At 70.8% G+C, this 457,410-nt stretch carries 426 protein-coding genes, 4 tRNA genes, 1 other RNA gene, 3 pseudogenes and 1 riboswitch (1 of these 435 only partly in view); of the genes and pseudogenes, 172 read left to right on the forward strand and 262 right to left on the reverse strand.

Features of this window, described 5'->3' with window-relative positions:
- Positions 1 to 368: hypothetical protein (locus AB0368_RS09505; protein ID WP_366153358.1), on the forward strand; the 368-nt coding region annotated here is incomplete at its 5' end.
- 368 nt (positions 369 to 736) lie between these two features.
- Here the strand turns inward: AB0368_RS09505 and AB0368_RS09510 are convergent.
- On the reverse strand, positions 737 to 1,120 hold the full coding sequence (locus AB0368_RS09510) for a hypothetical protein (protein ID WP_366153359.1): 384 nt from the start codon (positions 1,118 to 1,120) through the stop codon (positions 737 to 739).
- Between the two features lie 841 nt (positions 1,121 to 1,961).
- On the opposite strand from AB0368_RS09510, the gene AB0368_RS09515 reads away from it, so the two are divergent.
- Positions 1,962 to 2,321 carry a hypothetical protein gene (locus AB0368_RS09515; RefSeq protein WP_366153360.1) on the forward strand — a complete coding sequence of 120 codons (360 nt, stop codon included), beginning with the start codon at positions 1,962 to 1,964 and terminating at the stop codon, positions 2,319 to 2,321.
- 939 nt (positions 2,322 to 3,260) lie between these two features.
- Complete coding sequence (locus AB0368_RS09520) at positions 3,261 to 3,743, forward strand: DUF4262 domain-containing protein (protein ID WP_366153361.1); 483 nt, start codon at positions 3,261 to 3,263, stop codon at positions 3,741 to 3,743.
- Positions 3,744 to 3,846: 103 nt separating this feature from the next.
- Here AB0368_RS09520 and AB0368_RS09525 read toward each other — a convergent pair whose 3' ends face one another.
- A complete protein-coding gene (locus tag AB0368_RS09525) occupies positions 3,847 to 4,083 on the reverse strand; it encodes a hypothetical protein (RefSeq protein WP_366153362.1) in 237 nt (78 codons plus the stop codon).
- A 155-nt stretch (positions 4,084 to 4,238) separates the two neighbouring features.
- Positions 4,239 to 4,847: a TetR family transcriptional regulator gene (locus tag AB0368_RS09530; protein WP_366153758.1), complete on the reverse strand. Its 609-nt coding sequence runs from the start codon at positions 4,845 to 4,847 to the stop codon at positions 4,239 to 4,241.
- A gap of 12 nt (positions 4,848 to 4,859) precedes the next feature.
- On the opposite strand from AB0368_RS09530, the gene AB0368_RS09535 reads away from it, so the two are divergent.
- From AB0368_RS09535 to AB0368_RS09555, 5 genes are all read left to right on the forward strand, one after another.
- Entirely contained in the window at positions 4,860 to 5,642 is a 783-nt protein-coding gene (locus tag AB0368_RS09535; protein WP_366153363.1) for a class I SAM-dependent methyltransferase, read from the forward strand.
- A 1,158-nt stretch (positions 5,643 to 6,800) separates the two neighbouring features.
- Positions 6,801 to 6,992: a hypothetical protein gene (locus AB0368_RS09540; protein ID WP_366153364.1), complete on the forward strand. Its 192-nt coding sequence runs from the start codon at positions 6,801 to 6,803 to the stop codon at positions 6,990 to 6,992.
- 558 nt (positions 6,993 to 7,550) lie between these two features.
- Positions 7,551 to 7,925, forward strand: a complete 375-nt coding sequence (locus AB0368_RS09545; protein ID WP_366153365.1) for a hypothetical protein — start codon at positions 7,551 to 7,553, stop codon at positions 7,923 to 7,925.
- A gap of 119 nt (positions 7,926 to 8,044) precedes the next feature.
- Positions 8,045 to 8,200, forward strand: a complete 156-nt coding sequence (locus tag AB0368_RS09550; RefSeq protein ID WP_366153759.1) for a helix-turn-helix domain-containing protein — start codon at positions 8,045 to 8,047, stop codon at positions 8,198 to 8,200.
- A 522-nt stretch (positions 8,201 to 8,722) separates the two neighbouring features.
- Complete coding sequence (locus tag AB0368_RS09555) at positions 8,723 to 9,886, forward strand: IS110 family transposase (protein ID WP_366153366.1); 1,164 nt, start codon at positions 8,723 to 8,725, stop codon at positions 9,884 to 9,886.
- A gap of 178 nt (positions 9,887 to 10,064) precedes the next feature.
- Here AB0368_RS09555 and AB0368_RS09560 read toward each other — a convergent pair whose 3' ends face one another.
- The 3 genes from AB0368_RS09560 to AB0368_RS09570 all read right to left on the reverse strand — a co-directional run bounded on the left by AB0368_RS09560 (position 10,065) and on the right by AB0368_RS09570 (position 12,732).
- On the reverse strand, positions 10,065 to 10,634 hold the full coding sequence (locus tag AB0368_RS09560) for a hypothetical protein (RefSeq protein ID WP_366153367.1): 570 nt from the start codon (positions 10,632 to 10,634) through the stop codon (positions 10,065 to 10,067).
- Between the two features lie 132 nt (positions 10,635 to 10,766).
- On the reverse strand, positions 10,767 to 12,071 hold the full coding sequence (locus AB0368_RS09565; protein WP_366153369.1) for a hypothetical protein: 1,305 nt from the start codon (positions 12,069 to 12,071) through the stop codon (positions 10,767 to 10,769).
- Positions 12,072 to 12,531: 460 nt separating this feature from the next.
- Positions 12,532 to 12,732 carry a hypothetical protein gene (locus tag AB0368_RS09570; protein ID WP_366153370.1) on the reverse strand — a complete coding sequence of 67 codons (201 nt, stop codon included), beginning with the start codon at positions 12,730 to 12,732 and terminating at the stop codon, positions 12,532 to 12,534.
- 577 nt (positions 12,733 to 13,309) lie between these two features.
- On the opposite strand from AB0368_RS09570, the gene AB0368_RS09575 reads away from it, so the two are divergent.
- A complete protein-coding gene (locus tag AB0368_RS09575; protein WP_366153760.1) occupies positions 13,310 to 14,269 on the forward strand; it encodes an alpha/beta hydrolase in 960 nt (319 codons plus the stop codon).
- Here AB0368_RS09575 and AB0368_RS09580 read toward each other — a convergent pair.
- Positions 14,235 to 14,954 carry a DUF4386 family protein gene (locus AB0368_RS09580; RefSeq protein WP_366153371.1) on the reverse strand — a complete coding sequence of 240 codons (720 nt, stop codon included), beginning with the start codon at positions 14,952 to 14,954 and terminating at the stop codon, positions 14,235 to 14,237. The genes AB0368_RS09575 and AB0368_RS09580 overlap by 35 nt on opposite strands.
- A 143-nt stretch (positions 14,955 to 15,097) precedes the next feature.
- On the opposite strand from AB0368_RS09580, the gene AB0368_RS09585 reads away from it, so the two are divergent.
- Entirely contained in the window at positions 15,098 to 15,697 is a 600-nt protein-coding gene (locus AB0368_RS09585; protein WP_366153372.1) for a TetR/AcrR family transcriptional regulator, read from the forward strand.
- 303 nt (positions 15,698 to 16,000) lie between these two features.
- Here AB0368_RS09585 and AB0368_RS09590 read toward each other — a convergent pair whose 3' ends face one another.
- Positions 16,001 to 16,303: a hypothetical protein gene (locus AB0368_RS09590; RefSeq protein ID WP_366153373.1), complete on the reverse strand. Its 303-nt coding sequence runs from the start codon at positions 16,301 to 16,303 to the stop codon at positions 16,001 to 16,003.
- Between the two features lie 183 nt (positions 16,304 to 16,486).
- Here AB0368_RS09590 and AB0368_RS09595 point away from each other — a divergent pair, with 183 nt between their 5' ends.
- Positions 16,487 to 17,593, forward strand: a complete 1,107-nt coding sequence (locus AB0368_RS09595; protein ID WP_366153374.1) for a serine hydrolase domain-containing protein — start codon at positions 16,487 to 16,489, stop codon at positions 17,591 to 17,593.
- Between the two features lie 148 nt (positions 17,594 to 17,741).
- On the opposite strand, the gene AB0368_RS09600 is transcribed toward AB0368_RS09595, so the two are convergent.
- Complete coding sequence (locus AB0368_RS09600) at positions 17,742 to 19,238, reverse strand: amidase family protein (protein WP_366153375.1); 1,497 nt, start codon at positions 19,236 to 19,238, stop codon at positions 17,742 to 17,744.
- A gap of 17 nt (positions 19,239 to 19,255) precedes the next feature.
- On the opposite strand from AB0368_RS09600, the gene AB0368_RS09605 reads away from it, so the two are divergent.
- Complete coding sequence (locus tag AB0368_RS09605) at positions 19,256 to 21,343, forward strand: LuxR family transcriptional regulator (RefSeq protein ID WP_366153376.1); 2,088 nt, start codon at positions 19,256 to 19,258, stop codon at positions 21,341 to 21,343.
- Between the two features lie 24 nt (positions 21,344 to 21,367).
- Positions 21,368 to 22,816, forward strand: coding sequence for an FAD-binding oxidoreductase (locus AB0368_RS09610; protein ID WP_366153377.1), 1,449 nt, complete (start codon positions 21,368 to 21,370; stop codon positions 22,814 to 22,816).
- On the opposite strand, the gene AB0368_RS09615 is transcribed toward AB0368_RS09610, so the two are convergent.
- The 6 genes from AB0368_RS09615 to AB0368_RS09640 all read right to left on the reverse strand — a co-directional run bounded on the left by AB0368_RS09615 (position 22,804) and on the right by AB0368_RS09640 (position 30,689).
- Positions 22,804 to 23,370: a TetR/AcrR family transcriptional regulator gene (locus tag AB0368_RS09615; protein ID WP_366153378.1), complete on the reverse strand. Its 567-nt coding sequence runs from the start codon at positions 23,368 to 23,370 to the stop codon at positions 22,804 to 22,806. The genes AB0368_RS09610 and AB0368_RS09615 overlap by 13 nt on opposite strands.
- Before the next feature lie 176 nt (positions 23,371 to 23,546).
- Entirely contained in the window at positions 23,547 to 24,161 is a 615-nt protein-coding gene (locus AB0368_RS09620; protein WP_366153379.1) for a DUF664 domain-containing protein, read from the reverse strand.
- Between the two features lie 455 nt (positions 24,162 to 24,616).
- Positions 24,617 to 24,692 (reverse strand) — tRNA-His (locus AB0368_RS09625).
- A 142-nt stretch (positions 24,693 to 24,834) separates the two neighbouring features.
- On the reverse strand, positions 24,835 to 25,425 hold the full coding sequence (gene orn, locus AB0368_RS09630) for an oligoribonuclease (RefSeq protein WP_366153380.1): 591 nt from the start codon (positions 25,423 to 25,425) through the stop codon (positions 24,835 to 24,837).
- 342 nt (positions 25,426 to 25,767) lie between these two features.
- Entirely contained in the window at positions 25,768 to 28,866 is a 3,099-nt protein-coding gene (locus AB0368_RS09635; protein WP_366153381.1) for a hypothetical protein, read from the reverse strand.
- A gap of 161 nt (positions 28,867 to 29,027) precedes the next feature.
- Complete coding sequence (locus AB0368_RS09640) at positions 29,028 to 30,689, reverse strand: copper resistance protein CopC (RefSeq protein WP_366153761.1); 1,662 nt, start codon at positions 30,687 to 30,689, stop codon at positions 29,028 to 29,030.
- A 65-nt stretch (positions 30,690 to 30,754) separates the two neighbouring features.
- On the opposite strand from AB0368_RS09640, the gene AB0368_RS09645 reads away from it, so the two are divergent.
- From AB0368_RS09645 to AB0368_RS09680, 8 genes are all read left to right on the forward strand, one after another.
- Positions 30,755 to 31,291: a sigma-70 family RNA polymerase sigma factor gene (locus AB0368_RS09645; RefSeq protein ID WP_366153382.1), complete on the forward strand. Its 537-nt coding sequence runs from the start codon at positions 30,755 to 30,757 to the stop codon at positions 31,289 to 31,291.
- 68 nt (positions 31,292 to 31,359) lie between these two features.
- Positions 31,360 to 31,815 (forward strand): MauE/DoxX family redox-associated membrane protein, encoded by a 456-nt coding sequence (locus AB0368_RS09650; RefSeq protein WP_366153762.1) that lies wholly within the window; start codon positions 31,360 to 31,362, stop codon positions 31,813 to 31,815.
- The gene (locus AB0368_RS09655; RefSeq protein ID WP_366153383.1) at positions 31,812 to 32,540 is read left to right on the forward strand and encodes a thioredoxin domain-containing protein; all 729 of its coding nucleotides are present in this window, start codon (positions 31,812 to 31,814) and stop codon (positions 32,538 to 32,540) included. The genes AB0368_RS09650 and AB0368_RS09655 overlap by 4 nt, the downstream gene beginning before the upstream one ends.
- Complete coding sequence (locus tag AB0368_RS09660; protein WP_366153384.1) at positions 32,537 to 33,529, forward strand: hypothetical protein; 993 nt, start codon at positions 32,537 to 32,539, stop codon at positions 33,527 to 33,529. Before AB0368_RS09655 ends, AB0368_RS09660 begins: the two co-directional genes overlap by 4 nt.
- Positions 33,526 to 33,996, forward strand: a complete 471-nt coding sequence (gene bcp / locus AB0368_RS09665) for a thioredoxin-dependent thiol peroxidase (protein WP_366153385.1) — start codon at positions 33,526 to 33,528, stop codon at positions 33,994 to 33,996. The genes AB0368_RS09660 and bcp overlap by 4 nt, the downstream gene beginning before the upstream one ends.
- Positions 33,997 to 34,072: 76 nt before the next feature.
- On the forward strand, positions 34,073 to 35,851 hold the full coding sequence (locus AB0368_RS09670; RefSeq protein ID WP_366153386.1) for a methyl-accepting chemotaxis protein: 1,779 nt from the start codon (positions 34,073 to 34,075) through the stop codon (positions 35,849 to 35,851).
- A 240-nt stretch (positions 35,852 to 36,091) separates the two neighbouring features.
- Positions 36,092 to 36,174, forward strand: a tRNA-Leu gene (locus AB0368_RS09675).
- 95 nt (positions 36,175 to 36,269) lie between these two features.
- Positions 36,270 to 36,911, forward strand: coding sequence for a hypothetical protein (locus AB0368_RS09680; RefSeq protein ID WP_366153387.1), 642 nt, complete (start codon positions 36,270 to 36,272; stop codon positions 36,909 to 36,911).
- 11 nt (positions 36,912 to 36,922) lie between these two features.
- On the opposite strand, the gene AB0368_RS09685 is transcribed toward AB0368_RS09680, so the two are convergent.
- The 3 genes from AB0368_RS09685 to AB0368_RS09695 all read right to left on the reverse strand — a co-directional run bounded on the left by AB0368_RS09685 (position 36,923) and on the right by AB0368_RS09695 (position 43,015).
- Entirely contained in the window at positions 36,923 to 38,737 is a 1,815-nt protein-coding gene (locus tag AB0368_RS09685) for a dynamin family protein (protein ID WP_366153388.1), read from the reverse strand.
- Between the two features lie 156 nt (positions 38,738 to 38,893).
- On the reverse strand, positions 38,894 to 40,561 hold the full coding sequence (locus AB0368_RS09690) for a hypothetical protein (protein ID WP_366153389.1): 1,668 nt from the start codon (positions 40,559 to 40,561) through the stop codon (positions 38,894 to 38,896).
- A 123-nt stretch (positions 40,562 to 40,684) separates the two neighbouring features.
- On the reverse strand, positions 40,685 to 43,015 hold the full coding sequence (locus AB0368_RS09695; RefSeq protein WP_366153390.1) for a LuxR C-terminal-related transcriptional regulator: 2,331 nt from the start codon (positions 43,013 to 43,015) through the stop codon (positions 40,685 to 40,687).
- Between the two features lie 253 nt (positions 43,016 to 43,268).
- Here AB0368_RS09695 and AB0368_RS09700 point away from each other — a divergent pair.
- The 3 genes and pseudogenes from AB0368_RS09700 to AB0368_RS09710 all read left to right on the forward strand — a co-directional run bounded on the left by AB0368_RS09700 (position 43,269) and on the right by AB0368_RS09710 (position 47,261).
- Positions 43,269 to 44,769, forward strand: a pseudogene (locus AB0368_RS09700) (dynamin family protein).
- Between the two features lie 69 nt (positions 44,770 to 44,838).
- Complete coding sequence (locus AB0368_RS09705; RefSeq protein WP_366153391.1) at positions 44,839 to 46,752, forward strand: Hsp70 family protein; 1,914 nt, start codon at positions 44,839 to 44,841, stop codon at positions 46,750 to 46,752.
- On the forward strand, positions 46,749 to 47,261 hold the full coding sequence (locus tag AB0368_RS09710; protein WP_366153392.1) for a GNAT family N-acetyltransferase: 513 nt from the start codon (positions 46,749 to 46,751) through the stop codon (positions 47,259 to 47,261). Before AB0368_RS09705 ends, AB0368_RS09710 begins: the two co-directional genes overlap by 4 nt.
- Here AB0368_RS09710 and AB0368_RS09715 read toward each other — a convergent pair.
- Both AB0368_RS09715 and AB0368_RS09720 read right to left on the reverse strand, forming a co-directional pair.
- The gene (locus AB0368_RS09715) at positions 47,258 to 48,166 is read right to left on the reverse strand and encodes an expansin EXLX1 family cellulose-binding protein (protein WP_366153393.1); all 909 of its coding nucleotides are present in this window, start codon (positions 48,164 to 48,166) and stop codon (positions 47,258 to 47,260) included. The two genes, AB0368_RS09710 and AB0368_RS09715, sit on opposite strands and share 4 nt — an antisense overlap.
- A gap of 43 nt (positions 48,167 to 48,209) precedes the next feature.
- On the reverse strand, positions 48,210 to 49,001 hold the full coding sequence (locus AB0368_RS09720) for an MOSC domain-containing protein (RefSeq protein WP_366153394.1): 792 nt from the start codon (positions 48,999 to 49,001) through the stop codon (positions 48,210 to 48,212).
- 62 nt (positions 49,002 to 49,063) lie between these two features.
- Between AB0368_RS09720 and AB0368_RS09725 the strand changes: the two genes are divergently transcribed.
- The 7 genes from AB0368_RS09725 (at position 49,064) to AB0368_RS09755 (ending at position 57,454) form a co-directional block, all read left to right on the forward strand.
- Positions 49,064 to 49,912, forward strand: a complete 849-nt coding sequence (locus AB0368_RS09725) for a MurR/RpiR family transcriptional regulator (RefSeq protein ID WP_366153395.1) — start codon at positions 49,064 to 49,066, stop codon at positions 49,910 to 49,912.
- A gap of 11 nt (positions 49,913 to 49,923) precedes the next feature.
- Positions 49,924 to 51,558, forward strand: coding sequence for a urocanate hydratase (gene hutU / locus AB0368_RS09730; protein WP_366153396.1), 1,635 nt, complete (start codon positions 49,924 to 49,926; stop codon positions 51,556 to 51,558).
- The gene (locus AB0368_RS09735; protein WP_366153397.1) at positions 51,555 to 52,739 is read left to right on the forward strand and encodes an allantoate amidohydrolase; all 1,185 of its coding nucleotides are present in this window, start codon (positions 51,555 to 51,557) and stop codon (positions 52,737 to 52,739) included. Before hutU ends, AB0368_RS09735 begins: the two co-directional genes overlap by 4 nt.
- Positions 52,736 to 54,010, forward strand: a complete 1,275-nt coding sequence (locus tag AB0368_RS09740) for a formimidoylglutamate deiminase (RefSeq protein WP_366153398.1) — start codon at positions 52,736 to 52,738, stop codon at positions 54,008 to 54,010. Before AB0368_RS09735 ends, AB0368_RS09740 begins: the two co-directional genes overlap by 4 nt.
- Positions 54,007 to 55,155 carry an imidazolonepropionase gene (hutI, locus tag AB0368_RS09745; protein WP_366153399.1) on the forward strand — a complete coding sequence of 383 codons (1,149 nt, stop codon included), beginning with the start codon at positions 54,007 to 54,009 and terminating at the stop codon, positions 55,153 to 55,155. Before AB0368_RS09740 ends, hutI begins: the two co-directional genes overlap by 4 nt.
- Positions 55,152 to 56,687 (forward strand): histidine ammonia-lyase, encoded by a 1,536-nt coding sequence (hutH, locus tag AB0368_RS09750; RefSeq protein ID WP_366153400.1) that lies wholly within the window; start codon positions 55,152 to 55,154, stop codon positions 56,685 to 56,687. The genes hutI and hutH overlap by 4 nt, the downstream gene beginning before the upstream one ends.
- Positions 56,688 to 56,821: 134 nt before the next feature.
- Positions 56,822 to 57,454 carry a hypothetical protein gene (locus AB0368_RS09755; protein ID WP_366153401.1) on the forward strand — a complete coding sequence of 211 codons (633 nt, stop codon included), beginning with the start codon at positions 56,822 to 56,824 and terminating at the stop codon, positions 57,452 to 57,454.
- A 7-nt stretch (positions 57,455 to 57,461) separates the two neighbouring features.
- Here AB0368_RS09755 and AB0368_RS09760 read toward each other — a convergent pair whose 3' ends face one another.
- The 5 genes from AB0368_RS09760 to AB0368_RS09780 form a co-directional block, all read right to left on the reverse strand.
- Entirely contained in the window at positions 57,462 to 58,715 is a 1,254-nt protein-coding gene (locus AB0368_RS09760) for a hypothetical protein (protein WP_366153402.1), read from the reverse strand.
- Positions 58,716 to 59,255: 540 nt separating this feature from the next.
- Entirely contained in the window at positions 59,256 to 59,870 is a 615-nt protein-coding gene (gene rdgB / locus AB0368_RS09765) for an RdgB/HAM1 family non-canonical purine NTP pyrophosphatase (protein WP_366153403.1), read from the reverse strand.
- Complete coding sequence (rph, locus tag AB0368_RS09770; protein ID WP_366153404.1) at positions 59,867 to 60,595, reverse strand: ribonuclease PH; 729 nt, start codon at positions 60,593 to 60,595, stop codon at positions 59,867 to 59,869. Before rph ends, rdgB begins: the two co-directional genes overlap by 4 nt.
- Positions 60,596 to 60,674: 79 nt before the next feature.
- Positions 60,675 to 61,898 carry a glycosyltransferase gene (locus AB0368_RS09775; protein ID WP_366153763.1) on the reverse strand — a complete coding sequence of 408 codons (1,224 nt, stop codon included), beginning with the start codon at positions 61,896 to 61,898 and terminating at the stop codon, positions 60,675 to 60,677.
- A 164-nt stretch (positions 61,899 to 62,062) separates the two neighbouring features.
- Entirely contained in the window at positions 62,063 to 62,809 is a 747-nt protein-coding gene (locus AB0368_RS09780) for an MBL fold metallo-hydrolase (protein ID WP_366153405.1), read from the reverse strand.
- A gap of 292 nt (positions 62,810 to 63,101) precedes the next feature.
- Between AB0368_RS09780 and AB0368_RS09785 the strand changes: the two genes are divergently transcribed.
- The gene (locus AB0368_RS09785; protein ID WP_366153406.1) at positions 63,102 to 63,524 is read left to right on the forward strand and encodes a hypothetical protein; all 423 of its coding nucleotides are present in this window, start codon (positions 63,102 to 63,104) and stop codon (positions 63,522 to 63,524) included.
- 38 nt (positions 63,525 to 63,562) lie between these two features.
- Here AB0368_RS09785 and AB0368_RS09790 read toward each other — a convergent pair whose 3' ends face one another.
- Positions 63,563 to 65,413: a sigma-70 family RNA polymerase sigma factor gene (locus AB0368_RS09790; RefSeq protein ID WP_366153407.1), complete on the reverse strand. Its 1,851-nt coding sequence runs from the start codon at positions 65,411 to 65,413 to the stop codon at positions 63,563 to 63,565.
- 263 nt (positions 65,414 to 65,676) lie between these two features.
- On the opposite strand from AB0368_RS09790, the gene AB0368_RS09795 reads away from it, so the two are divergent.
- Positions 65,677 to 66,528, forward strand: a complete 852-nt coding sequence (locus AB0368_RS09795) for a hypothetical protein (RefSeq protein WP_366153408.1) — start codon at positions 65,677 to 65,679, stop codon at positions 66,526 to 66,528.
- Here the strand turns inward: AB0368_RS09795 and AB0368_RS09800 are convergent.
- The 3 genes and pseudogenes from AB0368_RS09800 to AB0368_RS09810 form a co-directional block, all read right to left on the reverse strand.
- Entirely contained in the window at positions 66,525 to 67,490 is a 966-nt protein-coding gene (locus tag AB0368_RS09800; RefSeq protein ID WP_366153409.1) for a cysteine synthase, read from the reverse strand. The genes AB0368_RS09795 and AB0368_RS09800 overlap by 4 nt on opposite strands.
- Before the next feature lie 5 nt (positions 67,491 to 67,495).
- Positions 67,496 to 67,810 carry a MoaD family protein gene (locus AB0368_RS09805; RefSeq protein WP_366153410.1) on the reverse strand — a complete coding sequence of 105 codons (315 nt, stop codon included), beginning with the start codon at positions 67,808 to 67,810 and terminating at the stop codon, positions 67,496 to 67,498.
- Between the two features lie 65 nt (positions 67,811 to 67,875).
- Positions 67,876 to 68,378: pseudogene (locus tag AB0368_RS09810) on the reverse strand (M67 family metallopeptidase).
- 99 nt (positions 68,379 to 68,477) lie between these two features.
- Here AB0368_RS09810 and AB0368_RS09815 point away from each other — a divergent pair.
- Entirely contained in the window at positions 68,478 to 69,308 is an 831-nt protein-coding gene (locus AB0368_RS09815) for an aldo/keto reductase (RefSeq protein ID WP_366153411.1), read from the forward strand.
- On the opposite strand, the gene AB0368_RS09820 is transcribed toward AB0368_RS09815, so the two are convergent.
- Together AB0368_RS09820 and clpS are read right to left on the reverse strand one after the other, a co-directional pair.
- Positions 69,305 to 69,802, reverse strand: coding sequence for a DUF2017 domain-containing protein (locus AB0368_RS09820; RefSeq protein ID WP_366153412.1), 498 nt, complete (start codon positions 69,800 to 69,802; stop codon positions 69,305 to 69,307). The genes AB0368_RS09815 and AB0368_RS09820 overlap by 4 nt on opposite strands.
- 28 nt (positions 69,803 to 69,830) lie before the next feature.
- A complete protein-coding gene (clpS, locus tag AB0368_RS09825) occupies positions 69,831 to 70,121 on the reverse strand; it encodes an ATP-dependent Clp protease adapter ClpS (RefSeq protein ID WP_366153413.1) in 291 nt (96 codons plus the stop codon).
- A gap of 272 nt (positions 70,122 to 70,393) precedes the next feature.
- On the opposite strand from clpS, the gene AB0368_RS09830 reads away from it, so the two are divergent.
- The 4 genes from AB0368_RS09830 (at position 70,394) to AB0368_RS09845 (ending at position 76,262) form a co-directional block, all read left to right on the forward strand.
- Positions 70,394 to 72,979: a LuxR C-terminal-related transcriptional regulator gene (locus tag AB0368_RS09830; RefSeq protein WP_366153414.1), complete on the forward strand. Its 2,586-nt coding sequence runs from the start codon at positions 70,394 to 70,396 to the stop codon at positions 72,977 to 72,979.
- A gap of 12 nt (positions 72,980 to 72,991) precedes the next feature.
- Positions 72,992 to 74,278, forward strand: coding sequence for a nicotinate phosphoribosyltransferase (locus tag AB0368_RS09835; RefSeq protein WP_366153764.1), 1,287 nt, complete (start codon positions 72,992 to 72,994; stop codon positions 74,276 to 74,278).
- Positions 74,279 to 74,401: 123 nt separating this feature from the next.
- Positions 74,402 to 74,986 carry an isochorismatase family protein gene (locus AB0368_RS09840; RefSeq protein ID WP_366153415.1) on the forward strand — a complete coding sequence of 195 codons (585 nt, stop codon included), beginning with the start codon at positions 74,402 to 74,404 and terminating at the stop codon, positions 74,984 to 74,986.
- A gap of 415 nt (positions 74,987 to 75,401) precedes the next feature.
- Positions 75,402 to 76,262: a tetratricopeptide repeat protein gene (locus AB0368_RS09845; RefSeq protein ID WP_366153416.1), complete on the forward strand. Its 861-nt coding sequence runs from the start codon at positions 75,402 to 75,404 to the stop codon at positions 76,260 to 76,262.
- 148 nt (positions 76,263 to 76,410) lie between these two features.
- Here the strand turns inward: AB0368_RS09845 and AB0368_RS09850 are convergent, their stop codons facing one another.
- From AB0368_RS09850 to AB0368_RS09860, 3 genes are all read right to left on the reverse strand, one after another.
- The gene (locus AB0368_RS09850; RefSeq protein WP_366153417.1) at positions 76,411 to 77,814 is read right to left on the reverse strand and encodes an MFS transporter; all 1,404 of its coding nucleotides are present in this window, start codon (positions 77,812 to 77,814) and stop codon (positions 76,411 to 76,413) included.
- A 184-nt stretch (positions 77,815 to 77,998) separates the two neighbouring features.
- The gene (gene ctaD / locus AB0368_RS09855; RefSeq protein WP_366153418.1) at positions 77,999 to 79,750 is read right to left on the reverse strand and encodes a cytochrome c oxidase subunit I; all 1,752 of its coding nucleotides are present in this window, start codon (positions 79,748 to 79,750) and stop codon (positions 77,999 to 78,001) included.
- A gap of 123 nt (positions 79,751 to 79,873) precedes the next feature.
- On the reverse strand, positions 79,874 to 80,983 hold the full coding sequence (locus AB0368_RS09860) for an FAD-dependent monooxygenase (RefSeq protein ID WP_366153419.1): 1,110 nt from the start codon (positions 80,981 to 80,983) through the stop codon (positions 79,874 to 79,876).
- Between the two features lie 141 nt (positions 80,984 to 81,124).
- Here AB0368_RS09860 and AB0368_RS09865 point away from each other — a divergent pair, with 141 nt between their 5' ends.
- Complete coding sequence (locus tag AB0368_RS09865; RefSeq protein ID WP_366153420.1) at positions 81,125 to 81,520, forward strand: VOC family protein; 396 nt, start codon at positions 81,125 to 81,127, stop codon at positions 81,518 to 81,520.
- Here AB0368_RS09865 and AB0368_RS09870 read toward each other — a convergent pair.
- Positions 81,513 to 82,178 carry a helix-turn-helix transcriptional regulator gene (locus AB0368_RS09870; protein ID WP_366153421.1) on the reverse strand — a complete coding sequence of 222 codons (666 nt, stop codon included), beginning with the start codon at positions 82,176 to 82,178 and terminating at the stop codon, positions 81,513 to 81,515. The genes AB0368_RS09865 and AB0368_RS09870 overlap by 8 nt on opposite strands.
- A gap of 73 nt (positions 82,179 to 82,251) precedes the next feature.
- On the opposite strand from AB0368_RS09870, the gene AB0368_RS09875 reads away from it, so the two are divergent.
- Complete coding sequence (locus AB0368_RS09875) at positions 82,252 to 83,322, forward strand: DNA polymerase ligase N-terminal domain-containing protein (protein ID WP_366153422.1); 1,071 nt, start codon at positions 82,252 to 82,254, stop codon at positions 83,320 to 83,322.
- A 54-nt stretch (positions 83,323 to 83,376) separates the two neighbouring features.
- On the opposite strand, the gene AB0368_RS09880 is transcribed toward AB0368_RS09875, so the two are convergent.
- Positions 83,377 to 84,915 (reverse strand): LPXTG cell wall anchor domain-containing protein, encoded by a 1,539-nt coding sequence (locus AB0368_RS09880; RefSeq protein WP_366153423.1) that lies wholly within the window; start codon positions 84,913 to 84,915, stop codon positions 83,377 to 83,379.
- A 234-nt stretch (positions 84,916 to 85,149) separates the two neighbouring features.
- Here AB0368_RS09880 and AB0368_RS09885 point away from each other — a divergent pair, with 234 nt between their 5' ends.
- A complete protein-coding gene (locus AB0368_RS09885) occupies positions 85,150 to 86,496 on the forward strand; it encodes a hypothetical protein (protein WP_366153424.1) in 1,347 nt (448 codons plus the stop codon).
- On the opposite strand, the gene AB0368_RS09890 is transcribed toward AB0368_RS09885, so the two are convergent.
- Together AB0368_RS09890 and AB0368_RS09895 are read right to left on the reverse strand one after the other, a co-directional pair.
- Positions 86,493 to 87,092: an MBL fold metallo-hydrolase gene (locus AB0368_RS09890; protein ID WP_366153425.1), complete on the reverse strand. Its 600-nt coding sequence runs from the start codon at positions 87,090 to 87,092 to the stop codon at positions 86,493 to 86,495. The two genes, AB0368_RS09885 and AB0368_RS09890, sit on opposite strands and share 4 nt — an antisense overlap.
- The gene (locus AB0368_RS09895) at positions 87,092 to 88,177 is read right to left on the reverse strand and encodes an S-(hydroxymethyl)mycothiol dehydrogenase (RefSeq protein ID WP_366153426.1); all 1,086 of its coding nucleotides are present in this window, start codon (positions 88,175 to 88,177) and stop codon (positions 87,092 to 87,094) included. Before AB0368_RS09895 ends, AB0368_RS09890 begins: the two co-directional genes overlap by 1 nt.
- A 65-nt stretch (positions 88,178 to 88,242) precedes the next feature.
- On the opposite strand from AB0368_RS09895, the gene AB0368_RS09900 reads away from it, so the two are divergent.
- Positions 88,243 to 90,174: a TPM domain-containing protein gene (locus tag AB0368_RS09900; RefSeq protein WP_366153427.1), complete on the forward strand. Its 1,932-nt coding sequence runs from the start codon at positions 88,243 to 88,245 to the stop codon at positions 90,172 to 90,174.
- Here the strand turns inward: AB0368_RS09900 and AB0368_RS09905 are convergent.
- The 3 genes from AB0368_RS09905 to AB0368_RS09915 all read right to left on the reverse strand — a co-directional run bounded on the left by AB0368_RS09905 (position 90,171) and on the right by AB0368_RS09915 (position 93,071).
- Positions 90,171 to 90,632, reverse strand: coding sequence for a MarR family transcriptional regulator (locus AB0368_RS09905; RefSeq protein WP_366153428.1), 462 nt, complete (start codon positions 90,630 to 90,632; stop codon positions 90,171 to 90,173). The genes AB0368_RS09900 and AB0368_RS09905 overlap by 4 nt on opposite strands.
- Positions 90,633 to 90,869: 237 nt before the next feature.
- Positions 90,870 to 91,259 (reverse strand): cupin domain-containing protein, encoded by a 390-nt coding sequence (locus AB0368_RS09910; protein ID WP_366153429.1) that lies wholly within the window; start codon positions 91,257 to 91,259, stop codon positions 90,870 to 90,872.
- Between the two features lie 51 nt (positions 91,260 to 91,310).
- The gene (locus tag AB0368_RS09915) at positions 91,311 to 93,071 is read right to left on the reverse strand and encodes an EAL domain-containing protein (protein WP_366153430.1); all 1,761 of its coding nucleotides are present in this window, start codon (positions 93,069 to 93,071) and stop codon (positions 91,311 to 91,313) included.
- Positions 93,072 to 93,438: 367 nt separating this feature from the next.
- On the opposite strand from AB0368_RS09915, the gene AB0368_RS09920 reads away from it, so the two are divergent.
- Positions 93,439 to 95,034 carry a restriction endonuclease gene (locus tag AB0368_RS09920; RefSeq protein WP_366153431.1) on the forward strand — a complete coding sequence of 532 codons (1,596 nt, stop codon included), beginning with the start codon at positions 93,439 to 93,441 and terminating at the stop codon, positions 95,032 to 95,034.
- Here the strand turns inward: AB0368_RS09920 and AB0368_RS09925 are convergent.
- The gene (locus AB0368_RS09925; RefSeq protein WP_366153432.1) at positions 95,031 to 95,432 is read right to left on the reverse strand and encodes a cupin domain-containing protein; all 402 of its coding nucleotides are present in this window, start codon (positions 95,430 to 95,432) and stop codon (positions 95,031 to 95,033) included. The two genes, AB0368_RS09920 and AB0368_RS09925, sit on opposite strands and share 4 nt — an antisense overlap.
- A gap of 53 nt (positions 95,433 to 95,485) precedes the next feature.
- Between AB0368_RS09925 and AB0368_RS09930 the strand changes: the two genes are divergently transcribed.
- A complete protein-coding gene (locus AB0368_RS09930) occupies positions 95,486 to 96,454 on the forward strand; it encodes a helix-turn-helix domain-containing protein (RefSeq protein ID WP_366153433.1) in 969 nt (322 codons plus the stop codon).
- On the opposite strand, the gene AB0368_RS09935 is transcribed toward AB0368_RS09930, so the two are convergent.
- Positions 96,372 to 100,646, reverse strand: a complete 4,275-nt coding sequence (locus AB0368_RS09935) for an AAA domain-containing protein (RefSeq protein WP_366153434.1) — start codon at positions 100,644 to 100,646, stop codon at positions 96,372 to 96,374. The two genes, AB0368_RS09930 and AB0368_RS09935, sit on opposite strands and share 83 nt — an antisense overlap.
- 147 nt (positions 100,647 to 100,793) lie before the next feature.
- Between AB0368_RS09935 and AB0368_RS09940 the strand changes: the two genes are divergently transcribed.
- Positions 100,794 to 101,057: a hypothetical protein gene (locus AB0368_RS09940; RefSeq protein WP_366153435.1), complete on the forward strand. Its 264-nt coding sequence runs from the start codon at positions 100,794 to 100,796 to the stop codon at positions 101,055 to 101,057.
- A gap of 297 nt (positions 101,058 to 101,354) precedes the next feature.
- On the opposite strand, the gene AB0368_RS09945 is transcribed toward AB0368_RS09940, so the two are convergent.
- On the reverse strand, positions 101,355 to 102,023 hold the full coding sequence (locus AB0368_RS09945) for a hypothetical protein (RefSeq protein ID WP_366153436.1): 669 nt from the start codon (positions 102,021 to 102,023) through the stop codon (positions 101,355 to 101,357).
- Positions 102,024 to 102,364: 341 nt separating this feature from the next.
- Positions 102,365 to 103,681 carry an AAA family ATPase gene (locus tag AB0368_RS09950; protein WP_366153437.1) on the reverse strand — a complete coding sequence of 439 codons (1,317 nt, stop codon included), beginning with the start codon at positions 103,679 to 103,681 and terminating at the stop codon, positions 102,365 to 102,367.
- Between the two features lie 151 nt (positions 103,682 to 103,832).
- Here AB0368_RS09950 and AB0368_RS09955 point away from each other — a divergent pair, with 151 nt between their 5' ends.
- From AB0368_RS09955 to AB0368_RS09970, 4 genes are all read left to right on the forward strand, one after another.
- The gene (locus AB0368_RS09955) at positions 103,833 to 104,831 is read left to right on the forward strand and encodes a beta family protein (RefSeq protein ID WP_366153438.1); all 999 of its coding nucleotides are present in this window, start codon (positions 103,833 to 103,835) and stop codon (positions 104,829 to 104,831) included.
- Positions 104,832 to 104,954: 123 nt separating this feature from the next.
- Positions 104,955 to 106,019, forward strand: coding sequence for a bifunctional DNA primase/polymerase (locus AB0368_RS09960; RefSeq protein WP_366153765.1), 1,065 nt, complete (start codon positions 104,955 to 104,957; stop codon positions 106,017 to 106,019).
- Between the two features lie 28 nt (positions 106,020 to 106,047).
- A complete protein-coding gene (locus AB0368_RS09965; protein ID WP_366153439.1) occupies positions 106,048 to 106,716 on the forward strand; it encodes an SRPBCC domain-containing protein in 669 nt (222 codons plus the stop codon).
- 162 nt (positions 106,717 to 106,878) lie between these two features.
- Complete coding sequence (locus AB0368_RS09970) at positions 106,879 to 108,705, forward strand: SpoIIE family protein phosphatase (protein ID WP_366153440.1); 1,827 nt, start codon at positions 106,879 to 106,881, stop codon at positions 108,703 to 108,705.
- Here the strand turns inward: AB0368_RS09970 and AB0368_RS09975 are convergent.
- The 3 genes from AB0368_RS09975 to AB0368_RS09985 are packed head-to-tail and all read right to left on the reverse strand — an operon-like array spanning position 108,685 to position 111,781.
- The gene (locus AB0368_RS09975) at positions 108,685 to 110,130 is read right to left on the reverse strand and encodes a hypothetical protein (protein WP_366153441.1); all 1,446 of its coding nucleotides are present in this window, start codon (positions 110,128 to 110,130) and stop codon (positions 108,685 to 108,687) included. The genes AB0368_RS09970 and AB0368_RS09975 overlap by 21 nt on opposite strands.
- Positions 110,127 to 111,191: a hypothetical protein gene (locus tag AB0368_RS09980; RefSeq protein ID WP_366153442.1), complete on the reverse strand. Its 1,065-nt coding sequence runs from the start codon at positions 111,189 to 111,191 to the stop codon at positions 110,127 to 110,129. The genes AB0368_RS09975 and AB0368_RS09980 overlap by 4 nt, the downstream gene beginning before the upstream one ends.
- The gene (locus AB0368_RS09985) at positions 111,188 to 111,781 is read right to left on the reverse strand and encodes a hypothetical protein (protein ID WP_366153443.1); all 594 of its coding nucleotides are present in this window, start codon (positions 111,779 to 111,781) and stop codon (positions 111,188 to 111,190) included. The genes AB0368_RS09980 and AB0368_RS09985 overlap by 4 nt, the downstream gene beginning before the upstream one ends.
- Before the next feature lie 159 nt (positions 111,782 to 111,940).
- Between AB0368_RS09985 and AB0368_RS09990 the strand changes: the two genes are divergently transcribed.
- Positions 111,941 to 112,225 carry a DUF427 domain-containing protein gene (locus tag AB0368_RS09990; RefSeq protein WP_366153444.1) on the forward strand — a complete coding sequence of 95 codons (285 nt, stop codon included), beginning with the start codon at positions 111,941 to 111,943 and terminating at the stop codon, positions 112,223 to 112,225.
- 35 nt (positions 112,226 to 112,260) lie between these two features.
- On the opposite strand, the gene AB0368_RS09995 is transcribed toward AB0368_RS09990, so the two are convergent.
- Positions 112,261 to 112,656, reverse strand: coding sequence for a hypothetical protein (locus AB0368_RS09995; RefSeq protein WP_366153445.1), 396 nt, complete (start codon positions 112,654 to 112,656; stop codon positions 112,261 to 112,263).
- The gene (locus AB0368_RS10000; RefSeq protein WP_366153446.1) at positions 112,646 to 112,849 is read right to left on the reverse strand and encodes a hypothetical protein; all 204 of its coding nucleotides are present in this window, start codon (positions 112,847 to 112,849) and stop codon (positions 112,646 to 112,648) included. The genes AB0368_RS09995 and AB0368_RS10000 overlap by 11 nt, the downstream gene beginning before the upstream one ends.
- A 185-nt stretch (positions 112,850 to 113,034) precedes the next feature.
- On the opposite strand from AB0368_RS10000, the gene fxsA reads away from it, so the two are divergent.
- Genes fxsA through AB0368_RS10015 form a run of 3 tightly spaced genes read left to right on the forward strand, consistent with a single transcriptional unit; the run spans position 113,035 to position 116,452 of the window.
- Complete coding sequence (fxsA, locus tag AB0368_RS10005) at positions 113,035 to 113,241, forward strand: FxSxx-COOH cyclophane-containing RiPP peptide (protein ID WP_366153447.1); 207 nt, start codon at positions 113,035 to 113,037, stop codon at positions 113,239 to 113,241.
- Between the two features lie 15 nt (positions 113,242 to 113,256).
- Positions 113,257 to 114,717, forward strand: coding sequence for an HEXXH motif-containing putative peptide modification protein (locus AB0368_RS10010; protein ID WP_366153448.1), 1,461 nt, complete (start codon positions 113,257 to 113,259; stop codon positions 114,715 to 114,717).
- 46 nt (positions 114,718 to 114,763) lie between these two features.
- Positions 114,764 to 116,452 carry a bifunctional diguanylate cyclase/phosphodiesterase gene (locus AB0368_RS10015; protein WP_366153449.1) on the forward strand — a complete coding sequence of 563 codons (1,689 nt, stop codon included), beginning with the start codon at positions 114,764 to 114,766 and terminating at the stop codon, positions 116,450 to 116,452.
- Between the two features lie 5 nt (positions 116,453 to 116,457).
- Here the strand turns inward: AB0368_RS10015 and AB0368_RS10020 are convergent, their stop codons facing one another.
- From AB0368_RS10020 to fxsT, 3 genes are read right to left on the reverse strand one after another with little or no spacing between them, the layout of a single operon-like run.
- Positions 116,458 to 116,865: a VOC family protein gene (locus tag AB0368_RS10020; RefSeq protein ID WP_366153450.1), complete on the reverse strand. Its 408-nt coding sequence runs from the start codon at positions 116,863 to 116,865 to the stop codon at positions 116,458 to 116,460.
- A gap of 34 nt (positions 116,866 to 116,899) precedes the next feature.
- The gene (locus AB0368_RS10025; protein WP_366153451.1) at positions 116,900 to 117,298 is read right to left on the reverse strand and encodes an AraC family transcriptional regulator; all 399 of its coding nucleotides are present in this window, start codon (positions 117,296 to 117,298) and stop codon (positions 116,900 to 116,902) included.
- A 1-nt stretch (position 117,299) separates the two neighbouring features.
- Positions 117,300 to 119,723, reverse strand: coding sequence for an FxSxx-COOH system tetratricopeptide repeat protein (fxsT, locus tag AB0368_RS10030; RefSeq protein WP_366153453.1), 2,424 nt, complete (start codon positions 119,721 to 119,723; stop codon positions 117,300 to 117,302).
- Positions 119,724 to 119,829: 106 nt separating this feature from the next.
- Here fxsT and AB0368_RS10035 point away from each other — a divergent pair, with 106 nt between their 5' ends.
- Positions 119,830 to 120,147: an STAS domain-containing protein gene (locus tag AB0368_RS10035; RefSeq protein WP_366153454.1), complete on the forward strand. Its 318-nt coding sequence runs from the start codon at positions 119,830 to 119,832 to the stop codon at positions 120,145 to 120,147.
- Positions 120,148 to 120,185: 38 nt separating this feature from the next.
- Here the strand turns inward: AB0368_RS10035 and AB0368_RS10040 are convergent, their stop codons facing one another.
- Both AB0368_RS10040 and AB0368_RS10045 read right to left on the reverse strand, forming a co-directional pair.
- Positions 120,186 to 120,716, reverse strand: a complete 531-nt coding sequence (locus tag AB0368_RS10040; protein ID WP_366153455.1) for a snapalysin family zinc-dependent metalloprotease — start codon at positions 120,714 to 120,716, stop codon at positions 120,186 to 120,188.
- A gap of 98 nt (positions 120,717 to 120,814) precedes the next feature.
- Complete coding sequence (locus tag AB0368_RS10045; RefSeq protein WP_366153456.1) at positions 120,815 to 122,128, reverse strand: MFS transporter; 1,314 nt, start codon at positions 122,126 to 122,128, stop codon at positions 120,815 to 120,817.
- A gap of 52 nt (positions 122,129 to 122,180) precedes the next feature.
- Here AB0368_RS10045 and AB0368_RS10050 point away from each other — a divergent pair, with 52 nt between their 5' ends.
- From AB0368_RS10050 to AB0368_RS10110, 13 genes are all read left to right on the forward strand, one after another.
- Positions 122,181 to 123,164, forward strand: coding sequence for a helix-turn-helix domain-containing protein (locus AB0368_RS10050; RefSeq protein ID WP_366153457.1), 984 nt, complete (start codon positions 122,181 to 122,183; stop codon positions 123,162 to 123,164).
- A 74-nt stretch (positions 123,165 to 123,238) separates the two neighbouring features.
- Entirely contained in the window at positions 123,239 to 124,906 is a 1,668-nt protein-coding gene (locus tag AB0368_RS10055) for an ATPase, T2SS/T4P/T4SS family (RefSeq protein WP_366153458.1), read from the forward strand.
- 137 nt (positions 124,907 to 125,043) lie between these two features.
- A complete protein-coding gene (locus tag AB0368_RS10060) occupies positions 125,044 to 126,171 on the forward strand; it encodes a type IV pilus twitching motility protein PilT (RefSeq protein ID WP_366153766.1) in 1,128 nt (375 codons plus the stop codon).
- Positions 126,172 to 126,238: 67 nt separating this feature from the next.
- Entirely contained in the window at positions 126,239 to 127,405 is a 1,167-nt protein-coding gene (locus AB0368_RS10065) for a type II secretion system F family protein (protein WP_366153459.1), read from the forward strand.
- Between the two features lie 102 nt (positions 127,406 to 127,507).
- A complete protein-coding gene (locus AB0368_RS10070; protein ID WP_366153460.1) occupies positions 127,508 to 127,993 on the forward strand; it encodes a prepilin-type N-terminal cleavage/methylation domain-containing protein in 486 nt (161 codons plus the stop codon).
- Positions 127,994 to 128,075: 82 nt separating this feature from the next.
- Complete coding sequence (locus AB0368_RS10075) at positions 128,076 to 128,867, forward strand: prepilin peptidase (protein WP_366153461.1); 792 nt, start codon at positions 128,076 to 128,078, stop codon at positions 128,865 to 128,867.
- A 25-nt stretch (positions 128,868 to 128,892) separates the two neighbouring features.
- Positions 128,893 to 129,918, forward strand: a complete 1,026-nt coding sequence (gene pilM / locus AB0368_RS10080; protein WP_366153462.1) for a type IV pilus assembly protein PilM — start codon at positions 128,893 to 128,895, stop codon at positions 129,916 to 129,918.
- Entirely contained in the window at positions 129,918 to 130,616 is a 699-nt protein-coding gene (locus AB0368_RS10085; protein ID WP_366153463.1) for a hypothetical protein, read from the forward strand. Before pilM ends, AB0368_RS10085 begins: the two co-directional genes overlap by 1 nt.
- Positions 130,616 to 131,203, forward strand: coding sequence for a hypothetical protein (locus tag AB0368_RS10090; RefSeq protein WP_366153464.1), 588 nt, complete (start codon positions 130,616 to 130,618; stop codon positions 131,201 to 131,203). The genes AB0368_RS10085 and AB0368_RS10090 overlap by 1 nt, the downstream gene beginning before the upstream one ends.
- Positions 131,204 to 131,206: 3 nt before the next feature.
- Positions 131,207 to 131,425 carry a hypothetical protein gene (locus AB0368_RS10095; RefSeq protein ID WP_366153465.1) on the forward strand — a complete coding sequence of 73 codons (219 nt, stop codon included), beginning with the start codon at positions 131,207 to 131,209 and terminating at the stop codon, positions 131,423 to 131,425.
- Between the two features lie 75 nt (positions 131,426 to 131,500).
- A complete protein-coding gene (locus AB0368_RS10100) occupies positions 131,501 to 133,231 on the forward strand; it encodes a putative Ig domain-containing protein (RefSeq protein WP_366153466.1) in 1,731 nt (576 codons plus the stop codon).
- Complete coding sequence (locus AB0368_RS10105; RefSeq protein WP_366153467.1) at positions 133,228 to 133,941, forward strand: hypothetical protein; 714 nt, start codon at positions 133,228 to 133,230, stop codon at positions 133,939 to 133,941. The genes AB0368_RS10100 and AB0368_RS10105 overlap by 4 nt, the downstream gene beginning before the upstream one ends.
- Positions 133,938 to 135,476 (forward strand): ricin-type beta-trefoil lectin domain protein, encoded by a 1,539-nt coding sequence (locus AB0368_RS10110; RefSeq protein ID WP_366153468.1) that lies wholly within the window; start codon positions 133,938 to 133,940, stop codon positions 135,474 to 135,476. The genes AB0368_RS10105 and AB0368_RS10110 overlap by 4 nt, the downstream gene beginning before the upstream one ends.
- On the opposite strand, the gene AB0368_RS10115 is transcribed toward AB0368_RS10110, so the two are convergent.
- Complete coding sequence (locus AB0368_RS10115) at positions 135,473 to 136,771, reverse strand: PQQ-binding-like beta-propeller repeat protein (RefSeq protein WP_366153469.1); 1,299 nt, start codon at positions 136,769 to 136,771, stop codon at positions 135,473 to 135,475. The genes AB0368_RS10110 and AB0368_RS10115 overlap by 4 nt on opposite strands.
- Positions 136,772 to 136,846: 75 nt before the next feature.
- Here AB0368_RS10115 and AB0368_RS10120 point away from each other — a divergent pair, with 75 nt between their 5' ends.
- A complete protein-coding gene (locus tag AB0368_RS10120) occupies positions 136,847 to 137,497 on the forward strand; it encodes a GntR family transcriptional regulator (RefSeq protein ID WP_366153470.1) in 651 nt (216 codons plus the stop codon).
- 6 nt (positions 137,498 to 137,503) lie between these two features.
- Here AB0368_RS10120 and AB0368_RS10125 read toward each other — a convergent pair whose 3' ends face one another.
- From AB0368_RS10125 to AB0368_RS10135, 3 genes are all read right to left on the reverse strand, one after another.
- Entirely contained in the window at positions 137,504 to 138,403 is a 900-nt protein-coding gene (locus tag AB0368_RS10125; RefSeq protein ID WP_366153471.1) for an LLM class flavin-dependent oxidoreductase, read from the reverse strand.
- A gap of 104 nt (positions 138,404 to 138,507) precedes the next feature.
- Entirely contained in the window at positions 138,508 to 138,693 is a 186-nt protein-coding gene (locus AB0368_RS10130; protein WP_366153472.1) for a hypothetical protein, read from the reverse strand.
- Positions 138,694 to 138,808: 115 nt separating this feature from the next.
- The gene (locus tag AB0368_RS10135; protein WP_366153473.1) at positions 138,809 to 139,150 is read right to left on the reverse strand and encodes a VOC family protein; all 342 of its coding nucleotides are present in this window, start codon (positions 139,148 to 139,150) and stop codon (positions 138,809 to 138,811) included.
- 43 nt (positions 139,151 to 139,193) lie between these two features.
- Between AB0368_RS10135 and AB0368_RS10140 the strand changes: the two genes are divergently transcribed.
- Complete coding sequence (locus AB0368_RS10140) at positions 139,194 to 140,549, forward strand: serine/threonine-protein kinase (RefSeq protein ID WP_366153474.1); 1,356 nt, start codon at positions 139,194 to 139,196, stop codon at positions 140,547 to 140,549.
- 4 nt (positions 140,550 to 140,553) lie between these two features.
- Here AB0368_RS10140 and AB0368_RS10145 read toward each other — a convergent pair whose 3' ends face one another.
- Both AB0368_RS10145 and AB0368_RS10150 read right to left on the reverse strand, forming a co-directional pair.
- The gene (locus AB0368_RS10145; RefSeq protein WP_366153475.1) at positions 140,554 to 140,997 is read right to left on the reverse strand and encodes a hypothetical protein; all 444 of its coding nucleotides are present in this window, start codon (positions 140,995 to 140,997) and stop codon (positions 140,554 to 140,556) included.
- A 55-nt stretch (positions 140,998 to 141,052) separates the two neighbouring features.
- Positions 141,053 to 141,616, reverse strand: a complete 564-nt coding sequence (locus AB0368_RS10150; protein WP_366153476.1) for an RNA polymerase sigma factor — start codon at positions 141,614 to 141,616, stop codon at positions 141,053 to 141,055.
- Between the two features lie 132 nt (positions 141,617 to 141,748).
- Between AB0368_RS10150 and AB0368_RS10155 the strand changes: the two genes are divergently transcribed.
- Together AB0368_RS10155 and AB0368_RS10160 are read left to right on the forward strand one after the other, a co-directional pair.
- Positions 141,749 to 142,909, forward strand: a complete 1,161-nt coding sequence (locus tag AB0368_RS10155; RefSeq protein WP_366153477.1) for an FIST N-terminal domain-containing protein — start codon at positions 141,749 to 141,751, stop codon at positions 142,907 to 142,909.
- Complete coding sequence (locus AB0368_RS10160; RefSeq protein WP_366153478.1) at positions 142,906 to 144,366, forward strand: sensor domain-containing diguanylate cyclase; 1,461 nt, start codon at positions 142,906 to 142,908, stop codon at positions 144,364 to 144,366. The genes AB0368_RS10155 and AB0368_RS10160 overlap by 4 nt, the downstream gene beginning before the upstream one ends.
- A gap of 7 nt (positions 144,367 to 144,373) precedes the next feature.
- Here AB0368_RS10160 and AB0368_RS10165 read toward each other — a convergent pair whose 3' ends face one another.
- Positions 144,374 to 144,913: a helix-turn-helix domain-containing protein gene (locus AB0368_RS10165; protein ID WP_366153479.1), complete on the reverse strand. Its 540-nt coding sequence runs from the start codon at positions 144,911 to 144,913 to the stop codon at positions 144,374 to 144,376.
- A gap of 124 nt (positions 144,914 to 145,037) precedes the next feature.
- Between AB0368_RS10165 and AB0368_RS10170 the strand changes: the two genes are divergently transcribed.
- Complete coding sequence (locus AB0368_RS10170) at positions 145,038 to 145,919, forward strand: NAD-dependent epimerase/dehydratase family protein (RefSeq protein ID WP_366153767.1); 882 nt, start codon at positions 145,038 to 145,040, stop codon at positions 145,917 to 145,919.
- A gap of 49 nt (positions 145,920 to 145,968) precedes the next feature.
- On the opposite strand, the gene AB0368_RS10175 is transcribed toward AB0368_RS10170, so the two are convergent.
- Both AB0368_RS10175 and AB0368_RS10180 read right to left on the reverse strand, forming a co-directional pair.
- A tRNA-Ala gene (locus AB0368_RS10175) sits at positions 145,969 to 146,041 on the reverse strand.
- Positions 146,042 to 146,125: 84 nt separating this feature from the next.
- A complete protein-coding gene (locus AB0368_RS10180; protein WP_366153481.1) occupies positions 146,126 to 146,674 on the reverse strand; it encodes a YqgE/AlgH family protein in 549 nt (182 codons plus the stop codon).
- Positions 146,675 to 146,786: 112 nt separating this feature from the next.
- On the opposite strand from AB0368_RS10180, the gene AB0368_RS10185 reads away from it, so the two are divergent.
- A complete protein-coding gene (locus AB0368_RS10185; protein ID WP_366153482.1) occupies positions 146,787 to 147,593 on the forward strand; it encodes an S-methyl-5'-thioadenosine phosphorylase in 807 nt (268 codons plus the stop codon).
- A gap of 9 nt (positions 147,594 to 147,602) precedes the next feature.
- On the opposite strand, the gene AB0368_RS10190 is transcribed toward AB0368_RS10185, so the two are convergent.
- The 12 genes from AB0368_RS10190 to pruA all read right to left on the reverse strand — a co-directional run bounded on the left by AB0368_RS10190 (position 147,603) and on the right by pruA (position 159,550).
- Positions 147,603 to 149,003: a diguanylate cyclase gene (locus AB0368_RS10190; protein WP_366153483.1), complete on the reverse strand. Its 1,401-nt coding sequence runs from the start codon at positions 149,001 to 149,003 to the stop codon at positions 147,603 to 147,605.
- 136 nt (positions 149,004 to 149,139) lie between these two features.
- Positions 149,140 to 150,345, reverse strand: coding sequence for a CU044_5270 family protein (locus AB0368_RS10195; protein WP_366153484.1), 1,206 nt, complete (start codon positions 150,343 to 150,345; stop codon positions 149,140 to 149,142).
- Positions 150,335 to 150,946, reverse strand: a complete 612-nt coding sequence (locus AB0368_RS10200; protein WP_366153485.1) for an RNA polymerase sigma factor — start codon at positions 150,944 to 150,946, stop codon at positions 150,335 to 150,337. Before AB0368_RS10200 ends, AB0368_RS10195 begins: the two co-directional genes overlap by 11 nt.
- A 203-nt stretch (positions 150,947 to 151,149) precedes the next feature.
- Positions 151,150 to 151,528, reverse strand: a transfer-messenger RNA (tmRNA) gene (ssrA, locus tag AB0368_RS10205).
- A gap of 69 nt (positions 151,529 to 151,597) precedes the next feature.
- A complete protein-coding gene (locus AB0368_RS10210) occupies positions 151,598 to 152,233 on the reverse strand; it encodes a cellulose binding domain-containing protein (protein ID WP_366153487.1) in 636 nt (211 codons plus the stop codon).
- Positions 152,234 to 152,279: 46 nt separating this feature from the next.
- On the reverse strand, positions 152,280 to 152,756 hold the full coding sequence (smpB, locus tag AB0368_RS10215; protein ID WP_366153488.1) for an SsrA-binding protein SmpB: 477 nt from the start codon (positions 152,754 to 152,756) through the stop codon (positions 152,280 to 152,282).
- 45 nt (positions 152,757 to 152,801) lie between these two features.
- Positions 152,802 to 154,067 carry a M23 family metallopeptidase gene (locus AB0368_RS10220; protein WP_366153489.1) on the reverse strand — a complete coding sequence of 422 codons (1,266 nt, stop codon included), beginning with the start codon at positions 154,065 to 154,067 and terminating at the stop codon, positions 152,802 to 152,804.
- Positions 154,068 to 154,175: 108 nt separating this feature from the next.
- The gene (gene ftsX, locus AB0368_RS10225; RefSeq protein ID WP_366153490.1) at positions 154,176 to 155,051 is read right to left on the reverse strand and encodes a permease-like cell division protein FtsX; all 876 of its coding nucleotides are present in this window, start codon (positions 155,049 to 155,051) and stop codon (positions 154,176 to 154,178) included.
- 65 nt (positions 155,052 to 155,116) lie between these two features.
- The gene (ftsE, locus tag AB0368_RS10230) at positions 155,117 to 155,797 is read right to left on the reverse strand and encodes a cell division ATP-binding protein FtsE (protein WP_106128051.1); all 681 of its coding nucleotides are present in this window, start codon (positions 155,795 to 155,797) and stop codon (positions 155,117 to 155,119) included.
- Between the two features lie 153 nt (positions 155,798 to 155,950).
- Complete coding sequence (gene prfB / locus AB0368_RS10235; RefSeq protein WP_366153491.1) at positions 155,951 to 157,063, reverse strand: peptide chain release factor 2; 1,113 nt, start codon at positions 157,061 to 157,063, stop codon at positions 155,951 to 155,953.
- Positions 157,064 to 157,129: 66 nt separating this feature from the next.
- Complete coding sequence (locus tag AB0368_RS10240; protein ID WP_366153492.1) at positions 157,130 to 157,645, reverse strand: PadR family transcriptional regulator; 516 nt, start codon at positions 157,643 to 157,645, stop codon at positions 157,130 to 157,132.
- A 276-nt stretch (positions 157,646 to 157,921) separates the two neighbouring features.
- Positions 157,922 to 159,550, reverse strand: coding sequence for an L-glutamate gamma-semialdehyde dehydrogenase (gene pruA, locus AB0368_RS10245; RefSeq protein WP_366153493.1), 1,629 nt, complete (start codon positions 159,548 to 159,550; stop codon positions 157,922 to 157,924).
- A 124-nt stretch (positions 159,551 to 159,674) separates the two neighbouring features.
- Between pruA and AB0368_RS10250 the strand changes: the two genes are divergently transcribed.
- The gene (locus AB0368_RS10250) at positions 159,675 to 160,721 is read left to right on the forward strand and encodes a hypothetical protein (protein WP_366153494.1); all 1,047 of its coding nucleotides are present in this window, start codon (positions 159,675 to 159,677) and stop codon (positions 160,719 to 160,721) included.
- Here the strand turns inward: AB0368_RS10250 and AB0368_RS10255 are convergent, their stop codons facing one another.
- Positions 160,722 to 161,183, reverse strand: coding sequence for a hypothetical protein (locus AB0368_RS10255; RefSeq protein ID WP_366153768.1), 462 nt, complete (start codon positions 161,181 to 161,183; stop codon positions 160,722 to 160,724).
- Positions 161,184 to 161,311: 128 nt separating this feature from the next.
- On the reverse strand, positions 161,312 to 161,725 hold the full coding sequence (locus AB0368_RS10260; protein ID WP_366153495.1) for a rhodanese-like domain-containing protein: 414 nt from the start codon (positions 161,723 to 161,725) through the stop codon (positions 161,312 to 161,314).
- A gap of 93 nt (positions 161,726 to 161,818) precedes the next feature.
- Here AB0368_RS10260 and AB0368_RS10265 point away from each other — a divergent pair, with 93 nt between their 5' ends.
- From AB0368_RS10265 to AB0368_RS10275, 3 genes are all read left to right on the forward strand, one after another.
- Positions 161,819 to 162,268: an Lrp/AsnC family transcriptional regulator gene (locus tag AB0368_RS10265; RefSeq protein ID WP_366153496.1), complete on the forward strand. Its 450-nt coding sequence runs from the start codon at positions 161,819 to 161,821 to the stop codon at positions 162,266 to 162,268.
- 101 nt (positions 162,269 to 162,369) lie between these two features.
- The gene (locus AB0368_RS10270; protein WP_366153497.1) at positions 162,370 to 162,612 is read left to right on the forward strand and encodes a helix-turn-helix domain-containing protein; all 243 of its coding nucleotides are present in this window, start codon (positions 162,370 to 162,372) and stop codon (positions 162,610 to 162,612) included.
- A gap of 545 nt (positions 162,613 to 163,157) precedes the next feature.
- Positions 163,158 to 163,520 carry an Rv3235 family protein gene (locus AB0368_RS10275; protein ID WP_366153498.1) on the forward strand — a complete coding sequence of 121 codons (363 nt, stop codon included), beginning with the start codon at positions 163,158 to 163,160 and terminating at the stop codon, positions 163,518 to 163,520.
- A gap of 299 nt (positions 163,521 to 163,819) precedes the next feature.
- Here AB0368_RS10275 and secA read toward each other — a convergent pair whose 3' ends face one another.
- Complete coding sequence (gene secA, locus AB0368_RS10280; RefSeq protein ID WP_366153499.1) at positions 163,820 to 166,711, reverse strand: preprotein translocase subunit SecA; 2,892 nt, start codon at positions 166,709 to 166,711, stop codon at positions 163,820 to 163,822.
- A 219-nt stretch (positions 166,712 to 166,930) separates the two neighbouring features.
- On the opposite strand from secA, the gene AB0368_RS10285 reads away from it, so the two are divergent.
- Both AB0368_RS10285 and AB0368_RS10290 read left to right on the forward strand, forming a co-directional pair.
- Positions 166,931 to 168,061, forward strand: a complete 1,131-nt coding sequence (locus AB0368_RS10285) for a GNAT family N-acetyltransferase (RefSeq protein ID WP_366153500.1) — start codon at positions 166,931 to 166,933, stop codon at positions 168,059 to 168,061.
- Positions 168,058 to 169,191: a GNAT family N-acetyltransferase gene (locus AB0368_RS10290; RefSeq protein WP_366153501.1), complete on the forward strand. Its 1,134-nt coding sequence runs from the start codon at positions 168,058 to 168,060 to the stop codon at positions 169,189 to 169,191. The genes AB0368_RS10285 and AB0368_RS10290 overlap by 4 nt, the downstream gene beginning before the upstream one ends.
- 177 nt (positions 169,192 to 169,368) lie before the next feature.
- Here the strand turns inward: AB0368_RS10290 and raiA are convergent, their stop codons facing one another.
- From raiA to AB0368_RS10380, 18 genes are all read right to left on the reverse strand, one after another.
- Positions 169,369 to 169,989 carry a ribosome-associated translation inhibitor RaiA gene (gene raiA, locus AB0368_RS10295; protein ID WP_366153502.1) on the reverse strand — a complete coding sequence of 207 codons (621 nt, stop codon included), beginning with the start codon at positions 169,987 to 169,989 and terminating at the stop codon, positions 169,369 to 169,371.
- A 203-nt stretch (positions 169,990 to 170,192) separates the two neighbouring features.
- Complete coding sequence (locus AB0368_RS10300; RefSeq protein ID WP_366153503.1) at positions 170,193 to 171,068, reverse strand: phosphoribosyltransferase family protein; 876 nt, start codon at positions 171,066 to 171,068, stop codon at positions 170,193 to 170,195.
- A 57-nt stretch (positions 171,069 to 171,125) separates the two neighbouring features.
- The gene (locus AB0368_RS10305; RefSeq protein ID WP_366153505.1) at positions 171,126 to 172,970 is read right to left on the reverse strand and encodes an LpqB family beta-propeller domain-containing protein; all 1,845 of its coding nucleotides are present in this window, start codon (positions 172,968 to 172,970) and stop codon (positions 171,126 to 171,128) included.
- A complete protein-coding gene (gene mtrB / locus AB0368_RS10310; RefSeq protein ID WP_366153769.1) occupies positions 172,967 to 174,685 on the reverse strand; it encodes an MtrAB system histidine kinase MtrB in 1,719 nt (572 codons plus the stop codon). The genes AB0368_RS10305 and mtrB overlap by 4 nt, the downstream gene beginning before the upstream one ends.
- A gap of 162 nt (positions 174,686 to 174,847) precedes the next feature.
- Complete coding sequence (gene mtrA, locus AB0368_RS10315) at positions 174,848 to 175,537, reverse strand: MtrAB system response regulator MtrA (RefSeq protein ID WP_366153506.1); 690 nt, start codon at positions 175,535 to 175,537, stop codon at positions 174,848 to 174,850.
- 114 nt (positions 175,538 to 175,651) lie between these two features.
- Positions 175,652 to 176,902 carry an iron uptake transporter deferrochelatase/peroxidase subunit gene (gene efeB / locus AB0368_RS10320; RefSeq protein ID WP_366153507.1) on the reverse strand — a complete coding sequence of 417 codons (1,251 nt, stop codon included), beginning with the start codon at positions 176,900 to 176,902 and terminating at the stop codon, positions 175,652 to 175,654.
- 7 nt (positions 176,903 to 176,909) lie between these two features.
- On the reverse strand, positions 176,910 to 178,052 hold the full coding sequence (efeO, locus tag AB0368_RS10325; protein WP_366153508.1) for an iron uptake system protein EfeO: 1,143 nt from the start codon (positions 178,050 to 178,052) through the stop codon (positions 176,910 to 176,912).
- Positions 178,053 to 178,064: 12 nt separating this feature from the next.
- Entirely contained in the window at positions 178,065 to 178,925 is an 861-nt protein-coding gene (gene efeU, locus AB0368_RS10330; RefSeq protein ID WP_366153509.1) for an iron uptake transporter permease EfeU, read from the reverse strand.
- A gap of 143 nt (positions 178,926 to 179,068) precedes the next feature.
- A complete protein-coding gene (locus tag AB0368_RS10335; RefSeq protein WP_366153510.1) occupies positions 179,069 to 179,263 on the reverse strand; it encodes a DUF397 domain-containing protein in 195 nt (64 codons plus the stop codon).
- A 46-nt stretch (positions 179,264 to 179,309) separates the two neighbouring features.
- Positions 179,310 to 180,155 carry a helix-turn-helix transcriptional regulator gene (locus AB0368_RS10340; RefSeq protein ID WP_366153511.1) on the reverse strand — a complete coding sequence of 282 codons (846 nt, stop codon included), beginning with the start codon at positions 180,153 to 180,155 and terminating at the stop codon, positions 179,310 to 179,312.
- Positions 180,156 to 180,334: 179 nt separating this feature from the next.
- A complete protein-coding gene (gene ahcY, locus AB0368_RS10345; RefSeq protein ID WP_366153512.1) occupies positions 180,335 to 181,801 on the reverse strand; it encodes an adenosylhomocysteinase in 1,467 nt (488 codons plus the stop codon).
- Positions 181,802 to 182,256: 455 nt separating this feature from the next.
- Positions 182,257 to 183,420, reverse strand: a complete 1,164-nt coding sequence (gene manA, locus AB0368_RS10350) for a mannose-6-phosphate isomerase, class I (RefSeq protein WP_366153513.1) — start codon at positions 183,418 to 183,420, stop codon at positions 182,257 to 182,259.
- A gap of 25 nt (positions 183,421 to 183,445) precedes the next feature.
- Entirely contained in the window at positions 183,446 to 184,405 is a 960-nt protein-coding gene (locus AB0368_RS10355; RefSeq protein WP_366153514.1) for a cation diffusion facilitator family transporter, read from the reverse strand.
- A complete protein-coding gene (locus AB0368_RS10360) occupies positions 184,402 to 185,625 on the reverse strand; it encodes an SIS domain-containing protein (RefSeq protein WP_366153515.1) in 1,224 nt (407 codons plus the stop codon). Before AB0368_RS10360 ends, AB0368_RS10355 begins: the two co-directional genes overlap by 4 nt.
- Positions 185,626 to 185,771: 146 nt before the next feature.
- Positions 185,772 to 185,966, reverse strand: a complete 195-nt coding sequence (locus tag AB0368_RS10365; protein WP_366153516.1) for a Trm112 family protein — start codon at positions 185,964 to 185,966, stop codon at positions 185,772 to 185,774.
- Between the two features lie 47 nt (positions 185,967 to 186,013).
- Positions 186,014 to 187,393: a phosphomannomutase/phosphoglucomutase gene (locus AB0368_RS10370; RefSeq protein ID WP_366153517.1), complete on the reverse strand. Its 1,380-nt coding sequence runs from the start codon at positions 187,391 to 187,393 to the stop codon at positions 186,014 to 186,016.
- 95 nt (positions 187,394 to 187,488) lie between these two features.
- Positions 187,489 to 188,142 carry a deoxyribonuclease V gene (gene nfi, locus AB0368_RS10375; RefSeq protein ID WP_366153770.1) on the reverse strand — a complete coding sequence of 218 codons (654 nt, stop codon included), beginning with the start codon at positions 188,140 to 188,142 and terminating at the stop codon, positions 187,489 to 187,491.
- Positions 188,139 to 189,572, reverse strand: a complete 1,434-nt coding sequence (locus AB0368_RS10380) for an aldehyde dehydrogenase family protein (RefSeq protein ID WP_366153518.1) — start codon at positions 189,570 to 189,572, stop codon at positions 188,139 to 188,141. Before AB0368_RS10380 ends, nfi begins: the two co-directional genes overlap by 4 nt.
- Before the next feature lie 111 nt (positions 189,573 to 189,683).
- Between AB0368_RS10380 and AB0368_RS10385 the strand changes: the two genes are divergently transcribed.
- The 3 genes from AB0368_RS10385 to AB0368_RS10395 are packed head-to-tail and all read left to right on the forward strand — an operon-like array spanning position 189,684 to position 192,903.
- The gene (locus AB0368_RS10385) at positions 189,684 to 190,967 is read left to right on the forward strand and encodes a GAF domain-containing protein (protein ID WP_366153520.1); all 1,284 of its coding nucleotides are present in this window, start codon (positions 189,684 to 189,686) and stop codon (positions 190,965 to 190,967) included.
- Positions 190,968 to 191,005: 38 nt separating this feature from the next.
- On the forward strand, positions 191,006 to 192,529 hold the full coding sequence (gene adh / locus AB0368_RS10390) for an aldehyde dehydrogenase (protein WP_366153521.1): 1,524 nt from the start codon (positions 191,006 to 191,008) through the stop codon (positions 192,527 to 192,529).
- Positions 192,529 to 192,903, forward strand: coding sequence for a DUF779 domain-containing protein (locus AB0368_RS10395; protein ID WP_366153522.1), 375 nt, complete (start codon positions 192,529 to 192,531; stop codon positions 192,901 to 192,903). The genes adh and AB0368_RS10395 overlap by 1 nt, the downstream gene beginning before the upstream one ends.
- Before the next feature lie 20 nt (positions 192,904 to 192,923).
- Here the strand turns inward: AB0368_RS10395 and AB0368_RS10400 are convergent, their stop codons facing one another.
- On the reverse strand, positions 192,924 to 193,664 hold the full coding sequence (locus AB0368_RS10400) for a class I SAM-dependent methyltransferase (RefSeq protein WP_366153524.1): 741 nt from the start codon (positions 193,662 to 193,664) through the stop codon (positions 192,924 to 192,926).
- 119 nt (positions 193,665 to 193,783) lie between these two features.
- Here AB0368_RS10400 and AB0368_RS10405 point away from each other — a divergent pair, with 119 nt between their 5' ends.
- Positions 193,784 to 194,656, forward strand: a complete 873-nt coding sequence (locus AB0368_RS10405) for a polysaccharide deacetylase family protein (protein ID WP_366153525.1) — start codon at positions 193,784 to 193,786, stop codon at positions 194,654 to 194,656.
- 19 nt (positions 194,657 to 194,675) lie between these two features.
- Here the strand turns inward: AB0368_RS10405 and AB0368_RS10410 are convergent, their stop codons facing one another.
- A complete protein-coding gene (locus AB0368_RS10410; RefSeq protein ID WP_023358955.1) occupies positions 194,676 to 195,041 on the reverse strand; it encodes a DUF3499 domain-containing protein in 366 nt (121 codons plus the stop codon).
- Between the two features lie 345 nt (positions 195,042 to 195,386).
- Between AB0368_RS10410 and AB0368_RS10415 the strand changes: the two genes are divergently transcribed.
- Positions 195,387 to 195,713: a metallopeptidase family protein gene (locus tag AB0368_RS10415; RefSeq protein ID WP_366153771.1), complete on the forward strand. Its 327-nt coding sequence runs from the start codon at positions 195,387 to 195,389 to the stop codon at positions 195,711 to 195,713.
- 33 nt (positions 195,714 to 195,746) lie between these two features.
- Here AB0368_RS10415 and AB0368_RS10420 read toward each other — a convergent pair whose 3' ends face one another.
- From AB0368_RS10420 to AB0368_RS10430, 3 genes are all read right to left on the reverse strand, one after another.
- Entirely contained in the window at positions 195,747 to 196,004 is a 258-nt protein-coding gene (locus AB0368_RS10420) for a WhiB family transcriptional regulator (RefSeq protein WP_285690347.1), read from the reverse strand.
- A gap of 408 nt (positions 196,005 to 196,412) precedes the next feature.
- A complete protein-coding gene (locus AB0368_RS10425) occupies positions 196,413 to 198,944 on the reverse strand; it encodes a bifunctional FO biosynthesis protein CofGH (protein ID WP_366153773.1) in 2,532 nt (843 codons plus the stop codon).
- Between the two features lie 80 nt (positions 198,945 to 199,024).
- Positions 199,025 to 200,089, reverse strand: coding sequence for a hypothetical protein (locus tag AB0368_RS10430; RefSeq protein WP_366153526.1), 1,065 nt, complete (start codon positions 200,087 to 200,089; stop codon positions 199,025 to 199,027).
- 106 nt (positions 200,090 to 200,195) lie between these two features.
- Here AB0368_RS10430 and cofD point away from each other — a divergent pair, with 106 nt between their 5' ends.
- The 4 genes from cofD (at position 200,196) to AB0368_RS10450 (ending at position 203,252) form a co-directional block, all read left to right on the forward strand.
- Positions 200,196 to 201,152, forward strand: a complete 957-nt coding sequence (cofD, locus tag AB0368_RS10435; RefSeq protein ID WP_366153527.1) for a 2-phospho-L-lactate transferase — start codon at positions 200,196 to 200,198, stop codon at positions 201,150 to 201,152.
- 52 nt (positions 201,153 to 201,204) lie between these two features.
- Positions 201,205 to 202,218, forward strand: coding sequence for a coenzyme F420-0:L-glutamate ligase (locus tag AB0368_RS10440; protein ID WP_366153528.1), 1,014 nt, complete (start codon positions 201,205 to 201,207; stop codon positions 202,216 to 202,218).
- A gap of 69 nt (positions 202,219 to 202,287) precedes the next feature.
- A complete protein-coding gene (locus AB0368_RS10445; protein WP_366153529.1) occupies positions 202,288 to 202,689 on the forward strand; it encodes a hypothetical protein in 402 nt (133 codons plus the stop codon).
- 5 nt (positions 202,690 to 202,694) lie between these two features.
- The gene (locus AB0368_RS10450) at positions 202,695 to 203,252 is read left to right on the forward strand and encodes an NUDIX hydrolase (RefSeq protein ID WP_366153775.1); all 558 of its coding nucleotides are present in this window, start codon (positions 202,695 to 202,697) and stop codon (positions 203,250 to 203,252) included.
- Positions 203,253 to 203,255: 3 nt separating this feature from the next.
- Here the strand turns inward: AB0368_RS10450 and AB0368_RS10455 are convergent, their stop codons facing one another.
- The gene (locus AB0368_RS10455) at positions 203,256 to 204,371 is read right to left on the reverse strand and encodes a sugar phosphate nucleotidyltransferase (protein ID WP_366153530.1); all 1,116 of its coding nucleotides are present in this window, start codon (positions 204,369 to 204,371) and stop codon (positions 203,256 to 203,258) included.
- Between the two features lie 22 nt (positions 204,372 to 204,393).
- Positions 204,394 to 205,539 carry a glycosyltransferase family 1 protein gene (locus AB0368_RS10460; RefSeq protein ID WP_366153531.1) on the reverse strand — a complete coding sequence of 382 codons (1,146 nt, stop codon included), beginning with the start codon at positions 205,537 to 205,539 and terminating at the stop codon, positions 204,394 to 204,396.
- A gap of 171 nt (positions 205,540 to 205,710) precedes the next feature.
- Here AB0368_RS10460 and AB0368_RS10465 point away from each other — a divergent pair, with 171 nt between their 5' ends.
- Positions 205,711 to 206,424 carry a TIGR03089 family protein gene (locus AB0368_RS10465; protein WP_366153532.1) on the forward strand — a complete coding sequence of 238 codons (714 nt, stop codon included), beginning with the start codon at positions 205,711 to 205,713 and terminating at the stop codon, positions 206,422 to 206,424.
- Here AB0368_RS10465 and AB0368_RS10470 read toward each other — a convergent pair.
- Together AB0368_RS10470 and AB0368_RS10475 are read right to left on the reverse strand one after the other, a co-directional pair.
- Positions 206,411 to 208,330 (reverse strand): acetoacetate--CoA ligase, encoded by a 1,920-nt coding sequence (locus AB0368_RS10470; RefSeq protein WP_366153533.1) that lies wholly within the window; start codon positions 208,328 to 208,330, stop codon positions 206,411 to 206,413. The two genes, AB0368_RS10465 and AB0368_RS10470, sit on opposite strands and share 14 nt — an antisense overlap.
- A gap of 9 nt (positions 208,331 to 208,339) precedes the next feature.
- Positions 208,340 to 208,852: an acyl-CoA thioesterase gene (locus AB0368_RS10475; protein WP_366153534.1), complete on the reverse strand. Its 513-nt coding sequence runs from the start codon at positions 208,850 to 208,852 to the stop codon at positions 208,340 to 208,342.
- Positions 208,853 to 208,902: 50 nt separating this feature from the next.
- Between AB0368_RS10475 and AB0368_RS10480 the strand changes: the two genes are divergently transcribed.
- The 3 genes from AB0368_RS10480 to AB0368_RS10490 all read left to right on the forward strand — a co-directional run bounded on the left by AB0368_RS10480 (position 208,903) and on the right by AB0368_RS10490 (position 211,343).
- Positions 208,903 to 210,069 carry a hypothetical protein gene (locus AB0368_RS10480; protein WP_366153535.1) on the forward strand — a complete coding sequence of 389 codons (1,167 nt, stop codon included), beginning with the start codon at positions 208,903 to 208,905 and terminating at the stop codon, positions 210,067 to 210,069.
- A 340-nt stretch (positions 210,070 to 210,409) separates the two neighbouring features.
- The gene (locus AB0368_RS10485) at positions 210,410 to 210,907 is read left to right on the forward strand and encodes a hypothetical protein (protein ID WP_366153536.1); all 498 of its coding nucleotides are present in this window, start codon (positions 210,410 to 210,412) and stop codon (positions 210,905 to 210,907) included.
- Positions 210,897 to 211,343, forward strand: a complete 447-nt coding sequence (locus AB0368_RS10490) for a SitI3 family protein (RefSeq protein WP_366153537.1) — start codon at positions 210,897 to 210,899, stop codon at positions 211,341 to 211,343. Before AB0368_RS10485 ends, AB0368_RS10490 begins: the two co-directional genes overlap by 11 nt.
- A 303-nt stretch (positions 211,344 to 211,646) precedes the next feature.
- Here AB0368_RS10490 and AB0368_RS10495 read toward each other — a convergent pair whose 3' ends face one another.
- Positions 211,647 to 212,804 carry an acyl-CoA dehydrogenase family protein gene (locus AB0368_RS10495; RefSeq protein ID WP_366153538.1) on the reverse strand — a complete coding sequence of 386 codons (1,158 nt, stop codon included), beginning with the start codon at positions 212,802 to 212,804 and terminating at the stop codon, positions 211,647 to 211,649.
- 225 nt (positions 212,805 to 213,029) lie between these two features.
- Here AB0368_RS10495 and AB0368_RS10500 point away from each other — a divergent pair, with 225 nt between their 5' ends.
- Positions 213,030 to 214,469, forward strand: coding sequence for a UDP-glucose/GDP-mannose dehydrogenase family protein (locus tag AB0368_RS10500; RefSeq protein ID WP_366153539.1), 1,440 nt, complete (start codon positions 213,030 to 213,032; stop codon positions 214,467 to 214,469).
- Positions 214,470 to 214,603: 134 nt separating this feature from the next.
- A complete protein-coding gene (locus AB0368_RS10505; RefSeq protein WP_366153540.1) occupies positions 214,604 to 219,757 on the forward strand; it encodes a hypothetical protein in 5,154 nt (1,717 codons plus the stop codon).
- 2 nt (positions 219,758 to 219,759) lie between these two features.
- Here AB0368_RS10505 and purE read toward each other — a convergent pair whose 3' ends face one another.
- Both purE and AB0368_RS10515 read right to left on the reverse strand, forming a co-directional pair.
- On the reverse strand, positions 219,760 to 220,257 hold the full coding sequence (gene purE, locus AB0368_RS10510; RefSeq protein WP_366153777.1) for a 5-(carboxyamino)imidazole ribonucleotide mutase: 498 nt from the start codon (positions 220,255 to 220,257) through the stop codon (positions 219,760 to 219,762).
- On the reverse strand, positions 220,257 to 221,477 hold the full coding sequence (locus tag AB0368_RS10515; protein ID WP_366153541.1) for a 5-(carboxyamino)imidazole ribonucleotide synthase: 1,221 nt from the start codon (positions 221,475 to 221,477) through the stop codon (positions 220,257 to 220,259). Before AB0368_RS10515 ends, purE begins: the two co-directional genes overlap by 1 nt.
- Before the next feature lie 386 nt (positions 221,478 to 221,863).
- On the opposite strand from AB0368_RS10515, the gene AB0368_RS10520 reads away from it, so the two are divergent.
- Positions 221,864 to 222,217: a hypothetical protein gene (locus AB0368_RS10520; RefSeq protein WP_366153542.1), complete on the forward strand. Its 354-nt coding sequence runs from the start codon at positions 221,864 to 221,866 to the stop codon at positions 222,215 to 222,217.
- Between the two features lie 16 nt (positions 222,218 to 222,233).
- On the opposite strand, the gene AB0368_RS10525 is transcribed toward AB0368_RS10520, so the two are convergent.
- Together AB0368_RS10525 and AB0368_RS10530 are read right to left on the reverse strand one after the other, a co-directional pair.
- Positions 222,234 to 222,824, reverse strand: a complete 591-nt coding sequence (locus AB0368_RS10525) for a hypothetical protein (RefSeq protein ID WP_366153543.1) — start codon at positions 222,822 to 222,824, stop codon at positions 222,234 to 222,236.
- A 1-nt stretch (position 222,825) separates the two neighbouring features.
- A complete protein-coding gene (locus AB0368_RS10530) occupies positions 222,826 to 223,359 on the reverse strand; it encodes a hypothetical protein (RefSeq protein WP_366153544.1) in 534 nt (177 codons plus the stop codon).
- A 128-nt stretch (positions 223,360 to 223,487) separates the two neighbouring features.
- On the opposite strand from AB0368_RS10530, the gene AB0368_RS10535 reads away from it, so the two are divergent.
- The gene (locus AB0368_RS10535) at positions 223,488 to 224,153 is read left to right on the forward strand and encodes a hypothetical protein (protein ID WP_366153545.1); all 666 of its coding nucleotides are present in this window, start codon (positions 223,488 to 223,490) and stop codon (positions 224,151 to 224,153) included.
- 134 nt (positions 224,154 to 224,287) lie between these two features.
- Here AB0368_RS10535 and AB0368_RS10540 read toward each other — a convergent pair whose 3' ends face one another.
- Positions 224,288 to 226,348 (reverse strand): thioredoxin domain-containing protein, encoded by a 2,061-nt coding sequence (locus AB0368_RS10540; RefSeq protein WP_366153546.1) that lies wholly within the window; start codon positions 226,346 to 226,348, stop codon positions 224,288 to 224,290.
- 18 nt (positions 226,349 to 226,366) lie between these two features.
- Between AB0368_RS10540 and AB0368_RS10545 the strand changes: the two genes are divergently transcribed.
- Positions 226,367 to 226,537: a hypothetical protein gene (locus AB0368_RS10545; RefSeq protein WP_366153547.1), complete on the forward strand. Its 171-nt coding sequence runs from the start codon at positions 226,367 to 226,369 to the stop codon at positions 226,535 to 226,537.
- On the opposite strand, the gene AB0368_RS10550 is transcribed toward AB0368_RS10545, so the two are convergent.
- The 3 genes from AB0368_RS10550 to mca form a co-directional block, all read right to left on the reverse strand.
- A complete protein-coding gene (locus AB0368_RS10550) occupies positions 226,534 to 229,173 on the reverse strand; it encodes a bifunctional diguanylate cyclase/phosphodiesterase (protein ID WP_366153548.1) in 2,640 nt (879 codons plus the stop codon). The two genes, AB0368_RS10545 and AB0368_RS10550, sit on opposite strands and share 4 nt — an antisense overlap.
- Before the next feature lie 954 nt (positions 229,174 to 230,127).
- Complete coding sequence (locus AB0368_RS10555) at positions 230,128 to 230,421, reverse strand: hypothetical protein (protein WP_366153778.1); 294 nt, start codon at positions 230,419 to 230,421, stop codon at positions 230,128 to 230,130.
- A gap of 636 nt (positions 230,422 to 231,057) precedes the next feature.
- A complete protein-coding gene (gene mca / locus AB0368_RS10560; protein WP_366153549.1) occupies positions 231,058 to 231,939 on the reverse strand; it encodes a mycothiol conjugate amidase Mca in 882 nt (293 codons plus the stop codon).
- A gap of 111 nt (positions 231,940 to 232,050) precedes the next feature.
- Here mca and AB0368_RS10565 point away from each other — a divergent pair, with 111 nt between their 5' ends.
- A complete protein-coding gene (locus tag AB0368_RS10565; protein ID WP_366153551.1) occupies positions 232,051 to 232,470 on the forward strand; it encodes a DUF4307 domain-containing protein in 420 nt (139 codons plus the stop codon).
- 277 nt (positions 232,471 to 232,747) lie between these two features.
- Complete coding sequence (gene greA / locus AB0368_RS10570; protein WP_366153552.1) at positions 232,748 to 233,242, forward strand: transcription elongation factor GreA; 495 nt, start codon at positions 232,748 to 232,750, stop codon at positions 233,240 to 233,242.
- Positions 233,243 to 233,463: 221 nt separating this feature from the next.
- Here the strand turns inward: greA and ilvA are convergent, their stop codons facing one another.
- The 3 genes from ilvA to AB0368_RS10585 are packed head-to-tail and all read right to left on the reverse strand — an operon-like array spanning position 233,464 to position 237,266.
- Positions 233,464 to 234,687 (reverse strand): threonine ammonia-lyase, encoded by a 1,224-nt coding sequence (ilvA, locus tag AB0368_RS10575; protein ID WP_366153553.1) that lies wholly within the window; start codon positions 234,685 to 234,687, stop codon positions 233,464 to 233,466.
- Positions 234,688 to 234,708: 21 nt separating this feature from the next.
- Positions 234,709 to 236,076, reverse strand: coding sequence for an amidase family protein (locus AB0368_RS10580; RefSeq protein ID WP_366153554.1), 1,368 nt, complete (start codon positions 236,074 to 236,076; stop codon positions 234,709 to 234,711).
- Positions 236,077 to 236,114: 38 nt separating this feature from the next.
- Entirely contained in the window at positions 236,115 to 237,266 is a 1,152-nt protein-coding gene (locus tag AB0368_RS10585; protein ID WP_366153555.1) for a cystathionine gamma-synthase, read from the reverse strand.
- A gap of 24 nt (positions 237,267 to 237,290) precedes the next feature.
- Between AB0368_RS10585 and AB0368_RS10590 the strand changes: the two genes are divergently transcribed.
- Both AB0368_RS10590 and msrA read left to right on the forward strand, forming a co-directional pair.
- Positions 237,291 to 237,731 carry an HIT family protein gene (locus AB0368_RS10590; protein ID WP_366153556.1) on the forward strand — a complete coding sequence of 147 codons (441 nt, stop codon included), beginning with the start codon at positions 237,291 to 237,293 and terminating at the stop codon, positions 237,729 to 237,731.
- Positions 237,732 to 237,779: 48 nt separating this feature from the next.
- A complete protein-coding gene (gene msrA / locus AB0368_RS10595) occupies positions 237,780 to 238,478 on the forward strand; it encodes a peptide-methionine (S)-S-oxide reductase MsrA (protein WP_366153779.1) in 699 nt (232 codons plus the stop codon).
- 594 nt (positions 238,479 to 239,072) lie between these two features.
- On the opposite strand, the gene AB0368_RS10600 is transcribed toward msrA, so the two are convergent.
- Positions 239,073 to 240,119, reverse strand: a complete 1,047-nt coding sequence (locus tag AB0368_RS10600) for an alpha/beta hydrolase (protein ID WP_366153557.1) — start codon at positions 240,117 to 240,119, stop codon at positions 239,073 to 239,075.
- On the opposite strand from AB0368_RS10600, the gene AB0368_RS10605 reads away from it, so the two are divergent.
- A complete protein-coding gene (locus AB0368_RS10605) occupies positions 240,093 to 241,022 on the forward strand; it encodes a WYL domain-containing protein (RefSeq protein ID WP_366153780.1) in 930 nt (309 codons plus the stop codon). The two genes, AB0368_RS10600 and AB0368_RS10605, sit on opposite strands and share 27 nt — an antisense overlap.
- Positions 241,023 to 241,715: 693 nt before the next feature.
- Here AB0368_RS10605 and AB0368_RS10610 read toward each other — a convergent pair.
- Entirely contained in the window at positions 241,716 to 242,876 is a 1,161-nt protein-coding gene (locus AB0368_RS10610) for a branched-chain amino acid ABC transporter substrate-binding protein (protein ID WP_366153558.1), read from the reverse strand.
- On the opposite strand from AB0368_RS10610, the gene AB0368_RS10615 reads away from it, so the two are divergent.
- The 4 genes from AB0368_RS10615 to AB0368_RS10630 all read left to right on the forward strand — a co-directional run bounded on the left by AB0368_RS10615 (position 242,861) and on the right by AB0368_RS10630 (position 247,007).
- Positions 242,861 to 245,107, forward strand: coding sequence for a bifunctional diguanylate cyclase/phosphodiesterase (locus AB0368_RS10615; RefSeq protein ID WP_366153559.1), 2,247 nt, complete (start codon positions 242,861 to 242,863; stop codon positions 245,105 to 245,107). The two genes, AB0368_RS10610 and AB0368_RS10615, sit on opposite strands and share 16 nt — an antisense overlap.
- A gap of 535 nt (positions 245,108 to 245,642) precedes the next feature.
- Complete coding sequence (locus tag AB0368_RS10620; protein WP_366153560.1) at positions 245,643 to 245,927, forward strand: type II toxin-antitoxin system Phd/YefM family antitoxin; 285 nt, start codon at positions 245,643 to 245,645, stop codon at positions 245,925 to 245,927.
- A complete protein-coding gene (locus tag AB0368_RS10625) occupies positions 245,924 to 246,214 on the forward strand; it encodes a type II toxin-antitoxin system RelE/ParE family toxin (protein WP_366153561.1) in 291 nt (96 codons plus the stop codon). Before AB0368_RS10620 ends, AB0368_RS10625 begins: the two co-directional genes overlap by 4 nt.
- A gap of 469 nt (positions 246,215 to 246,683) precedes the next feature.
- On the forward strand, positions 246,684 to 247,007 hold the full coding sequence (locus tag AB0368_RS10630; protein ID WP_366153562.1) for a hypothetical protein: 324 nt from the start codon (positions 246,684 to 246,686) through the stop codon (positions 247,005 to 247,007).
- A 111-nt stretch (positions 247,008 to 247,118) separates the two neighbouring features.
- Here the strand turns inward: AB0368_RS10630 and AB0368_RS10635 are convergent, their stop codons facing one another.
- Positions 247,119 to 247,295, reverse strand: coding sequence for a hypothetical protein (locus AB0368_RS10635; RefSeq protein ID WP_366153563.1), 177 nt, complete (start codon positions 247,293 to 247,295; stop codon positions 247,119 to 247,121).
- Between the two features lie 65 nt (positions 247,296 to 247,360).
- Here AB0368_RS10635 and AB0368_RS10640 point away from each other — a divergent pair, with 65 nt between their 5' ends.
- The 4 genes from AB0368_RS10640 (at position 247,361) to AB0368_RS10655 (ending at position 251,489) form a co-directional block, all read left to right on the forward strand.
- Positions 247,361 to 248,788 (forward strand): CYTH and CHAD domain-containing protein, encoded by a 1,428-nt coding sequence (locus AB0368_RS10640; RefSeq protein WP_366153564.1) that lies wholly within the window; start codon positions 247,361 to 247,363, stop codon positions 248,786 to 248,788.
- Between the two features lie 52 nt (positions 248,789 to 248,840).
- The gene (gene ppk2, locus AB0368_RS10645) at positions 248,841 to 249,797 is read left to right on the forward strand and encodes a polyphosphate kinase 2 (protein WP_366153565.1); all 957 of its coding nucleotides are present in this window, start codon (positions 248,841 to 248,843) and stop codon (positions 249,795 to 249,797) included.
- A 290-nt stretch (positions 249,798 to 250,087) separates the two neighbouring features.
- Positions 250,088 to 251,017 carry a ribonuclease Z gene (locus AB0368_RS10650; RefSeq protein WP_366153566.1) on the forward strand — a complete coding sequence of 310 codons (930 nt, stop codon included), beginning with the start codon at positions 250,088 to 250,090 and terminating at the stop codon, positions 251,015 to 251,017.
- The gene (locus tag AB0368_RS10655) at positions 250,989 to 251,489 is read left to right on the forward strand and encodes a GNAT family N-acetyltransferase (protein WP_366153567.1); all 501 of its coding nucleotides are present in this window, start codon (positions 250,989 to 250,991) and stop codon (positions 251,487 to 251,489) included. Before AB0368_RS10650 ends, AB0368_RS10655 begins: the two co-directional genes overlap by 29 nt.
- Before the next feature lie 369 nt (positions 251,490 to 251,858).
- On the opposite strand, the gene AB0368_RS10660 is transcribed toward AB0368_RS10655, so the two are convergent.
- On the reverse strand, positions 251,859 to 252,173 hold the full coding sequence (locus AB0368_RS10660) for a hypothetical protein (RefSeq protein WP_366153568.1): 315 nt from the start codon (positions 252,171 to 252,173) through the stop codon (positions 251,859 to 251,861).
- Positions 252,174 to 252,294: 121 nt separating this feature from the next.
- Here AB0368_RS10660 and AB0368_RS10665 point away from each other — a divergent pair, with 121 nt between their 5' ends.
- Positions 252,295 to 253,293, forward strand: coding sequence for a trypsin-like peptidase domain-containing protein (locus tag AB0368_RS10665; protein WP_366153569.1), 999 nt, complete (start codon positions 252,295 to 252,297; stop codon positions 253,291 to 253,293).
- 147 nt (positions 253,294 to 253,440) lie between these two features.
- Here AB0368_RS10665 and AB0368_RS10670 read toward each other — a convergent pair whose 3' ends face one another.
- Together AB0368_RS10670 and AB0368_RS10675 are read right to left on the reverse strand one after the other, a co-directional pair.
- Entirely contained in the window at positions 253,441 to 254,799 is a 1,359-nt protein-coding gene (locus AB0368_RS10670; RefSeq protein WP_366153570.1) for a cystathionine beta-synthase, read from the reverse strand.
- Between the two features lie 53 nt (positions 254,800 to 254,852).
- Positions 254,853 to 255,209 (reverse strand): YkvA family protein, encoded by a 357-nt coding sequence (locus AB0368_RS10675; protein ID WP_366153571.1) that lies wholly within the window; start codon positions 255,207 to 255,209, stop codon positions 254,853 to 254,855.
- A 152-nt stretch (positions 255,210 to 255,361) separates the two neighbouring features.
- Here AB0368_RS10675 and AB0368_RS10680 point away from each other — a divergent pair, with 152 nt between their 5' ends.
- The 3 genes from AB0368_RS10680 to AB0368_RS10690 all read left to right on the forward strand — a co-directional run bounded on the left by AB0368_RS10680 (position 255,362) and on the right by AB0368_RS10690 (position 258,640).
- A complete protein-coding gene (locus AB0368_RS10680; RefSeq protein WP_366153572.1) occupies positions 255,362 to 256,483 on the forward strand; it encodes an SGNH/GDSL hydrolase family protein in 1,122 nt (373 codons plus the stop codon).
- A gap of 36 nt (positions 256,484 to 256,519) precedes the next feature.
- Entirely contained in the window at positions 256,520 to 257,326 is an 807-nt protein-coding gene (locus tag AB0368_RS10685) for an SGNH/GDSL hydrolase family protein (RefSeq protein WP_366153573.1), read from the forward strand.
- A gap of 69 nt (positions 257,327 to 257,395) precedes the next feature.
- Entirely contained in the window at positions 257,396 to 258,640 is a 1,245-nt protein-coding gene (locus AB0368_RS10690; protein WP_366153574.1) for an acetyl-CoA C-acetyltransferase, read from the forward strand.
- Positions 258,641 to 258,701: 61 nt separating this feature from the next.
- Here AB0368_RS10690 and AB0368_RS10695 read toward each other — a convergent pair whose 3' ends face one another.
- From AB0368_RS10695 to AB0368_RS10705, 3 genes are all read right to left on the reverse strand, one after another.
- Complete coding sequence (locus tag AB0368_RS10695) at positions 258,702 to 259,304, reverse strand: HAD-IA family hydrolase (protein WP_366153575.1); 603 nt, start codon at positions 259,302 to 259,304, stop codon at positions 258,702 to 258,704.
- Positions 259,305 to 259,338: 34 nt separating this feature from the next.
- Positions 259,339 to 259,650, reverse strand: a complete 312-nt coding sequence (locus tag AB0368_RS10700; RefSeq protein ID WP_366153576.1) for a hypothetical protein — start codon at positions 259,648 to 259,650, stop codon at positions 259,339 to 259,341.
- Positions 259,651 to 259,722: 72 nt separating this feature from the next.
- On the reverse strand, positions 259,723 to 260,547 hold the full coding sequence (locus AB0368_RS10705) for a Bax inhibitor-1/YccA family protein (protein WP_366153577.1): 825 nt from the start codon (positions 260,545 to 260,547) through the stop codon (positions 259,723 to 259,725).
- Between the two features lie 234 nt (positions 260,548 to 260,781).
- Between AB0368_RS10705 and AB0368_RS10710 the strand changes: the two genes are divergently transcribed.
- Complete coding sequence (locus AB0368_RS10710) at positions 260,782 to 261,165, forward strand: response regulator transcription factor (protein WP_366153578.1); 384 nt, start codon at positions 260,782 to 260,784, stop codon at positions 261,163 to 261,165.
- 172 nt (positions 261,166 to 261,337) lie between these two features.
- Here the strand turns inward: AB0368_RS10710 and AB0368_RS10715 are convergent.
- From AB0368_RS10715 to AB0368_RS10775, 13 genes are all read right to left on the reverse strand, one after another.
- A tRNA-Leu gene (locus AB0368_RS10715) sits at positions 261,338 to 261,420 on the reverse strand.
- 128 nt (positions 261,421 to 261,548) lie between these two features.
- Complete coding sequence (locus tag AB0368_RS10720; protein WP_366153579.1) at positions 261,549 to 262,904, reverse strand: NAD(P)/FAD-dependent oxidoreductase; 1,356 nt, start codon at positions 262,902 to 262,904, stop codon at positions 261,549 to 261,551.
- 110 nt (positions 262,905 to 263,014) lie between these two features.
- Complete coding sequence (locus AB0368_RS10725; protein ID WP_366153580.1) at positions 263,015 to 263,566, reverse strand: hypothetical protein; 552 nt, start codon at positions 263,564 to 263,566, stop codon at positions 263,015 to 263,017.
- Positions 263,567 to 263,579: 13 nt separating this feature from the next.
- On the reverse strand, positions 263,580 to 264,911 hold the full coding sequence (locus tag AB0368_RS10730; RefSeq protein ID WP_366153782.1) for a DUF58 domain-containing protein: 1,332 nt from the start codon (positions 264,909 to 264,911) through the stop codon (positions 263,580 to 263,582).
- Positions 264,912 to 264,943: 32 nt separating this feature from the next.
- Positions 264,944 to 265,930 (reverse strand): MoxR family ATPase, encoded by a 987-nt coding sequence (locus AB0368_RS10735; protein ID WP_366153783.1) that lies wholly within the window; start codon positions 265,928 to 265,930, stop codon positions 264,944 to 264,946.
- Positions 265,931 to 265,967: 37 nt separating this feature from the next.
- Positions 265,968 to 266,570 (reverse strand): hypothetical protein, encoded by a 603-nt coding sequence (locus tag AB0368_RS10740; RefSeq protein ID WP_366153581.1) that lies wholly within the window; start codon positions 266,568 to 266,570, stop codon positions 265,968 to 265,970.
- Entirely contained in the window at positions 266,567 to 267,271 is a 705-nt protein-coding gene (locus AB0368_RS10745; RefSeq protein WP_366153582.1) for a DUF4129 domain-containing protein, read from the reverse strand. Before AB0368_RS10745 ends, AB0368_RS10740 begins: the two co-directional genes overlap by 4 nt.
- A 47-nt stretch (positions 267,272 to 267,318) precedes the next feature.
- On the reverse strand, positions 267,319 to 268,056 hold the full coding sequence (locus AB0368_RS10750; RefSeq protein ID WP_366153583.1) for a uracil-DNA glycosylase: 738 nt from the start codon (positions 268,054 to 268,056) through the stop codon (positions 267,319 to 267,321).
- Between the two features lie 14 nt (positions 268,057 to 268,070).
- Complete coding sequence (locus AB0368_RS10755; RefSeq protein WP_366153584.1) at positions 268,071 to 268,409, reverse strand: hypothetical protein; 339 nt, start codon at positions 268,407 to 268,409, stop codon at positions 268,071 to 268,073.
- 7 nt (positions 268,410 to 268,416) lie between these two features.
- Entirely contained in the window at positions 268,417 to 269,361 is a 945-nt protein-coding gene (locus AB0368_RS10760; RefSeq protein WP_366153585.1) for a hypothetical protein, read from the reverse strand.
- Complete coding sequence (locus AB0368_RS10765; RefSeq protein WP_366153586.1) at positions 269,358 to 269,687, reverse strand: PadR family transcriptional regulator; 330 nt, start codon at positions 269,685 to 269,687, stop codon at positions 269,358 to 269,360. Before AB0368_RS10765 ends, AB0368_RS10760 begins: the two co-directional genes overlap by 4 nt.
- Positions 269,688 to 269,736: 49 nt before the next feature.
- Positions 269,737 to 270,516, reverse strand: coding sequence for an alpha/beta hydrolase (locus AB0368_RS10770; RefSeq protein WP_366153587.1), 780 nt, complete (start codon positions 270,514 to 270,516; stop codon positions 269,737 to 269,739).
- Positions 270,516 to 271,886, reverse strand: a complete 1,371-nt coding sequence (locus tag AB0368_RS10775; protein ID WP_366153588.1) for an MFS transporter — start codon at positions 271,884 to 271,886, stop codon at positions 270,516 to 270,518. The genes AB0368_RS10770 and AB0368_RS10775 overlap by 1 nt, the downstream gene beginning before the upstream one ends.
- Before the next feature lie 53 nt (positions 271,887 to 271,939).
- Here AB0368_RS10775 and AB0368_RS10780 point away from each other — a divergent pair, with 53 nt between their 5' ends.
- Positions 271,940 to 272,350 carry a MarR family transcriptional regulator gene (locus AB0368_RS10780; RefSeq protein ID WP_366153589.1) on the forward strand — a complete coding sequence of 137 codons (411 nt, stop codon included), beginning with the start codon at positions 271,940 to 271,942 and terminating at the stop codon, positions 272,348 to 272,350.
- 6 nt (positions 272,351 to 272,356) lie between these two features.
- Here the strand turns inward: AB0368_RS10780 and AB0368_RS10785 are convergent, their stop codons facing one another.
- From AB0368_RS10785 to eno, 5 genes are all read right to left on the reverse strand, one after another.
- Positions 272,357 to 273,262, reverse strand: coding sequence for a Ppx/GppA phosphatase family protein (locus AB0368_RS10785; RefSeq protein ID WP_366153590.1), 906 nt, complete (start codon positions 273,260 to 273,262; stop codon positions 272,357 to 272,359).
- A 9-nt stretch (positions 273,263 to 273,271) separates the two neighbouring features.
- Complete coding sequence (locus tag AB0368_RS10790; protein WP_366153591.1) at positions 273,272 to 273,784, reverse strand: amino-acid N-acetyltransferase; 513 nt, start codon at positions 273,782 to 273,784, stop codon at positions 273,272 to 273,274.
- Entirely contained in the window at positions 273,781 to 274,281 is a 501-nt protein-coding gene (locus tag AB0368_RS10795; protein ID WP_366153592.1) for a DUF501 domain-containing protein, read from the reverse strand. Before AB0368_RS10795 ends, AB0368_RS10790 begins: the two co-directional genes overlap by 4 nt.
- Positions 274,282 to 274,908: a septum formation initiator family protein gene (locus AB0368_RS10800; RefSeq protein ID WP_366153593.1), complete on the reverse strand. Its 627-nt coding sequence runs from the start codon at positions 274,906 to 274,908 to the stop codon at positions 274,282 to 274,284.
- Between the two features lie 108 nt (positions 274,909 to 275,016).
- Positions 275,017 to 276,300 (reverse strand): phosphopyruvate hydratase, encoded by a 1,284-nt coding sequence (gene eno / locus AB0368_RS10805; RefSeq protein WP_366153594.1) that lies wholly within the window; start codon positions 276,298 to 276,300, stop codon positions 275,017 to 275,019.
- 171 nt (positions 276,301 to 276,471) lie between these two features.
- On the opposite strand from eno, the gene AB0368_RS10810 reads away from it, so the two are divergent.
- Both AB0368_RS10810 and AB0368_RS10815 read left to right on the forward strand, forming a co-directional pair.
- A complete protein-coding gene (locus AB0368_RS10810) occupies positions 276,472 to 277,089 on the forward strand; it encodes a hypothetical protein (RefSeq protein WP_366153595.1) in 618 nt (205 codons plus the stop codon).
- A gap of 70 nt (positions 277,090 to 277,159) precedes the next feature.
- Positions 277,160 to 277,858: a hypothetical protein gene (locus AB0368_RS10815; protein ID WP_366153596.1), complete on the forward strand. Its 699-nt coding sequence runs from the start codon at positions 277,160 to 277,162 to the stop codon at positions 277,856 to 277,858.
- Positions 277,859 to 277,883: 25 nt separating this feature from the next.
- Here the strand turns inward: AB0368_RS10815 and AB0368_RS10820 are convergent, their stop codons facing one another.
- Genes AB0368_RS10820 through mfd form a run of 4 tightly spaced genes read right to left on the reverse strand, consistent with a single transcriptional unit; the run spans position 277,884 to position 284,915 of the window.
- Positions 277,884 to 279,500, reverse strand: a complete 1,617-nt coding sequence (locus AB0368_RS10820) for a DUF885 domain-containing protein (RefSeq protein WP_366153597.1) — start codon at positions 279,498 to 279,500, stop codon at positions 277,884 to 277,886.
- A gap of 9 nt (positions 279,501 to 279,509) precedes the next feature.
- Positions 279,510 to 280,475 (reverse strand): nucleoside triphosphate pyrophosphohydrolase, encoded by a 966-nt coding sequence (locus AB0368_RS10825; protein WP_366153598.1) that lies wholly within the window; start codon positions 280,473 to 280,475, stop codon positions 279,510 to 279,512.
- Positions 280,475 to 281,263 (reverse strand): hypothetical protein, encoded by a 789-nt coding sequence (locus AB0368_RS10830; protein WP_366153599.1) that lies wholly within the window; start codon positions 281,261 to 281,263, stop codon positions 280,475 to 280,477. Before AB0368_RS10830 ends, AB0368_RS10825 begins: the two co-directional genes overlap by 1 nt.
- A 13-nt stretch (positions 281,264 to 281,276) precedes the next feature.
- The gene (gene mfd, locus AB0368_RS10835) at positions 281,277 to 284,915 is read right to left on the reverse strand and encodes a transcription-repair coupling factor (RefSeq protein WP_366153600.1); all 3,639 of its coding nucleotides are present in this window, start codon (positions 284,913 to 284,915) and stop codon (positions 281,277 to 281,279) included.
- Between the two features lie 193 nt (positions 284,916 to 285,108).
- Between mfd and AB0368_RS10840 the strand changes: the two genes are divergently transcribed.
- From AB0368_RS10840 to AB0368_RS10880, 9 genes are all read left to right on the forward strand, one after another.
- A complete protein-coding gene (locus AB0368_RS10840; RefSeq protein ID WP_366153601.1) occupies positions 285,109 to 286,893 on the forward strand; it encodes an enoyl-CoA hydratase-related protein in 1,785 nt (594 codons plus the stop codon).
- Positions 286,894 to 286,971: 78 nt separating this feature from the next.
- Positions 286,972 to 288,783 carry a glycosyltransferase family 2 protein gene (locus AB0368_RS10845; RefSeq protein ID WP_366153602.1) on the forward strand — a complete coding sequence of 604 codons (1,812 nt, stop codon included), beginning with the start codon at positions 286,972 to 286,974 and terminating at the stop codon, positions 288,781 to 288,783.
- A complete protein-coding gene (locus AB0368_RS10850) occupies positions 288,780 to 290,729 on the forward strand; it encodes a galactose oxidase-like domain-containing protein (protein WP_366153603.1) in 1,950 nt (649 codons plus the stop codon). The genes AB0368_RS10845 and AB0368_RS10850 overlap by 4 nt, the downstream gene beginning before the upstream one ends.
- Positions 290,729 to 291,766, forward strand: a complete 1,038-nt coding sequence (locus AB0368_RS10855; RefSeq protein ID WP_366153604.1) for a glycoside hydrolase family 6 protein — start codon at positions 290,729 to 290,731, stop codon at positions 291,764 to 291,766. The genes AB0368_RS10850 and AB0368_RS10855 overlap by 1 nt, the downstream gene beginning before the upstream one ends.
- Positions 291,767 to 291,894: 128 nt before the next feature.
- The gene (gene ppc, locus AB0368_RS10860) at positions 291,895 to 294,690 is read left to right on the forward strand and encodes a phosphoenolpyruvate carboxylase (protein WP_366153605.1); all 2,796 of its coding nucleotides are present in this window, start codon (positions 291,895 to 291,897) and stop codon (positions 294,688 to 294,690) included.
- A 142-nt stretch (positions 294,691 to 294,832) separates the two neighbouring features.
- Positions 294,833 to 295,747 (forward strand): ABC transporter ATP-binding protein, encoded by a 915-nt coding sequence (locus AB0368_RS10865; protein ID WP_366153606.1) that lies wholly within the window; start codon positions 294,833 to 294,835, stop codon positions 295,745 to 295,747.
- Positions 295,740 to 296,603 (forward strand): ABC transporter permease, encoded by an 864-nt coding sequence (locus AB0368_RS10870; protein ID WP_366153607.1) that lies wholly within the window; start codon positions 295,740 to 295,742, stop codon positions 296,601 to 296,603. Before AB0368_RS10865 ends, AB0368_RS10870 begins: the two co-directional genes overlap by 8 nt.
- Positions 296,600 to 297,511, forward strand: coding sequence for an ABC transporter ATP-binding protein (locus tag AB0368_RS10875; protein ID WP_366153608.1), 912 nt, complete (start codon positions 296,600 to 296,602; stop codon positions 297,509 to 297,511). Before AB0368_RS10870 ends, AB0368_RS10875 begins: the two co-directional genes overlap by 4 nt.
- A 1-nt stretch (position 297,512) precedes the next feature.
- Positions 297,513 to 298,223, forward strand: coding sequence for an ABC transporter permease subunit (locus AB0368_RS10880; protein WP_366153609.1), 711 nt, complete (start codon positions 297,513 to 297,515; stop codon positions 298,221 to 298,223).
- Between the two features lie 41 nt (positions 298,224 to 298,264).
- Here AB0368_RS10880 and AB0368_RS10885 read toward each other — a convergent pair whose 3' ends face one another.
- The 4 genes from AB0368_RS10885 to AB0368_RS10900 form a co-directional block, all read right to left on the reverse strand.
- On the reverse strand, positions 298,265 to 298,402 hold the full coding sequence (locus AB0368_RS10885) for a hypothetical protein (protein WP_366153610.1): 138 nt from the start codon (positions 298,400 to 298,402) through the stop codon (positions 298,265 to 298,267).
- 42 nt (positions 298,403 to 298,444) lie between these two features.
- Entirely contained in the window at positions 298,445 to 299,563 is a 1,119-nt protein-coding gene (locus tag AB0368_RS10890) for a hypothetical protein (protein WP_366153611.1), read from the reverse strand.
- The gene (locus AB0368_RS10895; protein WP_366153612.1) at positions 299,560 to 300,153 is read right to left on the reverse strand and encodes a sigma-70 family RNA polymerase sigma factor; all 594 of its coding nucleotides are present in this window, start codon (positions 300,151 to 300,153) and stop codon (positions 299,560 to 299,562) included. The genes AB0368_RS10890 and AB0368_RS10895 overlap by 4 nt, the downstream gene beginning before the upstream one ends.
- Positions 300,154 to 300,326: 173 nt before the next feature.
- The gene (locus tag AB0368_RS10900; RefSeq protein WP_366153613.1) at positions 300,327 to 301,613 is read right to left on the reverse strand and encodes a glycosyl hydrolase; all 1,287 of its coding nucleotides are present in this window, start codon (positions 301,611 to 301,613) and stop codon (positions 300,327 to 300,329) included.
- A gap of 169 nt (positions 301,614 to 301,782) precedes the next feature.
- On the opposite strand from AB0368_RS10900, the gene cysC reads away from it, so the two are divergent.
- The 8 genes from cysC (at position 301,783) to AB0368_RS10940 (ending at position 311,930) form a co-directional block, all read left to right on the forward strand.
- Complete coding sequence (cysC, locus tag AB0368_RS10905) at positions 301,783 to 303,306, forward strand: adenylyl-sulfate kinase (protein WP_366153614.1); 1,524 nt, start codon at positions 301,783 to 301,785, stop codon at positions 303,304 to 303,306.
- Between the two features lie 111 nt (positions 303,307 to 303,417).
- Positions 303,418 to 305,169 carry a Wzz/FepE/Etk N-terminal domain-containing protein gene (locus AB0368_RS10910; protein WP_366153615.1) on the forward strand — a complete coding sequence of 584 codons (1,752 nt, stop codon included), beginning with the start codon at positions 303,418 to 303,420 and terminating at the stop codon, positions 305,167 to 305,169.
- A complete protein-coding gene (locus AB0368_RS10915) occupies positions 305,166 to 306,542 on the forward strand; it encodes a hypothetical protein (protein ID WP_366153616.1) in 1,377 nt (458 codons plus the stop codon). The genes AB0368_RS10910 and AB0368_RS10915 overlap by 4 nt, the downstream gene beginning before the upstream one ends.
- Positions 306,532 to 307,758 (forward strand): hypothetical protein, encoded by a 1,227-nt coding sequence (locus AB0368_RS10920; RefSeq protein WP_366153617.1) that lies wholly within the window; start codon positions 306,532 to 306,534, stop codon positions 307,756 to 307,758. The genes AB0368_RS10915 and AB0368_RS10920 overlap by 11 nt, the downstream gene beginning before the upstream one ends.
- Positions 307,758 to 308,636, forward strand: a complete 879-nt coding sequence (locus AB0368_RS10925; protein ID WP_366153618.1) for a sulfotransferase — start codon at positions 307,758 to 307,760, stop codon at positions 308,634 to 308,636. The genes AB0368_RS10920 and AB0368_RS10925 overlap by 1 nt, the downstream gene beginning before the upstream one ends.
- Positions 308,633 to 310,180: a polysaccharide biosynthesis C-terminal domain-containing protein gene (locus AB0368_RS10930; RefSeq protein ID WP_366153619.1), complete on the forward strand. Its 1,548-nt coding sequence runs from the start codon at positions 308,633 to 308,635 to the stop codon at positions 310,178 to 310,180. The genes AB0368_RS10925 and AB0368_RS10930 overlap by 4 nt, the downstream gene beginning before the upstream one ends.
- The gene (locus AB0368_RS10935) at positions 310,177 to 310,908 is read left to right on the forward strand and encodes a methyltransferase domain-containing protein (RefSeq protein ID WP_366153620.1); all 732 of its coding nucleotides are present in this window, start codon (positions 310,177 to 310,179) and stop codon (positions 310,906 to 310,908) included. Before AB0368_RS10930 ends, AB0368_RS10935 begins: the two co-directional genes overlap by 4 nt.
- Before the next feature lie 5 nt (positions 310,909 to 310,913).
- Positions 310,914 to 311,930 carry a glycosyl hydrolase gene (locus AB0368_RS10940; RefSeq protein ID WP_366153621.1) on the forward strand — a complete coding sequence of 339 codons (1,017 nt, stop codon included), beginning with the start codon at positions 310,914 to 310,916 and terminating at the stop codon, positions 311,928 to 311,930.
- Here AB0368_RS10940 and AB0368_RS10945 read toward each other — a convergent pair.
- Positions 311,899 to 312,678 carry a WecB/TagA/CpsF family glycosyltransferase gene (locus AB0368_RS10945; RefSeq protein ID WP_366153622.1) on the reverse strand — a complete coding sequence of 260 codons (780 nt, stop codon included), beginning with the start codon at positions 312,676 to 312,678 and terminating at the stop codon, positions 311,899 to 311,901. The two genes, AB0368_RS10940 and AB0368_RS10945, sit on opposite strands and share 32 nt — an antisense overlap.
- 63 nt (positions 312,679 to 312,741) lie before the next feature.
- On the opposite strand from AB0368_RS10945, the gene AB0368_RS10950 reads away from it, so the two are divergent.
- The 4 genes from AB0368_RS10950 to galT all read left to right on the forward strand — a co-directional run bounded on the left by AB0368_RS10950 (position 312,742) and on the right by galT (position 316,552).
- A complete protein-coding gene (locus AB0368_RS10950) occupies positions 312,742 to 313,692 on the forward strand; it encodes a sulfotransferase (protein WP_366153623.1) in 951 nt (316 codons plus the stop codon).
- Positions 313,692 to 314,606 (forward strand): glycosyltransferase family A protein, encoded by a 915-nt coding sequence (locus AB0368_RS10955; RefSeq protein WP_366153624.1) that lies wholly within the window; start codon positions 313,692 to 313,694, stop codon positions 314,604 to 314,606. Before AB0368_RS10950 ends, AB0368_RS10955 begins: the two co-directional genes overlap by 1 nt.
- An 81-nt stretch (positions 314,607 to 314,687) precedes the next feature.
- Positions 314,688 to 315,464 (forward strand): DeoR/GlpR family DNA-binding transcription regulator, encoded by a 777-nt coding sequence (locus tag AB0368_RS10960; RefSeq protein WP_366153625.1) that lies wholly within the window; start codon positions 314,688 to 314,690, stop codon positions 315,462 to 315,464.
- Complete coding sequence (gene galT / locus AB0368_RS10965) at positions 315,461 to 316,552, forward strand: galactose-1-phosphate uridylyltransferase (RefSeq protein ID WP_366153626.1); 1,092 nt, start codon at positions 315,461 to 315,463, stop codon at positions 316,550 to 316,552. The genes AB0368_RS10960 and galT overlap by 4 nt, the downstream gene beginning before the upstream one ends.
- Positions 316,553 to 317,211: 659 nt before the next feature.
- Here galT and AB0368_RS10970 read toward each other — a convergent pair.
- Entirely contained in the window at positions 317,212 to 318,426 is a 1,215-nt protein-coding gene (locus AB0368_RS10970; RefSeq protein ID WP_366153627.1) for an NADP-dependent isocitrate dehydrogenase, read from the reverse strand.
- 113 nt (positions 318,427 to 318,539) lie between these two features.
- Here AB0368_RS10970 and AB0368_RS10975 point away from each other — a divergent pair, with 113 nt between their 5' ends.
- The gene (locus tag AB0368_RS10975) at positions 318,540 to 318,794 is read left to right on the forward strand and encodes a hypothetical protein (RefSeq protein WP_366153628.1); all 255 of its coding nucleotides are present in this window, start codon (positions 318,540 to 318,542) and stop codon (positions 318,792 to 318,794) included.
- A 257-nt stretch (positions 318,795 to 319,051) separates the two neighbouring features.
- Here AB0368_RS10975 and mdh read toward each other — a convergent pair whose 3' ends face one another.
- The 4 genes from mdh to purN form a co-directional block, all read right to left on the reverse strand.
- On the reverse strand, positions 319,052 to 320,002 hold the full coding sequence (gene mdh, locus AB0368_RS10980) for a malate dehydrogenase (protein WP_366153629.1): 951 nt from the start codon (positions 320,000 to 320,002) through the stop codon (positions 319,052 to 319,054).
- A gap of 118 nt (positions 320,003 to 320,120) precedes the next feature.
- On the reverse strand, positions 320,121 to 320,720 hold the full coding sequence (locus tag AB0368_RS10985) for a pentapeptide repeat-containing protein (RefSeq protein ID WP_366153630.1): 600 nt from the start codon (positions 320,718 to 320,720) through the stop codon (positions 320,121 to 320,123).
- Position 320,721: 1 nt separating this feature from the next.
- Positions 320,722 to 322,278, reverse strand: coding sequence for a bifunctional phosphoribosylaminoimidazolecarboxamide formyltransferase/IMP cyclohydrolase (gene purH, locus AB0368_RS10990; RefSeq protein WP_366153631.1), 1,557 nt, complete (start codon positions 322,276 to 322,278; stop codon positions 320,722 to 320,724).
- A 76-nt stretch (positions 322,279 to 322,354) separates the two neighbouring features.
- Positions 322,355 to 322,972, reverse strand: coding sequence for a phosphoribosylglycinamide formyltransferase (gene purN, locus AB0368_RS10995; RefSeq protein ID WP_366153632.1), 618 nt, complete (start codon positions 322,970 to 322,972; stop codon positions 322,355 to 322,357).
- A gap of 164 nt (positions 322,973 to 323,136) precedes the next feature.
- Between purN and AB0368_RS11000 the strand changes: the two genes are divergently transcribed.
- Positions 323,137 to 323,400, forward strand: coding sequence for a hypothetical protein (locus AB0368_RS11000; RefSeq protein ID WP_366153633.1), 264 nt, complete (start codon positions 323,137 to 323,139; stop codon positions 323,398 to 323,400).
- Between the two features lie 77 nt (positions 323,401 to 323,477).
- On the opposite strand, the gene AB0368_RS11005 is transcribed toward AB0368_RS11000, so the two are convergent.
- The 4 genes from AB0368_RS11005 to AB0368_RS11020 form a co-directional block, all read right to left on the reverse strand.
- A complete protein-coding gene (locus AB0368_RS11005) occupies positions 323,478 to 325,076 on the reverse strand; it encodes a DUF6350 family protein (protein ID WP_366153634.1) in 1,599 nt (532 codons plus the stop codon).
- Positions 325,077 to 325,318: 242 nt separating this feature from the next.
- Positions 325,319 to 326,200, reverse strand: a complete 882-nt coding sequence (gene sucD, locus AB0368_RS11010; RefSeq protein ID WP_366153635.1) for a succinate--CoA ligase subunit alpha — start codon at positions 326,198 to 326,200, stop codon at positions 325,319 to 325,321.
- A gap of 4 nt (positions 326,201 to 326,204) precedes the next feature.
- A complete protein-coding gene (gene sucC / locus AB0368_RS11015) occupies positions 326,205 to 327,383 on the reverse strand; it encodes an ADP-forming succinate--CoA ligase subunit beta (RefSeq protein ID WP_366153636.1) in 1,179 nt (392 codons plus the stop codon).
- Between the two features lie 525 nt (positions 327,384 to 327,908).
- Positions 327,909 to 328,313, reverse strand: a complete 405-nt coding sequence (locus tag AB0368_RS11020) for a cobalamin B12-binding domain-containing protein (RefSeq protein ID WP_366153637.1) — start codon at positions 328,311 to 328,313, stop codon at positions 327,909 to 327,911.
- 416 nt (positions 328,314 to 328,729) lie between these two features.
- Between AB0368_RS11020 and AB0368_RS11025 the strand changes: the two genes are divergently transcribed.
- Positions 328,730 to 329,464: a M23 family metallopeptidase gene (locus tag AB0368_RS11025; RefSeq protein WP_366153638.1), complete on the forward strand. Its 735-nt coding sequence runs from the start codon at positions 328,730 to 328,732 to the stop codon at positions 329,462 to 329,464.
- A gap of 233 nt (positions 329,465 to 329,697) precedes the next feature.
- Positions 329,698 to 330,492 carry a M23 family metallopeptidase gene (locus AB0368_RS11030; protein ID WP_366153639.1) on the forward strand — a complete coding sequence of 265 codons (795 nt, stop codon included), beginning with the start codon at positions 329,698 to 329,700 and terminating at the stop codon, positions 330,490 to 330,492.
- Here the strand turns inward: AB0368_RS11030 and pcrA are convergent.
- Positions 330,489 to 332,909 (reverse strand): DNA helicase PcrA, encoded by a 2,421-nt coding sequence (gene pcrA, locus AB0368_RS11035; protein ID WP_366153640.1) that lies wholly within the window; start codon positions 332,907 to 332,909, stop codon positions 330,489 to 330,491. The genes AB0368_RS11030 and pcrA overlap by 4 nt on opposite strands.
- An 82-nt stretch (positions 332,910 to 332,991) precedes the next feature.
- Between pcrA and AB0368_RS11040 the strand changes: the two genes are divergently transcribed.
- The 3 genes from AB0368_RS11040 (at position 332,992) to AB0368_RS11050 (ending at position 336,250) form a co-directional block, all read left to right on the forward strand.
- Positions 332,992 to 333,738: a hypothetical protein gene (locus AB0368_RS11040; RefSeq protein ID WP_366153641.1), complete on the forward strand. Its 747-nt coding sequence runs from the start codon at positions 332,992 to 332,994 to the stop codon at positions 333,736 to 333,738.
- 106 nt (positions 333,739 to 333,844) lie between these two features.
- Positions 333,845 to 335,698 carry a bifunctional metallophosphatase/5'-nucleotidase gene (locus tag AB0368_RS11045; RefSeq protein WP_366153642.1) on the forward strand — a complete coding sequence of 618 codons (1,854 nt, stop codon included), beginning with the start codon at positions 333,845 to 333,847 and terminating at the stop codon, positions 335,696 to 335,698.
- Positions 335,699 to 335,920: 222 nt separating this feature from the next.
- Complete coding sequence (locus AB0368_RS11050; protein WP_366153643.1) at positions 335,921 to 336,250, forward strand: chorismate mutase; 330 nt, start codon at positions 335,921 to 335,923, stop codon at positions 336,248 to 336,250.
- A 56-nt stretch (positions 336,251 to 336,306) separates the two neighbouring features.
- Here the strand turns inward: AB0368_RS11050 and AB0368_RS11055 are convergent, their stop codons facing one another.
- The 7 genes from AB0368_RS11055 to AB0368_RS11085 form a co-directional block, all read right to left on the reverse strand.
- The gene (locus AB0368_RS11055; RefSeq protein WP_366153644.1) at positions 336,307 to 337,323 is read right to left on the reverse strand and encodes a dipeptide ABC transporter ATP-binding protein; all 1,017 of its coding nucleotides are present in this window, start codon (positions 337,321 to 337,323) and stop codon (positions 336,307 to 336,309) included.
- The gene (locus tag AB0368_RS11060) at positions 337,320 to 338,351 is read right to left on the reverse strand and encodes an ABC transporter ATP-binding protein (RefSeq protein WP_366153645.1); all 1,032 of its coding nucleotides are present in this window, start codon (positions 338,349 to 338,351) and stop codon (positions 337,320 to 337,322) included. Before AB0368_RS11060 ends, AB0368_RS11055 begins: the two co-directional genes overlap by 4 nt.
- Positions 338,352 to 338,359: 8 nt before the next feature.
- A complete protein-coding gene (locus AB0368_RS11065) occupies positions 338,360 to 339,301 on the reverse strand; it encodes an ABC transporter permease (protein WP_366153646.1) in 942 nt (313 codons plus the stop codon).
- Positions 339,294 to 340,220: an ABC transporter permease gene (locus AB0368_RS11070; RefSeq protein WP_366153647.1), complete on the reverse strand. Its 927-nt coding sequence runs from the start codon at positions 340,218 to 340,220 to the stop codon at positions 339,294 to 339,296. Before AB0368_RS11070 ends, AB0368_RS11065 begins: the two co-directional genes overlap by 8 nt.
- 136 nt (positions 340,221 to 340,356) lie before the next feature.
- Positions 340,357 to 341,991 carry an ABC transporter substrate-binding protein gene (locus AB0368_RS11075; protein ID WP_366153648.1) on the reverse strand — a complete coding sequence of 545 codons (1,635 nt, stop codon included), beginning with the start codon at positions 341,989 to 341,991 and terminating at the stop codon, positions 340,357 to 340,359.
- A gap of 269 nt (positions 341,992 to 342,260) precedes the next feature.
- Complete coding sequence (locus AB0368_RS11080) at positions 342,261 to 342,926, reverse strand: response regulator transcription factor (protein ID WP_366153649.1); 666 nt, start codon at positions 342,924 to 342,926, stop codon at positions 342,261 to 342,263.
- A complete protein-coding gene (locus AB0368_RS11085) occupies positions 342,923 to 344,149 on the reverse strand; it encodes a PspC domain-containing protein (protein ID WP_366153785.1) in 1,227 nt (408 codons plus the stop codon). The genes AB0368_RS11080 and AB0368_RS11085 overlap by 4 nt, the downstream gene beginning before the upstream one ends.
- Before the next feature lie 207 nt (positions 344,150 to 344,356).
- Between AB0368_RS11085 and AB0368_RS11090 the strand changes: the two genes are divergently transcribed.
- The 3 genes from AB0368_RS11090 to AB0368_RS11100 all read left to right on the forward strand — a co-directional run bounded on the left by AB0368_RS11090 (position 344,357) and on the right by AB0368_RS11100 (position 347,676).
- Complete coding sequence (locus AB0368_RS11090; protein WP_366153650.1) at positions 344,357 to 345,979, forward strand: PspC domain-containing protein; 1,623 nt, start codon at positions 344,357 to 344,359, stop codon at positions 345,977 to 345,979.
- A complete protein-coding gene (locus AB0368_RS11095; RefSeq protein WP_366153651.1) occupies positions 345,976 to 346,365 on the forward strand; it encodes a hypothetical protein in 390 nt (129 codons plus the stop codon). Before AB0368_RS11090 ends, AB0368_RS11095 begins: the two co-directional genes overlap by 4 nt.
- A 66-nt stretch (positions 346,366 to 346,431) precedes the next feature.
- Complete coding sequence (locus AB0368_RS11100; RefSeq protein WP_366153652.1) at positions 346,432 to 347,676, forward strand: phosphatidylserine decarboxylase; 1,245 nt, start codon at positions 346,432 to 346,434, stop codon at positions 347,674 to 347,676.
- 90 nt (positions 347,677 to 347,766) lie between these two features.
- Here AB0368_RS11100 and AB0368_RS11105 read toward each other — a convergent pair whose 3' ends face one another.
- From AB0368_RS11105 to AB0368_RS11115, 3 genes are all read right to left on the reverse strand, one after another.
- The gene (locus AB0368_RS11105; RefSeq protein ID WP_366153787.1) at positions 347,767 to 348,669 is read right to left on the reverse strand and encodes a CDP-alcohol phosphatidyltransferase family protein; all 903 of its coding nucleotides are present in this window, start codon (positions 348,667 to 348,669) and stop codon (positions 347,767 to 347,769) included.
- A 301-nt stretch (positions 348,670 to 348,970) separates the two neighbouring features.
- The gene (locus AB0368_RS11110; protein WP_366153653.1) at positions 348,971 to 349,891 is read right to left on the reverse strand and encodes an NUDIX domain-containing protein; all 921 of its coding nucleotides are present in this window, start codon (positions 349,889 to 349,891) and stop codon (positions 348,971 to 348,973) included.
- Positions 349,892 to 349,916: 25 nt separating this feature from the next.
- Positions 349,917 to 350,864 (reverse strand): NUDIX domain-containing protein, encoded by a 948-nt coding sequence (locus AB0368_RS11115; protein ID WP_366153654.1) that lies wholly within the window; start codon positions 350,862 to 350,864, stop codon positions 349,917 to 349,919.
- Between the two features lie 285 nt (positions 350,865 to 351,149).
- Here AB0368_RS11115 and AB0368_RS11120 point away from each other — a divergent pair, with 285 nt between their 5' ends.
- Entirely contained in the window at positions 351,150 to 351,473 is a 324-nt protein-coding gene (locus AB0368_RS11120; protein WP_366153655.1) for a PspC domain-containing protein, read from the forward strand.
- Positions 351,474 to 351,633: 160 nt separating this feature from the next.
- Here AB0368_RS11120 and guaA read toward each other — a convergent pair whose 3' ends face one another.
- The 3 genes from guaA to AB0368_RS11135 form a co-directional block, all read right to left on the reverse strand.
- Entirely contained in the window at positions 351,634 to 353,187 is a 1,554-nt protein-coding gene (gene guaA / locus AB0368_RS11125) for a glutamine-hydrolyzing GMP synthase (protein WP_366153656.1), read from the reverse strand.
- Positions 353,188 to 353,242: 55 nt separating this feature from the next.
- Positions 353,243 to 354,976 (reverse strand): S8 family serine peptidase, encoded by a 1,734-nt coding sequence (locus AB0368_RS11130; RefSeq protein WP_366153657.1) that lies wholly within the window; start codon positions 354,974 to 354,976, stop codon positions 353,243 to 353,245.
- A 109-nt stretch (positions 354,977 to 355,085) separates the two neighbouring features.
- Positions 355,086 to 356,903: a S8 family serine peptidase gene (locus tag AB0368_RS11135; RefSeq protein ID WP_366153658.1), complete on the reverse strand. Its 1,818-nt coding sequence runs from the start codon at positions 356,901 to 356,903 to the stop codon at positions 355,086 to 355,088.
- A 146-nt stretch (positions 356,904 to 357,049) separates the two neighbouring features.
- Here AB0368_RS11135 and AB0368_RS11140 point away from each other — a divergent pair, with 146 nt between their 5' ends.
- Positions 357,050 to 358,144, forward strand: a complete 1,095-nt coding sequence (locus AB0368_RS11140) for an LCP family protein (protein WP_366153659.1) — start codon at positions 357,050 to 357,052, stop codon at positions 358,142 to 358,144.
- Here the strand turns inward: AB0368_RS11140 and AB0368_RS11145 are convergent.
- From AB0368_RS11145 to guaB, 3 genes are read right to left on the reverse strand one after another with little or no spacing between them, the layout of a single operon-like run.
- The gene (locus AB0368_RS11145; protein ID WP_366153660.1) at positions 358,134 to 359,546 is read right to left on the reverse strand and encodes a M1 family metallopeptidase; all 1,413 of its coding nucleotides are present in this window, start codon (positions 359,544 to 359,546) and stop codon (positions 358,134 to 358,136) included. The two genes, AB0368_RS11140 and AB0368_RS11145, sit on opposite strands and share 11 nt — an antisense overlap.
- Positions 359,547 to 359,601: 55 nt before the next feature.
- On the reverse strand, positions 359,602 to 360,720 hold the full coding sequence (locus tag AB0368_RS11150) for a GuaB3 family IMP dehydrogenase-related protein (protein ID WP_366153661.1): 1,119 nt from the start codon (positions 360,718 to 360,720) through the stop codon (positions 359,602 to 359,604).
- A gap of 20 nt (positions 360,721 to 360,740) precedes the next feature.
- On the reverse strand, positions 360,741 to 362,228 hold the full coding sequence (guaB, locus tag AB0368_RS11155) for an IMP dehydrogenase (RefSeq protein ID WP_366153662.1): 1,488 nt from the start codon (positions 362,226 to 362,228) through the stop codon (positions 360,741 to 360,743).
- 121 nt (positions 362,229 to 362,349) lie between these two features.
- On the opposite strand from guaB, the gene AB0368_RS11160 reads away from it, so the two are divergent.
- Positions 362,350 to 362,751 (forward strand): DUF5319 domain-containing protein, encoded by a 402-nt coding sequence (locus AB0368_RS11160; protein WP_366153663.1) that lies wholly within the window; start codon positions 362,350 to 362,352, stop codon positions 362,749 to 362,751.
- Positions 362,752 to 362,923: 172 nt separating this feature from the next.
- Here the strand turns inward: AB0368_RS11160 and AB0368_RS11165 are convergent, their stop codons facing one another.
- The gene (locus AB0368_RS11165; protein ID WP_366153664.1) at positions 362,924 to 363,769 is read right to left on the reverse strand and encodes a helix-turn-helix transcriptional regulator; all 846 of its coding nucleotides are present in this window, start codon (positions 363,767 to 363,769) and stop codon (positions 362,924 to 362,926) included.
- Between the two features lie 230 nt (positions 363,770 to 363,999).
- Here AB0368_RS11165 and AB0368_RS11170 point away from each other — a divergent pair, with 230 nt between their 5' ends.
- Positions 364,000 to 364,389: a WhiB family transcriptional regulator gene (locus AB0368_RS11170; protein ID WP_249609411.1), complete on the forward strand. Its 390-nt coding sequence runs from the start codon at positions 364,000 to 364,002 to the stop codon at positions 364,387 to 364,389.
- Between the two features lie 501 nt (positions 364,390 to 364,890).
- Here the strand turns inward: AB0368_RS11170 and AB0368_RS11175 are convergent.
- From AB0368_RS11175 to groES, 4 genes are all read right to left on the reverse strand, one after another.
- Entirely contained in the window at positions 364,891 to 366,408 is a 1,518-nt protein-coding gene (locus tag AB0368_RS11175; RefSeq protein WP_366153789.1) for a molybdopterin-dependent oxidoreductase, read from the reverse strand.
- A gap of 102 nt (positions 366,409 to 366,510) precedes the next feature.
- The gene (locus AB0368_RS11180; protein WP_366153665.1) at positions 366,511 to 367,131 is read right to left on the reverse strand and encodes a hypothetical protein; all 621 of its coding nucleotides are present in this window, start codon (positions 367,129 to 367,131) and stop codon (positions 366,511 to 366,513) included.
- Between the two features lie 82 nt (positions 367,132 to 367,213).
- A complete protein-coding gene (gene groL, locus AB0368_RS11185) occupies positions 367,214 to 368,863 on the reverse strand; it encodes a chaperonin GroEL (protein WP_366153666.1) in 1,650 nt (549 codons plus the stop codon).
- 70 nt (positions 368,864 to 368,933) lie between these two features.
- A complete protein-coding gene (gene groES / locus AB0368_RS11190; RefSeq protein WP_082771855.1) occupies positions 368,934 to 369,248 on the reverse strand; it encodes a co-chaperone GroES in 315 nt (104 codons plus the stop codon).
- Positions 369,249 to 369,464: 216 nt separating this feature from the next.
- Here groES and AB0368_RS11195 point away from each other — a divergent pair, with 216 nt between their 5' ends.
- The 7 genes from AB0368_RS11195 to AB0368_RS11225 all read left to right on the forward strand — a co-directional run bounded on the left by AB0368_RS11195 (position 369,465) and on the right by AB0368_RS11225 (position 376,067).
- Positions 369,465 to 370,631, forward strand: a complete 1,167-nt coding sequence (locus tag AB0368_RS11195; RefSeq protein ID WP_366153667.1) for a class I SAM-dependent methyltransferase — start codon at positions 369,465 to 369,467, stop codon at positions 370,629 to 370,631.
- Between the two features lie 11 nt (positions 370,632 to 370,642).
- On the forward strand, positions 370,643 to 371,125 hold the full coding sequence (gene ybaK, locus AB0368_RS11200) for a Cys-tRNA(Pro) deacylase (protein ID WP_366153668.1): 483 nt from the start codon (positions 370,643 to 370,645) through the stop codon (positions 371,123 to 371,125).
- Positions 371,126 to 371,359: 234 nt separating this feature from the next.
- Positions 371,360 to 372,463, forward strand: a complete 1,104-nt coding sequence (locus AB0368_RS11205; protein WP_366153669.1) for a substrate-binding domain-containing protein — start codon at positions 371,360 to 371,362, stop codon at positions 372,461 to 372,463.
- A gap of 81 nt (positions 372,464 to 372,544) precedes the next feature.
- A complete protein-coding gene (locus AB0368_RS11210) occupies positions 372,545 to 373,357 on the forward strand; it encodes an ATP-binding cassette domain-containing protein (RefSeq protein ID WP_366153670.1) in 813 nt (270 codons plus the stop codon).
- Positions 373,354 to 374,607 carry an ABC transporter permease gene (locus tag AB0368_RS11215; RefSeq protein WP_366153671.1) on the forward strand — a complete coding sequence of 418 codons (1,254 nt, stop codon included), beginning with the start codon at positions 373,354 to 373,356 and terminating at the stop codon, positions 374,605 to 374,607. Before AB0368_RS11210 ends, AB0368_RS11215 begins: the two co-directional genes overlap by 4 nt.
- Entirely contained in the window at positions 374,604 to 375,791 is a 1,188-nt protein-coding gene (locus AB0368_RS11220; RefSeq protein WP_366153672.1) for an ROK family transcriptional regulator, read from the forward strand. Before AB0368_RS11215 ends, AB0368_RS11220 begins: the two co-directional genes overlap by 4 nt.
- A gap of 15 nt (positions 375,792 to 375,806) precedes the next feature.
- Positions 375,807 to 376,067: a DUF1707 domain-containing protein gene (locus tag AB0368_RS11225; RefSeq protein ID WP_366153790.1), complete on the forward strand. Its 261-nt coding sequence runs from the start codon at positions 375,807 to 375,809 to the stop codon at positions 376,065 to 376,067.
- On the opposite strand, the gene AB0368_RS11230 is transcribed toward AB0368_RS11225, so the two are convergent.
- The 12 genes and pseudogenes from AB0368_RS11230 to AB0368_RS11285 form a co-directional block, all read right to left on the reverse strand.
- Complete coding sequence (locus AB0368_RS11230) at positions 376,027 to 377,811, reverse strand: ABC transporter ATP-binding protein (protein WP_366153674.1); 1,785 nt, start codon at positions 377,809 to 377,811, stop codon at positions 376,027 to 376,029. The genes AB0368_RS11225 and AB0368_RS11230 overlap by 41 nt on opposite strands.
- Entirely contained in the window at positions 377,808 to 379,499 is a 1,692-nt protein-coding gene (locus AB0368_RS11235) for an ABC transporter ATP-binding protein (protein ID WP_366153675.1), read from the reverse strand. Before AB0368_RS11235 ends, AB0368_RS11230 begins: the two co-directional genes overlap by 4 nt.
- Before the next feature lie 43 nt (positions 379,500 to 379,542).
- Positions 379,543 to 379,797 (reverse strand): hypothetical protein, encoded by a 255-nt coding sequence (locus AB0368_RS11240; RefSeq protein WP_366153677.1) that lies wholly within the window; start codon positions 379,795 to 379,797, stop codon positions 379,543 to 379,545.
- An 8-nt stretch (positions 379,798 to 379,805) separates the two neighbouring features.
- Positions 379,806 to 380,858 carry a tRNA (adenosine(37)-N6)-threonylcarbamoyltransferase complex transferase subunit TsaD gene (tsaD, locus tag AB0368_RS11245; RefSeq protein ID WP_366153678.1) on the reverse strand — a complete coding sequence of 351 codons (1,053 nt, stop codon included), beginning with the start codon at positions 380,856 to 380,858 and terminating at the stop codon, positions 379,806 to 379,808.
- Positions 380,851 to 381,279 (reverse strand): ribosomal protein S18-alanine N-acetyltransferase, encoded by a 429-nt coding sequence (gene rimI, locus AB0368_RS11250; protein WP_366153679.1) that lies wholly within the window; start codon positions 381,277 to 381,279, stop codon positions 380,851 to 380,853. Before rimI ends, tsaD begins: the two co-directional genes overlap by 8 nt.
- Entirely contained in the window at positions 381,276 to 381,935 is a 660-nt protein-coding gene (gene tsaB, locus AB0368_RS11255; RefSeq protein WP_366153680.1) for a tRNA (adenosine(37)-N6)-threonylcarbamoyltransferase complex dimerization subunit type 1 TsaB, read from the reverse strand. The genes rimI and tsaB overlap by 4 nt, the downstream gene beginning before the upstream one ends.
- A gap of 237 nt (positions 381,936 to 382,172) precedes the next feature.
- Positions 382,173 to 382,853 carry a uracil-DNA glycosylase gene (gene ung / locus AB0368_RS11260; protein ID WP_366153681.1) on the reverse strand — a complete coding sequence of 227 codons (681 nt, stop codon included), beginning with the start codon at positions 382,851 to 382,853 and terminating at the stop codon, positions 382,173 to 382,175.
- 76 nt (positions 382,854 to 382,929) lie between these two features.
- Entirely contained in the window at positions 382,930 to 383,397 is a 468-nt protein-coding gene (gene tsaE / locus AB0368_RS11265; protein WP_366153791.1) for a tRNA (adenosine(37)-N6)-threonylcarbamoyltransferase complex ATPase subunit type 1 TsaE, read from the reverse strand.
- Between the two features lie 11 nt (positions 383,398 to 383,408).
- On the reverse strand, positions 383,409 to 384,524 hold the full coding sequence (locus AB0368_RS11270) for an alpha/beta hydrolase (protein WP_366153682.1): 1,116 nt from the start codon (positions 384,522 to 384,524) through the stop codon (positions 383,409 to 383,411).
- Positions 384,525 to 384,610: 86 nt separating this feature from the next.
- Positions 384,611 to 385,720: pseudogene (alr, locus tag AB0368_RS11275) on the reverse strand (alanine racemase); the annotation flags it as partial.
- Positions 385,721 to 385,757: 37 nt separating this feature from the next.
- Complete coding sequence (locus tag AB0368_RS11280) at positions 385,758 to 387,206, reverse strand: NAD(P)H-hydrate dehydratase (protein ID WP_366153683.1); 1,449 nt, start codon at positions 387,204 to 387,206, stop codon at positions 385,758 to 385,760.
- Positions 387,207 to 387,230: 24 nt separating this feature from the next.
- The gene (locus AB0368_RS11285) at positions 387,231 to 387,599 is read right to left on the reverse strand and encodes a holo-ACP synthase (protein WP_366153684.1); all 369 of its coding nucleotides are present in this window, start codon (positions 387,597 to 387,599) and stop codon (positions 387,231 to 387,233) included.
- A gap of 131 nt (positions 387,600 to 387,730) precedes the next feature.
- On the opposite strand from AB0368_RS11285, the gene AB0368_RS11290 reads away from it, so the two are divergent.
- Complete coding sequence (locus AB0368_RS11290) at positions 387,731 to 388,009, forward strand: hypothetical protein (protein WP_366153685.1); 279 nt, start codon at positions 387,731 to 387,733, stop codon at positions 388,007 to 388,009.
- Positions 388,006 to 389,361: an alpha/beta hydrolase gene (locus AB0368_RS11295; RefSeq protein WP_366153686.1), complete on the forward strand. Its 1,356-nt coding sequence runs from the start codon at positions 388,006 to 388,008 to the stop codon at positions 389,359 to 389,361. The genes AB0368_RS11290 and AB0368_RS11295 overlap by 4 nt, the downstream gene beginning before the upstream one ends.
- Here the strand turns inward: AB0368_RS11295 and glmS are convergent.
- Entirely contained in the window at positions 389,348 to 391,234 is a 1,887-nt protein-coding gene (gene glmS, locus AB0368_RS11300; RefSeq protein ID WP_366153687.1) for a glutamine--fructose-6-phosphate transaminase (isomerizing), read from the reverse strand. The two genes, AB0368_RS11295 and glmS, sit on opposite strands and share 14 nt — an antisense overlap.
- Before the next feature lie 199 nt (positions 391,235 to 391,433).
- On the opposite strand from glmS, the gene AB0368_RS11305 reads away from it, so the two are divergent.
- Together AB0368_RS11305 and AB0368_RS11310 are read left to right on the forward strand one after the other, a co-directional pair.
- Positions 391,434 to 392,291, forward strand: coding sequence for an MmpS family transport accessory protein (locus tag AB0368_RS11305; protein ID WP_366153688.1), 858 nt, complete (start codon positions 391,434 to 391,436; stop codon positions 392,289 to 392,291).
- A 35-nt stretch (positions 392,292 to 392,326) separates the two neighbouring features.
- On the forward strand, positions 392,327 to 393,502 hold the full coding sequence (locus AB0368_RS11310) for a pyridoxal phosphate-dependent aminotransferase (protein ID WP_366153792.1): 1,176 nt from the start codon (positions 392,327 to 392,329) through the stop codon (positions 393,500 to 393,502).
- Between the two features lie 108 nt (positions 393,503 to 393,610).
- Here the strand turns inward: AB0368_RS11310 and glmM are convergent, their stop codons facing one another.
- The 3 genes from glmM to rplM form a co-directional block, all read right to left on the reverse strand.
- The gene (glmM, locus tag AB0368_RS11315) at positions 393,611 to 394,963 is read right to left on the reverse strand and encodes a phosphoglucosamine mutase (protein ID WP_366153689.1); all 1,353 of its coding nucleotides are present in this window, start codon (positions 394,961 to 394,963) and stop codon (positions 393,611 to 393,613) included.
- A 147-nt stretch (positions 394,964 to 395,110) separates the two neighbouring features.
- Positions 395,111 to 395,629, reverse strand: coding sequence for a 30S ribosomal protein S9 (gene rpsI, locus AB0368_RS11320; RefSeq protein ID WP_366153690.1), 519 nt, complete (start codon positions 395,627 to 395,629; stop codon positions 395,111 to 395,113).
- Between the two features lie 20 nt (positions 395,630 to 395,649).
- Positions 395,650 to 396,093 (reverse strand): 50S ribosomal protein L13, encoded by a 444-nt coding sequence (gene rplM, locus AB0368_RS11325; RefSeq protein ID WP_366153691.1) that lies wholly within the window; start codon positions 396,091 to 396,093, stop codon positions 395,650 to 395,652.
- A 736-nt stretch (positions 396,094 to 396,829) separates the two neighbouring features.
- Here rplM and AB0368_RS11330 point away from each other — a divergent pair.
- Positions 396,830 to 397,942: a uroporphyrinogen-III synthase gene (locus AB0368_RS11330; RefSeq protein ID WP_366153692.1), complete on the forward strand. Its 1,113-nt coding sequence runs from the start codon at positions 396,830 to 396,832 to the stop codon at positions 397,940 to 397,942.
- Between the two features lie 8 nt (positions 397,943 to 397,950).
- Here AB0368_RS11330 and AB0368_RS11335 read toward each other — a convergent pair whose 3' ends face one another.
- Genes AB0368_RS11335 through AB0368_RS11350 form a run of 4 tightly spaced genes read right to left on the reverse strand, consistent with a single transcriptional unit; the run spans position 397,951 to position 402,533 of the window.
- The gene (locus AB0368_RS11335) at positions 397,951 to 398,571 is read right to left on the reverse strand and encodes an ATP/GTP-binding protein (protein WP_366153693.1); all 621 of its coding nucleotides are present in this window, start codon (positions 398,569 to 398,571) and stop codon (positions 397,951 to 397,953) included.
- The gene (locus tag AB0368_RS11340) at positions 398,552 to 398,917 is read right to left on the reverse strand and encodes a DUF742 domain-containing protein (RefSeq protein WP_366153694.1); all 366 of its coding nucleotides are present in this window, start codon (positions 398,915 to 398,917) and stop codon (positions 398,552 to 398,554) included. Before AB0368_RS11340 ends, AB0368_RS11335 begins: the two co-directional genes overlap by 20 nt.
- 47 nt (positions 398,918 to 398,964) lie before the next feature.
- The gene (locus AB0368_RS11345) at positions 398,965 to 399,378 is read right to left on the reverse strand and encodes a roadblock/LC7 domain-containing protein (RefSeq protein ID WP_366153695.1); all 414 of its coding nucleotides are present in this window, start codon (positions 399,376 to 399,378) and stop codon (positions 398,965 to 398,967) included.
- A gap of 2 nt (positions 399,379 to 399,380) precedes the next feature.
- Positions 399,381 to 402,533, reverse strand: coding sequence for a nitrate- and nitrite sensing domain-containing protein (locus AB0368_RS11350; protein ID WP_366153793.1), 3,153 nt, complete (start codon positions 402,531 to 402,533; stop codon positions 399,381 to 399,383).
- A 591-nt stretch (positions 402,534 to 403,124) separates the two neighbouring features.
- Here AB0368_RS11350 and AB0368_RS11355 point away from each other — a divergent pair.
- The gene (locus AB0368_RS11355; RefSeq protein ID WP_366153794.1) at positions 403,125 to 404,234 is read left to right on the forward strand and encodes an ABC transporter substrate-binding protein; all 1,110 of its coding nucleotides are present in this window, start codon (positions 403,125 to 403,127) and stop codon (positions 404,232 to 404,234) included.
- A gap of 40 nt (positions 404,235 to 404,274) precedes the next feature.
- On the opposite strand, the gene AB0368_RS11360 is transcribed toward AB0368_RS11355, so the two are convergent.
- Both AB0368_RS11360 and AB0368_RS11365 read right to left on the reverse strand, forming a co-directional pair.
- Positions 404,275 to 405,021, reverse strand: a complete 747-nt coding sequence (locus tag AB0368_RS11360; protein ID WP_366153795.1) for an ABC transporter permease — start codon at positions 405,019 to 405,021, stop codon at positions 404,275 to 404,277.
- 137 nt (positions 405,022 to 405,158) lie between these two features.
- Positions 405,159 to 406,205, reverse strand: a complete 1,047-nt coding sequence (locus AB0368_RS11365; RefSeq protein WP_366153696.1) for an ABC transporter substrate-binding protein — start codon at positions 406,203 to 406,205, stop codon at positions 405,159 to 405,161.
- A 220-nt stretch (positions 406,206 to 406,425) separates the two neighbouring features.
- Between AB0368_RS11365 and AB0368_RS11370 the strand changes: the two genes are divergently transcribed.
- From AB0368_RS11370 to AB0368_RS11385, 4 genes are all read left to right on the forward strand, one after another.
- Positions 406,426 to 407,175 (forward strand): ABC transporter ATP-binding protein, encoded by a 750-nt coding sequence (locus AB0368_RS11370; protein ID WP_366153697.1) that lies wholly within the window; start codon positions 406,426 to 406,428, stop codon positions 407,173 to 407,175.
- An 8-nt stretch (positions 407,176 to 407,183) separates the two neighbouring features.
- Positions 407,184 to 408,125, forward strand: a complete 942-nt coding sequence (locus AB0368_RS11375) for an LLM class F420-dependent oxidoreductase (RefSeq protein WP_366153698.1) — start codon at positions 407,184 to 407,186, stop codon at positions 408,123 to 408,125.
- Between the two features lie 35 nt (positions 408,126 to 408,160).
- Entirely contained in the window at positions 408,161 to 408,424 is a 264-nt protein-coding gene (locus AB0368_RS11380) for a cupin (RefSeq protein WP_366153797.1), read from the forward strand.
- A 75-nt stretch (positions 408,425 to 408,499) separates the two neighbouring features.
- On the forward strand, positions 408,500 to 410,020 hold the full coding sequence (locus AB0368_RS11385) for a hypothetical protein (RefSeq protein WP_366153699.1): 1,521 nt from the start codon (positions 408,500 to 408,502) through the stop codon (positions 410,018 to 410,020).
- Here AB0368_RS11385 and AB0368_RS11390 read toward each other — a convergent pair.
- On the reverse strand, positions 410,001 to 410,645 hold the full coding sequence (locus tag AB0368_RS11390) for a TetR/AcrR family transcriptional regulator (protein ID WP_366153700.1): 645 nt from the start codon (positions 410,643 to 410,645) through the stop codon (positions 410,001 to 410,003). The two genes, AB0368_RS11385 and AB0368_RS11390, sit on opposite strands and share 20 nt — an antisense overlap.
- Positions 410,646 to 410,709: 64 nt before the next feature.
- Between AB0368_RS11390 and AB0368_RS11395 the strand changes: the two genes are divergently transcribed.
- A complete protein-coding gene (locus AB0368_RS11395; RefSeq protein WP_366153701.1) occupies positions 410,710 to 412,173 on the forward strand; it encodes an FAD-dependent oxidoreductase in 1,464 nt (487 codons plus the stop codon).
- On the opposite strand, the gene AB0368_RS11400 is transcribed toward AB0368_RS11395, so the two are convergent.
- The 10 genes from AB0368_RS11400 to AB0368_RS11445 form a co-directional block, all read right to left on the reverse strand.
- Positions 412,170 to 414,083 (reverse strand): cellulase family glycosylhydrolase, encoded by a 1,914-nt coding sequence (locus AB0368_RS11400; protein ID WP_366153702.1) that lies wholly within the window; start codon positions 414,081 to 414,083, stop codon positions 412,170 to 412,172. The two genes, AB0368_RS11395 and AB0368_RS11400, sit on opposite strands and share 4 nt — an antisense overlap.
- Positions 414,084 to 414,196: 113 nt before the next feature.
- A complete protein-coding gene (thiC, locus tag AB0368_RS11405) occupies positions 414,197 to 415,792 on the reverse strand; it encodes a phosphomethylpyrimidine synthase ThiC (RefSeq protein WP_366153703.1) in 1,596 nt (531 codons plus the stop codon).
- Positions 415,793 to 415,867: 75 nt separating this feature from the next.
- Positions 415,868 to 416,626 (reverse strand): bifunctional hydroxymethylpyrimidine kinase/phosphomethylpyrimidine kinase, encoded by a 759-nt coding sequence (gene thiD, locus AB0368_RS11410; protein WP_366153704.1) that lies wholly within the window; start codon positions 416,624 to 416,626, stop codon positions 415,868 to 415,870.
- Positions 416,623 to 417,177 carry a thiamine phosphate synthase gene (locus AB0368_RS11415; protein WP_366153705.1) on the reverse strand — a complete coding sequence of 185 codons (555 nt, stop codon included), beginning with the start codon at positions 417,175 to 417,177 and terminating at the stop codon, positions 416,623 to 416,625. The genes thiD and AB0368_RS11415 overlap by 4 nt, the downstream gene beginning before the upstream one ends.
- Positions 417,171 to 417,920 carry a thiazole synthase gene (locus tag AB0368_RS11420; protein ID WP_366153706.1) on the reverse strand — a complete coding sequence of 250 codons (750 nt, stop codon included), beginning with the start codon at positions 417,918 to 417,920 and terminating at the stop codon, positions 417,171 to 417,173. The genes AB0368_RS11415 and AB0368_RS11420 overlap by 7 nt, the downstream gene beginning before the upstream one ends.
- Position 417,921: 1 nt before the next feature.
- Positions 417,922 to 418,122, reverse strand: a complete 201-nt coding sequence (gene thiS, locus AB0368_RS11425) for a sulfur carrier protein ThiS (RefSeq protein ID WP_366153707.1) — start codon at positions 418,120 to 418,122, stop codon at positions 417,922 to 417,924.
- Positions 418,119 to 419,147 (reverse strand): glycine oxidase ThiO, encoded by a 1,029-nt coding sequence (gene thiO, locus AB0368_RS11430; protein WP_366153708.1) that lies wholly within the window; start codon positions 419,145 to 419,147, stop codon positions 418,119 to 418,121. Before thiO ends, thiS begins: the two co-directional genes overlap by 4 nt.
- Positions 419,144 to 419,788 (reverse strand): thiamine phosphate synthase, encoded by a 645-nt coding sequence (gene thiE / locus AB0368_RS11435; protein ID WP_366153709.1) that lies wholly within the window; start codon positions 419,786 to 419,788, stop codon positions 419,144 to 419,146. The genes thiO and thiE overlap by 4 nt, the downstream gene beginning before the upstream one ends.
- Positions 419,782 to 419,893: riboswitch (TPP riboswitch) on the reverse strand. Its footprint overlaps the gene before it by 7 nt.
- 45 nt (positions 419,894 to 419,938) lie before the next feature.
- Positions 419,939 to 421,594, reverse strand: coding sequence for an ATP-binding cassette domain-containing protein (locus AB0368_RS11440; RefSeq protein WP_366153710.1), 1,656 nt, complete (start codon positions 421,592 to 421,594; stop codon positions 419,939 to 419,941).
- Between the two features lie 31 nt (positions 421,595 to 421,625).
- A complete protein-coding gene (locus tag AB0368_RS11445) occupies positions 421,626 to 422,249 on the reverse strand; it encodes a methyltransferase (protein WP_366153711.1) in 624 nt (207 codons plus the stop codon).
- 96 nt (positions 422,250 to 422,345) lie between these two features.
- On the opposite strand from AB0368_RS11445, the gene AB0368_RS11450 reads away from it, so the two are divergent.
- The gene (locus AB0368_RS11450) at positions 422,346 to 423,392 is read left to right on the forward strand and encodes a hypothetical protein (protein ID WP_366153712.1); all 1,047 of its coding nucleotides are present in this window, start codon (positions 422,346 to 422,348) and stop codon (positions 423,390 to 423,392) included.
- A 6-nt stretch (positions 423,393 to 423,398) separates the two neighbouring features.
- Here AB0368_RS11450 and truA read toward each other — a convergent pair whose 3' ends face one another.
- From truA to AB0368_RS11670, 44 genes are all read right to left on the reverse strand, one after another.
- Positions 423,399 to 424,214, reverse strand: a complete 816-nt coding sequence (truA, locus tag AB0368_RS11455; RefSeq protein ID WP_366153713.1) for a tRNA pseudouridine(38-40) synthase TruA — start codon at positions 424,212 to 424,214, stop codon at positions 423,399 to 423,401.
- A 76-nt stretch (positions 424,215 to 424,290) separates the two neighbouring features.
- A complete protein-coding gene (gene rplQ, locus AB0368_RS11460) occupies positions 424,291 to 424,878 on the reverse strand; it encodes a 50S ribosomal protein L17 (protein ID WP_366153714.1) in 588 nt (195 codons plus the stop codon).
- 34 nt (positions 424,879 to 424,912) lie between these two features.
- Positions 424,913 to 425,935 carry a DNA-directed RNA polymerase subunit alpha gene (locus AB0368_RS11465; protein WP_023358222.1) on the reverse strand — a complete coding sequence of 341 codons (1,023 nt, stop codon included), beginning with the start codon at positions 425,933 to 425,935 and terminating at the stop codon, positions 424,913 to 424,915.
- Between the two features lie 93 nt (positions 425,936 to 426,028).
- Entirely contained in the window at positions 426,029 to 426,655 is a 627-nt protein-coding gene (gene rpsD, locus AB0368_RS11470; RefSeq protein ID WP_366153715.1) for a 30S ribosomal protein S4, read from the reverse strand.
- A gap of 16 nt (positions 426,656 to 426,671) precedes the next feature.
- On the reverse strand, positions 426,672 to 427,079 hold the full coding sequence (rpsK, locus tag AB0368_RS11475) for a 30S ribosomal protein S11 (RefSeq protein ID WP_015619020.1): 408 nt from the start codon (positions 427,077 to 427,079) through the stop codon (positions 426,672 to 426,674).
- 17 nt (positions 427,080 to 427,096) lie between these two features.
- On the reverse strand, positions 427,097 to 427,477 hold the full coding sequence (gene rpsM, locus AB0368_RS11480) for a 30S ribosomal protein S13 (protein ID WP_366153717.1): 381 nt from the start codon (positions 427,475 to 427,477) through the stop codon (positions 427,097 to 427,099).
- 173 nt (positions 427,478 to 427,650) lie between these two features.
- A complete protein-coding gene (gene rpmJ / locus AB0368_RS11485) occupies positions 427,651 to 427,767 on the reverse strand; it encodes a 50S ribosomal protein L36 (protein ID WP_015619018.1) in 117 nt (38 codons plus the stop codon).
- A gap of 48 nt (positions 427,768 to 427,815) precedes the next feature.
- A complete protein-coding gene (gene infA / locus AB0368_RS11490; RefSeq protein ID WP_007073013.1) occupies positions 427,816 to 428,037 on the reverse strand; it encodes a translation initiation factor IF-1 in 222 nt (73 codons plus the stop codon).
- Positions 428,038 to 428,318: 281 nt separating this feature from the next.
- Positions 428,319 to 428,750 carry a DUF1707 domain-containing protein gene (locus AB0368_RS11495; protein WP_366153718.1) on the reverse strand — a complete coding sequence of 144 codons (432 nt, stop codon included), beginning with the start codon at positions 428,748 to 428,750 and terminating at the stop codon, positions 428,319 to 428,321.
- A 94-nt stretch (positions 428,751 to 428,844) separates the two neighbouring features.
- Positions 428,845 to 429,699 (reverse strand): type I methionyl aminopeptidase, encoded by an 855-nt coding sequence (map, locus tag AB0368_RS11500; protein WP_366153719.1) that lies wholly within the window; start codon positions 429,697 to 429,699, stop codon positions 428,845 to 428,847.
- A 1-nt stretch (position 429,700) separates the two neighbouring features.
- Positions 429,701 to 430,354 carry an adenylate kinase gene (locus tag AB0368_RS11505; RefSeq protein WP_366153720.1) on the reverse strand — a complete coding sequence of 218 codons (654 nt, stop codon included), beginning with the start codon at positions 430,352 to 430,354 and terminating at the stop codon, positions 429,701 to 429,703.
- A gap of 74 nt (positions 430,355 to 430,428) precedes the next feature.
- Positions 430,429 to 431,775, reverse strand: a complete 1,347-nt coding sequence (secY, locus tag AB0368_RS11510; protein WP_366153799.1) for a preprotein translocase subunit SecY — start codon at positions 431,773 to 431,775, stop codon at positions 430,429 to 430,431.
- Positions 431,776 to 432,052: 277 nt separating this feature from the next.
- Positions 432,053 to 432,496 (reverse strand): 50S ribosomal protein L15, encoded by a 444-nt coding sequence (gene rplO, locus AB0368_RS11515; protein WP_366153721.1) that lies wholly within the window; start codon positions 432,494 to 432,496, stop codon positions 432,053 to 432,055.
- The gene (gene rpmD, locus AB0368_RS11520) at positions 432,496 to 432,678 is read right to left on the reverse strand and encodes a 50S ribosomal protein L30 (RefSeq protein WP_366153722.1); all 183 of its coding nucleotides are present in this window, start codon (positions 432,676 to 432,678) and stop codon (positions 432,496 to 432,498) included. Before rpmD ends, rplO begins: the two co-directional genes overlap by 1 nt.
- Positions 432,678 to 433,298 (reverse strand): 30S ribosomal protein S5, encoded by a 621-nt coding sequence (gene rpsE, locus AB0368_RS11525; RefSeq protein ID WP_366153723.1) that lies wholly within the window; start codon positions 433,296 to 433,298, stop codon positions 432,678 to 432,680. Before rpsE ends, rpmD begins: the two co-directional genes overlap by 1 nt.
- 12 nt (positions 433,299 to 433,310) lie before the next feature.
- Positions 433,311 to 433,694, reverse strand: coding sequence for a 50S ribosomal protein L18 (gene rplR, locus AB0368_RS11530; RefSeq protein ID WP_366153800.1), 384 nt, complete (start codon positions 433,692 to 433,694; stop codon positions 433,311 to 433,313).
- An 8-nt stretch (positions 433,695 to 433,702) separates the two neighbouring features.
- On the reverse strand, positions 433,703 to 434,245 hold the full coding sequence (gene rplF / locus AB0368_RS11535) for a 50S ribosomal protein L6 (RefSeq protein WP_366153724.1): 543 nt from the start codon (positions 434,243 to 434,245) through the stop codon (positions 433,703 to 433,705).
- A gap of 13 nt (positions 434,246 to 434,258) precedes the next feature.
- Entirely contained in the window at positions 434,259 to 434,666 is a 408-nt protein-coding gene (rpsH, locus tag AB0368_RS11540; protein ID WP_366153725.1) for a 30S ribosomal protein S8, read from the reverse strand.
- A gap of 75 nt (positions 434,667 to 434,741) precedes the next feature.
- On the reverse strand, positions 434,742 to 434,927 hold the full coding sequence (locus AB0368_RS11545) for a type Z 30S ribosomal protein S14 (protein ID WP_014440734.1): 186 nt from the start codon (positions 434,925 to 434,927) through the stop codon (positions 434,742 to 434,744).
- Positions 434,928 to 434,929: 2 nt separating this feature from the next.
- The gene (gene rplE / locus AB0368_RS11550; protein ID WP_366153726.1) at positions 434,930 to 435,499 is read right to left on the reverse strand and encodes a 50S ribosomal protein L5; all 570 of its coding nucleotides are present in this window, start codon (positions 435,497 to 435,499) and stop codon (positions 434,930 to 434,932) included.
- On the reverse strand, positions 435,499 to 435,813 hold the full coding sequence (gene rplX / locus AB0368_RS11555; protein WP_366153727.1) for a 50S ribosomal protein L24: 315 nt from the start codon (positions 435,811 to 435,813) through the stop codon (positions 435,499 to 435,501). Before rplX ends, rplE begins: the two co-directional genes overlap by 1 nt.
- Before the next feature lie 85 nt (positions 435,814 to 435,898).
- Positions 435,899 to 436,267 (reverse strand): 50S ribosomal protein L14, encoded by a 369-nt coding sequence (gene rplN / locus AB0368_RS11560; RefSeq protein ID WP_023358185.1) that lies wholly within the window; start codon positions 436,265 to 436,267, stop codon positions 435,899 to 435,901.
- A 95-nt stretch (positions 436,268 to 436,362) separates the two neighbouring features.
- Positions 436,363 to 436,638 carry a 30S ribosomal protein S17 gene (gene rpsQ, locus AB0368_RS11565; RefSeq protein ID WP_366153728.1) on the reverse strand — a complete coding sequence of 92 codons (276 nt, stop codon included), beginning with the start codon at positions 436,636 to 436,638 and terminating at the stop codon, positions 436,363 to 436,365.
- Entirely contained in the window at positions 436,635 to 436,868 is a 234-nt protein-coding gene (gene rpmC, locus AB0368_RS11570) for a 50S ribosomal protein L29 (RefSeq protein WP_364164707.1), read from the reverse strand. The genes rpsQ and rpmC overlap by 4 nt, the downstream gene beginning before the upstream one ends.
- Complete coding sequence (gene rplP / locus AB0368_RS11575; protein ID WP_023358180.1) at positions 436,868 to 437,293, reverse strand: 50S ribosomal protein L16; 426 nt, start codon at positions 437,291 to 437,293, stop codon at positions 436,868 to 436,870. Before rplP ends, rpmC begins: the two co-directional genes overlap by 1 nt.
- Positions 437,294 to 437,296: 3 nt before the next feature.
- Positions 437,297 to 438,139 (reverse strand): 30S ribosomal protein S3, encoded by an 843-nt coding sequence (gene rpsC / locus AB0368_RS11580; protein WP_366153729.1) that lies wholly within the window; start codon positions 438,137 to 438,139, stop codon positions 437,297 to 437,299.
- On the reverse strand, positions 438,139 to 438,618 hold the full coding sequence (gene rplV / locus AB0368_RS11585; protein WP_366153730.1) for a 50S ribosomal protein L22: 480 nt from the start codon (positions 438,616 to 438,618) through the stop codon (positions 438,139 to 438,141). The genes rpsC and rplV overlap by 1 nt, the downstream gene beginning before the upstream one ends.
- Before the next feature lie 33 nt (positions 438,619 to 438,651).
- The gene (gene rpsS / locus AB0368_RS11590) at positions 438,652 to 438,933 is read right to left on the reverse strand and encodes a 30S ribosomal protein S19 (RefSeq protein ID WP_014440726.1); all 282 of its coding nucleotides are present in this window, start codon (positions 438,931 to 438,933) and stop codon (positions 438,652 to 438,654) included.
- A gap of 13 nt (positions 438,934 to 438,946) precedes the next feature.
- Positions 438,947 to 439,786, reverse strand: a complete 840-nt coding sequence (gene rplB / locus AB0368_RS11595) for a 50S ribosomal protein L2 (RefSeq protein WP_366153731.1) — start codon at positions 439,784 to 439,786, stop codon at positions 438,947 to 438,949.
- 12 nt (positions 439,787 to 439,798) lie between these two features.
- A complete protein-coding gene (gene rplW / locus AB0368_RS11600) occupies positions 439,799 to 440,101 on the reverse strand; it encodes a 50S ribosomal protein L23 (protein ID WP_366153732.1) in 303 nt (100 codons plus the stop codon).
- On the reverse strand, positions 440,098 to 440,766 hold the full coding sequence (rplD, locus tag AB0368_RS11605) for a 50S ribosomal protein L4 (RefSeq protein WP_366153733.1): 669 nt from the start codon (positions 440,764 to 440,766) through the stop codon (positions 440,098 to 440,100). Before rplD ends, rplW begins: the two co-directional genes overlap by 4 nt.
- Complete coding sequence (gene rplC / locus AB0368_RS11610) at positions 440,763 to 441,416, reverse strand: 50S ribosomal protein L3 (protein ID WP_366153734.1); 654 nt, start codon at positions 441,414 to 441,416, stop codon at positions 440,763 to 440,765. The genes rplD and rplC overlap by 4 nt, the downstream gene beginning before the upstream one ends.
- Positions 441,417 to 441,426: 10 nt before the next feature.
- Positions 441,427 to 441,735: a 30S ribosomal protein S10 gene (gene rpsJ / locus AB0368_RS11615; protein WP_007073037.1), complete on the reverse strand. Its 309-nt coding sequence runs from the start codon at positions 441,733 to 441,735 to the stop codon at positions 441,427 to 441,429.
- A gap of 380 nt (positions 441,736 to 442,115) precedes the next feature.
- A complete protein-coding gene (gene tuf / locus AB0368_RS11620; RefSeq protein ID WP_366153735.1) occupies positions 442,116 to 443,309 on the reverse strand; it encodes an elongation factor Tu in 1,194 nt (397 codons plus the stop codon).
- 119 nt (positions 443,310 to 443,428) lie between these two features.
- Positions 443,429 to 445,525: an elongation factor G gene (gene fusA / locus AB0368_RS11625; RefSeq protein ID WP_366153736.1), complete on the reverse strand. Its 2,097-nt coding sequence runs from the start codon at positions 445,523 to 445,525 to the stop codon at positions 443,429 to 443,431.
- 103 nt (positions 445,526 to 445,628) lie between these two features.
- On the reverse strand, positions 445,629 to 446,099 hold the full coding sequence (rpsG, locus tag AB0368_RS11630) for a 30S ribosomal protein S7 (RefSeq protein WP_366153737.1): 471 nt from the start codon (positions 446,097 to 446,099) through the stop codon (positions 445,629 to 445,631).
- 1 nt (position 446,100) lies between these two features.
- Positions 446,101 to 446,475, reverse strand: coding sequence for a 30S ribosomal protein S12 (gene rpsL / locus AB0368_RS11635; RefSeq protein WP_014440718.1), 375 nt, complete (start codon positions 446,473 to 446,475; stop codon positions 446,101 to 446,103).
- Between the two features lie 397 nt (positions 446,476 to 446,872).
- Positions 446,873 to 447,346 (reverse strand): hypothetical protein, encoded by a 474-nt coding sequence (locus AB0368_RS11640; protein ID WP_366153738.1) that lies wholly within the window; start codon positions 447,344 to 447,346, stop codon positions 446,873 to 446,875.
- A gap of 76 nt (positions 447,347 to 447,422) precedes the next feature.
- Complete coding sequence (locus tag AB0368_RS11645; protein ID WP_366153801.1) at positions 447,423 to 447,737, reverse strand: hypothetical protein; 315 nt, start codon at positions 447,735 to 447,737, stop codon at positions 447,423 to 447,425.
- 114 nt (positions 447,738 to 447,851) lie between these two features.
- The gene (locus AB0368_RS11650; RefSeq protein ID WP_366153739.1) at positions 447,852 to 451,742 is read right to left on the reverse strand and encodes a DNA-directed RNA polymerase subunit beta'; all 3,891 of its coding nucleotides are present in this window, start codon (positions 451,740 to 451,742) and stop codon (positions 447,852 to 447,854) included.
- A 90-nt stretch (positions 451,743 to 451,832) separates the two neighbouring features.
- Positions 451,833 to 455,273, reverse strand: coding sequence for a DNA-directed RNA polymerase subunit beta (locus AB0368_RS11655; RefSeq protein ID WP_366153740.1), 3,441 nt, complete (start codon positions 455,271 to 455,273; stop codon positions 451,833 to 451,835).
- A 628-nt stretch (positions 455,274 to 455,901) separates the two neighbouring features.
- Positions 455,902 to 456,285, reverse strand: coding sequence for a 50S ribosomal protein L7/L12 (gene rplL, locus AB0368_RS11660; RefSeq protein WP_366153741.1), 384 nt, complete (start codon positions 456,283 to 456,285; stop codon positions 455,902 to 455,904).
- Positions 456,286 to 456,339: 54 nt separating this feature from the next.
- The gene (gene rplJ / locus AB0368_RS11665; RefSeq protein ID WP_366153742.1) at positions 456,340 to 456,885 is read right to left on the reverse strand and encodes a 50S ribosomal protein L10; all 546 of its coding nucleotides are present in this window, start codon (positions 456,883 to 456,885) and stop codon (positions 456,340 to 456,342) included.
- Positions 456,886 to 457,153: 268 nt separating this feature from the next.
- Positions 457,154 to 457,410: the end of a hypothetical protein gene (locus tag AB0368_RS11670; protein ID WP_366153743.1), read on the reverse strand. 442 nt of this gene lie beyond the right edge of the window; 257 of the gene's 699 nt are visible here — the last part of the coding sequence; its start codon lies off the right edge, out of view; its stop codon occupies positions 457,154 to 457,156.

Below are 457,410 nucleotides of genomic sequence, written 5' to 3' on the forward strand. Positions count from 1 at the left end.
CCGGCCCGTTCCAGGGTGCGCGCCCAGCCGATGTTCGCCACCTCGTCGAAGCCCGCGTGATAGCGCGGATGTGGCGGGGCTGGGTCGATGCCGAGCGAGCCGACGAGTACGTCGACTATGTGGCCCGCACGGGTTTGGCCGGCTACCGGCAGACGCCGGGGAACCTCGGCGTCGAGGTGTGGACCAGGGATGTGGGCGATGGCCGGGCTGAGGTGACGACGCTGAGCTGGTGGGAGTCGCTCGACCACATTCGTGGCTTCGCCGGTGACGATGTCGGCCGTGCCGTCTTCTATCCCGAGGACGATGAGTACCTCATCGACCGCGAAAACAGGGTGGTCCACTACGAGGTGGCGCGACGACTCGGGTAGTGCTTAAAGTGCGACACGTATGTATGTGACTCCGACCAGGGCATTATTCTCGGCAAATCCGCACGCCCACGCGAGCGGCGCTAACGCACCGTTATCGGGTCTCGACGAGCCACGCTCCGCCTCAGCGGCACGTCAGGGCAGCTAGTCATAGCCTTACGGCGTAGGCGTTCGATTCGCCGGCGTCGTGCGACCTACCCTGCGAGGGTCGAGAGGTTGAATGCCGGCGTCCTCAGCCAGCGGGGTGGCCTCAAGACCACGCCGGTCCCACCAGGACCGAAGGCATTCCAGTGGTCCCGGTCGACCGCTTGGACCCAGAAGCGCAGACTCGGTGGCCGGCGCCGGGATGCGGCGCCGGCCACCGGAGTGCGTCAGCTTTCCGGCAGCCGTACGAGGGCCTGCGCCCCGCTGATCTCCGGAGCGTCACTCACCTCGAACCCCGCCGCACCGAGAATGGCGAGCAGGGCCTTGCGCATCGCCTCGAGCGCGGCGGCGGCGAACGGCAGCTCCGGAGCAGTCAGGTCCAGCGTCTCGACCGCCCGGCGCACCACCACCTCCAGCTCCGGGTGCTGACTCCACGTGACGTACACACCGCGTCCCGCGTCCGCCGTGGCGACGACCCAGACCTTCGCCCCGCCGCCCGGGCTCTCCTCACTGACCCACTCCGGGTGCCGGGCGGGCAGCCCGGCCCGGGTGAGGGCGGCGACGACGTCCTCCGCGAGCCGGGTGAGGTCCTCCTCGGCGGTCGCAGACATGTGTCCCTGTCCCTTCCGGTACGCGCTGACCCGTGCATCGCCTTGCGGACCAGGTCGTCCAGCAGCTCCAGCGACTGGCGGTTGACCAGCCTGCCCAGCTTCTGGTGTCGTCGAGCGAGACAGATACACACCGTGTCCCAGGCGAGCCTCATGTAGCGGCGCCTACAGTCGTACCTGTGTTACAGCAGGTCAGACCTTCAGATCCTGATGAGCCGACGCCTTGCCCCGCGTGTCGAGCCGGTCCAGATCGGTCAACCGACCCTGAACACATGTGTGCTACTGCGGCCATCCCCGTTACTACAACTACAAGCACGCTGACGGGACCTGCCCCTGTCTCGCGTCCGGTGATCGTCGTCAGCCCTGAGTCTGACGGATGGTCGGCCTGGAGGCAAAATCTCTGGCGTCGTCGAAGAAGAGGACTCCGCGGTTAGCAGCGTCATCGCGCGTTCACGCTTGGGTGAGAGTACTGGAAGTCGCCACGCACTCATCTCGCATGAGCGAGCATCCCGTCATCTTCTTCTGTAACGCCTTCGACCCTTCACTTGGAGAGGGTCCACGAGCTGGTCGTGGCCCTGAACAGATGCCCCCGAAGTAGTCTTCGCAGCTCTCGACCTCAGGATGCGGCATTTCACTAACGGACCTGACAGACGCGCTGCACGATGTTGGTGCGCCCAGCCGCGCCCAGACGGTGCTGGCCGCTGCTACTTCGTCGTGAAGGAAGCCGATCATGAAGTTGCCGTATGCTGTCTTGGCATCTGCAGTTCTCGCCGCCGGCGTGCTTGGCGGGTGTACGGCGGGCGAATCCGAGTCTCAGTGCAAAGGGACTACGTCGTGTGCCGCCGTGTCCATTAAACCGTCAGACGGAACGTCGCCGGAGCTGAGCGCAGCGGGCCGCGTCTCGATGCTGGAGGACATCATCAACGAGGCGGAATCCAGCCAAGATGTCTCGTCGCGGTCCTGGAACGGCACCGTCATCCAGGTGGGTGTCTGGGCGGACACCACCACCCAAGCCGACCGGCTGAGCCTTTGCGACGCGATCGTGACCGCGATCCGCCCGACCGGCCTGGTGGACAGGGTGACTGTGTCCGCGTTGCAGACGTCCCCGTCCGCAGGTTTTCAGGCGGGAAGCAGCGCTGCGGCCAACCCCCTGGTGATCTGGCTGTCGCCGAAAGCACATTGCAAGGTGGACGGACAGCCGTAAATGCTTGTTATCGAAGATTCTGTGGAAATCTATCGATCAGCTCCTGGGCCGGTTGACTGACGATCTTCGAGTCCTCGAAGACCCTCGCCGCCGCAATCACCATCCTCGGCACGAGCGTGCGCCCGGCACGCCGGGACGGCGATACGGAGCGTGATGCTACGGCGGAGCCGGCGCGCACGATCGGCGGCAGTTGAGGATTTTCGCCTACACTTTCGATACGCTGTGCTGCTGATACCAGGGAGCAACTCCAAGTTGTCAGATCCCACGAAGGATGCCCGTGCCGCCAAGATTAGCTGAAACCCTAGGCTCCCTTGGCTACAGCGCGGGAGCTGCGGTTCATATCGCCGTGATGAAGCGCCTAGGCGGGGCATATGACTGGGCAGATGATCTCCGACGAAACGCGTCATCGAAGCTGCAGGTCACTCGCCTGACGGACGACGAAATTCGTTTCTGGCTCTCTTCGCTACCTGTTGACCCTGAGTGTCTGGCGTGCGTGGACTGGGCGAGGGATGGTCTCGGTGTCGAAATCCCCTTCTCTGTCTTCGTTCGATACTTCGACGACTTTTGGTATCCATCTTCGGATGACGTGGTCGTCTTGTTTCCCGACGGCGCGGTCTTGCTGTTAGATCACGAAGAAAGGTTCAGCTTTGCTGCTACGTGGCCGTGCCCATGAAGTGCTTCGGCAAAGTCGGTCGGTCACCTGCGTCACCAATACGCGCAAAGCTCGGAATTGGCTGCGTGAGGTTCGCGGCGAGCGCACTCAAGTCGGCAGTTCAGGATGGCGCACGCCGATGGTGGCGGCTGCGTGCGTCGGGACCGCGACGGGCGGGCAGTCAGGTGTCGGGTCTTCGTCTTCGGGTATGCACCGTGGGATAACGGGCGCGCCACCTCGACGACGACGATGCGCGGCCCGCAGTGACCGGGCGGAAGGAAAGACCGATGACGGCGGGACAACCGGACACTGGACTTGGCCAGATCGGCGAGGCCATCGAGCGTGACGGCGTGTACCTGGCGTTCGTTCCGCAGCCGGCGTTGCTGGAGACCTGCTGGTACACGATCGGCCTGACCGATCACCGGCACCCTGAGCTGATCTTGTTCGGATTGCCGCCCGACATCTCGCGGCCCGTCCTCCACACCGTTGCCGAAGAGGTGATCGAGGGTCGACGGACGTGTGTCGCAGGGCAGTACGCCGACGACGTCCTGGAGGGACACCCGGTCACGTTCGTGGCGGTGACCGAGCCGGACCGCTACCTGCCGGTTGCTACCCGGTTCTATGCCGGCACGGGCACTGCCGTTGAGGCCCTGCAGATCGTGTGGCCAGACCGGTACCACCGCTGGCCCTGGCAGCCCGGCACGCACGTAGACGACATGCCAGTCCTCGGCCAGAACCTCTCATCCCCTGAGGAAACCGCTACTGCATAGGTCGGTGTCCGCGCGCACCGCCACGGGCGGGCTTGTTGCCCAGGGTCGTGACGGCTGCTGCACGCCGCCGCGCGTGCTCGGCGCCAGATGAGCGCGGCCGCCGTTATCGGCAACCACGCCACTGGAACTGCTCATCCGGCTCTTCCCTCCGGTCGAGAACGTCTGCCCGGATGAGCGCCAGCAGCAACTCATGCAACTCAGTGCCCAACGTGCTGTCGGTCCAGAAGACGTGCTTGACCTCGATGAACGACTTGCCCTCGAACAGGCCCAGTGCTTGACCTAGCGAATACTGCGCCCCGTCCCAGTCGGTCCACTCAGTCAAGTTGTCGGCAAGCGTCACGCTGGGCACCGTAGCGGTGCATGAAGACTTAAGTGTCGGGCGATCCGGGAGACTCCTGCCTGCACGAGCGTGCGCTGACACTGGGGCGGTAGTTGTAGGCCGTAGCGCGCGACCCGCGGCATAGAGTGAGCCGATGTCCGCTCCGGCATACTGCGTCAGCGCAGGACGCTCGCCACGACATTGTGCACATCTTCGACTGGCGGCTCTCCGCGGTGCTCGGTGAACAGCAGCTGCACGGCGCCGATCAGGGTCGGCGCTAGCACCTGCACGTCCGCGTCGGCGGCGATCCGGCCACGGTCGCGCTCGGCTGCTAGATAGCCGGCCACCGCGGCGACCGCCTCGCCCACTAGGGGGAACCGGGCGGTGCCAGCCGCGCGCAGGCGGTTGCGCAGCTCGTCGCGGGCGATGGTGAGCACGACGATCGCGGACATGACCGGCTCGAAGAGCTCGAACACCGCGCCGGTGAGGTTGCCGACAACGGTCCCTGTCCCGGCCGCATCGCGGAGCACGGCACCTTGCGCCTCGACCCGCGCGATGCGGTCAAGCACCAGATCGACCAGGAACGCGTCGAAGTCGGCGAAATGCCGATGCAGCACGCCCTTGGCAACTTCGGCCTCGTCGGTGACCGCGCGGCTGGTCAGCGCCGTCACGCCGCCGCGGGTGAGCACCCTCGCGGCCGCGTCGAACAGTTGCTTGCGCGGATCGCGCAGAGCTACGCCGGTCGGCATCGGATGCTCCAGCTTTTCTCGTGGGCAATCGCCCATTAGAGTGGGCACATGGTCACTCTACCGCCCCAACCTCACGAAGCACGCCGCGTCGCAGAGTCGTTCGGAAGCGATCCAGGGCGCTACGACCGCAATCGGTCGCCGTATCCGGACGCGCTGATCGAGCACATCGTCGCCGCCGCGCCCGGACCCGCGTTCCTCGATGCCGGTTGCGGGACCGGGATCGAAGCCCGCCAGTTCCGCGCTGCCGGGTGCACGGTCCTCGGCGTCGACCCCGACCCCCGGATGGCCGAATTCGCCCGCGCAACCGGCATCGACGTCGAGGTTGCGACGTTCGAGACGTGGGAGCCGGCCGGCCGCACCTTCGACGCGATCGTCTCCGGCACGGCCTGGCACTGGGTGGACCCTGTCGCCGGAGCGGCCAAGGCAGCCGAGGTACTGCGCCCGGGCGGCGTCCTCGCACCGTTCGGCCACGTCTACGAACTGCCGCAGTCGATTGCCGCAGCGCTCGCTGAGGGGCTGCGGCGGGCGGCGGCCGACCTGCCCTACCGCCAACCGTCCGGCTCCATCCTCGACGGCTATCGCGCCCTCTACGACCGCGCAGCCGAGGGAGTCCGCGCGTCCGACCGCTTCGCCGAACCCGAGATCCGCCGTTACGACTCGCAGCGCACCTACACCCGCGACGAACTGCTCGAACTCATCCCGACTTCCGGCGGCCTCGCGAGCATGCCACCAAACAAGCTCGCCGAGATTCTGTCGACGGTCGCCGCCGCGGTCGACGGCGACGTCACCCTCGCCTATGCCACCTGGTGCCTGATGGCTTTCCGCAGGTAACCCGTCGACGCCGCTCGCCGCAACAGAGAGCGCCAGTCACACCTCCGGATAATGTGCATTAACAAGTGCATTCACATCGGCAATTCAGAATGCTGGAAGCGTAGACCGCCGTTCGGCGCCCGTAACCGACGGCGAACGGCTGGCGCATGGGTGGCGTCGAAGTTGTGCGGTCGGCTCAGCGCACGCGGTCGGGCAAGTTCTCCAGACCTACGAGCGCGCTCCATTTCTTCGGACGCCGCGATACGTCGGCCCACATGGCCCCCGCTTCGAGCCACCGCTGTCGAGTCTGACGACAGGCGGAGAGCGTGCTGTCCTCGTAGCCGAACTCAACGCCGCAGCAATCACATATGTTGAAGCTTGGCACGGTACCGTCTGGGCCCCAGGGAAAATCTTCGGACGACTCGGACCGGTAGTCGTAGCCGCAGACAAAGCACAGCGACGGGCAGTCTTGCCGCGTTGACCGTGTAGCAGGAGATAAGTCCGGCGGCGAGTCTCCAGTGCACACCGAACCATCCTCTCAAGCTGCCGCCGATTTGGCCCGGGTCCCGGCGTGCACTCAACTCGGCAGATGAATGCGCTGACAACAGGTTGTGCAACGTTCACCGATCGCGCGTCCGCCTACGACGCCGGACGAGCATCCGTTCGGTCCCTAGCGTGATCGATGCGTGATCGACCGTCCGATGCGTCACCCACACGGGCCGCCCACCGCACGTTGCGCCACCCAGGTGATGGTGTGTTGTTAGTGATCCCGCGCCACCCGACTACGTGATCCGTGCGTGATCGACGGCCCTGGCGTGGGTCAACCCTGTCCGACATTGGCCGGCAGGATCCCGGGTCGCGCACGCCCCCGAAGCAGCCGATTCCGATACAAAACGGCACAGCAACGTACTAGGCAGCACGGCTTGCAGTGGACTCTATGTCCGCTGGCTCGATCAGATCGTGACGACCCTGACTGGATAGTGTCGCCTTGTGTCGAGTCGTGACCTCGCTTTCGGGCATGCAGTGAGCCCGAGTGGCGAGACCGAGCGCTCGGCTGGTCGACGTTGCCGCAGGTGACGGCGTTGCCGGCCATCCGGTGATGGCTCGTCGCCCGCGGACTTAACGTCCGCCGACGTCGACGGGCTGCTATGGATGATGTTCCATGGCGGTTGGAGGAGCATGACCCTGACTACGGAACTGGCCGATCCGGAGTCACCGGCGTCCCGGTTCCTCCACGACTTGTTTCCGGCGAGGGATGCCATCGTCGCCGTCTGGAATGCGCAGGTGCAGCGGCTGCCTCCGGCGCAGCGCTTTGTGGCGGGAGCCTTCGGCACGGCCGGACGTTCTGAGGCCTTGTCCAGTGCCAATTAGGGCCACGCACCCGGGTCCCGGACAGCCGCGAACAACTCGGCGATGGCGTTGGACGTCGCCGAGGATCGCCGCGGCCGGGTCGCCCGCGACGACGAACGGGTCGGCGACCCGCAGCAGCGTGCGGTCGCCGAGCGCCCCGGGCCATCGCGCGCACCTTGGCGTTGATCTGGTGCCAGCGTTCCCGGGGTCGTTGCGGCGCGGGGTCCGTCAATAGTGGGCATTGCGCAGATCGAGGACATCGAGCGGCGCCTGGGCGAGCGCGCGAGCGACGTTTCGCACACCCTCGCGCGGCGTTCTGGCCCGCCCGGGCGTCAGGCGCGCATACCTGCGCGGGCGTGTGACGCGGGTACGTGCGTCACGCAACGTCCTGGTTAACCCGCGCCTCAGGGATTCCACAGCCGATCCGTCAGGGTGCCCTGCGAATGCTCTCGAGGCGAACGGCTACAGCAAAGTCCGCAGCAGTTCGGGGAGTATCAGCCCCTCTACCACACTGAGGTGACCATGATCGGCATAGTTTCGCGTGGAATCGTAGCGGGAGCTCTCGTCGCGTCCGCTGGAGTGTTCGCCTTCGCCGACCCCGCCGCGGCGGCCGAGTCGGGCTGTGGAACGCACAAGGTCGCCCGGGTCAGCCTGTACTCCTGGGCGTGCAACCTCGAGACGTCCGACTCGGAGATCTCCTACCGGGTCCACTTCCAGAACAACCACGGCTCCCAGGTCCTCATCGACTACCAGAACGGCGTTTCGGTGGCGGGCGGCGCGGTCCGTTGGGACTTCACCAACACCAGGGTGCCGCTGAACACGGGCGACCGCAGCTACGAGAACTACGGCGGCGGCTGCACCAGGGGCGCGAAAGCTCGCGCCGCGGTCCGGATCAAGGAGAACAACGGCAGCTGGGGCACGACCGCGTACTCGGCCAGCATCACCTGTAGGTAGGCACCCACCGCGGTGACCCGGTAGCCCGCGCCTCTCGCGGAGGTGCAGGCGGGCTACCGGGGCCGGGATCAGCCGGCGATCGGGCCGCTGCGGCTGAGGTGCCGGAGCCCAGCGGGGCAATGGTGCAGCGCCGCCGCAAACACCACCAACTCGTTCATGACCTGCTCGCCGAGGGTGCCAGAATTCGGCAGATCGCCCGGCACCTGGGTTGGGGACGGCACACCGTCCAGCGCTACGCCCGCGCCGCGACCTGGCAAGTGATGATCGTCGGGTAGAAGCCACGCCACGACCGCGCGCCCGCGCCCGCAAGAACCTCGACCGACACCCCAACTGGGCGAGCATGTCGGGAGTGGCATCCTGGACGGGCATCCCGGCGTAACTGAGGATGCCGCACAGCGCACGCGGGGCCAAGGTTCCTAGTCCGATCAATGCCCAGCCCAACTCGCCTCGCCAGCCAATCCAGTAGGCGCGGGTCAGCCATTTCGGCACATCCAGGCCGACCATGGTCATGAACGTGCATCTATCGGTCAAGCGGCACGCTGCGCTTACTGCCTTCAGCTGCACGCTCATCGGCTACTTGTTGACTGGTGGCACGACCGCGCCCGGCCAGGCATGGTCGAGGTGACCGGCGGAGCCGCTCTCACATCGGCTGCCCACCGCAGGTTGGTGTGGCTCAGATTTGGCATGCGCCCTGCCGGTCACCGCGGCGCGGAGAGGCTCGAGAGGGGTCTGCCCAGCTCAAAGTAGCGGTGCCCTCCTCGCCGACAGTCCTGTCGGGATCGAGGAAGGAAAGCGGCGTGGCCCGGGTCGTCATCGGTGTGGATCCGCACAAGCGCTCCGCCACCATCGAGATCATCAACGAGCGAGAGCAAGCCGTCGGGCAAGGCCGCTTCGGCACCGACCATGACGGCTACAAAGCCATGCTGGCCGCCGGCCGTAAACACCACGACCGGGTGTGGGCGGTCGAGGGCTGTAACGGCATCGGCCGGCACGTCGCCCAACGCCTGGTCGCCGACGGCGAGACCGTACTGGACGTCCCGGCGAAGCTGTCCGCCCGAGCCCGGGTGTTCGCCACCGGCCAGGGCCGCAAGACCGACCCGGTCGACGCACGCAGCGTCGCCGTGGTCGCCCTGCGCACCGACGGCCTTCGGCAGGTCGTCGTGGACGACACCACTGTGGCGTTGCGGCTGCTGGTCGACCGCCGCGACCAACTCGGCCGCGCCCGCACCGAAACCGTGAGCCGACTGCACCACCTACTGCTCGAACTCGTGCCCGGCGGCGCGAAGAAGTTCCTGTCCGCGCAGCAGGCCCGCGCGCTGCTCAACACCGTGCGCCCGCGTGACGTCGTCGGCAAGACCCGCCGCTGGCCGGCCTCTGAATTGATCCACGAGCTCACCGTGATCGACAAGAAGATCAAAATCGCCAACGCCGAACTCACCGAGCTGGTCAGCAGCACCGGCAGCACCCTGCAGGAGCTGAACGGCATCGGCCCCTCCGGCGCCGCCCGCCTGCTGGGCGACATCGGTGACATCAACCGGTTCGCCAACCGAGCCCACTTCGCATCCTGGAACGGCACCGCTCCACTGGACGCCTCGTCCGGCGACCAGAACCGCCACCGGCTCTCCCGCGCCGGCAACCGGCGCATCAACCGCGTCCTGCACATCATGGCCGTCGTTCAACTGCGCCGTGACACCGAAGGCCGCGCCTACTACCGACGCAAACTCGCCGCCGGCAAGACCCCGATGGAAGCCATGCGCTGCCTGAAACGGCGACTGTCCGACATCGTCTACCGGCAGATGACCACCGACGCCAAACAGCTGAGGACGGGCCCGGGAGGACACCTGGGGGCGACTCTGCAATCCAGCGCGGCCGACCCAAACCCCATGATCGACACTTCGGAAAAGTCACTTCCCGGACCCGCCGAACCACAGCCTAGAACAACCCTCATGATCAACACTTGACATAGAGGGGTGCCAAATCAGTGCGCGCGGAGCGGGGCCCCTTGCGAAACAAGCCGGGGGCAGCGGGAATCGGACGGCCCGACGCCACCCCCGGCGGCGCGATCACGGCGACCCCGACATCCTTCGAGATCGCTGTCGGCATGCGGCTTTTGATCCCGTCCCGGCCGCACCGGCCTGCCTAATCCTGAGCTTGGCAAGGCGCGTTGGCTGGTGCGCAGATCGTGAGATGGCTAGGGATGATCACACGCTTCCGAACACCCTCGTACTCGTAAATGACCTCAACGCCGGTGCGATTCGAGATCCCGGCCGCGACGACTTCATAGCCGATCTGAAACTCGACCGACTTGGAGTCGTCCCCGTTCGTGGCTGGAACCTGGAATCCCTCGGCAGCGACGCCTCCGGTTGCATATGACTCTTTCGGTGGGAATCCGCCGACGAATTCGAACCAACCGAATTTGCTGTTCTTGGGCAGCATTTCGGGGATGACCCGGACCCGGAAGCCGAGCACTCGCAAGGCTGGGCCACCATCCATCAGCGGCGTGACCGAGATGATCGTCAAGGGAGAGGTCGACGACCCGGACAGCTCAAGGTGGATCAGGCCGTCGGTGAAGCGTGTTCCGACGGCCATCGCTTTGTGCCAGCCGTAGGCACCGCCTTGGTCGGCGTCGATCTCAGGGCCGGGGGCCTGCGGTCCTGAGGTCTTGTCATGCTGCTGCGACGTGCAGGCCGCAGTCAAGAGGATGGACATGGCAACGACAAGTAAGGCGGACCAACGCCGGGGCGGTGTCCTTCGCTTAAGCCTGATCACAGAGTGCCACCTACATCGGATGTCGAGGGCAGGGTACCCAATCGTGAAGATCGGGTACCCCGCCTGCTTCGCTTACGAAGTCTCAGAGACTTTCTCGGTCCTCGTTGGGTTGCCGTTCTGACCACAGAGGACCGCGCCCGGCTTGACCTCGATGTACGTCTTCTTGTGGGAAGTCGTGTTCGTCTGCTTCGACGTCAGTCCCACATCCGCGCCCACGCCACGGTAGCTACCGTTCGCCCCCAGGGTGAAGGAGAACGCCGACGTCGAATCCCGCGAAACCCACAGTTCCGCGGGGATCGGACCCTTATAGCTTGGATTCGGGCACGTGTAGTAGCCGGTGTAGTGGTTGGTCCTGGAGAAGCCCTTGAACTGGTACATCTGCACCTTCGTCAGCTTCGAGTCCCGGTAGATGTCCGAGCCGGAAACCTTGCAGCGCAGCGTGTACGTAGCGAAGTCGTACTCCGCATCAAGGTCCCTGACGACGTCGTGGCCGACGTTGAACGTCAGACCCGAACCCACCTTCACCGACTTCGAGGAACCGGCCGAGATGGCAGTCCCACCACTCCCCGAGTAGCCCAGCTTGGCCAAGATGTCGACGCTGTTCTCCTTGGTGTTGGACCACTCGTACTTCATCTTGGTCTTGTCACCGGTCTGGGCCCGTTGCACCGGAACCCACTCCCGGTAGACCGGGCCCTTCTTCGTCCAGCCGTAGCTGTCCCACGGAGTGTTACCCATGGCCGCCCTGCACGCCTTGGCCTTCTCTCCGCTGCCGACGTCGGCCGCAGCCACGGACTCACGAGTTGCTGAACTGGCAGCGTCGGCAGTGCCTGAGGTGACGAGGCCCGTGAGCGTCAAGTCGCTGACGGCCACCGGCACCGACGGAACGTCCGGCACCGGGCCGGACAGGTCCAACTCGCCATCCGCGGTCACCTTGTCCGGCGGAAGGACCGTCGTCTTGGTACCCAGGGACTTCTTGTAGACCTTCTCGTCGGGGACGGCAGCAGTCGCCTGCTTCTCGCCACCGTGCGGAAGGTGCACGGGAGTCCGCCACATCAGCTCGAAGCCGTCGTCCAAGCCTTGGAAAAGCAGGCCGACAGAGCCGTCCTCCTCCACGTAATTGTCGATGTCGCGCAGCGCGGGAATCTGAACGGTGAACTTGCCCGCGCCGTCGGTCTCGGTCGCTCCGAGGTCGAGAATCGTGGCGACGCTGTCGTCACTGCCTTCGGTGGCAAGGAGCATGGCGTTGCTGGGGTCGAGGCTGACCGCGAACCTCTTGCGGGCGAGCGTCTTGACGTTGTCGCCGTGCTCGTCACCGCCCTGCAGAGTTCCGGAGATGGTGAACGCGTTGCTCTCGCGGGACGGGTCGTCAGCGCGCACGAAGCGGACGTCATCGCCCGGCTGGCGGACCATCGACCAGGTCGGTTCCGCCGCGAACGACGGGGTCGCCGCTTGAGCAAAAGTCAGCGTGAGGACTGTGGTCAGCCCAAGCGCCGCCGCTTGGCGCCATCCGCCGACGGCTTTCAGGTATGCAGATTGATGCACGAGGCCCCGCTTCCTTGTCCAAGAGAGTCGATCATGAAGATCGACCGCTCGGCATGCTAGGCGGACAGGGCAAGTGTCTGCGTGATGGCTGGACCTCGACGTCCGGAGAACCGATGACGTGCGGCTCCCCGAGCCTTGGTGGTGTAGCCACGGCGCTGGTTGGGTGGCGCGTAGCGCTCGCAGCTTGCTCACACACGCGTTGGCGACAGATGGTTCCAGGTGGCAACAAACGACAACGCATACATGCTGTTGCGCCGGGTGTTCGCGAAGCTTGGCCTACCGGAACATGTTCGCCTCATCGGCCCTGACGAGAGTCAGCCCAGATGATCAACTCTCGTTCGAGCAGGCAAATGAGGTTCCACAGCGCCCGTTGCTCAGACTGGTCCTCAACCAGGCTGCCGAAACCACCGGTCTCCTCGTCGGTCCGGTAGAGCCACTCGAACAACACCAGCGCTTCGTCGCCGGCTAGCCGCAGGATGACCTCAGCTTCCTCCATTGATGCAGGCTACGAGATCTTGGGCTCAGTGTCGGCATCTCTGGAGTCGTTGAAGTAGAGCAGTCCGCGGACTAACCACGCCATCACACATTCACGCTCGCGAGTGATAGTGCCGGTGATTGCCACGCACTCATCTCGGCAGATGAATGCGCTGACAACAGGTTGTGCAACGTTCACCGATCACGTGTCTGCTTACAGCGCCGGACGAGCGTACGTTCGACCCTGGCGTGATCGATGCGTGATCGACCGTCCGATGCGTCACCCACACGGGCCGCCGACCGCACGTTGCGCCACCCGGGTGATGGCGTGTTGGTGGTGATCCCGCGCCACCCGACGACGTGATCCATGCGTGATCGACGGTTATGGCGTGAGCCAACCCTGTCCGACATTGGCCGGCAGGATCCCAGGCCGCACACGCCCCCGAAGTAGCCGATTCCGACATAGAACGGCACAGCAACGTACCAGGCAGCACGGCTTGCAGTGGACTCTTAATCCGCGGGTTGTAGGTTCAAGTCCTACGCGGCGCACCATGGTTGATCAGGCCGTATAGCCTCGGGGTTATACGGCCTTGATCTTTGTGGGGGTCATCGTGGAGTTCGGGCTGGTCCATCTCATCGATCCCCGCCTCGCAGGGCTCGTCGCGGAATCGCGCGCCTTCTACGCCCGGCGGGTGGCGGGTCGAGGTCCGAGCGACCTTGAGGAGCTGCGGGCGATCCGGGTCAATGCTCCCGCCCCCGCCCCGTCGGACCCGCCCGCTGTCGTCGAGGTCGTTCGCACCGCCGGCCGCAGCGTCCCGGTGCGCATTCATCTGCCGGCGAGCGGCGAGGTGACCGGCGTCTTCCTCGAGATCCACGGTGGGGGGTTCTACTCGGGTTCGGCCGCAAGGAGCGACGTCCGCAACCGCAACCTCGCCGATGCTCTCGGTCTCGCGGTCGTCAGCGTGGACTACCGCCTGGCTCCCGAACACCCCTGGCCCGCCGCACCCGATGACTGCGAGACCGCGGCGCTCTGGCTCGCCGACCACGCCGGACACCGCTTCGGCACGACGCAGCTCTCCATCGGGGGCTTTTCGGCCGGCGCGACCCTGGCGATGACCACGCTGCTTCGGCTGCGTGCTCGGGGGATCCCGGCGTACGGCTCCGCCGTGCTGCAGTTCGGAACCTACGACCTCAGCGCGCAGACTCCGGCCGGGCGTCTGATCGCCGACGAGTACTTCCTCGACGCCTACGCCGGATCCGTCGAGGACCGCACCCACCCGGACCTCTCGCCGATCTACGCCGACCTCACGGGTCTACCACCGGCCCTCATCGTCGTCGGGGCCGAGGACATCCTGCTTGAGGACAACCTGGCGATGGCCGTACGACTCTCGGCGGCCGGCGTGGACGTCGACCTCCGCATCTACCCCGCCTCACCTCACGGGTTTACCGGCCATGCGACGTCCATGGCGAGAGCCGCGATGAACGACATCGAGAGCTGGCTGCATCGGCACCTGCAGCTCCCATTCACATCGCGGTCCTCGGCCCGGATATCGCGTTGAGGCTGAGCGGGAGCAAGCCGACAAGCATGAGAACGGCGCCGATCGTCATCCAGTTCTCCGTTCCGGCGAACGCGAGGATGAGCAGGTTGCCTGCCGCCACGAGAGCGGCCGACCATCGTGGCACGATCCTGCTCTTGTACAGGCCGAAACCGAAGACAGCCATGCCGAGGAACACCAGTACGGACAGCATCGTCGAAACCAGCAGGGCGCCCTGCGGCGTGGTCAGCGCCTGCACCACCGGCTGGAGGTTCGTGGCCTGATCGGCCGGCACGTTCGCGATGGCGGGGAAGGACAGCCAGGCGCCGAGAACGCCGACGAAAAACACCGCGCCGATGCTGGTCAGGACGACTCCAGCGAGCGCATGCCAAGGTGCGCGTCTGAACAGGACAAAGGCCAAGTACATCGCTGCAGCGATGAAGATCGGCATGGCGGCGTACACGAAATAGTGTGGCAGCAGCACCAGCCTGAATCCACCGTCGGGACCGCTGATGATGGACAAGAACCGCTCAGCGGAATCGGACTTCCCGGAGCTGAGATACGGGGATTCGAACGCGAAGCTGAAGAAGTCGCTGACGCTGGTGTACGCGATCGCCCACCCCGTGATCAGGCCGAGCGGGGCAACGAGCAGCGAGATGCCGCCCGCCCGCCGCAGTTCCCGCTGCAGCCGCGCACTTCGACCGTCCATCTGAGATCTCCTGTCGTCTGATACAAGACATGTGTCTACTACAGGAGTATCGTCTGGCCGTCGGGGTGCAGGTCAACCCACAGATCCGCCGGTACGTCCGCTACGAGACACCAGCGCCGAACTGTTCAGGAACGGAGGGGTGCATGCGGCAGGCCAAGAACGACCGCCGGTCACGACGCACGCGTCAACTCCTCATGCAGGCCATGGTCGAGCTGATCCGCGCCAAGCCCTATGACCACATCACCGTGCAGGAGATCACCGACCGGGCCGACGTCGGCCGCTCGACCTTCTACGCGCACTTCACCCACAAAGACGACCTGCTTGTCGACGGTGTGCACCGGATGCTCGACCACCTCGACACCGCCATCGACACCGCCGCCCCTGGCCGGCTGTTGTATCCCACCCAGGCTCTGTTCCACCACATCGGCGCCCAGGGCGAGCTTTATCAGACAATGGCCCGCGGCCCGAGCCTCGGCATCTTCATCACCGCGCTTCAGGACCAGCTCACCGTTCTGTTCACCGACCGTCTCGCCGCCCGCGTACCGAGCGGTGCCACCACAGCGGTCCCGCCGGCACTGCTCGCCGCGATGATCGCGGGCATGCTGGTCACCGCCATTCGCACCTGGGTCGAGAACGGCCTGAACGGGTCGGCCGAGTCGATCGACCGCGCGTTCCACATCGCCGCCGGCCCAGCCATCCGCGCGGGCTTACGACCCACCGACAACGGATCCCCGGCCGCTTGAAGCCGCAGCCAGGAGTCGACGGCACGTGGAGCGGGAACTCGACACCTTCAACGACACCCTGACTCAGTGGCGTACGGCTTCAGGCCTTCGGGAGCGCGTGTACCAGGGCATTGGCCAAGCGGCTCGCCGCGTCGCAGGTTTGTTGCTCCGTCAGGCCGGGAGTACTGAGGAACCACACCCGTACGCCCGGCTCGGTGAGGAGGTCCCCCTCGGCCGGATCTGTGGCGCCAGTGGTGGTGATGCCGATAGCGCAGCTGTGCTCGGAGCTCGTGTATTGCTTGCGGGCGCGGAGGCCACCGACCGTCAACGAGTCCCCGAGCCCCACGGAGCCGAGCTCACCAGCAGCTGACCGTCGGCGCCGCCGTTCACCGGGGCGGTCCAGCCGCACTGGTCCGGCTTCTGGCCGGGATTCGCCTCGAGCGTCGCGACTCCCAGCAGCTTGGCCATCCGGTCACCCGGCAGGAGGCCGCACATGTCCACACCGTCCGCCTTTCGAGGTCCGGCGGGCTTCGACTCATCCGCGGCGGAATCAGAACTGCCACAGGCCGCCGTGCCGGCGACGACGATCGCCAGGACCGCGGCGAATACCTCCGAACGGACTCTCATGACAGCATTCCTCCCCCGTGCTTGCGGTGCTGAGACACGAATCTATCGGGCCCGGTCACCACCGCCCTGCTGCAGTCCCATGCCAGCCGCCACCGGCGCGGCTTGACGCTGTGGCCGGCGGCATTCGCCGGGTGCGCCCGTAAAGGGATCGACGGTCGATGTGTCGTCCGCCATCATCGCCGGATGGTGGAACGATTTTCGGGAGTACGGGCCGCGTTCGATGAGAATGTGGCAACCGGCGAGGACGTGGGCGCATCGTTCTGCGTGACCGTGGACGGCGAGACGGTCGTCGACCTTTGGGGCGGATTCGCCGACGAGGACCGTACGCGACCTTGGCGCGAAGACACGATCGTCGGGGTCTACTCCACCACCAAGACCATGACCGCGCTGACGGCGCTGTTGCTCGCGGACCGCGGAGAACTCGTCTTTGAGGCGCCGGTGGCGCGCTACTGGCCTGAGTTCGCGGCCGGGGGTAAGGCGGATGTCACGGTCGCGCAGCTGATGAGTCACTCGGCTGGGCTGTGCGGCTGGCGGGAGCCGATAACAAGGGAGGACCTGTACGACTGGGAGAAGGCGACCGCACTGTTGGCCGCCCAGGAACCGTTCTGGACACCCGGGACGATGTCGGGCTATCACGCCATGACTCAGGGCTACCTGGTTGGTGAGGTGGTGCGACGGATCACCGGCCGATCGCTGGGAACGGTATTCCGTGATGAGATCGCCGCGCCGTTGGGCGCGGACTTCCACATCGGCCTGCCGGCCTCCCAGGATGCCCGTGTCGCCGAACTGATCGCGCCTGCCGGCCCGGCTCCGATAGGCGGTGATGGCAGCACTGAGCTGCAGGTGAATGTGGCCTCCAATCCGGAGCTGGATGTCCAGGTCACCCGGACCCGAGCATGGCGCGGCGCCGAGATCCCCGCGGTCGGCGGGATCGGCAACGCGCGCGCCGTGGCCGAGATTCACGCCATCCTGGCGAACGGCGGAACGGTCAAGGGACGGCGTTTCCTGTCCGAGGCAGGGTGCCGGCGGGCCCTGGAACAACAGGTGGAAGGCACCGATCTGATCCTGGGTGTGCCGATCCGGTTCGGCCTGGGCTTCGCCTTGAACTCGGGTTTCCTGCCGAACCCGAACACGCTGTACTGGGGCGGCTTCGGAGGCTCGCTGGCCATCGTCGACATGGATGCGCGCACCACCATCGCCTACGCCATGAACAAGATGTCGGGCACGACGACCGGGGACTTCCGGGCTTTCGGCCTGGCCATGGCGTACTGGGATGCGTCATCGGCTTGATCTCGCAGGCCTCTTGGCCGGCGTCGACCTCGGGCGACGACCGGCGGTGAGCACGGCGGAGTCAGGGTGCGCCTCCAGACGCGGACGACCATGAGCAACGCTGGGCCAGACAGACAGCTGCACCTCCTGACGCCAGCAGCGCGGACGATCAGTAGCCGCCTCCGTGGACGTGCTCATCCCGGTCGACCGCCGTGCGAGGCTCGGTGGCGAAGTCGGGCTCGAGCGCCCCAGCGATGCGGAGCAGCAGGTCCTCCCGGCCGGAGCCGGCGACGAGTTGCACACCGATAGGCAGGCCCGATCCGCTGCGCCCGAGCGGAAGACTGACGGCAGGCTGCCCGCTGATGTTGAAGAGCGCGGTGAACGGCCCGTACTCGAAGAGCCGCCGCAGCCAGGAGTCGACGGTGTACGCCGGGTTGTCGTAATCGAGGGTGCCGTGCGGTGCGGGAAGCTGAGCGATGGTCGGCGTGACCAGTACGTCGTACTCCCCGAAGAAGGCTCCGGCCGCGCGGCTTACCCGGTTGTGCGCGTCGAAGGTCCGAAGCAGGTCGAGCGCGGTGGACGCGCGTACCTCTGCCATCGCCGCGCGGGATACCGCCTCCAGAGCGTCCGGCGGTGGCCGGCGGGGCGCGAAGAGCAAGGGGGCCACGTTGGCCACTACCCCACCGCGCATGCCGGTGAGTACGTCTTCCCAGTTCACCGAGGGAGCCGCCTGCTCCACCGTGTGGCCCAGCCGCTCCAACAGCCGCCCCGTGCGGACCGTGGCTTCCGCGACCTCCGGGTCGACCGGCGCTCCGGACCATGCGTCGGTCGTGAGGGCGATCCGCAGGCGTGGTTGCGGGGCGTTGATCTCCGCGGCGTACGGGCGCAGCGGCGGCGCCACGAGGTATTTGTCGCCCAGAGCGGGGCCGTGCACGGCGTCGAGCAGGTGCGCCGCGTCGCGGACCGTGCGGGTGACGGCGAACTCGTACAGCAGGCCGAAGGCGGCTTCCCCCGTGTCCGGGCCGCACGGCACCCGGCCGCGGCTGGGCTTGAGGCCGACCAGCCCGCAGCACGACGCCGGTACGCGGATCGAGCCGGCGGCGTCGTTGGCGTGGGCGAGCGGCACCGCGCCCGCCGCGACGAGGGCGGCCGCGCCACCGCTCGAGCCGCCGACTCCGCGGCTGGGGTCGTACGGGTTGCGAGTCGGGCCGTACCTTGCCGATTCGGTGGCGAAACTCAGGCCGAGCTCGCACATCGTGGTGGTGCCCAGCGTGGCGAGCCCGGCTCTGCGGAAGCGGGTCATCAGCTCGCTGTCGCGGGCGGCGACGATGTCGGGCACCGCGCGGCTGCCCAGCGTGAAGGGCACGCCCGCGGCGATCGGTACGTCCTTGAGCAGGAAGGGGACCCCGGCGAACACCCCGTCGGCGGAGGCGGCCAGCGCCCTGGTGAACGGTGGGCGGGTGAGGCCGTTGAGGCGTTCGTCGGCGATGGCGAGAGCCTCGCGCGCCACGGTCTCCACCTCGTGCGCGGTCACTTCGCCGGTGCGGATCAGTTCGGCCAGTCCTACGCCGTCCAGGTGGACGTACTCGTGCAGTTCCATGGTGATGAGCATCGGCTCCGCACCACGGGTGGCGCATGCGCGCCAGTACTGATTCGAGTACGGCATTTGGCAGACTGCACAGCGTGTTCGTCGGACGTTCAGCGGAGCTGGCCGCGTTGCGCGAGGCCGGTCCCGGCGTCGCGCTCGTCGCCGGGGCCGCCGGCGTCGGCAAGTCGTCGCTGGTACGGGAGGCGTTCCGCGACGTCCCCGGCGCGATATGGGTGCATTGTCTGCCGGATGACGACCCTCCGCCCGCATGGCCGTGGCTGCGACTCCTGGCCCGGCTCGGGCACCGCGTCGACAGCGGATCGGGCGTCATGTGGCGGGCGGCGGTCACCGACCGCCTGATCGGCGCCACGCACGATCAGCGGGTTGCCGTGATCGAGGATCTGCACCACGCCGACGAGGAATCGCTCGCGTTGCTGGGCCACTTCGCGCGGGAGGCGGCGGACGGGCGGTTACTGCTCGTCGTCACGTACCGTCAAAGCGGTTTGCGGCATCCCTCAGCCTTCGCCCGTGCCGTCGATGAGGTCGTCCGGTCGCGGAACGCCTACGAGGTGCGGCTGGCGCCGCTCGGCGCCGACGTGGGCGTTCCCATGGTGCTGGCCGCCGCTCGGCAGGCCGTCGCCGAGCGCGAGTACGCGGAAGCCGGGCGCTTGTTCGAGCGCGCGCTGTGGCAGCTCGAGCAGGCGCCGGCCGAGCGTTGTGCCGTACTCATCGAGCTTGCCGGTGTGGAAATCGCCGCGGGGCGGCCGCGGCGCGCTTCGGAACACTGCCTCGCCGCCGCGGAGCTGGCCAGCGAGCTGGACCGCGCCGACCTGCTCAGCCGTGCCGCGCTCGTGGTCCGCGGCGCCGGCGACGAGGACATCGCGGTGCGGGCCGCCCTGTTGTGCGATCGCGCCCTCGCGGTGGCCGCACCGCCGCTCCGGCCCCGGCTCCTGGCCCGGCGCGCCGCGCTGCACGCCGACGCGGACCGGGTCGAGCCGGCGGAAAGCGTGGAGGCGCTGCGCGCCGCCGAGGCGGACGGCGACCCCGACACGCTGACCGACGCCATCCGGGCACGGATGTGGATCCTGGACGAGCCCGTCGAACGGCTGCGGCTCGCGGAGATCGCTGTCGACAACGGCTTGGGTACGGGGCAACTCATGTCGGCCGTGCGAGGCGAACTGTGGCGAGTGGACGCCCTGTATCAACTCGTGGACCTGCGCGGCGTGGACAAGGGGATCGCCCGGTTGCGGGAGCTGGCGGGCGCGGCCCGGGTTCCCGTCGCCGACTGGTATGCGCTGCGGACGTCCGCGGCACGGCACGCCCTCGCCGGCCGCTGGGATCAGGCGCGCGCCGACTCTGCCGAGGCGCACCGGGCGGCCGAGCGTACCGGTGACCGGCTTGCCGCGACGCTCACGGACGTCTTCGCCGCCCTCGTCGGTCTGGTGCGGGGAGATCCGGGCGAGCTGCGACCCGGCTGGCAGCAACGACTCGAGCAGGCGCCCCGGCTTCCGCTCACCGACGCCGTCGCGGCCGTGCACCGCCTCGTCGCCGGCGACCGAGCCGCCGCGCGGTTCCACTACGAACGGCAACGGCACCTGCTTCGGGAGCTGCCGACGGGAATCCGCCGGCTGGGTCTCCTCCAGCACCTCACCGAGCTGGCCCTGGCCTTCGACGACACCGAAGCCGCCGAGTGGGCGTTGCCGCACTGGCTCCCCTGGCGCAACTTCGGCGGCCTGCCGGGCAACGCGGACACCTTCTGCGGAGGCGCGCCGGCGCGACAGGCCGGCCGCCTCACCGCCCTCCTCGGCCGCGTGGACGAGGCCGCGGCGCTGCTCACCGAGGCGATCGAGCTCAACACCAGGCTCGACGCCGGACCGTGGCTGGTCCACGCCCGCGCCGACCTCGCGACGCTCACCGGCGACACGTCGCTGGCGGCCCAGGCCGTCCGCGACGCTCACCGCTTGCATCTGCCTGGCGCCGCAGCGCGAGCGTCGACGGCGGACCCGCTCACGAGCCGCGAACGCGAGGTGGCCGCGCTGGTTGCGGAGGCCCTTTCCAACCGGCAGATCGCCGAGCGGCTGGTGCTCAGCGAACGGACAGTGGAGAGCCACCTGCGCCACATCCTGGCCAAGCTCGGGCTGGCCAACCGCACCGAGCTGACCGCCCACCTACTGCGTACCTGATGTCCATTATGCGAACATTGCGGCATGGGGATCTCGCGTCGCGTTCTGTTGAGTGCCGCCGGACTGACCGGCGCGGCGCTCCCGCTCGCCGGCCCTAGGAGGGGGCCGACCACTCAGGACTGGAACACGCTCGCGGCCGGCCTCGACGGCTCGCTGGAACGCCCCGGCAGCGCCGGCTACGACCCCGCCCGCCGGCTCTTCGACCCCCGCTTCGACACGATCCGGCCGCCGGCGATCGCCCGGTGCACCGGCCCGGACGACGTCGTCGAGGTGCTCGCCTTCGCCCGCCGGTTCGGCGTGCCGGTGGTCGCGCGCGGCGGCGGGCATTCGTACGTCGGCGCCTCCACCAGCGGCAACAGCCTCGTTCTGGACCTGCGCCGGATGTCGGCGGTCGGCTACGACGCGGCCAGCCGGACCGCGGCGATCGGCGGCGGCGCGCGGCTCATCGACGTCTACGACGCGCTCGGCCCGCATCGGGTCTCCGTCCCGGCCGGGTCGTGCGGCACGGTCGGGATCGGCGGGATCACGCTCGGTGGTGGCATCGGCATGGGTGCTTCCGCGTACGGGCTGACCTGCGACACCGTGCTCTCGGCCGACGTGGTCACCGCGGACGGTCGGTACCGCACCGTGGACGCGGCTCGGGAGCCGGCGCTGTTCTGGGCGTTGCGCGGCGGTGGCGGCGGGCAGTTCGGGGTGGTGACCCGGTGGCGGATGCGTACCCACCCGGCGGGCACCGTCGGCTCGTTCGTGCTGACGTACCCGTGGGGAGACGCCGCGGCGGTCGCCGCCGGGTGGCAGGCGCGGCTGGCCTCCGCGCCGGACGAGACGTGGTCGGCCTGCCAATTCGCCGCGGACGGGCGGGGCCGCCGTACCGTCCGCATCTCTGGTTTCGTGCTGGACGGTGACGCCGACGGCGAGGTCGCCGCGATCGTCCGGGCGATCCGCCGGGAGCCCACGTCCTCCACCGTGGATCGCCGCGCCTACCTGGATGTGGTGCACGACCGGGCCGGCTGCGACGAGTCCGGCGACTGCGGGGACCGGTCGACGGAGCTGGCCGGCAGCGACATGTTCCGGCAGGCGCTGCCCGCCTCCGCGGTCGCCGCGCTGCTGGCCGCGGTGGAGCGCCGGGCCCGGGCTCGCCGCCCCGGGGTGGCCAAGTTCAAGCGGATGACCGGGGCGGTCGCGCGGGTGCCGGAAGGTGCCACCGCGTTCCCCTGGCGGGGCGCACACACGATGCTGCAGTGGCTGGTCAAGCCGGATGCCCGCGATGCCGCCACGGTACGCGACGCGTACGCCTGGATCGACGACGGCCACCGCGCGGTGGCCCGTTGGTCCGCGGGCCGCTACGTCAACTATCTGGAACCCGGTGCCGCGCACCTGCCCAGGTATCACGGCCCCCACCTCGACCGCCTGCGCCGGGTACGCGCGGTGGTCGACCCCGACCGGCTGTTCCGGTCGTCCTACGCCCTCTGACGGACCCGAAGGCCCGCGACGAGGAGTTCCACCATCCGACGGGCGTCGTAGCGGGGGTTGTTCTCCGCGCCGATACAGAGGTTGCCGACGCCGCGCAGCAGTTGGTACGCCTCCATGCCCGGCTGGATCTCGCCCGCCGTGACGGCCGCTTCCAGCAGCTCGGTGCAGACAGGCACGAGGCGGTCCAGGAAGTAGGCGTGCAGGGTCTTGAAGGCGGCGTCGTCGGACTGCAGCGCCTCGGCGAGGCCGTGCTTGGTGACCAGGAAGTCGACGAATAGATCGATCCACCGGGCCAGGGCGGCGTGCGGGCTGTCGCCGGCTTCCAGCAGCGCCGGGCCGGCCTCGGCGCACGCCTCGACCTGGTGCCGATAGACGGCGACGATCAGGTCGGCGCGCGTCGGGAAGTGGCGGTAGATCGTGCCGACGCCGACACCGGCCCTGGTGGCGATGTCGCGCACGGGTACGTCCACGCCCGATGCGACGAAGGCCTCGGCGGCCGCATCCAGCAGCGCCTCCTCGTTGCGCCGGGCGTCGGCCCGTTTCGTGCCGCCCATGGCGCTCTCCTTTCAGCGGAACACTGCTCCGCTTTATCAGCTTGCCAGGGGGACCGCGCCGGGGACAAGTCGCGGACCCGGCCGCGAGACGTCCGAGAGCGACGGTCAACTGCTCGGCATGGTCGACCGGCCACCACGCCCCCTTGGCAGCTTCGATCGGCCTCCCGGCCTCGGGCTCAGCTGTTCACGGATGCACCGTGTGAGGCGTCGGGTGCCCACGGGAGACGGTTGGCAAGCGGACGCCAGCCTGCCGGAGGGTCCTCGCCGACCAGGCCGTCCACCGCCTCACGCAGCAGGTCCGCCTGGCCGGTGTGGCGCCCGTACTCCTCGATCAGGTCGCAGATGAGGCGGCGCAGGCTGGCGTGCCGGCCGGCGGATCCGGACACGTACACGTGCTGGTCGAGTCCTCCCGCCGCCAGGGCAGCCGTGAGCCGGGCGTGGGACCGCTCCACTGCGCCGTCCCAGAGGTCGTACAGCTCGTCGGGGGTGTTCTCGGCGGCGGAGGTGAACTCCCAGTCGGGGTCGTCGTCCCAGGCGGTCGGATCCCACGGTGCACCGGGCGGTTCGTCGCGGAGCTTGGCGGTGAAGGTGTAGTCCTCCACGAGCGCCAGGTGTTTGAGCAGGCCACCCAACGTCAGGGACGAGGCGCCGACGCGGGTCCGGAGGCCGTCGGAATCCAGGCCGTCGGCCTTCCAGCGGAAGGTGGTGCGCAACCGGTCGAGCGCGCCGACGAGGTGCTCCGTCTCGGTGCCGGCCAGGGGTGGTTCCCAGGGGGTGTCGTTGCTGCTCATGGGGTCACGGTAGTGCTCTCGGACGCGGGACGTGGGGGGTCTTGCCGGGCCTGTGGACAACCTGGTGCGGGTTGCACGATCGGCCCCTCAGCGCCGGATTCCGGTGACTGTTGAGGCAATGTCGACCGCCGATATGGACGATTGACACTCCATCGATTATTGTCGTTGATGACGCCGTTGCGAGTTCTTCCCCCGTGGAATTCGCAACGGCGCCTCTTCTTTGTGCCCGCCCTGGGGTGAACCAGGAACGTTGCGGGCGGTCCCGGTCAGGCCGTGGTCGCTGGGCCGGCTGGACCGCGGTCGCGGGCAGGCCAGGCTGTGGTCGCGGGCAGGCTCAGCCAGGCCAGGCTTTGATCGCGGGGCCGGCTAAGCCGGGACAGGCAGGCCGCTGGATCCGGGTGCCAGACCCGGGACGCAAGAAAGCCCGCTCCGAGGAGCGGGCTTCGTCGCGTGCATGGGGTGACCGACGGGACTTGAACCCGCGACCCCCGGGACCACAACCCGGTGCTCTACCAGCTGAGCTACGACCACCATGCCACCGCTCGCGGCATCTTTCTCCGCAGCGGGTGCCGGACAAGCATAGCGGCACCCCCCACCCCGCCGTCGACCGGGTTACCCACCCGGCGCGGCGGCGTCGCGGGCATTGGGCCGCCGACGAAGGACAGCGGTGTCGCTACAGCTCAGCGGCGATGGCGCGGGCCTGCTCGACGTCCGGACCGGGCAGCGGCACGAAGACCGTGCGGCGGTAGTACTCCAGCTCGCGGATGCTCTCGCGGATGTCGGCGAGGGCCCGGTGCGCCAGCCCTTTCTTGGGCTGGCCGAAGTACACCCGCGGGTACCAGCGGCGGGCCAGCTCCTTGATCGAGGAGACGTCGATCATGCGGTAGTGCAGGAAGTCGTCGAGCGCCGGCATGTCGCGGGCCAGGAAGCCTCGGTCGGTGGCGATCGAGTTTCCGCAGAGCGGGGCTGTGCGGGGGTTCGGGACGAACTGCTTCACGTACGCGAGAACGGCTTCCTCGGCCTCCGCCATCGTGACCGTGGACCGGCGCACCTCTTCAGTGAGGCCGGACTTGGCATGCATGTCGCGGACGATCTCCGGCATTCCGTCCAGCGCCGCGTCGTCGGCGTGGATGACGAGGTCGACACCTTCGCCGAGAACGTTGAGATCGGGACCGGTGACGAGCGCCGCCACCTCGATGAGGGCGTCCTTGCCCAGGTCGAGGCCGGTCATCTCACAGTCGATCCACACCAGAAGATCCGCCACGCGATCAGCCTACGCGCACGTAGGGGTGACGCGCCGGGACGTCCTGCCGTACCCACCTGTTCGAGAGATGACGCACGCAGATGGGTAGCTTCACCCGAGATTGTCCGTATTGGCCCCAGGACTACCCAGTTCGGCCGTCGAGGGGCTAAACTGTGCTTAACGGACGAAGCCCCCCTTCGGTTACTCCGTTTCCCCCGGTAAAGGGCCCTCCGCGTCGGCAGCGCGGAGGGCCCTTTCGGTCGTCGCCGAGCTGGACGCCAGGACGGAGAGAGCCACGGCCAGGACGGAGGCCGCGGCCAATGAAAGGAGCCCCGGGCATCCGCCCGGGGCTCCTTCGTCGTCTCAGTCCTTGTCTTGTGCGCGGCCGCGGCGCGGGGGCCGGGTCAGCTTGATCGGAGGTTCCTGGTTGTCCGGATCCGGGGCCGGGAGACCGGAGGCGGTCACGTTCCGCTTGCGGCGGGCCTTGGCGCCCCCGAGCAGCTCAGCGACCTCGTCCTTATAGCTGCCGAGCAGGCCCTTCTTCGGGCGTTCACTGCTCTTGCTCACCGGTTGCTGCTGCGGCTCGGTGGTGTCCCCCGGCCTCGGCTCGGCGGCCTTCGTGTTCTCCGGCTTGGCCTCGGTCCGCTGGCCGGCGATGCGGGCCTGGGACTTGGGCGCCTCACCCGCGGGCGAGCCGGTCTCGAGCGCCTCGGTCTTGGGCGCGCTGGAGGTGACTGAGTCGACCTTGATCGCATCGGTCTTGGATGCGCCAGCTACTACCGCCTCGGGCTTGGACGCCCCGGCGACCGCCTCGGTTTTGGACGACATGGAGACCGCCTCGGCCTTGGACGAGACAGCCGCCGGTGCCCCGGCCGCTAGTGCCTCGGCCTTCGTCTCCGGAGCAGCCATTGCCGAGCGCTGCGCAGTCGGTGCCGAGGCAGGACGCCCTGCCGACGGCACGGGAGCCGGACCCTCCGCCGACGGCGCGGGAGCCGAGGACGCAGGAGCCGACGGCGCGGGAGCCGAGGACGCAGGAGCCGACGGCGCGGGAGCCGAGGACGCGGGAGCCGGACGCTGCATGGACGGCGCGGAAGCGGGACGTTCTGCCGAAGGTGTCGCGGTAGGACGCTGGAGCGAAGGCGCGGTGCCGGCCTCAGCCTTCGCGGATCCGGCGGGTACCGGCTCGCGCGCCGGCTCAGCGGGCCGGGACGGCCCCGGAACCGACGGCCGCGGAGGTGCGGGAGGAGCCGGCACAGGCACTGCGGGCTTCGCCGGAGGCACGGGAGCCGGGGAGACCGGCCGAGCCGGAGCCGGCGCGGAGCCTGGCCCCCCGGTTCCCGGAGCGGCCGACGCCGCCGGCGCCACCGGAGGCGTCGACGCGGGCGAGGTGGTGCTGGGAGAGCCCTTCCCCGGGGTGGCGGGCGCGGCGGCCGGGGCCTTGCCAGCACCGGAAGGCGCGGGGCTGCTCGACGCGCCACCCGGGACCGCGGTCGACGTGCCTGCCGGAGCCGGGCCGGCCGATGAGGCAGGCTTCGAGGCGGCGGGCTTCGGGCTGCCGGCCGCGCCGACACGGCCCGAGTCTGCGCGGGTCAGACCGGTTGCCGCCCAGGCACTCGCCGCCGGGCCGCCGAACAGTGCGTTGCGCGGTGTCTTGGCCCCCTGCTTCGGCTGGGCCGACTTCTCGGTCGAGTCCGAAGGTGCGTCCGGCGTCGTATCGGCCGGCTTGGCCGCCGCCTTCACCCCAGCGACAGGTGTGGACGCGGCCTTCCGCTCGTCCCGCTGCGCCGCGTCAGCCAGACCGACCACGATGACGTCGTAGCCCTTCGGCATCGGCCCGATCGCAGGTGCGACGGGTGCGGTACCCCTGTCGGGAGCGGGGACAGCAGCGGCGGCGGGCTTGGTCGCGGGAGTCGAGGCCGCAGCGGGTTTGGCGTCAACCACAGGAGTAGAGACAGCAACCGGCTCCCCATTGGAGTCCGACTTGACGTCGGCAACCGGCTTGGCTTCGGCGGTGTCGGTAGCGGCCTTGACCGCGGCGGCGGGCTTGACCTCGACAGCGTCGACGGCCGGCTTGACGCCAGCGGGCGGCTTAGCGGCGGCGGTCGGCGCGGCACCGGCGGTCGGCGCGGCACCGGCGGTCGGCTCGGCCTCGACAGCGTCGGCAACCGGCTTGGCGTCGGCGGCCCCCGAGGCGGTCTTGCGGGACGCATTGAGGGCGGCCACCGCGCGAGCTTCCGTTTCGCGGGCGCGGGCAGCCGCGGTCTCGGCGACCCAGGCCCCCACCGCGGACGCCTCGAAGATCGGCAGGTCCGTGGGCTGCGGCGCGGTCCGGCGCCGCACACCGCGTTCCGGTGCACGACCCGGCATCGGCTCGGAAGCCGACGGCACCGGCTCAGCGGCGGGCGTAGCCCGAGGCGTGATCAGGCTAAGCGGCTGCCCGGGCGCCGGAGAAGGCGCCGCAGAAGGCACGGCAGAGGGCGCGGCAGAAGGCACGGCAGGCGCAGAAGAAGAGGCGGAAGAAGAGGCGGAAGCAACAGCCGGGGAAGGAGACGAAGAAGCCGCAGAGAGAGCGGGAACAGGCGTAGCCGGCATCGGAATGGCGGACCCCTGCTCCGACCCCTGCCCGCCCTTGGACGACGAAGGCGGCCAGGTGAGCGCCGGCGGGCGGCTGCGAGGCTGGGAGTCTGCGAGCGTACGCGGGCGGTGCGAAGCCGAGTGCCGGCCGCCACCGGTCCGGCTCAGCGGAAGTGGCGCACCGATCGCCTGCATCAGATCCGGGACCTGGCTCGGCTCCACGATGTAGACGACCTCACGCCGGCGCGACGGCCACCCCAGGAAGATCATGCCGATCATCACCAGCAGGGTCCCGGCGATCAGGAGGGCCCAGGTCGCCTGGTTGAGCCAGCCCGGCCGGATGGCCGCGGAGGACTCGAGGCGTACGCCGGGCTGCGCGGCCGGGTTCATGATGACCAGGCTGTACGCCGTGTCGCGCAGGTCCGTGGGGTTCCAGTCGACCGCGCCCGTGCCGGCGGCGATCCAGAAGCGTTCGCGGCCCGGGAGTTGTTCGGGGGCGCGGGTGCCCGGTACGAGCTTGCTGGTCACCGGGAGGGCTCCGGTGCCGAGGTCGATGGCGGACACCGAGATGCGGGGGATGTCGGCCAGGTACTCGTCCACGCGCCCCCGCGGCGCGATGCCTACGAAGGCCGGGGCGGACGACGACGTGGCCGTGATGCGCAGCCGTGTGTCGCCGACGCGGGCGAACGGGGCGTCGTTGCGCAGCAGTGTGTCGACGTCGTCGATCACGATGGCGTACCCGGAGGTCGCCACCCGCTGCATGGTGCCGCTGAAGGCGCCGCCCGCATCCCGGTGTTGCATGGCGGCCCAGAAGGCGCCGCCGACCAGTAGGGCCGGAAGTCCGACGGTCAGCATCAGCATGCCGAGGATCGTGCGGAGCACCCGCATCTCGATCTCCCCCTTCTCGGTGGTACTGGGCAGACCATACAGACCGAAATAACACCAAAATGGATAAACGGTTACTTAGGCCCCTGGAGGTATGAGGGAAGGGCGAGCAAAAAGGCGCAGGGCCGGCCCGAACGGGCCGGCCCTGCGCTGGAAAACCCAGGTCAGGAGATCTTTGCGGTCATCGTCAGCGTGGTCTGATCGATGTCACTCGTGCGTACGGTGAACTTGAACGTCCACTCCCCCGCGGCCGGCAACGCGATGTCCCCCACGGCGTGGAAGTCGGTGATCCGCAGCAGCGGGACCTGGATCGGCTCGATGCCCTTGGCCGGCAGTGCCGCCGTGGCCGTCCATTCGACCACCGGCAGTGGCTTGTTGTCGGGCGTGTAGGCGTACAGGTGAAGCGAGTTGTTGCCCACCGTGGCCGGGAAGACGTCGACCTGGAGCGACACGTTGTCCTGGGTGATCGTCTGGGTGATCGTCGTGCTGGTCGCGGCGGTCTCCGCCGCCTCGGCCGTGCGCGGCGGCGGGATCTGCACGAGCGCCGCGGTCACGCCCAGCACGATCGCCGTGACGGCCAGTTCAGCGATCACCACGCGGCGCAGGGTGCGCGGGCCGCTCTCGGCGCTGCGGTTGCGTACCAGCCTGCGGGAGTACGCCGCTATGCCGATCACCGCGGCGGCGAGGGCGACCTTCACCAGGATCAGGCGGCCGTACGTGCTGTCGTAGAGGCCCTTGATCGACGCGACCTCGATGAGGGCCTGGACCACGCCGGCCAGGATGAGAGCGGCGACCGCGGTGGCCGCCCATCGGGACCAGATCGGCAGGATCGCGCCGAGTTCCTTCTCGTCGGCCTGGCGCAGCAGGAAGCCGGCCAGCATCACTAGGCCGCCGAGCCATACCGCCATCGCGGCCAGGTGGATCGCGTCGACGACGACCGAGACGCCGGCCACCGGGGAGGCCGTCGGATGCCCGGTCAGCGGCCAGGTGGCCAGTGCCGCGACCCCGAGGACGCCGAGCAGCGCGAGATCGGCCTTGCTCTCGCCGCCGGAGCCGCGCAGCAGCGGACGCAGTAGGACCGCCGCCGCGATGATCACACCGAGGCGGACCAGCATGACCGCCCCGAACGTGCTGCCCAGCACGTCCTGCAGGTCGCTGCCCGAGACGCCGAACAGGCTCGTTCCGGTCGTGTACGGGGCCTGCAGCCACAGCCCCAGCACCGTGCTCGCGAGCACCAGCCCGAGGCCGGTCCAGACGACGCGGGCGGGCGCGACACGGGACAGCCGGTGCGGCCACAGCAGCGCGAGGACCAGCACCGGACCGACGAGCAGTACGAGGCCGGCGTACCCGAGGTATTTGCCGACCGGGATGAGTGCGCGGACCACGGGGTCGACCGAATCGGCGGCTTGCGACTCGGTCGGCGGGGTCGACGCCGCGCCCACCGAATAGGTCAGCGTGCCCGCGACGGGGTGGCTGTCCGCGGAGACAACGCGGTAGCTGACCAGGTAGGTGCCCCGGCCGCCGCCGGAGCGCAGCGGGATGGTGACCGTGCTCCCGTCCGCCTGCGGATCGCCCTGGTCGGCGCGGCTGCCGTCGGGGGCGAGCACCTGGATCCTGCCCGAGATGAGCTGCACCGACTCGCTGAAGGTCAGGGTGATCCGGTTGGGCGCGTCCGGGACGATCGTGTTGCTTCCCGGGTCGCTGGCCACCAGGGCGGCGTGCGCGCTGGCCGGACCGGCCGGCCCGAGAAGCACGGCCAGCAGTCCGAGGAACAGCCCGGCGAGTGCCGCCGAGGCCCGGCGTCGATCAACGGTCATACCGGCAATGGTCCCCGATGACTCGAACAGCGCCACAAAGAGGTCGCGATTCGGTCCGCGTACCATCTGCCGGTGTGACGCCCGATCCCCTCACCGCGACGGCCCTGCGAGCGCGGGCCGGCGATGCCGGCGCGCAGTCCGCTCTGGTGCGGGGCACCCAGGCCGAGGTGTGGCGCTTCACCGCCGCCCTGGTCGATCCCGGGGCGGCCGACGACCTGACGCAGGAGACCTATCTGCGGGCGTTCAAGGCGCTGCCCGGCTTCGAGGGCCGCTCGAGCGTGCGTACGTGGCTGCTCGGCATCGCCCGGCGCACCTGCGCCGACCACCTGCGGGCCGTGGTGCGGCGCCGCCGGCTCGACGCCCGGCTGGCCGCCGAGGCCTTCGCGGACCACCCCCAGCAGCCCGACCCGGCGCACCGGCTCGGCGCCGCCGACCTGCTGAGCCGCCTCGGCGAGGAGCGCCGCACCGCGTTCGTGCTCACCCAGGTGCTCGGCCTGTCCTACGCCGAGGCAGCCGAGGTCGAGGGCGTACCGGTCGGCACGATCCGCTCCCGCGTCGCCCGAGCCCGTGATGAGCTCGTCGCTGCGGTGGCCGAGGCTCAAGCGAGCTGATCACAGCAAACCCCCAGGCGGTAGAACGGAACCCGGGGAAGGCCCGCGCCGACTAAGGGGGCGTGAGCATGTGGATATCGACCGCCGCCCGATTCGGCCTCGCCGCGGTGTGGCTGGTCGCCGGCGCCCTGAAAGTCGGTGACCTGGCCGCCTCCGGGCGTGCGGTCAACGCGTACCAGCTTTTCCCGTACGAGGTGGCGAAGGCGATCGGCGCCGCACAGCCGTTCCTGGAGCTCGCCCTCGGGCTGCTCCTGCTGGCCGGTCTCGCCGTACGTCTCAGCGCCGGCATCTCGGCCGCCCTCCTGCTGATCTTCATCGCCGGGATCGTCTCGGCGTGGGCGCGCGGCCTGCAGATCGACTGCGGCTGCTTCAGCACGGGCGGGGAGCTGGGCGCCGGGACCGACCCGGCCTACGGGTGGGACATCGCCCGTGACGCCGCGTTCCTGGTGCTCGCCGGGATCCTGCTGTGGCGGCCGCGGACCCGCTTCTCGACCGACGGCATCCTGATGGGGGACGCACAGTGAGCAACGGCACCAAGGAGCGGGCACAGGCCAAGAAGGTCGTGCAGCAGCAGCTGGCGAAGGAGCGTCGCCGCACGGTGACTCTCTGGACGACGGTGGGCGTCGTCGCGGTCCTGATCATCGCGAGCCTGATCGGCTGGGGCGTGGCGGCCGGACAGGAGAAGGACACCGCGGGCAAGCTGACCGTGCCGCCCACGGCGGTCGACGACGGTACGGCGTTCGCCCGCGGCTCCGGCCCGGTGGCGATCGACATCTACGAGGACTTCATGTGCCCGATCTGCCACGAGTTCGAGACCGCGGCCGGCCCGGCCGTCACCCAGCTGGTCGACGCGAAGAAGGTGACGGTGCGCTACCACCCGATCGCGATCCTCGACCGGTACTCGACGACCGAGTACTCGACGCGCTCGGCGGGCGCGGCGGCGGCTGCTGCCGCGGGCGGGAAGTTCTTCGAGTATCACGAGGTGCTCTTCGCCAACCAGCCGTCGGAGGGCAGCGCGGGGCTCGACAACGCCAAGCTGATCGAGCTCGGGCGGTCGGTGGGGCTGACCGACGCTTCCTTCGCCGACGCGGTGAACGGCAAGACGTACACCGCATGGGCCGCGAAGGTCACCGACACGGCTTCGTCGCGCGGGATCACCGGCACGCCGACCGTGATGGTGGCGGGCAAGAAGCTGGACAACCCCTCCGCGCAGGCGCTGACTGCGGCGGTGGAGGCGGCCGGCAAGTGAGACGCGGTGTCCTGTTCCTGGTGATGCTGGCCGGCGCGTTGCTCGTGCCGGCCGCTCCCGCGTCCGCCCACGGCGGGGAGGCACCCGACGCCACCGCCTACCGGACGGAAGCGACGGGGCTCAGCCAGGCGGTGCCCGGTTTGACGGTACGGGTGGTCGAGGCGGGCGCCCGGCTCGAGCTCGTCAACGGTACGGGCGGCACGATCGAGGTGCTCGGCTACTCGGGCGAGCCCTACCTGGAGGTACGCCCGGACGGCACGTACCAGAACAACAACTCGCCGGCCGCGTACCTGAATCAGACGCTGGCGGGCGACGCGCCCGTACCGGCGAACGCCGACCCTGCCGCTCCCCCGCAGTGGCAGCGGATCTCCGCGGAGCCGAGTGTGCGCTGGCATGACCAGCGCACGCACTGGATGAGCGCGGATCCGCCGCCGCAGGCGAAGAGCGACCCGTCGCATCCGCACAAGCTGCGGGACTGGGTCGTGCCGCTGCGCCAGGGGGTGACCACGGTCGAGCTCCGCGGCACGCTGACCTGGGAACCGCCGCCGCCCGCCTGGGCCTGGTGGGTGGGCGCGCTCGCCCTGGCCGCCGCCGTGACCGCGGTCGGCCTGCGCCTCCGGCAGGGAATCGGCACGGTTGCGGTGGTCGCCGGCACGGTCGCTCTCGGGTACGCCGTGACGCGCGCGACCTCCGGCGTCGAGGGTCAGGCCCCGGCGATCGTGGCGGCGGCGCTGGCCGTGGCCGCGGGGGTGCTGACCCTGCTCGGCCGTACACCGTTCCTGCTGCTCCTCGGCGGCGCCGCACTGGCCATGTTCGCCGGCCTGGCCGACGCGGGGGTCTTCACCCAGGCGGTGATCAACTTCCCCGGACCGGGCTGGGTGTCCCGGGCGGCGGTGCTCGTCGCGCTCGGCGCGGGAGCGGGCCTGGCGGTCACCGGCCTGCTGCGGCTGCGCTCCGCCGAACCGGCCCCGATATCTTCGGACGCATGACTGAGCGCCTCTCGCCGGGTGATCCGGCCCCCGAATTCTCCCTGCCCACCGACACGGGTGACACCATCGCCCTGAAGGACCTGCGCGGCCGCAAGGTCGTGCTGTACGCGTACCCGGCCGCTATGACGCCCGGATGCACCACGCAGGCGTGCGATTTCCGCGACTCGCTGGCCTCGCTGCAGGCTGCAGGCTACGAGGTCATCGGCATTTCGCCCGACACCCCGGCCAAGCTGGCGAAGTTCCGCGAGCGGGACGCCATCACGTTCCCGCTCGTCAGCGACCAGGACAAGAGCGTGCTGACGGCGTACGGCGCATTCGGCGAAAAGCAGCTGTACGGCAAAACGGTGACCGGCGTGATCCGCTCGACGTTCGTGATCGACGAGAACGGCGCCGTGGAAAAGGCCCTGTACAACGTCAAGGCCACCGGCCACGTGGCAAAGCTGCGACGGGATCTTGGTATCGACTGACTTTTCGGGTGATTTCTCGGATCCTGGGGGGTGGTGCCGATAAGAGAGGTAACCACCAGCCATTCCGGAGACGCCGATGCCGACTGCCAAGCCGACCCGCCGCTTCCGGCTGGGTGACACGCTCCGTCGCGGTAAGAAGAGCTCCCCCGCGCATTCGGCCCCACCGGCCGGCGCGGCTTCTCCCGCGGCCGGAGCGGCCTCCCCGGCCACCGCCGGGAAGGTGCGCGGCCGTCGCCGCAAGCAGCAGCAGAAGCGATCAGGGTCGTCGTTCGGCCTCCTGCGGAACCTCACGGTGTCGCAGAAGCTCATCGCGAGCTTCGGCATCCTGAGCCTGCTGGTGGTGTCGGTCGGCTCGTTCGGGCTCTTCGAGCTCACCTCGGCCAACAGTCGGCTCGAGACGATGTACAACCCGCACCTGACGGCCATCGAGCTCCTGGGTAACGTCCGCTCGGATGTGCAGCAGACCACGTCCCTGTCGTACAAGCTGATCGTGCGCTCGCCGCTCGCCGACGTGAGCAATGTCGAGATGGCGATCGAGCGGCTCGACAAGAAGATCGACGACAACTGGAAGGCGTACTCGTCGCGGCCCGCCGCGGGGACCGACGCCGACCGCGCCGCCTTCGTCGCCGCCCTGACGCAGTACCGGAAGGTCCGCGACGAGCAGCTCGTGCCGGCGGCGAAGGACAACAGCTTCACCACCTACCTCGGCGCCCAGAACAACTTCATCGACCCGCTGACCGACAAGATCACCATCGCGCTGAACAACCTGGCGGGCATCGAGGACAAGGCCGCGCAGAGCGAGATGGCGGAGGCACGCGACAACGCCGCCCTGGCCCGCATCATCACGATCATCCTGATCGTCGGCGCGGTCGTCTTCGCCATGGTCATCGCGATCGTCGTCAGCCGCGCCATCGCCCGCCCCCTCGGCGAGACCGTGACGGTCCTCGAGGGCCTGGCGGAGGGCCGCCTCGACCAGCGGCTGAAGGTGAAGGGCAGGGACGAGGTCGGCCGCATGGCGGAGGCCCTCAACACCGCCCTGGACCGGCTCACCGCGACCATGCGTACGGTCAGCGAGAACGTGACCACGCTCGCGTCGTCGTCGGAGGAGCTGACCGCAGTGGCCGGCCAGATGAACTCGTCGGCGGCACGCTCCGCCGACCGGGCGAAGGTCGTCTCCCACGCGTCGGAGGAGATCAGCGTCAACATCACCACGGTCTCGGCGGGCGCCGAGGAGATCGGCGCCTCGATCGCCGAGATCGCCCGCAGCACCACCAGCGCCGCGGAGGTCGCCGGCCGCGCGGTCCGCGTCTCCGGCGAGGCGGAAGCGATCCTCCAGCAGCTGGGCACGTCCTCGCAGGAGATCGTCTCGGTCGTCAAGATCATCACGGGCATCGCCGAGCAGACCAACCTGCTGGCCCTGAACGCGACGATCGAGGCCGCCCGGGCGGGCGAGATGGGCAAGGGCTTCGCGGTCGTGGCCGGCGAGGTCAAGGAACTCGCCCAGGAGACGGCCCGCGCCACCGAGGACATCCGCACCCGCGTCGGCGCCATCCAGTCCGACTCGACGGCAGCGGTCACCGCCATCGCCGAGATCGGCGCGGTCATCGACCAGATCAACGCCACCCAGACCGCGATCGCGGCGGCCGTCGAGGAACAGACGGCGACGACCAACGAGATGACCCGCAACGTGGCCGAGGTGGCCAGCGGCTCCACGGAGATCTCGGCCAACGTGGCCGAGGTCGCGGAGACGGCGGCCGAGACCACCAACGCGGCCGCCAACACGGCCGCGGCCGCGGACGAACTCGCCCGAGTGGCCCACGACCTGCAAAAGAGTCTGGCGATGTTCCGCTACTGAGCACCATCCCTCCGGGGACCGCCGACCCACGGCGGCCGTCACGCGGCCTGGATCCGCGAGGCGGCCGCCGTGCCGCGCGCGCGGACTTGACTACATCGGTATGTTGTAACAATGGCTTAGGTCTACGTGCTCCGGCGTCGTCTGCAGACGCGACCGACGCCAGCCGACGAGCTGTCCGACACAGCTTCGTACGACTCCACCGTTTAGACTCCATGAGCGATGACCGCCCAGCGGCATCGAGCGGAAGTGGCGGAAAGGTAGACGCGCGGGCCTTAGGAGCCCGTATCCGAAAGGGTGTGCGGGTTCAAGTCCCGCCTTCCGCACCCACGTGGTGCCGCGGCCGGCGGAATCAGCGTTAGGGGACGGCCAGGGGATGTCCCCCTGCCGCCACCGGTGGTGTTCTTCATACAGTAGGTACATGGCACCGGCGCGATCGCTTCACGAGATCATCGCGGGGTTGACCGGCGACGCCGGGACCTCCGGTGATCTCGCTGCCGCGCTGCGGGCCGGCGGGCACCCGGACCTGCCGGAGGAACTCCTCGCCGAGGCCGTGGTCAGCTTCGCCGGCACCGCCCGGGCCGAGGTCGCCGAGCATCTGGCCCCGTTCGTCATGGCACACGGCCCGATCGTCGAGGGCGACACCGTGGCGATCGACACCGGCTATCTGCCCGATCTTCTGGCCACTGCTCCCGCGGCGGAAGTCGATGAGAGTGCGGCCCTGACGATGCCGGAGATCGATCCGCCGTTCGGGGCCGGCGACGACGACGGGCATCTCCCGGACGAGCACGGCCACGACGTCGACGATCTGCCCGTCGAGCACGGGTGGGCGCCGCTGGACACGGCCTTCGGTCACGGCCTCACGGAGGCGCCGGGGGACGACATCGCGTTCGATGCTGTGGGACCGGAGGCGGAGCCGGTCGGGTACGCCGATCCGCACGATCTGCCCGATCCGCACGATCTGCCGGGGCTCGAGGACGTATCGCCGTCGGGAGCCGAGCTGTGGGCGACACCCGTGCTGCCCGATGACGCCCCGGAGATCGACGACTTCGACGGCGACTGACGCCGGCCGGGTCACGAAATGATCGCCGCCGCGTGGTCTCGCAACTGCCGCAGGCGGTCCTGCTCGGCCGTCAGATCGCGCAGACGACTCTCGCGCTCGGCCGCGGTGCGCTTGGCCGCCTCGGACGCCGCGGTCAGCGCATTGGCGTTGGCCCGGGCCAGCTCGTCGGCCAGACCGCTGTAGTGGTCACGGAGCTGACGCTGGATCCGGCGGAGGGTGTCCCGGGAGTCTTTGGTCATCACGAAGGTGACCTCGTCGCAGTAGCGCCGGATCGCGTTCCGGGCCTGATTCTGCCGGTTCGCCTGCTGGCGCTTCTTCTCCTCGCGCAGACCCTTGCGGCCCATCACCAGGCCGATCCCGATGCCGATCGGGCCGAGGGCGATGCCGGTCAACGTGCCGAGCATGGTGAACATGAGCGCACCGCCGTAGGCGCTCTTGAGCGCCACCATCGCCTGTTTCCCGACCTTCATCTTCGCCAGCTCGATCTTGTGATCGACCTCGGCGGTGCCGGCCAGCGGCAGCGGGTCGGTGATCGCGACCTGGTGGAGGACCTGACCCGCGGCCTCCTCGAAGTGGGTCGCCACGTCGTCGCTGAGGCCGATCGCCCGGTCCCGGAGCATCATGTAGTTGGCCAGCAGTTCCTGGGAGGCCCGGGCTTTCAGCCACCGTTCCGTCTCCTCCCAGGTGTCGGCCGGGTCGCCCTCCTCGATCCGCGCGTCGGCCTCCTCCACCAGCCGCCGGATCCGGCCGCGCAGGTTGTGGTCGATGTCGGAGTTGAGATCGGCGATTCCGTCGCCGAGGGTCTGCTGCCACTTCGCCGCGGCGGCCTTGAGCGCCTCCACGCGCTTCTTCACCTCGGTGAGGTCGTCCATCACCCGGGCCGCGGCGACCGGGTCCGCGAGGGCGGCACGTTCGGCTTCGAACTGGCTCCCGATCTGCTCGCAGATCGAGACGACCGACTCGCCTGCCTGGGCGGCGACCCGGGCGGCAGCTCCCCCGGAGACCCGCTGGGCGACGAACTTGACCAGGTCCGGGAACCCGGACTCGGCGTTGAGTTCCTTGTCGCCGCCGGTGACGGCGCGCAGCCGGAGATCGGACGAGACGGGGATGATCGGGATCTCCCCCAGCCCGCGCAGATGTCCCGCGTCGAGGTCACGGATCTTGCGCCAGTACGGATAGAAGTCGGTCTTGGTGAGCACGCACACCGCCGTCGAGCACACCTCGCGGGCCTGGCGCAGGAACTCCAGCTCGCTGCGGGTGAGTTCCTGGGCCGCGTCGGTGACGAACAACAGCGCGTCGGCCATGGACGCCGCGGTCAGGCTGGCGGCCGAGTGCACCGAGCCGAGGCCTCCGACACCGGGGGTGTCGACGATGACGAGGCCGCTGGAGAGCAGTTGGCGCGGGAGCCGGACCTCCACCCCGGTGACACCGTCCACCGCGCCTCCGGCGTCCTTCTCCAGGACGAACTCCCGCACCCGGTCGACCGGCACCGGCTCGCGGCGGGGCGGGACCTCGTCGAGAAGCACCTCGGCGGACGGTTCCTTCCCGTAGCGGACGTAGGTCGGCAGGGCGGTGGCGACGTCGTCGTTGACCGGGCAGACCTTGGTGCCGACGAGCGCGTTCACGAGAGAGCTCTTGCCCTGTTTGAATTCGCCCACGACGACGATGTGCACCACCGGGTCGGCCAGGGTGGCGCGGACGGCGGCGAGCCGGCCGACGAGATCCGCGCGACCGTACGCCTCGCAGGCGCGTTGCGCGAGGTCGACGACCTGGGTCGCCCGTCGCAGCGTGCCCTCCGCGTCAGGTGGTGTCGTGGTTGCGGTCAACGTCGTTCCTCCCCGTCACGAAAGGGTACGGCGAACCGGAGTCGGCCCGCGATCGGCCGAACGCCGGCGAGGCGTGGCGGGTCCACCGACCCACCACGCCACCCTGTTCTCATCCGGCCCGCTGCCCGATGTACGCCGGTCTGTCTGGTCCGCGGATCAGGCGCTGTGGCTCGGGTCCGCGTCGACGCTGTCGCCTGCGTCGTGGCCGTTCCCGCCGAAGTTGTCGGCCGATTCGCGGATGATGTGCGAGTCGTCGGCGTGGATCGAGTCGTCCGTGTCGATCGAGTCGTCCGTATTGAACGAGTCGTCCGTGTTGAACGAGTCATTCGTGGACTGGTCGTTGAACGAGTCGTTGGTCGACTGGTCGTTGAAGGAGTCCTGCGTCGTGGTCGCGTCGCCGCCGGCGGACACCGCCGAGTCCTCCACGCGGGAGTCGGTGACGTTGTTCTGGCTGCCGCCACCAAAGTTGATGTTGATGGGGCCCGCCGCGCCGCCGGCACCGCCGCCGGCATTGCCGCCGACACCGGCACCGCCCGCGGCGCTGCCGCCGATGGCAGTGCCGCCGTCGCCGCCGTCCCCGCCGTCGCCGCCCTGGCCCTGACCGAAGCCCTGGCCGCTGCCGCGGAGCCCGACGCCGACGCCCGCGCCGACCCCGGCGCCCACCGCGCCCCCGGCGCCGTTTCCACCGTCGGCGCCGGCGTCGCCGCCGAACCCGCCGGCGCCTCCGGTGCCGTTGGCGGTGCCGCCGGCGCCGCCGCTGGTGTCGATGTCGAACTGGGCGGCCTGGTTGTCGTTCCCGACGACGGCCTTGTCCACGTCGTCACCGACGATGCCGGTGTTGTCGCCCAGGACGGCCTTGTCCACGTCGTCGCCCACGATGCCGAAGTTGTCGCCCAGGACGGCCTTGTCCACGTCGCCGTCGGCCTGCACGCCGGAGTTGGTGCCGGTGTTGATCGCGCCGGAGATGTCGCCCCCCGCGGTCACAGCGTTGTCGCCGGTGTTGCCGACCACGTCGCCGTTGGCCGCGTTGCCGACGAACGCGCCGTCCGCGGTCGCACCGAGCACGTCGCCGTTCCCGGTGCCGACCACGGACCCGTCGCCCGCCGTGACCTTGTCGCCGCCGACGAACTCCACCGGCGAGTTGTCGCCGGTGACGCCGAACGCGTCGCCGCCCGCGGCCACCGAGCCGCCGGTCGCGGCGACCTGGTCCCCGTCGCCCTGCTGGGCCACCGCGCCGTCGCCGGTGGCCGCGTTGACGTCGCCGTCGCCGGTGGTGCCGACGTTGCCGTCACCGGTCTGGTTGACGTTGGTGGAGTCGACGTCGATGTCGCCGAGGACCGCACCGTCCACGTCGACGTCCACCGAGTTGTCGATGGCGGTGGAGTTATCGGTGAGGGTCCGGGAGTTGTCGATGAAGTTCTGGGTGGTGAAGGTCTGCGCGACCTGGGTGACCTGCTGCACGGTCTGGGGGGCCGGCGCCGAGGCGGCAGCGCTGCTCGAGCCGCCACCGCCACCGCCGTTGAAGCCGCCGCCGCTGCCACCGCTGCCACCGCCGGTGTAGCCGCCGCCTCCGCTGTAGCTGCCGCCGTTGTAGCCGGCACCGCTGTAGCCGCCCGCGGGGCCGTCGCTGCCGCCGTAGGCGGCGTCCGTGACCAGCTGGTCGATGTCGACCGCGCTGAGCGACTCGGCGTCGATGTCGTTGGCGGCGAAGGCACCGGCCGGGTCGGCGAGGAACTTCGCGGTTTCCGCGTCGCTGCTGAACACCTTCTCGAACAACGCCCGAATGTTATCGATGATCAGCGGGGTGATTTCAACTGCGGCCATGACGTCTCCTGTATTCGGGCCCGCCCCGGTGGTCGGACAAGTGCAAGCTTGCGGGCTGTAGCCGATGCCTGGCATCGGGGCTTTCCCCCTCCCGGCAGGAGGGGGTTAGGGGGTGCTCCCCGGCTAGGATTCCGTCGGCAGGCGACTACGCAGCGCAGCGATCATCTCGGCTCGGTTGGCGGCACCGAGTTTGGCACGGATCCTGGCCACGTGGTGTTCCACGGTCTTCGGGGACAGGTAGAGCTGCGATCCGATCTCACGGTGCGTACGACCGGCGAGCACCAGCCGTGCCACCTCCACCTCTCGGTCGGACAGACCACCCCGGCCCGTGTCCTGGGGTGACTCGTCCGCCGATCCCTCCACGCGGGACAACTCCCGCGCCCGCTCCAGCAGCCTTCGCGCGGCCGAGGGGTCGCTCGTACGGATCGCGGCGTGCCCGAGCAGCCGGGACGACTCCCACGGCAGGTCGACCGCGACGAGGTCGGCGGCATCCGCCAGCACGTCGTCCGGACGTACGTCGCCGGTGAGCGCGGCGGCCCACCGGATGGCAGCACGGCACTGGGCCCGCTGCCGGGCGCCGGAGGGGTCGAGGCTGCCGAGGTGGCTCGCGGCGGTGGCCGCGGCCGCCTGGTCCTCGCCGACGACGGCGATCTGCAGCCGGATCCATCCGAGCGACACCGCCCAGGCGTCCGGCCGACCGAGCCGGTCGACGACCGCCTCCAGGTCGTCGAGGATCGGTGTGATCCGCCGATGGTGGCGCAGCCGGGCTGCGGCCACCACCAGTTCCTCGATCATCTCCAGCTGGAACAGGTCCACCGCCCGCCGGGCGAGCACCGGCTCGGCGAGCGCCCACGCCGCGCGAAGCTGGGCGATGTCACCGCGGCGCCGGGCGATCCCGGCGGTGAGACAGGCGAACGCCAGACGTTCCCGGCCCGGCAACGGCGTGCCCGTCAGGCGGTCGACCTCGGCAAGGGCGGTGTCGTACCGGCCGGCACGCAGCCGCGCCCAGGCCAGCAGTGTCCGGTGCCGGTCCTGGGCGACAGGCCCACCGGCTCCGGCGTGCAGCGCCCGCTCCAGCAGGTGCTCAGCGGTCGCGGTGTCGCCGGCGGTCACCGCGACCAGCGCGCCGAGCGCGTGCGGCAGATCGGGAACCGTGACCGCCGGCGGAGCCTGTTCGTAGGCCTCGGCCGCCTCGATCAGCAGCGGAAGGGCGGTCGTGGGGTCACCGATCGCCAGCGCCGCCTCGGCGAGGCGGCGCAACGGCAGTGGGGCCTGGCCGGTCGCGGCGGATCGCGCCGGTTCCGGTTGACCGGTGGCCATCAACGCCGGAACGGCCAGGACAGGCCCCGGCGGGTCGGTGCTCAGCAGCACCTCCGCCGCCCGGCCGGCTCTGCCGTCGTAGGCGGCGGTGGCCCCGGCGACCACGGCGAGCCGCGCCGCGTCGGACTCCGACGCGGTCGCGGCGTCCAGGTCCACGGGCAGGCCGAGCACGACGGCCGCCTCGCCTCGACCGGCGGCGACGACGGCCGGGTCGGCGCCGGAGTTGAGTGCCTCGTCGTACCAGGACAAGGCGCGGTCGGGCGCGGCGAAGCGGAGCCGGTCGGCGGCACGCCGGTAGACGTCGGCCGCCGTCGGGGTACGTGCGCGGGCTGCGCGCAGGTGTTCCGCGGCGCGGACCGGGTCGGCGCCGGTGGCCAGCAGGGCCGCCGCCACGGTGTCGTGCAGCCGGCGGCGCTCCAGCGGAGACCGGTCGGCGAGGACCGCGCGGGCGACCGCCGGGATCATCCGTTCACCGTCGGGCGTCAGCAGTCCCTGGTCGCGCAGCGAGCGCGTCGCCGTCGCCGCCTGCGCCGGGTCCAGCCGGGCCGCCGCGCAGACGACGTCGTCTTCGAGGTCCAGCCCCAGCGCGAGAATCCCCGCCAGATCCGCCGTGTCGCGGCCGGACGCGGCGAGCCGGCGTTGCAGCCGGGCGACCAGCGCGGGCGGCGTGCCGTCCGGGGCTGCGGCCACCGTCTCGGCCACGGCGGCCAGGCCGGCCGAGGCGGCGTGGACGGCGGCCACGTGCTCCGGTGTCGCCGGCCGGCCGATCGCGGCGGTGACCAGCGCGGAGAGGGCGTCGGGGTCGAGCGGGCCGAGGTGTTCGACCGTACCCGTGGCCGCGACCGCCTCGTCCAGGTCGGCCAGCTCCGGGCCGGTGATCGTGGGGCGACGGGCGATCGCCATCGGCACCCCGGCGCGGGCGGCGGCGGCCAGTGCCCGCAGTGCCTCCGGCGGCAGCCGGTGGGCGTCGTCGACGACGACCATCGCGCCGTCCGGGCGGGCGCGTGCCAGAAGCGTGTCCAAGTCGTCGACCGTCGTGAAGATCACGGAGGCGACCGGGCGGCCGGCGGCTGCGGCGATCTCGCCGAGCCGGCGGGTACGCCCAGCGCCGTCCACCCCCACCACGACAGTCACCCGTGCATTCCCCTTCGCCCGCTCCGACCTGGCAGTTTACGGCTCGTGGGGCCCGGGGCCGCACGGCCTGGTAGCGCTCGCATCGAGGGTGTACCGTCACGCGGATTCCCGGCACCAGGCTCGCGGGCGCACGGCGGCACAGTGATGCGCCACATCCGCCGGGCCATCCCCCACGCGGGCAGAGTGCCGCCAAGTACCTTGGTGCCGGTCAGTGCGGAGGCAGCGACGTGAGGATGTGGGGTCCGGTGGCCGGATGAGCCTGATCGACCGTACGCGGAGTGTGCTCGGCCAGGCCGTCGACGTGTACCGCGGTACGCCGTACGAGCGGCGGCTCGCCCAGGTGCGCGACCGGCTCGACGAGCCGCTCCGGGTGGGTATCGCCGGCAGGATCAAGGCCGGAAAGTCGACGCTGCTCAACGCCTTGGTCGGTGACCGGCTGGCGCCCACCGACGCGGGTGAGTGCACCCGTATCGTCACCTGGTATCAGGACGGGCACACCTACCAGGTCATGGCGCAGCCCTATCAGGGTCCGCCGCGGCAGCTCCGGTTCAACCGCGAGGACGGCGCCATCGAGATCGACCTGGGCGACCTCGGCGTGGACGACGTGGCGCAGCTGGACGTGACCTGGCCGTCGCAGGCGTTGCGGACCGTGACGTTGATCGACACTCCGGGTATCGGGTCGCTGTCCGAGCAGACCTCGCAGCGTTCCTGGAACCTGCTCGTGCCGGACGACGAGGAGACGCCCGCCGACGCCGTCATCTATCTGATGCGTCACCTGCACAGCAACGATGTCGAGTTCCTGCGGGCCTTCCACGACGTGGAGGTGTCCCGGCCCAATCCGGTCAACGCCATCGGTGTCCTGTCCCGGGCTGACGAGATCGCTGTGGGCCGGCTCGACGCGATGGCCTCGGCGCGCCGGGTCGCGGGCCGGCTGAGCACCGACCCGAGCGTCCGGCGGCTGGTGCAGTCCGTCGTTCCCGTGGCGGGCCTGCTCGCGGAGACCGCAACGACCCTCACCGAGGTGGAGTTCGCCCGGTTGCGCCGGGTCTCGGAGCTGCCGCCGGCGCAGGCCGAGCAACTGTTGCTCACCGCCGACCGATTCGTCCAGACCATGCCGGAGCTGGGCATGACCGCGATCGAGCGGGAGGCGCTGCTGGCCCGGTTCGGCTTGTTCGGGCTACGACTGTCCGCGGCCCTGCTGCGGCACGGCACCTGTGGCACCGCGACGGAGCTGGCCCGGGAGCTGATCGAGCGCAGCGGACTCGCGCAGCTCCGGGAGGTCCTCGGCTCCCTGTTCTTCGAGCGCCGGGATGTGCTCAAGTCCAGATCCGCGCTGCTCGCCCTGGCCGAGGTCACCCGCGTCTGCGCCCGGCCGGGCAGTGACCAGGTCACCGGCACGGTGGAGGAGATCATCGCCTCGGCGCACCCGTTCAACGAGCTGAGGGTGCTCTCCAGCCTGCGTGCCGGATGGGTGACCGGCAAGCCCGAGGTCGTCGCCGAACTCGAACAGCTCATCGGCGGCACCGGCGCCGCGATCCACCAACGGCTGCGGCTGCCGCCGGATGCATCCGGCGCGGAGCTGGACGCCGCGGCGGACGCGGCGCTGGCCCGCTGGCAGCGCCGGGCCGAGAACCCGCTGACCTCGGCGGAGATGGCGGTCGCTGCGCGGGTCGCCGTCCGGACCTGCGAGGGCATGATCGCCGACCGGCGGCGGCTGCGGTGAGTACCGAATGAATAACAACCGAACCGACTGAAGCGCAACGACGTGTGCTCGTGCGACGACCTGAGCCTTGAATTGATGATCATAATCGGAGCATCCATCGATGTACGCGCTTGGCATTGACCTCGGAACCACCTTCACGGCGGCGGCGATCTGGCGCGACGGCCGGGCGGAGACCGTCTCGCTCGGCGACCGCAGCGCGGCCATCCCGTCGGTGGTGCTGCTCCGGCAGGACGAGACCTTTTTGACCGGAGACGCGGCCCATCGGCGTGGGCTTTCCGAGCCGCAGCGGGTGGCGCGCGAATTCAAGCGACGGCTGGGCGACACCACCCCGATCCTGCTCGGCGGTGTGCCCCAGTCGGCCGAAGCCCTCATGTCACGGCTGCTGAAGTGGGTGGTCGACGAGGTGACCCGCCGGGAGGGCGGCCGTCCCGCCGCGATCTGCGTCTCCCACCCCGCGAACTGGGGTCCGTACAAGATGGACCTCTTCCGCCAGGCCACGCGGATGGCCGACCTCGATCTGCCGGTGACCTACACGACCGAGCCCGAGGCGGCCGCGGTCAACTACACCCAGCAGCAGCGCGTCGAGCCGGGCACCGTCGTGGCCGTGTACGACCTCGGCGGCGGCACCTTCGACGCCGCGGTGCTGCGCAAGACCGCAACCGGGTTCGAGGTGATGGGGCAGCCGGAGGGGATCGAGCGGCTCGGCGGCATCGACTTCGACGCCGCGGTCTTCAGCCATGTCCGTACCGCTCTCGACGGCAAGCTGGAGGAGCTCGACGAGGACGACCCCGCGGTGATCAACGCCGTGGCCCGGCTGCGGGACGAGTGCGTTCAGGCCAAGGAGGCGCTCTCGTCGGACACCGACACGACCATCCCGGTCCTGCTGCCCACCATGTCCACGGAGGTCCGGCTCACCCGGGCCGAGTTCGAGGCGATGGTCCGGCCGGCGCTGCACGGGTCCGTAGAGGCGCTCCAGCGGGCGCTGCGGTCCGCCGAGTGCACGCCGGACCAGGTGCACTCGGTGCTGCTGGTAGGTGGCTCGTCCCGGATGCCCATCGTCGCCCAGCTGGTCGGCTCGGAACTGGGCCGGCCGGTGGTGGTCGACGCCCATCCCAAGCATTCGGTCGCACTCGGCGCGGCGTGGCTGGCCGGCGGAGCGCTGGCAAGGCCCGCGGGCGCCGCCGGCACGGCGTCCCGTCCGGCCCCGCCTCGCCAACAGTCGGCACCCGCGGCCCCGCCTGCCAGGCCGGCGGCCTCAGCGGTTCCGTCCGGCGGGCCGGTACCGGCGACGTTTTCCGCCGGGCCCGTGATGCCGAATCGGGCACCACGCGTCAACCCGTCCTCTCCCCCCAGGGTGACCATGGTCGGCAACGCGGGCGTCCCAGCACCTGCCGCCGGCCCGATCGGCCGGCCCGTCCGGACCAGGACGTACGCATCGACCGCGGCCGCCCCGACCGCCGACTCCGCGGCCACGCCGAAGCCGCCGGCCAGGCGGCGCCGGGGTGCTCTGGTGGCGGCGGCCGCGGCGCTGGTCGTGCTGCTCGGCGTCGGCGCTGCGACCTGGGCCCTGACCAGGGGCAACCGCGCCGTGGCGGGTGGCGGCAAGCCCGCGGTCCCGGCCGGCGAACAGTGCACGAGCGAGATCAAGCGCAATCCGCGCTGGGTCTGCCTGACCTCGGCGAAGATCGCCAACGGTAAGTTCACCGTCGAATACGACGCGGGTTTCAACGGCACCGCACCTGCCGTCAACGGTGGATTCCACCTGCACCTCTACGGCAGCGACGGCACGAACCCTCCGGACGAGATCATGGGCGAGCAGGCCCCCGAGGACCAGCAGGGATTCTGGTACGTCGAGGACCAGCAGCCCTCGGTGCTCTCGACGAACGACGAACGTTTCATCAGGGCGATCGGCAACGCGCCGAAGGTGTGCGCCCGGATCGCCGACTCGCACCACGGCCTTGTGCCCGACAGCCGCGGCGCCTACAAGACCGGCAACTGCCTACCGATCACATGAATTTCGTCCTCGACCCCCCGCTGACCGCCGCCCTCCGCGACCAGATCGTCGACCTGTGGGTCGATGCCACCAACGCCGGCGGGGCGGTCGGTTTCGTCGGCCCCGTCACCGCTGAGGACGTACGGCCGCTGGCCGAGGAGACCTTCGCCGGCGTGACCGACGGGCCGGACCGGCTGCTCATCGCGACCGACCGCGGTCGCTTGGTGGCCCTGCTCTTCGTCGTCGACAACCGGTTCGCGCTCAAGGCGCACTGGCGGATCCTCAAGCGCGTCATGGTGCTGCCCGGCAGCCAGGGCCGCGGCTACGGCGCCGGGCTCATGCGCAGGGCTGCCGAGGCCGGCCGGGAGATGGGCCTCGCCGGGCTGCAGGTGACGCTTCGCGACGGGCACGGGCTCGACGCCTTCTACGCCAAGCTCGGCTACCGCGTGGTCGGCCGCTTCCCCGGTGCGCTGCGGGTGGCGGCCGACGACGACCGGGATGAGGTCGTCATGTGGCTGGATCTGCGCTAGCAGGACGGTTTCGGGTCCGCCGCGGCAAGAGCGAGGTCCTGCTCCTGCTCGGGAGTCGATTCCAGAACCGGGGCGACAACCGCCGGCGACGAGGCCTTGGGCGCGGGGGACGCCTTCTTCTTCGCGGGGGCCTTCGACTTGGACTGGGTGGGGGACGGCGCGGACTTCACCGTGGCGGTCGAGCCGCCGGCGAAGCGTACGGATGTCGCCTGCTTCTTCTCGGGGATGAGCTTGACGTTCTTGGCCGTGGCCGTGTTGCCGTAGATGTCGGTCATCTGGATCTGGAACGGGCCGTTGCCGGTGCGCCGTTCGATGAGCCAGAAGTTGTAGTCGACGTGCGTGGCGGTCATCCAGCTGCCGCCCGGGCCCTTGGCGCGTACTGATGTGATCGGGTTGGCGTGGTTGTCGATCAGGATCGCCCACCAGTACTGGGATGAGCCCTTGGCGAAGGTGATGCTCAGCGGGCCCGGGGTGGCGGCGTTGGGGACGGCGCGGTAGGTGATGGGGACGACGCCCGCGGACGGGTTGGCGATCTTCTTGAAGGCCGTGCGGCTCAGGTCCAGCCAGCCGGGGGTGCATTCGGGGCAGGAGTCGAAGACCTTGACGCGGACCTTGCCCTTGGGGCCGGTCACGTCGATGTAGCTGCCGCACGACAGGGCCTTCGAGTATTCGGTACGGCCCAGTGCCACGTACAGGTCGTCGGCGGGGGGTTTGAAGTTGCAGTTGCCCACCGTGCCGGCGAGGTCGAAGAAGGTGGCTTTGCCCGTGTGCTTGGCGCTGGTGGGCGGTGCCGCGCAGGCGCCGCCGCCGTTCTGCAGCAGGAGCGCCGTGCCGAGGACGCCGGCCAGGAGGACGGCGCCGCCCGTGGCGAGCCAGCGGGGACGCAGAAGGCGATGAGCTGTCACGCTGAGGCATCCTGCGGGGCCGTCACCGCCTCGGGCAACTCTCCTAAGACACGCTTAAGACAGGCTCCCCCACCCGGATGACGCTCGTCTCACCCGAACCGAGGTCCGGGATGAGGTTGACGCCGAAGTGCAGGCCGCCGTCGCGGCGGCGGAAGCGGCCGAGGGTGCGCAGCGGTTCGCGGCCGGCCTCGCCGGTATCCTGATCGATGGTCGTCACCACGCAGCGGCTGCTCGGCTCGGCGACCCGGAACGTCGTGCCGCCGATGCGCAGCACGCCGCCGACCCATTTGTCCTCCGCCCAGGGTTCGGCGTCGGCGACGACGAGGTTCGGGCGGAAGCGGGTCATCGGGACGGGTTCGTCGAGCCAGCCGTTGAGCGCGTCCAGCGATGCCTCGTTGGCCAGCAGGATCGGGAAGCCGTCGGCGAAGTTGACGCGGTCGTCCTCGAGGGCGTTGCGCTGGATGGGCCGGGCGCGGGGGTCGGCGAGCCAGGCGAGGCGGGCATCGCGGTCGAGGAGGTCCGACAGGAGCGCGGTGGCGGCCGGGGCGAGGCGGGCGGCCACCGGCGGCTTGGAGCTGAAGACCCGGACCGTGGTGGGCGGTCCGTCGAGCGGCTCGTCGACGTCGAAGCCGTTCAGCATCACGCCGCCGGGCCGCGGCACCGCGTGCAGGCCGGTCAGGGCGGGTGCCTGGCGCTGGGTGATACCGACCCCGTCCGCGTCGATCGCCATCCAGCGACGGTCGCCGGCCAGGCCCCAGGGTTCGGTCACTGCCGCGTCGTGGTCCAGGCGGTGGCAACCCTTGACCGGGTACGTGTGCAGCGCCGCAATCCGCATTCGTCCAGCCTCGCACAGGCCGGCACTAGCGCTGTGAAACTTTTTATGCATACTCTGCATCCATGAATGACGGAGCGGTCAGGACGGGCGGGCGAGTGCTCGACCTCTTTCAGGGCGCCCGGCTGACCCCCACGCAGCGGCGGATCGCCCACAGCCTCGTGCAGCACGGGGCGTCGGCCGCCTACCTGTCGGCCGCGGAGGTGGCCGAGCTGGCCGGGGTGAGCCAGCCGTCCGTGACCCGGTTCGCGATGGCGCTCGGGTACGCCGGCTATCCCGCCCTGCGCCGTGAACTGCGGTCCCTCGCCGACGTGCCGGCCAGCCCGCCGGAGGCCGGCGAGAACGAGACGCAGCGGGCCCTGCGCGCCGAGAGCCGCCACCTCGAGCGGATGGCCGACGACCTCGGCGACCTCGGGGCCGTCGAGCGGGCCGCGGCGCTGCTGGTGGGCAGCCGCCCGCTGCCCGTGCTGGGCCTGCGCGCCGCCGCGCCGCTGGCCGGGTACTTCGGGTACTTCGCGGCGAAGCTGCTGCCCGACGTCCGCGTGCTCGACGGCGGCGGCACGACCCTGCTCGATCGGCTCGATCAGGCCCGGGCGGCGGGGGCGACTGCCATGCTGGCGATCGTGCTGCCGCGCTACCCGCGGGAGGCCCTCGACGCCATCCGCGAGGTCAGAGAGCTGGGCATGGGCGTCGTCGTGATCACCGACTCGGCGGTCAGCCCGGCCGCCGAGGCCGCCGACGTGGCGCTGCCCGCGCCGGTCGGCACCCAGCTCGTGTTCGACCTGCACACCGGCCCGATGGCGATGGCCATGGTGCTGCTGCAGGCCGTCTGCGACGCCGCGCCGGAGCCGGTGCAGCGCCGCCTGGAGCAGTTCGAGGCGACGGCCGCCCGCCGCCACATCTTCGAAGCGTGAAGGAGCCCGGCATGCCAGAGGTACGCGCGTCGCGCGGCACGGCGTACACCGCTCAGGGGTGGCCGCAGGAGGCCGCCAAGCGGATGTTGATGAACAACCTCGACCCCGACGTGGCCGAGCGCCCCGAGGACCTGGTGGTGTACGGCGGCACCGGCCGCGCCGCCCGCGACTGGCCGTCGTTCCACGCCATCGTCCGGGAGCTCGACGTCCTCAAGGGCGACGAGACGCTGCTGGTGCAGTCGGGCCGCCCGGTCGGCGTGTTCCGGACCCACGAGTGGGCGCCACGCGTGCTGATCGCCAATTCGAACCTGGTCGGCGACTGGGCGACCTGGCCCGAGTTCCGCCGCCTGGAGAAGCTCGGCCTCACCATGTACGGCCAGATGACCGCCGGCTCGTGGATCTACATCGGCACCCAGGGCATCCTCCAGGGCACGTACGAGACCTTCGCCGCCGTGGCCGCCAAGCGTTTCGGGGCGGATCTGGCCGGCACACTGACGCTGACCGCGGGCTGCGGCGGGATGGGCGGCGCCCAGCCGCTCGCGGTGACCATGAACGGCGGCGTCTGCCTCATCGTGGACGTCGACGAGTCGCGACTGCGCCGCCGGGTGAAGGACCGCTACCTCGACACGGTCGCGCAGGACCTGGACGACGCCGTCGCGCAGGCGGAGGCCGCCAAGCGGGACCGGACGGCGAAGAGCATCGGGGTGGTGGGCAACGCCGCCGAGGTCTTCCCGGAGCTGCTGCGCCGCGGCGTGGCCATCGACATCGTGACCGACCAGACCAGCGCCCACGACCCGCTCAGCTATGTGCCGGTCGGTGTCGAACTCGCCGACGCCGCCGACTACGCCGCCGCCAAGCCGGAGGAGTTCACCGACCGGGCGCGGGAGAGCATGGCCCGCCACGTCGAGGCGATGGTCGGGTTCCTGGACGCCGGCGCCGAGGTCTTCGACTACGGCAACTCGATCCGCGGCGAGGCGCAGCTGGGCGGCTACGACCGGGCGTTCGCGTTCCCCGGTTTCGTGCCCGCGTACATCCGGCCGCTGTTCGCCGAGGGCAAGGGGCCGTTCCGCTGGGCCGCGCTCTCCGGCGACCCGGCCGACATCGCCGCGACCGACCGTGCGGTGCTCGACCTGTTCCCCGAGAACGAGCCGCTGGCCCGGTGGATCCGGATGGCCGGCGAGCGGGTCGCGTTCCAGGGCCTGCCGGCGCGGATCTGCTGGCTCGGCTACGGCGAACGGGACAAGGCGGGCGTGCGCTTCAACGACATGGTGGCGCGCGGCGAGGTGTCGGCCCCGATCGTCATCGGCCGCGACCACCTCGACGCCGGCTCGGTCGCGTCGCCGTACCGGGAGACCGAGGCGATGCTCGACGGCTCGGACGCGATCGCCGACTGGCCGCTGCTGAACGCGCTGGTCAACACGGCCAGCGGGGCGAGCTGGGTGTCCATCCACCACGGCGGCGGGGTCGGCATCGGCCGCTCGATCCACGCCGGGCAGGTGTGCGTCGCCGACGGCACCGCGCTCGCCGGGCAGAAGATCGAGCGGGTTCTCACCAACGACCCGGGCATGGGCGTCATCCGGCACGTCGACGCGGGCTACGAGTCCGCCGCCGCCTCCGGCGTCCACATCCCCATGGGAAAGAAATGACCGCGGCCTTCCGCGAGCTCTGGCAGGAGATCGCGACCATCGGCCGCGATCCCCAGGGCGGCTATCTCCGGTACGCCCTGAGCAAGCCGGAGCTCGTGCTGCGCGACTGGTTCCGCAACCAGGCCGCCCGCCGCGACCTGGCCGTCACCGAGGACGGCAACGGCAACCTGTTCGCCTGGTGGGGCCGGCCCTGGGGACCCGGGGCCGTGCTCACCGGCTCGCACTTCGACTCGGTGCCGCACGGCGGCGGGTACGACGGCCCGCTGGGCATCGTCAGCGCCTTTCTGGCCGTCGACGCCCTGCGCGCCCGCGGCGTGACACCGGGCCGGCCGCTGGGCATCGCCGCCTTCGTCGAGGAGGAGGGCGGGCGGTTCGGCGTACCGTGCCTGGGGTCGCGGCTGCTGACCGGGGCCGTCACACCGGAGAAGGCCGCCGCGCTGCGCGACCGGGACGGCGTCACGTTCGGCGAGGCGCTCGGCGCCCGGCCGGCAGGCGCGCTGCCCGACCTGGTCCGCCGGCTGTCCGCCGTCGTGGAACTGCACATCGAGCAGGGCCGGGCGCTGGTCGACCTGGACACGCCGGTGGGGGTGGCGAGCGCGATCTGGCCGCACGGGCGCTGGCGGATGGACTTCACCGGCACCGGCGACCACGCCGGCACCACCCGGATGACCGACCGGCACGACCCGATGCTGACGTTCGCCCACGCGGTGCTGGCCGCCAACGAGGAGGCCCGGGAGGCCGGTGCGCACGCCACGGTGGCCCGGGTGGAGGTGGAGCCCAACGCCACCAACGCGATCCCCTCGCTGGTCCGGGGCTGGCTCGACGCGCGGGCGGCAGACACGCCCACCTTGGACCGGGTCGTGGAGGCCGTGCTGAAGCGCGCCACCGAGCAGGCCGGGCGCGACGGCACCCAGGTCGTCGTGGAGTCCGAGTCCCTGTCGCCGGAGGTCGCCTTCGACACCGCGCTGGCCGCCAAGCTGGCGCAGATCCTCGGCGGCGCCCCGATCCTGCCGACCGGCGCCGGGCATGACGCGGGGGTGCTGTCGGCGCACGTACCGACCGCGATGCTGTTCGTCCGCAACCCGACCGGTGTCTCGCACTCCCCCGCCGAGCACGCCCCGGACGAGGATTGCGCGGCGGGCGTCGAGGCCCTGGCGACGGTTCTCGAGGCCCTCACATGAGGTACTTCGCCGAGCTGGCGTGGATCGGCGGGCGCGTCGAGCGCGACGTCGCCCTCGAGGTCGACGCCGGTCTGTTCACCGCGGTCACGCCGGGCTCGGCGCCGGACGGGACCCGGTTGCGCGGGCTCGTGCTGCCGGGTCTCGCCAACGCGCACTCGCACGCGTTCCACCGGGCGCTGCGCGGGCGTACGCACGGCGACCGCGGCAGCTTCTGGACCTGGCGCGAGCTCATGTACGAGGTCGCCGGCCGCCTCGACCCCGACAGCTACTACACGCTCGCCCGCGCGGTGTACGGCGAGATGGCCCTGGCCGGCATCACCTGCGTCGGCGAGTTCCACTACCTGCACCACGGCCCGGACGGCACTCCGTACGCGGACCCGAACGAGATGGGCCACGCCCTCATCCGTGCGGCGCGGGACGCGGGCATCCGGATCACGCTGCTCGACACGCTCTACCTGACATCCAGTGTGGACGGTAGCCCGTTGGAAGGCGTTCAGCGGCGCTTCGGCGACGGCGATCTCGACGGCTGGCTCACCCGGACCGCCGAGCTGCGCGACAGCGACCATGCGCGGATCGGCGCTGCGCTGCATTCCGTCCGCGCGGTGCCGGCACGTTTCCTCAGCGGGCTCGCCGGGCGCGCGCCGCTGCACATCCACCTGTCCGAGCAGCGCGGCGAGAACGAGCAGTGCCAGGCCGCGCACGGTTGCAGCCCCACCGAACTGCTGCACCGGCACGGCGTTCTCGGTCCCGGCACCACCGCCGTCCACGCGACGCACCTCAGCGACGGCGATATCAAGGTGCTGGGCGGTACCCGTACCGGAGTGTGCCTCTGCCCCACCACCGAGCGGGACCTGGCCGACGGCATCGGGCCGGGCCGCGCGCTCGCCGACGCCGGCTCTCCGCTGAGCCTGGGCAGCGACAGCCACGCCGTCATCGACCTGTTCGAGGAAGCCCGCGGCGTGGAACTGGACGAACGCCTCGCTACCGAACGCCGCGGCCACTTCAGCGTCGCCGAGCTGGTCACGGCGGCGACCGCGCACACCGCGCTCGGTTGGGACGACGCCGGGGAGATCGCGGTCGGCAAGCGGGCCGACCTGGTCGCGGTCTCGCGGGATTCGGTACGGACGGCCGGCGCCGACCCTGACGGCGTGGTCTACGCCGCCACCGCGGCCGACGTCACCCACGTGATGACGGACGGGCGGATGATCGTGGAGGACGGGCGGCACACCGGCTTCGACGTGGCCGCGGCTCTGCGGGAGGCGCTGTCATGAGCCTGATCGTCACCAACATCGGCGAGCTGTTCACGAGCGACGACGAGCTCGGCATCCTGCACGACGCCGCCATCGTCGTGGACGCCGGGCGCATCGCCTGGGTCGGCTCGGCGGCCCAAGCTCCGGCGGCCGACGAACGGCTCGACGCGGACGGGCGCGCTGTGATCCCCGGCTTCGTCGACAGCCACGCCCATCTCGTCTTCGCCGGGGACCGCGCCGCCGAGTTCGCCGCGCGGATGAACGGCGAGGCGTACACCGGAGGCGGCATCCGCACGACCGTCGCCGCCACCCGGGCGGCCTCCGATGATGAGCTGCTGACCGCGGCGGGGCGGCTGGTCACCGAGATGCGCCGGCAGGGCACCACCACCGTGGAGGTGAAGAGCGGCTACGGCCTCAGCGTCGAGGACGAGGCGCGCAGCCTGCGCATCGCCTCTCGCCTCACCGCGGAGACCACCTTCCTCGGGGCGCACGTCGTGCCGGCGGAATACCGGGACCGCGCCGACGACTACGTCGCCCTGGTCGCCGGTCCGATGCTCGAGGCCGCTGCGCCCCACGCGCGCTGGGTCGACGTGTTCTGCGAGCGCGGCGCCTTCGACGGCGACCAGGCCCGCGAGATCCTCACCGCGGGCCTGAAAGCGGGGCTGGGCGCGCGGATCCACGCCAACCAGCTCACCGCCGGGCCCGGCGTACGCCTCGCGGTGGAACTGGGCGCCGCCAGCGCCGACCACTGCACGCACCTGAGCGACGCGGACGTGGACGCGCTCGCCGGCTCGGAGACCGTGGCGACGCTGCTGCCGGGCGCGGAGTTCTCGACCCGGTCGCCGTACCCGGATGCCCGCCGGCTGCTCGACGCCGGTGTCACGGTCGCGCTGGCCACGGACTGCAACCCCGGTTCGTCGTACACGTCGTCCATGCCGTTCTGCATCGCTCTCGCCGTACGGGAAATGCACATGACCCCCGCGGAGGCCGTCCGTGCGGCAACCGCGGGCGGTGCACGAGCCCTGCGCCGCGACGACATCGGGGTGCTGCGTCCCGGCGCCCGCGCCGACCTCATGGTCCTCGACGCCCCCTCCCACCTGCACCTGGCCTACCGGCCCGGAGTTCCGCTGATCCGCCAAGTTCTGCACGACGGAGTGCCGCTATGAACGTCATCGTCCAGCCCACCGGCGTCACCCCCGCCGACGTCCTCGCCGTAGCCCGGCACGACGCGAAGGTCGAGCTTTCCGAGGCCGCCGTCGCGGCCATGGGCAGAAGCCGCGGCATCGTCGACGGCATCGAGGCCTCCGGCCGTCCCGTGTACGGGGTGTCGACCGGTTTCGGCGCCCTCGCGAACACGTCGATCGCACCGGAGCGCCGCGCCGAGCTGCAGCACGCGCTCATCCGCTCGCACGCCGCCGGGGTCGGTGCGCCGATGCCCCGCGAGGTGGTGCGCGCGATGATGCTGCTGCGCGTACGGTCGCTTGCCCTGGGTCTTTCCGGGGTCCGCCCGAAGCTCGCCCAGGGCCTCGTCGACCTGCTCAACAACGACATCACGCCGTGGGTGCCGGAACACGGCTCGCTGGGCGCCTCGGGCGACCTGGCCCCGCTGGCCCACTGCGCCCTGGTGCTGCTCGGCGAGGGCTGGGTGCTCGGCAAGGACGGCGCCCGCGTCGACGCGGCCCAGGCCCTGCACGCCGCGCACCTGGAACCGCTGGACCTGGCCGCGAAGGAGGGTCTCGCCCTCATCAACGGCACCGACGGCATGCTCGGCATGCTGCTGCTCGCCATCGAGGACGCCGAGCACCTGTTCGCCATGGCGGACGTGACGGCCGCGCTCGCCATCGAGGCGATGCTCGGCTCGGAACGCCCGTTCCTGCCCGAACTCCACGCGATCCGCCCGCACCCCGGCCAGGCCGCGTCGGCGGCGAACATCCACCGGCTCCTGCAGGACTCGGCGATCATGGACTCGCACCGCGACGACCTCGCCCACGCGGTGCAGGACGCGTACTCGATGCGCTGCGCGCCGCAGGTGGCCGGCGCGGCCCGCGACACCCTGGAGTTCGTCCGCACGACGGCCGCCCGGGAACTGCGCTCCGTGGTGGACAACCCCGTGGTCCTGACCGACGGCCGCGTCGAGTCCACCGGCAACTTCCACGGCGCGCCGCTGGGCTTCGCCGCGGACTTCCTCGCCATCGCCGCCGCCGAGGTGGGCGCGATCGCCGAACGCCGGGTCGACCGGCTGCTCGACGTGGCCCGCTCCCGCGACCTGCCGCCCTTCCTGTCGCCGGACGCCGGCGTCAACTCGGGCCTGATGATCGCCCAGTACACGGCGGCGGGCATCGTCGCGGAGAACCGCCGGCTGGCGAACCCGGCATCGGTCGACTCGCTGCCCACCAGCGGCATGCAGGAGGACCACGTCTCGATGGGCTGGGCCGCGGCGAAGAAGCTGCGGACCGTACTGGACAACCTCACCAGCCTGCTCGCGGTGGAGCTGATCGCGGGCGTACGCGGCATCCAACTGCGCGCGCCGCTGACGCCGTCGCCGTCGGGCCGGGCCGCCGTAGCCGCCGTGGCGGGCTTCGCCGGGGAACCGGGCCCGGACGTCTTCCTCGCACCGGTGCTGGAACAGGCCCGCGCCGTCGTCGCCGGGCGGGCCCTGCGCGCCGACATCGAGGCCGCGGCCGGCACCCTCCATTAAGGATCGCCAATTGTTGCGTCACAGTGCGCGATCGAGGACACAGCAACATATCCGGGCCTGAAAGCCTGTTGACTTCTCCACAGAGGACGGTGGCGGACCGGCCGCCGCCGTCCTCCCAGGGGAGGTAACAGATCATGAAAATGCTCGCGCGTGCCGCTGCCGTCCTGGCCCTCGGCGCCCTCACCGCGGCGGGCCTCAGCGCCACACCCGCCGCCGCGGCGCCCACCCCGGCGTCCAGCGCCCAGCTGATCCCGTACGGCAAGGGGGCAGCCGCGGTGGAACAGCGCCGCACCGCGGTCGCCGCCCACGCCGACGTCTCGGCACAGGCGGTCGACTGCTGGTACAACGTGACCATCTACGCCAACGCCAACGGCCGCTGGGTGTCGATGGAGAAGGGCTACGGCGGCGGCGACTACGCCATGCTCCGCGCCCGCGCCACCGCCATCGGCCCGTGGGAGTACTACGTGGTGTGCCGCGACTCGGGCAGCGGCTACACAACCTTCGCATCGCAGGACAACCAGCTCGCGGTCTCCACGGAGATCGGCTACAGCGGCGGTGACAACGGGATGCTCCGCGCCCGCGCGTCGGCCATCGGGCCCTGGGAGCAGTACTACAGCAGCTCAGCTCCGGGCGGCGCGTGGTTCGCGCTGTACGCGTACGCAAACAGCCGCTGGGTCTCGACGGAGATCGGCTACGGCGGCGGCGACAACGGGATGCTCCGCGCCCGCGCCACCGCGATCGGACCGTGGGAGCAGTACTACTGGTGAACGACGCTCACCCGGTGAGGGCGGTACGCACGACGATGACTCGGGGCGTACCGTCCTCGTCGGTGAAGGCGCGCGCGAGGTAGAGCCAGTCGCCCTGCACCGCGACCGCGTCGGCGTGACCGGCCACCGTGGACAGCGAGCCGTCCGGGCGTACGCGAAGCACTTCGGTGTCGCTGCGCCGCTGCGCCTTGGACCGCTCGAGGAGTTCGCGTTGAGTGTCGTCGACGTCACCGGTCCACGCGAACGAGTCCGGCAACCAGTGGGACTCCGGGCGCACGCTGGTCACGTAGAGGTTACCCAGCGCGTCGGTCATCAGGCTGGCGTTGCTCTGCCCGGTGCGGACGCTACCCGTGCCGGCCAGGTTCACACGCGCCTTCACCGCCGGGCCCCGAACCGCGAAGGGCTCGTCGGGCGCCGCCTCGTCCTCGTCGGCCGCGCCGCCGGTGTTGCCGATCACCTCGTGCGCCGAGCCGTCCGGGCGTACGGCGACGACACTGCGGTGGCCGGCACCGGCGTACAGGGTGCCGTCCGGAGCGATCGCCAGTGGATCGTTGAGCCCGTTCTCGACCGCGATCTGTCGTGCGGGCGTACCGTCGGGAAACCCCGTGCTGATCCGCGCCGCGCGCCACTGCCGTTCCGTCAGACCCATCAGGTCCCGCCCGAGCGCGGTCTTCATCTTCCCGTTCTCCACGGTACGCACGAGCTGGTGGGTAACGGGTTCGATGCGCTCCTCAGCGAAGTACAGGCGGCCGTCCGCCGTCGCAGTGACACCGTGCAGGTACCGCACGTAGGCGCCGTCGACCGGCGTCCCGTCCGCTGCGGGCTTCCGGTCGCCGCGGTACGTGTCCCGGTCGATGCCTACATTCCGCGCTACCGAGCCGTCGGCCTTGATCTGCCACACCCCGCCGTCTCCGTTCCAGAGAGCGACATAGAGGGCATCCCCGGGACCGGCGGCGGCCTGGCTGATGTAGTCGGCTTTGAGGTCGGGGACCTTGACTCGGCTGAGCTGCGCGTCCTTGACAGTCCACTGGGTGAGGGCGGCCTTGTCCTCGGTCAGTACCCGCAGTGTTCCGTCGCGCCCGGCGACCATGTCGACGAGCCGGCCGCCGATGAAGGCGTTGGCTGCGGGGCCGCCGTCGTTCTCTCCGCCGCCGGCGACCACTTCGATCTTCTGGGCGCGGGCGGTTCCGGGGTCGCATCCGGCCCCGGTCAGTGCCAGGCACGCAGCAGTGACCGCAGCGATGATTCCCCGTGTTCTCACGGCAGGAATGGTAGGGGTACGCGGCTATCCGGTGCCCACGAGCCGGACCGCCGGGTCCCGCCCGCCGGCCGGGCCGTTGGCGGACCGCGCCATGCCACTCGACCCCCGGTGCCCGGCCACGCGGTTGCGCATTGCACGGTTGGCCGGGCCGCCTGGTTGGCAGGGCCGCGCGGGATGGCGCAAGACCGCGCGGTTGGCGCGGTCGGCGCGGTCCGCGCCGTGGCGCGGTGGCGCGGGTGGCGCGGTGGCGCGGGTGGCGCGGTGGCGCGGGTGGCGCGGTGGCGCGGGTGGCGCGGTGGCGCGGGTGGCGCGGTCCGATGACGGCTCGGGAATGCCGCCCAATGATGTGCGCGGTTGCGCCGCCACACCGACCCGAGGCCGCCAAACCGGGTCACGCCGGGCACCGTCGCTAGCACCGGGCATCGGGCACCGTCGCTAGGCACCGGGCATTGGACGCCGGGCACAGGACCGGGCCGGACCAGGATCCACAGCACGACGGGGGCGCCCGACCGACGCCCGGCGGGAGTCCGAGCGGCTGGGTTAGCGGGGCAGTTCCTTGGCGATCACCTTGGAGAGCTCCCGGAACGCCTTGCCGCGGTGGCTGATGGCGTCTTTCTCCGCCGGTGTCAGCTCCGCGTTCGTCCGGTCCTGGCCGTCGCCGAGGAAGATCGGGTCGTAGCCGAAGCCCCCCGTGCCACGGCGGGCGCGCAGGATGCGGCCCGTTTGGCGGCCTTCGACGAGGTGTTCGCGGCCGTTGGGGAGCACGAGCGCCGCTGCGCAGACGAAGGCGCCGGTTCGGTGCTCGTCGGGGACGTCGCCGATCTGGGCGAGGACGAGGTCGAGGTTGGCCTGGTCGTCTCCGTGAGCGCCGGACCAGCGGGCGCTGAAGACGCCAGGCATCCCGTTGAGGGCGTCGACCGCGAGGCCCGAGTCGTCGGCGACCGTGGGCAGGCCGGTGCGGGAGGCGCCCTCGCGGGCCTTGATGAGGGCGTTCTCGCCGAAGGTCAGGCCGGTCTCGGGCACGTCCGGGTAGCCGGGGAAGTCGCCGAGGCCGACGAGCTCGACGCCGCCGGTGCCGAGCGCGGTGTCGAGGATGCGCTGGAGTTCGACGAGCTTCTTCTTGTTTCCGGTGGCCAGGAGCAGGCGCGCGGTCACGACGCGAGGGCCTTCTGCTGGGCGGCGGCCAGCTCGGCGCATCCGAGCACGCCGAGGTCCAGCAGGGCGTCGAGCTGGTCGCGGCGGAACACGTTGGCCTCACCGGTGCCTTGAACCTCGACGAAGTCGCCGTCGCCGGTGCACACCACGTTCATGTCGACCTCGGCCGCGACGTCTTCCTCGTACATGAGGTCGAGACGGGGTTCGCCGGCGATGATGCCGACGCTGACCGCCTGGATGGATCGGTGCAGCACCGCGGCCGGCTTGCCGGCGAGGGCCTTGCGGTCGGCGAGCCAGGTCACCGCGTCGTGGAGCGCGACGTAGGCGCCGGTGATGGCGGCGGTGCGGGTGCCGCCGTCGGCCTGGAGCACGTCGCAGTCGAGGACGATGGAGTTCTCTCCGAGGGCCTTGAGGTCGATGCAGGCGCGCAGGCTGCGCCCGATCAGCCTGGAGATCTCCTGGGTGCGGCCGCCGACCTTGCCCTTGACGCTCTCGCGGTCGCCGCGGGTGTTGGTGGCGCGGGGCAGCATCGCGTATTCCGCGGTCAGCCAGCCCAGGCCGGAGCCCTTGCGCCAGCGCGGCACGCCCTCGGTCACGCTTGCGGTGCAGAGCACCCGGGTGTTGCCGAACTCGACGAGCACCGATCCCTCGGGATGGATGCTCCACCGGCGGTTCAGGGTCACGGGACGAAGCTGGTCCGGCGCTCGGCCGTCGGGACGTGCCATGGCCAAGAGCCTAGGCGGACCGTGACCGCTTCGTGCCGCGGGGTGCCGCGGCTGTGGACAACTCCGTGTTGTGGATTACTCAGAGGCGGTCGGCGGCCCAGACGGTCGATGCCGCCGCCACGGCCGGGACGGCCGGGCGCAACGCCCCCGCGCTGGGCTGGGTCACCACCGTCGGGGGCCGCAGCGCCGGCTGGGCGCCATGCGCCCGGAGGAAACCCTCCACCGCCTGCGGCCAGCCGAACAGCTCGGCCCGGGCACGTGCGGCGGCTCGGCGTTCGTGCTCGGGCCGCTCCATGATTTTCCGTACGCCCTCAGCAAACGCCTCCGCCGTGCCGGGCACGGCGATCCCGGCCTCGCCCACGACCTCGGGCAGCGCACTGGCAGCGTTCGCCACCACGGGAGTCCCGCAGGCCAGTGCCTCGAGCGCGGCGAGCCCGAACGTCTCGACCGGCCCGGGTGCGACGGCCACGTCGGCGCTCGCCAGCAGCGCAGCGACGTCGTCACGTTCGGTGATGTGCCCCGCGAAACGGACCGGCAGGCGCGCCGCCCGATAGGCGAGGGCCGCCCGCCGTGCCCCGTCGCCGGCCATCACCAGCACGGCGGGCGCCTTGGCGGCACGCAGCGCGGCGACGGTGTCAACGGCGAGCTCGGGGCGCTTGTCGGCGGAGAGCCGGCTGCAGAAGACCATCAGCAGCTCGTCGGGGCGGGCGTACCGGTCGCGGACGGCCGGATCGCGACGGCTCGGGTGGAACTGGCGCAGATTGACCCCGAGCGGGATCTCGACCAAATTGGGCACGCCGAGGCGGCGGAATTCCGCGGCCGCGAATGCGGTGGTGCAGACGATCTGGTCGAAGGTCTCCGCCGTACGCCGGTTGAGCCGGTCGGCGAGGGAGTCGCGGTGCGGCATGCCCCAGACACCCAGCAGGCCGGCGAGGCTCTCGTGGGACACCATCATCGATCCCACGCCGCGCTCGCGGGCCCAGCGGCCGGTCCAGCGCAGGGTGGAGCGGTCGGAGACCTCGAGGCGGTCCGGGGCCAGCTCGTTCAGCAGGCGGGTCAGTTCCCGGCGCCCGGCGAGGACCCGGTAGCCGCCGGTGCGCGGCAGGTGATAGCCCGGCAGCGTGATCACGCGGCCCTGCTCGGTCATCTCGTCGGAGCGCTCGCGGCCCGGGACGATGAGGATCGGCTCGTGGCCCGCCCGCAGGTAGCCCTCGCCGAGGTGGCGCAGGGCGGTCCGCAGGCCGCCGGAACGGGGTGAGACGAAGTTCGCCAGCCGGACGATGCGCAGTCCACGCCCGCCCATTGATCCACCGGTCATGCTGAGTCCGCTTGGCATGCCCTCCTGGCCCTCACCGGAACGGCCGTTGCTCGCCGGCGGAAAGCGCAGTTCGGTGCAGTCGGTCATGCAGGGCCTTCCAAGGTCACAATCGATTCCGATGGTGCGCTCGTGCCGTCCCCTCGGCAAGTTCAAAGATCGTAGCGGGCACCCGGGCGGACCACCTCCACCGGACCCGCGTACGCGGCGCACGCGGCTTCCACAGTAGAGGCTTCCGAGCCCCATGCGGTCACGAGATGCGTCAGCAGCAACCGGCCCACGTCGGCCTTGGTGGCGGCCTCCCCGGCCTCGCCGCCGGTCAGGTGCAGGTCGGGCGGGTTGGCCACACCGTCGAGGTAGCTCGCTTCACAGAGGAACAGGTCGGCACCCTGGGCCAGGCGCAGCAGCGGCTCGCAGGGGGCGGTGTCCGAGGAGTACGCGAGGACGCTGCCGCCGTGCTCCACCCGTACCCCATAGGTTTCGATCGGATGGTTGACCCGATCGGCCGTGACCGTGAACGGACCGATGGGGAACGTCCCGGGTTGCAGGGCGTAGAAGGTGTAGACGTCGTCCACGGGCTCGTTCTCGGAGCTGTAAGCGGCCGAGATGCGTTCCGCGGCGCCGAGGGGCGCGTAGACCGGCAGCGGGGGCATCGGCCCGCCGGGGGCGTAGCGACGGACCACCACGTAGGTGCAGGCGTCCAGCATGTGGTCACAGTGCAGGTGGGTGAGCAGGATTGCATCCACGGCATCGATGCCGGCGTAGCGCTGCAACGCGGACAGCGATCCGGAGCCGAAGTCGATCAGCAGCCGGAAGCCGTCGGCCTCCACGAGATAGGCGGAACAGGCCGACTCGGGGCCGGGAAAACTGCCGGCGCAGCCGAGAACGGTCAGTCGCATGTGGGTCCCTCTGGTTCACGCTCGGTCGTCCACGACTCCGCTGCCCGGTCTCGAATGTTAAAGACTGAAAGCTAAAGCCCATCGGCAGAGAATGCAGACCAGTCAATCACGCTGCGCAGCCTACGCCGGGACCAGTGCGTCACGTAAACGTCTGATCGATTTGTCGCTAAATCGACAACGTATGTCACACCCGTCGTGAGCTGGGTCATTTTCTCCCGCGTTACGCCTTGTGAGTCGCGCCAGTTGCACTCGGTGAAGGGACATCCGGGGCAATGCGGAGGGGTACGACGACGTGACGACAACGGACGTAGAGCAGGCGGGCCACACAAGCGAGGTTACGGCGCCGGATGTCGTTCCCTTCGGCTGGGAGCCGACCCGGACGGCGGCCCCGCGAGACCCGGAGGACGAGGTCCTGTTCCGCTTTCCGGCGGCCGACGACCCGACGCCCGGGACCCGCCGCCTGCTCGGCATGTCGCTCTACGCGTCGTTCCTGGGCCTGGCCGGCGTCGGGGTCGGGGTGCGCGGACTCGTGTCGCAGATCGGCGGCGGGGTCCCCGGCTGGTACACGTGGGTGCTGGCGTTCCTGGGCATGGTGAGCGTGGCGCTGGCCGTGGGCGCGTTCCTGTCGATCCACCGCCGGGTCCTACCGCTGGCCCTGCTGACCGCCGCCGCCGTGCCGCTGACCGCCGACATCATGCTGGCGGTGGCCTTCTAAGGCCAGGCAGGTGAGCACCGTCGTGGAGGCGGAGCGGTTCACGGCCGTGAGTGGCCCAGGACGAAGCCGGTGTCGATCGGCGTACCGGCGAGAACGGTGCACCCGACCTCGAGGACCATGTCGGTCGTGCCGCCTGGCGGCCATTGCAGGGTGCAGGTGGCCGCGCGCGTACCGAGCGGGGTGAGCTGAAAGTCCTTCGCATCCGTCGGTCCGCCTACGGCACCGAAGGTCACGCTGTAGCGGCCCACCCCGACCTGTCGGACCGAGTTGCCTGCACCGGTGCTGTTGTAGGCGTTGCTCGAGCCGTCCGGTCGGCGTACGAGCCACGCCGCAGTGGCGTCCCGGCGGGCGTAGTTGAGGCGGCCGTCGCGGGTGTAGGCCAGCGAGAACTGTCCGTCGGCCCGCTCGCCGGTCGGGGCGAAACAGCGAACGTCCACCTCCTCGGCGTCCGAGCCACTCTGGAAGTCGCCGACCTGGCAGTACGCCTTCGGCGGCGGCCCGGGCGGCTGGTTGACGAGCCACACGGCCCCCGACCGTGTGGAAGGTTGCTGGTCCTGCATCCCGGCGAAGCGAACGACGTAGTGGCCGACGCCCTCGGTCCGCATCGAAACGCCGCCGCCGCGGGAGCTGACGCTGTAGCCGTCCATGGGCGCGTACGGGACGACCTCCACGTTGCTCATCATCGCCGCGTACACGTAGGGACCGGACCGCGCGGGCCGCGGCCGCGCGGCCGTCGACATGAACGGCGTTGCCGCGGATCCTTTCGAGGTGGACGACGTGGCCGCGGAGGCCCCCGACGCCGCCGTGGGCGAGCCGGGGGCCGTGACGACGCTCGACGGGGCCGTGGACGTCGCGATGCCCACCAGCGGCGCGACGCTCGGAACCGGGCCGGCGGCCGTTGAGTGGTGCGTCGGTGCACCGAGGGCGGCGTATGCGACGACGCCGGCCGTCGCTGTCGCGGCGACCGCTGCCTTCCAGCCGTAATGGAGCGCGCGCACCGGTGTCGCCGCCCCCGGGGACGGGGCGAGCCACCCGGTGGCCGGGGCGGCCGGGGCGCTGTGCAGTGGGATGCCGGAATGTTCCGCGATCAGCTGCAGCGCCTCTGTGCGCTCGGTGAGCGTCGGAGGGAACTGCAGCAGGCCGGCACGGCACCGGCGGCACCGCCTCGCGTGGTCCTCGACCGCGTCCATGAGCTTGTCCGGCAGCGGTCGGCTCGTGGCGCTCCCCAGGAGCTCGTCGAGGTCACGGCAGCCGGCCCGGCGGGCGACGAGGCAGGCGGCGGCCAGTGGGCCGCGCAACTTCGCCCGGGCGCGTGACAGGCAGACATACACCGAACCCTGGCTGACGGGGTGCGGGCCGCGGTGGGACAGTTCCATCGCCAGCTCCATGCCTTCCAGCCCGGTCTCCACGCTCACCAGGAGCGCTCGCCGCTCGGTGCCGGTAAGCCGCCGCAGCGCGCGGACTGTCAGTCGGTCAAGGTGCTCCCGATCGACCGCGCGCTCCTCGGCGCTTGCCTCCCGAATCGGTCCCGGGTCCGCGGCGTCGTCCTCGGGCAGGGGAACGCGCCGGTTGGCGACGTCCGTCTCCCGCTTTGACGCGGCGCGGGCCTCTCTGACGAAAATCGCGCAGAACCACTGGTCGAAGCTGGCGGGTTTCTCGAGCTTGGGCAGGCACCGCATCGCCTTGATCGCCGCCTCGGACCAGGCCACGTCGAGGAACTCCGGCTTGCGCACCTTCGACCGGCCGATCGCGTACGCCTTGTCCCGCAGGGCTTCGTCGATCAGCTCGGCCCAGACGGCGTGGTGCTCGGCGCTGCCCGGGGCGGCGACGAGCGCTCGTCCGACGAATGCGGGCAGCCGCTGCTGCCGATCATCGGTCCTGTCGGACATGTGGGTCTCCGTTTCCTCGACCGGGCCCGCGGTGGGCCCTATGGACAACGAGGGCGGGGAGGCCGATTTCCTTACTGCCCCATCGCGTGACTGGATGTGATCGACGTCACAGCTCCGGACTGAAAGGTCTACGGGGCGTCGGCCCCTCGTTCTGGTTGCCGGCGATCAGCCGGCGTCCAGGAACAGTTGGAGGAACCGTGCGAACGACAACGATGGTGGGCCGAACGCTGCGGTGGTTCGGCGTCGTGCTCATGGCGACGGGAGTGCTGCTGCCCGTCGCCTCGCCCGCCCACGCCGAAGCACCGGCCCGGGAGGTGATGTTCTGGGAGAGCCCGGGGTTCGCCGACGACGGCGTGCGGTTGGGCCCGGCACCCGCCCAGTACGACCTGCGCGGCGTGACCCGCGACTGCTGGCCCGTCTGCCTGGCGGACTGGAACAACGTGCCCGCGTCCCTACAGGTGGGTAGCTGGATGGTGCTGACGGTGTGGGACGGCGAGCTGTATACGGGAGCCTGCGCGAACTTCGACGGCGGCGCCGATGGCCACGCTGTGCGGGACCTCGCGGATGTCTCGGCCGGGCTGCCCGCCGGTGAACACTGGCGGGGGCGGATCTCGTCGATCCGGTTGACCCCGTACGGCAGCGCGTCGCCACTGTGCCAGTGGGCCCAGAACCCGGTGGGTGACGGCAGCTTCGAAGGCGCACCCGGTGCCGGGATTGCCTCCCCATGGGCAACGGAAGGGCCTGGCTGGAAGGGCATCGACCGCACCCCGGGCGCGGCGCACGACAGTCGCGCCCTGGCGTTCATCAACACCGACAGCACGCGGTGGAACGCCTTGACGCAGGCCGTCAGTCTGCCGCCGCACCAGACCTACAAGCTCCGCGCCTGGGTCCGCACGTCCGGAACCTACGATGCGGGCTTCTTCGGAATCCGTCGAGCCGATGGGACGGTGCTGCAGGAGCTGCGGTTCGGGGCGACCGATGGCAAGTACCGGCTGCTCACCGTCTCCTTCAATTCCGAGAACGCAAAGAACTTCAAGGTCTTCGTCGGCTACTGGGGCCCCGGCCGCGGGTCCTGGCTCCAGGCGGACAACGTGTTCGTCGAGGCGGCGTTCTAGGCCCAGAGCTGCCCGTCGAGGGCGTCTTCCGCCTCGGCCAGCGTGCCGCCGTAGGCGCCGGTGGAGAGGTACTTCCAGCCGGCGTCGCAGACGACGAACGCCACGTCGGCCCGCTTGCCCTCGCGGACGGCCTCGTGCGCCACGGCGAGCGCGGCGTGCAGGATCGCGCCGCTGGAGAAGCCGGCGAAGATGCCCTCGACCTCGACGAGCTGCCGGGTCCTCAGCACCGCGTCGCGGGTGCCGACCGAGAACCTGCGGCTCAGCACCGAGGCGTCGTAGAGCTCCGGCACGTAGCCCTCGTCGATGTTGCGCAGGCCGTACACCAGCTCGCCGTAGCGGGGCTCGGCCGCGACGATCTGGATGCCGTCGACCTTCTCCCGCAGGTAGCGGCCGGTGCCCATGAGCGTGCCCGTGGTGCCCAGGCCCGCCACGAAGTGGGTGATCGTGGGCAGGTCGTGCAGCAGCTCGGGGCCCGTCGTCTCGTAGTGCGCGCGGGCGTTGGCGGAGTTGCCGTACTGGAACAGCATCACCCAGTCGGGGTGCTCCGAGGAGATCTGCTTGGCGACCGCCACCGCCTGGTTGGACCCGCCCGCGGCCGGCGAGAAGATGATCTCCGCGCCGTACATGCGGAGGAGCTGGACGCGCTCGGAGGAGACGTTCTCGGGCATCACGCAGACCAGGCGGTAGCCGCGCATCTTGGCGACCATGGCCAGGGAGATGCCGGTGTTGCCGCTGGTCGGCTCGAGGATGGTGTCGCCGGGGCGGAGGCGGCCGGACTCCTCCGCCTCGCGCACCATGAACAGCGCCGGCCGGTCCTTGATGCTGCCGGTCGGGTTGCGGTCCTCGAGCTTGGCCCAGAGCCGCACCGGCGGTGCCCCGTCGGGCACCGTCGGTGAGAGCCGGGGCAGGCCGACGAGCGGCGTGCCCCCGCAGGCGTCCAGGAGGCTCTCGTAGCGAGCCATGACGCCTACTTACGCAGCAGCGCGGCCGCCGCGGCGAAGCCGAGCGCACCGCCGGCCACGGCCGGGAGGATGGTCACGGAGTCGCCGTCGTTGAGCTTGGCGTCGAGCGCGCCGAGGAAGCGGACGTCCTCGTCGTTGACGTAGATGTTGACGAACCGGTGCAGGCCGCCATCGGGGGTGATGAGCCGCCCCTTGAAGCCGGAGTGCTTGGCGTCCAGGTCGTCGATCAGGCCGGACAGCGTGTCGCCGGAGCCCTCGACGACCTTCGAGCCGCCGGTGTAGCTGCGCAGGATGGTCGGAACGCGAACTTCGATAGCCATGGTGGAAATGCTCCTAGCAGGAAGAGTGTGTCGAGAGATGTTCAGGACGGGTCGGGAGTCGTCGCTCAGCGACACTCGTAATAGACCGACGCCGGGCTCTGCCCGAACATGTACGACTGGACGGCGAACCCGCCCGCACTCATACTCACGCGTCCACCGTCGCATCCACGATGTTGACCTCTTCCTCGGTCACCACACCGTCCACGATACGGAATGAGCGGATCTCCTCGGAGTCCGGCTCACGGGTTGAGACGAGCAGGTAATGGGCCCCCGGTTCGCCGGCGAACGAGATGTCCGTGCGCGACGGGTAGGCCTCGGTCGCGGTGTGCGAGTGGTAGATCACGACGGGTTCCTCGTCGTGGTCGTCCATCTCCCGCCATACCCGCAGCTGCTCCATCGAGTCGAACTCGTAGAACGTCATCGACCGCGCCGCGTTGTCCATGGCGATGTGCCGCGTCGGCAGGTCGCTGCCGAGCGGGCCGGCGACGACGCCACAGGCCTCGTCGGGGTGATCCCGGCGGGCGTGGGCGACGATCGCTTCGATGATCGCGCTGTCGATGGTCAGCACGTCGTTCACATTACCGTGGCGCCGGCGCGAAGCGGGCGTGGCAGTGCTCACCCCGGGTACATCCTCCGCATGAGGCAGCGAACCATAGGAGATGTCCAGGTGGGCGCCATCGGGCTCGGCGGCATGCCGATGTCCATCGAGGGGCGCCCCGACAGCGAGCGCTCGGTCCGGACGATCCACGCCGCCCTCGAGGCGGGCGTGACGCTGATCGACACGGCCGACGCGTACCACTTGCACGCGAACGAGGTCGGGCACAACGAGGCCCTGATCGCCCAGGCCCTGGCGAGCTGGGGCGGGGACGCCTCCGGGGTGCTCGTCGCCACCAAGGGCGACCACCTGCGACCCGGCGACGGCTCCTGGACGCTGGACGGCTCCCCCGCGCACCTGCGGGAGGCCGTCGAGGCGTCGCTCAAGCGGCTGGGTGTGGAGGCGATCGGCCTCTACCAGTTCCACCGGCCCGACCCCGGGGTCCCGTACGAGGACTCGATCGGCGCGCTGAGGGACCTCCTCGACGCCGGCAAGATCCGGATGGCCGGCATCTCGAATGCCGACGTCGTGCAGATCCGGCAGGCCCGGGAGATCCTCAGCGGCCGGCTGGTCTCCGTACAGAATCAGTTCTCGCCGGCGTTCCGTTCCTCCGAGCCGGAGCTGAGGCTCTGCGACGAGCTCGGGCTGGCGTTCCTGCCCTGGTCGCCGCTGGGAGGCATCAGCCGCGCCGGCGAGCTGGGTGACCGTTTCGCCCCGTTCGCACGGGTCGCCGAGGCGCACGGGGTGAGCCCGCAGCGGGTGACGCTGGCCTGGATGCTGGCGAAGAGCCCGGTGGTGATCCCGATCCCGGGCGCCAGCCGCCCGGAGTCGATCACCGACTCCGCCCAGGCCCCGGACCTGACGCTCGACGATGCCGAGCTGCGCGAGCTGGATGCGGCCTAGACCTCAGGGAGCGCGTTGAGCAGCGATTCCTGGAGATAGCCCAGGTACGCGTACACGGAGAGCTGGAACACCCGGCTCGAGCCCGGGTCGTGGATGACCGCCTCGTCGAGCTCCTCGCCGAGGTCGGTGTCGGCCTCGATCTCGAGCCGGGTGGCCATCGCCAGCCGGGCGTCGTTGATCGCCCGCAGCCAGGCCTCGGCCTCCTCGCCGTCGAGCCTTACCTCGCCCGGGCCGTCGTCCGGCAGGGCCGCGAGGATGGCACCGGCCTGATCGATCTTCCCCGTCTTGAGATCGCCCTCGGTGTAGAGGCGGAACTCGGCGGAGTCGTCGGGCCGGTCCGGGTAGATGTCCGGGAAGAGCCGGGACACGACCGGGTCGGTGTGGTCGAAGCCGTCCATCATCAGCCCCACGACCTCGCCGGCCACCTTGCGGAGCACCCGCACCTCGTCCACGGCGAAGGAGGCCACGCACAGGTTGCCGTTGCGCCGGAACATCAGTCGATCACCCGCCCAGTATCGGTCCTCACGCCCGGTCCACCGTCGCCCACAGACCGTAGCCGTGCAGCTGGGAGGCGTCCATCTCCATACGCTCCCGCGCGCCGGTCGACACGACCGCCTTGCCCTTGTTGTGGACATCCATCATGAGCTCCTCGGCCTTCTCATGGCTGTAGCCGAAGAGCTTCTGGAAGACCCAGGTCACGTACGACATCAGATTGACCGGATCGTCCCAGACGATGGTCACCCACGGCCGGTCATGAGCCGGTACCTCCTCGATCTGCGGCGTCTCGACGGGAGCGACCTGAGGCAACGCCATGCCCCCCATCGTGCCACGCCGTCCGGGACGAAGGCTCGACCGCCGAGGAACGACGCGGCGGGGCGCGGTTCCTCGCGTACGGGAGCGGCAGGCGCCCGGGCCCGCCCCGCCAGGCAGGGCCCGGGCACGTCGCGCCGGCACCGCCGAACGGTAAACGGCCGGGGCGTCCCGGGACAGACACCGCATTACTCACCGCTTGACCGGGGGATACTCATTCTGGGACAGGGCACGGGCAGCGACGAGACCATGACAGACCTCGATATGCTTACTCGGTGGAGCACTGGGCATTCGTGGGCCGTGCCGACGAATTGGCCCGCCTCCGGACAGTTGCCACGAACGAGTCCGAACACGGCCTGATCCTCAGTGGTGCGGCCGGCATCGGGAAGAGCCGGCTGCTGCACGAGTCGGTGGCGGTGCTGCCGGACGACGCCTGGGCGGTGCACCGAGCCTCGGCCAACATCGCCAGCTCCGGCCTCCCGTTCGGCGGGCTCGCGCAGATCCTGCCCGCCGACCCGCCCGCCGGCGTCTCCCCCGCCGGGCTGCTGCGCTGGACTGCCGACGGCCTGCGCGCCCAGGCCGGGGACCGCCCGATCGTGCTCGCGGTCGACGACGCCCACCTCCTGGACCCGCCGTCGGCGGCCCTGGTGCACCTGCTGGTCCGCGAGGAGGCGACGCTGCTCGCCACGCTGCGGACGTCCGAGCCGGTGCCGACACCGATCGCCGCACTGTGGACCGAGGGCCTGGTCGAACACGCCGAGCTGGCACCGCTGAGCGCCGACGACTCCCGCGCGCTGCTCGCCACCCTGGTCGGCGGGCCGGTCGAGGCCGGATCCGCGCAACGGATCGCCCGCCTGGGCGGCGGCAACCCGCTCCTGCTGCGCGAGCTGGTGATGGCCGCGGTCCGGGGCGGTGAGCTGACCCAGGCCCACGGTTTCTGGCGCTGGAACGGCCGCCTCGCGCTGGCGCCCAGCCTGGCCGAGCTGGTGGACGCCCGGGTCGGCAGCCTGACCGCCGGCGTACGCGACGTGCTCGAACTCGTGTCCTTCGGCGAGCCGGTCGGGTTGTCGCTGCTGTTACGCGCCGCCGACCCGGCCGACGTGGAGACCGCCGAGGAGCGCGGGCTGATCCGGGTCGTGGGTGACGAGCGCCGCCGCGACGTCCGGCTGGCCCATCCGCTGTACGGCGAGGTGGTGCGGCGGCGATGCCCGGTCACCCGGTCACGCCGCCTGCTGGCCACGCTCGCCGACCTGGTGGCGGAGGCCGGTGCGCGGCGGCGCGACGATCTGCTGCGGGTCGCGGTCTGGCGCCTCGACTCCGGCACGGCGCAGGACGGCACGCTGCTGCTCGACGCGGCGGCGCAGGCCTTCGCCCGGTTCGACATGGACCTGACCCGCCGGCTGGCATCGGCCGCCCGTGACGCCGGCGCCGGCTACCCGGCCGCGGAGCTGCTGGCCACCGCGCTGCTCTTCGCCGACGAGCCGGAGGCGGCCCTGACGGTGCTGGACGCGGCGCCGAACCACGGCACGCGCCGGATCACCGCCCGCGCGACGGTGGAGTTCTTCGGCCTCGGCAGAACCGAGGCGGCCGAGACGCTCGCCGCGGTGCGACCCGCCGACCCGGCCGAGACGGCCCGCGTACGGGCGGTCGAGGCGTTCCTGAGCCTCCAGGTCGGCGCCGTGGAGCGCGCCCATGAGCTGGCGGTCGGCGTCGTGCACGCGCCCGCGGCGACCACCCCCGCCCGCGGGCTGGCGAGATGCGTGCTGGCCTTCCTGGCAGCGCTGGGCGGCGACCCGGACGGCGCCCGCGCACTGCTCAAGGCCGCCGGCGCCGACCGGGAGGCCTGGCGGCGGGACCTACCGACCCTGCAGTACGCACTCCAGATGGCCGAGGGCACGCTGGTCACCGTCTCGCTGGACCTGCCGGGGATCGACGACATCCTGACCGCGGAGTTCGCCGACCTGGCGCAGTCCGGCGGCTTCGGCTTCGGCTCGGGCTGGGTGTCGCTGCTCCAGTCCCGGGCGGCGTGGCTGCGCGGGCGCACCGACGAGGCGCTGCGGGCCGTCGACCAGGCCTGCGCGGCCCTCGCCATGGTCCGCGTCTACGACGGCAGCGCCCACTTCGCCCGCGCCACGATTGCGGCCATGCGCGGCGATTACGCTCTGGCGCGGTCGTCGCTGGAGATCGCGGAGGCCGCGGCCGGCCACGCCACCGGGCTCTACTACGCGTGGCGGCAGCAGTCGCGCGCCTGGACCAGTGCCTGCGCGGGGGACGTCGCCACCGCCGTACAGGTGCTGCACGATGCCGCGGCCCGGCTGCGGGCCGACGGCTTCCATGCGGTGGAGCTGCTCGTCCTCTACGACCTCGTCCGCCTGGGCCGGCCGGACCTCGCCGCCGGGCGGATGACGAAGCTGGCCGAGACCGTCGGCGGGCGCGCCACCCCGCTCCTGGTACGCCACGCCGTCGCCGACGCGGACGGCGAGGCCCATCTCACCATCGCCCGGGAGCTCTCCGGCCTGGGCTACCAGGTCTTCGCGGCCGAGGCGGCGGCCGGCGCGGTCCGGATCTTCCGATCCGCCCGCGACCCCCGGGCGCTGGCGGCCAGCACCCTGCTCGCCGACGTGCTGGCCCGGTGCGACGCCCTCCGGACGCCCGCCCTCCGCTCGGTGCAGCCGACGCTCACCGTCCGCGAACGACAGGTGGCCGAACTGGCGGCGGACGGCGTGCGCAGCCGCGAGATCGCCGACCGCCTGTTCCTGTCACCACGTACCGTCGAAAACCACTTACAGCGCGTCTACACAAAGCTGGGGGTGAACGGGCGCAACGAGCTTGCGCCCGCGCTCCGGCTCCTTCCGCAATAGGGTGGGACCGTGATTGCTGAGTTTTCGCCGGCGCTGATGACCGACCATTACGAACTGACGATGGTCAGTGCGGCCCTCAGGGACGGGACGGCGCATCGCCGCAGCGTCTTCGAGGTGTTCGCCCGGCGCCTGCCGAGCGGCCGTCGCTACGGCGTCGCCGCCGGCCAGGGCCGGCTGATCGAGCTGGTCCGCGAATTCCGCTTCACCGAGGAGGACATGACCTTCCTGCGGAAGGCGGGCATCGTCGACGAGACCACGGCGGCCTGGCTCGCGGACTACCGATTCACGGGCGACATCGACGGGTACGCCGAGGGCGAGCTGTTCTTCCCCGGCTCCCCGATCCTCACCGTGACCGGCGGATTCGCCGAATGCGTGGTGCTGGAGACGCTCATCCTGTCGGTGCTCAACCACGACAGCGCCATCGCCTCGGCGGCGGCCCGCATGGTCACCGCGGCCCGGGGCCGGCCGATCATCGAGATGGGCTCCCGGCGCACCCACGAACAGGCCGCGGTGGCGTCGGCGCGCGCGGCGTACCTCGCGGGTTTCGCCTCCACGTCCAACCTCGCGGCAGGCAGTCGCTACGGCATCCCGACCACGGGTACGTCCGCACACGCGTTCACGCTCCTGCACGACGACGAACCGGCCGCCTTCGCGTCGCAGGTCGCCGCGCTGGGCAAGAACACGACGCTGCTCGTGGACACGTACGACATCGCCCAGGGCATCCGCAACGCCATCGCGGTGGCCGGCCCGGACCTGCGAGCCGTCCGCATCGACTCGGGCGACCTCTCGGTCCTGGCCCAGCACTCCCGCGAACTCCTCGACTCCCTCGGCGCCACCGAAACGAAGATCATCGTCTCGGGCGACATGGACGAATACGCAATCGCCACCCTCGCCGCCGAACCGGTCGACATGTACGGCGCGGGCACGGCCGTGGTCACCGGCTCGGGGGCACCGACGGCCGGGCTCGTCTACAAGCTCGTCGAGGTGGAGGGCCGGCCGGTGGTCAAGCGCTCGGAGAACAAGGCCACGGTGGGCGGCCGCAAGACCGCGATCCGCCGTCACAAACCGACGGGTACGGCCACCGAAGAGATAGTCGTCTCCCAGGGCGTCCCGGACCACCAGGCGAACGACCGGCTGCTGCAGCGGTCCTTCGTGGCCGACGGCGAGATCATGGAGACTTCGGCGCTTGCGGAGTCGCGGGAGCATCTGCGGCAGTGCCTGATCTCGATCCCGTGGGAGGGGCTCAAGCTGTCCGCGGGGGACCCGGCCATCCCGGTCACGGTGGTCCCGACCACCTGAGGTACGCCCGCCGACCCACCCGGGCCGGCCGTGTGCCGGACCACCCCGCCGCCCGGCCGGCCGCCTTCCGCCGTTGACCTCATCCCGGCGCTCGCGCCGGTCGACCCGACCTTGGAGGACGCCGTGTCCCGAGCCCTGATCATCGTCGACGTCCAGAACGACTTCTGCGAGGGCGGTTCCCTCGCCGTCCAGGGCGGCGCCGGCGTGGCCGCAGCGATCTCGTCGGCACTCGCCGGGTCCACCGGCCGCTGGGACCACATCGTGGCGACCAAGGACTACCACGTCGACCCGGGGGCGCACTTCAGCACGCACCCCGACTTCGTCGACTCCTGGCCCGCCCACTGCGTAGTGGGAACCGCCGGCTCCGAGTTCCACCCGTCCCTGGTCACGGAGCGGGTGGAGGCGGTCTTCCACAAGGGCGAGCGCGCGGCGGCGTACTCGGGGTTCGAGGGCCACACGCAAACCGGTGAGGGCCTGGCGGACTGGCTGCGCGCCCGCGAGGTGACCGAGGTCGACGTGGTGGGGATCGCGACGGACCATTGCGTACGGGCGACCGCGCTGGACGCCAAGGCGGCGGGATTCGCGACGACGGTCCTCCTGGAACTGACCGCGGGGGTCGCAGAGGCCACGACGACGGCGGCCCTCAGCCAGTTCGAGGAGGCGGCGGTGGCGACGACGGGCCAGCCGATCGTCACCCCGGCCACCTGACGCCTCCAGCGCATCACCCACGGCATCGCAGGCCGCCCTGCCGCCTGCGCGTTTCACTTCGCTACGCCGCAGGCCGAGCCCCATGCCGCCGGCAGGACTGTCTGACGTCGCCGCGCCCTCAGCAGCGTCCAGCCTGCCGCTGGCCTGGTGCGACTCTGCCGCCTGGCTATCTCCGCGGGTTTGGGGTTCTGTCCCGCGAATGGTGATCGATGCTCGTCATGATCGATCGTTGGGCGACGGTGTGATGAGTTCATAGGCAGACTGCTGCCACACCTTGACGGCGTAGAGATCAGCGAGATCGCCGAAGCCCGCGATGGCTTCGTCCTTTATGCCGCGGCTCGCGGCGTCGAGTTAGGGCGGTTCGAACAGTGCTTTCGCTCGCGGGCTTGCTGCCACGTGAGGCACGATCAAGATCGTGGAGACGACCCCGGCCCAGTTGCTGCGCAAAGCGCACGCGACCTCCGACATCGACGAGCTGATCGACATCGGGTGCGACCTCGCGGACAGCGACGAGGCTGACGGCGCGGAGTACTGCTTCCGGCGAGCATCGGATCTGGGCGATGCCGGCGCCGCCTTCAACCTCGGCAACACCCTGGCCGGGCAGAAACGCTTGCATGAAGCAGTAGACGCCTACGAGCTTGCCCTCGAGCGCGGCGAAACCGATGCGTGGCTGAACCTGGGCATGGTGCTGCACGAACTCGGCGACCTGGCCGGCGAGATGCGCGCCTACGAGCAGGCCGAGCGGGCCGGGGACAACGGCGGCGCACTGATGCTGGCCTTCGCCCTGCGGGAGCAGGGCGAGCGCCACGCGGCCCTCGATGCAGTCGAACGCGCCAGTGCCGCGGGCAACGAGCGGGCTGCAGCGGTGCTGGCCTGCTGGCGGTGGGACGAGAGCCTCGACCCCTCCCTCGAGCCGGCCCTGCGCGCCGGAGCGGAGCTGTACCCCTCGGCCCGCGCGGACCTCGGTAGCCTGCTGGTGAGCACGGGGCGGGTCGAAGAGGGCCGCCTGGTGTTCCTGCGTGGCATGGAGTTGGGCGAGACCGAAAGCATGGTTCCGCTGGGGAACCTCTACGCCGATGTCCTCGGGGACGACGTCGCTGCGGAAGCTGCCTACCGCGCCGGCGCTGAGCTTGGCGATACGCACGCGCATCACAACCTCGCGGTCCTGCTCGAGCGCCACGGCGACCTGGTCGGTGCCGAGCGACACTTCCGCCAGGCCGCGGAGGGCGGGGACACGCTGGCCGCAGCGGCGTTGCGAGACCTGCTCGAGGACTGAGCGCGCGGTTCTGCTTCGCGGCCTAACGATCAATCACGATAACCATCGATCACGCTTCGCGGGACAGAACCCACAACTCGCGAGCAGAGCCAGCCCCCGGGAGGGATCTCGCCCGCCGGCGTGGAGGACGCGCCTCACGACGTCGCGGTCATCGGGCCGGTGTCGGGGCGTCGTCGGGCGACGGAAACTCGGCGGCCGGACCGCCGTAGCCGTTCTGCCACGCCCCCGCCTCGGCACCGATCTGGCCGGCCCCGACCACGCCGACGCCCGCACTCTCCGGCCCACGCCCCGCCGTCTCGGCACTCGCACCGACCGGCTGGCTCTCCGGCACCTCGGCGCCCTGGCCCGCAGCTCCAGAACGCACCGAAGCGGTCGCCCTCTCTTCGCGGCGGCGGCGGAGTTCGGGGGGTAGGACCAGGACTGCCACCGCCAGCCCGACGCCGCCGACCGCTGCGAAGCCCCACGCCGGCGACGTCGCGTCCATCACCACGCCGGCCAGCGGCGCACCCAGCGCGACGCCGACGGTCAGGGAGGAGTTGTGCCAGCCCATCGCCTCGCCGCGGGCGGCGGCGGGGGTGAGGCGGCTCACCGCGTCGGCCGTTGCCGTGATCGTCGGGGCGCACAGGGCTCCCGCGGGCAGCAACAGCAGGCCGAGCAGCCACCAGTGGCCGCCCGCGAGCCCCACCGGGATCGTCAGCAGGGCCATCGGCGCGAACAACATCAGGGGCGGGAAGCCCTGCTTGGCCATTCCGTACGTGAATCCGCCCAGCAACGAGTAGGCGGCCCACATGGCCAGCACCGCCCCGGTCCACTCGACCTCGCCGGAGCGCTGAAGCACGGCCACCACCGCGACGTCCGTGCCGCTGAGCACGAGGGTGGCGGCGCTGCTGATGGCCAGGACCGCGATCAGCCGGGGGCGCAGCCAGGTGCTGCGGGGTGCTCGTTCGCCGGCCGAGATCGGTGCCTCGTGCTTGCCTCGGATCGGCGGGTTCAGCAGGTAGAGGCCGATGCCGGAGAGCAGGATGCCGCCGCCGACCGCGAACATCGCCACGCGGGCGCCGGCGGTCGTGGAGATCAGCACGCCCAGCGCGGGCCCGGTCATGAACGACAGCTCGGTGGTGATGGAGTCGAGGGCGAAGGCGGGCAGGCGGTGGGACTCGGGGGCGAGGGCCGCGATCGTCTGCCGGGCCACCGCGAACGCGGGCAGCGTCAGGAATCCGCCGATGAGCGCGGCGACGAGCAGCGCCCAGTACGGCATGGCCTGCGCCGCCGACCAGAACGTCACCTCGGCGGCGGTGGTGAGCACCAGCACGGGCCGCAGCCCCCGGCGATCGGTGATCCGCCCGATGACCGGAGCGCCCAGCGAGCTGCCGATGGTGAACGCGGCGCCGATCAGCCCCGCGGCGCCGTACCCGAGGTGCAGGTCCTGGGTGACGTGCAGGGTGAGCGTGACCGCGCCGGCGGTGATCGGGATCCGGGCCAGGGTCGCCACGATGAGCAGCGACGGGATCCCGCGCAGGGCGAGCGTCTCGCGGTAAGGCGTGAGTGTCATTGCGGTCCTAACCTCCGCCCGACAGTCTCCGCCAGGGGTACGACATTCCCAACGGATTTGACCGAGCTCACTCTCGGCCGCCGGCGGTCCGGGAGACGCCGCCGGGGACGGGTCGGCGGTGCCGGGAACGAAGAAGCCCGCCCCGGTGCGACACCGGGGCGGGCTGCTCGTCGTTGCGGTCGGGCTACTTGCGGTCGCTCAGGTCTTCCTTGTACGTCGCGCCGCCGTCGGACTCGCCCGTCAGGGGGCGGGCGCCGCCCTCCGGGGGGCCGGCGATGGACAGCTCGCCCGCGGCCAGCTCCGGGTACTTCGCGTCGAAGGCCGGGCGCTCCGAGCGGATGCGCGGCATGCGGTCGAAGTTGCGCAGCGGCGGCGGGGACGAGGTCGCCCACTCCAGGGAGTTGCCCGCGCCCCAGGGGTCGTCGACCGTGACGAGCTGGCCCACCTTGTACGACTTCCAGACGTTGTAGAGGAACGGCAGGGTCGAGGCGCCCAGGACGAAGGAGCCGAGCGTGGAGAAGGTGTTGAGGAAGGTGAAGCCGTCGGTGTCCAGGTAGTCGGCGTAGCGGCGGGGCATGCCCTCGGCGCCGAGCCAGTGCTGCACCAGGAACGTGGCGTGGAAGCCGATGAACGTCAGCCAGAAATGGACCTTGCCGAGGCGGTCGTCGAGCATCCGGCCGAACATCTTGGGGAACCAGAAGTAGATCCCGGAGAAGACCGCGAACACGATCGTGCCGAACAGCACGTAGTGGAAGTGCGCGATGACGAAGTACGAGTCCGAGACGTGGAAGTCGATCGGCGGGGCCGCCAGCAGCACGCCGGAGAGGCCGCCGAAGAGGAACGTGACCAGGAAGCCGATCGCGAACATCATCGGTGTCTCGAAGCTGATCTGGCCGCGCCACATCGTGCCGATCCAGACGAAGAACTTCATGCCGGTCGGCACCGCGATGAGGAAGCTCAGGAAGCTGAAGAACGGCAGCAGCACCTGGCCGGTAACGAACATGTGGTGCGCCCACACGCTCATGGACAGCGCCGCGATCAGCAGGGTCGCGCCGACCAGTCCCTTGTAGCCGAAGACCGGCTTGCGGCTGAAGACGGGGATGACCTCGGTGATGATGCCGAAGAACGGCAGCGCGATGATGTAGACCTCGGGGTGGCCGAAGAACCAGAAGAGGTGCTGCCACAGCATCGGGCCGCCGGTGTCGACGTCGAAGACGTGGGCACCGATCACGCGGTCGGCGGCGAGGGCGAAGAGCGCGGCGGCCAGGAACGGGAAGACCATGATCACCAGCAGGCTGGTGACCAGGATGTTCCAGGTCATGATCGGCATCCGGAACATCGTCATGCCGGGCGCGCGCAGCGTGATGATCGTCGTGATGATGTTGACGCCACCGAGGATCGTGCCCAGACCCGACAACGCCAGGCCGACCACCCACATGTTGCCGCCGATGCCCGGCGAGTGCAGCGAGTTGCTCAGCGGCGTATACGCGAACCAGCCGAAGTCGGCGGCGCCACCCGGCGTCACGAACCCGGCGATGGTGATCGTGCCGCCGAACAGGTAGAGCCAGTATGCGAAGGCGTTGAGCCGCGGGAACGACACGTCCGGCGCGCCGATCTGGATGGGCACCACGAAGTTCGCGAAGGCGAACACGATCGGCGTCGCGAAGAACAGCAGCATGATCGTGCCGTGCATCGTGAACAGCTGGTTGTACTGCTCCGGCGACAGCAGCTGCATGCCCGGCCGGGCCAGCTCGGTGCGCATGAGCAGGGCCATGAAGCCGCCCAGGATGTAGAACACGAAGGCGGTGATCATGTACATGATCCCGATCTGCTTCGCGTCCGTCGTCCGCAGGATCCGTGCGAGGGCCGAGCCCTTGACCTGCTGCCTGACCGGCCATGGCCGGGTCACGATCGGCTTAGGCGCAACGGTCGTCACGGATAGCCTCCGGTGTCTCGTTCGTCCCACTGCGTACACCCGAAGTGAAAGGCGTACCTCGCAGGCAGAATAGTCCCCCGCCGACCCCCGGCGGGCGCGGGGTGACCAAAGACCACCCAGGTCTCAGAACGGCTCCACGAGCGCTCGGTAGTGGTCCGTGAAGATCCGCTGGCCCCGCCTGCGCAGCATAGGGTCGCGCTCCGCCGGCGGCACGTCCCGGGTCCGGTCGCGCTCACGGGTCCGCTCCCGGACCTGGTCACAGCGTTCCCTGCGGCGCCGCTCGTATGTGCGCAGCGCCGCCCGGACATCCCCGCCGGAAGCCTTGAGCACCTCCCCGAGCACCACCGCGTCCTCGAGGGCCATCGCGGCACCCTGGGCGAGGCTGGGGGTGGTGGCGTGGGCAGCATCACCGACGAGCAGCACCGGCCCCGCGACCCAGCTGTCGATCGCCACCTCGTCGGTGCGCGCCACCTGAACCTTCTCCACCGCGTCCAGGATCGCCGGGACGCACCCGCCGAAGTCGCCGAACAGCTCGCGCAGCCGCGCCTGCGGGTCGGCCGGGCCGGGGGTGTCGGATCCGGCGGTCTCATCGGCGTAGATGTAGAGCCGCCGCCCGCCCATGGGCATGGCCACGAACTGGGCGCGATGACCGAGCAGAGCCGTCCAGTCGCTCAGCGCGGGCCCTCCGCTGACCACGCTGCGGTAGACGATCTGGCCGGTCGGGACGGCCGGGCCGCCGAGGCCGGCCTTCTCCCGGATCATGGAGCGCCGCCCGTCGGCGCCGACCACGAGGTCGTACTCCGCGACGCCGCCGTCGGCGAACTCGACCTTGGCGGCGCCGTCGATGAGGTCGAGGTCGCGGACGGCGGTGTCGTAGCGCACCTCGCCGCCGACGCCGGTGAGCAGCACCTGCTGCAGGTCGGCGCGGGACAGCGCCCGGGACTCGCCCACGCCGGCCCACAGCGCGGCCACGTCCAGCTCGAACAGCTCGTGGCCGGTGCTGTCCTGGAAGACCTGCCGGAAGATGAGATCGCCCAGGGGGCGCAGCGGGGCGTCGAGGCCGAGCAGGCGCATCGCCCGCGAGGCGTTGCCCGGCAGGTAGATGCCGGCACCGGGAACCATCGTGGCGGGCAGCTCCTCCACCACGTCCGGCCGGAAGCCCGCGATCCGCAGCCCCCGGGCCGCCGCGAGGCCGCTGATGCCGGCGCCCACGACCAGGATGCGCAAGGTCATCGCAGCAACGCCTCCGAGGGGTGGTCGATACGCGTCGGAGCCAAGACACTACCGGGCGCCACCGAACCAGGCCACCCAGGAAAATGATCACGTCCGATTTGTTCAAGACGAGCGCCGTGGACGGCTCGTAGCGTCGTGGTCATGGCACCTACCTTCGCTGCGATCGGCCTTGCAGTGGCCGACATGGAAAAGTCATTGGCGTTCTACCGCGTGCTGGGCCTCGACATCCCGGCCGGCTCCGCGGAAGCGCCGCACGCCGAGGCGACGCTGCCCGGCGGCATCCGGCTCATGTGGGACACCTACGAGACCATCCGCTCCTTCCACCCCGGCTTCTCCCCCGCCGCCGGGGATGGCCGGGTCAGCCTCGCCTTCGCCTGCGATGACCCGGCCGACGTGGACCACACGCACGCTGCCCTGGTCGCCGCCGGCTACCAGTCCCACCTGGAGCCCTGGGACGCCCACTGGGGACAGCGTTACGGCGTCGTGCTCGATCCTGACGGCAACAACGTGGATCTCTTCGCGCCACTTCCTACGTGATCAGCTCCCGGAGGGGCACGCCGGCCAGGGCCTTCACGTCCCGCGACAGGTGGGCCTGATCGGCGTAGCCCGCCGCCACCGACACGTCGGCGAACGGGTGGCCACGCCGCGCGAGGCTCACCGCCGTCTGGAGCCGGAAGATGCGGGCCAGTGTCTTGGGCCCGTACCCGAAAGCGGTCCGGCATCGTCGCTGCAGATGTCGCGGGCTGAGGCCGCACTGCTCGGCGATCGCGCCGACCGGCACGCCGGCTCGCGCTTCCTCGGCGACCGCGACCATCGCCCGGTCCGGGGTCTGCCATCGGCGCCGGGCGAACGCCTCCAGCGCCGGGATTGGGTCGTCGGCCCCGGCGAGCCGGCGCGCCTCGGCGGGAGGGAGCAGGTCGTCGAGGGGCACGCGGCGGTCGGTCAGCTCGTCGGCCGGGACACCGAGCACGGAGGCGCCGACGCCGTCGGCGAAGCGCAGGGCGAACAGCGTGCTGCCGAACGGCGCCCCGACGACCTGTGCGGTCGTGTCCGGGCCGGCGATGAAGACGCTGCCGTCCTGCCAGATCACGTCCAGACAGCCGTCGGGCAGGACCCGCGTGGGCGGGCGGCCGGGCGGGACGACGCTGCGCCACGCGACGACGTGCGGCAGCTTCGATGCCCATTCGGCGTACATGGGTTCACCTTGGCACGGGGGTATGACAGTCCGCGCGAATGACAACCGTGTAATCCGGGCAGACAATCGAGACATGACCGACCGCCTGGACGAGTACCGGCGCAAGCGGGACGCCCGTCGCACACCGGAGCCCGTGCCGCGCGCCCGGCCCCGCCCGACCGGCGGGACCAGGTTCGTCATCCAGCAGCACCACGCCCGCAGCCTGCACTGGGACGTCCGGCTGGAACGCGGCGGCGTACTCGTGTCGTTCGCCGTGCCGCGCGGCCTGCCCCGCGACCGGGCCCGGAACAACCTGGCCAAGCACACCGAGGACCACCCGCTGGAATACCTCGACTTCCACGGCGAGATCCCGGCCGGCGAGTACGGCGGCGGCCACATGATCATCCATGACCACGGCACCTACGAGGCGGACAAGTGGCGCGACGACGAGATCGGCGTCACCTTTCACGGCGACCGCACCTCCGGCCGCTACGTCTTCTTCCAGACCGGCGGCCGGGACTGGATGGTCCGCCGGATGGACCCGCCGGAGCCCGGCTGGGAGAGCATGCCCGAGGCCGTCGAACCCATGCTCGCGACCAGGGCCGCCGGCCTCCCGACGGACGACCATGACTGGGGGTACGAGCTGAGCTGGGCCGGCCGCCGCACCCTCGCATACGTGTCCGGCGGCCGGGTACGCCTCACCGACGCGACGGGCACCGACGTGACCTCCTGGTACCCGGAGGTCCGGCCGCTCGGGGAGGCGCTCGCGCCGCTCGAGGCCGTACTGGACGGGGAGATCGTGGCGTTCGACGGGCCCACCGTCTCGCCGCAGCTGCTGGAGCGCCGCCGGGCCCCGCGCGACTCCGCGGCGGCGCGGCGGGCCGCGGACCGCACGCCGGTGCAGTTCCTGATCTACGACCTGCTGTGGCTGGAGGGACACTCGACGGTGGAGCTGGTCCGCTACGCGGAGCGACGGGAGCTGCTGGAGGGGCTGGGCCTGGCCGGCGACAACTGGCAGACGCCGCCGTACTTCCCGGGCGGGGGCGAGTTCGCGCTGCAGACCGCGCAGGCGCAGGGACTGGCCGGCGTGGTCGCCAAGCGCCTCGACTCGCCCTATCTCCCGGGCCGCCGCAGCCGCCTGTGGCTTGCCGTAGACACCCCTTGAAACCGCGAGCGACGCGCCCGCCTGGCGGGGCGGGCGCGTCGTGATTGCGGAGCGTCAGGCGACGAAGCGGGTGCGGCGCCGCCGGGCGATGACCACGCCTGCGCCGCCCGCGACCAGCAGCACCAGCCCGGCGCCACCGATGGCGCCGGCGACCGGGCCGGTCACCGGCAGACCGCCGCCCTGACCGCCACCGGCTCCGCTGCCGCCGCTGTCGCCGGAGCCGCCCGTTCCGTTCAGGACGATCGCCGAGGTGTTGTTCGCCGGGTCGGTGTCGTTGCTGAACTGCGAGCATTCACATGGCGCGTTCACCACGACCTCGCCCTTGGCGTCCGGGAGGACCTTGGTGACCCGCAGCTTGAACTCGTACGTCTCCGAGGTGCCGACCTTCAGGAACCAGTCGCCGTAGCAGCTGTAGACCGCGCCGTCGCGGGAGCAGCCCTCGGGCGCGGAGACCAGCTCGGTGCCCTTCGGCAGCTTGACCTCGACGTGGGCGACGGCGTCGCCGGCCCGGCCGAAGTCGAGCGTGGCCGGACCGTCGTTGCGTACCCCGATCTTGGCGGTGACCACATCGCCGACCGCACCCGTCAGCCTCGCCCCGAGGGCGACGAGGTCGGCACCGTTCTTGCCCGTGGAGCGAACGTCCACGTGGCTCCAGTTGTTGTCCGGGTTGGTGTCGGCCTGCAGGCTGCTCGCGGAGGCAACCTGCCCCAGCTTCAGCACCTGGCCGCTGCCGGGGCGGCCCAGCGTACGGCCCTCCTGGCGGAGCAGGCTCTGGAGATCCTCGAGCTCAGCCGGGGTGACCCACTCGAGCTCGCCGAACGCGCCTCCGGGGGCGTACGTGTCGGCCCCGAGCTTGTAGGGCATCACGCCGCGCAGGCTCGCGCCCGGGGCGAACGACTGGTCGAAGCGGCAGGCCGTCACCTCGCCGTCGCGGTAGAAGCAGTTGCTGTAGCTGCTCGTCGGCTGGAACCCGTAGTCGTTGTAGAACATGACGGCGGCGCCCTCGGCCACGGTCCGGCCGGCGTTGCGGACGACCAGCGGCGCGTCGAACGAGGCGCCCGGCTTGCGGCTCAGCCGGACGTTCGGGCCCGCCTTGAGGTCGACGCCGCCGGCGACCCGTACGGTGGCCTTCTCGGTGATCGGCGTGATGCCCTCGGCCTCGAAGGTGGCCGTGATGGTCCCGGAGGTGCCGGTAACGGCCGTGGCGGATGCCTTCAGCACGGCGGTGAACCAGCCGCCCTGGCCGTCCGGCCCGGTGGAGAGCTCCCACGGGTCGTCGCACGTGAGTTCGGTCGGAGACTCGTTGACGCACTCGCCGACGCCCTCCCCCTCGGACAGCGAGACGCCGGTCAGGCCGCTGAGCGTGTAGGTGATCCGCGGCTTGTCGAGGACGATCTCCTCGTCCGCCCACCAGGACGGCTCCAGTTCCACAGCGGTACCGCCGACCGGAAGGGTCACGTTCCGCAGGATCATGGTCAGCCCGGCGTCAGGGGCGGCCGCGGACGCCGGTGCGGCGATCGCCACGACGGGACCGCAGGCGGCGGCGAGCGCGGCGAATCCCGCCGCGAGGCGCCGGGCGGAGATGGACGGCATCGAAGTATTCCTCCCCATGAACGTCTGAAGCCGTCGCAGCCTAAGCGGTAGTCGATCAACGCGCTGCCCCGCCCTTCGGCCGAACGGATGATTCCCGGGAGCCGTCCGGATGGAAGATCTTCAGGCGGGACGCCTGCCGCCCGATCAGAGGGGTTTGCCGCGGCCAGCAGCGGAAAGGTCTATACGAAGATGCACCTCACCCAGTCCGGCCCGACCGCTGCGTTGAACCCCGTCATGTCTGCTGATCTCTGGAACTCCGCCGCATCCGTTCTCGACACCAACTGGGTCGAGGACCACATGGTCCCGTCCCGCCGGCTGTATCCCCACCAGTGGAGCTGGGACGCCGCCTTCATCGCCCTCGGGCTCGCATACGTGAACCCGACGCGGGCCTGGCGCGACCTGCGCAGCCTGTTCGAGGCGCAGTGGCCCGACGGCCGAGTCCCGCACATCGTGTTCGACCCTCTGACCGCCGAGGAGGACTACTTCCCCGGGCCGGGCTTCTGGGACGTGCCGGCGTACGGCGGGCGGCCCGCGCGCGGCAGCACCGGGCTGGTCCAGCCGCCGTTGCACGCCGTCGCCGCCTGGGAGGTGTACCGGCGCGCCGCCTCGCACGGAGCGGCGTGCGCGCACGAGGCCGGCCAGCAGCTCAAGTGGCTCTACCCGCGGCTCGTGGCCCAGCAGGAGTATCTGACCCGGCGCCGCGACGCCGGCGGGGACGGGTTGGCGAGCATCGTGCACCCGTGGGAGTCCGGCCTCGACAACAGCCCCTCGTGGGATGCAGCGATGGCGCGCGTGCCCGGGGATCTCGGCCTGCTGGAGCGGTTCCGCCGCCGGGACCTCGAGGTCGCCGACGCCGCGCACCGCCCCACCGACCTGGACTACGCCCGCTACCTGGGCCTGGTCCTCGGCTACCGCGACGGCGGCTACGCGGACGCGGAGCTGGCGCAGCGGCACGCGTTCGTGGTCGAGTGCCCGTCCTTCAACGCGATCGTGGCGGCCGCCGAACTCGCCCTGGTCCACATCGCCGCGGCCGTCGGCGCGGACCCGATGGCACACCGGCGGCGGGCGCGCCGGATCACCGAGGCGATCTCCCGGAATCTGTACGACGACAGCACCGCGACCTTCCGCTCACGCGATGTGCGTACCGGAGTCCTCAGCCCGGCCCGGTGTGTCAACGGCCTGGTGCCTCTTCTCCTGCCAGATCTCCCCCGCGACCAGGTCGAGGCGATCATGGCGGAGGCGGCGTCGCCCCGGTTCGGCCTGCCGCGGACGACGGGCCTGCCGGTGCCGAGCTACGACCGGACCGCGCCGGACTTCGACACGCTGCGCTACTGGCGCGGCCCGATCTGGATCAACGTCAACTGGCTGCTGCGCCGCGGCATGCTGGTGCACGGCTACCACGACGAGGCCGAGGACCTGCGTACGGCGATGGTCCGCCTGGTCCACCGTTCCGGGCACTTCGAGTACTTCCACCCGGACACCGGCGCGGGCATCGGCGCCCCGACGTTCAGCTGGACCGCCGCCCTCTCCCTCGACCTGCTCGCGGACCGTTCCGTCCCCGCCTACGCCCGAGCCGCCTAGAACCCTTCGGCGGCGATCGTCGTGTCCGGGCCGTGTCCGGTGTGCACGACGGTCTCGGGCGGCAGGGTCAGCAGCCGGCTGCGGATCGACTGCTCGATCGTGGGCCGGTCGCTGTAGGAGCGGCCGGTCGCGCCGGGTCCGCCCTGAAACAGCGTGTCGCCGGTGAAGACGCAACCCAGGGCGGGTGCGTACAAGCAGATCGCACCTGGGCTGTGTCCCGGCGTGTGCAGCACTTGCAAGGTGGCGCCGGCCACCGCGATCTCCTGGCCGTCGCTCAGCGGCGCCGGCATCGGCACGCCCGGATGGGTCAGCTTCCACAGCACGTCCTCGGCGGGGTGCAGCAGCAGCGGCGCCCCGGTCTCCCCGGCCAGCTCCGGAGCGACCCGGACATGATCGTCATGCGCGTGGGTGAGGACGATCGCGACGACCTTGCGGCCGTTCACCACCCGCAGGATCGACGGTACGGAGTGAGGCGCGTCAATGACCACGCACTCCGCATCGTCGCCGACCACCCACACGTTGTTGTCCACGTCGAACGTCTCGCCGTCGAGCGAGAACGTGCCGCTGGTGACCGCGTGATCGACGCGTACGCCCATCAGAAGATCACCACCGAGCGCAGCACGCCGCCGGTGTGCATCTTGGCGAACGCGTCCTCGACCCCGTCCAGGCGGATCTCCTCGGTCACGAACGCGTCGAGGTCCAGCCGGCCCTGCAGGTACAGCTCGGTCAGCATGGGGAAGTCGCGGGTGGGCAGGCAGTCGCCGTACCAGCTGCTCTTGAGCGCCCCGCCGCGGCCGAAGACGTCCAGCAGCGACAGCTCGATGGTCATCTCCGGGGTCGGTACGCCGACCAGCACGACCGTGCCGGCCAGGTCCCGGGCGTAGAAGGCCTGCTTGTACGTCTCCGGCCGGCCCACCGCCTCGACGACGACGTCAGCGCCGTTCCCACCGGTGAGCTCCTGCACGGCGGCGACCACGTCCGTGCCGCGGGCGTTGACCGTGTGGGTGGCACCGACCTTGCGCGCCCACTCGAGCTTCTGGTCGTCGGTGTCGATCGCGATGATCGTGGTAGCACCGGCCAGTGCCGCCCCCACCACGGCGCCGTCACCGACGCCGCCGCACCCGATGACCGCCACCGAGTCGCCCCGGGTGACCCCGCCGGTGTTGATAGCCGCGCCGATGCCGGCCATCACCCCGCAGCCGAGCAGACCCACGGCCGCGGGCCGGGCGGCCGGATCGACCTTCGTGCACTGACCGGCGTGCACCAGCGTCTTCTCGACGAACGCGCCGATGCCCAGCGCGGGCGACAACTCGGTGCCGTCCTCCAGTTTCATCTTCTGCGCCGCATTGTGGGTGTTGAAGCAGTACCACGGCTTGCCCTTGCGGCAGGCCCGGCAGTCGCCGCAGACCGCCCGCCAGTTCAGCACGACGAAGTCACCCGGAGCGACATCGGTGACACCGGCACCGACCGACTCGACGACGCCCGCCGCCTCGTGGCCGAGCAGAAAGGGGAAGTCGTCGTTGATGCCACCCTCGCGGTAGTGCAAGTCGGTGTGGCACACCCCGCACGCCTGGACCTGCACGACGGCCTCGCCGGGACCGGGATCCGGCACGACGATGGTGGTGACCTCGACGGGGGCACCCTTGGCCCGGGCGATGACTCCGTTGACTCGCTGGCTCATGCCGACCACCTTGCCACCGCAGTGTGCCGGGCGCGAAGAACCGCCGGAGGATCTACGGTGTCCGGGTGACCGTCGTCCGCCGCGTACTCCTGTTGGTCCTCGCTCTCGTGCTGCTCCCGGCCCCGGCCCGGGCGGATCCGCCGGCCCGGCTGGCGACCCAGGTGACCGACGCGGCCGGCGTCCTCACCGGCCGCGTGGCGGTCGACCAGGCGCTCGCCACGCTCGGCGACAAGACCGGGGTTCAGCTCTTCGTCGTGTTCGTGGATTCGTTCGACGGGGTCCCGGCCCAGGAGAGGACGGACCGGACGGCCGAGCTCAGCGACCTCGGCGACCGCGACGCCCTGCTCGCGGTCGCGACCACCGACCGGGCGTACGCGTATTCGTTCCCGCCCGACCCCCGCATCTCGGACGCGGAGCTCGCGCGGGTGGCCGAGCGGGACATCGAACCGGCCCTGGCCACCGGCGACTGGTCGGGTGCGGTCGTCGCGGCAGCCGGCGGGTACACGGACGCGGCCGGCGGCACCTCCTCGTACGTCTGGGTCTTCGTCGTTCTGGCGCTCGTCATCGCCGGCGCCCTGCTGTGGGTGTTCCTGCGGCGCCGCCGGCGGGCCCGTCCACCGGCGGCCACCGGTCCGTCGACGGAGGAGTTGACGGCCCAGGCGAACGCCCTGCTGCTCGAGCTCGACGACGACCTGCGGGCCAGCGAGAGCGAGCTGGCGATGGCCACGGCCCAGTACGGCGAGCCGGAGACGGCCCGTTTCCGCGAGGCTCTCTCGGCGTCGCGTGCGGACGTGGCCGAGGCCTTCCGGCTGCGGATGACCCTGGAGGAGGAGCCGGCGCCGGACGAGGAGGCCCGGCGGCGCACGCTGGCGGAGATCATCGCCCGGTGCCGGACCGCGGACGAGCGCCTGGACGCGGAGTCGGAGGCCTTCGACCAGCTCCGCGACCTGGAGGGACGCGCCGGCGAGGCGGCCACCGAGGTGGAACGCCGCCGGGTCGCCGTGGAGACCGCCCTGCCCGAGGCGGCGCGGGCGGCGGACGAGCTGAGCCGCCGGTACGCCGGCCAGACGGTCACCGCGGTCTCCGGAAACGTCGACCAGGCCCGGGAGCGGCTGCAGTTCACCACGGAGGCGATCGAGCGGGCGCGAGCCGCCCTGGCGTCGACCGGTGAAGACGCGGCAGCGCGTGGCCGGGCCGAGGCTGCGCTCCCGGTCCGCGGCGCCGAACAGGCCGTGCAACAGGCGGAACAGCTCGTGGCCGGTGTGCACCGGGCGGCTTCCGACCTGGCGAACGCCGGTACGACCGCCGGCGCGCTGATCACCGAGCTGGAGTCCGAGATCGCCGCCGGCCGCGCGGCGCCGAGCGGGGCTTCGGCCGGGCTCGGCGCCGCGGTCACCGGTGCCGAGCAGACCGTGGCGGAGGTGCGTACCCGCCTCGCCGCCGCCAAGCCGGACCCGGTCGCCGCCGTGGCCGCCCTGCAGGCCGCCGACGCCGCGCTGGACCGCGCCCTGGCCGAGGCCCGCGACGCCGCGGAACGAACAGCCCGCGCCCGCGCGCTGCTCATCCAGGCGCTGCCGGTGGCCAGGGCGGAGGTCGCGACGGCCACCGACTTCATCACCACCCGGCGCGGTGCCGTCGGTACGGGAGCCCGGGCCTCGCTCTCGGAGGCGCACCGCCACCTGGCCCTCGCGGAGAGCCTTGCCGAGTCGGACCCGGTCACGGCGATGGCGGAGGCCCAGCAGGCACAGCAGCAGGCCACGGCGGCGAGCAGCGCGGCACATTCCGACGTGCAGAGCTGGTCCGGCTACGGCCAGGGCGGGTACGGCCAGACCGGCTTCGACCCCGGCGCGTTCGCGGGAGCCGTCCTCGGCGGCATCCTGGCCGGCAGCGGCAGGTCACACAGCGGAGGCTGGGGCGGCGGCTTCGGCGGCAGCGGCCATCGCACCGGTGGAGGCGGCGGGGGCGGGGGACGCCGCGGAGGAGGCGGGCGCTTCTAGCGGACCTCGGCCGGGTTCTCCAGCAGCGATTCGCAGACCTTCATGAGCTGGCGAACCTGGGCCGGGCTCAGCCGGTCGAAGACGAGCTGCTGCACCGCCTCCGCGTGTCCGGGAGCGGACTCGACGACCTTGTCGTAGCCCTCGTCGGTCAGAACGGCGATCTGCACGCGGCCGTCCTCCGGGTCGCGCTCGCGGCGCACCCAGCCCTGGGCCTCGAGACGGGCCACGACGTGGGAGAGGCGGGAGAGGGAGGCGCTGGCCTTCCTGGCCAGGCGGCTCATCGCGAGGCGGCGGTCCGTACGCTCCGACAGGGTGGCCAGCACCAGGTAGCCCATGTGGGTCACGCCCGCGTCCCGCTGCAGCTGGCCCTCGAGCGCGGCCGGCACCTTGACGAGCACTTCGACGAATTTGCGCCACGCTTGCTGCTGTTCGTCCGTCAACCACCGTGGCTGTTCCATGGCTGCAGGTTAATGACCTGCCTCCGGGCAACCGTCGGCCGGGCCTCGGCGCCGGCCGGCGACGTCAGGGAAACGGGAGCCGGACGATCGGGCAGCTCCATCGACTTCCTTGAACGCTCAAGAGTAACGTTCCCGGCGGACCTTCCACCCCGGCACGGCGCCGGGATCGGCCGGCTGGGGGCCTCGGCCGATCCCGGCGCCGTGTCGTCCGGGGGCGGAGCTCAGGAGCGGGCAGGCTCAGGACTGCGGGGGCTCGTCCTTGCCGGCCTCTTCCAGCTTGTCCGCCACTTCCTTGGTCTTGTGGACCGCGCCCTCCGCGTGCTCCGGCGGCCCGTAGACCGTGTACAGCACCATCGGGTTCGGGCCGGCGTTGACGAAGTTGTGCTTGTGCCCGGCCGGCACCACCACCAGGTCACCCTGGTTGACCTTGCGGGTCTGGCCGCTGACCTTGGCCTCACCCGTGCCGCTCACGAACGTCAGGATCTGGTCCACCTCGTGGACCTCCTCGCCGATCTCGCCGCCCGGCGGGATCGTCATGATCACGAGCTGGGTGTGCTTGCCGGTCCACAGCACACGGCGGAAGTCCGGACTCTTCTCGGCAACGGTGGCGATCGTGTAGTGCTCCATGCAGGCCCGATACCCGTTACCGGGGGCCCGCAATCCCCCGGCCGGCGCCGGTCAGGAACGCCGCAGGCGCGGGACCGGGCCCAGCGCCGACACCGGCTCCGGCCGCCCGATCAGGTACCCCTGGGCGAAATCGACCCCGAACTCCCGCAGCATCCGCAAGGTCGCCTCGTCCTGCACGAACTCGGCCACCGTGTGGATCCCGTACGCCTGGCAGACGTGCACCAGCGCCTGCACCAGCACCTGGTCCTGCGGGCTGTGCACCAGGTCGCGGACGTACTCGCCGTCGATCTTGACCAGGTCGATCGGGAACAGCCGCAGGTAGCGGAACGACGCGTACCCGGAGCCGAAGTCGTCGAGCGCCAGCTGGCAGCCCAGGTCGCGGATGCGGTCGGCGAAGTTGCGGGCCTCACTCAGGTTGCCGATCAGCGCCGTCTCGGTGATCTCGAAGGTGAGCTGCTCGGGGTTCACCGCGTACCGGTCGACCAGGGCCTCGACCTCCGCGGTCAGGCGCGGATCGCCCACCGTACGCCCGGAGAGGTTGATCTGGAAGGCGTGCGCGGGCAGCGACGCCGCGACCTCCATCGCCCGCTCGACCACCCACAGGTCGATGTCGTAGACGGCGTCGAGCCGCTCCGCCGTGTCGAGCACGTGGGTGGGCGACTGGGGGTTGCCGTTCTCGTCCAGGACGCGCAGCAGCAGCTCGTGGCGCAGCACCAGGTTGGTCTGCAGCTCGAGGATGGGCTGCGCGAACAGGGTGAACCGGTCGGTGCCGAGGGCGTCGGCGACCCGGTTGCGGTAGGAGCCCTGCCGGTCCTTCGCCGGCACCGGGGCGGCGACCAGGGTGAGCGGCCGGTCGCCCTCGCGGGCCTGCCGCCACGCGTGCTCGGCGTCGATGAGCAGGTCGTGGCTGCCCGCGTCGCCGTCCGGGCGGAAGCGGACCAGGCCGGCCCAGGCGCGGGCGCGGACCCAGGCGTCGGGCAGCACGAACGGCTGGCTCCGGAGTGCCTCGACGAAGAGGTCGGCCTGGCGGCGGGCCATGACCCAGGAGGCGCCGGGCAGCAGCACCCCGATCTCGTTCTGGCCGACGCGGCCCAGAAGGTCGTCCGGCCGGACCAGCCCTTCGAGTACGCGGGCAGCCCGGTGCAGCAGATCGGCGTCGGCGTCGAAGCGCACGCCGTCGGTCCGGTCGGGTTCCACGCGGACGATCAGCAGCGCTCCCCCGCCGCTGCGCTGCGCGCGATCGATCTCGTCGGCGAAGCGGGCGCGGGTGAGCAGTCCGGTCGCGGGGTCGGGGTCGACGATGGACGCCTGGACGGTCTCGCCACGGCGGGTCAGGCGCGCCACCTCGCGGCGGGCCCGCTCCCGGGCCGAGACGTCCCGCAACGCCCCTCGGATGCCGCTGATCGTGCCGTCCGGGCCGGCGATCGGCTCCAGACGGCAGTCCACGTCGAACCAGCCGCCGTCGGCGCGCATCAGGCGCACGGTGGTGCGCACCGGCTCGCGCGCGGTCCAGGCCCGGGTGATCGAGCCCAGCGCCTTGGCGTGGTCGTCGCGGTGCACGTGCCGGGCCAGCAGCTGGCGGCTCAGCTCGTCACCCTTCGGCGGCCGGCCGAGCAGCGCCGCGAGCCCCTCGGACCAGATGATCCGGTCGCCGTCGGCGGTGTACGTGAACCAGGCCTCGTCGTCGGCGGACATGCGCGACTCCGGGAGGTGAGGCCGCTTGGGCGCCGAGTTGAGGCTGAGCCGGGGACGCCGGGAGAGCCGGTCGCGCAGCGCGCGTGGGCGTGGAAAACGTTCGTCCGGTGCCGTCATGCGCAGCCGTCACCTCCCCTCCTGCCGCGAACGATGCTCCTGACCTATTACGACCCGTCACCGCTCCGGGTAACAGGGGGCGGCCGCGACAATGTTTTCGCAGCTCGCCCAACAAAACAACGAACAGGCAGTTCTCCGCCGTTCAGACGGTGAAATTAGCCGATCGGCCGACGGTCGGGACGCGCCTCCGGCGACGCCAGGTCCATGACGGACAGTTACTGCGTGTGGTGATAGTGGAACCATGTGCGACACCTACCCGACGGCCTCGATCAACATGCACCCAACGCGTCCGGGACGGTGCTCCCCGTGATGAGATCACGAGACGGTGGATATGGTGGCCCTTCGGACACGTGAGCGAGGACCACGCATGGGCATCATTCGGGACATGCAGCGGGCGCACGCGACGCAGGCGGCCGCCGAGCAACGGGCGCGTACGGCCGCGGCGCAGCAACGCCAGCTGATCCGGCGCAACGCGGACCTGGCGATCGCCGCGGCGCAGCACGCCGCCGCCGACGCCGAACGGCAACGCGAGCACCGGAGGCTGTACGCGGAGGCACGCAGCGCCGACGCCGCGGCCGCGAACGCGGACCTGAGGGCACGGCTGTCGGACCTCGACGCGCTGCTGCTGTCCACGCTGGACGTGGACGACCACATCGACCTCGACCGGTTCAAGAAGCCGATCGCCGTGCCCGCGTTCGACCCCGGACCGCTGGGCCGGCCGGCGCCGGAACCGTCGTGGCAGAGCTACGCCCCGCCGGAGCCCCGCGGCGTCGGCAAGATCCTCGGCGGCGAGCGCCTCCACCAGCAGCAACTCGCCCTGGCTCAGCAGGCCTTCGAGCAGGCCAAGGCGCAGTGGGCCGAAGGCGAGCGGCGCCGCACCCGCCAGCTCGAGGCGCGCCGGCGGCAGTACGAGGACAACCGCCGGCGCCACGAAGAGAAGCTGCTCGCGTACAACGCGGAGGTGGACCGGTTCGCGACGGCGGTGGCGAACGCCGATCCCGCGGCGGTGGTCGAATACTTCGCGATGGTGCTCGGCAACTCCGTGTATCCGGACGACTTCCCCCAGCACTTCCGGCTCGCGTACCTGCCGAAGAAGCAGCACCTCCTCGTCGAGTACCACCTCCCGCCGGTCGAGGTGATCCCGGTGGTCAAGGAGTACCGCTACGACCGGGTCCGCGACGACCTGCTGGCGGTGCCGCGCGACGACGACGAGATCCGCCGTCGCTACACGGAGATCATCTCCATGGTCGCGCTGCGTACGGTGCACGAGATCGTCGAGGCGGATCGCGGCGCGCTGGTCCGGGAGGTGTCCTTCAACGGCATCGTGGACACGATCGACCGGCGCACCGGCCTCTTCGTCCGGCCCTGCCTGGTCTCGGTGCGCACCGACCGGGACACCTTCGCGGCGATCAAGCTGCGCCGCGTCGACCCGATCGCCTGCCTCAAGCACCTGCAGGCGGGCCTCTCCAAGACGCCGGACCAGCTCGACGGCGTACCACCGGTGACCGATTTCGACCAGGAGGCTGACCGCGACTTCACGCAGGAGTTCAACGTCCTGGCCGACATCGACCAGCGTCCCAACCTCGCGACGATGGACGCCGCGGAGTGGGAGCAGACGATCGCGGACCTGTTCGGCAACATGGGCCTGGCGGTCGGCGCCGCCGGGGACGGCCGGTGGCGGGCCACCGACCCGCGGCCCGTGTTCGGCGGCCAGGTCGTGATCCAGACCGTGCGCGGCCGGACCGTGGACGCGGCCACGGCAGCGTCCCTGGTCGCGGCGGTGACCGAGGCCGGCGCCACGAAGGGCATCCTGGTGTCGACGGACGGCTACGAGCAGGCGGCCCACGAGGCGGTCACGGGCCGGCCCATCGAGCTGCTCGACGGTCCGGCGCTGCTGAGCCTGCTGGCCGAGCACTCGGGCCTCAAGGCCCGCATCGAGCCGGGCGAGGAGGCCGCCGTTTAGGACCGGCCCCCGAGCCGGTGGCCCGTGGTGGCGTCCACGTGGTCCGGGACGTCGTCGTGCCGGTCGCCCACGGTGAGCGTCCCGGACGGCTCGAACATCAGGATCGCCGCGCCGGTCGCGGACTCCGGCCGGTGCTCCACACCGCGCGGCACGGTGAACACGTCACCACGGCCCAGGGTCACCACCCGCTCGTGCCCCGCACCCTCGCGGAGGGCGATCCGCAGCTCACCGTCGAGGACGAGGAAGAACTCGTCCGTGTGGTCGTGCGTGTGCCAGACGTGCTCGCCCTGCACCTTGGCGATGCGCACGTCGTAGTCGTTCACGCTGGTCACGATGCGGGGGCTCCAGAGGGCGTCGAAGGACGCGAGGGCCGCGGTCAGGGAGATCGGTTCGCTCACGCCGGTGATCGTCGCCCCTTTCCCGGGTACGCGGTGAGTGCTAGAAACCGCACATGCCGCAAGAATCCTTGCATCGCGTCGTCGTGCTGGTGGACGAGAACTCGAACCCGTTCGAGCTGGGCTGCGCCACCGAGGTGTTCGGTCTGCGCCGCCCCGAGATCGGCCGCGTCCTGTACGACTTCCGCCTTTGCGCGGCCGCTCCCCGCACCCGGATGCGCGACGGCTTCTTCACGCTCACCGGCGTCGCACCCCTGACGGCGCTCGACGAGGCGGACACGGTGATCGTCCCGAACCGCCCGGACGTCGAGACGCCCCGCCGCCCCGCGGTCCTGGCGGCGATCCGCCGCGCCCACGCCCGCGGCGCCCGCATGATCGGCTTCTGCAGCGGAGCATTCACCCTCGCCGAGGCGGGCGTGCTCGACGGCCGCCGCGCCACGGCCCACTGGCAGTGGGCGGACGCGTTCCGGTCCCGCTTCCCCCGCGTACGGCTCGAACCGGACGTGCTCTTCGTCGACGACGGCGACATCCTCACGTCGGCGGGCAGCGCGGCGGCCCTCGACCTCGGCCTGCACGTGGTCCGCCGGGATCACGGCGCCGAGGTGGCGAACGCGGTCAGCCGCCGCCTGGTCTTCGCCGCCCACCGCGACGGCGGTCAGCGCCAGTTCGTCGACCGCCCGGTCCCCGACATCCCGGACGAATCGCTGGCACCCGTCCTGGCCTGGGCCCAGGAACGGCTCGACCACCCGCTCACCGTCGCGGACCTCGCGGCGCAGGCGGCGGTGAGCCCGGCGACCCTGCACCGCCGCTTCCGGACCGAACTGGGCACGACACCGCTGTCCTGGCTGACCGGCGAACGCGTCACGCTGGCCTGCCGCCTGATCGAACGCGGAGAGGCCCGTCTGGACGTGGTCGCCCGCCGCGCCGGCCTGGGAACGGCGACTAACCTCCGGGCGCTGATGCGCCGGGAGACGGGTCTGACCCCGACGGACTATCGCCGCCGCTTCGGTCCACGAACGGGCTGATCCCCAGCTCCTCGATCCGCTGCCACAGCGGCCGCAACGCCGCCTCCGGCTCACGGGCGAAGATGCTGCCGCGGATCCGGACGAACACGCAGTTGCCCACCCGCTCCAGCACCGTCTGCCGGCGCATGTCGCTTTCCCATCGCTCCGGCCCGTGGTACGCGTCCCCGTCGCACTCCACGGCCAGCCGCCGCCCGTCCGGCGCGTTCAGCACGAAGTCGATGCGGTATCCGCCGATGCGGAACTGGGGCGTCGGCCGGTATCCCCGTGCCACCAGGCGGCGCAGGACCTCACGTTCGAAGTCGCTCTCGCACAGCATCTCCACGTCCGCCTGCGCCCCGAAGGCGGTCAGGTTCAGCGCGTAGTTCAGCAGCAGCGCCCGGGCGTCGTCGGCGTGCAGGGACTGTGGGCGTACCGAATGGAAGATCCATAGTTGGTCCCGGGCGCGGGAGGCGGCGACGTTGATCCGGCGGTGGTATTCCCGCTTGGTGAAGGCCGCGACGCGGCCGTCGTTGTCGGAGACCACCATGGACACCAGGACCACGTCGCGTTCGTCGCCCTGGAACGTGTACGCGTCACCGACCCGCAGCCGCCGGGCCTCCATCTCGTCCTCGCCGATCGTCTCGCGCAGCCGCGACAGCAGGTACGACGCCTGCCCGCTGCTGCTGAGCAGGCTGATCACGCCGATCGACTTCCCCCGGTACGCCCGGTCCGCGACGATCGCCGCGACGCGCTCGACCAGGGCCTCGGCCTCGTCGACGTTGACGTCGCCGAACGTCGGGAGGGGTTGCCGGACGCCGTTCGCGACGAAGACCGGCTTGACCGGTTCGAGGGCGGACCGGTCGGCGCGCAGCGGCTGAATCTTGCCGTCGTAGTAGTGCCGGGACGAGAACTCGATGATCTGCGGTACGCACCGGAAATGCTCGGTGAGCAGGATCCGCTCGGGCGAGCGCCGCACCGCGTGGTCGTAGAGCGACGACTCGGGATCGAAGTGCTCGGCGGACGGCACGTCTCCGAGGTGGCTGTGGATGAGACCCGAGACCGAGCCGACGAAGCCCAGCTGCGGGCCGATCTGCTGGTCGTCGCCGACCACGACGGCCCGTTCCGCCAGCGACAGCACCGGCAGGGCGAAGAGGTCGGCCTGCGACGCCTCGTCCACGATGACCACGTCGAAGCGGGCGCCGCCGGCGAACTGCTCGATCGCGCGGTCCACCGACATGACCCACACCGGTACGGCCTCCACGGCGGACTCCATGGCCCGCTGGGCGTGCGCCTGCCAGGCGGCGGCGCTGCGCCCGGTGCCCTTGCCGATCTTGCGCAGGGCGGTGGTCCAGTCGGCCAGGGCGGCGCGGCGGCGGTCGTCCAGGGCACTGGCCACCTCGAGCCAGGCGGAGGCCACCACGAGCTCGCCGGTGAGCCTGCGGATCTTCTCGCGGCCCTGTTCGACGCGGCGGTTCAGCACGGCCGGGTCGACGCTGCCGACCACCTGGTCGAACCAGGTCTGCGCCTGCCGCCACTGCCAGGCCTGGAGGCACGCGGCCCCCGGCACCACCGGCACCTGCCCGGCGCCGACCTGGGCCGCCCACTCCGGGGCCACCGCCGCCAGCCGAGCGTGCAACTCGAGGAAGCGGGACACCTCCGGGCGCAGCGCCAGCAGCCGGCGGGTCTCGGCCAGCGCCTCGTCCCAGCCGTCCAGCGTGCGCCACGCCGCGGCCAGCCGCGGCCACGGCGCGAGGGCGTCGGCCACCGCCCGGTCCGCGGCGTCCAGCCGGTCCAGTTCGAGAACCACCGGGCTGTCGTCGAGCAACGCCGAGATCTCGGCCAGCCGGGCCGCATCCAGCTCCAGGTCCTCCTGGGGTACGAGCACAGCAAGCCGGGCGGACAGCTCGGGCCATTGGCGGGCGTCCCAGCCCAGCGACTGCGCAGCATCCGCGAGCAGGCCGCCCGCCCACACCTCCGGATCGCCCTCGCGCGGTGGGATGGCCAGGCGCTCGATCCACTCCGACCAGTGCTCGCCCAGCCGGCGCTGCGCCCGCGCGCGCTCGACCCAGGCGACGGCGATGTCGACGTCGTCGGCGCTACGCAGCGGCTCGCCGTCGACGCGTACCTCGTCGGCGACCTTCCAGAGGGACGCCTGGAGCAGCCGGTTGAGGCCCTTGCCGGCCGCGAACCGTTCCCGCACCTCGGCGAGCGTGGCCAGCAGCCGCCTCGGCTCGGCGGTGACGGACGGCGGCGCGACGACCCGATGCCCGGCGAGCCGGCGGGTCAGGTCGGCCAGGGACCGCTGGAGCTCCTCGGTGGCGGCGACGTGGTCCGTCCACACGGCGGCCCAGTGCGGGTCGGCGAGCAGGCGGCCCAGCCGGTCGGTCCACGTGCCTTCGCGCCGGTGCAGCCACGCCACCGCGTCCCGGAGCCCGTCGAGCAGGTCAGCCAGGGCTTTGGAGCCGTGTGCCCGTACCGAATCCGGGTCGACGCCGGCCGACTCCAAGCGTGACACCCGCTCCGCGGCCGCAGCCCGGTCGGCCCGGTCCTGTTTCGCCTGGGCCGCGTCGGGCAGCGCCGCGACGTCGGGCAGATCGCGCAAGGCCGCGGCCCGGTCCGCCGGGGCGAGGGTGGCGGCGAGCTCGAGCAGCACGGCGAACTCGTCCGCGCTCAGCGGCGGCGGATCCAGCGGATCGACGGCGTCCGGGATGCCGCCGTGGGCGGCAGCCCGTTCCCGCAGCCACGCACCCACGTCGGCGGGCGAGAGATCGACGTCGTCGAGGCGGTAGGTGGCCGACTCGCTCTCGGCGATGGCCCGCAGGCCCCCCAGCGCCCGGGCCAGCTCCCGCTCGGCCTCCTCCAGGCGGCCGGTGAGCCGCTCGACGCGGGCGGACTCGGCGCCCTTGTCGAGGGTGGCGGCCCGGTCGGAGAGCTCACGGGCGGCGAGCTGCAGCTGCACGAGCTGGTCCGTCGTACGCCCGAGCACGGCGAGGCAGAGGGCCCGGACCTCCTCGGGAAGCCCGTCGCGGAGCACCCGCAGCGGATCCTCCTTCTGCGCGACGACGAGCACCCGCTTGCCGTTCGCCATCAGGTGGCAGATCAGGTTGCGGATCGTGTGGGTCTTGCCGGTGCCGGGCGGCCCCTGGACGGCGACGTTGCGGTGGTGGGCCAGCCGGCGGGCGATCGACTCCTGGGCCTCGTTGGTCGGCAGCGGCATGAGCAGCCGCTCCCCCACCCGGTGCCAGTCCTCGGGCTGGTCGCCGGGCATCCGGAGCCGGCTGGGCTCATGCGCCACGATCGCGGCGAGCGCGCCGATGCTCGCCGTGTCGCCGGCCAGCAGCCGGTCGCGCAGGCTCTCCAGGAAACCGCGCAGCAGCCGCTGCTTCGGCCGCGCGAAGAGGACGCCGGTGTCGACGATGTGCGGCCCGGCCACGGATTCGCCGGGGCGCGCGATGACCCGGTCGTACCCGAGCCGGCCCAGCGCCCGCTCGAACAGCTCGCGTCGCTCGAGGTCGTCCCACAGGTCCGCCTCGAGGGTGCCGGCCGGGCCGGCCAGGGCGAGCAACTGCCCCAGATAGCGCTCGTCGAGGCCGGCCAGCGCGTCGGTCTGCAGCCGGGACGGCCCCTGCGGAGAGACCGTGATCAGGGACCGGTCCGGCTCGTACTCGATGAGCACCGGCGTCGCGACCAGCGGGTAGCGCACCCGCTGGCCATCGACGACCGTGTCGAGAATGCCGTGGCCCCACACGAGCTCGGTGGTGGCTGCGGCCATGTCGACCTGGTGCATCAGATCGAAGAGCTGCCGATGCAGGGTACGGGTCTGCTCGGCGTCCCGGCTCAGCAGCGACCACGGCCGCCACACCTCGTCGCGCCAGGCCTCGAACCCGTCGTCGGATTCCCCCTCGATCACGGGCTCGCCGCGCGGCCCCGCCTCGATCTCGTCGGCCGTGCCGACGTCGTTGAGCCGGCGGCGTAGGTCGGCCGGGACCGGCGGCGGGCCGGGCAGGTCCGGCAGACCCACCCGGAGCCACGTCGTGCCGTCGGCGGCCGGACCGCTCTGACATGCGGGATGCCCGGGCAGCGCGTCGAGCCAGTGCGCCTCGGCAGGCACGGTGCGAGCCGGCCGTTCCATCTGCGCGCGCACGGCCAGCAGATAGTCGGCGACGGAGACGGCCCGGTCCCGGATGACGGTGGGCGACTCAGGCTCGGGCATTCTTCGCAGGTTATCCGATGTACGCCGCCCGTCAGTTCCGCGCGTACTTCTCCCACCACGTGGACGCCGCTCGGTAGGCACTGGGAGTGTCGTCGGGGGCGTGGTTGGCGAGCCCGTTCCTGCCGAAGTAATAGTCGTGGACCTGAGATGTCGACCACCCCGCCGCCGTCGTGCGTGCCGGCGGACGTGGGATCCGAGGTGCTGTACGAGCCCTGGTCGAGCGTGAGGTGCCAGCTCAGCATGGCGTCGGCCGCGGCCAGCATGTCCCCCGTACGGGCGTCGACGCGCTTGCCCCCGTACGTGCTGGTCCGCGAGCCGGCGGAGATGGTCCTGGTCACCGTGAATCGGCCGGTCCCGAGCTTCGCCAGCGAGCCGGCGCCCGGAATGCCGTTCGCATCGATCCCTGAGTAGCCGAGAGACCGCTGCCAGGTGTCCGCTCCTCAGCCGCAGTGGACGCGCTCGTAGCCCTGCCCGGAACCCCCACCGGAGGCGTCGGGCGAGAGATCGTCATCGAGGTCCTTCCCTGGTTGCGTTGCCGCACAGAGAGAACCAGCTGTCCACCTCGACCGACAGGTGGCGAAACGGCCACCCTTCCCTCCCCACCGTCCCTACAGGATTCTCAGCCGTCGGCAGCTCGGCCGAGGGGCACGCGTCATCGTGCCCGGCGGGCATGCGTCAGCGGGCGGCGGGTCCCTGCGGCGGGGCGGGTCAGGGGAACTGCATGCGACGCGGGCGCGGAATCACCGGCGGCGGCAGCGGCAGATCGTCGACGTGGCTCCAGTTGAGCGAACCGTTGTCGGTCGACTTGATCTCGCCGAGGCAGGCCCGCAGCAGACCCAGGTTCGGAGCCCCCGCGAAGCCGGCGATCACCACCTCCGGCGTCGGCTCGATGCGGGCGATGGCACCGCAGATCTTGGCCACCTCACGCTCGTCCACGGCGTCGAGCGGGAGCGGATATTCGGCCTGGGACCGGCGCCACGGCGGCCCGAAGCGGCGCAGCAGTTCCCGGGCGAGGCGGCCGAAGGAGCGGCCGACCGCGGCGTCGCGCATCGAGTCCCGCGCCGACTGGCCGTAACACCAGGGGACGACCACGTGCCCGTTGATGACGACGAGCTGGTAGACCGACTTCGGCACGCTGATGATTTCGGCGCCGGGCAGGGTGCCGAGGAAAAGGACCAGTTCCTCGTACGGCAAGGGCCAGCGCGGATTGGCGATGACTCGTTCCGCGGTCTGTGCTGTCGAGGGATGCGCGGTGACCTCACGCTCGATCGCCGTGCTCAACGCCTCGGGAACCCGGGTCCAGAGCTCGGCGGCGACCTTGTCGCCGAACTGCTCGACAACCCAGTCGCTGGGACCGACCAGAACGTCTGGACGCATTCGGTACCACCACCGTCCGTGTCGCTGGCGCTACGCCTGGCTAAGAGAGTTGCATCTCCGGAGATCGACAGGAAGAGGATTCCCGAGAGATCTCAGAAACGTTCGTGAATGAAATGCGGCAGGACGGTCAAACCGTTGCGGCGACATTGGAGCAGCAGGTCCGAGACCCGCGAACATGCAACTTGCACGGCGAACCGCACATGCAAGTTGCATGCTGGCTCACGAGTCAGTCCTCTATTTGACAGTGAAGCGCGCCTATATTTCCAGCGGGTGACAGCGATGCGAACATCCACGGACAGTGATCATCCACCGTCGTGCCGGGCTCGCTGCGCGGCAGTGCCTCAGGCCCCGCGAGCCAGGTGGGCGAGCATCGCTTGGTTCGCTTCCCACCCATCAGGGAACTTCACCGGTACGCCCAGATGAACCGGCTCGGTCGACGGGTGCGCATCCAGCAACTCCGCGATGCCGGCCCGCGCCACCACCACACACGCATGCCGGTGGCGGGAGGTCAGCACGCACAGCCGCCCCGATTCCAGGTGGAATGCGGTGGCGTCCTGGCGGCCGGAGAGTGGATGCAGCACCACGGTCAGGTCGTACTCGCGGCCTTGGAGCCGGTTGGCGGTGTCCACCGTGACGTCGGCGGCTTCGGGCGGGAGGAACGAGCGGATCGCCGCGGCCTGGTCCCGGTGGGCTGCGCCGATGGCGATGCGGTCGGCGGTGAGGGGGCTCGTTCCGGACTCGGAGGTGGTGACGCCGCCGCGGGTGAGGGCTCGGGCGGCGAGCGCGGCGCAGGCCGCGGCGGCTTCGGCATCCGTGCGTACGGTGAAGCGAGCGGGCAGCTCGTACAGGCCCCAGCCGGTCGCCGCGGCGGTGTCCAAGACGTCGTCGGTACGGTCGGCCGGGCCTCCTGGATCGGCGAAGCGGAGGGTACGGTCGTCCGGGCCGGTGCCGGAGCGGAAGCCCGTGAACGGGTAGAACGCCTCGGCGACCACGGGGGCCGCGGAGGCGGGGAGCCGCCACGAGACCGGCAGGCGGTGCACCGGCAGGTCGGGGTTGTGCCGCAGCAGCACCGCGACCGCGCTCTGCATCGGGTCCCAGGAGAGGCCGGTCCAGCGGTCCACCTCCACCGTGGAGAACGGGTCGAGCTGGCCGGGATCGCCGACGAAGAGTGCCCGTTCGAAGCGGGGTGCAACGCGGAGCAGGGCGTCGGAGCGCATCTGGTACGCCTCGTCGACGATCGCCCAGGGCCAGCTTCCGTCGGTGATCGTGGCCCACTTGGCGGCCGTACCGATCGTCACCGGGGTTCCGCCGAGGTCCGCGACCTTGGCGGCGACCCGGCACGACGGGTGGGTACGGACCCGCTCGGTCGCCGCATAGTCCACCGCCGACAACCGGCCGACGGCGAGCTCCGGCGACGCCACCCCGAGGCGGGCGATGAGGTCGTCCACCTGTTCGTTGGTCTGGGCGACGATCATCAGTGGTTCGCCGGCCGCGGCGAGCACCCCGGCCGCCTTGACGACCAGCGTGCTCTTGCCGGCGCCGGGCGGCGAGTCGACCACGACGCCGCGATGCTCCGAGGTCGCCAGGTCGCGCAGGACGGCGTCGATGACCCGGGCCGCTTCGGCGGCAGGACTTTCGTGTGGTGGTGTCGCGGTCACGGCGCCAACCGTATCGGGGGCTCCCGCACAATCCGGGAGACGCAACTTCACCCGAAGTGGGGAATGGAGTCTGCATCGGCGCAAGGACCGGATATTTCGCTACTTTGAGTGAATGAGGGTATTCACCGGGCCGGAGGTCACGGAGGATGGCGTGTACCGGCCCATCCTGCGACCCCGTCGCGGCGAGATGGCTGCCCTGCACCACCTCGACGCCGCCGCGGCCCGCCGGGTCACCCCGATCGTCGAGGTCTCCCCAGCGGATCGGCTTCCGCAGCTCGTGCGGCAGCTACCGCCCCGCACCGGCGTGATCGCCGTCGACCTGGGCGCCGTACCGGATCCCCCGGACCCCCTCGTGTCACCGCCGCTCGACCTGGCGGAGGAGCTCGCGGCGCTCGGTGTGGCCATGGTGCCGGTGCTCAGGGCGTACGACAGTCCTCGCCGCCTGGTGGAGCACGGCCTGGCCGCTCGCATGCACCTGATGCGGGCGGTTCTTCGTCTTCAGCCCCACGTCGACGTCCGCAACTCCGCGCAGGCCACGGCCACGACCACCCGCATGCTGGCCGGCGCGGGCCTCGAGGCGGAACACGTCGACCTGATCATCGACCTTGCGGAGACGGCATGCGCGGCGCACGCCGACCGGTTCGAGGAACGCGCCCGGCACGTGCTGCGCTGGGCCCGCTCGACGCCGTGGCGCTCGGTCACCGTCGCGGCCGGGGCGATGCCGCCCAATCTGGACGATCTGCCGACCGACGAGCCGGTCACGGTCGGACGCCTGGACGCCCAGGTGTGGGCCCGGCTGAGTGAGCCGGGCGTCGGCTATGCGGACTACGGAGTCACTTCTCCGGTACGCCGAAACGGCAGCAGCCACCGCCAGCTCCCGACCCTGCGCTACACCGCGGACCGCAACTGGTGGATCTACCGCTGGGCCCGGCGCGGAGGCCGCAGCGACGACCGCTGCCACGACCTGTGCCGAACCCTGGTCGACTCGCCGCACTGGCCCGCCCGCGGCGCCCGCTTCTCGTGGGGAGACGCCCAGATCGCAGAACGCTCCCGCAGCGCCCGTGGCGGGGGAAGCTCGGCGAGCTGGATAGCGTGGAGCACGTCACACCACATCGCGCACGTACTGGCGACTCTGGCGCCGACCGGCTGACGCCTCACCTCACCTTCCACGCGGCCACGACGTCCATGAGCGGATAGCCCTGCTCGACCATGCGCTGACCCCCTGTGGACAACCCGGCGGGCGGCCCGAATCACTCGTACACTTGTTCCAATGATGCTCGACGCCGCTCTCGCGTACGCCCGGCACGGGATTCCCGTCCTGCCGGTGCACACCCCTGGGCGAGACGGTTCGTGCTCGTGCGGCCGGCCGGATTGCGACCGGCCCGGCAAACATCCGCGGCTGCGGCACGGCCTCACGGACGCGACGGTCGACCCGCGCCGGATCGAGATGTGGTGGTCACGGTGGCCGGAAGCCAACATCGGATTGCGTACGGGCACAGCCATGGACGTCGCCGACGTGGACTCACCCACCGGGTGGCACGGCCTGCGTCATGTCCTCGGCGGCACCATGCCGGTGGGCCCCCAGGTCCGCACGGGCAGCGGTGGCTGGCACTTCTGGTTCGCGCCGCTGGGACACGGCAACCGCGTCCACCTCCTACCCGGCGTCGACTGGCGGGGAGTGGGCGGATACGTGGTGGCACCACCGTCCCGGCACGCGAGCGGCACCTTCTATTACTGGGTGGTGCGGCCGGGCGCCGATCCCCCGTCAGCACCCGACGCGCTGCGTGGGCTGATCGCAGGGCCCGATCCGCCGTTCGCCGGCAACGGAGGCGCGTCCGATCCGGGCTGGTTCGGCGGCTCGGCGATCGCCCATCCCGACCGGTACGCAGCGGTGGCGCTGGAGGCCGAGGCCGACCGGGTGGCCCGTGCCGAAGTCGGGACGCGCAACGACACGCTGAACCGGGCGGCGTTCGCGCTCGGCCGGCTCGTGGGCGCCGGCTTTCTGGATGCGGCAACGGTGACGCGGGAGCTCATGGCGGCCGGCGCCTGGTGCGGCCTGGGTCGCGCAGAGACGATCCGCACCATCCGCTCGGGCCTCACCGCCGGCAGGCGATCCCCTCTGAACCGCGACACCGCCGGCCAGGGGCTGCCGCAGCACCGCGATTCCACCGGCGGGCCATTCCCGCTCGACCGCGAATCGGCTCGGCCGGAAGTCCTGCCCGCAGCTCGCTCCTCCACCCGAGCGATGCCGGAGAACGACAACCACGGGAGGCCGGGAACGGTAAGGACACGACTCTCGAAACGACTTGATGACATCGATGGCCATCGCGTGGCGTGATCCGGGGACTACCGCCAGGATAGTGACCGTGACCGATCAGCAGAGGCCGAAGCCGTACCACCTCGAAGTCGCCGTGACCGCAGACCGGGATCGCGTCTGGGCTGCCGTCACCCAGCCGGCCGTGTTGCGGCAATGGTTCGGGTGGGACTACGACGGGCTGGACGCCGAGATCCGGCACATCTTCGTGAACGAGGCGACGTTCCGCGCACCGGAGCAGATGGGGTGGGCCGACGGGTCCTATCTGGAGGTCACCGGCGACGACGACGGTGCCACGGTACGGGTCGTGCGTGAGGGTCCGCCGTCCGGGGACCGCGACCGGTACGACGCCATCGAGGAGGGCTGGCGGTCCTTCCTCATCCAGCTCCGCTACCTGCTCGAGGAGAAACCGAAGGGGGTACGCCGCACGCTCTACCTGACCGGCACGACGACCGGCCGCGAGGCGCTCGCCCTGGCCGGCGGCAACGGGACCCCGGCCGGCAAGCGGGTCGCGTGGCTCGTCGACGCCGACGGGCACCTGGTGGTGATCGCCGGGCGGGAACACCTCGGCAGCCGTCAGCCGGGCCGCATGGAGGTGATCGTGTCCACGTACGGGCTGGACGACGCGGCATTCGACGTGGTGCGCAAGCGCTGGGCCGAACGCTGGCTACCGATAGCCCGCGAAGCTCAGGTCACGACAGCGGACAGGCCCGCACCCTGACCGCGACACCCCCAGCCCGACAGTCCGAGGACGCGGACCAGCCAGCGCCCCTGACACCCCTCACGGGCGTGATGTGGATCAGTGCCGCACGCCCTGCATGACCTCCCGTTCCGCGGGTAGCCTGGCTGATCGAAACCGCCTGGGGGCGACGGTGGGAGGGGCATGTCCGAGGGCTCGGAAGCCGGCGCACCGGATCGCGGTGTGCTCGGTGATGCGTCGCGCCTGCATTCTCTGCAGCGCGTCTGTGTCGGCGCCGAGCCCGATGAGGCTTTCGACCGGTTCGCGTCGCTGGTCAAGCGGCTGCTCGGCGTACCCGTTGCGTTGGTTTCCCTGGTGGACGAGGAGCGGCAGTTCTTTCCCGGGCAGGTGGGGCTCGCCGAGCCGTGGAGTGCGAAGCGGGAGACTCCGCTCTCCCATTCGTTCTGCCGGCACGTGGTCATCGAGGGCAGCACCAAGGTTTTTTCGGACGCGCGGCTCTACGCCCAGGTCCGCGACAACCTCGCCATCCCGGACCTCGGCGTCGTGGCGTACGCGGGGGTGCCGCTGACCGACGCCGACGGGCAAACGCTCGGGTCGCTGTGCGCGATCGACACCCAGCCTCGCGCGTGGACCGGCGACGAGCTCGCGATCCTCACCGATCTCGCCGAAGCCTGTTCCTCCGAACTCCGCCTCCGAATCGCCCGCGACCTCGCCGAAGAAGCCCGAGGCCAGGCCGAGGAAGCGCGGGAGCAAGCCGAGTCGGCCCACGCCCAGCTGGCCATGCTCGCCGAGCTGACCGAAGCCTTCGCCGGCACCCTCGACGTCGAAGAGGGCGTGCGACTCCTGGCCGGCGGCGTCATCCCCCGGCTCGCCGACTGGTGCCTCGTCACGCTCATCGATCCGAACGGCAACGTCCGGCACGTCTCCGCCGCGCATCGCGATCCCGGCTTCGCAGCCGACGTCCAGCGCTTCGGTTCGATGATGATGGGCGGTCTCGGGTCCCGGTCGGCGGTTCTCGCCGTGCAGCGGTCCGGTCAGCCGGTGCGCCGGCAGGGTGAGAACGCCGAGACGCTGCTGGCTCGCACCACCAACCGCGAGATGGCCGCGCTCGCCGAACGGCTCGGGTATTCCTCGTTCGTGGTCGTCCCGGTCGTTGCCCCGGTCACCCGGCGGGTGCTGGGGTCGATCTCCCTGATCAACGGGCCGCGGCGGGCCGCGTTCACCGAGGCCGACGAGCGGACGGCGCTGGACATCGCGCGGCGGGCCGGGCTGGCCATCGACAACAGCCGGCTGTATCGGCAGCAGCGGCACGTGGCCGAGGTGCTGCAGCACAGCATGCTGACCGAGCTGCCGACGATCCCCGGGGTGGAACTGCACGCCCGATACCTTCCTGCGCAGGCGGGCGCCGCGGTCGGCGGGGACTGGTACGACGCCTTCGCCCAGCCGGACGGGTCCGTGATGCTCGCCGTCGGCGACGTGTCCGGGCACGACATCGAGGCCGCGGCGACGATGGGGCAGCTGCGCAATCTGGTACGCGGTGACGCGTACGGCCGCGACGACGAGCCCGGTCCCCTGCTCACCCAGCTCGACCGGGCGGTCCGGGGCCTGCGGGTGCCGGCCGCCGCCACCGCGGTGCTGGCCCGGGTGCGCCGGGCCGGCCCCGCCTACGAGGTCACGTTCGCCAACGCCGGTCATCCCCCGCCGCTGCTGATGCGTCCCGACGGCTCGGTCGACGTCTGGTGGGAGAACCCGGAGCCGCTGCTCGGCGTCGTTCCCCGGCTGGAGCGGACGACCCACCGGCGCACCGTCCCGGCCGGGTCGGTGCTGGTGCTCTACACCGACGGGCTGGTCGAGGATCCGGGCCACGTCATCGACGAGGGCATCGACCGGGTACGGGAGATTCTGCGACGGCATGCGGGGGCGCCGGGCGAGGAGCTGTGCACCCGCCTGGTGGAGGCGGCGGCCCGGCGCGCCGACGACATAGCGTTCTTACTGGTCAGGCTGCGGTGACGGCGGGCCGCCGTGGGTCCACGGCGTCTGGTCCGGTTCCGGGAACGCGCCGCCCGGCCGGTACGCCTCGCTGAGCGTCGTCAGCAGCAGCCGCTCGCCCACCTCCGGCACGCTGCCCGGCTCAGCCACCAGCTTGCGCCCCATCCCACCGGATAGCTCGAGCAGCACCTCGGTCTTCGACCCGTCGACCGGCGTCACCGAGACCACCGTGGCCTTCTGGGACGGCCGTGCGGGCGAGGTCAGCGCGGCGCCGCGCGTCACCCGTACCGGCTCCGGGGTGACCACCATGATGCGCGGGCGCAGCACCGGGCGTTTGCCGCTCTCGTCGATCCGGTCGGCCTTCGCCAGGGTCACGTCGCCGGCGAAGGCCGCGCCGGTCAGCCGGTATTCGGCCATCACGAGCGGGTCGTCGAAGGCGCGCTGGACCGCGTACCGGGCGGCGGCGTTCTCGAGGCGGCTGAGCCGGGCGGCCGCGGCCACGGCACCGTCGCGGCGGGGTTGCGGCGGGCCGCCCTCGGCCAGGTGCTGCACGAAGGCCGAGAACGAATCGCGGTCGGCGTCCCAGCGCCCGGCGACGCGGGAACCGGCGGGCAGCGCGCGCAGCAGGTCGAGGGCGCGCCACATCAGGGTCCAGGTCGGCAGGAGCTGGTCGCGCAGCACCCGCGTCAGTTCCGCGACGTCCGGCTCGGCCACCGACAGCAGCGGCGCGAGCACGTGGTTGTCGAACGACGGGTCGGTGGCCGGGCCGGCCGGCGGCGTCACCGCCGGGTCCTCGGCCCGCGCGGCCGCGTCGAACACGGACGTCCCGGGTGGCGGCGACAGCCAGGCCATCAGGGCGGCGAGCTGGGCGTCCTCGGCACTGCTCTGCCCGGTCGCCCAATGCGACGACAGCGCTTGTACGGCGTTGAGCAGCATCGACGAGCCGGGAACCTCCGCCGCGTTCGCGAAGAACGTCAGCCACCGCCCGAGCAGCGGGACCGAGACGGGCACCGCGTACTCGCCCTCGGTGCTGCGGAAGCGGGTGGAGCGCCCGAACAGCCGCAGGAAGTCGACACCGCCGGGGTTGGGCACCCAGATCTGCGGCGCGCCGGTGAACCGGTGGCGCACGTCGCGTCCCCGGTCGACGGCCACCGCTTCGGTGACCGCGGTGAACGAGTCCACGTAGGGCACGAGCACCTCGGCGAGCCGGGCGGCGAAGGAGAACCGGTCGTTGCGGTTGCGCGGCTGGGCCACGACCAGCAGGTGCGGTTGTGCCTCCGCGGTGCCGACCATCGCGGCAAGGGGCGCGTTGGGTTCGCCCGCCATCGCGTACGGGACGAGCACCAGCGGGCGCTCGTGCAGGTGCAGGTGACGCACCGTCGCGATCGGCTGGGCGCTGCCCGCCGCGTACGCCTGCGCGCGAGCGAGCGCGGTCAGGGTGCTCACAGGGCCTCGGCCCGCAGCCGGGCGGCGGCCTGGAGCAGCGCGGCCGCCTCGGCCTGGTCCTCGGTGGGCGTCCGGGTGCCCGCCGCCAGCGCGAGCGCCTCCTCGACGGTGTCGACGCCGCCGAGTGCGTCGCGGACCGGCCGGCCGAGCGTGGCGGTGCTGCCGGCGGCCTCGTGCCGGCAGTAGGAGGCCAGCTCGCAGGCCGACAGGCACTCGGGCGCGTACCGGGCCTCGACCTGGCCCAGCGCGGCGATGAGGTCGGCGGGAGGCAGCGCGGTGTCGAAGCTCAGGTTCGGCGGCAGGGCGGCGACCAGGTCCGAGACCGAGGCGAGCCGGGTGAGCTGCCGGGTGAGGGTGGACAGCTGTTTGCGGACGTCGACCAGCACGGCCGTGGGCTGCAGGGAGAAGTCGCGGGGGCAGACGAGCACCGCGTCGTGGCTGACCAGGGCCGGGTCGTGACCGAGGTCGGCGAGGAGCCGGCGCAGCGCGAGCACGTACACGGCGGCCTGCACCGCGGCGGCCGACACCTTGGCGCTGTCCGCCTGGCCGTCCACGATCGCGAAGGACTTGATCTCCACTACGTGCAGCAGACCGCTGGCGTGGAACGCGATCAGGTCCGGTTCGAGGAAGACTTGCCGGCCGGCCACGGCGAGGGTGAGCAGCGGGTGGTCGATCAAGGCGGTGCCGGCCGCGGCCGCGAGCAATTCCCGGGTACGCCCGTGCCGAGCGGTCAGCGTGGCGTCGTCGTCCTCGCCGAGGTCGTCGTACGAGACGGCGGGCGCCTCCAGGGCCAGCACGTCGCGCAGCACCGACAGCAGGAGCGCGCAGTCGTCCGCCTTGAGCATCGCCTCGAAGCCGTTGCCGCGGGCGAGCGCGAAGCGGGACTGACCGAAGCTGCCGGGGAAGCCGATGCGCTCGGCCAGCCGGGGCTTGTCGATCCCGGCGGCGTCGAGCACCGCGCGGCGCGAACACCCCGGGTTGGCCGTCAGCGCGGCGATCGTGCGCGCGTTGTGCCGCTTGGCGGGTACGCCGCCACGGATCCGGTCGAGCGCCGTCGTCACCCGCGCCCTCGCTGGTGGGGCAGGCTCATGATGCCGAACAGCCGCTGCCGCTCGTCGAGGGCCGACCATCGCCGCTCGACCGCCTCGGGCAGCGCCTCGACGGTGACCTCGGCGAGCGCGGCCCGGGCGGCGTCCGCGAGCGCCCGCGGGTCGTGCACGAGGAACGCCTCGGGGCCGCCCGGCACGGTATCGGCGAGGCCGCACAGCAGGTCGAGGACGGCGCTGCTCGCCTGGGCCCGGATGGCGACGAACTCGGCGATCCGGACCACCGCGGCGAGGGCGCCGGCCCGGGCCGACCGCGGCGACACCAGGCGCCGGGCAGCGGGCCAGCCGGAGAGGGTCACCAGGCCGCGGGCCGCCGTCAGGTCGTGGTGCAGGGCCGGGCAGATCCGGTACGCGGTGAGGGCGTCCGGGTCGAAATGCCGTTCCTCGTCGCGCAGCACGGCCGCCACGCCGGACATGGAGAGGTCGCCGTCGAACAGGGCGGTGTGCACGTCCACGACGAGACGGGCCGGGGCCGGGCCGCCGAGCAGCAGCAACGCGTGCCGGGCCTGCTCGCGGACGCCCGGAAGCGTGGTCGAACTGATCATGGCGGGGCGCTTCCGTCGGTCGGGGGTCCTGGGCGGATCGACCTTAAATCGTCGTACAGGCTGGGGGCAATGTCCGGATGTCCGACGGCGTTTCACCCCCGGGAGGCGAATAAAGCGCGCATATCGGACGGCGGCCGGACGGCGCGCTACGTTCGAGGTATGCCGAAGGCCATCTGGAACGACGAGATCATCGCCGAGAGCGACGACACCGTGGTAGTCGAGGGCAACACCTACTTCCCGCGCTCCTCGGTGCGGGAAGACGTGCTGCGACCCTCCGACACGCACACCGTCTGCCCCTGGAAGGGCAAGGCCTCCTACTACACGCTGGAGTCCGGCGAGCACGTCACCAAGGATGCCGTGTGGTTCTACCCGGACCCGAAGCCGGACGCGAAGGCAGTCCGGGACCGGGTCGCGTTCTGGAAGGACGTGAAGGTCGAAGCCTGACGCCACGCTCGGCGCGGGCGTCCCGCCCGCGCCGCCTACCCGATCCTCGGATGCGCCTCCTCGATGGCGGTCACCTCGAGATAGTCCAGCATGTCCCGCTGTTCCGCGACCTCCAGGGCACCGAAAGCCTCGTACGCCGCGGCCCGCGCGTGCGGGGTCTCCGCCGCCAGCAACGCGATGATCGCCGACCAGGCCAGCGAGACCCGGTCGAAGAGCCGCGACTCGCGCAGCGAGGGCAGCCGGCTCAGCATCGCCACCTTCGTCGCCGCGTCGTCGTCGTGCGGGATGCGGTCGGAGAGCTCGAAGAGCGCCCTGCCCCGGTACGGATGCTCCGCCTCGACCATGCGCGCCAGCTCGGCGTTGTCCATCCGCTCGACGGCGGGCGCGGGGCCACGCTGCGGCAGCGGCGGGCGCGACTCCTCAGCGGGCACGGCTGTCCCGCCCGCTCTCGAAGCCGACCCCGGGCGTCTGGTGCGGCAGCGTCGGCCGGCTCCGGAAGGTAGGAAACGGCGGCGACGGCATCACCGGCGACTCGGGCTCGGAGTCGGCGTCGGTCTCGCCGGTCGCCTCGTCCTCGGCCCGCTCCTGCACCTGCTCCCCGATATCAGGGTCACGCCCCAGCACAGTTTGTCCTCCGTTGCCGACTTTCGTGGTGTTGGCGTCCTATGAGATCACGCCGCGGCGCCCGGAGCGACCCCGCCCCGGGACACGCCCGGACATCACCCGACCCGACGACCGCCGTAATGTGGCGGCAATAGATTGATTGTTGCTGGCCGACAAGTAGCACCATCCGACGAAGGTAGGCGGACGTGGACGGCGGCATGAGCACCACCGGTGCGACGCCGGAATGGCGGTCGGCGATGATCGACGTCTCGGGCCTCTCGCTGACCGATCTCGCAGCCGGCGCCGAAGCGGACGGACCGGACGAAAGCGCATTCGGCCACTGTCTCCGCCGGCTCGCCGACGAGCTCGCCCGTCCGGGTGAGCCGATCGCCGGATTCAACTCGGCCCTCTAGGACGGCGCCGTACGGATGGGACCCACCGCAGTCAGCGCGGCCCCGCCGCATCGGCTCAGCGACGCCGCGCTCGTCTCCCTCGGCGCCGGCCGGCCGGACCCCGCCACCCTCGGCGAACTGCGCCGGGCCCGGCTGAGCCGCCACCTCCTGCTGCTTCGCGAGATCGCGGTGGCGACCCGGACGGACGACTTCCGCGCGCTGGCCGCCGCCGAGCGCGCCGAGCCCGAGCGGGTCCGCGACCTGCTGGCCCGTCCCCTCTTCGGCGTCTGGGCCACGCGATGCCTCACCGCCCTGCGCGCGGGCTCGACCCCCGAACGGGCCGGCGTCGGTCACCTGAGCGATCTCGCCGCCCGGGCCCGGACGCCCCGCGCGCGGCGGGACCCCGGCCGGCGGCTCACCGCCAAGCACGACGGGCTCCGCATCTCCGTACGCCTCGAGGACAGCGATCCGCTGCGCGCGGGGCTGGGCCTGCCGCCCACCCCACCGCTGACCGCGGCCGAGCTGACCCGCTGGCAGGAGGCGTTCGCGCAGGCGTGGCGGCTCATGGTCGATCGGGTACGCCCCGACGCCGAGATCCTGGCCACGATCCTGGACAGCGTCGTGCCCGTACGCGCCGACCCGGCAGCCCGCGGGATCAGCGCCACCTCGGCCGACGCGTTCGGCGCCGTGGCGATCTCCGAGCCCGCCGACGCGACCGCCTTCGCCGTGGGGCTGCTGCACGAGACCCAGCACAGCATCCTCAACGCGGTGCAGTACCTCTTCGACCTGCTCGCGACCCCGGACGCGCTCGGCTACTCGCCCTGGCGCGACGACCCCCGGCCCGCCTCCGGGATCCTGCACGGCGCTTTCGCGTACCTGACGGTCACGCGCTTCTGGCGCTCCCGGCCCGGCGACCCGCTCGCCCGGTTCGAGTTCGCCCGCTGGCGCGCCGCCGTGGCGGCCGCGGCGGACGGCCTGAGCGACCTCACCCCGGCCGGCGAGCGGTTCGTCGGCGCGCTGCGGGCCGAGGTGCGGCCCTGGCGGGACGAGCCGGTCGACCCGGCGGTCCTGCGCCTCGCCGAGGGCGCCAACCGCGATCACCGGCTGCGCTGGCGGCTGCGGAACCTGCACGTCGGCCCGGCGGACGCGGCGGAGCTGGCCTCGGCGTGGCGGCGCGGCGAGCCACCGCCGCCGGTCACGTCCGTGCTGCGCCCGGCACCCCGGCGGGCGTTGGAGGCCAGCGCCCGGCTCGACCTCACCCACCGGTCACTGCGCGGGCTGCCCCTCGACGGCGCGGAGGGCGATCTCGCGTACGTGCGCGGGGACGAGGCCGCGGCGCTCAGGGCGTACCGGAGGAATCCGGGTGACCGGGCCGCCTGGGCCGGGATGTTCCTGGCCGGCGGCCTGCAAGGCGCGCCGGAGATCGCCGCCGCGGCCTACGACGCGCTGCGCGACCACGGTCCCGACCCGCTCGCCCTGGCGAGGTGGGTTTCCTAAAGTCCCCCGCCGCCGGGCCGATCATGCTGCCCGTTGGAGGTGGGACATGAGTCGGACCGGCAAGACCGTGGATCGTGTGCGTCGCTGTGTCGACGGCATCATGATCTTCACGTCGCTGCTGCTGCTCGCCTGGCCGGCGCTGTTCGTGAACGTCACGCGCGGCGACGCCGGGCCGTTGACGCTGGTCGTCGGCGCAAGCCTGGTGATCGGGTTCGGCGCCGGCGTGATCCTGCTCGCCCGCCGCTGGCCGCTGGTGCAGTACGCCCCCGCCACCGCTGCCGTCCTCATGGCCGGCTACTGGTTCGGCCACAGCGGCGCCATCAACCGTGAGCTGACCTGGCTCAGCTTCGCCGTCGCGGCGATCATCCTGGTCCGCCAGTTCCTCGGTGCGCGCACCAACGAGAGCCTGGTCCGCGACCTGACCCGGCAGCGCGCCCAGCTGGCCCGGCAGGCGTCCCGCGACCCGCTGACCGAGCTGGGCAACCGCAAGCTCTTCATGGACCACGCCACCGATGCGCTCGCCGACGCGGACGACACGATGACCGCCGTGATCCTCGTCGACCTGGACGGGTTCAAAGAGGTCAACGACACGTACGGGCACGCCGTCGGCGACGAGCTGCTGCGCACCGCGGCCGAGCGGCTGACCGCCAACGTCCGCAACAACGACACCGTGTCCCGTCTCGGCGGCGACGAGTTCGTGGTGCTGCTCCCCCGCCTCGTCGACGACCAGATCGCCGACACCGTGGCGAACCGGATCCTGCGCGACCTCGAACAGCCCCTGATCATCGGCGACGTCGTGCTGACCATCCCGGCCAGCGCCGGCATCGCCATCACCCGCGGCAGCGGCACCGCCGTCGACGAGGTCATGCGCGAGGCCGACCTCGCCCTCTACCAGGCCAAGGGCGAGGGCAAGGGCATCGCCCGGCGCTTCGACCCGGCGCAGTTCGCCGCGGTGGAGGCCCGGCGCCACGAGGAGGCGGACCTGCGCCGCGCCGTCGAGGCCGGCGAGTTCGAGGTGCACTACCAGCCCATCGTCGACCTCGAGGGCGAGCGTACGGTCGGCGTCGAGGCGCTGATCCGCTGGAACCACCCCGAGCGCGGAATGATCCCGCCGCTGGCGTTCCTGGACATGGCCGAGTCGCTGGGCCTGCTCCCCCGCCTCGGCGGCTGGGTGCTGGAGGAGGCGTGCCGGCAGGCCGCCGAGTGGCAGCGGGACAACCCGGGCTTCGAGCTGAACGTCAACCTCTCGGCGAGCCAGCTGGGCAACCCGGACCTCGTCGAGGAGGTACGCGCCGTGCTCGAGCGCACCGGCCTCCCGCCGTCCCTGCTCGTGCTCGAGCTGACCGAATCGGTCGCGCTCGTGGACCTCGTCGAGTCGGCCCGGGTGCTCGGCGCGCTGAAGACCGTCGGCGTGCGGATCGCGCTGGACGACTTCGGCACCGGCTTCTCGTCGCTGAGCCACCTCGGCACCCTGCCGGTCGACGTCGTCAAGATCGACAAGTCGTTCGTGCAGGCGATGCAGGAGAACTCCGGCGCGTCGGTGGCCGAGGCGGTGCTCCAGATCGCGCGGACCTTCAAGCTGGCGCCGGTGGCCGAGGGCGTCGAGGACGCCACCCAGGCCTCCCGGCTCCGTGAGCTCGAGTGCGCGCAGGCCCAGGGCTACCACTTCGCCCGGCCGATGCCCGCCGGCGACCTCACCGCGCTGCTCGCCCGCGAAGCCGCTCTCTCCAACTGAGCGGGCTACCTCGGCTGGGTGAAGCGGATGCTGTTGCCGAAGGGATCGCGCAGCCCGCAGTCGATCCCGTACGGCCGCTCGGTCGGTTCCTCGGTGAACTCGACGCCCTTGGCGAGCAGCGTCTCGTAGGTCTTGCGGCAGTCGTCCGTGCTGAAGATCAGCGAGCCGCCCGTGGCGCCCTTGGTCACCAGCTCGCGGACCTGCCGCGCGGTCTCCTCCGACATTGCCGGCGGCCCCGGCTTCTCGAGCAGGATCTGCCGGTCCGGGTGGCCGGGGACGCCGACGGTCAGCCAGCGCATGAAGCCCAGGTCGACGTCGGCGCCGACCTCCAGGCCGAGCTTGCCCACGTAGAAGTCGAGGGCCTGGTCCTGGTCCAGGACGTAGATCTGCGAGTGCGTGATCGCGTTGAACATGCGGATCACGCTACTGAGCGGGGCGCCGGAAAACTTATCCGGAACTGCTCGGTCGCATCCACGCCATCGCGAAACACGTCGGTACGCCGGCGAGTGCCGCCGCCTCCCTGCGGTACTGGCGCGGCGACCGGCCGACGATGTCGCGGAACGTCCGGCTGAACGTGCCCGGGCTGCCGAAGCCCACCTCGAAGCAGATGTCGGTGATGCTGCGGTCGCTCTCGCGCAGCAGGAACATGGACCGCTCGACCCGGCGGCGCTGGAGGTAGCGGTGCGGCGTCTCGCCGAACGTCGCCCGGAACGTGCGCGCGAAGTGAGCCGGCGACACGTGGGCGATGCGGGCCAGGGCCGCGACGTCCAGCGGCTCGGCGTAGCCCCGGTCCATCGCGTCCCGGGCCCGCAACATCCGCCGGTTCGTGTCCTCCACCGCGCGCATGTCAGAGGGGAGGAGGCTCGATCTCGGTCTCCAGGCGGGCGCCGGAGAGGGCCCGGGCGAGCAGCGGGTGGCTGTCGCCGTACACCTTCTGCAGCTCCTCGACGGCGGCCTGCGTCGACCCGTCGTCGCCGGCGTCCAGGGCCGCGTTGAAGGCACACGCCAGGGTGTCCGGGTGGTCAGCGCCGCGCACGCTACGGGACCGGTTGAGCGTGTCCAGCGCGATCTCCCGGGCCTGCTGCGCCTCACCGGTGGCGAGCAGGTCGGCCGCCAGGCCGTTGGCACAGCTGAGCGTGAACGGATGGTCGGCGCCCACGCTGCGCCGCAGGCCACCGAGGGCCTCCAGGTCGATGGTGCGCGCCTCCGCGTACCGCCCGGTGGCCCGCACCACCCCGGCCAGGTCGGCCGCGGCGGCCAGGGTGAACGGGTGCTCGTCGCCGAGCACGGCGTGATAGCGGGCCACGGCCCGTTCCAGCAGCCGGTGCGCCTCGTCGAGGTCGTCGGCGTCACGGGCACAGTTGGCCAGCGACACCATCGCGCCGAGCGTCTCCACGCTGAGGTCGCCGAACTTCTGGCGGTACAGCTCCACGTTGGTCGTCGCCAGCTCGCGAGCCTCCGTACGCCCGGAGCGCCGCGCCGCCATCGCCGCGAACCGTCCGGCCCACAGTGCCATCGGGTGGTCGGGGCCCAGCGTGTCGAAGTGGCCGGCGACGGCGAGCAGCTCGGCGGCGGCCGCGTAGTCGCCGAGGCCGAACAGGTCGAAGGCGAGCCCGGCCCGCGACGACAGCGTCTCCGGATGTCCGTCAACGAAGATCATCTGCCGGTGCCGGAGCACCTGCTCGTCCAGGGCCCTCGCGCCCCGGAAGTCCCCGAGCAGCCGTAGGTCCGCCGCGAGGTTGTTGGCGCAGCGCAGCGCGGTCGGGAAGCTCTCGCCGAAGAGGCGGCGGTAGCGGACCAGGTTGTCCGCGTCGAGCTGCCGGGCCTGCCCGAAGTGACCCTGCATCCGCAGGTCGGCGCCGACGCTGTTGGCCGTGGCCAGGGTGGTCTCGTCGTCGCCGCCGAGCACCTCGCGCTGCGAGCGCAGGGTCTGCGCGTTCAGGACGCGGGCGTCGGCGGTGCGGCCCACGGCCCGCAGCGCGTTCGCCAGGTGGAAGGACGCGATCAGCGTCTGCTCGTCGGCCTCCCCGAGACTGTCCCTCCACCGGGCCACCGCCTGGTTGGCCAGGTCGCGGCTGGAGTCGTAGTCGCCCCGGGCGTAGAGGAAGCGGACGCAGTTGATGACGAGCTGGCGGATCTCCTCCGAGTCGCCGCCGAGCACATCGGAGTGGACCAGGTGCGGGATGACCTCGGCGTACCGGTGCCAGTGTGTGGGGTTGTCGGGGTCGCCCGGGTCGGCGGCGGCCAGCATCGCGCGCACCGTGCGGAGCAGGGCGGCGTGCCGTTCGGAGCTGAGCTGCTGGCCCAGCATGCCCCGGACCATCGGGTGCACGATCAGGCTCTCGCCCGGCGGGTCCAGGTCGGCCAGGCCGTAGCGGCCGATCAGGCGGATCGCGGCCTTCAGCCGCCGTTCGATGCGCACGGTACGGGCGAGCTCCGGCGAGACCAGCCCACGGGCGGCCCACAGCAGCTCCCACGACACCGGCGCGCTGGCGAGGAAGGCGCTCAGCTCCAGCAGCTCGAAGGCGGCCGCGGACGCCTCGGCGAGCCCGTCGGCGGCCAGGCCCCAGGCGACCCGGATCGGGGTCGGGAAGGCCAGCTCGCCGGCGCGGGCGTCGTAGCGGCGCAGGTACTCGTCGACGCTCCAGCCGGTCGCGACCCGCACCGCCGCGGCCTCGTCGAGCGCCATCGGCACGTCACCGAGGTGGGCGGCGAGCCGGTCGGCCTCCCCACCGGACAGTTCCGCGGCGCGGCGCTGCAGGAAGTCCACGCTGTCCGTACGGTCGAAGACCGGGACCGGCACGGCCTGCGCGACCTCGGTGGTCCATCGCGGGTTGCGGGAGGTGACGAGCACGTGGCCGGCACCGCTCGGCAGATAGGGCTTGATGTCCTCGGGCCGGTTGGCGTTCTCGAAGACGACGAGCCAGTTCCGGTACGGCTCACCGCGGCTCAGCGCGTCGCGCACCGCGCCGAGCGTGCGGTTGATGTCCCGCGCCTCCGGCAGCTTCAACTCCTGCGCGAGCCCGACCAGTGCGGCCCGCATGCCGGCGGTCTGCTCGGCGGGAATCCACCACACCAGGTCGTACGTGTCCGCGTAGCGGTAGGCGTATTCCACGGCCAATTGGGTACGTCCCGTGCCACCCAGCTGGTGGTCGGCGGAAGGCAGCAGCACCACCGGTCCGTTGCCGAGCAGTCCGCGCATGTCGGCGAGGAGCCCTTCGCGTCCGACGAATCGCGAATTGCGTGGCGGCAGACCGCCCCGGATCGGCACGCCGCCCCTCCCCACTGATGCCCCCGCCCTCTACTGTCATGCTGCCGATTACCGTACGTGGAATCATCGCCACTGCGGAAGATTGCATCAAACGGAAGGCGCCGTGGTGACCGACGAACCCGTGACGAGTCTCGACCGCGACGCCGACGTGGTTACCGTCGCCCTGCAGGGCGAGGTCGACGTGCTCAACGTGGATCAGGTCCGGATCGCCCTCGTGGAGGCGCTCGAGGCCCGCCCGCGGGCCCTGGTCGTCGATCTCGAGAAGCTGTCTTTCATCGATTCCACCGGGCTGGGCGCGATCATCTTCGGCTTCCAGCGGGCCCGGGACGAGGGCGTCGAGTTCTGCCTGGCCCGCCCGACCCGTGGCGTGCACCAGATCCTGGTCCTCAGTGGCGTCCTCGAGGTGGTCGAGCTCAAGCAGTAGGGCCGCCCGGCACTCCGGACGGCCCCACGGGGTTGTCGTCATCCGACCCAGGCGAACTCCCTGGCGGGCACCGCGACCGCCGTACGGAAGTTGTTGTTCACCGTGGCGGCCTCGGTGGCGTTCGGGTAGGCGTTGGTGCAGGAGACCGGGGCGCTGCTCCCCGACATGAGGTCCGCGCAGAGGCCGGTTCGGCGGTCCGGCAGCCCGAGGATGTGCCCGAACTCGTGCGCGGCGATCCGCGGGACGTAGTAGCCCTCGTTCACCGCCTCGCGGCCCATGTACCAGCGACCGTTGCCGAGGGACGTGGTGTACGTACGCGGCCAGCCGTTGTCGGCGTACACCCGGATGTTGGGGGTGCGCCCGGCCGGGACCGGCTCGAGCCGGACCGTGGTGACCCGGCTGTTCCAGATCTGCGCACCCTGGTTGACGGCCGCGACGAACTCCTGCGCCTGGCTGGCGTCGTAGTACAGCACCCGCGGTGCGGCGGCCGCGGGATCGGCGGCGGCGACCTGCAGGCCGGCCGCCGCCAGGAATGCGAGCAGTACGGCGGACAGTCTCTTGAACAGCATCGGTGACCTCCCTGGGGGTGGGGGACGGACTGCCCACACGGTAGCCAGAGAAAGACGCTTATCGATGCAGTTCGGTCATACCTGTTGCCGCCTCATGATCACGTGATGGCCGGCTCGGCCGGCGGGAACGCCAGTCCCAACCCCGGGCCTGCCGGACCGACGTCGCGGGTGCGGCGGCCCGCCAGGAGCATGAGTGAGAGCAGCGACGCCGTCAGCGCCAGGGTGCCCGCGCCGTACCAGGCCCAGTCGTAGCTGCCGAGCCGGTCCCGCACCAGGCCCGCCGAGGTGGCCGCGATCGCCGCGCCGAACTGGTGCGAGGCGAAGACCCAGCCGAAGACCACCGCGCCGCTCGCGCCGAAGTACTCCCGGCACAGGGCGACGGTCGGCGGCACCGTGGCCACCCAGTCCAGGCCGTAGAACAGGATGAACACCACCATGCTCGGATGCGCCGTGGCGGCGAACAGCGACGGCAGCACCAGCAGGGACAGCCCCCGCAGGGCGTAATACCCCCCGAGCAGCAGCCGGCTGTCGACCCGGTCGGTGAGCCACCCGGAGGCGATCGTGCCGGCGATGTCGAAGAGGCCGACGAGCGCGAGCAGGCTCGCGGCCGTGGTTCCGCCCATGCCGTGATCGTGGGCGGCCGGGATGAAGTGCGTGCCGACCAACCCGTTCGTGGTGGCCCCGCAGATCGCGAAGCCGCCGGCCAGCAGCCAGAACGCCCGGGTACGAGCCGCCGTCCGCAGCGAGCGCAGGGCGTTGCGCGCGGCACTGCCGGGCGGGGTCGCAGGCGGCGCCGGGTCGTCGGGCCCCGCCCCGTACGCGGCCACGCCCAGGTCCGCCGGCCGGTCGCGCAGCCGCCACCACACGAGCGGCACCACGGCAAGGGCGGCCACCGCCACGGTCAGCGCGGCGGTCCGCCACCCGTACGCGCCGGTGAGCCGGGCGAGCAACGGCAGGAAGACGAGCTGGCCGGTCGCGCCGCCCGCGGTCAGCAAACCGGTCACCAGTCCCCGGCCCCGCACGAACCAGCGGTTGGCGACGATCGCCACGAAGCCCAGCGCCATCGAGCCGGTGCCGAGCCCGACCAGGACGCCCCAGCACAGCACGAGCTGCCAGCTCGCTTGCATGAAGACGGTCAGGCCGCTGCCGGCGGAGACGAGGACCAGCGCCCCGGCGACGACCCGGCGCATGCCGAGCTTCTCCATGAGCGCGGCGGCGAACGGGGCGGTCAGGCCGTACAGCAGCAGGTTGACCGAGACCGCGGCGGAGATGGTGCCGAGGGACCAGCCGAACTCGTCGTGCAACGGCTGGAGCATGACGGACGGCGTCGCGCGGAAGCCGGCGGCGCCGATCAGGGCGACGAAGGCGACGGCGGCGACGAGCCAGGCGGTATGCGGGCGGCGGGAGGTCACCCGATCATTCTGCGGAGATCCGTCCGGGCGGACGAGTGGCCGGGAGGCCATGATGCGCAAGAATCAGGCCATGACCCATTCGGTGGCGATGCTGGCGCTCGACGGCGTGGTCGGCTTCGACCTCGGCGTCCCGCCCCAGGTCTTCGGCGCCGCCCGCGACGCCGACAACAAGCCGCTCTACACCGTGACCACCTGCGGCCTGTCCGGCCTCCCGGTTCGTCCCGAGCGTGGCGGCTTCGTGGTCGTACCCGACAACGACCTGGCACCGCTGGCGACCACCGACACCGTGCTCGTCCCGGGGGTGAGCGGCGGGCCGACCATGACCGACGGCACGGTCGCCGCCGAGGTGGCCGAGGCGCTGCACGCCGCCCGCGAGCGCGGGGCGCGCATCATGTCCATCTGCACCGGCGCGTCGGTGCTCGCGGCCGCCGGGATGCTCGACGGCCGCCGGGCCGCCAGCCACTGGGCGTGGGCGAAGCGTCTGGGCCGCCTGTACCCGAGGGTGGAATGGGACTTCGAGGTGCTGTTCGTCGACGACGGCGACGTGCTCACCTCGGCCGGGGTGGCCGCCGGCGTCGACCTATGCCTGCACGTCGTGCGCCGGGACCACGGCAGCGCGGTGGCCAACCAGGCGGCCCGGCGCTGCGTGATGCCGGCGTGGCGCGACGGCGGTCAGGCGCAGTACATCGAGCGCCCGATCCCGGCGGCGCACGGCAGCGGCACGGAGACCACCCGCGCCTGGGCCCTGAGCAGGCTGGCGGAGCCGATCAGCCTGGGGGAACTGGCCGGGCACGCGCGGATGAGCGTACGGACGTTCACCCGCCGGTTCCGCGACGAGACCGGGATGAGCTCGCAGAAGTGGCTGCTCCAGCAGCGGATGGCGCACGCACGGCTGCTGCTGGAATCGACCGACCTGAGCATGGAGGTGGTCGCGCGCCGCTCGGGACTGGGCAGCTCCACCGCGCTCCGCCAGCACTTCCAGCATTCGGTCGGGGTGGCGCCGAGTGCGTACCGGCGGGCGTTTCGTCACCCGTGACACGTGCGCTCAGTTCACGGCGGGAGTGTCCGATGGGACAGACGTAACCCCCGGTCATACGTCGTGAGGATGTCATGGATCAGACCTTCCGCCCGTTGCTCGATGCCCTCAAGCAGATGGGCGTCGATGAGAACGCGGTGGACGCGGCGGCCGAGGAGGCGCAGAACACCGGCCGGTCGGTCCGGGCGGTGCTGCTCAGCGGGCGGGTCGTCACCGAGGAGGAGCTGACCGAGGCCGCCGCGTACGCGTTCGGCATGAACACCGTCGACCTGCAGGGCTACCCCATCGACCCCACCGCCCTCAGGCGTATCCCGCTGTCCGTCGTCCTGCGGCACCGGGTGCTGGGCCTGCAGATCACGGACGGCGAGCTGGTGGTCGGCGTGACCGACCCGGGCGATGTCGTGGCCCTCGACGACGTCCGCGCCGCCACCGGCATGACCGTCCGCCCGGTGGTGGTCGCCCGCAGCGAGGTCCGGCGCATCATTGAGCGCCTCCAGCGCGAGGACAGCGACCTCGGCGACCTCGTCGACAACTCCGCCGACGACCAGACCGGCATGGCCGCTCAGGCCACAAGCGCCGACGACGCGCCGATCGTGCGCTACGTCAATAACCTGATCGAGCAGGCCGTCCAGAACCGCGCCTCCGACCTGCACCTGGAGCCGACCGAGGAGGGGCTGCGCGTGCGCTACCGCATCGACGGTGTGCTGCACGAGCTGGACATGGTGTCTCGCGGCGTCATGTCGGCGCTGATCTCGCGCCTGAAGATCATGTCGGGCGTCGACATCACCGAGAAGCGGGTTCCGCAGAACGGCCGCATCACCGTGGTGATCCGCGACCGCAAGGTCGACCTGCGGACGGCGACGCTGCCGACGGTGTGGGGCGAGAAGATCGTGCTCCGGGTGCTCGACACCGGCGGCATCGACCTCGACATGGAGAAGCTGGGCTTCACCCAGCACAACCTCACCCGCTTCGCCGAGTCGTTCACCAAGCCGCACGGCATGGTCCTGGTCACCGGCCCGACCGGTTCTGGCAAGTCGACCACCCTCTACGCGACCCTGGGCCGGATCAGCAAGCCCGAGATCAACGTCATCACGGTCGAGGACCCGGTCGAGTTCCGGCTGCGCGGCGTCAACCAGGTGCAGGTCAACGTGAAGGCCGGGCTCACCTTCGCGGCGGTGCTCCCGGCGATCCTGCGGTCCGACCCCGACGTCGTGCTGATCGGTGAGATCCGCGACAGTCACACCGCCCAGATCGCCACCGAGGCCTCGCTGACCGGTCACCTCGTGCTCTCCACGCTGCACACCAACGACGCGCCCGGCGCCGTCACCCGCCTCACCGAGATGGGCATCGAGCCCTTCCTCGTCGGCTCGTCGCTGGACTGCGTGCTGGCCCAGCGGCTCGCGCGGCGGCTCTGCGACTGGTGCAAGGAGGCGTACGCGCCCACCGAGCAAGAGCTGGAGGCCGCCCGCTGGCCGGTCGAGGACCTCAAAATCCCCGAGGCGCTGTACAAGCCGGTGGGCTGCCGCGACTGCGCCAACACCGGCTACCGCGGCCGCCTCGCGCTGCACGAGGTCATGCCGATCTCCGCCGAGATCGAGACGCTGACCATCAAGCGCGCCTCCTCCGGCGAGATCCGCGAGGTGGCCGTCGAGCAGGGCATGTACGACCTCCGCGCGGACGGCCTGGCGAAGGCGGCCGGCGGCCTCACCTCGGTACGGGAGGTTTCGCGCGTCGCCGTGTAGGCCCCGCGTCAGCCGAGCAGGGTACCGCGGACCAGGCCGGTATCGCGCATTTCTGGTGGAACAGCTCCTAAAGCCCCCCGGCGCGGTGCCGAATGGGGAGAAGTCAGAGGTTCACGAGGAGAATGTCGGGGCAGCGGATGTACACGGTCGACCACGAAATACCGCAGCAGGCCGCTCCGTCGGAGCCGGCAGCGGGAGACCTGGCCGTGCTGGACCAGATGCTCGTCTCGCTCGTCGAGGCGCGCGGCTCCGACCTGCACCTGACGGTCGGGTCCCCGCCGATGATCCGGGTCGACGGCGGCCTGCGCCCGCTGCCCGGCTACGGCAAGCTCAACTCGGCGGACACCGCCCTGTTGTGCCGCGCCGGCGTCTCGGCGGCCCAGTGGGAGACGTACCAGCATGAGCAGGAGCTGGACTTCGCGCACAGCATCGTGGGCGTGTCCCGGTTCCGCGGCAACCTCTACATCCAGCGCAACTCGTGCGGGGCCGTCTTCCGGGCCATCCCCCACACGATCAAGCCGCTGGACGAGCTCGGCATGCCGGACTCGGTCGGCCGCTTCGCCAACCTGCCGCGCGGTCTCGTGCTGGTGACCGGCCCGACCGGTTCCGGCAAGACCACCACGCTCGCCTCGATCCTCGACCTCGCCAACCGCAGCCGGGCCGCGCACATCATCACGATCGAGGACCCGATCGAGTTCCTGCACCCGCACAAGCGCAGCGTGGTGAACCAGCGCGAGGTCGGCTCGGACACCCACACGTTCGCGCAGGCCCTCAAGCACGCCCTGCGGCAGGACCCCGACATCATCCTGGTCGGCGAGCTGCGCGACCTGGAGACCACCGCTACGGCGCTGACCGCCGCGGAGACCGGCCACCTGGTGCTGGCGACGCTGCACACGCAGAGCGCCACGCAGACCATCGACCGCGTCATCGACATCTTCCCGCCGCACCAGCAGCTGCAGATCCGCGCGCAGTTGGCAGCCAGCCTCCAGGGCGTCGTCACGCAGGCCCTCGCGCCGCGCGCCGACAACAAGGGCCGGGCCGTGGTCTGCGAGATCCTCACCGCCACGCCGGCCATCCGCAGCCTGATCCGCGAGGGCAAGTCCCACCAGATCCCCTCGTTCATGCAGGCCGGCGGCAACGACGGGATGTTGGCCTTCGACCAGCACCTGGCCGAGCGCGTCCGCGAGGGCGTCGTGTCGATGCAGGGCGCCCTGGAGATCTGCCACTCGGCTGACGAACTCAAACGCCTGATCGGACGGGTGTGACATGCCGGTGACAAAAACGTTCCACTACAACGGCCTCGACGCGACCGGCCACAAGACGAAGGGCACCGTGGAGGCCGCCAACGAGGCCGCCGCGTCGCAGCTGCTGCGCCAGCGCGGCGAGGTACCGCTGGAGCTGTCCGAGGCCGGCCAGGGCCTCAACAAAGAACTCAAGATCCCGGGCCTGGGCGGCCGCACCAAGCTGAAGGATCTGGCGGTCTTCGCGCGGCAGTTCGCCACGATGACGGCCTCTGGCATGTCGTTGCTGCGCTCGCTGGCCATCCTCGAGGAGCAGACCTCGGCGGCCACGCTGAAGAAGGCGGTCGGTGAGGTCAGCGCCGACGTGTCCAACGGTATCTCGCTGTCGACGGCGATGGCGAAGCACGACAAGGTGTTCCCGCGCCTCATGATCGCCATGATCCGCGCCGGCGAGGCCGGCGGTATGATCGACCAGGCTCTCGAGCAGGTCGCGGCCAGCATGGAGAAGGACACCGCGCTCCGCGGCAAGATCAAGGCGGCGTTGACCTATCCCGCGATCGTGCTGTGCTTCACCTTCGTGATGATCGGCGCGGTTCTCAAGTTCATCGTTCCGATCTTCGAGAGCATGTTCAAGAACCTCGGCGGCGAACTCCCCGGCATCACCCAGTTCCTCGTCGACCTGAGCCACAACATGTACTGGATCGCCCCGACGTTTCTGACCGTGACGATCACCAGCTCGGTCCTCTACAAGCGCCAGGTGCGCCAGAGCGCGGAATTCCGGCTGAAGGTCGACACGCTCAAGCTCCGGTTGCCGGTGTTCGGCCAACTGCTGGGCAAGCTGGCGATGAGCCGGTTCTCGCGCAACCTGGGCCTGCTGCTCAACGTCGGCGTGCCGGTCATGCAGGCGCTCGCCGTGGTCGGCGAGACCACCGGCAACGAGGTCATCAACCGCGCCATGCAGGACGTCCAATCGGCTGTCCGCGACGGCCAGCCGATGTCGTCCGCCCTGCGTCACCACAAGGTCTTCCCCACCATGGTCACCCAGATGATCGAAGTCGGCGAAGAAAGCGGTCAAATCAGTCAGATGCTCGACAAGGTTGCCGATTTCTATGACAGGGAAGTCGACAGCGCCGCCGAGTCCCTGGCTGCCTCGATCGAACCGATCATGGTGCTCGTCATGGGTGGCGTGGTCGGCGGAATGGTGATCTGTCTGTACCTGCCGATGTTCACCATCTACCAGAACATCCAGAGCGGCTGACCGCTCTGGAGCAGTGCGCGACCGGTCTCCGGTCGAGGTCGGGCGCCCGAGCCCGGACAACCCATCCCCGCTCCACCCTGACGCCACACGGAGGCATCCCTGATGCAGGACATCATCAACCGGCTCCGCGCCAAGAAGGACGACGAGGGCTTCACCCTCATCGAGCTCCTGGTCGTCGTGGTCATCATCGGCGTGCTGGTCGCCATCGCCGTCCCGGTCTACCTCAACTACCGCGAGGGCGCGGCGGACAAGTCGTCGCAGTCCGACGTCCGCGGCGCGATCAGCGCTGTCGAGCAGTACTACACCGACAACCAGAACCAGTACCCGGCCGACATCACCGGAGACAACAGCGCCGGGGCCATGCCGACGATCACTCTAGTCAAGAAGACGGGCGGCGCCGACGGCAAGATCACCCTGTCGGACAAGACCAAACTCGGCTTCAAGGTGACCACCGCGTCCGGTTCCACGACCTACAAGATCTGCGCGACGAACACGGGCGGCAGCGGCAAGTGGTACCTGTACGACAGCGGTGTCGGCGGCTCCGTGAAAGCCGTCTCCGGCACGCTGACCCTGACCACCTGCGCCTGATAACCAGCAACACATCCGGCGGATGGTGCCCTTCCGGGGGCGCCATCCGCACCGGCGACCGCGACACCGAGGAGGACCGACCATGCCGCAGCCCCTGCTGCTCTGCATCGCCGGCCTGCTCGGAGCCGCGGTCGGCTCGTTCCTCAACGTGGTCATCCACCGCGTTCCACGGGGAGAGTCCGTCGTGCGGCCACCGTCGCACTGCCCTGAATGCGGCAACGAGGTACGCCGGCGGCACAACGTCCCCGTGGCAGGCTGGCTGCTGCTCCGCGGGCGGTGCGCCGACTGCGGAACCCCGATCAGTGCCCGATACCCCCTCGTCGAGGCCGCCACCGCCGCGCTGTTCATCGCCGTGACGGCGAGGTTCGGCTGGTCGTGGGAGCTGCCGGCGTACCTCTACCTTGCGGCGATCGCGATCGCGCTGGCGGCCATCGACCTGGACGTACTGCGCCTGCCTGACCGCATCGTGCTGCCGTCCTATGCGGTGGCGGCGGTGCTGCTCGTCCCCACGGTCCTCGCCGGGCAGACGAGCTGGCACGTCGTCGTCCGCGGTCTGCTGGCCGCCCTCCTGCTGTTCGCCTTCTACCGGGCGCTCGCCGCCGTGCCCGGCGGGATGGGCTACGGCGACGTCAAGCTCGCTCCCTTGCTCGGGTTCTACCTGGGCTGGCTGGGCTGGAACGCCGTCGCCGTCGGGGCGTTCGCCGCCTTCCTGCTCGGCGGCCTCGTCGCCGTCGTCCTGATGGCGATGCGGATGGCCGGGCGTAAGAGCCGGATCCCGTTCGGCCCGTACATGCTCGCCGGCGCCTTCCTGGCCGTGTTCGCCGCGGCGCCCATCGCCGACTGGTACACGTCCCTGTTCGTGATCGCCCCCTGACCACCCCTGACTGAGGAAGGAACCGATGGCTGGCGTCAATCCGATCGGGCTGGACATCGGCTCGTCGTCCGTCCGCGCCGTGGAGGTCCGCCGCGCGAAGGACGAGTTCGACCTGGTCAACTTCGGCCAGGTGCCGCTGCCGCCCGGCACCATCCAGGCCGGCATCCTCGCGGAGCCGGCCGCCGTCACCTCGGCCCTCAAGCAGCTCTGGGCCGCCTGCAAGTTCAACACCAAGCGCGTCGTCCTCGGGGTCACCAACCCGCAGCTCGTGGTCCGCGAGGCCTCCGTCTCGAACATGCCGGCCAAGGAGATGCGCCGCTCGTTGCCCTTCCAGGTCCGCGACATGCTCCCGCTCGCGGTCGAGCGCTCCCTGCTGGACTTCTGGCCGCTCGAGGAGCCGGGCGACAATCCGACGGTCCGCGGCCTGCTCATCGCCATGCCCAAGGACGCGGTCATGGAGCTCGTCCACGCGGTCGAGCGGGCCGGCCTGCACGTCGTCAACGTGGACCTGGTCTCGTTCGCGCTGCTGCGGGCCGCGTCCCGGCTGGACGCCCAGGTCGAGGCGATCGTCGACATCGGTGCCGAGGTCACCAGCGTGATCGTGCACGTCGACGGCGAGCCGCTCATCGTCCGCACGGTTCCGCGCGGCGGCGCCGACATCACCAACAGCATCGCCACCCGGCTCGGCATCCCTGCCGCGGAGGCGGAGGCGCTCAAGTGCCGTTACGGGCTGCACGGAGACGGCCGCCCGGACACCGCGACAGCGGCCTCCGACGCGATCCGCCCGCTCCTCAGCGAGCTGCGCAGCTCCTTCACGTACCTCGCCTCGGGCGAGCGGCAGAAGCAGGTCACCCGGGTGTCGCTGTGCGGAGGCGGCGCCCTGATGCCCGGCCTGGCCGAGCACGTCCAGGAGCGGCTCGGCGTGTCCGTCGTCTACGCCGATACCGCCAGCCGGCTGCGGGACACCCGCAAGGCGCGCCAGCGCGGATTCGACAGCTTCATGCCCTCAGCCGCCGTGTCGGTCGGCCTCACTCTGGGAGCGCCGTCCTGATGGCCACCACCCTGATGCCCCTCGACCCCGCCGTGTCGGCGCAACGGCTCGCCGGGCTCGTGCCGATCTCGGCGAACCTTCTGCCGGAGGAGGTCGTCGCAAGCCGGCGGGCCAGCCGGATGCGGGCGTGGGTCATCGTCGTCGTCGTCCTCGTCGCCTGTCTGTGCGGTGTCTGGATCGTGGCCGCCAACCGCGAGAAGCAGGCGGCCTCCGAGGACCTCACGGCGGCCAACGGCGAGGTCGTCGACCTGCAGCGCGCTCAGCGGGAGTATTCGTCGGTGGTGACGCTGCGCAACGAGACCGAGCTGCTCAAGTCGCAGCTCAAGACCACGATGGCCAACGACCTGGACTGGGCCGGAATGCTCAGCATGTTGCGCAACACCGGGGAGCCGATGGACATCGTCGTCAACGGACTCACCGGCAAGCTCAACGACGCCGAGGGGGACCCGACGTCCGGCTCGCTGCCGAGCACCAGCAATGCCAACTCCATCGGCAATGTGGTCATCACCGGCGTGGCCCCGGACAAGGAGGCCGTCGCCGCGTACGTCGACGCCCTCGCCAAGGCACCCACCAACGCGAACCCGTACGTCACCGACGTCGCGACGGCCGACGGCAAGGTGACCTTCAGTCTCACCATCGACATCACCGGCACTGCGCTCTGCGGCCGGTTCGGGCAGCCCTGCACCGGGGGTAAGTGATGAGAGCGGGACGGCTCGACCGGCTCTGGATGATCATCGGTCTCCTGGTGATCGGCCTGCTGACGGCGGTGACGTACTTCGCCGTCGTCAGCCCCACCCGTGCCGAGGCCAACGAGCTCATCCAGCAGGCCGAGGGCGAACGGGACCAGGCGGTCTCCTCCCGCAGGCAGATCGCCAAGCTGGCCGAGGAGAAGAAGAACGAGGGCAAGCTGATCGCGACGCGGGACGCCTACCGGGACGCCCTGCCGTCCGGTTCCGGGGTTCCGGCCTTCCTGCGCCAGCTTCAGGCGTCGGGCACCGACCTCGGCGTGGACGTCAGCGGCATCACCGTCGGCACCCCCGCCGAGGCGAAGGGGGTGTCCGGTGTCTGGGAGATCCAGATCCAGCTCATCGCGGAGGGCGACGTGGGTGACCTCGACGACTTCCTGCGTCAACTGCAGGGCAGCGACCAGAAGCGCGCCGTCCTCGTCCAATCTGCTGGCCTCGAGATCGGAAACGGTGAGACGCCGACGCGGCTGAACCTCACCCTGACGGCGTTCGTCGCCCCGCCGGCCGGATCGGGTGCTCCTGCGGTCACGACCGACTGACCAATGGGCGACATCGAGGGCGCGATGCAGACGCCGGACGGTGCCTGGCGCGTCGAGGTGGTACGCCGCCGGAACACCCGCTGGTATCGCATCGTCCATGGGGAGGATGTCCTGGACTGGCTCTCCATCGCCGCCGTCGAACGCATTCTCGAGGAGGCCGGTGTCGAACGGCACCTTCTCGTCGAGGTCGATCCGACCGCCCCGCCGCGCCGTACGGCCTAATTCGCCCGAAATCCTCAACCCGGGACGCCGGCGTTCGATAGGAGCGGTGTCAGCTCCATATCAGTGAGGACAGGCATGTCGACCGATCGTGCAGTAACAACTCCCCCGCCGCCCGGCGACGAGGGGTTGTCGCTGCTCGAGGTGATGATGTCCATCTTCGTGATCGGCACGGTGATGGCGGCCGTGGCACCTTTCCTGGTCACCTCCATGGCCCTGAGCAACAGGCAGCGCTCCGATCAGGCGGCCGTCCAGGTCGCCAACGGCGGGATCGAACGGGTCCGCGCCCTCAAGGCACAGTCTCTGGCAGTGGGGCGCGACATGGCCACCGCGACGGCCCAGTGGACCACCGCCCCGAAGCAGGTCGCGGATCTGCTCGACCACACGCTGATGGTGACGGACCCGAAAGCCGGGCCTGACGACGGGCCCAAGGCGCCCCTGCCGACGGACGCCGTCGAGGTCACCATCAACAACACCGTCTACGAGCAGGAGTGGTACGTCGGGAACTGCTGGCAGGCGAAGGTCGCTCCCACTCCCGCCCCCACCGGCACGCCGACAGCGACCCCCTGCGACAAGACCGACACCGGCGTGCCGTTCTTCCGCGTCGTCGTGTCGGTGAAGTGGAAGCATGCCGCATGCCCGAACGACTGCATCTATGTGGCTTCCACCCTCGTCAGCAGGGCGACCGACCCCACCTTCGAGGCCAACCCGGCCCCGCCGAAGGTAGGAAAGGTTCTCACCCAGTACTCGTACGTCGACGACCCCGCCGTGTTGGATCCCGAGGTGGAACTCCAGATCAAGTCGAGCGGTGGCCACCTGCCGCTGACGTGGACCGCCACCGGGCTGCCGCCGGGGCTCGTCATGGATCCCGACTCCGGCATGATCTCCGGAAGTCCCACGGCGGCCGGAACGTACTCCAAGGTGACGGTCGCAGTCACCGACAAGGACGGCCTGAGCGACGACACGCAATTCGACTGGATCGTCTTCGACGACCTCGTCGTGGCCCCGCAGTCCGCCCGCTCGACCCGGAACAACACCGTCGTCAACGTGCCCATCCCGGCCACCGGGGGGCGCCCGGCGCTGACGTGGACCGCGACCGGCCTGCCTGCCGGCCTGACCATCAACGCCTCGACCGGTGTCATCACGGGCCGTACGGCGATGTCGGGTAGCGCCACCTCCAACACCACGATCACCGTGACCGACGCGGGCACCCCCACCCCGCGCGTGAAGTCCGTCGCCTTCGACTGGTACGTCGGGCCGGTGGTGACACCCCTGTCGCTCATGGGCTTCAGCCCGGCCCCCGTGGCGAAGGACACCGCGATCAACTACGACCTGAGCCCGCTGGCCAGCGGCGGCTTGAAGCCGTACACGTGGTCGGCGACGGGCCTTCCCAACGGCCTGACGATCAGTTCCGCCACCGGCCGGGTCACCGGAACGATGCTGTACGCGTCCCAGTACATCACCACCGTCACCGTCGCAGACAGCTCAGGTCAGACGAAGTCGATCGACATCACCGTCGAGGTGACGGCGGGCGGCAACGACATGCGAGTGACGTCGCCGTCCGGGAGCGCCGTGAGCACCCCGGTCAACCAGGCCCTCACCGCCACCACGGTCCCCACCGACTCCCTCGGCTCGAACCCGCCGTCCCACACATGGACCGCGGTCGGCCTGCCACCCGGCGTCGTCATCAGCAGCGGGGGTGCGATCACCGGGAAGCCGACCACGCGTGGCACCTACCGCGTCACCCTCATGGTGACGAACAACAAGAGCGACAGGGCCTACCTGGTGTTCGACTGGACCGTGACGTGACGCGCCCCGACGCACAGCCCGTCCGGGACGAGGACGGCTCCTCGCTCGCCGAGCTTCTGGTCACCATGGGCATCATGAGCGTGGTGATGATGCTGGTCACCGGCGCCATCCTCGAGGTGTACCGCTCCGTCCAGGTGACGGACACTCTGACGGCCGCGCAGGCGCAGCTCTCCGTCGCGTTCCAACGCTTCGACCGCCAGCTTCGCTACGCCACCTGGATCAACAAACCCGGCGTGCCGAGCGGCAGCCAGACCTGGTACGTGGAGTTCGCCAGCCAGGAGCGCGACCCGTCCACCGGCTTGGACGTCGACAAGTGCCGGCAACTACGGCTCGAGCTCAAGCCGACCGGAGCGGGCGCCGCCACGGACAAGGGCCTGCTCCAACTCATCGAATGGACTCCGGGCAGCAATCCGACCGTGGGTGCCCGAGGTGCCACCATCGCCTCGAACATCGACACCGCCGACCTCGCCTACGTGGAGGGCGAGGCCGGCAAGTCCGCACCGTTCGAGCTGCAGAGAGCCGGCGACAAGCCCTTCCCGGCCGCAGTCGCCGGCAGCGATTTCAGCTCGGAATACCAGCGCCTGCGCATCCACCTGAAGACCAGGGCGGCGGCCGGGACGGCGGAGATCGACACCACCTTCACCGCCGTGAACACCTCGCAGGCAAGCAATGATGCCCCGAACCAATGTAAGGGAGGGCGGCCCACATGATGGGGATCCGGCATCTGCTCCGGCGACGCCGCCACATCACCGGCCCGCACCGCGACGACGGATCCATGCCGATGGCCATCCTGGTCAGCATCATCGCCATGGGACTGAGCACCGCCGTCGCGCCGCTCATCGTCACGTCGATCACCAGCACGCAGACGGTCGGCGAACGCACCGAGTCGATCAACGCCGCCAATGACGGCCTCGACGCGGCGATGGCCCAGATGCGGGCGGCCGCGACCGCCGCGGGCGCCGGCGTGCTGACGGCCCTTCCCCCGTGCGAGATCACCGGTGCCGAGAGCGCCGACGGCCTGCGATACCGCGTGAAGATCACGTACTACGGCCTTCCCGTGGACCCCGACGACGAGTCGACCGCGAAGCCGATGAGCTGCCCGCCGACCGACGTGCCGACGAGGGCAGTCGTGACCGTGACCGGCACCGGCTCGGACGGTGCCCCACTCGTCGAAGGCTCCGGGGACACCCGGACCATCGAGGCCACGTACCGGTTCCAGCGAAATGTCGAGAACGTGTCCGGCGGCGCGATCCGGCTCGCCTCCCCCACGACCGACCAGCTGTGCATGGATAGTGGAAGCGACCCCGAGCCGGGCACCGGAGTGTTCTTGAAGGTGTGCAAGAACGGCGGCAGCAGCGAGCAGCGCTTCTCCTACACCAAGGACCTGAACATCAAGTTGATGGCATCGGAGTCCGTCGACTGGCCGAACGGCCTGTGCGTGGACGCGCCCACTCCGCACAAGCTGAAGGCCCCCACCGCCGTGTACTTCCAGGAGTGCCTCGGCCGGCAGGCCCGCCAGCAGTGGAGCCTTGACAACGGCTCAAGGTTCGAAGGCACCACGGACGGCGTCAACATGGACAGCTACTGCTTGAACGCCGGGACCCCTGGAACGGCCGGCCCGATCGTCATCGGTGACTGCAGCGGGGACCTCGGGACGAGCGTGTTCCGTCCGGACCCCAGTGCGGGAGCCGGCGGGGCGTCGTCCGACACCGGGCAGCTCGTCAACTTCAAGCAGTTCAGCCGCTGCCTGGACGTCACGAACTTCAAGGTCGACTCCCTGTACATGATCGTCTGGTTCTGCAAGCAGGCACCGGACGGCAACGTCGCCTGGAACCAGCAGTGGCACATACCGGCGGCGGCCACCAGCAAAGCCAGTGCGAAAGCGGGACAGATCCGTACTTCGGGCACCGGAAACCCCGGATACTGCCTGAAGCGGCCCGACGTCCCCGGCGGGCTCGTCACCGTGAAGGCCTGCAGCCCCAGCAACGACGACAACCCGCCGGCCGACCTGGCATGGACGGTGTACGGCGACACGGGCTACTCCGTGCTGAACTACAGCATCGTCGACAGCAGCGGCACCTACTGCCTGACGCCGACGGACCTGACCGTCGCCAATCCTGAGACCCACAGCGACGGCACCGCTAAGGTACGGACGGCTCTCTGCACCAGCTCGCACCTGCAGAAGTGGAACGCTCCGCCCACCTACGACAGGCCCAAGGCGCTGAGCAACACCAGGGAGAATTAGGGCAGGCGCCAGACGCCGGTCGGTCCGGCCGTGGTCGGGCAGGCGAGGTACGGCGCCCGGGCCTCGCAGCCGTACGGCGCCGCGGAGTCCAGCGATCCGACGGTGTGCACCTGGCCGTCGCCGGGATCCGTGACGCTCACCCAGGTCCGGCCGGCGATCCGGGTGTCGGCACGCAGCCCCACCTCCCCGACGGTGAAGGCGTGGCCCAGCCACCGCAGCACCGCGCCGGTCCAGGGGTCGATCACGACCGACTCGGGATCCTCCGACTGGTCGTACGCGATCAGTCCCTGCGGTGTGACCTGCGTGGCGCTCCAGGCGGGATCGGACCAGAGCACCGACCCGTCGGCCGGGTCCAGCCCGCTGACCCAGCGGGTGTCCGAGATGCATAGCACCGGGCCGCAGCCGTACACGGTACCCACCGGCCCGCCCGTGATCCGCCAGTCGACGGTCAGCGCCGGCAGTCCGTACGCGATCAGCGAAGTCCTCCCCCGCTCCCGCCGCGACACGTAGATGCGTTCCCCGGCGACCGCCACCGCCACGTAGTCGGCCAGCACCGTGCCGCGCAGTTGCGCCGGTGGCCGTACGCCCAGATCGCCCTCGCCGAGCAGCGCCCCGTCGGCGAACCGCAGCGTGGTGACGTGGCCGTCCCGGCCGATGACGACGATCCGGTCCGGGGTCTCCTCGACGTCGTTGCCGATCTCCGAGCGGTTGTCCACGATCCGGCTCCAGGCCTGCGCCCCGGTACGCGCGTCCACGACCGCCAGCCGCGCGGTCGTGTCCCCGATGTCGGTACGCAGCAGGACCTTGCCGTTCAGGAGGGCGACCGCCGAGGTGTCCGCCGACTCCAGGTGCCAGAGGATGGTGCCGTCGGCGGCGTCGAGAAACGTCATCCGCGGATCCGAACCGGAACGGGCGAGCAGCACCCCGGACGCCGCGTCGAGGGTCAGCGCCTGCACGTTCTGCGGGACGGCGGTCGCCCACGACTGGATGCCGGCCGGGAGGTCGTAACGGCGTACGCCGGACTCGCTGTTCGGGTTCTGCCCGAAGGTGGCCGTGTAGAGCGCGGACGGCCCGAGAGTGAACGCCGCGGCCGGCGTGCCCCCGCCGGCGGCCAGAACCGGCACCATCCCCGGCCCCGGCGGCGCCGCAGCGGCCGGACCGAGCAGCACTGCGGCCAGCACGCCCAGCACCAGGACCGGACGCGGCGGCACCAGCTGCCGATGCAGCGCCCCCGGCTCGGCCGTGGGACGCGGCGGCGCCACATCGAGGTCGATCAACGGTACGGCGTCCGGCACCTGTTCAGCATGCCCCGGATTTCCCGGCCACGGGTACGTCCGCCACCGCTTCGTGACGGTGAGTAGGCTGCCCGTATGTCCTATACGGTCCCGCCGACCCGTACGGCCGCCGTGGTGCGTCAGCTCCGCAATGAGATCGTGACGGGCGAGCTTCCGCCCGGCACCCTCATCAAGGACGCGGAACTCGCCGCCCGCCTCGGCGTCAGCATCACACCGGTCCGCGAGGCGATCGCTCAGCTCTCCGTCGAGGGCCTGATCGACATCGCACCCAACCGCACCCGCCACGTCACCAAGGTGACCCAGAAGAACGCCCTCGAGCTCATCGACGTGATGGGCGTGCTGGCCTGCGCCGGCTTCGAATGGGGGGTGGAGAACCTGACGCCCACCCACATCGACCTCATGCGCCAGCGCCAGCGGGAGTTCGTCGAGGGTCTGCGCTCCGGCAACGTCCTGGCGGCCGGCGCGGCCGGCGCGGACTTCAGCACCATCGCGATCCTGGCCAGCGGCAACCGCGAGCTGCAGTCGATGGTCGACCTCGTGGTCGCCCGGACGTTGCGGATCCTGGCGATGGGCGCGGAGAGCGACCTCTGGCAGACCTGGATCGCCGGCCACGAGGAGACTCTGGGCCTGCTCGACCGCGGCGACACCATGGGTGCCGTCAGCCGCTACAAGCAGATCTACGCCGACTTCCGGCAGAAGGTCGAACGCGAGCTCTTCCAGGAGTGAGCCGCGTCAGGCGAGCCGCGGCAGCAGCGGACCGAGCAGATCAAGAGCATTCCTTCGTACGGCGTAGCGCCCGATCCCCCATCGTTCACGGTGCCGGCGCACCGCCGAGACGATCTCGTCCTCGGTGCCCACGAGCACGAACGGCACCTCCGCGAGCTCGCCGACGCTGACGCCCAGCCGCTCGGCGTGCCCGGCGAGCACCGCCTCGGCGTCGTCGGTGATCTCGACCATCTGGACGAGCGCCTCGAGGGCCGCGTTCCCGCCCGCGCGGGCCAGCTCGACCTGCGCGTCGATCTCGGCGAGGCGCCACCGCGCGTCGTGCTGGTGCCCGTCGGCCTTCGTGGCCCCGAAGCCGGTCAGCCCCACGATGTCCGCGTGTTCGCCGGCCCAGCGCAGCAGCCGCGAGTTCGCCGTACCCATCAGCAGCGGGACCCGCTCCTGCACCGGCCGGGGCTGCGCGAGCACGGCGTTCAGCATCGTCAGCTCCGGGCCGGCGACGGTGACCGTCTCGCCCGCCAGCAGCCGTACCGTGGCATCGGCGACCGCGACGCACCGATCGACCCGGCCTTGCACGCCGGGCCGGACCCGGCCCACAGCGTCCCACTCGGCCGGGGCGTGACCGGCTCCGATGCCCAGCAGGGCCCGGCCCCCGGAAACCAGGTCCAACGTGGCCACGTCGGTGGCGAGCAGCATCGGCTCCCGAACCCCGCCGTTGGCGACGTACGACCCCAGCCTGATGGTCGAGGTGACGGCGGCGGCCGCGGCGAGAGCGACGAAAGGCGAGGCACACGAGCCCGGATGGTCGGCGGCGAGAAGGGTGTCGAACCCGGCCGCCTCGGCCCGCCGGGCCAGGTCCAGCCACTCGGCGGCATCGATCGGCTGCGCCTGGAGCGCGAAGTCGGCCATGCCGTAGATTCTGTCGGCGAACAGGGGGCGCCCGCCGGCCCGGCGAGGTCGGTTCCGCCGACAGCGCAACCATTCGCCACGTGCACCGGGGGTTCGTCAGAGAATCAGCCGACGCGCTCGGCGACCGGCTCCTGGCGCGCCCGCAGGAAGTCCCGGGTCCGGGCCCACCGCTCGGGGCACACCCCGCTGCGCCGCAGCGATCGCAGGGCAGCCTCGGCCGAGTAGACACCCAGCATGCCCGCCGCCCCGGCCACCACGGCCTGAAAAACCTCTGCCCACGTCAGTAGCACGATCACTCCCCCGGTAGCCCTACCGCTCCTGTTTCGGCGGAGCGGCCGCTGTGTTGACGAACGCGGCCGCCAAGCTACCGAACGCCATCCACTCCGCTACCGAATCGCGACCGCATCACACGGGCCCGCCACCGAATCCGATCTCGTTGCCGTCCGGATCCCGGAAGATCGCCTTCCGTACGCCGTTGTCATACGTCTCCTGCTCGACCGGTTCCAGCCCCCGTCCGGCGATCGCGGCCAGGCGGAGATCGAGGTCGCCGACGAAGAGGGTGTGCATGGCGTGCCCCGCATGCTCCGGCCGCACGTCGATGTACAGGTACCGGTTTTCGGCGAGCTCCCACACTGCCTCGGTGTCCTTGGGCAGGAACGCCGGCGGAACGCCGAGGAGTCGCTCGTACCAAGCCGCGGCAGCGGCGTAGTCGCGTACCGGAATACCCGCGAACAGGTCCACAGCCATGAGCGCATGCTAAGCCGTTGCCCTGTTCTCTATCCTGTGGCGCGTGATCGCTCCCCAGCAGATCGGGCCCTACCGTGTCGAGCGGCTGCTCGGCACGGGGTCCTTCGCCACTGTCTGGCTGGGCCACCACGCATCGCTCGGCGCCCACGTGGCGATCAAGGTGCTGGCCGAGAACTGGAGCCACGACCTGCGCGTGCGGGAGCGGTTCCAGCAGGAGGCCCGGCTGCTCTGGCGGCTCGATCACGACCGGGTCGTCCGGGTGCACTCGCTGGGCGAGCTGCCCGACGGCCGCCCGTACCTGGTGATGACCTGGGCAGACGGCGGCAGCCTGCGCGACCGGCTGGCCGGCGGCCCGATGCCGGTGGGCGGCGGCCTGCGGCTGCTGCAGGACATCGCCGCCGGCGTCGGCGTGCTGCACGACAACGGCATCGTGCACCGGGACCTGACTCCCGGCAACATCTTGTTCCGCTCCGGGCCGGCCGGGGAGGCGGAGCGGGTGGTGATCGCCGATCTGGGCCTGGCCAAGGCGCTCGCAGCGGCCTCGGGGCTCACCGCCCGCGCCGGCACTCCCGGCTACATGGCCCCCGAGCAGGACGACCCCCTGTCGGTCGTGGACACCCGCACCGACGTGTACGCCCTGGGCTGTCTCGGCGTGCGGCTTCTGGCGGCACGGGCCGAGGTGCCCCGGTCGCAGCTGCGGTTGCGGGCGGGCGTACCGGTCGGGGTCGCCGACGTGTTGCGTACCGCGACCGCGCACCGGCCCGCCGACCGGTTCCGGGACGCGGCCGGGTTCGCGGCGGCGCTGCAGCGGGCCGCGTCAGCCGGTGACCGGGCCGCACCATCGCGCCGACCCAGCCGGCCCGTGTTGGCGGCGGGTCTTCTGCTCGGGGCAGCGCTCACCGTCACATCGCTGGGTGCGGACGCCGTGGGCGGGCGATCGAGCGCGAGCGCGAGCGACACGACGGGGCGGATCACGGTCGCACTCCCACCGGGCTGGCGCGGCGACGGCCAGGGTTGGGAGGGGCAGCGAAACGCCGACGGCCGCCGGGATCCGGCACTGGTGATCTCCCCGGCGCCCCGGCGGTGGCTGTCTGACGAGGCGGTCCCGGGAGCATTCATCGGGGTGTCGCGCGGCCTCGCCGAGACCGGCACCGCCGCGGCGTTCGTGGCCGGGCGCGGCCATGACCGGTGTACGGCCGACCCGGTACGGACCAGTCGCGCGGCCGGGGTCGACTGGGTCGTGGCCCGGCACGTGTCATGCCAGGTCGGCAAGCCGGTCATCGTCGAGGCCGCCCAGGTGGTTCCCGGAGTGGGACTGGTGTACGTGCAGATCGCACCGCCCGCGAGCAGCCCGCCGGATTTCGTCGACACGCTGCTCGCCGGCATCGAGGTGCGGTAGGGCGCTACCGGCGCACCACGACCGTGAGCTCGACCGTACGGTCGTCCTCGCCCTGCGGGAAGCTCAGCGTGACGGTGCCGGGGCGCACGAACTGGATGGCGTGCACTCCGCCTCCGTAGAACCCCCTCACCAACGATTCCGGTACGGCGTCCAGCAGGCCGGGTCCGAGGTGCCGCAGCCGCAGCAGGCCACCGACGCTGATGCACAGCGAAGGCGGTAGGGGCTGTTCCTGCGCGTCCAGAGCGGTTTCCACCGCACCTAGGCACGCCGGCGTCGTCTTGGTCGCGGGTGCGGACTTCGACGGCGGTGCCGAGAACGCCGCGGCTCGGGGTGGCGCGTCGACCGGCAGTGGCGACACCGGCTCGGATCCGCATGCGGCGGTGGTGGCGGCCACGCCGAGGGCGAGAGCACCCAGGGCGGCGAGTCGGCTGATCAAGGGGCGGTGCATGGCGGTGGCTCCTTCGGTTGTCGAACCTTGCACCCTGTTCGTCACGGCGCCACCGTCATTTGTTCGACCTGTGTTGCAGGTCACTTTTCTCGTCGTCGAGGTGCCCGCGGAGCCGGCGGCGGGCCTCGTGGATGCGGGACTTCACCGTTCCCTCCGCCAGGTCGAGGCTGGTCGCGATCTCGGCGTAGCTGAGGCCGATGACGTCGCGCAACGCCACCGGTTCGGCGAGCTGGGGGCCGAGGCGTTCCAGCGCGTCGAGCAGATCGAGCCGGGTGCCGGCCACGACGCTGGTCCGCTGCGGGTCCGGCCGCTCGGGCAACGGTCCGCTCGCCTCGGCGAGGAAACGCCGCCGTAGCACCTGGTACGTCGTGCGGGAGCGGTTCGCCGCGATCCGGTACAGCCACGTCCGGAAGGCGGACCGGCCCTCGAAGTTGGCGATCCCCTGCGCCACCGCGAGCAGCGTGTCCTGGCAGGCCTCCTCGGCGTCCTCACGGTTGGGCAGAAAACGCGCACAGACCCGTAGCACCTCGGGACGCACCGCCGCGAGGAGTTCTTCCAGGGCACCCGGGTCGTGGGCCGCCGCCGCGGCCAGGCGGCCCAGGTCGGGCGGTGCGGTCATGGCTCGATCCTTCCCGGGCGCCACCGCTGCGCGGCGTGGATCGGCAGCGTAGCGGGTTCAGCTTTGCCCCGTGGCTGCCGATCTCGGAAAGGTGTGAGCTCCTCGACGGTTTCCCTGGACCATCGGATGGGCGTGGGCGGCAGCACCGCCGTCACCGCCGACCAGGCTGCGACCGAGGCCGTCCGCGCCGCCCTCGGGGGACGCCGGCCCACCACGGACGACCTCGTCCTGATCTTCCCGACCGTGGATTACGACCCGCACGAGTTCCTGCGGGCGGCCCGCCGCGAGGCCGGCGCCGCGCGGGTGCTGGGCTGCAGCTCGTTCGGCTGGCTGACCGGGGCGGCGCAGGGCACCGTCGGGTGCAGCGCGGCATACCTGCCCGCCGGCGGACTGTCGTTCGGCGTGGCGGTGGCGGATTCCCTCGGCTCCGACCTGTACGCGGTGGCCCGCGAAACCACCCAGACGGCTCGGGCACGCGCCGGCGCCGGACATCCGCACAACACGCTCCTCGTGCTGTCCGACGGGCTGGCCGGCGACCAGCGCGAGGTCATGCGCGGGTGCTACGCGGCCGCCGGCGCCGCGGTGCCGGTCATCGGCGGCAGCGCGGGCGAGAACCTGACCCAGGTCGCCACCTACCAGTACGGCGACGAGCGGGTGCTGACCAACGGCCTGATCGTGGTCTGGATCGGCTCGCCGACCCCCGTGGGCGTCGGCACGGCACACGGCTGGCATCCCGTGGGCGACACCATGATCGTGACGCGGGCCGTCGGCAACATCATCCACGAGCTGGACGGCCGGCCCGCAGCCGAGGTCTATTTCGACAAGCGGGCCGCCGTCACCGGCGACGCCCCGCAGCCGGGTGCCCGCGAGGGGTTTCTGGCCGGCGCGGTGATGGACGGGCCGCTGGGGCTGCCCACCGCGGCGGGCCGGTTCGACGTCCGGCACATCCTGGGCCCCACCGAGGACGGCGGGCTGGCGATGTTCGGTTACGTCAGCGACCACTCCGTCGTCCAGATCATGCGCAGCGAGCCGGCCGATCTCATCGCCGCCGCCGGGACGGCCGCCAGGGCCGCCGCCGCCCGGCTGACGACCGCCCCGCGCGGCTCCCTGGTCTTCGGGTGCACCGCCCGCGTCGACCTGCTCGGCGAGGCCGGGATGCGCGCCGAGACGGACGCGATCACCGGCGCCCTGGCGGGCGTGCCCACCTGCGGCTTCTACACGTACGGCGAGTTCGCCCGGGTCTCGGGTTCGACCGGTTTCCACAACGCCTCCGTCGCCGTGCTGGCGCTGTGACCGCGGCGGTCGAGCAGATGAACCCGTCGGGCGCCGAAGCCGACCGGCTGCGCGAGGAGAACCGGGTCCTGCGCGAGCAGATCGCGGCCGCCCAGTCGGGCGCGGCGCGGTCGCTCTCCCGGGCCACCCGCCTGGCACAGGTCGTCAGCGTGCTGGGACAGGTCGCCGACGCCGACGAGACCGGGGACCGGATCGCCGCCGAGGTGGCTGAGCTGTTCGGCGCGGACATCGTCGCCATGTGGCTGTCCGGTCAGGCAGGGCTCGCGGTGGCCGCGCACTGCGGCGTACCGGCCGAGGACCTGCCCGTCGACGCCGGGATGCTACCGGCCGGCGTCCTGGACCTGCCGTCCACCGCGCCGCTGCTGGTCGGCGCCGCGGGTGAGGTACCCCTGCCGTCCTGGCTGGCGGCGTACTGCCTGGAACAGGTCGTCTGGGCGCGCCTGGAGGCCTCCGGCGGCCTGCTCGGCTACATGCTCGTCGCGCGGCAGGAGCCGGTGGCGTTCGACAGCTCCGACGTGCTCGAGCTGCGTGCCGTCACCGCTCGCATCGCGCTGGCCATCGACCGCTCCCGGCTGCACCGCCGGACCCAGGACCAGGTACGTCAGCTGCGCCGGCTCCAGGAGTTCACGGCCCGGCTCGCCGGCATGCTCGACCGTACGGAAATCGCCCGCTCACTGGCCGACGTGATCGCCGCCGAGACGGGCTGCGGGTGTGTGTCCGTACACCTGGCAGAGCTTTCGGACGCCGGACCGGCGGCCACCGCGGGCTCCGGCTGCACCGTGACCGGCGTGCCGGCGGCCGACCGCGTCCGGGCGCTCCCGCTGCGCGCGGGCGGCCGGCAGGTGGGCCGCTTGGTGGTGCACGACGCACCATCGGCCGACAGCGAGGCCGACGCTCTGCTGCACCACCTCGCCGACCTCGGCGGCCTGGTGCTGGACAAGGCGATGCTCTTCGAGACGGTCCGCAAGCAGGCCCACCGCGACGCGCTCACGGGCCTGGCGAACCGTTCCCTCTTCACCGAGCGCCTGACCGCGTCCCTCGCCGCCGCCGAGGCCACCGGCGCCGGCCTCGCGGTCGTCTTCATCGACCTCGACGGCTTCAAGCAGGTCAACGACACGCTCGGGCACGAGGTCGGCGACCTGCTGCTGACCCACGTGGCCTGGCAGTTGCAGGACGCCGCCGGGCCGCAGGACACCGTCGCCCGCCTCGGCGGCGACGAGTTCGTGGTGCTCACCACCGGGGCCACCACGCCCGGGGAAGCGGCGGAGTTTGCCGAGCGGCTGGAGGCGGCGGTACGCGAACCGCTGGCCCTCGCCTGCGGCGAACTGACGGCGTCGGCGAGCTTCGGCCTGGCCACCGCCGACGACTGCGGATACCACGCCGAAGCCCTGCTGCGCCACGCCGACCGAGCCATGTACGACCGCAAGCGGCAGAACCGGACGCCGGCCGAGGTCTGAAGGGCGTTCAGCCCAAGGATGCGCTCGCCGTCCGCAACTCGTTCAGGGCCGCCAGGGTGTAGCGGGCGAGTTCTTCCTTGGTGCCCTGGTCGCTCTCGGACCATTCGACGTACCCCCGCTTGAAGGCGAGGACGCCCAGCTCGCCCGCGATGGCCGCCGTGGCATCGGGCACGCCGCGGGCGACCAGGGCGGTCGTCATCGCGGCCGCGAGGCTGACGGTCTTGAGGACGTCGCGCTCCTGCAGTTCGGCGCTGGCGGCAACGGCCGCCTTCAGGCGCGGGGCGAGTTCACGATTCATGGGACCCATCGCGCTCGAGGCACGCTCGAGACCGGCGGCGACGGCCGCCAGCGGGCTGGCGTCTCCGGGCGCATCGGCAATCCCCTCGGCCAGCAACCGGCTCAGTGTCTCCTGCCCGGCCACCAGCAGCTCCCGCTTGTCGGGGAAGTGCCGGAAGAAGGTGCTCTTCGTGACCCCGGCGCGCTCGGCGATCTGCGCGACCGTCGTGGCGTCGTACCCCTGCTCGGTGAACAGGTCGACGGCAGCCACGACGAGACGTTCGCGTGCCCCAGGTTCCCACCGCCCCATGGGCCCATCATAAGTGATGGGACTCTTGTCCCGTCACGGTGCTAGCGTGATAGGACAAGAGTCCCATCACTGGTAGGAGAGTGCCATCCACGTCTTCGTCACGGGCGGCACCGGTCTCATCGGTTCCGCCGTCGTCACCGAACTGCTCGGCAACGGCCACACCGTCCTCGCGCTCGCCCGCTCCGACGCGTCCGCACGGGCCGCCGAAGCGGCCGGCGCCCAGCCGCTGCTAGGAGCCCTCGCCGATTTGGACCTCCTCCGCACCGGCGCAGCTCGGACCGATGGAGTAATCCATTTGGCCTTCGGCAACGACTTCAGCAGCGCCGACGCCCTCGCGAGGACAGTCGCCGAGGAGAGCGCCGCGCTGACCGCACTGAGTGAGGAACTCGTCGGCAGCGGCCGGCCCCTCGTCACCGTCTCGGGTACGCCCTACGCGCCGGGCCGCCCCTCCACTGAGGCCGACCCGCTGCCGACCGACGGGCCGGTGGGTGGTCGCGGTCGTACGGTCACGGCGGTGCTGGGCCTGGCCTCGCGCGGAGTCCGGAGCACGGCCGTACGGATGCCGCGTACGGTCCACAACGAGGGCAGGGGCGGGTTCGCGGGTTTGCTGACCGAGACCGCGCGCCGCACCGGAGTGTCCGGCTACCCGGGCGACGGCGCCCAACGCTGGCCGGCTGTGCACGCACTCGACGCGGCGGTGCTCTTCCGGCTGGCCCTGGAGGCGGCGCCGGCCGGCACCTCCTGGCACGCCGTGGCCGACGAGGGCGACAAGGTGCGGGACATCGCCGCGGTCATCGGCCGGCGGCTGGGCCTGCCGGTCACGGCGGCGCCACCCGAGACCTACGGCCCCCTCGGCCCCATCTTCGCGACCGACCAGCCCTCATCCAGTGCGCACACCCGGGAGGCGCTCGGCTGGGAGCCGAAGCACCCGAGCTTGCTGGAGGATCTGGAGAACATCCAGCCCTGACCGGCACAAACGAAAACGCCCGGACGTCTGTCCGGGCGTTTTGCAAGGGTGGAGCTGAGGGGACTCGAACCCCTGACCCCCACACTGCCAGTGTGGTGCGCTACCAGCTGCGCCACAGCCCCTTGCACATGTCTCCATGCGTGTCCGGTCTCCCGGGCACTCACGGAATAGTACACACCCTACCGATCCCCTCCGCATGGAGGTCCTCAGTTCAGCGACACGTCCGGGGGGAAGTGCGCGACCGCCGCGAGGATGTCGCCCTGGCGGCGCAGGACCATGGCCCAGAGGTCGTCCGGGCGGTTCACGAAGGGGTCTCCCGGGAGGGCGTCGAACACGAACCAGGACCCCGACGAGATCTCGTCCTCGAGCTGCCCCGGGGACCAGCCCGAGTAGCCCGCGAACACCCGGATGCCCGCCACGCTCTCGCGCAGCCGGTCGGGATCGGCGGAAAGGTCCACCGTGCCGAGGGCGCCGGCGACCTGGTGGAAGCCGGAGACCCGCTTCTTCACCTCCGGGCGGGTGCGGGCCAGGCAGATGGCCGACTCGGGCTGGACCGGGCCGCCCTCGAAGAGGACCGCCGGGTCGCCGGCGAGGGAGCCCCAGTCGCCCAGGACGTCGGCGACCGGGACCTCGGTCGCGCGGTTCAGCACCACGCCGAGGGCCCCGCCGGTCTCATGGGCCACGAGCAGCACGACCGTACGGTCGAAGTTGGGGTCTTTCAGAGTCGGCGTCGCGACCAGCAGTTGCCCGGTCATCGACTCCACCGACCGACCTCCGATGCGCTGCTCTTCACTGAACACGTCTGCCCTGCCTTCCCACCATGCTTGGACATTAGCTTGCGGTTCCGGCCACCGATAAGGTCTGCGCATGAACGAGCGACCCTCAGAGGCGGAGATCGGCGTCATCGGCGGATCGGGGCTCTACGCGCTGCTCGACGGTGCCACCGAACGCGAGGTGTCCACGCCGTACGGTGCCCCGTCGGATCCGGTCACGATCGCCGAGGTGGGCGGCCGCCGGGTGGCGTTCCTGCCGCGGCACGGCCGCGACCATCGCTTCCCACCGCACAAGATCCCCTACCGGGCCAATCTGTGGGCGTTGCGCTCCTTGGGGGTACGCCAGATCGTGGCTCCCTGTGCCGTCGGTGGCCTGCGCCCTGAGCTGGGGCCGGGCACCTTCGTCGTGCCGGACCAGCTCATCGACCGGACGAGCGGACGGGAGCAGACGTTCTACGACACGGGAGCCGTACACGTGTCGTTCGCGGACCCGTATTGCCCCGACGGCCGCCGGGCCGTCCTGACGGCCGCGGAGGGAGTGAATCCGGTCGACGGCGGCACCATGGTGGTGGTCGAGGGGCCGCGGTTCTCGACCCGGGCGGAGTCGCGCTGGTTCACATCGATCGGCGGGACGATCATCAACATGACAGGTCACCCGGAAGCGGTACTCGCCAGGGAACTGGGCCTCTGCTACACGGCCATCGCTCTGGTGACCGACCTGGACGCCGGCGTGGAGGGCGACCACGGGGTCACCATGCAAGAGGTCTTCCAGGTCTTCGCGGACAACACCGCGAAGCTCCGCGATGTCCTGCTGGATGCCGTGACACGCCTGCCCGCGGAGCGTACGTGCGCCTGCGGGAAGGCCCTGGACGGCATCAAGCTCCCGATCGACCTGCCCTGACGGACGACCTCAGCCGGCGCGGCGCCTGGTGCGCGGGCTCTCCGCCGTACGCAGGCGCGAGCCGGCAGGCTTCGCCAGGTACATGGCCGTGTCCGCGCGTTCCATGACGTCCTCGGGGCTCTGGCCGGGCTCGGCGACCGCCAGACCCACCGTGCCCTTCCCGCGTACCGGGCCGCAGCTCAGCGGGAACGGCCGTACGAGAGTCTCCCGGACCGCGCCCGCGGCGGCCTCCGCCTCGGCGGCCGACGCGTGCGGAAGCAGCACCGCGAACTCGTCCCCACCCAGGCGGGCGACGGTGGCCTGGTCGTCCACGGCCGACCGGATCCGCTCGGCCACGCCGACCAGCAGCTCGTCACCGATCTTGTGACCGTGGGTGTCGTTGACCGCCTTGAAGTCGTTGAGGTCGATCAGCAGCAGCCCGTACGGCATCTCCGTACGCTGCACCAGGTGGAGCCGCTCGAACAGCATCCGGCGGTTCGGCAGCCCGGTGAGCATGTCGAAGTAGGCGGCCTGGTGCAGGTGCTGCTCGTACAGGCGCTGAGCGGTCACGTCGAGCAGGGCGAGCACGACACCGGAGCCGGCGCCGATCCCTCCGGCGACCGGCATGGTCTGCACCTTGAGCTGCCGCGTGGACCCGTCGGAGCGCACCAGCTGCACCTCGAGCTTGGCCCGGGTCGCGTCGGCGACCACGTCCCGCAGATCCACCGGCCGCCCTTCGACGTCCTGCAGGCGCAGATCACCCAGCTGCGGCTCGCGGCTTCCGGTCCACCCCGCCAGTTCCGCGACGGCGGGATTGGCCAGCACCACGGTGCCCGAGGTGTCCGCAACCATGACGGGGAACGGCAACTCACTCAGTACGGCGCCCAGCAACACATTCTGCGCCTGCTGCTGCTCCTGGATGCGCAGCATCAGCGTGCGCGTCCCGTACACGAGAAGACTGGTCGTCGGCAGCGAGATCATGGCGCCCGGCACCGCTTCCACCAACGGGAACAGCCCGATGGCGAGCAGCCAGGTCCCCAGATATCCGGCCTGTGACAGCACCAGCCGCCGGAGCCCGCCGATCGCCGCGCGGAACAGCACCGACATGAAGAAGATGCTGATGACGGGGTGCACCGCGGTCACCTGTGAGAGCAGCAGAAGGACGCCGCCGAGCTCGAGCGCGTCGACCCATACGGGCACCGGCCGCCCCCGCCGGAACTCCACCAAGCGAAGTCCGAGCCCGAAGGCCTGCACGGCTGCACACACCACAACGGCGCAGACACCTGCGCCCATGTGCCCCACCTGCACCGTCAGCCCCAACGAACTCAACGCCAGCGCGAGGAGGAACGTCAGGCGCAGCGACCGAGTGAGGTCCCGCCGTACCAACAACCGCAACCGCACGTAGCCGGCGCGCAGCGCTTCTCCCACCATGGCAAGACCATCGCCCCCGCGATTGCCGGCCACAGGTCCCCCGCAGGTGCAATCCCGTTGTGCAGGTGCCGCGGGGCGACGACGTCACGTCGCCGCCCCGCCCCCGATGGGGGTCGACCGCTCGCCCTCGTCCGGGTTACGGGCGTTGGCCGACCTCGTCGACGATGGCGGTCCGCAGCAGCGCGGACTCGTAGATCACCTTGCCCGGCTTCGGATTCGGTCCGAGCCGGATCTGGGCGGTCCCCTTGTCCCTGTCCGGCGAGCGGACCACCTTCGCGCCGGTCAGATCGAGCTCGGCCCCGATGATGTTGTGCCCGAGATATTCGTAGCTGGCCGGGTCGAAGACCAGCTCCTGACGGGCGCCCGCCTCAGTGCGCGTCACCGCGACGCCGGACCGCCCGGCGGCATCGGCCACGTTGCGGCGCACCTGCACGCCCGCGATTCGCCCGGCGGCGAGGAAGGCAGCCTCCTGCACGGCCGGCAGGTGGTTCTCGGACAGGATTTCGGCGATCTCGGTGAACGCACGCTGGTCGGCGGAGAGCCGGACGAATCCGCGGGGACTGCCCTTCTGCCCTCCGTCGATGGACACCCACTCCGGGTCAGCGGCCGCGACCGAGTACACGTACGCCAGCAGGCCGGCAGCGTCGGTGGGGACGCTCCCAGGCCGATAGGCCGGCTCGGGCGTGCAAGCGACCTCGGGCGTGGTCTCCGGCCGGTCGATCGTCTGTGCCTGCCGGCCGTTCGTGCAGCCGTCGACATGGGTACGGGTGGGCGACCTCCGTGCGGGCGGCGCCGCTTCCTGGATCACGAGCCCGTCGCGGGTGCCGTCCACCGACAGCCAGGTCCGCGTGCGCAGCGGCCCGGAGACCGTGGTCTCGCCGGAGCGGATCTCGCCGTTGCGATCCTTCCTCAGGTCGATCCTCGACTCGATCTCGAGGGAGTCGATGAACACGAACTGGTTCGCCCGGGCGTCCATCACCGAGCTGGCAGCTGCATGCTGGGCCGCCAGCAGCAAGACCTGCTCGGCGCCCGGCGGGGTCAGCGGCACGGCGCCCGGCCCGGCTTTGACGTCCGCTCCGCGGCCGGGAGGTGCCGGTTGGCCACCCGCGATGTCGGCCAGCTGTCCGGCCACCAGGGCGGCGGCGACAGCCGCCGCGGCGACAGCGGGCGCGCCGAGCCCCCAAGCCAGGCGCACTCCGCTCAGCCTGGACAGCAGCCGCTGTCGACGGACCGGGTGCCGCATCCCGTTCATCACCCGGTGGCGCATTTCAGCCGGTGGCTGGTCCTGCGCCGGGGCCAGACTCGCCCCGAATTCCTCAAGAACGGACAGGTCAGAGTTCATCGTTCTCCTCCATGGTCGTGGTCGGGTCGAACCCGCCCATTGCCTTGCGGACCTTTCGCCGGGCCCGGTTGAGCCGGGAACCCACCGTGCCCTGAGGGATGTTCAAGGCATCGGCCACCTCGTCGTAGCTCAGCTGCCCCCACGCCACCAGCAACAGGACATCGCGGTCGCCCGGCGCCAGGCCGGCCAGGGCAGCGGCCAGCGGACCCCGTGCCGCGTCGGCGACCACCCTGGCTGCCACCCGGTCGGCCGGACCGTCCTGCACGGTTTCGTACGTCGAGCGGGCCATGGCCCGGTAGCGCGCCTGCTCCCGCCGATGCTGGGTGGCGATCTCCCGGGTGAGGATGCCGAACAACCAGGGCCGGGCGTCCTGGCGGTCAAGGTCGTAGGACGCCCGGCCACGGAACGCCGAGAGGAACGCCTCCGCCACCACATCGTCGGCGACCTCGGCGCCTACCCGTTGATACGCATAGCGGTACAGCATTCCGGCGTACCGGTCGTAGATGGACGCGAACCTGTCCGGATCCGCCAACGACGCGCGGATGACCGCGGCGTCCGTGTCGGCGTTGGTTCCGGCCGCTGCCTGCGTCACCGCAGCCATGAGTGACCTGGCCGTTCCATGACGTCGAACTCCTGTCGTCGGGTTACGTTCCACCCGTGTCTACGCGTGAGGCCCGATCCGTCTTCATCCTCGTACGCGCCGGGTCCGCGGGGCACGGCCAGTGGGCCGCGACGCGCCACGCCCTGGAGCAGACATGACGAGAGGCCCCGGTCCGCTTCTCGCGGACTCAGGGCCTCTGCCTCTGGTGGAGGTGCCGGGAATCGAACCCGGGTCCTTCGTTGTTTCGTCAGGGCTTCTCCGAGCGCAGCTCACTATGCCTCTACTCGGCCCCACCGTTCACGTGAGCAAGATGGTGTGACGGGCCCAGTCGCTGATTAATCTCGCCGCACGGTCCCCGCGACCGGGACCGATTGGCCAACCTCCTAGCTGATGCCGGAGATCTGAGCCGGAGGTGTGCTCAGTCCGACAGACTTGCTACTTACCTCAGGCGGCAAGAGCGAAGTCAGCGCGGGAGTTATCCTTGGCGCTTATTGTTTTCCGACGACCGATTCTCGAGACGACGTCGGCTTCCTCGGCTCGCTTCCCCTGTCTCCACGTACGAAGTCGAAACCAGTCACCCCCTCGTAGCGCCGCCGCGGCTGCGGCAGCCGTACAAGCCTAACGCGTCGCCGCCCGGACTTCATTCCGGTATCAGTCCGTACGGCAGGGCGTGCCGTTCACCACGCAGCCGGTCGGGCGCGCGCCGGTTCGTGAGTGCTGGGTGGCTTGGAAGCCGAAGGTGGCGGTTGCGCCCGGCGCCAGGTCGGCGGCGGTGAAGGTCCAGGTGTCCCCGGCGTGGCTGACTTGGGCGTTCCAGGCGTTGGTCACGACCACTCCGGCGCGGGACGGGTAGGTGACGCTCACGCGCCAGCCGTGGGTGGATCGGCCGGTGTTGGTGACCTGGACCGCGCCGATGAAGCCGGTGTCCCAGGTTGCTCCGGTGCGGTAGTGGGCGGCGAATGAGGCTGACGGGGCCGGGGACAACTTCTTGGGTACGGCTGATTTCGGCGCCGCGGAGGGGCGCGTCGGCGAGGAGCGCACCGGGCGAGGCGACGTACGGGACACGGCAGGCGAAGGCGCGACCACCGGGATCGTCGACGGCAGGACGTAGCCGGCGTCGGCAACGGGCGAGGACGGCGGCACGATCAGCATCGGAGCCTGGCGCTCGTTGGGGCCGGCCGCCCGGACCGCGACCCACGCCACCAGGATCACGAGCAGGGTCGCGGCAGCGGCGATGAACGAGTAGCGGGGCAGGCCGAACTGTCCTGTCGTGTGCTTGCCGGACAACGGCGGTCCCTTCGCGCGGTGAAGTAGGCCGCGGCGAGGTTACCCGTCAATCCATGCCCTTGCTCCGGCGCCCCATGGCGCGCTGGATTTCCTTGCTGGCGTCCCTGGCGGCGAGGTCCTGGCGCTTGTCGTACGCCTTCTTGCCCTTGGCCAGGCCGAGCTCGACTTTCGCGTACCCGTTGTGGAAGTAGACCTGGAGCGGCACGAGGGTGACGCCGTCGTCGCGGAGCTTGCCCATCAGCTTGCTGATCTCCTCGCGCTTGAGGAGCAGCTTGCGGGTGCGGCGCGGTTCGTGGTTGGTCCAGGTGCCCTGGGTGTACTCGGGGATGTGCATTCCGTGCAGGAAGATCTCGCCGTTGTTCTCGTGGCCGAAGGCGTCGACCAGCGAAGCCCGCCCCGCGCGCAGCGACTTGACCTCGGTGCCGGTGAGCGCCATGCCGGCCTCGTAGGTGTCGAGGATCGCGTAGTCGTGCCGCGCTTTACGGTTGGAGGCAACTACTTTGCGCCCCTGCTCGCGCGGCATCGGTACTCCTTTAGACGGGGGGAAAAGACCCATCCTAGCGCCGGCTCAGCAGAAGCAGCCCGGCAGATAATTCAGCGGATTCTTCGGTACGCCGTCGAAGCGCGTCTCGAAATGCAGGTGGTATCCGGTCGAGGCGCCGGTGGTGCCGACCCGCCCGATGACATCGCCGCGGCGGACGTACTCGCCGGGGTGCACGGAGATCCGGGACTGGTGGCCGTAGCAGGTGGAGAAGCTGCGGCCCTGCTTCTTGCCGTGGGAGATGCAGGTGTACTTGCCGTACCCCCCGTTCCAGCCGGCCCGGATGACCCGGCCGCTCGCCGCCGCATGGATCGGGGTGCCGCCGGGGGCGGCGATGTCGGTGCCCGCATGCAGCTGCCACACCCGGTAGTACGGGTCGTAGCGGGTGCCGAAGTCGCTGGTCTTCCAGCCGTGGACCGGCATGAGCAGGGTGCCGCCGGCGTACGAGCCGCCGCCGTTCTTGTCGTCCCAGCCGCGCAGCGCGTCCTGGATGCGCGCCTCCTCGGCCCTGGCCTGCTCGTATTTCGCGAGCACGGCGGCGCGCTGGGAGCGGGCGAGCCGCAGGGCCGACTTGCGGCTCTGGGCGAGCCGGATGACGGCGGCGCGGGCGCGCTGGGCTGCGGCCTGGGCGTCGCGGGCCGCCGCCAGTTTGTCGGCGGCCTCCCGCTCGGCCTCCTCGGCGGCACGCTTGGCGAGTCCGGCCTTGTCCTGTTCGGTACGCGCGAGCCGCCGCGCCACCATCAGTTCGTCGACGTCCGCCTGCTGGTTCTGCATGACCTGGTCGACCATGCCCAGCCGGTCCATGGCGTCCTGCGGGCCACGGGCGCCGACCAGCACGTTGATGGCGGCGAAGTTCCCGCCCTTGTACGACGCGGCGGCGATGTCGTCGACGCGGTCGCGGGCATCTGCCACCCGGTTCTCGGCGGCGGCGAAGGCGGCGGCGGTCTTGTCGTACGCCTTCCGCACAGTGTCGGCCTTGCGGCGGGCCGTAGCGGCCTGCACGGAGGAGGCGGCGACGATCCCGCGCGAGACGGCGACCTTGTTCTGCGCCGCGGGCAGGGCGGCCGTCGCGGCCTCCAGGCGGCGGGCGGCGTGGCGCGCGGTCACCGTGGCGTCCTCGAGGATCGCTTCGGCCCGGTCCACCGCTCGGCTGGCCTTGCGCGCATCGTCCTGGGACGGGTCGGCGAGGGCCGCGCTGGGAGCCGCCACGGCGAGCCCTGCGCTGCAGAGGACGCTCAGGCAGACGGCCAGCGCGGTACGGGACCGGTGGTGTCGACGTCGGTTGTACTCCACGAGGAGTCACCGTACTCCGACTTTCCGTAGCTATTCGGCGAAATCGCCCAGAACGGCAATCGCCGCGCATCCCGTACGGATGCGCGGCGATCGGCGGCTCGAGGAGTGTCAGACCTTGAGGTAGAAGCGCAGGGTGATCCAGGCGGTGACTGCTGAGACTCCTGCGCCGACCGCCGCCAGCAGCGGCAGCATCATCCAGACGTTACCGTCCGGAATCGGCGTGAGGACATTGGTGAGCGCCTGCAGGCGGCCGTCGAGCAGTACCACCTTGCCGATGAAGATGAACGCGAAGCCGAGTATCGCGCCGATCAGGCCGGCCACCACCGCCTCGAGGACGAAGGGCGCCTGGATGAACCAGTTCGACGCGCCCACCAGCTTCATCACCGCCACCTCGCGGCGCTTGCTGTACGCGGCCACCTGGATGGTGTTACCGACCAGCAACAGCGCCGCCATGGCCATGAAGCCGGCCACCACCAGGGCCATCACCTGGATCGCGTTGAAGATCTTGAACACCTTCTCGAGCAGCTCGCGCTGGTCGACGATGTCCTGGATGCCCTGTTGAGTCTTGATCTGGTCGGCGAAGGTCTGGTACTGCTCCGGATCCTTGAGCTTCACCCGGTACGACTCGGGCAGGCTGTCCGGCGTGACCGACTTGACGAAGTCGGGCTCGTCGCGCCACAGCACCTTGAACTTCTCGAAGGCCTGCTCGCGGGTCTCGTACTCCTTCTCCTTCACGAGCGGGCTCTGTTCGATGGCCTGGTTGATCGCGGCGCGCTGAGCGTCGGTGACGTCCTCACGGAGGAAGATCGAGACCTGGATCTCCCCGTAGTAGTAGTTCTTCATCTGGTCGACCTGCATGTACATCAGCACGCTGGCGCCGAGCATGGTGAGCGACACCGACATGGTGATGATCATGGCGATGGTCATCGTGACGTTGCGCCACAGGCCGACCAGCACCTCGTTGAGGACGTACTTGAAACGCATCGGGGGTTCCTTCCGGGACTCCGCGTTCGTAAATCAGGAAAGCTGTGGGGGCGGGGCCCGGTTGCCTAGCCGTAGACGCCGCGAGCCTGGTCGCGGACGATCCGCCCGCTCTCGATCTCGATGACTCGGCGGCGCATCTGGTTGACGATGTTGGAGTCGTGGGTGACCATCACGACCGTCGTGCCGGTCCGGTTGATCCGGTCGAGCAGGCGCATGATCTCGATGGAGGTGTCCGGGTCCAGGTTGCCCGTCGGCTCGTCCGCCAGCAGGATCAGCGGCCGGTTGACGAACGCCCGCGCCACGGCGACACGCTGCTGCTCACCACCGGAGAGCTCGTGCGGGTAGCGGTGCTCCTTGCCACCGAGACCCACCAGCTCCAGCACCTCGGGCACGACCCGGCGCGCCACGGCCTTGGTCTTACCGATGACCTCCAGAGCGAAGGCCACGTTCTCGTACGCGGTGCGGTTGGGCAGCAGGCGGAAGTCCTGGAACACGCAGCCGATCGAGCGCCGGAAGTGCGGGATCTTCCAGGAGCGCATCGTGGTGACGTCCTTGGAATTCACCACCACCTTGCCGCGCGAGGGGGCCACCTCGTGCAGCAGGAGCTTGATGATCGTCGACTTGCCGGAACCGGAGGGGCCGATGAAGAAGACGAACTCACCCTTCTCGATACCGACGCTGACATCGTCCAACGACGGCCGAGACGCCTTCGGATACGTCTTCGTCACGTTCTCGAGCTGAATCACGGGTGGAGAGTCTACGCGGTGTAACGAAAACGCCAACCCCGGCGGTGGCCGGTTTTCGCCCCCCGCGAGGCTGATCTTCGGCGCGAGGGGCGCTACCTGCACTCAAGGTGAACGCCGCCTGACTCTTCGTTCAGGCGGCGTGTCGGGGACGGCTCAGCCCGCCATCTGGGTCTGCTTACGCCACCGGATGCCCGCCTCGATGAACTCGTCGAGCTCGCCGTCGAAGACCGACGACGGATTGCCCGTTTCCTGCTCAGTGCGCAGGTCCTTGACCATCTGGTACGGGTGCAGCACGTACGAACGCATCTGGTCGCCCCAGGAGCCGGTGGTGTCCTGCTTGAGGCCGGCCATCTTCGCCTCCTCCTCCTGGCGCTTGCGTTCGAGCAGCCGCGCCTGCAGCACCCGCATCGCGGAGGCCTTGTTCTGCAGCTGCGACTTCTCGTTCTGACACGTCACCACGATGCCCGTGGGGACGTGCGTGAGGCGCACAGCGGAGTCGGTGGTGTTAACGCTCTGTCCACCAGGACCCGACGAACGGTAGACGTCGACGCGGATCTCGTTCTCGGGGATGTCGATGTGGTCGGTCTGCTCGACGACCGGCATCACCTCGACACCGGCGAAGCTGGTCTGGCGGCGGCCCTGGTTGTCGAACGGGCTGATCCGGACCAGGCGGTGGGTGCCCGACTCCACGCTGAGCGTGCCGTATGCGTACGGCACCTTCACGGCGAAGGTGGCCGACTTGAGGCCCGCCTCCTCGGCGTACGAGGTTTCGTACACCTCGGTGGGGTAACCGTGGCGCTCCGCCCAGCGCAGGTACATGCGCAGGAGCATCTCGGCGAAGTCGGCGGCGTCCACGCCGCCGGCGCCGGCCCGGATGGCCACGACCGCCTCGCGGGAGTCGTACTCGCCGGAGAGGAGGGTGCGGACCTCCATCTCCTCGATGGCCTTGTGCAGCTTCACCAGCTCGTCACCGACCTCGGTGACGGAGCCGGCGTCGCCTTCCGCCTCTGCCATCTCCAGCAGGAGGGCGGCGTCATCGAGGCGGGAGCGCAGGCGCTCCATCTTCGAGATCTCGCCGGCCACGTATGACAGCCGGGAATTGACGTCCTGAGCCCGGGCCTGGTCGTCCCACAGATCGGGGGCGGAGGCCTCCTCCTCGAGCTCCGCCCGGCTGCGGCGCAGCTTGTCGAGGTCGAGCACATTCTCGATGTTGCGCAGGGTGGCGTCGAGGGCCTTGAGCTGTTCAGGAAAGTCGGCTGCACTCACGACGGTCAAGAATACGCCGCCCGGCCCGTGTCGCAGCCGGGCGGCCCGTAGTGCGTGATTCCTTCATCACTCCGCGGGTGCGGCCTTGAGCCAGGTCAGCGCCGCCTTGTGGTACGCGACCGCGAACTCGAGCGCGGCGGCGCCGTACGCGTCGCCCGCCTTCTTGGCCTCCTTGGCCTGCTCTCGCGCCATGGCAAGGGCCTCGGAGTGATACTCGTTGGCGCCGGTGTAAAGCGTCTTGAGCTGGCCACCGGCGTGCTGCTGGCCGAAGGCGACACGCAGGGCGACCGGGTTACGGATCGCGTCGCGGCCGGGAGCCTCGGCGAGCCACCGGCTGAAGGCGCGCTTGCCGGCGGCGGTGATGGCATAGGGCTGGCTGGACCGTGGTCCCGGCTTGCCAAGACGGACAAGGCCCATTTCGGCGAGGACGGGCAGTTCGCGGTAGACCTGGCTCCGCGTCATCGACCAGTAGGGCCCGAGGCGGCGTTCGGCAGCCGCCATCAGCTGTCCGCCGGTCATCGGCCCATCGTGGAGCAGGCCGAGCAGCGCGGCAGCCGTGGGGTTGATTTGAGTGTCGGGCATGCCTTCTAAGCTGCCACTTTGTAGCTCCGGCGTCCAGGATTTCGCCCGATCCGTCCAATTTGCGTCTCCACAAACGACTGTCCCGCACAGACAGTCCGACCACGAGGGTCGTGACCGGGCGTTTCGCCCTTGAGAACGGGTCTCGCACGCTAGAATGGAGCGCAGAAACGGTCAGACGGCGCTCGAAGTCCGGAAATCCCTCAAAAGCCACGGATGAGCCCGCGGATCGCCGCCTCACTTCTCTGAAGAAAAGACGACGACCCGCGAACCGGACAATCAGCCCATATGGGGATACTGCCACGCGGTCGGCGGCTCGAACGTCTCCTTGATCGTCCGCGGGGAGACCCAGCGGAGCAGGTTCAGCATCGAGCCGGCCTTGTCGTTGGTACCGCTACCGCGGGCACCGCCGAAGGGCTGCTGGCCGACGACCGCGCCCGTCGGCTTGTCGTTGATGTAGAAGTTGCCCGCCGCGTTCCGCAGCGCCGTGGCCGCCCAGTCGACGATCGAGCGGTCCGTCGCGAAGATCGAACCGGTCAGCGCGTACGGCGAGACGGCCTCGGCCTGGGCCACCGCCGCCTCGAAGTCGCCGTCCTCGTAGACGTGCACGCCGAGGATCGGGCCGAAGTACTCGGTCGTGAAGACCTCGTGCGCCGGGTCGCTCGACTCCACCAGCGTCGGCGCCACGAACCAGCCCTCGCTGTCGTCGGCCGTACCGCCGGCGAGCACGGTGCAGGCGGCGCTGTTCTTGATCCGGTCCAGAGCCTCCGCGTGCTTCGCGAACGCACGGCCGTCGATCACGGCACCGCCGAACGTCGACAGGTCGGTGACGTCGCCGTACCGGATCGAGGCCACCGTCGCCGCGAGCCGGTCACGCAGGCCGCCCTCCCAGATGCCGCGCGGCACGTACGCCCGGGACGCCGCGGAGCACTTCTGGCCCTGGTACTCGTACGCGCCGCGGACCAGCGCGGTGTGCAGCGCGTCCGCGTCGGCGCTGGGGTGCGCGAAGACGAAGTCCTTGCCGCCGGTCTCACCGACCAGCCGCGGGTACGACCGGTAGCGCTCGATGTTCGACCCGACCTCGCGCCACAGGTGACGGAAGGTGGCGGTGGAGCCGGTGAAGTGGATGCCGGCCAGGTCGGGGTCGGCGAGGACCACGTCGGAGACGGCCAGGCCGTCGCCGGTCACCATGTTGATCACGCCGGGCGGCAGGCCGGCCGCCTCGAACAGGCGCATGGTGAAGTGCGCGGAGAACTGCTGGGTCGGCGACGGCTTCCAGACCACCGTGTTGCCCATCAGCGCCGGCGCGGACGGCAGGTTGCCCGCGATGGCGGTGAAGTTGAACGGGGTGATCGCGTAGACGAACCCCTCGAGCGGGCGGTGGTCGAAACGGTTCCAGAAGCCCGGCGCGGACTGCGGCTGCTCGGCGAGGATCTGCTCCCCGAAGGCCACGTTGAAGCGCAGGAAGTCGATCAGCTCGCAGGCGGCGTCGATCTCGGCCTGGTACGCCGACTTCGACTGCCCCAGGACCGTGGCCGCGTTGAGCGTGTCCCGCCAGCCGCCGGCCAGCATCTCGGCGGCCCGCAGGAAGACCGCGGCGCGCTCGCTGTAGGGCAGCGCCCGCCAGCCCGGAGCGGCCCGCTTGGCGGCGGCCACGGCGGCCGCGGCGTCCTCATGGGTCGAGTTGTACGTCACGCCGAGCACGTGGTGCCTCTTGTGCGGCTGTACGACCTCGATGGCGTCGCCCCCGCCCCGCTTCTGAACGCCGTCGATCGTGTTCGTCAGCTCCACGCGCTCGGCCGCGAGGGCGTCGACCCGCGACTGCAGGGAAGCGCGCTCGGGGCTGCCGGGCGCATAGCCGCGTACGGGCTCGTTCCGTGGCACCGGCACGGAAAACTGGGCGTCCATCACGTACTCCTCGACCTCTTGGGTTCTTCGGCTACGACATCGTGTGTCGGCTCCATCCTCGCACGCGCACCACCCCCTCCCGGGCGGTCGGAAAGCGTCGGTGGCCCCGCGTACCCTGAGGTCCATGAGTGAGGCGGACAGCGAGGTCAACAAGGGCGAAACAGCCTGGCAGGGGCCGGAACGGGCACCCTCTCGGAGCATCGTCCTGGCGATCGCCGGACTCGCCTGGGCGGCCGCGATGCTGTGGTCGGCGCGGGCCACGATCACCGGCCGCGCGGACGCCGCCATGGAGGTCACCTCCACGGCATACGCGATGCCCGGAGCCGTCTCCGCGGCCCTGGTCGCCGGCGCGGCGGTCGCGCTCGCCGTGGTGACCTCCCTCGCCCGCGGCGGCCGCACCCTCCGCTTCGCGGCCGCGACCGGAGCCGGGCTGATCGTCGGCCTTCTCGGCGGCCTCACGATCATCACGATCAACACCGACGGCTGGATCTACGCGGTGGTCGGCGGCACGATCGCGGCCGCGGCGACCATCGGCGGCGCGCTGGCCGGGTTCCACCACCCCCGCGTCACGGCGGCCGTCTGCTGGGCGGCGATCGGGGTGTTCCTGGTCGGCGTGGTGCTCAGCTTCCTGCAGCACGACCTGCTCCCGGTCTTCGGCGCGCGCGACACGTCGTCGTCGCAGGCCGACGCCGCGAGCTACTTCGGCTTCGCGCAGGGCGCGCTCGGCGGCCTGGTCGCCGGGCTGATCACCTACCGCCTGCTGCGCCGGGCCCGGCACCGCACCGGCGCCGACCTCCGGTGGCCGCTCTACGCCCTCGCGGGCGCCGGACCGGGCCTGCTGCTGGTGGTGGGTGAGATCCTTACGCGTACGGCGGGAGCCCGCGTGCTGGAGCTGGCCGGCAAGGTGAGCGAGCTGGAGCTGACGGTGCAGCAGATGCTGAGCAGCAGCCGGCTCAACAACGGCCTGATCGTGCTGTTCGTGGGCGCGTTCACAGCGATGGTGGCGGTCGGCCGGACCCTCGGCTCCCCCGCCTCGCCCGCCGATTCGTCAGCTGATTCGTCCGTGGAGAAGTCTGCGGGCACGGTGACGGAACGAGCGGAACCGGACGAGATCGAGCGGACCGCGCGTGATGAGGATGCGGAGCCGGTGGGCAGCCGCACCGACGACTGATCAGGTCAGCTCGTCGAGCTCGCTCACGGCGTACCACTCGAGTTCGTGATCCTCGGCCCCGTCGACGGTGAACTGGGCGTCCGGATCACCCGCCAGCGCCTCGTCCACCACCTCCGCGGCGGCCGCGACGGCCTCGGCGGCGTCGGCGCCGTCCACGTGGATCGACGCGACCTCCTTGAGTGAGATCGGCTGCGGGACCCGTACCGTGCTGGACCCGAGCTCGACCTCCTCCCGCCCCAGCGAACCGGCGGCGACATCGGCCGAGACGACGACCCGCCGGCGCGGCGCCGCCGGATCGTGGCGCAACAGCTGCAGGGCGGCCTGGGCGGCGCGGGTGAAGGCTACGTACTCGAGCTCCTCCTCGTCGCCCTCGGCGTACCACTCCCGGAGCGCCGGGGTCACCGCGTGCGCGACGATCGGGCCGCCACCGAGCTGCCCGGACGCCTTGAGCCCGTCGAGCATCGGCACGGTGGCGGGCACGTACACCCGGACCAGATCGGTGATCGGCACTTGCATCCCCCTGGGCGACTCGACCGTCCCTGTAGTACCCCGCCGCGCACGCTACCGGAAGGTCGTTTGTTCTGTGGCTCTCAACAGCCGCACGCGACACCGGTGGGGGCGACGAGCGGATCCGGGTCCCGGACGACCTCCCCGGCCGCCGTCGCCAGCGGAAAGCCCTCGCGGATCCAGTACTCGACGCCGCCCAGCATCTCCCTGACCTCGTACCCGAGCAGCGCGAACGCCAAGGCAGCACGGGTGGCACCGTTGCAGCCGGGACCCCAGCAGTAGGTCACCACGGGCGTCGCCGGATCGATGAGCTCGGCGGCCCGGCCGGCGATGTCCGCGGTGGGCAGGTGCACGGCGCCGGGCAGGTGGCCCTGATCCCACGCCTCCCGGGAACGGGAGTCGACGAGCACGAAACCGCCGGGCGGGGCGCTCCGGACGTCGGCGACATCGGTCTGCGTGGCGAGGCGTTCGGCGAAGATCTCAGCGGGTGTTCTCATGCCGATCACGCTAGGGACAAGGTCGCCTTCGGCCCACGGTACGACCACGGCCATCCATTGCCTTCGCCGTGGATCCGACGGTAGTTTGCCGCCGTGACCGTTGATGCTGCTCTCGACCGTACCGATTGGCGGCTTCTTGCGGAGCTCCAACGAGACGGCCGTGCGAGCTACGCAGACCTGGCGCGGGCAGTGGCGATGTCGCCGAGCGCGGTCGCGGAGCGAGTGCGCAAGCTGGAGGAGTCCGGGGTGATCGCCGGCTACCGCGCCGCGATCGACCCGGAGCGGGTCGGGCTCACCGTGATGGCTTTCGTGCGTCTGCGCTACCCGACCGGGAACTACAAGCCGTTCCACGCGCTGCTGGACAGCACCCCCGAGATCATCGAGGCGCATCACGTGACGGGCGAGGACTGCTTCGTCCTCAAGGTGATGACCCGGTCGATGCGGCACCTCGAGGAGGTCACGGGGCGGATCTCGGGCCTGGGACCGGTGACGACCAGTGTGGTCTACTCAAGCCCGCTCACAGGCCGGGCGCTCGAGGCCTAGCTGCTCGCTGCCCGCTCCGCTCTCTTTGCACAGGCCGCCGGAACCGCTTGAGCCGTCCTAAGCAAACGATGGCAAACTAAGGCTCCATCAAGGCGCGCCCGATGAGCGGAGGACTTGTGGAGGCCAGGTTCATGCTGCTGTCCGAGGTGGCAGCGGAGCTGAACGTCTCCGACTCGCAGGTCTACCACATGGTCCGCAGCGGTGAACTCCCCGCCATAAAAATCGGTGGGCGCGGGCAGTGGCGGGTAGAGCGCGCGAAGCTCGAGGCCTATATCGAGCAGAAGTACGCGGAGACCGCCGCCTGGGTGCAGGACAATCCGCTGGTCGACCGCGACGCCGAGTAGACCGCTCGCGTCTCCGGGGGCTCCGAAGCCGGCACCGACCGAGTGGTCCGTTCGCAGTTTTCCACAGGCTCCGAAGCTGGCATTGACCGTCATCACGCTCAGCCGCCACACTCGTCGTCGTAGGCAAACGAAGGCAAACGCAAGGATTGAGGTGCGGTGTGTCGACGGCCGAGTTGGAGAAACAGCAGGCAGCACCGGCAATCAGGCTGCGCAGGGCGCCCCGCTGCGACCCGCCGTTCGATGACGAGCGCGAGCCGGAGGCATGGTCCTCTCCGCACCAACTGACGCTCGATTGGAGCCGCCTGACGGCCCGGGCCTCCGGATCCAGAAGACCCGCGACATCGTCCGAGCCGCCCGCCTCCACCGCACCCTCCGCGCCTTCAGCCCACTCCGCGCCATCAACCCACTCCACGCCATCAACCGGCTTCGCGCCATCAACCCGCTTCGCGCCGTCGGCGCTGTCCGGGCAGGCCGACTCCTTTGGGGAGTCCGCGTTTGGGGAGTCCGCAGCCGCGGCGTCCGAGCGAGCGGCGCGCCGATCGCCGGTGGTCGGTGCCTCCCCCGATGCCAAGCTGGCCGTCCGCAGATTCGTCGGCTCCTGCGTCGAGGTCCTCAACGGCTACCGCCCGGCGGCGCACCTCCGCCGGCTCGCCCAGCCGCGAGAAGCCGCCACGGTGGTGGCCCAGGGACTGGACGGCGCGAAGAGAGTCGCGGAAGCCCGCCGCCTCCACACCCGCTTCCGGCGCCCCGCTCCCGTGGCAGTGCTGAGGTCCAGCCTCTGCGAACCCCGCCCGGGCGCGGTGGAGGCGGCGGTCCTGCTGCTCATCGGCGACCGGACCTGGGCGATGGCCCTACGCCTCGAACAGCACGACGAAGCTTGGCTGGCAACCGTCCTGCGTCTGATCTGACCAGCAGGCCATCGAGTCACCCGGGGCGTCCGGTGAGCACCACAGGCGGCGGCCGTCCTGGGCGCCACACTCGACGGCCACCCCTGGGCACCACAGCGAGGGCCGGCCAGGCCCCATAACGCTGAACCGCGGGCACACGAAGACCAGCCCCACGAACGGGTCGCGGAGGCCGCGTTACGAAACCGGCCGCCGCGCCAACAAGCCGCGGAGGCCAGGACACGAAACCGGCCCCCGCGAACAGCTCGCGGAGGCCGGGATTCGAGAAGCACCGGGCGGCCCGAAGACCAGCCCGGAACCGATCAGACCGCGCCGGGCGCGCCGTGGCAGCGCTTGTACTTCTTGCCCGAGCCGCAGTAGCACGGGGCGTTGCGGGACGGGCCGTTGCCCGCCTCCGCCTGGCCCGAGCTGCCGGCCCGGTGGGCGCCCGTGTGGGCCGGGCTGGCCGGGACGACCGGGGCAGCGCCGAGGCCCAGGGCGGGCGCCTGCTGCTCCGGGGCCTGCTGGATCTGGGGGGCTCCGGCTCCGGCCTCGCCGTCGATGGCCGGGGCGGTGTACTGGAGGTTCTGCGGGCGGCGGGAGCCTCCGAGGCCCTTGGCGCGGACCTCGACGTGCTGCTCCGGCTCGTCGGTGGCAGGCAGCTCGCGGGCCTGCGACGGGTCGACGGTGACCGTGGGGGCCTCCTCGACCTGGACCTCCAGGTTGAAGAGGAAGCCGACCGCCTCCTCCTTGATGCCCTCCATCATCTGGTTGAACATGTCGAAGCCCTCGCGCTGGTACTCGACCACCGGGTCGCGCTGGGCGTACGCCCGCAGGCTGATGCCTTCCTGCAGGTAGTCCATCTCGTAGAGGTGCTCGCGCCACTTGCGGTCGATCACCGCGAGCAGGACCTGGCGCTCGAGTTCGCGGACCGCCTCCTCGCCCAGTTCGTCCTCGCGGGCCTTGTACGCGCGCTGCGCGTCCTCCTTGACCTGGGCGATGAGGAAGTCCTGGTCGATGCTGCTGCGCTCGCCGCCGGCCTCCTCGACCACGTCCTCGATCGTGAGGCTCAGCGGGAACAGGCGCTTGAGGTTGGTCCAGAGCTGCTCGAGGTCCCAGTCCTCGGCGTAGCCGTCCGAGGTGGCCGCGTGGACGTAGTCGGCGACGACGTCGTCGATCATGTGCTGGGCCTGGTCGTGCATGTCCTCGCCGTCGAGCACGCGCTTGCGCTCGGCGTAGATGACCATGCGCTGCTTGTTGAGGACCTCGTCGTACTTGAGGACGTTCTTGCGGATCTCCGCGTTCTGACCCTCGATCTGGGTCTGGGCGCTGCGGATCTGCCTGGTCACCATCTTCGACTCGATGGGGACGTCCTCGGGGATGTTGAAGCGCTCCATGACGGCCTCGACCGCGCCGGCGCGGAAACGCTTCATCAGGTCGTCCTGCAGCGACAGGTAGAACCGGGACTCGCCCGGGTCGCCCTGGCGGCCGGAGCGGCCGCGGAGCTGGTTGTCGATGCGGCGGGAGTCGTGCCGCTCGGTGCCGAGGACGTACAGGCCGCCGGCGGCGATGACCTCGGCCGCCTCCTGCTCGCAGGCCTCCTTGACGGACGGCATGACCTCTTCGAGGGCCTTCGCGTACTCCTCCGGGCTCTCCACCGGGTCCAGGCCGCGCTGGTGCAGCTCCGCCGCCGCCAGGAACTCGGGGTTGCCGCCGAGCAGGATGTCCGTGCCGCGGCCGGCCATGTTGGTCGCGACCGTGACCCCGCCCTTGCGGCCGGCCTGCGCGATGATCTGCGCCTCCTGGGCGTGGAACTTCGCGTTGAGGACGCTGTGCGGGATGCCGCGGCGGCGCAGCAGCGTCGACAGGATCTCGGAATTCTCGACCGAGACCGTGCCGACGAGCACCGGCTGGCCGGTGGCGTGCCGCTCGGCGATGTCCTCGATGACCGCGTTGAACTTGGCCTTCTCGGTCTTGTAGATGACGTCCGGGTGGTCGATCCGGATCATGGGCCGGTGCGTCGGGATGCTCACGACGCCGACCTTGTAGACCTGGTTGAACTCGCCGGCCTCGGTCTGCGCCGTACCGGTCATGCCGGCGAGCTTGTTGTAGAGGCGGAAGTAGTTCTGCAGCGTGATGGTCGCCAGGGTCTGGTTCTCCTGCTTGACCTCCACACCCTCCTTCGCCTCGATGGCCTGGTGCATGCCCTCGTTGTAACGGCGGCCGTGCAGGATGCGGCCGGTGAACTCGTCGACGATGAGGACCTCGCCGTTCTCGTCGACGATGTAGTCCTTGTCCCGCTTGTAGAGCTCCTTGGCCTTGATGGCGTTGTTCAGGTAGCCCACGAGCGGGGTGTTCACCGACTCGTACAGGTTGTCGATGCCGAGGCGGTCCTCGACGCGGGAGACGCCGCGCTCGGTGATGGCGACGGTGCGCTTCGCCTCGTCCACCTCGTAGTCGCCCTCGCCGTCCTTGCCCTTCTGGAGGCGGCCGACCAGGGCGGCGAACTCGCCGTACCAGCGGGCGGAGTGCTCGCCCGGACCGGAGATGATCAGCGGGGTACGGGCCTCGTCGATGAGGATCGAGTCGACCTCGTCCACGATCGCGAAGTTGTGCCCGCGCTGCACGAGCTCGGCGGACGACCACGCCATGTTGTCGCGCAGGTAGTCGAAGCCGAACTCGTTGTTGGTCCCGTACGTGATGTCGCAGTGGTACGCGGCGCGGTGCTCGGCGGAGGGCCGGTTGGGCAGGATGACGCCGACGGTGAGGCCGAGGAACGTGTGCACCCGGCCGACCCACTCGGCGTCGCGCTGGGCGAGGTAGTCGTTCACCGTGATGATGTGCACGCCCTCGCCGCTGAGCGCGTTGAGGTAGGCGGGGAAGACGCCGGTGAGCGTCTTGCCCTCACCGGTCTTCATCTCCGGGATGTTGCCGAAGTGCAGCGCGGCGCCGCCCATGAGCTGGACGTCGTACGCGCGCTGCCCGAGCACCCGGCGAGCCCCCTCACGAGCCACCGCGAACGCCTCGACCAGCAAGTCGTCGAGCGACTCGCCGTCGGCGTAGCGCTGTTTCAACTGCTCGGTCTGCTCGCGCAACTCGTCGTCGGTGAGGTCGGTGTAGTCCCCCTCGATCGAGTTGACCGCCATGGCGATCGCCTTGAGGCGGCGCACCATGCGGCCTTCACCGGCGCGAAGGACTTTTTCCAAAATCGACACGGGTCAACGCTCCCCTAGACGGTCTGCCGGACCATCGTAGGCGTCTTCCTGGGGGAGCCGTGACCCGAGCCTCCTACTAAACTCGCAAAGACGACGAAACAGGGCTGAGAGTTCGCTGACAGCGCATCTCCGCCGGCCCTGCAACCTCGCACCCGGGTCGCGCGTCGGCACGCGCAACCCGGTGGCGGCTCCCGCGCGGCCGAGGGCAGGATGGCCCCCGTGCACCCCCCTGAGCTCCGCGTCGACGAGTTGCATGTCCGGCCGTGGCAGCCCGAGGACGCCGATGCGATATTTCGGGCGTGTCAGGACCCGGTTCTGCAGCGGTGGTTGACGGGGCTGCCCTCGCCGTACCGGCTGGAGGACGCCGAGACCTTCATAAGCGCCGGGACAGGCCTGCATCTGGGCATCTTCGACGAAGAAGATCTCGTCGGCAGCGTCGCGCTCAACGCCGTCGACCCGGCGGGCCGGACGGCGGCGCTCGGCTACTGGTCGGCGCCGTGGGCTCGCGGGCGCCGAGTGACCGAGCGCGCGGGCCGGGCGTTACTCCTGTGGGCGTTCGACGAGGAGGGCCTGACCAGGATCGACTGGAGGGCCACGGTGGGTAATCATGCCTCGCGCCTGACGGCGCTCCGGCTGGGCTTCCGCATGATCGGCACGCGACCCGCCCCGGACACGTGGACGGCCGCTCTGACCAGGGAGGACCTCACTCTGCCCGGCACCGACGTGGCTTCTTCGGTACGCCGGACAGCGCGGACCTTCGGCGGCGAGCACCCGACGATCTCGGCCGAAACACTCACTCTGCGCAAACCTGCGGAGCGGGACGTCCCCGCCGTCGTCGCCTGCCGCAACGACCCCGAGGTGGTGCGGTGGTTCGGGGTGCGACTGCCGTACACCGCGGCGGACGCCCTGCGCCATGTGGCCGTCACCGTGCCCCGGCGGTGGTCCGGAGGCGAAGAAGCCGTGTTTGCGGTTGTGGACCGCGATGACGCGTACATGGGATCGGTTGATCTAAGGCTGACCGGCGCGGACCCGGCGGTGGGCGAGGTGGGCTTCTTCGTCGCGCAGAGCGCGCGGGGCCGGGGGTACGCGGTGGCAGCCGTCCGCGCGATCTGCGGCTGGGCCTTCGACACGCTGGGGCTGGCGCGCATCCAGTGGCGGGCCGAGGTCGGCAACGAGGCGTCGCGGCGGGTGGCGCAGAAGGCGGGATTCACGATGGAAGGTCTGCAGCGGCAGGCGCTGGTGATCGGCGGCGAGCGGCGCGACTGCTGGACGGCGTCGCTGCTAAGGGGTGAGGCGGGTTCGCTGCCCAGGGGTGAGGCGGCGTCGCTGCCCAGGGGTGAGGCGGTGTGATCGTGCCGACGATCCCGGGCGACGGCGTCCGTCTGCGCGGCCTGCGTCCCGCGGACCTGGACGACCTGGTGGCGGGCTACAACGAGTCGGACATGCGCCGGTTCATGGCGGCGCTGCCGGTGCCGTTCACGCGCTCGGACGCCGAGGAGTACATGCATGAGCTCGCGCCGCGGTTGTTCGCCGCGGGCGGTGGCTTCTACGCGGTGGCCGACCCGGTGAGCGACCGCGTGCTCGGCGGCATCGGCATGGACCGGGTGCAGCCGGGGCGGGGTCAGGCCGAGATCGGCTACTGGACCGGGTCGTGGGCGCGCGGCCGCGGCGTGGCCACGGCGGCCGTCCGGGCGCTCTCCGAGCACGCGTTCCGCACCGGGCTCGCCCGGCTCGAGCTTCTGACCCACCGGGAGAACGCGCTCAGCCAGCGGGTCGCGCTCGCTGCCGGGTTCCAGCCCGAGGGGGTACGCCGGGCGGCGCTGCCCGGTCACGACGGCAAGCGTGACGACGTGCTCGCGTACGCGCGGCTGGCCGGTGACCCGCCGGGCCCGGTGGACCGGCTGCTCCCCGACCTTCCCGGCGGCGAACTGACCGACGGCGTGGTGACCCTGCGCCCGCTGGCCGAGTCGGACGTCGACTTCTACGTGGACCTGCACTCGCAGCCGGATGTCGTCGCGACCAGCGTCCCGCCGGTCCGGCCCAGCCCCGAGCAGATGCGCCGGCGCTGCGCCTGGGCCCCGTCGCACTGGCTGGCCGGCGACCGCGCGGACCTGGTCATCGTCGACACCGCCACCGGTACGCCGACCGGCGAGATCGGCCTCTACTACCAGGAGCCGCGCACCGGCCAGGCGATGATCGGCTACAGCATGCTGCCGCATTGGCGCGGCCGGGGCTATCCGACCCGTGCGGCGCAGCTGGTGTCGTTGTGGGCGTTCGCGGAGACGGGGATCGCCCGCCTGATCGCGGGGGCGCTGCCGGACAACGTCGGCTCGCAGCGCGTGCTGGAGAAGGCGGGATTCAAGCGCGAGGCGTATCTGCGCTCGCGCCTGCCCGGGGCCGGAGCCCGCCGCAGCGACGACGTCCAGTTCGCGCTGCTGGCGGAGGACCTGCTGACCGAGGGTCCCCGCATGGACGGCTGAGCCGGCATCGCTGTCACCCCGGCGTTGCGCTCAGCAGATCGCTCGGCGTTGCGCTCGGTGTCGCGTTCAGCGGATCGCCCGGCGTTGCGCTCAGCGGATCGGTCGCCGGATCGCGGGGCGGATTCCCGGGTCCTCCCCGGGACGGGATCGCTGCCGTCCCGGAGGAGGAGAGGCCGTCTACGCGGTCGTTTCCAGGCTGAGGATGCCGTAGTCGTAGCCACGCCGCCGGTAGACGACGCTGGGCCGGCCGCTCTCCTTGTCGTGGAAGAGATAGAAGTCGTGGCCGACGAGCTCCATCTGGAAGAGAGCGTCGTCGACGGTCATCGGGTCCGCGGGGTGCTCCTTCTCGCGCACGATGCGCCAGGGCTGGTTGTTGTCGTGTTCGGCCAGGTCGGCGGTCGTCGCGGAGTTCTCGGCCTGCGGCGTGACGCTCGGCAGGTCGGTCGGCAGCCCGGCGGTCGCGGCGGCCACGGAGACCGGCGCGTGGCGTCCGCGGTGCACTCGCCGGCGGTCGGCGGCACGGCGCAGGCGCCCGTCGAGCTTGTTGATGGCGCAGTCGAGGGCGCCGTAGAAATCCTTGGCGGTGGCTTCGGCCCGGATCACGGGCCCGCGGGTGACAACCGTGATCTCCACGCGCTGGCAGTTGTCTGACTGCCGCGGGTTGCGCTCGTGGAAGAGCTCCACGTCGACTCTGATCAGTTTCTGATCGTAGCGTTCGACTTTTGCCAGCTTGTCGGCGACATGTTCCCGATAGTGATCAGGAACCTCTACGTTGCGGCCCTTGACGACAATGTCCACTCGTGACCTCCCCCAACGTTTGCACTTCGACGCGGTGTGCTGGTTTCGGTGACGACGGGGATCCCGGAGCAATCCGCGCACGTGACCGAATCGGCTTACGAGGACGCTCCTTTCCGGTGCGGCGAGTCAGATCTAGCCGTCAGACTGGTCGACTTCGCTCCGGTGGCGGGTAAGGCGAGTCGCTTACCCTCGTCACCAAGACGCTAACCTGCCGACGGCTGCCCGTCACCCCTCGTTCGGGGAATGGGAGTGAGGACTTTCGCCTCTGGCGCGACCGCACCCGGGCGGTTGCCCGGTTGCGCCCCACGAGCCTTGCGCAGTCGCGTCGCCGCCAGCACCGCAGCCCCTGCGACCTGCATGTCCGCCTCCCGGAGCCGTCCCGTCACGGCAGCCAGTGTGGCCCCCGTCGTGACGATGTCGTCCACCACTATCAGCGTGCCTCCGATCGTCGGCCGCCGTCGCGGAATGCGGATCCGAGCCCCCTTGATTCGCAGGGAACTCTCAGCCGCCGCCGCTCGTTCGGCTACGGTCAGTGATGCGGAATCACCACGCGGAAGCGCCCGGAGCGGCCGGCTGAGATCAGCCTCCCAACCGGCCCGCCGCAGCCGCCGCACTGCGTGTGCGGCCAGTCGCGCCATGTGGTCGCCGTGCCGCTCGCGGGCCGCGCTCGCTGTCGACGGCACGGGAATGACGACCAGCGGCCGGTGGCGCCCGCCGCCGGCCCGGACCGCCATCTCGGCGACGGCCGAGGCGAGCAGCGCCCCGAGCGGCTGGGCGAGCCGGTGCCAGCCCCTCTCCTTGTACGCGAGCAGCATTCCGCGCATCGGTCCGCCATAGCCGCTGAGAGCGACACAGGCGGGCATACCGGGCGGTGGTGGGATCGGGCTGGTCGAGTACGCCCGGAGCGCCTCCAGCGCCGCTACGCAGGCCGCACAGGTGCCACGCCGCAGCGGCACGCGCTCGGCCCCACAGGCGGCACAGGAGCTCGGCAGAACGAGATCGGCGAGATCGGCGAAGAGACGCCCGCTCGGCAAGACGAGGCCGGCCAGATCGCCGGACAGACGCCCGCTCGGCAGCACGAGGCCTGTCAGATCGGCTAGGAGATGTCCGCTCGGCACGGAGTCGCCCTGCCCCGGTCAGCGGAGGAAGAACGGCGCGGTGGGGACCATTCCCGTGGGCGGGTTCGTGACCGGGTCGGCCAGGTCGCCGATGCCGATGCGTACCGGGCCGGAGAGCACGTCGAAGGCCGCGCCGTTGGCCATGTACTGCACGACGTCCGGGGAGGGTTTGCCGGTGACCGGGCTGACCGGATAGGCCGCCAGGTACGTGACGGTCTCGGTGCCGATGTCCGGCTGGGGCTCGGTGGAGTCGGTGCCGTCGAGGGCGGTGTCGATGATGGCGACCCGGTCGCGGTCGGCCCGGGTCCCGGCGACGAGCACCGAGGTCTCCGTACCCCAGTCGACGGCCGAGACCGAGCGCAGCGCCGGGACCTGGACCGGCCACGGCGACGACAGGTGGGGGCCGTCGCCGTCGGCCGTCATCGCCGTCAGGTACAGCCTGCCGCCGACGACGATGGCGATCCGGCGTCCGTCCGGGGCGACCGCCACGGCCGAGATCCAGCCGGACGGGCCGGGCCAGGTGACCGCGCGCACCGGCGAGCCGTCCACCGAGAAGCTGTAGAGCCTTCCCGCGACGGTGATCAGCCCGATGGCGCCGGTCTGCGGGTCGTCGGAGGTGATCGCCCAGACGGGCTGGCCGGTCGAGCCGCCGGGGAGCGCCACCCGCCGCAGGTCGGTCTGATCCCCCATCGCCGCGTCGCCGACCCTGAGCACCTGGCGGTTGCCCTCGGCGGCGACCAGGGCGGCGTACCGGCGGTCGCCCGGGCTGTGGGCGAGGGCCGCCGCCTTCACGTTGCGGTTGGCCTCCGGACGGATGACCGGGACCGGGTCGGTGGCGCCCGGCGTGCGGGACATCCGCCGGATCTGGCCGTTGTAGATCAGGAACCGCTCGGGCGGGTCGGCCAGCCTGTACGTGGGGTTGCTGGTGAGGTAATCGTTGCTGTCGTAGTCGTTCTGCTCCTCGTTGCCGATCTTCAGCTCCAGCACGCGCGAGAGGTTCGGCTTCAACGACCACTGGAGCTGGCGCCGGAGCCGGTCGAGCGCCTTCGGGTCGTCGGGCGGCTCGAGCGCCTGCGCGCTGAGGTTGATCTGCAGCTTGTCGTCGGCGACGGCAGGCACGTTGCCGAGCAGCACGGTGCCCTCGGGCAGCGCCTCCACCGCGGGCTTCAGCCAGCTCGACGGGCCCTCGATCAGCCACTTGATGATCTGCTGCGGCTCCTGCTCCGACGGCATGTCGGCGGGCAGATACCGCACGTCGGGCACCAGCTCGGTGAATTCGTGGTTCCAGAAGTAGATGGTCCGGCGTTCGAAGAAGGTGGTCAGCGCCTCGTCGCTGAGCAGCAGCACCGGCGGCGCCTTGGTGACGAACAGCCCGTCCTTGCCGGTGATCGCAGCGACGGTCAGCTCGTACGTCTGGATGCCGGTGTCCGGCGCGGGTCCGAGGACGCCGTTGTGGCCGAGCACCCCCAGGGTCTGCACCTTGAGCGTGACCTTGTCGCTGCCCGGGTTCACCAGCGGGGTGTCGGCGAGGTGGACCACCTTGATCTCGCTGGGCGCCTTGAACGTGGCGGCGGCCGAGGGCGAGAGGAACTTCTGGACCCGCTCGAGCGCGGTGTCCGGATCACCGCCGGCGGCCTCGAGGTAGTAGCGCACGAAGTCGGCGGTGTCGGTGGTCGCGTCCCGCTCGTGCCGCGGCGGCGCCCCGTCGTCCCCGGACGCGAATCCGGGTGACGGGCCGCGGCCGACCTTGGTGACCTCGGTGTTGTCGGGGATGCCACAGCCACTGAGGACGAGCGCGCCGCTGAGCGCGGCGGCGAGGAGGACCGCCGCGGGACGTCGGCGGCGGATCAGGAGCAGCCTCATCGGCCCACCTCCGCGGGCGCGGGTCCGGTTCCGGCCGGTCCGCCGCGCGCACCGGCGTCGCCCGCCGACTCGGCGGCCGCCGAAGAAGGCGCTGCGGTGACGGCAGCTCCAGTGACGATGGCTCCGGTGACGGACGCTGCGGGAGCGGGCGCGGCCGGGAGCTCGTCGACAGCGCGATCCCGTGGGATGAGGGGAAGGGGGGCTGCCACCAGGCGGTCGCCGGAACGGACCGGCAGGGTCAGGCGGAACTGGGCCCCGCCGCCCGGTTCGCCCCAGGCTTCGAGCCAGCCGCCGTGCAAGCGCGCGTCCTCGACCGAGATGGAGAGGCCGAGGCCGGTGCCGCCGGTCTGGCGGGCCCGGGACGGGTCAGCGCGCCAGAAACGGTTGAAGACGAGGCGCTCCTCGCCCGGTTTGAGGCCGACGCCGTGGTCGCGGACCGTGACGGCGACGGCCGCCTCGTCGGTGGCCAGGGTGACCTCGACCGGCTTGCCCTCGCCGTGCTCGACCGCGTTGCCGACCAGGTTGCGCAGGATGCGCTCGACGCGGCGGGGGTCGACCTCCGCGATGACCGGCGTGTCCGGCAGGCGCAACTCGATGGTGACGCCCACCCGTTCGCCCAGACCGGCGAGGCGTTCGGCGACCCGCTCGACGATGGGGACCAGGTCCGTGTGCTCGGCGTCCAGCGCGGCGAAGCCGGCGTCGAAGCGGCTGATCTCGAGCAGGTCGGTCAGCAGGCTCTCGAAGCGGTCCAGCTCCGCCTGGAGCAGCTCGGCGCTGCGGGCCACGGCCGGCTCGAACTCGTCGCGCTGGGCGAAGAGCAGGTCGGCGGCCATGCGTACGGTGGTGAGCGGCGTCCGCAGCTCGTGGGACACGTCGGAAGTGAACCGCCGCTGCAGCCGGGACATCTCCTCCAGGCGCACGATCTGGCGCTGGAGGTTCGCGGCCATCTGGTTGAAGGAGGCGGCGAGCAGGGCCAGATCGTCCTCGCCGTCGACCTTCATGCGCTGGTCGAGCAGGCCGGCGGAGAGCCGTTGGGCGGTGCGGGCGGCGACCCGCACGGGGGTGACCACCATGCGGGTCACCAGGCCGGCGACGATGCCGAGGAGCATGACCAGCGCGATGCCGGTGACCAGGACCGTGGTGCGGATCTGGTTGGCGGCCCGGTCCTCGGTGGTCAGCGGGACGAGGTAGTAGAGCTCCACGTGGCCGAAGCTGGCCGGCACGGGTGAGCCGTACACCAGGTATTTGGTCTGGACCCCGCCCACCTCGGCGGTGCGGATCTGCTGGGCGACGAGGCCCTCGCCGGCGACGTCGTGGACCAGCTCGCGGGTGATCAGCGAGGTGGTGTCGACCTTGGCGGAGGTGACCGGCTTGAGGTCGGGGAAGTTGTCGGCGCGCAGGGACACGATGGCGCCGCCGCTCTCGGCCGGGTCGCCGTCGGCGAGGCGGGTCACGGTGTCGTTGATGGTGGTGGGGAGCTTGGGGTCGCGCACCTGCCGGTGGACGGTGAGCTGCTTGGTCGCGTAGTCGACCTTGCTCTGCATCTGCGAGCGGACCTCGTCCTCGGCCCGGTCGAGCAGGATCGTGGTGCTGCGGCCGGCGATGAACCAGCCGAAACCGCCGACCAGCAGGCTGGAGGCGACGAGGGTGAGGGTGACGACCCGCAGGTGCAGGGAACGCCGCCAGGCCCGGCGGCCGGGCGCCGAGACCTGCATCCCGCGGCGCACGGCGGCGCGCCAATACCGCCGCACCATCCGGAGGGTGCGGCGGATCGGCATCGGGAGCCAGGCTGGAGCACGCATCGGGGGCAAGGTTAGCCCGTCAGGGGCCTTGGACCCGCCCCCTGGTGCTTACCAACCTCTGACGAATCGAGGGGTTCAGCCGGTGCCGGCCTTGTACCCCACCCCGCGTACGGTCAGGATGATCTCCGGCCGCTCCGGGTCCGGCTCGATCTTGGCCCGCAACCGCTGGACGTGCACGTTCACCAGTCGGGTGTCGGCCGCGTGCCGATAGCCCCACACCTGCTCGAGCAGCACCTCGCGGGTGAACACCTGGCGCGGCTTGCGGGCCAGGGCCACCAGCAGGTCGAACTCGAGCGGCGTCAGCTTCACTTCTTCACCGTCACGGGTGACGGTGTGCGCCGGCACGTCGATGGTGATCTGGTTGCCGGGCGGGCCGATGGTCAGCAGCTCGGGCGCGGCGTCCTCGCCGCGGCGCAGGCGGGCCCGCATCCGTGCCACGAGTTCCTTGGGCTTGAACGGCTTGACCACGTAGTCGTCGGCGCCGGACTCCAGGCCGAGCACGACGTCGACCGTGTCGCTCTTGGCGGTGAGCATGACGATCGGGATGCCGGACTCGGCGCGGATGGCCCGGGCCACGTCTATGCCGCTCATGCCGGGCAGCATCAGGTCGAGCAGGACTATGTCGGGCCTGTTCTCCCGGAACGCGGCGAGGGCCCGCTCACCGTCGGCCACGAAAGAGGGCAGGAAACCTTCGCTGCGCAGGACGATGCCGAGCATCTCCGCCAGCGCGGGGTCGTCGTCGACGACGAGTACGCGGGCTCTCATGCGATCCAATATTGCACTGTCCCCTTCCGACCCGTGTGACCGCCCGTCGATCAACCGTGGGCGCCGCTGCTGATCATGTCCCGGCGGGCGGGGAAAACAAAGGGGAAACCACGCTCAGGAGAACAGCGACCGCCCCCAGAAATCGTCCGGGCCCGACACCCCCGGGGGACAGGCGAACAACGCCTGCGACACCGGCTTCAGATACTCGTTCATGTCGTCGTGGCGGGACAGATTGCGCTGCACCTGCACGAACTGCTTGCGCGGATCCCGCTGGTACGCCATGAAGAACAAGCCCGCGTTGAGCCGCCCCAGCCCGTCCGAACCGTCCACGAAGTTGTAGCCGCGGCGCAGCAGCCGCGCACCACCGTTGAGGTCCGGGTGGGCCAGCCGCACGTGCGAGGTCACCGGCAGGGCCTTCACGTCGGGCTCGTCGTACTCCTTGGCCATTCCCAGCGGCGCGCCGGTCCCCTTGTGCCGGCCGACGATCGTCTCCTGCTCGGACAGCGACGTACGGTCCCAGGTCTCGACGATCATCCGGATCTTGCGGGTGACCAGGTAGGAGCCGCCGGTCATCCAGTCGGGGCCGTCGCCGGGCTGGGCCCACAGGTGCTGCTTGAGCAGGTCGGCCTCCTCGAGCTTGAGGTTGGCCGTGCCGTCCTTGAAGCCGAACAGGTTGCGGGGCGTGGCCTGCGTCCGCGACGTGGAGGACGTACGCCCGAAGCCCAGCTGGGACCACCGCACGCTGACCACGCCCATGCCGATCCGGGCGAGGTTACGGATGGCGTGGACCGCCACCTGGGGGTCGTTCGCGCACGCCTGGACGCAGAGGTCGCCGCCCGACAGCGAGGCGTCGAGCACGTCGCCCGGGAAGCGCGGGAGGTCGTCGAGGGCCGGCGGGCGCTTCGCGGCGATGCCGAAGCGGTCCTTGCCGTCGGCGTCGCGGAACAGCGTCGGGCCGAAGCCGACCGTGATGGTCAGCCCGGACGGCGGCAGGCCGAGCGCCTCACCGGTGTCGTCCGGCGGGGCCTCCGGCGTGCCGTCGACCGCCCCGATCTCGCCGGCGTCGCGGCCGGCGGTCATCCGGGCGGCGGCCGCCGTCCAGTCCTTGAGCATCGCGACGAGGCGTTCGCGGTCCTTGGTGATGACGTCGAACGCAACGAAATGCAGGCGGTCCTGGGCGGGCGTGACGATGCCGGCCTGGTGCTCGCCGGTGAAGGCGATCGCGTCGACGGCCGCGCCGGCATCGTCGTCGGCGATCTCACCGCGGACGAGGGCGCCGCCGACGGCGGCGACTCCGGCAATTCCGGCTACGCCGACGCCGGCGAGCGTCATGGCTCGCCGGCGGGACACCGTGCTCTCGATCATGAAACCCCTACTTCTTCGAGACGACCGCGGCGACCTTGGAGATCGGCTCCGCGAGGGCGTTGATCGCGTCCGAGAGGCTCTTCAGGTCGGCCTGGGTGAGCTGGTTGTGCAGCTTCCAGCCGTCGCCGGCGCGGTACTTCGCCAGCGCGGCTTCGACGTTGGCGAATTCGGTGTCGAGCGTCTTGACGAGCGCCGCGTCCCGCTCCTCCAGCACCGGGCGCAGCGCCGCGATCGCGGCCTTGGAGCCCTCGACGTTCGCGTTGACGTCCCACAGGTCGGTGTGCGAGTAGCGGTCCTCCTCGCCGGTGATCTTGCCGGTGGCAACCTCGTCGAGCAGCTCCTTGGCGCCGTTGGCAAGCTGCAGCGGGGAGAGCTTCTCGGCGTCGGCCTTGGCGACGATCTCCTTGACGTCGGCCAGCAGCTGGTCGGCGATCGCGCCGTCCTTGGAGAGGTCGGGCCTGGCCGCCCACAGGTCCTTCTCGAGGCGGTGGAAGCCGGTGAACGGCATGCCCTCCTCGATGACCTCCTCGCGCCCGTCGATCTTCGGGTCGAGGTCACCGAAGACCTCGGCGACCGGCTCGATGCGCTCCCAGTACGTGCGGGCGACGGGGTACAGCGCCTTGGCCTTCTCGACGTCCTTGGCCTTGACCGCCGCCACGAATTCTTCGGTCTTGGGCAGCAGCGCGGCGGTCTGGCTCTTCACGTAGCGGGAGTAGCTGTCGGTGGCCGCGGCGACCTTGGCGTCGGCGGTGAGCGGGGCGGCCGAGCCGGAGACGGTGAACGCCGCGCGGATGCCCTTGCCGGTCATGCCCGGCTTGCACGCGGTCTCGTACGTGCCGGCGGGCAGCTCGACGTGCAGCTCCCGGGAGAGGCCGGGAGCGATGTTCTCCACCTCGCCCATGACCCGGTCACCGGCGGCGTACACGTAGAACTCGGTGGCCTTGTTGCCGCCGTTGGTGATGGAGAAGACCGTCGTGCCCGCGTCGACCGTGCTCCTCCCGATCTCGCACGCGGTGTCGGACGCCTTCACGGTGATGGGGCCGCCCGCGGCGGTGCCGGCCGGCTTGTCGGCGTCGTCGCTGCCGCAGGCCGCGAGGGTGCCGCCCAGGAGGCCGGCAGCGGCCAGCGCGAGCAAGGGGGTGGTACGCATGGAACGGTTCTCCTATTGCTGAGGCGCGGGCGCCGGGGCGGGGGTTTCACGAGCGGGCGCCGGCGCCGACTTGCGCGCGGGCCAGAGGAAGATCGCGAGAACGGGGATGCCGTACGCGGCCCAGGCGATGGTCTCCAGCACCGACGCCGTCGGGGTGATGTTGAACATGCCGGTGAGCAGGGCGGTGTACCAGGCGTCGGGGTTCAGCACGCCGCTGACGTCGTACGCCAGGGAGTTGAGCCCCGGCAGCACGTTCGCCTCCTGGAAGTCGTGCACGCCGTACTTGAGGATGCCGGCCGCGACCAGGATCAGAAGCGCGCCGGTCCACTTGAAGAAGACCGACAGGTTGATCCGTACGGCGGTGGCGAACATCAGCCAGCCGATGACGACGGCCGAGGCGATGCCGCCGAGCAGCGAGAGCAGCGGCCCGGTGTTGGACGACGCGCCCTGCACGGCGGAGTAGAAGATCAGCGAGGTCTCGAGGCCCTCGCGCACCACGGCGAGGAAGGCCATCACGGCGACCGCGAGCGAACCGACCGCGAGCGCGTCCTGGAGCTTGCTGCGCAGGTCACCCGCGATCGAGCGGGCAGCCTGGCGCATCCAGAAGATCATCCAGGTGACGAAGCAGACGGCGAGGACCGAGGTGATCGCCTCGAAGAGCTCGCGGTGCTCGTACTTCTGCAGCAGCGTGGTCGAGGTGTAGCTGAGCAGCCAGCCGAAGAAGACGGAGAGCACCACGGCGAGCCCGACACCGGCCCACACCTGCACGAGGCGGTCCTTGCGCTGGGCCTTCACGAGGAAGGCGACGAGGATGCTCACCACGAGCGTGGCTTCCAACCCCTCGCGCAAACCGATGAGGTAGGTGGCGAGCATGGCACTCCGTTTGCTAAGGCATCCCTAAGTAAGGCTCGGCATACCTTAGTCACGAGCGAGCGGGTTCCGTCAAGCCACGGCGCTATCGGGCAGGTCACAAACACCCGCGCGAGCGGCGGGCGGTCCGGGGACCGCCCGCCCGGTCAGCGGTCGAACTCTCCGGCGCGGACGCCCGCGATGAATTCCAGCCACCCCGGCAAGCCGAACTCCAGCATCGGTCCGGCGGCGTCCTTCGAGTCCCGGACGAAGACCGCGGCGGTCGCCCTTGCGATCTCCACGCAGTGCCCCGCCGCCCCGCTACGGGTGCTCTTTCGCCAGGTGAGAGCCGTGTTCTGCAAGATGATGCCCCTTTACGGATGGTTACTCGCAGACTTAAACGAAGATCTAATCAATCCAGTTCAGTTCGTCGCCTGTTAGAGCGATGAACTCCCGCGTCTCGTCGGGCGGCAGCGCACGGGCGCGCAGATCGGCGAAGGCCTCGCGGTAGACCTCGACCTCGGCCTCCTTCGTCCGCAGCAGACCGCCGATCAGGTCCTCGCTGTGCACCACGGGCGGGCGGTCGGCGAACTCGAAGATGACGAAGGCCTCGGTCAGCGCGGCGTGCGAACCGGCGGCGAAGGGCAGGACCAGCACCTCGACGCCGGGACGCCGGCTGGCGTCGTGCAGGCGCTGAAGCTGGCGCCGGAGCACCCCCGGGCCGCCGACCTGGCGGCGCAGCACGGCCTCGTCGAGCACCACGCACAGCCGCGGCGCCGGATCCCGGGACAGCACGCTCTGCCTGGCCATCCGCAGGGCCGTACGGCGTTCCAGCGTCTCCTCGTCGCGCACGTCGGCGCCGGCCCGGATCACCGCGTGGGCGTACTCGTCGGTCTGCAGGAGGCCGGGGACGAGCTGAGCCTCCCACTCGCACATCAGCGTGGCCTCGGCCTCGAAGGCGACGTACTCGTCGTAGCGCTCGGCGACCGACGACCGGTACGGGGCCCACCAGACGCGGGCCCGCCCCCTGTTGGCCAGTTCCCGCCACCGCTCACCGGCCTGCGCCCCCAGCTCGTGCAGCAGCCGTTCGAGGTCCGCGTCGCTGATCCCCGTACGGGCCGTCTCGATGCGGCTGAGCTTGGACTCCGACCATCCGAGTGCGGCCGCCACGTCGGCGCCCCGGCGGTCACCGCGCAACCGGCGAAGCTCCTCACCCAGCTCACGGCGGGCTGCCATCGATGTCGGTCTAGCCACGCGCCCACCGTACCGGTCACTCAGTGCAACTTGCATGGCACTTTATGCACTTGCAGATCCGGCGGGACCATGTGCTAATGGGAGAAGAGGTACGAACTTGCGCATCGCCTGCGGGGGCGGCGCGCGGACAGGAGAAAGCGAACCGGCGGCGGCAACCACCGGTTCGCTTTTCCGCGTCTTCAGTATCGATAGTGGTCCGGCTTGTAGGGCCCCTCGACGGCGACGCCGAGATAGGCGGCCTGCTCCTTGGTCAGCTCGGTGAGCCGCACGCCGAGCGCGCCCAGGTGCAGCCGGGCGACCTTCTCGTCCAGGTGCTTCGGCAACACGTAGACGCCGACCGGGTAGTCCTCGGTCTTCGTGAACAGCTCGATCTGCGCGATCGTCTGGTTAGAGAAGCTGTTGCTCATCACGAACGAGGGATGGCCGGTGGCGTTGCCCAGGTTCAGCAGGCGCCCCTCGGAGAGCACGATGACCGAGTGGCCGTCCGTGAACTTCCACTCGTCGACCTGCGGCTTGACGGTCACCCGCGTGACGTCCTTGCGCTTCGCCAGCCCCGCCATGTCGATCTCGTTGTCGAAGTGGCCGATGTTGCCGACGATCGCCTGGTGCTTCATCCGAGCCATGTGCTCGCTCGTGATGACGTCGAAGCAGCCCGTCGCGGTGACGAAGATGTCCGCCGTCTCGACGACGTCCTCCATCGTCGCCACCTGGTAGCCGTCCATCGCGGCCTGCAGCGCACAGATCGGGTCGACCTCGGTGACGATGACCCGCGCACCCTGGCCACGCAGCGACTCCGCGCACCCCTTGCCGACGTCGCCGTACCCGAAAACGACCGCGACCTTGCCACCGATGAGGACGTCGGTGGCCCGGTTGATGCCGTCGATCAGCGAGTGGCGGCAGCCGTACTTGTTGTCGAACTTGCTCTTGGTCACCGAGTCGTTGACGTTGATCGCCGGGAAGAGCAGCGTGCCGTTCTGCTGCATCTCGTAGAGGCGGTGCACGCCGGTGGTGGTCTCCTCGGTGACGCCCTTGATGGCCACCGCGACGCGGGTCCAGCGGCGGTCGTCCTCCTTCAGCGAGCGGGCGAGCAGCTTGAGGATGACCGCGTACTCCTCGGAGTCCGCACTGTCGGCCGACGGCACGGCGCCCAGCTTCTCGAACTCGGCACCCTTGTGCACCAGCAGCGTGGCGTCACCGCCGTCGTCGAGGATCATGTTGGGACCCTCGCCGTCCGGCCAGAGCAACACCCGCTCGGTGCACCACCAGTACTCGTCCAGCGTCTCGCCCTTCCAGGCGTAGACGGGCACACCCTGCGGCTTCTCGGGCGTACCGGCCGGGCCGACGACGATCGCGGCGGCGGCATGGTCCTGCGTGGAGAAGATGTTGCAGCTCGCCCAGCGCACCTGCGCACCGAGGGCGGTGAGCGTCTCGATGAGGACGGCAGTCTGGATGGTCATGTGCAGCGAGCCGGAGATCCGCGCGCCTCGCAGCGGCCGGCTCGGGCCGTACTCCTTGCGAAGCGACATCAGGCCGGGCATCTCGTGCTCGGCGAGCTCGATCTCCTTGCGGCCGAAAGCGGCGAGCGAGAGGTCGGCGACCTTGTAGTCGCCCTCCGCCACGGACGTGGGGCGCGTGCTGGTCATCATGCTCCTGAGGTCTGGGATCGGCAGCGGTTCACTCTACGCGCGGCTTTTGTCCCGGAGGTGGGTGGTTGTGCTGTCGCAAACCAGACCTTTTCGGTACGGGCACACAGTCACCAACCGCACGAGCCTCATCGGCACCTCACGGCCGGCCGACGCCTGCAGGCCTCGCGCTCCAGGCTGGGGCTCCACGCCTCGGCCGGGAATGCTGGGTACAGCGAACGGGGCGACGAGTCAAAGACCCGCCGCCCCGTTCATCCCCCCGGTTTGGTACCGCGCGCGTCCGTGGGACCCCCCGATCACCATTGACGCTGCGTGTTCATAGCTTCACACTCAGCAGTCACTCGTGTCAAGAGAATCGGCATATTTCCGTTTTTTTCTGTCAGACATCTCTCGCGCAGGGAGCGGCAAGTCCTCCGGGACGGCCTCGCCGGCCACGGATCGCGCAGAGTCAGGCCGCCTCACAGGGCGACGGTCGCCACGAACACCTCTCCGACGCCGGCCACGGTCGCCGGCCCCGTCTCCGCCGGCACGTACGCCGCCGTCCCCGGGGTCACCTCGACCGGCATGCCGTCCACGGCCTCTGCCACGAACACGTCGCCGGCGATGCCGAGCACGATGCGTGGACCCTCCCCCGGCAGCTTCTGCGGCGGCGTGTCGGCGGCGAGCCGCATCCGGTACAGCGCGAAGTCCCGGACCGGCACCCGCCAGGTCTGCACCCCGGGTGCCACGTCCGTCGCGGGCAGAATGGGATCGTCGAGGACCTCGAAGCGCAGCACGCGGAGAAGCTCGTCCACGTCCACCCGCTTCGGGGTCAGCCCGCCGCGCAGGACGTTGTCGCTGGCCGCCATGATCTCGACGCCCGTGCCGTCCAGGTACGCGTGCAGGTTTCCCGCCGGCATCCAGATCGCCTCGCCCGGGGCCAGCCGCACGTGGTGCAGCAGGAGCGCCACGAGGACGCCCGGGTCGCCCGGGTAGTGGCTCGCGAGGCCGGTCGCCAGCGGAGACGTGCCGGCCGCCACGACCTCGTCGATCAGCTGGGCCCGGTCGTCGGCCGGCCAGCTCAGCAGGGTGCGTACGGCGTCGCTCAGGCCGGGCACGCCCCGGCGCAGCGCCTCGGTCACCGGGGCCAGCCGGGCGATGCCGAACGCGTCGAGGGCGGCCGCCGACTCCTCGGGTGGGCGGAAGCCGCACAGTGCCTCGAACGGCGTGAGCGCGACCAGCATCTCCGGCTTGTGGTGCGCATCCGTGTAGTTCCGGGGCGCCTCCGGATCCGCCTCCTGTGCCGCGAAGGCGCGCCGGGCGTAGTCCTCGTCGGGGTGCGCCTGGAGCGACAGCGGGGCCGCCGCGGCGAGGACCTTCATCAGGTACGGCAGGCGTGGCCCGAACTCGTCCACGACCTCGGCGCCGAGCTGGCCCTTGGGGTCGTCGGCGATGAGCGTCGCCAGGCTGACCGGCCCGTCCGCCCGGGTGACCGTCGAGGGGTCACCGGGGTGGGCGCCCAGCCACAGTTCGGCCTCCGGGGCGTCGCTGGGCGCCGGGCGGCCTTGGAGCTCGGCGATCGCCGTACGCGAGCCCCAGGCGTACGGCCGGATCACGCCGGTGAGCGGAAGGACAGCAGCCACCGGGCCGCCCCCGTTTCGTGTCTCGTCAGGTGGTGACGGCCGCGTCGGACGTACTCGCCTGCGTGGCCTTGGTCGGGCGGTAGATGTCGGGCTCGAGGTAGATGACCCGGGCGATCGGCACCGCGGCGCGGATGCGGGCCTCGGTGTCGTTGATGTGGCGGGCCACCTCGTCGGCGCGCTCGGTCGGCGGTACGGCGATCTTCGCGGCCACGAGCAGCTCCTCGGGGCCCAGGTGCAGCGTCTTCATGTGGATGATGCACTCGACGCCCGCGGTGCCCGCGATGGCCTGCTCGATCTTGGCGATGTCCTCGGGGTTGGCCCCCTCGCCCAGCAGCAGGCTCTTGGTCTCCAGCGCGAGGATCGCGGCGATGGCCACCAGCAGCAGGCCGATGGCGGCGGTGCCGATGCCGTCCCAGACGCCGTCACCGGTGATCAGGGTGAGGACCACGCCGAAGAGGGCCAAGACCAGGCCGAGCAGCGCGCCCGCGTCCTCCAGCAGCACGACCGGAAGCTCGGGAGCCTTGGCCCGGCGCACGAAGTCGACCCAGGAGGTCTTGCCGCGGGTGTGGTTCGACTCCTGGATGGCGGTCTTGAAGGAGAAGCCCTCCAGCCCGATCGCGATGACGAGCACCGCCACGGGCACCCATTTCCACGCCGTGATGGGCTCGGGGTGCTGGATCTTGTGCCAGGCCTCGTACAGCGCGAACAGGCCGCCGACGCTGAACAGCACTATCGACACGATGAACGCGTAGATGTAACGCTCACGGCCGTACCCGAAGGGGTGTTCGGGGGTGGCCTTGCGGTCGGCCCGCTTGGCGCCGACGAGCAGCAGCGCCTGGTTGCCGGAGTCGGCGACCGAGTGGATCGCCTCGGCCAGCATCGAGGACGAGCCGGTCAGGAACCAGGCGATGAACTTCGTGACAGCGATGCCCAGGTTGGCACCGAGCGCCGCGATGATCGCCTTGGTGCCTCCGCCGGCGCTCACTGCAGTGCCTCGGGCATCGGGTTCGACAGTTCCTTCATCTCGTTGATCGCGGGCACGGCCATGGGGTCGAGGCCGTGCGCGAGGGCCAGGTAGATGGATGCGAAGTCCGGTACGGCGGTCAGCGACGCGAGCCGTTCCAGCGCGGAGCCGCCCTCGGCGGTCACGACGTCGCAGCGCACACCGCGGCGCTCGGCCAGGAACTGCACCGCATCCGCGCGGCGCTCCTCGACGGCGACCGGCTCGTCGGCCTCGTCCTGCGGGTTGAGGCCGCCGTCGCGCATGACGACCAGGCGCAGCCGGGTGGTGGCCTCCGGCTCCTCATCGGGGTCGGCGAAGATGTCGCGGGTCGACTCGGCCAGGCCGCCGAAGGGCCCGTCGAGCAGGCCCACCCGGCCGCGGCCGGCCTCACCCAGCGCGCCGGCCATCACCGGGTAGCGGGCGTTCGCGGCGAGCGTGTCGGCGAAGCGGCGGGCGGCGACCGTGGCGAGCGGGGACGAGCCCCAGACGATCGGCACCGAGCCGGCCAGACCGAGGGCCAGCGACTTCGCCGGGTTGACGAAGGACTCGGCGCCGGGGCGGCAGCGCTCGGCGTCCGCGTCGAGCCGGGCCGCGGTCTCGGCGAGGTCGGCCTCGTTGACCTTGACCAGGCCGAGGCTGCGGGCGGCCAGCAGCACCGGCACCGCGAGGCCCCACAGGCTGGCGCGGGCGGGAGCCCGCCGCGGCACCGGGATGAACGGCGCCCGGGCGCGCTCGGCGACCGCCTGCAGCTCGGAGTCGGGATTGCCGATCGCCACCAGCCGGGCGCCACGGCGGGCGGCGGCATCGGCGGCGGCCAGCGCCTCGGGGCTGCGCCCGGACGCGGACACGGCGATGACGACATCGGCCGCGCCGACCCAGCCGGGCACCCCGGCGCTGCGGTGGCCGATGACCGGCACGGGGCAGCGCGGGCCGGCGACGGTGGCGAGAATGTTGCCGGTCAGGCCGGCTGTACCGATGCCGGCGACGACCACCGCGCGGGGCCGGCCCTCGTCGGCAAGGACGCTCAAGTTGGCCTCGGCGGCCAGGGCGGCGGACTCCCGGACCTGCGCGCCCGCGGACGCGGTGGCTCGCAGCATGCCGCCGGGGTCCCTGGCGAGCATCGCCTTCTCGTCCTCGAGCAGCGACGCGTCGGCGACGCGGCGCCCGGTCAGGCCGGCCGTGCCGTCGTCCGGGGTGGCCATCACGCCACCTCCCCGGCGGCTGCGGCCGGGTGCTGCGGCGACTGCGGGTCGAGGGCCACCGAGGGGCTCCTTCACGTACGCGGGCGTTGACGGGACCAAATGATCCTAACCGTGGACGCCGCTCGCCACCGCGCAGGCGGTGTCCGTCAGGCCGGGTCGGCCGCCGGTCCGGAGCCCGGCCGCGCCTCGTCGAGCAGCAGCACCGGGATGTCGTCGCGCACCTCGAAGACGCGCCCGCACTCGGTGCAGGTCAGCGTCTGCGCGGCCGCGTCGTGCTCGAGCGGCGCGTGGTGCGTGTCCGGGCAGGCCAGGATGTCGAGCAGGTGCGGATCGAGGGCCACCGGACGACTCCTTGCGGGTACGCGGAACAGCTACGGGCCCGACGATCCTAACCGCGGACGATCGCGAGCACTTCGTCGCGGAGGGCTGCCATCCGGTCGGGCTTCGGCGCCTCCACGTTGAGGCGCAGCAGCGGCTCGGTGTTGGAGGCGCGCAGGTTGAACCACGCCCCGTCGCCGAGCTGCAGCGTCATGCCGTCGAGCTCGTCGACGGTGGCGTCCGGGAACGCGGCGCGGACCTCGGTGATCTTCGCGGCGGCGTCCTCGACGGTCGAGTTGATCTCGCCGGACGCCGAATAGCGCTCGTACTCGGCCGCGAAGAGCGACAGAGGACGGTCCTGGCCGCCGAACGCGGCGAGCACGTGCATCGCGGCCAGCATGCCGGTGTCGGCGAACCAGAACTCGCGGAAGTAGTAGTGCGCCGAGTGCTCGCCGCCGAAGACCGCGTCGGTGCGCGCCATCTCCGCCTTGATGAAGGAGTGGCCGACCCGGCTGCGGACCGGCTCGCCGCCGGCCTCCTTGATGATCTCGGGGACGGCCGCGGACGTGATCAGGTTGTGGATCACCGTGGCGCCGGGGTACTTCGCCAGCTCACGCTTCGCCACGAGGGCGGTGACCGCGGAGGGCGACACCGGGTCGCCGTTCTCGTCCACCACGAAGCAGCGGTCGGCATCGCCGTCGAACGCCAGGCCGATGTCGGCGCCGTGCTCGCGCACGGCCGCCTGCAGGTCGACGAGGTTGGCCGGGTCGAGCGGGTTGGCCTCGTGGTTGGGGAACGAGCCGTCCAGCTCGAAGTACATCGGCACGATCTCGAGCGGGAGCGCGCTCAGCAGCTGGTCGCCCAGCACGGCGGGCACGGTGTGGCCGCCCATGCCGTTGCCCGCGTCGACGACCACCTTGAGCGGGCGGATGCCGCTGAGGTCGACGAGCGACCGCAGGTGCTTCGCATAGCCCTCGAGGAGGTCTATGTGCTCGATCGCCTCGGGCATCTCGGCCACGGCATCCAGGTCGCGGAGCAGCTCCTCGGCGCGCAGGCGGACGATCACCAGGCCGCTGTCCTGGCCGACCGGCTTGGCGCCCGCACGGCACAGCTTGATGCCGTTGTACTGCGCCGGGTTGTGACTGGCGGTGAACATGGCGCCGGGCAGACCGAGCGAGCCGGAGGCGTAGTAGAGCTGGTCGGTCGATGCCAGCCCGATGTGCACGACCGCGGCGCCGGCCGAGTTGGCGCCGTGCGCGAACGCCGTGGCCAGGGCCGGACCGGTCTCGCGCATGTCGTGGGCGATGACGATCTTCTCCGCCTCGTCGCCCGACTCCCGCAGCATCTCGACGAACGCCGTACCCAGCGCGCAGGCCACGGTCTCGTTGAGCTGGTCCGGCACGACGCCACGCACGTCGTACGCCTTCACGAGCTGGGACAAGTCAGTCAACGCACACCCCTCGGCCGAATTTCCGTCTTGCCGAGACTAACGGAGCGTGGGTAGCCAGCAGGTCGCAATCGCACGGCGTCACCATCTCGGTGCTGTCACCGCAGCGCGTCGCGGCAGGCCCGGTCAGCGAGCCGGGTGGTCTCGGGCAGCCGAAAACGGGAGGCCAGCCGCAGCGTCAACCCGCACGCGCCGTCGAGGTCCATCCGATGGCCGACAGAGACGAAGACCGGCTTCACCCCCTGCCGGGTCCGCAGCACCGCCCCCACCGTCTCGCCGCCGTCGACGAGGTCGGCGCGGGCGCCCCTCTGGTCGCCGGGTTGCTCCCACGCGCCGATCAGCGGCGTCTTGCCGACCCCGTACGACGGCAGGCCGGTCAGCACCCCGAGGTGGCAGGCGAGCCCGAACCGCCGCGGGTGGGCCAGCCCGTGCCCGTCGCAGATGAGCACGTCCGGTCGCACCGACAGCTTGTCCAGCGCCTCCAGCAGGGCAGGGACCTCCCGGAAGGCGAACAGGCCGGGCACGTACGGGAAAGCAGCCGTCCCCCGGACCACGGCGGTGTCGCGCACCCGCAGGTCGGCGGTGTCGAGCACGACCACCGCCGCGGCGAGCCGTTCGCCGTCCTCGTGGTAGGCGACGTCCAGCCCCGCGACGGTCGCCGGCTCGGCGGGTCCGCCGCCGAGGATCAGCCGGGCGCGCAGGGCGTCCTGGGTGGCGAGGGCTTCTTCTTCGGTACGCGGCCAGGCGCTCAGAGCTCCACCCCGGTGAGCACCATGACGCGCGGCTCGGTGTAGTCCTCCATGGCGCTCGCGACGCCCTCCCGGCCCACCCCGCTGCCCTTGACCCCGCCGTAGGGCATCTGGTCCGCCCTGTACGAGGGGACGTCGCCGACGATCACGCCGCCGACCTTGAGCTGCCGGTGCGCGGCGAACGCCGTCTGGATGTCGTGGGTGAAGACGCCCGCCTGCAACCCGTACGCCGAGTCGTTGATCGCGGCGAAGCCGGCCTCGTCGGACGGGACCTCGGACACCACCAGGACCGGCCCGAACACCTCGTCGGCGACCACCTTGGCGTCGGCCGGCACGCCGGTCAGGATCGTCGGCGGATACGTGGCGCCGTCGCGTTTGCCCCCGGTCACCACCGTGGCGCCGGCCGCCACGGCCTCGTCGACCCAGGCCTCGACCCGCCGGGCGGCGTCCTCGCTGATCATCGGGCCGACCTCGACCGCGGGGTCCGACGGGTCGCCGGTGTGCAGCGCCTCGACCGCCTCGGTGAGCCTGGGGAGCAGGTCGAGGCCCTGGTGGACGTACACGCGCTGGACGGCGATGCAGCTCTGGCCGGCCTGGTAGGAGCCGAAGGTCGCCACGCGTTGAGCGGCCCAGCCCAGGTCCTCGTCACTGCCGTAGTCGCCGCAGACGAGCACCGCCGCATTGCCGCCGAGCTCGAGGGTGACGTGCTTGTCGGGGGCCGCCCGGCGGATCCCGGCGCCCACCGGGCCGGAGCCGGTGAACGACACGATCGGCAGTCGCGGGTCGGTGACCAGCGCGGAGGCGCGGTCATTGGGGACCGGCAGCACGGAGAAGATGCCCGCCGGCAGGTCGGTCTCCGCGAGGATCGAGCCCAGCAGCAGCGCGGTCAGCGGGGTGGCCGGCGCGGGCTTGAGCACGATCGGCGCGCCCACCGCGAGCGCCGGGGCGACCTTGTGGGCGACCAGGTTGAGCGGGAAGTTGAACGGCGAGATGCCCAGCACCGGCCCGCGCGGCACGCGCTTGACGACGGCGATGCGACCGGTGCCGCCGGGATCGGTGTCGAGGCGCTGAAGTCCCCCGGCGAAGCGGCGGGTCTCCTCGGCGGCCCAGCGGAAGACCGAGACGGCCCGGTCCGCCTCCACGAGCGCCCACTTGATCGGCTTGCCGTTCTCCGCGGTGATCAGCTCGGCGATCTCCTGGCGACGCTCGGCGATGCGGCGGGAGACGTGGTCCAGCGCCTTCGCCCGCACGTGCGCCGGCAGGGCCGCGGCCTCGTCGGCGACCCCGGCCGCCGCGGCGACCGCGGCCTCGACCTGCTCCGGCTTCGCCCAGGTGGTGCGCCCGACCGTGCGGCCGTCATACGGATGCGTCACGGTCACGTCGTCGGCGCCGTGCGCCGGCGCACCTGCCACATAGAAAGCTGTCGCGTCCACGCCGCCAGCCTATGCCGGGAAACCCGTGGCTGAGCAGGGCCTGTGGATGACGGCCAGGTGTTGTCGGGAGGCGTGATGCAGGCCACGATGGGGAGGTCTGGAGGTACGCCCATGTCCAACCCCTGGCTCGCCCTCGACCGCGGCGCCGATCCCGTCGAGCGGATCAGCCAGGTCGGCCGTGCCCACGAGTTGTTCGTGACCGGGCAGCGACGCGTCCACCAGGTGCGTTCCGTCGTCGTCGACTCGTGGCGGCGCTCGGCCGGCGCCCTGGTCAGCCCGGACAGCACCGCCCCCATCGAGCTGAGCGACGGCGCGCTGGAGGCGTACCGGGCGGCGCACCCGCTGGCCCGGGTACTCCCGATCTTCCGCGACCTGCTCGGCGGCCTGGCCGACGACGGCGACCACCTCATGGCGGTCTGCGACGCGCACGGCCGCCTGCTCTGGGTGGAGGGACACGCGTCGGCGCTGCGCGGGGCGGAGACGATGAACTTCGTGCCGGGGGCCCGCTGGGACGAGGCGCACGCCGGCACGAACGCGCCGGGGACCGCCCTGGCCGTCGACCACCCGCTGCAGATCTTCGCCACCGAGCACTTCACCCGCGGCGTGCAGCGCTGGACCTGCGCCGCGGCACCGATCCACGACCCGGCGACCGGCGCCCTGCTCGGCGCGATCGACGTGACCGGCGGCGACCACCTCGCCAACCCGCACAGCCTGGCGCTGGTCCGGGCCACCGCGCTCGCCGCCGAGGCCTATCTGGGCACCCATCTGCCGCGGCCGGCGCCGGACTCCACCACGGTGTCGGTGCTCGGGCGCGAAGACGCCGTGGTGGCGGTCGGCGGGCGCAAGCTGCGACTCGGCCGCCGGCACTCGGAACTCCTCTGCCTGCTTCTGGTCCACCCCGACGGGCGTACCGGAGATCAATTGGGTTTCGATCTCTACGCCGACGATCAAAATCCGGTCACGGTACGCGCGGAGCTGTCGCGCCTGCGCCGCATCCTGGGACCGTCGCTGTTGGACTCCCGCCCCTACCGGCTGTGCGGCGAGGTCTCCGCCGACTTCCTCGACGTGACCCGGCTGCTGGACCGCGGCCTGGTGGCGGACGCGCTGGCGGCCTACACCGGACCACTGCTGCCGTCGTCGGACGCCCCCGGCGTGGTGCGGCTCCGCCGCCTCGTCGACTCCCGCCTGCGCACGGCTGTCTTGACCGGCGGCGACAGCCGGCTGATCCAGAGCTGGCTCGACACGCCGTGGGGATCCGACGACCTCGAGATGTGGGAGGTCTACGCGGCGGGTCTTGCGCCGCGCTCTCCCGCCCACCTCCTCGCCGAAAATCGCGTGGCCGACCTTTCAGTCGACTACGGGCTTGCAACGTCTGTGCAACGTCTCCGTCGCTAGCGTCCGGCGTATCCCCTCGGATACGGAGGTCGTGCGCCATGACTGTCTATTCCCCGCCCGGTTCCGACGGCGCTATCGTCGCCTACGAGTCCCGGTACGACCACTGGATCGGCGGCGAGTACGTGCCGCCCGCCAAGGGCCAGTACTTCGAGAACCCCACCCCGGTCACCGGCCAGAACTTCTGTGAGATCGCCCGCGGCACCGCCGAGGACGTCGAGCGCGCCCTCGATGCGGCGCACGGTGCGGCGGACGCCTGGGGACGTACGTCGGCCGCCGAGCGCGCGAACATCCTGAACAAGATCGCCGACCGGATGGAGGCGAACCTCGAGAAGCTCGCGGTCGCCGAGACGTGGGAGAACGGCAAGCCGGTCCGCGAGACCATGGCCGCCGACATCCCGCTGGCGATCGACCACTTCCGCTACTTCGCCGGCGCGTTGCGGGCCCAGGAGGGCACCCTCGGCGAGATCGACGACGACACCATCGCCTACCACTTCCACGAGCCGCTCGGCGTGGTCGCACAGATCATCCCGTGGAACTTCCCGATCCTGATGGCGACCTGGAAGCTCGCGCCCGCGCTGGCCGCCGGCAACGCCGTGGTGCTCAAGCCGGCCGAGCAGACCCCGGCGTCGATCCACTACTGGATGTCGCTGGTCGCCGACCTGCTCCCGCCGGGCGTCCTGAACATCGTCAACGGCTTCGGCGTGGAGGCCGGCAAACCGCTCGCGTCCTCGAAGCGCGTCGCGAAGGTGGCGTTCACCGGCGAGACCACCACCGGCCGCCTGATCATGCAGTACGCCTCCGAGAACATCATCCCGGTCACGCTCGAACTCGGCGGCAAGAGCCCGAACATCTTCTTCGAGGACGTCAGCCGCGCCGACGACGACTTCCTGGACAAGGCGCTCGAGGGCTTCGCGATGTTCGCGCTCAACCAGGGCGAGGTCTGCACCTGCCCGTCCCGGGCGCTGATCCAGCAGGGCCACTACTCGGACTTCCTGGCCTCCGGCGTCAAGCGCGTCGAGAACATCAGGCAGGGCAACCCGCTGGACACCGACACCCAGGTCGGCGCCCAGGCCTCGAACGACCAGCTCGAGAAGATTCTGTCCTATTTCGACATCGGGCGGCAGGAGGGCGCGAAGGTCCTCACCGGTGGCGCCCGGGCAGACCTCGGCGGGGATCTGTCCGGTGGCTACTACGTCCAGCCGACCATCTTCGAGGGCTCGAACTCGATGCGGATCTTCCAGGAGGAGATCTTCGGACCGGTCGTGTCGGTGACCTCGTTCACCGACTACGCGGACGCCGTCAAGACCGCCAACGACACCCTGTACGGCCTCGGCGCCGGCGTCTGGACCCGGGACATGAACGTCGCGTACCGGGCCGGCCGGGACATCAAGGCCGGTCGAGTGTGGACGAACTGCTACCACCTCTACCCGGCGCATGCCGCGTTCGGCGGGTACAAGCAGTCCGGCATCGGCCGCGAGAACCACAAGATGATGCTGGACCACTACCAGCAGACGAAGAACCTGCTGGTCAGCTACTCCCCCAAGGCCATGGGCTTCTTCTGATGGGTGCCCGGGTGGACGTGACCCCCGCGGCGGCGGAGCTCATCCGTTCGCTGCGGGGGCAGCACGGGCCGTTGATGTTCCACCAGTCCGGCGGCTGCTGCGACGGCAGCGCCCCGATGTGCTATCCCGACGGGGAATTCCGCACCGGCTCCAGCGACGTCCTCCTGGAGGAGCTCCACATCGACGGCGTGGCCGAGCCGGTGTCCTTCTGGATGAGCACCTCGCAGTTCGAGGCCTGGAAGCACACCCATCTCACGGTGGACGTGGTGCCGGGAAGGGGCAGCGGCTTCAGCCTCGAGGCGCCGGAGGGGGTGCGCTTCCTGATCCGCAGCCGCGTGCTCACGCCGGAGGAGCTGACTGCTCTCTCGTCGTGAGCCCAGGTCCGGCCGCGGCGTCATCGCGCCGCGGCCGGACCCTTCCTGCCGACCGCAAAGCGGAAGTGGTTCACCAGCCGATAACCCCCACCCGTTCTCCGGTACGGGGCAGACGCGGCGAGCACCGCCTCGGCTCCCCCCGGATCCTCGCCGAGCAGGACGCCCCGCACGAGCGCGTCGTCGTCCGGCACTTCCCACGGCACCTCCGCAAGACCCTCCACCACGTCGTCCAGGCCACCGTCCGCCAGCAGCTCCCCCAGACCGCCGGGCAGGCGCAGGTCACCGTCGGGGGGCGGCGGGCCGCCGTCCAGCGCGCGTTCCACCGCGTCGAGCTCGTTGAGCGCGGCCTCCGCCCAGTTCGCGACCGCCACCCGGCCGCCGGGCACGGTCACCCGTACCATCTCGGCCAGGGCTTCGTCGGTGTCCTCCGCGAACTGCAGAGCGTTGAAGGACGTCGCAAGGTCGAACGTGCCGTCGCTCCACGGCAGCTTCTCCGCTCCGCCCAGCCGCACGTCCGGTGACCGGCGGCGGGCCAGAGCGACCATTCCCGGGGCCGGGTCGATGCCCGCGGTCGTCATGCCGCGCCCGCCGCAGTAGCCGAGAAAGTCGCCGCTTCCGCAGCCCACGTCGAGGACCCGGGCGCCGGGTCCCGTGCCGCTCGCCTCCAGCACGGCACGCCAGGCAGGCTCGGCGAAGCCGCCCCACAGTTCCGCCCAGCCGGCGGCCACATCGGACCAACGATCCGGATCTGCTCCGTTCACGATCCCCTCACCTTCTCCCCGAAGCGTGCCACCTCGGCGCCGGAACGCTCCCGTCGCGGCGTCGCCGGACCATAGTTCTCCCCGTCCTGGTTCCCGTGTTTGCGGACGGAGTTGTGGCGATGCGTACCCCCAAGGTGTTGGTGATCGGCCTGGCGTTGGCCGGGCTTGCCGGCTGCGGCACGGCCGTCGCGGCCCAGCACGATCCCGCCTGGGTGGAACCGGCACCCGCCACGTCCTCGGCCTCGCCGCCGCCGTCGGCCTCGCGCCCGTCCTCCCCCGCCGCATCACCCTCTGCTGAACCGGATGCCGCCGACGTACCCGTCAGCGTCGAGCCGACGGCGAGCACCAAGCCGAAGCCGGCCAAGAGCACGCAGCAGCACCACGGCGGGCCGGCGAACAGCCTCATGAAGACGGGCCGGTCCGGGGTGGCCCTCACCTTCGACGACGGCCCGGACCCGGTGCAGACGCCCAGGATGCTGGACCTGCTGAAGCGCACGCACGTCAAGGCGACGTTCTGCCTCGTCGGTCAGAACGTGGCCGCGCACCCGGACCTCGTCCGGCGCATCGCCGACGAAGGCCACACACTCTGCAACCACACCTGGCGGCACAGCCTGACGCTCGGCCGGCAGAGTCCGTCGGTGATCCGCGCCGACCTCCAGCGGACGAACGACGCCATCCGCGCCGCGGTGCCGGGTGCGGAGATCAAGTACATGCGGGCGCCGGGCGGCAACTTCACGCCGGCGTTCGTCGCGGCGGCCGGTGAGCTCGGCATGACCTCGATCTACTGGCAGGTCGACCCGCGCGACTGGGAGCACCCGTCCGGGGAGTCCGGGGACGCCCACCGGGCGAAGGTGATCGGGTCGGTGAAGCGGCACGTCAGCAGGGGCGCGATCGTGCTGTCGCATGACTATGGGCAGCCGGGGACCATCAGCGCGTACGAGACCTTGATTCCTTGGCTGAAGCAGCGCTACACGCTGATTGCCCTGCCCTGAGAGTGATGCCGCTCGACCTTCAGTGCGAGGGCGGGATGACGCGGAGGTGGCCGCGGCGGCCGGTCTGGTGGCCCGGGAGGTTGTCGTGCTCCTCCGGGCGCGGCGGCGGGGCCGGGCGGGCCGCCTCGCGAACGGCGTCGGCCAGGGCGACCAGGTCGTCGGTCGTGGGCGGCGGGGGCGCGAAGTCGCCGTCGTGGCGGACCAGTTCCCACCCCCGGGGCGCGGTGAGGCTGCGCGCATGGGGTTCGCAGAGGTCGTACGTGTGCGGCTCGGCGAACGCCGCCAGCGGACCCACCACGGCCGTCGAATCGCTGTAGACGTAGGTCAGGGTGGCGACCGCCTGTCGGGGACAGCCGTTGCGGGAGCAGCGCCGTGGGGACCTCACGGCGGCACGTTATCTCTAAGCACGCTCGCGCGGGGCCGATGCTGGCGCGACACGCCGACCCACCAAGCATCACGATTTCGACATGGCGCTCCGACACGCCGTCCCATTGGGGCGAATTCCCGGTGACGAAACGCGGCCGACTCAGCCTGACCACGTACGACGCTCGGCGGGGGCTAGGCTGGCCGCGTGACCACCAGTCCCGACCGTCGCCGGGCCGGATCCGATCCCGGCCGGGCCGCGCGTACCCCCGGACCGGGCCGTCCCGCCCGCCGTGACAGGCACGGCCGCGGGCTCCGCGGCCGGCTCGTCCCGGCGACCGTCCCGCTCGCCCGGACCAAGGCGGAGATCTTCGACGATCTCGTGCTCGACACGGTCGAGAGCCTGGAACGCCGGTACGCCAAGGAGCTGGCCGGCGTGGAGTTCGCGGTCGAGGACGTGCCGCCGGAACTCAACGTCTACGACTCCGACGTGCTCGAGGACGGCGAGGTGCCGCTGGCCCGCCTGCTGCCGGGCCGGCCCGGACGCCAGGAGCTGCCGCCGCGGATCGTGCTCTACCGGCGGCCGCTGGAATTCCGGGCGATGGACCGCGAGGACCTCGCCGACCTCGTCCACGATGTGATCATCGAGCAGGTAGCCAACCTGCTCGGCGTGGATCCCGACGAACTCTCGTAGGACGGCCCCCCGGCGTCGCACGAGAGCCGCCGCTCACGCCACCCGGCGCTTGAGCTTGCGTCGCTCCCGCTCGGAAAGACCGCCCCAGATGCCGAACCGCTCGTCGTGACCGAGGGCGTACTCGAGGCACTCCCCCTTCACGTCGCAGCGACCGCAGATGCGCTTCGCCTCGCGGGTCGATCCGCCCTTCTCCGGGAAGAATGCCTCTGGATCGGTCTGCGAGCACAGCGCCCGCTCCTGCCACTCGGGCGCGTCCCCGAGCAGGTCAACTCCCTCTACCTGCGCTTCCATCGGCGTGCCTCCTTTTCCGCGCCGGCAGCGATGCCAGCGCTGACCCCCCACGCACGCGGCGTGTTTCTTGCGGGAAATGCGCGGTTCGCGGCGCACCTTTCCCACAACCCCACCCGAAATTACACGCGTGTAAGACGTGCGTCGTCAAGCCGAACCTGATAAATAGGCCCGTTATCCCGAGGCGCCGTCGCCACCTCACGGTCCCGTTCCAGCCCTATCTCTCTGAGCCGCCGAGAGGTAACGCACAGTCGGCGCGTCGCGTCCAAATTACCCCAATTTGTAACCTTGCGACCAGGGGGCCGGGGGTACAGCCGGGCACGAACGGTCGGATCTTGTCCCAAAAAGCTGCCCCGGCCGCACTCTAGGAACCCGTCAGGCCGCCGGATGTGGCGACCGCGGCGGCCGGCGTCAGTGGCGGCCGTAGACGGTGGTGCGCTGCGCCGCCGGCCGGCCCGCTGCGGCGGCGAGCTCTTTCAGCTCCGCGACCGTCCGCGCCGAACCGTGCTCCGATCCCGCCATCCGCGAGATGGTCTCCTCCATCAACGTGCCGCCCAGGTCGTTGCACCCGCCGTTGAGCATCGCGATCGTGCCCTCGTCGCCCAGCTTCACCCACGAGCACTGAATGTTGTCGATACGGCCGTGCAACAGGATGCGCGCCATCGCGTGCACGACCCTGTTCTCCCGCCAGGTCGGCCCGGGACGCGCAATGCCCGCCAGATAGATCGGTGCGTTGGTGTGGATGAACGGCAGTGCCACGAACTCGGTGAAGCCGCCGGTCACGTCCTGCACGCCGGCCAGGACCCGGAAGTGGCCGAGCCACTGGCGGGGATGGTCGACGTGGCCGTACATCATGGTCGAGCTGGAGCGGATGCCGACCTGGTGGGCCGTGGTCACCACGTCGATCCAGGTGGCCGCCGGCAACTTGCCCTTGGTCAGCACCCAGCGCACGTCGTCATCGAGGATTTCCGCGGCGGTGCCGGGGATCGTGTCGAGGCCGGCGTCGCGCAACTCGGTGAGCCAGTCGCGTACGGACACACCCGCCTTCGCCGCGCCGGTGACGATCTCCATCGGGGAGAAGGCGTGGACGTGCATGCCCGGTACGCGCTGCTTCACCGCTCGCACCAGGTCCGCGTACGCGGTGACGGGCATCTTGGGGTCGATGCCGCCCTGCATGCAGACCTCGGTGGCACCGTCGCGCCACGCCTCCTCGGCCCGGTCGGCGACCTGCTCGACCGACAGCCTGTACGCGTCCGCGTCCCGTTCCCGCTGGGCGAAGGCGCAGAAGCGGCACCCCACGTAGCAGACGTTGGAGAAGTTGATGTTGCGGTTCACCACGTACGTGACGTCGTCGCCGTTGACCTCGCGGCGCAGGTCATCGGCGATGCGGGCGAGCTCGTCCAGCGCCGAGCCGTCCGCGCGGAACAGGGCCATGGCCTTGTCCTCGTGCTCCGGCAGCAGCAACCGGGCCGGGTCATCGGCGGCGAGCCGCAGCCCGGCCAGGACCTCGGTCTCGATCCGCCCAGCGGCGGGAACCTGCGCCGCCACGCCGGACCCGGCCAGCTCGGCGGCGTCGGCGCTGACGTGCGCGGCCACCTCCGCCCAGTCGCCGTAGACCGAGTCGAAGTCGCCGCGACGGTCGCCGGTCCGGCCCTCGGTGTCGATGGTCGCGAACAGGTCGGTGCGGCCCCCCGCGTACGCGTCGTCGGGCTCCTGCCACGGCAGGCCGGCCGGCATCGCGTCCTCCCGCGCCAGGCCGGAGGGCTCGGCGAGCGCCGCGATGTGGGCGGCCAGGCGTGGGTCGAGCCAGCCCTCGCCGCGCCGGATGTACTCCGGGTAGACGGTCAGCCGTTCGCGCAGCTCGAAGCCGGACCTCGCCGACATCTCGCGGAGCAGCTCGATCTGCGGCCACGGGCGCTCGGGGTTGACGTGGTCGGGGGTCACCGGGGACACGCCGCCCCAGTCGTCGATGCCGGCGCGCAGCAGCAGGTCGTACTCGCCCGCGATGAGGTTGGGCGGAGCCTGGACGCGGGCACGCGGACCCAGGATGATGCGGCTCACCGCCACGGTCGCGGCGAGTTCTCGCAGTTCGGCGTCGGGCATGCCGCGCATCGCCGTGTCGGGCTTCGCGCGGAAGTTCTGGATGATGACTTCCTGGATGTGGCCGTACTCCCGGGCGGTGCGCCGCATCGCGAAGATGGCGTCGGCACGCTCGGCGCGCGTCTCGCCGATGCCGATGAGGATGCCGGTGGTGAACGGCACGCCGACCCGGCCGGCGTCGTCGAGCACCCGCAGGCGTACGGCCGGCTCCTTGTCGGGTGAGCCGTAGTGCGGGCCGCCCGGCTCGGACCAGAGCCGCGTCGCGGTGGTCTCCAGCATCATCCCCATGCTCGGCGCGACCGGCTTGAGCCGTTGCAGGTCGGCCCAGCTCAGCACGCCCGGGTTGAGGTGCGGCAGCAGCCCGGTCTCCTCCAGCACCGCGATCGCGCAGGCGCGGACATAGTCGAGGGTCGAGTCGTAGCCGCGCTCGTCGAGCCACTGCCGCGCCGCCGGCCAGCGGTCCTCCGGCCGGTCGCCGAGGGTGAACAGCGCTTCCTTGCAGCCCTGCGCGGCACCCTCGCGGGCGATGGCCAGGACCTCGTCACGCTCGAGGAACGCCGCGGGCAGCCGGTGCGGCACGGTCGCGAAGGTGCAGTAGTGGCATCGGTCGCGGCACAGGCGGGTCAGCGGGATGAAGACCTTTTTCGAATACGTGACCACGCCCGCCCGGCCGACCTCACGCAGCCCCGCGTCGCGCACGCCAGCGGCGATCGTCAGCAGGTCGTCGAGGAGCCCACCCTCGGCCGCAAGCAGGGCGGCCGCCTCGTCGGTGTCGATCGCCCTGCCGTCGGCGGCCCGCTTCAGGGCGCGGCGGATGCTGGCTTCGGTCGGCGGAATGTCCACAGCTACCACCCGTGCAGCCTAGGCCGGAAAGAGGGCGACTGCCCTGAGGCGACTGAAGGATGCGCAGTGGTCTGGGACACTCAGCCCTTCGGCGGTTCTTCCCCGACGATCCGGGTGCGGTCCTCGTCGTCCGCGCGGGCCGGCAGTGTCTGAGTCGGATCTGCCGGGCCGCCCTGGGGCTGCGGCGACGCCGGCTGGTGCGGCTGAACCGGCCGCGGGGCATAGGCGGACGGGGCACCGTGCGGGTGGCCGGGGGCCGGGGCGAACGGTCCCGGCGGCGTGCCGGGACCCGGCTGCACTCCAGGACCCTGCTGAGCCGGAGGCACAGAAGCGGGAGGAGGTGTCGCCGGAACGAACCCCTGCTGCACCGTGGGCTGGTGCGCGGTCGGCTGCCCCCAAGCAGGCTGCCCCCACTGACCCGACTGCGGCTGACCCGGCTGTCCGGGCTGACCCGGCTGCGGGAATCCAGGCTGAGGGAATCCAGGCTGACCTGGCTGAGGGAAACCGGGCTGACCAGGCTGCGGAAAACCGGGCTGACCAGGCTGCTGCGGGTAGCCCGGCTGGCCGTACGGCTGCTGCTGCCCCCACTGCTGCTGCGGCTGGCCGTACACCCCGGGCTGCTGCTTGGGCCGCGGCGTGTGGAACAGCGTGCGCCAGATCAGGAAGACCGCATATGCCGCGACCGCGAAGACCGCGAGCCACGCCGTACGTACCAGAAGCTCCTCGAACGCCACCCGGATGCTGAACCCGGCAATCTTCACGACGCCGATCAGGAACCCGAAGACGACCGCGAAGAAGCCCGCCACCGCGTACTCCACCAGAGCGACGACGGTGATCAGCCGCGCGTGGCGGTGGCGGGGCTCGACCAGCGTCGCGAGCAGCACGGCCGCCAGCGGCAGCGCGATGGTCTCGACGTTGACGTAGCTGTAGAAGCTGTTCTGCACCCTGGTGAGGAAGTCCTGCCCCACCCCGGACGGGACGAGCCGGATGATCGCCACGAAGAGCCAGACGGCCGGAGCGGCGACGAACGCGTACGCGGCGAGGTCCCGCAGCGGACGAATCACCGGCAGGACCGGTCGGGACGCGGGCTGGGACGACGGGGGCTCGGGCGACAGGGGCTGTGGCGGCGGCGGCGTGCTGGTCACAGCTGCTCTCCTGATCTTGCGGGGCTGGGCGGTCGGCCCATGCTAGCCGCATCACACCCGTGCCCCGGGAGCCGCGGACCGGCGGGCCGTGCGCAAGGATGGTCGGATGCGGATCGTGGTCCTGACCGGGGGGATCGGCGGCGCCCGGTTCCTGATGGGCGTACGCGCACACGCGCGGCGCATCGGAGCCGGCGTCACGGCGGTGGTGAACGTCGGCGACGACGTGCGCATGCACGGCCTCCAGATCTGCCCCGACCTCGACAGCGTCATGTACACGCTGGGCGGCGCGGCCGATCCCGAGCGCGGCTGGGGGCGGGTGGGCGAGAGCTGGGTCGTCAAGGAGGAGCTGGCGAAGTACGGCGCCGAGCCCAGTTGGTTCGGCCTGGGTGACAAGGACGTCGCCACCCATCTCGTACGCACCACGATGCTCAACGCCGGCTATCCCCTGTCCCAGGTGACCGCCGCGCTGTGCGAGCGGTGGCAGCCGGGCATCGATCTGCTGCCGGCCACCGACGACCGGCTCGAGACCCACGTGGTGGTGGACGTCGAGGGCGAGCGCAAGGCGATTCACTTCCAGGAGTGGTGGGTGCGTTACCGCGGTGAGGTGCCGACGCACCGGTTCGTCTTCGTCGGAGCCGAGGCGGCGAAGCCCGCCGCGGGGGTGCTGGAGGCCGTGGCGGGGGCCGATGTGGTGCTCGTGGCCCCGTCCAACCCGGTGGTGTCGATCGCGCCGATTCTGGCCGTACCGCAGCTCAGGGAGGCGGTGGCGGACGGCCCGGCGCCGGTCGTCGGGGTGTCGCCGATCATCGGCGGGGCACCCGTGCGGGGCATGGCCGACCGCTGCCTGGCCACGCTCGGCGTCGAGGTCAGCGCGGCCGGCGTGGGCGGAATGTACGCGGCCCGCACCGGCGGAGGCCTCCTGGACGGCTGGCTGGTCGACACGGTGGACGCCGGCGCCGAGATCGAGGGCGTACGCACGAGGGCGGTGCCGCTGTGGATGAAGGACGAAGAGGCGACGTCGGCGATGGTCGCCTCCGCGCTGGAGCTGGCAAGGGTCGCATGACCGACTGCACCGCAGGGAAGCAACGGCCAGGAGCGGCAGGAGGCACAGTGTGATGGACGGGCTGGAGATCCTGCCGGTGCGCGGCATCGGCGACGTGACGGCCGGCGACGACCTGGCGGAGCTGATCACCCGCAACGCGCCCTGGCTGCGCGACGGCGACGTGCTCGTCGTGACCAGCAAGATCGTGTCCAAGGCGGAGGGCCGGCTGGTCGAGGTGCCCGCCGACGGCCCCGAGCGCGAGGCCGCCCGGGCGCAGACCCTGGCCGCCGAGACCCGCCGGGTCGTGGCCCGCCGCGGCCCGACCGCGATCGTGCAGACCCACCACGGGTTCGTGATGGCGGCGGCCGGCATCGACGCGTCCAACGTCGACAAGACCCACCTCGTGCTGCTGCCGGAGTCGCCGGACGAGTCGGCGCGCCGGCTGCGCGCGGCCCTGGCCGCACGCGGACTGCACGTGGGCGTCATCGTCTCGGACACCATGGGCCGCACATGGCGCAACGGGCTCACCGACGTGGCCCTGGGCGCGGCCGGGATCGAGCCGTTCCGTGACCACCGCGGCGAGATCGACCCGTACGGCAACGAGCTCAGCCTCACCCAGATGGCCGTGATCGACGAGCTCGCCGCCGCCGGCGAGCTGGTGAAGGGCAAGTGCGACCAGGTTCCGGTCGCTGTGGTGCGCGGTTACCCGGGCGCGGGCGCCGCGGAGACCTCCGGCGCCGAGGTTCTGCTGCGGGATGCTGCCAGCGACATGTTCTCCTTGGGTACGGCGGAAGCCCACGCGGAAGGCCTGCGCACGGCCGCCGCCCTGCCGGACGCCGCCACCGACAAGCCCGCGAGCGCCGAGGCCGTGCAGCGGGCGATCATGACAGCCGGCCTCGACGGCGCGGTGGCGGTGCCGTCGCCCCAGACGCTACGCTGCGTGGCCACGGACGTGAGCCCGGCGGGCCTGATGCGCTTCGGCGCCGACGTGCAGCGGCTGCGGTCGGCACTGGCGGCGGAGGGTTTGGCATCGGCGGTGGCCTACGACGACACCGGCGCGACCATCGCCGTTTCCGGGGCGGCCTAGTTGACAGCTCGGTTCGCCTGGGCGCATCGTCTAGGACAACAACTGTTGTCACAAGCAAGGTGATGGACCATGACCGAGCACGATGAGGCTCTCCGGGAAGCCGTCCAGCAGGTGGCCTGGACCTGGGCTCGTGCCGGGTCCTCGACGGACGCCGACTCTCCTCACGATGTCGGCCTCAGCGGTGACCAGCGCCGGGAGGCCTGGTTGGCCGTCCTCGCCGGCCTCACCGCAGTGCAGCGCGAGGCGGCACACCTGGCCGAGGTCGCTGCGACCAGGGCGGTGGAGTACGGGGCGGACTACCCAGCCCTGGGCCGGGCGGCAGGCGTGACCCGCCAGGGGGCCCGGCGCCGATGGCCGCAACTGCCCGTGTCCCGCAGTCTGAGCCGGCGGCGTAGCCGGTCGATGACCGATGACATGCTCACCGAGAAGCCGATCAAGGACCCGCTGTCGGTCCCCAACCTCTGGCCGTGACCTCGATGCTGGTGACCCTCTTCGACGACGCCGTCGGCGCCCTGTCCGGGTGGCAGCCCACGTCCGAAGCGGCCGCGGTCGCGCGGAAGCGCACGGTCGAGCTGCTCCGGGCCGGCCCGGTGGCGATGACCCGGGCGCACCGGCCGGGGCACGTCACGGCCAGCGCACTCATCGTCGACGAACGACGGCGCGTGCTGCTGTGCCTGCACGGCCGGCTCGGCCTGTGGATGCAGGTCGGCGGCCACTGCGAACCCGGCGACGCCACCCTGGCGGCGGCCGCGCTGCGCGAGGCGACGGAGGAGTCGGGCATCGCCGGGCTGCGCCTGGATCCCGATCCGATCGACGTGGATGTGCACGCGGTGCGCTGCGCCCCGGCCGACGGGCAGCCGGCCGAGGCCTCGTGGCACTACGACGTCCGCTTCCTCGCCGTGTGCCCGGCGGGAGCGGTGGAGCAGATCAGCGACGAGTCGGCGGATCTGGCGTGGTTCACCGCGGACACGCTGCCGTCACCGCTGGCCGGCGGCGTAGTGCAGCAACTCGCGCCCGCCTTCACCAGGCTGTAGTGCTCAGATGTAGCTGATCTCGCCCTTGTCCCTGAGCTCGTCGACGATCGACTTGACCTCCTGGGCCCGGTCCCGGGGGCAGACCAGCACCGCGTCGGGCGTGTCGACCACGATGAGGTCGCGGACCCCGAGCGCCGCCACGAGCCGTCCCGAGTTGGGCACGACCACCAAGTTCTCCGTCTCGCGCAGGATCACGCCGGGCTTGGCGAGTCCCTCCTTGCCGACCACGACGTTGCCCGCCTGGTCCGCCGCGAGCACCTCGCCGAGGGTGTGGAAGTCGCCGACGTCGTTCCAGCCGAAGTCGCCGGGGACCGTACCGACCCGGCCGGCCGCCGCCGCGCCCTCCATCACCGCGTAGTCGACGGAGATCCGTGGCAGCGTCGGCCACACCTCGCCGAGCACCTCCTCGCGGGCCGAAGAGTCCCAGGCCTGCGCGATGCGGGAGATGCCCGCGTGCAGTTGCGGCTGCTGGCGGGCCAGTTCGGCGAGGAACACGTCGACGCGCCAGACGAACATGCCGGCGTTCCACAGGTAGTTGCCCGACTTGACGTAGCCCTCGGCCACCTCGAACGAGGGCTTCTCCTTGAACTCCTCGACCGCGAGGACCGCACCCTCGCCGACCGGGCCGCCGCACTGGACGTAGCCGTAGCCGGTCTCGGGACGGGTGGGGGTGATGCCGAGCGTCATGAGCAGGCCCTTGCGGGCGCCCTCCATCGCCTGCCTCAGCACGCCGATGAAGCGCGCGCCGTCCGCGATGAGGTGGTCGGCCGCGAAGGAACCCATGACGGCTTCCGGCTCGTGCCGGGCGATCACGGCCGCGGCCAGGGCGATGGCCGCGCACGAGTCGCGCGGCGACGGCTCGACGAGGATGTTCTCCTCGGGTACGGCGGTGAGCTGGCGCGCCACGGCCGCGGCGTGCGCCACGCCCGTGACGATGAACACCTGGGACGGGTCGGCGAGGGGCAGCAGCCGGGTCACCGTCGCCTGGAGCAGCGACGCGTCCGTGCCGGTCAGCAGGTGCAGGAACTTGGGGTGACCGGCGCGCGACAGCGGCCATAGACGGGTACCACTGCCACCTGCGGGAATGACGGCGTACAGCCCGCCCCGATTCTCACTCATGCGCACGCAGTGTAACGAACCATCAGGGCGCCACGCGGTTCCAGGTCGCGACGTGCACCTCGGCGCTGGACGCCCACGTGAACTCCTTGGCCCGGTCGAAGCCCGCCTTGGCGAGGGTGAGCCGGCGCGGCTCGTCGTGCAGCAGGTCGGCGAGGTCCGTGGCGATCCGGTCCGCGTCCTCGGTCGTGTACGCCACCGCGTCGCCACCGACCTCGGGCAGGGACAGCCGGGGCGTGGTCAGCACCGGCGTGGCGCAGGCCATCGCCTCGAGGATCGGCAGGCCGAAGCCCTCGCCGAAGGACGGGTAGCAGGCCACCAGCGCGCCGCCGAGGAAGCCGGGCAGGTCCGCGTACCGCAGGTAGCCGGGACGCAGCAGCCGCAGGTGCGACGGGACCTCGGCCACTGCCCGGTCGATGTCGTCGTCGTGGCCCTGGCCACCGGCGATGACCAGCGCGGGCGGGCGCGGCCAGTCGGCGACCGCACGGGCCCAGCCGCGGATCAGGTTGGGCACGTTCTTGCGCGGCTCCTTGGCGCCGAGGAAGGCCACGTAGCCCGAGTTGCCGAGGCCGAGCCGCGCGCGGACCCGCGCCTTCTCTTCGTCGCTGGGCGCGTGAAAGGCGCCCTGGTCGACGCCGTGATAGGCCACGTCGATGTGGGTCGGATCGGCGTCGAGCAGCCGGATCAGCTCGTCGCGGGTCGCCTTGCTGGGCACGATGACCCGCGCGGCCCGGCGCAGCGAGGTCTTGATGGCGCTGCGGAAGAACGTGCGCCGCGTGTTGTCGTAATGCTCCGGCTCGGTGAAGAAAGTCGCGTCGTGCACGGTCACGGTCACCGGGCAACCCGCCCGCAGCGGACAGGTGTAGAACGGCGAGTGCAGCACCTGGGCGCCGACCTGCTGGGCGAGCAGCGGCAGGCCGGTCTGCTCCCAGGCCAGGCGGGCGGGGCGGTGCGCGACGGCGGCCGGCCCGGCGATGACCTCGGCGCTGGGAAGCATCCGGGAGTAACGCTCCGCATCCGAACGCTGCGCCACCACGACGAGATCGATCCGGTCGGAGCCCATCGCGCCGAGGGCACCGAGCAGGCCGTCGACGTATCTCCCCACCCCGCCTCGATCGGCGGGGACGCTGGTGGCGTCGACGAGAACTCGGGGCTTGCGACCGGCGGTCACGTGGCAACTCCTCACATCTGTGGGCCAGACCACTGGCAAGGGTACGCCGCTCGATGCCTGCCGTGTCGACCGCGACGCCCCGCGACACCTCTTGGTCAGGTGGACTTTCCCGGGGTGATGCCACCCGATACCCGTTCATCACTGTCAGTAATCCGACTATCGTCGGAACCGATGAACGAGACGATTCCGGCAGCCCTCGCGGCGGCGGTACGCAAGGATCCGACCATCCCCCTGCTGACCTGGTACGACGACACGACCGGCGACCGCACGGAGCTGTCCGGCGCCACGATGGACAACTGGGTCGCCAAGACTGCCAACCTCCTCGTGGACGGTGCCGGCCTCGGCCCGGGCGACTCGGCCGCGGTGCTGCTGCCCCCGCACTGGCAGACGGCAGCCATCTTGCTCGGCACCTGGACGGCCGGCTTGTCGGTGCCGCAGAACCCGCAACCGGTGGACGCCCTCTTCGCGTGGCCGGGCACCGTAGAGGCGGCCGCCACATGGCCGGCCGGGGACCGATACGCGACCGGCCTGCTGCCGCTGGCCATGCCACTGCGGCCGCTCCCCGCCGGGTTCGTGGACTACACGGTGGAGGTCCGCGGCTACGGCGACCACTTCCGGCCGTACCAGCCGGTGGGCGTGGACGACACGGCGCTGGGCGAGGCCACCCACCGGGACGTCTCCGCCGCGGCGGTCGCCCGGGCGGCCGAGCTCGGCATCGAGCCGGGCGGCCGGGTGTTGATCGACGCCGCCGCCTACGCCGACCCGGCGGACTGGCTGCTGGCGCCGCTGTACGCCGGCGCCAGCATCGTGCTGTGCGCGAACCTGGACCGGTCGACGATGGGGAACCGGGTCGCCTCGGAGAACGTCACGCTCACCCTCGCCTAGCGGCGTACTCCTCGAAGGCCGTGAGGGACTCCGGGTTGGCCAGCGCTCCCTTCGCCGCCGCCCGGTCGGCCGGCGTGCCGGTGAGGATCCGCTTCACCGGCACCTCCAGCTTCTTCGCCGACAGGGTGCGGGGCACCGCCCGTACCTGATGGATCTCGTCGGGAACGTGCCGCGGCGAGAGCGCCGCACGCAGCTCGCGCCTGATCCGGTCGCGCAGCCCGTCGTCCATCTCGAGACCCTCGGCGAGCACCACGAACAGCAGCAGCTCGTCCTGCTCGTCGAGGTGGACGACGACCGAGTCGACGACCTCGTCGATGCTCTCGACCACGGAGTAGAACTCGGCGGTGCCCAGCCGCACGCCGCCACGGTTGAGGGTGGCGTCGGACCGGCCGGTGATGACGCAGGTGCCGTCCTCGCCGATGGTGATCCAGTCGCCGTGCCGCCACACCCCCGGGAACACGTCGAAGTACGCCTCGAAGTAGCGCCGCCCGTCCGCGTCGTTCCAGAAACCGACCGGCATGCTCGGCATCGGCGCCGTGATGACCAGCTCACCGAGCTGCCCCATGACCGGCTTGCCCTCGGGATCGAACGCCTCGACCCGCGCGCCCAGGGCCCGGCACGAGATCACGCCCTCGGTGACGGGCAACAGCGGCGCGCCGCCGACGAAGCCGGTGCACACGTCGGTGCCGCCGGACAGCGACTGCAGCTGCGGCCGGTCCCCCAGCACCTCGTAGATCCAGCGGAAACCCTCCGGCGGCAGCGGCGCCCCGGTCGAGCCGACGCCGCGGATGACGTTCGCCGGCGGCTGCACCCCGGCTTTGCGGCAGGCCAGGATGAACGGTGCGGACGTACCGAAGAAAGTCACGCCGGCGTCGGCGGCCAGCCGCCACAGCTCTCCCAGGTCGGGGTGCCCGGGGTTGCCGTCGAAGAGCACGATCGCGGAGCCGACGGCAGGCCCGGAAGCCAGGAAGTTCCACATCATCCAGCCGGTCGTGGTGAACCAGAGGAAGCGGTCGCCGGGGCCGAGGTCGTGGTGCAGGGCAAGCATCTTGAGGTGCTCGAGCAGGATGCCGCCGTGGCCGTGCACGATCGGCTTCGGCAGCCCGGTTGTCCCGGAGGAGTAGAGGACGTAGAGCGGGTGGTCGAACGGGACCGCGGCGAAGGTCAGCGGGTCGTCACCGTCGAGGCCGTCCCAATCCCCCTGGTCGCCCAGGTACGGGATGGTGATCAGGTGCTCGACGCTCGGCAGCGCGTCCCGGATGGCGGCCACCTCGGCGCGCCGGTCGATCGCCTTGTCGCCGTACCGGTAGCCGTCGACCGCGACCAGCACCCGCGGCTCGATCTGCGTCCACCGGTCGATCACGCTGCGGGAACCGAACTCCGGTGCGCACGAGGAGAAGATCGCGCCGAGGCTCGCGGTCGCGAGCATGAGCACGTACGTCTCGGGGATGTTCGGCGCGTAGGCCGCCACCCGGTCGCCCGCGCCGACACCGAGCCGGCGCAGCCCGGCGGCGACCCTCCGGACCTGGTCGCGCAGCTGCCGGGCGGTGAGGGTGACCGGCTCCCGGCTCTGCGAGTACGCGATGACGACCGGATCGTCGTCGCCGAGGCCGGGCATGCGCAGCACGTGCTCGGCATAGTTGAGCGTGGCACCGGGGAACCACCGCGCCCCCGGCATCTTCGCGTCGGCGAGCGTCGCGCTGGGCTCGTCGTGGGCGATGACCTCGAAATAGTCCCAGATCGCCCGCCAGAACCCGGACAGATCGGTAACGGACCAGTCCCACAATCCGGCGTAGTCGTCGACCTCGACACCCCGCTCGGCGCGCAGCCAGGTCATGAACCGCCCCATCCGGGAGGTTTCGATGGCGTCCGCCGGAGGGGTCCACAACACTGTGCCCGTACTCATGCCGCCACCTTAATGGTCCTTCAGCCGCGCGTCTTGAATGGCTTTGCGGCGGGCCAGGCGGTGCTCGCGACGGATGATGGCCTCGCGGAAGCGCCGCTCGTCCTCCGCGGTCTCCGGCAGGACCGGCGGCACCGGCCGCGGCTGACCGGACACGTCGACACCGACGAAGACCAGGTAGGCGGTCGCCACGGTGATCGGATCGCCGCCGGCCGTGTCCCACCGCTCCGCGGTCAGCCGTACGCCCACCTCCATGGAGGTACTCCCGGCCCAGTTCACCTGCGCATACGCATGCACCAGGTCGCCCGTGTGCACCGGCTCGACGAACACGATCTCGTCGATCGCGGCGGTGACCGCGGTCCCGCCGCTGTGCCGCGCGGCCGCCGCACCGGCCACGTCGTCGACGAACTTCATCAGGACGCCGCCGTGCACGGTGCCGTACAGGTTGACATCGATCGCGCTCATGATCCGGCTCAACGTGACGCGCGAGTGCGAGGTGGGCCGCCCCACCGGCTGGTCACTCATGCCCGTTACGTTAATTCCTCGCGGTTGCCGCCTCCGGGTACGGTCCACGCGTGCGCCATCTTCGCTCGATCCTGTACGCCCTCATCCTGGCCCCGGCAGCATGGATCCTTTGCGGCGTCGGCTTCGACCAGGACCTGACGGGAAGGGCCCGCGACAACGGCGGCCTCGAATCCGTCGGAGGGCTGCTGCTGCTGTTGCTGGCCGGGGCGGCGTACGGAATCCTCCTCTTCGCCCCGATCTCCCCCTCCGGACCGCTCCTGACGGGCCTGACCTTCCTGGGGGTCGGCGCCTGGGCCCGCGTTTCCCCTTCGTCCTACGCGAGCGTCTGGCCGGCAGACGTGACCAAGGACGGCTTCAACGTCAGCACCCCGGGGTACGGGCTGGCGTTGCTGCTCGCGGTGCCGCTGGTGTGCACAGCCCTGAGCGCCCGCCGCTGGGCAGGCTACGAACCACCCCAGGTGGTCCTGATCGGCACCCTCGGCCGAGCCCGCGGCGCAGCGACCGCACCGGGCATGCCGATGGCCGCGGAACCGACGACGGTCTTCGCCCCGGCGCCGGCTGTTCCCCATCAGAGGCGGCCTGCCGACGACGAAGAGAAGACGACGTTGCTGGCGGCGCTGTTCCCGGATGAGCCGACCCGGGACGTCGCCGCGTCGGAGGAGCGGACGACGGTGCTCGCGCCGGTCACCGCTGAGATCTCTGCGGATGGCGAGAAGACTCAGGTGATCCGGGCGGAGATCCCGGGCGACCGCACCCAGGTTCTGGGGATCCCGGGTGGGACGGCGGCCGACGAAAAGACGACCGTGCTGGCACCGGTCGCCGAGGCAGTTACTGCTCCGGCGAACGGGGCGGCTACGGCGTTGAAGCCGACGAATTCGGCGCCCACGGCGTCGAAGCCGGCGGCCGCGGCGTCGAGTCCGGCGGCCGCGGCTTCGAATTCGGCGGCCGCGGCGTCGAAGCCGGCCGGGGAGGAGACGACCAAGTCGATGTCGATCCTCGGCGAGGAACGCCCGGATCCGGCCCAGGACCCGACCACCCGGCTCACCGCCGTGGCAGCGCAGGAAGAGACGCCGGGCGAGGCGAAGACGCAGGCGAGTAAGACGTCGACGGTGGCCAATTTGGAGCGGCCCGCCGACGAAGCGGCGGACGACACCCGGCCACTCACCCTGCCGGCACCCCCTCACCCGACCGACGACGAAACCACCCGCCTTCTCTGACCTGGTCGATACCGCGCCGCTCGTTCTTTCCCGAGCGGCCCGACGACTAGCGGTCACCGAAGATCTTCCCCTGCTGCGCAGTGTTGATAGCCTCCACTCGATTCGCGAAGACGCTCCGGGGGGTGGTGAATTCGTGCCAGGAAGAACTCGCGGCCACGGCGACGGCGGAGGCGAGCAGGCCGGCCACCCGTCATCGCGACCCCGCGGAACTCCCGCCGCCGCGCACAGCGTCCACGAGGCACAGGAAGTAACCGCCTTGGCCGCCCAAGCGGGTCGGCCGGGGGCTGGCAGCGCGACAGTCGGCGCGCAGGGCCCGCAGACCGACCCATTGCTCACTCATATGACGGGTGAGCCGGGCGGCACACCCGACGGCCACCCGACTCGCATCAACCCGGCCGAAGATGTCCAGACACGCCGCTCCATCGAGCAGGAGAACACCACTGCCGCGGTCTTGGCTGACGGCGGCTTCCGCATCAAGCAGAACCCCACTTCAGCTGAAGTCGCCCAGGCGCGCTTCGATACCGGAGACATCGGCAAAGCCACCTCGCGTCCGGATTACCTTCTCGAGGGCAGGGTGTTCGACTGCTACTCGCCAACCAGGCCCACCAAGAGCGTGCGGGGCATCTGGGGCGAAGTCCAGGAGAAGGTCGTCGAGAGGAAGCAGACGCAACGAGTGGTGGTGAACCTTGCGGACTGGCGTGGCGACGTGTCCGCGCTGCAGAAGCAATTCGCCGACTGGCCGATACCAGGACTCAAAGAGGTCAAGGTCGTCACTGCGGACGGCGATATCGTCCAGTTCCCCATCAACCGAGAGAACGTTCAAAACCATGGCGATTGAGTACCGACTGACTCTTGCCGGAACCGCGCCGGTCGAGCAGGTCGCAGCACGGGCGCTGCCCGACCCGGACGAGCGGCCTGCCGGGACGGAATCACCGCTCTCGGTGAACCTCGACGAACGTCTCGGGTTCGCTGTCTTCGTATCGGCCGGGCGGAACGGATACTTCGACATCGAGTCAGACAGCGGCCCATGGGAGTGGGAGCCGGAGGCTTACGTGTCGGTGACCTTCCGGATGGACAAGGAAGCAGAGCCGCAATGGAAGGTTCCCAACATGCTCACGGTTGTCCGTCGCGTGCTCGATACCGGACCTGAGGACGCGGTTCTGGTTCTCAACGGCGACTATGTGCTACTCACCCGGTTCGGTGGCGACCTCGTCAAACATCGGCACGAGGGTTGGTGGTCGAACTACGCCGCCGCAGACTCCATCGTCCCGTGATAGCGGGCCGGCTCTTCAGGAACTGTCCACACGGCATCCCTGGTCTGGGCCTCCCGCGCAACACTCGTGGCCTCAAGCGAGACGGCCACTGCCACCAGCCGACTCGGCAACGGCACCCAACTCGCCGAAGTGGTCACACATGGCTTTAGGACCAAGGATGCCTTCGTCCACGGCACCGGGGGCCGGATTGCGTTGTACCGATGACCCCCGCACGCCAACCGAAAAGGGCCACGAACAACCCGCGACCGCCCGAAGGGTCGACCGCCAGTTGATCATGGCCCTGATCCTGGAAACGTCCCGGAGTCAGCCCTTCAAGAGCTGCCGAGCCATCACGATCCGCTGCACCTGGTTCGTACCCTCGTAGATCTGGGTGATCTTCGCGTCGCGCATCATGCGCTCGACCGGATAGTCCCGGGTGTAGCCGTACCCGCCCAAAATCTGCACCGCGTCCGTCGTGATCTCCATGGCCGCGTCCGACGCGAAGCACTTGGCAGCCGCGCCGAAGTACGTCAGGTCCGCGTCCCCACGCTCGCTCTTGCCGGCCGCCACATACGTCAGCTGGCGCGCCGCCTCGAGCTTCATGCCCATGTCGGCCAGCATGAATTGGAGGCCCTGGAAGTCGGCGATCGACTTGCCGAACTGCTTGCGTTCCTTGGCGTAGCCGAGGGCGAAGTCCAGGGCTCCCTGGGCGATGCCGATCGCCTGGGCCGCGATCGTCACGCGGGTGTGGTCCAGGGTCTTCATCGCCGTCGCGAAGCCGGTGCCTTCCGCGCCGATCATGCGGTCCAGTGGGATGCGCACGTTGTCGAAGTAGACCTCGCGGGTGGGGCTGCCCTTGATGCCCAGCTTCTTCTCCGGTGCGCCGAAGCTGACGCCTTCGTCCGACTTCTCGACCACGAAGGCCGAGATGCCCTTGGAGCGGGCGGTCGGGTCGGTCACGGCGAACACCGTGTAGTACTCCGACACGCCCGCGTTGGTGATCCAGCGCTTGACGCCGTTGAGCACCCAGTAGTCGCCTTCGCGAACCGCTCGGGTGGTCATCGATGCGGCGTCGCTGCCCGCTTCCGGCTCCGACAGGCAGTACGAGAACATCGCCTCGCCGGATGCGACCGGGGTGAGGTAGCGCTCCTTCAGTTCGTGCGAGCCGGCCAGGATCAGTGGCATCGTGCCGAGCTTGTTGACGGCCGGGATCAGCGACGAGCTGGCGCAGGCCCGGGCGACCTCTTCGATCACGATGGCCGTGGCGAGGGCGTCGGCGCCCGCGCCGCCGTACTCGGCCGGGATGTGTGGTGCGTGGAAGTCCGCCGAGCGCAGGGCGTCGTAGGACGCCTTCGGGAACTCTCCGGTCTCGTCCGCCTCGGCCGCGTTCGGCGCCACGCGCGCGTCGCAGATCTCGCGTACGGCCGCGCGGATCGTCTCGTGGTCTTCCGGCAGCTGGTAGACGTCGAACTCAGACATCAACTGTGGCCCCTTCTCTACGGCTCCCCGCTTATGTTACCGACGCGTAGGGTACGCGCACTATCCTCGCTCCGGACGGCGATGGACAGCGGTCCGGTTGACGACGGCAATGGACAGCGGTCCGACCGACGGCGGTCGGGCTAAATGGGCGGCGCCGTGAGAAGGTGTTTGCCACGTTCCGGCGCCGGATTCCCCCACACTGCGCCCCGTGCGACTGGAGTACACAGCGTGACCATCCCGTACCCGACCACGCAGACCGTACCCGCGTTTCCCGAGGTCGAGGTGCCCTCCGGCGCCTCCCGGCCGCGGCTGGCGTTCCTGGGTACGGGCTACCTCGGTGCGACGTACGCCATCTGCTTCGCCGAGCTCGGCTACGAGGTGCTGGGCTTCGACGTGGACGAGGCCAAGATCGCCAAGCTGAGCGCCGGGCAGGTGCCGTTCCACGAGCCGGGGCTCGACGAGCTGCTGCGGGGCAACCTGGCGTCCGGGCGGCTGCGCTTCACGACCTCCTACGAGCAGGTCGCGGACTTCGCCGACGTGCACTTCATCTGCGTGGGCACGCCACAGCGGGGGGACGGCATGGGCGCCGATCTCGCGTACGTGGAGACATCGGTCACGAACCTGGCCCGGCACCTGAAGCGCCGCGCCCTGATCGTGGGCAAATCCACCGTCCCGGTCGGTACGGCCGAATGGGTCGAGCAGCTCGTGGCCAAGCACACCGACCCGGAACTGGGCGTCGAGGTGGCGTGGTCGCCGGAGTTCCTGCAGGAGGGCTTCGCCGTCGAGGACGTGCTGCGCCCCAACCGCATCGTGGTCGGCGTGAAGACCGAGTGGTCCAACGGCATGCTGTACGCGGCCCACAAGGGCGTCTTCGACCTGGCGGCCACCGAGGACCGCGAGGTGCCGCTGGTGGTCACCGACTTCGCCACCGCCGAACTCGTGAAGGTCGCCGCGAACGCGTTCCTGGCCACCAAGATCAGCTTCATCAACGCGATGGCCGAGGTCTGCGAGGTGGCCGGCGGGGACGTCACCCAGCTCGCCAAGGCGATCGGCTACGACCCGCGGATCGGCAACCGCTTCCTGCAGGCCGGCGTCGGCTTCGGCGGCGGCTGCCTGCCCAAGGACATCCGCGCGTTCCAGGCCCGCGCCCAGGAGCTGGGGGCCGGCGAGGCGCTGCGCTTCCTGCACGAGGTCGATCTGATCAACCAGCGCCGCCGTACCCGGGTCCTGCAGCTCGCCGCGGAACTGCTCGGGCGCCGGTCCGGCCCGGCCGGCCCGGACCTTTCCGGCACCCGCATCGCCGTGCTCGGCGCCGCCTTCAAGCCCAATTCCGATGATGTACGCGACGCGCCCGCGCTCGCCGTCGCCGCCACCCTCGCCAAGGCCGGCGCCGACGTACGCGTGTACGACCCTCAGGGCATGGAGAACGCGCGGGCGGTGCAGCCCGGGCTCGCGTACGAGACATCCATGGCCGACGCGGTGGCCGGCGCCGAACTGGTGTGCGTGCTCACCGAGTGGGCGGAGTTCCGCAACGCCGACCCGCAGGCGCTGGCCGAGGTCGTCGCCGGCAGGCGGGTCATCGACGGCAGGAACTGCCTGGACCCGGCCCTGTGGGCGCGCGCGGGCTGGCAGTATCGCGGCATGGGGCGGCCCACACCAGCCCTCTGACGACTGACCGATTTCCGGCCGCGGCCGCGAACCTGCCGGGTTCGCGGCCGTTTCCATTGATCTCGACCCGCTTGGGACTGTTCTAATGAGGTGTCGGAAGGCATGCTTCGGTGGGGCGGGGTCTAGGAGGTGCCGTGGCGCAGGCTGACGAGCCGGAGGGCTACGACGAGGAGCTGGCCCGCATCGACGCGTCGATCGCGGAACTGAAGATCCGGGACATGGCGGCGGCCAAGGAACGCACGACCATCGCCAGCAAGATTCAGGCCGCCCAGTTCCAGCGGGACATCCTCGCGCACGCCAACCAGCAGCGGAAACGCTCCTCGGCGAAGCCCACCCGCCGGGTGCGGCGGCGCCCCGCCGAGGCCGCGGCGCCCGCCGAGGGCAGGCCGTCGTGGTCGCCGCCGGGCACGCCGTACACCGGGCCGCCCGGAGCGGCCACCGACGGCGTGACCATGCTCGTCGACGACCCGCCGCCGACCGAGGAGCCGCCGCCCGCGGGGTCGATGCCGCCGCCGCGCCGTCCCCGGGTCGCGCCGCTGCCGCCGGAGCACCCGCCGCCGCATCCGCCGGAGACCTCCTCCAAGTCGGTGCAGAACATCCTGCTGGGGCTCAGCGCCCTGGTGCTGGGCGTCGCGGCGGTCGTCTTCGCCGGCGCCGCCAGCAATGCGGTCGGCCGCGCCTTCATCCTGGCGATCGGCACCGGCATCGCCCTGGCGGCCGCGCCCGCGATCGCCCGGCGCGGCCTGACCTCCACCGCCGAGACGCTGACCGCCGTCGGCCTGGTCCTGTTCCCGATGACGCTGTACGCGTTGCACGGCAGCCCCCTGCTCGGCGGCTCCTCGGTGCCGTCCCCGGTCTTCCTGGGCATCACCCTGCTCATCACGACCGCCGCGGCGTTCGTCTACGCGGGCATGACAAGGCTGGCCGCCCCGCGCTACGCCACCGTCGCCGCCGTGCAGCCGGTGCCGCCGCTGCTGGCGTACCCGGTCGTCGAGAGCCCGACCGGATGGGCGGTCGCGCTGACCGCCGTGGCCCTCATCGACCTGCTGCTGCTCACCACCGTGATCCGTCAGGGGCGGCTGGTGCCGCGCTGGCCGGTGGGCCGGCCGGTGGTCGCCGACCGCGAGTCGCTCGCCGAGGCCGACGCCCGCGACATCGGCGCGCGGGACTTCGAGACCCGGCACGACCCGGCCGATCCGGGTTCCTACGACCCGGACGTCCTGGCCGAGCCCGCCGATCCCGCCGCGGCCGACGCCACATACGGCATGCCGGACCGGCCCGAGTCGCGGCCCGAGGAGCCCGATCTCATCATCGACGGGCTGACCGGCCGCCGGCGCCGGCGCTGGCTGCCGACCCGCATCTTCCCGGGCCCGCGTCCGGCCGATGCTCCGCCCGCGGGCTCCGTGCCGCTCGCCCCGCCCGCGTCCCCGCCCTCCGCGAGCTGGCTGCGGCAACTGACGTTCACCCTGCTCTGCGTGGCCGCGGCCGGGGCCCTGCTGTACGCCGGCGCCGGGCTGCTGACCGCCGACGCCGTGCCGGACGCCGTACGCTCCGGGCTGATCCTGATCCTCGCCGCCGTGACCGCTTCGGCGGCCGCGCGGCTGACGGACCAGATCACCGCCAGCAACATCGCCGGGGCCGTCCTGACGCTGTCGGTCATCGCCGCCTGCGCCCGCATCGCGGACGTGGCATCGCCCGCGTGGACGCTCGCCGCCGCGGCTGCCGCGGTCGCGGTCACCGGCGCGGTCGTCCGGATGCTGGCCGACGAGGTGCGCCGCGGCCCGCAGTACGCGTCCGCCGGCGCCCTCACCCTCATCGGCCTGTTCGTGGCGGTCGACGCCCTGCGCGCCGCCCTCGCGCCGGTCCAGGCCGCCCGGCCGGTCTGGAACGCGGACACCGCCGCGTACGCGGGCCGGATCGCCGAGGCCGCGGGTGAGTCGGGCTGGCTGCTCGCGCTCAGTGCCCTGCTGCTGACCGTCGCCGCCGCGCTCGCGCTGCCGGCCGAATATCGCCGCGAGGGGGCCGTCACCGGGGTCGCGCTGACCGCGCTCGCCGTGCCCGCCTCGCTGGCTCTCCCCTGGTCCGAGGCCCCCTGGCCGCTGGTCGTCGCCGCGATCGGCATCGGCGCCGCGGGCCTCCTGGCGCCGACCCGCCGGGTCGCCGTCGCGCACATCGCCGCCGCCGGGGTGGTCGGCCTTTTCGGTTTCGGCGCCGCGCTGAGCGCGTCGTGGCTCACCGCCGCGGTCCTCACCGCCTTGGCCGGGGCGGGCGTCATGGTCGCGGTCGCTGCCCGGCAGATTCCGGTACGCCTGTACGCATGGCTGGTCGGCGACTGGGCTTCCGGAGCGGCCGCCCTGGCCATCCCCGGTGCCGTGACGACGGCCGTGCTCGCCGTCAACGACCCCGGCGGCGGGCCCCCGGCCACCGAGGCGGTCACGGTGCCCGCGCTGGCCCTGGGCTTCCTCGCCGTGGCGGGCACCCTCACGTACGCGGCCGTCTTCCAGGTCGCGCGCCGCGAGATCAGCCTGCCGATGACCGCCGGGGCCGGGCTCGGCGCGGTCGCCCTCGCCATGGCCGCGCTGCTCTCGCCGGGTTCGACGGCGGCCGACATCTGGGTCGGCGCGCTCCTGCTCGTCGCCGCCGGCCTGCTGTTCTTCGCCAAGTCACTGGACAACGGCCGGCGTGCGGACCGGATGCTCGACGGCCCGGACATCGCGGCCGCGGCGGCCACCGTGGCGGTCTGCGGCGCGCTCGCCCGGGTGACGGCTCTCGCCTTCCCGGACGCGCCGCTCGCCGTCGGGGCCGTCGTGGTGCTGATCGTCGCTTTCGGCGTACGGGCGCTGCCGGAGGACTGGCGCCGCGGCCCGGTCCGCGGCGTGGGCCTGGCCGGTCTCGTCGTCGGCGCGATCGCCGGCTGGCAGGCGGTGGCCGACGGCCTGCGGATCATCGCCGCCCCGGGCCCGATCTGGGCATCCGACGTCAGCGGCTACCCGGACAGCGCGCCGCCCGGTGCGTGGCAGGCCCCGGTCGCCCTGCTGATCATCGCCGTGGCCGCCACCACGGCCCTCCCTCGCCCGGCCCGGTACGACGTCAGCGCGGTGTGCGTCGCGCTCGCCACGATCGCCGCCCCGGCCGCCTTCGGCCTGCCCTGGTGGTCGCCGCTGCTGATCGGCGGCGCGGTCACGGTCGGGTACGGAGTCGCCGCCGTGGCCGCCGCCGACCCCCGGGCCGCGCTGTCCCGCGCCGGAGTCGCCGCCGTGGTGGCGCTGCACGCGGCCGGCGTGGGTCTCATCCGGCCCTGGTCGACCGCGATCGCCCTGACCCTCATCGTGCTGACCGGCGTCCTCGTGGCCTGGCTCGCCCGCGCCGACCTGACACCGGCCGCGCGGCTCGGCTGGGCGGAACGGGCCGAGACCGACGAGATTCTCGCGTACACCCTCGACGACACCGGCATGCCGCGCCACCGCGCCCAGATCGGCGGCGCTGCGACCATGGGCGCGCTGCTCGCGGCGCCGGGCGTGCTGGCGGCGATCGCGGCCGACCAGGGCCGCACCGCCCAGGTAGTGCTGACCGCGGCGCTGGCCGGCTCGAGCCTGATGCTGGCCCTGCTCGCCCTGGTGGGCCGCTCGGTGCCGCAGTATCTGCCGTGGGCCACGATCGGCCTGGTCGGCGGCGCCACCGTCACCGCGCTGGCCTCCGTGCCCAGCGACTACCCCACCGCCCTCTACGCGGCCGCGGCGGCGCTGCTCGGCGTCATCGCGGAACTGCTGCGCGGCGCGGTCCCGGCACCGGGACTCACCCTCGCGCCGCCCCACACCTGGCGCGAAACCCGCGTCACCGGTACGCGGCAAGCCGGCCTGCGCCCGAGCGGCCTACGCGGGCGCTGGCTGGTCGACCCGGCCACGGGCGCAGTCGTCGTCGCGGCCCTGCCGACCCTGCTCGCCCTGGTGTCCATCGCTCCGGCGCTGCGGGCGGCCCTCCTCGACCCGATGGCGCAACTCAGCGCGATCTGGGACGGGCCGGTGGCGGCGCTGACCAGTCCCGCCTCCGGCAGCGTCGACGGCACCAGCGTCCTCGCCACCGTGCTGCTGACCGTGGCGGCGGCGCTGGCCGCTCTCGGGTTCGGCGGCAAGCCGGCTGAGGCCGTACCCGTGATCCTGCCGGGTCTTGCGATCACCCTGCTGATCGCGCCCATCGCGCTGAATGCGCGGTGGCCCGCGTCGACCTCGGCCGCGCTCGTGGTCTTCACGATCTCGATGCTGGGGCTGGCGCTGACGCCGCCGCCGATCGCGACCCGGGCCACGCTGCTGCGCTACACCCGCACCATCGTCTTCATCATCGGGCTGCTCGCCGGCGGGGCCGGACTCGCCGGCAGCCTCGCCACGCAGCGGCTGACGCTGTTCACCCTCGGCTGCGCGATCGGTGTCGGCCTGGTCGCGGCGATCGCGGGCAAGAGCCGCCACGCCCGGGTTCTGGGCTGGTTGTTCGCCGCGGCGAAGGGCCAGTTCTTCGTCCTCACCGTCGCGCTGGTCGCGGGCCTCACGCGGGAATGGGCGGCCTTCGGCGTGCTGGCGGTCGGGGCGGCGCTGCTGATCCTCGAGGCGCTCCTGCCGCGCCTGGGCCTGCCGGAATACCGCCTCGAGGCGACCACGGTCGAGTGGAGCGGGTACGGGTCGGCGCTGCTCGCCGGCGCGCTCGCGTACAACTCGCCGGCACATCTGGCGGCCCTGCTCGCGGCGTGGGGCGCGGTCCTCGGCCTCGCGGCGACCCGCCCCGGCCGCAGCCCGAACCAGCGCCGCAACCTCTTCTGGCTGGCGGTGGGCTTCGAGGTCATCGGCATCTGGCTGTTCGTGGCGCTGGCCGACGTGGCGCTGCCGGAGGCGTACACGCTGCCGTTCGCGGCGCTGGCGCTGCTGGTCGGCGTCCTGGAGACCCGCCAGCGGCCCGACCTGAGCAGCTGGGCGGCGTACGGGCCATCGCTGCTGGCCGCGTTCGTCCCGACGACCGGCCTGGTGATCGCCACCAAGGCCGGCGACCTGCGCGAACTCCTGCTCCTGCTGGGCGCGGTGACGACACTGATCATCGGCTCCCGCCTCCAGCAGCAGGCACCGGTGGTGATCGGCGCCGCGGCCACGGTGGTGGCGACGGTGCACTTCGCCACGACGCTGGTGGGCCCGTGGCTGGTGCTGGTGCCGGTCGGCGTGGTGCTGCTCTTCCTGGGGGCGACGAACGAGAACCGCCGCCGCACCCAGGAACGCCTCCGGGGCGCCCTGGTCCGGATGCGCTGACTTCAGGCCAGCAGGCGCCGGCGCAGGGCCTCGTCCTTCTCGGCGACGACCTGTTCGAGGTTGGCCTGGAAGGCCTGCATCTTCTTCAGCAATGCCGGGTCGGAGGCGGCCAGCATCCGCACCGCCAGCAGCCCCGCATTCCGGGCACCACCGATCGACACCGTCGCCACGGGTACGCCGGCCGGCATCTGCACGATCGACAGCAGCGAGTCCATGCCGTCGAGGTACTTCAGCGGCACCGGCACCCCGATCACGGGCAGCGGGGTGAGCGCCGCCACCATGCCGGGCAGATGAGCCGCCCCGCCCGCACCGGTGATGATCACCTTGAGGCCACGGTCGGCCGCGGACGTCGCGTAGTCGACCATCTTCTGCACGGTGCGGTGCGCCGAGACGACACCGACCTCGAACGGCACCTCGAACTCGGCGAGGGCCAGCGCCGCCGCCTCCATCGTGGACCAGTCCGAGTCGCTACCCATGATCACGCCGACGACCGGTGCCATCATTCGCCTTCCTGGAGACGGCGGGCGGCGCGGGCCGCCCGCGCGCGTACCGATGCCATGTCGTCACCGAGCACGGTGACATGCCCGATCTTGCGGCCGGGACGCACCTGCTTGCCGTACAGGTGGACGCGAACCCCCGGGTCGGCGGCGAACAGATGATGCAACCGCTCGTCGATCGGCATCCCCCCGGCCGGCCCACCGAGCACATTCGCCATCACCACGGCGGGCGCCGCCAACGAGGTCTCCCCCATCGGATAGTCCAGCACGGCCCGCAAATGCTGCTCGAACTGAGAGGTACGCGCACCCTCGATCGTCCAGTGCCCCGAATTGTGCGGCCGCATCGCCAGCTCGTTCACGACCAACCGGTCCGCGGTCTCGAACAACTCGACGGCGAGCAGCCCGACGACACCGAGCGCGTTGGCCAGGTCGATGGCCAGTTGCTGGGCCTCGAGAGCCCGCGCCTCGGAGAGATCCGGAGCGGGCGCGAGAACCTCGACACAGATGCCGTCCCGCTGCACGGTCTCGACGACGGGGTAGGCGGCGACCTGCCCGAACGGCGACCGGGCGACGAGCGCGGCGAGCTCGCGCTGAAGGGGGACACGCTCCTCGACGATCAACGGGGTTCCGGTGGCGACCAGTTCCTCGGCGGCGGCGAGGTCGGGAAGCCTCCAGACGCCGCGGCCGTCGTAGCCGCCGCGGACGGCCTTCGCCACTACCGGCCAGCCGGCCGTGCTGTCGCGCGGGGCGTCCCTGTCCGGGCGCGCTGCGTGTCGGCTTGGTCGCGCGGTTTTGGCGGCGGCGACCTCGGCCGCGAAGTCGGCGATGTCCGCGGCGGTCGACACGGGCCGCCATAGCGGGACCGGGGCGCCCAGCTCGGAGAGCCGCTCCCGCATACGCTGCTTGTCCTGGGCGAAGACGATCGTCTCCGCACCCGGATAGATCTTCACGCCCTCGGCGGCCAACGTGGCGATGTGCCCGGTAGGCACATGCTCATGGTCGAAGGTGACGGCGTCGCACCCCTTGGCGAACTCCCGCAACGCGGCAAGATCGGTATGGGTCCCGATCCGCACATCGGCGGCGACCAGCGCGGCGCTGTCACCGGGAGACACGGAGAGCACACGCAACGACTGACCAAGGGCGATCGCGGCCTGGTGGGTCATCCGGGCGAGCTGTCCGCCGCCCACCATGCCGACAACGGGAAGGCCGGTTCGAGTATCCATCGCGGCCCAAGCCTATCTACCACCTTTTCCCGCTGGTGAGGCGGCTGGCCTCGCCCGATCCCTGGGATCGCCCGCCGGCGGATCCGCTCCCGGTCCCGCTCTTCTGCCGCTGGATCCGCTCGCTCTTCCGCTCCTCCGCCGCTGGATCCGTTTCCTCTTCCGCCGCCGCCGGACCCACTTCCCGGGCGTCTCGTGCTCAAGAATCTTGAGCGGCCGGGTTTCCACTGCGGCCTGCTGCGGCTTAGTACCTGTGTGAACTTCTTCCCGCACCCGACCGACGCGGTGGTCCTCCCGAACCCGCCGAAGAATCTTGGCACCCCGGTTACCAAGCCGGGGGCCGGCTCGCTCGTACAGGTAGTCGTTCCCCCAGCCACGAAGGGCCAGCCATGAGAGACGGGCGCACCGTACCGATCGCCGGCGAGCAGCTCACCGCCGCGGAGGCGATGCAGTATCTGACTCCGGGACTGTTGCAGTTCCTCGCGGACATGGACGGGGCGCCCATGTCGATCGTGCAAGCAGCCGTACAGGTGTTGCCGTTCGGATCCCGCTCGGCGTTGCTGGCCACGGGCCTGGCCACCGCGGACGGGAGCGGCGCCGGGCCTGCCGGGGAGACCGGGCTACGGCTCACGCCCCTGGCGTTCGAGGTCATGGCCGAGGCCGCCGCGCCTGCGGAGAGCGGAGGCTTGGACAAGCTGGCCGACACAGCCTCCGCGATCGTGGCGGAACACAGCTGTTCGTGAGTCCGCGCATACTCGCCTATTCGCGGTCGGCCTCGACGAGGTAGGCGCGCAGGCGACGCAGGGCCTTGGCCACTCCGACGTGGCTGAGACCGAGGGCGCGGGCCGCCGTACGCGTGCTCGGCACCTCTCCCGTGCACTGGATCTCGTCGAGCAGATAGGCGGCCAGCCGTACCGCGGTGGCGTCCTTGTCCCGCCGCGCGTCCGCCATAGCCTGCCGGACGATCGACACGTTGGCCAGGCGATCGAGGCGAGCCGCCGCCGCCTCGTCGGTCATGGTCAGCGAACCGGGCAGGGAACTGTCCACGAGTACGGTGCGGTGCGAAGCCTTGATCGTCGCCACGGCCATCCGGTTGGCGATCGCGATCAGGTAGCCGGTGGGGTTGCCCACCTCCGAGACGTAACGGCGTTCGGACGCTTCGTACAGGCGGCTGATCGCGTCACCGGCGACCTCGTCGACGTCGGCGGACGTGAGCGGCGGGCAGTAGCGTCGCCGCAGGTATCCGCGGAGCGCCGCGATGCCCTCGCGGAAGACCTGGTGCGGCACGTGGGCCTCGGGCGCCATGAGGGCGGTCACCAGGTCCAGCAACGGATCCTTGTGGACTTTCACGTCAGGCCGCCTGCCGGCACAGGAGCTGGTAGAACTCCAGCACCGTCTCCCGCACGAACCCACGGTCGATGTTCCGGCGCGGTCCACGGAGCCGCTCCACGACGTCCGCGGGATGGGGCGGCGACCCGTCGATCTCCGCCATGTCGAGGTAGTACGTGACGATGAGGAAGTCGAGCACCTGGCCGCGCCGCACGAGCGTACGCATGCCCCGCCGAATCTCGGCCGCGTCGAATCGGCCGTTGAAAACCGTTTCGGTGAACAGTTCGTCATACTCCCGGCTACCCGGAGGTATCTTTCCGTTCTCCCGCAACCAGGCCAGAACGGCACCGATGATGTCGGCTTTCAGACCCGGCACGACGGCCCCGGCGGCGTCGCGCGACGGACGATTACGCCATTTGATCAGCACTTTCCCGCAGATCGACCGGAGGGTCGGCGCGTCGACCCTTCCGGGAAACCGCTCGGCCGCGTGCCGGCACAGCTCCCTGAGCAGGACTTCTTCCCGGCCGTCAAAGGGCTCCCGGTCCGCGGCGCGCATTATTTGATCCACCACTACCCGCCCACCTCGAAGAGCCGTCGAGCGCAAAAGTATGTTTGCCTTCCCGGCCCGGACGGCGTCTATGCTACGTCCGTTGTCCACCCGTTTCGCCCCCGTGCGAGGCCGCAATGTCGATCGTTGCAGCACTGTCCGTGTCGGCGATCTTCGCCGTCTTCAGTTTCCCGTACCGCTTCTATCAGTGCTGGTACAGCTGGAGCCGCAAAGGAGCAGCGTTCGGCCTGCTGATCTATATCGCCTTCGCGGGATTCGGCGCCGGCTTGATCGGCTGGATGCCCGCACATCTGAGCCAGATGACACCGACGGGAAACCCCTGGCTGGACGGCATGATCTTCGGTTTCGCCGGATCATTGGCGGTACGCGCGGACTTCAGCAACCAATCCACAAGCGAGCCGCGGGAGGTGCACCATGTGGCTTCGATTCTCGGAAAGGGAATCGAGTGGTCGACCGAGCTCCTCGATCACGTCCTACGCCACGAGGCCTCGATCTATCTGCACGGCTTACAAGATCGGGAATTGCTCGCCGTCGCCCGCGACCTCATATACGAGATCAAGGCGAAGCCGACGGCAATGGTGCCGAAGATCGCCAAGGCCGCCGTGATGAAAAAGGTGGTGGAGGCCATGAAGACATTCAGCACCGACCCGCACACGGACCGCCGCGACGAGGCCCGCGAGCGCTTGATTCATTTCTGCTTGGAATACATGGTCCGGGAACGTGTCACCAAACCGTCAGTGGAGGCCAAGGCCTCACCGTCACCGGCGGCCACAGCCCATTGATTCCGCGGCTCCCACGGCCCAGCGCCCGCGCGGGCTGACGACGGTGATGGTGGTGGTGTGCGTGGAAGCCCCCGGGCATGCGGCCTCCCAGCGGCGGCAATGTCATCGGACGCCGGCCGGGCGGAGATCTCCTCTCAGCCGGCCAATCGTGCCTCCAGTTCCTCGGGCGTCGTCACGGGGCGATCGCAGACGAAGCCCCGGCACACATACGCCGCAGGCCGTCCGTCGATCAGCGCCCGGTCCGCCAGCAACGGCACGCCGGGCTTGTTCGGAGGCCCGGCGACGATCACCGTCCCCGGCGGAGCGTGCCGGTGCGCTGCCGCCAGCAGCGGATCCTGCGGGTCGTCGGTAGCGATGGCGATCTCGTACGGCCCGGCCAGCGCCGCCTCAGCAACAGCCGCGGAGTATCCGGCGAAGCGCGGGTGACTTTCGATGAGTGGCCCCACGGTCTCGAGCGCCGCGTCCGCAGCCTCCCGGTAGCGCGTCTCCCCGGTGAGCGCCGAGTAGGCGACCAGGCCCGCGCAGACAGCAGCGAGGCCCGACGGCGTCGCGTTGTCGGTGGGATCGGCGGGCCGGGTCACCAGGCGCTCCGCGTCGTCGGCGGTGTCGTAGAAGCCGCCCTGCCCGGTGCCGAAGTGATCGAGGGCCACGTTCAGCAACGAGCCCGCCAGTGTCAGCCATCGACCCTCGCCGGTGAGCTGGTGCACCGCGCAGAACGCCTCGGCCACAGCGCCGTAGTCCTCCAGCACGCCGGCCGGCTGACCCACGACGCCATCACGGGAGACACGACGCAGCCGGCCGTCGACGATGTGCCGCTCCGCCAGCACCTCGGCGAGCGCGACCGCGGCCTGCCGGGCAGCATTTGGCCCCGCCTGCCACACCCCGGCGGGTGAGGCCGCGGGGTCGGACGCAGCCGCGGCAGCTGCGGAAGCTGCCACGCCACATAGCGCATACTCGGCCAGGGCGGTGATCGCCAGGCCGTTCCACGACGCCACGACCTTGTCGTCCCGGGCCGGTTGCGGCCGCTCACCCCGAGCCCTCAACAGCCGGTCGCGGACGTCGCGCCAGCGGTGCACCAGTTCTTCCTCGGCGCTCTCGATGTCGCGCGCCAGGACCAGGACGCTCGTGCCGTGCTCGAACGTGCCCTTGGTGGTCACCCCGAACAGGTCCGCTGCCCAGGTGCCGTCCTCCTCGCCCAGCGCCGCGGTGAGCTGCGCGGGCGTCCATGCGTACGTCAGGCCTTCGGTGCCCTCGGTGTCCGCGTCCAGCGCGGAGGCGAGCCCGCCGGCCGGGGTGGCGAGGTCGCGCAGGAGGAACGCGGCGGTCTCCTCGGCGATGCGATGAGCGAGCGGGTCGTCGGTCAGCCGCCACAGGTACGTGTAGACGCGGAGCAGGAGCGCGTTGTCGTACAGCATCTTTTCGAAGTGCGGCACGGTCCAGGTGTTGTCCACCGCGTAGCGTGCGAAGCCGCCGGCCAGCTGGTCGTAGATGCCACCCCGCGCCATCTGCTCGGCAGTGTGGCGGACGATCTCGAGGGCCTCGGCGGAGCCGGTGCGCTGGTGGTGGCGGAGCAGGAACAGCAGGTTCATGTGCGGCGGGAACTTGGGAGCGCCGCCGAAGCCGCCGTACGTGTCGTCGTGGTCCTTGGCGAGCTGGACCGCGGCGGCGTCGAGCAGGGACGCCGAGATCGGGGCGGTCGGGCCGCCGACCAGCTGGGCACCGCCGATCGCCTGGACCACCGCGGAGCCCTGCTTGACGACGCCTTCGCGCTGGTCGCGCCACGCGGTGGTGACCGAGTCGAGCAGGCGGGAGAACTGGGCCTTGGGGAAATACGTGCCGCAGAAGAACGGCTCGCCCTCCGGCGTGGCGAACACCGTCATCGGCCAGCCACCCTGCCCGGTCATGGCCTGGGTAGCGGTCATGTAGACGGCGTCGACGTCGGGGCGCTCCTCACGGTCCACTTTGATGGCCACGAAGTCGTTGTTGATCTGGCGGGCGATGCCGTCGTCCTCGAAGGACTCGTGCGCCATGACGTGACACCAATGGCACGCGGCGTAGCCAACGGAGATCAGCACGGGCACGTCCCGCTCACGGGCCTGGGCGAACGCCTCGTCGGACCAGGGCCACCAGTCGACAGGGTTGTCGGCGTGCTGGAGCAGGTAGGGCGAGGTCGCGGTCGCCAGACGATTGGCCATGACCTCAACCTAGCCGCGATGGGCGCCGGCAAACCTTACGAAGCGCCGACGGTCGGCCGCGACGCGCTCGCGGCCGGGCCGACGCCGCCGAACCGACGCCAAGCCGCCCACGCCAAGAGCCGCCGACCACAGGCCGCCGTCGACGCAAGCCCCGACAAGACGCCGTCGACCGCCAAGCCGAAACTCTAGGAAGCACCGTCCGCCCGCAGCGGCACGATCTTGGCGGGAGCAGCATCCGCCAGCTGCCGCAACGCCGGAATGATCTTTTCCGCCGGCAGCGGCCGGCTGAAGTGGTAGCCCTGGGCGGCCGTACACCCGAGCGCCAGCAAAGCCGCACGCTGGTCCGCCGTCTCGACACCCTCGGCGACCACCCGGGCCCCGAGCCGCGCGCCCAGCTCGACCGCGCCACGCACCACCGCCGCCGCCGCCGGCGACTCGGTCATCTCGGTGACGAAGGAGCGGTCCACCTTCAGCTCGTCGACCCGCACCCGGGTGACGAACGCGAGCGAGGAGAACCCGGTCCCGAAGTCGTCGACCGAGATCTGCACCTGAAGCTCCCGTAGGGCCGCCAGCACCTCGTCGACGACCCCCTGATCGCTCACCGCCATCGACTCAGTGATCTCCAGGACCAGCTGCGGGGGCCCCATCCGGTGCCGGCGCAGGGCGTCGGAGACCTGGGCGGGGAAGGTCGCGTCGAGCAGGCTGCGGGCGGAGATGTTGACCGATACGGGTACGTCGATGCCAGCCGCCGCCCACCCCGCGGCGGCCTCGAGCGCGTGATCGAGCACGTACCGGGTGAACGGGGCCAGCAACTCCCCGTGCTCGATGGTTCCGACGAAGCAGTCGGGCGTCAGCATGCCGCGCCGGGGATGATTCCAGCGGATCAGCGCCTCGACGCCGGTGGGCGCGCCGCTCTCGAGGTCCACCTCGGGCTGGAGCATCAGGACCAGCTGGTCGTCCGCGGTGAGCGCGTCGTGCAGCTCGGCGGGGAGGGCCAGGTGGTCGGTGCTGCTGGCGTCACGGGCACTGTCGTACGCGGCGACGCCCATGCCAAGTTCTTTCGCCTGGTCGAGCGCGATGCCGGCCCGCCGGATCAGCTCCCCGAGGTCGGCGTGGCCGGCCTTCTCCACCACGACGCCGACGGCGACATCGACGGCCAGCCGTACGCCACCGATCTCGACGGGCCGGCCGATGCTGTCGACCACCTCACGGGCGCGGCGTACCGCTTGAGGAAGCGGAGTCGGCACCTCACGAAGCGGCGTCGCCGAGTCGGTCAAGGTGACGACGGAGGGGAGGAGCACGGCGAACTCGTCGTCGCCGAGGCGCGCCACGAGCTCGCGCTCGCGGGCCAGATCGGAAAGCCTGGCTGCGACCGTACGCAAAACTTCGTCGCCGGCCCGATGCCCCAGCGTGCCGTTGATCTCCCGGAAGTTGTTGAGGTCGAGCAGGAGCACCGCGACCGGCTGGTCGCGGTGCTGCGAGCGGAGCAGGACCTCGCCGTCGGCGAGCAACGCCCGGCGATTGGCGACCCCGGTGAGCTGGTCATGGACGCTGTCGTGCGTCACCTGAGCATCCAACAGCACCAGCCGCTCGTGCGCCGCGGCATCATGCAGCGCGCCTGCCAGAGCGTCCGCGTAGGCCGACACGGCAAGCTCATCCCGGGCCGCCGGCAACGTCGGCTCGGCCAGCCAGACGGTGATCTCGCCGACCGTGGTGCCACCCACGATCATGGACCGCGTGATGACAGGCCCGGGCGCGGCACCGGGCAGCGGATCCTGCGGGGCATCGTCGACATAGCGCCGGCTGCCGTAGCGCGCCGGATCGACCTCAAGGGACAATTCCGGGCGAGTCCGTCGCGGCAGCGGCGCCATGCCACTACCCGGCACCGACACCGGCTGCCCGCCGGCGTGGTGCGGAAGCGTCACCTCGATCTCGACGCGCAACGCACCGAAGACGTCCAGCGCCCCACGAAGACCGGCCTGAGCGACGGCCGCCTCGGTCGAGCCGCCGAGCGTACGGGTGGCCCGCGCGAACGCCTCCCACACCCGCCGCTCCTCCTCGGCCCGCAAGTGGTAGCGGTAGGTGCGTTGCAGCAGCCACAGCACGGGCGGGAACGCGATCAGCCACAACGGCTCGTTCGTCACCGCGTACAGGGCGGAGAGTCCGACCAGCACGTTGCCCACGAACATCGGCAGCTTGGCATGCAACGTCCGCGCCGCGATCTGCACGGGCGTCGCATCCCGGTGCAGCGAGAGGGTGAGGACGGCCAGACCCAAGGTGATGATCAGGTACGTCGCAGCGCCGGCGATCAGCCCCACCTGCGTACGCGAACTCCCGGCCGGCGCCCCGGGACCAGCGAGCACGTACGCGACCGCGGTGGCGCCGGAAGTGCCGAGGCTGAGCGAGGCGGCGAGGTGAAGAATGTCGGCAACAGCCCGCTGACCGTTGAGCCAGGTGATGAGGAACCAGGCCGCAGCCGCCCCGACCAGCGTGGCGGCAGGCAGCCATCCCGGCGGCGCCAGCGCGAACCCGAGAATGAACGCCGTCTCGCCCCAGGAGATGCTGACGGTCCCCCGCCCGACCCGGAACCGCAACCGCGCAAGCTGCGCAACAAAGGCAAGGACAAGAGCGACACCGACCCCGGCAGCCGACGGATTCGCCAGCGCTTCGACCCGCCGCAACGGCAACAGCGTTCCAAGAACGGCGAGGACGGTCGCGGCGGTGAGAACAGCGCCGGTCATTACGCGTACGCCGAGAGAGCGCCCGCCGACCGCAGCACCGGCATCCCGGCGTACCGCGGAGGAGACAGCGGAAGGCGAAGTCATGCCACCTCCTCGCCCGTCCCGTGCCGCCGACTGCCGGAGGTGATCGACGCCGTCGTACGGCCACCTGTCCGGTCCGGGGCCGGTTGCCGCTCCGCGGCGGTCGGGAAGCCCGGCCACGTGCCGAGGCGGGCGCCGACCGGCCGGCCCGATGAAGACGACAGGCGCGAGCGAAGGAGTCTTCCCGGCCGCCGTGCCACTCCAACCCGCACGGTGATGCCGGGCCGCGCCGCCGCTCCGAGCCGCCACGCAATTCCGGGCGAACACGGTTTTTCGGGCGATCGCAGCGTTCGGGGCGACCGCAGCGTTCCGGTCGACCGCAGCGACCACGGCGTTCCAGGCGACAGAGTGGTTCCGGCGAATCGCAGCATTTCGGGCGACCGCCGCGTTCTGGCCCGCGCGAGTCCGGCCGTTTGCAATCGCCACGGGCCGCACTGCCGCCCGGGCGTCGGCGTCGGCGTCGGCGTAGTGGAATGACGACGCGTCCGGTGGCCGGGGCCTGAATTCGCGCAATGTGCACACGAACCGGAGTCACGGTGATCCGACAGGGCCGGACAGCCGTTAACAGGACGTCGGACCCGGATCTCCACAGAACCGCCCGAGCCGCCCTCGCCCCACAGAGAAGAACGTCGCTGAAGGGGCTGGGGGCGCCGTCCGATCGGCTCCGCAAAATGCTCTTCCGGATCTCGCCCGAGGTCATACCACAGACCGCTGACCAGCGGCACAGGAGAATGCACGTGCATCTGCAGTGGAGAATGCCGGGGGCGGATGTTGGTCATCGACGGCCCCCTTTCCGCGCAGGGTCGAGGGACGTCAAGCCCCCCGGCGGAAGGCTAAGCCAAACCGGCGGAACGCAACAGGGGTTGACGCAGAAGCACTGTCGATGTTCGGACGGTGACCCGTCGCCGCAACGCCTTAATAAGGCAACTTGACAAAGTGGAAAGACGCCCGCAGTAACTAGGCGCGCTCGCCCGATCCGGGCCGCTCCGCTGTGGAGTCGCCGTCGCCCGAGCCCTTGACCTCGCCCTCCGTGGTGACACCGTCCCCATCGGACTTGGCACTCTCGCCGGCGGGAACACCGGGAGTAACGTCGCTACGGGCAAGATCAGCATCCAGCCGAGCGATCTCCGCCTCCCGCGCGACGTCCTTGGGATCAGCGAAACTGTCGGGAAGCCGACGCAACCGCTTGTTCATGTTGCGGATCAGCAAAACCGTGGCAACCGACATCAACACGATGATGAACAGCCCCATCGGCCCAGCCAGGCCGCCCGACCGGGTGTCTCCGAAGTTGTTGACCGCCACGAAAAAGTTCACCCGTCAAAGGTACGCCCACACCCGCCCCGCCCGGCCACGGGATCCCGCACACCTCCCAATCCGCCGCCATCCGCAAGAACGCATCCAGGTTCCCGCCGCAGTCGAGCGGGAACATTTCTCACGAAGAGTAGTGGCATTGTCGCTTGCGGTTACCGGGCGGTCGCATCAGATGGTCGCCGACCGCACGGGCACAAACCGCCGGCCCGGACCAGCCCGGTACGACCCGCGCTGCCCGGCACTCCCCGCCCGGCCCGGCCGACCCACCTACCCGGACGCGGACACCCGGACGCAGACAACCCGAGACGGGGTCAACCCGGACGCGGGTGCGACCCAGGCGCGGGTGCGACCGGGCGCGCAACCAACCCGGGCGCGGGTGCGACGACCAGGCGTGGGTGCGCCCCACCCAGCCGGAATCAGCCCAGCCGGTAGACCGCACCGCTAACCCGCCTCCGGCGCCCAGCGCCCAGCGCCGAACCGGCACCACTCACCCGCCCCTCGGGCGCGAACCGCCGTCGCCCACCCGGCCGCCGCGCGCCACCCCTCCGGCACGCCCGCACGCGGCCGCAATCAGCCTTAGTGAACCTGGACGGACTCCCGAATCCCCGCAAACAGATCCGACTCCGGCACCGAGCTGTCCACCAGCGATCGCGCTAGTTCGAAGTCCTCCGTCGGCCACACCTTCTGCTGCAGCTCCAGCGGCACATGGAACCAGAACCCGTCCGGATCCACCTGCGTAGCGTGGGCGCGCAACGCGTTGTCCCGCACCTCGAAGTACTCCCCGCACTCCACCCGAGTCGTGATCTTGTCGCCGCGGTCCGGGCGCTCCTCCGCCTTCTTGAGCCACTCCGTGTACGGCGATTCGAGGCCCGCAGCGAGCATGCCCTCATGCAGCGCCAGCATCCGTGCGCGGCTCCAGCCGGAGTTGTAGTAGAGCTTCAACGGCTGCCACGGCTCCCCGAGCTCGGGAAACTGCTCCGGGTCACCGGCCGCCTCGAACGCCGCCACCGAGATCTTGTGGCACATGATGTGGTCGGGGTGCGGGTAGCCGCCGTTCTCGTCGTACGTCGTCATGACGTGCGGCTTGAACTCGCGGATCAGCTTGATGAGCGGGATGGCGCCCTCGGCCGGGTCGACCAGGCCGAAGCAGCCCTCGGGCAGCGGCGGCAGCGGGTCGCCCTCGGGCAGGCCGGAGTCGACGAAGCCCAGCCAGGCTTGTTTGACGCCGAGGATCTCGCGGGCCAGGTCCATCTCCTTGCGGCGGATTTCGGCGATGTCCGCCAGCACCTCCGGCCGGTCCATCTTCGGGTTGAGCACGCTGCCGCGCTCGCCGCCCGTACACGTAGCGACCAGGACGTCGACACCCTCGGCGACGTACCGCGCCATGGAGGCCGCGCCTTTGCTGGATTCGTCGTCGGGGTGCGCGTGCACCGCCATGAGACGCAACTGCTCAGCCACTGATATCTCCCTCGACCGGACCTCGTTGAGCGGGCCCGGCTCCGGCTGCGAAGATGGACACGGCCATTCTGGCCGATGGCACCGACAGTTTTCGCAGGAGAGGTCCCCCTGGTGAGCGAGACGCGCGCCACAGCGCCGGTATTCCCGCCGGGTCGTTACGGCCGGCGCCGAGACGGCCGCCGACGCCTGCTGGGACCGATCATCGTCGGCGTCGTGGTCGCGGTGGCGGCGGTGGCTCTGGCCGTACGTCTCTACAACCAATACGGCGACCCGGCCTACGACACCCAGATCCAGCGATGGACCGGGGTGACGGAAACCCAAATCACCATCGATTTCACGGTACGGGTACCGCCCGGCAAAGCCGCCAGCTGCAGCCTCCGAGCGCGAGACTACGACGGCAACGTCGTCGGAACTCGGACAGTCACGGTGCAGGCCACCAACGGAAGCCGCACCATCGAGGCGTCGGAAGCCGTCCAAACCACCGCCAAGGCGTTCGTCGGCGAGGTCCTCGGTTGCCGCGCCTCAAGCTGAAGCCTTAGGAACCCCGGAGTTCCCGGGCGGGTCCGGGCTACGAAAGCCGAGGCCAACGGCCTGGAGACGGTCAGCCCCCCGTCGGCCCTGAGGTTCCGCGGGGTGCCGGAGCCGGCGCACTCGAAAAAGTGTCAGACCCCCGGGATACAAAAGAACCACCAAGGCGCCCGCAAGCTCGCGTATAACTCTGCGTCATCGCAAAACCGGACGTGAGTCCACCGCTGGTAAGCTTGGTGATTCGCTCCGTACGCCTGTCCCGCTGCAAGGAGAAGAGTCTGTGACCAGTTCCGAAGCGTCGAAGACCTGGCTCTCCCAGGACGCTTACGACCGGCTGCAGGCCGAGCTCGACGAGTTGATCGCAGCCCGGCCGGCCATCGCCGCCGAGATCAACGCCCGCCGCGAGGAGGGCGACCTGCGGGAGAACGGGGGCTACCACGCCGCCCGTGAGGAGCAGGGCAAGCAGGAAGGTCGCATCCTCTACTTGAAGGAGTTCCTGCGCAACGCCGAGGTCGGCGAGGCCCCGACGGCCGACAAGGTCGCTCCCGGCATGGTCGTGACGATCTACTTCGACGAGGACAAGACCGACACCGAGAAGTTCCTGCTCGGCTCCCGCGAGATCGCCTCCACGACCGACCTGACGGTGTACAGCCCGGAGTCGGCCCTCGGCGTGGCGATCCTCGGCACGAGCAAGGGCCAGACCGTGACCTACACCGCCCCCAGCGGAGCGGACATCAAAGTGACCGTCGTCGACTTCTCACCCTTCGGCGCCTGACCCACCCCCCGACGTCGGCCGGCCCGCAAAAGCGAGCCGGCCGCCCGGCCCGGACCCGGTCCCACAACCGAGCCGCGCCACAAGCTCGCCGGCGGATCCCCCGGCCGAGGGCGGTACGGCTAACCCCGGGGTCAGCCGCACAACCCGCCCAAGCCCCCACCTGCACAACCGGCCGCTGCCCCTCGGGTTCCGGTCGCCTGCCATTTGCCGGGCGAGGCGCGTCAGGGGGTTCCGGACAGCAGGGTCACCGCGTAGCCCGTACTGCGCAGCGCTCCGATCAGCGTCGCCGAGTGGTCCGGGCCTCGGGTTTCCACCGAGAGCTGCACCTCCACCTGGCCGAAGCTCAATCTCGGGTTGTGGCGGGAGTGCAGCACGTCCACGATGTTCGCCCGGTGCCCGGCGATCTCGGTCAGCAGGCGGGCCAGTTCGCCCGGTTGATCCCCCGTCTGCACCGACAGGCGCAGGAATCGCCCCGCCGACGCCAACCCGTGCTCGATCACCCGCATCAGCAGCATCGGGTCGATGTTGCCGCCCGACAGGATGGCGACGACCGGCGACGTCACTTCGACCTTGCCCGTGAGCAGGGCCGCCACCGCCGCGCCGCCGGCTGGTTCGACCACCATTTTGTGGCGTTCGAGCATGGACAGCAGGGCCGCGGACAGGTCTTCGTCGGTGACCGTGACGATGTCGTCGACGAGTTCGCTGACGTGGGAGAACGTGAGGTCGCCGGGGCGCATCACCGCGATGCCGTCCGCGATGGTCGCCGACTCCGTCAGCGTCACCGGCGTTCCCGCGGCCAGGGAGGGCGGGTAGGCCGCCGCGCCGCTGGCCTGGACGCCGATGATGCGTACGTCCGGCTTCAGGGCTTTGGCCGCGACCGCGACGCCCGAGATCAGGCCGCCGCCGCCGACTGCGGTGATGATCGTGCCGACCTCCGGGCATTGGTCGAGGATCTCCAGGCCCACTGTGCCCTGGCCGGCGATCACGTCCGGGTGGTCGAACGGGTGGATGAGTATCGCGCCGGTCTGGTCGGCGTACTCGCGGGCCGCTCGCAGGGAGTCGTCGACCGTGGTGCCCGCGTACTCGATCGCGGCGCCGTAGCCCTTGGTCGCGGTGACTTTGGGTAGGGGGGCGTTCTCGGGCATGAAGACGGTGGCCTTAGCGCCGAGCAAGCCTGCTGCCAGCGCGACTCCCTGGGCGTGGTTGCCCGCGCTCGCGGCCACCACGCCGCGGGCCCGTTCGGCGTCCGTGAGGCGCGCGATCCGGGTGTACGCGCCGCGCACCTTGTACGAGCCGGCCCGCTGCTGGTTCTCGCACTTGAGCCAGGCCGGAACGCCCAGGAGGCGGGTCAGCGGCATGGAGTGCTCGAGGGGCGTGATGCGGACCACGCCCGTGAGCAGCGCCCGGGCGGCTTCGACGTCGGCGAGCGAAAGCAGGTCACTCATGGCTGTGATCGTGCCATCCGCTCACACGAACGCGTGGCGCGGCCAGGGATTGGCCACCTCGAGGAGTCCTGCGATCGAGAGCAGCAGCAGCTCCGAGTCGGGCGGGCCGACGAACTGGACGCCGACCGGGAGGCCGTCCGGGCGCAGACCCATCGGAACCACGATCGCGGGCAGCCCGGCCATGTTCCAGGGGGCCGCGTACGGCGCGTACCGGATGTTGTCGAGGATGTTGCGGCGCCAGCGCCCGGCGGAGTGACCGTCGGCCGGCGGCGGGGTGGCCGCCAGGGCCGGGGTCAGCAGGACGTCGACCTTCCGGTCCTCGAAGAACCTGATGCTCTTCTCACGCCAGGCGTCGCGCTGCTCCTGCCGGACCCAGCCGCGGTTCCAGGCGATCTTTCCCAGCCGGACGTGCCGGCGGGTGCGCGGCTGCAGCGCCTTGAGGTCGATGCCGGCGGCGTCCGCCTCGCGGTAGGCCGACGCGAACCAGGTGAGCAGCCCGGCGGCCCCGAGCGCCGTGGTGTACGCGGGCTCGGCGGTCACGGTGTCGTGGCCGGCGTCGACCAGGAGCCTGGCCGCTCTGGCCACGGCACCGCGGTTCGGCTCGTCCGGGCGTACACCCAGAACCGGGGAGCGCAACGAGACCCCGATCCGCAGCCTGCCCGGCGGCGTGAGTTTTGCCGGTGACCGCCCGGCCAGGACGGTGAAGCCGAGGGCCGCGTCGCCGACCGTCGTGGCGAGGATGCCGTGCTCGACGAGCCCGAGCCAGCCGTCCAGGCCCAGGTCGCACGGGATCACGTCGCGGCCGGGCTTGAGGCCGACCAGGCCGCAGCAGGCCGCGGGGATGCGGATCGAGCCCAGACCGTCGTTGCCGTGGGCGATCGGCACCAGGCCCGCGGCGACCGCCGCGGCCGAGCCGCCCGACGAGCCGCCGGGCGTACGGTCGAGCGCCCACGGGTTGCGGGTGGCGCCGTCCGGTCCGTCGGTGGTGCCCCACAGGCCCATCTCGGGCATCCGGGTGACGCCGACGACGACCGCGCCGGCGCCCCGCAGCCGGCGGACCACCTCGTGGTCCTCCTCGGCGACGGGGGTCCGGGCGGCCGCAGAGCCGTGCCAAGTCGGCAGGCCCGCGACCGGGGTGTTCTCCTTGACCGCCACGGGTACGCCGGCGAGCGGCAGGTTGGCCAGGTCCTCCTGCTCGTCGACCTTCTCGGCCTCGACGATCGCCTCCCCGCCGCGCACCACCCGGAACGCGGTGAGCGACGGTTCGGAGATCGCGATCTGCTCGAGGTGGTCGGCGACCACCTGGGTGGCGCTCGTGTCGCCACGGCGGACCGCCCGCGAGATCTGCTTTGCCGTGGCACCCACCCACGTGGTCGCCAGGTTGTCCATGGCCCGTCTCCGCCTGTCTACTGTGTCTGTAAGGCGCCTCAGCCGAGCGCCTGCTCGAGGTCGGCGAGCAGATCGTCAACGGTTTCGATGCCGACAGACAGTCGCACGAGATCGGCGGGTACTTCAAGCGGTGAGCCCGCGGCGCTGAGGTGTGTCATCTGACCGGGGTGCTCGATGAGCGATTCGACGCCGCCCAGCGACTCGGCGAGGACGAAGAGTTTCGTCCGATTACACACCTCGATGGCCTGCTCGGCGCCGCCCTTGGTGCGGAACGAGATCATCCCGCCGAAGCGCGACATCTGCTTGGCGGCGGTCTCATGTCCGGGATGCGACTCGAGGCCCGGGTAGAGAACCCGGCCGACCTTGGCGTGGGTCTCGAGGTACGCCACGATCCGCTCGGCGTTGTCGCAGTGCCGGTCCATCCGTACGCCGAGGGTCTTGATGCCGCGCAGCGTCAGCCACGCGTCGAACGGCCCGTTGACCGCGCCCATCGCGTTCTGGTGGAAGGCCAGCTGGTCGCCGAGATCCGCGTCGGCCGTGATCAGCGCGCCGCCGACGACGTCCGAGTGCCCGCCGAGGTACTTGGTCGTCGAGTGGATCACGACGTCGGCGCCGAGGGCGATCGGCTGCTGCAGGTACGGCGACGCGAACGTGTTGTCCACGGCGAGCATGGCGTCGTACTCGTGCGCCAGGCCGGCCAGCGCGGGGATGTCGGCGATGTTCAGCAGGGGGTTGGTCGGCGTCTCGGCCCAGATCAGCCGGGTGTGGCCGGGCCGGAACGCCGCCCGGACCGCGTCGAGGTCGTTGAGCGACACCGCGGTCCAGTCCAGGCCCCAGTTCTCGGCGACCTTGCTGAAGAGGCGGTAGGTGCCGCCGTACGCGTCGTCCGGGATCACCACGTGGTCGCCGGGACGGCACACCGCCCGCAGTAGCGTGTCCTCGGCGGCGAGACCGCTGGCGAAAGCGAGACCGCGCTGGCCGCCCTCGATCGCGGCGAGGCATTCCTGCAGGGCGTCGCGGGTCGGGTTGCCCGAGCGGCTGTACTCGTAGCCCAGCCGGGGCGCGCCGACGGCGTCCTGGGCGTACGTGCTGGTCTGGTAGATCGGCGGCACCACGGCACCCGTGCGAGGGTCGGGATCCTGCCCGGCGTGGATGGCCAGTGTGTCGAAGCCGTACTCGTTACCCGTCATGAGGGGCAAGGCTAGTCTGCGCTGATGGCCGACTGCCTCTTCTGCGGGATCGTGGCGGGCGCGGTTCCCGCATTCAAGGTCGTGGACACCCCCGACGGCGTCGGCTTCCTCGACATCCGGCCCGTGTTCAAGGGGCACGTGCTGGTGGTGCCGCGTCCGCACGTACCCGAATTGACCGGTCTTGAGAAGGACCTTCTGCCGGGATTCTTCGCGCTGGTGCAGCGGGTGGCCGCAGCGGTCCCCGAAGCGACCGGGGCGAAAGGGACGTTCGTGGCGATGAACAACATCGTGTCGCAGTCCGTGCCGCATCTCCACGCGCACGTCGTGCCGCGGACGAAGGGCGACGGGCTGCGCGGATTCTTCTGGCCGCGGCACAAGTACGACTCGGACGACGAGGCGGCTGCCTACGCTTCCCGTATCGGCGACGCGCTCGGGTCGCTCGGGTCGCTCGGGTCGCTCGGGTAAGGAACCCCGGGCGGATGGTGTTACACCCGGCGGATGAAGGGAGACACCGTGTTCCTGCGGTACAACAAGCTCGAGCTGCCCACCCCCGACCAGGCCGCTCCCGGCCGCCTGATCGAGATGCCGGTGGCCGACACGCACACGGTGCTCGGAACCCCGCTGAAGGGCCCCTGGCCGGCCGGCCTCGAGACGGCCGTGTTCGGCATGGGGTGTTTCTGGGGCGCCGAGCGCATCTTCTGGCGCCTGCCGGGCGTGTACTCGACCTCGGTCGGCTACGCGGGCGGCTTCACCCGGAACCCGACGTACGAGGAGACCTGCTCGGGAACGACCGGGCACACCGAGGCCGTCCAGGTGGTGTACGACCCGGCGAAGATCAGCTACGAGGACCTGCTGAAGGCCTTCTGGGAGAACCACGACCCGACCCAGGGCATGCGCCAGGGCAACGACGTCGGTACGCAGTACCGGTCGGCGATCTACACGACGACAACGGAGCAGGAGCGGGTCGCGCAGGCGTCGCTGGATGCGTTCCAGCCGGTGGTGACGAAGGCGGGCCACGGCACGATCACGACGGAGATCAAGCCGCTGGACACGTTCTACTACGCCGAGGACTACCACCAGCAGTACCTGTCCGACAGCAAGAACCCGGGCGGCTACTGCACCCACGGCCCTACTGGGATGAAGATATGTGCCCCTGATCAGTGGGACATCAAAGCCGACGGTTGGACCTTCAACCAGCCTTCTTCCCAGTAGCGGCCTTGCTCCGATGACGGCCCACAGAGAACCTGGCGGGCCGTCATCGGTGACTGACCTACAAGCATCCGGGCACGGCAGCGAGTGTTCGCCGCAGCGCGCGTTATCGGCGGCAGATCCGTGCACGTGATCTTCGAGCGCATGTCAGTGTGACGGCTGCATCCCGGCGTCTAGCGCAGCATGCGGCAGCTGTGCATGTCCGCCCGCGACGCTTACCGTGGGCCCGCCGGTAGGTTGTGTCGGTGAGCAACCCGATGTCGCCGAGATGTGGCAGGCCCATTGTGACCGCTGGGGTCCACCGCTGCTGCGCGGCGCCGAGGTCAGACATCGATGCCCTTCTTGATGCCGAGACCGCAGGCTGCGTGAGCGCCCCCTGAGTCCTTGAGAGCACGGCGGCGGCCATGGTGCGCAACTGCCAATCGGCAAACATCAATCAAATGGTCCATCGTGGCGCGAGGCGGATCGCCCAGACAATGGACGGCGCACCCTGGCGGGTTGGTGGCTGACGCCACCAACCCGCAGCGCAAGGGGCATGACCAGCGACTACAACCCGCGAGCCCTCAGCGGACCGTGAGCTGATCTCCTGCAGGAATGCTAGGCGGCATCCCGCTGGTCCAGCCATTTCAGAATCGCCTCGGTCGTTTCCTCCGGCTTCTCCTGCTGGATCCAATGACCGCAGTCCAGACTGACTACTTCCACATTCGGCACGAATTCCGTCAGTCTTTCAGCCCTCGCGACCGTGTCGCGGTCGCCGTAGATCATGAGGGTGGGCTGTCGGATGATCGGGTCCACGTCCGCCAGCAGGCGCCAGTTGCGGTCCAGGTTTCGGTACCAGTTGATTCCGCCCGTGAACCCTGTTGACTCGAAGGCGGAGACGAAGACGGCCAGTTCGCTGTCACTCATGACGGGCTCACCGAGTGGGGTTTCCGCTCTGGCGAGGTTAATCAACGCATTGCCCGGCTGAGGCTCTGCGAGGGGCACGTTCTTCCGGTACAGGTTCCGAAGGAATTGGAACGTGTTCTCCTCGAACACGGCGTCCGCGACGCCCGGCTGCCGGTTGAAGTGGACGAAGTAGAAGTCGCTGCCGAGCACGGCTTCCATGACCTCGATCCAGGGCATTTCCCCGCGCTCGAGGTACGGCAGGCTCAGGTTGATCACCTTGTTGACCCGGTTTGGGTGCAACAGGGTCAGGCCCCAAACGACGGCTGCACCCCAATCATGACCGACAAGGGTGGCATCGTCGTATCCGTAGTGATCGAGCAGTGCGACGAGGTCACCCGACAGGTGTGCGATGTCGTAGTCGGTGACTTCGGCCGGACGGGACGAGTTGCCGTAACCCCGCTGGTTCGGGACGATGACGTGGTAGCCCGCTGCCGCAAGGGCGGGCACCTGATGGCGCCAGGAGAAGGCGTGCTCCGGCCAGCCGTGACAGAGCACGATGGGGTTCCCCGCGTTCTGCCGGCCGGCTTCGAAGACTTCGAGTTCCACACCGTTGACCGAAATGCGGGTGGGCTCGGGAAAATCGATTGTCATGCCGGCATCTTGCCGACCGATACCGGTCACCTCCTGACCGGTTTTTGCGGAAGTGTTGTCGGAGTGCGAGCCGACCGGTTGATGGCCATCCTCCTTCTGCTGCAACATCGCGAGCAGGTGACAGCAGCGGAGGTCGCCCGGGAGTTGGAAATCTCCGAGCGCACCGCCCGCCGCGACCTCGACGCCCTGGGCATGGCCGGCGTGCCGGTGTACTCCATGCAGGGCCGAGGCGGCGGCTGGCGCCTCGTGGGCGGCGCCCGCACCGACCTGTCCGGGTTGACCGCGAGTGAGGCCCGCGCCCTTTTCCTGGTCGCAGGCCCGGCCTCGTCTGCGACGCCGGCCGTGAAAGCGGCGCTGCGCAAGCTCGTCCAAGCCCTGCCGGAACCCTTCCGGGTGCAGGCCGAGGCGGCAGCGTCGTCGCTCGTCATAGACCCGCAGCAATGGGGGTCGCGCCGGGTCGAGCCCCGACCGCCTCGCTTCCTCGACGAGCTCCAGGACGCGGTGATCCGCGGCGTCCAGGTCCGGCTCGGCTACGTCGACCGCGAAGGCACCGAAACCGAGCGAACCGTCCACCCGCTGGGCATCGTCGCCAAAGGCCCATCGTGGTACCTCGTCGCCAACAACGAGGCCGGTCGGCGGACCTTCCGGATCGACCGCGTTTCGTCCGCCGACCCGACCTGCGACCCCGTGCACCGGCCCGAGGACTTCGACCTTGCCGAGAGCTGGCGCGCGATCGCCGACGAGGTCGACCGCAAACGAACGCCCCTCGAAGTCCGGGCGGTGTGCGCGCCCCAGGGGATAGGCGTGCTCCGGATGGGGTTCGGCGGTCGGCTCGAGGTGGGAGGTTCCAGGACCGACGGCCGCATCGAGGTCGTGATCCGCGGCAACGACGAATACATACTCGCTGGCGAGCTTGCCGGGCTGGCCGAATGGATCGAGGTGACCGGCCCTCCGGGTGTGCGAGACCACCTGGCCTCGATCGGCAACGCGCTCGTCGAGCGATACGGCTGAGACCAGCACGGACGTCGTACGGCAGAGCGATAACCGAGGTCACCGGGTTCTACAGCACCGATGAACTCCGACTGCTCGCACGGCACTACGACGAGATGAGCGCCATCTACCCGGCCCAGCTCTCCAGCCTCCGTAACGACGAGCTGTGAGCAAGGATGCCGCTCGTCATCGACGCGGCAAGGAGCAGCAGCCGTGGCAGCACCCCCGAGCAGGGGTCGACGTCGACGCACGCTCATCGGCATCTGTGCGCACGACGTACTTAACCGGCTCGGCCAGGCCCGCGACGCCGCCTTTGGATGGGTAACTGCATCCTGCGCTACTGTGCCCCTCCGGAACGCTCAGGGGATCCGTCCTGACCAGCGGATAAGCCGCCACGACGAGGGGACAGCGACAAGCGCGAGTCGCTGCCCCCTCGCGTCTGAACTCGCTAGTCGCCTCCCAGGCCCGCGTAGGCGCGCCCCGAGCCCTCGCACTTGCAGGTGAGTGCGCGGCGAGCTCGGCGCCTTCCTTAGGCCAGTCCAGCTATCACGCCGAGTCACTCTTGGCTGTGACCTACACGCATCCCGGCACGGCAGCGGATGGCCGCCGAAGCGCGCATATCAGCGGCAAATGAGTGCGGCACGGGACACATGATCAGCCAAGCGCCAGAACCTATACCGTGGCATCTGGCATCACACATCCATTCTTGCAGTGTCAGGAAGTCGGCTTGGTCTGCGTCAGTGCGGTGAATTTGCCGTTGCGGGCCTGTACCCGTACGAAGGTGGGATTCTTGCGGCTGCCGTTGGTGGAGAATCGAACGGGGCCGGTGGTCAAGGTGATGTCGGTGGACGCGATTGCGTCACGCACGGCTCTGCGGTCGGTGGTTGCGGCTCGGCGCACGGCCTCGAGGGTCAGCGCGGTGGCGTCGTAGGTTTCCAGGGTGGTCGGCACCGGATCGACGCCGGCGGCGCTGCGGTAACGCGTGGCCCAGTCTTGTATGCCCGGCTGGAACTGCGGCATGGGGAACGAGGTGCCGTACACACCCTCGGACTCAGCCGCGGTGGCATGCTTGAAGATCTCAGCATCGATGCAGCCGTCGGCGAGCATGATTTTGCCGGTGTAGCCAGCCTTGCGGAGGTCCTTGATCAACCGGCCGGCTTCGACGTAATAGCCGGTGAAGTACACCATGTCGGCACGGCTGTCGATGATGCGTCGGGCGACGGGGCCGTAGTCATCCGCGTCCTGGCTCAGCCTGGTCTGCAGTGTCACCGCGGCGCCGGTGCCAGGCGCCCCGACCGCCGTCGCGGTTGATTGCGCCAGGCTCACCGAGTAGCTGGTGCCGTCGTCGACCACGGCGAGCCGTCCGACGGCGAGTTCGCGCATCCACTTCTGCGCCATCTCGGCTTCGTCGCGGGTGGTACCGGAGATCAGGAAAACTGAGTCGTACCCCGGGGTGAGCAGATCGGTCGAATTGGCCAGAGGTATAACGGCCGGTATGCCAGCGGTGTGGAATACCTTCAGTGTCGGGATGGTGGCATTGCTGCAGAATCCACCCACCGAGGCCACCACTCCGGCGGCGACCAGTTCGTTGGCCGCGACGACCGCGGTGGCCGGGTCGCACGCGTCGTCCTTGATGACCAGCTCCACCGGCCGGCCGAGCAGCCCCCCAGCAGCGTTGACCTCATTCACAGCCAGGCGCGCGGCCGCGGCGTCGGCCTGCCCGGACGGTGCGTTGCCGCCCGAGAGCGGCAGTAGTGCGCCGATTCGGATCGGTTCGGCGGCGGCTGGCTTGTCCGGCGACGCGCAGCCGCCGACGGCGAGGACCGCCGCGGCCGCGCCGAGGGCGACGAGGTGGACCGATGTGGGTCGCAGCATGGCGGATCCTTCCGGTGGACGTCCCCCTACTCGTCGGCGCGGTGGGGATCTGGCTGAACGGATCGCGCGACTTAACTCGGCCGCCATGCGGCCGAAGGGGGATGTGCTGGACGCCATCGAGATCGGAGAGCACCGTGGGCGGAGACGCCGCTGGCCATTCGGCGGTGAGTGACCCGTCGTCGAAGACCCATCGTCGGGGCAGCTTCGCCACGACGTTCGCCCTCGCCGCGGTACTGCTGGGTCTGGGGGGTTTCACCTTCTACGGCAACCTACTGATGACGCGCACGACGGTGGCGCAGAGCGAAGCCCTCACCCTGGACGCGCACTTCAGCGAGGCGCGCAACGCCGTGTCGGTCGCCGAACTGCACACCCGCCAGTACCAGCTCGAGCCGCTTCCCACTGTTCGCGCCCGGTACGTCAGCGCCACAGCCGCCGCCCGCGAGGCACTGCAGCAGGCTGCTCTCAGCGACTCCCGCGACGCACGCGCCGACGCCGATCGCCTACTGAGCGAGCATGACGCGTACCGCGTCGCCGCGGACAAGCTGCTAGACCTCGTCGCGAACGCGGATCCGGACGCCACCCGGATCGACCGGTCAGAGGTCGCGCCGGCCTTCTACACACTGCAACACGACATCGACACGGTCGCCCACCGGTATCATGACATCGCTCAGCGGCAGGTCGCCGAGCTGCGGCAAGCACAGGTCCGAATGCTGTACGCGATCGTCATCGGCTTCCTGGTCGGTCTGCTGCTGATCGCGGTGATCTGGCGACTGGTCCTCAGCTTCCAGCGGCGCCTCGCGCAGCAGGCCTACACCAGCGAACACCTCGCCTCCCACGACTCACTCACCGGGCTGCCGAACCGGATGAAGTTCCACCGCGAACTGGCTGAAACCCTCCGTACCTCCGGATCGGCTCCGGAGCCCGGCGCCGCCGTGATGATGATCGACCTCAACGGCTTCAAAGGCGTCAACGACACCCTCGGCCACCGAGCCGGTGATGACCTCCTCGTGGAGACCGGCCGCCGCATCCGCAAAGCACTCCGCGAATACGACACCGTGGCCCGGCTGGGCGGCGACGAGTTCGCCATCCTGCTGCCCCGAATGCCGGACATCGACGTGGCACGACAGGTCGCCGAACGCATCGCCACCGCGCTCCGGGAAGACTTTGCGCTGACCACCGGACCGGTAGCGATCAGCGGCAGCATCGGCATCGCGATGGAGGTCTCCCCTGTCGACGGCGACGAATTGCTGCGCCGCGCGGACGCTGCCATGTACCGGGCGAAAACCACGGGCTGCGGCGTCGCGGTCTACGACGCCGAGGTTGACACCGGCACGCACGATCGCGACGTGCTTTTCGAGGATCTGCGCGCGGTCATCGACGCCGGGGACCCGACCGGCCAGTTGATCCTGCACTACCAACCTCAGATCCGCATCAGCGACGGGGCGGCCGACGGGGCGGAGGCCCTGCTGCGCTGGCAACACCCTGAACGCGGGATGCTGCCACCAGCGGCGTTCCTGCCGCTTGCCGAGGGCACCGAGCTGGAGACACCCCTGACCCGCATCGTCCTCGACCTGGCCGCCGGGCAGGCGTACCGATGGCACCAGCAGGGTCGCTCATTGGTGGTCGCCGTCAACGTCTCAGCCCGTTGCCTGTTCGACGACGGCTTCACCGAGTCGGTGCAGGAGGCTCTCACCAAGCACCGACTGCCGGCCGAGCTGCTGTGCCTGGAGTTCACCGATGGAGCGATCATGACACGGTCGCAGCATGCCGGCGAAGTGCTGCGTTCGCTGCACGCCCTCGGCGTGCAGGTCTCCGTCGACGACTTCGGTGCCGGATTCAGTTCCATGACGCACCTGCGGCACCTTCCGGCGAACGGGCTGAAGATTGACCGGTTCTTCGTCCGAGACCTGGCCACCCAACAGGACGCGGCACTGCTGCGCAGCCCCACGGAACTCGCGCACAGCCTGCGTCTGTCCGTCGTCGCCGAGGGCGTCGAGGACGTGTCGGTCCTCGCAGTACTGCGGGACCTCGGCTGTGATCATGCACAAGGCTTCGGACTGGCGCGGCCAGTCCCTGCCGAGGACCTACTGGCCGCCTGCGACCAGGCGGAACAACGCGCCCGCGTCGGTCTCAGCACCGTCAGCACGAGCCACAAACCCGCCGTCCAGGCTCTGGTGCCCCATGCAGCGATCGCGACCCACGCAGCGGCAGAGAACACGCCAGCAGGCTGAGGGAACGTTCAGGCTTCCATTCCCCTCGCCGTTGGTCAGCATGGGGCTGATAAACCGTTCGGCGAGCGTCGGCTCCAGACCCCAAGTCAGCTATTCTTTGTCTCAACTCGGGGCCGACCTGGCCGTTTGCTGGCTTGAGGACGCGAAATCTGCTGGTGATCGGCACGTTCGTAGAGCCCCGGTCCCGTTGATCGCGTACGCCGTGGGGTGGCGTCACCGCGACAGCAACATCGCGGACAGGCTTGCCCAGTTCGAAGAAGGCCTCGCCGCCCGATCCCCGTCGCAGCCCCACCACCCCCAAGCACGCTAGCCATGCGAGTGAGAACGGTACGGGCAGCACGAGCGGTCATCCGAGGTGGCGGTCATGGGCCCGCGGCCCCCAACGGCATGACCTGTCGGGTGGGTGTTGCTCGTACCGCCGGCTGACAGTGGGATCCGGGCATTGACACAGCAGGCCACCGGGCTGAGGCCCGGTGGCCTCGTTGCGTCCGAATTCTGTACAGACTTCGCGCCAGAAATCGCCTACACTTCGAGCATGGCTGTCTTGCCGTTCACTGACGCCCGCAACCGCCTCTCGGAACTCATCGACGAGGTGGCCCGGACGCACGAGCGAGTAGAGATCACGAGGCACGGTCACCCCGTCGCGGTACTCATCTCGTCCGACGATCTTGCGGCGCTGGAGGAAACGCTGGACGTTCTGTCCAGCCCCGAGGCAATGCGGCAACTCGCCGAGTCCCGGGCGGCCGTCGAAGCCGGTGACGTCCTCGACGGCGACGAGCTCGCGGCGTTGATGGCGAAGCGGTCAAGGCGAGCGCGGTGACCGACCCGGAGCCCGCCCGCTACCGACTCCAGGTGGCCGGGCCGGCAGCGCGTGCCTTGGCCGGGCATCTGCCCGAGAAGATCGCCGCGGCCGTCTACGAATTCATCACCACCACACTCCTGGAAAATCCGCACCGCGTCGGCAAGCGACTGATGCTGCCGCCGTTCGAAGGCACCTGGTCAGCCAGACGCGGCACGTACCGAGTCCTCTACGAGATCGACGAAGAGGACCTCACTGTGAAGGTGACGGCAATCGAACATCGCGCCGACGCATATCGGTCGCGTTGAGGTCAAAGCTGCCACCGGCCTCTCGGACCGGTTGGGAGCACTTACATCGGGCCTCGTTCCCAACGGATGACCTGTCCGGTGGGTCGTCGTCCAGCAAGCCGGTGAGCCGGCCGAGGAGAACGGGATCGGCGTACACCGAAGCCGTCGCCTTCCACTCGCGTACGGCCTCCGCCAGCACTGACCACTGACCGAGCTCGGCCGAGATCTGCGCGGCTCTGGTGAAGTCCGCCACGAACTGCGGCAGTTCAGAGCGTGGCAGCAGCTGAAGCCACGGGAATTCTTCCGCCAGGGCGGCGACGGCCGCGTTCAGCGGAAGATGGGCGAGTACGTTCCGCAGCGCCCGCGCAGCCGCCAGGTTCGAGGCGGCGGTCGTAACACGTGCGGGTGTAAAAGATCGACAGCTGCCGAAGGCGTCTCACACACTGAATGGACCGACAATTCAGGAGGTAGCCCTCGGGAGGTGTCTACGATGCCCACATTCCACAACGACGAGGAGCAGGCCGCCTGGGTCCTGGCCGAGTCCCTCATCGAGAAGGCGCGGACCATGATGCGGCAGGCCGAGAGTGCCCTCGAGACGTGGCGGATCGGTAAGGAGCTGAATCGGCTGCGGTGCGCCCGCCGGGGCATCAGTGCCTCCGACGCCGAGATCCGGTGGTCGGAGACCGCCAACGCGAAGAACGCGCTGACCGACAACAGCTTCCACGTGTCGCTGGCGACCATGTACTACGGCGCCGCCGCCGCCCACTACTCGCGCGCCCAGTACCTGCGTAATCGCGGCGAGGCCCGGGTGTAGGGCGGCCCCTGGAGAGCCTGCGCACGCACGGGGGACGAGCGCCGGGCTCCCCAGGAGCCTGGAGCCAGTGTGCGAGCGTCGTCTGGGAAACCGCTGAACATCGGCCCCCGATCAGCTGGGAGAAGGCGGAGAGTGTGGCGGGTCTGCGGGGGCCGTGGCGGTCGGCGGCCCGGCGGGCTTCTCGTCCTGCCGCTCACCCTGACCGGCGAGCGTCAGGCCCAGCACGGCACCGGCGCCGATGAGGCCGAGGCCGGCGAGGGACACCCTGCGTCGTTCCGTTTCGTGCATGGCGCAAGCGTGCCGCGCGCTCCTGAGAGGTCGCTGAGCCGCTTCACATCCGCCAGACTTGGCAGATGCAGACGGCCACGGAGAACGAACGCAAGTACGACGTCCCGTCCGGCTTCGCCCTGCCCGAGCTCACCGGCGCCGGCGGCGTCAGCGGGGCCGGCGAGGCGGAGACGCACGAGCTCGACGCGACGTACTTCGACACCGACGATCTCCGGCTGGCTCGCAACAAACGCACGCTGCGCAGGCGGACCGGGGGCACCGACGCCGGATGGCACCTGAAGACGCCCGGCGAGGGTTCCGCCCGTACCGAGCACCGGCTGCCGCTGACCGAGGGCGACGAGGTGCCCGCGGAGCTCGCCGCCGAGGTCCGGACCATCGTGCGGACCCGGCCGCTGCGGCCCGTGGCCACGCTGCGGACGCTTCGCGTCGAGACGCCGCTGTGCGACGCGGATGGGCGTACCCTCGCGCTGATCGCCCAGGACGAGGTCGCCGCGGAGACCGGTGCCGGCACGCAGCGGTGGCATGAGCTCGAGGTGGAGCTGGTCGACGGCGGCCCGGAGGTTCTCGATGCCGTGGAGGGCTTGCTCAGCGCGGCCGGGGCCACCCCCGCCGCCGGGCCGTCCAAGCTTGCGCGGGCGCTCGGCGATCGCCTGGCCACCCCGAAGACCGGGAAACGGCGCAGGACCGACCCCGTTCTCGGGTACGCCCGTGAGCAGCGCGACGCCATCGAGGCCCAGGACGCGGGGGTACGGGCCGGCGACGCCGACGGCGTGCACAAGATGCGCGTGGCCACCCGGCGCCTGCGCAGCACCCTGAAGACGTTCAAGGACGCGTTCGATCCGGAGCACGCGGAGTTCCTCAAGGACGAGCTGAAGTGGCTCGCGGACTGCCTGGGCGCGGTCCGCGACGGCCAGGTCCTCTCGCACAAGCTCGTGGCGGCCGCCGGGGCCTTCCCGGAGGTGGCGGGCCGCATCCGGCAGAAGCTGGACGACGACGTGTCCCGTGGGCGGGAAGAGCTCGTGGCGGCCCTGGACAGCGACCGGTATCTCGGCCTGCTCGACGCCATGGACACGCTGGTCGACGAGGGCCGCCCGGACGACGGGGGCGCGCTGCGCCGCGTCCGCAAGGTGCTGCACCGCGCCGACGCCCTGCTCGACACGGCGGTCGCCGACGGGGTGGACGCCGAGCTGCACGAGGCCCGCAAGAAGTACAAGCAGGCGCGGTACGCGGTCGAGGTGTTCGCGCCCGCCGCCGGCAAGCCGGGCAAGAAGCTGGTCTCGGCGCTGACCTCCTTGCAGGACGTGCTGGGGGCCCATCAGGACTCGGTGGTCGCCCGCGAGGTGCTGCGCGAGGTGGCCGGAACGGCTCCGGACGCGTTCGAGTACGGCGTGCTGTACGCCCGCCAGGAGCGCGTCGGCGAGGAGACCTTCCACGAACTGCCCGAGGCACTCACCGCGTCGCGTCAGAGGAAGGTGCGGGCCTGGCTCGGCTGACGTTCACGTTCCGTTAGGTGGTACGTCGCCGTTCGTGGGTATGAAACCAGATATGGAGCCCGAGAACGACCAGCAGCCCCAGGAGGACGTGACGACGCCTCCGTACTCGGGGCCCGTCAAAGAGCTCGGCGGATACCGGGTCGCCGACGACGATGACGACGACCCGGTGCTGCTCAACGCCGACGGCACCCCGGTCGACACGTGGCGCGAGGAATACCCGTACGGCGAGCGGCTCCCCCGGCCGGAGTACGACCACGACAAGCGCCTGCTGCAGATCGAGCTGCTCAAGCTGCAGAACTGGTGCAAGGCCACCGGGGAACGCCTGGTGATCCTGTTCGAGGGCCGGGACGCCGCCGGCAAGGGCGGCACGATCAAGCGCTTCATGGAACACCTCAACCCGCGTGGTGCCTCCGTGGTGGCATTGGAGAAGCCCAATGAGCGCGAGAGCAACCAGTGGTACTTCCAGCGCTACATCAAGCACCTGCCGGCGGCCGGAGAGATCGTGATGTTCGACCGGTCCTGGTACAACCGGGCCGGCGTCGAGCGGGTGATGGGCTTCTGCACCCGCGCCGAATACCTGGAGTTCATGCGGCAGGCCCCCGACCTGGAGCGGATGCTGGTCCGCTCGGGCATCCACCTGATCAAGTTCTGGTTCTCGGTCTCCCAGGGCGAGCAGCGCACCCGGTTCGCGATCCGCCAGGTGGATCCGGTACGCCAGTGGAAGCTCTCGAAGATGGATCTCGAGTCGCTGGACAAGTGGGACGACTACACCGAGGCCAAGGAGGCGATGTTCTTCTACACCGACACCGCCGACGCCCCGTGGACCGTGGTGAAGAGCAACGACAAGAAGCGGGCCCGGCTCGAGGCCATGCGGTACGTGCTCAACCGCTTCCACTACGACGACAAGGATCCGGAGGTCGTCGGCACCCCCGATCCGGAGATCGTCGGCCCCGCCTCCCTGGCGGTCGAAGGCACCGAATTGTCCCCCCGAGTATTCCCACGCCTGTAGTGAGAAATAAGGCGTTGTCGTCTGCCTCCCCCGGTGGTTAACGTGGCCGTACACGTGAAGGGAGGTGGTCCGAAGTTGTATAGCAACGGGACTCGTGAGGTGGCTGTCCGCTAGCCGCTGTCCTCGACAGCTTCGAGAAAGTTTTCTGTAAGGCGTCGAGACCGTGTGGCAGCGGTGCGGCGAAAACCAGACAGCCACCCGACCCCCGGGGATCCGGCCTTGTCCGACCGGACCGCGCACCGCAAGGCGCGTGGAAGTCCCCGGGGGTCGCTTCATTTCCGGAGGCACCGGTGCGCGAGCTGACGATCCTGGGCACGGCCAGCCAGGTGCCGACCCGGCACCGCAACCACAACGGCTACCAGCTGCGCTGGGACGACGAGGTCATCCTCTTCGACCCGGGCGAGGGCACCCAGCGCCAGATGCTGACAGCCGGCCTGGCCGTGACCCCGCTGACCCGGATCTGCATCACGCACTTCCACGGCGACCACTCGCTGGGCCTGCCGGGCATCATCCAGCGGATCTCCCTCGACAAGGTGCCGCACCCGGTCCGCGTCCACTTCCCCGCGGGCGGCCACGAATACTTCGACCGCCTCCGGCACGCGACCAGCTTCTACGACGTCGCCGACCTGGTCACCGAGCCCGTCGCCGACGGCTTCCGCGCCGAGACCACCGCCGGCACGCTCACCGCGCTGCCGCTGCGGCACTCCATCGAGACGTACGGCTACCGCCTGGCTGAACCGGACGGGCGCCGGATGGTTCCCGCGCTGCTGCAGGCGTACGGGATCAGCGGCCCGGCGGTCGGAGAGCTGCAACGCACGGGCCGCTCGGGCACCGTCACCATCGACGACGTCAGCGCGCCGCGGCCCGGCCAGCGGTTCGCCTTCGTCATGGACACCGGCCTCTGCGACAACGTGTACGCCCTGGCGGACGGCGCCGACCTGCTCGTGATCGAGTCGACGTTCCTGGCCGAGGACGCCGCGATGGCCGCCCAGGTCGGCCACCTGACCGCCGGCCAGGCCGCATCGGTGGCCCGGCAATCGGGCGTGCGCACGCTGGTCCTCACCCACTTCTCCCAGCGGTACGCCGACAGCACCCGCTTCCTCGACGAGGCCCGGGCGGAGTTCGACGGCGACATCGTGATCGCCGAGGACCTGATGCGGGTGCCGGTGCCGCCCCGCCTAGGCTCGTCGCATGAGCGTGCAGCTTCGGCCCCCGGCTGACGACGACCTCCTCGCCGTCGGGGATCTGCACTACCGGTCCCGGGTCTCCGCGTACGCCGGCATCGTCTCCCCCGCCGCACTGAAGTTCGGCAGCCCGGCCGCGCTCGGCGAATGGTGGTCGGAGCGGTGGCGCTGGGAACGCGACACCCACCGCCTCACGGTCGCGGTGGCCGGCGATGTGCTGGCCGGCTTCACCTACCTGGGGCCGAGCGAGGAGGACGGGATCGCGGAGCTCAGCGCCATCCACGCCGACCCCGCGTTCGTCGGCAAGGGGGTCGGCCGGGCGTTGATGCTCGACGCGCTGCCCGCCCTGGCGCGGATCGGGTCGCGGGCGGTGCTGTGGGTGCTGGAGGACAACGGCCGGGCGCGGCGCTTCTACGAGCGCGGGGGCTGGGTCGCGGACGGCGTGACCCGCATCGAGCCGATCGGAAGCGAGCCGGTACGCCAGATCCGCTACTCACGACCGGTCTGACCCGCGAGGCTGCGGCCGTCGGCGCCGGTCTCGTCAGCGCGGCGTCATCAGCGTCGGGGGCAGCGGCGGCGGGCTGGTGCGTGGAGCGCGTGCGGAGGGAGGGCGGGAGCGCGTGACCGAGTGAATGCGGGGGAACCTGTGGTCACGCACTCCCGCCTACCGCGCCCGCCCCTGCCGGTTTTGCGCCTGGCCGGAGGCGCCGACCGGCGGAGGCGTGCCGGTCGATCGGCGGGGCGGGTCCGGGTGCGGGACATCGCTCGCGCTGGCGGGGCTGCGGGGATGTCACCGCGGTGCGGCGTCGGGTCCGGGCCGAGGAGAGTCGGATCCTTGCCGGGGGACGGTCAAGGTCCCGGCCGACGCCTGATCAGGTCAGTCGAAGCGGCCCCGGTTGAGGTCGTCGCTCTTGCGCGTCTCCCGGCGGACCCGGTTGTCGTCGAACACGCCGGGGATGTCGCGCAAGCTGTTGAGGTCGTGGCGCAGCGTCCAGGCCTCCCGCCACGGGCGCCGGGAGGCGACGTCCGCGCGCTCGGCGATGCGCCGGGGGGCGCAGGGCCACCGCCATCCGCACCAGACACAGTTACCGTCGTGACCCGCTTCGGCGTGCCGCCCCAGCATCCGCTGGGCGTCCTGCCAGAGCAGCCGGTCCACGATGCCGGCCGGTGCGGCCTGGTCGACGATGACCATCGTGTACGAACCTCCGTCCTGTGAGCGCGGCGCTGTCGTACCCCATACAACCCCCGGCACCCGGACGCCGATCGGACTGAGTGTGCGACCTTCGCGACTATGAGTGATGGGGTTGTTCGCCGTGGGCGGACGGGGCACGGGCATCGATGCCGACCGGCTCGATGTTGACGAGTCCATGGATACCGAGCACACGGGTGTCGAAACAGGGGCGCTCGATGCCTACAGCCGGGTGGTGACCGGGGTCGCCACCAGCCTTCTTCCCTCCGTCGCCGCGCTCAGTGTGCGTACTGCTCGCGGGGGCGGTGCGGGGTCGGCGGTGACCTTCACCGACGACGGATTTCTGATCACCAATGCTCATGTGGTCGCCGGCGCTACCGGCGGGACCGCCGCGTTCGCCGACGGGAGCGAGAGCCGGTTCGATGTGGTGGGCGCGGACGCCCTTTCCGATCTCGCCGTCGTGCGGGTGCACCAGCCGGGCGCGCCCGCTGCTCCGCTCGGGGATGCCGATCAACTGCGGATCGGTCAGCTGGTCGTCGCGGTCGGCAATCCGATGGGGCTGGCCGGGTCGGTGACGGCGGGCGTCGTCTCCGGGCTCGGGCGCTCGCTGCCCGCCCGCGATGGGCGGCGGGTCCGCATCATCGACGACGTCATCCAGACCGACGCGGCCCTCAATCCCGGCAACTCGGGAGGAGCCCTCGCCGACTCCGCCGCAACGGTGGTGGGCGTCAACACGGCCGTGGCGGGCTACGGGCTGGGTCTGGCCGTACCCGTGAACCGGACCACGCGTCAGATCATCGGGGAGCTGGTCGCCACGGGACGCGTCCGGCGGGCGTGGCTGGGGGTCGCCGGGGTTCCGGTTCCCCTCCCGCCTCCGCTCGCCGAGCGGCTCGGCCAGAAGCTCGGCCTGCGCGTGGTCGAGGTCGTCCCGGGCAGCCCGGCCGGCACCGCCGGCATCTACCTGGGCGACATCCTCATCACCGCGGGCGGCGTGCAGATGCAGACCGTTCAGGCCCTGCAACGTCTGATGCTCGGGCCCGCGATCGGCAAGCACCTCCCGATCACGGTCCTCCGCAAGAACGCCCTGGTAGACGTCATCTCCGTGCCCACGGAGCTCGGCTGAGGGTTTCCGGGCGCGACCACTCACGCACGCCGCCGGGTGCGGGAATCCGCTCATGAGCTCCAGCGAATGGATTCCCGCGCCCGGCCCTCGGCGTGAGCAGCGGTCCGCACCCACCACCCCGCTACGACATCCGGATCTTGACTTTGATCAGCTCAGGTGGGCCAAGAGGTCCTGGCGGGTGAGGACGCCGGCGGGCTTGCCGTCGACAAGGACCATCGCCGCGTCCGACTTCTCCAGCAGCGCGACCGCCTCGCTGACCGGCTGGCCACCGCCGATCATGGGCAGCGACTCGCCCATGTGGCGCTCGATCGTGTCGTGCAGGTGGGCCTGGCCGGTGAAGAGGGCGTCCAGCAGCGCCTTCTCCGAGATCGAGCCCGCCACCTCGCCGGTCACGACCGGCGGCTCGGCCTTGAGGACCGGCAGCTGGCTGATGCCGTATTCGCGCATGTAGTCGATCGCGTCGCGGACCGTCTCGGTCGGGTGAACGTGGACCAGCGGGGGGATCGCGCCGCCCTTGGCCTCCAGGGCGGTGGCCACCGTCGGGGAGCCGTCGCCGGTGGACAGGAAGCCGTAGCGGGCCATCCAGGTGTCGTTGAAGATCTTGGAGAGGTAGCCGCGGCCGCCGTCAGGGAGCAGGACCACGATCACGTCGTCGGGGCCGGCCTTGCGGGCCACCTCGAGGGCCGCCACCACGGCCATGCCGCAGCTGCCGCCGACCAGCAGGCCCTCCTCGCGGGCGAGGCGGCGGGTCATCTCGAACGAGTCCGAGTCGGACACCTCGATGACCTCGTCGCAGACTCCGCGGTCGTAGGTGGTGGGCCAGAAGTCCTCGCCGACGCCCTCCACCAGGTACGGCCGGCCGGTGCCGCCGGAGTAGACCGAGCCCTCCGGGTCCGCGCCGACGACCCGGACGTCGCCCTGCTCCTTCAGGTAGCGCCCGACGCCGCTGATCGTGCCGCCGGTGCCGACGCCGGCCACGAAGTGGGTGATCCGTCCCTCGGTCTGCTTCCAGAGCTCCGGGCCGGTCTCCTCGTAGTGCGAGCGCGGGTTGGCCGGGTTGCTGTACTGGTCGGGCTTCCATGCGCCGGGGATCTCGCGGGCCAGCCGGTCCGAGACGTTGTAGTAGGAGCGAGGGTCCTCGGGGGCGACGGCGGTCGGGCAGACCACCACCTCGGCGCCGTACGCCCGCAGCACGTTCTGCTTGTCCTCGCTGACCTTGTCGGGGCAGACGAAGATGCACCGGTAACCGCGCAACTGGGCCACGAGGGCCAGCCCGACGCCGGTGTTGCCGCTGGTCGGCTCGACGATCGTGCCGCCTTCTTTGAGAATGCCGGCCTTCTCGGCGTCCTCGACCATGCGCAGGGCGATCCGGTCCTTCACCGAGCCGCCGGGGTTGAAGTACTCCACCTTGGCGAGGACGGTCGCCGCGATGCCGTCGGTGACGCTACGCAGCCGGACGAGGGGGGTGTCCCCGATGATCTCGACGACGTTGTCGTAGTACCGCACGTCTTTGTGCCCTTCTCGGTGCTGACCAGTGGGTTGTCAGGTCAGCCTACGACTCAGGACACGACTGTCCCGGGCAGGATGGAGGCGCGTTGCCTCTCCCACTCCAGGAACCGGTCGGTCTCGCTGAGCACGGTGCCCGCCAGCCAGGCGATCATCGCGGCGTCGTCGACCAGCCCGAAGACCCACAGAAACAGCTCAGGGACCACGTCGATCGGCGAGACCACGTACGCGGTCGCGGCGGCCATCATGGCCACTCGCATCCCGCCGTCGTACTCGCCGCGGGCGGTCGCCATCATCATCCGTGGCAGCGCTGCCAGCCGCTTGCCGATCGAAGGGCCCCCACGTGTGCCCTTCATCAGGGCCTTCCCGAGCGCCGTGAACGCGGCGGTACGGTGCAACGTCCTAGCCATGGTCGTCCCCTTTCGCTGTTCTCAGCATGACGTCCATGCGCTAGTTATGCCCTCAAGGCGCGGGGTTCAGGCTTCTGTCGCACGCCCGCGTTAATGTCGAAGACCCCACCATCGCCGGAAGTCGAGCGAGAGCGAGGGATAGCGTGCAGAAGGTGCGCAACTGGACAGAGGCGGATCGCCGCCGGATCAGGCTGGCCGGCCAGGTCGCGGGCGGGGTCACGGGGGCCGCGGCGGGATTCACACTCCTCTCCGCGGGCGTGCTGCTGCGCCAGGCGGCCGACGCCCGCCGGATCATCCCCATGGCCGAGGCCCCTCCCCCACGCGGCGACGGGCTGTACGGCCCGAAGTTCCCCGGCAAGCCGCTGAACATGGTCATCCTCGGCGACTCGACCGCCGCCGGCTACGGCGTGCACCGCCCGCGCGAGACACCGGGCGCCCTGCTGGCCACGGGCGTGTCCCGCCGGCTGCGCCGCCCGGTGCGCCTGCACCGGGTCGCTGTGGTCGGCGCCACCTCCGCCGGGCTGCCGCACCAGGTGGACGCGGCGCTGGAGTACGACCCCGAGGTCGCCGTCATCATCATCGGCGGCAACGACGTCACCCATGCATCCGCGCGGGCCGCCGCCATCCGCCATCTCAGCGTCGCGGTCCGGCGCCTGCGCGCCGTGGGCTGCAAGGTCGTCGTGGGCACGTGTCCCGACCTCGGCGCGATCCAGCCGATCAAGCCGCCGCTGCGCTGGCTGGCGCGCACCTGGAGCCGTCAGCTCGCCGCGCAGCAGACGGTCGCGGTGGTCGAGGCGGGGGGACGCACGGTCTCGCTGGGCGACCTGCTCGGCCCGACGTTCGAAGCGGATCCGGTACGCATGTTCGGCGCCGACCGTTTCCACCCGTCCGTGGAGGGGTACGCCCGGGCCGCGGCGGTCATGATGCCGACCCTGATGGCGGCGCTGGGCGAGGACGACCGGTCGCCTGCCGCCGGACCCGACGGGGTGCGCAGCCTGCCGCAGGCGGCCCAGGAGGCGGTGCGTGCGGCGGGCACCGAGGTCAGCCCGGCGAAGGTGGACGGCCGGGAGCGCGGGCCGGCCGGACGGTGGGCGCAGCTGCGCCGGCATCCGTGGTTCGGCGAGCCGCACAACTGGTTCGGCAACCGGGCGGCGGCGCTGCTCTCCGCCTCTTCGGGCTTCCCCGGGTTGTCCGGTGTTACGCGTGGGTCGAGCCGGTCGGCCGCCGGCGCCGTAGGCTGGACTCCGGAGGATCATCAAGCGGCCGTGGACTGACGGCCGGGCGAGCACCCCACACGGCAGGGAGGCGACATGACGGGCCTGACGGGACGGGTCGGAAGGGCGGCGGCGACCACGCTGTTCGCCTCGGCCGTGGGCGGCGTCGCCCTGCTCGCGGGTGAGGCGATCGCCGCGAAGAGCCGGCGGTACGCGAAGCCGACCATGGGTCTCGCGCTGCGCACGTCGATGGGCCCGTCGTCCGCGCCGACGCTGCGTATGGTCCTGCTCGGCGACTCCGCCGCGATCGGCGTCGGGGTGGAGTGGCTGTCCGAGACGGTCGGCGGCCAGCTCGCCCGGCTGCTCGCCGACGGCACCCCCGAGTCGGGGAAGCGGCATGTGCTGCTGTCCAGCGTGGGCGTCGCCGGGTCCCGGTCGACCGATCTCGCCACCCAGGTCGCCCGGGCCCTGCTCGGCGACCGCCCGGACGTGGCGGTGGTGCTGATCGGCGCCCACGACGCAACCGGCCTGCGCGGGCCCGAGGAGGCTGCTCAGCACCTCGGCAACGCCGTACGCCGGCTGCGCGACGCGGGCGTGCACGTGGTCGTGGGCACGTGTCCCGACCTCGGCGCCGTACGCTCGATCGCCCAGCCGTTGCGGCAGGTCACGGGGTGGCTGGGGCGCCGGATGGCGCGCGCCCAGACGGCGGCGGTCCAGGAGGCCGGCGGCGTCGTGGTGGACCTGGCCGACGAGACCGGCGCGGTGTTCCGAGCCGACGCGGGCACCCTCTGCTACGACGGCTTCCACCCCTCCGCGGACGGGTACAGGGTCTGGGCGCACGCGCTCTTCCCGGCGGTGCTGGACGCGGCACAGGCGGCCGGCAGGCGCTCGATCCAGGAGTAAATAAACAGACATTTCGGTGTGACGAAGTGGCGCTTCCGGATTAAGTTACCGGCGGGTTAACGTTGGCTCATGCCGGAAGCTGTCATCGTCGCCACCGCACGCTCCCCGATCGGCCGGGCCGTCAAGGGTTCCCTCAAGGACCTGCGCCCCGACGATCTCGCCGCCACGATCGTCGACGCCGCGCTGGGCAAGGTGCCGCAGCTCGACCGGACGCTGATCGAGGATCTCTACCTCGGCTGCGGCCTCCCCGGCGGCGAGCAGGGCTTCAACATGGCCCGCGTGGTCGCCACGCTGCTCGGCCTCGACGGGCTCCCCGGCGCGACCGTGACCCGCTACTGCTCCAGCTCCCTGCAGACCACCCGGATGGCGTTCCACGCGATCAAGGCCGGCGAGGGTGACGTCTTCGTCTCCGCCGGCGTCGAGACCGTGTCACGCTTCGCCCGGGGCAACTCCGACGGCCTGCCGCCGGACGCCCAGGCGCTGGTCGGCGGAGGCTGGGAGAACCCCAAGTTCGCCGAGGCCCGGGTACGCACCACCGAGGCGGCCACGAAGGGCGGCGTCTGGCACGACCCCCGCGAGGACGGCCACCTCCCCGACATCTACCTCGGCATGGGCTACACCGCGGAGAACCTCGCCCAGGCGTACGACGTGAGCCGCCAGGACATGGACGAGTTCGGCGTCCGCAGCCAGAACCTCGCCGAGAAGGCCATCGCCAACGGCTTCTGGCAGCGCGAGATCACCCCGGTGACGACCCCGGACGGCACCGTGGTCTCCGGCGACGACGGCCCCCGCCCGGGCGTGACCATGGAGGCCGTTGCCGGACTCAAGCCGGTCTTCCGCCCCGACGGCCGGATCACCGCCGGCAACTGCTGCCCGCTCAACGACGGCGCCGCGGCCGTGGTCATCATGAGCGACACCAAGGCCCGCGAGCTCGGCATCACCCCGCTGGCCCGGATCGTGTCGACCGGCGTCACCGCCCTCTCCCCCGAGATCATGGGCCTGGGCCCGGTCGAGGCGTCCCGCCAGGCGCTCAAGCGGGCCGGCATGACCATCGACGATGTCGACCTGGTCGAGATCAACGAGGCGTTCGCGGCGCAGGTCATCCCGTCGTACCGGGAGCTGAACATCCCGCTGGAGAAGCTGAACGTCAACGGCGGCGCGATCGCCGTGGGCCACCCGTTCGGCATGACCGGCGCCCGGATCACCGGCACGCTGCTGAACTCGCTCGACTGGCACGACAAGTCCATCGGCCTCGAGACGATGTGCGTCGGCGGCGGCCAGGGCATGGCGATGGTGCTCGAGCGCCTGAGCTGACACCGCAGCACGATCTTCCGCCGGGTTCGGCTGCCGAATAGGGCGCCGGGCCCGGCGGGTCTCATTCCAGGAACTGCTCGATCGCCCGGATCGCCCCCGCGTTGCCGGTGAAGTGCACCGCCCTCAGTCCCGCCGCCCGGGCCGCCGCCACGTGCGGGGCGTGGTCGTCGACGAACAGGCAGTCGGCGGGCCGGGTGGCGAGCCGCTCGCAGGCCAGCGCGAAGACCGCCGGGTCCGGCTTGAGCAACCCGGCCTCGTGCGAGTAGACGATGTCGTCGACGAGGCTGCCGAAGGCGTACGCCCGCTCCTCGCGCTCCCGGGCACCCACGAAGCTGTTGCTGAGAATCCCCAGCCGGCACCGCCCCCGCAGGCCGCGCACATAGTCGATGAGCTCGTCGTTCGCGGTGCCGAGGTACTGATCCCAGAGGTCGTCGAGAAACGCGGCCCGCGCGGCGTCGTCGAGGCCCAGCCTCGTCGCGATCCGGCCTTCCACCTGGGCCTCGGTGAGGGCGCCGATGCTGCCGGCAGCCCACACGTCGGCGAGCCGGCGGTTCAGCTCGCCGGAGGGCAGGCCGAGGCGCCGTTCCCAGCGAGCACCCCAGCCGGTCGGCGGAGTGAGCTCCAGGACGCCGCCGATGTCCAGAAGTACGCAACGTTCGGTCATGGGTTTCACCCTGCGGCTTACCCCAGGGTCAAGGTCAAAGCGCTTTGCGTACGGCGAGCACGTCCGCCGTGGCCGCCTCGAGGATCGCGTCGGCGGGAGCGGCGACGACGAGGTCGCCGGTCATCACGCGCAGCTGGTCCGGCAGGACCATGTCCGGCTCCCGGGGCACCTCGCGCCGTGGCCGGTGCTCCGCCTCCGCGCCGAGGTCGGCGAGGCGCTGGACCAGGCCGTGGACGAGGTCACCGCGCGTACCCTCGCCGGCGGGCGCGCTCCACCGGCCGGCCTCCCAGTGCCCGACCTGCGACAGCAGGCGCTGGACCGCGACTCGGAGTTCTTCGGCAGCCACGCGGTGACCCTATCCAACGCAGAAACGCCCGGCCCGCGCGAGGCGGGCCGGGCGTTGTCGCCGGGTGCGACGTCAGTCGTCGCCCTGCAGGAAGCTCAGCAGGCGCAGGATCTCGATGTACAGCCAGATCAGGCTGACCAGGATGCCGAACGCCGCGGTCCACGAGTAACGCTGCGGGAGGCCCATCCGGACCCCCTCCTCGATCTCGTTGAAGCTGAGGATGAAGCTCAGCGACGCCACGACGATGCACACGAGGCTGAAGACGATGCCGAGCGGGCCGTTGTCGCGCAGGCCGGTGTTGACGTCGAAGAGCGACAGCACGAAGTTGATCAGCATGACGGCGAAGAGGCCCGCCATGATCGCGATCATGCCGCGGACGAACTTCGGCGTCGCCCGGATCACCCGGGCCCGGTAGAGGAACGCCATCAGGAAGAAGACGCCGAAGGTGGCGACCACCGCCTGCAGGACGATGCCCTGGTAGCCGGCGATCTCCTGGAAGAACTTGCTGACCAGGCCGACGAAGGCGCCCTCGACGACCGCGTACGCGACGACCAGGGCGGGGTTGGCCATCCGGCTGAACGAGATGATGAAGCCGAGCACCAGGCCGACGACGGCCGCACCGATCCAGGCGGCGCCCATGAGGCTGGTGGGGATCAGGTTCCAGGCCGCGACGGCGGAGACACCGGTGATGCCGAGCAGCATCACAGTTTTGACGACGACGTCGTCGATCGTCATGGGTCGCACCGCGGGCGGGGCTGCGGGGTAGCCCGAGGCCGACGGGTACGGCTGACCGTAACCCGGCTGACCGGCGGGCGGTCCGTACGGTCCGTATCCGGCCGCGCGCTCCCGCTCGGCCGCCTGGCCGAGGCGCGAGAGCACCGGGTTCGAAGTCTTCACTGTGTCCAGCCTCCCTTTGAGGTTGAGGCACGCAGGGGTCGTTGCTCTACCAGAGTAGGCGCACCACCAGCTCAAAGCGGTCTGCGGAAGCTGTGAACGAGCTGAAAACCCCGCACGAGCCTGCTATTTCTGGTTCCGCGTCCCGCGATTTTCCTTGAAAGCGATAAATCGGTGCAAAAGCCGCAAAAGTGGGAATGCCCCGACCCTGACCGCCACCGTTACGGAGACCCTGCCATGGCCGACATCCTCCTCGCCGAACAGCTACCCGACCTCCAAGAGGTCACGGCCCGCATCCTGCGCCGCGCCGGCCACGACGTGCGCGTGACCGCCACCGGGCACGAGGCCCTGGAGCAGACCCGCAACCAGCCACCCGACCTGCTGGTCATGAACCCCGATCTGCCCGGCCTCGGTGGCCTCGACGTCTGCCGCCGACTGCGCGAGAACCCCGGCACCACCACGGTTCCCATCCTCATCCTGTCCGTATTCCAATATCCCGCCGAACAGGCCGCAGCCCGCGAAGCCGGCGCCGACGACTACCTCGGCAAACCCTTCTCCCCCGCCGAGCTGCTCGCCCACACCGAGAGCCTGCTCACCCACACCGGGAATGCCTCCCGATGACCGGTTTCCGGGCCGACGACGAGTACGCGGGGCACCTGGCGTTGCTCGCGTTCGCCGAACCGCGGCCGCCGACCACCTCAATGAACTCCGCAAACGCCGCGGCCTGCGGAACCCCGTCGCAGATCAACCGCGGCCGGGTCCAACCACCATCCGCGTGGGCGGGTCCTTCGCGTGCCCGGGGCGGGTCTCGAACCCGCACGCCTTTTCGGGCAGCCGCTTTTAAGGCGGCCGTGTCTGCCGTTCCACCACCCGGGCCGGTGCGCTGATGCTCACCGTATCCGGTGCAACCCACCCGGCACGACGCCGGACCGGCCGGAAGCGGTCAGCCGGGCAGGAACGCGGCAAGGCCCGCCCGATGAATCACCGGGCGGGCACATCTGCCGTCAGCGCAGGCCGGCACCGACGGGCTCGGTCGCCCGGTCATCGGCCAGCGGCGGCGTGACGTGGGTGAACTCCTCGCGGGGCGTGTGGAGCTGCCCCAGGGAGATCACCTCGCGCTTCAGCACGAAGGCGAGCGTCCAGTCGGCCAGGACGCGGACCTTGCGGTTGAACGACGGGATCCGGCTCATGTGATACGTCCGGTGCATCAGCCACGCCGGGAGGCCCTTGAGCTTCACGCCGTAGATCTTCGCCACGCCCTTGTAGAGGCCGAGGCTGGCGACGCTTCCCGCGTACTTGTGCTTGTAGTCCTTGGGGACGCCGCCGTAGACGACCTGGCGGATGTTGTCGGCGAGGACCGCGGCCTGCCGGACGGCGTGCTGGGCGCTCGGGGAGCACCAGGCGCCGGGGCTGGTCAGGTCGGGGACCTGGGCGCAGTCGCCGGCCGACCAGGCGCCGTCGAGGACCTCGTCGCCGTCGACCACCTGGAGGGTCGGCAGGCAGGTGACGTGGCCGCGGGGGCCGCGGGGCAGGTCGGTGTGGTCGAGCATCGGCGACGGCTTGACGCCGGCCGTCCACACGATCGTCTCCGCGTGGAAGACCTCGCCGTCGGAGAGGCGGACCTCGCCGTCGACGCAGGACTCCATGCGGGTCTCGAGGCGGATGTCGATGCCGCGCTTCTGGAGCTGGCGGGCCGCGTACGCGCCCATCTCGGGGCCGACCTCCGGAAGGATCCGGTTGGACGCCTCGACGAGGACGAACCGGACCTCCTCCTTCGAGAGCTCCGGGTAGTACTTGAGGCCGTCGCGGACGACGTCCTCCATCTCGGCCAGCGCCTCGACGCCCGCGTAGCCGCCGCCGACGAAGACGAAGGCCAGCGATGCCCGGCGCACCTCCCGGTCCGGCGTCACGGCCGCGACGTCGAGCCGGTCGAGGATGTGGTTGCGCAGGTAGATGGCCTCACCGATGGTCTTGAAGCCGATGCCGCGCTCGCGCAGGCCGGGGATGGGCAGGGTGCGGGAGACCGAGCCCGGCGCCACGATGATGTGGTCGTACGCGATCTCCTTGATCGGGCCCTCGATCGGCTGCACGGTGACCGTCTTGCGGGCGTGCTCGATCCTCGTGACCTCGCCGGAGACGATGTGGCAGCGCTTCAGCTCGCGACGCAGCGGCACCACCGCGTGGCGCGGCGAGATGTTGCCGGCCGCGGCCTCCGGGAGGAACGGCTGGTACGTCATGTGCGGCTGAGGGTCGATGACGATCACCTCGGCCCGGCGGGCGTTGAGCTTCTTCGACAGGCGCAGGGCCGCATACAAGCCCACGTGTCCTGCGCCTACCACCACGATGCGTTGCGGGTTCACGTATTCATTGTCGTGGTCGGGCCGGTTCCGTGCCTCGTTCTGTGACCAACAACAAAGTCCAGAAGTCAAGAGTCGTGACACCCGTGTTTCGGTTGCATTTCGCTGAGAATTCAGGGCCGGCGAAGCAGCCGGGCGAGGAGCAGCGTCACGGCGACGGCCGCCGCGAGGCCCACGAGGGTCGCCAGGACGAACGCTCCCCCGGCCAGCCCGGCGGTCAGGCCCAGCGCGACGACGGTCAGCACCGCCGAGCCGAGGATCACCGCCCCGGCGCGTACCAGCCAGGACGTCACCACGTCGGGATTCACGATCGCGTCGTACGGGAGCACCGCCGCCAGCGCCGCGAGGCTGTGCCCGGCGTACAGCAGGGTCGCCACGGCCAGCACCCGCCAGAGGGCTACGCGGGCGTCGTACCAGGTGGTGTCGAGGATCCAGCCGCCGACGACGGCCAGGGCGGCGACCGTGACGCCCCGGCTGCGCGGTGCGAACGCGGGGTAGCACGCGACGATCGCGAGAAGGACGACGGCGCGGCTCACGACCAGCGAGACGGGCCACGCCACGAGCATCGCGGCGAGGAAGGCGAAACCGATCGCGCCCCGCAGGAGTACGGGCATGACGGTGGCGCGACCCACCGCGGTCCGGGCGCGGTCGATGCGGCCGACCATGCCGCCGAGCATGTCAGCGTCCCCTCGGCGCCGAGGCGAGCCGGGAGACGTCGCGCAGGACCAGGTCCAGGCTGCCCGCGCCGGCCCAGGTCACCACGGGTACGCCGTGCTCGCGCAGCCGGCCCAGCACGTTCTCCCGCTCGATCCGCCACAGCCGGGTCGCCAGCGGCGTCCAGTGGCTGCGCTGCGGCGGCGCGGCACCCTCCGGCAGCGTGTCGACGGCGACCGTGAAGCGGCCGGACTGGACGAGCCCGGCGAGCATGTCCGCGGCGCGCGGATCCACCAGCGGGGTGAGCACCACGACGAGGGCGTCCGAGGAGACGTTGTGCGCGCCGAAGCCGTGCTCGTACGGCTCCCGGTCGGTGGTGTCGGCCCGCACGTCCAGCAGCCACTCGAGGACGGTGAGGTACTGGCGGCGGCCGGTGGCGGGGCGCAGCCGGCGGGCGGTGGAGCCGTACTCGGCGAGGGAGACCCGGTCGCCGCGCTGGAGGTAGTGCTCCGCGATGGCGGCGGCCGCGCGGACGGTCGTGTCGAGCACCGACGCCTTGCCCTTCACCCCGCCGGACACCCCGGCCTCGCCGAGGACGTCGAGCAGCAGCAGCACCTCGGCGTCACGGTCGGACAGGGTGGAGGCCACGTGCAGGTCACGGGTACGCAAAGACACCCGCCAGTCGATGCGGCGCAGCCGGTCACCGGGCGCGAACGGGCGTACACCGGCCAGCTCTCCGCCCTCGCCCGGGCGCCGCGAGCGGTGGTTGCCGACCAGGCCGGCCGCCGCGGGCATCGCCTCGGTGGCCGCGAACGGCTCGGTCTCCGGATAGACCCGCACCCCGCGGGCCGGCACGACGACCGGGCGGCACGCGAGCAGGCCGCCGCACGCGGCCACGCGGGCGGCCGCCGGACCCACGTCGTGGCGCCCCCACCGGTTCGCTTTGCCGGGCAGCTCGACCGCGGTCCAGCCGTCGGGCGCCACGGTGATCGCGAAGGGGCGGTCGGCGTCCTCGAGCCGCAGCCACGGCGACGTGCGGGTGCGGACCACCACGAGGTCGTAGGTGATGACGTCGGGGTTGGTGACCGTCACCGACGCCTCGACGGCGCCGCCCTCGACGATGTGGTCCTCGTCCGCGTCGATCCTCAGCTCGGGCGCGGACCGCGGCATCCGGCGCAGGCCCACCGCCGCCCCGATGGCGAACGGCGCACCGAGCAGCACCAGGTCGACCCGGCCCAGCGCTACGCCGAGCACCAGCAGCAGGCCGGTCAGCAGGACCGTACGGCCCAGGGCGCGGGTGGGCACCCAGACCGGGGGCGCCCAGCCCTCGTCGGCCGCCGCCTCCGCCGGAGGCACTGCGGCCCGCAGCGGGGGCGGATCGGTGACGGTCACTGCTCCGCGTACCCGCCCGCGTACGTCGGCAGCGCGCCGCTGGCCGGGGCCGGGACGTTCTGCAGCACCTCCTGGACCACGAACGACGGGTCGACCCGTCGCAGCCACATCTCCGGCCGCAGGGTGATCCGGTGCGCGAGGGCGGGCACGGCGACGTCCTTGACGTCCTCCGGCACCACGTAGTCGCGGCCGGCCATCACGGCACGCGCCCGGGCGAGCAGCAGCAGGGCCAGCGACCCGCGCGGCGACGAGCCGACCAGCGCCGAGGCGTGCTCGCGGGTGGCGGCGGTGAGCGCCACGATGTAGCGGCCGATCGAGTCCTCGACCACGACCGATTCGAGCGCGGCCTGCATGGACCGCAGGGTGCGGGCGTTCACCACCGGCGCCAGCTGGGCGTCCTCCTGGCGGCGGGACATGCGCCGGCGCAGCACCTCCCACTCCTCGTCCTGGGTCGGATAACCGAACGAGACGCGCAGCATGAAGCGGTCGAGCTGGGCCTCCGGCAGCGGGTACGTGCCCTCGTACTCGATCGGGTTGGCGGTGGCGAGCACGTGGAACGGCGGGTCGAGGCGATACGTGACGCCCTCGACCGACACCTGCTTCTCCTGCATCGCCTCCAGCAGCGCGGCCTGGGTCTTGGGCGGCGTACGGTTGATCTCGTCGGCGAGCAGCATGTTGGTGAACACCGGACCGGCCCGGAAGGCGAAGTCGCCCTTGCGCTGGTCGTACAGGAACGAGCCGGTCACGTCGGCGGGCAGCAGGTCGGGGGTGAACTGCAGCCGGCGGAAATCCAGCCCGAGCGCCTGCGCGAAGGAGCGGGCGGTCAGCGTCTTGCCGAGGCCGGGCAGGTCCTCGAGCAGCACGTGGCCGCCGGCCAGGATGCCGGCGAGCACGAGCTCGAGGGCGTCCCGCTTGCCGACCAGCACGCTGCCGACCGAGTCGAGGACCGCGCCGGCCAGCCGGCCCACCTCATAGGGCGGCATGGCCTCCACGCTCGCGTCCGTCACCGATTCACCCTTCTCAGATCTTCTCCAGCGCGTCGACGTACGCCGACAGCTCCCGGGCCTTCGGCGGCCGCCGTCCCGGATCGTCCAGCACCTGCCACAGCGGCTCGCCCAGCAGTTCGCGCGCCTTCCGGGGATCCGACGCGCGGGTGATGCCGTGCCGCAGCCGCAGGCGCTCGTCGACGAGTTCCACCAGTGCCGGCTGGACGATACGCGAGAAACGCTCGGCGTCGTGCTGCGCCCAGTCCAGCTGCTGCTCCCAGCGGCGTACGGCGACCCGCAGCGTGTCGTTGCCGGCCCACCGGTAATCGCCGCTCTCCTCCCCGCGGCGGCCCTTCGCGCGCGGCAGCGGTGGCGGCGCCACTTCGGACACCGCGAGCATGAGCAGGCGCAACGAGGCGAACGCGGCCGCGATCAGCAGGACGGAGACAGAGATGCCCTGCGAGCGCAGCACGGCGACGGTGACCACGGTGGCGAGCACGACCAGCAGCACGTTGCCCACGATCCGGCCGGCGCGCGAGCGGCGCTTCTCCTCGGCGACGACCGGCTCCTCGGCCGGGGCCCGCTCGGCGACGCCGCCGAACAGGTCCTCGAGGCCGCCGTCGGGGTCGCGGCTCACGACGGCACCCCGGCACCGAGGTCGGCGCGCAGCCGCTCCAGCGCGGTGACCGCCTGGCGGCGCATCTGGTCGTCGACGGTGTGGGTCGCATACCGCGCCTGGCGGTAGACGTCCGCGAACGGGGTCAGCACGGTGGCCTCGACCCGCTGCTCGGCGAGGAGGCGGGCGACCAGGTCGGTCGGGCTGTCGCCGGCGTGCCGCGGGGTGCCGGCGGCCGCCGCGGCCTGTTCCAGCCGGACCCAGCAGGCGATCACCGCCCGGCGCGGGTCACGGTCGGTGTCCGACAGTTCTTGGAGGCCGGCGTCCAGGGCGGCGACGAGGTCCTCGGCCGTCCGTGAGTCGGCGCGCGGCGCGACCCGGCGGCCGGTGCGCCGCGCCCGCCGCCGGCCCTGCTCCCGCAGCACGGCCCAGATCACGAGCACGATCACGGCGATCACGGCGAGGCCGATGACGATCCAGGCCGCGGTGCCGACCCAGCCGGGCAGGCCGCGGGCCGCCTCGACCGGCTCGGGGGTGGCCGACCGGATCGGCTCGGGGCTCGGCGGCAGCAGGGGCGCGGCGGTGGCCTCCGCCTCGGCCCCTGCGTCCGGGTTGAAGCGCTCGAGCTGCGGCGCCGAGCGGGTGGCCGCGAGCGAGGCGAGGAAGAGCAGCGCGAGGACGGCGGCGAGCGGCCACCAGCGTCGCAGTGCGGCGAGTTCCAATGCTCAGGCCCTGATCCGGATCGGCGGGAAAGTCGGCAGGACACGAATCATGCCAGGCCCGCGAGCCGTTTCGCACTGTCGAAGACGTCGTCGAGCATGGCGGGGGTGAGCCGGCCGGTGAAGGTGTTCTGCTGCGACACGTGATAGCAGCCCAAGAGATCGGGGAGGCCGGGCATGACCACGTGGGCGCCATGGCCGAAGGCGGGCCTCGGCACGGGCGGGCTCTGGGCGTACACATGGCGCAGGATCGGCCACCACGCGGCCCAGGCGAACCCACCGAGGGCGACCACCACCCGCAGCGTGGGCCTGATCAGGGAGACCTCTCGGTGCAGCCACGGCGCGCAGGTGTCCCGCTCGGCGGGCAGGGGCTTGTTGTCCGGCGGCGCGCACCGGACCGCCGCGAAGATCCGGGTATGCCGCAGCGCGAGCCCGTCGTCCGCGGCGACGCTCGTCGGCTGATTGGCGAGGCCGGCCCGGTGCAGGGCGGCGAAGAGCACGTCGCCGGAGCGGTCGCCGGTGAAGATCCGCCCGGTGCGGTTACCCCCGTGCGCGGCCGGGGCCAGCCCGAGGATGCCGATCGACGCGTCGGCGGGCCCGAGGCCCGGTACGGGCCGCCCCCAGTACTCCTGGTCGCGGAAGGCGGCACGCTTGGTGACCGCGACCTCCTCCCGCCAGGCGACCAGCCGCGGGCAGGCGAAACAATCCGCGACGTCCGCATCCAGCTCGGTCAGGCCGGGCGCCGCGGCCGCGTGGGCGGCGACGTCTTCAGGGGTACGGCTGAGCACGCGTCCAGCATCGCTCAGCCCGCCCGCCGCAGGCACAGCAGGTATCCGTCCCCGGCGCTGCTGCTGTAGACGAAGTACTCCTCGTCCGCGGCGAAGAACGACTCGCACGCCCTGCTCCGGGAGTCGCTCTGGCCGTCGATGCGGCCCACCACGGTGTACGCGGCGGCCGCCTGGGCACAGCCGACCACCGTCGCGTCGGCCTCCGCGTCCTCGCCCTGCCGCACGTCCGTAGAGGTGGCCAGGCAGTCGCCGACGGCGGCGTCCTTGGCCTCGTCCTCCCCGGCCGAGACGACCACGACGGTCACGACGACCGCGAGGGCGACGACCGCGGCGGCCAGGTGCCGTTCTCTCACATGTCTGTCAACGAGGGGTCGGCGATTCCGAGGCGCTCGGGCTCGTCTTCCCGGAGGGCGTTGCGCCGGGCATTCGGAACGGAGCGCGGCTCGGACAGTACGGGTAGACGCCGCCCTCCCTCTCGACGTAGTTACCGTCGTCGTCGGAGCAGGAGGCGTTGCCGAGGTGGATCGGCTGCCCGTTCTGGTCGAACAGCCGGGCGTTGGTGATCAGCCGCCCCTGCTCGTCGTAGACGAAGACGTCATCCACCCCGCTGTACGGGTCGTCGTAGTTGACGTCCGAGAAGTACGAGTCCCGGGTGCTGCTGTCGGCCTCGAAGAAGCCGGCCAGCGCGACCATCACCAGGACGGCCGAACCCGCGTACAGGAAGAGACGCGGGACGCGCGGCAGGCGCGGGACCCGGCGGCCCAGCCACACCGAGCCGAAGATCGCGGCACCGAGCAGCATGAGGGCCACCGCGTCGCTGCCCCCGATGCGCGGGAGCAGGCCGATCGGCTGATCGCTGTCGTCGAGGATCGAGGCGACGACCATGGCGGCCAGATAGCCGCGCAGAATCCACCAGGCCGGCCGCAGCAGCACCAGGAAGTCGCTGGCCTGCTCGTACCCGATGAGCTTGCCGACCCGGGCGTCGGCGGCGCGCACCGTCGGCATGACGTGCTCCCGCAGCTGCGGCACCACCAGATCCTGCAGGTCCGCCAGCGGGTTGTGCCGGCTCGGCGGCGGGTCGGGGAAGCCGCCCACGAAGGGCGCCGTGCCGCGCAGCTCCGCCGCGTACGCCTCGGGGCTGCCCAGCCGATCGACCAGGGAGCCCTCGCCATCGGCCATGACCTCGGTCAGATGTTCCTGCAGGTCCTCGAGCAGCTCCTCACGCTGAGCCTCGGGCAGGTCACCGAGGGCCGCGCGGACCGCGAAGACGTACGCGGTGATCTCGTCCTGAGCCGTGGGTTTCACGCCGTCTCCCGCTCGCGAAGCAGATCGTCCATCGTTGATGCGAACTCGTGCCAGATCTTGCCCGACCGCTGCAACTCGGCCCGGCCCGCGGCGTTGAGCGCGTAGTACTTCCGGTGCGGCCCCTCGACACTCGGCACGACGTACGTGTTGAGAAAGCCGGCATTGAACAGCCGGCGCAGGGTGCCGTAGACGCTGGCGTCCCCGACCTCGGTGAGCCCGGAGATGCGCAGCCGGCGGAGGATGTCGTAGCCGTAGCCGTCGTCCTCCCGGAGGGCGGCGAGGACGGCGAGATCCAGGACTCCCTTGAGGAGCTGGGTCGTATCCACGGGTGGCACAGTACTGTGCGATGCGAAGTAGCGTCCAGTCGATGCGTCCTTATGCCGCTTGCGCGAAGTCCCAGACCTCCGCAAGCAGGCGCTCCGGGGACTCCAGCTGGGGCAGGTGGCCCGTCTCGGTGAGAAGGACGAACTCGGCGCCCGGGATGGCGTCGGCGTACGCGCGGCCGTAGTCCGGGTCGGCGATGCGGTCGTGGTCGCCCCAGATGACCCGGACCGGGGTGGCGACGGCGGACAGCCGCTCGTTGAGGCTCGGGTCCATCATGGACGTCTTCTCGGTGTAGGCGGTCAGGGCCGCCCGGTTGCCAGCCAGCACCGCCTGCTGCTGCGGGGTCATGGCGCCCGGGTCGATGAGGAACTTGCCGGGCTCGTAATAGCTGCGCTCGGCGATCTCCGGGAAGGTCAGCGCGAAGAAGTCGACCACCGGGTGGCCGGGCACCTCGATGCCGACGGCGTCCACCAGCGTGATGCTGCTGATCCGGGCGGTGTCGAGCAGGGCCATCTCGGCGGCGATCCAGCCGCCGATCGAGTTGCCGACGACCGCCACGTCGTCGATCCCCAGCCGGTCCAGCAGGGCGATGTACAGCTCGGCGAGTCGGCCGATCGTGGCGATCTCCTCGGGGCGCGGGGTGCCGCCGAAACCGGGGTGGGTCGGGGTGATCACGCGAGCCGGGCGCTCCGTGGCCAGCCGGTCGGCGAACCCGGTGACGGTCTGCGGACCGCCGCCGCCGTGCAGCAGGAGGAACGGGCGGCCGTCGCCGGCCTCGGTGCAGGTGAGGGATGTCGTCGTGCCGGCGATGTCGATGGTCTGGACGGGCATCATGCGGTCCTTTCGGAGGGGTCGTTGCGGTGGAGCAGAAGGAGGGCGGCCGCCGCGGCGGCCGCAAGGACAAGAGCGAGGAGTACGGCGGCGGCATGAACGGCGTCGAGGAGGTCCGCGCCGGTGCGGGTGCCGACCAGCACGCCGAGCACCGCGGGCCCGAGTGCGGCACCGAGCTGGCGCATCGCGTTGTTGCCGGCTCCGGCCATTCCGGCGAAGGAACGGGGCACGGACTGCACGGCAACCGCGGAACTGGTCGCCATGACCAGTCCACTGCCGGTGCCGAGGACGAACAGCCGCCACGCGTACGCCCCCAGGCCCGAGCCCGCGTCGACGGTGAGCAGGCTCAGGGCTCCGAGCGCGGCGGTCACCAGGCCCCCGACCAGCACCGGCCGGGAACCGAAGCGGGTCTGCAGCGCTCCCGCCGCGAGACTGCTCACCGCGTTCGCCGCGAAGAGGCAGCCGAGCCGGTTGGCGATGCCGAGCGCGTCGACGTGCCGGCCGCTGAAGGAGAGGCTCAGCACGAAGGCCCCGCCCGCCATCGCGAACAGCACCGCGGTGGCGCCGACCCCGGCAGCGGTGAAGCCGCGCGACGCGAACAGGGACGGGCGGAACAGCGGCGCCGGCGAGCGGTGTTCCACCAGCCCGAAAGCGGCCAGGCCGGCGAGCGCCACCACGAAGGCGGCCACGGTGACCGGGGAACCCCAGCCGGCGGAACCGCCGTAGATGACGGCGAAGGTCAGTGCCGCGATACCCGTCGAGCCGGCGACCTGACCGGGCACGTCGAGGCGCCGGCCGTCCGGCGCCGACGACTCGCCGGAGCGCACCAGCCCGAACACCGCGGTCGCGGCAGCCAGCGCGGCGATCGGCGCGAACGTCCACTGCCATGCGGCGTACGTGGTGGTCGCGGAGGCGATGAAGGGGCCGCCGCCGAGGCCGGCCACCACGGCCGCGGCCCACAGCGGGATGGCGCGCGGACGCACCGCGATCAGCGCCAGGGTGGCGGACATGACCATGCCACCGCCGACCCCGGCGACGGCCTGGCCCACCCACAGGAGCCGGACGGCGGACGTCGCACCGGCCACCACGTCGAGCACCGCGCCGGCGACCGTCAGGGCCAGTCCGAGCAGGGCGATCCGGCGGCGGCCGAACAGATCCCCCAGCACGCCGGCGGAGAGGACGGTGGCACCGAGGGCGACGGCGAAGGCATCGGTGACCCACTGAAGATCCGGTGTCTCCGCACCCGTCGTCGCGGCGATCGTGCCGAGCGCCCCGTTGGCGGCGCTGAACGGCAGGTAGGAGATCAGCATGGCCAGGCAGGCGAACCCCACGGTGGCCGCCGATATCGGACGTTCTCGATCCCCAGGCATGTCAGCAACCTTAGATCAGTATGCTGATATAAGCAACCTGGTAATGTGGCGGCATGCCTCGAGACGTCGGTGAGATCGGTTTGTCCGTGAAGCGCCTGCAGATGCGCCACCACCGCGGCATCAATGAGCGGCTCGCCCCGCTGGGCATCTCGATCGTGCAGTGGGACGCGCTGCGGCACCTGCACGAGAACCCCGAGGCCTCGCTGCACGACCTCGCGCAGCTCACCTTCCAGCGCGACCAGTCGTTCGGCACGCTGGCCAACCGCATGATCGAGCGGGGCCTCATCGAGCGGGTGCCGGGTCCCGGCCGCGCCGTGCGACACCGCCTCACGGAGAAGGGCGACGACCTGCGACAACGCGGGACCGAGCTGGTCCGGTCCGCGTTGATCGACTCGTTCTCGGGGCTTTCCGACGAGGAGCTGCAGACCTTCGGCGACCTGCTCGCCCGCCTCCTCGCCCGATAGGGAGCATCAGGCCAGGGAGAAGGCGATCCCGTCGAGGATGTCGTGCTCGCTGGCGACCACCGACGCCTTGCCCGCACGTTCCATGATGACCCGCAGGATCAGCGCCCCGGCGCCGATCACGTCCGCCCGGCCCGGGTGCATCACCGGCAGGTCGAGCCGGTCCGCCACCGTCGAGCCCAGCAGGTCGGTGGTCACCTTGGCCACGTCGTCGTACGGGATGCGGGCGTGGTGGATGCGGGCGGCGTCGTACTCGGGCAGCCGCAGGGCCAGCGCCGCGACCGTGGTCACCGAGCCGGCCAGCCCGACGAGGGTCATCGCGCCGTGGCCCGAGACCTTGCGCAGCGCGTTGTCGACGACCTTGGTGATGGCGCGCTCCGCCGCCGCCACCTCCGCCGGGGTGGGCGGGTCGCCGTGCAGGTGGCGCTCGGTCATGCGAACGCAGCCGATGTCCACGGAAACGGCCGCGTCGACCCGCTCGAAGCCCACTACGAACTCCGTCGAGCCGCCGCCGATGTCGAGGACCAGGTACGGCGGTTCCGCGTTGAGCCCGTGCAGCGCCCCGGCGAACGACAGCCGCGCCTCCTGGTCCCCCGTGATCACCTCGGGGTCGACGCCGAGCACCGAGCGGACCATCCCGCGGAAGTCCTCGGCGTTGGACGCGTCCCGCGAGGCCGAGGTGGCGCACATGCGGACCCGGGAGACACCGAGTTCGGCGATCTCCGCCGCGTACCCGACAAGGGCCTTGCGGGTGCGCTCGATCGCCTCCGGGTTCAGCCGGCCGGTGCTGTCGACGCCCTCGCCGAGCCGGACGATCTCCATCCGCCGGGCGACCTCGGTCAGTGAGCCGCCGGCCACGTCGGCGATCAGCAGGCGGACCGAGTTGGTGCCACAGTCGATGGCGGCGACTCTCACACTGGACTCCTATAGATGCAGCAACATCCTCTTGTTGCCGAGAGTATTCGGCTTCACCCGTTCGAGGTCGAGGAACTCCGCAACACCCTCGTCGTACGAGCGCAGCAGCTGCTCGTAGACCGCGTGCGGCACCGGGGCACCGTCGATCTCGGTGAAGCCGAAGAAGCCGAAGAAGCGGGTCTCGAAGGTCAGGCAGAAGACCCGGGCCACGCCCAGCTCACGCGCGACGCCGAGCAGCTCGGTGACGAGGCGGTGGCCGATCTTCTGGCCGCGGTAGGCGGGGTCGACGGCGACCGTACGGATCTCCGCCAGGTCCTCCCACATCACGTGCAGGGCGCCGCACCCGACGACCCGGTCCTGGCCGGTGTCCACCGCGACCCAGAACTCCTGGACGCTCTCGTACAGCGTGACGGTGGCCTTGCTGAGCAGCCGCCGGTCCGCCGTGTACGTGTCCACGAGCGCGCGGATGGCCTTCACGTCGGTCGTACGGGCGCGGCGGATCTCGACCGGCACCGGCGTCACCGGGCCTCCGGGTCCACGCAGGGCCCGCCGGCCCACCACGGCTCGACCGCCGCGCGTACCTCGTCGCCGAACGGATTGACGCCGGGACCGGCCGCGAGCGCGTGCCCGAGGTGGACGTGCAGGCACTTGACCCGGTCGGGCATGCCGCCGGCGGAGACCTTCTCGATCTCCGGCACCTGCTGCACCGCCTCGCGACGGGCGAGGTAGTCCTCGTGCGCGGCCTGGTAGCGCTTCGCCAGCTCGGGATCGGTGCTGAGCCGGTCCTGCATGTCGCGCATGACCCCGGCGGACTCCAGGCGGCTGCAAGCCGCCGTGGCCCGCGGGCAGGTCAGGTAGTACATCGTCGGGAACGGGGTGCCGTCGTCCAGGCGGGGCTCGGTCTCCACCACGTCGGGATTGCCGCAGGGGCAACGGTGCGCGACGGCGCGGGTGCCGCGGGGGCGGCGGCCGAGCTGCTCGGCGACGATCTCGAGATCGGTTTCGGAAGGAGTCGTCATTTACTTTCGGGATTCTGCGTTGGCGGCGGCGACGCTTCCCCACAGTGTGTCGTACCACCGGTCGGGAGCGGCGGCCGCGGTGCCTTGGCCCGCGTCCCGGGCGGCACCGGCAGGGTCGTTCAGCACCAGCAGCGGCACCTCGCCCGGCTTGACGTAGAAGAGCCGGTCACGGGCCTGGATGCGGACGTACTCCGGGTCCTTCCACTTCTCGACCTCCTCCTCCAAACCCTTGATCCGCGCCTGCTGCGCAGCCTGGTCGGCCTGCATCTGGGCGATCTGGGACTCCTGGGCGAGGTAGACGCGCACCGGATACGTGTACGCGAGGGCCAGCGCGACCAGCACGACGATGAGGACGGTGGCGCGCCCGGTGAAGGCCTTGGGTCGCGTCGCGACCGTGCGTTTGGTGGCTCCGGAGGCGGCGGCACGCCGAGCGGCCGCGGGCCTGCTGCCGGAGCGGTTGATGCTGCCGGTGGTCCGGGCGGTGGGAATTCGTCGCGGCTCGATGCGCGTCGCCCCGGTGTCCCGGGTACGGGTGGGCCGGGCCCCGCTGCGGAGCCCCGGACGCCCCGCGTGGCCGGTGGGGCGGCGGGACGGCCCCTGCCCACTCGGTGTGCGGCGCTGCGTCATCCCTGCCCTCCCCCGGCACTCGCCAAGACCATGGAGTTGCGGCACCTGCTCCAGGACACTATGCCCACGGAACGCGGAGCCACAACTCCATGATCTGTCGACGGAGCGTTACGCGGTGCGGTAACGCGGGAACGCGCCCGCCCCGGCGTAGCGGGCGGCGTCGCCCAGCTCCTCCTCGATGCGCAGGAGCTGGTTGTACTTCGCGACCCGGTCGGAACGGGCCGGCGCGCCGGTCTTGATCTGACCGCTGCCGACGGCCACGGCCAGGTCGGCGATGGTGACGTCCTCGGTCTCGCCGGAGCGGTGGCTCATCATCGTCTTGAAGCCGGCCCGGTGCGCCATGTCCACGGCGTCCAGGGTCTCGGTCAGCGAGCCGATCTGGTTGACCTTGACGAGGACCGCGTTGGCGGCGCCCTCGGCGATGCCCCGGCCGATGCGCGTGGGGTTCGTCACGAACAGGTCGTCACCGACGATCTGCACCTTGTTGCCGATCTGCGAGGTGAGCGCGGTCCAGCCGGCCCAGTCCTCCTCGTCGAGCGGGTCCTCGATGGAGACGATCGGGTACGTCTCGGCGAGCTTGGCGTAGTAGTTGATCATCTCGTCGGTCGACTTCGGCGAGCCCTCGAAGACGTACGCGCCGTCCTTGTGGAACTCGGTGGCCGCGACGTCCATGGCCAGCACGATGTCGGTGCCCAGGGCGAAGCCGGCGGCCTGCACGGCCTCGGCGATCAGGTCCAGCGCGGCGGCGTTGGTCGGCAGGCTCGGCGCGAAGCCGCCCTCGTCGCCCAGGCCGGTCGAGAGGCCCTTCTTCTTCAGCACGGACTTCAGCGCGTGGTAGACCTCCGCGCCGGTGCGCAGCGCCTCGCGGAACGAGGCCGCGCCGATCGGAGCGATCATGAACTCCTGCACGTCGACGTTCGAGTCGGCATGCGCGCCACCGTTGAGGATGTTCATCATGGGCACCGGCAGCACGTGCGCGTTCGGGCCGCCGAGGTAGCGGAACAGCGGCAGCTCGGCACTCTGCGCGGCGGCCTTGGCCACGGCGAGGGAGACACCCAGGATCGCGTTCGCGCCCAGCTCGGACTTGTCGGCACTGCCGTCGATGTCGAGCATCTTCGTGTCGATGAGGCGCTGCTCGCTGGCCTCGTACCCGATCAGCTCGTCGGCGATCTTGTCCTCGACGTTGCTGACCGCCTTCTCGACGCCCTTGCCGAGGTAGCGGCCCTTGTCGCCGTCGCGCAGCTCGATCGCCTCGAACGCGCCGGTCGACGCGCCCGACGGGACCGCGGCGCGGCCGATCGTGCCGTCGTCCAGCCCGACCTCGACCTCGACGGTCGGGTTGCCCCGCGAGTCGAGGATCTCCCGGGCGACGATCGCTTCAATGGTGGCCATCAGTCGTGGCTCCTCAGTTGTTCGTACGGATGGATTCCTCAGACCGCGACCCTGCGGCCGACCACGACCCTGAGGGTATCGAGCCGGGATGGTGGCCGTGGCGGCGGCCGGTGAACTTCGGCGGCCACTTGCCTCAGGCCGGCGGCGCCACTGCCGATCACCGGAGTTGCCATGACTACTCCCGCGCACCTCCCCGATGCCGGCTCGTACGTGGAGATGACCGCCACCGACGAGCAGGCCGCCCGCGTCCGCGTGATCCACGCAGAGGACGAGGCGCTGACCCTGTCCGCACCGCTGGCGGCCGTCCCCCACGTGGGCGACGAGATCACTTTGCGCTGGTCGGCCGCCCCGCGAGGCAGGTACTCCCTGCCCTGCGCCGTGGTCGGCATCCAGGAGAACCAGGTGGAAGTGCGCGCGGCCGGCGAGGCGTCGGTCGAACAGCACCGCCATTTCGTCCGGGGAGGCGGTGGCGAGCAGGTCATCATGCGCCGTACCGGCTGGAAGGACGCCCACGGCTGGATCCGCGACATCAGCGAGGGAAGCGTGCGCGCCCACTTCGAGGGCACGAACGTGACCGCGGGCGAGGAGCTGCAGCTCTGGATCCAGCTCGGCACCGAGATCGTGGACATCCCGGCAGTGGCATGCCGCGTGGCGATGCTGCCCCAGCAGGTCCCGCCGGGCCCGATGTCGGTGGAGATCGTCGCCATCTTCGACACCGAGGAGTCCCTGGCGCGGATCATCCGCCGGTACGTGATGCGCCAGCAGTTGCTCAGCCGCTCGCGGACCTGATCCAAACGCTCTCCGCAACCGTCTGATTACCGGTTTGCGCCGGGTTGCACCGATCGGCGAAGGTGGGCACGTGCTCGCGCCCAAGTCCCGCCTTCGCCTCGCGGCGGCCGCCCTCCTGCTCGCCACCGCGGCGGGCTGCTCGGACCTGGACGAGACGCCGGCGCAGGGCCTGAGCCGCACCGACCTGGTCGCGGACCTGGCCTCCCAGCTCACCGGCGCGGCCGGCCGCACCTACGAGGCGACCTACCAGCTCTCCGGCGGCGAAACGGCGACCATCGCCCAGACCCAGAAACCGTCCCGCTCCGCGTACGTCTACCCGGGCGGCAAGCTCCTCGTCACGGCCGACGCCACGACCGAATGCCGCACCGCGGCGAAGCCGGTCACCTGCACGATGACGACCCCGGCCACCCCCACCAGCCCGCCCCCGCCGGCTGTCTTCCGCGGCGCCGACGCCACCGGCATGGTGACCCCCGCCACGGTGCTGACGCTGCTCAACCGGGCGGTCCTGGACACGGACGTCGAGGTCGACCAGCACGACACGACCATCGCGGGCCGGCACGCGACGTGCCTCGATCTGAAAGGCGTGGACGGCGCCGCGGCTCGAGACTTCGGCACGTGCATCACCAACGAAGGGGTGCTGGGGAGCTTCAGCGGGGTGCTCAACCAGACCCGCGTCGAGGTGGCGATGACCCACTACGCGGACAAGGTCGCGGACGACGTCTTCGAGCTCCCCCGGGCCGCCAAGCTGATCGACCGCCGAGCGCCCTGATCGCCCTGAGCGCCCTGGGCGCCTGTCAGACGCCGAGGAGGAAGCGCAGGTGGCGCGGGGGCGGGGAGCCGTGCGCCAGCATCGCGTCGTGCCAGGCCTTGGGCGTTGCTCCGAAGGGGCGGGCTGCCGCGATCGCCGACACCTCGGTGTAGCCCACGAAGTACGTCGACAGCTGCGTCGAGGTCAGCAGCGCCCGCTTCCACTTGCCCGCCGCCTCGCCCCCTTCCTGGAAGCCCTGGGCGGTCAGCATGTGCATGGCTTCCCGCTCCGGCAGGTCCTCGCAGTGCACGAGCTGGTCGATCACCGCGTTCAGGCTCATCCGGAGCTGCATCTTCAGCTGCTGGAGGCGAACCGGCAGGCCGCCGAAGCCCAGGCCGGCCATCAGCTCCTCGGAATACACCGCCCAGCCCTCCACGAACGGGCCGGAGAATCCCAGCGCCCGGACGCGGGTGGCGGCGCGGAACCGGCGGGAGTGGGCGAGCTGGAGGAAGTGGCCCGGCATGGCCTCGTGCACCGTCAGGTTGCGGAGCATGTGGTCGTTGTATTCGCGGTAGAAGGACTCGACCCGCTCGGGCGGCCAGTCGGATGGGGCCGGCGCGATGCAGTAGAACGTCGGGACCTCCGCCGTCTCCAGCGGGCCCGGCGGGTCGCAGTAGGCGACCGCCACGCCGCGGGCGAACTCCGGCATCTCCTCGATGAGGCAGGGGTCGTCGATCAGCGTCATCAGGTGGTGCTCGCGGACGAAGTCGGTGGCCTCGGACATGGTGATCTTGGCCAGGTCGACGATCGTCGCGTCGTCGGGGTGCTGGGCCGCCAGGGTGTCGAGGGCGCGGCGGACGGTCTCGTCGGTGGCCGGGCCGCCGACCAGCTCCGCGGCCGCCTCGCGGAGCTGCGCGCCGACGTCGTCGAGATTCTGCCGGGCGCGGGAGAGGATCTCGCCGGCGGGGAGTTCGGTGTCGAGGGTGTGCCACAGCCGCGCCTCCCAGAGCGGGCGGCCCAGGCGCGGGTCCCGGCCCGGCTCGCCGCTCTCCAGGCGGGCTCCGAGCCAGCCGTCGAACTCGGCGAGCGCGTCCAGGGCGGCGGCCGCGACCGGCTCGATCGCGGGTCGCAGGCCGGGTGCCTCGGCGAGCAGGCCGGGCAGCTCGCCGCGGATCAGCGCCGCCGCGCCCGCGAACTGCCCGGCCGCGATCTCGGCGTGCAGGCGGGGCACGTCGCGCAGGACCGCGCGGGCCGTGGCGAGCGCGTCGGGTACGGCGGAGAGCCGGCCGCCGAGGGCCGTGAGCCGTTCCTCGACGGGGGCGAACGGGCGGGCGATGAGGGCGTGCAGCAGCGGGCCGGGGTTGTGGGCCAGCGGGTTCCACTCGTGCTCGCGCACGTCGGTCAGCTCGAAGACGCCCCGTTCGACCACCGCGGTGAGGATGGCGTGGTCGACCTGATCCTGCGGGTCGAAGGTGTCCGGGTCGATGCCGGCCAGGGCATCGGCGGCGTCGCGGAGCATGGTGACGCGCTCGGCGACGGCTCCGGACGAGTGGTCGGGCAGCCGGTCGTCGTAGCGGTGATCCCCGGCGTAGGAGGCCAGGACGGGGTCACTGTCGAGGATGGCGTCGACGATGCGCTCGGCGAGCGGCACGAACTCCGGCATGGAGCGAATCTACTCGGCGGGTCCGACACTTTCCCGCGTCCGAACGAGGTCGGCGTAGCCCAGCGCGGCCTGCCGCAGCAGGGCCTCGGGGTCGAGGCCGTCCTCCCGGGCCCGGGCCACCAGCCGCAGCAGCGTGGCGCCCAGGTCGGCGCCGTCGGGCAACGGCACGTCCAGACCGGCACGGCTCGCCCGCTGCAGGACCTTGGCGGCGAGGGACAGGGCGGGCTGGCTCAGCGCGATGCCGTCGAGGACGGAGTCGCGCGCCTTCTCCTGCTTCTTGATCCGTTCCCAGTTGTCGATGATGGCCTCGACGCCGTCGACCGCCTCGCCGGCGAAGACGTGCGGGTTGCGGCGCACCATCTTGTCCACCAAGCCGCCGGCCACGTCGTCCACGCTCCAGCGCTCGTCCTCGGGCAGCTCCTCCGCGAGCCGGGCGTGCAGGACGACCTGGAGCAGCACGTCGCCCAGCTCCTCGCGGAGCGCGGCAAGGTCGTGCGAGACGATCGCGTCGTACGCCTCGTAGCTCTCCTCCAGCAGGTACGGCGCCAGACTCTCGTGCGTCTGCTGCCGCTTCCACGGGTCGCCGCCGGGCGCGGCGAGCCGGTCCATGACCGCGACCGCGTCGAGCAACCGGGCGCCCGGCGGGTCCCAGGAGCCGTAGCAGAGCTCGAGCTCGGCGAGGGAGGGCTCGCGCGCCAGCCGCAGCCCCAGCCGCCGGGCGAAGTCCTCGTCACCGGCCGCGCCGGCGAGCCAGACGACCGTGGAATGCGTGGCGAGGGCGGCGATCAGCAGCTCGGGGTCCGGCTCGACGACCGTGACGGTGACCCCCGCGGCGTGCAGGGCCGTGGCCTGGTCGCTGCCGGCCTCGGCGAACACGGGCCAGGCCCGGACGAGGTCCCAGGCGGCCGCCGTGAGCAGTCCGGCCGGCAGCCTCGGCGAGGTGACCAGCAGGACGATCCGGGCGGCCTCCGGCATCAGGAAACGGTGGTCACGGCGGAGACGTCCGTGACGTACGGGTCCCCGGCGCCGTTTCCGGCCAGCGTCAGCACCACCAGCGGCACGTCGTTGCCGTCCTGCGACTGCGCCGAGAGGAGAGCGACCTGCTGGGCGCCGTACCGGGGGTTGAGCTTGACGTGGTCCTTCTCGACGGTCTTCTCCAGCTCGGTGCGCATCGCCACGTACGACTGCAGCAGCGCCTTGTTCTGCTCCGACAGAGTGCTCTTGAACTGGTCGAACGTGGTGCTCGGGTCGGCGGCACCGCCCTTGATCAGCCGCTGGTGGACGTCGCGCAGGTCGGCGTCGGTGAGCTCCGCCGGGGCCATCGCGCCCTGCAGGGCCGTACGCAGGCGGTAGGTCTCCGCGTAGAGCTGCGTGTACTCCCACTGGGGCGAGAAGTTGCGGGCCTGGGCCACCTGCTCGACCGTCGGGGAGCCGGCCGGCTGCACGCCGTGCGCCTGCGCCGACTTGCGCAGGAGGTCCACGCTCAGCAGCGTGTTGAGGACGTCCCGCTGCTTGATCGGCATAGTCAGTGGCGGCAGCGGCTCGGCCGAGGCACCGTTCGCCTCGCCCTGCTGCTGCGCCTTGTCCCGCGCGGCGGTCAGCTCGTCGCGCACCTGGTCGTAGATCCCCTGGATCCGCGCCTCGGTGATCGTCCCGCCCGCGATGTACGCGGCCACGTCCGGCGACTGCTGACAGGCGGTCAGGCCGGTGACGGCGAGGACGGCGACGACGGCGGTGGATGCGAGTCGGCGGGCACGCTGCATGGTCAAGACTCTCTCACGCTCCGGATGTGACTCCCGACACCGGGGCCGGAATATCACCCAATACGTCCTTGAGCAGCTGCGTGCACCACTGCAGCAGCGCCTGGTCGCGCAGCGGCTCGCCGCCGATCCGGCGGGTGCTCGGGCGCGGCACGCTGACCTGGTCGTTCGCCGGCTTGTAGACGGAGTCGGGGTGGTAGCGCTTGAGCCGCATCTGCTTGGAGTCGGGCAGCGGCAGCGGCGAGAAGCGCAGGTGCTTGCCCTGCACCGAGACGTCGGTGAGGCCGTACGCCCGGGCCACCTGCCGGAACCGGGCGACCGCGATGAGGTTGGCGACCGGCTCCGACGGCGTGCCGTACCGGTCGGTCATCTCGGCGACCACCTCGTCGAGGCGGGCGTCGTCGCGGGCCTCGGCCAGCTTCCGATACATCTCCAGGCGCAGCCGCTCGACGGCGATGTAATCGGTCGGCAGGTGCGCGTCGATCGGCAGGTCGACCTTGACCTCCGGCTCCTCCTCGGGCCGCTCGCCCTTGAAGGCCTGCACCGCCTCGCCGACCATGCGGACGTACAGGTCGAAACCGACGCCCTCGATGTGGCCGGACTGTTCCCCGCCGAGCAGGTTGCCCGCGCCGCGGATCTCGAGGTCCTTCATCGCCACGTACATGCCGGCGCCGAGCTCGGTGTGCTGGGCGATGGTGGCGAGCCGCTCGTGGGCCTGCTCGGTCAGCGGCTTCTCGCGCGGGTAGAGGAAGTACGCGTACGCGCGCTCCCGGCCCCGGCCGACCCGGCCGCGGATCTGGTGCAGCTGGGCGAGGCCGAGCAGGTCTGCCCGCTCGACGATGAGCGTGTTGGCGTTCGGGATGTCGATGCCGGACTCGACGATGGTCGTGCAGACGAGGACGTCGAACTCCTTCTCCCAGAAGCCGATCATCACCTTCTCGAGCTGTTCCTCGCTCATCTGCCCGTGCGCCACCGCGACCCTGGCCTCGGGCACCAGCTCGCGCAGCTTGCGGGCGGCGCGGTCGATGGACTCGACCCGGTTGTGCAGGTAGAAGACCTGGCCGTCGCGCAGCAGCTCGCGGTGGATCGAGGCGGCGACCTGCTTGTCGTCCTGCGCCCCGACGAACGTGAGCACCGGGTGCCGCTCCTCCGGCGGGGTGGCGATGGTGGACATCTCGCGGATGCCGGTGATCGCCATCTCCAGGGTGCGCGGGATCGGCGTGGCGGACATCGTCAGCACGTCGACGGAGGCACGCAGGGCCTTGAGCTGCTCCTTGTGCTCGACGCCGAAGCGCTGCTCCTCGTCGACGATGATCAGGCCGAGGTTCTTGAACCTGGTCGAGTTGGCCAGCAGGCGGTGGGTGCCGATGACGATGTCCGCGGTGCCGTCGGCGGCCTGCTCCAGCGCCAGCGCCGCCTCCTTGGGCGTCTGGAACCGGGAGAGCTGCTTGAGGTTGAGCGGGAACTGGCTCATCCGCTCGGCGAACGTGTTGTAGTGCTGCTGGACGAGCAGCGTGGTGGGCACCAGGATGGCCACCTGCTTGCCGTCCTGGACCGCCTTGAACGCGGCCCGCACCGCGATCTCGGTCTTGCCGTAGCCGACGTCGCCGCAGATCAGGCGGTCCATCGGTACGGCCAGCTCCATGTCGTGCTTGACCTCTTGGATCGCCGCCAGCTGGTCCGGGGTCTCCGTGTACGGGAACGCGTCCTCGAGCTCGCGCTGCCACGGCGTGTCCGGGCCGAACGCGTGCCCCTTGGACGACTGGCGCGCGGCGTACAGCTGGATGAGCTGGGCCGCGATCTCGCGGACGGCCTTGCGGGCCCGGGCCTTGCTCTTCTGCCAGTCGGAGCCGCCCATCTTGTGCAGCGACGGTGACTCGCCGCCGACGTAGCGGGAGAGCTGGTCGAGCTGGTCGGTGGGTACGAAGAGCCGGTCGCCGGGCTGTCCCCGCTTGCTGGGGGCGTACTCGATGACCATGTATTCGCGGTCGGCGCCGTTGACCGTGCGCTGCACCAGCTCGACGTAGCGGCCGATGCCGTGCTGCTCGTGCACGACGAAGTCGCCGGGCTTGAGCTCCAGCGGGTCGATCGTGTTGCGCCGCCGGCTCGGCATCTTGCGCATGTCCTTGGTGGACGCGCCGCGACCGCCGCTGATGTCGTTGCCGGTGATGACGGCGAGCTTGGAGCCGTCGTCGACGAAGCCGTGGTTGAGGCCACCGCAGGTGACCAGCAGCTGTCCGGGCTCGACCGCTCCGTCGATCGAGTCGACCGGGGTGACGCCGAGGCCGGCGTCGCGCAGCAGTTCGGTGGCGCGCTGGGCGGTGCCGTGGCCCTCGAAGACCAGCGCGATGGCCCACCGGTCGGCGGCCCACCGCTGGAGGTCGGCGGCGAGGCGCGCGGTGTCGCCGTGGTAGAGCGGCACGGGCTGCGCCTTGAGCGAGACGGCGTCGCCGGTGTCGGGGCTCACCTCCACCGACGGTGTCTCGAGCCAGGGCAGGTCGGCGGCGGGCTGCTCGTCCGCGTCGGCCAGGCCGAACGGCGAGATCGTCCACCACGGCTGGCGCAGCGTCGCGGCGTGGGCCCGGACGTCGGCCAGGGTCCGGAAGGCGGCCGCGCCGACGTCGATCGGCGCCTGCCCGCCCACCGCCGCCGCGGCCCAGCTGGCCTCGAGGAACTCGTCGGACGTACGGGTGAGGTCATGCGCCCGGGTCCGGATCCGCTCGGGGTCGCAGAGCAGCACGTGGGTGCCGGCCGGCATGCAGTCGATCAGCAGTTCCATGCTGTCCGTGCCCTGCAGCAGCGCGGGGGCCAGCGACTCCATGCCCTCGACGGGGATGCCCTCGGCCAGCTTGTCGAGGATCTCGGCCAGCTCGGGATGCTGCGCCGCCAGCTCGGCCGCGCGGGCCCGCACCTGCGGGGTCAGCAGCAGCTCCCGGCAGGGTGGCGCCCAGAGGCGTTCGGCGGGGTCGATGGTGCGCTGGTCGGCGACGGCGAAGGTACGGATCTCCTCCACCTCGTCGCCCCAGAACTCCACGCGGGACGGATGCTCGTCGGTGGGCGGGAAGACGTCGAGGATGCCGCCGCGCACCGCGAACTCCCCGCGCTTGGTGACCAGGTCGACGCGGGCGTACGCCATGTCGGAGAGCCGGCGCGCGACCTGCTCGAGCTCGGCCTCTCCCCCGGGCCGCAGCTCGACCGGCTCGAGGTCGCCCAGGCCCTTGAGCTGCGGCTGGAGCAGCGACCGGACGGGCGCGACGATGACCTGCAGCGGGCTGTCCCCGGCCGCCGCGGGGTGGGCGAGCCGGCGCAGGACGGCGAGGCGCCGCCCGACCGTGTCGGAGCGAGGCGAGAGGCGCTCGTGCGGCAGCGTCTCCCAGGACGGGTAGACGGCGACCCGGTCGGCGGAGATCAGGCAGCCGAGGGCGTCGGCGAGATCGTCGGCCTCCCGGCTGGTCGCGGTGACGGCGAGCACGGGACGGTCGGCGCCGCCGATCTCGGCCGGTCCGGCGACCGCGGAGACGACGAACGGGCGCAGCGAGGCCGGTGCGGTCAGGTCGAGCGCGTCGGAGTCGACCCCGCCCTTGCGGGCCAGGTCGCGGGCCCGCGCCAGCCCGCGGTCACGCAGGGCGGCCGGGACGAGGCCACTGAGTTGCATGGAAAAGACTCTCCCGAAGGCACATCGAAAAACCCCGACGCCAGTTGGACGGGGGGTATGCCCCCACCTTAGTCCGCCACCCGGCGTCCCCGGGTGTGACGGACCACTACCGGACAACATGTCCGACACGGTGGCAAATCGGTAGTCAACACTGCCCGTTTGTCTGGGGGCAAAGGTTGTCTGGGGAGGCAATGTGCGGATTCTTCTATTGGTGTCGGCGTTCAACGGGCTCAGTCAGCGGGTGTGGTGCGCCCTACGCGAGGCCGGCCATGACGTCGGGGTCCTGCTAGCGACCGGTTCGCAGGACATCATCGAGGGAGTCCGCGCCGCCCGGCCGGAGCTGATCCTGTGCCCGTTCCTCAAGGAACGCGTGCCCGCGCAGGTCTGGCAACAGATCCGCACCGTGATCCTGCACCCCGGCCCGCTCGGCGACCGCGGGCCGTCCTCGCTCGACTGGGCGATCACCGAGGGGGCGCCGACCTGGGGCGTCACCGCCCTCCAGGCGGTCGAGGAGATGGACGCCGGCCCGATCTGGGCGACCCGGACGTTCCCGATGCCGCCCGCGCCCCGCAAGTCCTCGCTCTACAACGGCCCGGTCGCCGACGCGGCGCTGGAGTGCGCCTTCGAGGTCGTGGCCAAGGCCGCCGACCCGGCGTTCCGGCCCACCGCCGCCGCCGAGCTGACCGTCGAGGTGCAGGGCGCCCGGCCACGGCCGGCCATGAAGCAGGCCGACCGCGCCTTCGACTGGTCGGCCCCGACGGACCACATCGTCCGGCGGATCCGGGCCGCGGACGGCGCTCCTGGCGTACGGACACAGCTGGCCGAGCTGGAGGTCTTCGCGTACGACGTGCACCCGGGGCTGACCCGCGGTATCCGGCCGGGCACGATCGCCGCCCGGAGGCAGGGCGCCGTGCTCGTCGGTACGGGCGACGGCAGCGTCTGGCTGGGCCACCTGCGCGACGGGTCCGAGCCGGGCCGGTTCAAGCTGCCCGCCACCACGCTGCTCGGCAAGCGGCTGAGTGGCGTACCGCAGTCGCCGCTGCCCGCCGGGATCGAGCCGGAGGCGCCGTCGTACCGGCAGATCCGCTACCGGCGCACCGGGGCGGTCGGCTGGCTGGCGTTCGACTTCTACAACGGCGCGATGTCCACCGGGCACTGCCGGCGGTTGCTCGCCGCCCTGCGGCACGCCGCCGCCCAGGACACCCGGGCGCTCGTGCTGCGCGGGGGCACCGACGCCTTCAGCAACGGCATCCACCTCAACGTCATCGAGGCGGCCACCGACCCCGCCGGCTCGGCGTGGGCCAACATCCGGGCCATCAACGAGGTCTGCACCGAGCTCATCCGCTGCACCCGGCAGGTCGTCGTGGCGGCGTACGCGGGCAGCGCCGGAGCCGGTGGCGCCATGCTCGGCCTCGGGGCGGACGTCGTGGCCGCCCGCGACGGCGTGGTGCTGAACCCGTACTACGACATGGGCCTGTACGGCTCCGAGCTGCACACCTACACGCTGCCGCGGCGCGTCGGCGCGGAGACCGCCCAGCGCCTCATCGACGACAAGCTGCCGGTCAGCGCCCAGCAGGCCCGGTCGCTGGGGCTGGTCGACGAGGTCGGGCCGCGGCACCCCGAGGCGTACGCCGAGTGGCTGACCGCGCTGGCCGCCAAGTGCGCCGACGCCCGTACGGCCCGCAAGCTCCGGGCGGACAAGTCCCGGCGGCTCGCCGGCGAACGGGTGCCGCTCGACGTCTACGAGTCGCGGGAGCTCGCGGAGATGAGCAGCGACATGTTCGGCGACCGCTCCGGTTTCGCCGCCGCCCGCCACGCGTTCGTCACCAAGGCGAAGGCCACGACCACCCCCGCCCGCCTGCTGCCGGCCGGGGTGAAGGACGCGGCCCGTCCGCGTCAGATCGGCCGGGTGCGCAACGCCACCCCGATGGCCGATACACCCGTGCGGGTCCGGTCGGCCATACCGCTGTCCGCCTGACGGTCCACACCAGACGAGGCACGGCGGTGTTCCGCCGTGCTCGTTTCCTGCTGCCCGGGTTCGATGCGAGAGGACGCGATGAGCGACCCTGCCCACCCTTCCCCCGAGATACCTGCGCCGCGCATGCCGGCGGATCCTGCTCTCGTCCGGGCGCTCACCGCCCCCACCGAGCTGCTGCCGGGCCGCTACGAGTACAGCGGGTACAGCGTGCTGGCCGGGCCGGCCGAGATGCCCGGGGACGGTCCGCAGCGGGTACGGATGCGCCCGCTGGCCCAGCGCCGCCCGGTGCTCACCGTCCTCATCACGCTGTTCGCGTTCGCCTTCGAGACCACCTTCTTCGCGTGGCTGCTGTCCTCGATGGAGCTTCCGGACCGGGGCCTGCACCTGTGGCTGTACGCCGCGACCATCGTCATGATCACGGCGACGGGCCTGATCGAGCTGTTCCGGCTCGTCAACGTGGTCACGCTCTGCCTGGCCACCCTCTGGGCCCGCGATCCCGTGCCGATGGTTCCCGATGCGAGCCTGCGCGTCGCGTTCCTCACGACGATCGTGCCGGGCAAGGAGCCCGTCGAGATGGTCGAGCGCACGCTGCGGGCGGCGCGGGTGATCCGGCACGCCGGGCCGTACGACGTGTGGCTGCTGGACGAGGGTGACGACGACGCGGTGAAGGCGATGTGCGCCCGGATCGGCGTCAAGCACTTCAGCCGCAAGGACGTCGCGCGCTACAACACCGAGGCGGGCACGTACAAGGCGAAGACCAAGCACGGCAACTACAACTCGTGGGTCGACGCGCACGGCGACGACTACGACGTCTTCGTCTCGGTGGACCCGGACCACGTGCCGTCGCCGAACTTCTGCGAGCGGCTGCTCGGCTACTTCCGCGATCCGGACGTGGCCTTCGTCGTGGGTCCGCAGATCTACGGCAACTACGACAACGTCGTGACGCGCTGGGCCGAGTCGCAGCAGTACCTCTTCCACTCGCTGCTGCAACGCGCCGGCAACCGGCTCGGGATCTCGATGCTGGTCGGCACGAACAACGCCGTCCGGATCGCGGCCCTGCGCGCCATCGGCGGCCTGCAGGACTCGATCACCGAGGACATGGCGACGAGCCTGGTCGTCCACAGTGGCCGCAATCCGGACTCCGGCGAGCGCTGGCGTTCGGTCTACACCCCGGACGTGCTCGCGGTCGGCGAGGGGCCCTCGTCGTGGACGGACTACTTCACCCAGCAGCACCGGTGGTCGCGCGGAACCGACGAGGTCGTGGTCCGCTCGTTCGCGCGGTTCGTCTGGCGGCTCGGTCTCCGCCGGGGACTGCACTATGCGCTGCTGATGTCGTACTACCCGCTGACGGCGCTGGCCTGGCTGCTCGGTGCGGTGAATGCGGTCTGCTACCTCGTGCTCGGCGCCAAGGGCGTCCAGGTGCCGCAGCACGTGTGGCTGATGCTCTACGTCGACGCCGCGCTGATCCAGATCGGGCTTTACCTCTGGAACCGCCGGCACAACACCAGTCCGCACGAGGAGGCCGGGTCGTCCGGGCTGGCCGGCATGGTCATCTCCACGCTGTCGACGCCGATCTACGTGTCCTCGTACATCGGTGCCCTCCTGGGCCGCCGTACCGGTTTCGTCGTGACGCCCAAGGGCGACTCGGCCAGCCCGGACCGGCTGCTCACCTTCCAGCAGAGCCTGCGCTGGGCCGCGTTCTACGTCGCGCTGCTGATCTCGGCCCCGATCGGCGGCCACGTCGACGGCGCGATGTGGCTTTGGCCCGGCCTCAACCTGATCGTCTGCCTGACGCCCCCTGCGATCTGGGCCGGGCAGGAATTCCAGCGCCGAAGAGCCCCACAAGCCGCCAACAGCAACACCGAAGAAGCCGTGGAGTCGTACGCATGAAACCCCGTCCCCGCCCCTCGACGCCCCGGCGCCTGGTGAGCGCCGCGATCGCCCTGGTGGTCCTGAGCGTGCTCGTCTTCGTGAACCGGCCGATGGTCGCCTTCGGCGCCGACGCCTTCCACGACTTCACCATCAACCGCCAGTCCTACAAGGAGAAGTACGGCCTCTGGTCGCGCCTGCCCGTACCGAAGGGCTTCCGGGTCAACGCGATCCACGCCGCGATGCTGAGCACCGGCAAGGTCCTGATCATCGCGGGCAGCGGCAACAACCGCGACAACTTCGAGGCCGGCACCTTCCGGACGGTCCTGTACGACCCCGCGAAGGACAGCTTCAACGAGGTGCAGACACCGACCGACGTGTTCTGCGCCGGGCACACGTTCCTGCCCAACGGCAACCTGCTCGTCGCGGGCGGGACGAAGTCGTACGAGGTGCTGGAGAAGAACATCACCCACGCGGCCGGGGTCATGAAGATCAAGAACGAGAATCCGGCCGGCGGTCCCCGTACCTTCCCCAAGGGCACGACCCTGCTCTCGGGTGACGGGACCGCCTACCGCACCCGCGACGATCTGACCGTGCCGGCCGCGACCACGATGAAGCACGGCGACGAGGTGATGACCCACGCCGGCGAGGCCGAGGTCTGGGTGGACGCCGCCGAGGCCGGCGACGGGCCGGTCGTGGACAACCCGGCGCAGTACACGGTCGCCGGGCTCACCGGCAAGGACAAGCAGAACGTGTACGGCCTCGCCGACAAGATCACCCGGGAGAAGCAGGAGTACGGCGGCGACAAGACGTCGTACGAGTTCGACCCGCGCGCCGAGCGCTACGTCCGCACCGGCGACATGGTGCAGCACCGGTGGTACCCGACGCTGGCGGAGCTGCCCGGCGGCGACGTGCTCGCCGTCTCGGGCCTCGACGAGTTCGGCCGGATGCTTCCCGGACACAACGAGCGTTACGTCCGCGACCAGAAGCGCTGGGTGGATGCGCCGGAGCTGAAGCGGGTCTTCCCGACGTACCCCGCGCTGCACCTGATGGAGGACGGCAAGCTGTTCTTCTCCGGCTCGAACGCCGGCTACGGTTCCGACACCGAGGGCCGTACCCCCGGGCTCTGGAACCTGAAGAACAACACCTTCCGCGAGGTGCCCGGGCTGCGCGACCCGCGGATGACCGAGACCAGCTCGTCGGTGCTGCTGCCGCCGGCGCAGGACCAGCGGGTCATGATCTTCGGCGGCGGCGAGGTCGGCGAGTCCGCGGTCTCCACCGCGCGCACCGCGATCGCCGACCTGGACGAGCCGGTTCCGGCCTACCGTCCCGGCCCGGATCTGCCGCGGCCGGCCCGCTACCTCAGCACGGTGCTGCTGCCCGACGACACGGTCTTCACCACCGGCGGATCGTCCGGCTACCGCGGCGGCCGGTACGGCGTCAAGACCCGCAGCGACCTCTTCAACGCCCAGATCTTCCGTCCCGCCACCGGCAAGTTCGAGACCGCCGCGGACTCCACGGTCGGGCGCAACTACCACTCGGAGGCGCTGCTGCTCCCCGACGGCCGGGTCGTCACGATGGGCTCCGACCCGCTGTACGACCGCAGCGGGCGCAATCCGGGCACGTTCGAGCAGCGGATCGAGGTCTACTCCCCGCCGTACCTGTTCCAGGGCCGCCGCCCGGTGATCGGCGCCGGACCGAAGACCGTGCAGCGCGGCACCACCTTCGCCGTCGCCACCCGCGACGCGGCGAGGATCCGGACCGCCCGGCTGCTGCGGCCCAGCGCGGTCACCCACGTCACCGACCTCGACCAGCGCTCTGTGGCGCTCGACATCACCCCGGCCACGGGTGGCCTCGCTCTGTCCGTACCGAAGGCCAAGGGTCTGGTGCCGTCGGGCTGGTACATGCTGTTCCTCGTCGACGGCAAGGGTGTGCCGTCGGTGGCCCGCTGGATCCAGGTGCGGTGATGTCGAGGCACGCCGCCCGGGCCTGGTTGCTGGCCGCCGGGCTGTCCCTGGTCATCGTCCTCGCCGCGATCGTCGTCCTCTCGATGCGCGGCGAGGACTGGCCGGTGGTCGCCGGTCCCGCGGCGGTGCGCACGACGGCGTCGCCGGCACCGCGGTCCGTCCCGGAGCTTTACGTCGACCCGAACGGCGCCGCCGCGGAGCAGGTCCGTGACTGGGAAGCGGCCGGGCGGCACGCCGATGCGGCGGTCCTCCGCCGCATCGCCGAACGGCCGGTAGCGACGTGGTTCGCCGACGACAGTCCGGGCTACGCCGAACGGGTCCGGCAGCTCGTCACGGCCGCGACCGCGGCCGGCCGCCTGCCCGTGCTCACGCTCTACAACATCCCCGATCGCGACTGCTCCGGGCAGTCGGCGGGTGGCGCCTCCGACGGGGAGGCCTATCGGGCATGGGTACGCGCCATTGCGGCGTCCCTGCACGGGCACAAGGCCCTGATCGTGCTCGAGCCGGACGCGATCCCGCAGGCGGTCCGGGGCTGCCTCGACGACCAGGACACCCGCGAACGCTACGAGTTGCTGGCCGAGGCGGTCGGCGCGCTGCGGGCGGCCCCGGGTGTGCTCGTCTACCTCGACGCGGGCAACCCGGGCTGGATCTCCGAGCCCGGCGAGATGCTCTCGGCCCTGCGCAGGTCCGGCATCGGCCGCGCCACCGGCTTCTCGCTGAACGTGGCCAACTTCGAGACGACGGCCGACAACATCGCGTACGGGACCCGGCTGTCCGCCCTGCTCGGCGGCGCCCACTTCGTCGTGGACACCAGCCGCAACGGCCACGGCCCGGCGCAGAAGGGAGCCGGGGACCGGCACTGGTGCAACCCCACCGGCCGGTCCCTGGGCGACCCGCCCACCACGCGGACCGGGGTGCCGCTGGTGGACGCGTACCTGTGGGTGAAGCGGCCGGGCGAATCCGACGGCGCGTGCGGCAGCGGTGCCCCCGCGGCAGGCCGGTGGTGGCCCGAGTACGCCCTCGGACTCGCCCGCTGACTCCTGGGCAGTTGCCGCGGTCTCCGCCGTGAGTCTTACCTCAAAGCACGCAGCCGGGGCACGGCCCCGATACGATCGCGTAGTCGGGACAGCGCTGTCCTCCGCACCCCATGCAAAGGAGCGCCCCGGTGACAGACCAGCACGGCCAGCTCGACCCCGACGGCCCCGACGCCGCCCTGCGCGCCGACATCCGCCGCATCGGGACGCTGCTCGGCCAGACCCTCGCCCGGCAGGAGGGCAAGCCCCTGCTCGACCTGGTCGAGGAGGTTCGCGCGCTGGTCCGCGCGGACGCCACGGCCGCCGCCGGGCGGCTCGCCGCCATGGACGTCACGACCGGCACCAAGCTGGCCCGGGCGTTCTCCACGTATTTCCACCTCGCGAACATCACCGAGCAGGTGCACCGCGCCCGGGACCTGCAGCGCCGCCGCGCCCGCGACGGCGGCTGGCTGGACCAGGCCGCCAAGCGGATCGCCGAGCGCGGCGTGCCGGCCGACGAGATCGCCGCCGCCGCCCGCCGGCTGGCCGTACGCCCGGTCTTCACCGCCCACCCCACCGAGGCCGCGCGCCGCTCGATCCTGTCGAAGCTGCGCCAGCTCGCCGACTCGCTGGACGCCGAGGCCAGCGCCGCGGTCCTCTACGGCGCCTCGGACACCACCGCCTCGACCCGGCGCTTCGCCGAGCTCATCGACCTGCTCTGGCAGACCGACGAGCTGCGCCTCGACCGGCCGGACCCGACCGACGAGGCCCGCAACGCCGTCTACTACCTCAAGGACCTGTACGCGGAGGCCGCGCCGCAGGTGCTGGACGACCTCGCCGAGACGCTGCGCCAGCTCGGCGTCGAGACCGCCCCGACCGCCCGGCCGCTGACCTTCGGCTCCTGGATCGGCGGCGACCGCGACGGCAACCCGTTCGTCACCCCGGCCGTCACCAAGGACGTGCTGATCATCCAGCACGAGCACGGCATCCAGGCCACCGAGGCGGCGATGGACGCGCTCATCGACGAGCTGTCGGTGTCCCGGCGGCTGCGCGGCGTCTCCCTCGACCTGTCGGCGAGCCTGGCGGCGGACCTGGACGCCCTCCCGGAGGTGGCGCCGCGGTTCCGGCGGGTGAACGCCGAGGAGCCGTACCGTCTCAAGGTCCGCTGCGTGAAGGCGAAGCTGGCCAACACCCGCCTGCGGCTGCGGCAGGGCACCGCGCACGTAGCGGGCCGCGACTACCTCGGCAGCGACGAGCTCATCGCCGACCTGGAGCTGATCCGGGCCTCGCTGGCGCGCAACTCCGGCCAGCTCACCGCGGTCGGCACGGTCGCGTCGGCCATCCGGACCGTCTCGGCGTTCGGCCTGCAACTGGCCACCCTCGACGTCCGCGAGCACGCGGAGAAGCACCACGAGGTGCTGGCCCAGATGTACACGCAGGTCGGCGAGGTGGGCGAATACCTGACGCTGAGCCGGGAGGAGCGCACCAAGCTGCTCGCCACCGAGCTCGGCGGGCGCCGGCCGCTGTCGTCGGCGGACACCCCGCTCACCGATGCGGCCCGCAAGACCTTCGACGTCTTCAACGCCATCCGCGAATCCCAGGACCGCTTCGGCGCGGACGTGATCGAGTCGTACATCATCTCGATGACCCTCGGCGTCGACGACGTGCTCGCCGCCGCCGTACTGGCGCGCGAGGCGGGCCTGATCGAGATCCACAACGGGCGCGCGCGGATCGGCATCGTGCCGCTGCTGGAGACCCCGGCCGAGCTGGACGCCGGCGGCGAGCTGCTGGACGAGATGCTGTCCCTGCCGGCGTACCGCGAGATCGTCAGGGCCCGCGGCGACCTCCAGGAGGTCATGCTCGGCTACTCGGACAGCAACAAGGAAGGCGGCATCACCACCAGCCAGTGGTCGATCCACAAGGCCCAGCGCGCGTTGCGCGACGTGGCCGCGCGCCACGGCGTACGGCTGCGCCTGTTCCACGGCCGTGGTGGCACGGTCGGCCGGGGTGGCGGTCCCACCCACGAGGCGATCCTGGCACAGCCGTACGGCACCCTCGACGGCGCCATCAAGGTGACCGAGCAGGGCGAGGTCATCTCGGACAAGTACACGCTGCCGGCCCTGGCCCGGGAGAACCTGGAGCTGACTGTGGCCGCGGTGCTGCAGGCGACCCTGCTGCACAAGGAGCCCTCGGTCGACCTGTCGTCGCTGGCCCGCTGGGACGCGGCCATGGACACCGCCTCGGGCGCGGCCTTCCGCCGCTACCGCGAACTGGTCGAGAACCCGGACCTGCCGGCGTACTTCTGGGCGGCGACCCCGACCGAGCTGCTCGGCGCGCTCAACATCGGGTCGCGCCCGGCGAAACGGCCCAACGCGGACGCGGGCCTGGGCGGCCTGCGGGCCATCCCGTGGGTCTTCGGCTGGACCCAGACCCGCCAGATCGTGCCGGGCTGGTTCGGCGTCGGCACCGGCCTGGCCGCGGTCCGCGAGGCCGGCCAGGGCGACGTGCTGCGGGAGATGTTCGCCGAGTGGCAGTTCTTCGGCACCTTCATCTCGAACGTGGAGATGATGCTGACCAAGACCGACCTGACCATCGCCCGGCGCTACGTCGATACGCTGGTGCCGGCCGAGCTCCACCCGATCTTCGGCACCATCGAGCAGGAGTACGAGAAGACGGTGCAGGAGATCCTCGCGATCACCGGCAACGAGAAGCTCCTGTCCGCCCAGCCGGAGCTGACCCGTACGCTCGGGGTCCGCGACACCTACCTCGAGCCGCTGCACCACCTCCAGGTGGCGCTGCTGCGCCAGTACCGCGACCTCGGCGACGTCGACCGGCAGATGGCCACCGCGCCGGGCGCCCGCCGGGCTCCGTCGGACTCGACCGCACTGGAGCGGGCGCTGCTGACCACGGTGAACGGCATCGCCGCCGGCATGCGCAACACCGGCTGAGCATCATCGTTCGACAGGGGCCGGGCACACTCCGTGATGCCCGGCCCTTGCTCGTTCACCCTTGGGTATAGGGGCGACTCAGGGGTGAGTCCGGGGCATTACCTGATCCGCACAGGTGTCTGCTGTTCCTAGGCTGACACCCGTGAGCCTCATCGAAACCCAAGGGTTGACCAAGACATACGGCGGGCGGGTGACCGCCCTGCACGAGCTGAGCGTCTCCGTCGAACCCGGGATCATCGGACTGGTCGGCGCCAACGGCGCCGGCAAGTCGACCCTCATCAAGATCCTGCTGGGCCTGATCCCGCCCTCGGGCGGGCAGGTGCGGGTCTTCGGCATCGATCCGACGGCCGATCCGGACCGGGTCCGGTCGAAGGTCGGCTACATGCCCGAGCACGAAGCGCTGCCGCCGGACGTCTCCGCGGCCGAGTTCGTCACCCACCTGGGCCGGATCAGCGGCCTGCCGCGCACCGCCGCCCGGGAGCGGGCGTCCGAGGCGCTGCGACACGTCGGGCTCTACGAGGAGCGCTACCGGCAGATCGGCGGCTACTCGACCGGCATGAAGCAGCGGGTCAAGCTGGCCCAGGCGCTGGTGCACGACCCGGACCTGCTGCTGCTCGACGAGCCGACCAACGGGCTCGACCCGGCCGGCCGCGACGCCATGCTGGCCCTGGTGCACCGCATCGGCACCGAGTTCGGCATCTCGGTCGTCGTGTGCTCGCATCTGCTCGGCGAGGTCGAGCGGATCTGCGACTCGCTCATCGCGATCGAGGGCGGGCGGCTGCTGCGCGCCGACCGCATCTCGGCCATGACCGAGGCCAGAGACGTGCTCGCGGTCGAGGTCTCCGAGGGTACGGAGGAACTCGCGGCCGCGCTCACCGGCCTCGGCCTCAGCCCTCAGGTGGACGGGCGGCTGCTGCTCGTACCGCTGGACCACGAGGACACGTACGACCGCATCCTGCGCGCGGTGGCCGACCTCGACCTGCCGTTGCACCGCCTCGACCAGCGACGCCACCGGGTGGCCGAGCTCTTCGCCCCCAGGGAGACCGCGGATGTCTGAGTCCAGCGTCATCCATGACATCGGCTACCAGCGCTACACCGGCCCGCGGCTGGGCCGCAGCGCGGTGTTCGGTGCGATCTACGTGCACGGGCTGCGGACCGCGTACGGGCTCGGCCGGTCGGCCAAGGCCAAGATCTTCCCGTGGCTGGTGGTCGGCATCGTCACCCTGGTCGCCGTGATCCTGGCCGCCGTCCGGTCCCAGACCGGCCTGGTGCCGCTCAACTACATCCAGTTCGCCGACGCGATGAGCTGGCTGATCATCTTCTTCGTGGCGATCGTCGCGCCCGAGCTGGTGTCCCGAGATCTGCGCGCCGGCGTGCTGCCGCTCTACTTCAGCCGGCCCCTGCGGTCCGCGGACTACATCGGCGCGAAGGTCGCCGCCATGGTGACGGCGGTCTGGGCGCTGCTGGCCGTACCTCAATTCATCATGTTCCTGGGTGCGGCCTTCACCACCAAGAAGGGCATGTCGGACGTCTGGCACGAGCTCGGCGACCTGCTGCCGGGCTGGGGTTACAGCCTGCTGTGGGCGCTGGTGTTCACCGGCATCGGCCTGCTGGTCGCCTCGCTGACCGGCAAGCGGGCGTTCGCCGCCGGCGGCATCGTCGCTGTCTTCCTGATGACCACGCCGGTGGTCGGCGTGCTGTCCATCCTGCCGTCCACCGACGTGCAGGAGATGGCCGGCCTGGCCAGCCCGATGTCGCTGGTCAGCGGCGTCGGCGAGTGGCTGGTGCCGTCCGCCAACCCCGATATCATGATCGGCAACTTCGGCCCGGTGTACGCCATCGAGGCTGCCACGCTGATCGCGACCTGCCTCCTGCTCCTACTCGCCCGCTACCGGAGGGTGGCCGCGCTGTGACCACAGTGGACCTGCAGAACGTGTCACGCTGGTACGGCAACGTCGTGGCCGTCAACGACATCAGCATGACCCTCGAGCCGGGCGTGACCGGCCTCCTCGGCCCGAACGGCGCGGGCAAGACCACCGTCCTGCACATGATGGCGGGCTTCCTCTCGCCGTCGAAGGGCACCGTGACCCTGGACGGCACGCCGACCTGGCGCAATCCGGCCGTCTACCGGCAACTCGGCCTGGTCGCGGAGCGCGAGGCTGTGCACGGCTTCCTCACCGCCCGCGAGTTCGTCATGGCGTCGGCGAAGATGCAGAAGCTGTCCGACCCGAAGGCGGCCACCGAGTGGGCGCTGAACATGGTCGAGATGGCGCCGGCCGCCGACCGCCGCATCGAGACGTACTCCAAGGGCATGCGCCAGCGCACCCGGGTGGCGGCGGCGCTGGTGCACAACCCACAGGTGCTGCTCCTGGACGAGCCGTTCAACGGCATGGACCCCCGCCAGCGCATGCACATGATGGCGCTGCTGCACGAGCTCGGCGACCGCGGCCACACCATCCTGTTCAGCTCGCACATCCTCGAGGAGGTCGAGCAGGTCTCCGGCACCGTCCAGGTGATCGTGGCCGGCCGGCTCGCGGCCTCGGGCGACTACCGCAAGATCCGCCGGCTGATGACGAACCGCCCGCACGTCTTCGCGGTGCAGTCGTCGGACGACCGCCGCCTGGCCGTGGCCCTGATCGCCGAGAAGTCCGTCACCGGCGTGGAGATCGAATCCACCGGCATGACGGTCCGGGCCGGCGACTACGGCAGCTTCACCCGCGCCCTGCCGCGCATCGCCCTCGAGTCGGGCATCCGGCTGCGCAAACTGATCCCGTCCGACGAATCCCTGGAGAGCGTCTTCTCCTACCTGCTGGAGGCCTGACATGTCGACGGTCGCGTGGATCACCGCCCGGGGCCTCTTCGGCCGCCGGCGGGTATTGCTCCTGCTGCCCCTGCCACTGCTGCTGGTCGGCCTGGCCGCGCTGTGCCGGGCGTACGACGTCAGGCCCTCCGACTGGGGCACGCCAGTGCTCGTGGGCCTCGGTCTGGCGGTGCTGCTGCCGGTGGTGTCGCTGATCGTCGGCACCGGCGTGCTCGGCTCCGAGGTGGACGACGGCACGATCGTGCACATCCTGACCAAGCCGCTCCCCCGCCGTGACATCATCGCGGCGAAGCTCGGCGTGGCGGTCGGCGTGAGCGCCCTGACGGCCGCGATCCCGCTGTTCGTGGCGGGCTGGCTGGCCGACTCGGTCCGGCTCGGCGGCGCCCTCGCGGTGGCCGCGGTGGTGGGCGCGTTCGCGTACTCGGCGTTGTTCCTGCTGCTCAGCCTGCTGACCCGGCGCCCGGTACTGCTGGGCCTGGTCTACATCCTGGTGTGGGAAGGACTGATGGGCCGCTTCGTCAGCGGCACCCGGGTGCTGTCGATCGAGCAGTACGTCATCACGATCGCCGACAAGATCACCCCGACGGGCCTGCTGGAGTCGAAGGTCTCCCTGCCGGTCGCGGCGGTGATGGCGGCGATCTTCGTGGTGGGCTGCGCGGTGTTCTCGGTGGACCGGCTGCGGTCCTTCTCGATGGCCGGCGAGACCAGCTGACGCACGGGTGCCCGGGCAGCGAGATCCCGGGCACCTCCCGGTCAGCCGCGGAACACCTCCACGAGCGCCGCCCCGGCAGCGAGCAGGCTCGCCGCCCCGCCCAGCGCGCTTCCCCAGGCGAGCAGGAGTCGCGCTCGCACCGCCTCGGACCGGCAGTGTGCACATCGAATCTTGGTCATCGTCGGCTCTCCCCGGCCTGTTTCCTGTCGGCGGTGCAACGGTCAGCGGTGCGTGGGGATCTTGTCGTCCGCGGGCCTGCGGCGGCCGTCGCGGACCTCCCAGACGCCTTCTTCGGCACTGATCAGGATCGACATCTCCCGTACCCGCCCGGCCCACGGCTCGGGCCACTTCGTGGCCTCCGACCAGCGCACCCAGCGCAGGTCGACGCGGGACAGGTCGAGCTCCCGCAGGTCGGCTCCCACCAGGTCGTTCATGGCGTGCAGCAGGCTGCGGATCTCCGCCGGCGTCGCCTCGTCCGCCTCGCCCGGTGCGACGAACCCCAGCCGCCGGGCGACCTGGTGGATCAGGCGGTGCCCCGACCGTACGGCGTCCGCCACGTTGCCCACGAGATCCAGCGACTCGTCGTGGAGCAGTCCGATCTCGCGGACCAGCGCGCGGGCGAGTTCCAGCTCCGCCCCCACCTCCGCCCCGAAGTCGGAGCGCAGCCGCTTGAGCTCGTCCGTCATCCCGCGGGCGGCGGCCACCTGGCGGCGAAGCCCGTTGGCCATCGCCTGCGAACTCGGCAGCGACAGATCCCCGACCAGCGCCTCGGCCAGCCGTCCGGCCTGCGCCAGGTCACGGGCGAGCTGATACGCGAGGTAGCGGAAGCGGACGACGCGCCGGGCGCGGTCTCCGCCGACGGGTCCGGCGTCTGTGGCACGGTCCCGGAAGCCGTCGGCCAACTCGAGTGCCACGCGGCTTCCCCGGGTCGACCGGGCGGCGATGTCCGCGGCCACGCTGGGCGCCTGCACGAAGCCGATGCCGATCCCGCACTCCAGCGCCAGCGAGCGCATCGCCAGCCGCAGGGAAGCCGGCACCATCGCGAGAACGTCCAGCAGCCCCCGGACGCCGGATGTCGACGGTGGCCGGCCGGGATGCGAGTCGTCGTAGGAGGCGTCGGCGGACCGCAGTACCCGCGCGAGCCCGCCGTCGAGATCGAGAACGCCGGCGACATCGTCGGCCAGCGCCTCCCGGGCGGCGCCCGGCAGGACCGCCTGCTTCCAGCCCGTCTCCAGGGAGAGCGCGGCGCCCACCTCGTCCTGCAGCAGCAGCCACTGATCGGTCAGCCATTTCTGCCCCGCCGCCTCCAGGTCGGGCAGCTGCCCGTACGCGTCGGTCATCGCCCGCCCTCCTCATCCAGGAGTTCGGCGATCGCGCGCCGCGCGAGCGAAAGGCTGCTGCGTACGGCCTCCGGCGTCATCTGCAGGTGATCGGCGATCTCCTTCGGGGTGAAACCGTCGAGGGACCAGGCGAGCACCTGGCGCTGCCGCGGCCGGTGCTTGAGCTTATCGAGGATCTGCAGGACGCGGTGCCGCTCCTCCCACTCGGCGACGTCGGTAATAGTCAGCACCGAAGGCTTCTCGGGGAGCTCGGCCATGACCTGTTCCGGGCCCACCTCGGCGAGTCGCCGCGCCCACAAGCGGGAAGCCACCCGGCGGATCCAGGCCCGCGGATGGTGAATGGTGCTCCACTGGCGGAAGGCGAGGATCATGGCATCCTGCGCCAGGTCCGCCGCGTCCTTGAGCGGTACACCCTGGACGAGCAGGAACGTCACGAGCTCGGGCATCGTCGCGCGGTAGAAGGCGGCGAAGACCGCGGCCTGCTGCCAGTCGGCGGAAGGTGCCGCCGGGGTGGACGCGTCGTCCGCGACCCGGGTCCGTGCATGGCCGTCCATGCCGTCGGGCGGCGAGGCCGCTTCGTCGTCAGCCATTTCCGGCGGACTCCCGTCCCGGCGGCCCTTCCGTCCGGTGCGGATCCGCCGGTCCGCACCGTCCGACGTCAGCTACAGGGTTCATCCCCGGCCCCTTCCCCAGCGCTCCTCCTCAGTAGTGGGGGATGCAGCCCGGGAACGTGAAGTGGGTGCCGGAAGAATTCGAAGATTTTTTACGGCAGCGCGGGGGTGACCTCCACCTGGAAGATCGGCAGCCGGCCCAGCCGGCGGTACGCGGCCAGCGACTGCGGCGTCGCATCGACCGACGACGCGCGACCCTCCTGGTTGTGCGGCGTGTCGAAATGCACCATCGCCCGGATGCCCGGGAAGCGCGGGATCTGCTTGCCGACCTCCTGGTAGAACTCGGCCTTGTGGCCGGGGTTCTTCTTCGACGACCACACGCCCCACTCCGCGACCATGAGCGGCTTGCCCGGGTGCTCGGTGGTCGCCCAGTTGTAGAAGCCGGGCCAGGTGGGCCGGGCCGACGACTGCCGGTTCAGCAGTTCGGCGAAGTCGCCGTGGCCGTAGCCCGGGTCGCTGTACGCGTACGTGTCGAAGCCGATCCAGTCGACCACGTCGTCGCCCGGGTACATGTCGGCGAACCATTTCTTGCTGGTGTGCGGCACGTAGGCCATGTGCACGAGCACCGAGACGATGTTGTCGGCGCCGTGCGCGCGCAGCCTGGTCACGACGTGGCGGTACATGGCGGCGTAGTCCTTCGCCGTGTAGCCGGAGCCGGACTTCTCCCGGATGTTGTCCTCGGCCTCGTGGTGAACCGTGAAGAAGAACTGTTCGGGGAAGTCCTTCTTGATGTGCGCGGCGAGCTTGTCGAGGAACTTGTCCGTCGCCGGGTCGCCCTTGGCGATCTTGGCCCAGGACGCGCCCCGCGGCTTCCAGTTGAGGAACAGCAGGCGTTCCCGGCCGGGCTCGCGGGCGATGGCGATCTCGTCCTTGGTGGGGAAGAGCTGGCCGTTGCCGCGGTGGTAGGCGTGGTAGATGTCCTGGTGCCGCTCGGTCTTCTCCTCGAAGGCCGCGAGCGCCTGCCTGCCCCGGGCGTCCGTGAAGGCCCCGGGCGCCACGCCCCACAAAACCCCGCAGGTCGGGACGAGCTTCTTTCCGGTACGGCAGGAGCCGGCCGGCACCGGAGCCCGGGGTGCCGTCCGGGCGGGATCCGCGGCGCTCGACGCCGAGGCGGACGGGCGCGCCGAGCCGGACCCGGACGGCGACGCCGGGTACATCGGCACTCCGGGTTCGGCGGGTCCCGGCGCCCCTCGCGAGGTACCGGGCGCCCCCGTCGCGGCGGGGCCGGGCATCAGCACGGGCTCGGGGCCGTAGGGCAGGCTGAGCTGGTCGACGCCACCCGTCCAGGCCCACGAGAGCGTGGCGACGGCCGAGATGCTGAAGACGGCCGTGATGGCGGCGAGGTGCAGAAACAGGTTGCGGCGCGTTCGACGTCTCACGATCGCCCAGTATCGGACCTAAAGTCCGTTTTGTCGACTACCCGACGAAGCCGATCCTGGCGGCGCGGTCGGACAGCCCCGGATGGCACCGCCGAGAACGGAGCCCCGCTCGACCCGGAGGGATCCGGCTGCGAAACTGTCCCTCAAGTCACTGCAGGGGGAGTCTTAGGTGAACGACGGTTCTGTGCTGCCCGAGGACGTGTTGCGTGACGCGCCGTCGTACACGCCGCGCGCGCACGAACTGGCCGACCTCGAGTTGCTGCTCGTCGGGGCGTACGCGCCGCTGACCGGCTTCCTCGGGCGCGCCGACCTGCAGTCCGTGCGCCGCCGGGGCCGGCTCGCCGACGACACGCCGTGGCCGGTCGCCGTGACGTGCGAGATCCCCGCCGAGCTCGCCGCCGGCCTCGACCTCGACGACCCGCTGCGGCGCACCGTGGTGCTCACCGACCCCGAGGGCGCGCCGGTGGCCGCCATCGAGATCACCGACGCCTGGCCGACGACCGAGGGCCGCGCCGCGATCGGCGGCACGGTACGCCGGATGGGCGACGGCGGGCACGGCCCGTTCCAGCGGCTGCGCCGGACCCCCGAGGAGGTCAAGGCGCTGCTGCCGCCGGGCCGCGTGCTGGGGGTCATCGCCGACCGCCCGCTGCACCGCCCGCAGCTGGCCCAGATCGCGCACGCCGCCCGTACCCTCGCGGCCCACCTGCTGATCTTCATCCCGGTCACCGGCCCCGGACCCGACGGCCTGCCGCCGGAGGCGCTGGTCCGGGCGATCTTCGCGGCCCGCGACCGGATGCCGCCGGCGACCATCGTCGCGGTCCCGCTGATGACGCGCGGCGACGAGATGCGCGACGCGCTGCTGCGGGCCAAGGTCGCCACCGCGTACGGCGTCACCCACGTGCTGTCCACCGGCGACATGCTCTCCGGTGGCGGCCTGCGCGTGCTGGTGCCGCGGGAGCTCGCATACGACAACCGCGACGGCCAGTGGCGCTGGCGCGACGACATCCCGCCGCGCAACCGCCGCCTGGCGATGTCCGCCGCCGAGGTGAACGACCTGCTGGACCGGGGCTTCCCGCTGCCCGAGTGGCACACTCCGCCGGCCGTGGCGAAGGAGCTCACCCGGGTCCGCCCGCCGCGCCGGCACCGCGGCCTGGTCGTCTTCTTCACCGGCTTCTCCGGGTCCGGCAAGTCCACGATCGCCCGGGGCCTGGCCGACACGCTGCGCGAGAGCGGCGAGCGGACCATCACCTTCCTCGACGGCGACGTGGTCCGGCGGGAGCTCTCGGCCGGGCTGGGTTTCAGCCGCGCGGACCGGGACCGCAACGTGCGGCGGATCGGCTGGGTGGCGGCCGAGGTCGCGCGCCACCGCGGCATGGCGGTCGCCTGTCCGATCGCCCCGTACGCGAATGCCCGCGCCGCCGTGCGCCAGATGGCCACCGAGGCCGGGGCCGGGTTCATCCTCGTACACGTCGCCACCCCGCTGGAGGTGTGCGAGCAGCGCGACCGCAAGGGCCTGTACGCCCGCGCCCGCGCCGGCCAGCTGCGCGGCATGACCGGCGTGGACGACCCGTACGAGACGCCGACGGATGCCGAGCTGGTGGTCGACACCACCGACATGAGCGTGCCCGAGGCCGTCGATCTCGTGCTCGCGTACCTCGTGGAGAACGGCTGGGTGGAGCCGGAGATGAAGTAACCGGTCGCCGCGGAGTAGTTACGCATCGGCGCACGGGCCGTTTACCCCTCAGGGGCGAAACGCCCGAATGCCGACAACTCCTACTCCGCCTGCGAAAGGGCCGCCGTACCGATGGAAGCGACTCGCCCGGTCTCCGCCGACCTCTCGCACTACCTGGGCGTGTTCCGCCGGCACTGGTGGCTCGTGCTGGCCGCCACCGGCGCCGGCCTGGCCGTCGGGGCCGCCGTGACCCAGGCGCTGCCGAAGGTCTACGAATCCTCCACGTCGGTGCTGGTCCAGGGCGTCGACGGGGACACCAACGCCTCCGGCGGCCGGACCAAGGGCACGATCAACCTCGACACCGAGGCCCAGCTCGTCGGCTCCGGCGCGGTCGCGGCGAAGGCGACGGCGCTGCTGCGCTCCCCCGTCTCGCCGATCGAGCTCGCCAAGAGCGTCTCCGTCGAGGTGCCGGCCAACACCACCGTGCTGGTGATCCGCTTCGAGGCGGACAACCCGAAGGACGCCCAGGCCGGCTCGCACGCCTTCGCCGAGGCGTACCTGCGCAACCGCGAGGAGACCGCCCGGTCCGGCCTGGACCAGCAGATCAAGACCCTGAACCTCAAGGTCAGGCAGCTCACCACCACCCTGACCGGCATCAACAACCGGCTGGCCAAGGCGGAGAGCGGCAGCTCCGAGCGCAGCAACCTGGAGAGCCTGCGGAACAACTCGCAGAACCAGCTGAACAACCTGACCGGCCGGCTCAACGTGCTGACCACCGCGACCGTCGGGGCCGGCAGCATCATCAGCGACGCCCGGCTGCCGGAGGAGCCCACCAGCCCGAACTCGATCCTCAACATCGCCGGCGGCACGATGGTCGGCCTGCTCGCCGGGCTCGGCCTGGCGTTCGTCCGGGAGCGGTTCGACCGTCGCCTGCGGACCGCGGCCGACGTGCGCGACCGCGGGCGCATCCCGGTCCTCGCCGCCCTGGACGAGCGGACCACCCCGCACTTCGACGACGTGCTCCAGCCGTACGGGCCGGGCGGGCGGGTCTTCAACCGGCTCCGCAACGAGGTGCTGGCCAGCCTCAGCGCCGGAGACCAGATCATCGTCGTCACGGGCGCCAGCCGCGGCTCGGCCACCACGCTCGTCGCCGCGAACCTGGCCGCCGCGCTCGCCCGTACCGGAAGCGACGTCGTCCTGATCGGGGCGCACCTGCCGGACAGCGTCGTCGATGCCGCGCCGCTGGCGCGGATGCTCGGGGTCAACACGATGCCCGGACTGTCCGATCTGCTCGCCGGTCGGATCGGTCTGGCGAAGGCGCTGCAGCGCACCCCGCGGATCCCGTCGCTGCGGGTCATCACGACCGGCGGCGCCGCCACCGCGGCGGGGCTGATGCAGTCGCAGCGGCTGCGCGACACCCTGGAAGCGCTGCGCCGGCAGACCGGGTACGTGGTCATCGAGGCGCCGTCGACCAGCAGCAGCGCCGACGCCCAGAGCCTCGCCAGCCTCGCGGATGCGGCGATCCTCGCGGTGGAGCTTCGTCGCGCCAAGCGTCCGGCCCTGCTCGACGCCGCCGAGCAGCTGAGCCGCGTCGGCACGCCGTTGCTCGGCGCTGTGGTGCTGCCCCAGCTGTCCGGCATGCCGCGCGCCACGGTCACGGAGAACCTGCCGGTGGTGGCGCTGAGCGCGCAGAGGCCGGACGAGACGGCAGTCATCGACGGGGACAGGACCCAGCCCCTGCGCCTGCCGCAGGGTGGCCCGGTCCGGCCGCCGCGGCAGGGCGACGGCACCGAGGAGGTCACCGCGATCATCGACCTCACCCCCGCCGCCAAGCCGTCGTCGGCGGCGGTCGCAACCACCGAGAAGCCGGACGAGAAGAAGTGACGCTGGTCGTCCCCGGCGCGACGCAGCGGGCGGCACACAGCACGGCACCGGAACGGCCCACCTGGCTGCCGGCGTGGCCGGCCGCCGGCATCCTCGCCCTCTATCCCCTGTGGTGGGCGCTCGGCCTCGGGGTGCTGATCTTCCCGATCATGGCCGTGCCGATGCTGGTCCTGCTGCTGCGCCGGCGGGCCGCCGGGCGCCCGCTGCGGCTGCCGCCCGGCTTCGGCTGGTGGGCGCTGTTCCTGGCGGCGGTGGTCGTCAGCATCGCGGCGCTGGGCGCCGACCCGGCCGGGACGGTGGTCGAGCACGCGACCGACCGCCTGGTCGCGGTCGTCTACCGGCTCAGCATGTACGCGTCCCTGACCGTCCTGCTCGTCTACACCGGCAACCTGACCGAGGCGGAGCTGCCCCGGCGGCGCCTGGTGAAGCTGCTCGGCTGGCTGTTCGTGCTCACCGTGGCCGGCGGCCTGCTGGGCATGGTCGCGGGCCGCTTCGAGTTCACCTCGCCGGTCGAGTGGCTGCTGCCCACCGGTATGCGCGGCAAGGGGTTCGTGCAGTCGCTGGTGCACCCGTACGCGGCGCAGATCATGGACCTGGTCGGCGGCGAGAAGCCCCGTCCGGCGGCACCGTGGGGGTACACCAACACCTGGGGCAACAACTTCTGCCTGCTGATGGGCTGGCTGGTGGTGGCCGCGTGGGCGACTCGCCGCGCCGGCGCCAAGCTGCTCGCCGTGCTCTGCCTCGGGATCGCGATCGTGCCCGCGGTGGTCTCCCTCAACCGCGGCCTCTGGATCGGCATCGGCGTCGTCGTCCTCTACGTCGCCGTCCGGTACGTCCTCATGGGTCGCCTGTGGATCATCGGCGCGGTGGCGCTGGCCGCGGCCGGCCTGGTGGTCGCCCTGCTCGCCACCCCGATGGGCGACATGGTCAACGCCCGGCTGGACAACGGCAAGTCCAACGGCGTGCGCTCGTTCCTGGTGCAGCGCGCGGTGGACGGCTTCGTCGAATCGCCGATCATCGGGTACGGCTCCACCCGCAACACCATCGGCGGCCGCAACTCGATCGCGGTCGGCGAGAGCTCCGAGTGCGAGCGCTGCGGCAACTTCACCGTCGGCGGCAACGGCCAGCTCTGGCAGCTGCTGTACGCCCACGGCACCGTCGGCACGGTCGCCTACCTGGGCTTCTTCGGCTACGGACTGTGGCGTTTCCGCCGGGACCGCACCGCGATCGGCGTCGCGGGCAGCGCCGCGATCGTCAGCTCGTTCTCCGCGATGCTCTGGTACAACGCGACCCCCACCCCGCTGGCGTTCATGTTCCTGGCCTACGCGCTGCTGTGGCGCAACCACATCGAGGGGGACGCACATGCCCGTTAAGACCGCGCCGGCGGAGCTGACCGCCGGCGACTCGGCGTTGCGGACGCAGTACCTGGCGGAGGTGCTCGCCCTGCTCTATCCGGAGCCCTGCTCGACCGGCGACCGGCGCGGCGAGCCGATCGCCGAGTACCTCGTCGTGCCGGACGCGCGGCGGCCCCGGCTCCTGGTCCCGACCACCTCCCGACGGGTCTCCGTCGCCGCGGTCCGCCGCTACGCCGAGCCGCAGTCACGCTCGGCCCGGCTCAAACGCGACGCCGTGGTGGCCGCCGTCCGGACCGGCGCGTCGAGCGTGCTGCTGCGCGACCGGATCCGGGTCACCGGCCCCGCCTCCGAGAGCATCGACGGCCACCTGCGCGAGGCGCTGGGCCGGGAACTGGCAGTGAGTATCCACATCGGACCTGCACGGGCCAACCGCAAGCCGGTGCTCCAACTCATCAGCCCCGACGGCGAGACGTTCGGCTTCGGCAAGCTCGGCACCGGGCCGCTGACCCAGCGCCTGGTCAAGGCCGAGACCGCCGCGCTGGCCGCGCTGAGCAAGGTGGGGCTGACCAAGCTCACCGTGCCGACGGTGCTGCACGCCGGCCAGTGGCGCGGCTTGCAGGTTCTCATCCAGTCGGCGCTGCCGGTGTGGCTGCCGCGGGCGCCGCTGACCCCGCGCCGGCTCACCGCCGCAATGATCGACATCGCTGGTTGCTGCGGTTACACCTCGGGGACGCTGGACGGCAGCGCGTACTGGGCCGAGCTGCGGGGGCGGCTCGCCGCGGTGGCGGACCGGCCCGAGGGGGTCGCGCTGGCTGCGGCCGCCGAGCTCCTCGCGACGCATGCCGGCAGCACCACCATGGAGTACGGCGCGTGGCACGGCGACTGGGCCCCGTGGAACATGGCGAACCTCGCGGACGCGCTGCTGGTGTGGGATTGGGAGCGGTTCACCAAGGGCGTGCCCGTCGGGTTCGACGCCATCCACTACGAGCTGCAGCGGCGGATCCAGTCCAGCGACGACGCGGCCGGGGCCGTCGAGGCGACCGTACGCCGCGCCGGCGAGCTGCTCCAGCCGTTCGGCGTGGCCCCGGAGGCACGGGAGCTGACCGCCCTGCTCTACCTGGTCGACCTGGCCGCCCGCTACCTGACCGACCGCCAGGCCGAGGCCGGTGCTCGCCTCGGAGTGCTCGGGACGTGGCTGCTGCCCGTACTGATTCGAAGGGTTGAGGAACTGTGATGAATGGTCGCAAGGTTCCGGCGCCGGTCAAGCGGGTCGTGCACCTCGGGTCGCGGTCCTACGGGCGGCTGACGGCGCCCAGCCGGATGACGCCCTCATTCCTCATCTGCGGCGGGCAGCGCTGCGGCACGACGTCGCTCTACCGGGCGCTCGCCGCGCATCCGGCGGTGCTGAAAGCCGTGCTGCACAAGGGCGTGCACTACTTCGACGTGTCCTACAAGCGCGGCATGGGCTGGTACAAGGCGCACTTCCCGCTGCAGAAGCAGGCAGACAAGGTCTACGAGCAGTACGGGGTGCCGGCGCAGACGTTCGAGTCGAGCCCGTACTACATGTACCACCCGCAGGCGGCGGCGCGGATCGCCGCCGACCTGCCCGGGACGAAGCTGGTGGTGCTGGTCCGCGACCCGGTGGAACGGGCCTACTCGCAGCACCACCACGAGGTGGCGCGCGGGTTCGAGCACGAACGCGACTTCGGCAACGCGCTGGCGCTGGAGCCGGCCCGGCTGCACCGCCAGGAGGACCGGCTCGCGGCGGACCCGAAGTACTACTCCTTCGCCCACCAGCACCAGGCGTACCGCGCCCGCGGCGAGTACGCCCGGTATCTGAGTGTGATGGCCCAGCACGTCGGGCGGGAACGCATCCACGTGGTGGAGAGCGAGCGGTTCTTCAGCCAGCCGGAGCAGGTCTACGACGAGGTGTGCGCGTTCCTGGGGCTGCCGATCAACCTCGGCCACCCGCCGTTCGAGCGGCACAACGCCCGTCCCCGCCAGTCCGACATGGACCCCGGCATCCGGCGCGAACTGAGCAGCCACTACGCCACGCATGATGAGGCCTTGATGACGTGGCTGGGCCGCGTACCGATCTGGCGCCAGGGATGACGGCGGTCGCGGAGGCTCCGGCGAAGACCGGCGCTCAGGGGGTCGCCCGCGGCGGGCTGGCCAACATGGTCGGATCGGCCCTGGCGGGCGGCACCGGCGTGGCGGTCACCTGGATCGTCGCGCGCGCCCTCGGCGCCGAGCACGCCGGCGCGTTCTTCGCGGCCACCGCGGCATTCGTGCTGGTCGGCGGCCTGGCCAAGCTCGGTACCCAGACCGGGCTGGTCTACTGGCCGGCGCGGCTGCGGGCCACCGGCCGCGACCATCTGCTCGGTGCCTGCCTGCGTACCGGCCTCACCCCGGTGCTGGTGCTGGCGACGCTGCTCGGCGCCGGTATGTGGTTCGGAGCCTCCTCCATCGCCGGCCTGACCGCCGGCGGCTCGCCGGAGGTGGTCGCGGGGGTGAAGATGCTGGCCTTGTTCCTGCCGCTGCAGGCGCTGACCGACGCCCTGCTGACCGCGACCCGCGGGTACAAGGCGATGCGCCCGACCGTCACCCTCGACCGCGTCCTGCGCAGCACGCTGCAGTTGCTGTGCGTCGGCGCCGCCGGGGTGGCCGCCCTCTGGACCGGCGCCTCCCTGCCCGCGTTCGCGTTCGCGTGGGCGGTGCCCTACCTGCCGGTCTCGATCCTGGCGGCGCTCGCCCTGCGGAAGATCTACCTGGCGGGCAAGCCGGAACGGTTCCGCTCGCGCCGCAGCGAGCGCCTGGACCTGCGCCGCGAATTCTGGCGCTTCACCGGCCCGCGGGCGCTGGCCAGCGTCGCGCAACTCGCGCTGCAGCGGGTCGACGTGCTGCTCGTCGCGGCGCTGGGCGGGCTGGCTGCGGCCGCCGTGTACGCGGTCGCCGGGCGGTTCGTGGTGCTCATCCAGTTCGCCAACCAGGGCATCTCGCAGTCGGTGCAGCCGCGGCTCGCCGAGGCGCTCGCGGTCGGCGACCGGGACACCGCCAACCACCTCTACCGGACCGCGACCGGCTGGCTGGTGCTGGTGACCTGGCCGATCAACCTGCTGGTGATCCTCTTCGCGCCCCTCTACCTCGGACTGTTCGGCAACCACTACCGCAGCGGCACGCCGGTGGTCGTGGTGCTCGCCTGCGCGATGCTCGTCGCCACCGGCTGCGGCATGGTCGACATGGTTCTCGCGATGGCCGGGCGCACGTCGTGGAACCTCTACAACGTCCTGGTCGCGCTGGTCGTGACGATCGGCCTCGACGTGCTGCTGATTCCCCGGTACGGCGCGACGGGCGCCGCGATCGGGCTGGCCTGCGCCCTGGTCGCCAACAACCTGCTGCCCCTCGTCCAGGTGGCCCGCGCCGCGCGGCTGCACCCGTTCGGCCGCGGCACGCTGACCGCCGGCGCGCTGACGGTCGGGTGCTTCGGCGTACTCCCGAGGGTCGTGACCGCCGTGACCGGGGCCGGGCCGACCGGCCTGGCGCTCGCGACCGGCCTCGCCGTGGCCGCGTTCGGCACCGGCGCCTGGCTGCTGCGCGAACCGCTCGCGCTCGACGCCTTCAAGCCTCACAAGCTCATGTCAAGGAGGACCGGTTGACCACCGACTACACCAAGGTGTTCCAGGACGCCGACGCCGTCGCCAAGTACGAGCACGTCACGTACGCGCCGGACAGCTACGCGTCGCGGATCAACGAGCGGCAGCAGGAGTACCTGCGCAAGCTCGTGCAGCGGGAGTTCGGCGCGAAGCTGCCCGTCCAGCACGACTTCGCCTGCGGGACGGGCCGGGCCATCCGGACCCTGCACGGCCTGGTCCGCGAGGCGCACGGCTACGACACGTCGGCCGAGATGATGGCGAAGGCCGAGGAGGTCGGCTCGCAGGCGCAGTGGCACCAGATCCCGGCCGACGGGCCGGTGCCCAACCCGGTGCCGGCCGGGCATCCGGTGATCGTCACGATGTTCCGCCTGCTGCTGAACGTCGACGAGCAGGTCCGCGAGCGGGCCATCGCCTTCGCCGGGAAGGCGCTGCCGACCCCGGACGCCGGCGTGCTGGTGGTGGAGAACCACGGCAACGCGGGCTCCCTGCGGCACCTGCGGGCCCGGCGGCACTCCGGCGAACGGTGGTTCGCCGAGCTCTCGCACGCCGAGGTGGAGCAGCTGCTTGACCGGCACGGCTTCGAGATCGTCGAGCGGCGCGGGTTCTCCATGCTCACCGAGTCGCTCAACCGGATCCCGCTCGCCCGGGCCGCGGACGCGGCGGCGCGCGCGCTGCCCGGCACGGATGGTTTCGCGGTCAACGTGCTGTACACGGCGCGCCGGAAGAAGTAAGCGCCGTGCGCCGTGTTGTCGCCCTGCTGGGGCTTGTCGCGCTCGTGCTCGCCGGCTGCACCTCGCACCGGCGGGCCGAGCCCGAACCGACGCCGTCGCCCGACCTGACGAGCCCGCCGGTCGCGGTCGCGGTGAACCCGGGACCGTTCGAGGCGGGACCGTTCGAGGCGCCTCCGACGGGCGCGTACCTGGGAGCCTGGATCAAGCCGGACGCCCTGACCCACGCCGGCCGCGTCGAGGCCGTCGACGCCCTGGAGCAGGAGCTCGGCCGGCCGCTCGACATCGTCAACACGTACCGCCGCTTCGAGCAGATGGTCGGCACCGCGTCCGATGCCGAACTCCTGGACCAGGGCGCCACGCTGATGGTGAGCTGGGCGACCGGCGACAACCGCTCGATCACCGCGGGCGAGCACGACCAGCTGATCCGCAGGCAGGCGCGTGCCATCCGCAAGGTGAAGAAGCCGGTGCTGCTGCGCATCCGGTGGGAGATGGACCGGCCCAACCTGCGCGCGACGATGTGGTCCGGCGAGGACTACATCGCCGCGTACAAGCGCATCCGCGACATCTTCGCCGAGGAGCGCGCGACGAACGTCTCCTGGGTGTGGTGCCCGACCGCCGAGGGCTTCATCCGCGGCGACGCGCCGGCCTTCTACCCGGGCGACGACCAGGTCGACTGGACCTGCGTGGACGTGTACGCCGGGAAGGACTTCCGGCCGATCGGCCAGCTCATGGGCCCGTTCCTGCAGTTCGCCGCGCAGCACCCGAAGCCGATCATCATCGGCGAGTTCGGCGTGGCGAAGGCGTGGGGTTCGGCGGGCCGGGCGGCCTGGCTCCAGGACGCCCGGCGCACCTTCAAGGCCAACCGGCAGATCAAGGCGGTCGTCTACTTCGAGTCGGACCCCGAGGGCAATGGTCCCAAGCAGCAGTTCCAGCTCGCCGGCGACCGTCCCGCGTTCCGCGCCTTCACCCGGATGACCAAGGATCCCTACTTCAACGTCGGCGGGCCTGGGCCAGGAGCTTGAGGGCATAGGGGGCGTCGTGCTTGAGGTAGCGCCCGGCCAGCCGGCGCGGCTCGGTCCCGAGCCGGTGGGCCCACTCCAGGCCGGTGCGCTGCATCCAGCGCGGCGCCCGCTCGACGTCGCCGGCGACGAAGTTCACGGCCGCGCCGCAGCCGACGAACCAGGCATTCGGTAGCTCCGCCCGCAGCCGGGTGATGACCGCCTCCTGTTTGGGGAAACCGAGGCCCACGAAGACCAGGTCCGGCTCGGCGCCGGCCACCTTGGTGCAGAAGTCCGCGTACGCCTGCTCGTCCTTCTCGAAGCCGTAGTCGGGACAGAGGGTGCCGGCGATCCGCAGGCCCGCGCACTCGGCGGCGAGCCGGTCCGCCGCCCGGGTCGCACCGTCCTTGACGCCGTCGGCCGCCGGCGTGCCGCCGACGACGAAGACGGACCGTCCATCGTGGCCCAGCCCGCGCGACAGGGACCAGATCAGGCTGCTCCCGGCCACCCGCTCGGGCAGCGGCGTGCCGCTCAGCTTGCTGGCCCAGACCAGCGGCATGCCGTCGGCCACGATGAGGTCGGCGTCGTCGAGGTAGTCGCGGACCTCGCCGTCCACCCGCGCCTGGCGCAGGATGTCGATGTTCGGCGTGAGGATCCGGCCTCCGCGCCCGGCCGCGATGGCCTCCCGGACGACGGCGACCACCTCGCCCTCGGTGATCGGGTCGAACCCGGTCCCGTCGAGCTCGACCCGGTCGAAAGTCTCGATGGACAACTCCACGCCTCCTTCGCGCTCGTTCGCTCGTTATAGGAGCGAAACGAGCGAAGGTGGGCAGAAGTGGCACGGGTTGTTTATCTGGGTGGATTGGGACGAAGCGGAACCACGCTCGTCGAACGCCTGCTCGGCGAGCTGCCCTCGGTGTGCGCGCTCGGCGAGATCGTCCACCTCTGGCAACGCGACATCCGGGACAACGAGCGGTGCGGCTGCGGAGCGCGCTTCGCCGCCTGCACGTTCTGGCGGCGGGTCGGCGAGCGGGCGTACGGCGGCTGGCACAACGTCGACGTGGACCGCGTGCACGCCTTGCGCGACGCCGTCGAACGCACCCGGTTCATCCCGCGTCTCGCCGCCGCCAAGCTGCCCAAGGCCCAGCTCGCGGACGTCCGCGAGTACGCGAGCTTCTACTCCCGGATCTACGCGGCGGCGGCCGAGGTCTCCGGCGCGGCGGTCGTGGTCGACTCCTCCAAGCACAGCGCGCTCGCTCACGTGCTGCGCTGGGCCGAGGACGTCGACCTGAGGGTCGTGCACGTGGTGCGGGACGCGCGCGGGGTCGCGTACTCGTGGACCAAGACCGTCAGCCGGCCGGAGACGGACGGCAGCGAGGAGATGACGCGCTACTCCCCCAGCCGCTCGGCGCTGCTCTGGAACGCCCACAACGCGGCCTTCGGGCTCCTCGCCCGCCGCGGCGTACCGGTCCGGCGCATCCGCTACGAGCAGTTCCTTACCGATCCCCGGGCGACCCTTCGCGAGCTGGCCGACCACGCCGGCGTCCCGGTCGCCGACGGCGACCTGTCGTTCCTCGGAGACGGGTACGCGAACCTGCGCGTCGGCCACAGCGCGGCCGGCAACCCCATGCGCTTCACCGTCGGGCGCCTGCCGCTGCGCCGCGACGACGCCTGGGTCCGCGCCCTGCCCGGCAACCAGCGGCGGCTCGTCGGCGCGGTGTGCGCGCCGATGCTGCGCGCGTACGGCTACCCGCTCAACCCCGCAGAAGCACCCCAGGAGGCGTGATGAACTGGCCGTCCGTCGGCGTCGTGATCCCCACCCGCAACCGCCCGCAACTGGTGCGTAAGGCGATCGCCGCGGTCCGCGAGCAGCGCTATCCGGGCGAGATCAAAATCGTCGTCGTGTACGACCAGACGGAGCCCGACTACCTGCTCGCCTCCACCGAGGGCATCCAGGTGCTGGTACTGACCAACTGGCGTACCTCCGGCCTGGCCGGCGCCCGCAACACCGGCATCCTGTCGCTGGACACCGAGCTCGTGGCGTTCTGCGACGACGACGACCGGTGGGCCCCCGACAAGCTCCGCCGCCAGGTGGCCGCCCTGGTGGCCGAGGACGACGCCGAGTTCGCCACGTGTGCGATCGAGGTCGAGTACGAAGGCAAATGCACTCCCCGCCTGGCCGGGCACAGCCGGGTCACCATCGACGAGCTGGCCCGCTCGCGGATGGCGATGCTGCACTCGTCGTCGTTCCTCGTGCGGCGCGAGGCCTTGCGCGAGGACGCCATCGGCCTGGTCGCCGAGGACGCGCCGGGCAGCCAGAACGAGGACTGGGATCTGCTGCTGCGGGCGGCCCGCCGGGCCCCGATCGTGCACCTCGACGAGCCGCTCGTGCGGGTGCTGTGGGGCAGGACCTCGCATTACGCGTACGAGTACGCCACGAAGATCTCCTCGCTGCGCTGGATGATGCAGCGTCACCCCGAGATCAGCGGCTGCCGCCCCGGCGCGGCCCGCGTGTACGGGCAGTTGGCGTGCTGGTCCGCGGCGACCGGGAACCGCTCCCAGGCCTGGCAGTTCAGCAAGGAGGCGGTCCGCGCGAACTGGAAGGAACCGCGTACGGCCATCGCCCTGGCGGCCATGACCGGGGCCGTGAAGGTGGAGAACGTCCTCTCCGCGCTTCACAAACGCGGCCGAGGTATCTAACACACTCTTTTGCGCACACCCGATCACCAGGTAGTGTTCGCACGTGTTCGAAATAGTGCGGTTCACCTCGGGGGGTTGCTGATGCTCGCCCAGCAGCGCCAGGCGGCGATTCTCGATCGGGTTCGTGCGGCCGGCGGCGTCCGCGTCAGCGAACTCGCCTCCGAGTACGGCGTGTCCGACATGACCATCCGCCGCGACCTGGAATCCCTCGCGGACCGCGGCCTTCTCGCGAAGGTACACGGCGGGGCGACCACCGTGAGCCCCGGTTCGACGCACGAACCGGGTTTTGCGGCGAAGTCGGTCCGCCAGCGCACCGAGAAGGCGGCCATGGCCATGCGCGCGGCCGCCCTTGTCTCACCCGGCGACGCGATCGCGCTGTCGGCCGGCACCACGACCGCCGGCCTCGCCCAGCGGCTCGTCGACGTACCGGCGCTGACCGTGGTCACCAACTCGATCCCGGTCGCCGACGTCTTCTACCGCGCCGGCCGCCCGGACCAGACGGTGGTGCTGACCGGCGGGACGAGAACGCCGTCGGACGCGCTGGTCGGCCCGGTCGCGGTGGCCGCCATCGGCACCCTTCACCTCGACATGCTGTTCCTCGGCGTGCACGGCATGAGCGAACGAGCCGGCTACACGACGCCCAACCTCATGGAGGCGGACGTCAACCGGGCGCTCGTGGAGGCGGCGGAACGCCTCGTCGTCCTGGCCGACCACACCAAATGGGGCACGGTCGGCATCTCCTCGATCGTCCCCCTGAACCGCGCCGACGTGGTGATCACGGACGAGGGCCTCGACGAGACCGCCCGCGCGATCCTCACGGAACAGGTGAACGAACTCATGGTGGTGAGCGGCCAGTGATCGAGAAGCGGACGGCGATCAAGCTGTCGGACGGCCGCGAGCTGGTCTACTTCGATGAGTCCCCCGCCGAGGACCGGACCCGGTGGCAGGACAGCCGCCAGTTGCCGCCCCCGCCGCCGACCTCGCAGCTGCGCTACGACCCGCTGGTGGACGAATGGGTCGCGGTGGCGGCCCACCGCCAGACCCGCACCTTCCTGCCGCCGTCGGACAAGTGCCCGCTCTGCCCCTCCACCCCGGACTTCGCCAGCGAGATCCCGGCACCGGACTACGACGTCGTGGTCTTCGAGAACCAGTTCCCGTCGTTCAGCGACCGCGTGAAACCGGACGAGATCACCGAGCTGACGAACATGGTCCCGGTCCGCCCGGGCATCGGCCGGTGCGAGGTCGTCTGCTTCACCAGCGACCACACCAGCTCCTTCGGAGCCCTGCCCCCCGAACGCATCCGCACGGTGGTCGACGCCCTCGCCGACCGTACGGAGGAGATGTCGGCCCAGCCCGGCGTGGCCCAGGTCTTCCCGTTCGAGAACCGCGGCATCGAGATCGGCGTGACCCTGAGCCACCCGCACGGCCAGATCTACGCGTACCCGGGCATCCCACCCCGCACGGCGGCCATGCTGGAGGCGTCCCGGCAGCACGCCGAGCGCACCGGAGGCCGCAACCTCTACGCCGATGTCCTGGCCGCGGAACAGAAGGCGGAGATCAGAGTCATCGGTTCCAACGCGCACTGGACCGCGTACGTGCCGGCGGCAGCCCGCTGGCCCTTCGAGGTGCAGCTCGCACCCAACCGCCAGGTCCCGGACATTCCCGCGCTGACCTCCCAGGAGAGGGACGCGTTCGCCACGCTGTACCTGGATGTCCTCAAGCGCTTCGACGCGCTGTTCGGCAAGCCGATGCCGTACATCGCGGCCTGGCACCAGGCCGTGATCGGAGAAGGCCGAGACCTCGGCTACCTGCACCTCCAGCTCTTCACCATCCGGCGCGCGGCGGACAAGCTGAAGTACCTGGCCGGCTCGGAATCGGCCATGGGCGCGTTCATCAACGACATCGTGCCGGAGAAAGCAGCCCAGATCCTGCGCGACGCCCTCTAACCCGCCAGCGCAACCAGAGGTGGTCTGTTTCGGTGTCCTCGACACAGGCCCCCTGGGGCGCAGTGCCCGCTGAGCGAAGCGAGGCCATATACACAGTTAAGGGGGCGGGGGGCCCGGGACAAGGCCCCCCGCAGGGAAGGGACGGCAGGCGTTCCGCCTACAGGCCGCACCCCGCCGAGGTAACCGATCGGCGCCCGGGACAAGGCTGCCGGATCGGCGGGCGACACCTCGTGCGACGCGACCGTCATCCGTTCTGCTAGGGGAAACGAGCCGCGTACCCCCCGGTTACGCATCCTAAACATCACGTTTGGATCACCGGCCGGTTTTGCCGAAATAGGCCGTACGGACGCTTGCGACGGGCCTGCCGTGCCGCCTTCCACTACCCGCCCAGACCGCATTCGGGCCGCCGTCGCGCTTCCGGCGGCGCGGCGCACACATTCCGCCCAGGTGCGCCGCCCGCGCGCCGCTTCCTCAGCGCCGTCCGGCGACGCACAACACCCTCCACGACCATCGACCCGCGCCCGGCTCCCCCAACGCCGCGAACAAGCGCCCAGTGCCTCGCGCGTCCACCCCAGCCCGTCGCCCGGCACCACCAACGCCCGCGTGGACGCGCGAGGGCCCGCCGGCGTGGTGCCGGCGGGCCCTCTGCGGGAACGGGGTCAGGCCAGCTTGCGGGCCAGGTTCTCGTCCAGGGCGTTCATGAACTCGTCGGTGGTCAGCCAGGGTGCGTCCCGGCCGATGAGCAGCGCCAGGTCCTTGGTCATCTGTCCGCCCTCGACCGTCTCGACGCAGACCTTCTCCAGCGTCTCCGCGAACTCGCTGACGGCCGGGGCCTCGTCGAGCACACCACGGTGCTTGAGGCCGCCGGTCCACGCGAAGATCGAGGCGATCGGGTTCGTCGAGGTCTTCTCGCCCTTCTGCCACTGACGGTAGTGCCGGGTGACCGTGCCGTGGGCCGCCTCCGCCTCGACGGTCTTGCCGTCGGGGGTCATCAGCACCGAAGTCATCAGGCCGAGCGAGCCGAAGCCCTGCGCCACCGTGTCGGACTGCACGTCGCCGTCGTAGTTCTTGCAGGCCCAGACGTAGCCGCCCTCCCACTTCATGGCGGCGGCGACCATGTCGTCGATCAGGCGGTGCTCGTACGTGAGGCCGGCCTTCTTGAAGTCCTCGGCGAACTCGGTCTCGAAGATCTCCGCGAACAGGTCCTTGAAGCGCCCGTCGTACGCCTTCAGGATCGTGTTCTTGGTCGACAGGTAGACCGGGTAGTTGCGGGCGAGGCCGTAGCGGAACGAGGCTCGCGCGAAGTCGCGGATCGACTCGTCGTAGTTGTACATCGCCATCGCGACGCCGCCGCCCGGGTAGTCGGCGACGTGGAACTCCATCGGCGCCGAGCCGTCCGCGGGGGTGAAGGTGACGGTCAGCTTGCCGGGGCCGGGCACCACGAAGTCGGTGGCCTTGTACTGGTCGCCGTGCGCGTGGCGGCCGATGATGATCGGCTTGGTCCAGCCGGGTACGAGCCTCGGTACGTTCGACATGATGATCGGCTCGCGGAACACGACGCCGCCGAGGATGTTGCGGATCGTGCCGTTCGGCGACCGCCACATCTTCTTCAGGCCGAACTCGTCGACGCGGGCCTCGTCCGGCGTGATCGTCGCGCACTTGACGCCGACGCCGTGCCGCTTGATGGCGTTGGCCGCGTCGATCGTCACCTGGTCGTCGGTCTCGTCGCGGTGCTGGATCGACAGGTCGTAGTACTCGAGGTTGACGTCGAGGTAGGGCAGGATCAGCTGCTCACGGATCTGCTTCCAGATGATCCGGGTCATCTCGTCGCCGTCGAGCTCCACCACCGGGTTGTTGACCTTGATTTTCGCCATCGGCCGGCGCTCCTCTCCCGGGATTCATGCTTTAGCAGTACGAGCGTACTGCCTGTCGGTTGAAGATCGTCGCCGCCCCCGGGCCTGGCGCGAGGGTTCTACGCTTTCCCCCGATGGACCGCACCGAGCACCGTGACGAACGTCCCAACCCGCCCCGGACCAGGATGATCCTGATCGCGGCGGCCATGTTGGCGTTCCTGCTCGCCGTCACGATCAACAGCCTGTGGCTGGTAGCCGTGGCGGTTGTCCCGGTGGCCGCCTACGTGCTGCGGGAGCAGTCACCGGAGCTGGCCGCCAAGTCGACTGCCGCGATCCTCGCCGCCGCGCTCAGTCTGATCCTCATCGGGCTCGGCGTCGCTCACTCCTGACACCTTCGCATTTTTGTCGGCCCGGCCGCAGCGAGACCGGACGGCCTGTGGATAACCACGCGTTGTGGACAACGCCCGGCGTCGCCCCGGGCATCGATAAGGTCCCATCCATGACTGCAGCCGCCGCCCGGACAGGCGCATCCGGCACGGGCCTGAGGCCGTACCGGGAAAGGGTGAAGGCCGGACCGAAACGGCCCGGCCTTCGACGAGAGGATCTTCCGAGGCCGGCGCGACTGCGCGGGCCCGGCCGACGTGGATCAGAGGTCGGCGACGTCCGCCTGCTTGGCGCGCACGGCCTCGGCGGCCTCCTTGAGGCCCGCGAGCTCGGACTCGGTCAGGTCGGTCTCGACGACGCGCTTGATGCCCTGGGCACCGATCTCGGCCTCGACGCCCAGGTAGACACCCGAGATGCCGTATTCGCCGTCGACCCAGGCGCAGACCGGCATGACCGCGCCGGAGTCCTCGGCGACGGCCTTGGCCATGCGGGCCGCGGCGGCCGACGGCGCGTAGTAGGCGGAGCCGGTCTTGAGCAGGGCCACGACCTCGGCGCCACCGTTGCGGGTACGGGTGACGAGCTCCTCGACCTTGTCGGCGGGCAGCAGGTCGGCGAGCGGCTTGCCGTTGACCGTGGACTTCGACGGGACCGGCACCATCGTGTCGCCGTGCGAGCCCAGCGTCAGGGTCTTCACGCTGGCGACGGGAACCTTGAGCTCCTCGGCCACGAAGTTGGTGAAGCGCGCCGAGTCGAGCATGCCCGCCTGGCCGAGCACCCGGTTCTTCGGGAACTGGGTGGCGATCTGGGCCAGCGCGGTCATCTCGTCGAGCGGGTTCGAGACGACGATGACGACGGCGTTCGGGGCGTACTTCGCGACGTTCTCGGCGACCTGGCGAACGATCTTGGCGTTGACGCCGAGCAGGTCCATGCGGCTCATGCCGGGCTTGCGGGGCAGGCCCGCGGTGATCACGACGACGTCGGAGCCCTCGATGGCCTCGTAGCCCTCGCCGTTCGGGCCGGTGGAGGCGCCGACGACCTTGGTCTCGAAGCCCTCGACCGGGCGCGACTGGTTGAGGTCGAGCGCGAGGCCCTCCGGCTTGCCCTCGATGATGTCGGTGAGCACCACGGTGTCGAAGATGTCGTACTCGGCCAGACGCTGTGCGGTCGTGGACCCGTAGAAACCGGCGCCTACGACGGTGACCTTCTTGCCCATGCTCAAACTCCCAGTCCGCGGGACGGTTTTTCCGGACCGTATCAGTCGGTTGAGGCCGCAATACCCGGCAGGGCCAGATCCGGCGAGGTAGGCCACTCGTGAGGCCGGCACCCGCAGGTCAGCCGATGATCGCCCCGTGTGCCCGGGCGAACAGCCCCGCCTGGGCGATGTCGATCTTTGCCCCGGTGAGGTCCACCTCCCGCAACGCGACCCCGTCCAGGTCCGCCCCGCGCAGATCCGCGCCCTTGAGCACGGCGTCCTTGAGCCGGGCGTACGAGAGATCGGCGCCGCGCAGGTCGGTCCGGGTCAGGTCGGCCCCCTCGAGATCCGCCTCGTGCAGGCGCAGGCCGCCCAGCTTCGCCGCGGTCAGGTTCTGGCCGCGCAGCGACACGAAGCCCCAGTCCCCGCCGTCGATGGTCAGCGGGCGCAGTCCACAGTCGAGGAACTGGCTTCCGGTGAGCTTGCAGTCGCTGATCGTCGCGTCGAAGAAGTTGCACCGGCGCAGCGTCGACTGGAGGATCGCGCAGGTGCTCAACTCGGCGGCGTTGAAGCGGACGTTGCCGAACTCACAGTGTGCGAAGGTGCAGCCGGTGAGCCGCGCCTCCGACCAGTCGACGTCGTGGAACGCGCAGTCCTGGTACACCGCGCGTTCCACCTCGGCGAGCGCCCAGTCCTTGCCGGAGAAGGTCTGGTTGCGGACGACCTCGGGCTCCTGCACGTCAGTGGTAGAAGTGCCGGGTGCCGGTCAGATAGACGGTGAGGCCGGCCTTCTCCGCGGCCTCGATCACCACGTTGTCGCGGATGGACCCACCCGGCTGCACGACGGCCTTGACGCCGGCCGCGATCAGCACCTCGAGCCCGTCCGGGAACGGGAAGAACGCGTCCGACGCCGCCACGCTGCCCTTGGCCCGGTCCGCGCCGGCGCGGTCGACCGCGAGGTGCGCGGAGTCCACCCGGTTGACCTGACCCATGCCGACGCCGACGGTGGCGCCGTCGTGCGCGAGCAGGATCGCGTTGCTCTTCACCGAGCGGATGGCCCGCCAGGCGAACGCCAGGTCGCGCAGATCCTCCGGCGATGCCGCCTCGCCGGTCGCCAGGGTCCAGTTGGCCGGGTCGTCGCCCTCGGCGTCGATGCGGTCGGCCATCTGCACCAGTACGCCGCCACCGATCTGCTTGACCTCCGCCGGCGGCGGGTTCCAGGCCGGGGCGACCAGCACGCGCAGGTTCTTCTTCTCCTGGAAGACCGCGAGTGCGTCGGCGGCGAACGACGGCGCGACGACGACCTCGGTGAAGATGCCGTCGAGCTGCTTCGCCAGTTCCAGGGTCACCTCCCGGTTGACCGCGATGACCCCGCCGAACGCCGAAACCGGGTCGCAGGCGTGGGCCTTGCGGTGCGCCTCGGCCACGTCCGCGCCGATCGCGATGCCGCACGGGTTGGCGTGCTTGATGATCGCGACGCACGGCTCGGTGAAGTCGTTGGCGCTGCGCCAGGCCGCATCCGCGTCGACGTAGTTGTTGTACGACATCTCCTTGCCGTGCAACTGCTGCGCCTGCGCGAGACCGGCGGGAGCGTTCGGGTCGACGTAGAGGGCCGCCTGCTGGTGCGGGTTCTCGCCGTACCGCAGGGCGTTGTCGCGCTTGAGGGCGAGACCCGCGAACTCGGGCCAGTCCGCCGGCGCAAGCGTCGTCGCACACCAGTTGGCGACTGCGACGTCGTACTCGGCGATGTCGGCGAAGGCGCGAGCTGCGAGCATTTTGCGCTGCGTCAGCGTGAAACCGCCGTCGCGCAGGGCGTCCACAATCAGCGGGTACGCCGACACGCCCGTCACCACCGCGACCGACGGATGGTTCTTGGCCGCCGCCCGCACCATCGCCGGCCCGCCGATGTCGATCTGCTCGACGCACTCGTCCACGCTCGCGCCGGAGGCCACGGTCTCGGTGAACGGGTACAGGTTGCTCACCAGCAGGTCGAAGGGCTGCACCTCGAGCTCCGCGAGCTGCTGCTCGTGGGCCGGCAGCCGGAGGTCGGCGAGCAGGCCGGCGTGCACGCGCGGGTGCAGCGTCTTGACGCGACCGTCGAGGCACTCCGGGAAGCCGGTCAGCGCCTCGACCCGGGTCACCGGCACGCCGGCGCCCTCGACGGTCGAGGCGGTGGACCCGGTGGAGACGATCTGCACCCCGGCGGCGTGCAGGGCCCGCGCGAGCTCAACGAGGCCCGTCTTGTCGTAGACGCTGAGCAGCGCTCGCTGGATCGGGCGTCGGCCATCGGCGCTCATGCCGGCACTCCGCTTCGCTCCGTGCCGTCATGAGGCACGGGCGCACTGAGCCTTCCGATGCCCTCGCTTCGCTCGGTCATGGGATGGTGACCTTCCTGTCCGTGATGGTCCAGCCTTCGCGGACCAGCCTGCCGACGTACTCCACGAGTTGCCGGCGCTCGGCTTCCTTGATCCGCTCGGTCAGCGTCTCTTCCGTGTCGTCGTCGAGCACGGGCACGCTGACCTGGGCGATGATGGGCCCGGTGTCGACTCCGGCGTCGACGAAGAAGAGGGTCGCGCCAGCGATCTTCACCCCGTACGCCAGAGCGTCGCGCGGGCCGTGAATGCCCGGGAACGCCGGGAGCAGCGCGTTGTGGGTGTTGAGGTAGCGGTCGCCGAACGCGGCGAGGAACTGCTTGCCGACGAGCTTGAGGAAGCCGGCCGAGATGACCAGGTCCGGCTTGTGCTCGGCGACGTGCGCGGCGAGGGCGGCGTCCCAGTCGTCCCGGGTCGGGTAGGCCTTGACGGAGTCCACGAACGTGGGAACTCCCGCCGCGGCGGCGCGGTCGATGCCGGCGATGCCGTCCCGGTCCGCACCGACGGCGACGACCCTCGCGCCGTACGCGGGATCCATGGCGGCGTCGAGGAGTGCCTGCAGGTTGCTGCCGGAGCCGGAGACGAGGACGACCAGGCGGGCGGGCGCGGGGTCTGTCACGCCAGCACCCTATCGCCGGGCCTGGTCGCCACCGCAAACGGGTCGATTCGCGGACAGCGCAAACGGCTGATCATCGGTTAGGCTGCGGCCGCTCACGCGATGGTCCGCGTGCGCCTGGATCTGCACACGACCGCCGCAGCGCGGATTTATCTGGAGGATCGCCCGTGACGCCACCGCCCTACTACGGACAGCAGCCCCCGGCTGCCGCCGGCAACGACAAGACGACGCTCTGGGGCGTCCTCGGCATCGTGTTCGCGTTCTGCTGCGCGCCGCTCGGCATCGTGTTCGCCGTGCTGAGCCTGCTCGAGGCGAAGAAGGTCAACAAGCAGCCCATCCTGGCGTACATCGCTTTCGGCATCGCGGCCCTCGGCATCATCGGCAACATCGTGTACGCCGCCTCCGGCGGGTACAGCAACCTCGGCAACTAGGCACCACCACACGAACGGGCGCTCCGGCCACGGCCGGAGCGCCCGTTTCGCTGCGCGGACGACTATGCGCGGAACGACTACTTGTGGACCGGCGCGCGGAACGCCCGCCCCGCGGCCGCCCCGATGCAGGACGACACGCCGACCACCACCGTCGCGATCAGCCCGACCTGCCACGGCACCGGCCCGATCTCCGCCAGCCGCCCGTCCCCCAGCGACCCGCCGGACAGCCACGACAAAACACCCAGAACCAGCCCCGCCACCGGCCCGGCCAGCAACGCCGAGCCCAGCACCAGCGACCAGCCCGGCTCCCCCACCACCGGCTCTCCCGGGCGTACAGGGTGGCGGCTGTCCCGCAGGTGACCGTCGACGACGTGGTGCACGCCCATCAGACGGCGGGTCAGCAGCCAGCCCGCCGCCATCGCGGCCAGCACCGGCACCGCCAGCAGCGCCGCGCCGCTCGCTCCCATCGGGCCGTTGGGGAGGCCTGCCAGCAGCGGCAGCGTCGGCAGGGGGCCCACGGTCACCTCGGTCAGGCGTACGGCGGAGTCGGTGCCCAGCAGGAAGCCCGGGCCGAGCAGGTACGCAGCCGCCCAGATCACGCCGTTCGCGCCGTACGCGAGGCTGATCAGCGTGATGCCCGTCTGGCCCGCGACCCCGGTCCGGTAGGCGCCGATCATGTCCGCGGCCTGGCCGCCGCCGACCGCGATGGAGAGGCCGGCGAACGCGGCGCCGGCGACGAGGATCAGCAGGGTTGCCACGACGCCGGTGCGCAGGCCGTGCCGGGCCGGCTGCGGGATCCGGCGGGCGACCACCACCAGGGCGTCCGTGCTGCGCAGGGAGCCGATCAGCGAGAAGGCGAGCCCGGCGAGGAAGAGATGGAACGCGGCCCGCCCGGGTGAGACGTCCGTGCCGCGGCCGTCGACGACGAGGGCGGCCAGCAATCCGAGCATCCCGTACGCGGCCCCGATCGTGACTGCGACCAGCACAGCGGCCCGGGGTGACGCGCTGCGCCGGGCGCCGATGGCCCGGGTGACGTGCAGGCCGGCCCGGTTGAGCCGCCACCCGGCCAGCAGCGTGAGCAGCAGAGGCGCCAGGCCGAGCGGGCCGATTGACGTGCCGATGGGTACGCCGTGCCCGAGCAGCCACCCCGCCAGCCCGGCATGCGCCGCGCCACCGAGGCCGCCCTGGCCCTCGAGGGTGCGGGCGAGTCCGATGACCGCGGCCACCGGCACGTACGAGAGCAGCGCGGCCCACAGCGTCGCGAAGGCGGCGGCCACCGGCAGCGGAGCCCGGTTCCGGGACTCGGCCGGGCGGCGCTGGCCGGGCAGCTTGACGGTCGGGTGCTTGCCGGTATCGACGCGGACGGTGGGGTGGTTGCGCGGATCGACCGCGACCGTGGGCCGGTTCCGGTCCGATTCCTGCGGCTTCGCCTCGGAGCCGGCGCCGGGCCTCGAGCCGGTGGGGCCCACGCGGACGGTGGTGTGGCCGGGCACCGCGGGACGCACCCCGGCCGGAGCGAGGTCTCGCATGATGTCGAGCTCGTCCTCCGGGCCCGCGGAGACGGCCTCGGAGCGGCCGGGCGTGCGGCGGGCAGCGTCGTCGGAGGCCTCGGTGGCATCCAGCGGGTCCCCCGAGCCGGCGGATCGACCGTCGGGACGGTCGGGTGTGGTCGGCATCGCCGACTACTTTTCCACGCCGGGCGGCCTGCGGCGACGCAGAATCCGCGACTCGCCGCGTCCAGCCGCGCAAACAGAGCCGCGCGACCCGCATCCAGCCGCGCGAACAGCTCCGCGCGACCGGCATCCACCGGCACGCGACGAGGCGCATGACCGGCATCCAGCGCCGTGCAGAGACGCGGACGCGCCGCCGTGCGGACCGGTCAGGTCCGTGCGGCGGCGCGTCTGTGGCCGTACCAAAATCAGCTCATGACCTCGCGCATGAGCCGCGCGGTCTCGCTCGGGGTCTTGCCGACCTTGACGCCCGCGGCCTCGAGGGCTTCCTTCTTGGCGTCGGCCGTGCCTGCCGAGCCGGAGATGATCGCGCCCGCGTGGCCCATGGTCTTGCCGGGCGGGGCGGTGAAGCCCGCGATGTAGCCGACGACCGGCTTGGTCACGTTGGCCTTGATGAACTCCGCCGCGCGCTCCTCGGCGTCGCCGCCGATCTCGCCGATCATGACGATCGCGTCGGTGTCCGGGTCCTCCTGGAACGCCTTGAGGGCGTCGATGTGGGTGGTGCCGATGATCGGGTCGCCGCCGATGCCCACGCTGGTCGAGAAGCCGAAGTCCCGCAGCTCGTACATGAGCTGGTAGGTCAGCGTGCCGCTCTTCGACACCAGGCCGATGCGGCCGGCCGGGGTGATGTCGGCCGGGATGATGCCCGCGTTCGACGCGCCCGGGGACGCGATGCCGGGGCAGTTCGGGCCGATGATGCGGGTCTTCTGCCCCTGGGCGATGTTGTGCGCCCAGAAGGCGGCCGAGTCCTGCACCGGTACGCCCTCGGTGATGACCACGGCGAGCGGGATCTCCGCGTCGATGGCCTCGAGGACGGCGGACTTGGTGAAGGCCGGCGGCACGAAGATGACCGACACGTCCGCGCCGGTCTCCTTCATGGCCTCGGCGACGTTGGCGAAGACGGGGAGCGCGGTGCCGTCGAAGTCCACGGTCGTGCCGGCCTTGCGCGGGTTCACGCCGCCGACCACGTTCGTGCCCGCGGCCAGCATGCGGCGGGTGTGCTTCGAACCCTCAGAGCCGGTCATGCCCTGGACGATGACCTTGGAGTCCTTGGTGAGCCAGATAGCCATGTAGTCACTTCCCCGCAGCCGCGAGCTCGGCGGCACGCTCGGCCGCACCGTCCATCGTGTCGACCCGCTCGACGAGCGGGTTGTTCGCCGAGTCCAGGATCGCCCGGCCGGCCTCGGCGTTGTTGCCGTCGAGGCGCACCACGAGCGGCTTGGTGACGGCCTCGCCACGCTCGCCGAGCAGGGCGAGGGCCTGGATGATGCCGTTGGCGACCTCGTCACAGGCCGTGATGCCACCGAAGACGTTGACGAACACCGACTTGACCGCCGGGTCGCCCAGCACGATCTCGAGGCCGTTCGCCATCACCTGGGCGCTGGCGCCGCCGCCGATGTCGAGGAAGTTGGCCGGCTTGACGCCGCCGTGCGCCTCGCCCGCGTACGCGACCACGTCGAGCGTCGACATGACCAGGCCCGCGCCGTTGCCGATGATGCCGACCTCGCCGTCGAGCTTGACGTAGTTGAGGTCCTTGGCCTTGGCGGCCTGCTCCAGCGGGTCGACCGCGGACTGGTCCACCAGCGCCTCGTGGTCGGGGTGCCGGAAGCCGGCGTTCTCGTCCAGGGTGATCTTGGCGTCCAGGCAGAGCACCCGGCCGTCGCCGACCTTGGCCAGCGGGTTGACCTCGACCAGGGTGGCGTCCTCGGCCACGAAGGCCTGCCAGAGCTTCACCGCGATGTCGACGACGTGCTCGGCCACCTCGGCCGGGAACTTCGCGGCGGCGACGATCTCGCGCGCCTTGGCCTCGTCGACACCCGCGTTCGCGTCGATAGCGATCTTGGCGACCCGCTCGGGGTCCTCCTCGGCGACCGTCTCGATCTCCATGCCGCCGGCCACGCTGGCGATGCAGAGGAAGGTGCGGTTGGCCCGGTCCAGCAGGTAGGAGAAGTAGTACTCCTCCTTGATGTCCGCCGTCTCGGCCAGCATCACCTTGTGAACCGTGTGACCCTTGATGTCCATGCCCAGGATGTCGGTCGCCCGGGCCTCGGCCTCGTCCGCACCGTCGGCCAGCTTGACGCCGCCGGCCTTGCCGCGGCCGCCGACCTTCACCTGCGCCTTGACGACGACCTTGCCACCGAGGCGCTCGGCGATCGCCCGCGCCTCCTGCGGGGTCTCGGCGACGCCGCCGCCCAGCACGGGCAGCCCGTGCCGTTCGAACAGGTCGCGCCCCTGATACTCGAACAGGTCCACGTGTCTCCTTTCGCTCGCGACGCTTGCCCCGGCAAGCCGCGTACCTGCGTCCCGACCTGTGTGCGCGGCGCGTCGTTGCGTCGCCGCCAGCGTGAGAGAAATGTCGGCCCCGGCGGTGCTCGGGGGCCTCAATTCGCAGCCTAGCCACACCGGCGGTGACGGCGGGCCCGCGGGTGCGTCCTGTGCGGTCTTGCACAGCGATTCGCGCTTCTCCCGGCGGCCGGGGACGGCCGGGACCCGCCACGGCCCGGGCGCGCCAGCCGCCGGAGGCGGGGCCGGTGGGTGCTGCGCCTGCCCGCCCGCGGCCGCGTACCTAAAAGATCTTGATCCTGCGGGAGAACGACGCGTAACCCTGCCCGGGAGGCGTCGTTGAGTGTGGTGTCGGAGCGCTGAGCGACGACGAAAGCGGCCGATGCCCTGTCGGTCGAGGGGTGGCGGCGGGGCATCGTGCATGAGGGGCCGGACGTGTGAGGGGTGCGTCCGGCCTCTCCCCTTAACTCTTCGCAGTTATTCGGTGATTATCCGTCAGGCAACCGGTGCGGCGACATTGGCGCGTACCCATTCGATGATGGATGCCGTGGTCGCGCCCGGAGTGAATATGTGGGCGACGCCGATCTTCTGCAGTTCGGCGATGTCGTCGGCCGGAATGATGCCGCCGCCGAATACGACGATGTCGGCTGCGTCACGTTCGGCGAGCAGTTCCAGCACCCGGCGGAAGAGCGTCATGTGGGCCCCGGAGAGAACTGAGAGTCCGATCGCGTCGGCGTCCTCCTGGATCGCCGTCTCCACGATCTGCTCAGGCGTCTGGTGCAGCCCGGTGTAGATGACCTCCATACCGGCGTCACGCAGGGCGCGGGCCACCACCTTGGCACCCCTGTCGTGCCCGTCGAGCCCGGGCTTCGCCACCACGACCCTGATCCGTGCTTCCATGTGCGACCCCTTCGGCGCGCGACGTCGAGTCAGACCTTAACGAACGGTAACCCGGCTCGGTTGAACCCTGGTAGCCACCGCACCGTACTACCGGCCGGTGCTGGAGCACCGCGCCCGTCGAGTGCAAGCACCGTTTACCGTATTCCACGTCACATGACTTTGCGTTTCGAACGCAGTTACGGAGAGCCAACCCTGCCGCTCCTCCGAAAAGATGACCAACTCGGACATTCGCTACCGAATACCTAGAAGGAACTGTCAGGGAATTGGCGGTTCGACTTGTGACCGGCGTTGCGTTTCGTTACCGTGGCACCCGGCTGTCAACCGGTTAACCCCGGACCGGCAGCCCGGCAAACCACCGTTCAGCAAGTGTTCCCCACGGTGGTCGGCCGTTCTTTGCCACCGACGGAGGGTTGTTCGTGCGTCAGCGCTTGTCGTCTGAGCCCGACCGCTATCGCGGCCGTCGCCGCGTACCTACCCCTCCGCGGAGCCGTTACGCCGCGGTCGTCACCTCGGCCTTCGTCGGCGCCGGCGTCGTGGCCCTCGGAGCCGCCTCGCAGCTGCCCGACGCCAAGGCTGTCAGCCCGAACGTCCTGCGCAACCTCGAAGAGGCCTCGGTCACCCAGGACGCGCTCGCGGACCGCTCGGCGGACACCGACCGCGCCTCCCGCGGCGAGGTGCGCGGCGACGCCCCCGCCCAGATCAGCGAAGAGGAAGCCGCCGCCCAGGCCTGGCTCCTTCCGCTCGACGACTTCGAGTTCACCTCGGCGTACGGTGTCCGTTTCGGCAAGCTCCACGCCGGCATCGACCTGGCGGCCCCGGAGGGCACCCCCTACAAGGCGGTCCACGCGGGCACGGTCACCTCAGCCGGGTACAACGGCGGCTACGGCTACGCCATCACCATCAAGCACGACGACGGCACCGAAATGATCTACGCCCACTCCCGTCGGCTGCTCGTGCAGGCCGGGGATCAGGTGCGGGCCGGTCAGGTCATCGGCGAGGTGGGCAATACCGGGTACTCGTACGGGACGCACCTGCACCTGGAGGTGCACGTGGACGGCTCTCCGACCGATCCGATCGGGTTCCTGCGGCTGCACGGGGTCGACATCAAGCTCAAGATCGAGTCGGTGTACGGGGCTCTCGCGGCTTCCTGACCTCCGCCTTTCTTCCCTCCGGGCCTTCTGGCTCTTGCTTCGTCCAGCCCGCACACCGGTGGCGAGATCGACCTTCCGTGACCGGCGCCACCCCGCGCGACGCCGATTCGAAGGCTTTGCAACCGGGCGGCAACCCCTGCGGTAGCAGCTCGCCAAGCACCCTCAGGGCCTCCTGGACCGTGCCGACAGGCAGATGTCGGACGAGAAGCAGGAGCCTGGAGGATCAACCCACCGTGCAGCATCGAGCCCCTCGGAACACGCCCGGCCGGCACCGCCGGACCGTCCCGCTGCACAGCCACCGCGCCCCGCGTGAGTCGGTCGCTGAGAAGGGCCGCTACGCCGTGGCCGCCGCCCTCGTTGCCGGGGTCGGCGTGACCGCGGTCACCGTGGCTACCGACGGCTCCTCGCCGGCCGGTGCGGTCCCCAAGACCCCGACGCAGGTGGCCGCCCAGGCCTCATCGCCGACCACCGAGGTCGAGCCGACCACCGCGGAAGCGCTCGGTATTCCGGCGGCTGCTGCCGCGCCCGTACAGGTGAAGGGCGGCATGGCGGCGGCCGGTCTGCCGCAGGCCGCGCAGCCGTTCATGGCGCAGCGCCGCAAGGTCAAGCCGATGCCGTTGTGGGTGAACCCCATGCCCGAGGGCTCGGTCACCTCCTGCTTCGGCCAGCGCTGGGGCCGCCTGCACGCGGGCGTCGACATCGCCGCGGCGTCGGGTACGCCGATCCGCGCGGCCGGCAAGGGCATCGTGGTGGCGGCGGGCGCCGAGGAGGGCTACGGCAACGCGGTCCTGATCGACCACGGAAACGGGTTCCTCACCCACTACGGGCACATGTCGGTGATCACGGCGACGCTGGGCCAGCACGTGGAGCCCGGCGACACGCTCGGCGAGGAGGGCTCGACGGGCCACTCCACCGGGCCGCACCTGCACTTCGAGGTGCACCAGGGGTCGTACAAGAACCCGATCGAGCCGACGCAGTGGATGCACGAGCACGGCGTGGACATCAACGGCTGCGTCGAGCTCCGCTAGATCTTCTCGATCGGGGCGTGCCGCAGCACCAGCCACATCACCTGATCGCCGAAGTCGATCTGGGCGCGCGCTCCGGGCCCCTGGCCCTCCACCGTCACGACCCGGCCCAGGCCGTACCGCTGGTGGTTCACGCGGTCGCCGGCCGCGACCTTCGGCGGCTGTTTCATCTCGCTGGCCGTGGTGAGCTTGCTCGCGTCCACGCCCAGCCGTTCCGCCAGCCGCTGGGCCTTAGGGGTACCGCCGGCAAAGCCGCCGCCACGCCCGTAGTCGCGCCCGTAGTCGCCACCCCGGCCGCCCACGCCGCCGCCCGTGCCCGACCAGGATGTGTACGAGCCGGCCGTACGCTCCCAGCGCACCAGCTCCGTCGGCAGCTCGTCGGTGAACCGGGACGGCGGGTTGTACTGCGGTTGTCCCCACGCCGAGCGCGTCACGGCGCGGGACAGGTAGAGCCGTTGCCGCGCGCGGGTGATGCCGACGTACGCGAGCCGGCGCTCCTCCTCGAGCTCCGTGTTGTCGCCGAGGGCCCGCATGTGCGGGAACACGCCGTCCTCCAGGCCGGTCAGGAAGACGACCGGGAACTCGAGGCCCTTCGCGGTGTGCAGCGTCATGAGGGTGACCACGCCCTGGTGGTCGGGGTCGTCGCTGGGAATCTGGTCCGCGTCGGCGACCAGCGCCACCTGCTCGAGGAAGCCGGCCAGGGTGGCGGCCTGCGCGTCATCCTCCTCCGCCTGCGCCTCGACGCGTTCGGTGTACTCCCGGGCGACGCTGACGAGCTCCTGGAGGTTCTCGACCCGGCCCTGGTCCTGGGGGTCGAGGCTCTCCTCCAGCTCGGACAGCAGGCCGGACCGCTGGAGGACCGACTCCAGCACCTCCTCGGGCGGCCCGGTGCGGGAGAGCTCGCGCAGGTCGTCGAGGAGCTGCACGAAGTCACCGATGCTGTTGACCGCGCGCGTCGAGATGCCGGGCGCATCCTTCGCGTGGCGCAGTGCCTGGCCGAACGAGATGCGGTCGCGAGTGGACAGTGCCTCGACGCACGCCTCCGCGCGGTCGCCGATGCCGCGTTTCGGCGTGTTGAGCACGCGCCGGATGCTCACCGTGTCGTCGTCGTTGACCACGGCGCGCAGGTAGGCCAGCGCGTCGCGGACCTCCTTGCGCTCGTAGAAGCGGACGCCGCCGACCACCTTGTAGGGCAGGCCGACGCGGATGAACACCTCTTCGAAAACCCGGGACTGCGCATTCGTACGGTAGAAGACGGCAACGTCCCCCGGCCGCACCTCGTGGTTGTCGCCCAGCCGGTCGATCTCCCGGGCGACCCAGTCGGCCTCGGCGTGCTCGGTGTCGGCGACGTAGCCGACGATCTGCTCGCCGGCGCCCTGGTCGCTCCACAGCCGCTTGGGTTTGCGGCTGGTGTTGCGGTCGATGACCGCGTTGGCGGCGGAGAGGATGGTCTGGGTGGAGCGGTAGTTCTGCTCCAGCAGGATCGTGCGTGCGTCGGGGTAGTCGCGCTCGAACTCGAGGATGTTGCGGATCGTCGCGCCGCGGAACGCGTAGATGGACTGGTCGGCGTCGCCGACCACGCAGAGCTCGCCCGGGGGCACCTCGCCGCCCGAGGGTCCGACGAGCTCCTTGACCAGCATGTACTGCGCGTGGTTGGTGTCCTGGTATTCGTCCACGAGCACGTGCCGGAAGCGCCGCCGGTAGGCCTCCGCGACGTGCGGGTGCGACTGGAACAGGTGCACCGTCGCCATGATGATGTCGTCGAAGTCCAGCGCGTGCGCCTCCAGCAGGCGGCGCTGGTAGAGCTCGTACGCCTCGGCGACCGCCCGCTCGTTGGGACCCTTCGCCCTGTCCTTGAACTCCGCGGGGTCGACGAGCTCGTTCTTCAGGTTGGAGACCTGGGCGGCGAGCCCGCGCGCGGTGTACCGCTTGGGGTCGAGGTCGAGCTCGCGGGCGACCATCTGCATCAGCCGGCGCGAGTCGTCGGCGTCGTAGATCGAGAACGTGCTCTTGAGCCCGGCGTGCTCGTGCTCGGCGCGCAGGATCCGGACGCACGCCGAGTGGAACGTCGACACCCACATCAACCGGGCGCGCCCGCCCACGATCGCGGCGACCCGCTCCTTCATCTCCCCCGCCGCCTTGTTGGTGAAGGTGATGGCGATGATCTGGCCGGGGTGCACGTCGCGCTCGGCGAGCAGGTAGGCGATCCGGTGGGTCAGCACCCGGGTCTTGCCCGAGCCGGCGCCGGCGACGATGAGCAGCGGTGAGCCGGCGTGGGTGACCGCGTCGCGCTGCGGCCCGTTGAGGCCGGTCAGCAGCGTCTCCGGATCGAGGCGCCGTGGCGCCGGCCGCCGGGGCGCCTCCGGCTGGACGGGAGGGACCGCGAACAGGGGCTGGGAATTTTCAGGGAGAGCTCGCATCGCGCGGACAAGTCTATGCCCGGGGTCCGACAATCTTTGTACGGCCGGGTGTCGCGGCCGCCGTCCGGACGGGGGTCCACGGATGAGGCTGCTTCCCGCAGCGGCGGTGTCGCTGCTCATGATCTCGGCGGGCCCGGGGCCGGCCGCCCACGCCGCCACGCCACCCGAGCTGAGATCGGTACGCCTCACCGACGCGAACCCGGTCGTCACCACCGGCCGGTGCGCACAGGTCGCCATGACCGCGCGGATCAGCGCGCCGGACACGCCGTGGACGTCCGTCACCAGCACGATCACCCGGGACGACTCCGGCGACCGCAAGGACACCCTCGGCCTCGCGATCAGGCGGTCCGGGACGTCCGCCGCGATCAGCGACCGGGTCAGGCTCTGCGGGATCAATGCTTTCCCGTACGAGATGGACGAGCCGGGCCGCTTCGTCTGGACCGTCAGCGTCGCGCACGCCGGCGGCACGGTGCAGGTCACGCGCAGTTTCCGGCTGCGCTTCCAGGGGATCGTCCACCTCAACGCCAGGCCCGAGCCGGTACGCGCGGGCAACTGGGTGACGCTGACCTCGTGGGTGCACGACAACTGGGAGTCGTACGACACGAGCCCGATCCACTTCTACTTCCGTGGCACCCGCCCCACGGCATGGACGTACAAGGGTTCGGCGCGGCCGCGGTGCACGTTCGGATGCGGTGAGCCGGGGGTGCAGTCGTGGGTGGCGACCAAGCGGTTCCGGCAGTATCGGAGCGGAACGTGGCGAGCGGTATCGACGCGTACCAATTACCTCGAAACCGGATCACACAGCGACGCGGTGACCGTACGCCGGTGAGCAAAGCAACCAACCTGTCATCCGGAAGTAGTAGCGCTGACCAGCATCGATACACAAGGCTGTCGAGGTTGGTTGCACCGTTACCCGAATCGGGAGACCGAATACTATGGACCACCCCCGCCGTCGCGGCTGGGCTGTGCTGCGTCATCTCGCCGTACCCGCCCTCGCACTGGCCGTCGTCGCCACCCTGCCGATGACACATTCCGATAAAGCGCAAGCCGCCCCTCAGTACCTGCCCGGCATGGCGCCGGCAAGCGTCAGCTACGGACTGCCGTACGGGCAGGTCGTCAAGGGCCAGTTCCTCAGCTACAACGACTTCCACGGCGCCATCGACCCGCCCGGCGGGTCCGGGGCGGTCGTGAACGGCACGCCCGCGGGCGGTGTCGAATATCTGGCGACGTACCTTCGCAAGCTGCGGTCGGAGGCCGCCGCCGAGGGCCGGCAGACGCTCACCGTCGGCGCCGGCGACCTCATCGGCGGGACCCCGCTGGTCAGCGCCGCCTTCCACGACGAGCCGACCATCGAGCTGATGAACGAGGTGGGCCTGCAGGTCTCCTCGGTCGGCAACCACGAGTTCGACGAGGGCGTCGCCGAGCTCCTGCGCATGGACCGCGGCGGTTGCCACCCGGTCGACGGGTGCCAGGACGGCGACGGGTTCAAGGGCGCGAAGTTCACCTACCTCGCCGCCAACACGATCAACAAGAAGACCGGCCTGCCGATCCTGCCGCCGATCGACATCAGGTTCGTCAAGGGCCAGCCGGTCGGCTTCGTCGGCCTGACCCTCGAGGGCACTCCCGGCATCGTCAACCCGGCCGGCATCAAGGACGTGCGGTTCGCCAACGAGGTTGAGACCGCCAACAAGTGGGGCAGCCTGCTGAAGCTGTTCGGCGTCAAGGCGCAGGTGCTGCTCGTCCACCAGGGCGGCCAGCAGAGCGCCTCGGAGCAGGTGCCGGTGCCGGGCGTCGACGACTGCAACAACTTCAGCGGCCCGATCGTCGACATCGTCAAGGGCCTCAACCCCGAGTTCAACCTGGTGGTCTCGGGCCACACGCACCGGTTCTACTCGTGCACGCTGCCCAACTCGAAGGGCACCTCGGTCGTCACCAGTGCCGGCACCAATGGGCAGCTGATCACCGACATCGACTACAGCATCGACCGGCGCACGGGCCGGTTCGCCGAGGTCACGGCGAAGAACGTGGTGGTGGAGAACGGAGTGTCCGACGGTAAGGGCGGCTGGCTCAAGGACGCCGCCGGCGTCTACCTGAAGAACCCCGACACGGTGGACCCCAAGGCCAAGAAGGTCGCCGACAAATACCGTACGGCGGTAGCGCCGATCGCCAACCGCGTGGTCGGCACCATCACGGGCGACATCGTGCGTACGGCGGGCGCCAACGGCGAGTCGCCGCTGGGTGACGTCATCGCGGACGCCCAGCTCGCCTGGACCCAGAGCAACAACGCGCAGCTCGTGCTGATGAACCCGGGCGGCATCCGCGCCGACTTCGACGCCGAGGCGTCCGGGGGCGGCGAGCCCGACGGCAAGGTCACGTACGGCGAGGCGTTCACCGTCCAGCCGTTCAACAACCTCGTCGTCACCCAGACCCTCACCGGCGCGCTGCTCAAGGACGTGCTCGAGCAGCAGTTCGTGGGCTTCGGCGGGCAGACCACGCAGAAGATCCTGCAGGTCTCGAAGGGTCTGACCTACACCTGGACCAGCACGGCCCCGGCCGGCTCGAAGGTGTCGGCGCTGGCGCTCAACGGCACGCCGATCGACCCGGCCGCCACGTACCGCGTCACCACGAACGACTTCCTGGCCAACGGTGGCGACGGGTTCACGAAGCTGACCGGCGGCACGGACCGTACGACGGCTCCCGGCTTCGACATCGACGCCCTGGTGGGTTACCTCGGCGCCGGCACCCCGGTCGCGCCGGGACCGGCCGACCGGATCACCAAGGCGGGCTGACCGTCCCACGGTTCGGGCCGTTTCCTTGCGGGGCGGCCCGGACCGGGGGCATACTCGCTTCGTGATCCAGCGCGTCCGATTTTTTTACTACGGCACCGGAAGTCCGGCGACCGTAGGACGCGTCTGAACGACAGGCCTACACCAAGCCCCGGGCTTCCCAGCCCGGGGCTTGATGCTGCCCGGGCCGGGCCGACCGAGGCGTCAGCACCCGAGGAGCACGACATGAGCGCAGACCTGATCGACCAGCCGGCGAGCGTGGACGGCACCGCCCCCACCGCGGACCAGCCGACCGGCACCAGCGACCAGCTCGCCGCCGGCGAGATCAAGGCGATCCGTGAGCGCATCGACGAGATCGACCAGGCGCTGATCGACCTCTGGCAGGAGCGATCACGCCTGTCCCAGCAGGTCGGCCGGACTCGGCTGGCGTCCGGCGGCACCCGCCTGGTGCTGTCCCGCGAGCGCGAGATCGTCGAGCGTTTCCGCGAGGCTCTCGGCCCCGACGGCACCCAGGTGGCGCTCCTCCTTCTGCGGGCGGGCCGCGGCCCGCTCTGAGTCCGTACACGGAAAAGGGGCCCGCCCAACCGGACGGACCCCTCTTTCACCGTGGCTCAGACCGCGTGGACGACGTCCCGCGGTTCGGCGAAGTGGCATGCACTCGGGTGCGACGACCGCTCCCGGATCTGCAGCAGCGGCTCCTGCTCGGCGCAGATCGGCTGCGCCTTCCAGCACCGGGTCCGGAACCGGCAGCCCGACGGCGGGTTCGCCGGCGACGGCACGTCGCCCTCCAGGACGATCTGGTCCCGCAGGCCGCGCAGCCTCGGGTCCGGCACGGGTACGGCGGACAGCAGTGCCTGCGTGTACGGGTGCGTCGGGTACTCGTAGATCTGCTCGTCGCCGCCGACCTCGACGATCTTGCCGAGGTACATGACCGCGACCCGGTCGGAGATGTGGCGTACCACCGACAGGTCGTGGGCGATGAAGATGTACGAGAGGCCGAAGTCGTTCTGCAGACCCTCCAGCAGGTTGATCACCTGGGCCTGGATCGACACGTCGAGCGCGGAGACCGGCTCGTCGCAGACGATGATCTCCGGCTTGAGGGCGAGCGCGCGGGCGATGCCGATGCGCTGGCGCTGGCCGCCGGAGAACTGGTGCGGGTAGCGGTTGACGTGGTCGGGGTTGAGGCCGACCGTGTCGAGCAGGTCCTGCACCGCCCGGGCGCGCCCCTTGCGCGGGGTCACCTCGGGGTGGATCGCGAACGGCTCGCCGATGATGTCGCCGACCGTCATGCGCGGGTTCAGCGACGTGTACGGGTCCTGCAGCACCATCTGGATGTTGCGGCGGGCCCGGCGCAACGCGCCGCCCTTCATCGTGACCATGTTCTCGCCGCGGACGTTGATCGAGCCCGAGGTCGGCTTCTCCAGCCCGACGAGCAGCTTCGCGAGGGTGGACTTGCCGCAGCCGGACTCTCCCACGATGCCGAGGGTCTCGCCGCGGCGCAGCTGGATGTCCACGCCGTCGACGGCGCGCACGGCACCGACCTTCGACTTGAACACGATGCCCTGCGTGATCGGGAAGTGCTTCACGAGACCCTTGGTCTCGAGCACAACGTCGTTACGGTCGCTCATTGCCCGACCACCTCCCTCCAGAAGTGGCAACGGGCGGTACGGCCCGGCGCGACGATGTACGGCGGTGGCGGCGGATCCTGCCGGCAGACGTCCTGGGCGTACGCACACCGCGGGTTGAACGCGCAGCCCTTCGGGATGGCGGTCAGCGCGGGCGGGAGGCCCTTGATGACGTTGAGCTGCTGGCCCTTCATGTCGAGCCGGGGAATCGACTCGAGCAGGGCCTTCGCGTACGGGTGGGCCGGGCGCGCGTAGATGTCGTAGACCGGCGCCTCCTCGACGACCTTGCCCGCGTACATCACGGAGATGCGGTCCGCGACGTCCGCGACCACGCCCATGTCGTGCGTGATGAGGATGAGGCCCATGTTGCGCTGCTGCTGGAGCTCCGCGAGCAGGCCCATGATCTGAGCCTGCACGGTCACGTCCAGCGCCGTGGTGGGCTCGTCGGCGATCAGCACCTCGGGGTCCAGCGCCAGCGCCATCGCGATCATCACGCGCTGGCGCATACCGCCGGAGAACTGGTGCGGGTAGTCGCCGATCCGGGCCCTGGCGGCCGGGATCTTGACCTGGTCGAGCAGCTCGATCGAGCGCCTCCGGGCATCCGCCCGGGACATGCCCCGGTGCTTGCGGAAGAGCTCAGCGAGCTGGTAGCCGACGGTGAACACGGGGTTCAGGGCCGACAGCGCGTCCTGGAAGATCATCGCGATCTGGTTGGCTCGGACCTTGCGGCGATCCCTCTCCGGGAGCTTCAGCAGGTCGAGGCCGCGGTACTTGACCTCACCCTTGGTGATGAAGCCGGGAGGGCTGTCCAGGATGCCCATGATCGCCTGGGCGGTCACGGATTTGCCGCAGCCGGACTCGCCGAGGATGGCCAGGGTCTCGCCCGGCGCCAGCGTGAAGTTGGCACCGTTGACGGCGTGCGCGACGCCGTACTGGGTGCGGAACTCCACGTGCAGGTCGTTCACTTCGAGGAGCGGCGCGCGCGGGTCGAGACCCGGCAGAACGTCGATCTCCGCCTTGATGTCGGTCATGTCTGCGGTCACCGCAACTTCGGGTCGAAGGCGTCGCGGACCGCGTCGCCGAGCATGATGAAGGCCAGCACCGTGGCCGCGAGGAAGACGGACGGCCAGACCAGCGGCGCGGGCGCGATCCGGGCGAACGGGCTCGCCTCGGCGATCGAGATGCCCCACGAGATGGCGCCGTTCTTGAGGCCGATGCCGAGGAACGACAGCGTCGCCTCGCTGGCGATGTTCGCGCCCAGCAGGATCGTCAGCACCACGATGAACGACGCGGTCGAGTTCGGCAGGATGTGCCGCACCATCAGCCGCGCCGGCCCGGAGCCGAGCATCCGCGCGGCCGCCACGTAGTCCTGGTTCTTGGAGGCGATGACCGACGACCGCATGATGCGGGCCGCCGTCGTCCACCCCAGGACGCCCAGCGTCAGGGTCACGGCCGCGACGCCGTTGCTGCCGGGGTCGGCCGAGAGGCGCTTGGCCAGCACGATCGCCGCCAGCAGGAACGGGATCCCCAGGACGACATCGATGAAGCGGGACAGGATCGCGTCCACCCAGCCGCCGAAGTAGCCGGCACCGAGCCCGAAGAACAGGCCGATGACACCGGACATCAGCGTCGCCAGCAGGCCCACCTGCAGCGAGTTGCGAGCGCCGTAGATCGTCTTCGCGTAGACGTCGCAGCCCTGGTAGTCGAAGCCGAAGAAGGCGTTGCCGCTCGGCCCGGCGTGCTGACGGGACAGCGCACACGTCCGCGGGTCCCCGGCACCGAAGAGCGACGGGAACAGGGCCATCAGCACGATGATGAGGACCAGGATGGCCGCGAACCAGAAGATCTTGCTCTTCCGCAGGTCGATCCAGGCGTCGCCGGCGAGGCTGCGGGGCTTGTCCCTCTTGCTCGCGTGCCGGGGCTCGGTGGGCGCTTCGCCGCTCGGACCGGCCGCGGTGGTTACTGCTTCGAGATCACTCATAACGAATCCTCGGGTCGAGGGCGGCGTACAGCAGGTCGACCAGCAGGTTCACGACCAGGAAGACGATGACCAGGATGCTCACGAACCCGACCACGAGCGGACCGTCCTCGGTCCGGATGCCGCGGAAGAGGTTGAAGCCGACCCCGGGGATGTTGAACACGCCTTCGGTCACGATCGCGCCGGACATGAGGCCGCCGATGTCGACGCCGATGAGCGTCACGACCGGGATGAGCGAGTTGCGAAGCACGTGCACGCCGATCACCCGCTGGCGGGACAGACCTTTCGCGCGGGCCGTGCGAACGTAGTCGGAGCGCAGGTTCTCGGCGACGGAGGCGCGGGTGACGCGCAGCTCGGTCGCCAGCACCAGGCTGCCGAGGACCATGGCGGGCAACAGCAGCGCCCAGAACGTCGGGTGCGCGCCCGCCGTAGGCGGGAACCAGCCGAGCTTGATGCCGAAGATGAGCTGGCATAGCGGGGCCAGCACGATGATCGGCAGCGACAGGATGACCAGCGTGACCACCAGGGTCACGTTGTCGAAGATGCTGCCTCGCCGGATGCCGGAGATGACGCCGGCGACGAGGGCCACGACGGCAACCATCACCATCGCGATGAGGGCGAGCCTGATGGTGATCGGCCAGGCCGTCTCCATCATGGTGCTGATCTTGCGGCCGGTGAGCGAGATACCGAAGTTACCGGTGAGCAGGCCCTTCATGTAGTACCAGTACTGCACGATGAAGGGCTCGTTGAGGTGGTAACGCTCGGTCAGCGCCTGCCGCACGTTGGCGGTAATGGGCTTTTCGCCCGCCAGAGCCTGGATGGGGTCGTCCTGGTTGGCGAACATCAGCGCGTACACGATGAAGGTGGCCCCGAAGAAGGTCAGGACCATCTGGAGTAGGCGCCGCACGATATAGCGGAACATACGGATTTAGCCTCTTCCGCGGAAGATGCGCCGCCGGGCCTCGTGGGCACGGCGGCTGAAGTAGGGGGATTACACGCAGCGGTGGCGCCACGGTTGCACAAAATCCGTGACGCCACCACTGCACGAACGGCTCAGATCAGCTTGCGACTTCGATCTTGTACAGGTCGACCTTGGTGAAGATGTCCACGTCGACGTTCTTGACCTTCTCCGAGTGGCCGAAGACGTTCTGGCCGAAGCGGAGCGGGATCACCGGCATGTCCTCGGCGAGGATGTCCTCCGCCTGCTGCCACTTCGTGATGGCCTCGTCGGTCGTCTTCGCCGCCGAGCCCTCCTTGACGAGGCTGTCGAACGCCGGGTTGCTGTAGCCGTAGTAGTTCGAGGAACCACCCGTGCCGTACAGCGGGCCGAGGTAGTTCTCCATCAGCGGGTAGTCCATGACCCAGCCGAGGCGGATGAGGCCGACCGGCTGCTTCTTCTCGACCTTGGTCAGCAGGTCCGCGAACTTGGGCTCACCCACGCCGGTGCAGTCCACACCGAGCGACGCCTTGATCTGGTTGCACATGGCGTCGACCCAGGCCTTGTGGCCACCGTCGGCGTTGTACGTGACCTGGATCTTCGCCGGACCCTTGGCCGCGGTGTAGAGCTCCTTGGCCTTGGTCGGGTTGTACTCGCAGTTGGCCTTGCAGGTGTTCTCCCGGTAGCCGGCGACGGCCGGGGAGACGAACGACGTGGCCGGCGTCTGCGAGCCGAGGAAGATCTGGTCGGTCATCTCCTTGCGGTTGACCGCCATGGAGAGGGCCTGCCGGACCCGCTTGTCCGAGAACTCCTTCTGGAACGTCGGGAAGCCGACGAAAGCGAACGAGGAGCTCGGGCTCTTCTTGAAACGGTCACCCAGGTCGCCCGGGGCGGCGGCGAGGCTCTCGATCGGGATCGCGGTCTGCACGTCGTTGTTGCCCGCGACCAGGTCGGCGTACTCGGCCTTCTGGTCCTGGTAAATCTTGAAGTTCACGCCGTCGATCTTCGGGTTGGTGCCCTTGAAGCCGGCGACCTTCTCGACGACGATCTGCGAGTCGTGCTCCCAGGTGCCCTTCATCTTGAAGGGGCCGTTGCCGATGATCGCGTCCTCGAAGCCGTCGGCGATGACGCCGGGGGCGGAGAAGGCGGCCTTGGGCAGCGGGTAGAACGCCGTGTAGCCCATGACGGACTCCCAGCCGGCGAACGGCGAGGACAGCGTCACGGTGAAGGTGGAGTCGTCCACCTTCTTGAGACCGGTCAGCGTCTTGGCCTTGGGCTCGGGAGCCTTCTGCGGGCCGTCCTCGCCGTCGGGGTCGACGGACTGGAGGTCGGCGTAGCCCTCGATGCGCTCGTAGAAGTAGGAGGCGCCCTGACCGTTGGGCCCGTAGGCGCCGTAGTTCCAGGCGTCGATGTAGTTGTCGGCGACCACGGGCTCGCCGTTGCTGAACGTGAAGCCGGACTTCAGCTTCACCGTCCAGACCTTGTTGTCGTCGGAGGTGATCGACTCGGCGGCGACCTCAACCGGCTTGCTCTGCGCGTCGAAGTCGACGAGCGGGTAGAAAAGGGCGGCGAGGACCTGAGCACCGCTGGTTTCCGTCGCGTTCGACGGAATGAGGTGCTGGGGCTCTCCGATGCCTATGACGATGCTGTTGGAGTTGGCGTCGGTGTCCTCCGACGCGCCTCCAGAGCAACCTGCGGCCAACAAGGCAATGGCGGTCGCGCCGACCGCCATCTTCCATGGGCGATTCCCAAACATGGGAGTGTCTCCTTCAGGGGCGCTCACGAGGGGTTGTGTGAGTAGGTGCCACCTTCGCACAGAGCCACTAGTCCCTGAGGGCGCCGTTATCAACCCGATATTCGCCAGTTGGGCTCCCGCGGCCTCCGGAAGATCATACTTTCGGTCAGGAACAGTCCTCTGACCAGCGGTTCGGGCACCCCCGTAATGATCCAACAACTTTGGGTAACCGCAATGTCGGGTTTAGCCCAGGGCGCGCCGAATCGCCCTGGCCGGAGGGTTGAACCGCCCTAGACGAGTCGCCGATCCGCCGCCCATCTCGACAGTTCGTAACGGTTGGACATCTGCAGTTTCCGCAGCACGTTCGACACATGGGTCTCCACCGTCTTGATGGAGATGTAGAGCTCCTTGGCGATCTCCTTGTACGCGTACCCGCGCGCCAGGAGTCGCAGCACCTCCCGCTCCCGGTTGGTGAGCTGATCGAGCTCGGGATCCGCCACCGGCACGTCCGGACGCGCGGCGAAGGCGTCCAGCACGAAGCCGGCCAGGCGCGGGCTGAACACCGCGTCGCCGTCCGCCACGCGCTTGATCGCCGCGGCCAGCTCGTCGGGCGAGATGGTCTTCGTGACGTACCCGCGGGCGCCGGCCCGGATCAGTCCGATCACGTCCTCCGCCGCGTCGGACACCGACAGCGCCAGGAACTTCACCTGCGGGTGGGTGCGCCGCATCGCGTCCAGCACGGCCCGGCCCCCGCCGTCCGGCATGTGCACGTCGAGCAGCACCACGTCGGGGGTGGTCGAAGCGATCCGGGACACCGCCTCGGACACGGAGCTCGCCTCTCCCACCACGTCGACGTGCGCGCCCAGCTCGGCGCGGACGCCGGCCCGGAACATCGCGTGGTCGTCCACGAGGAAGACGGTCAGGCGGCGGCCCTCATCGGTAGCTGGCTCGGTCATCGTGCGTTCTCCTTTCCGGCGGTGACGCTGTCCCGCGAGGCGGGCAGCGTCAGGCGTACCTCGGTGCCGTCCCCGGGCGCGCTGCGGATCACGGCCTTGCCGCCGTGCCGCTGCATGCGTCCGATGATCGAGCCGCGTACGCCATGCCGGGTATCTTCCACCCCGTTCGGGTCGAAGCCGGCGCCGCGGTCGCGCACGAAGACGCTCAGCTCGTCGTCCTCGACCTCGGCGTACAGCGAGACGGTCTCCACCCCCGCGTGCCGGGCCGCGTTGACCAGCGCCTCGCGGGCGGCGGCCACGAGCGCAGCCACCCTTTCGTCACACTGCGTGTCCCCCACGACCACGGTCTCGACCGAGATCGCGTACGTGTCCTCCACCTCGGCGGCGGCCTGCTCGAGCGCCGCGCCGAACCGTTCGGTCGGCGAGGCCGTCGGCTTGTACAGCCAGTTGCGCAGCGAGCGTTCCTGGCCGCGGGCGAGGCGCTGGACCTCCTTGATGTCCGCGGAGTTGCGCTGGATCAGGGCGAGGGTGTGCAGCACCTGATCGTGGATCATGGCTGCCACTTCGGCCCGTTCCTGCTCGCGGATACGGCCCTCGCGCTCGCTGCGGAGCTGGCTGAACGTGCGCCACAGCAGCGGGGCCACCACCACGCCGACCCCGAGCAGGCCTACGAAGGCGAAGATCACGCCGTTGAACACCGTGGCGAGGTTGCCCTTCGGCAGGAACACGAACAGCACACCGATCACGCCCACCGCGACGAGGACCCCGCCGCCGATGAACCGGAACACGAACGAGCGGCGGTCACTCTCCGCGACCACGGCGGCCAGCCATGGCGCCTGGGAGCCGTCCGTCCAGGTGCCCCGGCGGGTGGGATCGGACTGGTGCCAGATCACGCCGGCGCCGACCGCGATCACCGCGACCAGCCACCCGGCCGTTCCGGCGCCGCCGTGGTCCCGGAACAGCAGCCCCTGAAGCAGCACCACGCCCAGGCCGATCGCCCCGAACGGCAGCAGCAGGGCCAGGTCCCGATGGGGCTTCGCCGCGCCGGTGGGCAGCTGCTGGGGCAGGACCGCCCAGAACACGGCGTAGAGCAGCAGGCCCAGCCCGTTGAAGCCGAGCAGCAGGACCAGCGCGATGCGCACGACCGTCACCGAGATGCCGAGGTGGCGCGCGATACCGGACGCGACACCGGCGATGACACGGTGGTCGCGCGGCCGGTACAGGCGGCGCGTCGGCGGCGGTACGGCGGTGGCGGTGATCGCTGCACTCCTCGGGTCGGGGCCCGCAGGTGGGCCGGTTCGATCGTCACACGTCCGGACCCGCCCGGGCCACGGGGAAAGTCACCCATGGCGGGCGGCCCGGGATATCAGGGTGGCCTCAGGGTCGGTGCCTGAGGCGGGCCGGGTGTCCCGACCGCCAGTATCGAAGCCATGACCGACGAAGCTGCCCAGTCCCGCGAAGCTGCCGGGTCGTCGCAGGACGCACCGGCGCCTTCGAGCACTCCCCCGGCCGGGGACGTACCGCCGGCGTACGAGCCGCCCGCGCCGGACGCCCCGCCCCCGCCGCCCCCCGGCGACACGGCGCCGCCCGCCGGAAACCCGCCGCCGTGGTTCGGCGCTCCCGACGGCCCGGTCTTCTCCCGCGAGAAGCTGATCCGCCCCCGCAGCGGCCGCTACGTCGCGGGCGTCTGCGGCGCGATCGGCCGCGCCACCAACACCGACCCCGTGCTCTGGCGCGTCCTGATCGCGGTCCTCGGCTTCTTCGGCGGCGTCGGCATCCTGATCTACCTCGTCGGCTGGCTGCTGATCCCGGCCGAGGGTGACACCGCCTCGCCGGTGGAGTCGCTGCTCGGCCGCGGCCGCTCGGGCATGGCGCCGCTGTCGGTGGTGGTGCTCGGCGCCGCCGCCGCCGTGTCCTTCGCGTTCGTCGTGCAGGACGGCTTCCGGGCGACGCTGCTGGCGGCCGCCGTGCTGGTCTGTGGCGCCCTCGTGCTGAAGAAGTCGGGCAAGGCCGGCCCGGTGCCCGCCGCGGACCCGTGGGCGGCGACCGCGACCTTTCCCGCTGCCGCGCCGTCGGCGCCGGCCTCGCCGGAGAACCCGGCTGCCGAGCCGGCGGGTGCCTTCGCGGCCGCGGGCGCTCCGGCGCCCGCCGCGGCACCGGCCGGCGAACCGGTGACCGCGCCGCTGCCACCCCTGGCACCACCGGCACCGTCCGCCTCGCCCGCCTCGTCCGCGCCTCCGGCTCCGCCCTGGCCGCCGGCACCGCCGAAGTTCGGGCCGCCCAGCGGGGGCTACCGGCCGCCGTTCGCCCCGCACGGCCCCTGGGCGCAGGGCGCCGGACAGCCGCCGCACGGCGCGTGGCAGGGCGCCGGGCAGCCGCCCTACGGTTCGTGGCCGCAGGGGGCGGGGCAGCCGCCGTACGCTCCGCCGGCCCCGCCACGGGCACCGAAGCGGCCCCGCGAGCGCTCGAAGCTCGGCCGGATCACCTTCTTCGGCGTCGTGGTGGTGATGGGCATCCTGGCGGCCGTCGACGTGGCCGGGGCGAACGTCCCGGTGTCGGGCTATTTCGCCGCCGCCCTCGCCACCATCGCACTGGGCCTCATCGTCGGGGCCTGGTTCGGGCGGGCCCGCGGGCTCATCTTCCTGGCAATCCTCGCCACGATCGGGCTGTCGATCTCCACCGGCGTGGAACGCTTCGGCGGGGAGTTCGCGAACAACACGTATCGGCCGCAGACGCTCGCCGCCGTGGCGGACCGGTACGACTTCTCGGTCGGCAACGCCACGCTGGACCTGCGGGCCCTCGACTTCACCGGCCAGGACCAGGCGGTGACGGTCGCGATGAAGTTCGGCCAGGTCCGGGTGCTGCTGCCGGACAACGTCGACGCCACGACGAGCGTGAGCATGGACGACGGCCGGGCGCTGATCTACGGGCGCGAGCTGACCGGCCGCCAGGACGTGCAGGGTGTCACCGACCTCGGGCCGGACGGCAAGGGCGGCGGCTCGCTGCGGCTGGCGATCCAGATGGACACGGGCAACGTGGAGGTGACCCGGTGAAGCCGCACCGTACCGACGGCATTTCGCTGAGCTTCGGCCTGATCTTCGCTTTCGTCGCGCTCTGGTGGGCGGTCTCGCAGGTGGTCAACCTGCGGCTGCCGGCGCTGGGCTGGCTGGTGGCGGGCCTGCTGATCCTCTTCGGCGCGCTCGGGCTCCTCGGGGCCATCCGCTCGGGCCGCCGGGCCGAGGTGCCCGCGCCGGTCGCCGCGGAGGCGCAGGTGGAGACGCCGGGAGACCTCCCACCGCAGATGCACGCCGAAATCGTCCGGGAACTGCTGGACAACCCGGCCGAGCGGATCGACCTGCCGCCCGCGCCCCCGGCCGCCTCGACGGCGACGGCGACGGACGGGGACACCGAGCCGGACGTCCTCCGCCGCCAGGACTGACCGTTTGCGCCGGCCGCGGGTCACACCAACGGGTGGGACCCGCGGCCGGCGCCATATGCTCATGCCATGACGGCGTTTCCCCCCGTGTCCACCGCCCCTGTGACCGGCGTCGGCCCTCGCGCCGCACGCAGCCTCACCGCCGAGTTCGCGCGCCACAACGAGGCGACGACCGCCCTCGTGATCGGCGCCGACCACGCCTCCGCCGTGGTGGCCGCGGCGGTCGAGGCCCTGCTGCCGGGCGACACGCTCATCCTGGTGGCGGGCGAGCGCAGCACCGCCGAGCTGCTTCGCGACCACATCACCGGCCTCGGCAGCTGGATCGCCGACCGGGTGCGGATCGTCGAGTCGCTCACCGAGGCGGAGCCCGCCGACGTGGTCGTCCTGGGCGAGCCGCTGACCGGCACGGCCGAGGAGACCCGCGCCGTCCTCGACGGCCTGAGCAAGTACCTGACGGACGGCGCGGTCGTGTCGGTGGCCACGCCGGCGGCCCCGGGGCGTACCGGTGGAGCGGCCGCCGAGCTGTTCCGGCAGAGCGCCCTCTTCGGGGTCGGTTCGGATCTCGTGGTCCGCAACCAGCCACCGCTGCGCATCCACAAGCTCCGGTTCAGCCAGGCGGACAGCGCGAAGGCGGCGCGGCTGGCCCCGGCGTACCGTCCCTCCAGCGTCCCGGTCACCCGGAGCATGCACATCGACTCCAACGGGGTGGCGGCCGCCGGCATCACCCTCGGGCTGGCGGCCCTCGCCCGCGCGACCCGCCCCAAGTCGAAGCTGTGGCTGCTTCCGGCCCTGCTGGCAGGCCCCGTCGCCGCCTTCTTCCGGGACCCGGAGCGCGACACCCCGGACGACCCGAACGCGGTCGTGGCGGCCAGCGACGGCAAGGTGCTGTCCGTGGAGCGCCTCACCGACGAGCGCCTCGGCGAGGGCGAGTTCCTGCGCATCGCCGTCTTCCTGTCGGTCCTGGACGTGCACGTCAACCGCGTTCCGGTGGCGGGCCGGGTCAAGGACTACTTCGTGATCGACGGCGGCTACGCCAACGCCATGACGGCCGCCGCGGAGCACAACGTGGCGGCGTACACGGTTCTCGACACCGATCACGGCACGGTGGTCGTGGCCCAGCGGACCGGCCTGATCGCCCGCCGCATCGTCCAGCGGACGCCGGTCGGCACCCTGGTGGCCCGCGGCGAGCGCATGGGCCTGATCCGTTTCGGCTCCCGCACCGACGTCTACCTGCCCGCCGCCAAGGCGGAGGCGATCGTCGCCGTCGGCGACAAGGTGATCGGCGCGAGCTCGGTCATCGCCCGCTGGCGCTGAGCCCGCTGGCGCTGAGCCCGCCGACGCTGAGCCCGGAGACGCGAAAGGCCCCCACCCGGTCCGGGTGGGGGCCTTTTCACACGTTCCGGGTCAGGCCCGCTTGGCGCGCAACCACATGACGGGGCCGCTGAACAGGTACGCACCCACGACGAAGACGAAGGTCAGCCGGGGGTCCACCAGCGCGCCCACGATCGGGAGCAGCCAGACCCACGGCGGCAGCTTCACGACCCGGGCGAGCTTCGCGTACGGGAAGCTGGACACCATCGCGAACGCCAGCACCGCCACCCCGCCGAGCACCACGATGCCCGGCAGCGGCAGGCCGATGAGCACCGTCAGCGCCAGCACCGCGGCGGCCATCGTCGTCGGTACGCCGGAGAAGAACTTGCCGTCCTTGGGCGAGACGTTGAACCGCGCGAGGCGGATGGCCGCGCAGCCCGCCACGAGCATGCACGCCACGGCGGCGGCGGCCGTCGGCACGGTGTGCTCCAGGGACGCGTAGACGACCACCGGCGCGGCCAGGCCGAACGAGCACATGTCGGCCAGGGAGTCCATCTGGGCGCCGAACGGGCTGGACACGCCCAGGCGGCGGGCCAGGGCCCCGTCCAGGCCGTCGAAGGCCACGCAGGCGACCAGGCAGCCGGCCGCGAGCCGAGCGTCGCCGTGCATCGCCAGGAAGATGGCCAGCAGGCCGAGGGCCAGGCTGGCGAGAGTGCACGAGTTGACCAGGGCGAAGCTGATCCGGCGGCGGACCGTGTGCTCGCCGGGCAGCAGCGACTCGGGGCCGGCCTCGACGAGGACCGGCGACGCCACGGCGGCCGGGCCGTGGCTGCCCGAGGTGGCCACCGTGCGGCCACGTCCGGCGTACGGGACGAGCTCCGTGCCGGTGTAGATCACCTCTGCCCGGGTGGCGGTGGCGGCGCGCCCCGCATCCGCGGATCGGCGTCCCACCCGCACGAACAGGGCCTGCCGCGCGAGACTTCCGCCGCGGCGCAGCCTGCCTGCCCAACGACGTCCGGCGGGACGGGGACTATCCGTCGTACGACGCCGGCGCCAAGGGGTTCTCGGCACGTGCTCCTCCATCTTGGGGTCGGTATGCCCGCCGGCTTCGGCCGCCGCGGGGTGATGCCCATCGCCCGTACGCCTACGGACCGTGATTAAGGCGGGTTACACAATCGCACAGCCGAGGCCTCTTGGCGAGAGACGAATCGACCCTCGTGTGCAACATCGTTCTCTGGAGTTTTCATTCCTCCGCCGGGGCGAGGAGGCACGCACACTGCTCGGCCCTGTGACGAGTCTAACCGAGGTCGGGCAACCCACTTCCCCGATGAGCCCCTTCCTCCGCGAGCCGCCGCAATGCCGAGCGGGCGACTTCGGTCAGATCAAGGTCACCCGCAGTGACCTGGTCGAACCAGCCCGCCGCCGCCGTGGAGCCTCCCGCTTCCTCCGTCACCACAGGTTCTGTCGGCCGGTCCACGGAAACCCTGAACAACACGCGGACGACATGCCAATCCACCGGTACGCCCTCCGGGCCGAGCGCGGCCGGATCGTGCCGGTGCGAGGTTCCCAGGAGGCGGATCACCCGTCCGTGTTGACCGGTCTCCTCGACGAGCTCCCGGGCGAGCGCGACCTCGGGTAGCTCACCGTGGTCGGTGCCGCCGCCCGGCAGGTGCCAGAGCCCGGCCCCCGGATACCCCTCGGCGATCTGCGTGAGCAGGATCCGGCCGCCGGGGTCCGTCACGATCCCGTACGCGCCGAACCGCTGGTTGCCGCGCACCGGCGGCTCCGCGGGGTCTGCCGGCACGTCGGAGGGCGTGACCGGCAGCCCCAGCACCCCGGCGGTGAACGGCATGAGCGGCAGCTCGCCAGGGGTCACCCAGGCGACCCGGTCCGTCGTACCGGCGGCCTCGTCGCGCGGCTCGCCCCCGATGATCTCGACGTCGTAGATGATCCGATCGGTGTGTTCCCACGTATCGGTGTGTGGAAGGCGGAAGACGTCGGCGGTCACCGAGTGGAGGCCCGTGATGCGTACGTGCAGGCCGGTCTCCTCGGCGAACTCCCGGACGACGGTGTCGTCGGGGTCCTCGCCCTGCTCCACGCCGCCGCCGGGCAGGGTCCAGAGGCCCGGGAACGCCGACAGCGAGGAGTTGTGGGCGAGCAGCGTCCGTCCGGCGGCGTCGCGGCAGAGCCCGTACGCTCCGATTCGTCTGACCTTCACGGGCTCCAGGCTAGGCGGCGGAATGTCAGAGCAGCTCAGCGGCCCGCAGGGCCTCGGCGGTGACCTCGGTGAGTTTGTCCGTCGGTAGAACGGCGACATCCTTGAGCGCCATCCAGCACGCCTCGGAGGTGGAACCGCCGACGTCCTTGACGCTGACCTCGGTGGGCCCGTCGACGGCGACCCGGTAGAAGGCCCGGACGCCGTGCCAGTCGATCGGGTAGCCCTCGGGGCCCAGCGAGGCCGCGTCACGGTGGCTCGCCACGCCGAGGAGCTCCACGAGCCGGCCCTCCTGCCCGGTCTCTTCGAGCAGCTCGCGGATGAGGGCGGTGCCGGGCTGTTCGCCGTAGTCCGTCCCGCCGCCGGGCAGGTGCCAGCAACCCTCGCCCGGGTAGCCCGGGGCGATGCGGGTCAGCAGCAGGCGGTCGTGCGGGTCGGTGGCTATCGCGTACGCGGCGAAGCGCTGCGCGCGGTGCAGCCCGTCCGGCCCCGGATAGGCGTAGAAGGACGGGAAGTCGGGAGCCTCCTCGGGGCGCAGGTCGGCGCTGGCCGCCGGCAGCCCCAGCGCGGCCGCCGTGAAGGGCCGCAGCCGCAGCTCTTGCGCCTCCTCGAGGGTGTGCCAGCGGGCGAGGTCGGTCGGCTGGCTGACGCGGTCGATGATGGTGCCGCCGCGGACGGAGACCTCGTACACGAGGCGGTCGGTGTGGATCGTGACGCCGCGGTGCGGCAGCGAGCGCATGTCGGCCAGGACGTCGCGCAGGCCGGTGACGGTGACGGACAGGCCGGTCTCCGCGGCGGTCTCGCGGACGACGGTGTGGTTCGGGTCCTCGCCGTGATCGACGGCGCCGCCGGGCAGGGACCATACGCCGGGGGTGCCGGAGCGGGGCGAGGCACGAACGAGAAGGACGCGGCCGTGGGGATCGGTCGCGACGGCATAGGCCGCAATCCTGCGGAGCGGTTCCAGTGCGGGGGTCACGGGCGGCATCTTGCCCGGTTTATGTTAACTCCAGGAAACGTATGTCGGATTCCTGACAGGGCGATAGCCCTCAGTAACCGCAGTTCAGGGCGCTTCTCCGCACCGATCGCAGCAAGTTCGTAACACACAGCAATACCCCCAGACCTCCCCCCTTCACGGTACGCCGGATCCGGCCGTATCGACGACCATCAGCCGGCGTCGGCGGGTCACCCCGGTACCGGAATCAGGGTCGGACTCCGGGCGTTCACCGAGGCCGCCGGGCGCGGAAAAGCCGACTCTGGAGACATGACTGATCCGACCGTCGCCCCGTACCGGCAACTCCGCCGTCCCCTCGACGACCGCATCGTGGCGGGCGTCTGCAGCGGCATCGGCCGCTACCTCGGCCTCGACCCAGTGCTCATCCGGGTGGCCTTCGCCGGCCTGACCGTGCTGACCTGGGGCACCGCCCTGATCGCCTACCCGGTGATGTGGTTCCTGATGCCGGAGGAGCCGGGCCCGGCCGTCCCGCCGTGGCGCGACCCCGCGGACCCGGCCTGGGGCCGGCCCCCGACCTACCCGCCGGCCACTGAGCCGGCTGCCGCGCCGACGAGCACCCCACCGGCCCCGTGACGGCGGCCGGCACCCCGCAACCAAAGTCGCACTGCGCCCGCCGATGGCGAGGGCGCCGAAACAGACAAGGCGCCCTTTGCCGTGGTCTGTTTCGGCGCCCTCGTCATCGGCTCCCCAGGGCGCAGTGCCCGCCGGAGCGAAGCGGAGGCCAGCAGCTCAGTCACTCCCATTCGATCGTGCCCGGCGGCTTGCTCGTGACGTCGAGGACCACCCTGTTGACCTCCGGGACCTCGTTCGTGATGCGGGTCGAGATCCGGGCGATCACGTCGTACGGCAGCCGCGACCAGTCCGCGGTCATCGCGTCCTCGCTGGAGACCGGGCGCAGCACCACCGGGTGGCCGTACGTGCGGCCGTCGCCCTGGACGCCGACGCTGCGGACGTCCGCGAGCAGCACGACCGGGAACTGCCACACGTCCCGGTCCAGGCCAGCCGCCGTCAGTTCCTCGCGGGCGATCAGGTCCGCCGCGCGCAGCACGTCGAGGCGGTGGCGGTCGACCGCGCCGATGATGCGGATCGCCAGGCCCGGCCCGGGGAACGGGTGGCGCTGGACGATCTCCTCCGGCAGGCCGAGTTCCGCGCCCAGCGCCCGTACCTCGTCCTTGAAGAGCGTGCGGAGCGGCTCGATCAGGGCGAACTGGAGATCGTCGGGCAGCCCGCCCACGTTGTGGTGGGATTTGATGTTGGCCGTGCCGGTGCCGCCCCCGGACTCCACCACGTCCGGGTAGAGCGTGCCCTGCACCAGGAACTCGATGTGGCGTTCGGCGTCGAGCTCGCGGGCGGCCGCTTCGAACGTACGGATGAACTCCCGTCCGATGATCTTGCGCTTTTGCTCGGGATCCGTGACGCCGGCGAGGTGGCCGAGGAAGACGTCGGAGGCGTCGACGACCTTGAGGCGGATGCCGGTGGCCGCGACGTAGTCCTTCTCGACCTGCTCGGCCTCGCCCGCACGCAGCAGGCCGTGGTCGACGAAGACGCAGGTGAGCTGGTCGCCGATCGCCTTGTGCACCAGCGCCGCCGCGACCGCCGAGTCGACGCCGCCGGAGAGGCCGCAGATGACCTGCTTGTCGCCGACCTGCTCGCGGATCGCCGCGACCTGGTCCTCGATGATGTTGGTGGACGTCCAGGTGGGCTCGAGGCCGGCGATGTCGTAGAGGAAACGCTTGAGCATCTCCTGGCCCTGCTGGGTGTGCGCCACCTCGGGGTGGAACTGCACGCCCGCGCGGCGGGTGACGAGGTCCTCGAACGCCGCCACCGGCGCGCCGGCCGAGGAGGCGGTCACCGCGAAGCCGCTCGGCGCCTCCGTGACCGAGTCGCCGTGGGACATCCAGACCGGCAGGTCGGCGGGGAGCTCCCGGAGCAGGGTTCCGGCCTGGGAGGCCGGGGAGAGGACAGTACGCCCGTACTCCCGCGAACCGGTGTGCGCGACCGTGCCGCCGAGCGCCTGCGCCATGGCCTGGAAGCCGTAGCAGATGCCGAAGACGGGCACCTCGTTGTCGAACAGCGCGGGGTCCAGCACCGGGGCGCCGGGTTCGTACACACTGGACGGTCCGCCGGACAGGATGATCGCGGCCGGGTTCTTCGCGAGCATGTCGGCGACCGGCATCGAGTGCGGCACGATCTCCGAGTAGACCCGCGCCTCGCGGACCCGCCGGGCGATCAGCTGGGCGTACTGGGCGCCGAAGTCGACGACAAGGACCGGACGCGGTGTGCTCATGGACGGCGAGTTTACCGGCGCACTGAGCAGCGTCCGGGCGCCGGGGCAGCCGCTGTCAGCGGTACCACGTGCGGGTCGGGGTGTACGAGACGTTGCCGGCGCGGTCGTATGCGCGTACCCGGACCTTGATGCTCTTGCCGAACTTCGCCGTCGGCACCGTGAACGTGTGCCGCGACGCCGTGGAGCTCTGCACCACCCTGCCGTTGACCAGCAGTTCCGCGCGGCGGATCCCGCTGTGGTCGGTGGCCTCCGAGCGCACGGACCTGGTCCCGAGGACGTTGCGGGCGCCGCTCGCCGGACCAGAGGTGATCTTCACGGCCGGGCCCCAGTTGTCGACCGTGACGCGGCGCGTGGCGGTCGCCACATTGCCGCCGCGGTCGTACGCCCGCAGCCCCAGCGCCACGGTGCCGCCGCGGATCGCCGAACGCCACGAGAACGCGTACGGCGCCACCCGGTCGACGCCGACCACGATGCCGTTGGCGAGCAGCTCGACCTTGGCGATGCCCTGATCGTCGGCGGCGCGGGCGGACACCCGTACCGTTCCCCGCACCAGCGCGGAACCGGACGGGGTCACGAAGGAGGTCGCCGGCTCGACCGAGTCGTCCTCGGCCGGCAGCGCGGCGAGCGCGGCCGGTGCGTCCACCCGGCCCGACGACGTGGGCACCCAGGTGCCGGGAATCCTGGCGGCGGAGGAGATCAGCGTCGCCCGGATCGTGGCGCTGCTCGGTACGGGGGTCGTCGACGCCAGCAGCGCCGCGACGCCGGAGGCGAACGGAGTGGCGGAGGACGTTCCGCAGAACTCGCCGACGACGCCGTTCATGCCCTGAGCGGGGTTGCAGCCGGGCGCGGCGATGTCGACCCAGCCGCTGCCGTAGTTGGACCAGCCGTAGCGGGTGTCACTGGAGGTCGTGGCGCCGACCGCGATGGCCGCCGGGATCGCCGCGGGATAGTGCGGCGCCGGGCTGCCGTCGTTGCCCGCGGCGGCGAGGACGACGACGCCCTTGCCGGTCGCGTACGTGACGGCGTCCCGCAGCAGCTCGCTGTCGTCCGCGCCGCCCAGCGACAGGTTGATGATGTCGGCGCCGTGGTCGGCCGCCCAGCGGATGCCCTCGGCGATGGCGCTGTAGGTGCCCATGCCCTTGGCGTTCAGCACCTTCACCGGCAGGATCTTGCAGTACCAGCAGATCCCCGCGATCCCGGTGCGGTTGTCGCCGGCGGCGGCGATGACCCCGGCGGCCATCGTGCCGTGGCCGTTGTCGTCGGTGGCATCGCTGTCGTCATTGACGAAGTCGTGGCCCGCCAGCAGGCGGCCGGAGAAGTCCGGGATGGCCTTCACCCCGGTGTCGACCACGGCGACGACGACACCGCCGCTCCCCGGGGTACGGTCCCACGCCGCGTCGACACCGGTCTTCTCGATGCCCCACTGGCCGGCGAAGGCCGGGTCGTTCGGCGTGGTCGCGGCGATGGTCGCGATGTGATCCTGCTCCACGTAGGCGACCGACGGGTCGGCACGCAGCGCCTCGGCGGCCTCGGCGGCCTGCCCGGCGGGCACGTCCACGGCGACGGCGCCGGTCAACGGCTCGCTCGCGACGACGTCGACGTTCTCCTCGAGCTTGTCGACGACCTCGGCGCTCGTCGCGGGCTCGGGTGCCGCGTCGGCGTCCGCCCGCAGGCCGACGACGAGCGAGACCGGCGCCTGCGCCGCGGCCGGCGCGGCTGCGGCGGGGCCGCTTCCGGCCAGGGCGATACCGCCGGCGAGCAGGCCCACGGTCACGAAGCGCAGCATCATGACCCCACCGTCGGCCGGACCACCGGCAGAACCCGGATCCGCACGGTTGTAGTCGGGTAGCGGAAAGCCCCCGCCGGGAGCGCTCGGCGGGGGCTTTCTCGCGATCAGGTCAGCGCTTGTACGTACGCGTCGCGTCGTACTTGATGTTCTTGGCGACGTCGGTGGCCCGGACCTGCACCTTCATCCCGGATGCGTAGCTGGACGCCTTGAAGCTGAAGTTGTACGGCGCGGTGGTGTCCGTCTGCTTCACCTTGCCGTTGATCAGCATCTCGACCGTGCGGACGCCGTTGGCGTCGGACGCGGTCGCGGTGAGCTTCACGGTGCCGGAGACCGTGGCGCCGTTCGCCGGGCCACTGGTGATCTTCACGGTCGGCAGGATGTTGTCCGCGGTGATCGAGCGCTTGAAGACCGCACGGTTGCCGGCCTTGTCGTACGCCCTGATCTCCAGCGCCACCTTGCCGTTGCGCCCGGTGGTGTCGTACGTGAACTCGTACGGCGCGGTGCGGTCCTGGGCCTTGTAGATCCCGTCCACGTACAGGTCGACGTTGCGCATGCCAGACCAGGGGTCGGCGATGCCGGTGGGCTTGATCGCCACCTTGCCGTGCATGCGCCAGCCCTCACCCGGGGTGGAGAGGCCGGTCAGCGTCGGCGGCTCGGGGTCGGTGGCGATCGTCAGCGCCTTCGCGGCGTCGAGCATGCCGTACGTGACCCAGCCGGAGGGCGAGATCGGCCGCGCCGACTTCAGCAGCGCGCGCTGCATCGACCAGCCGGTGTAGTCGGGGTGCACGGTCTTGATGAGCCCGGCCACCCCGGAGACCATCGGCGCCGCGAACGACGTGCCGGGCCAGCCGGTGTGGTAGTTGCCGTACCGGTCCATGGCGGCGACGACGCCGGGTGCCGCGATGTCGACCCAGGTGTCGCCGCTCTTGTTGAAGCTGGAGAAGCCGGCCCGCTGGTCGGTGTTGCGGCCCGTCGCGCCGACGGCGACCACGTCGGAGTACGCCGCCGGATACTGCTTGGCGGTCTCATGGGTGGTGCCACCCTCGTTACCCGCCGCCGCGACGACGAGCACGCCCTTGAGGTTCGCGTACGACACCGCGTCGGCGAGCACCTGGCTGGAGCCGGAGCCGCCCAGCGACAGGTTGATGATCTTCGCGCCCGCCTTGGTCGCGTACACGATGCCCTTGGCGACGTTGCTGTCGTAGCCGTTGCCGTTCTTGTCGAGCACCTTGACCGGGATGATCTTGCAGCTCCAGCAGCCGCCGGCCATGCCCTCGCCGTTGTTGCCGCGCCCCGCGATCAGCGACGCGACCGCGGTGCCGTGGCCGTTGGGTCCCGCGCCGCTGACGTCGTCGGCCGCGTTGGTGGTGTTGCTGACGTAGTTGTAGCCGTCGAGGACCGCGTCCGCGAGGTCGCCGGTCTTCGTCACGCCGGTGTCCACCACCGCGATTTTGACGGCGGCGTCGCCCGTTGTGGTCTCCCACGCCTCGGGAAGCCGGACGTTGTCGACCTCAACCTGCAGCGGGAGGTGCGGTTCGTCCTCGTCCTTGCCGGTGTAGAAGGGGTCGTCCGGCGTGACGGCGGTCATCTTCCGGACCCGGTCGACCTCGACGTACGCGACGTCCGGGTTGCTCTTGAGCGCGGCGATCACGCGGTCCTTGCGGGCCGGGGAGACCTCGATGGTCTGCGCCCGCAGCGCCGACATGGCCTGCTGCGCCGGACCCGCGGCGTCGATCTCACGCACGCCCATCGCGGACACCGCGCCCAGCGGGGCGGCGGTGCCGACGCCGGATTTGAGCCCGACGACGAGCCGAACGGGAGCGTCCGGCGTCTCATCGGCCAGGGCCCAGGTCGAGACACCGGCGGTCGCGGCGACGACCGCAGCCGACAGCGCCGCGACGACGACGCGTCGTGGAACGAGCTTCATGTAGGACGGCCTCCCCGTTATCGACCGCCGCCTCGGCGAATCGCGGCGGTCAGCGTACGGGCGATCTTGTTCTTGTCCATACCCCGTTCCAAAAGACGAGATCTTGGGCCATTGAGCAGCTTGTTAGCGTCAATTACTGTTCCAACATGCGGACCAAGCGAGGCTTGTGGATCGTCCTGGCGGCCGTGATAGTGCTGCTGGGGGCCGGTACGGCGTTCGCCTTCACCCTTCGCGGCGACTCCGGTGAGCCCACGGCGGCGCCCGCACCCAGCGCGCCGACGGCGAGCGCTGTGCCCACGACGGCCAGCCCCGCCCCGCCGCCGGGCGCGGACCTCACCGGGCCGCTCGACCTGCTGCTGATCGGCGTCGACACCCGGGTGAGCATCCCGGACTGGCAACCGCACGCCGACGCCATCATGCTGCTGCACGTCGATGCGGGCCTGAAGACCGGATATCTGTACTCGCTGCCCCGGGATCTGAGGGTCGACATCCCCGCGTTCGCGCGCAACGGCTACGGCGGCGGCCGGCACAAACTCACCGAAGCGATGAGTTACGGCGCAAGGGTGCCCGGAACGGACCGGGCGAACGTCGCCCAGGGGTACGAGCTGCTCTCCCGGACCATCAGCAGGTACACCGGCATCCGGTCCTTCGACGCGGGCGCGATCCTGACGTTCGACGGGCTCAGCCGGCTGACCGATGCGCTCGGCGGCGTCACCATGACGATCGACCAGAAGGTGGTGTCGCAGCACCGCCGCCCGGACGGCACCGCCCGTACGCTGCGCCCGGGTGGCGGCGGCTACGTGGGTCCGCAGGCGACGTACCTGCCCGGCACCCGCAAGCTGGTCGGCTGGCAGGCCATCGACTACGCGCGGCAGCGCTACACCGCCGGCGGGGACTACACCCGCCAGCGGCACCAGCGGCAACTGGTCAAGGCGCTGCTCACCCAGGCCGAGGACGCCGGTCTGGCAACCGACCGGACCAAGCTCCAGGCGGTGCTCACCGCGCTGGGCGACACCCTGGTCGTCTCCGGGACGCGGACACCGATCGAGTACGCGTACGCGCTGCGCGACCTGGCCCCCTCCGGCTTGACCTCGGTGGGCCTGCCCGGCGACTCGGTCTTCCACAACGGCGGCTACATCGGCGAGCAGCTTGACGCGACCGGGCGCGCGTTCCTGCGGGCCGTGGCGGCGGGCGACCCGGGCGCGTACCTCGCCGAGCACCCCGAGCTGATCAAGAAGTAGGTTTCGGCTGGGGTGTCGTGCCGAAGAGCCAGCCCTGGAAGAAGTCGGCGAGGTCCTTGCCGGAGACCTGCTCCGCGGCATTGATGAAATCGTCGGTGGTGGCGTTGCCGTCGCGGTGGTCGGCCGGGAACTTCTTCAGCAGCGCGAAGAACGCGTCGTCGCCGATCGTCTTGCGCAGGGCGTGCACGATCATCGCGCCGCGCTGGTAGACGGCGTCGCCGAAGATCCGGTCCGCGCCCGGGTCGCCGGTCGGCACGTGCCAGTCGAAACCCTTGTAGGCCCGGTCGAACGCCTGCTGGGCGGTCTGCTCACCCTTGTGCTCCTGCCAGAGCCATTCCGCGTACGTGGCGAAGCCCTCGTTCAGCCAGATGTCCTGCCAGCGCTCGAGGGCCACGCTGTCGCCGTACCACTGGTGGGCCAGTTCGTGCGCGACGACCACGGGGTTGGGCTGGGTGCGGAAGAAGACGCTGCCGTACACCGGGCGGGACTGGGTCTCCAGCGCGTACCCGACCCGGGCGTCGTCGATCACCACCCCGCCGTACGCGTCGAACGGGTACGGCCCGAACTGCGTCGCCAGAAAGTCGGTGATCTCGCCGGTCCGGGCGAGGGACCGGGCGGCGGGACCGTCCGCGGGCAGCGACTCGGGAATCGCGATGACCATCGGCTTGCCGGCGTGGGTGCTGCTCGTGATCCTGTACTGGCCGATGACCACCGTGGCGAGATAGCTGGCCATCGGCTTCGACTCGGTCCAGCGCCAGGTGGTCCACCCGCCGGCGGTCGCCCGCTCCGCCGGCACCCCGTTGCTGATCGCTTCGACGCCCTCGGGCACGGTCATGGCGAGCGCGAACGTCGCCTTGTCCTTCGGGTGGTCGTTGACCGGGAACCAGGTGCTCGCCGACTCCGGCTGGCCGAGCGCGAAACCGCCGTCCTTGGTCCGCATCCAGCCGCCGTCGCCGAGCGCCTCGTTGGTCAGCGCCTTGGGCTCGCCGCCGTACTCGACGACGACGGTGAACGCCTTACCCTTCGCGACACCCGCGGCAGGGGTGACCACCAGCTCGTTCTTCTCCGCCTTGCTGGTGGCGGCCTGCCCGTCCACGGTCACCTTGCTCGCGGTCAGGTGGGCCAGGTCGAAGTCGAAGCGGGACAGGTCCTGCGTCGCGGTGGCCGTGATCGTCGCGCTGCCCTCGAGCTTCCCGCTTGCCGGGTCGTACTTGAGCTTGAGGTCGTACCCGGCGACGTCGTACCCCCCGTTGCCGTACGTCGGGAAGTACGGGTCGCCGGCGCCGTCGGACCCCGGCGCGAAACTCGGCGCGGCGCCGGCTCGCGGCTGTTCCTTCTTGTCGTCGCTGCAACCACTCAAAGCCAGCACGGCGACGGTGACCGCCGCGATTACCACCCGCATCGCCTACTGCTCCCCCCGTGTCACGTAGGTACGACCCTACGGGGGAGAAGCACCCTCATTTGTCGAGGACGAGGCTCACCTTCTGGAATTCCTTGACGTCGTGGTAGCCGCACTTGGCCATGGCGCGCTTGAGACCGCCGAACAGGTTGAGCTGGCCGTCGGGCCGGTCGGCGGGCCCGTAGAGGATCTCCTCCAGGGTGCCGTCCGGCTCGCCGGCGATGCAGAAGCCGCCCCGGGGCAGGCTCGGGTGGCTGGCCGCCGAGTGCCACCAGGCGCCACCCGCCGGGGCACCCTCGGCGAGAGACAGTGGCTCGCCGAGCATCACCGCATCGGCGCCGCAGCCGATCGCCTTGGCGATGTCGCCGGACGTCTGGATGCCCCCGTCCGCGATCAGGTGGACGTAGCGGCCACCGGTCTCGTCGAGATAGTCGCGACGCGCCGCCGCCGCGTCGGCGATCGCGGACGCCATCGGCACCCGGATGCCCAGCACGGTGTCCGTTGTGGACCACTCGTCGGCACCGACGCCGACGATCACGCCGGCTGCGCCCGTACGCATCAGATGCAGTGCGGTCTTGTAATCCGTGCACCCGCCCACGATGACCGGAAGGTCGAGGTCGGCGATGAACTCCTTGAGATTCAGCGGCTCGTCCGTCGTGGACACGTGCTCGGCGCTGACCAGCGTGCCCTGGATGACGAGCAGGTCGACGCCGGCGTCGAGGATCACCGGGGCGAGCGCAAGGGTGTGCTGCGGCGACACCCGGACGGCGACGGTGACGCCGCCATCGCGGATGGTCCTGACGCGTTCGGCGATCAGCTCGGGCCGGATCGGCTCGGAGTAGACCTCCTGGAGGCGCTTGGTGGCGTCGGCCTCCTCGTCGAGGGAGGCGAGCTCCTCGAGGATCTTGGTCGGGTCCTCGTAGCGGGTCCACAGACCCTCGGCGTTGAGCACGCCCAGACCGCCGAGGCGGCCCAGGGCGATCGCCGACGCGGGGCTCATGGTGGCGTCCGACGGGTGCGCGACGCAGGGGATCCGGAACGGGTACGCGTCCACCTTCCAGTCGGTGGACACGTCATCCACGTCCCGGGTGCGGCGGCTCGGGACGATCGCGATGTCGTCCAGGTGATACCCGCGCTGGGCGGTCTTGCCGAGCCCGATCTCCACCACGTCGCGCATGTCGGTTACCTCTTTACGGGTTAGCGGGAGTGGTAGTTGGGGGCTTCGACGGTCATTTGGATGTCGTGCGGGTGGCTCTCCTTGAGACCCGCAGCGGTAATCCTGATGAGCTGACCGCGCTCCTGCAAGTCCGCGATGGTCTCCGCTCCCGCGTAACCCATCGACAGGCGCAGTCCGCCGACGAGTTGCGCCATCACCCGCGACAGCGGGCCGCGGTAGGGCACCTGGCCCTCGACGCCCTCGGGAACCAGCTTCTCCTCCGGCACGTCGTGCTGGAAGTAGCGGTCCTTGGAGTAGGACTTCGCCTGCCCGCGCGACTGCATCGCGCCGAGCGAACCCATCCCCCGGTACGACTTGAACTGCTTGCCGTTGACGAAGATGAGGTCGCCGGGGCTCTCCTCGGAACCGGCGAGCAGACCGCCGAGCATCACGGTCTCGGCGCCCGCCACGATCGCCTTGGCGATGTCGCCGGAATACTGGACGCCGCCGTCCGCGATCACCGGCACGCCGGCGGGCTTGCAGGCCCGGGCCGCCTCCATCACCGCGGTGATCTGGGGAACGCCGACACCCGCGACGATCCGGGTGGTGCAGATCGCGCCGGGCCCCACACCGACCTTCACCGCGTCGGCGCCCGCCTCGACCATCGCCTTGGCGCCCGCGTACGTGGCGACGTTGCCGCCCACGATCTCGGTGGTGGTGTCCTTCTTCAGCCGGGCGATCATGTCGAGCACCTGCCGCTGGTGGCCGTGCGAGGTGTCGACGATAATCACGTCCACGCCGGCGTCGATGAGGCCCCGGGCCCGCTTGTAGGACTCGTCGCCCACGCCGATCGCGGCCGCCACGCGCAGCCGGCCCTGGGGGTCCTTCGTCGCGTTCGGGAACTGCTCGCTCTTCGTGAAGTCCTTGACGGTGATGAGGCCCCGCAGCCGCCCGCTGTCGTCGACCAGCGGCAGCTTCTCGACCTTGTGCCGCTGGAGCAACGCGAGCGCGTCCTCCTTCGTCACCCCGACCGGCGCGGTGATCAACGGGCTCTTCGTCATGACGTCGCGCACCTTCGCGCCGTCGTCAGTGATGAACCGCATATCACGGTTGGTGACGATGCCGACCAGCGTGCCGTCACCGTCGACCACGGGCACACCGGAGATGCGGTATCTGCCGCAGAGCGCGTCGACGTCGCGCAGCGTGTCGTTGGGGCTGCAGGTGACCGGGTGGGTGATCATCCCGGACTCCGACCGCTTCACCAGGTCGACCTGGGCGGCCTGGTCCTCCGCGGAGAGATTGCGGTGCAGCACGCCGATGCCACCCTCGCGCGCCATCGCGATCGCCATCCGCGCCTCGGTGACCGTGTCCATGGCCGCGGACAGCAGCGGGATGGTGAGTTCGACGTTGCGAGTCAGCCGCGTGATGGTGTTGACCCGGCTCGGCACCACGTCGGATTCACCGGGCTGCAGGAGAACGTCGTCGAACGTCAGACCGAGAGGAACCAAGCGCGCGGAGTCAGTTTCCACAGATCATCCCTAGCGAAGAGGCGGAGTGTTACATCCTACTCATCGGTCAGGGCGTACCCGAGGGGGCGGACAGCACGTGCGGGCCAGCACACAGTGCCCCTTGATGGGTACGGTATACAGCGTGCAAGAAGAGCCCATCGACCCGTTCAACGGCGACCCCGCCGACCCGGCCGCGGGACTCGACGACCTCGCCGAGGACGCCGAGCAGGATCCGCTGACCGAGGTCGAGCGGCAGGACGTGCTCGAGGACCTGTCTGACCTGGAGATCTACCAGGCGCTGCTGAGCCCGACGGGGATCCGCGGCCTGGTGATCGAGTGCGAGGACTGCCACGAACCGCACTACTTCGACTGGGACCTGCTGCGGGGAAACCTGCGCCATCTGCTGTCCAGCGGGCGGCCGCGGGTGCATGAGCCGGCTTACGACCCGGATCCGGATCACTACGTCACGTGGGAGTACGCGCGGGGTTATGCGGATGGCGTACACGACACCCTGACGGAGGGGACGGACGACGAGCCGTCCTGAGACCTACCGAAGACTGACCGACGCCGACGGCGGGCCGCCCTTGTGGGAGACCCGCCGTCGCTCGTTCACCTGCGGCCGACCCGCGGTCGCCTGATCACCTGCGGCCGATCTGACCGGGCCACCCCGCCCGGCCTTGATCGCCACGTCTGATGCCGCCGGCGATGTGTTCTCGTCAGGCCACCAGGCCGGCGCGGAATCCGGCCGCCACCGCGTGGGCGCGGTCGCGGGCACCGAGCTTGCGGAAGAGCCGCCGGGCGTGGGTCTTCACCGTGTCCTCGGACACGAAGAGCTCCCGGCCGATCTCGGCGTTGCTCTTGCCGTCGGCCATCCCCCGCAGCACCTGGAGCTCCCGCTCGGTGAGCGTCAGGCGGCGGCCGGCCGGAGCCGCCTCGCCGACCCGGGGGTCGTTGCCCGGCCAGACCAGGGGTCGCCCGGTCGCCGGGTCGATCTCCGAGCCGTCCCCCCGCTGGGAGGGGACCATCGGCGAGTTCGGCAGCATGGCCGGGATCCCCGCGGAGTTCGGGGTGCCGGCCATCGCCAGGCCGTCACGGTGCAGCCCGCGGGCGGCAGCCGAGTTGTTGTTGCGCCCCGCTCCGCCCACGGCCGCGGGCTGGGCGTTCGCGCCGTTGATCGGCATGCCCTGCGGGCGTACCGGCAACAGCAGGAGCAGGAGCGCCTTGGCGACCACACTGACCAGGTCGTGCTCGACACCGCGGATGACGCCACGGGCGCCGGCGGCGACCGTGGCGGCGGCGACCCGGGGGTCTTCCGCGCCGAAGAGAACGACCTGCGCCTGTGGGGCGCGGGCGAGGACGCGCCGGGTGAAACCGACGCTGTCGGGACGGGTCACGGCGGTGTCGGCCAGAACCACCTCGGCCGGCCTTTCAGCCAGACGGATCATGGCCTCGGTCTCGCTCACCGCTGTCCGAACCACCCCGGTCATGCCGAGCCGGGCCGCGGTGGACGCGACGGTCTGGGCCGCCAGTGGGGTACGGACGCACACGAGGACGGTACGCACAGTGATCCTCCTTCTCTCTCAGAGGAGATCACGCGAGGGCCGCAGCATTACGCGCTTTAGATGGAAAAAATGGGAAAGATCGGTACGGCTTTCGGCACCAGTGAGATACGGCAGGCGAAGACATCGACAACTCGTGTGTGATCCGACGTTTGCCGGGGTACACGGGCGGCAGGCCTGAGTCAGGCCCTTCATGACAACACTCCGCGGTGCCGCGCGGGAGGAGGGTGTTGATGTCGAACGTTCGTAGACTGCCCGGGCCCATCGCCGACCTTTGGGACTGGCAGCGACTCGGCCTGTGCAGGGGGCGCGACAGCGCCCAGTTCTTCCACCCCGACGGCGAGCGCGGATCTTCCCGCAATCGCCGGGAGGCGAAGGCCAAGGCCATGTGCGGCGCATGCCCGGTACGGGCCGAGTGCGCCGCCCACGCGCTGGCTGTCCGTGAGCCTTACGGCGTCTGGGGAGGTTTCAGCGAAGCGGAGCGGCTGCGGCTGCTCGCGGTCGGCTGGGATGACCTTGCCGATCGGCATCACGGACGGGTCGACCTTGCCCGGCTCGAGGCACGCCTCGGCCGGCCCCACAAGTCCACGGTGCCGGCACAACGGCAAGCACCGGCGGCCTGACGCCGCCCGACGCGCGGCATCACCACCACACACCTGACGACGCGGTTCCCGGCCGGGAGCCGCGTCGGCGTTTGTAACGGCATGTCAGCCGCATCGGTGAACATGCAAGCCACCGTATGAGCGAACTTCCCCTTGACGTCGGACGAAAAGTGCGGCTTTCGCGTGACACCCGATCAACCGGTTGTGTCCGCCCATCCCGCCCGCCGCGACTCCCCGGTGATGCATCCTGCCTGGTCAGCCGCGTGCCGCCAGCGTGACCATCCGATTTGCGCACGCACAAGCCGCGCACGGCGGGCTTGACGGCAAGCCCGATTGGCACACCGACCCCAGCGGCACATCGCGACGCCGGCGCCGAGGGCACCGACGCCGGCGACAACGACGACGCGATCCGGGTGCGGCGCAAACGGGCGTGCGGGCGTTCCGCGCAGCGATCCGGGTAGACCGGGCAGGACGACGTTCGGTTCGCCCTGGGGGGCGAGCGCACCAGGACGCAAGCTGGGCTCACTCCACGGTGATCTGCACGGTGTGCCAGCCCGTGGCGCCGTCCGGGGCTGGCGAGGCTCGGGTGCTCGTCTGCGTCTGGCCGTCGGCGTCCGTCGCGCGAACCCTCAGCGTGTGGTCGCCCGGCGTTGCCTGCCACTGGTGTGACCATTGGACCCAGGTGTCCGCGGACACCGCGGGCGCCAGCGTTGCCGTCGCCCAGGGTTGCGCGTCGACCTGGACTTCCACCTTGGTGATGCCGCGGTGCTGGGCCCAGGCCACGCCGGCGATCGTCACCGTTCCCGGTTTGCGGCGGGCGCCGTCGCGGGGTGTGTCGATGCGGGACTGCGTCTTGATGGGTGCCTGGGCCGACCAGCCCCGGGGCACCCAGTACGCGTCGAAGTCAGCGAACCGGGTCAGCTCGATCTCGGTGATCCACTTGCAGGCGGAGACGTAGCCGTACAGGCCGGGGACGACCATGCGGACCGGGAAGCCGTGGGGCACCGGGAGGGGCCGGCCGTTCATGCCGATGGCGAGGAGGGCGTCGCGACCGTCGCGCAGGACGGATGCCGGGGTGCCGCAGGTCCAGCCGTCGACCGAGCGGGACACCACCTGGTCCGCCTCCGGCAGCGGCTGGGCCTCGTCGAGCAGGGCCTTGATCGGGGTGCCGAGCCAGAGCGCGTTGCCGATGAGGTCGCCGCCCACGTCGTTGGAGACGCAGGCGAGCGTGACGTAGCGCGAGACCATCGGGCGCTGCAGCAGCTGTTCCCAGGTGATGGTGAGGGGGTTGCGGACCATGCCGTGGATGTGCAACTGCCAGGAGGCGGGGTCGACCTGGGGCGGGTACAGCGAAGTGTCGATGCGGTAGAAGTCGGCGGCCGAGGTGACGTAGGCCGTCGCCCCCGGGACCTGGGCGCCGGGCGGGATCGGCGGGGGCGGTTGCGCCGGCGGGGGCAGCACCACGGCCTGCCGGGCGGCGGTGACCGCGCGGCGGGAGGTCAGGTAGCGGCCGCCGAAACCGCCGACGGCCCCCACGGCCGCCGCGATGCCGACGCCGACGAGAAAGCGGCGCCGGCCACCGTCGAGCGGCGGCGGAGCCGCCACGGGTGCGTCCGGAGAAGAGACGGAGGCGGCGAGAGCGATCAGATAGCGCAGCGCGGTGGCCGCCACCAGGCCGGCCACGAGGGAGGGCACCGCGGCGGCGAGACCCGCATCGTGCCGGGTCAGCGCGGCGACCACGCCGATGACGGTGAAGAGCGCGACCCCGCCCAGGGCGAGAACCCAGGAGCGCAGCGCCGCCATGCCCACCGCGGCGGCATAGCCGGCCAGCAGCACCATCGTGCCCGTGATGAGCGCCGTCTTGTCATGCGTGCCGAAGACGGCGATGCCGAAGTCCTTGACCGGCCCGGGAACGGTGTCGACCACCACGCCCCCGACGGCGAGAAGCGGAGAGGATTGCGGTCCGATGAAGGCGGCCACCACTTCGCCGAGCCCGAGCCCCGCCGCGGCAGCCGCCACCCCGGCCAGGCCTGCCCGCAGAAGGGCGGCCCGGAGCGAGGCGGCCCCGCCCGGGGCAGGAGCAGCGGGAGGACCGGAAAGCTTCACGCGATCCATCCTGCCGCGCCTGCCCGGGAATGGCTCTTACGAAGTCATGACGGCCGGTCGCAGTGGCGGCAACGCCGCGACCAGCGAGTCGAGCAGTTCCACCGCGCACCGCTCGGCCCGCGGCTCGGGCAGCTTCGGCACCCCGGTCGCGGGCAGGTCCCAGACGACCCGTCCCGGCGACAAGCTCTCCAGGGCCGCGTACCACTGCTGCAAGGGCTCCCTGAGCTGCACATGTGCGGCGAAGTTGCGCCGCCGGCGGGTCTCGTCCCCGTCGCGGCGGAGCTGCAGCGTCGCGATGTCCGGCAGGCTCACGAGGACGGCGTCGGCGAAGCCCAGCCGCCCGCTGCGGAACGCCTCCCGGGTGACCGCCAGCTCCCGGTCGAACTGCGCGCGCGGTGCGAGCCCGAGCGCCGCCATTCCCCACGCGTAGTGCAACTTCACCGGGTCGGTGTCGCAGAACGCGATGCCGTCCTCGCGTTCCAGGTCGAGGGCCGTGGCCCAGCGTTGCGTGCCGGCCCGCACCCAGTGGCGGGCGAGCGCGACGGCGTCCGCCGGTTCGCGGCCGGTCATCTGGTACTCGGCCACGTGTCTGCCGACGTACCGGCGGCACCAGGAGGTCTTCCCGGCCGCGGTGGGTCCCTCCACGACGACGATCATCCGCGCACCTTTCCCCGGTTCTGCATCACACACGAGAAGGGCGCGCCGCGGAAGCGACGCGCCCTTTCGCCGAAACTACCGGTCAGAAGCCCGGGCCGTGCTGGTGGCCGTGGCCACCGTGGCTGTGCCCGTGGCCGCCGCCCGCGGCGGGCTCCGGCTCGGCCGGCTTCTCCACCACGAGACCCTCCGTGGTGAGCAGCAGGCCGGCGATCGACACGGCGTTGGAGACCGCGTTGCGGGTCACCTTGACCGGGTCGATGATGCCGGAGGCGGCGAGGTCGACGTACTCGTCCGTGGCCGCGTTGAGGCCGTGGCCCCAGCCCAGCTCGGCGACCTTGCCCACCACGACGTAGCCGTCGTGGCCGGCGTTCTGCGCGATCCAGCGCAGCGGCTCCACCAGCGCCTTGCGGACGATCGAGACGCCGACCGCCTCCTCGCCGGTGAGGCCGAGGTTGCCGTCGAGTGCCGAGACGATGTGCGCCAGGGCGGCGCCGCCGCCGGGGACGGTGCCCTCCTCGACCGCGGCCTTGGTCGCCGAGATGGCGTCCTCGATGCGGTGCTTGCGCTCCTTCATCTCGACCTCGGTCGCGGCGCCGGCCTGGATGACGGCGATGCCGCCGGAGAGCTTGGCCAGGCGCTCGGAGAGCTTCTCGCGGTCCCAGTCCGAGTCCGAGGCCTCGATCTCCTTGCGGATCTGCGCGACGCGGTCCTCGATCTCGGACTTCTTGCCACCGCCGTCGACGATGGTGGTGTTCTCCTTGTCGACCACGACGCGCCGGGCGGAGCCCAGCATGTCGACGGTGACCTGGTCGAGCTTGTAGCCGAGCTCGGGGGCGATGAGCTCGCCACCGGTCGCGATCGCCATGTCCTGCAGCATCGCCTTGCGGCGGTCCCCGAAGCCGGGGGCCTTCACCGCGGCGACCTTGAAGGTCTTGCGCAGCGCGTTCACCACGAGGGTCGACAGGGCCTGGCCCTCGACGTCCTCGGCGATGATGAGCAGCGGCTTGCCGGCCTGGAGAACCTTCTCCAGCAGCGGGAGCAGCTCCTCGACGCTGGAGATCTTCTGGGTCGTGATGAGGATGTACGCGTCCTCGAGCACGGCCTCCTGCGCCTCGGCGTCGGTCACGAAGTTCGGCGAGATGAAGCCCTTGTCGAACTGCAGACCCTCGGTGACGACGAGTTCGGTGCTGAGCGCGGAGCCCTCCTCGACGGTGATGACACCGTCGCGGCCGACCCGGTCCATCGCCTCGGCGATCAGCTCGCCGATGGTGGCGTCCTGGGCCGAGATGGTGGCGACGTTGGCGATCGACTTGTGGTCGCCGACCTCGACCGCCTTGGCCAGCAGAGCCTTGGAGACGGCCTCGGCGGCCTGGTCCATGCCCCGCTTGAGGCCGATGGGGTTGGCGCCGGCGGTCACGTTGCGCAGGCCCTCGCGGACCAGCGCCTGGGCGAGCACGGTGGCCGTGGTGGTGCCGTCGCCGGCGACGTCGTTGGTCTTGGTCGCCACTTCCTTGACGAGCTGGGCACCGAGGTTCTGGTACGGGTCGGTGAGCTCGATCTCCTTGGCGATCGTGACGCCGTCGTTGGTGATCGTGGGTGCGCCGAACTTCTTGTCGAGGACGACGTTGCGGCCGCGCGGGCCGAGGGTGACCTTGACCGTGTCGGCGAGCGTGTTGACGCCGTGCTCCAGCAGGTGCCGGGCGTCGTCAGAGAAACTGAGGATCTTCGCCATGTGTAGGTCCCTTCACGCACCACCGCCCTGGCCCCAGGTGCGGGCCAGGGCGGGAAGCACTGTCAGTAGGTCACTTCTCGATGACCGCGAGGACGTCGCGGGCGGAGAGCACCAGGTACTCCTCGCCGGCGTACTTGACCTCGGTGCCGCCGTACTTCGAGTAGAGGACCGTCTCGCCGACCTTGACGTCAACCGGGATGCGGTTGCCCTTGTCGTCGATGCGGCCCGGGCCTACAGCGAGGACGGTGCCCTCCTGCGGCTTCTCCTTGGCGGTGTCGGGGATCACGATGCCCGACGCCGTGGTCGTCTCAGCCTCGTTCGCCTGGACCACGATCCGGTCCTCGAGCGGCTTGATCGCAACCTTGGTCGCGGTAGTCACGGGCATACCCTCCTGGGTACAGGTTTCGCCGGCCAGCTTCGGCCGATCTCATGCCTCATGCCACCGGGCGGGGCCGTCGTCGCGGGTGCCGGTCCGCCTGGCGCAAGCGCACTCCCCGGGACGGGGCGCGCGCTGGCACCCTCGGGTTGAGAGTGCTAATCGGAGATTATGCCGGAACTAGCACTCCGTCAAGGAGAGTGCCAACACGGCAGAATGACTCCCGTGGACCTCGAACTGCTCGCCTCCCTGCGTACCCCGGAAGGGTCCGAGGCTCTTGCGGCCGCGGCCGAGGTGGCCGGCGGAGATCCCTTGGCAGCGGCCTCGGCCCTGCGGTCGCGCGGTATCGCCGCGCCGCTCGCCGCCGCTGCGCTCACCCAGACCGACCTGCGGCGACGCGCGGAGAGCAAGTTCGGGGCCGAGGCGGCGGCGATGTTCTTCACCCGGCCCGGCTTCGAGCAGGCGACCCGCGCGGTGGTGGCCCACCGCCGCGCCGCCCGGCTGCGGGCCGCCGGCGTCGAGACCCTCGCCGACCTGGGCTGCGGGCTGGGATCGGATGCGCTGGCCGCGGCCCGGCACGGGATCCAGGTGTACGCGGTGGACGCCGATCCCCTGACCGCGGCGGCGGCCCAGGCGAACGCGGCTGCCGCCGGCCTCGCCGAGCTGGTGACCGTGGAGTGCGCGGACGCCACCACGGTCGAGGTGGAGAAGTTCGACGCGGTCTTCGCCGATCCGGCCCGCCGCCGCGCGGGTCGTGGCCGGGTCATGGACCCGCAGTCGTGGTCGCCACCGTGGGACTTCATCGCGGCGCTGCCCGGGCGGGTGCCGCGGACGGTGTTGAAGCTGGCACCCGGCATCGACCATGCCCTGCTGCCACCGGGCGCCGAGGGCGAATGGGTCAGCGTCCACGGCGACCTGGTCGAGGCGGCGTTCTGGTGCGGGCCGCTCGCGGAATTCGCACGGCGGGCGAGTCTATTGCCGTCGGGGGCCGGGCTGCACGGCTCGGGGTTCGAAGCGGCGCCGGTCGGACCGGTGGGCCGGTTCCTGTACGACCCGGATCCGGCGGTCGTCCGCTCGCACCTCGTCGCCGAATTCGCGGCGGAGATCGGCGGCCGGCTCGCCGACCCGGAGATCGCGTACGTCCACACCGACGATCCCGTGGACACGCCGTACGCCCGCCGCCTGGAGATCACGGACGTGCTGCCCTTCTCGCTCAAGCGGCTGCGCGCGTTGCTGCGCGAACGTGGGGTGGGGCGCGCCGAGATCCGTAAGCGCGGATCGGCGTTGGAGCCCGAGCAGCTCCGCCGTGACCTGCGCCTGCGGGGCAGCGGCTCGGCGTCGATCGTGCTGACCCGGGTGGCGGGCGCGCCGACCGTACTGCTGTGCCGTTAACCTCGCTGATCGTGGCTAAGAAGGCGGCCGGGACGCCGGCGACCGTAGTGCTGTCCGCGGCGAAGGTGCCGCACGAGCTGCACCCGTACGACGTTTCGCCGGACGCCCCCAACTACGGCGCGCTGGTGGCCGAGGCGCTGGGCGTACCCCTGGAGTCGGTGTTCAAGACGCTGATCGCCGAGGTGGACGGGGCGCTGACCGTGGCCGTCGTACCGGTGACCGGGGATCTTGATCTGAAGGCGCTGGCCGGGGCGGCCGGTGGGAAGCGGGCGACGCTGGCCGACCGGGCCGCTGCCGAACGCAGCAGCGGTTACGTGCGCGGCGGCATCAGCCCGCTCGGTCAGCGCAAGCGACTGCCCACGGTGATCGACGACTCCGCGACCGCGCTCGAGCGGATGTACGTCTCGGCCGGCCGGCGGGGATTGCAGGTGTCGATGGCCCCTGCGGACCTGATCCGGCTGACCGAGGCCGCCACGGCCAGGATCCGGACATAAGTCCCGCACCGTTACGACACCGTTACGACCAAACCGGATCTTTCTCCGGAGAACCTCCGATTTCGGATCGCGAAGTGACCTAGCGTCACGTTGTGAGTACGCCATGCCGGTTGTGCTGCACCGTGCCACGGGAATACGTTGCCCGACGCAACAAAAACATCATGGAGTGGCATCCCGGCTGCGCGCGCGAGGAATCCGAGGCAAGATCCGGATTGATCCGAGAGGACACTAGGAATGCGTAAGGGAATGTTCGCTCTTGCCGCGGCAGGTCTGCTGGCCAGCGGCAGCATGGCCGCATGCGGCGGCGACAGCGGTACCGACTCCGGCAGCGGGGGCACCAGCGGCTCATCCGTCGGCAAGATCGGCGTCATCCTGCCCGACACCGCGAGCTCCCAGCGATGGGCCTCCGACGACCCCAAGTTCCTGAAGGCGGCGTTCGACGCGGCGGGCGTGCCGGCCGACATCCAGAACGCCCAGGGTGACAAGAGCCAGTTCCAGACCATCGCCGACGGCATGATCTCGAGCGGCGTCAAGGTCCTCATGATCGTCAACCTGGACTCCGGTACGGGTAAGGCGGTCCTCGACAAGGCGGCGTCGGCGGGTATCGCGACGATCGACTACGACCGGCTCACCCTGAACGGCGGCGCGAAGTACTACGTGTCGTTCGACAACGTGGCGGTCGGCAAGCTGCAGGGCGAAGGTCTGGTCAAGTGCCTGACCGACATGAAGGCCACCAAACCGATGGTCGCCGAGCTCAACGGCTCCCCCACCGACAACAACGCGACCCTCTTCAAGGAGGGCTACGACTCGGTGCTGAAGCCGAAGTACGAGTCGGGTGACTACGTGAAGGGCCCGGACCAGTCGGTGCCGGACTGGGACAACGCGCAGGGTGGCACGATCTTCGAGCAGATGCTGACCCAGAAGAAGGACATCAAGGGCGTGCTGGCCGCCAACGACGGCCTGGGCAACGCCGCGATCGCGGTGCTCAAGAAGAACAAGCTCAACGGCAAGGTGCCGGTCACCGGCCAGGACGCCACCGTGCAGGGCCTGCAGAACGTGCTCGCCGGCGACCAGTGCATGACCGTCTACAAGGCGATCAAGCAGGAGGCCGACGCCGCCGCCGACCTCGCCATCTCGCTCGCCAAGGGCGAGCAGAAGTCCGTCTCCCAGAGCGTGAAGGATGTGGAGTCGGGCAAGGACGTGCCGTCCGTCCTGCTCACCCCGAAGGCGATCTTCAAGGAGAACGTCAAGGACGTCGTCGCCGACGGCTTCGTGACCAAGGACCAGCTGTGCACGGGCGACTTCGCCAAGCTGTGCACCGAGTACGGCGTGAGCTGACCGCGGTAGAACGCCGAAGCACGACGCCGCCCACGCCTTAGCCGGGCGTGGGCGGCGCCGCATCGAGAAGGAGAACCATCCGTGGCCGCGACACCTCTACTGGAGCTGCGCGGGATCGACAAAAGCTTCGGTCCCGTCCAAGTCCTGCACGACGTCGGACTCAGCGTCTACCCCGGCGAGGTCACCGCCCTCGTCGGCGACAACGGCGCCGGCAAGTCGACCCTGGTCAAATGCATCAGCGGCATCTACACCATCGATGCGGGCACGATGACCTTCGACGGCGACCAGGTGGCGATCCACAGCCCCCGCGACGCCGCCAGCCTCGGCATCGAGGTCGTCTACCAGGACCTCGCCCTGTGCGACAACCTCGACATCGTTCAGAACATGTTCCTCGGGCGGGAGAAGGTCCGCGGCCTCGTCCTCGACGAACCCACCATGGAGCAGATGGCCGGCGACACCCTCGCCAGTCTCTCCGTACGCACCGTCAAGAGCCTGCGCCAGCTCGTCGCGAGCCTCTCCGGCGGCCAGCGCCAGACCGTCGCCATCGCCAAGGCCGTGCTCTGGAACAGCCGCGTGGTCATCCTCGACGAGCCCACCGCCGCCCTCGGTGTCGCCCAGACCGCCCAGGTCCTCGAACTCGTTCGCCGCCTCGCCGACAACGGCCTCGGTGTCGTCCTGATCTCCCACAACATGAACGACGTCTTCGCCGTCTCCGACCGCATCGCCGCGCTCTACCTCGGCCGCATGGCAGCACAGGTGAAGACCAGCGACGTGACCCACTCCCAGGTCGTCGAACTCATCACCTCCGGCCGCAGCGGAAACCTCGGCCTGCCGCCCGAGAAACCGGCCGCCGCCGGTTTCGTCGACATCACGCCTCCGGGAGCCGACGCATGACCACCACGACCACCACCGCGGGCGGCGTCACGGTCGTCAAGCCCACGGTCGCCAGTCACCTGCACGACTACTGGGGGCGGATCCGCGGCGGCGACATCGGCAGCCTCCCCGCGATCCTCGGGCTCATCGTGCTCTGCCTCATCTTCGGCATCGCCCGCCCGACCTTCTTCAGCGCCGTCAACTTCGCCAACCTGTTCTCCCAGGGCGCGGCGGTCATCTTCATCGCGATGGGCCTGGTCTTCGTCCTGCTGCTCGGCGAGATCGACCTGTCCGCCGGCTTCGCCAGCGGCGTCTGCGGCGCGGTCATGGCCATCCTGCTGACCAAGCACGACTGGAACTGGTACGCCGCCATCCCGGTCGCCCTCCTCACCGGCCTGGTGATCGGCTTCGCGCTCGGCTTCCTGGTGTCGAAGATCGGCATCCCGTCGTTCGTCGTCACGCTGGCGGCCTTCCTGGCGTTCCAGGGCATCCTGCTGATGCTGCTCGAGGGCGGCAAGAACATCTCGATCCGCGACAAGTTCGTGCTCTCGCTCGCCAACAACAACATGTCGGTCGCCGTCAGCTGGGCGGTCGCCGCCGTCGCGATCATCGGGTACGCCGCGGTGCAGTTCCTGCGGCTCCGCGGCCGGGCCGCCCGCGGGCTGGTCACCGACCCGCTGGGTATCGTGCTGGGACGGATCGCCGCGCTCGCCCTCCTGCTGCTCGTGGCGGTCGCCGTACTGACCCAGGAGCGCAGCATCAACCCGCTGATCATCTCGGTGAAGGGCGTACCGATCGTCGCGCCGATCATCGCGGTGGTGCTCGTCGTGTGGACCTTCATCCTCGGCCGCACCACGTACGGCCGGCACGTCTACGCCGTCGGCGGCAACACGGAGGCGGCCCGCCGCGCGGGCATCCCGGTCGACCGCATCCGCATCTCGGTCTTCGTCATCGGCTCGTTCATGGCCTCCATCGGCGGCATCGTCGCGGCCAGCCGGGCAAACTCGGTCGACCCGAACTCCGGCGGCAGCAACGTCCTGCTGTACGCGGTCGGCGCGGCGGTGATCGGCGGCACGAGCCTCTTCGGCGGCAAGGGCCGGGTGATCGACGCGGTCATCGGCGGCGCGGTCATCGCGGTCATCGACAACGGCATGGGCCTGATGGGCTACAGCTCGGGCACGAAGTTCGTCGTCACCGGTCTCATCCTGCTGCTCGCCGCCAGCGTCGACGCGCTCTCGCGCCGCAGGGCGGCCGCCACCGGAAACCGATGAAGGCCGGGCCCAGCCAGGAGGAGGTACGCCGGCACAACCTGGGTACGTTGCTCCGATACGTACACATTCACGGGGCTACGTCCCGCGCCGAGCTCACCACCAAGCTGGGCCTCAACCGCAGCACCATCGGCGCCCTGACCGCGGACCTGACCGCCGTCGGCCTGGTGACCGAGAAGGGACAACGCGAGACCGGCCGGGCCGGGCGACCGTCACTGGTCGTCCGGCCCGAGTCGTCGAAGGTCTACGCATACGCACTCAACATCGAGGTCGACCGGCTGCGCGCCGCGCGCGTCGGGCTCGGCGGCACCATCCTCGACCGGCGCGAGGCCCCCCGCCCCCGGGGCATGCAGGTGGTCGACGCGGTCCAGCCGCTCGCGGGCTTCATCCACGAGATGCGCAAGGACGTGCCGGAGGGCGCCCGGTACGTCGGCGCCGGCCTGGCGATCGCGGGCATGGTGCGCCGCGCGGACGGCATGGTGCGGCTCGCCCCGACGATCGGCTGGGTCGAGGAACCGGTCGGCGAGGCGCTGGTCGAGGAGATCGGCGACGTCGGCCCGATGATCGTCGGCAACATCGCCGACGTCTCCGCCCTGGTCGAGCACAGCCGCGGCGCGGCCGCCGGCCGGGACAACGTCATCTACCTGTACGGCGACGTCGGCGTCGGCGCGGGCATCATCGCCGGCGGCCGGCGCATCACCGGCCACGGCGGCTACGGCGGCGAGGTCGGCCACATGGTGGTCAACCCGTACGGACGGCCGTGCAGCTGCGGCTCGCGGGGCTGCTGGGAGACCGAGATCGGCGAGTATGCGCTGCTGAAGCTGGCCGGCCGGGAGGACCGCAGCGGCCGGGAGGCGATCCTCGACGTGGTGGAGGCGGCGATGCGCGGCGACTGGATGGCCCAGCAGGCGGTCCGGCACGTGGGCGAGTGGATCGGTCTCGGCGTGGGCAACCTGGTCAACATCTTCAACCCCGAGGCGATCATCTTCGGCGGCACCCTGCGCGACGTGTACCTGGTGGCGGCCGCCCAGATCCGATCGCGGCTCAACGAGGTCGCCCTGCCCGCCTGCCGCGAGCACATCCGCCTGCGTACGCCCGAGCTGGGCGCCGACGCCGCCCTGATCGGCGCGGCCGAGCTCGCCTTCGAACGCCTTCTGGAGGATCCCCTGCTGGGCTCCGGGAGTTAGAGTGCCCGCGTGAGCATGCGCGCTTCCGACGAGGACCGGCAGCGGATCGTGACCGCCCTGGAGCGGCACACCGGCGCCGGGCGGCTGACGCTCGACGAGTTCGCCCAGCGGGTGGACGTGGCCGCCGGCGCGCGGACGCTGGACGAGCTCGCCGCCGTGGTCAGCGACCTGCCGGCCGAGCAGCCCGAGGAGCGGCAGCAACGCGAGTTCCTGCTGCTGCTCGCGGTCGCGATCGTCACGCTTGCTCTGCTGGGTGCGTACCTGGCCCTGCGCTAGAGCCGACCGGCGGCGTGCCGTGCCAGGAATCCCACAGGGCCGCGTAGGAGCCGCCCGCGGCGACCAGCTCGTCGTGTGAGCCGAGCTCGGTGATCCGCCCGTCCTCCACCACCGCCACCCGGTCCGCGTCGTGCGCCGAGAAGAGGCGGTGCGCGATCGCGACGACCGTACGGCCCCGCAGCACCGCGGCCAGCGACTGCTCCAGGTCCCGGGCGGCACGCGGGTCCAGCATCGCGGTGGCCTCGTCGAGCACGAGCGTGTGCGGGTCCGCCAGCACCAGCCGGGCCAGTGCCACCTGCTGCGCCTGGGCCGCCGACAGGCTCACCCCGCCCGCCCCGACGACCGTGTCCAGGCCGTCGGGCAGCTCGTCCGCCCACTTCAGGGCGTTCACCGCGGCCAGCGCCTCGCGGACGTGCACCGCCGAGGAACCGGGCCGGACCATGGCGACGTTGTCGCGCAGCGTACCCATGAAGACGTGGTGTTCCTGGCTGACCAGCGCGACCTCGGTGCGCAGCCGGTCCAGCGGCAGCCCGGCCAGCGCCACCCCGCCGACGGTGAGCGACCCGCCGCCCGGCGCGTGCACCCCGGCCAGCAGACGGCCCAGCGTGGACTTGCCCGCACCGGACGGGCCGACGATGGCCAGCCGCTCCCCCGGCGCGATCCTCAGGTCGATGCCGTGCAGCACCTCCCGGCCCTCGACGTAGGAGAAGCGCACGTCCTTCGCGACGATCTCCGCACCGCGCGGGGTCAGCCGCGACGGCGCCGGCGAGCCGAACGAGACGCCCAGCAGCCGGGCCAGGGACGCGGCGCCCACCTGGAGTTCGTCGAGCCAGCCGAGGAAACGGTCGATCGGGTCGACCAGCAGCTGCGCGTAGAGCACGGCCGCGGTGACCTGGCCGAGGCTGACCCAGCCGTGCAGGTAGAACCAGCCGCCGAGCAGCAGGGTGCCGACCACCGGCAGCACGTAACCCACCTCGATCGACGGCATCCAGACCGTCCGCAGGTACAGCGTGTACCGCTCGGCCCGCCACGACCGGCGCAGGTCGGCATCCGTACGCGAACCGCGTTGCCGCTGCCGCCGCAGCGCGTCCACCGTCCTGGCCCCCTCGACCGTCTCCGCGAGACCGTCGGTGACCTGGGAGTACGCGGCGTTCTGCCGCAGATAGCCGCCCGCCGCCCGCCGCAGGTACCACCGCGTCGACCCGGTCAGGATCGGCACCGCGACCAGCAGCGGCACCGCCAGCAGAGGACTCACCAGCACCAGGGCGCCCACCGCGAGCGAAGCGGTGATCATGGCTATCACCGTCTCGGGCACGGCGAACCGCAGGCACCGGGACAGCGCGTCGACGTCCCGGGAGGTGCGGGTGAGCAGGTCTCCCGTACCGGCACGCTCCACTGTCGACAGCGGGATGGTCAGGACCCGGTCGACGAACTCCTCGCGCAGCTCGGCCAGGACCTGCTCGCCGAGCCGCGCCGAAGCCAGGTACGCGAACCGCACGAGCACCGCCTGCACCACCACGAACACGGCGATCGTGGCGGCGATCCGGTCCACCGTGCCCACGCCGGCGTCGTGCTGGATCGACTCGACCAGGTCGCCGAGCAGCCGGGGCCCGACCAGGCCGGTCATCGCGGCCAGCACGTGCAGGGCCACGGTCGTGACGAGGGCGCGCGGATGCCGGCGGAACAGATCGCGGGCGTACCGGCGCACCTGGCGGGTGTCCGCCACCGGGAGCGCGTTGCTCACTCGCGCAGCACCGTCCTCGCGTAGGCGAAGCTGCCGTCCAGCAGCTCGCGATGGGTTCCCTCGGCGACCACCACTCCGTCCTCCACGTAGAGGACGTGGTCGGCGCGGTCCAGTACCAGCGGGCTGGTCGAGCAGACGACGGTCGTGCGGCCGCTACGGGCCGCGGCGAGCCGGTCGGCGATCCGGGCCTCGGTGTGCGCGTCCACGGCGCTGGTCGGCTCCACCAGCACGAGGATCTCCGGGTCGGCGACGAGGGCGCGGGCGAGTCGCAGTCGCTGCTGCTGACCGCCGGAGAAGCTGCGGCCGCGCTCGGCGACCTCGCTGTCCAGGCCGTCGGGCAGCGCCTCGACGACGTCGGTCGCGGACGCGGCGGCCAGGGCCTCGAACGCCCGGCCGGTGCCCTGCGGATCAAGATCCTCCCGCAGGGGGCCGGAGAAGAGCCGGGCATCGTTGTCCGCCACCAGGATCCGCTCCCGCACGGTCGCCAGATCAAGATCTTTCAGCGGTACGCCGGCCAGCATCGTTCCGGCGCCCGACGCGGTGTAGTGCCCGAGCCGGTCCGCGATGGCGACCGCGTCGGCGGGCAGGGCGGCCGCGATGGCGGTGACCATCCCGCGCCGGACGACCACTCCGGACACCCGGTCGACCAGGTCGCCGCGCTCGGGCGCCGGGATCGGGCGGACCGGCCTGCGCAGATCCGAACGGACCCCGAGCATCGACACGACCCGCCGCCCGGACACGTGCCCCCGGGTGACCTTGTCGATCGTCTCGGTGAGCTGGCGCAGCGGGGAGACGAGGAAGGCGGCGTACCCGTAGAAGGAGACCAGCTGCCCCACCGTGATCCGCCCGGAGATCGCGAAGCGCGCCCCCAGCCAGGTGACCAGGACCAGGAAGATGCCGGGCAGCAGCACCTGCGCGGCGTCCAGCAGGGCCTCGACCCGGGCGACGTGCAGCCCGGCGGCGCGCAGCGTCTGCGACTCGGCGCGGTAGCGCGCGGACATCACCGGCTCGCCGCCGACCCCGCGCAACACCCGCAGCCCGCCGACGAGGTCGGTGGCCCGGCCGGTGAGCCGCCCCTGCTGTTCCCGGTACGCCTGCTGGCGGCGGTGCAGCGGCCGGATGAGCAGGCCCACCACCGCCATCAGCACCGGGATGCCGAGCACCACCACGAGCCCCAGCGGCACGGACGTGACCAGCAGGATCGTGGCGACGGTCAGGACGGCGACGATCGATCCGACGCCGCGTGCGGTGATGTCGATGGCGTTGCCGATGTGCGTGATGTCCGCCGTACCGATGGCCACGACCTCGCCCGCGTCCAGCCGGCGCGGCAGCGCGACCCCGAGCCGGCCGGCCTGCCGGACGGCGACCTGCACCGTGCGGTACGCCGCCGCCAGCCAGTTGAAGACGGCCCGGCGGTGGCGCAGCAGGCCGGCGCCGATCTGCACGAGCCCGAGACCGAGCAGGACCATGCTCCAGACCAGCAGCCGGCGGCCGTCGCGGTGGGTCAGCCCGGCGTCGATCGCCTTGCCGACGACCGCGGGGACGAAGGCCTGGCAGACCATCCACACGACCGCGAAGAAGATCGCGGCGCCAACGGATACCCAGGTGCGCCGGGCGAGCCAGCCCAGGTAGCGGGTGGCGGACCGGTGATCCGGGGCGCCGGGATCGGCGGGGGGCAGGTCGCGCATCGCCCCTCGACGTTACGTAACGGCGCCGTCACGATCCAGCGCGTTATCTGTCGACCGGCGTGAAATCCCACACGTGCGGAGAGCGGGCCACGAGGTTTGCCGGAGGCTCGGGAAGGGCAGCCGGATCGGTTCGCCATTTTGTGATGACCACAATGCGAAGATCCGTCGACGAAAAGACCTCGCTCGACACGTGCGAGGGCAGCACCTCCACGGCGGGCAGCGCCTCGTCGACCACCCAGCTCAGCAGCTCGTCGAAGCCGCCCCGCGAGGCGCGTACCTCCCACATGCGTGCGATCATGCTGCTTCCTACCCCGCCACAGCGATCGAGGTCAATGACATCGCGGAATCGGCCGGCAGATCGAGCGGGCTCGGCGCCACCCCGGCCGCGACGAGATGCGACCCCAGGGCGGCGACCATCGCACCGTTGTCCGTACACAGCTGGGGGCGCGGCACCCGTACGCGAATGCCCAGCTTCGCCGCCCGCTCCTCGGCCAGCAGCCGCAGCCGCGAGTTGGCCGCGACCCCACCACCGATGATCAGCGTCTCGACACCGTGCTCGCGGCACGCGTCGAGCGCCTTGGCGGTGAGCACGTCGCAGACCGCGTCCTGGAAGCTCGCGGCCACGTCGGCCACCGGCACCGGCTCGCCGCTGCGTTCGCGGGCCTCCACCCAGCGCGCCACCGCGGTCTTCAGCCCCGAGAACGAGAAGTCGAACCGGTGCGCGGCAAGATCCTTCGGCGCGGTCAGCCCCCGCGGGAAGGCGATCGCCGCGGGGTTCCCGTCGCGCGCCGTACGGTCGATCACCGGCCCACCCGGGAACCCCATCCCCAACAGCCGCGCCACCTTGTCGAACGCCTCCCCCGCGGCGTCGTCGATCGTGGCGCCGAGCGGCGTCACCCCGGCGGTGAGGTCGTCGACCAGCAGCAGCGACGAGTGCCCCCCGGAGACGAGCATCGCCACGGCCGGCTCGGGCAGCGGACCGTGCTCCAGGGTGTCGACGGCCACGTGCGCGGCGAGATGGTTGACGCCGTAGATCGGCTTCTCGGCCGCGAGGGCGTACCCCTTGGCGGCAGCGACCCCGACGAGCAGCGCACCCGCGAGACCCGGCCCGGCGGTCACCGCGATCGCGTCGATGTCCCGCAGCGCGACCCCCGCCTCGTCCAGAGCCCGCTGCATCGTCGGAACGATCGCCTCGAGATGCGCCCGGCTGGCGACCTCGGGCACCACCCCACCGAACCGCGCATGCTGCTCGACACTGGACGCAAGGGCGTCGGCAAGCAACGTGTGACCGCGCACGATCCCGACACCGGTCTCGTCGCAGGAGGTCTCGATCCCGAGGACCAGGGGCTCGTCAGGCATCACGCATCATCACCAGGGCGTCCGTGTTGCTCGGTTGGTAGTAACCCCGCCGGATCCCGACGGGCTCGAAGTCGTACGAGGCATAGAGCTGCTGCGCGACCCGGTTGTCGACGGCCACCTCGAGCAGCACCTTGCGGCCACCGGCCCGCTCCAGCAACGTCTCCAGCAGCCGCCGCCCGATGCCCCGCTTCTGGGCGGTCCGCTTCACCGCAATGTTCTGCACCCAGCTCTCCTGCTCGTCGACGACCGCAAGGCCGGCATAGCCGACGACCTCGTCGTCCAGCCGAGCGACCACGTAGAAATGCCGCTGGGCCAGCTCGTTCCAGAACATCGCCGCCGACCACTTCTCCGGCCCGAAGAGATCCTCCTCGAGAGGCAGCACGTCGGCGATGTGCCACCACCGGAACCGCTCGATCGTCATCCGGGCAGCACGTGCTTGCGCTGAGTGGCCGCCACGGCATCGGGCCGCCGCAGATACAGCGGAGTCAGCGGATCACCGGGCGCACCAGCCCGGATCTTGTCGAGCGCCAGGGCGATCAACGCTTCCCCGGGCGGATGCAGCACCCGATCGTCGATGGGCAGGCCGAAGATCTCGCTGTACTTGACCGCGCCCTCACCCACGGCCCGGTCGGCGTCGACCCGCACATCGGCAGGCTTCGCGACGTCCGGATCGGTTATCCGCTTCCCGTCGAGATAGGTCGCGAAATACACCTCCCGCCGCCGCGCGTCGGTCGCGACCAGCACCCGCCCGGGTCCGGCTGCGCGGCCGAGAGCATCCAGCGAGCAGATTCCGTACGTGGGGATGCCCAGCGCCTGCCCCATGCTCGCGGCGGTGGCGAGGCCCACGCGCAGACCGGTGAAGGGGCCGGGGCCGAGCCCGGCCACGATGGCACCGAGGTCGGCGGGGCGGGCACCGGCTTCGGAGAGCACCAGCTGGACCTGGGGGGCGAGAAGCTCACCGTGCGCCCTCGGGTCGACGGTTCGGCGCTCACCGAGGCCGGTCAGGTGGTGGTCGCCCACCTCCGCCAAGGCGGCCGTGACCGCGGGGGTGGAGGTGTCCAGAGCAAGTACGAGCACCACCAAACCCTAGCGGCCGGGTGGCGGCAAGCCGTTGCAGGCGGCTGCGAGAGCCGGGGTGGGCGCCGTGTGGCCGGCACGCCCCCGCCCGTCCGCCGGAGCCGGATCCGCCGCCCAGCCGCCCGAAGCCGGTGCCGTCGCCCGGACATCCGAGGCCCATCCCGCCGCCTGCGGCCTGTTCCGCGGGCCGCGCGGATCGGGCCGCGCGATCGGGCCGGTCGGGTCAGGCCGGTCGGGTCAGGCGCGGGGGTCCCAGTTGATCGGCGGGCGGCCCGCGTCGGCGAGGGCCTTGTTGGCCGCGCTGAACATGCGTGCCCCGAAGAAGTCCTTGCCGCCGTTCAACGGGCTCGGGTGCCCCGACTCGATCACCGTGTGGACCGGGTTGGTGACCAGCGCCGCCTTCTTCCGGGCGTACGCGCCCCAGAGCAGGAACACCACCCGTTCCGACCGGGCGTCCAGCGTGCGGATCGTTGCGTCGGTGAAGACCTCCCAGCCCTTGCCCTTGTGCGATGCCGCCGCTCCCGCGCGTACCGTAAGAACCGCGTTGAGTAGCAGCACCCCCTGCCGGGCCCACCCGGTCAGGTCGCCACCGGCCGGCGGCGGCACGCCGACGTCCGCGGCGAGCTCCTTGTAGACGTTGCGTAGCGACGGCGGCACCCGCACCCCGTCGCGGACGCTGAAGCTCAACCCGTGCGCCTGCCCCGGCCCGTGGTACGGGTCCTGGCCGAGGATCAGCACCCGCGTCTGCTCGGGCGGGCACAGCCTGTACGCCGCGAACAGGTCCTCGATCGGCGGGTAGACGGTGTGCTCGGCGTACTGCGCGTCCACGAACGCACCCAGCGCCTCGGTGGCAGCCGGGTCGAGGAACGGCGTCAGCTCCGTACGCCATGCGGGCGGGAGCAGGTCGGGCAGGTTCACATCATCTCCGGTAGGTCACAGCTTCTCGGGCCGAGCCGCCCAGTTCCCGGTGGCGGGCCGCCCAGCCCTCAGTGGGTCACAGCTTCTCGAGGCGTGCCGCCCAGTCCCCGCCGTGCGGCAGGAGGTCGATCACCCGGGTGTCGTCGTCGAACCGGGCGATGCGGACGGCGAGGTATTCGTCGTTCAGCTGCTCGACCAGCCCTGCTCCCCACTCGACGACCGTGACCGCTTCCTCGGCCGAGGCGTCCAGGTCGAGATCGTCGATCTCCGCGCGCGGATCGGCCGCATCCCCCAGCCTGTACGCATCCGCGTGCACCAGCGGAACCTCGCCACCACGCGCCGGATCGGGCCGATGCACCCGGGCGATCACGAACGTCGGCGACGTGATCGCGCCGAGCACTCCGAGTCCGTCGCCGAGGCCCTGCACCAGCGCGGTCTTCCCGGCGCCGAGCGGACCGGTCAGCAGCAGCAGGTCACCCGCCCGCACCAGCGCGGCCAGCCGCCGGCCGAATGCGCGCGTGTCGTCCACAGTGGCAAGACGAATACCAGCAGTGGTCACGAAATGCGCTCCAGGAACGGGATCAGGGCGGCATTGACCTCGTCGGCCTTCTCCAGCATCACCACGTGGCCGCTGTTGTCGATCTTCAACAGCTCGGCCTCGGGCAGGTGCCTGAGGATCTCCTCCGAGTGGGTCACCGGGGTCAGATAATCCTTCGTCCCGACGAGCACCAGCACCGGTACGCCCTTGAGCGCGGACAACGCCGGGAACCGGTTGTGCGTGTAGAGGGTGTGCAGGTATTTGGTCAGCGTCTCGACGGAGGTCTTGGAGTTCATCTGCTCCACGAACGTGACCAACGACGGGCTGGGCCGGGCGTCTCCGAAGCCGTACCGGCGGGTGAGCAGCCAGGCCAGGTCCGAGGAGGCGATCCGCGCGCGGTCGATGGCCGTACCGCCAATGCGGGCCGCGCCGCCCCACAGCGGGAAGAACGGGGCGCTGGCCCGGGCCAGCAGCGAGGGTACGCCGAGCTTGGTCTTGTCGATCAGGCCCGCCGAGGTGGACATGAGCACCACGCCGGTCACCCGCTTGCCGAACCACTCCGGATACTGCTCGGCGAACGCCATGATCGTCATGCCGCCCATCGAGTGTCCGATCAGGATGATGTGTCCCTCCGGAACCGTGGTGTCGAGCACGGCGGCCAGGGACCTGCCAAGAGCCGCGATGTCGTAGTCCCCCGACTGCAGGCGGCCCGACCGGCCGTGGCCCGGCTGGTCGTAGAAGACGAGGCGCTGATCACCACGCTCGGACAACGCCTGCCGCTGGAAGTAGAACGTGCCCATGTCCAGCGCGAACCCGTGCACGAAGACGACCGTGGGCTTGCTGGTGGGCTGCCGCGGCTCGACGATCTCGACGTGCAGGTCGGTGCCGTCGGCCGCGGTGACGGTCAGCTGCTCGTCGTACGGCTGATCGCCGAAGACCTCGTCCGCGTGCGGATCGCCGGGCGCGCTGATCGACTTGCGGACGAGCGCCCGCTCCACCGCGAAGGCCGTGGCGAGTCCGGCAGCGGCAACGCCGATGACGGCACCGGCGATGCCGACCTGTTTCGCGCGGCGGCGCGGGCCGGACCGGGCGGCCCGCGACGAGGACCGAGCGGGCGGCTTGGCGGGGCTCATCCGACCTCCTCGGGAGGGGAGACTTGATCACCGGAAGAAGGAGCGACGGGGTCGGCGGACGATCCGGGCGCGGGCGTTCCGGCGGTGCCGTCGTAGATCCGGGGCACCCGGCTGCCGCCGAACCGGGTCACGATCTCGTAGTTGATCGTGCCGATCGCCTCGGCCCAGTCGGTCGCGGTCGGTTCACCGTCGTCGCCCGGGCCGAAGAGCGTCGCCACGTCGCCCACCTCGATCGGGTCGTCTCCGCAGTCGAGGACGAACTGGTCCATGCAGACCCGGCCGGCGATCGTACGGACCTCGCCGCCGAGCAGCACCGGCCCCACATTGGACGCGTGTCGCGGAACCCCGTCGCCGTAGCCGATCGGCACGAGCGCCAGCGTGGTCTCGCGCGCGGTGTAATAGGCGTGCCCGTACGAGACTCCCTGGCCGGCGGGGACCCGCTTCGTCATGGTGACCCGGGCCCGGGCCGTCATCGCCGGGCGCAGGCCGTCCGGCTGCGGTCCGGGCAGTGGCGACAACCCGTAGATCGCCACGCCCGGGCGTACCAGGTCGTAATGGGCGTCGGGGCGGGTGAGCGTCGCGGCCGAGTTGGCGATGTGGCGGTAGCGCGGCTCGATGCCGTAGCGCTCCGCCGTCGCCAGGCCCTCGGCGAAGACCGCGAGCTGGTGGTCGATGGTCTCGTGGCCCGGCTCGTCGGCGTAGACGAAGTGGCTCCACACGCCGACGACCTCCAGCTCGCCGTCGGCCTGCGCCTTCGCCGAGGCTTCCACCAGGGCGGGCCAGTCGGCGGGTGTGGCACCGCCGCGGGCCAGGCCTGTGTCGATCTTCAAGTGCACCCGGGCCGGGCGCCGCATCCGGCGGGCGGCGTCGATCAGCTCGCCGAGCTGCCCGAGGCTGCCCGCGTTGAGGTCGACGTCCGCCTCGATGCCCTCATGCAGCGGCATTCCGGGGGCGTGCAGCCACGCCAGCACCGGGGCGGTGAGGCCGGCCCGGCGCAGGGTCAGGGCCTCGTCGAGGGTGGCCACGCCGAGCCATGTCGCACCACCGGCCAGGGCCGCGCGGGCGGCGGGCAGCATGCCGTGGCCGTACCCGTCGGCCTTGACGACCGCCATGACCTCGGCGGTCGTGCCGGCGCGCAGGGTCGCCACGTTGTCCCGGATCGCGTCCAGATCGATCCGGACCTCGGCCTGCCACATGCTCACCAGCCTACTGATCGCCTCTGACAGAACCGCATCACAGCAGGTCCGCCAGGACCGGGCGGACCGCGGCGGCGACGTCGGCGGATGTGGCGGGACCGTCCTCGCCGGCCCGGCGTCCGGCCAGGCCGTGGACGTACGCGGCCGCGACAGCCGCCCGCTCCGGAGGCAGGCCCGCGGCGAGCAGCGAGCCGAGCAGGCCGGCCAGCACGTCGCCCGACCCGGCGGTGGCGAGGTCGGGGCTGCCGGTCGGGTTGGCCCACACCTCGCCCGACGGTGTCGCGACGATCGTGCGGTCGCCCTTGAGCAGGACGACCGCGTTGATCCAGGCCGCGAGCCGGCATGCGGCGCCCACCCGGTCGGCACCCGGCGCCTCTCCGGCCAGCCGGGCGAACTCGCGATCGTGCGGAGTGATCACCAGGGGGGCGTCGCGGCGCAGGTCGGTCGCGTGCTTCCCGTCGACCAGCAAGGTCAGCGCGTCGGCGTCGAGCAGGACCGGCAGTGAGGTGGCCAGTACGCTGCGGAGCTCCGTACGCGCATCATCCCCCGTCCCCAGCCCCGAGCCGCACACCCAGGCCTGGACCCGACCGGCGTCGGCGACCCGCTTGGCGGCGACCACCGACGGGTGCTGCCGCAGCACCTCGCGGTCGGCGCTGCCCGCGTATCGCACCATGCCGGTGGGTCCCGCGAGCGCACCCGCGACCGACAGCACCGCGGCTCCCGGATACGTGGCCGAACCAGTGGCCAGGCCGACCACGCCGCGGCTGTATTTGTCCGACGCCGAACCCGGGCGCGGCCACCACGCGGATACGTCGGACGCGTCGGCCACCCGTACCGCAGCCGCAGCGTGCAGCGTGGCACCCAGACCGATGTCCACCAGCTCGACGTGGCCCGTCAGGGCCGCGGCGGGACCCACGACGTGCGCGGGCTTGAGGCAGCCGAAAGTGACCGTGACATCGGCATGCACCGCGTCACCGGGCACGTCGCCGGTGTCCACCGCGACCCCGCTCGGCACGTCCACGGCGACGACCGGCGTCCGCATGCCGTCACGCGTCCGCAGGCCGGGCAGGGTCTTGACGAGGCCGGCGGCAGGTGGTCGCAGCCCCCCGCTTGCGCCGATGCCCACGATGCCGTCGACGACGAGATCCGCGCGCGCCGGGAGATCTGCCACCGTGCGGCCGCCGGCGCCGCGCAGGGCGGCCAGGCCGGCCAGGTGGACGTGGTCGGGCCTCAGCAGGATGGCCTGCACGGCGGCGCCTCTTGCCGCCAGGCGGGCGCCCGCGTAGAGCGCGTCGCCACCGTTGTCACCGCTGCCGACCAGCAGCAGCACAGTCGCGCCGTAGACGCCACCGCTCTCGTGCAGCATCAACGCGCAGCGGCGAGCGAGACCGGCCGCGGCGCGCTGCATGAGGGTGCCGTCCGGCAGCGTCCCCATCAGGGCCTTCTCCGCCGAGCGGACATCCGCAACCCGCCATGCCTGCCGCATCCGCGCTCCCTCGTTCGTGTCCGTTCAGGCCTCGGCGACCACCATGGCCGAGGCGATGCCGCCGTCGTGGGACAGCGACAGGTGCCATCGGCTGACGCCCCGCTCGGCTGCCGCCGCCGCGACCGTACCGGAGACGGTCAGCCACGGGCGGCCGTCCGGGTCGGAGACGATCTCGCAGTCGTGCCAGCGCAGCCCGGCGGGTGCGCCGAGGGCCTTGGCCACCGCCTCCTTCGCGGCGAACCTGGCGGCCAGCGACTCCGCCGAACGCGGATTGCCGGACCGTGTCATCCGCTCCGCGTCGGTGAAGAGCCGGTCCACCAGCAGCGGCGTGCGATCCAGCGCCCGGGTGAACCGGTCGACCAGCACCACGTCGATCCCGACAGACACGATCACACAGCCAACCCTAGCGGGATCGGTTGTCCACAACGCGGCTCCGGACGGGCGTTGTCCACAGGCCGGAACCGCGAGCCCGGCCGATTCCCTAACGTCGTCGGCCCGAGTCCTATCCCTGAAGGAGGTTGCCGATGACGCCCGATCTCGAAGTCGACACCGAAGGCGTGCGCGCCTGGGCCGCGGCCCTGACGGCCGCCGGCAGCGGCCTGCATCTTCACCCCCTGCCACCGGTTCCGGGCCCGCACTGGTCGGCCACGGACGCGGGTACTGTCGCAGCCGCGGCCGCCCGGCGCGCCCTGGCCGAGATCGCCGAGGAGATCGTCGCCACGGGTCGTGCGGCGGTCGTGTCGGCGGACGACTACGACGCGGCCGACGACCGGGCGGCGACCGGGTTGCGGAGGATCCGGTGACCGTCCTTCAGGCCACCGAGCCGGCCCGGTGGCGCGAGACGGCGGCTGCCTGGCGGGCCTGGGCCACGGCTGCCGGCCGCTGGGTGGCCGACGTGCGATCTTGCGTGGCCGGGCTGCCGGCGGTGTGGACGGGTGCCGCCGCGGACGCGGTCGCCGTCCGGCTCGGCCGGCTCCTCCGGCGGCTGAATCTGTTCCGGATCGGGTGCTGGGCCGCCGACCAGGCGTTGAGCGAGTTCGCCGCCGCCTTGGCACGCGCCAGACCGAGGGACGACCTCCCTGCGGCCGTCGCGGCCGATGCCACTGCGGCCGGGCAGCTGCGCGAGCTGTTCCTGATCTCGGCGGCGCCTCCGACGGCCGCTCCCCCGGCGTGCACCGCCGCGCCCGCGGAGGTCGGCAGGTGGTGGGCCGCTCTGAGCCCGGCGAACCGGGACTGGCTCCTGGTCAGCGAGCCGGGGTGGATCGGGTCGCTCGACGGGGTTCCGGCCGCCGCCCGCGACCGCGCCAACCGGCTCGTGCTGGACGGGCTGCGGATCGGGGGCACGCTGCGGGAACGGCTTGCCGGCGAGGACGGGCCCCGGGCGTACCTTCTGCGGATCGATTCGGGCGGCGAGGGACGTGCGGTCGTAGCGCTGGGCGATCCCGACCGGGCCGACCACGTCGTCACCCAGGTGCCGGGCATGACCGCCGACCTGGCGTCGTTCGGCGGTGAGCTGGCCCGCGCGGAGCGGATAGCGGTCCGTGCGGGCGAGCTGGCGCCGGAGAAGGCAACCAGCGCGGTGATGTGGCTCGGCTATGACGCCCCGGACTTCTTGGACGAGGCGGCGAGCCGCGCCGCCGCGGAGGCCGGTGCGCCCGCGCTGCGGCGCTTCCAGGACGGCCTTCGGGCCACGCACGAAGGCCGGCCCGCCCGCCAGACCGTGCTCGGGCACAGCTACGGCTCCCTGGTGGTCGGCACCGCGGCGGCCCGCCCCGGGCTGGCCGCCGACAGCGTCGTGTTCGTCGGTTCCCCCGGCGTGGGCGTGGACTCCGCCGACGGCCTGCACGTGCCGTCCGGCGAGGTGTGGGCGTCCACCTCGGCGACGGACGTCATCCAGTGGGCGGCCGTCTCGCCGAGGAGCCTGGCCGAGGATCTGGTGCTGAGCCAGGCGCGGCCGGCCGGGGCGCTGCTCGCCTTCGGCCGGCCGGAGAACGACCTGTGGTTCGGCACCAACCCCGCCGACCCGGCGTTCGGCGCCCGGACCTTCGCGAGCCAGGCGGGCGCCGGGCACCTCGGTTACTGGGACGAGGGCGGCCCGGCGCTCGACGCGCTCACGAACATCACGCTGGGACGCACCGATGTCATTCCACGGTGACGGACTTGGCCAGGTTGCGAGGCTGGTCGACGTCGTGGCCCCGGGCCGCCGCGATCTCGCACGCGAGGATCTGCAGCGGCACGGTGGTCATCAGCGGCGCGAGCAGGGTGGGCGTGCGAGGCACCCGGATCAGGTGGTCGGCGAAGGCGCTCACCGCGTCGTCGCCCTCCTCGGCGATCACGATCGTGCGTGCGCCGCGGGCGCGGACCTCCTGGATGTTGGAGACGACCTTGTCGCGCAGCACGCCACGACCGGCCGGCGACGGCACCACGCAGACCACGGGCGTGCCCTCGTCGATCAGGGCGATCGGGCCGTGCTTGAGCTCGCCGGCCGCGAAGCCCTCGGCGTGCATGTAGGCGAGCTCCTTCAGCTTGAGCGCACCCTCCAGCGCCACCGGGAAGCCGACGTGCCGGCCGATGAAGAGCACGGTCGACGCGGTCTTCAGGTCGCGGGCCAGCTCCCGGACCTCCTCCATCTGGCCCAGCAGCTCGCGCAGGTCGTCCGGCGTGCGCTGCAGGCGGGAGACCACGGAGGCGACCTCGTCGGCGTACATGACGCCGCGGATCTGGGCCAGGTGCAGGCCGATCAGGTAGCAGGCGACGAGCTGGGTGAGGAACGCCTTGGTCGAGGCGACCGCGATCTCCGGGCCGCCGTGGGTGTAGAGCACCGCGTCGGACTCGCGCGGGATCGTCGAGCCGTTGGTGTTGCAGACGGCCAGCACCCGCGCCTTCTGCTCCTTGGCGTGACGCAGGGCCATCAGCGTGTCCATCGTCTCGCCGGACTGGCTGATCACGATAACCAGCGTCGAGCGGTCCAGGATCGGGTCGCGGTAACGGAACTCGCTGGCGAGCTCGACCTCGCACGGGATGCGTACCCAGTGCTCGATCGCGTACTTGGCGACCATGCCGGCGTTGTACGAGGTGCCACAGGCGATGATGAAGATCTTGTCGACGTCCCGCAGGTCCTGGTCGGTGAGCCGGACCTCGTCGAGCACGATCTCGCCGCGGTCGGAGAGCCGGCCCAGCAACGTGTCCGCGATGGCCTGCGGCTGCTCGGCGATCTCCTTCAGCATGAAGTAGTCGTAGCCGCCCTTCTCGGCGGCCGAGGCGTCCCAGTCGATGTGGAATTCCTTGCCGACGGCCGCCTGCCCGGCGAAGTCGCTGATCTCGATGGCGCCGGGCGTGATCAGTACGACCTGGTCCTGCCCCAGCTCGATGGCCTCGCGGGTGTGCTCGATGAAGGCCGATACGTCGCTGGCCAGGAAGTTCTCCCCGTCGCCCCGGCCGACCACGAGGGGCGAGTTGCGGCGCGCGGCGACGACCGCGTCCGGGACGGCGACATCGATCGCCAGCAGGGTGAACGCGCCCTCGAGGCGGCGTACGGTCCGGCGCATGCCCTCGGCCAGCAGGTGCGGCCCGTCGGCGGTGGACCCGGAGTCGCGCAGCGCCCGCATCTCGGCGGCGAGCAGGTGGGCGGCGCACTCGGTGTCGGTGTCGCTGACGAAGTCGATCCCGGCGGCCTCCAGCTCGGCGCGGAGCCGGGCGAAGTTCTCGATGATCCCGTTGTGGATCACTGCCACCCGCCCGTCGGCCGACAGGTGCGGGTGGGCGTTGCGGTCGGTGGGGCCGCCGTGGGTCGCCCAGCGGGTGTGCCCGATGGCCGTCGGCCCGGCGGCGATGCCGTCGCCCACCCGGTCGGCCAGCGCCTTCTCCAGGTTCGCCAGCTTTCCGGCGCGCTTCTCGGTCTGGATGACGTCGCCGTCGATCACCGCGACGCCGGCCGAGTCATATCCGCGGTACTCCAGGCGGCGGAGCCCGTCGAGGACGATTTGCAGCGCCGGACGTTTACCGACGTAACCCACGATCCCACACATGTGGGGCAGCGTAGCCGACCTTCGCTCATGGGTGGTGCGCAAGAAGCATACTTTCGCGCATCGTACGTGATCGAAAGAGCCGTTCGGACAGGTGTGGTCCGCCCCAGGGCCAGGTCACGGGCGACCGTGACACGACCGGGTGATCCATTCCTGGCGGTGGGGGCGTACCGTCGGCCCGACGCCTGCTCTGGAGAGACTTTTGAGCTACCCACCGCCCTCGGACCCCACGCGACCGCTCCCGCCGGAGGAGCCGCCCTCGGGTCAGCCCTGGTCGTCACCATCGGGCGACCCGCTGTCGGCTCAGCCGTACCAGCCGCCGGGCGCGCCGCAGTACCAGCCGGGCTACGCGTCGCTGCCTCAGCCCGAGCCGCAGGTGAGCGGGCCGCCGGAGGGCTACTACGCCACGTCGCAGTTCCAGGCACCAGGCCAGGCGCAGTACCAGCAACCGGGCTATCCCCCGCCGGGCGGCTACGGGCCGCCGCCGGGGTACGGACCGCCGCCCGGATACGGGGCGCCTCCCCCGCCGCCGCCCAAGCGCAGCAACACCCCGCTGGTGGCCGTGCTGATCGCGGTCACGCTGCTGCTCTGCGCCGGTGGGGTCACCTCGGCGGTGCTGCTGGTCAACCGGGCCACGGACAAGGCCGAGGAGACCATCAAGTCGCTGCCGACCGGGCCGCCCGTGGACGTACCGGACCTGCCGACGGAGATCCCGGACCTGCCGACCGATCTCCCCACCGACCTGCCGACCGGCATCCCGCAGCTGCCCGGCGAGGGCGACGAGATCACCGTCGAGTACGAAGTGACCGGCGACGGCCCGGTGGAGATCGTCTACATGGACGACCTGGGCAAGGACCCGAAGCGGATCCACAACGTCTCCCTGCCCTGGCACAAGAAGGTGACGCTGCACGGCTCGGCGCTCGTCTCGGTGGTCGCCGTCCGGGGCGACACCTCCGACGGCTCCCTGAGCTGCAGCGCGAAGGTCGACGGCGAAGAAGTGGCCCAGAAGACGAACACGGGCTCGTTCATCACCGCGTCCTGCACCAAAGTGATCTTCTGACGCCGGGCCGTAGGCTGACGGGCGTGACGACGTCGATCTCGGCGGACCCGCTCGTCGGCCGCATGCGCCCGTTCGGCACCACCATCTTCAGCGAGATGTCCGCGCTCGCCGCGCGGACCGGCTCGGTCAACCTGGGACAGGGCTTCCCGGACACGGACGGGCCCCCGGAGATGCTCGCCGCGGCCGCCGAGGCGTTGCGCTCGGGCGCCAACCAGTACCCGCCGTTGCACGGCATCCCGGCGCTGCGGCAGGCCGTGGTAGCGCACGACGAGCGGTTCTGGGGGCTCGCCCGGGACCCGGACACCGAGGTCGTGGTCACCGCCGGCGCCACCGAGGCGATCGCGGCTGCCATCCTCGCGCTCTGCGAGGCGGGCGACGAGGTGGTGTGCTTCGAGCCGTACTACGACTCGTACGCGGCGTCGATCGCGCTCGCCGGAGCCGTGCGGCGGCCCGTGACGCTTCGGCCGGGTGCCGACGGCCGGTACGGCTTCGACGAGGCCGAACTGCGCGCCGCCTTCGGGCCACGGACCCGCATGGTGCTGCTCAACTCACCGCACAACCCGACCGGCGCGGTCTTCACCACGGACGAGCTCGCGCTGGTCGCGCGGCTCTGCCAGGAACATGACGTGTACGCCGTGACGGACGAGGTCTACGAGCACCTTGTGTTCACCGACGCCGCCACGCCGCACGTACCCCTCGCCACCTTGCCGGGCATGCGCGAGCGCACGCTGCGGATCTCGTCGGCGGGCAAGACGTTCTCGTGCACGGGCTGGAAGGTCGGCTGGGCCACCGGCCCGGCCTCGCTGGTCTCGGCGGTGTCACGGGTCAAGCAGTTCCTGACCTTCGTGAACGCCGGGCCGCTCCAGCCCGCCGTGGCGGTGGCGCTGGGCCTGCCCGACGACTACTTCACCGCGTTCCGGGACGGGCTTCAGTCGCGGCGCGACCGGCTCGTCGCCGGGCTCACGGACGCGGGCTTCGGGGTGCTGCCGTCGGAGGGCACCTACTTCGTGACGGCGGACATCAGGCCGTTGGGCGGCACGGACGGGGTCGACTTCTGCCGTGAGCTCCCGGAGCGCTGCGGGGTGGTGGCGGTGCCCACCCAGGTCTTCTACGACCACCAGGAGCAGGGACGGCACCTGATCCGCTTCGCCTTCTGCAAGCGCGAGGACGTGATCGACGAGGCCGCCCGCCGCCTCCGAACCCTGGCCTGACAGAACGCCCAAACCGGCGGACCCTGGGCCGGGTGCGAACACCCCGGGCCCGCGCGAACAGTCCGGGCCGGCCTCCGTGGCGGGCCGGCCGCGGACTTCGTCGATCGATCAGGCGGGGCTGGCCGCGCGAACCTCGTCCGCCACCCGCTCCGCCACCGCCCGGGCCTGGTCCTGCGTCTCCGCCTCCACCATCACCCGCACCAGCGGCTCCGTACCCGACGGCCGCAGCAGCACCCGCCCGGTCTCGCCCAGCTCGTCCTCCGCCAGCGCCACCGCGGCCTGCACCGTCGGGGCCTGCGCGCCCGCCTCGCGGTCCCGCACCTGGACGTTGATCAGCACCTGCGGAAGCTTGTGCACCACCGCCGCGAGGTCCGCGAGGGATTTGCCGGTGGAGGCGATCGTCGCCATCAGGTGGAGGCCGGTCAGGACGCCGTCGCCGGTGGTCGCGTACGCCGGCATGACGATGTGGCCGCTCTGCTCGCCGCCGAGGGCGAAGTTGCCCGCGGTCAGCTCCTCCAGCACGTACCGGTCGCCGACCTTGGTCTCGATCAGGCGAATGCCGGCCTGCTTCATCGCGATGCGCAGGCCGAGGTTGCTCATCACCGTCGCGACCAGGGTGTCGTCGGTGAGCGTGCCCGCGTCGCGCATCGCCAGCGCCAGGATGGCCATGATCTGGTCGCCGTCGACCACCTCGCCGGCCGCCGTGACGGCCAGGCAGCGGTCCGCGTCGCCGTCGTGGGCCAGACCCAGGTCGGCGCCCTCGCGGACCACGGCCTCGCGGACCACGTCCAGGTGGGTGGAGCCGCAGCCGTCGTTGATGTTCAGCCCGTCCGGGTCGGCGTGGATGGCGATGACCTCGGCGCCGGCCTGCTCGTACGCGGCGGGGCCGACGTCGCTGGCCGCGCCGTTCGCGCAGTCCACCACGACCTTGATGCCGGCCAGGCTGTGCGGGGTCGAGGCGACCAGGTGCTTGACGTAGTGCTCGGCGCCGTCAAGGAGGTCGTGGACGCGGCCCACGCCGCCGCCGGTGGGGCGGCCGACGAGTCCGTGGCCGTCCTCAACAGCCTCCTCGATGCGGGCCTCGATCTCGTCCGGGAGCTTCTGGCCGCCCGGGGCGAAGAGCTTGATCCCGTTGTCGGGCATCGGGTTGTGCGAGGCGGACAGCATCACCCCGAGGTCGGCGTTGGCCTGTCCGACCAGGAAGGCGACCGCGGGCGTGGGCAGCACCCCGACCCGGACGACGTTCGCCCCGGCGCTGGTCAGGCCCGCCACCACGGCGGCCTCGAGCATCTCGCCGCTGGCTCGGGGGTCGCGGCCGACGATCGCGAGCGGCTGGTGGGTCCGGTCGCTCTCGATGAGCACCCGGGCGGCCGCGACGGCCACCGAGAGCGCCAGTTCCGGGGTGAGGAGATCACCGTTCGCGAGCCCGCGTACGCCGTCCGTACCGAAGAGTCGCCCCATGGCGGTCGTTCCTTTCGCGGTCCTGAGCCTCCAGTAAAGGCGGACCGGTATGTGGCGGGGAGGGAAACGCGAAACGGCCGGGCACGCCCCGTGGAAGGGGCGCACCCGGCCGTACCGGTCAGACGTGGTGCAAGGCGAGCGCTGCGCTCAGCGCTTCGAGTACTGCGGAGCCTTGCGGGCCTTCTTGAGGCCGTACTTCTTGCTCTCCTTGACCCGGGCGTCACGGGTGAGGAAGCCGGCCTTCTTGAGCGCCGGGCGGTCGTCGGGCTCGTTCGTGATGAGCGCGCGGGCGATGCCGAGGCGCAGCGCGCCGGCCTGGCCGGTGATGCCGCCGCCGCGGAGGTTCGCGATCACGTCGAACTGCTCGGCCTTCTCGGCGGTGGTCAGCGGCTCGCGGATGAGCTGCTGGTGCACCTTGCTCGGGAAGTAGTTCTCGAGCTCGCGGCCGTTGCAGGTGATCTTGCCAGAGCCGGGGATGAGGCGGACCCGGACGATGGCCTCCTTGCGGCGGCCGACGGTCTGGATCGGACGGTCACCCGGGCGCGGGGCGCGGACGGTGACCGGCGCGGCCTCGACGACCACCACGGTCTCCGCGGGCGCCTCCGCCGGGGTCTCAGCGGGTGCCTCGACGGTCTCGACGACCTCGGGCTCGACGATGTCGGACATGCTGTTTCCTTCGCCCGCGCTCACTGCGCGATCTGCTTGATTTCGAACGGCACCGGCTGCTGCGCGGCGTGCGGGTGCTCGGCGCCCGGGTACACCTTCAGCTTCTTGATGATCTGGCGGGCGAGCTTGTTGTGCGGGAGCATGCCCTTGACGGCCAGCTCGATCGCGTGCTCGGGGCGCTTGCTCAGCAGCTCCTCGTAGCCGACCTGCTTCAGACCACCCGGGTAGCCGGAGTGCCGGTAGGCGACCTTGGTCTGCCGCTTGTTGCCGGTCAGCGCCACCTTGCCCGCGTTGATGATCACCACGAAATCGCCGGTGTCGACGTGCGGGGCGAACGTCGGCTTGTGCTTTCCGCGCAGAAGGGTGGCGGCGTGGGTGGCCAGGCGGCCCAGAACGACGTCAGAAGCGTCGATAATGTGCCACTGACGCTCGATCTCACCCGGCTTCGGGCTGTACGTACGCACAGAATTACCTTGTCTCGTCGTCGGTCTGGGGTCGCGCGCCTCGTTCGTGATCAGCACAGTGCCTTAAGACAGTGCCTCAAGAACACAGTGCGTCGAACACGAACATCGAGCGTACCCGAATAGGGACGCTCGCAGCCGTCGCACAACAGCAGGCAACAATACCCGCCTACGCGGCGCGCGGTCAAAACGGGCCAGGTCGAAAGGAACGCCCTGTTCAAGCAAGCTCAGTGGCCCGTCAGCCGACGGACCGCACAACTTATCGGTCCCAGGATAGGCGGTGACCCCCGGCACGCCGACGGCGGGTTACGTGATTCCACCCACCGTGCACACCCCGGCGGCTCTTAGCAGGCTCGAAACACGGGGGACGCCGGGCCGAAATTACGCAGCGGCACGCTTCCGTCATGGCGAGTGGTGCGGTCACCCCGACGACGCGGTCCGGCGGCGTACCCGGGCGCACCACGCTCGAACTGCCGCCAGGGTTGAGGACGGACCTGGCGGTGCCGGCCGGAGCGGGTCACCGTTCCGGCAGGAAGCCGCGGTGTGCGCCGGCCGGAGGTACGGCGGAGAGCGCAGGCGTGACGCGGGAGCGGGTCAACGCCGAGGACGGTGGTCTCCGAGCGTGCCCTTCGGTGGACCGGCCGGCCACGCCGCGGCTTCTCGGAACCCCCGTGAGCGGCACGGAGCGGGGTCGGGCCGCCGGATGACGACCGACCGGACCGGGGGTACACGCCGAACCGTGATCCCGGCGTCGGCGCTGACCGGGCCCACGGCGTTGTTGTCCGGTTACACCGTCGGCGTCACCTCGGACCGCCGTCGCGACGAGCTGGCCGCCCTCCTGGAGCACAGGGGCGCCCGGGTGGTGCTCGCCCCGGCGCTGCGGATCGTCCCGATCGCCGACGACGCCGAGCTTCGGGTGGCCACCCGGGCCTGCCTGGCGACGCCGCCCGACATCGTCCTGGTGCACACCGGGATCGGCATGCGGGGCTGGCTGGAGGCCGCGGACGGGTGGGGCCTGGCCGAGCCGCTCTACGCCGTACTGTCCCGGGCGTACCTGGTGGCGCGCGGTCCCAAGGCCCGGGCCGCGATCCGCTCCGCCGGGCTCCGGGACCGTTGGTCGCCGGAGAGCGAGAGCTACGAGGAAGTCGTCGGGCACCTGGCGGGCCGGGGGCTCTCCGGCGTCACGGTGGCGATGCAGCTGAACGGTGACAGCCACCCGGAGTACACGGAAGCCCTGGAGGCCGCCGGCGCCCGGGTGATCGAGGTGCCGGTGTACCGCTGGGCGCCGCCGATCGATCCGGCCCCGCTGCACCGCCTGGTCGACCTGATCACCGGGCGGCTTGTGGACGCGGTCACCTTCACCGCCGCGCCCGCTGTCGGCGCGCTGCTGCGGGCGGCCGGCTCGGGCACCGAGCAGGTGCTGGAGGCGCTGCGCAGGGACGTCCTGGCGGCCTGCGTGGGGCCGGTCACGGCGGCGCCGCTGCGCAGGCACGAGGTCCCGGTGGTCGCGCCCGCCCGGGCCCGGCTGAGCGCGCTCGTCCGTACGATCGTGGACGAGCTGCCGAAGCGGGCGCTGAGCATCGAGGTGGCGGGGCACTCGCTGACCCTGCGCGGCCATGCCGCGATCGTGGACGGCGAGCTCAAGCCGCTGGCGCCGGCACCGATGGCGGTGCTGCGCGCGCTGGCGGCGACGCCGGGGCGGGTGCTGTCCCGGGCGGCCCTGCTGCGCACGCTGCCCCGGGGGGCCGACGAGCACGCGGTGGAGATGGCCGTCGCGCGACTGCGCGCCGGCCTGGGCACTCCCCGGGTGATCCAGACGGTGGTCAAACGGGGCTACCGGCTGCCCGCCTGACCACCTCGTCAGCCGACCGGGGTCGGGAAGCCTCGCTCCTGCTCGGCCACCAGCGTGCGCATCGCGTGCTCCACGACGCCCACCAGCACCCGTTTCACCGAGTCACGCTGCCGCGCGTCGCACATGATCAGCGGCACGTTCGGCGAGATGGCCAGGGCCTCGCGCACCTCGTCCGGCTCGTACCGGGGTGCGCCGTCGAAGCAGTTCAGCGCCACGAGGTACGGCAGATGACGGTTCTCGAAATAGTCGAGCGGCGCGAAGGCGTCGGAGATGCGACGCGTGTCGACCAGCACGGCCGCGCCCACGGCACCCCTGATCAGCTCGTCCCACATGAACCAGAAACGCGTCTGGCCCGGTGTGCCGAACAGGTACAGGATCAGGTCGTCGGCCATGGTGATGCGACCGAAGTCCATCGCGACCGTGGTCGTCTCCTTGCCGGGCACCTTGGAGGCGTCGTCGATGCCCTGCCCCGCCGAGGTCATGACGGCCTCGGTGGTCAGCGGCTCGATCTCGGAGACCGCGCCGACCATCGTCGTCTTGCCCACGCCGAAGCCACCAGCGATGACGATCTTCGCGGAGGTGATCTCCTTGGGTTGCGCCCCCGCCCGCTCAGAGCTTGCGAAGTCCACTCAACACCCTTTCCAGCAGATCCATCCGCTCCGTGAACCCTTTCTTGGGAGCGGCACTGTGCAGCGACAACATCCCGTCGGCGACCATGTCGGCGACGAGAACCCGGGCGACTCCCAGCGGGATGCGGTTGTAGGCCGCGATCTCCGCCAGCGACTGCGCCCTGGGCTCACACAGCACGGCTATGCGGTACTTGTCGTGCCCGGCGAACCGGGCTTCCTGAACGGCGGCCTGGCTGGCTACCAGCACCGCCTCGATGGGGATGTCCCGGCGCGGCTCCGTCCGGCCCCGGGTGACCGCGTACGGCCGGACAAGATTGCCGCGGGGGTCGTGCGGCGGTTGTCCCATCGAACGGTCACCTCCTTCCGGTTGTGGTCGGACGCGCTCGGGTCGTACTAGACCTGACCGGCGACGGTCTCGCGCGGCGCCGGCACCAGCGCGGCACCGACCCGTTCCACGAGCAGTGCCATCTCGTAGCCGACCTGGCCGACGTCGCAGCTGCGGGCGGCGAGGACGGCCATCGACGAACCGTCGCTGATGGACATCAGGAACAGATAGCCGCTGTCCATCTCGATGATCGTCTGCTGCACCTGGCCGGCGTTGAACATGCGCGACGCGCCGTCGGTCAGGCTGACCACGCCCGAGGTGATGGCCGCGAGCTGGTCGGCACGGTCGGCCGGCAGGTCCCGCGACGAGGCCAGCAGCAGGCCGTCGGCGGAGACCGCGACGACGTGCGCGATGCCGGCCACGCTGTCGGCGAAGTTGCTGAGCAGCCAGCCCATGTCCTGCATGGTGGGGGGCCTGGTCACTGTCAGTTCTCCTTCGGAGCAGGGGCGCCTTCGGCAGCTTCTTCGCTGCCGGCCGTACGCCCTCGTTGCACCCCTCGGTGGTACGCGGAGAGGAGACCGCGTACCTCGTCCGGGCTGCGCCGTGTCTGATTGCGGGGGATGGTCTGTACACCACCGGGCACCAGCTGGGCCTGGGGCACCCGTTTCGGCAACCCGGAGCGGGTCGTGTCGTTGACGGTGGGTTCGGCCGCCGCCATCGCCCGCTGCCATCCGTCGTCGGCCGCGGTACGCCAGGCGTCCTCGGCCGACCTGCGGGGCCGGGGCACGGACTGGTTGCCGTCCGGATCGGCCTCGGCCGGCAGCGACCCGTTCTGCCGCGCCGGAGCCGGGGGCGCAGGGACGGATGAAACCGGAGCCGGGAACGCCGGAGCGGGCGAAGGCGGAGCGGCCGCGGGCGTGCTGGGGGCGAGCGGGGCCGGCGGAGTCGCGACGGCGGCCGAGAGCACAGGCTGGCTCGGCGGCGGCGCGTAGCCCGCGGTCGGCATGCTCCACTCCTCGGGCGACTTCCCGTCGTGGCCCTTGAACCAGCTCTGCTGCATCTGCAGGAAGATCGGGGCGGCCTCCGGACGATCCTCCGGCCGGGTCCGCGTGGGCGGCGGCGGAGGGGGCGGCATCGCAGCGAGCGCGGCGCCCCAGCCGTTCGCGCCGGCATTCCCCGGTTGCTGGGACGCAAGCCCGTCGTCGGCCGGCTGCAGCGGGGAGGCCGGCTGCAGCGGGGAGGCCGGCTGCAGCGGGGAGGCCGGCTGCAGCGGGGAGGCCGGCTGCATGATCGGGTACGCCATCGTCGGCGAGCCGGGACTCCCCGAGTCGTACGCGGGTTCCGGACCCACGGGCTGGGTCACCCGGGTCGGCAGGGGCGGCCGCTCCTCGATCCCACGCTTGGGCAGTGCGGGCCGGTTCGGCGTCGGGAAGCCGTCCCCGGCGTCGGGGCGCTGCGAGGGCTGCAGCGGCAGCCGCGGATGGGCCGGCTCCTGCGGCTGCGGCGACGGCGGCGCGGAGACCGCGGGCAGGCCCGGGATCGACCGGGGGTAGCCGTCCTCCGGCCGCGGCTGCCACGGCTCCGGGGCGATCGCCGGCAGGGTCGCCGTCGCCGCGCTGCCACGTCCCAGCGGCATCGGGTCGTTCCAGGCCGGGTCGAGCTGGCGGTTGCCTCGCGACGGCGGGTCCAGCGGCCGGTTGTTCGGCAGCACGACGATGCTGTTCGGGAGGATCACCTGGGCGACGGTGCCGCCCTCCATGTTGGGGCGCAGCTCGACGCGGATGCCGTACCGGGCGGCGAGGCGGCTGACCACGGCCAGACCCATGAGCCGGAAGGCGGCCACGTCGACGTCGGGCGTCTCGGCGAGGCGGCGGTTCAGGCTGTCCATCTGTTCCTCGGACATCCCGAGCCCGCGGTCCTCGACCTGGATCACGACGTAGTCGCGGATCCGCCGCCCGTCGGCGACCACCACCGTGTTGGGCGGCGAGAACCGGGTGGCGTTGTCGAGCAGCTCGGCGACCAGCCGGACCACGTCGTTGACGGCTACGGCGGCGATGGAGACGTCCGTGTCGACCGTGCCGAACTCGATGCGGTTGTAGAGCTCGACCTCGGACTGCGCGGCGCGCAGCGCGTCGACCACCAGCGCGTCCTCGCGGCGCGGGGCGCTGGAGTCGGCACCGGCGAGCACCAGCAGGTTCTCGTCGTTGCGGCGCATCCGGGTCGCGAGGTGGTCCAGCTCGAAGAGCTGGGCGAGCCGCTTCGGGTCCTCCTCGCCGCGCTCGATCTGGTCGAGCTCGCCGATCATGCGGTCGACCAGGCTCTGCGAGCGGCGGGCGAGGTTGAGGAACATCGCCGAGACGCTGGTACGCAGGGCGGCCTGCTCGGCAGCGACGCGGACCGCCTCCCGGTGGACCACGTTGAAGGCCTGGGCCACCTGGCCGACCTCGTCGCGGTTGCTGAGCCGGATCGGGTCGCGCACCTGGCGGACGATGTCGTCGGCGCCGCCCTCGCCGAGGTTGCGGACGTCGCGCAGCCGGGCGACCGCTTCGGGCAGGTCGCGGTTGGCCACCGCGAGGGCGCCCTCGCGCAGCCGGCGCAGCGACGAGTTGAGCGAGCGGGCGAGCACGACGGCCAGGGCGACGGCGAGGATCAGCGTGAGCAGCACCAGCGCGGCCTCGATGGCCGCCTGCCGGGTCACCGAGGCGCTCTCGTCGGCGGCCTGGCGCAGCGCCTGCGCCTCGAGCCGCTGCTCGGCCCAGCGCATGAGGTCCACGACGGACCCCATCGACTGCGTGATCTCGGCCGGGGGCAGGGCGTCGCCGCGGGTGAGCCGGGCCGCGGTCTGGTCGGCCAGGTTGACCGCGTCGCCGGTGACCGTACGGTCGACCAGCGCCCGCTGATCGGGGGTGGCGACCAGGGCGAAGCTCTCCAGGGCCTCCTGCTGGCCGGTCTGCGTGGCGGTGAACACGGAAAGCTGCTCGTCGCTGACGTCACCGGCCACGCGGGCCGCGTACGCGACCGCTTCCTGCTCGCCCGTTCCCGCCTTGGCGCGGGCGAACGCCGAGACGGCGCGGAGGCTGTCGGCGACCGTGCCCTCGCCTGCGTACTGGCTGAGGACCTCGCCGTAGCCGACCAGGTCGGTGATGACCACGCCGTAGCGCAGCACGGCCTCCGAGACGGCGATCTGGTCGCGATCCGTGATCTTCTTCCGGGTCGCATCCATGGTGCGGAGGTGGTCGTCGATCCGGGTGAGCCGGTCCTGTACGGCCGTCGGCGGCTCGTCCAGCGCACGGCGGTCGGTGGTGTACTTCTGCATCCGCCGGTCACTCTCGGCGATGACAGCGTTGTAACCGTCCGGCTTCGCACCCGGCGTCGCGAGGTACTCGGCCGCGGCCATGCGCTCCTTGTGCAACCACTGGGTCACTTCGGAGACGTCGGCCGAGAGGCGGGTCAGATCCTCCACCTGGCCCGCGTCGAGGGCGCGGCCACCGACGTCGACGAGGCGTACGGTCGCCAGCGCCAGGACGGCCAGCAGCGGTACGAAAAGGATCAGGGCCAGCTTGGAGCGGATCCGGGCGTCGCGCAGCCGCGGCAACCGTCCGCGCCGCTCCCGGGTCCCGGCGCCGCCGTCCCGCACGCCGTCATCGCTGCCGGCGGCGGAGCGCGCGGGATAGGTCGAAGCCTGGGCCGAAGATCCGGTGCTCACGACATCTCCTCGCTGATCATCCCCGCATCTCTTCGACCGCCTGATCGCTGACGCCCGGGCCCGGCCGATACCGGCGGCAGGCCTCGGTCCACACGCGGCACGGCCGCGATTTCATCAGAGTCGGCAACCGTTTGGGAAGGGCGGAACCTCCCGGAAACACTGTTCACGCGGGCACGACGATCACGCTGGAGGGTCGACAGTAAACAGTGCGTAGGCGTTGACGTGCACGAATGTAACCGTAGCAACGCTTTGTGGCGACGCAGTGACGCTCGTCCATCAAGATTCCAACCACTATGTGGGAAACACGTCCCGCTGGCCCTGCCTGACGCGGCTTGACCAGCAACCCTCACGTTGGCAAGGTTTGGCGCGTTTGGACGGACGGGCTGTCCGTGTTCGTGCGCTCTACTCCGGACAACGTTGCGTTCTGCGGGACACGGTACGTCCCGTCTCCGCCCTCGAGGAGGCACCCCAGTGAGGCTCACCCGTCGCCTGACGGCGTCCGTCGCCGCATCGACGCTCGTCATGACCGCGCTCGCGGGCTGCGAGTCGGACCACGGATCCGGCGACAAGACCGACATCGTCATCGGCGCCGATCTCGCCTCCGGCTCGGCGATCGACGCCGCGTACGCCCGCGCGCTGCAGCTCCGCGTCGAACAGGTGAACGCATCCGGCGCGCTCGGCGACAAGAATCTCGTCCTGCGCATCCAGGACAACCGGTCCGACACCACGTCGTCGCTGCGCAACATCAGCACGCTCGCCGACGACCCTCAGGTCGCCGCCATCGTCACCGGCGGCTGCAACGAATGCGTGGTCGGCGCAGCCAAGACGATCAACGACAAGCGGGTACCGACGATCGCGCTGGCGGCGGCCGAGGAGGTCAGCACACCGGTCGAGAGTCGCCGCTACCTGTTCAAGCTCGGTCCGAACTCGAGCGACAGCGCGGCCGCCCTCGTGTCCGAGCTGGTCCGCACCCAGACCAAGTCGGTGGCGCTGCTCTACTCCGACGACCTGTACGGCAAGGGCGGCCGCGCCCGCATGGCGAAGCAGCTGACCGCTGCCGGCATCGACGTCACCAACCAGCTGCCGGTCAAGCCGACCGCGACCGACGTCACCCAGACCGTCGGCACCCTGACCGACAGCGCGCCGGACGCCCTGGTCGTGTGGACCGGGCCGGACCAGGCGACGCTCGCGGCCACCAGCGCCAAGGTCGCCCAGTACAAGGGCCGGATCTACTTCGACGCCGCCGCGGCGGGCGACCTGTTCCTTCCCCAGGAGGCCGCTGCGGCCACGAACAACACGACCATGGTCTTCACCCAGATCCTCGCGATCGACGACGTGATCGCGACGACGCCGGCCAAGGCCGCCCGGAAGCAGTGGTTCCGTGACTACACCTCGCGCTACGGCACCTACTCGGGTGTCGCCTCGTTCGGTGCCGACGCGGTGAGCTTGATCGCGGACGCGGTGACGCAGGCGGGCGGCGACCGGCGGCGGATCCGGGACATTCTCGAGACCTCGCAGACCGACGGCCTGTCGGGTCCGATCCGCCTGACGCCGGACAACCACTCCGGGCTCATGCCGCAGGCGCTGACCCTGCTGGTGGCCCGCAGCGGCCGATGGCGGCTGCTGGGCTGATCCACCCCGTGGAGAAAGGGGCGCCGGCCGGCGCCCCTTTTCAGCGTGCCGACGTCGTCGCGCGCACCCACGGCAGGGCCAGCCGCTCGACCAGCACGAGCAGGTAATACAGGACGATGCTGACCAGCGCGAGCAGCGCGATGGCCGCGAACGCCGTCGGAGTGTCACCCTGACCGCTGGTCTGCACGATGATCATGCCCAGGCCGGTGCTGCCGTACTGCATCTCGCCGACGACCACGCCGATCACCGCGAGCGGCATCGCGACCTTGAGGCCGACGAAGATCTGCGGCAGCGCGGCGGGCAGCCGTACCCGCCGGAACGTCTGCGCCCGCGACGCGTCCATGGACCGCACCAGCTCCGCCAGGTCCGCCGGGGTGCTGGTCAGCCCGGTCGCGGTGGAGAGCACGATCGGGAAGAAGCAGACCATGAAGGCCATGGCGAGGATCGGGGTACGGCCGTACCCGAACCAGATCAGCATCAGTGGCGCGAGCGCCACCTTGGGCACCGCGTTGAACGCGACCAGCAGCGGCGAGAACATCCGCTCGAACGGCCGCCAGGCGGCGATCGCCACCCCGATGAGCACGCCGACGGCCAGCGACAGGGCGAAGCCCAGGATCGTAGACACCGTCGTGTGCCAGGTTTCGGTGAGCAGCAGGTCGCGGTAGCGCTGGAAGCCGTCGACGACCTCCGGCGGCGCGGGCAGCACCACCGTGTTGATCGTGAAGACGGCGGTCGCCAGCCACCAGATCGCGATCGCCACGGCCAGGCCGGCGACCGGCCAGATCATGGCGGACAGCGTACGGCGGGGCGCCGGCCCGGAAGCGGACGGCGCAGCGGGGGCAGGAGCGGTCGCCAGGTCGGTCATTTCTCATCCCCTCCGCCGGTCGCGGGGCACCGGGCGGGCGCCCCGCGACACGGACCGGATCAGGCGTTCGGTGTCAGGTCGAAGGTGATGACCTGCTCGGGCGTGAGCCCCGCGGGGATCTGCCCGGAGCCCTGCAGGATCGCGATGCTGCGCGCGACCCGCTGGCTGTCCAGGGCGCCCACCGACACACCGGAGGCCTCCGACCGCACGAACGGGGCCATCAGCGTCAGCTCGGCGGCGGCGGACTTGGGCTCGGCGGTGGGCACGTACTTCTTGAGGATCGTGCCGGCCTCGTCCGGGTTGGTGATCGAGTCCTGCAGGCCCTTGAGCAGCGCCTGGGTGAACTTCTTGACCTTGTCCGGGTGCTCCTTGGCGTACTGGCTGGACGTGATCAGCACGTTGCCGTACAGATCCTGGAGGTAGTCGCTGTACGGCAGCAGGACCGCGGGCTTCTTGGCGATGGCCTCGATGGTGGGCTTGCCGACCACGAACTGCCCGATGCCGTCGGCCTTGTGCTGTGCCAGGGTGCCGAAAAGCGTCTGCGGCGTACCGTTGACGAACTTGACCTTGGTGGCGTCCACGTTGGCCAGCTTCGCGTACGTGGGGAACAGGTTGCGCACGACGGACCCGGGGGTGTCCGCGAGCGTCTTGCCCTCGAGGTCCTTGGGCGAGTTGATCCCGTAGCCGTCGAGCGACATGATCGCCGCCATCGTGCGCTGCTGGATCGCCGCCACCGCGGTGAAGCCGGTGACCTTGGGCGCGCCCCCCGCACCACCCGCGGCGAGCAGGCCGCCGGTGAGGTCGATCGGGGTGAACTGCGCCTGGCCGCCGACGATGGACTTGACGTTCTCACCGCTGCCGGCGCCCGGCTTGATGTCGACGTCGAAGCCGGCCTCGCGGAAGTAGCCCTTCTCCTTGGCCACGTACGCGTACCCGTCGCGGCCGAAGTTGCCGAACGACGTCAGGTAGGTGACCTTGTCCAGCGTCTGCGTGCCGCCGGCCGCGCCCTTGTCGTCCGCGTCGTCGCTGCAACCGGCTGCTGCGGCGGCGAGGGTCGTGGCCAGCGCGGCGGCCACGAGCGTGCGGGTGAATGTCCTTCTGTGCACCGTGTTCCTTCCCAACCGAGGGGGGTGTCGGCGGACGGCGGAGGGAGCCGTGACGCCGTGTGGTGGTGTGATGAACTCGCCGACTCAGCGTATGGGAAGTCCTAACGATCATCGATGACAGGTGGGTCTCGAAGCCCCTTGTGGACAACCGCTCCGGGGTGGCCCGGCAGGGCGCTACAGTGTCAGCGCATTCATCACACTCCATCGGAAGTGCAGGCAGATGATCCGTCTCACCGGGGTCTCCCGGACGTTCACCGGGCGTTCCGGCACGGTGGACGCCTTGAGCGAGATCCATCTCGACGTGGCCGAGGGAGAGTTCGTCGCGGTGGTCGGCCGCTCGGGCTGCGGCAAGTCCACGTTGCTGCGCCTCGTCGCGGGCCTGCTGCCGGCTACCTCGGGAGAGGTACGGGTGTCAGGCGACCGGGTGATGAAGCCCCGCCGCGACATCGCGATGATGTTCCAGAAGCCGGCCCTGCTTCCGTGGCGCTCGGTCCTCGACAACGTGCTGCTGCCGGTGCAGATCTTCGGCTGGAGGAAGGCCGCCCACCGTCAGCGGGCGCACGAGTTGCTGACCATGACCGGCCTCGCGGGATTCGAGAAGCGATTCCCGCACGAGCTCTCCGGCGGCATGCAGCAGCGCGTCGCGCTCTGCCGCTCGCTGATCGGGAACCCGCGGGTGATGCTCATGGACGAGCCGTTCTCCGCGCTCGACGCCCTCACCCGCGAGGAGCTCTCGGGCGAGTTGCAGCGCGTCCACATGGATCTCAACACGACCATCGTCTTCGTCACCCACTCGATCGACGAGGCGGTCCTGCTGGCCGACCGCGTCGTGGTGCTCAGCCCCCGGCCGGGCCGGATCCGGGAGATCCTCGACATCAAGATCCCGCGGCCCCGCACCCTGGGCCGCGGCGCCCACCTCGAGGAAGTGGCCCGGTGCAGCGCCGAGCTGCACGAACTGCTGATGGCTTAGGACAATCGATGCGCGTCTGCCTGTTCGTCGAGCCGCACCGCGGCGCCACCTACGAGGACCAGCTCAGGCTTGCCCGGCACGCCGAGGTGGCGGGCTTCGAGGGCTTCTTCCGGGCCGACCATTACCAGTCGATGGGCGCGGATCCGGGGCTGCCCGGCCCGACCGACGCCTGGCTCACGCTCGCGGCGCTGGCCCGTGAGACCTCCCGGATCCGGATCGGCACGCTGGTCAGCTCGGCGACGTTCCGGCTGCCCGGTCCACTTGCGATCATGGTGTCTCAGGTGGACGCGATGAGCGGCGGGCGGGTCGAGCTCGGCATGGGCACGGGCTGGCTCGAACGGGAGCACACCTCGTACGGCATACCCTTCCCGCCGCTCGCCGAGCGCTTCGACCTGCTGGCCGAGCAACTCGCGATCATCACCGGGCTGTGGGCGACGCCGGACGGCGAGACCTATTCGTTCGACGGCAAGCACTACCGGCTGCTCGACGCGCCCGCCCTGCCCAAGCCGGTGCAGCGGCCCGGGCCGCCGGTGATCGTCGGAGGCCGGGGGCCGCGGCGCACGCCGGAGCTCGCCGCCCGCTTCGCGGACGAGTTCAACATGCCGTTCAAGACGGTGGCGGAGACGGCGGCGGCTTTCAAGCGGGTGCTCGGGGCCTGCGACACGTACGGACGTCCGGCGGACCGGCCCCTGACCCTGTCGGCGGGTGTGGTGGTGGCGCTTGGGCGTACGGACCAGGAGGCGCACCGCCGCGCCGCTCCCTTGCACGTGCCGAGCGCCCTGCCGCCGGAGGACCCGGTGGTCGGCTCGCCGGACGCGCTGGTCCAGCGGCTGGGCGAGCTGGCGGAGATCGGTGCCACCCGGGTGCACCTGCGGGTGATCGACATGTCGGATCTCGACCACGTCGAGCTGATCGCCGACCGGGTCCTGCCGCATGTGGGAGCGCTGTGATCGAGCAGGTGCCGGGTGCCGTCGGCCAGGAAGTCATGCTCGAGAACGACAGGGTGCGGATCTGGCACATCTCCCTGCGGCCGGGCGAGACGCAGCCGCTGCACCACCACGGGCTCCCGTATGTGGTGGTCGCCGTTCAGGGCGCCAAGAACGTCATCCACACGGCGGCCGGCGAGCGGATCGAGGTCGAGGAGGAGACCGGCGGCATCGTGTTCCGCGAGCCGGGCCAGACTCACATGCTGACCAACAACGGTGACACTGTGTATATCGGCCGGATCATCGAGCTGAAGGTCGCCTAAGCGCGATTTTGGGCAGCCTTAAGAAGCGGCTTCCTGACTGGCGGGCGGCCCGGACCATTCCGTAACGTGCCCGCCATGGCATTTCGGACCTGGGCGAAGCTGTTGTCCGCCACCCTCGGCGTGGGTGTCCTCGCGGGCGCGAGCCAGCTCGGGCTGGCCTACGGGCTGGGCATCGTGCGCCTCACCCGGGTCCTCGACGTGACCACGCGTGATCAGTGGACCGCGCAGCTCGCCTGGATCGCCTGGTTCCCCATGATCGCCGCGGTGGTGGGCGCCCTGGCCGGCAGCGTCTTTCTGCGCCGGTGGACCCCGGCGTTCCGCGGCGGCGTCGGCACGGAACTGGCCCTGGCGTTCGCGGCGGCGATCGGAGCGGCCGTGGTCGTACCGCTGACCATGCAGCCCGCCCGGACCGCGCAGGTCGCCGGGGTGAACCCCGTCCTCGTCATCGCGATCTGCGCGGGGCTGGGTGCGTTGGTGGGCGTGTTCGCCGCCTGGGCCGCCCTCGCCCAGGCGGTGGCCCGGTGGAGCCTGGTGGCCATGGGCAGCGTGATCTGGGTCGTGGCCCTCGTCTCGGTGTCGCCGTCCCTGGCGCCCGGCGACCCGCTTCCCGCCGTACGGCTGGGAGTCTTCGACGCGGGCTTCCTGTCGCCCGCGGTGACGCAGCGGACGGCCCTGGCCACGATGCCCGCGCTGGCGCTGCTGGCCGGGGCGGCCCTCGGCTGGGCGGCCCGGCGCCGCGACCTGCCGACGTTGACCATCGCGCTGGCCGGCCTGCCGGGTCCGGCACTGCTGACCATCTCCTACCTGATCGCGGGCCCCGGCGCGGGCGCGGACCGCTACCAGGTGGTGCCCTACTGGGCCGCGATGACGGCCACGGGCGCGGGCGTCCTCGGCTCGGTGCTGGCCGCGGTCCTGCGCCGCGCGCCCGGCCCGGACGACGACGAGGACGCCCCCACCGAGAACCGGCCGCCGCTGCCGAAGCGCTCCGAGCAACCGGACTCGGCCATCGCCGCCGCGGCGGCCACCCCCGATCCCCCGCTCCGCCCGTCGGACACGGCGGTCTTCGACTCACCCGGCGGCCGGCGCTCGAGTGCGGCCGACGCGTTCACCGGGCGCACCGGGGAGTTCCCCACCCGCCGTCCCGACGCTGAGCCGGAGTCGGCCCCGGCCTCCACTCCCCCGGCCCCTGGGGGGCCGTTCGATGCTTTCGGCCGCAAGACCGGGCCGGAGCCGAAGCCGTACGTCCCGGAGCCCGCGACCCGCCCGCTGCCGCCGGAGGTCCTCCAGGCACCGACCGCGGAACAGCCGCGGTCCGTGGCCGGACGGCTCGGCCGGAGCCTGCGCCCGGTCGCCCGCGGCCGCGCGAAGGGCCCGCTGACCCCGGAGCCGACGGCGATCAGCGCGCCGCTGCCGCAACCGGAGCCGGTGACGCCGCCGCGGCCTCTCACTCCCGCACCGCGCCCGGCCGACGTGCCCCCGCAGGCCGCGGCTCCGAAGGAGTCGTCGGGCGGAGGCGGGCGCGGCCGCAACAAGTTCGGGCTCCGCCGGCGCAAGGACGAGGACTACGTCGACTGGGTCAGCGAACTCGGGAAGTAGCACCGCTCTGCGGCGGGAAGGCCCCGTCGAGGTGGGCGAACGTTTCTGCCACGAAGGCGCGGTGGGCGGCCGCGAACGACCCGGGAGCTTCCCCGGCGATCTGGCGGCGGACCGCGGTGGCCACGCAAACCCGGGCGGCCGCGGTGACCAAGGCCCCGAGCAGCCGGGCGTCCGGTGATTCCGGATCGGTGCCGTCTGCTTCGGCCAGCAGGCGGGTCAGCAGCGCCTCGGTCTCCTCGCCCTGCTCGTGCAGGCGCGCCCGCAACGCCGGCGAGGCCGTCGCCACCGCCCAGTACTGGGCGACGCCTTCGCTCAGTCCGGAGAACGCGTTGCGGGTGTCGATGAAGTGCAGCAGCAGCGCGCCGACCGCACCGACCGGCGAGACGCCCGGCGCGCGCTCGCGGACGGCCCCGGTCAGCGCCTCGACCAGGTCGGGGACGCGGTCGAAGAACAGGTCCTCCTTGCGGGGGAAGTAGTTGAACACGGTCATCTTGGAGACGCCGGCCGCCGCGGCGACCTCGGCCACGCTGACCGCGTCGAAGCCGCGTTCGAGGAACATCGCGGTGGCCAGCGTCGAGAGCCGGGACCGCAGGTCACGTTTCTTCTGTTCGCGCAGGCCGGCCATGGCTCATATCTTATACCGGACCAAAATATTGACCCGGTAAAAGTTTTGCCGCATGCTCGGAGGCATGACTTACGACGTGGTGGTGGCCGGCGCGGGCCCGGTGGGACTGATGACGGCGGGCGAGCTGGCCCTGCGTGGGGCGAGCGTGATCGTGGTCGAGCGGCGGACGGAGCCGGATGCGACGATCCGCGCCGGCGGGGTGAACGCGGCGACGGTGGCGGCGTTCGACCGTCGCGGCCTGCTGCCCGCGCTGCGGGTCGAGCACGATGCCGCGCTGGCCAAGATGGCCGAGTTCAGAACGGCGCAGGGCGGCGCCGAGCCCCCGCCACCGAAGGCGGCCGGGCACTTCGGCGGCATCTTCATCCCGAGCGACCTGATCGACCCGCACGACCCCTGGCTCGCCGGGGTCGGAGCGCCCGCCACCATCGTCTCGCAGCAGCAGATCGAGCAGATCCTGGCCGGGTGGGTGGCCGCGCTCGGCGTCGAGGTGCGGCGGGGGGTGGCCGTCACCGCGATCGAGCAAACCCCTTCTTGTGTACGCGTGACCGCCGGCCCTGACGTGATCGAGGCGAGCTGGCTGGTCGGCGCGGACGGCGGGCGGAGCAGCGTACGGAAGCTTGCCCTTTTCGACTTTCCCGGCACCGATCCGATGATCACCGGGCACCAGGCGGTCGTGGCGATGACCGGGCACGAGCAGCTGCGGCCGGGCTGGAACGCCACCGGCACCGGCCTGTACGTGCACGGGCCGCAGCCAGGACGGATCATGACCGTGGAGTTCGACGGCCCGCCGGCCGACCGGGACGCGCCGATCACCGCGGCCGAACTGCAGGCGTCGCTGCGGCACACCAGCGGCGTCCCGGTGACGATCACCGAGGTGGTGAACGCGACCCGGTTCACCGACAACGCGCGCCAGGCGACGACCTATCGCGCCGGGCGGGTGCTGCTGGCCGGCGACGCCGCCCACGTGCACTCGCCGTTCGGCGGACAGGGGCTGAACCTCGGCATCGGGGACGCGGTGAACCTCGGCTGGAAGCTGGCCGCCGTACTGCGCGGGTGGGCGCCGGAAGGGCTGCTCGACACGTACACGGCCGAGCGGCACCCGGTCGGTGCGGCGGTGCTGGACTGGTCGCGGTCCCAGGTGCACATGATGCGGCCGGAGCCGTACGCACGGGCGCTGCGGCAGGTGATCGACGACCTGATCCACACGCCGGACGGCGCGGGATACATGGCCGGCCGGATCTCCGGGCTGCGGCTGCGCTACGACCTGGGCAGCGACGATCCGCTGGTGGGCCGGTTCGCGGCGGACCTGACGCTGGACGACGGCACCCGGCTGGCCGACCACCAGTCCGACGGCCGCGGGGTGCTGATCGATCCATCCGCTTCCGGCGACGAGGACGATCGGCTGGTGGTGCTGCGGACGGGCGTGCCAAGCCTCAAGGGGCTGCTGGTACGGCCGGACGGTGTCGTCGCCTGGGCCGGGGACCCGGAGACCCGCGATGCCGCGCTGCGGCGGTGGTTCGGACGCTAGGGCAGCCGGCGGCAGTACAGGGCGTCGGGGGTCCGCGCCGCGCCGAACCGGCCGGTGTAGGCGACGCCGGCCGCGTACTCGCCGTCGGCGCACTGACCTTTGTAGAAGCCGGTGGCGAAGTCCCCGCCGGGCTCGCCGGCCGGCCGATTGTCGCCGCGGTCGAACCACACCGTCCGCCCGGCGCCCGCCAGTGCGCTGTCCGACGCCGCACACAACGCGCTCGACACCGCCGCGCCGCGGACGGCGTACCCGATGAGGAACGACCCCGAGGGGCACTGGAGCTTGGTGTAGCCCGTGGCCCACTCGCCGGAGACGTACCGCTCGTCGGTGACGACGTGGTGATCGCCCGCGGACGCCCACAGGTCGGCGGCCGTCGTGTCGGTGCAGAGGCCGCGGTTACCGGTGTGGCTGAGGCCGATGAGCCGCTGCCCGTCGGGACATGCGGCCTTGCGCGCGCCGGGATCCCAGTCCGGCCGGTCCCGCATGCGCGACGATGCGATGAAGTCACCGTGGTCCGGGCTCAGCATCGACCAGTGCGGCACCGGTTCGACGTACCCGCTGCGGGTGGTGGAGGTGACGAGCCTGGTCCAGGCCTGGGCCCGCCAGTCGGCACCGTCGTACGGGCCGGTTCGGCGGCCGGCCCGGTCCCAGTAGAGCAGCGCCCACCCGTTGGTGCCGCGGTTCTCCGCCCAGCCCACCGCCGGCCAGTACGCGAAGTCGGCGTCGGCGGCGATCAGGTAGTCGGTGAAGGCGTCGAACCAGTCCCGCTGTTTCGTCCCGGCCGCGGCGTTGCCGTCCACGCCGAACTCACTGATCCACACCGGTGCCGTGAAATGCCGGCCGGCCTCCGAGGTCACGAAGAACGCATCGCGCTGGAGGACGGCGTACAGCTCGTCGCGGCTCAGGTCGCGGTAGCGCGGGTCGCTGGTCTCGCCGATCCCGGTCGCGCCGCTGTGGTTCGGGCCCGTGTAGTCGTAGAAGTGGGCGGAGTAGACGAGCTTGCCGGATGTCACCAGCGTGTGGGAGAGCGCGCGTACGGGCCGCAGCGTCGGACGCTCGTGCGGGAGGCCGTCCACGGGGATGCCGGTCCAGTTGATGCCCTCGACGATGATCAGCAGGTGGGGGTTGGCCTCGCGCAGGATCCGGTCGCCGAGCCGCTGGGAGGCGGCGAACCAGTCGTGGTCGTCGCCCAGTCCCCAGTTGGGGTCGTCCCAGACCGAGCGGCGCACCTCGTTGTAGAGGTCCGCCCCCACCACCCGGGGGTTGTCCCGGTAGCGGCGGACCATCGACAGCCAATTCTCCTCCCACGCCTGAGTGCTCTGCGAGGCGTTCCACCGCTCGTTGCCGTCGACGCCGCAGCACCAGCGGGTGGTGTTGGTGTGGTTGTTGAGGATCACCGCGAGACCGGCGCCGGTGAGGGCAGCGACCACCCGGTCGTATACCTGGAGGGGCGTCATACCGCGGAGACCGGGATTGGCCGCCACCGCGGCGTCGGTGACCGGCTGCGGATCGGTCAGCATCTCGTCGGAGAACGGCAGCCGCACGCTGTTGAGGCCGATCGAACGGAAGCCGTCGACGATCTCGTCCAGCGGCGCCCGGTCGAGCCCGAGCGGCATCCGCCCCGAGTTCTCGCCGGCGTGATGGTTGGCGTCGTCGGCGGGATCGCCCGAGCCGTTCCACGTGCCGCTGGCCCCGTGCCAGTTGCCGGAGCGCAGCTTGAACCGCATGCCGTCGGCGTCGACGATGTAGCGGCCGCGAGTGCTCAGCGGCGCCCTCCAACCGGCCTCGGCCGTGCCGCCGGTAGCGGACCCGGCAATGCCAGACGCGGGCACGACGGGCAGGGCCAGAACGGCGACCAGCGCGGCAGCGAACAGCAAGGCGATCTCCAACCCCTCGGCTTCAGCCTCCATTCAAGACGAGAACAACCGCCAACGCATAGCCGAACGCCGATGAAAGAACCGGCCTGAGGGGCGAACCGGGCCACCGAGGAGCCCTGGTTCACCCCCGACCCCTGTGTGAACGTCTACGAGCCTTGCGTGGCCGAGGTGACCGGGAGGTACACGCGACTCCCCGCGTTCACGAACTCGTCGCTCTTGTCCTGCATGCCCTTGGCGGCGTACTCCTTCAGCTCCTGGGTGATCTTCATCGAGCAGAACTTCGGCCCGCACATCGAGCAGAAGTGCGCGGTCTTCGCGGGCGCCGCGGGCAGCGTCGCGTCGTGGTACGCCCGCGCGGTGTCCGGGTCCAGCGACAGGTTGAACTGGTCCTCCCAGCGGAACTCGAAGCGCGCCTTCGACAGCGCGTCGTCCCATGCCTGCGCCCCGGGGTGCCCCTTGGCCAGGTCGGCGGCGTGCGCGGCGATCTTGTACGCGATCACCCCCGCCTTCACGTCGTCACGGTCGGGCAGCCCGAGGTGCTCCTTCGGCGTGACGTAACAGAGCATCGCCGTGCCGAACATGCCGATCATCGCGGCGCCGATGGCCGAGGTGATGTGGTCGTACGCGGGCGCGATGTCCGTGGTCAGCGGCCCGAGCGTGTAGAACGGCGCCCCGGCGCAGAGCTCCTGCTGCAGGTCGACGTTCTCCTTGATCTTGTGCATGGGCACGTGGCCCGGCCCCTCGATCATCACCTGCACGCCGTGCTCCCACGCGACGTGCGTCAGCTCGCCCAGCGTCCGCAGCTCGGCGAACTGGGCCTCGTCGTTGGCATCGGCGATGGAACCGGGGCGCAGCCCGTCGCCCAGCGAGAAGGTGACGTCGTAGCGGGCGAGGATATCGCACAGCTCGGCGAAGTTCTCGTAGAGGAAGTTCTCGCGGTGGTGCGCCAGGCACCACGCGGCCATGATCGAGCCGCCCCGCGACACGATCCCGGTGACCCGGTTCACGGCCAGTGGCACGTACGGCAGGAGCACTCCCGCGTGGACGGTCATGTAGTCGACGCCCTGCTCGGCCTGCTCGATGACCGTCTCGCGGAAGATCTCCCAGGAGAGCTTGACCGGGTCCCCGTCGACCTTCTCGAGCGCCTGGTAGATCGGCACGGTCCCGATCGGCACCGCGGAGTTGCGGATGATCGCCTCGCGCGTCTCGTGGATCCGCTTGCCGGTCGACAGGTCCATCACCGTGTCGGCGCCCCACCGGGTGGACCAGGTGAGCTTGTCGACCTCCTCGGCGATCGAGGACGTGACGGCGGACGTACCGATGTTGGCGTTGATCTTCACCAGGAACCGGGAACCGATGATCATCGGCTCGGTCTCGGGGTGGTTGACGTTGGCGGGCAGCACGGCTCGACCTGCCGCGATCTCCTCACGGACGACGGAAGGGTCGACGTTCTCGCGGATCGCGACGAACTCCATCTCGTCGGTCACGATGCCCGCGCGGGCGTACGCGAGCTGCGTCGGGCGCTCGCCGGCCAGCGGCGTCCCCCCGCCCGCGACCGGTGCGACGTCGCCGCGGGCCGCGATCCACGGACCGCGCAGCGGCGGCAGGCCGATTTCGGGGTCGCTGCCGGGACCGGACGTGTCGTAGAGCCGCACCGGCGGGTTGTCGCCGGTCAGCTCGATCTCCGCGAACGGCACCCGCAGGTCCGGACGGGATCCTTCGATGTACACCTTGCGCCTCATGTTTCCTCCCCAAATCGTGATGAACCGGGCGCTCCAAGGCCGCGAGGGACCGCGCCGGTGGCTTTCCTCGACCGCTCAGGCGAAGTGGTGCAGTGGCCCCGGCCCCGCTCCGAGCTTCCAGTCGCGGCCGCCCGCCAGCGCCCGCGCCACATAGGACTTGGCGTTCCCTACCGCCGCCGCGATGTCGTCGCCCAGCGCGAGCCGCGCGGCGATCGCGGACGAGAACGTGCAGCCGGACCCGTGGTTGTTGGCGGTCGGCACCGGCTCGCCCTGCAACGTCTCGGTGCGGCCGTGAACGTGCAGCACATCGACGGCCAGCTCACTGCCGGTGACGACGACCGCCTCCGGCCCCCGCGAGGCCAGCGCGGCCGCCGCCCGGGCCATCTCCTTGGCCGTCTCGACCCGGGACCCGAGGAGGGCGCCGGCTTCGTGCCGGTTCGGCGTCAGAACCCGCGGGTACGGGATCAGCGGCGCAACAGCCGCAACACCGGACAACCGGCTGCCACTGGTGGCGACGAGCACCGGATCCACCACCAGGTTCGGCAGCTCCGAAGCCCGGGCGGCGATCACCGCGGCGACGGCGGGATCCCCCACCATGCCGACCTTGACCGCCGCCACCTCGAAGTCCCCGAGCACGGCGTCCAGCTGCGCCGCGACGATGTCCGCCGGCACCGAGTGGATCGCGGTCACGCCGAGCGTGTTCTGCGCGGTGATCGCGGTGATCACGCAAACCCCGTACGTCCCCAGCGCCCCAAAGGTCTTGAGATCGGCCTGAATCCCGGCCCCACCCCCGGAATCCGACCCCGCAATGCTCAGCACGACCGCCGGGGTCACGAAACCACCGCCTCGACCAGCATCCGCGTTGTCTTCTCCGGATCGTCCGACCGCATGATCGCTCCCATCACCGCCACGCCGGCGGCACCCCCTCGCACGCATGAATACGCCCGCTCCGCCGAGTCGACCCCGCCCAGCGCCAGCCACCGCCGTTTCCCCGCCAGCTCGGCGGCCTGCGCCACACCGAGAGCCGGGCCGTACCCGGGCTTCGACGCGGTGGGAAAGATCGGTGACACGGTGACGTAGTCCTCATCGGACAGGTGTTCGACGCCATGCCACGAGCGTCCCACAAGATCCATGCCAGGCGGCCGGCTATCCACAGCGGACAGATGGACGGCCTTGCCACCCAACGGATCGGGACCCGCCACGATCACCGGGGCCACTGCTCTCAGCTCTGAGGCGAGTGCCGAGCGCTGCCCGTACGGAAGATCCTTCTCACGCAGGACGATCCACGACGCGCCGCCGCGAACCGCGGCCCGGACCACCTCGACCAGCGGCCCGGCGGCGAGCCGCCGGTCGGTGAGCACGACGACGCCCGACGGGGTCACCATGCCGGCATGCCCTCGTCGGACGTGGAGGCCAGGGCGTGATAGCGCTTGGGGATCCGGCCGGCACCGGCGGCGAGCCGGCCGGCCTCGACGGCATGCCGCATGGCCGCCGCCATCCGCGCCGGGTCCGCCGCCCGGGTCACCGCCGAGGCGATGAGCACGGCGTCGCAGCCCAGCTCCATCGCCAGCGCCGCGTCCGAGGCGGTACCGATCCCGGCGTCGAGGATCACGGGTACGTCCACACTGTCGCGGATCAGCCGGATGTGATGCGGATTGGTGATCCCCAGCCCCGACCCGATCGGCGCGCCCGCGGGCATGACCGCCGTGCAGCCGGTGTCGGCCAGCCGCCGGGCCAGGATCGGATCGTCGCTCGTGTACGGCAGCACCCGGAACCCGTCGCCGACCAGGGTTTCCGCGGCCCGGAGCAGCTCCACGCCGTCCGGCAGCAGGGTCCGCTCGTCGCCGATGACCTCGAGCTTGATCAGGTCGGTCTCGAACGCGTCCCGGGCGAGGTGCGCGGCCTTGACGGCGTCCGTGGCGGTGTAGCACCCCGCCGTGTTCGGCAGCACCCGCATACCCAGCCGGTCCAGCAGCGGCAGCAGGCCCGGGCCGGCCGCGTCCACCCGGCGCAGCGCCACGGTCACCATCTGCGTACCGGAGGCCACGATCGCCGCCTCCAGCGCGGCGAGGCTCTCCGCCCCGCCGGTGCCGAGGATGAGCCGCGACTCCCCGAAAAGGTCCTCCACGTCAGCCTCCCTGGGCCGCGGTGAGGACCTCGACGCGGTCACCCTCGGTCAAATGCGCCGCCGGCCAGGAGGAGCGGGGAACGACCTCGCCGTTCACGGCCACCGCGACGCCGCGCCGGGCCTCGGTGACGGCGGCGACCAGCCGCTCGACGGTGCTGCCGGCGTCGATGGTGCGGCCGGCGCCGTTGACGGTGACCCTCATGCGAACCTCCCGGACGCGAACGCTTCGAGCAACGGATCGGGCCGGCCGGTGAGCACCAGGTCGGCGATGAGATCGGCGGTGACGGGCGCGAGCAGTACGCCGTTGCGGTGGTGACCGGCCGCGACGAAGATGTCGTCGCGCAGCCGGCCGAGCAGCGGCGCGTTGTCCGGAGTGGATGGACGGTGCCGCACGACGGTCTCTCTCAGGGTCAGCTCGCCCAGCTCGGGCACGACATCGGTCGCGGCGCGCAGCAGCTCGAGCACGGCACCGGCGGTCACGGCGAAGTCGGCCCGTTCCTCCTGCGTGGCGCCGACGACCACCTCGCCGTCCGAGCGGGGGACGAGGTAGACATGACGCCCGTCCGCGTACGCCACCACGACGTGCCGCAGCACCCCCGGCTCACCGCGCAGGCGCAGCACCAGACCCTTCACCGGGCGCACCGGCAACCCGGTCAGCGCGGCGGTCCCGGTGCCGGCCGCCACCACCACCGGCCCCGGCGGGAGCTCGGTGACCTTCCCCGGCACCACCGCCTCGCCGAGGGCGGCCCGCAGCGCGGCGACCACCCGCCGCGGGTCGACCTGACAGTCGTCCGGGACGTACGCCCCGCCGCGTAACCGCGGGGACAGCGCGGGTTCCAGGTCGCGCACGGCGCTGGGCAGCAGCCGGCGCACCTTGAGGTCGTGCTCCTCCCTGTACGCCCACAGCCGCTGAGCCTCGGCCAGATCGTCGCCGGTCAGGGCGACGGCCAGCGATCCTCGGGGGTCGAAGCCCACGTCCAGTCCGGTCTCCTCACGCAGCTCGGCGGCGAAGCCGGGCCAGCGGGACGCCGATTCGATCCCGAGGGCGGTCAGCGCCTCCTGCCCGAACGCCGCCTCGGCCACCGGGGCCAGCATGCCGGCGGCCGCGTACCAGGCGGCGTCGTCGGCCCCGCCGTCGTGCACGGTGACCCGCATCCCCCGCTGCCGGCACCGCCACGCGACGGCGAGACCGATGATCCCGCCGCCCACCACGGTCAGGTCCGTCACGGCAGGACCTTCAGCAGGCGCTCGATGGCCTCTCCCGGGTCCGCGGCGTTCGCGACGGCGCCCACCACGGCGACCCCGGTCGCGCCCGACCGGACCAGGTCGGCGGCATTGTCCACAGTGACCCCACCGATCGCCACGACCGGTACGCCCGGCACAGCCCGTGCCACCTCGCCGATCCGCTCGGGCCCCAACGGCGCCGGCAAGCCGGTCTTCGTGACGGTCGCGAAGGCGGGCCCCACGCCCAGGTAGGTGGCGCCGGCGGCCGTGGCGGCACGCGCCGCCGCGGGGTCCCGGCAGGTGGCGCCGAGCACGCCGTGGTCGCCGAGCACCTTGCGCGCCGCCGCGACCGGCAGGTCGTCGGCGCCGACGTGCGCCCCGTCGGCGTCCACCGCCAGCGCGACGTGCAACCGGTCGTTGACCAGGCATCGCACGCCGGTGGGCCGGCACCGGGCCACGATTTCGGTGGCCAGCTGGAAGAGAACCCGGTCCGTGACGTCGTCCTCGACCCGGACCTGGATCGCCAGCCGGTGGGCCGCCCCGAGCCGCTGGGCGGCGGCCACCGCGGCGGCGGCGACGGCGATCGGGTCACGCCCGGGGCGGGCGTCGGTGATGACATGCAGACACGGGAAGACAGGGTCCACAACGCACTCCTCCCTGCGCCGGCATGACCCGGATCAGGTTCGACGGTCGGGGGCCGCATCAGCCCCCCTCTCAGCCCGGTGCACCGGACTCCCGTGGGGTTGGTTCCGACGCCGACACTAGCGCCGCGCCGCCGTCCGCGTAAAGCCCCGTCAGCGGACGTCCCAGACCGGCTCCGGGGTCTCCACGACCTCACCGTCGCCCTGGAAGAGCACGAACCGGTCGAAGCCGCGGGTGAACCAGCGGTCGTGGGTGACGGCTATCACCGTGCCCTCGAACGCCTTCAGGCCCTCCTCCAGCGCCTCCGCCGACGCCAGGTCCAGGTTGTCCGTCGGCTCGTCCAGCAGCAGCACGGTGGCACCCGACAGCTCCAGCAGCAGCACCAGGAAACGCGCCTGCTGGCCGCCGGAAAGCGTGCCGAACCGCTGATCACCCTGCGCGGCCAGCTCGTACCGGTTGAGCGCCTTCATCGCCCCGGCACGGTCCATTCCGGACCGGTGATCGTCGCCGCGCCACAGGATCTCGACGAGGGTGCGGTCGACAAGCTCCGGCCGGTCGTGGGTCTGCGAGAAGTGCCCCGGCCGGACCCGCGCGCCGAGCCGTGCCGTGCCGCTGTGCGCGACGTGGGCGAGCGGCGCGCCGTCGACCGGCTTGTTGTCGGCCTCGGGGGCGGTGCCACCGGCCGCCAGCAGCCGCAGGAAGTGCGACTTGCCGGTGCCGTTCGCGCCCAGGACGGCGACCCGGTCGCCGTACCAGATCTCCAGGTCGAAGGGGAAGGTCAGGTCCTCCATCTCCAGGTTCGTGCAGACCACGGCCCGTTTTCCGGTACGCCCACCGCGCAGGTTCATCCGCAGCGACTGTTCCTTGGGCGGAAGCGGCGGCGGACCGGCTTCCTCGAACTTGCGCAGCCGGGTCTGGGCGGCCTGGTACCGCGACGCCAGCCCGTCGTTGAACGTCGCCTTCTGCTTCAGGGTGAACACCAGCTCGCGGAGCTTCTCGTGCTCCTCGTCCCAGCGCCGCCGCAGCTCCAGCAGCCGGTCGTGACGATTGGCGCGCGCCTCGTGCCAGGAGGCGAACCCGCCGGGATGGGTCCACGCGCCGCCACCCTCGACCGCCACCACCCGAGTCGCGGTCTGCGCCAGCAGCTCCCGGTCGTGCGAGACGTAGAGCACCGACTTCGACGACTCCCGCAGCCGCACCTCCAGCCACCGCTTGCCGGGCACGTCGAGGAAGTTGTCCGGCTCGTCGAGGAGCAGCACCTCGTCACCGCCGCGCAGCAGCAGGTCGAGCGCGAACCGCTTCTGCTGCCCGCCGGAAAGCGTGCGCACCGGGCGGGTGCGTACCTCGTCCCACGGCTTGCCGAGGATGGCAACGGCGACCGTGTCGAAGAGCACCTCGGCGTCGTAGCCGCCGGCCTCGCCCCACCCGGTCAGCGCGTTGGCGAACCGCAGCTGCGCCTTCTCCGCCTCGGGCGCGGACGTCAACGCGGCATCGGCGTCGGCCAGCGCCTCCCCCGCCGCCCGCAGGCCCGGCGCCACCAACGAAAGAGCGAGATCAGCGAGGGTACGGTCGTCGCCGATCATCCCGATGAACTGGCGCATGACGCCGAGCCCGCCGGAACGCGCCACGGCACCGACCGGCACGGCGAGGTCACCGGCGACCATCCGCAGCAGGGTGGTCTTCCCGGCCCCGTTCGGTCCGACGAGCGCCACCTTCGCGCCCTCGCCCACCCGGAACGACACGTCGGAGAAGAGCTCCCGTCCGTCCGGCAGCACGAACCCGACCCCGGCGACATCCACGTATCCCACGCGGCCATCCTCCCCGAGGAAACGGCGCGGGTCAGTCGGTTTTCCCGGGGCCCCGCGTCACCCTCAACACCCGGAAGCCGCGCTGGCTGGCCGTACGCCGCACGTCCCAGTCCCGGTCGGTCAGCCAGGTGTGCAGCGAGTCACCGCCGAGGTTGCGGTTGATCACCAGCCAGGCCACGCCCGTGGGCGCCAGCCGGGCCAGCCAGCGGTCCATCAGCGCGTGCAGCTCGGCCTTGCCGACGTGGGTAGGCGGGTTGCTCCAGATCTCGTCGAACGCGACACCGTCAGGCACCTCGTCGGGCGCGCAGACCCGGATCCGCTCGGCCAGCCCGAGTGCCGTGGCGTTCTCGGCGGTCAGGTCCCGGGCGCGGGAGTTGACGTCGATCGCGTACACCGTGGCGGCCGGTGCCTCGCCGGCCAGGACGCACGCGATCGGCCCGTACCCGCAGCCCAGGTCGAGCAGGGTGCCCGTGGTCGCCGCGGTCGGCAGGTCCGCCTTGCGCAGCAGGACGGCCGTGCCCGGGTCGAGCCGCCCGGCGGAGAAGACCCCGCGCGCGACCGTCAGGTCGTACGCACGCCCGGCCGCGGAGAACTCGATCCGTCCCCGGGTCTCGGGGGTGGCCGGCTCGGCACTGAAGTAATGGTCGGCGCTCACCCCGTCAGTCTCCCGCCGCGCAACGACACCCGGCCCACCGGGGTGCCGCACAATCTGTGCGTTCATCGATCACGGTGCGCTCCTACCGTGGCACCCATGCTCCGCGACTCCCACTCCCGCTCCGCCCATCGCGCAAATCCGGGAAGTGGACTCGCGATCCAGGCCCTCGTACGGATGACCGCCCCCGCGTCCACCACGGCTCAGCACCGGCGACCCCACCGGGCGGCCGTCGTGATCCCGCGGATGCGCACCCCCGAGAGACACGGCCCCCGACGCCGGGAGCACCCTGTCCGGTTCTCGCTCGCGGACAGGCTTCTCGTCACGGCCCGCTCGGCCCTCGCCGCGGGTGCGGTGCCCTCCCGGATCCGGCCTCAGGACGAGACCACGCAGCGCCTGTGGCCGCGTGCCGCGGTCCGCAGCGTTCCCCGCCGGCCCGGCGGCCCGCTGCACCCTCTGGCCCAGCCGCAGCAGGCGCTGCAATTGCTGTTGAGCGGCCTGGGCGCCCTCATCATGACGTCGATCGTCGTGCTCACCCTGTTCTTCGTGATCGCCGAGGAGAGCCGCGGCCCGGTCGACGGCTCGTCGGCGCCGCCGGGGACCGTGGCGGAGGCGATCAGCTCCCGCGCCGTGGACGCCAGTCCGCTCACGCGGGGGGAAGTGTTCGGCAGCCGCGAGATCCGGTCCGCGACCGGCGCCGCCCCGTACCGGGTCACGATGACCCACATCGACACCGACTGCGGCGTCGCCACCACCGGCGATCTCGGCGGGGTGCTCAGCGAGCGCGGGTGCAGCCAGGTGGTCCGGGCAGCCATGATCGCCCCGTACGGCGCCTACCGGGTCACCGCCGGCATCTTCAACCTGCCCGACGCGGACGACGCCAAGGCAGTCGGCGACGATACCGAGATCCTGGTCGAGTCCGGCCGCGGCAGCTTCGCGGCGCTGGGAACCGGCGACGCGCCGGCCCCGCCGCTGACCCAGGTCGGCTGGCACAACGTGGGCCACTACCTGCTCTACTGCGCCATCTCGCGCCCGGACGGCACCCTGGTCGCCGACGACGACCCGTACTCGGAACGGATCACGGCCGACCTCGTCGAGCACTACTTGGCCGAGGACGTCCTGGGTAAGCGCAGCGCCACCCCGTAAGCCAGGTCAGGCGCGCAGGCGGCGGGTCGCGTCCGCTCGGCTGGCGTACTCAGCCTCGTCCGGGTAGCCGACCGCCACCAGCGTCAGCCCGTGCGCCGGCGCGACCGTCACCTCGCTGGACCGTTCCCGCAGCGTCAGCAGCTTCGCCGGCCAGCCGGGATCCCGCCGGCCGTCGCCCACCGTCAGCATCGCCCCCACCAGGCTGCGCACCATCGCCTGGCAGAACGCGTCCGCCTGCACGGTTGCGACCGCGATCCCGTCCGGCTCCCGGCGCCACTCCAGCCGGGTGATCGCGCGCACGGTGGTCGCGTGCTCCTTGCGCTTGCAGTACGCGGCGAAGTCGTGCAACCCCACCAGCCCCGCCGCCGCCTCGTTGAGCCGGTCCAGGTCGAGCGGGCGCACCCAGCCGAGCGTGTCGTGGCGCCGCAACGGCTCCGGCCCGAACACCGTGTCCGCGACCCGGTACTCATAGCGGCGGTACGTGGCCGAGAAGCGGGCATCGAAGGTGGCGGGCACGGGCGTCACCGCCTTCACCCGGGCGTCCGGTGGCATCAGCGCCGCGAGCCGGCGCAGCAGCGATTCCCGCAGCGCCTCCCAGGTGTCGACCGGCAGCTCGATGTGGCACACCTGCCCGGTGGCGTGCACCCCCGCGTCCGTACGGCCGGCCACGGTCAGCCCGAGCGGCAGGTCCGGCCCGACGAGCGTTCCGAGCGCCTCGGTCAGCGCGCCGGCCACCGTGCGCCGGGCGGGCTGGACCGCCCAGCCCGAGAAGTCCCCGCCGTCGTAGGAGACGTCGAGGCGCAGACGAGTCGTGTCGGGCAAAACCGGTCCTTCGTCCGTACGGAAGATGCGAAACGGCCCGGCACCCCGCGAAGGGTGCCGGGCCGCACGTGCCTGATCAGGCCTTGGTGTCTTCGCCCTCGGCCTGGTCGCCCGGGCCCTCGGCGCCCTTGTCGCCGGACGCGTTCACCGGCGGCTCGGAGTCCTGGTCGGCGGCCGGAGCCTCGTCCGCGGCGGGAGCCGTCGTGGCCGGGGCCTCGTCCTCGCGGGCGAGCGCCTCGACCTTGTCCTGCTGCGCGGCGGCCTTGCGGGCAGCCTTCTTGGCCGGCGCCGTGGTGGCCGCGACCTGCAGCTCCTCGACCAGCTCGATGATCGCCATCGGAGCGGCATCGCCCTTGCGCGGACCGGTCTTGGTGATGCGGGTGTAGCCACCCGGCCGGTTGCCGTAGCGCGGCGCGATCTGCTCGAACAGCGAGTAGACGACGTCCTTGTCCTTGACGACGGTCAGCACCCGGCGGCGGGCGTGCAGGTCACCGCGCTTGGCCTTGGTGATCAGCTGCTCCGCCAGGGGGCGCAGGCGCTTCGCCTTGGTCTCGGTCGTCTTGATCTTCCCGTGCCGGAAGAGCTCCGTGGCCAGGTTGGCCAGCAGCAGCTTCTCGTGCGCCGGGCTGCCGCCGAGGCGGGGACCCTTGGTGGGCGTGGGCATTTCTGATGCTCCTCTTGAATGGCGGCAGCGGGGGTTACAGCTGCTCGGTCTCGCGGTAGTCGTCGGTGTCGTAGTCCACGTCGCCGAACGAGTCGACCACGTGCGCCGGGTCGAAGGACGGCGCGCTGTCCTTCAGGCCCAGGCCCATTCCGGCGAGCTTCATCTTGACCTCGTCGATCGACTTCTGACCGAAATTCCTTATATCCAGAAGGTCGGCCTCCGTCCGCCCGATCAGTTCACCGACGGTGTTGATGCCCTCGCGCTTGAGGCAGTTGTACGACCGGACCGTGAGGTCCAGCTCCTCGATCGGCAGGGCGAGATCGGCGGCCAGCTGGGCGTCCTGCGGCGACGGGCCGATGTCGATGCCCTCGGCGGTCTCGTCCAGCTCGCGGCAGAGGCCGAACAGCTCGACGAGGGTCGAGCCGGCCGACGCCAGCGCGGTACGGGGCGAGATCGACGCCTTCGACTCGACGTCGATGATCAGGCGGTCGAAGTCGGTGCGCTGCTCGACACGGGTCGCCTCGACGCGGTAAGTCACCTTCATGACCGGCGAGTAGATCGAGTCGACCGGGATGCGGCCGATCTCGGCGCCGGCGCTCTTGTTCTGCGCCGCCGTGACGTAGCCACGGCCCCGCTCGACGGTGAGCTCCATGTCGAGCCGGCCCTTGCTGTTGAGCGTGGCCAGCTTCAGGTCGGGGTTGTGCACGGACACGCCGGCCGGGGGCTGGATGTCACCGGCGGTGACGTCGCCCGGGCCCTGCTTGCGCAGGTACATGCTGACCGGCTCGTCGTGCTCGGAGCTGACGGTGAGCTCCTTGACGTTCATGACGAGCTCGACCACGTCCTCCTTGACACCGGGGATCGTGGTGAACTCGTGCAGCACGCCGTCGATCTTGATGCTGGTGACCGCCGCGCCCGGGATGGACGACAGCAGGGTCCGCCGCAGCGAGTTGCCGAGGGTGTAGCCGAAGCCCGGCTCCAGGGGCTCGATGGTGAACCGGGAGCGGGTCTCGCTGAGCGACTCTTCCGAGAGGCTCGGGCGCTGGCTGATGAGCACGCGTTTCTTCTTTCTGTCGGGGCACCCGCTATTTGATGCCCGTCCTCATGTGATGCACCGGGCGCCCCCGCGAGGGGGCGCCCGGTCAGAGCGCTACTTGGAGTAGAGCTCGACGATCAGCTGCTCCTGGACCTGCGTGTCGATGACAGCGCGGGCCGGGAGCGAGTGGATCAGGATCTTCATCTCGCTCGGGATGGGCTCCAGCCACGCCGGCACCGGCCGGGAACCGGCCTGGGCCTGGGCGACGACGAAGGGGGTCATCTCCTTCGACTTCTCCCGGAGCGTGACGATGTCGTGCTCCTTCACCCGGTACGACGGGATGTCGACCTTGATGCCGTTGACCAGGAAGTGGCCGTGCTTGACCACCTGCCGGGCCATGTCCCGGGACGCGGCGTAGCCGGCCCGGTAAACGACGTTGTCCAGCCGCGACTCGAGGATCTGGAGCAGCACCTCACCGGTCTTGCCGGGCTTGGTGACAGCCTCCTCGTAGTAACCGCGGAACTGCTTCTCGAGCACGCCGTACGTACGACGGGCCTTCTGCTTCTCGCGGTGCTGGAGCAGGTACTCGGTCTCCTTGGTCCGGCCGCGGCCGTGCTGCCCGGGCGGGAACGGCCGGGACTCGAACGGGCACTTCGGACCATCGCACTTGCTGCCCTTGAGGAACAGCTTCATCTTCTCGCGGCGGCAGCGCTTGCAGTCCGCACCTGTGTAACGAGCCATTGCTTCGATCTCTCCCTTAGACCCGGCGACGCTTCGGCGGACGGCATCCGTTGTGCGGCTGCGGCGTGACGTCGGAGATCTGCCCGACCTCGAGGCCGGCGGCCTGCAGCGAACGGATGGCGGTCTCCCGGCCGGAACCGGGGCCCTTGACGAACACGTCGACCTTGCGCATGCCGTGCTCCATGGCCCGGCGCGCGGCGGCCTCGGCGGCCAGCTGCGCGGCGAACGGAGTCGACTTGCGGGAGCCCTTGAAGCCCACCTGGCCGGACGAGGCCCAGGAGATGACCGCACCGGTCGGGTCGGTGATCGACACGATGGTGTTGTTGAAGGTGCTCTTGATGTGCGCCTGCCCGTGGGCGACGTTCTTGCGTTCCTTGCGCCGGACCTTCTTGACGGGGGCCCCAGCGCGTGCCTTCGGTGGCATAAGTCAGTGCGCTCCTATTACTTCCGACCGGGCTTCTTCTTACCGGCGACCGTGCGCTTCGGACCCTTGCGGGTACGAGCGTTCGTCCGCGTGCGCTGACCCCGGACGGGGAGCCCACGACGGTGACGGATGCCGGCGTAGCAGCCGATCTCGACCTTGCGGCGGATGTCCGCGGCGACCTCGCGGCGAAGGTCACCTTCAACCTTGAAATTGGCCTCGATGTAGTCGCGGAGCTGGACGAGCTCCTCGTCAGTGAGGTCCTTGGCGCGCTTGTTCAGGTCAATGCCGGTCGCGGAGAGCGCCTCGACAGCGCGGGTCCGACCGACCCCGAAGATGTAGGTGAGCGCGATCTCCATCCGCTTTTCGCGGGGAAGATCGACGCCGACGAGTCGAGCCATAAGTGGGCGTACTCCTCAGATGTCTCACGGAGGTCTGTGCCCGTCCCCTTCCCGCCTGCCCGGGCGGGCCCCGGCCTCCGACCGGGGGTGAAGCCGCGCGCCATCGTCATGCATGACACCGCGGCTGGGACGAGCTTCTTCAGTGGTACGGATCTGGCAGTGCCAGGCCGGAATCAGCCCTGGCGCTGCTTGTGACGCGCGTCGGTCTTGCAGATGACCATGACGCGCCCGTGCCGCCGGATGACCCGGCAGTTGTTGCAGATCCGCTTGACGCTCGGCTTGACCTTCACGGTTTGCCTAACTTTCAGTCAGACGGGATGTGGATCCCCGCGACCCCGTTACTTGTAGCGATAGACGATGCGCCCACGGGTCAGGTCGTACGGCGAAAGCTCGACGACGACCCGGTCCTCGGGAAGGATGCGGATGTAGTGCTGCCGCATCTTGCCGGAGATGTGAGCCAGCACCTTGTGACCATTGGCGAGCTCCACACGGAACATGGCGTTCGGCAGAGGCTCGATCACTCGGCCTTCAATCTCGATGGCTCCGTCTTTCTTTGGCATGTCCTCCGCTACCTGACATCGGGTTCTTGGGGGCAGGCTCACAACGTTCATCGCAACCCCGGAGGGCCGGACCAGCCGCGGCTCCGGCGCCACCAGAAGCGCTTGGTAGACATGCCGGAGTGGACGCTGTGCGCCAGCAAGCCAGTGTACGCGCGCCCGGGCATCGACACCAAACCGAGGTCCCCGCAACCCGGAGCCGGGTGTGTCGACGGCCCACAGAAGCGGACAAAAAGGCAGCTATCGCGCGTTTTCCTCGCCCGTACCTACCCGGACGGCGACGATCAGCGCCTGCGACCGGTCCGGCGGCCGATGATTCCGAAGATCATCGGGATGAGCATCCAGCCGGGCCAGAAGTAGATCCACTCCCCCGATGCCAGCGAAGACATCGCCCACACGACGACGCAGACCACCACCACGCCGGCGTAGGAAGCCAGCCACGGCGGCCCGGACCGCCCGGGCACCTCCGCTGTACCGGGCGCCGCCACCGGCGCCTCCTGCGGTTGCTGGGGCACGACCTGGGCCCGTTGAGCGGGAATGGTCCCGGGCAGGTCGGCGGTGAGGCCGTCCAGGTCGCCGTAGGTCTTCGCCGCGTACGCCCGCTGCAGCCGCTCGTCGTACTCGTGGAGATCGAGCCGGCCCTCGTCCAGCGCCGCCTTCAGCTTGTCGGCGACGGCCTGCCGCTCGGCATCGCCCGCCCGCATTTCCTGACCCATGCCCGCCAGCATGCCAAACCCGGCCGCGAATCGCGGCCCCGTGGTCGCCACGGTTTGCTCGGCCAACGAGTCAAATTCTCGGGCAAGCGGCGTGCTACTCGGCGAGCGAGCCGACCGCCGGCTGGCGGGACGTCACCAGGTCGCCCAGGCGCGCGCGGCCACCGTCCGGGGCCGTCGTCACCCACACCCCGTCCTCGAGCAATGCCATCGTGTGCTCCACGTGCGCCGCCATCGACCCGTCGCGGGTGACGACCGTCCAGCCGTCCGACAGCTCCTGGGTCCGGGGCGAGCCCATCGTGATCATCGGCTCGATGGCCAGGCACAGCCCGGGCACCAGGCGCGGGCCCTTGCCGGGCTTGCCGTGGTTGAGCACGTGCGGGTCCTGGTGCATCTCGGTGCCGATGCCGTGGCCGCCGTACCCGTCGACGATGCCGTAGCGGCCCGCCTTGCGGACGGCCTTCTCGACGTTGAACGAGATGTCGGTGAGCCGGCCGCGGCCGTTGGCGGCGCCGCGCGCGGCCGCGGCGACCCCGGCCCACATCGCGTCCTCGGCCACCTCGGCCAGGCGCAGCAGCTCGGGGTCGGTCTCGCCGACCCCGACCGTGATCGCCGAGTCGCCGTGCCAGCCGTTCAGGATCGCCCCGCAGTCCAGCGAGATCAGGTCCCCCTGGCGCAGCACCTGGCTCGGCGAGGGGATGCCGTGGACGACCTGTTCGTTGACCGACGCGCAGATCGAGGCCGGGAAGCCGTGGTAGCCCTTGAACGACGGGACCGCCCCCGCGTCGCGGATGACCTTCTCCGCGATGGCGTCCAGGTCCCCCGTCGAGACCCCGGGGGCCACGGCCGCGCGCATCGCGTCGAGGGCGGCGGCGACGACCAGGCCGGCGCCCCGCATGAGCTCGATCTGTTCCGGCGTCTTGAGCTGGATGTCCAGCTGCTGACGGCGCATCTCAGCCCCCGTATGACCGCAGCGCGTCGATCGCACGCACGGTGACGTCCTCGACCGGCCCGGTGGCGTCGATGCCGACGAGCTTGCCCTGAGCGCCGTAGAAGTCGACGAGCGGCGCGGTCTTGTCCGCGTACTCGACCAGCCGGTTGGCGATGGTCTCCGCCCGGTCGTCGTCACGCTGGAACAGCTCGGAGCCGCACCGGTCGCAGACGTTCTCCTTGCTGGTGGGGTCGAACTCGACGTGCCAGATCTTGCCGCAGCCGCGGCAGGTCCGGCGGCCGGAGAGCCGCCGGATGACCTCGTCGTCGTCGACCACGAGCTCCATCACCAGGTCGAGCGCGGTGCCCAGGTCGGCCAGCAGCTTGTCGAGCGCCGACGCCTGCGGGACGGTTCTCGGGAAGCCGTCCAGCAGGAAGCCGTCGCCGGCGTCGGGCTCGGCGAGCCGGTCGCGGACCATGTTGATGGTGACCTCGTCGGGGACGAGATTGCCCGCGTCCATGAAGCGCTTCGCCTCGAGCCCCAGCGGCGTGCCCTGGGAGACGTTCGCCCGGAAGATGTCACCGGTCGAGATCTTCGGTACGGCGAGATGGGCGGCGATGAACTCAGCCTGGGTCCCCTTGCCGGCCCCCGGAGGGCCCACCAGTACCAGCCGCACCTACATCGCCTCGCTTCGGTGAGAACGAGCCTCGGAAACCACAGACGCAAGAGCCCCCCGGCTCCGCGTCGCCACTACCGGAGGAACCCTTCGTAGTTGCGCTGCATGAGCTGGCTTTCGATCTGCTTCACCGTCTCCAGACCCACACCCACCATGATCAGCACTGCGGTGCCGCCGAACGGGAAGTTCTGGTATTGCTGGCTGTTCAGCCAGATGAAGAAGAAGTTCGGCAGAACCGAGATCAGGCCCAGGTACAGCGCACCCGGCAGCGTGATCCGGCTGAGGATGAAGTCCAGGTAGTCGGCGGTCGGCTTACCGGGCCGGATGCCCGGTACGAAGCCACCGTACTTCTTCATGTTGTCAGCGACCTCGGTCGGGTTGAACGTGATCGACACGTAGAAGTACGTGAAGAAAATGATCATGAAGAAGTACGCCGCGATGTAGATCGAGCTCCGCGGGTCCGCGAGGTGATCCTGGATCCACAGCTGGTAGCCCTTGAGGTTGTTCTTGTCGAAGAACTGCAGGTACAGCTGCGGCAGGTAGAGCAACGACGACGCGAAGATCACCGGCACGACGCCGGCCTGGTTGACCTTCAGCGGGATGTACGTCGACGTGCCGCCGTACATGCGCCGGCCGATCATGCGCTTCGCGTACTGCACCGGGATGCGGCGCTGAGCCTGCTCGATGAAGACCACGGCGCAGATGACCAGCAGCACGAGCGCGACGACGAGCCAGAACTTGGCCCAGCCGTTGCTCTCCTTGATCGTCCAGCCCTCGCCAGGGAGGCGGGCGGCGATCGAGGTGAAGATCAGGACCGACATGCCGTTGCCGACGCCGCGGTCGGTGATGAGCTCGCCGAGCCACATGACGACGCCCGTACCGGCGGTCATCGTGACGACCAGCATCGTCAGCGTCAGCCAGTCCGGGATGCCGGTGCCCTTGGGGATGATCGAGTACTGGGCGCTGTTCTGGTCGCAGACGTTGGCGAACAGCTGGCCGGAGCGGGCCAGCGCCACGAACGCCGAGGACTGCAGGATCGCGAGGCCCAGGGTCAGGTAGCGGGTGTACTGCGTGATCTTCGCCTGGCCGGACTGGCCTTCCTTGCGGAGCTGCTCGAGGCGTGGGATGACCACGGTGAGCAGCTGCAGGATGATCGACGAGGTGATGTAGGGCATGATGCCCAGCGCGAAGACGGAGAGTTGCAGCAGTGCCCCGCCAGAGAAGAGGTTCAGGAGGTTGAGAACCCCACCGCCCGCATCCGCCTGGTGGACGAGCTTGAGACAGTTCTTGACGTTGGTGTAGGACACACCCGGGCTGGGCAGTGTGGCCCCGAGCCGGTAGACCGCGATGATCGCTACTGTGAACAGCAGTTTCTTGCGCAGGTCAGGCGTCCGGAACGCACTCAGAAAGGCGGAGAGCAACTTCTTCCTCCTGCGCGAGGTGGCCGCCTGAATCCGGCGGATGGGGGTAGGCATCGGTCCGGACGACCGATATACCTGGCTGGGAACGGACTTTAACAGCCTGACGTGCCCGCTGTGAGGCACGGTCGCCGCTTGTGCAGCACCCGGGGACGAAGAGCTACGCCGCGGCTGGTGGAACCGTGCCGTCCGGCCCGGCAAAACGCCAGGTCAGACGCCACAACGGGGATGCCGGCCGAGCATCGCAGTGCGATACCCGGACCGGCATCCCCGGCAAGCCTCACAGCTCGGTGGCGGAACCACCGGCGGCTGCGATCTTCTCCTTGGCCGACTCGCTGAACGCGTGCGCCGAAATCTGCAGCGACACGCCACCCAGCTCACCGGAGCCCAGGACCTTCACGAGCTGGCCGCGGCGGACCGCGCCGGCCTCGGCGAGCTCCAGCGGGCCGACCTCGCCGCCGTTCGGGAACAGCTCGGCGAGCCGGTCCAGGTTGACGACCTGGAAGACGACCTTGTTCTTGTTCTTGAAGCCCTTGAGCTTCGGCAGGCGCATGTGGAGGGGCATCTGCCCACCCTCGAACGCAGCCGAGACGTTCTTGCGAGCTCCCGTACCCTTGGTGCCCCGACCGGCGGTCTTGCCCTTGGAGCCCTCACCGCGACCCACACGGGTCTTCGCAGTCTTGGCTCCGGGCGCCGGCCGGAGGTGGTGAACCTTGATCGCCATTACTCGACCTCCTCAACAGTCACGAGGTGGCTCACGGCGAAGATCATGCCCCGAATCTCGGGGCGGTCCTCCTTGACCACCACATCGTTGATCCGCTTCAGGCCGAGCGACCGCAGGGAGTCCCGCTGGTTCTGCTTACGGCCGATCCCGGACCGGGTCTGGGTGACCTTCAAGCGTGCCATCAGCGCACCGCCGCTTCCGCACGCGCCGCCAGCATGGCCGCGGGGGCCACGTCCTCGACCGGCAGGCCACGGCGGGCCGCGACCTGCTCCGGCGACTCGAGGCCCTTCAGAGCGGCCACCGTCGCGTGCACGATGTTGATCGGGTTCGACGAGCCGAGGCTCTTGCTCAGCACGTCGTGGATGCCCGCGCACTCCAGCACGGCACGCACCGGGCCACCGGCGATGACGCCGGTACCGGCGGACGCCGGCTTGAGGAGCACCACACCCGCAGCGGCCTCGCCGGTGATCGGGTGCGGGATCGTCGCACCGATCCGCGGCACCTTGAAGAAGTGCTTCTTGGCCTCCTCGACACCCTTGGCGATCGCCGCGGGCACCTCCTTGGCCTTCCCGTATCCGATGCCGACGGTGCCGTCGCCATCGCCGACGATCACGAGGGCGGTGAAGCTGAAGCGACGACCACCCTTCACGACCTTCGCGACACGGTTGATCGCTACGACCCGCTCCAGATGGGGGGTCTTCTCGACGGGCGCGTTACCGCGGCCGCCCTCACGGCGGTTGTCGCGGCGGCCGCCTTCGTTGTTACCGCCGGACCCGCCGCCACGGCGCTGCTGACCAGGCATTGGTCTTCCTTCCTAGAACTCGAGTCCGGCTTCGCGGGCGGCGTCGGCAAGCGCGGCGATACGCCCCGCGTACTTGTTGCCACCGCGGTCGAAGACGACCTTGGACACGCCCGCGGCCTTCGCGCGCTCGGCGAGGAGAGCGCCGACCTTGCCGGCCAGGGCGCTCTTGTCACCCTCGTTGCCCCGCAGGGAGGCGTCGAGCGTGGAGGCAGAGACGAGCGTGTGGCCCTTGAGGTCGTCCACGATCTGCGCGGTGATGTGCCGCGAGGACCGGGTGACGACCAGACGGGGACGCTCGGCAGTGCCGCGGACGTTCTTGCGGACCCGGAAGTGCCGACGCGCCTTTCCGACGGCGCGCTTGGAGGCAACTCCGCCCCCATTGCGGCGCTTGAGCAGCGTGGCGGTCACTTCTTACCTGCCTTTCCAGCCTTGCGGCGGATGACCTCGCCCTGGTACTTGACACCCTTGCCCTTGTAGGGCTCCGGCGGGCGGATCTTCCGGATGTTCGCGGCGACCTCGCCGACGAGCTGCTTGTCGATACCGGCGACGGTGAACTGCGTCGGGCGCTCCACCGAGAAGGTGATGCCGACCGGCGCGGGCACGTTGACCGGGTGCGAGAAGCCCAGGGCGAACTCGAGGTCCTTGCCCTTGGCGGTCACGCGGTAACCGGTGCCGTTGATCTCCAGGGTCTTCTTGTAGCCCTCGGTGACGCCGACGATCATGTTGGCGACGAGGGTACGCGAGAGCCCGTGCAGCTCCTTGGCCTTACGGTCGTCGTTGGGGCGGTTGACGACCAGCTCGCCGTTGTCCGCCTTCTCGACCGTGATCGGCTCCGAGACGGTGTGCGAGAGCTCGCCCTTGGGGCCCTTGACCTTGACGGTCTGGCCCGTGATGGTGACGTCGACGCCGGCCGGGACCGGGATCGACTTACGTCCGATTCGCGACATGTCAGAGTCTCCGTTACCAGACGAAGGCGAGGACTTCCCCGCCAACGCTCCGCTTGCGGGCCTGCCGGTCGGTCAGCAGCCCCTGGGACGTCGAAACAATCGCGACACCCAGGCCGCCTAGCACCCGGGGAAGCTCGTCGGACTTGGCGTACACCCGGAGACCGGGCTTGGACACGCGCTTGATGCCGGCGAGGCTACGCTCGCGGTTCTGGCCGTACTTGAGCTCAACGACCAGGCGCTTGCCGACTTCGCCTTCGGCGGGGTCCTCAGCCGTCCAGGAGGCGATGTAGCCCTCTGCCTTGAGGACCTCGGCGATGTTCGCCTTGATCTTCGAGAAGGGCATGGTCACCTTGTCGTGGTACGCCTGGTTGGCGTTACGCAGACGCGTGAGCATGTCTGCGATCGGGTCCGTCATCGTCATGGGTATTCGTCAACCTTTCTCGCCGGGGTTCCCAGTAGGACCGGGCCTACGGCGAAGCGGTATTACAAGCTTGGGTTACCAGGAAGCCTTCGACACGCCGGGCAGCTCACCGCGGTGGGCCATGTCCCGGACACACACCCGGCACAGACCGAACTTGCGGTAGACCGAATGCGGACGTCCGCACTTCTGGCAGCGGGTGTACGCCCGAACGGCGAACTTCGGCTTCGCGGCCGCCTTGATGATCAGCGCCTTCTTAGCCATGCTCAGTTCTCCTTGAACGGGAAGCCCAGGAGCTTGAGCAGCTGCCGGCCCTCCTCGTCGGTCGTGGCGGTGGTGACCACCGTGATGTCCATGCCCCGGGTCCGATCGATCCGGTCCTGGTCGATCTCGTGGAACACCGACTGCTCGGTCAGACCGAACGTGTAGTTGCCGTGCCCGTCGAGCTTGCGCCCGTCGAGGCCGCGGAAGTCACGGATACGCGGCAGCGCGATCGACAGCAGCCGGTCCAGGAACTCCCACATCCGGTCGTTGCGGAGGGTGACCTTCGCGCCGATCGGCATGCCCTCACGCAGCTTGAACTGCGCGATGGACTTGGTCGCCCGCCGCACCAGCGGCTTCTGACCGGTGATGGTCGTCAGGTCCCGTACGGCGCCGTCGATCAGCTTGGCGTCGCGGGCGGCCTCGCCCACACCCATGTTCACGACGACCTTCACCAGGCCGGGAACCTGCATGGGGTTGCCGTACTTGAACTGCTCCTGAAGCCCGGCGATGACCTCGCCGCGGTACTTCTGCTTCAGACGGGGCAGAGTCTTGGTCTCGGTAGCGGCAGTCATCACAGGTCCTTACCGGTGCTTCGCGCGATACGGACCTTCTGGCCGTTGTCGTCGACGCGGTAGCCGACGCGGGTCGGCTTGCCCTGGTCATCCACGATCTGCACGTTGGAGATGTGGATGGCGGCTTCCTGCGTGACGATGCCGCCGGTCTTCGAACCACGCTGCGTCGTGCGGATGCGCTCGTGCTTCTTGATGCGGTTGACGCCCTCGACGAGGACCTTGTCCTGGCGCGGGAAGGCCGCGATGACCTTGCCCTTGGCGCCCTTGTCCTTGCCGGCGATGACGACGACCGTGTCGCCCTTCTTGATCTTCATGCCCGGGCCTCCGTTCCGGCGTCACCGTAGGTGTCACACAGGCTATTGCTGAGCCTGATGGTTCGCTCGCTGCGCTCGTTCACAGTCAGAGCACCTCCGGCGCCAGGCTGATGATCTTCATGAACCGCTTGTCGCGCAGCTCGCGGCCGACCGGGCCGAAGATGCGCGTACCGCGGGGGTCCCCGCCGTCCTTGATGATGACGGCGGCGTTCTCGTCGAAACGGATGTACGAGCCGTCGGGACGGCGCCGCTCCTTGGCGGTGCGAACGATGACCGCCTTGACGACGTCACCCTTCTTCACACCGGCACCCGGGATGGCGTCCTTGACCGTGGCCACGATGACGTCGCCGATGCTCGCGTAGCGGCGACCGGAGCCGCCCAGTACGCGGATGCACAGGATTTCCCTGGCACCCGTGTTGTCGGCGACGCGCAGTCGCGACTCCTGCTGGATCACGTCTGTCTCCTATGTCTGCCAGTTCTCCGGGGATGTTCTTCCGAAGCTTGGCGGAACGATGGGCGGCTGGGCCGGCTCCCGCCGGCCCAGCGCACTCACTTGGCCTTTTCGAGGATCTCCACGATGCGCCACCGCTTGGTGCGCGACAGCGGGCGGGTCTCCATCAGGGAAACCCGGTCGCCCACACCGCACGCGTTCTGCTCGTCGTGCACCTGAAGCTTGCGGGTACGCCGCAGAACCTTGCCGTACAGGGCGTGCTTGACGCGGTCCTCGACCTCGACGATGACGGTCTTGTCCATCTTGTCGCTGACCACGAAACCCTCGCGCACCTTGCGCTGGTTCCGCGGCTCAGCAGCAGTGTTCTCACTCATGCTGTCACCTCAGTCGGCGCGGCCGAGAGCCCCAGCTCACGCTCACGCATGATCGTGTAGATCTTCGCGATGTCCTTGCGGACCACCTGCAGCCGACGGTGATTGTCGAGCTGCCCGGTCGCGCCCTGCACGCGAAGATTGAACAGCTCCGCCTTGGCCTCCCGCAGCCGCGAGACCAGCTCCTCTTCGGAGAGCTCGCGCAGCTCGGCTGCCTTAACGCCCGCTGCCATCAGTTTTCACCCACTTCGCGTGTCACGATGCGGCACTTCATCGGGAGCTTGTGAATCGCGCGACGCATCGCTTCGCGCGCGATCGTCTCGTTCGGGAACGACATCTCGAAGAGAATGCGTCCCGGCTTGACGTTCGCCACCCACCACTCCGGCGAGCCCTTACCGGAACCCATGCGGGTCTCGGCGGGCTTCTTGGTCAGAGCCTGGTCCGGGAAGATCGAGATCCACACCTTGCCGCCACGCTTGATGTGGCGGGTCATGGCGATACGAGCCGACTCGATCTGCCGGTTGGTCACGTACGCCGGCTCCAGGGCCTGGATACCGAACTCGCCGAAGACCACCCGGTTGCCGCCCTTGGACGCGCCGTGGCGGTCCGGGTGGTGCGGCTTGCGGAAGCCCTTCGGGGGCTTACGCGGCATCAGCATGTGTCAGCCCTCCTGCTGCGTTTCGGCCGCGACCGGAGCAGCGGCGGTGTCGGTCGACTCGGCGGGCGCACCAGCGGCCTGCGCCTGCGCGGCGCGGCCGGCCTCGGTGCCACCCGCGGTCGTGCCGGACGACCCGGAACGCCCGCGGCGCGGACGCTCGGGACGATCGCCACGGTCACGGCGCGGACGCGCGGGCGCCTCGGGGGCGACCTCGCGACCCGGTACGTGGTCGCCCTTGTAGATCCAGACCTTCACGCCGATGCGGCCGAACGTCGTACGGGCCTCGAAGAAGCCGTACTCGATGTTGGCGCGCAGCGTGTGCAGCGGGACGCGACCCTCACGGTAGAACTCCGTGCGGCTCATCTCCGCGCCGCCGAGGCGGCCGGAGACCTGCACCCGGATGCCCTTGCAGATCGGGTTCTTCATCGCGGACTGCATGGCCTTGCGCATCGCCCGGCGGAAGCTGACCCGGCTGGACAGCTGCTCGGCGACGCCCTGCGCCACGAGCTGCGCGTCCGACTCCGGGCTCTTCACCTCGAGGATGTTGAGCTGGACCTGCTTGCCGGTGAGCTTCTCGAGCTCGCCGCGGATGCGGTCGGCCTCCGCGCCCTTGCGGCCGATGACGATGCCCGGCCGGGCGGTGTGGATGTCGACGCGGACCCGGTCACGGGTACGCTCGATGTCCACCTTGGAGATGCCGGCGCGCTCGAGGCCCTTGGACATCATTCGGCGGATCTTGACGTCCTCGCCGATGTAGTCCTTGTAGAGCTTGTCCGCGAACCAGCGGCTCTTCCAGTCGGTGGAGATGCCGAGCCGGAACCCGGTGGGGTGAACTTTCTGACCCATTACTCGGCACCTTCCGTGCTCTGGGACTCGGCCGGCGTGGCCTCGGTGGCGGCCGGAGCCGCCTTCTTGGCCGGCGCGGCCTTCTTCGCGGCGGCCTTGCGGGCCGGCGTGGCGACCTGGACGGCCTCCACCGCGACGGTGATGTGACAGGTGCGCTTGCGGATCCGGTACGCCCGGCCCTGCGCCCGCGGCCGGAACCGCTTCAGCGTCGGACCCTCGTCGACGAACGCCTCGCTGACCAGGAGCGCGTCCGGGTCGAGCCGCTCGTTGTTCTCGGCGTTCGCGATCGCGCTGGCGAGCACCTTGTAGACCTGCTCACTCGCAGCCTGCGGCGCGAACTGCAGGACCGTGAGAGCCTCCTTCGCGGGCAGACCGCGGACGAGGTTGATCACACGGCGCGCCTTGTTCGGCGAGATGCGCACGTGACGCGCAACCGCCCGCGCGCCCGGAAGCACCGGAGCGTCGCCCTTGACTGGCATCGCTGTAACCCCTTGTTCTTATCCGTGGACTGCTTAGCGACGACGGCTCTTGCGGTCGTCCTTCTCGTGACCCTTGAACGTACGGGTCAGAGCGAACTCGCCGAGCTTGTGCCCGACCATGGCCTCGGTGATGAACACCGGGACGTGCTTGCGCCCGTCGTGCACGGCGATCGTGTGCCCGAGCATGTCGGGGATGATCGTCGAGCGACGCGACCAGGTCTTGATGACGTTCTTCGAGTTCTTCTCGTTCTGGACTTCCACCTTCTTGATCAGGTGGTCGTCGACGAACGGGCCCTTCTTCAGGCTGCGAGGCATCTTTAAACTCCCGTTACCCGCGCTTGCGGGTGGCGTAGCGGCGGCGAACGATCATGCGGTCGCTCTCCTGGCCCTTGCGGCGAGTACGGCCCTCCGGCTTACCAGCCGGGTTGACCGGGTGGCGACCACCGGAGGTCTTACCCTCACCACCACCGTGCGGGTGGTCGACAGGGTTCATGGCGACACCACGGACGGTCGGGCGCTTGCCCTTCCACCGCATGCGGCCGGCCTTGCCCCAGTTGATGTTCGACTGGTCGGCGTTGCCGATCTCGCCGACGGTGGCGCGGCAGCGCACGTCGACGCGACGGATCTCGCCGGAGGGCATACGCAGCGTGGCGTACACGCCCTCGCGACCGAGCAGCTGGATGCCGACGCCGGCCGAACGGGCCAGCTTGGCGCCACCGCCGGGACGAAGCTCCACGTTGTGGATCGTCGTACCGACCGGGATGTTGCGCAGGGGCAGGGCGTTGCCCGGCTTGATGTCCGCGCCCGGACCGGACTCGACGCGGTCGCCCTGCTTCAGGTCCTTCGGCGCGACGATGTAGCGCTTCTCGCCGTCGGCGTAGTGCAGCAGCGCGATGCGGGCGGTGCGGTTGGGGTCGTACTCGATGTGAGCGACCTTGGCCGGCACGCCGTCCTTGTCGTTGCGCTTGAAGTCGATGATCCGGTACTGCCGCTTGTGGCCGCCGCCCTGGTGCCGCGTGGTGATGCGACCGTGGACGTTGCGTCCACCCTTCTTCGGCAGCGGGGCGAGCAGAGACTTCTCCGGGGTGGACCGGGTGATCTCGGCGAAGTCGGCGACGCTGGAGCCGCGACGGCCCGGCGTGGTCGGCTTGTACTTACGGATAGCCATGATTTACACCCCTTAGCTGACCGGGCCGCCGAAGGCCTCGATACGGTCACCGTCAGCCAGCTTCACCATCGCGCGCTTGGTCGCCTTGCGCTGACCGAAACCGGTCTTGGTGCGCTTGCGCTTGCCCTCACGGTTCGCGGTGTTCACCGTCAGCACGCGGACGTCGAAGATCTGCTGGATCGCGATTTTGATCTGGGTCTTGTTCGCGTCCGGGTGGACGGTGAACGTGTACCAGTTCTGGTCGAGAACGCTGTAGCTCTTCTCGGAGACCACGGGCGCGACGATGATGTCGCGCGGGTCGGCGATCGTGCTCACTTGTCCCCCTCCGCTCCATCTGCTTCCCGGCCGTCGGCCGAGGCGGGAACGCCGAGGAACTCCTCGAGCGCTTCCTTGGTGAAGACGACCTCGTCCGCCACCAGCACGTCGTACGTGTTGAGCTGGCCGGCCTCGATGAGGTGCACGGTCGGCTCGTTGCGCAGCGACAGCCAGTTCAGCTCGTCATAGCCGCTCAGCACGACCAGGACCTTGGTGGATTCGGTCGCCTTACGCAGCGTCGCGATCGCGGCCTTCGTCGACGGCGTCTCGCCGGCGAGGAACGCCTCGACCACGTGCACCCGGCCGTCGCGGGCCCGGTCGGAGAGGGCGCCACGCAGGGCGGCGGCCTTCATCTTCTTCGGGGTCCGCTGGCTGTAGTCACGCGGCTGGGGACCGTGTACGACGCCACCACCGGTGAACTGAGGCGCGCGGATCGAGCCCTGACGGGCGCGGCCGGTGCCCTTCTGCTTGTACGGCTTCTTGCCGCCACCGGAGACCTCGCCGCGGGTCTTCGCCTTGTGCGTACCCTGCCGGGCAGCCGCGAGCTGAGCGACGACGACCTGGTGCATCAGCGGGATGTTCGCCTGCACGTCGAAGATGTCGTCGGGCAGCTCGACCGAGCCGGCCTTCGCGCCCTCGGCGTTGATCACGTCAACCGAGCTCACTTGGCACCACCCTTCTTCTTCGCCGCCGTACGGACCAGGATCAGCGCGCCCTTGGGGCCGGGAACGGCACCCTTGATGAGCAGCAGGTTGTTGTCGGTGTCGACGGCCTGCACCGTGAGGTTCTGCACGGTGAAGCGCTTGCTACCCATGCGGCCAGCCATCCGGGTGCCCTTGAAGACACGCCCGGGGGTGGCGCAGGCGCCGATCGAGCCCGGCGAGCGGTGCTTGCGCTCGACACCGTGGCTCGACTTGAGGCCGTGGAAGCCGTGCCGCTTCATGACACCGGCGTAGCCCTTGCCCTTGGTCTTACCGGTGACGTCGATCGGCGTGCCGACCGCGAACGCCTCGACGGTGACCTCCTGGCCGAGCTCGTACTCACCGGCGTCGACGGTGCGCAGCTCGACGACGTGGCGACGGGGCGACACGTTCGCCTTCGCGAAGTGGCCGCTCTCCGGCTTGTTGACCTTCCGCGGGTCGATCTGCCCGTACGCCAGCTGGACCGCGGTGTAGCCGTCGGCCTCGGCGGTGCGGACCTGGGTCACGACGCACGGGCCGGCCTGCACCACGGTTACCGGGACGACCTTGTTGTTGTCCCAGACCTGGGTCATGCCGAGCTTGGCGCCCAGGATGCCCTTCACTTGCCTGTCCATTGTCCGGTCCCTACAGCTTGATCTCGATGTCGACGCCAGCCGGCAGGTCGAGGCGCATGAGCGAGTCGACCGTCTTCGGAGTCGGGTCGATGATGTCGATCAGCCGCTTGTGCGTGCGCATCTCGAAGTGCTCGCGCGAGTCCTTGTACTTGTGCGGCGAACGGATCACGCAGAAACGGTTGATCTCCGTGGGCAGCGGCACCGGGCCAGCGACCTGCGCCCCGGTCCGCGTCACCGTCTCGACGATCTTCCGCGCCGAGGAGTCGACGACCTCGTGGTCATAGGCCTTGAGCCGGATGCGGATCTTCTGTCCCGCCATGGTGGCTTCTGTTTCCTTCTCTCGATGCCGCTACGTGCGAAAGCGGTGGCCCTCGCATGCCCGCAGGACCGTTGATCCTGCGTTGTCCGACCCCCGCGGTCGGGCGTGTCGCGCTGTGGAACCAGGCTCCGCCCCAAGCATCTGGAGCGGTCATGCCCGCGGGACAGCTCCGAAGGGAGCTACCCCATCCGTCGGGATCGGGGCGGCCGGCGGTTCTAACACACGCCGGACACCGGGCGAGGGTGGTCGGCTGCCAGAACCTGCCAAGGCAGCCAACCACCCTGCGCGGACGCAACCTGACTAGTATGCCGTATCGAAAGCGGCAACGCTAATCGGGGTCACCAATGAGGGTTTGTTCACCGTGGTGAACAGGCCCTCACTCAGACGTTGATCTTCGTGACCGTTCCGGCGCCGACGGTGCGGCCACCCTCCCGGATCGCGAACTTCAGGCCCTGCTCCATGGCGATGGGCTGGATCAGCTTCACCGACATGCTGGTGGAGTCGCCCGGCATGACCATCTCGGTGCCCTCGGGCAGCGTGACGACGCCGGTGACGTCCGTGGTGCGGAAGTAGAACTGCGGGCGGTAGTTCTGGAAGAACGGCGTGTGGCGGCCGCCCTCCTCCTTCGAGAGGATGTAGACTTGGCCCTCAAACTCCGTGTGCGGAGTGCTGGAGCCGGGCTTGACGACGACCATGCCGCGCTCGACGTCCTCGCGCTTGATACCGCGCAGCAGGAGGCCGACGTTCTCGCCCGCGCGGGCCTCGTCGAGCAGCTTGCGGAACATCTCGATGCCAGTGCAAACGGTCTTGGTCGACTTCTCGCGGATACCCACGATCTCGACCTCCTCGTTCGGCTTGAGGATGCCGCGCTCGGCCCGGCCGGTGACGACCGTGCCACGACCGGTGATCGTGAAGACGTCCTCGATCGGCATGAGGAACGGCTTCTCGACGTCACGCTCGGGCTGCGGAATCGCGGTGTCGACCGCGTTCATCAGCTCCATGAGCTTCTCGGACCACTGCGCGTCGCCCTCGAGCGCCTTGAGCGCCGAGACGCGCACGACCGGCAGGTCGTCGCCCGGGAACTCGTAGGTGCTGAGCAGCTCACGAACCTCGAGCTCGACGAGCTCCAGGAGCTCCTCGTCGTCGACCATGTCGCTCTTGTTCAGGGCGACGACGATGTACGGAACGCCGACCTGGCGGGCCAGGAGCACGTGCTCCTTGGTCTGCGGCATCGGGCCGTCGGTCGCCGCCACCACCAGGATCGCGCCGTCCATCTGCGCGGCACCGGTGATCATGTTCTTGATGTAGTCGGCGTGGCCGGGGCAGTCCACGTGCGCGTAGTGCCGCGCCGCGGTCTGGTACTCGACGTGCGCGATCGAGATCGTGATACCACGGGCCTTCTCTTCAGGCGCCTTGTCGATCTCGTCGAACGGGGTATACGGGTTCAGGTCCGGATACTGGTCGTGCAGGACCTTCGTGATGGCCGCAGTCAGCGTCGTCTTACCGTGGTCGATGTGACCAATGGTGCCGATGTTGACGTGCGGCTTAGTCCGCTCGAACTTCGCCTTCGCCACTGGTGTCCTCCTGTGGACTGTGGTTTCTTCTCTCGCCCGGCACGCCGATAAGGCGATTAGGACTCTGTCGACTGCTTGTGTGCGTGCGGTCCTCGACGGACCGCACGCACCTCAACGCATCAGGCGCCGGTGGCCTTAGCGATGATCTCCTTCGCCACGCCCTGCGGCACCTCGGCGTAGGAGTCGAACTGCATGCTGTAGCTGGCCCGGCCGGCAGTCTTCGACCGCAGGTCGCCGACGTAGCCGAACATCTCCGACAGCGGGACCAGAGCCTTGATGACGCGGGCGCCGGAGCGCTCTTCCATCGACTGGATCAAGCCGCGGCGGGAGTTGAGGTCGCCGATGACGTCACCCATGTTGTCCTCAGGGGTGGTGACCTCGACGGACATCATCGGCTCCAGCAGCGCGGGGTCGGCCTTGCGAGCAGCTTCCTTCATCGCCATGGAGCCGGCGATCTTGAATGCCATCTCGGACGAGTCGACCTCGTGGTACTGGCCGTCGACCAGCGTGAACTTGACGCCGACCAGCGGGTAGCCGGCGAGGACGCCGTACTGCAGGGAGTCCTGCGCGCCCGCGTCCACCGAGGGGATGAACTCCTTGGGGATGCGACCACCGGTCACCGCGTTCACGAACTCGTACGTGGGGCCGTCCGCCTCGAGCGACAGCGGCTCGACGGTGACGACGACCTTCGCGTACTGGCCCGAACCACCGGTCTGCTTCTTGTGCACGTACGTGAGCTTCTCCACGCTGCCGCGGATCGTCTCCCGGTACGCCACCTGCGGCTTACCGATGTTCGCCTCGACGTTGAACTCGCGGCGCATGCGGTCCACGAGGATGTCCAGGTGGAGCTCGCCCATGCCGGCGATGATCGTCTGCCCGGTCTCCTCGTCGTTGAAGACGCGGAAGGTCGGGTCCTCCTCGGCCAGGCGCTGGATCGCGGTGCCCAGCTTCTCCTGGTCCGACTTGGTCTTCGGCTCGATGGCGACCTGGATGACCGGCTCGGGGAAGGTCATCGACTCGAGGATGACCGGGTTGGCCGGGTCGCACAGGGTGTCACCGGTGGTGGTCTGCTTCAGACCCTGGACGGCGATGATATCGCCGGCCTGCGCGGTCTGCCGCTCCTCACGCTTGTTGGCGTGCATCTGGTAGATCTTGCCGATCCGCTCCTTGCGGTCCTTGGTGGAGTTGACCACCTGGGAACCGGACTCGAGCGTGCCGGAGTAGACCCGGACGTACGTCAGCTTGCCGAGGTGCTTGTCGGTCTGGATCTTGAAGGCCAGGGCCGAGAAGGGCTCGTCGTTGGAGGGCTTGCGCAGCAGCGGGGTCTCGCCGTCGGTCGCGGTGCCCTCGATGGCCGGGATGTCCAGCGGCGACGGCAGGAACTCCACCACGGCGTCGAGCATGGGCTGGACGCCCTTGTTCTTGAACGCCGAACCGCAGAGCACCGGGTTCGCCTTGCTGGCGATCGTGGCGCGCCGGATGGCCGCCTTGATCTCGGCCTCGGAGAGCTCCTCGCCTTCGAGGTACTTCTCCATGACCACGTCGTCGACGTCGGCGAGGGTCTCGATGAGCTTCTCGCGCCACTCGGCGGCCGAATCGGCGAGGTCGGCCGGGACCTCCTCGACCGCGTAGTCGTCGCCCTTCTGGGTCTCGCCGCGCCAGGTCAGCGCCCGCATGCCGATCAGGTCGACGACGCCGATGTGGTCGCCCTCGAGGCCGATCGGGATCTGCAGGACGAGCGGCGTCGCGTTGAGCCGGTCGATCATCATCTGGACGCAGCGGAAGAAGTCCGCGCCGGTCCGGTCCAGCTTGTTGACGAAGCACATCCGGGGAACGTTGTACTTGTCCGCTTGCCGCCAGACGTTCTCCGTCTGGGGCTCCACGCCGGCGACACCGTCGTAGACCGCGACCGCACCGTCGAGCACGCGCAGCGACCGCTCGACCTCGACCGTGAAGTCGACGTGGCCGGGCGTGTCGATGATCTGGATCGTGTGGCCCTTCCACTCGCACTTCGTGGCGGCGGAGGTGATCGTGATACCGCGTTCCTGTTCCTGCTCCATCCAGTCCATGACGGCCGCGCCCTCGTGGACTTCACCGATCTTGTACGTGATGCCGGTGTAGAACAGGATGCGCTCGGTCGTCGTGGTCTTACCAGCGTCGATGTGCGCCATGATGCCGATGTTGCGTACCCTGGCGAGCGCGTCTGCGGCAGCCACTGCAATCCCTACTCTTCGTCGTCGTGTCGACTGTGTCCCGCGCGATGTCGCGGGGAGCCGGTGACCTGTCCCGGCCCGGCGGTGCCGGGCCGGGGACGGGGTCTTACCAGCGGTAGTGCGCGAAGGCCTTGTTGGACTCCGCCATCTTGTGGGTGTCCTCGCGCCGCTTGACGGCGGCACCGAGACCGTTGCTGGCGTCGAGCAGCTCGTTCTGCAGGCGCTCGATCATGGTCTTCTCGCGGCGGGCCTTGGAGTACTGGACCAGCCAGCGCAGACCGAGGGTGGTCTGCCGCGGGGTACGGACCTCGACCGGCACCTGGTAGGTCGCGCCACCGACGCGGCGGCTGCGGACCTCGAGGGTCGGCTTGACGTTGTCCATGGCCCTCTTCAGGGTCACCACGGGATCGGTGCCGCTCTTCTCGCGGCATCCCTCGAGAGCGCCGTACACGATCCGCTCGGCGAGCTGACGCTTGCCACCGACGAGGATCTTGTTCACCAGCTGGGTGACCAGCGGCGAGTTGTAAACCGGGTCCGCAACCAATGGGTGGCGCGGAGCGGGGCCCTTACGAGGCATGTCAGCTCTTCTCCTTCTTCGCGCCGTAACGGCTGCGGGCCTGCTTGCGGTTGCGGACACCCTGGGTGTCCAGCGAACCGCGGACGATCTTGTAGCGGACGCCCGGGAGGTCCTTCACACGGCCGCCGCGCACGAGCACGATCGAGTGCTCCTGCAGGTTGTGGCCGACGCCCGGGATGTACGCCGTTACCTCGATCTGGCTGCTGAGCTTCACACGAGCGACCTTGCGCAGCGCAGAGTTCGGCTTCTTGGGGGTGGTGGTGTACACGCGCGTGCACACGCCGCGCCGCTGGGGACTTCCCTTCAGCGCCGGCGTCTTGGTCTTGCTCGTCTTTGCCTGGCGGCCCTTGCGGACCAGCTGCTGGATCGTGGGCACCGGGTTTCTCCGCTCCCTTCGGCCGCCCTTCAGCGGCCGCAACGTCTTCGTTATGCCTTGTGTACGAGCCGTTCCGGTTGGAACGGCCCGCACCCGCGGTCGGGCGTGTCGTCCGGCTCACGGTCCCGCCGCACGCACGTCGCCCGCAGCGGGTCTTGTCTTTGTCGGGCTCAGCCCGTTCGTGCTCGTCGCCCCGTCGGTACTACAGACTCGGGCGCACGCACGAGTTGCCCGGGCTAGCCCGGGCACGAGGGGAAAGAGTACCCACCGCTGGCACGCAGGTCAAAACGAGCCCGCTTGACCAGCCAGCCTGACGATGGACATCTCCGCCTATCAAGTGTACCGGGTGCTCCGCCGCCACAACGCCGCGGTGCCAGTTTCGGCGCACGACGCGGTCTCACGAGGACTGCAACACCATCACCAACAGCAGGACCAGCACCGCAATTCCCACACCCGCTCCACCGCAGGAGATCCCCGCCACGGCCACGCCGCGGCCGGTGAAGCGGACCCGGCCGCCCAGGCCGGAGCGCGTGATCTGGCGCCGGGCGACCAGCCCCAGGGCGATCGCACCGCCGCCCACCAGGGCACCGAGCAGCGCGAACGCGCCGGCCACCACACCACCCCAGCCCTGCGCCGCGCCGGCGATGCCGAAGCACAGCACGAGGGTGGCGACCAGGATGGACGCGATGCCGGCGATGAGCGAGCCGATCGCGAGCCCGGAGGTGATCGGCGCGACGCGCAACTGGACCAGGCCGAAATCCGTGCCGGCCACGGGCTCGACCCGCTCGGGCGTCCACGCCTCCCCCGGCCTCGGCTGCATCACCGCCGGTGGACGCGGCTGTCCCGGCCACGAACCTGGCTGCTGTGTCACGGACCGTCCCTCTCGCCGCGTACCGCTGGATGTCGAGCATGTCACCCGAAGGTGGGCGCGCGCAGCCCGAGGCCGGTCAGTCGGTGCCGGGGTCGAAGTCCTGACCGCCCGGGGTGGCCGCGAGGTGCAGGAGACCCGCGATCGTGGCCACCACCAGCGCGGTCAGGGCCAGGACGATGCCGGCCCAGGCCAGCCTGCGGCCGCGGCGTACCCACTTGGAGCCGGTGAGGTAGCCGCCCGCGGCGAACTGCTCACGGGCGACCTGACGCGCGAGCACCAGGGCGATGGTGGCGGGAATCACGCCGCCGACGAACGCTCCGGTGACGAACGCCATCAGCCCGAGCGCGAAAACGGCGCGCGCCTTCGTCGACGGCGCCGGCTCCGGATCCATCGGGTGGCGGGTTGGCACGGCAGGGGCGGGGAGCGTCACCCGTCCATCTTAGGAAGAAACGCCGAGGGCGGCCGCGCTGCTGCGCGACCGCCCTGTGCGTTGCTGCGGAAACCCTTAGCGGTACGACCCGAAGTCGAAGTCGTCCAGCGGCACAGCCTGCCCGCTGGCCGGCCCGAAGCCGTAGTCGGTCTCGGGGTACCCGGTCATCGAGTACACCTTGGCCTTCGCCTCCTCGGTGGGCTCCACCCGGATGTTGCGGTACTTGCTGATGCCCGTACCGGCCGGGATGAGCTTGCCGATGATGACGTTCTCCTTGAGGCCGACGAGCGAGTCGCTGCGCGAGTTGATCGCCGCGTCGGTGAGCACCCGGGTGGTCTCCTGGAAGGAGGCCGCCGAGAGCCAGGAGTCGGTGGCCAGCGACGCCTTGGTGATACCCATGAGCACCGGACGACCGGCAGCGGGCTCGCCACCCTCGCCGACGATCCGGCGGTTCTCCGACTCGAACAGCGCCCGGTCGACCAGCACGCCCGGCAGGAACTCCGCGGCGCCCGAGTCGATGACCGTCACCCGCTTGAGCATCTGGCGGATGATGATCTCGATGTGCTTGTCGTGGATGAGCACACCCTGCGAGCGGTAGACCTCCTGGACCTCGCTGGTCAGGTGGACCTGGACCGCCCGCGGACCCATGATCCGCAGAAGCTCGTGCGGGTCGATGGTGCCCTCGGTGAGCTTCTCGCCGACGCCCACGTGGTCGCCGTCGTGGAACCGCAGCTTGACGCGCTTCGAGATCTTGTCGTACACGATCTCCTCGCTGCCGTCGTCCGGGACCACGATGATCTTGCGCGAGCGCTCGCCGTCCTCGATCCGCACGCGGCCCGGGGTGTCGGCGATGGGCGCCTTGCCCTTGGGCACGCGGGCCTCGAAGATCTCCTGCACACGCGGCAGACCCTGGGTGATGTCCTCACCCGCGACACCACCGGTGTGGAAGGTACGCATCGTCAGCTGCGTACCGGGCTCACCGATGGACTGGGCGGCGATGATGCCGACCGCCTCGCCGATGTCGACCGCCTTGCCGGTCGGCAGCGAACGGCCGTAGCAAGCCGCACAGACGCCGAGCTTCGACTCACAGGTCAGCACGCTGCGGACGCGGACGTTCTCGACGCCGGCGGCCACGAGCTTGTCGACCAGGATCGAGTTGAGGTCGTCGCCACGCGACACCACGCGATTGCCCTGCGTGTCGTCGATGTCGTCCGCCAGGGTACGGGCGTGGACACCGGTCTCGGCGTGCGTGTGCACGACGAGGGTGCCGTCGTCCAGCTTGTCCGCCACCTGCATCGGGATCGCGCGGTCGGTGCCGCAGTCCTCCTCGCGGATGATGACGTCCTGCGAGACGTCCACCAGACGCCGGGTCAGGTAACCCGAGTCGGCGGTACGCAGCGCGGTGTCGGCCAGACCCTTACGGGCACCGTGCGTGGAGATGAAGTACTCCAGCACGGTCAGACCCTCGCGGTACGACGACGTGATCGGCCGCGGGATGATCTCGCCCTTGGGGTTGGCCACCAGACCACGGATCGCGGCGATCTGCCGGAGCTGGAGGAGGTTACCGCGGGCGCCGGAGTTGATCATCACCCAGAGCGGGTTCTCCTGCGGCAGCGCCAACTCCATCTCCTTCGAGATGTCCTTGGTCGCGTTGGTCCAGATGTCGATGAGCTCGCCGCGGCGTTCCTCGGCGGTCATCAGACCCCGCTGGTACTGCTTGTCGATGCGGTCCGCCTCGCCCTGGTAGCGGGCGATGATCTCCGGCTTGCGCGGAGGACCGACGACGTCGCCCATGCCGATCGTCACACCGGACCAGGTGGCCCAGTGGAAGCCGGCCTCCTTGAGCGCGTCCAGGGTCGCCGCCAGGGCCACCTTGGGGAAACGCTCGGCGAGGTCGTTGACGATCGCGGAGAGCTGACCCTTGCGGATCTCGTAGTTCACGTACCGGTAGCCCGGGGGCAGCGTCTCGTTGAAGAGCACCCGTCCCAGGGTGGTCTCGACGAGCAGCTTGTCGCCCGACTCCCAGTTCTCCGGCCGCTCCCAGGTGGGCGCGCCGGCACCGTTGTCGACCTCGAGCACCTCGGGGAGGCGGATCTTCACCGACGCCTGCAGGTGCAGCTCGCCGTTGTCGAACGCCATCCGTGCCTCGGCGTCCGAGCTGAAGACCCGGCCCTCGCCCTTCGCACCCTTGGTGAGGTGCGTCAGGAAGTAGAGGCCAATGACCATGTCCTGGGTCGGCATGGTGACCGGCTTGCCGTCGGCCGGCTTGAGGATGTTGTTCGACGAGAGCATCAGGATCCGGGCCTCGGCCTGCGCCTCGGCCGACAGCGGTACGTGCACCGCCATCTGGTCGCCGTCGAAGTCGGCGTTGAACGCCGTACAGACGAGCGGGTGGATCTGGATCGCCTTGCCCTCGACCAGCTGCGGCTCGAAGGCCTGGATGCCGAGGCGGTGCAGCGTCGGCGCACGGTTCAGCAGCACCGGGTGCTCGCTGATGACCTCTTCCAGGACGTCCCACACGACCGGGCGCTGCCGCTCGACCATGCGCTTGGCCGACTTGATGTTCTGCGCGTGGTTGAGATCCACCAGGCGCTTCATCACGAACGGCTTGAACAGCTCCAGCGCCATCTGCTTCGGCAGGCCGCACTGGTGCAGCTTGAGCCGGGGGCCGACGACGATGACGGAACGGCCGGAGTAGTCGACGCGCTTGCCCAGCAGGTTCTGCCGGAACCTGCCCTGCTTGCCCTTGAGCATGTCGGACAGCGACTTCAGCGGGCGGTTACCCGGGCCGGTGACCGGCCGGCCGCGGCGGCCGTTGTCGAAAAGCGCGTCGACGGCCTCCTGCAGCATCCGCTTCTCGTTGTTGACGATGATCTCGGGCGCGCCCAGGTCGATCAGGCGCTTGAGCCGGTTGTTGCGGTTGATGACCCGGCGGTACAGGTCGTTCAGGTCGCTCGTCGCGAAGCGGCCACCGTCGAGCTGCACCATCGGGCGCAGGTCCGGCGGGATGACCGGGACGCAGTCCAAGACCATGCCCAGCGGCGAGTTGCGCGTGTTCAGGAACGCGGCGACGACCTTGAGCCGCTTCAGCGCACGGATCTTCCGCTGGCCCTTGCCCGTACGGATGATCTCCCGCAGGTTCTCGGCCTCGGCGTCCAGGTCCATGTTCTGGAGCAGCGCCTTGATCGCCTCGGCACCCATGCCACCGGTGAAGTACTCACCGAAGCGGTCCCGCAGCTCGCGGTAGAGCAGCTCGTCCGTGACCAGCTGCTTGCTGTCGAGCTTGCGGAAGGTGTCGAGCACCTCGTCGAGCCGGTCGATCTCGCGCTGCGCCTTGTCGCGGATCTGGCGCATCTCGCGTTCGCCGGCCTCCTTGACCTTGCGGCGCACGTCCGCCTTGGCACCCTCGGCCTCGAGTTCGGCGAGGTCCTGCTCCAGCTTGGCGGCCCGCTTCTCGATCTCGGAGTCGCGGCCGTTCTCGGACTGCCGCTTCTCGGCGAAGATCTCGTTCTCGATGGTGGACATGTCGCGGTGACGCGCCTCGGCGTCCACGCTCGTGATCACGTACGAGGCGAAGTAGATGATCTTCTCGAGGTCCTTGGGCGCCAGGTCGAGCAGGTAGCCCAGCCGGCTCGGCACACCCTTGAAGTACCAGATGTGCGTGACCGACGCGGCCAGCTCGATGTGGCCCATGCGCTCACGGCGCACCTTGGACCGGGTCACCTCGACGCCGCAGCGCTCACAGATGATGCCCTTGAACCGGACCCGCTTGTACTTGCCGCAGTAGCACTCCCAGTCCCGCTGCGGACCGAAGATCTTCTCGCAGAAGAGTCCGTCCTTCTCGGGCTTCAGGGTGCGGTAGTTGATCGTCTCGGGCTTCTTGACCTCACCGTGCGACCACTGCCGGATGTCGTCAGCGGTAGCAAGGCCGATGCGCAACTCGTCGAAGAAGTTGACGTCGAGCACTTGGACTATCCCTCGTGTTTCGTTGCTCGGATAAATTCCAGGCCGGCGGGGGCGTCCCCGGCGGTCTCAGACCACCGGGGACGCTCTCCGTCAGATCTCTTCGACGCTGCTGACGCCCTCGTTCGGGCGACGGGACAGGTCGATGCCGAGTTCTTCCGCGGCCCGGAAGACCTCGTCGTCGGTCTCGCGCATCTCCAGGGCAACACCGTCGCTGGAGAGCACCTCGACGTTCAGGCACAGCGACTGGAGTTCCTTGAGGAGCACCTTGAACGACTCGGGGATTCCCGGCTCCGGGATGTTCTCGCCCTTGACGATGGCCTCGTAGACCTTCACGCGGCCCAGGACGTCGTCGGACTTGATGGTGAGCAGTTCCTGCAACGCGTACGCCGCGCCGTAGGCCTGCATCGCCCAGCACTCCATCTCGCCGAACCGCTGGCCACCGAACTGCGCCTTACCACCCAGCGGCTGCTGCGTGATCATCGAGTACGGGCCGGTCGAGCGAGCGTGGATCTTGTCGTCGACCAAGTGGTTCAGCTTGAGGATGTACACGTAGCCGACGGAGATCGGGTCGGGCAGCGGCTCGCCGGAGCGACCGTCGAAGAGCTGCGCCTTGCCGTCACCGTTGACCAGTCGCTTGCCGTCGCGGTTGACGATCGTCGACTGGAGGAGGCCCTTGATCTCCTCCTCCTGGGCGCCGTCGAAGACCGGGGTCGCGACGTTCGAGTCCGCGGGGGACTCGTGCGCCTCGATGGCCCGCAGCTGCCGCTTCCAGTCGGCGTCCTCGCCCTCGACCTCCCAGCCGGTCTTGGCGATCCACCCGAGGTGGGTCTCCAGGACCTGGCCGATGTTCATGCGCGAGGGCACACCGAGCGGGTTCAGCACGATGTCGACCGGGGTGCCGTCCTCCAGGAACGGCATGTCCTCGATCGGCAGGATCTTCGAGATGACGCCCTTGTTGCCGTGCCGGCCGGCGAGCTTGTCGCCGTCCTGGATCTTGCGCTTCTGGGCGACGTACACCCGGACCAGCTCGTTCACGCCCGGGGGCAGCTCGTCGCCGTCCTCGCGCGAGAAGGTGCGGACGCCGATGACCGTGCCGGTCTCGCCGTGCGGCACCTTCAGGGAGGTGTCGCGAACCTCGCGCGCCTTCTCACCGAAGATCGCGCGGAGCAGCCGCTCCTCCGGGGTCAGCTCGGTCTCGCCCTTGGGCGTGACCTTGCCGACCAGGATGTCGCCGGGCACGACCTCGGCACCGATCCGGATGATGCCGCGCTCGTCCAGGTCAGCGAGCATTTCCTCGCTGACGTTGGGGATGTCGCGGGTGATCTCCTCCGGGCCGAGCTTGGTGTCACGCGCGTCGACCTCGTGCTCCTCGATGTGGATCGAGGTGAGCACGTCCTGCTGCACGAGGCGCTGCGACAGGATGATCGCGTCCTCGTAGTTGTGACCCTCCCAGCACATGAAGGCCACAAGCAAGTTCCTGCCGAGGGCCATTTCACCCTCGTCGGTGCACGGCCCGTCGGCGATGACCTGGCCGGCCTCGATCCGGTCGCCCTCGAAGACCACCGGCTTCTGGTTGACGCAGGAGCCGGCGTTGCTGCGACGGAACTTGTGCAGCAGGTACGTCCGGCGGTGGCCGTCGTCCTGGTGCACCGTCACGTAGTCGGCGCAGAGGTCCTCGACGACACCGCCGACCTCGGCCACGACCACGTCACCGGCGTCGACCGCGGCGCGGTACTCCATGCCGGTGCCGACGAGCGGGGCCTCGGCCTTGACCAGCGGCACCGCCTGACGCTGCATGTTCGCACCCATGAGCGCGCGGTTGGCGTCGTCGTGCTCGAGGAACGGGATCATCGCGGTCGCGACGGAGGTCATCTGCCGCGGCGAGACGTCCATGTAGTCGACGTCGGTGCCGGGCACGTAGTCGACCTCACCGCCCTTCCGGCGGACCAGGACGCGGTCCTCGGCGAACGTGTTGTCGCTGGAGAGCGCGGCGTTCGCCTGGGCCTTGATGAACCGGTCTTCCTCGTCCGCCGTGAGGTAGTGCACCTCGTCGGTGACGCGGCCGTTCTCCACCTTGCGGTACGGCGTCTCGACGAAACCGAACGGGTTCACCCGCGCGAAGGTCGAGAGCGCACCGATCAGGCCGATGTTCGGGCCTTCGGGGGTCTCGATCGGGCACATCCGGCCATAGTGGGACGGGTGCACGTCACGGACCTCGAAGCCGGCCCGCTCACGGGACAGACCGCCCGGGCCGAGCGCGCTCAGCCGGCGCCGGTGGGTCAGACCCGCCAGCGGGTTGGTCTGGTCCATGAACTGCGACAGCTGCGACGTGCCGAAGAACTCCTTGATCGCCGCCACGACGGGACGGATGTTGATCAGGGTCTGCGGCGTGATCGCCTCGACGTCCTGCGTGGTCATGCGCTCGCGGACGACGCGCTCCATGCGGGACAGGCCGACGCGGACCTGGTTCTGGATCAGCTCGCCGACCGTACGCAGGCGCCGGTTGCCGAAGTGGTCGATGTCGTCGGCCTCGTAGCCCTCCTCACCGGCATGCAGCCGGCAGAGGTAGTCCACGGTCTTGACGATGTCTTCCTCGGACAGGGTGCCGCGGACGATCGGGACGTCGATCTCGAGCTTCTTGTTGAACTTGTAACGGCCGACCTTGGCGACGTCGTACCTCTTCGGGTTGAAGAAGAGGTTGTCGAGCAGGGTCTGCGCGTTCTCCCGGGTCGGGGGCTCTCCCGGGCGGAGCTTGCGGTAGATGTCGAGCAGAGCCTCGTCCTGCCCCGCGATGTGGTCCTTCTCGAGCGTCGTCATGAGCAGCTCGGACCAGCCGAACCGCTCCCGGATCTGGTCCGCCGACCAGCCGATCGCCTTCAGCAGGACGGTGACGGCCTGCCGGCGCTTGCGGTCGATGCGGACGCCGACGGTGTCGCGCTTGTCGATGTCGAACTCGAGCCAGGCGCCCCGGCTCGGGATGACCTTGACGCTGGACAGGTCGCGGTCGGAGGTCTTGTCCGGCTCCTTCGTGAAGTACACGCCCGGCGAGCGGACGAGCTGACTCACCACGACGCGCTCGGTGCCGTTGATGACGAACGTCCCCTTGGGGGTCATCATCGGGAAGTCACCCATGAACACGGTCTGGCTCTTGATCTCGCCAGTGGTGTTGTTGGTGAACTCCGCGGTCACGAACAGCGGTGCGCAGTAGGTCAGGTCCTTCTCCTTGCACTCCTCGATCGAGGCCTTGACCTCGTCGAAGCGCGGAGAGGAGAAGGACAGCGACATTGTGCCGGAGAAGTCCTCAATGGGACTGATCTCTTCGAGGATCTCTGCGAGGCCCGAGTGGGCGTGCGGGTCATCCGTCGATCGGGCCTGCCATGCCTCGTTACCCACCAGCCAGTCGAACGACTCCGTCTGGAGGGCGAGGAGGTTGGGGACCTCAAGTTGCTCGGTGATCCTGCCGAAAGAGATACGGCGGGGAGCGTAAGCGCTCGACGTACGACTGGTCTTCGCAGGGCGGGAAGCTGCCAAGATGCGTCCTTCCGAGGACCGGTGCTGCTGATGCGGCTGAGCTGCTGATGCAACTGTGTGCGCTACTGACTGCTGTGCCCACTAACTGCCGGGCACTCCAATGAACCCCCAGGAAGTCATCCGGCTGGATGTTCCTGCAGGGCTCAAGGCAGAAGGCAGCGCAAACTAGCAGTGTAGCCGCTCGGCTAACCGCTGTCCAGCCCACACCGGAGGGGGCCTGCGGAACGTGCCCCCGCGGCCACTTGACCTGCGCCTCCACGGTCAGTGCCTCGTGCGGGGCCGCTCGGAACGCGGCGAAACTCCCTCGGGTGCCGTCTGCGGGGAACCGTCGTAAGCGGTGTACCCACAGGGCGGCTGTCGCAAGCGCGGAAACTTGCTGTTGTCAGCGTGCCTGTCGGCGGACACACAGTCAAGGGCTGTGCCGCGGGTCGGTCCTGTGCCGTCGTTCGCCGGACGAGGCATAGAGACCTTAACGCATGAGATGCAGGCTCCGGCGGCTTTTGTCCGTCAGGCTTCCGACGGTCCGCCATATTGCTGTTGACCTGCGGTTTCTTCTCGAACGCCGCGCAGGCGGGGGCCCTGGAACGGGCCCCCGCCTGCGGCGAGGATGAAGCGGGTGGAGCTCAGGTCACTTGAGGGTGACCTTGGCGCCCTCGCCCTCGAGCTTGGCCTTGGCCTCCTCGGCCTTCTCCTTGTTGACACCCTCGAGGATCGCCTTGGGGGCGGCCTCGACGGCGTCCTTGGCCTCCTTGAGGCCCAGGCCGGTCAGCTCGCGCACGACCTTGATGACCTGGATCTTCTTGCCACCGTCGGCCTCGAGGACGACGTCGAACGAGTCCTTCTCCACCTCGGCCTCGGGGGCGGCGCCACCCGGGACGGCGGCCGCGACGGCGACCGGCGCGGCGGCGGTGACCTCGAAGACCTCCTCGAACTGCTTCACGAACTCGGACAGCTCGATCAGCGTCATCTCCTTGAACGCGTCGAGCAGCTCGTCGGTGCTGAGCTTCGCCATGTCGGCAACCTTTCGTTGTTTCCGTGGGATGTAAGTCAAACTCCGCGCGGGCTGTCAGCCCTCGGCGGAACCGTCCTGCGCGCGCTTGTCCTGCAGTGCAGCCGCCAGGCGTGCGACCTGGGCCAGCGGGGCCTGGAAGGTGCCCGCAGCCTTGGTCAGGTTGCCCTTCATGGCGCCGGCCAGCTTGGCCAGCAGCACCTCGCGAGGCTCGAGGTCGGCGATCTTGCCGACCTCGGCGGCCGAGATGGCCTTGCCCTCGAAGACACCGCCCTTGATGACAAGGACGGGGTGGGTCTTGGCGAAGGCTCGAAGGCCCTTGGCCGCCTCGACCGGGTCGCCGCTGACGAAGGCGAGCGCGGTAGGACCGGCGAAGAGCTCGTCGAGGCCCTGGATACCCGCGTCGCTGGCCGCCCGCTTCGCGAGCGTGTTCTTCGACACGGAGTACTTGGTCTCGTTGCCCAGCGAACGCCGAAGCTCGGTGATCTCGGAAACCGTGAGGCCGCGGTACTCGGTCAACACGGTGGCCGACGAGTTACGGAACTGCTCCGTGAGCTCGGCGACGGCAGTGGCCTTGTCGGCCCGGACCGGCTTGTCCGCCATGTCCCTCCTCTCGTTGCTCAAGAGCCGCTGGACTGGTGCATGGGCCCGAACAACGAGAAACGCCCCGGCGCAGGGCGCACGGGGCGGAACATGGCGCGCGGAGGCAACCACGATCACGAACCGTTCTCCCCTGCGCGGGCCGCCCGCCTTGCTGCGGGACCTTCGGCCGCGGCCTCCGTCGAACGACGGCGACTGCGGCAACCAGCGGTCTGTGGGTGGAACTTCAACACCGAAGAGTACGCGGCGGAGCGCCCCAGACCAAATCGGCTCAGCTCCGGCCCTGGCGAAGCCACCCGTACGCCCCCAGCCCGGCCGCGGCCCACCCCCACGCCCACGCGCTGAGCAGCCAGAACGTCCCGGCGGACGGCAGCGGGGCCCGAGCGAGGGCCCGAGCGGTCGCCATCACCGGGGGCACCAGCCACGGCGCGACCGAGCCCTGCAGCCCGAGCACGACGCCCAGCACCGCACCGGTGACCAGCACCGTGACGCCGTTGCGGATCGTCCGCGTGACCGCCCGGCTCGCGA

This window comes from Actinoplanes sp. NPDC051475 (assembly GCF_040689425.1).
Classification (GTDB): domain Bacteria; phylum Actinomycetota; class Actinomycetes; order Mycobacteriales; family Micromonosporaceae; genus Actinoplanes.

Bases quoted from the DNA above. Each gene is read 5' to 3' on its own strand.
- AB0368_RS09510 (WP_366153359.1), bottom strand. From the start codon at position 1,120: ATGTCTGCGACCGCCGAGGAGGACCTCACCCGGCTCGCGGAGGACGTC.
- AB0368_RS09520 (WP_366153361.1), top strand. From the start codon at position 3,261: ATGACGGCGGGACAACCGGACACTGGACTTGGCCAGATCGGCGAGGCC.
- AB0368_RS09530 (WP_366153758.1), bottom strand. From the start codon at position 4,847: ATGGGCGATTGCCCACGAGAAAAGCTGGAGCATCCGATGCCGACCGGC.
- AB0368_RS09535 (WP_366153363.1), top strand. From the start codon at position 4,860: ATGGTCACTCTACCGCCCCAACCTCACGAAGCACGCCGCGTCGCAGAG.
- AB0368_RS09540 (WP_366153364.1), top strand. From the start codon at position 6,801: ATGACCCTGACTACGGAACTGGCCGATCCGGAGTCACCGGCGTCCCGG.
- AB0368_RS09550 (WP_366153759.1), top strand. From the start codon at position 8,045: ATGGTGCAGCGCCGCCGCAAACACCACCAACTCGTTCATGACCTGCTC.
- AB0368_RS09560 (WP_366153367.1), bottom strand. From the start codon at position 10,634: ATGTCCATCCTCTTGACTGCGGCCTGCACGTCGCAGCAGCATGACAAG.
- AB0368_RS09570 (WP_366153370.1), bottom strand. From the start codon at position 12,732: ATGGAGGAAGCTGAGGTCATCCTGCGGCTAGCCGGCGACGAAGCGCTG.
- AB0368_RS09580 (WP_366153371.1), bottom strand. From the start codon at position 14,954: ATGGACGGTCGAAGTGCGCGGCTGCAGCGGGAACTGCGGCGGGCGGGC.
- AB0368_RS09585 (WP_366153372.1), top strand. From the start codon at position 15,098: ATGCGGCAGGCCAAGAACGACCGCCGGTCACGACGCACGCGTCAACTC.
- AB0368_RS09590 (WP_366153373.1), bottom strand. From the start codon at position 16,303: ATGAGAGTCCGTTCGGAGGTATTCGCCGCGGTCCTGGCGATCGTCGTC.
- AB0368_RS09595 (WP_366153374.1), top strand. From the start codon at position 16,487: ATGGTGGAACGATTTTCGGGAGTACGGGCCGCGTTCGATGAGAATGTG.
- AB0368_RS09600 (WP_366153375.1), bottom strand. From the start codon at position 19,238: ATGCCGTACTCGAATCAGTACTGGCGCGCATGCGCCACCCGTGGTGCG.
- AB0368_RS09610 (WP_366153377.1), top strand. From the start codon at position 21,368: ATGGGGATCTCGCGTCGCGTTCTGTTGAGTGCCGCCGGACTGACCGGC.
- AB0368_RS09615 (WP_366153378.1), bottom strand. From the start codon at position 23,370: ATGGGCGGCACGAAACGGGCCGACGCCCGGCGCAACGAGGAGGCGCTG.
- AB0368_RS09620 (WP_366153379.1), bottom strand. From the start codon at position 24,161: ATGAGCAGCAACGACACCCCCTGGGAACCACCCCTGGCCGGCACCGAG.
- AB0368_RS09635 (WP_366153381.1), bottom strand. From the start codon at position 28,866: ATGCGGGTGCTCCGCACGATCCTCGGCATGCTGATGCTGACCGTCGGA.
- AB0368_RS09650 (WP_366153762.1), top strand. From the start codon at position 31,360: ATGTGGATATCGACCGCCGCCCGATTCGGCCTCGCCGCGGTGTGGCTG.
- bcp (WP_366153385.1), top strand. From the start codon at position 33,526: ATGACTGAGCGCCTCTCGCCGGGTGATCCGGCCCCCGAATTCTCCCTG.
- AB0368_RS09670 (WP_366153386.1), top strand. From the start codon at position 34,073: ATGCCGACTGCCAAGCCGACCCGCCGCTTCCGGCTGGGTGACACGCTC.
- AB0368_RS09680 (WP_366153387.1), top strand. From the start codon at position 36,270: ATGGCACCGGCGCGATCGCTTCACGAGATCATCGCGGGGTTGACCGGC.
- AB0368_RS09690 (WP_366153389.1), bottom strand. From the start codon at position 40,561: ATGGCCGCAGTTGAAATCACCCCGCTGATCATCGATAACATTCGGGCG.
- AB0368_RS09705 (WP_366153391.1), top strand. From the start codon at position 44,839: ATGTACGCGCTTGGCATTGACCTCGGAACCACCTTCACGGCGGCGGCG.
- AB0368_RS09710 (WP_366153392.1), top strand. From the start codon at position 46,749: ATGAATTTCGTCCTCGACCCCCCGCTGACCGCCGCCCTCCGCGACCAG.
- AB0368_RS09720 (WP_366153394.1), bottom strand. From the start codon at position 49,001: ATGCGGATTGCGGCGCTGCACACGTACCCGGTCAAGGGTTGCCACCGC.
- AB0368_RS09725 (WP_366153395.1), top strand. From the start codon at position 49,064: ATGAATGACGGAGCGGTCAGGACGGGCGGGCGAGTGCTCGACCTCTTT.
- hutU (WP_366153396.1), top strand. From the start codon at position 49,924: ATGCCAGAGGTACGCGCGTCGCGCGGCACGGCGTACACCGCTCAGGGG.
- AB0368_RS09735 (WP_366153397.1), top strand. From the start codon at position 51,555: ATGACCGCGGCCTTCCGCGAGCTCTGGCAGGAGATCGCGACCATCGGC.
- AB0368_RS09740 (WP_366153398.1), top strand. From the start codon at position 52,736: ATGAGGTACTTCGCCGAGCTGGCGTGGATCGGCGGGCGCGTCGAGCGC.
- hutI (WP_366153399.1), top strand. From the start codon at position 54,007: ATGAGCCTGATCGTCACCAACATCGGCGAGCTGTTCACGAGCGACGAC.
- hutH (WP_366153400.1), top strand. From the start codon at position 55,152: ATGAACGTCATCGTCCAGCCCACCGGCGTCACCCCCGCCGACGTCCTC.
- AB0368_RS09755 (WP_366153401.1), top strand. From the start codon at position 56,822: ATGAAAATGCTCGCGCGTGCCGCTGCCGTCCTGGCCCTCGGCGCCCTC.
- rph (WP_366153404.1), bottom strand. From the start codon at position 60,595: ATGGCACGTCCCGACGGCCGAGCGCCGGACCAGCTTCGTCCCGTGACC.
- AB0368_RS09775 (WP_366153763.1), bottom strand. From the start codon at position 61,898: ATGGGCGGGCGTGGACTGCGCATCGTCCGGCTGGCGAACTTCGTCTCA.
- AB0368_RS09780 (WP_366153405.1), bottom strand. From the start codon at position 62,809: ATGCGACTGACCGTTCTCGGCTGCGCCGGCAGTTTTCCCGGCCCCGAG.
- AB0368_RS09790 (WP_366153407.1), bottom strand. From the start codon at position 65,413: ATGTCCGACAGGACCGATGATCGGCAGCAGCGGCTGCCCGCATTCGTC.
- AB0368_RS09800 (WP_366153409.1), bottom strand. From the start codon at position 67,490: ATGGCTCGCTACGAGAGCCTCCTGGACGCCTGCGGGGGCACGCCGCTC.
- AB0368_RS09805 (WP_366153410.1), bottom strand. From the start codon at position 67,810: ATGGCTATCGAAGTTCGCGTTCCGACCATCCTGCGCAGCTACACCGGC.
- AB0368_RS09820 (WP_366153412.1), bottom strand. From the start codon at position 69,802: ATGTTCCGGCGCAACGGCAACCTGTGCGTGGCCTCCTTCGCCGTGGAC.
- clpS (WP_366153413.1), bottom strand. From the start codon at position 70,121: ATGGCGTTGCCTCAGGTCGCTCCCGTCGAGACGCCGCAGATCGAGGAG.
- AB0368_RS09850 (WP_366153417.1), bottom strand. From the start codon at position 77,814: ATGACACTCACGCCTTACCGCGAGACGCTCGCCCTGCGCGGGATCCCG.
- AB0368_RS09860 (WP_366153419.1), bottom strand. From the start codon at position 80,983: ATGACCTTGCGCATCCTGGTCGTGGGCGCCGGCATCAGCGGCCTCGCG.
- AB0368_RS09865 (WP_366153420.1), top strand. From the start codon at position 81,125: ATGGCACCTACCTTCGCTGCGATCGGCCTTGCAGTGGCCGACATGGAA.
- AB0368_RS09870 (WP_366153421.1), bottom strand. From the start codon at position 82,178: ATGTACGCCGAATGGGCATCGAAGCTGCCGCACGTCGTCGCGTGGCGC.
- AB0368_RS09875 (WP_366153422.1), top strand. From the start codon at position 82,252: ATGACCGACCGCCTGGACGAGTACCGGCGCAAGCGGGACGCCCGTCGC.
- AB0368_RS09880 (WP_366153423.1), bottom strand. From the start codon at position 84,915: ATGCCGTCCATCTCCGCCCGGCGCCTCGCGGCGGGATTCGCCGCGCTC.
- AB0368_RS09885 (WP_366153424.1), top strand. From the start codon at position 85,150: ATGTCTGCTGATCTCTGGAACTCCGCCGCATCCGTTCTCGACACCAAC.
- AB0368_RS09890 (WP_366153425.1), bottom strand. From the start codon at position 87,092: ATGGGCGTACGCGTCGATCACGCGGTCACCAGCGGCACGTTCTCGCTC.
- AB0368_RS09895 (WP_366153426.1), bottom strand. From the start codon at position 88,177: ATGAGCCAGCGAGTCAACGGAGTCATCGCCCGGGCCAAGGGTGCCCCC.
- AB0368_RS09905 (WP_366153428.1), bottom strand. From the start codon at position 90,632: ATGGAACAGCCACGGTGGTTGACGGACGAACAGCAGCAAGCGTGGCGC.
- AB0368_RS09910 (WP_366153429.1), bottom strand. From the start codon at position 91,259: ATGGAGCACTACACGATCGCCACCGTTGCCGAGAAGAGTCCGGACTTC.
- AB0368_RS09915 (WP_366153430.1), bottom strand. From the start codon at position 93,071: ATGACGGCACCGGACGAACGTTTTCCACGCCCACGCGCGCTGCGCGAC.
- AB0368_RS09920 (WP_366153431.1), top strand. From the start codon at position 93,439: ATGGGCATCATTCGGGACATGCAGCGGGCGCACGCGACGCAGGCGGCC.
- AB0368_RS09930 (WP_366153433.1), top strand. From the start codon at position 95,486: ATGCCGCAAGAATCCTTGCATCGCGTCGTCGTGCTGGTGGACGAGAAC.
- AB0368_RS09935 (WP_366153434.1), bottom strand. From the start codon at position 100,646: ATGCCCGAGCCTGAGTCGCCCACCGTCATCCGGGACCGGGCCGTCTCC.
- AB0368_RS09940 (WP_366153435.1), top strand. From the start codon at position 100,794: ATGTCGACCACCCCGCCGCCGTCGTGCGTGCCGGCGGACGTGGGATCC.
- AB0368_RS09945 (WP_366153436.1), bottom strand. From the start codon at position 102,023: ATGCGTCCAGACGTTCTGGTCGGTCCCAGCGACTGGGTTGTCGAGCAG.
- AB0368_RS09960 (WP_366153765.1), top strand. From the start codon at position 104,955: ATGCTCGACGCCGCTCTCGCGTACGCCCGGCACGGGATTCCCGTCCTG.
- AB0368_RS09970 (WP_366153440.1), top strand. From the start codon at position 106,879: ATGTCCGAGGGCTCGGAAGCCGGCGCACCGGATCGCGGTGTGCTCGGT.
- AB0368_RS09985 (WP_366153443.1), bottom strand. From the start codon at position 111,781: ATGATCAGTTCGACCACGCTTCCGGGCGTCCGCGAGCAGGCCCGGCAC.
- AB0368_RS09990 (WP_366153444.1), top strand. From the start codon at position 111,941: ATGCCGAAGGCCATCTGGAACGACGAGATCATCGCCGAGAGCGACGAC.
- AB0368_RS10010 (WP_366153448.1), top strand. From the start codon at position 113,257: ATGGGACCCACCGCAGTCAGCGCGGCCCCGCCGCATCGGCTCAGCGAC.
- AB0368_RS10015 (WP_366153449.1), top strand. From the start codon at position 114,764: ATGAGTCGGACCGGCAAGACCGTGGATCGTGTGCGTCGCTGTGTCGAC.
- AB0368_RS10020 (WP_366153450.1), bottom strand. From the start codon at position 116,865: ATGTTCAACGCGATCACGCACTCGCAGATCTACGTCCTGGACCAGGAC.
- AB0368_RS10025 (WP_366153451.1), bottom strand. From the start codon at position 117,298: ATGCGCGCGGTGGAGGACACGAACCGGCGGATGTTGCGGGCCCGGGAC.
- AB0368_RS10040 (WP_366153455.1), bottom strand. From the start codon at position 120,716: ATGCTGTTCAAGAGACTGTCCGCCGTACTGCTCGCATTCCTGGCGGCG.
- AB0368_RS10050 (WP_366153457.1), top strand. From the start codon at position 122,181: ATGCGCAAGAATCAGGCCATGACCCATTCGGTGGCGATGCTGGCGCTC.
- AB0368_RS10055 (WP_366153458.1), top strand. From the start codon at position 123,239: ATGGATCAGACCTTCCGCCCGTTGCTCGATGCCCTCAAGCAGATGGGC.
- AB0368_RS10060 (WP_366153766.1), top strand. From the start codon at position 125,044: ATGTACACGGTCGACCACGAAATACCGCAGCAGGCCGCTCCGTCGGAG.
- AB0368_RS10070 (WP_366153460.1), top strand. From the start codon at position 127,508: ATGCAGGACATCATCAACCGGCTCCGCGCCAAGAAGGACGACGAGGGC.
- AB0368_RS10075 (WP_366153461.1), top strand. From the start codon at position 128,076: ATGCCGCAGCCCCTGCTGCTCTGCATCGCCGGCCTGCTCGGAGCCGCG.
- pilM (WP_366153462.1), top strand. From the start codon at position 128,893: ATGGCTGGCGTCAATCCGATCGGGCTGGACATCGGCTCGTCGTCCGTC.
- AB0368_RS10085 (WP_366153463.1), top strand. From the start codon at position 129,918: ATGGCCACCACCCTGATGCCCCTCGACCCCGCCGTGTCGGCGCAACGG.
- AB0368_RS10090 (WP_366153464.1), top strand. From the start codon at position 130,616: ATGAGAGCGGGACGGCTCGACCGGCTCTGGATGATCATCGGTCTCCTG.
- AB0368_RS10095 (WP_366153465.1), top strand. From the start codon at position 131,207: ATGGGCGACATCGAGGGCGCGATGCAGACGCCGGACGGTGCCTGGCGC.
- AB0368_RS10100 (WP_366153466.1), top strand. From the start codon at position 131,501: ATGTCGACCGATCGTGCAGTAACAACTCCCCCGCCGCCCGGCGACGAG.
- AB0368_RS10110 (WP_366153468.1), top strand. From the start codon at position 133,938: ATGATGGGGATCCGGCATCTGCTCCGGCGACGCCGCCACATCACCGGC.
- AB0368_RS10120 (WP_366153470.1), top strand. From the start codon at position 136,847: ATGTCCTATACGGTCCCGCCGACCCGTACGGCCGCCGTGGTGCGTCAG.
- AB0368_RS10125 (WP_366153471.1), bottom strand. From the start codon at position 138,403: ATGGCCGACTTCGCGCTCCAGGCGCAGCCGATCGATGCCGCCGAGTGG.
- AB0368_RS10135 (WP_366153473.1), bottom strand. From the start codon at position 139,150: ATGGCTGTGGACCTGTTCGCGGGTATTCCGGTACGCGACTACGCCGCT.
- AB0368_RS10145 (WP_366153475.1), bottom strand. From the start codon at position 140,997: ATGCACCGCCCCTTGATCAGCCGACTCGCCGCCCTGGGTGCTCTCGCC.
- AB0368_RS10150 (WP_366153476.1), bottom strand. From the start codon at position 141,616: ATGACCGCACCGCCCGACCTGGGCCGCCTGGCCGCGGCGGCGGCCCAC.
- AB0368_RS10180 (WP_366153481.1), bottom strand. From the start codon at position 146,674: ATGACCGGGCAACTGCTGGTCGCGACGCCGACTCTGAAAGACCCCAAC.
- AB0368_RS10185 (WP_366153482.1), top strand. From the start codon at position 146,787: ATGAACGAGCGACCCTCAGAGGCGGAGATCGGCGTCATCGGCGGATCG.
- AB0368_RS10190 (WP_366153483.1), bottom strand. From the start codon at position 149,003: ATGGTGGGAGAAGCGCTGCGCGCCGGCTACGTGCGGTTGCGGTTGTTG.
- AB0368_RS10195 (WP_366153484.1), bottom strand. From the start codon at position 150,345: ATGAACTCTGACCTGTCCGTTCTTGAGGAATTCGGGGCGAGTCTGGCC.
- AB0368_RS10200 (WP_366153485.1), bottom strand. From the start codon at position 150,946: ATGGCTGCGGTGACGCAGGCAGCGGCCGGAACCAACGCCGACACGGAC.
- smpB (WP_366153488.1), bottom strand. From the start codon at position 152,756: ATGCCGCGCGAGCAGGGGCGCAAAGTAGTTGCCTCCAACCGTAAAGCG.
- ftsX (WP_366153490.1), bottom strand. From the start codon at position 155,051: ATGCGTTTCAAGTACGTCCTCAACGAGGTGCTGGTCGGCCTGTGGCGC.
- AB0368_RS10240 (WP_366153492.1), bottom strand. From the start codon at position 157,645: ATGCCCGACACTCAAATCAACCCCACGGCTGCCGCGCTGCTCGGCCTG.
- pruA (WP_366153493.1), bottom strand. From the start codon at position 159,550: ATGGACGCCCAGTTTTCCGTGCCGGTGCCACGGAACGAGCCCGTACGC.
- AB0368_RS10250 (WP_366153494.1), top strand. From the start codon at position 159,675: ATGAGTGAGGCGGACAGCGAGGTCAACAAGGGCGAAACAGCCTGGCAG.
- AB0368_RS10255 (WP_366153768.1), bottom strand. From the start codon at position 161,183: ATGCTCGACGGGCTCAAGGCGTCCGGGCAGCTCGGTGGCGGCCCGATC.
- AB0368_RS10260 (WP_366153495.1), bottom strand. From the start codon at position 161,725: ATGAGAACACCCGCTGAGATCTTCGCCGAACGCCTCGCCACGCAGACC.
- AB0368_RS10270 (WP_366153497.1), top strand. From the start codon at position 162,370: ATGAGCGGAGGACTTGTGGAGGCCAGGTTCATGCTGCTGTCCGAGGTG.
- AB0368_RS10305 (WP_366153505.1), bottom strand. From the start codon at position 172,970: ATGAGGCTGCTCCTGATCCGCCGCCGACGTCCCGCGGCGGTCCTCCTC.
- mtrB (WP_366153769.1), bottom strand. From the start codon at position 174,685: ATGCAGGTCTCGGCGCCCGGCCGCCGGGCCTGGCGGCGTTCCCTGCAC.
- mtrA (WP_366153506.1), bottom strand. From the start codon at position 175,537: ATGAGAGCCCGCGTACTCGTCGTCGACGACGACCCCGCGCTGGCGGAG.
- efeB (WP_366153507.1), bottom strand. From the start codon at position 176,902: ATGATCGAGAGCACGGTGTCCCGCCGGCGAGCCATGACGCTCGCCGGC.
- efeO (WP_366153508.1), bottom strand. From the start codon at position 178,052: ATGCGTACCACCCCCTTGCTCGCGCTGGCCGCTGCCGGCCTCCTGGGC.
- efeU (WP_366153509.1), bottom strand. From the start codon at position 178,925: ATGCTCGCCACCTACCTCATCGGTTTGCGCGAGGGGTTGGAAGCCACG.
- ahcY (WP_366153512.1), bottom strand. From the start codon at position 181,801: ATGATGACCAGCACGCGCCCCACGTCCGTGGCGGAGGGCGACTACAAG.
- AB0368_RS10360 (WP_366153515.1), bottom strand. From the start codon at position 185,625: ATGGCCACCCCGGACGACGGCACGGCCGGCCTGACCGGGCGCCGCGTC.
- AB0368_RS10385 (WP_366153520.1), top strand. From the start codon at position 189,684: ATGTCCAACCCCTGGCTCGCCCTCGACCGCGGCGCCGATCCCGTCGAG.
- adh (WP_366153521.1), top strand. From the start codon at position 191,006: ATGACTGTCTATTCCCCGCCCGGTTCCGACGGCGCTATCGTCGCCTAC.
- AB0368_RS10395 (WP_366153522.1), top strand. From the start codon at position 192,529: ATGGGTGCCCGGGTGGACGTGACCCCCGCGGCGGCGGAGCTCATCCGT.
- AB0368_RS10405 (WP_366153525.1), top strand. From the start codon at position 193,784: ATGCGTACCCCCAAGGTGTTGGTGATCGGCCTGGCGTTGGCCGGGCTT.
- AB0368_RS10420 (WP_285690347.1), bottom strand. From the start codon at position 196,004: ATGGAAGCGCAGGTAGAGGGAGTTGACCTGCTCGGGGACGCGCCCGAG.
- cofD (WP_366153527.1), top strand. From the start codon at position 200,196: ATGCGGATCGTGGTCCTGACCGGGGGGATCGGCGGCGCCCGGTTCCTG.
- AB0368_RS10440 (WP_366153528.1), top strand. From the start codon at position 201,205: ATGGACGGGCTGGAGATCCTGCCGGTGCGCGGCATCGGCGACGTGACG.
- AB0368_RS10445 (WP_366153529.1), top strand. From the start codon at position 202,288: ATGACCGAGCACGATGAGGCTCTCCGGGAAGCCGTCCAGCAGGTGGCC.
- AB0368_RS10450 (WP_366153775.1), top strand. From the start codon at position 202,695: ATGCTGGTGACCCTCTTCGACGACGCCGTCGGCGCCCTGTCCGGGTGG.
- AB0368_RS10455 (WP_366153530.1), bottom strand. From the start codon at position 204,371: ATGAGTGAGAATCGGGGCGGGCTGTACGCCGTCATTCCCGCAGGTGGC.
- AB0368_RS10465 (WP_366153532.1), top strand. From the start codon at position 205,711: ATGAACGAGACGATTCCGGCAGCCCTCGCGGCGGCGGTACGCAAGGAT.
- AB0368_RS10470 (WP_366153533.1), bottom strand. From the start codon at position 208,330: ATGAGTACGGGCACAGTGTTGTGGACCCCTCCGGCGGACGCCATCGAA.
- AB0368_RS10475 (WP_366153534.1), bottom strand. From the start codon at position 208,852: ATGAGTGACCAGCCGGTGGGGCGGCCCACCTCGCACTCGCGCGTCACG.
- AB0368_RS10485 (WP_366153536.1), top strand. From the start codon at position 210,410: ATGACGGGTGAGCCGGGCGGCACACCCGACGGCCACCCGACTCGCATC.
- AB0368_RS10490 (WP_366153537.1), top strand. From the start codon at position 210,897: ATGGCGATTGAGTACCGACTGACTCTTGCCGGAACCGCGCCGGTCGAG.
- purE (WP_366153777.1), bottom strand. From the start codon at position 220,257: ATGGCACCGGTCGTCGGCGTGATCATGGGTAGCGACTCGGACTGGTCC.
- AB0368_RS10515 (WP_366153541.1), bottom strand. From the start codon at position 221,477: ATGGATACTCGAACCGGCCTTCCCGTTGTCGGCATGGTGGGCGGCGGA.
- AB0368_RS10520 (WP_366153542.1), top strand. From the start codon at position 221,864: ATGAGAGACGGGCGCACCGTACCGATCGCCGGCGAGCAGCTCACCGCC.
- AB0368_RS10530 (WP_366153544.1), bottom strand. From the start codon at position 223,359: ATGCGCGCCGCGGACCGGGAGCCCTTTGACGGCCGGGAAGAAGTCCTG.
- AB0368_RS10535 (WP_366153545.1), top strand. From the start codon at position 223,488: ATGTCGATCGTTGCAGCACTGTCCGTGTCGGCGATCTTCGCCGTCTTC.
- AB0368_RS10540 (WP_366153546.1), bottom strand. From the start codon at position 226,348: ATGGCCAATCGTCTGGCGACCGCGACCTCGCCCTACCTGCTCCAGCAC.
- AB0368_RS10545 (WP_366153547.1), top strand. From the start codon at position 226,367: ATGGGCGCCGGCAAACCTTACGAAGCGCCGACGGTCGGCCGCGACGCG.
- AB0368_RS10550 (WP_366153548.1), bottom strand. From the start codon at position 229,173: ATGACTTCGCCTTCCGCTGTCTCCTCCGCGGTACGCCGGGATGCCGGT.
- AB0368_RS10555 (WP_366153778.1), bottom strand. From the start codon at position 230,421: ATGGGGCTGTTCATCATCGTGTTGATGTCGGTTGCCACGGTTTTGCTG.
- ilvA (WP_366153553.1), bottom strand. From the start codon at position 234,687: ATGAGTGACCTGCTTTCGCTCGCCGACGTCGAAGCCGCCCGGGCGCTG.
- AB0368_RS10580 (WP_366153554.1), bottom strand. From the start codon at position 236,076: ATGGACAACCTGGCGACCACGTGGGTGGGTGCCACGGCAAAGCAGATC.
- AB0368_RS10585 (WP_366153555.1), bottom strand. From the start codon at position 237,266: ATGACGGGTAACGAGTACGGCTTCGACACACTGGCCATCCACGCCGGG.
- AB0368_RS10590 (WP_366153556.1), top strand. From the start codon at position 237,291: ATGGCCGACTGCCTCTTCTGCGGGATCGTGGCGGGCGCGGTTCCCGCA.
- AB0368_RS10605 (WP_366153780.1), top strand. From the start codon at position 240,093: ATGGCCATCCTCCTTCTGCTGCAACATCGCGAGCAGGTGACAGCAGCG.
- AB0368_RS10600 (WP_366153557.1), bottom strand. From the start codon at position 240,119: ATGTTGCAGCAGAAGGAGGATGGCCATCAACCGGTCGGCTCGCACTCC.
- AB0368_RS10615 (WP_366153559.1), top strand. From the start codon at position 242,861: ATGTGGGTCGCAGCATGGCGGATCCTTCCGGTGGACGTCCCCCTACTC.
- AB0368_RS10610 (WP_366153558.1), bottom strand. From the start codon at position 242,876: ATGCTGCGACCCACATCGGTCCACCTCGTCGCCCTCGGCGCGGCCGCG.
- AB0368_RS10620 (WP_366153560.1), top strand. From the start codon at position 245,643: ATGGCTGTCTTGCCGTTCACTGACGCCCGCAACCGCCTCTCGGAACTC.
- AB0368_RS10630 (WP_366153562.1), top strand. From the start codon at position 246,684: ATGCCCACATTCCACAACGACGAGGAGCAGGCCGCCTGGGTCCTGGCC.
- AB0368_RS10635 (WP_366153563.1), bottom strand. From the start codon at position 247,295: ATGCACGAAACGGAACGACGCAGGGTGTCCCTCGCCGGCCTCGGCCTC.
- AB0368_RS10640 (WP_366153564.1), top strand. From the start codon at position 247,361: ATGCAGACGGCCACGGAGAACGAACGCAAGTACGACGTCCCGTCCGGC.
- ppk2 (WP_366153565.1), top strand. From the start codon at position 248,841: ATGGAGCCCGAGAACGACCAGCAGCCCCAGGAGGACGTGACGACGCCT.
- AB0368_RS10655 (WP_366153567.1), top strand. From the start codon at position 250,989: ATGAGCGTGCAGCTTCGGCCCCCGGCTGACGACGACCTCCTCGCCGTC.
- AB0368_RS10660 (WP_366153568.1), bottom strand. From the start codon at position 252,173: ATGGTCATCGTCGACCAGGCCGCACCGGCCGGCATCGTGGACCGGCTG.
- AB0368_RS10675 (WP_366153571.1), bottom strand. From the start codon at position 255,209: ATGGCTAGGACGTTGCACCGTACCGCCGCGTTCACGGCGCTCGGGAAG.
- AB0368_RS10685 (WP_366153573.1), top strand. From the start codon at position 256,520: ATGACGGGCCTGACGGGACGGGTCGGAAGGGCGGCGGCGACCACGCTG.
- AB0368_RS10690 (WP_366153574.1), top strand. From the start codon at position 257,396: ATGCCGGAAGCTGTCATCGTCGCCACCGCACGCTCCCCGATCGGCCGG.
- AB0368_RS10695 (WP_366153575.1), bottom strand. From the start codon at position 259,304: ATGACCGAACGTTGCGTACTTCTGGACATCGGCGGCGTCCTGGAGCTC.
- AB0368_RS10710 (WP_366153578.1), top strand. From the start codon at position 260,782: ATGGCCGACATCCTCCTCGCCGAACAGCTACCCGACCTCCAAGAGGTC.
- AB0368_RS10725 (WP_366153580.1), bottom strand. From the start codon at position 263,566: ATGGTCGGCCGCATCGACCGCGCCCGGACCGCGGTGGGTCGCGCCACC.
- AB0368_RS10735 (WP_366153783.1), bottom strand. From the start codon at position 265,930: ATGCCGCCCTATGAGGTGGGCCGGCTGGCCGGCGCGGTCCTCGACTCG.
- AB0368_RS10770 (WP_366153587.1), bottom strand. From the start codon at position 270,516: ATGCCCGTCCAGACCATCGACATCGCCGGCACGACGACATCCCTCACC.
- AB0368_RS10775 (WP_366153588.1), bottom strand. From the start codon at position 271,886: ATGCCTGGGGATCGAGAACGTCCGATATCGGCGGCCACCGTGGGGTTC.
- AB0368_RS10780 (WP_366153589.1), top strand. From the start codon at position 271,940: ATGCCTCGAGACGTCGGTGAGATCGGTTTGTCCGTGAAGCGCCTGCAG.
- AB0368_RS10795 (WP_366153592.1), bottom strand. From the start codon at position 274,281: ATGACGACTCCTTCCGAAACCGATCTCGAGATCGTCGCCGAGCAGCTC.
- AB0368_RS10800 (WP_366153593.1), bottom strand. From the start codon at position 274,908: ATGACGCAGCGCCGCACACCGAGTGGGCAGGGGCCGTCCCGCCGCCCC.
- eno (WP_366153594.1), bottom strand. From the start codon at position 276,300: ATGGCCACCATTGAAGCGATCGTCGCCCGGGAGATCCTCGACTCGCGG.
- AB0368_RS10810 (WP_366153595.1), top strand. From the start codon at position 276,472: ATGACTACTCCCGCGCACCTCCCCGATGCCGGCTCGTACGTGGAGATG.
- AB0368_RS10820 (WP_366153597.1), bottom strand. From the start codon at position 279,500: ATGCCGGAGTTCGTGCCGCTCGCCGAGCGCATCGTCGACGCCATCCTC.
- AB0368_RS10825 (WP_366153598.1), bottom strand. From the start codon at position 280,475: ATGCCGGAGGCCGCCCGGATCGTCCTGCTGGTCACCTCGCCGAGGCTG.
- AB0368_RS10830 (WP_366153599.1), bottom strand. From the start codon at position 281,263: ATGCAGCGTGCCCGCCGACTCGCATCCACCGCCGTCGTCGCCGTCCTC.
- mfd (WP_366153600.1), bottom strand. From the start codon at position 284,915: ATGCAACTCAGTGGCCTCGTCCCGGCCGCCCTGCGTGACCGCGGGCTG.
- AB0368_RS10845 (WP_366153602.1), top strand. From the start codon at position 286,972: ATGAGCGACCCTGCCCACCCTTCCCCCGAGATACCTGCGCCGCGCATG.
- AB0368_RS10850 (WP_366153603.1), top strand. From the start codon at position 288,780: ATGAAACCCCGTCCCCGCCCCTCGACGCCCCGGCGCCTGGTGAGCGCC.
- AB0368_RS10855 (WP_366153604.1), top strand. From the start codon at position 290,729: ATGTCGAGGCACGCCGCCCGGGCCTGGTTGCTGGCCGCCGGGCTGTCC.
- AB0368_RS10870 (WP_366153607.1), top strand. From the start codon at position 295,740: ATGTCTGAGTCCAGCGTCATCCATGACATCGGCTACCAGCGCTACACC.
- AB0368_RS10880 (WP_366153609.1), top strand. From the start codon at position 297,513: ATGTCGACGGTCGCGTGGATCACCGCCCGGGGCCTCTTCGGCCGCCGG.
- AB0368_RS10885 (WP_366153610.1), bottom strand. From the start codon at position 298,402: ATGACCAAGATTCGATGTGCACACTGCCGGTCCGAGGCGGTGCGAGCG.
- AB0368_RS10890 (WP_366153611.1), bottom strand. From the start codon at position 299,563: ATGACCGACGCGTACGGGCAGCTGCCCGACCTGGAGGCGGCGGGGCAG.
- AB0368_RS10895 (WP_366153612.1), bottom strand. From the start codon at position 300,153: ATGGCTGACGACGAAGCGGCCTCGCCGCCCGACGGCATGGACGGCCAT.
- AB0368_RS10910 (WP_366153615.1), top strand. From the start codon at position 303,418: ATGGAAGCGACTCGCCCGGTCTCCGCCGACCTCTCGCACTACCTGGGC.
- AB0368_RS10920 (WP_366153617.1), top strand. From the start codon at position 306,532: ATGCCCGTTAAGACCGCGCCGGCGGAGCTGACCGCCGGCGACTCGGCG.
- AB0368_RS10925 (WP_366153618.1), top strand. From the start codon at position 307,758: ATGAATGGTCGCAAGGTTCCGGCGCCGGTCAAGCGGGTCGTGCACCTC.
- AB0368_RS10930 (WP_366153619.1), top strand. From the start codon at position 308,633: ATGACGGCGGTCGCGGAGGCTCCGGCGAAGACCGGCGCTCAGGGGGTC.
- AB0368_RS10955 (WP_366153624.1), top strand. From the start codon at position 313,692: ATGAACTGGCCGTCCGTCGGCGTCGTGATCCCCACCCGCAACCGCCCG.
- AB0368_RS10960 (WP_366153625.1), top strand. From the start codon at position 314,688: ATGCTCGCCCAGCAGCGCCAGGCGGCGATTCTCGATCGGGTTCGTGCG.
- AB0368_RS10970 (WP_366153627.1), bottom strand. From the start codon at position 318,426: ATGGCGAAAATCAAGGTCAACAACCCGGTGGTGGAGCTCGACGGCGAC.
- AB0368_RS10975 (WP_366153628.1), top strand. From the start codon at position 318,540: ATGGACCGCACCGAGCACCGTGACGAACGTCCCAACCCGCCCCGGACC.
- mdh (WP_366153629.1), bottom strand. From the start codon at position 320,002: ATGGGCAAGAAGGTCACCGTCGTAGGCGCCGGTTTCTACGGGTCCACG.
- purH (WP_366153631.1), bottom strand. From the start codon at position 322,278: ATGAGCGCCGATGGCCGACGCCCGATCCAGCGAGCGCTGCTCAGCGTC.
- AB0368_RS11005 (WP_366153634.1), bottom strand. From the start codon at position 325,076: ATGCCGACCACACCCGACCGTCCCGACGGTCGATCCGCCGGCTCGGGG.
- sucD (WP_366153635.1), bottom strand. From the start codon at position 326,200: ATGGCTATCTGGCTCACCAAGGACTCCAAGGTCATCGTCCAGGGCATG.
- AB0368_RS11020 (WP_366153637.1), bottom strand. From the start codon at position 328,313: ATGGAAGCACGGATCAGGGTCGTGGTGGCGAAGCCCGGGCTCGACGGG.
- pcrA (WP_366153640.1), bottom strand. From the start codon at position 332,909: ATGCGAGCTCTCCCTGAAAATTCCCAGCCCCTGTTCGCGGTCCCTCCC.
- AB0368_RS11040 (WP_366153641.1), top strand. From the start codon at position 332,992: ATGAGGCTGCTTCCCGCAGCGGCGGTGTCGCTGCTCATGATCTCGGCG.
- AB0368_RS11045 (WP_366153642.1), top strand. From the start codon at position 333,845: ATGGACCACCCCCGCCGTCGCGGCTGGGCTGTGCTGCGTCATCTCGCC.
- AB0368_RS11050 (WP_366153643.1), top strand. From the start codon at position 335,921: ATGAGCGCAGACCTGATCGACCAGCCGGCGAGCGTGGACGGCACCGCC.
- AB0368_RS11055 (WP_366153644.1), bottom strand. From the start codon at position 337,323: ATGAGCGACCGTAACGACGTTGTGCTCGAGACCAAGGGTCTCGTGAAG.
- AB0368_RS11060 (WP_366153645.1), bottom strand. From the start codon at position 338,351: ATGACCGACATCAAGGCGGAGATCGACGTTCTGCCGGGTCTCGACCCG.
- AB0368_RS11065 (WP_366153646.1), bottom strand. From the start codon at position 339,301: ATGAGTGATCTCGAAGCAGTAACCACCGCGGCCGGTCCGAGCGGCGAA.
- AB0368_RS11070 (WP_366153647.1), bottom strand. From the start codon at position 340,220: ATGTTCCGCTATATCGTGCGGCGCCTACTCCAGATGGTCCTGACCTTC.
- AB0368_RS11075 (WP_366153648.1), bottom strand. From the start codon at position 341,991: ATGTTTGGGAATCGCCCATGGAAGATGGCGGTCGGCGCGACCGCCATT.
- AB0368_RS11080 (WP_366153649.1), bottom strand. From the start codon at position 342,926: ATGACCGAGCCAGCTACCGATGAGGGCCGCCGCCTGACCGTCTTCCTC.
- AB0368_RS11090 (WP_366153650.1), top strand. From the start codon at position 344,357: ATGACCGACGAAGCTGCCCAGTCCCGCGAAGCTGCCGGGTCGTCGCAG.
- AB0368_RS11100 (WP_366153652.1), top strand. From the start codon at position 346,432: ATGACGGCGTTTCCCCCCGTGTCCACCGCCCCTGTGACCGGCGTCGGC.
- AB0368_RS11120 (WP_366153655.1), top strand. From the start codon at position 351,150: ATGACTGATCCGACCGTCGCCCCGTACCGGCAACTCCGCCGTCCCCTC.
- guaA (WP_366153656.1), bottom strand. From the start codon at position 353,187: ATGAGCACACCGCGTCCGGTCCTTGTCGTCGACTTCGGCGCCCAGTAC.
- AB0368_RS11130 (WP_366153657.1), bottom strand. From the start codon at position 354,976: ATGATGCTGCGCTTCGTGACCGTGGGCCTGCTCGCCGGCGGTATCGCC.
- AB0368_RS11135 (WP_366153658.1), bottom strand. From the start codon at position 356,903: ATGAAGCTCGTTCCACGACGCGTCGTCGTCGCGGCGCTGTCGGCTGCG.
- AB0368_RS11140 (WP_366153659.1), top strand. From the start codon at position 357,050: ATGCGGACCAAGCGAGGCTTGTGGATCGTCCTGGCGGCCGTGATAGTG.
- AB0368_RS11145 (WP_366153660.1), bottom strand. From the start codon at position 359,546: ATGCGGGTGGTAATCGCGGCGGTCACCGTCGCCGTGCTGGCTTTGAGT.
- AB0368_RS11150 (WP_366153661.1), bottom strand. From the start codon at position 360,720: ATGCGCGACGTGGTGGAGATCGGGCTCGGCAAGACCGCCCAGCGCGGG.
- AB0368_RS11170 (WP_249609411.1), top strand. From the start codon at position 364,000: ATGTCGAACGTTCGTAGACTGCCCGGGCCCATCGCCGACCTTTGGGAC.
- AB0368_RS11180 (WP_366153665.1), bottom strand. From the start codon at position 367,131: ATGATCGTCGTCGTGGAGGGACCCACCGCGGCCGGGAAGACCTCCTGG.
- groL (WP_366153666.1), bottom strand. From the start codon at position 368,863: ATGGCGAAGATCCTCAGTTTCTCTGACGACGCCCGGCACCTGCTGGAG.
- groES (WP_082771855.1), bottom strand. From the start codon at position 369,248: ATGCCCGTGACTACCGCGACCAAGGTTGCGATCAAGCCGCTCGAGGAC.
- AB0368_RS11205 (WP_366153669.1), top strand. From the start codon at position 371,360: ATGCGTAAGGGAATGTTCGCTCTTGCCGCGGCAGGTCTGCTGGCCAGC.
- AB0368_RS11215 (WP_366153671.1), top strand. From the start codon at position 373,354: ATGACCACCACGACCACCACCGCGGGCGGCGTCACGGTCGTCAAGCCC.
- AB0368_RS11220 (WP_366153672.1), top strand. From the start codon at position 374,604: ATGAAGGCCGGGCCCAGCCAGGAGGAGGTACGCCGGCACAACCTGGGT.
- AB0368_RS11225 (WP_366153790.1), top strand. From the start codon at position 375,807: ATGCGCGCTTCCGACGAGGACCGGCAGCGGATCGTGACCGCCCTGGAG.
- AB0368_RS11235 (WP_366153675.1), bottom strand. From the start codon at position 379,499: ATGCGCGACCTGCCCCCCGCCGATCCCGGCGCCCCGGATCACCGGTCC.
- AB0368_RS11240 (WP_366153677.1), bottom strand. From the start codon at position 379,797: ATGATCGCACGCATGTGGGAGGTACGCGCCTCGCGGGGCGGCTTCGAC.
- tsaD (WP_366153678.1), bottom strand. From the start codon at position 380,858: ATGCCTGACGAGCCCCTGGTCCTCGGGATCGAGACCTCCTGCGACGAG.
- rimI (WP_366153679.1), bottom strand. From the start codon at position 381,279: ATGACGATCGAGCGGTTCCGGTGGTGGCACATCGCCGACGTGCTGCCT.
- AB0368_RS11270 (WP_366153682.1), bottom strand. From the start codon at position 384,524: ATGAGCCCCGCCAAGCCGCCCGCTCGGTCCTCGTCGCGGGCCGCCCGG.
- AB0368_RS11280 (WP_366153683.1), bottom strand. From the start codon at position 387,206: ATGCGGCAGGCATGGCGGGTTGCGGATGTCCGCTCGGCGGAGAAGGCC.
- AB0368_RS11290 (WP_366153685.1), top strand. From the start codon at position 387,731: ATGACGCCCGATCTCGAAGTCGACACCGAAGGCGTGCGCGCCTGGGCC.
- glmS (WP_366153687.1), bottom strand. From the start codon at position 391,234: ATGTGTGGGATCGTGGGTTACGTCGGTAAACGTCCGGCGCTGCAAATC.
- glmM (WP_366153689.1), bottom strand. From the start codon at position 394,963: ATGGGGCGACTCTTCGGTACGGACGGCGTACGCGGGCTCGCGAACGGT.
- rpsI (WP_366153690.1), bottom strand. From the start codon at position 395,629: ATGTCCGACATCGTCGAGCCCGAGGTCGTCGAGACCGTCGAGGCACCC.
- AB0368_RS11340 (WP_366153694.1), bottom strand. From the start codon at position 398,917: ATGGGACAACCGCCGCACGACCCCCGCGGCAATCTTGTCCGGCCGTAC.
- AB0368_RS11355 (WP_366153794.1), top strand. From the start codon at position 403,125: ATGACCGCGCTCGCGGGCTGCGAGTCGGACCACGGATCCGGCGACAAG.
- AB0368_RS11360 (WP_366153795.1), bottom strand. From the start codon at position 405,021: ATGATCTGGCCGGTCGCCGGCCTGGCCGTGGCGATCGCGATCTGGTGG.
- AB0368_RS11370 (WP_366153697.1), top strand. From the start codon at position 406,426: ATGATCCGTCTCACCGGGGTCTCCCGGACGTTCACCGGGCGTTCCGGC.
- AB0368_RS11375 (WP_366153698.1), top strand. From the start codon at position 407,184: ATGCGCGTCTGCCTGTTCGTCGAGCCGCACCGCGGCGCCACCTACGAG.
- AB0368_RS11380 (WP_366153797.1), top strand. From the start codon at position 408,161: ATGCTCGAGAACGACAGGGTGCGGATCTGGCACATCTCCCTGCGGCCG.
- AB0368_RS11385 (WP_366153699.1), top strand. From the start codon at position 408,500: ATGGCATTTCGGACCTGGGCGAAGCTGTTGTCCGCCACCCTCGGCGTG.
- AB0368_RS11390 (WP_366153700.1), bottom strand. From the start codon at position 410,645: ATGGCCGGCCTGCGCGAACAGAAGAAACGTGACCTGCGGTCCCGGCTC.
- AB0368_RS11395 (WP_366153701.1), top strand. From the start codon at position 410,710: ATGACTTACGACGTGGTGGTGGCCGGCGCGGGCCCGGTGGGACTGATG.
- AB0368_RS11400 (WP_366153702.1), bottom strand. From the start codon at position 414,083: ATGGAGGCTGAAGCCGAGGGGTTGGAGATCGCCTTGCTGTTCGCTGCC.
- thiC (WP_366153703.1), bottom strand. From the start codon at position 415,792: ATGAGGCGCAAGGTGTACATCGAAGGATCCCGTCCGGACCTGCGGGTG.
- AB0368_RS11415 (WP_366153705.1), bottom strand. From the start codon at position 417,177: ATGGTGACCCCGTCGGGCGTCGTCGTGCTCACCGACCGGCGGCTCGCC.
- thiS (WP_366153707.1), bottom strand. From the start codon at position 418,122: ATGAGGGTCACCGTCAACGGCGCCGGCCGCACCATCGACGCCGGCAGC.
- AB0368_RS11450 (WP_366153712.1), top strand. From the start codon at position 422,346: ATGCTCCGCGACTCCCACTCCCGCTCCGCCCATCGCGCAAATCCGGGA.
- rplQ (WP_366153714.1), bottom strand. From the start codon at position 424,878: ATGCCCACGCCCACCAAGGGTCCCCGCCTCGGCGGCAGCCCGGCGCAC.
- rpsD (WP_366153715.1), bottom strand. From the start codon at position 426,655: ATGGCTCGTTACACAGGTGCGGACTGCAAGCGCTGCCGCCGCGAGAAG.
- rpsK (WP_015619020.1), bottom strand. From the start codon at position 427,079: ATGCCACCGAAGGCACGCGCTGGGGCCCCCGTCAAGAAGGTCCGGCGC.
- rpsM (WP_366153717.1), bottom strand. From the start codon at position 427,477: ATGGCTCGACTCGTCGGCGTCGATCTTCCCCGCGAAAAGCGGATGGAG.
- infA (WP_007073013.1), bottom strand. From the start codon at position 428,037: ATGCCAAAGAAAGACGGAGCCATCGAGATTGAAGGCCGAGTGATCGAG.
- AB0368_RS11495 (WP_366153718.1), bottom strand. From the start codon at position 428,750: ATGGGTCAGGAAATGCGGGCGGGCGATGCCGAGCGGCAGGCCGTCGCC.
- map (WP_366153719.1), bottom strand. From the start codon at position 429,699: ATGCGCCGTCAGCAGCTGGACATCCAGCTCAAGACGCCGGAACAGATC.
- rplO (WP_366153721.1), bottom strand. From the start codon at position 432,496: ATGGCGATCAAGGTTCACCACCTCCGGCCGGCGCCCGGAGCCAAGACT.
- rpmD (WP_366153722.1), bottom strand. From the start codon at position 432,678: ATGGCACGCTTGAAGGTCACCCAGACCCGGTCCGGGATCGGCCGTAAG.
- rpsE (WP_366153723.1), bottom strand. From the start codon at position 433,298: ATGCCTGGTCAGCAGCGCCGTGGCGGCGGGTCCGGCGGTAACAACGAA.
- rplF (WP_366153724.1), bottom strand. From the start codon at position 434,245: ATGTCGCGAATCGGACGTAAGTCGATCCCGGTCCCGGCCGGCGTCGAC.
- rpsH (WP_366153725.1), bottom strand. From the start codon at position 434,666: ATGACGATGACGGACCCGATCGCAGACATGCTCACGCGTCTGCGTAAC.
- AB0368_RS11545 (WP_014440734.1), bottom strand. From the start codon at position 434,927: ATGGCTAAGAAGGCGCTGATCATCAAGGCGGCCGCGAAGCCGAAGTTC.
- rplE (WP_366153726.1), bottom strand. From the start codon at position 435,499: ATGACTGCCGCTACCGAGACCAAGACTCTGCCCCGTCTGAAGCAGAAG.
- rplX (WP_366153727.1), bottom strand. From the start codon at position 435,813: ATGAAGATCAAGAAGGGCGACACGGTCGTCGTCATCGCCGGCAAGGAC.
- rpsQ (WP_366153728.1), bottom strand. From the start codon at position 436,638: ATGAGTGAGAACACTGCTGCTGAGCCGCGGAACCAGCGCAAGGTGCGC.
- rpmC (WP_364164707.1), bottom strand. From the start codon at position 436,868: ATGGCAGCGGGCGTTAAGGCAGCCGAGCTGCGCGAGCTCTCCGAAGAG.
- rplP (WP_023358180.1), bottom strand. From the start codon at position 437,293: ATGCTGATGCCGCGTAAGCCCCCGAAGGGCTTCCGCAAGCCGCACCAC.
- rpsC (WP_366153729.1), bottom strand. From the start codon at position 438,139: ATGGGTCAGAAAGTTCACCCCACCGGGTTCCGGCTCGGCATCTCCACC.
- rplV (WP_366153730.1), bottom strand. From the start codon at position 438,618: ATGCCAGTCAAGGGCGACGCTCCGGTGCTTCCGGGCGCGCGGGCGGTT.
- rpsS (WP_014440726.1), bottom strand. From the start codon at position 438,933: ATGCCTCGCAGCCTGAAGAAGGGCCCGTTCGTCGACGACCACCTGATC.
- rplB (WP_366153731.1), bottom strand. From the start codon at position 439,786: ATGGCTATCCGTAAGTACAAGCCGACCACGCCGGGCCGTCGCGGCTCC.
- rplC (WP_366153734.1), bottom strand. From the start codon at position 441,416: ATGGACAGGCAAGTGAAGGGCATCCTGGGCGCCAAGCTCGGCATGACC.
- rpsJ (WP_007073037.1), bottom strand. From the start codon at position 441,735: ATGGCGGGACAGAAGATCCGCATCCGGCTCAAGGCCTATGACCACGAG.
- rpsG (WP_366153737.1), bottom strand. From the start codon at position 446,099: ATGCCTCGTAAGGGCCCCGCTCCGCGCCACCCATTGGTTGCGGACCCG.
- AB0368_RS11645 (WP_366153801.1), bottom strand. From the start codon at position 447,737: ATGGATCCGGAGCCGGCGCCGTCGACGAAGGCGCGCGCCGTTTTCGCG.
- rplL (WP_366153741.1), bottom strand. From the start codon at position 456,285: ATGGCGAAGCTCAGCACCGACGAGCTGCTCGACGCGTTCAAGGAGATG.
- rplJ (WP_366153742.1), bottom strand. From the start codon at position 456,885: ATGGCGGACAAGCCGGTCCGGGCCGACAAGGCCACTGCCGTCGCCGAG.